The 461,373-nt window shown below is 35.3% G+C and carries 456 protein-coding genes, 15 tRNA genes, 3 rRNA genes, 1 other RNA gene and 27 pseudogenes (1 of these 502 cut by a window edge); 203 read left to right on the plus strand and 299 right to left on the minus strand.

Annotation, left to right across the window (positions count from 1 at the left end; translation table 11 throughout):
* Positions 1 to 99 precede the first annotated feature (99 nt).
* From ACJZL1_RS01690 to ACJZL1_RS01700, 3 genes are all read right to left on the minus strand, one after another.
* Complete coding sequence (locus ACJZL1_RS01690; protein ID WP_264735368.1) at positions 100 to 1,056, minus strand: IS5 family transposase; 957 nt, start codon at positions 1,054 to 1,056, stop codon at positions 100 to 102.
* On the minus strand, positions 1,041 to 1,199 hold the full coding sequence (locus tag ACJZL1_RS01695; RefSeq protein ID WP_419247369.1) for a hypothetical protein: 159 nt from the start codon (positions 1,197 to 1,199) through the stop codon (positions 1,041 to 1,043). Before ACJZL1_RS01695 ends, ACJZL1_RS01690 begins: the two co-directional genes overlap by 16 nt.
* Before the next feature lie 162 nt (positions 1,200 to 1,361).
* Positions 1,362 to 2,087: a TerC family protein gene (locus ACJZL1_RS01700; RefSeq protein ID WP_419247370.1), complete on the minus strand. Its 726-nt coding sequence runs from the start codon at positions 2,085 to 2,087 to the stop codon at positions 1,362 to 1,364.
* Positions 2,088 to 2,332: 245 nt separating this feature from the next.
* Between ACJZL1_RS01700 and ACJZL1_RS01705 the strand changes: the two genes are divergently transcribed.
* The 4 genes from ACJZL1_RS01705 to ACJZL1_RS01720 all read left to right on the plus strand — a co-directional run bounded on the left by ACJZL1_RS01705 (position 2,333) and on the right by ACJZL1_RS01720 (position 5,933).
* Positions 2,333 to 3,490, plus strand: a complete 1,158-nt coding sequence (locus ACJZL1_RS01705) for a Fic family protein (protein ID WP_419247371.1) — start codon at positions 2,333 to 2,335, stop codon at positions 3,488 to 3,490.
* 185 nt (positions 3,491 to 3,675) lie between these two features.
* Positions 3,676 to 4,503 carry an ankyrin repeat domain-containing protein gene (locus ACJZL1_RS01710; RefSeq protein ID WP_419247372.1) on the plus strand — a complete coding sequence of 276 codons (828 nt, stop codon included), beginning with the start codon at positions 3,676 to 3,678 and terminating at the stop codon, positions 4,501 to 4,503.
* Between the two features lie 125 nt (positions 4,504 to 4,628).
* Complete coding sequence (locus ACJZL1_RS01715) at positions 4,629 to 5,648, plus strand: IS4 family transposase (protein ID WP_265026211.1); 1,020 nt, start codon at positions 4,629 to 4,631, stop codon at positions 5,646 to 5,648.
* A 156-nt stretch (positions 5,649 to 5,804) separates the two neighbouring features.
* Positions 5,805 to 5,933 carry a hypothetical protein gene (locus ACJZL1_RS01720; RefSeq protein ID WP_419247373.1) on the plus strand — a complete coding sequence of 43 codons (129 nt, stop codon included), beginning with the start codon at positions 5,805 to 5,807 and terminating at the stop codon, positions 5,931 to 5,933.
* A 142-nt stretch (positions 5,934 to 6,075) separates the two neighbouring features.
* Here ACJZL1_RS01720 and ACJZL1_RS01725 read toward each other — a convergent pair whose 3' ends face one another.
* Positions 6,076 to 6,270 carry a hypothetical protein gene (locus ACJZL1_RS01725; protein WP_419247374.1) on the minus strand — a complete coding sequence of 65 codons (195 nt, stop codon included), beginning with the start codon at positions 6,268 to 6,270 and terminating at the stop codon, positions 6,076 to 6,078.
* On the opposite strand from ACJZL1_RS01725, the gene ACJZL1_RS01730 reads away from it, so the two are divergent.
* From ACJZL1_RS01730 to ACJZL1_RS01745, 4 genes and pseudogenes are all read left to right on the plus strand, one after another.
* Positions 6,265 to 6,387 carry a hypothetical protein gene (locus ACJZL1_RS01730; RefSeq protein WP_419247375.1) on the plus strand — a complete coding sequence of 41 codons (123 nt, stop codon included), beginning with the start codon at positions 6,265 to 6,267 and terminating at the stop codon, positions 6,385 to 6,387. The genes ACJZL1_RS01725 and ACJZL1_RS01730 overlap by 6 nt on opposite strands.
* A gap of 206 nt (positions 6,388 to 6,593) precedes the next feature.
* A complete protein-coding gene (locus ACJZL1_RS01735; protein ID WP_264735368.1) occupies positions 6,594 to 7,550 on the plus strand; it encodes an IS5 family transposase in 957 nt (318 codons plus the stop codon).
* Between the two features lie 245 nt (positions 7,551 to 7,795).
* Positions 7,796 to 10,306 carry a DNA mismatch repair protein MutS gene (mutS, locus tag ACJZL1_RS01740; protein WP_419247376.1) on the plus strand — a complete coding sequence of 837 codons (2,511 nt, stop codon included), beginning with the start codon at positions 7,796 to 7,798 and terminating at the stop codon, positions 10,304 to 10,306.
* Positions 10,307 to 10,452: 146 nt separating this feature from the next.
* Positions 10,453 to 10,698: pseudogene (locus tag ACJZL1_RS01745) on the plus strand (PD-(D/E)XK nuclease family transposase); the annotation flags it as partial.
* A 588-nt stretch (positions 10,699 to 11,286) separates the two neighbouring features.
* On the opposite strand, the pseudogene ACJZL1_RS01750 reads toward ACJZL1_RS01745, so the two are convergent.
* Positions 11,287 to 12,127 (minus strand): annotated as a pseudogene (locus ACJZL1_RS01750) (IS982 family transposase).
* A 212-nt stretch (positions 12,128 to 12,339) separates the two neighbouring features.
* On the opposite strand from ACJZL1_RS01750, the gene ACJZL1_RS01755 reads away from it, so the two are divergent.
* Complete coding sequence (locus tag ACJZL1_RS01755; RefSeq protein WP_419247377.1) at positions 12,340 to 14,892, plus strand: WD_0033/WD_0034 family tandem repeat-containing protein; 2,553 nt, start codon at positions 12,340 to 12,342, stop codon at positions 14,890 to 14,892.
* A 113-nt stretch (positions 14,893 to 15,005) separates the two neighbouring features.
* On the opposite strand, the gene ACJZL1_RS01760 is transcribed toward ACJZL1_RS01755, so the two are convergent.
* From ACJZL1_RS01760 to prfA, 3 genes are all read right to left on the minus strand, one after another.
* Positions 15,006 to 15,152 carry a hypothetical protein gene (locus ACJZL1_RS01760; RefSeq protein WP_419247378.1) on the minus strand — a complete coding sequence of 49 codons (147 nt, stop codon included), beginning with the start codon at positions 15,150 to 15,152 and terminating at the stop codon, positions 15,006 to 15,008.
* A gap of 731 nt (positions 15,153 to 15,883) precedes the next feature.
* Positions 15,884 to 16,531 carry a hypothetical protein gene (locus ACJZL1_RS01765; protein WP_419247379.1) on the minus strand — a complete coding sequence of 216 codons (648 nt, stop codon included), beginning with the start codon at positions 16,529 to 16,531 and terminating at the stop codon, positions 15,884 to 15,886.
* A gap of 365 nt (positions 16,532 to 16,896) precedes the next feature.
* Positions 16,897 to 17,976, minus strand: a complete 1,080-nt coding sequence (gene prfA / locus ACJZL1_RS01770; protein WP_265025604.1) for a peptide chain release factor 1 — start codon at positions 17,974 to 17,976, stop codon at positions 16,897 to 16,899.
* Between the two features lie 98 nt (positions 17,977 to 18,074).
* Here prfA and yihA point away from each other — a divergent pair, with 98 nt between their 5' ends.
* Together yihA and argB are read left to right on the plus strand one after the other, a co-directional pair.
* Positions 18,075 to 18,668: a ribosome biogenesis GTP-binding protein YihA/YsxC gene (gene yihA / locus ACJZL1_RS01775; RefSeq protein ID WP_265035525.1), complete on the plus strand. Its 594-nt coding sequence runs from the start codon at positions 18,075 to 18,077 to the stop codon at positions 18,666 to 18,668.
* A 4-nt stretch (positions 18,669 to 18,672) separates the two neighbouring features.
* Positions 18,673 to 19,584: an acetylglutamate kinase gene (gene argB / locus ACJZL1_RS01780; protein ID WP_320109938.1), complete on the plus strand. Its 912-nt coding sequence runs from the start codon at positions 18,673 to 18,675 to the stop codon at positions 19,582 to 19,584.
* Here argB and ACJZL1_RS01785 read toward each other — a convergent pair.
* Positions 19,541 to 19,744 carry a hypothetical protein gene (locus tag ACJZL1_RS01785; protein ID WP_419247380.1) on the minus strand — a complete coding sequence of 68 codons (204 nt, stop codon included), beginning with the start codon at positions 19,742 to 19,744 and terminating at the stop codon, positions 19,541 to 19,543. The genes argB and ACJZL1_RS01785 overlap by 44 nt on opposite strands.
* A gap of 652 nt (positions 19,745 to 20,396) precedes the next feature.
* Here ACJZL1_RS01785 and dut point away from each other — a divergent pair.
* The 3 genes from dut (at position 20,397) to ACJZL1_RS01800 (ending at position 21,583) form a co-directional block, all read left to right on the plus strand.
* Positions 20,397 to 20,858, plus strand: coding sequence for a dUTP diphosphatase (dut, locus tag ACJZL1_RS01790; RefSeq protein ID WP_419247381.1), 462 nt, complete (start codon positions 20,397 to 20,399; stop codon positions 20,856 to 20,858).
* Positions 20,859 to 20,936: 78 nt separating this feature from the next.
* Entirely contained in the window at positions 20,937 to 21,389 is a 453-nt protein-coding gene (locus ACJZL1_RS01795; protein WP_419247382.1) for a hypothetical protein, read from the plus strand.
* A 2-nt stretch (positions 21,390 to 21,391) separates the two neighbouring features.
* A complete protein-coding gene (locus ACJZL1_RS01800; RefSeq protein ID WP_419247383.1) occupies positions 21,392 to 21,583 on the plus strand; it encodes a hypothetical protein in 192 nt (63 codons plus the stop codon).
* 181 nt (positions 21,584 to 21,764) lie between these two features.
* On the opposite strand, the gene nusB is transcribed toward ACJZL1_RS01800, so the two are convergent.
* From nusB to yidC, 3 genes are read right to left on the minus strand one after another with little or no spacing between them, the layout of a single operon-like run.
* Entirely contained in the window at positions 21,765 to 22,247 is a 483-nt protein-coding gene (gene nusB / locus ACJZL1_RS01805; protein ID WP_265025608.1) for a transcription antitermination factor NusB, read from the minus strand.
* Positions 22,247 to 22,675 carry a 6,7-dimethyl-8-ribityllumazine synthase gene (locus tag ACJZL1_RS01810; RefSeq protein ID WP_265035539.1) on the minus strand — a complete coding sequence of 143 codons (429 nt, stop codon included), beginning with the start codon at positions 22,673 to 22,675 and terminating at the stop codon, positions 22,247 to 22,249. Before ACJZL1_RS01810 ends, nusB begins: the two co-directional genes overlap by 1 nt.
* The gene (yidC, locus tag ACJZL1_RS01815) at positions 22,653 to 24,362 is read right to left on the minus strand and encodes a membrane protein insertase YidC (RefSeq protein ID WP_265035541.1); all 1,710 of its coding nucleotides are present in this window, start codon (positions 24,360 to 24,362) and stop codon (positions 22,653 to 22,655) included. Before yidC ends, ACJZL1_RS01810 begins: the two co-directional genes overlap by 23 nt.
* Before the next feature lie 134 nt (positions 24,363 to 24,496).
* On the opposite strand from yidC, the gene ACJZL1_RS01820 reads away from it, so the two are divergent.
* Positions 24,497 to 25,012 (plus strand): TIGR02281 family clan AA aspartic protease, encoded by a 516-nt coding sequence (locus ACJZL1_RS01820; RefSeq protein WP_265035543.1) that lies wholly within the window; start codon positions 24,497 to 24,499, stop codon positions 25,010 to 25,012.
* A gap of 6 nt (positions 25,013 to 25,018) precedes the next feature.
* On the opposite strand, the gene secF is transcribed toward ACJZL1_RS01820, so the two are convergent.
* Both secF and ACJZL1_RS01830 read right to left on the minus strand, forming a co-directional pair.
* The gene (secF, locus tag ACJZL1_RS01825; RefSeq protein ID WP_265025612.1) at positions 25,019 to 25,894 is read right to left on the minus strand and encodes a protein translocase subunit SecF; all 876 of its coding nucleotides are present in this window, start codon (positions 25,892 to 25,894) and stop codon (positions 25,019 to 25,021) included.
* A gap of 57 nt (positions 25,895 to 25,951) precedes the next feature.
* Positions 25,952 to 27,919, minus strand: a complete 1,968-nt coding sequence (locus tag ACJZL1_RS01830; RefSeq protein WP_419247384.1) for a heme lyase CcmF/NrfE family subunit — start codon at positions 27,917 to 27,919, stop codon at positions 25,952 to 25,954.
* A gap of 177 nt (positions 27,920 to 28,096) precedes the next feature.
* On the opposite strand from ACJZL1_RS01830, the gene ACJZL1_RS01835 reads away from it, so the two are divergent.
* Entirely contained in the window at positions 28,097 to 29,356 is a 1,260-nt protein-coding gene (locus ACJZL1_RS01835) for a hypothetical protein (RefSeq protein ID WP_419247385.1), read from the plus strand.
* Positions 29,357 to 29,478: 122 nt separating this feature from the next.
* Complete coding sequence (locus ACJZL1_RS01840; RefSeq protein WP_419247386.1) at positions 29,479 to 30,804, plus strand: dihydroorotase; 1,326 nt, start codon at positions 29,479 to 29,481, stop codon at positions 30,802 to 30,804.
* Positions 30,805 to 30,923: 119 nt separating this feature from the next.
* Here the strand turns inward: ACJZL1_RS01840 and ACJZL1_RS01845 are convergent, their stop codons facing one another.
* Positions 30,924 to 31,181 carry a hypothetical protein gene (locus tag ACJZL1_RS01845; RefSeq protein ID WP_265025617.1) on the minus strand — a complete coding sequence of 86 codons (258 nt, stop codon included), beginning with the start codon at positions 31,179 to 31,181 and terminating at the stop codon, positions 30,924 to 30,926.
* Positions 31,182 to 31,305: 124 nt separating this feature from the next.
* Here ACJZL1_RS01845 and ACJZL1_RS01850 point away from each other — a divergent pair, with 124 nt between their 5' ends.
* The 5 genes from ACJZL1_RS01850 (at position 31,306) to ACJZL1_RS01870 (ending at position 36,960) form a co-directional block, all read left to right on the plus strand.
* Entirely contained in the window at positions 31,306 to 32,490 is a 1,185-nt protein-coding gene (locus tag ACJZL1_RS01850; RefSeq protein WP_419247387.1) for a dicarboxylate/amino acid:cation symporter, read from the plus strand.
* A gap of 3 nt (positions 32,491 to 32,493) precedes the next feature.
* Entirely contained in the window at positions 32,494 to 33,090 is a 597-nt protein-coding gene (gene pyrE, locus ACJZL1_RS01855; protein ID WP_265025619.1) for an orotate phosphoribosyltransferase, read from the plus strand.
* Between the two features lie 105 nt (positions 33,091 to 33,195).
* A complete protein-coding gene (typA, locus tag ACJZL1_RS01860) occupies positions 33,196 to 35,025 on the plus strand; it encodes a translational GTPase TypA (protein WP_419247388.1) in 1,830 nt (609 codons plus the stop codon).
* A gap of 62 nt (positions 35,026 to 35,087) precedes the next feature.
* Positions 35,088 to 35,948, plus strand: a complete 861-nt coding sequence (locus ACJZL1_RS01865; RefSeq protein WP_265025621.1) for an Rpn family recombination-promoting nuclease/putative transposase — start codon at positions 35,088 to 35,090, stop codon at positions 35,946 to 35,948.
* Positions 35,949 to 35,955: 7 nt separating this feature from the next.
* The gene (locus ACJZL1_RS01870; RefSeq protein WP_265025622.1) at positions 35,956 to 36,960 is read left to right on the plus strand and encodes an Mrp/NBP35 family ATP-binding protein; all 1,005 of its coding nucleotides are present in this window, start codon (positions 35,956 to 35,958) and stop codon (positions 36,958 to 36,960) included.
* Positions 36,961 to 37,129: 169 nt separating this feature from the next.
* On the opposite strand, the gene ACJZL1_RS01875 is transcribed toward ACJZL1_RS01870, so the two are convergent.
* Both ACJZL1_RS01875 and ACJZL1_RS01880 read right to left on the minus strand, forming a co-directional pair.
* Entirely contained in the window at positions 37,130 to 38,086 is a 957-nt protein-coding gene (locus ACJZL1_RS01875; RefSeq protein ID WP_419247114.1) for an IS5 family transposase, read from the minus strand.
* Positions 38,071 to 38,280 (minus strand): hypothetical protein, encoded by a 210-nt coding sequence (locus ACJZL1_RS01880; protein ID WP_419247389.1) that lies wholly within the window; start codon positions 38,278 to 38,280, stop codon positions 38,071 to 38,073. The genes ACJZL1_RS01875 and ACJZL1_RS01880 overlap by 16 nt, the downstream gene beginning before the upstream one ends.
* Positions 38,281 to 38,440: 160 nt before the next feature.
* Between ACJZL1_RS01880 and ubiH the strand changes: the two genes are divergently transcribed.
* On the plus strand, positions 38,441 to 39,589 hold the full coding sequence (gene ubiH, locus ACJZL1_RS01885) for a 2-octaprenyl-6-methoxyphenyl hydroxylase (RefSeq protein WP_265025624.1): 1,149 nt from the start codon (positions 38,441 to 38,443) through the stop codon (positions 39,587 to 39,589).
* Positions 39,590 to 39,828: 239 nt separating this feature from the next.
* On the opposite strand, the gene ACJZL1_RS01890 is transcribed toward ubiH, so the two are convergent.
* Both ACJZL1_RS01890 and ACJZL1_RS01895 read right to left on the minus strand, forming a co-directional pair.
* Positions 39,829 to 40,821, minus strand: a complete 993-nt coding sequence (locus ACJZL1_RS01890; protein ID WP_419247390.1) for a glutamine amidotransferase-related protein — start codon at positions 40,819 to 40,821, stop codon at positions 39,829 to 39,831.
* 90 nt (positions 40,822 to 40,911) lie between these two features.
* Positions 40,912 to 40,984 (minus strand) — tRNA-Phe (locus ACJZL1_RS01895).
* A gap of 79 nt (positions 40,985 to 41,063) precedes the next feature.
* Between ACJZL1_RS01895 and coaD the strand changes: the two genes are divergently transcribed.
* Both coaD and ACJZL1_RS01905 read left to right on the plus strand, forming a co-directional pair.
* Entirely contained in the window at positions 41,064 to 41,570 is a 507-nt protein-coding gene (coaD, locus tag ACJZL1_RS01900; RefSeq protein ID WP_419247391.1) for a pantetheine-phosphate adenylyltransferase, read from the plus strand.
* Between the two features lie 68 nt (positions 41,571 to 41,638).
* A complete protein-coding gene (locus ACJZL1_RS01905) occupies positions 41,639 to 41,830 on the plus strand; it encodes a zinc-finger domain-containing protein (RefSeq protein ID WP_419247392.1) in 192 nt (63 codons plus the stop codon).
* 24 nt (positions 41,831 to 41,854) lie between these two features.
* Here the strand turns inward: ACJZL1_RS01905 and ACJZL1_RS01910 are convergent, their stop codons facing one another.
* Both ACJZL1_RS01910 and uppS read right to left on the minus strand, forming a co-directional pair.
* Positions 41,855 to 42,481, minus strand: a complete 627-nt coding sequence (locus ACJZL1_RS01910; RefSeq protein ID WP_265025628.1) for a phosphatidate cytidylyltransferase — start codon at positions 42,479 to 42,481, stop codon at positions 41,855 to 41,857.
* Entirely contained in the window at positions 42,471 to 43,166 is a 696-nt protein-coding gene (gene uppS, locus ACJZL1_RS01915) for a polyprenyl diphosphate synthase (RefSeq protein WP_174515980.1), read from the minus strand. Before uppS ends, ACJZL1_RS01910 begins: the two co-directional genes overlap by 11 nt.
* A 154-nt stretch (positions 43,167 to 43,320) precedes the next feature.
* On the opposite strand from uppS, the gene ACJZL1_RS01920 reads away from it, so the two are divergent.
* On the plus strand, positions 43,321 to 43,473 hold the full coding sequence (locus ACJZL1_RS01920; protein ID WP_265025629.1) for a hypothetical protein: 153 nt from the start codon (positions 43,321 to 43,323) through the stop codon (positions 43,471 to 43,473).
* On the plus strand, positions 43,458 to 44,414 hold the full coding sequence (locus ACJZL1_RS01925) for an IS5 family transposase (protein ID WP_264735368.1): 957 nt from the start codon (positions 43,458 to 43,460) through the stop codon (positions 44,412 to 44,414). Before ACJZL1_RS01920 ends, ACJZL1_RS01925 begins: the two co-directional genes overlap by 16 nt.
* A gap of 22 nt (positions 44,415 to 44,436) precedes the next feature.
* Here the strand turns inward: ACJZL1_RS01925 and ACJZL1_RS01930 are convergent, their stop codons facing one another.
* Genes ACJZL1_RS01930 through rpsB form a run of 5 tightly spaced genes read right to left on the minus strand, consistent with a single transcriptional unit; the run spans position 44,437 to position 47,664 of the window.
* On the minus strand, positions 44,437 to 44,649 hold the full coding sequence (locus ACJZL1_RS01930; RefSeq protein WP_419247393.1) for a hypothetical protein: 213 nt from the start codon (positions 44,647 to 44,649) through the stop codon (positions 44,437 to 44,439).
* A gap of 6 nt (positions 44,650 to 44,655) precedes the next feature.
* Entirely contained in the window at positions 44,656 to 45,213 is a 558-nt protein-coding gene (gene frr, locus ACJZL1_RS01935; RefSeq protein ID WP_265025631.1) for a ribosome recycling factor, read from the minus strand.
* A gap of 7 nt (positions 45,214 to 45,220) precedes the next feature.
* The gene (gene pyrH / locus ACJZL1_RS01940; RefSeq protein ID WP_419247394.1) at positions 45,221 to 45,964 is read right to left on the minus strand and encodes a UMP kinase; all 744 of its coding nucleotides are present in this window, start codon (positions 45,962 to 45,964) and stop codon (positions 45,221 to 45,223) included.
* A 10-nt stretch (positions 45,965 to 45,974) separates the two neighbouring features.
* Positions 45,975 to 46,835, minus strand: a complete 861-nt coding sequence (tsf, locus tag ACJZL1_RS01945; protein ID WP_419247395.1) for a translation elongation factor Ts — start codon at positions 46,833 to 46,835, stop codon at positions 45,975 to 45,977.
* Positions 46,816 to 47,664: a 30S ribosomal protein S2 gene (gene rpsB / locus ACJZL1_RS01950; RefSeq protein WP_265035489.1), complete on the minus strand. Its 849-nt coding sequence runs from the start codon at positions 47,662 to 47,664 to the stop codon at positions 46,816 to 46,818. The genes tsf and rpsB overlap by 20 nt, the downstream gene beginning before the upstream one ends.
* A 191-nt stretch (positions 47,665 to 47,855) precedes the next feature.
* Between rpsB and ACJZL1_RS01955 the strand changes: the two genes are divergently transcribed.
* From ACJZL1_RS01955 to ACJZL1_RS01970, 4 genes are all read left to right on the plus strand, one after another.
* Positions 47,856 to 47,932, plus strand: a tRNA-Asp gene (locus ACJZL1_RS01955).
* Between the two features lie 129 nt (positions 47,933 to 48,061).
* Positions 48,062 to 48,508 carry a preprotein translocase subunit YajC gene (yajC, locus tag ACJZL1_RS01960; RefSeq protein ID WP_265025635.1) on the plus strand — a complete coding sequence of 149 codons (447 nt, stop codon included), beginning with the start codon at positions 48,062 to 48,064 and terminating at the stop codon, positions 48,506 to 48,508.
* 32 nt (positions 48,509 to 48,540) lie between these two features.
* The gene (gene glmS / locus ACJZL1_RS01965; protein ID WP_419247396.1) at positions 48,541 to 50,352 is read left to right on the plus strand and encodes a glutamine--fructose-6-phosphate transaminase (isomerizing); all 1,812 of its coding nucleotides are present in this window, start codon (positions 48,541 to 48,543) and stop codon (positions 50,350 to 50,352) included.
* A 594-nt stretch (positions 50,353 to 50,946) separates the two neighbouring features.
* Positions 50,947 to 52,722: a hypothetical protein gene (locus ACJZL1_RS01970; RefSeq protein WP_419247397.1), complete on the plus strand. Its 1,776-nt coding sequence runs from the start codon at positions 50,947 to 50,949 to the stop codon at positions 52,720 to 52,722.
* A gap of 10 nt (positions 52,723 to 52,732) precedes the next feature.
* On the opposite strand, the gene ACJZL1_RS01975 is transcribed toward ACJZL1_RS01970, so the two are convergent.
* The 7 genes from ACJZL1_RS01975 to ACJZL1_RS02005 all read right to left on the minus strand — a co-directional run bounded on the left by ACJZL1_RS01975 (position 52,733) and on the right by ACJZL1_RS02005 (position 60,668).
* The gene (locus tag ACJZL1_RS01975; RefSeq protein WP_419247398.1) at positions 52,733 to 52,855 is read right to left on the minus strand and encodes a hypothetical protein; all 123 of its coding nucleotides are present in this window, start codon (positions 52,853 to 52,855) and stop codon (positions 52,733 to 52,735) included.
* Between the two features lie 171 nt (positions 52,856 to 53,026).
* On the minus strand, positions 53,027 to 56,092 hold the full coding sequence (locus ACJZL1_RS01980) for an AsmA-like C-terminal domain-containing protein (RefSeq protein WP_419247399.1): 3,066 nt from the start codon (positions 56,090 to 56,092) through the stop codon (positions 53,027 to 53,029).
* The gene (gene rnhA, locus ACJZL1_RS01985; RefSeq protein ID WP_419247400.1) at positions 56,085 to 56,522 is read right to left on the minus strand and encodes a ribonuclease HI; all 438 of its coding nucleotides are present in this window, start codon (positions 56,520 to 56,522) and stop codon (positions 56,085 to 56,087) included. Before rnhA ends, ACJZL1_RS01980 begins: the two co-directional genes overlap by 8 nt.
* Before the next feature lie 176 nt (positions 56,523 to 56,698).
* Positions 56,699 to 57,586, minus strand: coding sequence for a heme o synthase (locus ACJZL1_RS01990; protein ID WP_419247401.1), 888 nt, complete (start codon positions 57,584 to 57,586; stop codon positions 56,699 to 56,701).
* 1 nt (position 57,587) lies between these two features.
* A complete protein-coding gene (gene ctaD, locus ACJZL1_RS01995; protein ID WP_419247402.1) occupies positions 57,588 to 59,138 on the minus strand; it encodes a cytochrome c oxidase subunit I in 1,551 nt (516 codons plus the stop codon).
* Between the two features lie 15 nt (positions 59,139 to 59,153).
* Positions 59,154 to 59,918: a cytochrome c oxidase subunit II gene (gene coxB / locus ACJZL1_RS02000; RefSeq protein ID WP_265025643.1), complete on the minus strand. Its 765-nt coding sequence runs from the start codon at positions 59,916 to 59,918 to the stop codon at positions 59,154 to 59,156.
* 519 nt (positions 59,919 to 60,437) lie between these two features.
* Positions 60,438 to 60,668, minus strand: coding sequence for a hypothetical protein (locus ACJZL1_RS02005; protein ID WP_419247403.1), 231 nt, complete (start codon positions 60,666 to 60,668; stop codon positions 60,438 to 60,440).
* Between the two features lie 2 nt (positions 60,669 to 60,670).
* On the opposite strand from ACJZL1_RS02005, the gene ACJZL1_RS02010 reads away from it, so the two are divergent.
* The 3 genes from ACJZL1_RS02010 (at position 60,671) to ACJZL1_RS02020 (ending at position 63,024) form a co-directional block, all read left to right on the plus strand.
* The gene (locus tag ACJZL1_RS02010; RefSeq protein WP_265023318.1) at positions 60,671 to 61,678 is read left to right on the plus strand and encodes an IS4 family transposase; all 1,008 of its coding nucleotides are present in this window, start codon (positions 60,671 to 60,673) and stop codon (positions 61,676 to 61,678) included.
* A gap of 276 nt (positions 61,679 to 61,954) precedes the next feature.
* Positions 61,955 to 62,083, plus strand: coding sequence for a hypothetical protein (locus ACJZL1_RS02015; RefSeq protein WP_419247404.1), 129 nt, complete (start codon positions 61,955 to 61,957; stop codon positions 62,081 to 62,083).
* Positions 62,068 to 63,024: an IS5 family transposase gene (locus tag ACJZL1_RS02020; protein WP_264735368.1), complete on the plus strand. Its 957-nt coding sequence runs from the start codon at positions 62,068 to 62,070 to the stop codon at positions 63,022 to 63,024. The genes ACJZL1_RS02015 and ACJZL1_RS02020 overlap by 16 nt, the downstream gene beginning before the upstream one ends.
* 30 nt (positions 63,025 to 63,054) lie before the next feature.
* On the opposite strand, the gene ACJZL1_RS02025 is transcribed toward ACJZL1_RS02020, so the two are convergent.
* Positions 63,055 to 63,237, minus strand: a complete 183-nt coding sequence (locus tag ACJZL1_RS02025; RefSeq protein WP_419247405.1) for a hypothetical protein — start codon at positions 63,235 to 63,237, stop codon at positions 63,055 to 63,057.
* 673 nt (positions 63,238 to 63,910) lie between these two features.
* Positions 63,911 to 65,431, minus strand: coding sequence for an HlyD family type I secretion periplasmic adaptor subunit (locus tag ACJZL1_RS02030; protein ID WP_419247406.1), 1,521 nt, complete (start codon positions 65,429 to 65,431; stop codon positions 63,911 to 63,913).
* Between the two features lie 263 nt (positions 65,432 to 65,694).
* On the opposite strand from ACJZL1_RS02030, the gene fabG reads away from it, so the two are divergent.
* Both fabG and ACJZL1_RS02040 read left to right on the plus strand, forming a co-directional pair.
* On the plus strand, positions 65,695 to 66,429 hold the full coding sequence (gene fabG, locus ACJZL1_RS02035; protein WP_419247407.1) for a 3-oxoacyl-[acyl-carrier-protein] reductase: 735 nt from the start codon (positions 65,695 to 65,697) through the stop codon (positions 66,427 to 66,429).
* A 95-nt stretch (positions 66,430 to 66,524) separates the two neighbouring features.
* The gene (locus tag ACJZL1_RS02040) at positions 66,525 to 66,860 is read left to right on the plus strand and encodes a TrbC/VirB2 family protein (RefSeq protein ID WP_419247408.1); all 336 of its coding nucleotides are present in this window, start codon (positions 66,525 to 66,527) and stop codon (positions 66,858 to 66,860) included.
* A 28-nt stretch (positions 66,861 to 66,888) separates the two neighbouring features.
* Here the strand turns inward: ACJZL1_RS02040 and ACJZL1_RS02045 are convergent, their stop codons facing one another.
* From ACJZL1_RS02045 to carA, 36 genes are all read right to left on the minus strand, one after another.
* Positions 66,889 to 68,169: a M48 family metalloprotease gene (locus tag ACJZL1_RS02045; RefSeq protein ID WP_419247409.1), complete on the minus strand. Its 1,281-nt coding sequence runs from the start codon at positions 68,167 to 68,169 to the stop codon at positions 66,889 to 66,891.
* 71 nt (positions 68,170 to 68,240) lie between these two features.
* Positions 68,241 to 68,894, minus strand: coding sequence for a 3,4-dihydroxy-2-butanone-4-phosphate synthase (gene ribB / locus ACJZL1_RS02050; RefSeq protein WP_419247410.1), 654 nt, complete (start codon positions 68,892 to 68,894; stop codon positions 68,241 to 68,243).
* A gap of 6 nt (positions 68,895 to 68,900) precedes the next feature.
* Positions 68,901 to 69,395, minus strand: coding sequence for a transcription elongation factor GreA (greA, locus tag ACJZL1_RS02055; RefSeq protein ID WP_265025652.1), 495 nt, complete (start codon positions 69,393 to 69,395; stop codon positions 68,901 to 68,903).
* Positions 69,396 to 69,404: 9 nt separating this feature from the next.
* Positions 69,405 to 70,946, minus strand: a complete 1,542-nt coding sequence (gene atpA, locus ACJZL1_RS02060; protein WP_265035469.1) for a F0F1 ATP synthase subunit alpha — start codon at positions 70,944 to 70,946, stop codon at positions 69,405 to 69,407.
* On the minus strand, positions 70,943 to 71,503 hold the full coding sequence (gene atpH / locus ACJZL1_RS02065) for an ATP synthase F1 subunit delta (protein WP_265025655.1): 561 nt from the start codon (positions 71,501 to 71,503) through the stop codon (positions 70,943 to 70,945). Before atpH ends, atpA begins: the two co-directional genes overlap by 4 nt.
* Before the next feature lie 41 nt (positions 71,504 to 71,544).
* On the minus strand, positions 71,545 to 71,895 hold the full coding sequence (locus tag ACJZL1_RS02070) for a YraN family protein (RefSeq protein WP_265035468.1): 351 nt from the start codon (positions 71,893 to 71,895) through the stop codon (positions 71,545 to 71,547).
* A gap of 23 nt (positions 71,896 to 71,918) precedes the next feature.
* Complete coding sequence (gene rplQ, locus ACJZL1_RS02075) at positions 71,919 to 72,347, minus strand: 50S ribosomal protein L17 (protein ID WP_007550873.1); 429 nt, start codon at positions 72,345 to 72,347, stop codon at positions 71,919 to 71,921.
* Positions 72,348 to 72,354: 7 nt separating this feature from the next.
* Positions 72,355 to 73,422 (minus strand): DNA-directed RNA polymerase subunit alpha, encoded by a 1,068-nt coding sequence (locus ACJZL1_RS02080; protein ID WP_265035466.1) that lies wholly within the window; start codon positions 73,420 to 73,422, stop codon positions 72,355 to 72,357.
* Positions 73,423 to 73,443: 21 nt separating this feature from the next.
* Positions 73,444 to 73,830: a 30S ribosomal protein S11 gene (gene rpsK / locus ACJZL1_RS02085; protein WP_265025658.1), complete on the minus strand. Its 387-nt coding sequence runs from the start codon at positions 73,828 to 73,830 to the stop codon at positions 73,444 to 73,446.
* Between the two features lie 24 nt (positions 73,831 to 73,854).
* On the minus strand, positions 73,855 to 74,223 hold the full coding sequence (gene rpsM / locus ACJZL1_RS02090; protein WP_007550179.1) for a 30S ribosomal protein S13: 369 nt from the start codon (positions 74,221 to 74,223) through the stop codon (positions 73,855 to 73,857).
* A gap of 59 nt (positions 74,224 to 74,282) precedes the next feature.
* On the minus strand, positions 74,283 to 74,924 hold the full coding sequence (locus ACJZL1_RS02095) for an adenylate kinase family protein (RefSeq protein ID WP_265025659.1): 642 nt from the start codon (positions 74,922 to 74,924) through the stop codon (positions 74,283 to 74,285).
* The gene (gene secY / locus ACJZL1_RS02100; protein ID WP_265035465.1) at positions 74,921 to 76,249 is read right to left on the minus strand and encodes a preprotein translocase subunit SecY; all 1,329 of its coding nucleotides are present in this window, start codon (positions 76,247 to 76,249) and stop codon (positions 74,921 to 74,923) included. Before secY ends, ACJZL1_RS02095 begins: the two co-directional genes overlap by 4 nt.
* Before the next feature lie 3 nt (positions 76,250 to 76,252).
* Entirely contained in the window at positions 76,253 to 76,723 is a 471-nt protein-coding gene (gene rplO, locus ACJZL1_RS02105; protein ID WP_265025661.1) for a 50S ribosomal protein L15, read from the minus strand.
* Between the two features lie 3 nt (positions 76,724 to 76,726).
* Entirely contained in the window at positions 76,727 to 77,239 is a 513-nt protein-coding gene (gene rpsE / locus ACJZL1_RS02110; protein WP_265035464.1) for a 30S ribosomal protein S5, read from the minus strand.
* Positions 77,240 to 77,251: 12 nt separating this feature from the next.
* A complete protein-coding gene (gene rplR, locus ACJZL1_RS02115; RefSeq protein WP_265035463.1) occupies positions 77,252 to 77,623 on the minus strand; it encodes a 50S ribosomal protein L18 in 372 nt (123 codons plus the stop codon).
* A 5-nt stretch (positions 77,624 to 77,628) separates the two neighbouring features.
* Positions 77,629 to 78,174, minus strand: a complete 546-nt coding sequence (rplF, locus tag ACJZL1_RS02120) for a 50S ribosomal protein L6 (RefSeq protein WP_265025664.1) — start codon at positions 78,172 to 78,174, stop codon at positions 77,629 to 77,631.
* Positions 78,175 to 78,190: 16 nt separating this feature from the next.
* The gene (gene rpsH, locus ACJZL1_RS02125; protein ID WP_353285371.1) at positions 78,191 to 78,586 is read right to left on the minus strand and encodes a 30S ribosomal protein S8; all 396 of its coding nucleotides are present in this window, start codon (positions 78,584 to 78,586) and stop codon (positions 78,191 to 78,193) included.
* Between the two features lie 21 nt (positions 78,587 to 78,607).
* The gene (rpsN, locus tag ACJZL1_RS02130) at positions 78,608 to 78,916 is read right to left on the minus strand and encodes a 30S ribosomal protein S14 (protein WP_265025667.1); all 309 of its coding nucleotides are present in this window, start codon (positions 78,914 to 78,916) and stop codon (positions 78,608 to 78,610) included.
* A gap of 16 nt (positions 78,917 to 78,932) precedes the next feature.
* Positions 78,933 to 79,466: a 50S ribosomal protein L5 gene (gene rplE, locus ACJZL1_RS02135; protein WP_010962750.1), complete on the minus strand. Its 534-nt coding sequence runs from the start codon at positions 79,464 to 79,466 to the stop codon at positions 78,933 to 78,935.
* Between the two features lie 6 nt (positions 79,467 to 79,472).
* Positions 79,473 to 79,790, minus strand: coding sequence for a 50S ribosomal protein L24 (rplX, locus tag ACJZL1_RS02140; RefSeq protein ID WP_410541784.1), 318 nt, complete (start codon positions 79,788 to 79,790; stop codon positions 79,473 to 79,475).
* Positions 79,790 to 80,149 (minus strand): 50S ribosomal protein L14, encoded by a 360-nt coding sequence (gene rplN, locus ACJZL1_RS02145; protein WP_006279348.1) that lies wholly within the window; start codon positions 80,147 to 80,149, stop codon positions 79,790 to 79,792. Before rplN ends, rplX begins: the two co-directional genes overlap by 1 nt.
* 13 nt (positions 80,150 to 80,162) lie before the next feature.
* Entirely contained in the window at positions 80,163 to 80,399 is a 237-nt protein-coding gene (gene rpsQ, locus ACJZL1_RS02150; protein ID WP_265035462.1) for a 30S ribosomal protein S17, read from the minus strand.
* Entirely contained in the window at positions 80,392 to 80,595 is a 204-nt protein-coding gene (gene rpmC, locus ACJZL1_RS02155; RefSeq protein ID WP_264329102.1) for a 50S ribosomal protein L29, read from the minus strand. Before rpmC ends, rpsQ begins: the two co-directional genes overlap by 8 nt.
* Positions 80,596 to 80,606: 11 nt before the next feature.
* A complete protein-coding gene (gene rplP / locus ACJZL1_RS02160) occupies positions 80,607 to 81,020 on the minus strand; it encodes a 50S ribosomal protein L16 (protein ID WP_265035460.1) in 414 nt (137 codons plus the stop codon).
* A 14-nt stretch (positions 81,021 to 81,034) separates the two neighbouring features.
* The gene (gene rpsC / locus ACJZL1_RS02165) at positions 81,035 to 81,649 is read right to left on the minus strand and encodes a 30S ribosomal protein S3 (RefSeq protein ID WP_265025672.1); all 615 of its coding nucleotides are present in this window, start codon (positions 81,647 to 81,649) and stop codon (positions 81,035 to 81,037) included.
* A gap of 39 nt (positions 81,650 to 81,688) precedes the next feature.
* Complete coding sequence (rplV, locus tag ACJZL1_RS02170; RefSeq protein WP_164224758.1) at positions 81,689 to 82,039, minus strand: 50S ribosomal protein L22; 351 nt, start codon at positions 82,037 to 82,039, stop codon at positions 81,689 to 81,691.
* A 5-nt stretch (positions 82,040 to 82,044) separates the two neighbouring features.
* Positions 82,045 to 82,329: a 30S ribosomal protein S19 gene (gene rpsS, locus ACJZL1_RS02175; protein ID WP_006279181.1), complete on the minus strand. Its 285-nt coding sequence runs from the start codon at positions 82,327 to 82,329 to the stop codon at positions 82,045 to 82,047.
* 3 nt (positions 82,330 to 82,332) lie between these two features.
* Positions 82,333 to 83,157 carry a 50S ribosomal protein L2 gene (rplB, locus tag ACJZL1_RS02180; RefSeq protein ID WP_265035458.1) on the minus strand — a complete coding sequence of 275 codons (825 nt, stop codon included), beginning with the start codon at positions 83,155 to 83,157 and terminating at the stop codon, positions 82,333 to 82,335.
* 1 nt (position 83,158) lies between these two features.
* On the minus strand, positions 83,159 to 83,446 hold the full coding sequence (locus ACJZL1_RS02185; RefSeq protein ID WP_265025675.1) for a 50S ribosomal protein L23: 288 nt from the start codon (positions 83,444 to 83,446) through the stop codon (positions 83,159 to 83,161).
* On the minus strand, positions 83,443 to 84,057 hold the full coding sequence (rplD, locus tag ACJZL1_RS02190; protein WP_265035456.1) for a 50S ribosomal protein L4: 615 nt from the start codon (positions 84,055 to 84,057) through the stop codon (positions 83,443 to 83,445). The genes ACJZL1_RS02185 and rplD overlap by 4 nt, the downstream gene beginning before the upstream one ends.
* A 2-nt stretch (positions 84,058 to 84,059) precedes the next feature.
* Positions 84,060 to 84,782, minus strand: coding sequence for a 50S ribosomal protein L3 (rplC, locus tag ACJZL1_RS02195; RefSeq protein WP_265035454.1), 723 nt, complete (start codon positions 84,780 to 84,782; stop codon positions 84,060 to 84,062).
* A gap of 9 nt (positions 84,783 to 84,791) precedes the next feature.
* Positions 84,792 to 85,112, minus strand: coding sequence for a 30S ribosomal protein S10 (gene rpsJ / locus ACJZL1_RS02200; RefSeq protein ID WP_065094535.1), 321 nt, complete (start codon positions 85,110 to 85,112; stop codon positions 84,792 to 84,794).
* A 14-nt stretch (positions 85,113 to 85,126) separates the two neighbouring features.
* Positions 85,127 to 86,299, minus strand: coding sequence for an elongation factor Tu (gene tuf / locus ACJZL1_RS02205; RefSeq protein ID WP_419247305.1), 1,173 nt, complete (start codon positions 86,297 to 86,299; stop codon positions 85,127 to 85,129).
* A gap of 78 nt (positions 86,300 to 86,377) precedes the next feature.
* Positions 86,378 to 86,448 (minus strand) — tRNA-Gly (locus ACJZL1_RS02210).
* A 4-nt stretch (positions 86,449 to 86,452) separates the two neighbouring features.
* Positions 86,453 to 86,534, minus strand: a tRNA-Tyr gene (locus ACJZL1_RS02215).
* Between the two features lie 114 nt (positions 86,535 to 86,648).
* A complete protein-coding gene (gene carA / locus ACJZL1_RS02220) occupies positions 86,649 to 87,740 on the minus strand; it encodes a glutamine-hydrolyzing carbamoyl-phosphate synthase small subunit (protein WP_419247411.1) in 1,092 nt (363 codons plus the stop codon).
* A 201-nt stretch (positions 87,741 to 87,941) separates the two neighbouring features.
* Between carA and ACJZL1_RS02225 the strand changes: the two genes are divergently transcribed.
* Entirely contained in the window at positions 87,942 to 88,424 is a 483-nt protein-coding gene (locus tag ACJZL1_RS02225) for a hypothetical protein (protein WP_265035450.1), read from the plus strand.
* 176 nt (positions 88,425 to 88,600) lie between these two features.
* Here ACJZL1_RS02225 and glpX read toward each other — a convergent pair whose 3' ends face one another.
* Entirely contained in the window at positions 88,601 to 89,518 is a 918-nt protein-coding gene (gene glpX / locus ACJZL1_RS02230) for a class II fructose-bisphosphatase (RefSeq protein WP_265026633.1), read from the minus strand.
* Between the two features lie 124 nt (positions 89,519 to 89,642).
* Between glpX and ACJZL1_RS02235 the strand changes: the two genes are divergently transcribed.
* A complete protein-coding gene (locus ACJZL1_RS02235) occupies positions 89,643 to 90,905 on the plus strand; it encodes an ankyrin repeat domain-containing protein (protein WP_419247412.1) in 1,263 nt (420 codons plus the stop codon).
* Positions 90,906 to 91,077: 172 nt separating this feature from the next.
* On the opposite strand, the gene ppdK is transcribed toward ACJZL1_RS02235, so the two are convergent.
* Together ppdK and ACJZL1_RS02245 are read right to left on the minus strand one after the other, a co-directional pair.
* Positions 91,078 to 93,759 (minus strand): pyruvate, phosphate dikinase, encoded by a 2,682-nt coding sequence (gene ppdK / locus ACJZL1_RS02240; protein ID WP_419247508.1) that lies wholly within the window; start codon positions 93,757 to 93,759, stop codon positions 91,078 to 91,080.
* A gap of 236 nt (positions 93,760 to 93,995) precedes the next feature.
* Entirely contained in the window at positions 93,996 to 95,345 is a 1,350-nt protein-coding gene (locus ACJZL1_RS02245; protein WP_265035442.1) for a phosphomannomutase/phosphoglucomutase, read from the minus strand.
* A gap of 138 nt (positions 95,346 to 95,483) precedes the next feature.
* Here ACJZL1_RS02245 and ACJZL1_RS02250 point away from each other — a divergent pair, with 138 nt between their 5' ends.
* Both ACJZL1_RS02250 and ACJZL1_RS02255 read left to right on the plus strand, forming a co-directional pair.
* The gene (locus ACJZL1_RS02250) at positions 95,484 to 97,142 is read left to right on the plus strand and encodes a hypothetical protein (RefSeq protein WP_265035439.1); all 1,659 of its coding nucleotides are present in this window, start codon (positions 95,484 to 95,486) and stop codon (positions 97,140 to 97,142) included.
* Positions 97,143 to 97,379: 237 nt separating this feature from the next.
* Positions 97,380 to 98,223: pseudogene (locus ACJZL1_RS02255) on the plus strand (IS630 family transposase).
* A 28-nt stretch (positions 98,224 to 98,251) separates the two neighbouring features.
* Here ACJZL1_RS02255 and ACJZL1_RS02260 read toward each other — a convergent pair.
* The 14 genes and pseudogenes from ACJZL1_RS02260 to secB all read right to left on the minus strand — a co-directional run.
* Positions 98,252 to 98,390 (minus strand): annotated as a pseudogene (locus ACJZL1_RS02260) (IS4 family transposase); the annotation flags it as partial.
* 240 nt (positions 98,391 to 98,630) lie between these two features.
* A complete protein-coding gene (gene uvrC, locus ACJZL1_RS02265) occupies positions 98,631 to 100,448 on the minus strand; it encodes an excinuclease ABC subunit UvrC (RefSeq protein ID WP_419247413.1) in 1,818 nt (605 codons plus the stop codon).
* Positions 100,449 to 100,455: 7 nt separating this feature from the next.
* Positions 100,456 to 102,636 carry a glycine--tRNA ligase subunit beta gene (gene glyS, locus ACJZL1_RS02270; protein ID WP_419247414.1) on the minus strand — a complete coding sequence of 727 codons (2,181 nt, stop codon included), beginning with the start codon at positions 102,634 to 102,636 and terminating at the stop codon, positions 100,456 to 100,458.
* Positions 102,637 to 102,639: 3 nt separating this feature from the next.
* Positions 102,640 to 103,479 (minus strand): glycine--tRNA ligase subunit alpha, encoded by an 840-nt coding sequence (locus ACJZL1_RS02275; RefSeq protein WP_419247415.1) that lies wholly within the window; start codon positions 103,477 to 103,479, stop codon positions 102,640 to 102,642.
* Between the two features lie 44 nt (positions 103,480 to 103,523).
* A complete protein-coding gene (locus tag ACJZL1_RS02280; RefSeq protein ID WP_265035435.1) occupies positions 103,524 to 104,282 on the minus strand; it encodes a phosphatidylglycerophosphatase in 759 nt (252 codons plus the stop codon).
* Positions 104,283 to 104,419: 137 nt separating this feature from the next.
* Positions 104,420 to 105,424: a porphobilinogen synthase gene (gene hemB / locus ACJZL1_RS02285; protein ID WP_419247416.1), complete on the minus strand. Its 1,005-nt coding sequence runs from the start codon at positions 105,422 to 105,424 to the stop codon at positions 104,420 to 104,422.
* On the minus strand, positions 105,417 to 106,442 hold the full coding sequence (gene nuoH / locus ACJZL1_RS02290) for an NADH-quinone oxidoreductase subunit NuoH (protein WP_419247417.1): 1,026 nt from the start codon (positions 106,440 to 106,442) through the stop codon (positions 105,417 to 105,419). Before nuoH ends, hemB begins: the two co-directional genes overlap by 8 nt.
* Positions 106,426 to 108,474, minus strand: coding sequence for an NADH-quinone oxidoreductase subunit NuoG (nuoG, locus tag ACJZL1_RS02295; protein ID WP_265025692.1), 2,049 nt, complete (start codon positions 108,472 to 108,474; stop codon positions 106,426 to 106,428). Before nuoG ends, nuoH begins: the two co-directional genes overlap by 17 nt.
* 2 nt (positions 108,475 to 108,476) lie before the next feature.
* Positions 108,477 to 108,692, minus strand: a complete 216-nt coding sequence (locus tag ACJZL1_RS02300; protein WP_265025693.1) for a hypothetical protein — start codon at positions 108,690 to 108,692, stop codon at positions 108,477 to 108,479.
* A 245-nt stretch (positions 108,693 to 108,937) separates the two neighbouring features.
* Entirely contained in the window at positions 108,938 to 110,440 is a 1,503-nt protein-coding gene (locus tag ACJZL1_RS02305; protein ID WP_419247418.1) for a leucyl aminopeptidase, read from the minus strand.
* 96 nt (positions 110,441 to 110,536) lie between these two features.
* Entirely contained in the window at positions 110,537 to 111,187 is a 651-nt protein-coding gene (locus ACJZL1_RS02310; protein ID WP_265026636.1) for a protocatechuate 3,4-dioxygenase, read from the minus strand.
* Between the two features lie 882 nt (positions 111,188 to 112,069).
* The gene (gene putA, locus ACJZL1_RS02315) at positions 112,070 to 115,210 is read right to left on the minus strand and encodes a bifunctional proline dehydrogenase/L-glutamate gamma-semialdehyde dehydrogenase PutA (protein ID WP_419247419.1); all 3,141 of its coding nucleotides are present in this window, start codon (positions 115,208 to 115,210) and stop codon (positions 112,070 to 112,072) included.
* 118 nt (positions 115,211 to 115,328) lie between these two features.
* A complete protein-coding gene (gene acnA / locus ACJZL1_RS02320) occupies positions 115,329 to 117,914 on the minus strand; it encodes an aconitate hydratase AcnA (RefSeq protein ID WP_419247420.1) in 2,586 nt (861 codons plus the stop codon).
* 14 nt (positions 117,915 to 117,928) lie between these two features.
* Positions 117,929 to 118,432 (minus strand): protein-export chaperone SecB, encoded by a 504-nt coding sequence (gene secB / locus ACJZL1_RS02325; RefSeq protein WP_265035423.1) that lies wholly within the window; start codon positions 118,430 to 118,432, stop codon positions 117,929 to 117,931.
* 164 nt (positions 118,433 to 118,596) lie between these two features.
* Between secB and ACJZL1_RS02330 the strand changes: the two genes are divergently transcribed.
* From ACJZL1_RS02330 to ACJZL1_RS02340, 3 genes are read left to right on the plus strand one after another with little or no spacing between them, the layout of a single operon-like run.
* Complete coding sequence (locus ACJZL1_RS02330) at positions 118,597 to 119,226, plus strand: Tim44/TimA family putative adaptor protein (protein WP_419247421.1); 630 nt, start codon at positions 118,597 to 118,599, stop codon at positions 119,224 to 119,226.
* Positions 119,227 to 119,272: 46 nt separating this feature from the next.
* On the plus strand, positions 119,273 to 119,968 hold the full coding sequence (gene dnaQ, locus ACJZL1_RS02335; protein ID WP_419247422.1) for a DNA polymerase III subunit epsilon: 696 nt from the start codon (positions 119,273 to 119,275) through the stop codon (positions 119,966 to 119,968).
* Between the two features lie 44 nt (positions 119,969 to 120,012).
* On the plus strand, positions 120,013 to 120,621 hold the full coding sequence (locus ACJZL1_RS02340; protein WP_419247423.1) for an SCO family protein: 609 nt from the start codon (positions 120,013 to 120,015) through the stop codon (positions 120,619 to 120,621).
* Positions 120,622 to 120,908: 287 nt separating this feature from the next.
* On the opposite strand, the gene ACJZL1_RS02345 is transcribed toward ACJZL1_RS02340, so the two are convergent.
* Positions 120,909 to 121,865 (minus strand): IS5 family transposase, encoded by a 957-nt coding sequence (locus ACJZL1_RS02345; protein ID WP_264735368.1) that lies wholly within the window; start codon positions 121,863 to 121,865, stop codon positions 120,909 to 120,911.
* The gene (locus ACJZL1_RS02350) at positions 121,850 to 122,068 is read right to left on the minus strand and encodes a hypothetical protein (protein ID WP_419247424.1); all 219 of its coding nucleotides are present in this window, start codon (positions 122,066 to 122,068) and stop codon (positions 121,850 to 121,852) included. Before ACJZL1_RS02350 ends, ACJZL1_RS02345 begins: the two co-directional genes overlap by 16 nt.
* A gap of 226 nt (positions 122,069 to 122,294) precedes the next feature.
* Here ACJZL1_RS02350 and ACJZL1_RS02355 point away from each other — a divergent pair, with 226 nt between their 5' ends.
* The 3 genes from ACJZL1_RS02355 to gyrB all read left to right on the plus strand — a co-directional run bounded on the left by ACJZL1_RS02355 (position 122,295) and on the right by gyrB (position 125,989).
* Positions 122,295 to 122,423 carry a hypothetical protein gene (locus ACJZL1_RS02355; protein ID WP_264735543.1) on the plus strand — a complete coding sequence of 43 codons (129 nt, stop codon included), beginning with the start codon at positions 122,295 to 122,297 and terminating at the stop codon, positions 122,421 to 122,423.
* Positions 122,408 to 123,364 (plus strand): IS5 family transposase, encoded by a 957-nt coding sequence (locus ACJZL1_RS02360; protein ID WP_264735368.1) that lies wholly within the window; start codon positions 122,408 to 122,410, stop codon positions 123,362 to 123,364. The genes ACJZL1_RS02355 and ACJZL1_RS02360 overlap by 16 nt, the downstream gene beginning before the upstream one ends.
* Before the next feature lie 237 nt (positions 123,365 to 123,601).
* Entirely contained in the window at positions 123,602 to 125,989 is a 2,388-nt protein-coding gene (gene gyrB, locus ACJZL1_RS02365) for a DNA topoisomerase (ATP-hydrolyzing) subunit B (RefSeq protein WP_419247509.1), read from the plus strand.
* A gap of 106 nt (positions 125,990 to 126,095) precedes the next feature.
* On the opposite strand, the gene ACJZL1_RS02370 is transcribed toward gyrB, so the two are convergent.
* Genes ACJZL1_RS02370 through ACJZL1_RS02380 form a run of 3 tightly spaced genes read right to left on the minus strand, consistent with a single transcriptional unit; the run spans position 126,096 to position 127,385 of the window.
* Positions 126,096 to 126,251 carry a hypothetical protein gene (locus ACJZL1_RS02370; protein WP_419247425.1) on the minus strand — a complete coding sequence of 52 codons (156 nt, stop codon included), beginning with the start codon at positions 126,249 to 126,251 and terminating at the stop codon, positions 126,096 to 126,098.
* Positions 126,235 to 127,191: an IS5 family transposase gene (locus tag ACJZL1_RS02375; protein ID WP_264735368.1), complete on the minus strand. Its 957-nt coding sequence runs from the start codon at positions 127,189 to 127,191 to the stop codon at positions 126,235 to 126,237. The genes ACJZL1_RS02370 and ACJZL1_RS02375 overlap by 17 nt, the downstream gene beginning before the upstream one ends.
* Positions 127,176 to 127,385 (minus strand): hypothetical protein, encoded by a 210-nt coding sequence (locus tag ACJZL1_RS02380; RefSeq protein WP_419247426.1) that lies wholly within the window; start codon positions 127,383 to 127,385, stop codon positions 127,176 to 127,178. Before ACJZL1_RS02380 ends, ACJZL1_RS02375 begins: the two co-directional genes overlap by 16 nt.
* Before the next feature lie 511 nt (positions 127,386 to 127,896).
* Here ACJZL1_RS02380 and lpdA point away from each other — a divergent pair.
* A complete protein-coding gene (lpdA, locus tag ACJZL1_RS02385) occupies positions 127,897 to 129,270 on the plus strand; it encodes a dihydrolipoyl dehydrogenase (protein WP_419247427.1) in 1,374 nt (457 codons plus the stop codon).
* Positions 129,271 to 129,275: 5 nt separating this feature from the next.
* Here the strand turns inward: lpdA and ACJZL1_RS02390 are convergent, their stop codons facing one another.
* Entirely contained in the window at positions 129,276 to 129,671 is a 396-nt protein-coding gene (locus ACJZL1_RS02390; RefSeq protein ID WP_419247428.1) for a hypothetical protein, read from the minus strand.
* A 69-nt stretch (positions 129,672 to 129,740) separates the two neighbouring features.
* Here ACJZL1_RS02390 and murG point away from each other — a divergent pair, with 69 nt between their 5' ends.
* Complete coding sequence (gene murG / locus ACJZL1_RS02395) at positions 129,741 to 130,772, plus strand: undecaprenyldiphospho-muramoylpentapeptide beta-N-acetylglucosaminyltransferase (protein ID WP_419247429.1); 1,032 nt, start codon at positions 129,741 to 129,743, stop codon at positions 130,770 to 130,772.
* Here murG and gshB read toward each other — a convergent pair.
* Together gshB and ACJZL1_RS02405 are read right to left on the minus strand one after the other, a co-directional pair.
* Positions 130,757 to 131,686 (minus strand): glutathione synthase, encoded by a 930-nt coding sequence (gene gshB / locus ACJZL1_RS02400; RefSeq protein WP_265025709.1) that lies wholly within the window; start codon positions 131,684 to 131,686, stop codon positions 130,757 to 130,759. The genes murG and gshB overlap by 16 nt on opposite strands.
* Before the next feature lie 60 nt (positions 131,687 to 131,746).
* A complete protein-coding gene (locus ACJZL1_RS02405; protein WP_006279461.1) occupies positions 131,747 to 132,343 on the minus strand; it encodes a BON domain-containing protein in 597 nt (198 codons plus the stop codon).
* A gap of 140 nt (positions 132,344 to 132,483) precedes the next feature.
* Between ACJZL1_RS02405 and ACJZL1_RS02410 the strand changes: the two genes are divergently transcribed.
* The 5 genes from ACJZL1_RS02410 (at position 132,484) to lon (ending at position 138,442) form a co-directional block, all read left to right on the plus strand.
* A tRNA-Leu gene (locus ACJZL1_RS02410) sits at positions 132,484 to 132,565 on the plus strand.
* 158 nt (positions 132,566 to 132,723) lie between these two features.
* A complete protein-coding gene (tig, locus tag ACJZL1_RS02415; RefSeq protein ID WP_265026637.1) occupies positions 132,724 to 134,058 on the plus strand; it encodes a trigger factor in 1,335 nt (444 codons plus the stop codon).
* 11 nt (positions 134,059 to 134,069) lie between these two features.
* On the plus strand, positions 134,070 to 134,696 hold the full coding sequence (gene clpP / locus ACJZL1_RS02420; RefSeq protein ID WP_265035400.1) for an ATP-dependent Clp endopeptidase proteolytic subunit ClpP: 627 nt from the start codon (positions 134,070 to 134,072) through the stop codon (positions 134,694 to 134,696).
* Positions 134,696 to 135,973 (plus strand): ATP-dependent Clp protease ATP-binding subunit ClpX, encoded by a 1,278-nt coding sequence (gene clpX, locus ACJZL1_RS02425; protein ID WP_265035398.1) that lies wholly within the window; start codon positions 134,696 to 134,698, stop codon positions 135,971 to 135,973. Before clpP ends, clpX begins: the two co-directional genes overlap by 1 nt.
* Positions 135,974 to 135,988: 15 nt before the next feature.
* Positions 135,989 to 138,442 carry an endopeptidase La gene (lon, locus tag ACJZL1_RS02430; protein WP_419247430.1) on the plus strand — a complete coding sequence of 818 codons (2,454 nt, stop codon included), beginning with the start codon at positions 135,989 to 135,991 and terminating at the stop codon, positions 138,440 to 138,442.
* Between the two features lie 12 nt (positions 138,443 to 138,454).
* Here lon and ACJZL1_RS02435 read toward each other — a convergent pair whose 3' ends face one another.
* On the minus strand, positions 138,455 to 139,960 hold the full coding sequence (locus ACJZL1_RS02435) for an ABC transporter ATP-binding protein (RefSeq protein WP_419247431.1): 1,506 nt from the start codon (positions 139,958 to 139,960) through the stop codon (positions 138,455 to 138,457).
* A gap of 421 nt (positions 139,961 to 140,381) precedes the next feature.
* On the opposite strand from ACJZL1_RS02435, the gene ACJZL1_RS02440 reads away from it, so the two are divergent.
* From ACJZL1_RS02440 to ACJZL1_RS02450, 3 genes are read left to right on the plus strand one after another with little or no spacing between them, the layout of a single operon-like run.
* Positions 140,382 to 140,960 (plus strand): Na+/H+ antiporter NhaC family protein, encoded by a 579-nt coding sequence (locus ACJZL1_RS02440; protein WP_419247432.1) that lies wholly within the window; start codon positions 140,382 to 140,384, stop codon positions 140,958 to 140,960.
* On the plus strand, positions 140,960 to 141,718 hold the full coding sequence (locus tag ACJZL1_RS02445; protein ID WP_419247433.1) for a hypothetical protein: 759 nt from the start codon (positions 140,960 to 140,962) through the stop codon (positions 141,716 to 141,718). The genes ACJZL1_RS02440 and ACJZL1_RS02445 overlap by 1 nt, the downstream gene beginning before the upstream one ends.
* Entirely contained in the window at positions 141,711 to 143,012 is a 1,302-nt protein-coding gene (locus tag ACJZL1_RS02450; protein WP_265025717.1) for a cbb3-type cytochrome c oxidase subunit I, read from the plus strand. Before ACJZL1_RS02445 ends, ACJZL1_RS02450 begins: the two co-directional genes overlap by 8 nt.
* A gap of 763 nt (positions 143,013 to 143,775) precedes the next feature.
* Here the strand turns inward: ACJZL1_RS02450 and ACJZL1_RS02455 are convergent.
* Positions 143,776 to 145,024 (minus strand): annotated as a pseudogene (locus tag ACJZL1_RS02455) (IS4 family transposase).
* A gap of 223 nt (positions 145,025 to 145,247) precedes the next feature.
* A complete protein-coding gene (gene rsmA / locus ACJZL1_RS02460; protein WP_265025718.1) occupies positions 145,248 to 146,060 on the minus strand; it encodes a 16S rRNA (adenine(1518)-N(6)/adenine(1519)-N(6))-dimethyltransferase RsmA in 813 nt (270 codons plus the stop codon).
* A gap of 78 nt (positions 146,061 to 146,138) precedes the next feature.
* Between rsmA and ACJZL1_RS02465 the strand changes: the two genes are divergently transcribed.
* A tRNA-Thr gene (locus tag ACJZL1_RS02465) sits at positions 146,139 to 146,211 on the plus strand.
* A gap of 24 nt (positions 146,212 to 146,235) precedes the next feature.
* The gene (locus ACJZL1_RS02470) at positions 146,236 to 146,961 is read left to right on the plus strand and encodes a triosephosphate isomerase (RefSeq protein WP_265025719.1); all 726 of its coding nucleotides are present in this window, start codon (positions 146,236 to 146,238) and stop codon (positions 146,959 to 146,961) included.
* A gap of 118 nt (positions 146,962 to 147,079) precedes the next feature.
* On the opposite strand, the gene ACJZL1_RS02475 is transcribed toward ACJZL1_RS02470, so the two are convergent.
* The 3 genes from ACJZL1_RS02475 to dprA all read right to left on the minus strand — a co-directional run bounded on the left by ACJZL1_RS02475 (position 147,080) and on the right by dprA (position 148,736).
* Positions 147,080 to 147,202: a hypothetical protein gene (locus tag ACJZL1_RS02475; protein WP_419247434.1), complete on the minus strand. Its 123-nt coding sequence runs from the start codon at positions 147,200 to 147,202 to the stop codon at positions 147,080 to 147,082.
* 274 nt (positions 147,203 to 147,476) lie between these two features.
* A complete protein-coding gene (locus ACJZL1_RS02480; protein WP_419247435.1) occupies positions 147,477 to 147,605 on the minus strand; it encodes a hypothetical protein in 129 nt (42 codons plus the stop codon).
* A gap of 42 nt (positions 147,606 to 147,647) precedes the next feature.
* Positions 147,648 to 148,736 (minus strand): DNA-processing protein DprA, encoded by a 1,089-nt coding sequence (gene dprA, locus ACJZL1_RS02485; RefSeq protein ID WP_419247436.1) that lies wholly within the window; start codon positions 148,734 to 148,736, stop codon positions 147,648 to 147,650.
* 61 nt (positions 148,737 to 148,797) lie between these two features.
* On the opposite strand from dprA, the gene ACJZL1_RS02490 reads away from it, so the two are divergent.
* From ACJZL1_RS02490 to guaB, 5 genes and pseudogenes are all read left to right on the plus strand, one after another.
* Positions 148,798 to 149,172, plus strand: coding sequence for a ferredoxin family protein (locus ACJZL1_RS02490; protein WP_010082601.1), 375 nt, complete (start codon positions 148,798 to 148,800; stop codon positions 149,170 to 149,172).
* A 188-nt stretch (positions 149,173 to 149,360) separates the two neighbouring features.
* Complete coding sequence (locus tag ACJZL1_RS02495) at positions 149,361 to 150,404, plus strand: RDD family protein (RefSeq protein ID WP_049973617.1); 1,044 nt, start codon at positions 149,361 to 149,363, stop codon at positions 150,402 to 150,404.
* Between the two features lie 60 nt (positions 150,405 to 150,464).
* Positions 150,465 to 151,440, plus strand: a pseudogene (locus ACJZL1_RS02500) (D-alanine--D-alanine ligase).
* 4 nt (positions 151,441 to 151,444) lie between these two features.
* Complete coding sequence (locus tag ACJZL1_RS02505) at positions 151,445 to 152,203, plus strand: cell division protein FtsQ/DivIB (RefSeq protein ID WP_265025726.1); 759 nt, start codon at positions 151,445 to 151,447, stop codon at positions 152,201 to 152,203.
* Positions 152,204 to 152,473: 270 nt separating this feature from the next.
* The gene (gene guaB / locus ACJZL1_RS02510; RefSeq protein WP_265025727.1) at positions 152,474 to 153,967 is read left to right on the plus strand and encodes an IMP dehydrogenase; all 1,494 of its coding nucleotides are present in this window, start codon (positions 152,474 to 152,476) and stop codon (positions 153,965 to 153,967) included.
* A 10-nt stretch (positions 153,968 to 153,977) separates the two neighbouring features.
* Here guaB and fsa read toward each other — a convergent pair whose 3' ends face one another.
* The 5 genes from fsa to pstC all read right to left on the minus strand — a co-directional run bounded on the left by fsa (position 153,978) and on the right by pstC (position 157,979).
* Entirely contained in the window at positions 153,978 to 154,619 is a 642-nt protein-coding gene (fsa, locus tag ACJZL1_RS02515) for a fructose-6-phosphate aldolase (RefSeq protein ID WP_265025728.1), read from the minus strand.
* 39 nt (positions 154,620 to 154,658) lie between these two features.
* Entirely contained in the window at positions 154,659 to 154,949 is a 291-nt protein-coding gene (locus ACJZL1_RS02520) for a hypothetical protein (protein ID WP_419247437.1), read from the minus strand.
* 55 nt (positions 154,950 to 155,004) lie between these two features.
* Positions 155,005 to 155,349 (minus strand): F0F1 ATP synthase subunit epsilon, encoded by a 345-nt coding sequence (locus ACJZL1_RS02525; protein ID WP_265025730.1) that lies wholly within the window; start codon positions 155,347 to 155,349, stop codon positions 155,005 to 155,007.
* A gap of 12 nt (positions 155,350 to 155,361) precedes the next feature.
* Entirely contained in the window at positions 155,362 to 156,789 is a 1,428-nt protein-coding gene (gene atpD / locus ACJZL1_RS02530; RefSeq protein WP_265026639.1) for a F0F1 ATP synthase subunit beta, read from the minus strand.
* A 101-nt stretch (positions 156,790 to 156,890) separates the two neighbouring features.
* Complete coding sequence (gene pstC, locus ACJZL1_RS02535; RefSeq protein ID WP_419247510.1) at positions 156,891 to 157,979, minus strand: phosphate ABC transporter permease subunit PstC; 1,089 nt, start codon at positions 157,977 to 157,979, stop codon at positions 156,891 to 156,893.
* A 107-nt stretch (positions 157,980 to 158,086) separates the two neighbouring features.
* Between pstC and rpmH the strand changes: the two genes are divergently transcribed.
* The 3 genes and pseudogenes from rpmH to ACJZL1_RS02550 all read left to right on the plus strand — a co-directional run bounded on the left by rpmH (position 158,087) and on the right by ACJZL1_RS02550 (position 158,879).
* Complete coding sequence (gene rpmH / locus ACJZL1_RS02540; protein WP_006279898.1) at positions 158,087 to 158,221, plus strand: 50S ribosomal protein L34; 135 nt, start codon at positions 158,087 to 158,089, stop codon at positions 158,219 to 158,221.
* Positions 158,222 to 158,288: 67 nt separating this feature from the next.
* Positions 158,289 to 158,564, plus strand: a pseudogene (rnpA, locus tag ACJZL1_RS02545) (ribonuclease P protein component); the annotation flags it as partial.
* Positions 158,565 to 158,654: 90 nt separating this feature from the next.
* Positions 158,655 to 158,879, plus strand: a complete 225-nt coding sequence (locus tag ACJZL1_RS02550; protein WP_419247438.1) for a hypothetical protein — start codon at positions 158,655 to 158,657, stop codon at positions 158,877 to 158,879.
* 16 nt (positions 158,880 to 158,895) lie between these two features.
* Here ACJZL1_RS02550 and rrf read toward each other — a convergent pair.
* Positions 158,896 to 159,002, minus strand: a 5S ribosomal RNA gene (gene rrf / locus ACJZL1_RS02555).
* 66 nt (positions 159,003 to 159,068) lie between these two features.
* Positions 159,069 to 161,834 (minus strand): 23S ribosomal RNA (locus ACJZL1_RS02560).
* Between the two features lie 335 nt (positions 161,835 to 162,169).
* Here ACJZL1_RS02560 and ACJZL1_RS02565 point away from each other — a divergent pair.
* The 5 genes from ACJZL1_RS02565 (at position 162,170) to ACJZL1_RS02585 (ending at position 167,162) form a co-directional block, all read left to right on the plus strand.
* On the plus strand, positions 162,170 to 163,246 hold the full coding sequence (locus tag ACJZL1_RS02565) for a methyltransferase domain-containing protein (RefSeq protein WP_265035376.1): 1,077 nt from the start codon (positions 162,170 to 162,172) through the stop codon (positions 163,244 to 163,246).
* 58 nt (positions 163,247 to 163,304) lie between these two features.
* Positions 163,305 to 165,089 carry a ribonucleoside-diphosphate reductase subunit alpha gene (locus tag ACJZL1_RS02570; RefSeq protein ID WP_265035375.1) on the plus strand — a complete coding sequence of 595 codons (1,785 nt, stop codon included), beginning with the start codon at positions 163,305 to 163,307 and terminating at the stop codon, positions 165,087 to 165,089.
* A gap of 527 nt (positions 165,090 to 165,616) precedes the next feature.
* Positions 165,617 to 165,778 carry a hypothetical protein gene (locus ACJZL1_RS02575; protein ID WP_419247439.1) on the plus strand — a complete coding sequence of 54 codons (162 nt, stop codon included), beginning with the start codon at positions 165,617 to 165,619 and terminating at the stop codon, positions 165,776 to 165,778.
* Between the two features lie 230 nt (positions 165,779 to 166,008).
* A complete protein-coding gene (locus ACJZL1_RS02580; RefSeq protein ID WP_419247440.1) occupies positions 166,009 to 166,221 on the plus strand; it encodes a hypothetical protein in 213 nt (70 codons plus the stop codon).
* Positions 166,206 to 167,162, plus strand: coding sequence for an IS5 family transposase (locus ACJZL1_RS02585; protein WP_264735368.1), 957 nt, complete (start codon positions 166,206 to 166,208; stop codon positions 167,160 to 167,162). Before ACJZL1_RS02580 ends, ACJZL1_RS02585 begins: the two co-directional genes overlap by 16 nt.
* Here the strand turns inward: ACJZL1_RS02585 and ACJZL1_RS02590 are convergent.
* Complete coding sequence (locus ACJZL1_RS02590; protein WP_419247441.1) at positions 167,105 to 167,290, minus strand: hypothetical protein; 186 nt, start codon at positions 167,288 to 167,290, stop codon at positions 167,105 to 167,107. The genes ACJZL1_RS02585 and ACJZL1_RS02590 overlap by 58 nt on opposite strands.
* 69 nt (positions 167,291 to 167,359) lie before the next feature.
* Between ACJZL1_RS02590 and ACJZL1_RS02595 the strand changes: the two genes are divergently transcribed.
* Both ACJZL1_RS02595 and ACJZL1_RS02600 read left to right on the plus strand, forming a co-directional pair.
* Positions 167,360 to 167,506: a hypothetical protein gene (locus ACJZL1_RS02595; RefSeq protein WP_419247442.1), complete on the plus strand. Its 147-nt coding sequence runs from the start codon at positions 167,360 to 167,362 to the stop codon at positions 167,504 to 167,506.
* Positions 167,454 to 167,633 carry a hypothetical protein gene (locus tag ACJZL1_RS02600; RefSeq protein WP_419247443.1) on the plus strand — a complete coding sequence of 60 codons (180 nt, stop codon included), beginning with the start codon at positions 167,454 to 167,456 and terminating at the stop codon, positions 167,631 to 167,633. The genes ACJZL1_RS02595 and ACJZL1_RS02600 overlap by 53 nt, the downstream gene beginning before the upstream one ends.
* A 345-nt stretch (positions 167,634 to 167,978) precedes the next feature.
* Here the strand turns inward: ACJZL1_RS02600 and ACJZL1_RS02605 are convergent, their stop codons facing one another.
* Complete coding sequence (locus tag ACJZL1_RS02605) at positions 167,979 to 170,777, minus strand: WPE palindromic element domain-containing protein (protein WP_265025735.1); 2,799 nt, start codon at positions 170,775 to 170,777, stop codon at positions 167,979 to 167,981.
* Positions 170,778 to 170,868: 91 nt separating this feature from the next.
* Here ACJZL1_RS02605 and ACJZL1_RS02610 point away from each other — a divergent pair, with 91 nt between their 5' ends.
* Together ACJZL1_RS02610 and ACJZL1_RS02615 are read left to right on the plus strand one after the other, a co-directional pair.
* The gene (locus ACJZL1_RS02610; RefSeq protein WP_419247444.1) at positions 170,869 to 173,895 is read left to right on the plus strand and encodes an AIR synthase-related protein; all 3,027 of its coding nucleotides are present in this window, start codon (positions 170,869 to 170,871) and stop codon (positions 173,893 to 173,895) included.
* A 207-nt stretch (positions 173,896 to 174,102) separates the two neighbouring features.
* Positions 174,103 to 174,615, plus strand: a complete 513-nt coding sequence (locus tag ACJZL1_RS02615; protein WP_419247445.1) for a hypothetical protein — start codon at positions 174,103 to 174,105, stop codon at positions 174,613 to 174,615.
* A gap of 274 nt (positions 174,616 to 174,889) precedes the next feature.
* Here the strand turns inward: ACJZL1_RS02615 and ACJZL1_RS02620 are convergent.
* Positions 174,890 to 175,424: pseudogene (locus tag ACJZL1_RS02620) on the minus strand (transposase); the annotation flags it as partial.
* A 382-nt stretch (positions 175,425 to 175,806) separates the two neighbouring features.
* Here ACJZL1_RS02620 and ACJZL1_RS02625 point away from each other — a divergent pair.
* On the plus strand, positions 175,807 to 175,959 hold the full coding sequence (locus ACJZL1_RS02625) for a hypothetical protein (RefSeq protein ID WP_419247446.1): 153 nt from the start codon (positions 175,807 to 175,809) through the stop codon (positions 175,957 to 175,959).
* The gene (locus tag ACJZL1_RS02630; protein WP_264735368.1) at positions 175,944 to 176,900 is read left to right on the plus strand and encodes an IS5 family transposase; all 957 of its coding nucleotides are present in this window, start codon (positions 175,944 to 175,946) and stop codon (positions 176,898 to 176,900) included. Before ACJZL1_RS02625 ends, ACJZL1_RS02630 begins: the two co-directional genes overlap by 16 nt.
* A gap of 131 nt (positions 176,901 to 177,031) precedes the next feature.
* Here ACJZL1_RS02630 and ACJZL1_RS02635 read toward each other — a convergent pair.
* A pseudogene (locus tag ACJZL1_RS02635) lies at positions 177,032 to 177,813 on the minus strand (IS982 family transposase).
* A gap of 139 nt (positions 177,814 to 177,952) precedes the next feature.
* Here ACJZL1_RS02635 and ACJZL1_RS02640 point away from each other — a divergent pair.
* Positions 177,953 to 178,539: pseudogene (locus ACJZL1_RS02640) on the plus strand (IS3 family transposase); the annotation flags it as partial.
* Between the two features lie 33 nt (positions 178,540 to 178,572).
* On the opposite strand, the pseudogene ACJZL1_RS02645 reads toward ACJZL1_RS02640, so the two are convergent.
* Positions 178,573 to 178,716, minus strand: a pseudogene (locus ACJZL1_RS02645) (IS110 family transposase); the annotation flags it as partial.
* A 69-nt stretch (positions 178,717 to 178,785) separates the two neighbouring features.
* Positions 178,786 to 179,514, minus strand: a pseudogene (locus ACJZL1_RS02650) (transposase); the annotation flags it as partial.
* Between the two features lie 292 nt (positions 179,515 to 179,806).
* Here ACJZL1_RS02650 and ssrA point away from each other — a divergent pair.
* The 4 genes from ssrA to ACJZL1_RS02670 all read left to right on the plus strand — a co-directional run bounded on the left by ssrA (position 179,807) and on the right by ACJZL1_RS02670 (position 181,870).
* Positions 179,807 to 180,143, plus strand: a transfer-messenger RNA (tmRNA) gene (gene ssrA / locus ACJZL1_RS02655).
* A gap of 22 nt (positions 180,144 to 180,165) precedes the next feature.
* Positions 180,166 to 180,603 carry a ClpXP protease specificity-enhancing factor SspB gene (locus ACJZL1_RS02660; RefSeq protein ID WP_265025749.1) on the plus strand — a complete coding sequence of 146 codons (438 nt, stop codon included), beginning with the start codon at positions 180,166 to 180,168 and terminating at the stop codon, positions 180,601 to 180,603.
* 456 nt (positions 180,604 to 181,059) lie between these two features.
* Entirely contained in the window at positions 181,060 to 181,332 is a 273-nt protein-coding gene (locus ACJZL1_RS02665; protein ID WP_265025750.1) for a transposase, read from the plus strand.
* A gap of 271 nt (positions 181,333 to 181,603) precedes the next feature.
* Positions 181,604 to 181,870, plus strand: a complete 267-nt coding sequence (locus ACJZL1_RS02670; RefSeq protein ID WP_419247447.1) for a transposase — start codon at positions 181,604 to 181,606, stop codon at positions 181,868 to 181,870.
* Between the two features lie 163 nt (positions 181,871 to 182,033).
* On the opposite strand, the gene ACJZL1_RS02675 is transcribed toward ACJZL1_RS02670, so the two are convergent.
* Positions 182,034 to 183,758 (minus strand): actin-bundling T4SS effector WalE1 family protein, encoded by a 1,725-nt coding sequence (locus tag ACJZL1_RS02675; protein ID WP_419247448.1) that lies wholly within the window; start codon positions 183,756 to 183,758, stop codon positions 182,034 to 182,036.
* Positions 183,759 to 183,975: 217 nt separating this feature from the next.
* On the opposite strand from ACJZL1_RS02675, the gene ACJZL1_RS02680 reads away from it, so the two are divergent.
* The 4 genes from ACJZL1_RS02680 (at position 183,976) to ACJZL1_RS02695 (ending at position 187,612) form a co-directional block, all read left to right on the plus strand.
* Entirely contained in the window at positions 183,976 to 184,137 is a 162-nt protein-coding gene (locus ACJZL1_RS02680; protein ID WP_265025751.1) for a hypothetical protein, read from the plus strand.
* Positions 184,138 to 184,211: 74 nt separating this feature from the next.
* The gene (hflK, locus tag ACJZL1_RS02685) at positions 184,212 to 185,249 is read left to right on the plus strand and encodes an FtsH protease activity modulator HflK (RefSeq protein WP_265026642.1); all 1,038 of its coding nucleotides are present in this window, start codon (positions 184,212 to 184,214) and stop codon (positions 185,247 to 185,249) included.
* 2 nt (positions 185,250 to 185,251) lie between these two features.
* Complete coding sequence (gene hflC, locus ACJZL1_RS02690) at positions 185,252 to 186,124, plus strand: protease modulator HflC (protein WP_265025752.1); 873 nt, start codon at positions 185,252 to 185,254, stop codon at positions 186,122 to 186,124.
* 3 nt (positions 186,125 to 186,127) lie between these two features.
* The gene (locus tag ACJZL1_RS02695) at positions 186,128 to 187,612 is read left to right on the plus strand and encodes a DegQ family serine endoprotease (protein ID WP_265025754.1); all 1,485 of its coding nucleotides are present in this window, start codon (positions 186,128 to 186,130) and stop codon (positions 187,610 to 187,612) included.
* On the opposite strand, the gene ACJZL1_RS02700 is transcribed toward ACJZL1_RS02695, so the two are convergent.
* On the minus strand, positions 187,587 to 188,690 hold the full coding sequence (locus tag ACJZL1_RS02700) for an alpha/beta hydrolase family protein (protein ID WP_419247449.1): 1,104 nt from the start codon (positions 188,688 to 188,690) through the stop codon (positions 187,587 to 187,589). The genes ACJZL1_RS02695 and ACJZL1_RS02700 overlap by 26 nt on opposite strands.
* Before the next feature lie 60 nt (positions 188,691 to 188,750).
* On the opposite strand from ACJZL1_RS02700, the gene terL reads away from it, so the two are divergent.
* A complete protein-coding gene (gene terL, locus ACJZL1_RS02705) occupies positions 188,751 to 190,295 on the plus strand; it encodes a phage terminase large subunit (RefSeq protein ID WP_419247450.1) in 1,545 nt (514 codons plus the stop codon).
* Between the two features lies 1 nt (position 190,296).
* Here terL and ACJZL1_RS02710 read toward each other — a convergent pair whose 3' ends face one another.
* The 3 genes from ACJZL1_RS02710 to ACJZL1_RS02720 form a co-directional block, all read right to left on the minus strand.
* Positions 190,297 to 193,794, minus strand: a complete 3,498-nt coding sequence (locus ACJZL1_RS02710) for a hypothetical protein (RefSeq protein WP_419247451.1) — start codon at positions 193,792 to 193,794, stop codon at positions 190,297 to 190,299.
* Positions 193,795 to 193,835: 41 nt separating this feature from the next.
* The gene (locus ACJZL1_RS02715; RefSeq protein ID WP_419247452.1) at positions 193,836 to 194,039 is read right to left on the minus strand and encodes a hypothetical protein; all 204 of its coding nucleotides are present in this window, start codon (positions 194,037 to 194,039) and stop codon (positions 193,836 to 193,838) included.
* Positions 194,040 to 194,158: 119 nt separating this feature from the next.
* Positions 194,159 to 194,449, minus strand: a complete 291-nt coding sequence (locus ACJZL1_RS02720; RefSeq protein ID WP_419247453.1) for a hypothetical protein — start codon at positions 194,447 to 194,449, stop codon at positions 194,159 to 194,161.
* A gap of 12 nt (positions 194,450 to 194,461) precedes the next feature.
* Between ACJZL1_RS02720 and ACJZL1_RS02725 the strand changes: the two genes are divergently transcribed.
* Positions 194,462 to 194,584 (plus strand): hypothetical protein, encoded by a 123-nt coding sequence (locus ACJZL1_RS02725; protein ID WP_419247454.1) that lies wholly within the window; start codon positions 194,462 to 194,464, stop codon positions 194,582 to 194,584.
* Positions 194,585 to 194,870: 286 nt separating this feature from the next.
* Here the strand turns inward: ACJZL1_RS02725 and ACJZL1_RS02730 are convergent, their stop codons facing one another.
* From ACJZL1_RS02730 to ACJZL1_RS02750, 5 genes are all read right to left on the minus strand, one after another.
* Positions 194,871 to 196,256, minus strand: coding sequence for a hypothetical protein (locus tag ACJZL1_RS02730; RefSeq protein ID WP_419247455.1), 1,386 nt, complete (start codon positions 196,254 to 196,256; stop codon positions 194,871 to 194,873).
* 712 nt (positions 196,257 to 196,968) lie between these two features.
* Positions 196,969 to 200,400 (minus strand): cytoplasmic incompatibility factor CifB, encoded by a 3,432-nt coding sequence (locus tag ACJZL1_RS02735; RefSeq protein ID WP_419247456.1) that lies wholly within the window; start codon positions 200,398 to 200,400, stop codon positions 196,969 to 196,971.
* A 13-nt stretch (positions 200,401 to 200,413) separates the two neighbouring features.
* Positions 200,414 to 201,850 carry a cytoplasmic incompatibility factor CifA gene (locus ACJZL1_RS02740; RefSeq protein ID WP_419247457.1) on the minus strand — a complete coding sequence of 479 codons (1,437 nt, stop codon included), beginning with the start codon at positions 201,848 to 201,850 and terminating at the stop codon, positions 200,414 to 200,416.
* Positions 201,851 to 202,139: 289 nt separating this feature from the next.
* Positions 202,140 to 202,673, minus strand: coding sequence for a pyrimidine dimer DNA glycosylase/endonuclease V (locus tag ACJZL1_RS02745; protein WP_182319428.1), 534 nt, complete (start codon positions 202,671 to 202,673; stop codon positions 202,140 to 202,142).
* Positions 202,674 to 202,693: 20 nt separating this feature from the next.
* The gene (locus ACJZL1_RS02750) at positions 202,694 to 203,590 is read right to left on the minus strand and encodes an Rpn family recombination-promoting nuclease/putative transposase (protein ID WP_353285067.1); all 897 of its coding nucleotides are present in this window, start codon (positions 203,588 to 203,590) and stop codon (positions 202,694 to 202,696) included.
* A 323-nt stretch (positions 203,591 to 203,913) separates the two neighbouring features.
* On the opposite strand from ACJZL1_RS02750, the gene ACJZL1_RS02755 reads away from it, so the two are divergent.
* From ACJZL1_RS02755 to ACJZL1_RS02765, 3 genes are all read left to right on the plus strand, one after another.
* Positions 203,914 to 204,825, plus strand: coding sequence for a hypothetical protein (locus ACJZL1_RS02755; protein WP_419247458.1), 912 nt, complete (start codon positions 203,914 to 203,916; stop codon positions 204,823 to 204,825).
* 263 nt (positions 204,826 to 205,088) lie between these two features.
* Positions 205,089 to 205,307: a hypothetical protein gene (locus ACJZL1_RS02760; RefSeq protein WP_341819653.1), complete on the plus strand. Its 219-nt coding sequence runs from the start codon at positions 205,089 to 205,091 to the stop codon at positions 205,305 to 205,307.
* Positions 205,294 to 206,961 carry a recombinase family protein gene (locus ACJZL1_RS02765; RefSeq protein ID WP_419247459.1) on the plus strand — a complete coding sequence of 556 codons (1,668 nt, stop codon included), beginning with the start codon at positions 205,294 to 205,296 and terminating at the stop codon, positions 206,959 to 206,961. Before ACJZL1_RS02760 ends, ACJZL1_RS02765 begins: the two co-directional genes overlap by 14 nt.
* Here the strand turns inward: ACJZL1_RS02765 and ACJZL1_RS02770 are convergent.
* The 11 genes from ACJZL1_RS02770 to ACJZL1_RS02820 form a co-directional block, all read right to left on the minus strand.
* Positions 206,899 to 208,482, minus strand: coding sequence for a phage tail tape measure protein (locus ACJZL1_RS02770; RefSeq protein WP_419247460.1), 1,584 nt, complete (start codon positions 208,480 to 208,482; stop codon positions 206,899 to 206,901). The genes ACJZL1_RS02765 and ACJZL1_RS02770 overlap by 63 nt on opposite strands.
* Positions 208,483 to 208,591: 109 nt before the next feature.
* The gene (locus ACJZL1_RS02775; RefSeq protein ID WP_265035147.1) at positions 208,592 to 208,849 is read right to left on the minus strand and encodes a phage tail assembly protein; all 258 of its coding nucleotides are present in this window, start codon (positions 208,847 to 208,849) and stop codon (positions 208,592 to 208,594) included.
* A gap of 22 nt (positions 208,850 to 208,871) precedes the next feature.
* Positions 208,872 to 209,378: a phage major tail tube protein gene (locus ACJZL1_RS02780; RefSeq protein WP_353283911.1), complete on the minus strand. Its 507-nt coding sequence runs from the start codon at positions 209,376 to 209,378 to the stop codon at positions 208,872 to 208,874.
* Between the two features lie 49 nt (positions 209,379 to 209,427).
* Entirely contained in the window at positions 209,428 to 210,600 is a 1,173-nt protein-coding gene (locus tag ACJZL1_RS02785) for a phage tail sheath subtilisin-like domain-containing protein (protein WP_419247461.1), read from the minus strand.
* A 47-nt stretch (positions 210,601 to 210,647) separates the two neighbouring features.
* A complete protein-coding gene (locus ACJZL1_RS02790) occupies positions 210,648 to 211,217 on the minus strand; it encodes a hypothetical protein (RefSeq protein ID WP_419247462.1) in 570 nt (189 codons plus the stop codon).
* Between the two features lie 21 nt (positions 211,218 to 211,238).
* Positions 211,239 to 212,570 carry a hypothetical protein gene (locus tag ACJZL1_RS02795; protein WP_419247463.1) on the minus strand — a complete coding sequence of 444 codons (1,332 nt, stop codon included), beginning with the start codon at positions 212,568 to 212,570 and terminating at the stop codon, positions 211,239 to 211,241.
* Complete coding sequence (locus tag ACJZL1_RS02800; RefSeq protein ID WP_419247464.1) at positions 212,567 to 212,755, minus strand: hypothetical protein; 189 nt, start codon at positions 212,753 to 212,755, stop codon at positions 212,567 to 212,569. Before ACJZL1_RS02800 ends, ACJZL1_RS02795 begins: the two co-directional genes overlap by 4 nt.
* Positions 212,756 to 213,229: 474 nt before the next feature.
* Positions 213,230 to 214,351 (minus strand): ankyrin repeat domain-containing protein, encoded by a 1,122-nt coding sequence (locus ACJZL1_RS02805; protein ID WP_419247465.1) that lies wholly within the window; start codon positions 214,349 to 214,351, stop codon positions 213,230 to 213,232.
* Positions 214,352 to 214,410: 59 nt separating this feature from the next.
* Positions 214,411 to 215,601 (minus strand): hypothetical protein, encoded by a 1,191-nt coding sequence (locus tag ACJZL1_RS02810; protein WP_419247466.1) that lies wholly within the window; start codon positions 215,599 to 215,601, stop codon positions 214,411 to 214,413.
* A gap of 5 nt (positions 215,602 to 215,606) precedes the next feature.
* Positions 215,607 to 217,523 carry a DUF4815 domain-containing protein gene (locus ACJZL1_RS02815; protein ID WP_419247467.1) on the minus strand — a complete coding sequence of 639 codons (1,917 nt, stop codon included), beginning with the start codon at positions 217,521 to 217,523 and terminating at the stop codon, positions 215,607 to 215,609.
* 15 nt (positions 217,524 to 217,538) lie between these two features.
* A complete protein-coding gene (locus tag ACJZL1_RS02820; RefSeq protein ID WP_419247468.1) occupies positions 217,539 to 218,207 on the minus strand; it encodes a hypothetical protein in 669 nt (222 codons plus the stop codon).
* 141 nt (positions 218,208 to 218,348) lie between these two features.
* Here ACJZL1_RS02820 and ACJZL1_RS02825 point away from each other — a divergent pair, with 141 nt between their 5' ends.
* Together ACJZL1_RS02825 and ACJZL1_RS02830 are read left to right on the plus strand one after the other, a co-directional pair.
* The gene (locus tag ACJZL1_RS02825) at positions 218,349 to 219,560 is read left to right on the plus strand and encodes a hypothetical protein (RefSeq protein WP_341814804.1); all 1,212 of its coding nucleotides are present in this window, start codon (positions 218,349 to 218,351) and stop codon (positions 219,558 to 219,560) included.
* Positions 219,505 to 220,614 carry a hypothetical protein gene (locus ACJZL1_RS02830; RefSeq protein WP_353285062.1) on the plus strand — a complete coding sequence of 370 codons (1,110 nt, stop codon included), beginning with the start codon at positions 219,505 to 219,507 and terminating at the stop codon, positions 220,612 to 220,614. The genes ACJZL1_RS02825 and ACJZL1_RS02830 overlap by 56 nt, the downstream gene beginning before the upstream one ends.
* Here ACJZL1_RS02830 and ACJZL1_RS02835 read toward each other — a convergent pair.
* The 4 genes and pseudogenes from ACJZL1_RS02835 to ACJZL1_RS02850 form a co-directional block, all read right to left on the minus strand.
* The gene (locus ACJZL1_RS02835) at positions 220,592 to 221,851 is read right to left on the minus strand and encodes an AAA family ATPase (protein WP_419247469.1); all 1,260 of its coding nucleotides are present in this window, start codon (positions 221,849 to 221,851) and stop codon (positions 220,592 to 220,594) included. The genes ACJZL1_RS02830 and ACJZL1_RS02835 overlap by 23 nt on opposite strands.
* Positions 221,848 to 222,336, minus strand: a complete 489-nt coding sequence (locus ACJZL1_RS02840) for a hypothetical protein (protein ID WP_419247470.1) — start codon at positions 222,334 to 222,336, stop codon at positions 221,848 to 221,850. The genes ACJZL1_RS02835 and ACJZL1_RS02840 overlap by 4 nt, the downstream gene beginning before the upstream one ends.
* 30 nt (positions 222,337 to 222,366) lie before the next feature.
* Positions 222,367 to 223,203, minus strand: a complete 837-nt coding sequence (locus tag ACJZL1_RS02845; protein ID WP_419247471.1) for an AAA family ATPase — start codon at positions 223,201 to 223,203, stop codon at positions 222,367 to 222,369.
* Positions 223,204 to 223,544: 341 nt separating this feature from the next.
* Positions 223,545 to 224,264: pseudogene (locus tag ACJZL1_RS02850) on the minus strand (ATP-binding protein); the annotation flags it as partial.
* Positions 224,265 to 224,500: 236 nt separating this feature from the next.
* Here ACJZL1_RS02850 and ACJZL1_RS02855 point away from each other — a divergent pair.
* From ACJZL1_RS02855 to ACJZL1_RS02945, 19 genes and pseudogenes are all read left to right on the plus strand, one after another.
* Positions 224,501 to 225,226, plus strand: a pseudogene (locus ACJZL1_RS02855) (phage portal protein); the annotation flags it as partial.
* Positions 225,223 to 226,308, plus strand: a complete 1,086-nt coding sequence (locus ACJZL1_RS02860) for a S49 family peptidase (protein WP_419247472.1) — start codon at positions 225,223 to 225,225, stop codon at positions 226,306 to 226,308. The pseudogene ACJZL1_RS02855 and the gene ACJZL1_RS02860, both read left to right, overlap by 4 nt.
* Positions 226,309 to 226,487: 179 nt before the next feature.
* Positions 226,488 to 226,856, plus strand: a complete 369-nt coding sequence (locus ACJZL1_RS02865; RefSeq protein WP_419247473.1) for a head decoration protein — start codon at positions 226,488 to 226,490, stop codon at positions 226,854 to 226,856.
* A 44-nt stretch (positions 226,857 to 226,900) separates the two neighbouring features.
* A complete protein-coding gene (locus tag ACJZL1_RS02870) occupies positions 226,901 to 227,905 on the plus strand; it encodes a major capsid protein (RefSeq protein WP_419247474.1) in 1,005 nt (334 codons plus the stop codon).
* Positions 227,906 to 227,998: 93 nt separating this feature from the next.
* Positions 227,999 to 228,304: a head-tail joining protein gene (locus ACJZL1_RS02875; protein WP_419247475.1), complete on the plus strand. Its 306-nt coding sequence runs from the start codon at positions 227,999 to 228,001 to the stop codon at positions 228,302 to 228,304.
* Entirely contained in the window at positions 228,305 to 228,823 is a 519-nt protein-coding gene (locus tag ACJZL1_RS02880) for a phage tail protein (RefSeq protein WP_419247476.1), read from the plus strand. It abuts the gene before it with no gap.
* A gap of 3 nt (positions 228,824 to 228,826) precedes the next feature.
* A complete protein-coding gene (locus ACJZL1_RS02885; protein WP_419247477.1) occupies positions 228,827 to 229,303 on the plus strand; it encodes a hypothetical protein in 477 nt (158 codons plus the stop codon).
* Positions 229,290 to 229,754 carry a phage baseplate assembly protein V gene (locus ACJZL1_RS02890; protein ID WP_419247478.1) on the plus strand — a complete coding sequence of 155 codons (465 nt, stop codon included), beginning with the start codon at positions 229,290 to 229,292 and terminating at the stop codon, positions 229,752 to 229,754. The genes ACJZL1_RS02885 and ACJZL1_RS02890 overlap by 14 nt, the downstream gene beginning before the upstream one ends.
* An 8-nt stretch (positions 229,755 to 229,762) precedes the next feature.
* The gene (locus ACJZL1_RS02895) at positions 229,763 to 230,017 is read left to right on the plus strand and encodes a PAAR domain-containing protein (RefSeq protein ID WP_419247479.1); all 255 of its coding nucleotides are present in this window, start codon (positions 229,763 to 229,765) and stop codon (positions 230,015 to 230,017) included.
* A 2-nt stretch (positions 230,018 to 230,019) separates the two neighbouring features.
* Complete coding sequence (locus tag ACJZL1_RS02900) at positions 230,020 to 230,355, plus strand: GPW/gp25 family protein (protein WP_419247480.1); 336 nt, start codon at positions 230,020 to 230,022, stop codon at positions 230,353 to 230,355.
* Positions 230,356 to 230,357: 2 nt separating this feature from the next.
* Positions 230,358 to 231,167 (plus strand): baseplate assembly protein, encoded by an 810-nt coding sequence (locus ACJZL1_RS02905; RefSeq protein WP_419247481.1) that lies wholly within the window; start codon positions 230,358 to 230,360, stop codon positions 231,165 to 231,167.
* Positions 231,167 to 232,327: a phage tail protein gene (locus ACJZL1_RS02910; RefSeq protein WP_419247511.1), complete on the plus strand. Its 1,161-nt coding sequence runs from the start codon at positions 231,167 to 231,169 to the stop codon at positions 232,325 to 232,327. The genes ACJZL1_RS02905 and ACJZL1_RS02910 overlap by 1 nt, the downstream gene beginning before the upstream one ends.
* A 166-nt stretch (positions 232,328 to 232,493) precedes the next feature.
* Positions 232,494 to 233,051, plus strand: coding sequence for an ankyrin repeat domain-containing protein (locus ACJZL1_RS02915; protein ID WP_419247482.1), 558 nt, complete (start codon positions 232,494 to 232,496; stop codon positions 233,049 to 233,051).
* Between the two features lie 177 nt (positions 233,052 to 233,228).
* Positions 233,229 to 233,801, plus strand: coding sequence for an ankyrin repeat domain-containing protein (locus tag ACJZL1_RS02920; RefSeq protein ID WP_419247483.1), 573 nt, complete (start codon positions 233,229 to 233,231; stop codon positions 233,799 to 233,801).
* Positions 233,802 to 233,808: 7 nt separating this feature from the next.
* On the plus strand, positions 233,809 to 233,940 hold the full coding sequence (locus ACJZL1_RS02925; protein WP_419247484.1) for a hypothetical protein: 132 nt from the start codon (positions 233,809 to 233,811) through the stop codon (positions 233,938 to 233,940).
* 203 nt (positions 233,941 to 234,143) lie between these two features.
* Positions 234,144 to 234,371 (plus strand): hypothetical protein, encoded by a 228-nt coding sequence (locus tag ACJZL1_RS02930; RefSeq protein ID WP_265026498.1) that lies wholly within the window; start codon positions 234,144 to 234,146, stop codon positions 234,369 to 234,371.
* Positions 234,280 to 235,935 carry a recombinase family protein gene (locus ACJZL1_RS02935; RefSeq protein WP_419247485.1) on the plus strand — a complete coding sequence of 552 codons (1,656 nt, stop codon included), beginning with the start codon at positions 234,280 to 234,282 and terminating at the stop codon, positions 235,933 to 235,935. The genes ACJZL1_RS02930 and ACJZL1_RS02935 overlap by 92 nt, the downstream gene beginning before the upstream one ends.
* A 175-nt stretch (positions 235,936 to 236,110) precedes the next feature.
* Positions 236,111 to 237,619 carry a recombinase family protein gene (locus ACJZL1_RS02940; protein ID WP_419247486.1) on the plus strand — a complete coding sequence of 503 codons (1,509 nt, stop codon included), beginning with the start codon at positions 236,111 to 236,113 and terminating at the stop codon, positions 237,617 to 237,619.
* A 24-nt stretch (positions 237,620 to 237,643) separates the two neighbouring features.
* Positions 237,644 to 238,600, plus strand: coding sequence for an IS5 family transposase (locus tag ACJZL1_RS02945; protein WP_419247219.1), 957 nt, complete (start codon positions 237,644 to 237,646; stop codon positions 238,598 to 238,600).
* Positions 238,601 to 238,622: 22 nt separating this feature from the next.
* Here ACJZL1_RS02945 and ACJZL1_RS02950 read toward each other — a convergent pair whose 3' ends face one another.
* The 6 genes from ACJZL1_RS02950 to ACJZL1_RS02975 form a co-directional block, all read right to left on the minus strand.
* Entirely contained in the window at positions 238,623 to 239,258 is a 636-nt protein-coding gene (locus ACJZL1_RS02950) for a hypothetical protein (RefSeq protein ID WP_419247487.1), read from the minus strand.
* A complete protein-coding gene (locus tag ACJZL1_RS02955) occupies positions 239,218 to 239,760 on the minus strand; it encodes an ankyrin repeat domain-containing protein (protein WP_419247488.1) in 543 nt (180 codons plus the stop codon). Before ACJZL1_RS02955 ends, ACJZL1_RS02950 begins: the two co-directional genes overlap by 41 nt.
* 194 nt (positions 239,761 to 239,954) lie before the next feature.
* A complete protein-coding gene (gene uvrB / locus ACJZL1_RS02960; protein ID WP_419247489.1) occupies positions 239,955 to 241,862 on the minus strand; it encodes an excinuclease ABC subunit UvrB in 1,908 nt (635 codons plus the stop codon).
* Positions 241,863 to 241,963: 101 nt separating this feature from the next.
* The gene (locus tag ACJZL1_RS02965; protein WP_265035121.1) at positions 241,964 to 242,728 is read right to left on the minus strand and encodes a cytochrome c1; all 765 of its coding nucleotides are present in this window, start codon (positions 242,726 to 242,728) and stop codon (positions 241,964 to 241,966) included.
* On the minus strand, positions 242,728 to 243,957 hold the full coding sequence (locus tag ACJZL1_RS02970; protein ID WP_419247490.1) for a cytochrome b: 1,230 nt from the start codon (positions 243,955 to 243,957) through the stop codon (positions 242,728 to 242,730). Before ACJZL1_RS02970 ends, ACJZL1_RS02965 begins: the two co-directional genes overlap by 1 nt.
* A 95-nt stretch (positions 243,958 to 244,052) precedes the next feature.
* Entirely contained in the window at positions 244,053 to 244,277 is a 225-nt protein-coding gene (locus tag ACJZL1_RS02975; RefSeq protein WP_265021766.1) for a DnaJ domain-containing protein, read from the minus strand.
* 184 nt (positions 244,278 to 244,461) lie between these two features.
* On the opposite strand from ACJZL1_RS02975, the gene ACJZL1_RS02980 reads away from it, so the two are divergent.
* Together ACJZL1_RS02980 and hisS are read left to right on the plus strand one after the other, a co-directional pair.
* Entirely contained in the window at positions 244,462 to 245,037 is a 576-nt protein-coding gene (locus ACJZL1_RS02980; RefSeq protein ID WP_419247491.1) for a NifU family protein, read from the plus strand.
* Positions 245,034 to 246,257, plus strand: a complete 1,224-nt coding sequence (hisS, locus tag ACJZL1_RS02985) for a histidine--tRNA ligase (protein WP_265025775.1) — start codon at positions 245,034 to 245,036, stop codon at positions 246,255 to 246,257. The genes ACJZL1_RS02980 and hisS overlap by 4 nt, the downstream gene beginning before the upstream one ends.
* A 24-nt stretch (positions 246,258 to 246,281) precedes the next feature.
* Here hisS and surE read toward each other — a convergent pair whose 3' ends face one another.
* From surE to rseP, 8 genes are all read right to left on the minus strand, one after another.
* Positions 246,282 to 247,034, minus strand: a complete 753-nt coding sequence (gene surE, locus ACJZL1_RS02990; RefSeq protein ID WP_265025776.1) for a 5'/3'-nucleotidase SurE — start codon at positions 247,032 to 247,034, stop codon at positions 246,282 to 246,284.
* Positions 247,035 to 247,319: 285 nt separating this feature from the next.
* A complete protein-coding gene (gene ffh, locus ACJZL1_RS02995) occupies positions 247,320 to 248,663 on the minus strand; it encodes a signal recognition particle protein (RefSeq protein WP_265025778.1) in 1,344 nt (447 codons plus the stop codon).
* A complete protein-coding gene (locus tag ACJZL1_RS03000; protein WP_419247492.1) occupies positions 248,648 to 250,207 on the minus strand; it encodes a proton-conducting transporter membrane subunit in 1,560 nt (519 codons plus the stop codon). Before ACJZL1_RS03000 ends, ffh begins: the two co-directional genes overlap by 16 nt.
* Positions 250,208 to 250,510: 303 nt before the next feature.
* Entirely contained in the window at positions 250,511 to 253,345 is a 2,835-nt protein-coding gene (locus ACJZL1_RS03005; RefSeq protein ID WP_265035110.1) for an FAD-dependent oxidoreductase, read from the minus strand.
* 29 nt (positions 253,346 to 253,374) lie between these two features.
* Positions 253,375 to 253,815, minus strand: a complete 441-nt coding sequence (gene fabZ / locus ACJZL1_RS03010; protein ID WP_064125117.1) for a 3-hydroxyacyl-ACP dehydratase FabZ — start codon at positions 253,813 to 253,815, stop codon at positions 253,375 to 253,377.
* Positions 253,816 to 253,819: 4 nt separating this feature from the next.
* Complete coding sequence (locus tag ACJZL1_RS03015; protein ID WP_265035106.1) at positions 253,820 to 254,371, minus strand: OmpH family outer membrane protein; 552 nt, start codon at positions 254,369 to 254,371, stop codon at positions 253,820 to 253,822.
* The gene (gene bamA / locus ACJZL1_RS03020) at positions 254,372 to 256,702 is read right to left on the minus strand and encodes an outer membrane protein assembly factor BamA (protein WP_419247512.1); all 2,331 of its coding nucleotides are present in this window, start codon (positions 256,700 to 256,702) and stop codon (positions 254,372 to 254,374) included. It lies immediately after the preceding gene.
* Between the two features lie 7 nt (positions 256,703 to 256,709).
* On the minus strand, positions 256,710 to 257,828 hold the full coding sequence (rseP, locus tag ACJZL1_RS03025; protein WP_320109920.1) for an RIP metalloprotease RseP: 1,119 nt from the start codon (positions 257,826 to 257,828) through the stop codon (positions 256,710 to 256,712).
* A gap of 99 nt (positions 257,829 to 257,927) precedes the next feature.
* Here rseP and ACJZL1_RS03030 point away from each other — a divergent pair, with 99 nt between their 5' ends.
* On the plus strand, positions 257,928 to 258,206 hold the full coding sequence (locus ACJZL1_RS03030; protein ID WP_182158663.1) for a succinate dehydrogenase assembly factor 2: 279 nt from the start codon (positions 257,928 to 257,930) through the stop codon (positions 258,204 to 258,206).
* Here ACJZL1_RS03030 and ACJZL1_RS03035 read toward each other — a convergent pair.
* The 3 genes from ACJZL1_RS03035 to ACJZL1_RS03045 all read right to left on the minus strand — a co-directional run bounded on the left by ACJZL1_RS03035 (position 258,181) and on the right by ACJZL1_RS03045 (position 260,540).
* Entirely contained in the window at positions 258,181 to 258,507 is a 327-nt protein-coding gene (locus ACJZL1_RS03035; protein ID WP_250295111.1) for a cell division protein ZapA, read from the minus strand. The two genes, ACJZL1_RS03030 and ACJZL1_RS03035, sit on opposite strands and share 26 nt — an antisense overlap.
* A 72-nt stretch (positions 258,508 to 258,579) precedes the next feature.
* Positions 258,580 to 258,858, minus strand: coding sequence for an HU family DNA-binding protein (locus tag ACJZL1_RS03040; RefSeq protein WP_265025786.1), 279 nt, complete (start codon positions 258,856 to 258,858; stop codon positions 258,580 to 258,582).
* A gap of 29 nt (positions 258,859 to 258,887) precedes the next feature.
* Complete coding sequence (locus tag ACJZL1_RS03045; protein ID WP_419247493.1) at positions 258,888 to 260,540, minus strand: 30S ribosomal protein S1; 1,653 nt, start codon at positions 260,538 to 260,540, stop codon at positions 258,888 to 258,890.
* Positions 260,541 to 260,679: 139 nt separating this feature from the next.
* Here ACJZL1_RS03045 and trmB point away from each other — a divergent pair, with 139 nt between their 5' ends.
* The gene (gene trmB, locus ACJZL1_RS03050; RefSeq protein WP_265035098.1) at positions 260,680 to 261,345 is read left to right on the plus strand and encodes a tRNA (guanosine(46)-N7)-methyltransferase TrmB; all 666 of its coding nucleotides are present in this window, start codon (positions 260,680 to 260,682) and stop codon (positions 261,343 to 261,345) included.
* A gap of 149 nt (positions 261,346 to 261,494) precedes the next feature.
* Positions 261,495 to 261,623: a hypothetical protein gene (locus ACJZL1_RS03055; RefSeq protein WP_419247494.1), complete on the plus strand. Its 129-nt coding sequence runs from the start codon at positions 261,495 to 261,497 to the stop codon at positions 261,621 to 261,623.
* A 248-nt stretch (positions 261,624 to 261,871) separates the two neighbouring features.
* Here the strand turns inward: ACJZL1_RS03055 and ACJZL1_RS03060 are convergent, their stop codons facing one another.
* On the minus strand, positions 261,872 to 262,000 hold the full coding sequence (locus ACJZL1_RS03060) for a hypothetical protein (RefSeq protein WP_419247495.1): 129 nt from the start codon (positions 261,998 to 262,000) through the stop codon (positions 261,872 to 261,874).
* 15 nt (positions 262,001 to 262,015) lie between these two features.
* On the opposite strand from ACJZL1_RS03060, the gene ACJZL1_RS03065 reads away from it, so the two are divergent.
* A complete protein-coding gene (locus ACJZL1_RS03065) occupies positions 262,016 to 262,150 on the plus strand; it encodes a hypothetical protein (RefSeq protein ID WP_419247496.1) in 135 nt (44 codons plus the stop codon).
* A 277-nt stretch (positions 262,151 to 262,427) separates the two neighbouring features.
* Here the strand turns inward: ACJZL1_RS03065 and ACJZL1_RS03070 are convergent, their stop codons facing one another.
* From ACJZL1_RS03070 to ACJZL1_RS03110, 9 genes are all read right to left on the minus strand, one after another.
* Positions 262,428 to 262,556 carry a hypothetical protein gene (locus ACJZL1_RS03070; protein ID WP_265026416.1) on the minus strand — a complete coding sequence of 43 codons (129 nt, stop codon included), beginning with the start codon at positions 262,554 to 262,556 and terminating at the stop codon, positions 262,428 to 262,430.
* A 534-nt stretch (positions 262,557 to 263,090) separates the two neighbouring features.
* Positions 263,091 to 263,828 carry a putative folate metabolism gamma-glutamate ligase gene (locus ACJZL1_RS03075; protein WP_419247497.1) on the minus strand — a complete coding sequence of 246 codons (738 nt, stop codon included), beginning with the start codon at positions 263,826 to 263,828 and terminating at the stop codon, positions 263,091 to 263,093.
* 76 nt (positions 263,829 to 263,904) lie between these two features.
* On the minus strand, positions 263,905 to 264,408 hold the full coding sequence (locus ACJZL1_RS03080) for a dihydrofolate reductase (protein WP_265035095.1): 504 nt from the start codon (positions 264,406 to 264,408) through the stop codon (positions 263,905 to 263,907).
* Complete coding sequence (gene folP / locus ACJZL1_RS03085; protein WP_419247498.1) at positions 264,405 to 265,685, minus strand: dihydropteroate synthase; 1,281 nt, start codon at positions 265,683 to 265,685, stop codon at positions 264,405 to 264,407. The genes ACJZL1_RS03080 and folP overlap by 4 nt, the downstream gene beginning before the upstream one ends.
* Positions 265,685 to 266,083: a dihydroneopterin aldolase gene (locus ACJZL1_RS03090; protein ID WP_419247499.1), complete on the minus strand. Its 399-nt coding sequence runs from the start codon at positions 266,081 to 266,083 to the stop codon at positions 265,685 to 265,687. The genes folP and ACJZL1_RS03090 overlap by 1 nt, the downstream gene beginning before the upstream one ends.
* A gap of 47 nt (positions 266,084 to 266,130) precedes the next feature.
* Positions 266,131 to 266,787: a CADD family putative folate metabolism protein gene (locus ACJZL1_RS03095; protein ID WP_419247500.1), complete on the minus strand. Its 657-nt coding sequence runs from the start codon at positions 266,785 to 266,787 to the stop codon at positions 266,131 to 266,133.
* Positions 266,788 to 266,868: 81 nt separating this feature from the next.
* Positions 266,869 to 266,942 (minus strand) — tRNA-Ile (locus ACJZL1_RS03100).
* Between the two features lie 42 nt (positions 266,943 to 266,984).
* A complete protein-coding gene (gene trxA, locus ACJZL1_RS03105) occupies positions 266,985 to 267,308 on the minus strand; it encodes a thioredoxin (RefSeq protein WP_265025796.1) in 324 nt (107 codons plus the stop codon).
* A 124-nt stretch (positions 267,309 to 267,432) separates the two neighbouring features.
* On the minus strand, positions 267,433 to 268,053 hold the full coding sequence (locus ACJZL1_RS03110; protein WP_341818518.1) for a ribonuclease H-like domain-containing protein: 621 nt from the start codon (positions 268,051 to 268,053) through the stop codon (positions 267,433 to 267,435).
* 180 nt (positions 268,054 to 268,233) lie between these two features.
* Between ACJZL1_RS03110 and ACJZL1_RS03115 the strand changes: the two genes are divergently transcribed.
* Positions 268,234 to 268,306: transfer RNA gene (locus ACJZL1_RS03115), tRNA-Gly, on the plus strand.
* A 485-nt stretch (positions 268,307 to 268,791) separates the two neighbouring features.
* Here ACJZL1_RS03115 and ACJZL1_RS03120 read toward each other — a convergent pair.
* Positions 268,792 to 269,064 (minus strand): hypothetical protein, encoded by a 273-nt coding sequence (locus ACJZL1_RS03120; protein ID WP_265025798.1) that lies wholly within the window; start codon positions 269,062 to 269,064, stop codon positions 268,792 to 268,794.
* Between the two features lie 122 nt (positions 269,065 to 269,186).
* Here ACJZL1_RS03120 and ACJZL1_RS03125 point away from each other — a divergent pair, with 122 nt between their 5' ends.
* From ACJZL1_RS03125 to pnp, 3 genes are read left to right on the plus strand one after another with little or no spacing between them, the layout of a single operon-like run.
* Positions 269,187 to 269,468: a hypothetical protein gene (locus ACJZL1_RS03125; RefSeq protein ID WP_419247501.1), complete on the plus strand. Its 282-nt coding sequence runs from the start codon at positions 269,187 to 269,189 to the stop codon at positions 269,466 to 269,468.
* A 12-nt stretch (positions 269,469 to 269,480) separates the two neighbouring features.
* Positions 269,481 to 269,753, plus strand: a complete 273-nt coding sequence (rpsO, locus tag ACJZL1_RS03130) for a 30S ribosomal protein S15 (protein WP_419247502.1) — start codon at positions 269,481 to 269,483, stop codon at positions 269,751 to 269,753.
* Positions 269,754 to 269,767: 14 nt separating this feature from the next.
* Entirely contained in the window at positions 269,768 to 272,041 is a 2,274-nt protein-coding gene (pnp, locus tag ACJZL1_RS03135) for a polyribonucleotide nucleotidyltransferase (protein WP_265035083.1), read from the plus strand.
* Positions 272,042 to 272,304: 263 nt separating this feature from the next.
* Here pnp and ACJZL1_RS03140 read toward each other — a convergent pair whose 3' ends face one another.
* The 5 genes and pseudogenes from ACJZL1_RS03140 to ACJZL1_RS03160 all read right to left on the minus strand — a co-directional run.
* Complete coding sequence (locus ACJZL1_RS03140; RefSeq protein ID WP_419247219.1) at positions 272,305 to 273,261, minus strand: IS5 family transposase; 957 nt, start codon at positions 273,259 to 273,261, stop codon at positions 272,305 to 272,307.
* Complete coding sequence (locus ACJZL1_RS03145; protein WP_353285084.1) at positions 273,246 to 273,392, minus strand: hypothetical protein; 147 nt, start codon at positions 273,390 to 273,392, stop codon at positions 273,246 to 273,248. The genes ACJZL1_RS03140 and ACJZL1_RS03145 overlap by 16 nt, the downstream gene beginning before the upstream one ends.
* 397 nt (positions 273,393 to 273,789) lie before the next feature.
* Entirely contained in the window at positions 273,790 to 274,470 is a 681-nt protein-coding gene (rpe, locus tag ACJZL1_RS03150; protein ID WP_265025803.1) for a ribulose-phosphate 3-epimerase, read from the minus strand.
* 103 nt (positions 274,471 to 274,573) lie between these two features.
* Positions 274,574 to 274,879 carry a hypothetical protein gene (locus tag ACJZL1_RS03155; protein WP_419247537.1) on the minus strand — a complete coding sequence of 102 codons (306 nt, stop codon included), beginning with the start codon at positions 274,877 to 274,879 and terminating at the stop codon, positions 274,574 to 274,576.
* Positions 274,880 to 274,945: 66 nt separating this feature from the next.
* A pseudogene (locus ACJZL1_RS03160) lies at positions 274,946 to 275,002 on the minus strand (hypothetical protein); the annotation flags it as partial.
* 73 nt (positions 275,003 to 275,075) lie between these two features.
* On the opposite strand from ACJZL1_RS03160, the gene dapD reads away from it, so the two are divergent.
* Entirely contained in the window at positions 275,076 to 275,906 is an 831-nt protein-coding gene (gene dapD / locus ACJZL1_RS03165) for a 2,3,4,5-tetrahydropyridine-2,6-dicarboxylate N-succinyltransferase (RefSeq protein WP_265025805.1), read from the plus strand.
* Positions 275,907 to 275,912: 6 nt separating this feature from the next.
* Here the strand turns inward: dapD and ACJZL1_RS03170 are convergent, their stop codons facing one another.
* A complete protein-coding gene (locus ACJZL1_RS03170) occupies positions 275,913 to 276,197 on the minus strand; it encodes a DUF2610 domain-containing protein (RefSeq protein WP_007549418.1) in 285 nt (94 codons plus the stop codon).
* Positions 276,198 to 276,569: a hypothetical protein gene (locus tag ACJZL1_RS03175; RefSeq protein WP_419246963.1), complete on the minus strand. Its 372-nt coding sequence runs from the start codon at positions 276,567 to 276,569 to the stop codon at positions 276,198 to 276,200.
* A gap of 101 nt (positions 276,570 to 276,670) precedes the next feature.
* On the opposite strand from ACJZL1_RS03175, the gene ACJZL1_RS03180 reads away from it, so the two are divergent.
* Positions 276,671 to 277,714, plus strand: coding sequence for a class I SAM-dependent methyltransferase (locus ACJZL1_RS03180; protein ID WP_265025806.1), 1,044 nt, complete (start codon positions 276,671 to 276,673; stop codon positions 277,712 to 277,714).
* A 260-nt stretch (positions 277,715 to 277,974) separates the two neighbouring features.
* On the opposite strand, the gene ACJZL1_RS03185 is transcribed toward ACJZL1_RS03180, so the two are convergent.
* The 5 genes from ACJZL1_RS03185 to ACJZL1_RS03205 all read right to left on the minus strand — a co-directional run bounded on the left by ACJZL1_RS03185 (position 277,975) and on the right by ACJZL1_RS03205 (position 281,530).
* A tRNA-Ser gene (locus tag ACJZL1_RS03185) sits at positions 277,975 to 278,061 on the minus strand.
* A 31-nt stretch (positions 278,062 to 278,092) separates the two neighbouring features.
* Positions 278,093 to 278,899 (minus strand): DUF2163 domain-containing protein, encoded by an 807-nt coding sequence (locus tag ACJZL1_RS03190; RefSeq protein ID WP_419246964.1) that lies wholly within the window; start codon positions 278,897 to 278,899, stop codon positions 278,093 to 278,095.
* Positions 278,900 to 278,967: 68 nt separating this feature from the next.
* A complete protein-coding gene (locus ACJZL1_RS03195; RefSeq protein ID WP_265025808.1) occupies positions 278,968 to 279,210 on the minus strand; it encodes a type II toxin-antitoxin system RelE/ParE family toxin in 243 nt (80 codons plus the stop codon).
* Positions 279,211 to 279,242: 32 nt separating this feature from the next.
* Positions 279,243 to 279,467 (minus strand): ParD-like family protein, encoded by a 225-nt coding sequence (locus ACJZL1_RS03200; protein WP_265025809.1) that lies wholly within the window; start codon positions 279,465 to 279,467, stop codon positions 279,243 to 279,245.
* Between the two features lie 113 nt (positions 279,468 to 279,580).
* Positions 279,581 to 281,530 carry a WD0745 family porin gene (locus ACJZL1_RS03205; RefSeq protein ID WP_419246965.1) on the minus strand — a complete coding sequence of 650 codons (1,950 nt, stop codon included), beginning with the start codon at positions 281,528 to 281,530 and terminating at the stop codon, positions 279,581 to 279,583.
* A 327-nt stretch (positions 281,531 to 281,857) separates the two neighbouring features.
* Between ACJZL1_RS03205 and ACJZL1_RS03210 the strand changes: the two genes are divergently transcribed.
* Positions 281,858 to 283,198 carry a lipase family protein gene (locus tag ACJZL1_RS03210; RefSeq protein ID WP_353285087.1) on the plus strand — a complete coding sequence of 447 codons (1,341 nt, stop codon included), beginning with the start codon at positions 281,858 to 281,860 and terminating at the stop codon, positions 283,196 to 283,198.
* 230 nt (positions 283,199 to 283,428) lie between these two features.
* Positions 283,429 to 283,743 carry a GIY-YIG nuclease family protein gene (locus ACJZL1_RS03215; RefSeq protein ID WP_265035627.1) on the plus strand — a complete coding sequence of 105 codons (315 nt, stop codon included), beginning with the start codon at positions 283,429 to 283,431 and terminating at the stop codon, positions 283,741 to 283,743.
* A 67-nt stretch (positions 283,744 to 283,810) separates the two neighbouring features.
* Here the strand turns inward: ACJZL1_RS03215 and ACJZL1_RS03220 are convergent, their stop codons facing one another.
* The 3 genes from ACJZL1_RS03220 to ACJZL1_RS03230 form a co-directional block, all read right to left on the minus strand.
* Positions 283,811 to 284,632 (minus strand): 3'-5' exonuclease, encoded by an 822-nt coding sequence (locus ACJZL1_RS03220; protein WP_341818491.1) that lies wholly within the window; start codon positions 284,630 to 284,632, stop codon positions 283,811 to 283,813.
* The gene (gene era / locus ACJZL1_RS03225; RefSeq protein ID WP_265025814.1) at positions 284,625 to 285,509 is read right to left on the minus strand and encodes a GTPase Era; all 885 of its coding nucleotides are present in this window, start codon (positions 285,507 to 285,509) and stop codon (positions 284,625 to 284,627) included. The genes ACJZL1_RS03220 and era overlap by 8 nt, the downstream gene beginning before the upstream one ends.
* Positions 285,510 to 286,238: 729 nt before the next feature.
* Complete coding sequence (locus ACJZL1_RS03230) at positions 286,239 to 287,273, minus strand: aspartate-semialdehyde dehydrogenase (protein ID WP_265025815.1); 1,035 nt, start codon at positions 287,271 to 287,273, stop codon at positions 286,239 to 286,241.
* A 140-nt stretch (positions 287,274 to 287,413) separates the two neighbouring features.
* Here ACJZL1_RS03230 and ACJZL1_RS03235 point away from each other — a divergent pair, with 140 nt between their 5' ends.
* Positions 287,414 to 287,863: a hypothetical protein gene (locus ACJZL1_RS03235; protein WP_265025816.1), complete on the plus strand. Its 450-nt coding sequence runs from the start codon at positions 287,414 to 287,416 to the stop codon at positions 287,861 to 287,863.
* A 22-nt stretch (positions 287,864 to 287,885) separates the two neighbouring features.
* On the opposite strand, the gene ACJZL1_RS03240 is transcribed toward ACJZL1_RS03235, so the two are convergent.
* Positions 287,886 to 289,163, minus strand: a complete 1,278-nt coding sequence (locus ACJZL1_RS03240; RefSeq protein ID WP_265025817.1) for an APC family permease — start codon at positions 289,161 to 289,163, stop codon at positions 287,886 to 287,888.
* 122 nt (positions 289,164 to 289,285) lie between these two features.
* On the opposite strand from ACJZL1_RS03240, the gene ACJZL1_RS03245 reads away from it, so the two are divergent.
* From ACJZL1_RS03245 to ACJZL1_RS03255, 3 genes are all read left to right on the plus strand, one after another.
* Positions 289,286 to 290,167 (plus strand): hypothetical protein, encoded by an 882-nt coding sequence (locus tag ACJZL1_RS03245; protein WP_265025818.1) that lies wholly within the window; start codon positions 289,286 to 289,288, stop codon positions 290,165 to 290,167.
* A 34-nt stretch (positions 290,168 to 290,201) separates the two neighbouring features.
* Positions 290,202 to 290,717: a hypothetical protein gene (locus ACJZL1_RS03250; protein ID WP_265025819.1), complete on the plus strand. Its 516-nt coding sequence runs from the start codon at positions 290,202 to 290,204 to the stop codon at positions 290,715 to 290,717.
* 195 nt (positions 290,718 to 290,912) lie between these two features.
* Positions 290,913 to 292,079 carry an aspartate kinase gene (locus tag ACJZL1_RS03255; protein ID WP_419246966.1) on the plus strand — a complete coding sequence of 389 codons (1,167 nt, stop codon included), beginning with the start codon at positions 290,913 to 290,915 and terminating at the stop codon, positions 292,077 to 292,079.
* Between the two features lie 369 nt (positions 292,080 to 292,448).
* Here the strand turns inward: ACJZL1_RS03255 and truB are convergent.
* A pseudogene (gene truB / locus ACJZL1_RS03260) lies at positions 292,449 to 293,135 on the minus strand (tRNA pseudouridine(55) synthase TruB); the annotation flags it as partial.
* A gap of 127 nt (positions 293,136 to 293,262) precedes the next feature.
* Between truB and ACJZL1_RS03265 the strand changes: the two are divergent.
* Positions 293,263 to 293,634: a hypothetical protein gene (locus ACJZL1_RS03265; RefSeq protein ID WP_419246967.1), complete on the plus strand. Its 372-nt coding sequence runs from the start codon at positions 293,263 to 293,265 to the stop codon at positions 293,632 to 293,634.
* Between the two features lie 72 nt (positions 293,635 to 293,706).
* Here ACJZL1_RS03265 and ribD read toward each other — a convergent pair whose 3' ends face one another.
* Both ribD and ACJZL1_RS03275 read right to left on the minus strand, forming a co-directional pair.
* Positions 293,707 to 294,789 (minus strand): bifunctional diaminohydroxyphosphoribosylaminopyrimidine deaminase/5-amino-6-(5-phosphoribosylamino)uracil reductase RibD, encoded by a 1,083-nt coding sequence (gene ribD / locus ACJZL1_RS03270; RefSeq protein WP_419246968.1) that lies wholly within the window; start codon positions 294,787 to 294,789, stop codon positions 293,707 to 293,709.
* Positions 294,789 to 295,988 (minus strand): deoxyguanosinetriphosphate triphosphohydrolase, encoded by a 1,200-nt coding sequence (locus ACJZL1_RS03275; protein ID WP_419246969.1) that lies wholly within the window; start codon positions 295,986 to 295,988, stop codon positions 294,789 to 294,791. The genes ribD and ACJZL1_RS03275 overlap by 1 nt, the downstream gene beginning before the upstream one ends.
* Before the next feature lie 47 nt (positions 295,989 to 296,035).
* Between ACJZL1_RS03275 and ACJZL1_RS03280 the strand changes: the two genes are divergently transcribed.
* Both ACJZL1_RS03280 and ACJZL1_RS03285 read left to right on the plus strand, forming a co-directional pair.
* Complete coding sequence (locus ACJZL1_RS03280) at positions 296,036 to 296,506, plus strand: HesB/IscA family protein (protein ID WP_419246970.1); 471 nt, start codon at positions 296,036 to 296,038, stop codon at positions 296,504 to 296,506.
* A 22-nt stretch (positions 296,507 to 296,528) separates the two neighbouring features.
* Complete coding sequence (locus ACJZL1_RS03285) at positions 296,529 to 297,203, plus strand: ABC transporter ATP-binding protein (protein ID WP_265035059.1); 675 nt, start codon at positions 296,529 to 296,531, stop codon at positions 297,201 to 297,203.
* 246 nt (positions 297,204 to 297,449) lie between these two features.
* Here the strand turns inward: ACJZL1_RS03285 and ACJZL1_RS03290 are convergent, their stop codons facing one another.
* On the minus strand, positions 297,450 to 298,148 hold the full coding sequence (locus tag ACJZL1_RS03290) for an alpha/beta hydrolase (protein ID WP_265035058.1): 699 nt from the start codon (positions 298,146 to 298,148) through the stop codon (positions 297,450 to 297,452).
* A gap of 155 nt (positions 298,149 to 298,303) precedes the next feature.
* On the opposite strand from ACJZL1_RS03290, the gene ACJZL1_RS03295 reads away from it, so the two are divergent.
* From ACJZL1_RS03295 to ACJZL1_RS03315, 5 genes are all read left to right on the plus strand, one after another.
* Positions 298,304 to 299,458 (plus strand): cysteine desulfurase family protein, encoded by a 1,155-nt coding sequence (locus ACJZL1_RS03295; protein ID WP_419246971.1) that lies wholly within the window; start codon positions 298,304 to 298,306, stop codon positions 299,456 to 299,458.
* A 535-nt stretch (positions 299,459 to 299,993) separates the two neighbouring features.
* Positions 299,994 to 300,155 (plus strand): hypothetical protein, encoded by a 162-nt coding sequence (locus tag ACJZL1_RS03300; RefSeq protein ID WP_419246972.1) that lies wholly within the window; start codon positions 299,994 to 299,996, stop codon positions 300,153 to 300,155.
* 229 nt (positions 300,156 to 300,384) lie between these two features.
* Positions 300,385 to 300,570 carry a hypothetical protein gene (locus ACJZL1_RS03305; protein ID WP_265025831.1) on the plus strand — a complete coding sequence of 62 codons (186 nt, stop codon included), beginning with the start codon at positions 300,385 to 300,387 and terminating at the stop codon, positions 300,568 to 300,570.
* Positions 300,571 to 300,646: 76 nt separating this feature from the next.
* The gene (locus tag ACJZL1_RS03310; protein WP_419247513.1) at positions 300,647 to 301,021 is read left to right on the plus strand and encodes a transposase; all 375 of its coding nucleotides are present in this window, start codon (positions 300,647 to 300,649) and stop codon (positions 301,019 to 301,021) included.
* Positions 301,022 to 301,071: 50 nt separating this feature from the next.
* Positions 301,072 to 301,542 carry a transposase gene (locus tag ACJZL1_RS03315; RefSeq protein ID WP_265034530.1) on the plus strand — a complete coding sequence of 157 codons (471 nt, stop codon included), beginning with the start codon at positions 301,072 to 301,074 and terminating at the stop codon, positions 301,540 to 301,542.
* Between the two features lie 2 nt (positions 301,543 to 301,544).
* On the opposite strand, the gene ACJZL1_RS03320 is transcribed toward ACJZL1_RS03315, so the two are convergent.
* The 6 genes from ACJZL1_RS03320 to ACJZL1_RS03345 all read right to left on the minus strand — a co-directional run bounded on the left by ACJZL1_RS03320 (position 301,545) and on the right by ACJZL1_RS03345 (position 306,824).
* Entirely contained in the window at positions 301,545 to 301,691 is a 147-nt protein-coding gene (locus ACJZL1_RS03320; protein WP_265035051.1) for a hypothetical protein, read from the minus strand.
* Positions 301,692 to 301,728: 37 nt separating this feature from the next.
* Positions 301,729 to 304,263: a leucine--tRNA ligase gene (gene leuS, locus ACJZL1_RS03325; RefSeq protein WP_419246973.1), complete on the minus strand. Its 2,535-nt coding sequence runs from the start codon at positions 304,261 to 304,263 to the stop codon at positions 301,729 to 301,731.
* A gap of 12 nt (positions 304,264 to 304,275) precedes the next feature.
* Positions 304,276 to 304,890: a murein hydrolase activator EnvC family protein gene (locus tag ACJZL1_RS03330; RefSeq protein ID WP_265026646.1), complete on the minus strand. Its 615-nt coding sequence runs from the start codon at positions 304,888 to 304,890 to the stop codon at positions 304,276 to 304,278.
* 53 nt (positions 304,891 to 304,943) lie between these two features.
* Complete coding sequence (locus ACJZL1_RS03335) at positions 304,944 to 305,270, minus strand: MerR family transcriptional regulator (protein ID WP_353285098.1); 327 nt, start codon at positions 305,268 to 305,270, stop codon at positions 304,944 to 304,946.
* Positions 305,270 to 305,575 carry an integration host factor subunit alpha gene (locus tag ACJZL1_RS03340; RefSeq protein ID WP_265025836.1) on the minus strand — a complete coding sequence of 102 codons (306 nt, stop codon included), beginning with the start codon at positions 305,573 to 305,575 and terminating at the stop codon, positions 305,270 to 305,272. The genes ACJZL1_RS03335 and ACJZL1_RS03340 overlap by 1 nt, the downstream gene beginning before the upstream one ends.
* A gap of 61 nt (positions 305,576 to 305,636) precedes the next feature.
* On the minus strand, positions 305,637 to 306,824 hold the full coding sequence (locus tag ACJZL1_RS03345; RefSeq protein ID WP_419246974.1) for an MFS transporter: 1,188 nt from the start codon (positions 306,822 to 306,824) through the stop codon (positions 305,637 to 305,639).
* Positions 306,825 to 306,981: 157 nt separating this feature from the next.
* On the opposite strand from ACJZL1_RS03345, the gene ACJZL1_RS03350 reads away from it, so the two are divergent.
* On the plus strand, positions 306,982 to 307,353 hold the full coding sequence (locus ACJZL1_RS03350) for an ankyrin repeat domain-containing protein (RefSeq protein ID WP_265025838.1): 372 nt from the start codon (positions 306,982 to 306,984) through the stop codon (positions 307,351 to 307,353).
* A gap of 266 nt (positions 307,354 to 307,619) precedes the next feature.
* Entirely contained in the window at positions 307,620 to 307,967 is a 348-nt protein-coding gene (locus ACJZL1_RS03355) for an NUDIX domain-containing protein (RefSeq protein WP_419246975.1), read from the plus strand.
* Positions 307,968 to 308,167: 200 nt separating this feature from the next.
* Here ACJZL1_RS03355 and folD read toward each other — a convergent pair whose 3' ends face one another.
* The 5 genes from folD to ACJZL1_RS03380 all read right to left on the minus strand — a co-directional run bounded on the left by folD (position 308,168) and on the right by ACJZL1_RS03380 (position 312,512).
* On the minus strand, positions 308,168 to 309,046 hold the full coding sequence (gene folD / locus ACJZL1_RS03360; RefSeq protein WP_353285099.1) for a bifunctional methylenetetrahydrofolate dehydrogenase/methenyltetrahydrofolate cyclohydrolase FolD: 879 nt from the start codon (positions 309,044 to 309,046) through the stop codon (positions 308,168 to 308,170).
* Positions 309,030 to 309,692 (minus strand): UbiX family flavin prenyltransferase, encoded by a 663-nt coding sequence (locus tag ACJZL1_RS03365; protein ID WP_265025842.1) that lies wholly within the window; start codon positions 309,690 to 309,692, stop codon positions 309,030 to 309,032. The genes folD and ACJZL1_RS03365 overlap by 17 nt, the downstream gene beginning before the upstream one ends.
* Positions 309,685 to 309,951 (minus strand): DUF2312 domain-containing protein, encoded by a 267-nt coding sequence (locus tag ACJZL1_RS03370; RefSeq protein WP_341818653.1) that lies wholly within the window; start codon positions 309,949 to 309,951, stop codon positions 309,685 to 309,687. The genes ACJZL1_RS03365 and ACJZL1_RS03370 overlap by 8 nt, the downstream gene beginning before the upstream one ends.
* Before the next feature lie 13 nt (positions 309,952 to 309,964).
* Positions 309,965 to 311,245 (minus strand): HlyC/CorC family transporter, encoded by a 1,281-nt coding sequence (locus tag ACJZL1_RS03375; RefSeq protein WP_419246976.1) that lies wholly within the window; start codon positions 311,243 to 311,245, stop codon positions 309,965 to 309,967.
* Positions 311,246 to 311,333: 88 nt separating this feature from the next.
* Positions 311,334 to 312,512, minus strand: a complete 1,179-nt coding sequence (locus tag ACJZL1_RS03380) for an aspartate aminotransferase family protein (RefSeq protein WP_265025845.1) — start codon at positions 312,510 to 312,512, stop codon at positions 311,334 to 311,336.
* 498 nt (positions 312,513 to 313,010) lie between these two features.
* On the opposite strand from ACJZL1_RS03380, the pseudogene ACJZL1_RS03385 reads away from it, so the two are divergent.
* Positions 313,011 to 313,133, plus strand: a pseudogene (locus ACJZL1_RS03385) (4-hydroxy-tetrahydrodipicolinate synthase); the annotation flags it as partial.
* A 51-nt stretch (positions 313,134 to 313,184) separates the two neighbouring features.
* Here ACJZL1_RS03385 and ACJZL1_RS03390 read toward each other — a convergent pair.
* From ACJZL1_RS03390 to ACJZL1_RS03410, 5 genes and pseudogenes are all read right to left on the minus strand, one after another.
* Positions 313,185 to 314,407 (minus strand): annotated as a pseudogene (locus tag ACJZL1_RS03390) (IS256 family transposase).
* Positions 314,408 to 314,643: 236 nt separating this feature from the next.
* A pseudogene (locus tag ACJZL1_RS03395) lies at positions 314,644 to 315,431 on the minus strand (IS5 family transposase).
* Between the two features lie 422 nt (positions 315,432 to 315,853).
* A complete protein-coding gene (gene grxD, locus ACJZL1_RS03400; protein ID WP_265025846.1) occupies positions 315,854 to 316,177 on the minus strand; it encodes a Grx4 family monothiol glutaredoxin in 324 nt (107 codons plus the stop codon).
* A 15-nt stretch (positions 316,178 to 316,192) separates the two neighbouring features.
* Complete coding sequence (locus ACJZL1_RS03405) at positions 316,193 to 316,411, minus strand: BolA/IbaG family iron-sulfur metabolism protein (protein WP_265035034.1); 219 nt, start codon at positions 316,409 to 316,411, stop codon at positions 316,193 to 316,195.
* 78 nt (positions 316,412 to 316,489) lie between these two features.
* Positions 316,490 to 317,812, minus strand: a complete 1,323-nt coding sequence (locus ACJZL1_RS03410) for a malic enzyme-like NAD(P)-binding protein (protein ID WP_419246977.1) — start codon at positions 317,810 to 317,812, stop codon at positions 316,490 to 316,492.
* Between the two features lie 134 nt (positions 317,813 to 317,946).
* Here ACJZL1_RS03410 and pgsA point away from each other — a divergent pair, with 134 nt between their 5' ends.
* From pgsA to ACJZL1_RS03440, 6 genes are all read left to right on the plus strand, one after another.
* Positions 317,947 to 318,480: a CDP-diacylglycerol--glycerol-3-phosphate 3-phosphatidyltransferase gene (pgsA, locus tag ACJZL1_RS03415; RefSeq protein ID WP_265025849.1), complete on the plus strand. Its 534-nt coding sequence runs from the start codon at positions 317,947 to 317,949 to the stop codon at positions 318,478 to 318,480.
* A 120-nt stretch (positions 318,481 to 318,600) separates the two neighbouring features.
* Complete coding sequence (locus ACJZL1_RS03420; protein WP_265025850.1) at positions 318,601 to 319,542, plus strand: hypothetical protein; 942 nt, start codon at positions 318,601 to 318,603, stop codon at positions 319,540 to 319,542.
* Positions 319,543 to 319,602: 60 nt separating this feature from the next.
* Positions 319,603 to 320,310 carry an outer membrane protein assembly factor BamD gene (locus ACJZL1_RS03425; RefSeq protein ID WP_419246978.1) on the plus strand — a complete coding sequence of 236 codons (708 nt, stop codon included), beginning with the start codon at positions 319,603 to 319,605 and terminating at the stop codon, positions 320,308 to 320,310.
* A 59-nt stretch (positions 320,311 to 320,369) separates the two neighbouring features.
* A complete protein-coding gene (locus ACJZL1_RS03430; protein ID WP_250295785.1) occupies positions 320,370 to 321,110 on the plus strand; it encodes a YebC/PmpR family DNA-binding transcriptional regulator in 741 nt (246 codons plus the stop codon).
* Positions 321,111 to 321,113: 3 nt separating this feature from the next.
* On the plus strand, positions 321,114 to 322,247 hold the full coding sequence (locus tag ACJZL1_RS03435; RefSeq protein ID WP_419246979.1) for a peptidoglycan DD-metalloendopeptidase family protein: 1,134 nt from the start codon (positions 321,114 to 321,116) through the stop codon (positions 322,245 to 322,247).
* A gap of 7 nt (positions 322,248 to 322,254) precedes the next feature.
* A complete protein-coding gene (locus ACJZL1_RS03440; protein ID WP_419247514.1) occupies positions 322,255 to 323,166 on the plus strand; it encodes an SPFH domain-containing protein in 912 nt (303 codons plus the stop codon).
* Between the two features lie 51 nt (positions 323,167 to 323,217).
* Here the strand turns inward: ACJZL1_RS03440 and ACJZL1_RS03445 are convergent, their stop codons facing one another.
* Complete coding sequence (locus ACJZL1_RS03445) at positions 323,218 to 323,544, minus strand: hypothetical protein (RefSeq protein WP_419246980.1); 327 nt, start codon at positions 323,542 to 323,544, stop codon at positions 323,218 to 323,220.
* 578 nt (positions 323,545 to 324,122) lie between these two features.
* A pseudogene (locus tag ACJZL1_RS03450) lies at positions 324,123 to 325,133 on the minus strand (hypothetical protein); the annotation flags it as partial.
* Between the two features lie 246 nt (positions 325,134 to 325,379).
* Between ACJZL1_RS03450 and ACJZL1_RS03455 the strand changes: the two are divergent.
* Both ACJZL1_RS03455 and lepA read left to right on the plus strand, forming a co-directional pair.
* Complete coding sequence (locus tag ACJZL1_RS03455) at positions 325,380 to 326,774, plus strand: malonyl-CoA decarboxylase (protein WP_265035018.1); 1,395 nt, start codon at positions 325,380 to 325,382, stop codon at positions 326,772 to 326,774.
* Between the two features lie 75 nt (positions 326,775 to 326,849).
* Positions 326,850 to 328,646: a translation elongation factor 4 gene (lepA, locus tag ACJZL1_RS03460; RefSeq protein WP_419246981.1), complete on the plus strand. Its 1,797-nt coding sequence runs from the start codon at positions 326,850 to 326,852 to the stop codon at positions 328,644 to 328,646.
* 699 nt (positions 328,647 to 329,345) lie between these two features.
* Here the strand turns inward: lepA and ACJZL1_RS03465 are convergent.
* Both ACJZL1_RS03465 and ACJZL1_RS03470 read right to left on the minus strand, forming a co-directional pair.
* Entirely contained in the window at positions 329,346 to 330,302 is a 957-nt protein-coding gene (locus ACJZL1_RS03465; protein WP_419246982.1) for an IS5 family transposase, read from the minus strand.
* The gene (locus ACJZL1_RS03470) at positions 330,287 to 330,451 is read right to left on the minus strand and encodes a hypothetical protein (RefSeq protein ID WP_419246983.1); all 165 of its coding nucleotides are present in this window, start codon (positions 330,449 to 330,451) and stop codon (positions 330,287 to 330,289) included. Before ACJZL1_RS03470 ends, ACJZL1_RS03465 begins: the two co-directional genes overlap by 16 nt.
* Positions 330,452 to 330,804: 353 nt before the next feature.
* On the opposite strand from ACJZL1_RS03470, the pseudogene ACJZL1_RS03475 reads away from it, so the two are divergent.
* Positions 330,805 to 331,668: pseudogene (locus ACJZL1_RS03475) on the plus strand (transposase).
* A 130-nt stretch (positions 331,669 to 331,798) separates the two neighbouring features.
* Here the strand turns inward: ACJZL1_RS03475 and ACJZL1_RS03480 are convergent.
* Positions 331,799 to 331,942: a hypothetical protein gene (locus tag ACJZL1_RS03480; protein ID WP_419246984.1), complete on the minus strand. Its 144-nt coding sequence runs from the start codon at positions 331,940 to 331,942 to the stop codon at positions 331,799 to 331,801.
* A gap of 656 nt (positions 331,943 to 332,598) precedes the next feature.
* Between ACJZL1_RS03480 and ACJZL1_RS03485 the strand changes: the two genes are divergently transcribed.
* The 3 genes from ACJZL1_RS03485 to ACJZL1_RS03495 all read left to right on the plus strand — a co-directional run bounded on the left by ACJZL1_RS03485 (position 332,599) and on the right by ACJZL1_RS03495 (position 333,956).
* A complete protein-coding gene (locus tag ACJZL1_RS03485; RefSeq protein WP_419246985.1) occupies positions 332,599 to 332,730 on the plus strand; it encodes a hypothetical protein in 132 nt (43 codons plus the stop codon).
* 43 nt (positions 332,731 to 332,773) lie between these two features.
* Entirely contained in the window at positions 332,774 to 333,304 is a 531-nt protein-coding gene (locus ACJZL1_RS03490; protein ID WP_265025859.1) for a phospholipase D family protein, read from the plus strand.
* Between the two features lie 109 nt (positions 333,305 to 333,413).
* Positions 333,414 to 333,956 (plus strand): hypothetical protein, encoded by a 543-nt coding sequence (locus tag ACJZL1_RS03495; RefSeq protein ID WP_265025860.1) that lies wholly within the window; start codon positions 333,414 to 333,416, stop codon positions 333,954 to 333,956.
* A 416-nt stretch (positions 333,957 to 334,372) separates the two neighbouring features.
* On the opposite strand, the pseudogene ACJZL1_RS03500 reads toward ACJZL1_RS03495, so the two are convergent.
* From ACJZL1_RS03500 to ACJZL1_RS03595, 20 genes and pseudogenes are all read right to left on the minus strand, one after another.
* Positions 334,373 to 334,508, minus strand: a pseudogene (locus tag ACJZL1_RS03500) (IS66 family transposase); the annotation flags it as partial.
* An 81-nt stretch (positions 334,509 to 334,589) separates the two neighbouring features.
* Positions 334,590 to 335,288: a ribonuclease III gene (gene rnc, locus ACJZL1_RS03505; RefSeq protein WP_419246986.1), complete on the minus strand. Its 699-nt coding sequence runs from the start codon at positions 335,286 to 335,288 to the stop codon at positions 334,590 to 334,592.
* Positions 335,289 to 335,380: 92 nt separating this feature from the next.
* Positions 335,381 to 336,448, minus strand: coding sequence for a quinone-dependent dihydroorotate dehydrogenase (locus ACJZL1_RS03510; RefSeq protein ID WP_419246987.1), 1,068 nt, complete (start codon positions 336,446 to 336,448; stop codon positions 335,381 to 335,383).
* A 129-nt stretch (positions 336,449 to 336,577) separates the two neighbouring features.
* Positions 336,578 to 336,649, minus strand: a tRNA-Cys gene (locus ACJZL1_RS03515).
* Between the two features lie 5 nt (positions 336,650 to 336,654).
* The gene (locus ACJZL1_RS03520) at positions 336,655 to 337,551 is read right to left on the minus strand and encodes a class I fructose-bisphosphate aldolase (RefSeq protein ID WP_265026651.1); all 897 of its coding nucleotides are present in this window, start codon (positions 337,549 to 337,551) and stop codon (positions 336,655 to 336,657) included.
* A gap of 64 nt (positions 337,552 to 337,615) precedes the next feature.
* Positions 337,616 to 339,922, minus strand: coding sequence for an AAA family ATPase (locus ACJZL1_RS03525; RefSeq protein WP_265035006.1), 2,307 nt, complete (start codon positions 339,920 to 339,922; stop codon positions 337,616 to 337,618).
* Between the two features lie 204 nt (positions 339,923 to 340,126).
* Positions 340,127 to 341,353, minus strand: coding sequence for a DEAD/DEAH box helicase (locus ACJZL1_RS03530; RefSeq protein WP_265025864.1), 1,227 nt, complete (start codon positions 341,351 to 341,353; stop codon positions 340,127 to 340,129).
* A gap of 35 nt (positions 341,354 to 341,388) precedes the next feature.
* A complete protein-coding gene (locus ACJZL1_RS03535; RefSeq protein ID WP_064124857.1) occupies positions 341,389 to 341,640 on the minus strand; it encodes a cold-shock protein in 252 nt (83 codons plus the stop codon).
* A 174-nt stretch (positions 341,641 to 341,814) separates the two neighbouring features.
* The gene (locus ACJZL1_RS03540; protein WP_419246988.1) at positions 341,815 to 343,149 is read right to left on the minus strand and encodes a TldD/PmbA family protein; all 1,335 of its coding nucleotides are present in this window, start codon (positions 343,147 to 343,149) and stop codon (positions 341,815 to 341,817) included.
* Positions 343,150 to 343,167: 18 nt separating this feature from the next.
* Positions 343,168 to 344,031: an ATP synthase F1 subunit gamma gene (gene atpG / locus ACJZL1_RS03545; RefSeq protein WP_265035002.1), complete on the minus strand. Its 864-nt coding sequence runs from the start codon at positions 344,029 to 344,031 to the stop codon at positions 343,168 to 343,170.
* A 206-nt stretch (positions 344,032 to 344,237) separates the two neighbouring features.
* Positions 344,238 to 345,458, minus strand: a complete 1,221-nt coding sequence (locus tag ACJZL1_RS03550; RefSeq protein WP_419246989.1) for a heme biosynthesis protein HemY — start codon at positions 345,456 to 345,458, stop codon at positions 344,238 to 344,240.
* Entirely contained in the window at positions 345,455 to 346,186 is a 732-nt protein-coding gene (locus ACJZL1_RS03555; RefSeq protein ID WP_341818471.1) for a hypothetical protein, read from the minus strand. Before ACJZL1_RS03555 ends, ACJZL1_RS03550 begins: the two co-directional genes overlap by 4 nt.
* Positions 346,179 to 347,408, minus strand: a complete 1,230-nt coding sequence (locus tag ACJZL1_RS03560) for a lipoprotein-releasing ABC transporter permease subunit (protein WP_419246990.1) — start codon at positions 347,406 to 347,408, stop codon at positions 346,179 to 346,181. Before ACJZL1_RS03560 ends, ACJZL1_RS03555 begins: the two co-directional genes overlap by 8 nt.
* 24 nt (positions 347,409 to 347,432) lie before the next feature.
* Complete coding sequence (locus ACJZL1_RS03565; protein ID WP_419246991.1) at positions 347,433 to 347,561, minus strand: hypothetical protein; 129 nt, start codon at positions 347,559 to 347,561, stop codon at positions 347,433 to 347,435.
* A gap of 127 nt (positions 347,562 to 347,688) precedes the next feature.
* The gene (locus tag ACJZL1_RS03570) at positions 347,689 to 348,993 is read right to left on the minus strand and encodes a hypothetical protein (RefSeq protein WP_419246992.1); all 1,305 of its coding nucleotides are present in this window, start codon (positions 348,991 to 348,993) and stop codon (positions 347,689 to 347,691) included.
* A 128-nt stretch (positions 348,994 to 349,121) separates the two neighbouring features.
* Positions 349,122 to 350,435, minus strand: a complete 1,314-nt coding sequence (locus ACJZL1_RS03575; protein ID WP_265025872.1) for a sugar phosphate nucleotidyltransferase — start codon at positions 350,433 to 350,435, stop codon at positions 349,122 to 349,124.
* Positions 350,436 to 350,550: 115 nt separating this feature from the next.
* Positions 350,551 to 351,819: a hypothetical protein gene (locus ACJZL1_RS03580; RefSeq protein ID WP_419246993.1), complete on the minus strand. Its 1,269-nt coding sequence runs from the start codon at positions 351,817 to 351,819 to the stop codon at positions 350,551 to 350,553.
* A gap of 76 nt (positions 351,820 to 351,895) precedes the next feature.
* Entirely contained in the window at positions 351,896 to 352,252 is a 357-nt protein-coding gene (gene sdhD, locus ACJZL1_RS03585; protein ID WP_419246994.1) for a succinate dehydrogenase, hydrophobic membrane anchor protein, read from the minus strand.
* Complete coding sequence (sdhC, locus tag ACJZL1_RS03590; RefSeq protein WP_010963112.1) at positions 352,249 to 352,626, minus strand: succinate dehydrogenase, cytochrome b556 subunit; 378 nt, start codon at positions 352,624 to 352,626, stop codon at positions 352,249 to 352,251. Before sdhC ends, sdhD begins: the two co-directional genes overlap by 4 nt.
* Before the next feature lie 100 nt (positions 352,627 to 352,726).
* Positions 352,727 to 354,230: ribosomal RNA gene (locus ACJZL1_RS03595) — 16S ribosomal RNA — on the minus strand.
* Positions 354,231 to 354,383: 153 nt separating this feature from the next.
* Between ACJZL1_RS03595 and ACJZL1_RS03600 the strand changes: the two genes are divergently transcribed.
* From ACJZL1_RS03600 to ACJZL1_RS03615, 4 genes are all read left to right on the plus strand, one after another.
* Positions 354,384 to 354,998 carry a hypothetical protein gene (locus ACJZL1_RS03600; protein WP_265025875.1) on the plus strand — a complete coding sequence of 205 codons (615 nt, stop codon included), beginning with the start codon at positions 354,384 to 354,386 and terminating at the stop codon, positions 354,996 to 354,998.
* A 551-nt stretch (positions 354,999 to 355,549) separates the two neighbouring features.
* Positions 355,550 to 355,702 carry a hypothetical protein gene (locus ACJZL1_RS03605; protein WP_419246995.1) on the plus strand — a complete coding sequence of 51 codons (153 nt, stop codon included), beginning with the start codon at positions 355,550 to 355,552 and terminating at the stop codon, positions 355,700 to 355,702.
* A 567-nt stretch (positions 355,703 to 356,269) separates the two neighbouring features.
* Positions 356,270 to 356,554: a hypothetical protein gene (locus ACJZL1_RS03610; RefSeq protein WP_419246996.1), complete on the plus strand. Its 285-nt coding sequence runs from the start codon at positions 356,270 to 356,272 to the stop codon at positions 356,552 to 356,554.
* A complete protein-coding gene (locus tag ACJZL1_RS03615) occupies positions 356,493 to 357,323 on the plus strand; it encodes a reverse transcriptase domain-containing protein (RefSeq protein WP_265035731.1) in 831 nt (276 codons plus the stop codon). Before ACJZL1_RS03610 ends, ACJZL1_RS03615 begins: the two co-directional genes overlap by 62 nt.
* A gap of 205 nt (positions 357,324 to 357,528) precedes the next feature.
* On the opposite strand, the gene ACJZL1_RS03620 is transcribed toward ACJZL1_RS03615, so the two are convergent.
* The 3 genes from ACJZL1_RS03620 to ACJZL1_RS03630 all read right to left on the minus strand — a co-directional run bounded on the left by ACJZL1_RS03620 (position 357,529) and on the right by ACJZL1_RS03630 (position 360,050).
* Positions 357,529 to 358,143 (minus strand): RlmE family RNA methyltransferase, encoded by a 615-nt coding sequence (locus tag ACJZL1_RS03620; protein ID WP_419246997.1) that lies wholly within the window; start codon positions 358,141 to 358,143, stop codon positions 357,529 to 357,531.
* 76 nt (positions 358,144 to 358,219) lie between these two features.
* A complete protein-coding gene (locus tag ACJZL1_RS03625) occupies positions 358,220 to 358,795 on the minus strand; it encodes a PopZ family protein (RefSeq protein WP_265034983.1) in 576 nt (191 codons plus the stop codon).
* Between the two features lie 19 nt (positions 358,796 to 358,814).
* Positions 358,815 to 360,050, minus strand: coding sequence for a TolC family protein (locus ACJZL1_RS03630; protein WP_419246998.1), 1,236 nt, complete (start codon positions 360,048 to 360,050; stop codon positions 358,815 to 358,817).
* 132 nt (positions 360,051 to 360,182) lie between these two features.
* Between ACJZL1_RS03630 and rplM the strand changes: the two genes are divergently transcribed.
* From rplM to ACJZL1_RS03645, 3 genes are all read left to right on the plus strand, one after another.
* Positions 360,183 to 360,641 carry a 50S ribosomal protein L13 gene (gene rplM / locus ACJZL1_RS03635; RefSeq protein WP_265025881.1) on the plus strand — a complete coding sequence of 153 codons (459 nt, stop codon included), beginning with the start codon at positions 360,183 to 360,185 and terminating at the stop codon, positions 360,639 to 360,641.
* 10 nt (positions 360,642 to 360,651) lie between these two features.
* The gene (rpsI, locus tag ACJZL1_RS03640) at positions 360,652 to 361,107 is read left to right on the plus strand and encodes a 30S ribosomal protein S9 (protein WP_265025882.1); all 456 of its coding nucleotides are present in this window, start codon (positions 360,652 to 360,654) and stop codon (positions 361,105 to 361,107) included.
* A gap of 146 nt (positions 361,108 to 361,253) precedes the next feature.
* Entirely contained in the window at positions 361,254 to 361,565 is a 312-nt protein-coding gene (locus ACJZL1_RS03645; protein ID WP_265025883.1) for an HU family DNA-binding protein, read from the plus strand.
* Here ACJZL1_RS03645 and ACJZL1_RS03650 read toward each other — a convergent pair.
* Positions 361,558 to 362,265, minus strand: a complete 708-nt coding sequence (locus ACJZL1_RS03650; protein WP_265025884.1) for a pyridoxine 5'-phosphate synthase — start codon at positions 362,263 to 362,265, stop codon at positions 361,558 to 361,560. The genes ACJZL1_RS03645 and ACJZL1_RS03650 overlap by 8 nt on opposite strands.
* 262 nt (positions 362,266 to 362,527) lie before the next feature.
* Between ACJZL1_RS03650 and odhB the strand changes: the two genes are divergently transcribed.
* Entirely contained in the window at positions 362,528 to 363,709 is a 1,182-nt protein-coding gene (gene odhB, locus ACJZL1_RS03655; protein WP_265025885.1) for a 2-oxoglutarate dehydrogenase complex dihydrolipoyllysine-residue succinyltransferase, read from the plus strand.
* Between the two features lie 38 nt (positions 363,710 to 363,747).
* Here odhB and ACJZL1_RS03660 read toward each other — a convergent pair whose 3' ends face one another.
* Entirely contained in the window at positions 363,748 to 367,167 is a 3,420-nt protein-coding gene (locus ACJZL1_RS03660; protein ID WP_419246999.1) for a tetratricopeptide repeat protein, read from the minus strand.
* Positions 367,168 to 367,405: 238 nt separating this feature from the next.
* Here ACJZL1_RS03660 and secA point away from each other — a divergent pair, with 238 nt between their 5' ends.
* Entirely contained in the window at positions 367,406 to 370,066 is a 2,661-nt protein-coding gene (secA, locus tag ACJZL1_RS03665; RefSeq protein ID WP_419247000.1) for a preprotein translocase subunit SecA, read from the plus strand.
* Positions 370,067 to 370,069: 3 nt separating this feature from the next.
* On the opposite strand, the gene ACJZL1_RS03670 is transcribed toward secA, so the two are convergent.
* Positions 370,070 to 370,969, minus strand: coding sequence for an ankyrin repeat domain-containing protein (locus tag ACJZL1_RS03670; RefSeq protein WP_419247001.1), 900 nt, complete (start codon positions 370,967 to 370,969; stop codon positions 370,070 to 370,072).
* A gap of 197 nt (positions 370,970 to 371,166) precedes the next feature.
* Positions 371,167 to 371,877 carry a class II aldolase/adducin family protein gene (locus ACJZL1_RS03675; protein WP_419247002.1) on the minus strand — a complete coding sequence of 237 codons (711 nt, stop codon included), beginning with the start codon at positions 371,875 to 371,877 and terminating at the stop codon, positions 371,167 to 371,169.
* A gap of 282 nt (positions 371,878 to 372,159) precedes the next feature.
* Here ACJZL1_RS03675 and ACJZL1_RS03680 point away from each other — a divergent pair, with 282 nt between their 5' ends.
* A complete protein-coding gene (locus ACJZL1_RS03680) occupies positions 372,160 to 372,762 on the plus strand; it encodes an AAA family ATPase (RefSeq protein WP_265025892.1) in 603 nt (200 codons plus the stop codon).
* Between the two features lies 1 nt (position 372,763).
* On the opposite strand, the gene tsaB is transcribed toward ACJZL1_RS03680, so the two are convergent.
* From tsaB to ACJZL1_RS03695, 3 genes are all read right to left on the minus strand, one after another.
* On the minus strand, positions 372,764 to 373,366 hold the full coding sequence (tsaB, locus tag ACJZL1_RS03685; RefSeq protein WP_265025893.1) for a tRNA (adenosine(37)-N6)-threonylcarbamoyltransferase complex dimerization subunit type 1 TsaB: 603 nt from the start codon (positions 373,364 to 373,366) through the stop codon (positions 372,764 to 372,766).
* Positions 373,366 to 374,496, minus strand: a complete 1,131-nt coding sequence (locus ACJZL1_RS03690) for a cation:dicarboxylate symporter family transporter (protein ID WP_419247003.1) — start codon at positions 374,494 to 374,496, stop codon at positions 373,366 to 373,368. The genes tsaB and ACJZL1_RS03690 overlap by 1 nt, the downstream gene beginning before the upstream one ends.
* Positions 374,497 to 374,710: 214 nt before the next feature.
* Positions 374,711 to 375,700: a ribonucleotide-diphosphate reductase subunit beta gene (locus ACJZL1_RS03695; protein WP_265025895.1), complete on the minus strand. Its 990-nt coding sequence runs from the start codon at positions 375,698 to 375,700 to the stop codon at positions 374,711 to 374,713.
* Positions 375,701 to 375,830: 130 nt separating this feature from the next.
* Between ACJZL1_RS03695 and ACJZL1_RS03700 the strand changes: the two genes are divergently transcribed.
* Positions 375,831 to 376,169 carry an outer membrane protein assembly factor BamE gene (locus ACJZL1_RS03700; RefSeq protein ID WP_265034967.1) on the plus strand — a complete coding sequence of 113 codons (339 nt, stop codon included), beginning with the start codon at positions 375,831 to 375,833 and terminating at the stop codon, positions 376,167 to 376,169.
* Between the two features lie 111 nt (positions 376,170 to 376,280).
* Here the strand turns inward: ACJZL1_RS03700 and ACJZL1_RS03705 are convergent, their stop codons facing one another.
* From ACJZL1_RS03705 to ACJZL1_RS03715, 3 genes are all read right to left on the minus strand, one after another.
* The gene (locus tag ACJZL1_RS03705) at positions 376,281 to 376,436 is read right to left on the minus strand and encodes a hypothetical protein (RefSeq protein ID WP_236514888.1); all 156 of its coding nucleotides are present in this window, start codon (positions 376,434 to 376,436) and stop codon (positions 376,281 to 376,283) included.
* Positions 376,437 to 376,666: 230 nt separating this feature from the next.
* Positions 376,667 to 376,834 carry a hypothetical protein gene (locus ACJZL1_RS03710; RefSeq protein ID WP_419247004.1) on the minus strand — a complete coding sequence of 56 codons (168 nt, stop codon included), beginning with the start codon at positions 376,832 to 376,834 and terminating at the stop codon, positions 376,667 to 376,669.
* A gap of 41 nt (positions 376,835 to 376,875) precedes the next feature.
* Complete coding sequence (locus ACJZL1_RS03715) at positions 376,876 to 377,511, minus strand: hypothetical protein (RefSeq protein WP_265025899.1); 636 nt, start codon at positions 377,509 to 377,511, stop codon at positions 376,876 to 376,878.
* Positions 377,512 to 377,683: 172 nt separating this feature from the next.
* On the opposite strand from ACJZL1_RS03715, the gene ACJZL1_RS03720 reads away from it, so the two are divergent.
* Positions 377,684 to 378,715, plus strand: a complete 1,032-nt coding sequence (locus tag ACJZL1_RS03720) for a PDDEXK nuclease domain-containing protein (protein ID WP_419247005.1) — start codon at positions 377,684 to 377,686, stop codon at positions 378,713 to 378,715.
* A gap of 206 nt (positions 378,716 to 378,921) precedes the next feature.
* Positions 378,922 to 379,644, plus strand: a complete 723-nt coding sequence (gene recO / locus ACJZL1_RS03725) for a DNA repair protein RecO (protein WP_265025901.1) — start codon at positions 378,922 to 378,924, stop codon at positions 379,642 to 379,644.
* Between the two features lie 35 nt (positions 379,645 to 379,679).
* Here recO and ACJZL1_RS03730 read toward each other — a convergent pair whose 3' ends face one another.
* From ACJZL1_RS03730 to ACJZL1_RS03780, 11 genes are all read right to left on the minus strand, one after another.
* The gene (locus ACJZL1_RS03730) at positions 379,680 to 381,056 is read right to left on the minus strand and encodes a PleD family two-component system response regulator (protein ID WP_419247006.1); all 1,377 of its coding nucleotides are present in this window, start codon (positions 381,054 to 381,056) and stop codon (positions 379,680 to 379,682) included.
* Entirely contained in the window at positions 381,028 to 381,324 is a 297-nt protein-coding gene (tatB, locus tag ACJZL1_RS03735; RefSeq protein ID WP_265025903.1) for a Sec-independent protein translocase subunit TatB, read from the minus strand. Before tatB ends, ACJZL1_RS03730 begins: the two co-directional genes overlap by 29 nt.
* Positions 381,325 to 381,329: 5 nt before the next feature.
* Positions 381,330 to 386,081, minus strand: coding sequence for an NAD-glutamate dehydrogenase (locus ACJZL1_RS03740; protein ID WP_419247515.1), 4,752 nt, complete (start codon positions 386,079 to 386,081; stop codon positions 381,330 to 381,332).
* 27 nt (positions 386,082 to 386,108) lie between these two features.
* Positions 386,109 to 388,670 carry an ATP-dependent chaperone ClpB gene (gene clpB / locus ACJZL1_RS03745; RefSeq protein ID WP_419247007.1) on the minus strand — a complete coding sequence of 854 codons (2,562 nt, stop codon included), beginning with the start codon at positions 388,668 to 388,670 and terminating at the stop codon, positions 386,109 to 386,111.
* 167 nt (positions 388,671 to 388,837) lie between these two features.
* Positions 388,838 to 389,623 (minus strand): hypothetical protein, encoded by a 786-nt coding sequence (locus ACJZL1_RS03750; RefSeq protein ID WP_419247008.1) that lies wholly within the window; start codon positions 389,621 to 389,623, stop codon positions 388,838 to 388,840.
* A gap of 65 nt (positions 389,624 to 389,688) precedes the next feature.
* Positions 389,689 to 390,078 carry a phage tail tube protein gene (locus ACJZL1_RS03755; RefSeq protein ID WP_209473189.1) on the minus strand — a complete coding sequence of 130 codons (390 nt, stop codon included), beginning with the start codon at positions 390,076 to 390,078 and terminating at the stop codon, positions 389,689 to 389,691.
* Positions 390,053 to 390,463, minus strand: coding sequence for a DUF3168 domain-containing protein (locus tag ACJZL1_RS03760; protein WP_265034948.1), 411 nt, complete (start codon positions 390,461 to 390,463; stop codon positions 390,053 to 390,055). Before ACJZL1_RS03760 ends, ACJZL1_RS03755 begins: the two co-directional genes overlap by 26 nt.
* 220 nt (positions 390,464 to 390,683) lie before the next feature.
* The gene (locus ACJZL1_RS03765; RefSeq protein WP_419247009.1) at positions 390,684 to 391,232 is read right to left on the minus strand and encodes a head-tail connector protein; all 549 of its coding nucleotides are present in this window, start codon (positions 391,230 to 391,232) and stop codon (positions 390,684 to 390,686) included.
* Between the two features lie 135 nt (positions 391,233 to 391,367).
* Positions 391,368 to 391,679 (minus strand): ECH_0659 family protein, encoded by a 312-nt coding sequence (locus ACJZL1_RS03770; protein WP_419247010.1) that lies wholly within the window; start codon positions 391,677 to 391,679, stop codon positions 391,368 to 391,370.
* Between the two features lie 422 nt (positions 391,680 to 392,101).
* Positions 392,102 to 392,257: a hypothetical protein gene (locus ACJZL1_RS03775; protein WP_419247011.1), complete on the minus strand. Its 156-nt coding sequence runs from the start codon at positions 392,255 to 392,257 to the stop codon at positions 392,102 to 392,104.
* Positions 392,258 to 392,362: 105 nt separating this feature from the next.
* The gene (locus ACJZL1_RS03780; protein WP_419247012.1) at positions 392,363 to 394,615 is read right to left on the minus strand and encodes an ankyrin repeat domain-containing protein; all 2,253 of its coding nucleotides are present in this window, start codon (positions 394,613 to 394,615) and stop codon (positions 392,363 to 392,365) included.
* A gap of 267 nt (positions 394,616 to 394,882) precedes the next feature.
* On the opposite strand from ACJZL1_RS03780, the gene ACJZL1_RS03785 reads away from it, so the two are divergent.
* The 4 genes from ACJZL1_RS03785 (at position 394,883) to gpmI (ending at position 398,344) form a co-directional block, all read left to right on the plus strand.
* Entirely contained in the window at positions 394,883 to 395,026 is a 144-nt protein-coding gene (locus ACJZL1_RS03785; protein ID WP_419247013.1) for a hypothetical protein, read from the plus strand.
* Positions 395,027 to 395,050: 24 nt separating this feature from the next.
* Entirely contained in the window at positions 395,051 to 396,007 is a 957-nt protein-coding gene (locus ACJZL1_RS03790) for an IS5 family transposase (protein WP_419247014.1), read from the plus strand.
* Between the two features lie 735 nt (positions 396,008 to 396,742).
* Positions 396,743 to 396,814 (plus strand) — tRNA-Asn (locus ACJZL1_RS03795).
* Between the two features lie 33 nt (positions 396,815 to 396,847).
* The gene (gene gpmI / locus ACJZL1_RS03800; protein ID WP_265026578.1) at positions 396,848 to 398,344 is read left to right on the plus strand and encodes a 2,3-bisphosphoglycerate-independent phosphoglycerate mutase; all 1,497 of its coding nucleotides are present in this window, start codon (positions 396,848 to 396,850) and stop codon (positions 398,342 to 398,344) included.
* A gap of 90 nt (positions 398,345 to 398,434) precedes the next feature.
* Here the strand turns inward: gpmI and ACJZL1_RS03805 are convergent, their stop codons facing one another.
* Genes ACJZL1_RS03805 through fabD form a run of 3 tightly spaced genes read right to left on the minus strand, consistent with a single transcriptional unit; the run spans position 398,435 to position 399,698 of the window.
* Complete coding sequence (locus ACJZL1_RS03805; RefSeq protein WP_419247015.1) at positions 398,435 to 398,557, minus strand: hypothetical protein; 123 nt, start codon at positions 398,555 to 398,557, stop codon at positions 398,435 to 398,437.
* A gap of 19 nt (positions 398,558 to 398,576) precedes the next feature.
* Positions 398,577 to 398,708, minus strand: coding sequence for a hypothetical protein (locus tag ACJZL1_RS03810; protein ID WP_419247016.1), 132 nt, complete (start codon positions 398,706 to 398,708; stop codon positions 398,577 to 398,579).
* A gap of 15 nt (positions 398,709 to 398,723) precedes the next feature.
* Positions 398,724 to 399,698: an ACP S-malonyltransferase gene (gene fabD, locus ACJZL1_RS03815; protein ID WP_419247017.1), complete on the minus strand. Its 975-nt coding sequence runs from the start codon at positions 399,696 to 399,698 to the stop codon at positions 398,724 to 398,726.
* A 128-nt stretch (positions 399,699 to 399,826) separates the two neighbouring features.
* On the opposite strand from fabD, the gene rpmE reads away from it, so the two are divergent.
* From rpmE to ACJZL1_RS03830, 3 genes are read left to right on the plus strand one after another with little or no spacing between them, the layout of a single operon-like run.
* A complete protein-coding gene (gene rpmE, locus ACJZL1_RS03820) occupies positions 399,827 to 400,030 on the plus strand; it encodes a 50S ribosomal protein L31 (RefSeq protein ID WP_007548602.1) in 204 nt (67 codons plus the stop codon).
* 38 nt (positions 400,031 to 400,068) lie between these two features.
* A complete protein-coding gene (locus ACJZL1_RS03825) occupies positions 400,069 to 400,863 on the plus strand; it encodes an NAD kinase (protein ID WP_070356930.1) in 795 nt (264 codons plus the stop codon).
* A 20-nt stretch (positions 400,864 to 400,883) separates the two neighbouring features.
* Positions 400,884 to 401,060, plus strand: a complete 177-nt coding sequence (locus ACJZL1_RS03830) for a hypothetical protein (RefSeq protein WP_419247018.1) — start codon at positions 400,884 to 400,886, stop codon at positions 401,058 to 401,060.
* On the opposite strand, the gene ACJZL1_RS03835 is transcribed toward ACJZL1_RS03830, so the two are convergent.
* On the minus strand, positions 401,003 to 401,959 hold the full coding sequence (locus ACJZL1_RS03835; protein ID WP_264735368.1) for an IS5 family transposase: 957 nt from the start codon (positions 401,957 to 401,959) through the stop codon (positions 401,003 to 401,005). The genes ACJZL1_RS03830 and ACJZL1_RS03835 overlap by 58 nt on opposite strands.
* Positions 401,944 to 402,123 (minus strand): hypothetical protein, encoded by a 180-nt coding sequence (locus ACJZL1_RS03840; RefSeq protein WP_419247019.1) that lies wholly within the window; start codon positions 402,121 to 402,123, stop codon positions 401,944 to 401,946. Before ACJZL1_RS03840 ends, ACJZL1_RS03835 begins: the two co-directional genes overlap by 16 nt.
* 486 nt (positions 402,124 to 402,609) lie before the next feature.
* On the opposite strand from ACJZL1_RS03840, the gene ACJZL1_RS03845 reads away from it, so the two are divergent.
* The 4 genes from ACJZL1_RS03845 to ACJZL1_RS03860 are packed head-to-tail and all read left to right on the plus strand — an operon-like array spanning position 402,610 to position 405,329.
* Positions 402,610 to 404,073, plus strand: coding sequence for a hypothetical protein (locus ACJZL1_RS03845; protein WP_419247020.1), 1,464 nt, complete (start codon positions 402,610 to 402,612; stop codon positions 404,071 to 404,073).
* A complete protein-coding gene (locus ACJZL1_RS03850) occupies positions 404,063 to 404,278 on the plus strand; it encodes a hypothetical protein (RefSeq protein WP_419247021.1) in 216 nt (71 codons plus the stop codon). The genes ACJZL1_RS03845 and ACJZL1_RS03850 overlap by 11 nt, the downstream gene beginning before the upstream one ends.
* A complete protein-coding gene (locus ACJZL1_RS03855) occupies positions 404,260 to 404,388 on the plus strand; it encodes a hypothetical protein (protein WP_264735964.1) in 129 nt (42 codons plus the stop codon). The genes ACJZL1_RS03850 and ACJZL1_RS03855 overlap by 19 nt, the downstream gene beginning before the upstream one ends.
* Entirely contained in the window at positions 404,373 to 405,329 is a 957-nt protein-coding gene (locus ACJZL1_RS03860; RefSeq protein WP_264735368.1) for an IS5 family transposase, read from the plus strand. Before ACJZL1_RS03855 ends, ACJZL1_RS03860 begins: the two co-directional genes overlap by 16 nt.
* Before the next feature lie 447 nt (positions 405,330 to 405,776).
* Here ACJZL1_RS03860 and ACJZL1_RS03865 read toward each other — a convergent pair whose 3' ends face one another.
* From ACJZL1_RS03865 to ACJZL1_RS03875, 3 genes are all read right to left on the minus strand, one after another.
* Positions 405,777 to 405,986, minus strand: a complete 210-nt coding sequence (locus ACJZL1_RS03865) for a hypothetical protein (RefSeq protein ID WP_419247022.1) — start codon at positions 405,984 to 405,986, stop codon at positions 405,777 to 405,779.
* A gap of 314 nt (positions 405,987 to 406,300) precedes the next feature.
* Complete coding sequence (locus tag ACJZL1_RS03870; RefSeq protein WP_265026294.1) at positions 406,301 to 406,897, minus strand: RDD family protein; 597 nt, start codon at positions 406,895 to 406,897, stop codon at positions 406,301 to 406,303.
* Positions 406,898 to 406,921: 24 nt separating this feature from the next.
* Positions 406,922 to 407,004: transfer RNA gene (locus ACJZL1_RS03875), tRNA-Leu, on the minus strand.
* A gap of 107 nt (positions 407,005 to 407,111) precedes the next feature.
* On the opposite strand from ACJZL1_RS03875, the gene ACJZL1_RS03880 reads away from it, so the two are divergent.
* Together ACJZL1_RS03880 and ACJZL1_RS03885 are read left to right on the plus strand one after the other, a co-directional pair.
* Entirely contained in the window at positions 407,112 to 408,563 is a 1,452-nt protein-coding gene (locus ACJZL1_RS03880) for a replicative DNA helicase (protein WP_265026293.1), read from the plus strand.
* 204 nt (positions 408,564 to 408,767) lie between these two features.
* On the plus strand, positions 408,768 to 409,466 hold the full coding sequence (locus ACJZL1_RS03885; RefSeq protein WP_419247023.1) for a hypothetical protein: 699 nt from the start codon (positions 408,768 to 408,770) through the stop codon (positions 409,464 to 409,466).
* A 36-nt stretch (positions 409,467 to 409,502) separates the two neighbouring features.
* Here ACJZL1_RS03885 and metG read toward each other — a convergent pair whose 3' ends face one another.
* The 3 genes from metG to icd form a co-directional block, all read right to left on the minus strand.
* Positions 409,503 to 411,038 (minus strand): methionine--tRNA ligase, encoded by a 1,536-nt coding sequence (gene metG, locus ACJZL1_RS03890; protein ID WP_265026291.1) that lies wholly within the window; start codon positions 411,036 to 411,038, stop codon positions 409,503 to 409,505.
* A 208-nt stretch (positions 411,039 to 411,246) separates the two neighbouring features.
* On the minus strand, positions 411,247 to 411,885 hold the full coding sequence (nth, locus tag ACJZL1_RS03895; protein WP_265026603.1) for an endonuclease III: 639 nt from the start codon (positions 411,883 to 411,885) through the stop codon (positions 411,247 to 411,249).
* Between the two features lie 27 nt (positions 411,886 to 411,912).
* Positions 411,913 to 413,340 carry an isocitrate dehydrogenase gene (icd, locus tag ACJZL1_RS03900; RefSeq protein WP_419247024.1) on the minus strand — a complete coding sequence of 476 codons (1,428 nt, stop codon included), beginning with the start codon at positions 413,338 to 413,340 and terminating at the stop codon, positions 411,913 to 411,915.
* Positions 413,341 to 413,483: 143 nt separating this feature from the next.
* Between icd and ACJZL1_RS03905 the strand changes: the two genes are divergently transcribed.
* From ACJZL1_RS03905 to ACJZL1_RS03915, 3 genes and pseudogenes are all read left to right on the plus strand, one after another.
* Complete coding sequence (locus ACJZL1_RS03905; RefSeq protein ID WP_265026289.1) at positions 413,484 to 413,978, plus strand: RDD family protein; 495 nt, start codon at positions 413,484 to 413,486, stop codon at positions 413,976 to 413,978.
* Between the two features lie 482 nt (positions 413,979 to 414,460).
* A pseudogene (locus ACJZL1_RS03910) lies at positions 414,461 to 415,364 on the plus strand (transposase).
* 49 nt (positions 415,365 to 415,413) lie between these two features.
* The gene (locus ACJZL1_RS03915; protein WP_265026288.1) at positions 415,414 to 415,581 is read left to right on the plus strand and encodes a hypothetical protein; all 168 of its coding nucleotides are present in this window, start codon (positions 415,414 to 415,416) and stop codon (positions 415,579 to 415,581) included.
* Between the two features lie 333 nt (positions 415,582 to 415,914).
* On the opposite strand, the pseudogene ACJZL1_RS03920 reads toward ACJZL1_RS03915, so the two are convergent.
* The 6 genes and pseudogenes from ACJZL1_RS03920 to ACJZL1_RS03945 form a co-directional block, all read right to left on the minus strand.
* Positions 415,915 to 416,756, minus strand: a pseudogene (locus ACJZL1_RS03920) (IS982 family transposase).
* A gap of 145 nt (positions 416,757 to 416,901) precedes the next feature.
* Positions 416,902 to 418,422 (minus strand): bifunctional phosphoribosylaminoimidazolecarboxamide formyltransferase/IMP cyclohydrolase, encoded by a 1,521-nt coding sequence (gene purH, locus ACJZL1_RS03925; protein ID WP_419247025.1) that lies wholly within the window; start codon positions 418,420 to 418,422, stop codon positions 416,902 to 416,904.
* A gap of 87 nt (positions 418,423 to 418,509) precedes the next feature.
* Positions 418,510 to 419,409 (minus strand): methionyl-tRNA formyltransferase, encoded by a 900-nt coding sequence (fmt, locus tag ACJZL1_RS03930; RefSeq protein WP_419247026.1) that lies wholly within the window; start codon positions 419,407 to 419,409, stop codon positions 418,510 to 418,512.
* Positions 419,410 to 419,428: 19 nt separating this feature from the next.
* Entirely contained in the window at positions 419,429 to 419,794 is a 366-nt protein-coding gene (rplT, locus tag ACJZL1_RS03935) for a 50S ribosomal protein L20 (protein WP_064125369.1), read from the minus strand.
* Positions 419,795 to 419,814: 20 nt separating this feature from the next.
* On the minus strand, positions 419,815 to 420,021 hold the full coding sequence (rpmI, locus tag ACJZL1_RS03940; RefSeq protein WP_015589253.1) for a 50S ribosomal protein L35: 207 nt from the start codon (positions 420,019 to 420,021) through the stop codon (positions 419,815 to 419,817).
* 98 nt (positions 420,022 to 420,119) lie between these two features.
* Positions 420,120 to 420,563 (minus strand): PAS domain-containing protein, encoded by a 444-nt coding sequence (locus ACJZL1_RS03945; protein WP_320109932.1) that lies wholly within the window; start codon positions 420,561 to 420,563, stop codon positions 420,120 to 420,122.
* A 522-nt stretch (positions 420,564 to 421,085) separates the two neighbouring features.
* Here ACJZL1_RS03945 and ACJZL1_RS03950 point away from each other — a divergent pair.
* The 3 genes and pseudogenes from ACJZL1_RS03950 (at position 421,086) to ACJZL1_RS03960 (ending at position 424,124) form a co-directional block, all read left to right on the plus strand.
* Positions 421,086 to 421,844, plus strand: a pseudogene (locus ACJZL1_RS03950) (IS5 family transposase).
* Positions 421,845 to 421,892: 48 nt separating this feature from the next.
* Positions 421,893 to 422,549: pseudogene (locus tag ACJZL1_RS03955) on the plus strand (Rpn family recombination-promoting nuclease/putative transposase); the annotation flags it as partial.
* Positions 422,550 to 422,924: 375 nt separating this feature from the next.
* Positions 422,925 to 424,124: a ribonuclease D gene (locus tag ACJZL1_RS03960; protein ID WP_265026613.1), complete on the plus strand. Its 1,200-nt coding sequence runs from the start codon at positions 422,925 to 422,927 to the stop codon at positions 424,122 to 424,124.
* Here the strand turns inward: ACJZL1_RS03960 and coaE are convergent.
* Together coaE and ACJZL1_RS03970 are read right to left on the minus strand one after the other, a co-directional pair.
* Complete coding sequence (gene coaE, locus ACJZL1_RS03965; protein WP_265026525.1) at positions 424,107 to 424,694, minus strand: dephospho-CoA kinase; 588 nt, start codon at positions 424,692 to 424,694, stop codon at positions 424,107 to 424,109. The genes ACJZL1_RS03960 and coaE overlap by 18 nt on opposite strands.
* A gap of 232 nt (positions 424,695 to 424,926) precedes the next feature.
* A pseudogene (locus ACJZL1_RS03970) lies at positions 424,927 to 425,168 on the minus strand (IS5 family transposase); the annotation flags it as partial.
* A gap of 290 nt (positions 425,169 to 425,458) precedes the next feature.
* Here ACJZL1_RS03970 and thrS point away from each other — a divergent pair.
* Both thrS and infC read left to right on the plus strand, forming a co-directional pair.
* Complete coding sequence (thrS, locus tag ACJZL1_RS03975; protein ID WP_419247027.1) at positions 425,459 to 427,360, plus strand: threonine--tRNA ligase; 1,902 nt, start codon at positions 425,459 to 425,461, stop codon at positions 427,358 to 427,360.
* Positions 427,361 to 427,372: 12 nt separating this feature from the next.
* Complete coding sequence (infC, locus tag ACJZL1_RS03980; RefSeq protein WP_265026521.1) at positions 427,373 to 427,891, plus strand: translation initiation factor IF-3; 519 nt, start codon at positions 427,373 to 427,375, stop codon at positions 427,889 to 427,891.
* Between the two features lie 28 nt (positions 427,892 to 427,919).
* On the opposite strand, the gene nuoF is transcribed toward infC, so the two are convergent.
* The gene (gene nuoF / locus ACJZL1_RS03985; RefSeq protein ID WP_265026520.1) at positions 427,920 to 429,173 is read right to left on the minus strand and encodes an NADH-quinone oxidoreductase subunit NuoF; all 1,254 of its coding nucleotides are present in this window, start codon (positions 429,171 to 429,173) and stop codon (positions 427,920 to 427,922) included.
* A gap of 18 nt (positions 429,174 to 429,191) precedes the next feature.
* Positions 429,192 to 429,264, minus strand: a tRNA-Lys gene (locus ACJZL1_RS03990).
* A 348-nt stretch (positions 429,265 to 429,612) separates the two neighbouring features.
* On the opposite strand from ACJZL1_RS03990, the gene ACJZL1_RS03995 reads away from it, so the two are divergent.
* From ACJZL1_RS03995 to ACJZL1_RS04010, 4 genes are all read left to right on the plus strand, one after another.
* Positions 429,613 to 429,688, plus strand: a tRNA-Ala gene (locus tag ACJZL1_RS03995).
* A 202-nt stretch (positions 429,689 to 429,890) separates the two neighbouring features.
* Positions 429,891 to 431,423 (plus strand): magnesium transporter MgtE N-terminal domain-containing protein, encoded by a 1,533-nt coding sequence (locus ACJZL1_RS04000; protein ID WP_419247028.1) that lies wholly within the window; start codon positions 429,891 to 429,893, stop codon positions 431,421 to 431,423.
* A gap of 46 nt (positions 431,424 to 431,469) precedes the next feature.
* Positions 431,470 to 431,913 carry a hypothetical protein gene (locus ACJZL1_RS04005; protein WP_182320993.1) on the plus strand — a complete coding sequence of 148 codons (444 nt, stop codon included), beginning with the start codon at positions 431,470 to 431,472 and terminating at the stop codon, positions 431,911 to 431,913.
* Between the two features lie 101 nt (positions 431,914 to 432,014).
* Positions 432,015 to 432,443 (plus strand): hypothetical protein, encoded by a 429-nt coding sequence (locus tag ACJZL1_RS04010; protein WP_265026516.1) that lies wholly within the window; start codon positions 432,015 to 432,017, stop codon positions 432,441 to 432,443.
* A 69-nt stretch (positions 432,444 to 432,512) separates the two neighbouring features.
* Here ACJZL1_RS04010 and ccmE read toward each other — a convergent pair whose 3' ends face one another.
* The 8 genes from ccmE to ACJZL1_RS04050 are packed head-to-tail and all read right to left on the minus strand — an operon-like array spanning position 432,513 to position 439,378.
* Positions 432,513 to 432,914, minus strand: a complete 402-nt coding sequence (gene ccmE / locus ACJZL1_RS04015; RefSeq protein WP_265026515.1) for a cytochrome c maturation protein CcmE — start codon at positions 432,912 to 432,914, stop codon at positions 432,513 to 432,515.
* Entirely contained in the window at positions 432,898 to 433,035 is a 138-nt protein-coding gene (locus ACJZL1_RS04020) for a CcmD-like small membrane protein (protein ID WP_182158513.1), read from the minus strand. The genes ccmE and ACJZL1_RS04020 overlap by 17 nt, the downstream gene beginning before the upstream one ends.
* A complete protein-coding gene (locus tag ACJZL1_RS04025) occupies positions 433,032 to 433,814 on the minus strand; it encodes a biotin--[acetyl-CoA-carboxylase] ligase (RefSeq protein ID WP_419247029.1) in 783 nt (260 codons plus the stop codon). The genes ACJZL1_RS04020 and ACJZL1_RS04025 overlap by 4 nt, the downstream gene beginning before the upstream one ends.
* 17 nt (positions 433,815 to 433,831) lie before the next feature.
* Entirely contained in the window at positions 433,832 to 435,196 is a 1,365-nt protein-coding gene (locus tag ACJZL1_RS04030; RefSeq protein WP_265026513.1) for an NADH-quinone oxidoreductase subunit N, read from the minus strand.
* The gene (locus ACJZL1_RS04035; RefSeq protein WP_419247030.1) at positions 435,193 to 436,635 is read right to left on the minus strand and encodes a complex I subunit 4 family protein; all 1,443 of its coding nucleotides are present in this window, start codon (positions 436,633 to 436,635) and stop codon (positions 435,193 to 435,195) included. Before ACJZL1_RS04035 ends, ACJZL1_RS04030 begins: the two co-directional genes overlap by 4 nt.
* Positions 436,636 to 436,642: 7 nt before the next feature.
* Positions 436,643 to 438,487 (minus strand): NADH-quinone oxidoreductase subunit L, encoded by a 1,845-nt coding sequence (gene nuoL, locus ACJZL1_RS04040; RefSeq protein WP_419247031.1) that lies wholly within the window; start codon positions 438,485 to 438,487, stop codon positions 436,643 to 436,645.
* A 4-nt stretch (positions 438,488 to 438,491) separates the two neighbouring features.
* Positions 438,492 to 438,800, minus strand: coding sequence for an NADH-quinone oxidoreductase subunit NuoK (gene nuoK, locus ACJZL1_RS04045; RefSeq protein WP_019236815.1), 309 nt, complete (start codon positions 438,798 to 438,800; stop codon positions 438,492 to 438,494).
* The gene (locus ACJZL1_RS04050; protein WP_265026509.1) at positions 438,791 to 439,378 is read right to left on the minus strand and encodes an NADH-quinone oxidoreductase subunit J; all 588 of its coding nucleotides are present in this window, start codon (positions 439,376 to 439,378) and stop codon (positions 438,791 to 438,793) included. Before ACJZL1_RS04050 ends, nuoK begins: the two co-directional genes overlap by 10 nt.
* 392 nt (positions 439,379 to 439,770) lie before the next feature.
* Here ACJZL1_RS04050 and ACJZL1_RS04055 point away from each other — a divergent pair, with 392 nt between their 5' ends.
* The 3 genes from ACJZL1_RS04055 (at position 439,771) to ACJZL1_RS04065 (ending at position 442,651) form a co-directional block, all read left to right on the plus strand.
* The gene (locus ACJZL1_RS04055) at positions 439,771 to 441,687 is read left to right on the plus strand and encodes an ATP-dependent helicase (RefSeq protein ID WP_265026508.1); all 1,917 of its coding nucleotides are present in this window, start codon (positions 439,771 to 439,773) and stop codon (positions 441,685 to 441,687) included.
* A 420-nt stretch (positions 441,688 to 442,107) separates the two neighbouring features.
* The gene (locus ACJZL1_RS04060; RefSeq protein ID WP_419247516.1) at positions 442,108 to 442,377 is read left to right on the plus strand and encodes a transposase; all 270 of its coding nucleotides are present in this window, start codon (positions 442,108 to 442,110) and stop codon (positions 442,375 to 442,377) included.
* Positions 442,370 to 442,651, plus strand: a complete 282-nt coding sequence (locus tag ACJZL1_RS04065) for a transposase (protein ID WP_419247517.1) — start codon at positions 442,370 to 442,372, stop codon at positions 442,649 to 442,651. The genes ACJZL1_RS04060 and ACJZL1_RS04065 overlap by 8 nt, the downstream gene beginning before the upstream one ends.
* A 195-nt stretch (positions 442,652 to 442,846) precedes the next feature.
* Here the strand turns inward: ACJZL1_RS04065 and ACJZL1_RS04070 are convergent, their stop codons facing one another.
* From ACJZL1_RS04070 to ACJZL1_RS04085, 4 genes are all read right to left on the minus strand, one after another.
* Positions 442,847 to 443,398, minus strand: a complete 552-nt coding sequence (locus ACJZL1_RS04070) for a 5-formyltetrahydrofolate cyclo-ligase (RefSeq protein ID WP_265034899.1) — start codon at positions 443,396 to 443,398, stop codon at positions 442,847 to 442,849.
* Positions 443,382 to 444,002, minus strand: coding sequence for an oxidoreductase (locus ACJZL1_RS04075; RefSeq protein ID WP_265026527.1), 621 nt, complete (start codon positions 444,000 to 444,002; stop codon positions 443,382 to 443,384). The genes ACJZL1_RS04070 and ACJZL1_RS04075 overlap by 17 nt, the downstream gene beginning before the upstream one ends.
* A 95-nt stretch (positions 444,003 to 444,097) precedes the next feature.
* Complete coding sequence (locus ACJZL1_RS04080) at positions 444,098 to 445,252, minus strand: SurA N-terminal domain-containing protein (protein WP_419247518.1); 1,155 nt, start codon at positions 445,250 to 445,252, stop codon at positions 444,098 to 444,100.
* Positions 445,253 to 445,428: 176 nt separating this feature from the next.
* Positions 445,429 to 445,519 (minus strand) — tRNA-Ser (locus tag ACJZL1_RS04085).
* A 99-nt stretch (positions 445,520 to 445,618) separates the two neighbouring features.
* Between ACJZL1_RS04085 and ACJZL1_RS04090 the strand changes: the two genes are divergently transcribed.
* Positions 445,619 to 445,852, plus strand: a complete 234-nt coding sequence (locus ACJZL1_RS04090; RefSeq protein ID WP_419247032.1) for a hypothetical protein — start codon at positions 445,619 to 445,621, stop codon at positions 445,850 to 445,852.
* On the opposite strand, the gene ACJZL1_RS04095 is transcribed toward ACJZL1_RS04090, so the two are convergent.
* The 4 genes from ACJZL1_RS04095 to ACJZL1_RS04110 all read right to left on the minus strand — a co-directional run bounded on the left by ACJZL1_RS04095 (position 445,795) and on the right by ACJZL1_RS04110 (position 448,921).
* Positions 445,795 to 446,751 carry an IS5 family transposase gene (locus tag ACJZL1_RS04095; RefSeq protein ID WP_264735368.1) on the minus strand — a complete coding sequence of 319 codons (957 nt, stop codon included), beginning with the start codon at positions 446,749 to 446,751 and terminating at the stop codon, positions 445,795 to 445,797. The two genes, ACJZL1_RS04090 and ACJZL1_RS04095, sit on opposite strands and share 58 nt — an antisense overlap.
* Before the next feature lie 149 nt (positions 446,752 to 446,900).
* A complete protein-coding gene (locus tag ACJZL1_RS04100; RefSeq protein ID WP_419247033.1) occupies positions 446,901 to 447,047 on the minus strand; it encodes a hypothetical protein in 147 nt (48 codons plus the stop codon).
* A gap of 75 nt (positions 447,048 to 447,122) precedes the next feature.
* Entirely contained in the window at positions 447,123 to 447,629 is a 507-nt protein-coding gene (gene ppa / locus ACJZL1_RS04105) for an inorganic diphosphatase (RefSeq protein WP_151807542.1), read from the minus strand.
* Positions 447,630 to 447,688: 59 nt separating this feature from the next.
* Positions 447,689 to 448,921 carry a WD1261 family protein gene (locus tag ACJZL1_RS04110; RefSeq protein WP_419247034.1) on the minus strand — a complete coding sequence of 411 codons (1,233 nt, stop codon included), beginning with the start codon at positions 448,919 to 448,921 and terminating at the stop codon, positions 447,689 to 447,691.
* 304 nt (positions 448,922 to 449,225) lie between these two features.
* Between ACJZL1_RS04110 and ACJZL1_RS04115 the strand changes: the two genes are divergently transcribed.
* Positions 449,226 to 449,357: a hypothetical protein gene (locus ACJZL1_RS04115; protein ID WP_419247035.1), complete on the plus strand. Its 132-nt coding sequence runs from the start codon at positions 449,226 to 449,228 to the stop codon at positions 449,355 to 449,357.
* 142 nt (positions 449,358 to 449,499) lie between these two features.
* Here the strand turns inward: ACJZL1_RS04115 and ACJZL1_RS04120 are convergent, their stop codons facing one another.
* The gene (locus ACJZL1_RS04120) at positions 449,500 to 449,622 is read right to left on the minus strand and encodes a hypothetical protein (protein WP_419247036.1); all 123 of its coding nucleotides are present in this window, start codon (positions 449,620 to 449,622) and stop codon (positions 449,500 to 449,502) included.
* 45 nt (positions 449,623 to 449,667) lie between these two features.
* Between ACJZL1_RS04120 and ACJZL1_RS04125 the strand changes: the two genes are divergently transcribed.
* Positions 449,668 to 449,844, plus strand: coding sequence for a hypothetical protein (locus tag ACJZL1_RS04125; RefSeq protein ID WP_419247037.1), 177 nt, complete (start codon positions 449,668 to 449,670; stop codon positions 449,842 to 449,844).
* Here ACJZL1_RS04125 and ACJZL1_RS04130 read toward each other — a convergent pair.
* Both ACJZL1_RS04130 and mnmA read right to left on the minus strand, forming a co-directional pair.
* A complete protein-coding gene (locus tag ACJZL1_RS04130; protein ID WP_264735368.1) occupies positions 449,787 to 450,743 on the minus strand; it encodes an IS5 family transposase in 957 nt (318 codons plus the stop codon). The two genes, ACJZL1_RS04125 and ACJZL1_RS04130, sit on opposite strands and share 58 nt — an antisense overlap.
* A 699-nt stretch (positions 450,744 to 451,442) precedes the next feature.
* Positions 451,443 to 452,546 (minus strand): tRNA 2-thiouridine(34) synthase MnmA, encoded by a 1,104-nt coding sequence (gene mnmA, locus ACJZL1_RS04135; RefSeq protein ID WP_265026547.1) that lies wholly within the window; start codon positions 452,544 to 452,546, stop codon positions 451,443 to 451,445.
* A 72-nt stretch (positions 452,547 to 452,618) separates the two neighbouring features.
* Between mnmA and ACJZL1_RS04140 the strand changes: the two genes are divergently transcribed.
* Entirely contained in the window at positions 452,619 to 452,795 is a 177-nt protein-coding gene (locus tag ACJZL1_RS04140) for a hypothetical protein (RefSeq protein ID WP_265034888.1), read from the plus strand.
* Here ACJZL1_RS04140 and ACJZL1_RS04145 read toward each other — a convergent pair.
* The gene (locus tag ACJZL1_RS04145) at positions 452,792 to 453,868 is read right to left on the minus strand and encodes a rod shape-determining protein (protein ID WP_265034887.1); all 1,077 of its coding nucleotides are present in this window, start codon (positions 453,866 to 453,868) and stop codon (positions 452,792 to 452,794) included. The genes ACJZL1_RS04140 and ACJZL1_RS04145 overlap by 4 nt on opposite strands.
* 21 nt (positions 453,869 to 453,889) lie before the next feature.
* Positions 453,890 to 455,308 (minus strand): carboxypeptidase, encoded by a 1,419-nt coding sequence (locus tag ACJZL1_RS04150; protein ID WP_419247038.1) that lies wholly within the window; start codon positions 455,306 to 455,308, stop codon positions 453,890 to 453,892.
* Between the two features lie 277 nt (positions 455,309 to 455,585).
* Here ACJZL1_RS04150 and ACJZL1_RS04155 point away from each other — a divergent pair, with 277 nt between their 5' ends.
* The gene (locus ACJZL1_RS04155; protein ID WP_265026544.1) at positions 455,586 to 456,065 is read left to right on the plus strand and encodes an OmpA family protein; all 480 of its coding nucleotides are present in this window, start codon (positions 455,586 to 455,588) and stop codon (positions 456,063 to 456,065) included.
* Positions 456,066 to 456,086: 21 nt separating this feature from the next.
* Here ACJZL1_RS04155 and ACJZL1_RS04160 read toward each other — a convergent pair whose 3' ends face one another.
* Positions 456,087 to 456,233, minus strand: coding sequence for a hypothetical protein (locus ACJZL1_RS04160; protein WP_265034885.1), 147 nt, complete (start codon positions 456,231 to 456,233; stop codon positions 456,087 to 456,089).
* A 1-nt stretch (position 456,234) separates the two neighbouring features.
* Here ACJZL1_RS04160 and tilS point away from each other — a divergent pair, with 1 nt between their 5' ends.
* From tilS to ACJZL1_RS04180, 4 genes are all read left to right on the plus strand, one after another.
* Complete coding sequence (gene tilS / locus ACJZL1_RS04165) at positions 456,235 to 457,527, plus strand: tRNA lysidine(34) synthetase TilS (RefSeq protein WP_341818357.1); 1,293 nt, start codon at positions 456,235 to 456,237, stop codon at positions 457,525 to 457,527.
* A gap of 12 nt (positions 457,528 to 457,539) precedes the next feature.
* Positions 457,540 to 459,372, plus strand: a complete 1,833-nt coding sequence (ftsH, locus tag ACJZL1_RS04170) for an ATP-dependent zinc metalloprotease FtsH (RefSeq protein WP_265034881.1) — start codon at positions 457,540 to 457,542, stop codon at positions 459,370 to 459,372.
* Positions 459,373 to 460,059: 687 nt separating this feature from the next.
* Positions 460,060 to 460,305 (plus strand): hypothetical protein, encoded by a 246-nt coding sequence (locus tag ACJZL1_RS04175; protein WP_419247039.1) that lies wholly within the window; start codon positions 460,060 to 460,062, stop codon positions 460,303 to 460,305.
* A complete protein-coding gene (locus ACJZL1_RS04180) occupies positions 460,250 to 460,381 on the plus strand; it encodes a hypothetical protein (RefSeq protein ID WP_419247040.1) in 132 nt (43 codons plus the stop codon). The genes ACJZL1_RS04175 and ACJZL1_RS04180 overlap by 56 nt, the downstream gene beginning before the upstream one ends.
* Before the next feature lie 142 nt (positions 460,382 to 460,523).
* Here the strand turns inward: ACJZL1_RS04180 and ACJZL1_RS04185 are convergent, their stop codons facing one another.
* The 3 genes in view from ACJZL1_RS04185 to tmk are tightly spaced (at most 23 nt apart) and all read right to left on the minus strand, a layout consistent with a single transcriptional unit that may run on beyond the window.
* Positions 460,524 to 460,661: a hypothetical protein gene (locus tag ACJZL1_RS04185; protein ID WP_419247041.1), complete on the minus strand. Its 138-nt coding sequence runs from the start codon at positions 460,659 to 460,661 to the stop codon at positions 460,524 to 460,526.
* The gene (locus ACJZL1_RS04190; protein WP_419247042.1) at positions 460,658 to 460,810 is read right to left on the minus strand and encodes a hypothetical protein; all 153 of its coding nucleotides are present in this window, start codon (positions 460,808 to 460,810) and stop codon (positions 460,658 to 460,660) included. The genes ACJZL1_RS04185 and ACJZL1_RS04190 overlap by 4 nt, the downstream gene beginning before the upstream one ends.
* Before the next feature lie 23 nt (positions 460,811 to 460,833).
* A protein-coding gene (gene tmk / locus ACJZL1_RS04195) for a dTMP kinase (protein WP_265034877.1) crosses the window boundary here: on the minus strand, positions 460,834 to 461,373 show its 3' portion. The gene runs 51 nt beyond the window's last position; 540 of the gene's 591 nt are visible here — the last part of the coding sequence; the start codon falls outside the window, past its right edge — the gene reads right to left on this strand; its stop codon occupies positions 460,834 to 460,836.

Genomic DNA, 461,373 nt, shown 5'->3' on the forward strand with positions numbered 1-461,373 from the left:
TACTTTCCATGCTAGTTTGCTTGTGAACAAGCAAACTATTTCTGGATCCCAGTGGGCTTTGTTGCATAGCACCTTAAGCAGTGATGGTTTACGACAAATTTATGTAATGATTTCAAATTTAGCCATACCAATATCAGTGAATTTGTTGAGCAAATAGCACTTAATTAGTAATTCTTTTTCACGATTTACTTCAGATTTATTCCTAAAGCTAAATCCAAATACTTGCTTCAACCTTGAGAAAAATCCTTCTATGTAAGATCTCTTTCCATAAATTGCTTCCTTTTTCCACTCTTTTACACCATCTTGTCCATATAATTTTATTAACCTAATAGCAGCATTTCTGTCAGACATATAATCTATTTTTGAATGTTCTGCTGCATCCTTTTTTGGTAGAACTTTTGTCTTTATATCGTATTTCTTACACAATTTATAAAGTTTGTGCCTATCGTATGCCCTATCTGCATATAATGCTTTTATTTTGTGCTGAAAATTAACTTCTTCAAGCAAATCGCAAGCTCCATAGTGGTCAGAGTAGACGCCATTACTGTATCTTGCAGCTATAGCTTTTTTACTATTCACACTTAACATAACATGTAACTTTCTTACTTGCTCGTAGCTTCGGTACTTTCTATCTGCACTGTTTTCCTTACTGTGGCCAGGAGTGTTACTGTAAATGCTGATACTTGTGCTATCTATGATAATTTCAATATTTTCCATGTTGCTTTTATCAACCCTGCAATCATTTATCTTAATATTAAGTTTTTTAAACCTTCTTGATGCTTGTGAATAGCTGATAACTGCCAAATTTTTTCCTATTTGTTGCAGATATCCTTTTATAAACCCCACCGTTTGTCTTAAACCAATTCTAAAAAGATTGACAATTATATGCACCAAAATTACGACTTTATCACTGTAAATATAGTTGCCGCCCTGCATTTTTGGACTATTTTCATACCAATTTTCGATAGCTTCATCGATGTAACGAAAAATATTTCCCCTTTTTTCAAGGAATTTGTTATATTCGTTTTGGTTACTGACTTTCATTTTCTGTGGCATATTTTTTCTTCAACAGTTAAATGGTTATTTATAATGAATTTTGTCAGTAGCCACCAGATTTTTTCGGTTGCTATGCAACAAAGCCATCCCAGTGTCACGCACTGGGATGACATCGTAGGGGCACTAGGATGACACTCTGACAACCGTCATTCCGCTACTAGTTAGCGGAATCTATGCCGAGATACCGCGAATGAATCGCGGTATGACGGTTCGTGGCAACATGACGATAACCTCGTCATCCCGCTACTTGTTAGCGGGATCTAGAGATACCGTGACGGTGTAGTAATTCGTCATTCCCCTACGTGCTAGCGGATGAGATACCGCGAATGAATCGCGGTATGACGGTTAATTTTCTTTATTTTGCTTATAACTTCCACAAGCAGTGCAAACATAAATGAAGAATACAAATATTCTTTTGGTAATTCTACATGAAATCCATGAAGTATGAGGTACACACCGACAAGTAAAATAAATAAGATAGCAATTACTTTTAAGCCTGGGTTAGATTTGATTAACTGGGCGGTATAACTTGATAAAAACAGCATTGCTAGCATGGAAAATGTAAACGCTGTGGCAATTATTACCATGTTATAAGTTAATGCTATAGCAGTTAATATCGAATCAACTGAAAAAACTAAATCTATTAATATAATTTGTAGCACAACTAAAAAAAATTTTGATTTAACGTTTGCTTTCTTTTTATTTTTCTTACATACAAAGATGTCATCCCATAACTCCATAGAGCTTTTAACAATAAGGAATAATCCCCCTGCGATCATAAGTAAATCCCTTGCTGAAATATTTAGCGATGCAGTGTGAAATATGGGTTTTTGCATTGACAATATAGATGATGTAAAAAATAGTATTACAAAACGCATTAATAGTGCTAATCCAAGGCCCATAAGGCGCACTCTTTCTCTCAGCGCATTTGGTACCTTATCTATTGCTAGAGAAATAAAGATTAAATTGTCTACACTAAGTATAGTTTCAAGTAGTGTAAGTGTCAGTAAAGTCCAAGCATCAGCTAGCATTTTTGTCCCAAATTCAGCTCTTCTTACTCTACAATAGATGTGTAAAAATTAAGTAACTTCACTACGAAATTTTATAGCAGCTCTCTAGAAAAACAGGATAACTGAAGCAAACGTAATATAAAGTTCAGAGGCTTCTTCTATTTTCGTTTTTGAGCAAAATCAATAATAAGAGAGTTTCTTATTTTCATTTTTGACTTTATTTGAAAATAATATATACTATAAAAATAGTGTGCTAGGTTGAATGAATGTATATTAAAGGATCACCATCAGGCAAAGTATTCGCTGGTTATCAGGCATTTATACCTAACCCCTTGCCACCAAAATTTGAATGGGACAATGATTTAGTTAATAGTCTTTCCAGAGCAGATCATATTTTGGGTATGTTATCCAGGGAAGAAGCTAAATTGCCTAACCCTCATCTTCTCATACGACCCTTTATAGCACGTGAAGCAGTTCTTTCAAGTAGAATCGAGGGAACTCAAGCAACTCTTGGTGAAATTTTGGCTCAAGAAGCAGGTGCTAATGTAGATCGCAATCCCGATGATTTACAAGAAGTACGCAATTATATATCAGCGCTCGATTATGGACTAAAATGTTTACAATCTTTTCCACTGTCGCTTCAGTTGGTTAAAGAAATTCACGGAAAACTTATGCAAGGTGTAAGAGGTTCTCACGCAACTCCAGGAGAATTTCGCCGAGTGCAAAATTGGATTGGAAGCCCAGGATGTACAATAGACACAGCAAAATATGTGCCACCAATGCCAGGTGAACTGATGGGTTGCTTGGACTCTTTTGAAAAGTTTCTACATGATAGAACATTACCCCCACTTATACATATAGCTCTATGTCATTATCAATTTGAAGCGATTCACCCATTCTTGGACGGTAATGGACGTATTGGACGTTTATTAATAACGTTACTTCTGACCGAAAGAAAATTATTACCATCACCTCTGTTATACTTAAGTGCATTTTTTGAAGCTACAAGAAGTGAGTATTATGACCAACTTTACAATATAAGCAACAGAGGCACGTGGCATGATTGGTTCTCTTATTTCTTAAATGGTGTAGTACTGCAATCATTGGATGCATTGTCAAGAGCAGAACGAATTAACATTTTGATTGCAAATTGGCAAACTGAAGTTAGTTCTAAAACTGAGGGAGTTGCGAGTGGTATTGTAAGGTATCTCGCTGTAAACCCTTACTTTACTATAAGGAAAGTGGTTGAAAACTTAGGTGTCGTATTTACAACAGCCCAAAGAGCAATCGTAAAGCTTGAAGATTTAGGCATCGTTTCACAAACTTCTCAAGGAAAGAGAGATCGGGTTTATTGTGCAACTGATATTTTGAATATTCTAGAAGAACCAACTAAGATTACAGAGAACTTCGATAGCACATTGTAGCTATTGTGATGAATAAATTCAGCAAACAGCAAGCTTAAAGAGTCTGATCCAATGGACATGCTGAACAAAAAGTAAGGAGCTCCTTTTGGAGGATTATATTAACTTATTAATTAATTGCTTGACTTTTAGCAGGATTTATTATATTATTTATTAATGAGTAATGCAATCAAACCAAGGAGGATAGCATGACTGGTGACGATAACAGAAAAGCTTTACAATCGATAATTACTAGCGAAAATAACAGTATAAGTAGAATTGAGAAGTTAAGAGATTTTCTTGGAAAAGAAAAAGAAATAACTATTAATAAAGACACATTTGCATGTGCTTTACGCTGCCCACAAACTACAAAGGAAGCGATAGTACACGAAATTCTGCTTCATTTTATACAAAATCCTGGCGAGCAATCACTAGAACAAGTAATACAATACTTAGATGGAGCAATAAAACCTAGGATATATGCAAAAAACAACCCAATAAGAAATCTAGATGAAGAATTTCGTACTCATATAAACTTTAAAGATGAAAAGGGAAGTACATTACTACATCATGCAGTTATAGGTAATAAAACTGAAGAAATAACCACCCTTCTTGTTACATATAGTGCAAATCCTTTGATACAAAACGCGGATAATAAAATTCCTTTAGATTTAGCTCAAGGAAAAACAAAAGAAGTGCTTATTAAAAGTATGAAAAAACAAGCTAATACGAAAAAAGAAAGCGCTATGATAGGCAGTTTGGTGCCTGGCATAATGATTGGTGGTTTTCTTGGTGTTGTACTTGGAGCTGGTGTATGTGTTGCAGTAAGTCTTTCTGGTGGTATGATACTAGGTGTAATGATAGCACCTGTTCTTGTTGCTAGTATAGCTGTTGGGCTGGCCATGTATTTTTTGAGTCAAGACTATGAACAGGCTAAAGCGATAGAAAAAACTATTAGCACTGTTAGCACTGAAATATCTGTTGATGATGCAACTGCCGCAAATGATAAAGAAGGGCCACAACCTACATATAGCTGACCCAAGTATACCGCGATTCATTCTACAACTGTACGAACATTGTCTAGCAGGAGGGTGTCATCCCAGCGCCCCATAAGTGTTGAAAGTAACACAAAAAAGACATAAAGAACTATTATTGCAAGAAAATGGAGGCAATAATGGATCAAATAGAAAGAGTACTAAATTTAATAAAAGATGAGGATTTAGAAAGGCTAGGAAAATTAAGTGAAGTAGACAAATGTAATACTAAATTGTTGGGCAAGATTATATTTAAAGGTCTAATGAAGTTAATATTAATGGGGCAAAAAACAAGCCTAAGAGCGCTAGAAATGGTAATAAACAGGTGTATAATGGATAAGAATAGCGATAAAAGTACAGTAACATACAGTGGTTTGTCAAAAAGGTTAAAAGTTATAAATCCAGAATATTTTAAGGGAGTATATATTGATTTGATGAGCAAGATTAAAAAGCTATTACCCCAAAAAACATCAAATAACTTACATAAGTTTGATTCGACGATCATAAATTTATCGGGATATCTCATAAAAGATGGGCTAAAAATAGGCGGTAAAAGTAACGACAGTCAAGTTAAAGTGAGTGTAGGATTAAAGGATCAATTGCCGACAAGTATAAGATTTTGTAAAGGACAAGAAGAAAGTAGTGAAGATATAGCATTAGTGAGAGCAATTAATGAAGCTAAAGTTGAAAAAGAGGATATTTTATTATTTGATAGAGGAATCAGAAAAGTTGGAACTTTTGCCGAATTTGATGAAAAGGAGTACAAATTTATCACAAGAGTTAAAGTAGGAAGAAAACATGATGTTATAAGCAGGAACAAAGTTATAAGAGAACAAAAATCGGATGGATCAGAGATTTTAGAAGATATAATAGTTAATCTTTATCGTGCACGAGGTAAAGTGGCAGAAAAGCATGATCTACGGCTAATAAAAATCAGAAATAAAATTGGAGATGAAATATGGTTTTTGACAAACTTGTTTGAAATGCCAGCTTATGAAGTAACAGAGCTATATAGGCGCAGATGGGATATAGAAGTGTTCTTTAAATTTATAAAGCAAAATCTTGGATATAAGCACTTTTTAAGCCATACTATGAATGGCATGAAGGTGTATATTTACATGATCGGCTTTGTTATTTCTTGTTTATAAAATCAAAAATAATCTACATGGGTTCAAAATAGCATTACTGCAATTCACATTGGATCTAAATGACTCTTTTATACGTTCGATTGTTTTACTGTCGGGAGGTAATTTACATGCCGTTGATCATCTCATATCACGTTATTTTTGATACTTTCAACACTTATGCCCAGCGCCCCTATGATGTCATCCCAGTGCTTGACACTGGGATGGCTTTGTTGCATCGCTAGCTATGATGGATTAAAGATAAAAAAGATGGAGAATATCAGTAGCTTATTATTCTGGTATTTATAACAAGAACGGTCAGTGAATACCTAAATTTGAGTAAAAGAAATTTCACTACCACTCACTAATCCGGCTAAAATTCAAGAATTTCAATGCTTTAGCTATTTTCAATAGAATTAAGTTTATTAATATAAATAATAAATTACTATTCTTAAATTTGATCAGATTGATTGCAAAAAAACAAGATTTTCAATAGGTTGCTTATAATCCTAACTATAGTTAGCCTTTCATAAGTAGCGATGCAACAAAGCCCACTGGGATCCAGAAAAGTTTGCTTGTGAACAAGCAAACTAGCATGGAAAGTAGCTGATCTTACACTAAATGAATGTTTTTGATGAGGTTGCATAGAAGCTGGATTCCAGTGTCAAGCACTGGAATGACACCATTTGCTGTGCAATTTACCTTCAAAAATGAATGTTCGTACAGCTATGGATTCATTCGCGGTATAGATTCCGCTAACTAGTAGCGGAATGACGGTTTTTCAAATTGTCGGTAAATCTAAGTCAGCTTAGCTATAGAAAAAGCTATAGTATTTTTCAAACTAAATAATAAACCTTGTAATTAGGATACTCTGGATTCCAGCGGGCTTTGTTGCATAGCAACCGAAAAAATCTGGTGGCTACTGACAAAATTCATTATAAATAACCATTTAACTGTTGAAGAAAAAATATGCCACAGAAAATGAAAGTCAGTAACCAAAACGAATATAACAAATTCCTTGAAAAAAGGGGAAATATTTTTCGTTACATCGATGAAGCTATCGAAAATTGGTATGAAAATAGTCCAAAAATGCAGGGCGGCAACTATATTTACAGTGATAAAGTCGTAATTTTGGTGCATATAATTGTCAATCTTTTTAGAATTGGTTTAAGACAAACGGTGGGGTTTATAAAAGGATATCTGCAACAAATAGGAAAAAATTTGGCAGTTATCAGCTATTCACAAGCATCAAGAAGGTTTAAAAAACTTAATATTAAGATAAATGATTGCAGGGTTGATAAAAGCAACATGGAAAATATTGAAATTATCATAGATAGCACAAGTATCAGCATTTACAGTAACACTCCTGGCCACAGTAAGGAAAACAGTGCAGATAGAAAGTACCGAAGCTACGAGCAAGTAAGAAAGTTACATGTTATGTTAAGTGTGAATAGTAAAAAAGCTATAGCTGCAAGATACAGTAATGGCGTCTACTCTGACCACTATGGAGCTTGCGATTTGCTTGAAGAAGTTAATTTTCAGCACAAAATAAAAGCATTATATGCAGATAGGGCATACGATAGGCACAAACTTTATAAATTGTGTAAGAAATACGATATAAAGACAAAAGTTCTACCAAAAAAGGATGCAGCAGAACATTCAAAAATAGATTATATGTCTGACAGAAATGCTGCTATTAGGTTAATAAAATTATATGGACAAGATGGTGTAAAAGAGTGGAAAAAGGAAGCAATTTATGGAAAGAGATCTTACATAGAAGGATTTTTCTCAAGGTTGAAGCAAGTATTTGGATTTAGCTTTAGGAATAAATCTGAAGTAAATCGTGAAAAAGAATTACTAATTAAGTGCTATTTGCTCAACAAATTCACTGATATTGGTATGGCTAAATTTGAAATCATTACATAAATTTGTCGTAAACCATCACTGCTTAAGGTGCTATGCAACAAAGCCATTCCAGCGTCACGCGCTGGAATGACAACTGATACTCCTACTCTTTATGTCATCCAAGTAGCTAACACCGTGATCCAGGAAATTTAATTGTTTTAAATTTTCCCCTCTATACACCTATTTAAAATTTATGTTATTCACATGTGCAATATAATCTATAATAACATTGAATTTATTACCAATACAATATATTAAAAAATATTATGAGCTTTGTGAAAGAAAGAAACACTCCTGTGATGGAGCAATATTTGAACCTGAAAGCTCAATACAAGGATCATCTGCTATTTTATAGGCTAGGAGATTTTTATGAGTTGTTTTTCGATGATGCTATTAAAGCTGCGAAATTGCTGAATATAGTGCTCACTAAGAGAGGTAATTCGTGTGGGCAAGAAATACCAATGTGTGGAGTGCCAGCACACAGTAGTGAATCTTACCTACACAAGCTAATAGATTTAGGATTCAAAGTAGCAATCTGTGACCAATTAGAAACTGCTGATGAAGCAAAAAAGAGGGGCTATAAATCCATAGTAAAACGTGATGTAGTGCGAGTTGTAACTCCAGGTACAATTATAGAAGATTCACTATTAGAGGATAAAAGCAATAATTATCTCGCGTCCATAGTTGAACAAAATGACGAATATGCTATTAGTTGGCTTGAATTATCAACGGGAAAATTTTTTCACACTTTAACGAGTTTGAAAGCTCTAGATAGTGATTTGTTGCGTATATCACCAAGAGAATTATTAATTTCTGAAAAATTCACTGAGGACGAAAAAATTAGATCGGTTTTAAAAAATTATAAAATATCAATTACGCAACACGCACAGAGCTTTTTTGAGTATAGTAAATCTCACAGAACATTATGCGAGTTTTATAAAATCAGGGAACTTGGGAGTATAGGAAATTTCAGCAAAGTAGAAATCATGGCGTGTGGTGCACTACTTGAATATGTCAGAGTAACACAAAGGGGCTCTATTCCAAGGCTTGAATTCCCAAAAACCTATAAGCAACAAAATTTCATGCTTATTGATGCTTCAGCAAGGAGAAATCTTGAGTTGTTTTCAACTCAATTTGGTGAAAAGAAAGGTTCACTAATTTCAGTTATTGATCACACAGTTACAGCCTCTGGTGGACGCCTGTTAAAACAAATGCTTGCTTCACCACTTGCTTGCTCCAAGGCAATCAATTTGAGGCTCAGCACCGCTCAATTTTTTGTAAATAATCATGAGCCACGCAGAAAAATACGAGAAATATTATCTAACATTCCAGATATTGAGAGGTCTTTATCGCGCTTAATACTAGGGCGTGGTTCACCAAAGGATATGAACCTATTAAAAATAGGCCTCGGAAAAACTTTAGAGTTGTCTGAGTTTCTGTCTACCTTGCATAATTATTGTTTAAGTGAAAAATCAGCAACTAACTCTCAGATGTCATTCCAGTGCTTGACCAGAGGAAAGGAACCAGTGTCTACTACTCAGGTGATAAGTAGTGACGAGAGTGAACTAAACACAATACATAAAAGCCTTGGCAATCATAAAGATCTATTTGAACTGCTAAATAGTGCTATACTTGATAATAACCTCAGTTCCATGAAAGAAGGAGGGTTTATTCACTCAAAATACAACTCAGAATTATCTGAGTTATCCTACATATTAAATAACAGTAACAAGTTGATAACCAAACTCCGTGAATCTTATCGCAACCTAACTGGCATTGCCGCACTCAAAATATTACACAACAACATACTCGGTTATTACGTTGAAGTGTCGGCAAATCACAAAATAACTTTGGATATATTTATTCATAGGCAAAGCTTAGCAAATAGCATGCGCTACACTACTAATGAATTGAAAGAACTAGAAAATAAAATTCTTACGGCACGTGATGCTGCAATCGGCTTAGAAATGAAAATTTTTAGTGAACTGTGTAGTGAAGTCGCTAAAGAATCTGAAAAAATTGCTTCTGCTGCAAATGCTTTGGCAAAACTTGATATTAGAACCGCGTTTGCAGAGCTTGCAGTGCAAAATAATTACGTAAAACCCATTATTGATGACAGCAAAGAGTTCAATATCTGTAGCGGAAGACATCCAGTGGTTGAAATTAACGATAAATTCATTGCAAATAGCATCAATTTAGCTGGTATACATCTAATTACTGGTCCTAATATGGCTGGAAAAAGCACTTTCTTGAGGCAAAACGCTCTCATTGCAGTTTTAGCTCACATGGGGTCATTTGTGCCAGCAGAGAGTGCGCATATTGGAGTGATTGACAAGATATTCAGCAGGGTTGGTGCAACAGATAATATAACAGCTGGTTATTCTACCTTCATGGTAGAGATGATCGAAACAGCAACGATAGTAAATCAGGCAACGGACCGTTCCTTGGTGATACTTGATGAAATTGGTAGGGGCACAGGGGTGTATGATGGATTATCTATTGCACAGGCGGTGATTGAACATATTCACAATGTAAATAAGTGCCGCGCCATTTTTGCAACTCATTATCATGAATTAACTAAAGTAAGCAAATACTTGAAGAACGTGAAATGTTTTTGTGTAAAAATAAGAGAGTGGAACGGAGAGGTTATCTTTCTACATGAAGTAATTGAAGGCATTGCAGATGAGTCATATGGAATACATGTGGCAAAACTTGCTGGTTTTCCTGATTCTGTTTTAAATAGAGCAAGTGAGGTGTTTGAGGAGCTAAAGGCTTGAGAGGAAATTCTTACATAACTATTGTTTAAGTGAAGAGTTGCCCACACAGTCCACCATATGTGTCAAATTAAGCTCAAAATTGTAAGCTTAAAATATGGTTGAATAATTGTGTGTATAATTATTAATCTTTTCTCAGTATTTTTACTATGGCTCTTTCTAAATTTCTTGATCCCAAGAATGATGTTGCGTTCCGGCGTATCTTTGGCACTGAAAAAAATAAAGACATCCTCATTCACTTTCTCAATGATATTTTGGGGTTCACTGGCAAAGATGAAATAAAAGAAATAGAATTCCTCAGCACTATTCAAGATGCTGAAATTGCCTCTAAAAAACAAAGTATCGTTGATGTACTCTGCAGGGATGAAAATGGGGTGCAAGTAATAGTCGAAATGGTGCGACCTGAAAGTCTTCGGTCATATTGTTTAAAAGGAGAGGAATTCATTCAGAAAGAAACTGAAAGGATTTTAAAACTTATTGAACCAGATGTTTTGCCATCTGAGTCTACGCATCAGTGCGAATCGGGCAACCGATTGGTGCCGAGCGATGCGGACAATGAACCTCCTCTTGAAAAAGAAGATGCTAAATCGTGAGAATAGCATAAACTACAAGCATCATGTGGTTGGAGGGCTAGGCTAAGTGGTATGGTGAACGTAAGTAAAGCTTCATAAGTATCGTAAAGATTAAAGAGCTAAAGATGCTGATAAGCTCTGACCAAAAGGTAATGTGGATAAGTTGCATTCTTCATTTCTGGATGTACGCAAATCACCGGTATAGAGAAGCCACCTAACCCACTGTTGTATGACAGAAGGAACAGGGTAAGCCTGTATTTTCGCCTATATGGCAAGCAAACCGCAAGGAATGCTGATGGTAGTGTAGGTAAAGGAAAATGGAGAAAGCGAATGCCGTTTTATAATGAAATGGATAGAATTTGTAACATTAATTCGTGTGAAAACGAGCAGACTTCAAACCCCAGTTGCGGATTAGCCAACGAAGTAAAGCTTAGAAATGCAGCGGCTGCATGGAATATGAAACAAGCGTAGAAAAAATGTGTACCAAAAAATTTATCGGTGATCTGTGGCGAGTATGCTCAATCTCAAATTTGTTTTTCAGAGAGCCAAAAACTGTCTCAATAATCGATCTTTTTCTTAACAAAATCTTCTCATTTAGCGCCATTAATGAGTTTTTCATACCCTTTTTTATACTGGTTACAAGCTTTAACCCTCTATCGAATAATTCGTGAAAAAGATCTTTTTTGATATATCCTTTATCTCCAAACAATAATCCAGTCAATTTCTGAGTTAAATTTGGCACAGGTATCAATGTTGCCTTTTGTCACCGTAACCCCTTGAATTTTGCCAGTTTCGTTGATTACTAGATGTACCGAAAAACCACCCATAGGTAGTCTTTCCAATCTTTGCCAACCCTTTGAAAACTTTGTTTCTCGAGGTCCTTTTTGGATGGCAAACAGCGATAGATGTTGCATCTATGTACGAAATCCCTGTCACTTTTGACTGTTCGCAAAACCATTGCATTAAGAGCGCTAAATACCATAAAACCCGCGATTTTAGCCTAATAAACCTACTATAGGATGGCAATTTTGGAAACGCTGTTTCGTATAATAATTTCAAATAATGCACATAGAAAATTTTAAAATTGTCGCACTTGATATAGCAATATTATGGTAAAAATCTCTGAATGCGTAATCTCTGGCGTCCTGGTTGGTTTTTTGCCACTTGGTAGAAGTTTTTCTGCAAAATTTTTGTCAACTGAATTGCAAAAATCGTCGATCAGGCAAAATAATTCTGTTATATTTTTATTCATGGGTAACCTCTCTATTTTGTGAATAATTTACGGAGGTTACCCTATTTTCCTGGCTTTTTCACTGCTTTCTAATTCGCAACTGGGGTTTGTAAGGTGGTCTACTAAAATTTTACTCTATAAAACAATGTCTGAGCTATGCAATTAATACATTGTCAACACAACTGACTTATAAAAGCAAATACTATAACCTTAAAAAGAAGAGAGAAAATATTATGTTTAGTTTAAGAAAGATCTTGGGAAGAAAAATAACTTATCAGGCAAATGATTCGAAATTGAAAGAGAAAGATGAAAAAAGTATTTTAAAATTAGCATCAAAAATAAAAGGCAAAAAAAGTAGCATTGCTGAAGAACTAGAAAAAATATCTGAAAAGGAAAAACAAAGGATTCTTACTACGGAAGTAAGCAAACATCGGGGTAAAGAATCAACTTTTACACTACTTACTCATGCTACATTTTGCGAGAATAGTCAAGCTGTAAAGGATATTTTGCAACAAGCCAAGTTGAGCAACCTTTTAAAGAGTGTTCTTAGTGCAAAAATAATTAGTGATGATTCATTAATTTACACACCGCTTACTTATGCCATATTATGTAAAAATAGCAAAGCTATTAAAGAAATTTTAAAAGTCTCTAAGGAGAACGGTATTCTGAAAGATATTCTTGACGCAACAATAACTATAAAATATCTAGATGGTCGGAGAGCAACTGTTACACCACTTGCTTATGCTATACTATGTGGAGATAGTATAGCTATTGAAGAAATTTTAAAAGTTTCTAAGGAGAACGGTATTCTGAAAGATATTCTTAACACAACAGCAACTATAAGATATCCAGATAACCAGGAAGTGACTTACGCACCACTTGCTCATGCTATGTTCTGGAAGGATAGCAAAGCTATTAAAGAAATTCTAGTAGCAGCTGAAGAGAACAGTATTCTGAAAGATATTCTTAACACAACAACAACCATGAAATATCTAGAACGGGAAGTGACTTACACACTACTTGCTTATGTTATACTACGTAGAGATAGTATAGCTGTTGAGAAAGTGTTAAGAGTAGCTAAAGAAAACGGTATTCTGAGAGATATTCTTGACACAACAATAACTATAAAACATTTAGATAGCCGGGAAGTGACTTACACACCACTTGCTCATGCTATGTTCTGGGAGGATGGCAAAATTATTAAAGAAATTCTAGTAGCAGCTGAAGAGAACAGTACTCTGAAAGATATTCTTGACGCAACAACAACTATAAAATATCTAGATGGTCAAGAAGAAATTTACACACCGCTTACTTACGCCATATCATGTAAAAATAGCAAAACTATTGAAGAAATTTTAAAAGTCTCTAAAGAAAACGATATTCTGAAAGACATTCTTGACGCAACAACAACTATAAAATATCCGGATGGTCAGGAAGAAATTTACACACCGCTTACTTACGCCATATCATGTAAAAATAGCAAAACTATTGAAGAAATTTTAAAAGTCTCTAAAGAAAACGGTATTCTGAAAGATATTCTTGACGCAACAACAACTATAAAATATCTAGATGGTCAGGAAGAAATTTACACACCGCTTACTTACGCCATATCATGTAAAAATAGCAAAACTATTGAAGAAATTTTAAAAGTCTCTAAAGAAAACGGTATTCTGAAAGATATTCTTGACGCAACAACAACTATAAAACATTCAGATAGCCGGGAAGTGACTTACACACTACTTGCTTATGCTATACTGCGTGAAAATAGTATAGCTATTGAAGAAATTTTAAAAGTCTCTAAGGAGAACGGTATTCTGAAAGATATTCTTAACGCAACAATAACTATAAAATGTCCAGATGGTCGGAGAGTAACTGTTACACCACTTGCTTATGCTATACTACGTAAAGATAGTATGGCTGTTGAGAAAATGTTAAGAGTAGCTAAAGAAAACGGTATTCTGAAAGACATTCTTGACGCAACAACAACTATAAAATATCCAGATGGTCAGGAAGAAACTTGCACACCACTTGCTTATGCTATACTACGTAAAGATAGTATAGCTGTTGAGAAAATGTTAAGAGTAGCTAAAGAAAACGGTATTCTGAAAGACATTCTTAACACAACAATAACCATAAAACATAAAAATAATCAAAAAGTAACTGATAAGTTACTTGCCGCATTACATGATCGCAAAGTTATTCAAGAAATTTTAGACATAGCTAGAGAAAATGATATTCTGAAAGACATTCTTAATGCAACAATAACTATAAAATATCCAGATAGTGAAGAAAAAATCTACACACCACTTACTTATACAATATCATGTCAAAGCAACGAAGTTGTCAATACAACAAGAGCTATAAATCAAGATGGTCAGGAAAAAACTCACATCCCATTTCCTACCCTTGATAAAAGAGAAACTGAATTAAAATTAAAAGAAAAAAGACAAAAAAGACAAAGTAAAAGAGATGAGGGATTAAATTTTAACAATGGTAGTAGTGACAAAAATGTTGAAATAAAAGTTAATGGGGATATCTTGTTGCAGCATAGTAGTGGAATTGAAAATGAAATAAATCATACTGCTGTACGTAATGATGTAGGGGGGGTAAAGCCTCTAATAGAAAGTAGAGTAGATGTTAAAGCACAGAATATAGATGCAATAATTGTAACTTCTGTGACACTTGAGTTGATAGCTGGTAAAATAGCATGTGTACTGCCAAAACCCACCACTAAATTGGAAGAAGTAGCTATAACATATTTTCAAGGTTTTACACTATATTTGTGAAACTTAATTTATATGTGCTAAACAAGATGCTGATTAGTTTTATAGCTAACCCAAGAAAGGTTTCCCTACGTCATACCGCCGCGGCGCTAACACGTAGCAACTGTTCTTCCTCGTCATACCGTCACGGTATCTCTAGATCCCGCTAACAAGCAGCGGGATGACGAGCTTATCGTCATGTCACCACGAACCGTCATACCGCCACGGTATCTCTTAGCCGCTAACAAGTAGCGGGATGACGGTTGTCGTTTAGCTATAAACATTAAGAAATTTACCAAATGAAAAAAAAGGCAAAAGAAGCCCCGTGGTTGGCTAGTTACTTACATTATACTTTCAAGTATGGCGTTTTTTTATTCTAAACGTTTAATAACCGCGATTCAGCTGCTTTTAAACCGCAACTAATCTAAATTATAAACGTTAAGAAATTTACTAAACAGAAAAAAGGCAAAAGAAACCCTAGGGTAGCTAGTTATTCACTATCCATTTTTTAAGTTGGCGTTTTTTGATGTTTTAAATGCTTTATAAGCGTATTTCAGCTTGTGTAGGTAAAAACCTAGAAATTTGATAAAGACATAAGGTGCACATAGTGCAAAAAATTAAACATGAGACGCCAAATACGTTGAGTTTTTTTGTCATTTAATCTGTACAGAGAAGATAAATAAATAGCTTCAGTCTCATGATAAGGGGGCTGGCGGAGTTTGTCAAGGAAGTTTTTCGTTTCATCCAATGCGCTGCCAAAAGCTATGCAAAAAGTCTAATGAGTTAACTCCCATATATCCTGAGTAGCTCTTGTGCATTAGCCTTTATTAGAGCTTTTATCATGGCTATTTTTATCGGCTTAACAAGCTACGTTTACAATGGTCAAACAATCAGTGTAGCTATTCTTGTTTTATCCGCGATAGTACTAGAACTTATTTTTACTGTCTACTTATTGTTTTCAAGGTCTGGAGAAGATCTATAATCACCATATAGATTTTCTCATTTTCAGTTATTATTATAATATGCGTTGGCGCTTTGCTGCTGGTTCTATACGTATTTCTTCCAACTTATCTAGTCTATCAAACTTTTCTAATATTGGGAGTTGAAGACTATTTGATGGCTGTTCTCCAGTCACCCAGGAGATCAATTCATCGCATGATTGATCCCCTAACTTTGAAAGTATACCATCCAAATCGACGACGCAATTGCCCGCAAGAGTAGATTTTGGAACGACGCCTCTGGGATTCAACCCATATTGATCAGTTGTCTCCTCTAACGGAGCAGAATTTGGAAGGAAATTTATTGAATTATTTAACGTTGAAAATTCATCCTGAAAAGATCTCTTTCTTTTTTGCGCTAACGATTCATTATCTAAACTGTCTGTATTGGAGTTTTCGGTTCTTATCTTGCTTGAACCCTCTTTATTGTTTAAGTAAAATTTCCTTGAGGTAGACCGAATTCTGGCCGATGCCTTGTCTAAATATGCACGATAGCCTTCTTTTTGCGGATAATTTAATTTATCAAATAGAGTTTTATATGAAGCACGTTGAGAATGATAGGTAGCTTTCAATATACTGAACGCAGAATCTTGATTCTTTTCGAGTAGATCATCAAATATGTCAACAGCTTGATCTTTTGCCACTACTCTCAGTATAAGAGACATAGCTCTAGCATGACCCTTCAGTGTTGTTATGTTAAGGTAACACTGTTTATGGTAGTTACTGAGGCTATTAAATGTCTCTCTAAATTTGTTTATTCGCCCGCGTCTCGCTGAATCGTTCAATTCTTGAATTACTTCACCGCTTATATCATTAGGACTATTATGCATTTCTTTACTACTATTATTAGTTAGTACATTAATACCATATTAGTATTTATCAAGAAATCAATAGAAATATTTAAAAAAAATAGATTAGTCTTAGCATTAAGTATTAGGGGGTTTGAAATCTCTGTGAAAAGAACTACAAGCAGAGTACGTGTATAAGCCTGTTTTGATTAAAAAACAATTGCAGAATTGTTTAATCAATTTTAACTCTCTCCGGCCAATCTTTCTGCTTCATTACGTGAAATTAATGCCTCAATAAATTCATCTAGTTCACCTTCTTTTATAATCTGCTCTAGCCGATGTGAAGTTAGATTAATTCTATGATCTGTTATTCTTGATTGTGGAAAGTTATATGTTCTTATGCGCTCGGAGCGATCCCCAGAGCCAATCTGACTTTTTCTCATTGTTGACCTTTCCATTTCTTTTTTTTGTCTTTCAATTTCGTATAGCCTTGCCCTCAATACTTTGAGCGCTTTAGCTTTATTTTTGTGCTGCGATTTTTCATCTTGCTGTATCACAACTATCCCTGTTGGCAAGTGGGTGACCCTTACTGCGCTGTCAGTTGTATTCACTGATTGCCCTCCAGGACCACTGGATCTATAAACATCTATTCGTAAGTCTTTTTCTTCTATTTTAAAGTCAACCTCTTCTACTTCAGGTAATATCGCAACAGTAGCGGCAGAGGTATGCAACCTTCCTGAGGATTCAGTTTCTGGCACTCTCTGTACTCTGTGCACCCCTGATTCAAATTTCAACCTTGCAAAAACTTCTGTTCCATTAATGAGTGCAGAAGCTTCCTTATAGCCACCTATACCTGTATTAGAAATGCTTATTGGCTCGAACTTCCAATTTCTTCTTTCTGCATATTTTTGATACATACGAAATAACATTGCTGCAAATAATGCTGCTTCTCCTCCTCCTGTACCTGCTCTGATTTCCAATATTGCATTTCTTGAGTCATCTTCATCTTTGGGCAATAATGCTAACTTTAGTTTTGCTTTTACTTTTGGCAATAATACCTTGTGCTTTTCGAAAAATTCTTCTTTTGCTAACTCTTTTATATCACCTTCGCTGTTTTCATCTTTCATTATTTCTTCTAAGTCTGAAATTTCCTCTTTCAGCGTGTTATATTCATCAATTATCTTGATTATTGGCCTGAGCTCAGAATATTCCTTTGAAAGGGTAATGAATTCTTTTTGACTTAAATTGGTAGGATTTTCCAAATTCCTCTCTATATCATTAAATTTTTTCTTTAAGTCTTGTAAATTATTTTCCATATCCATATAGCACAGATCTAGCTAAGTAATATATACTGAAATAAAAAATTTCTTATATCAAGCAATAACACTATAATATACCTACTACCTTCTAGTTGAATATAATGGCAAAACAGATAACATCAAACTGCAATTTCATATTTGGAGCTTCGGACATAAAATCATTACCAGATGAATCAGCTCCAGAGATTGCGTTTGCTGGTAGATCAAATGTAGGAAAATCCAGTCTGATTAACTTACTGATAAACAGCAAAAAAGCTGCCAGAGTTTCCTCTAAACCTGGATGCACTAGACAAATAAATTTTTACTCTATGTACAATGATAAGTTCAGGCTTGTTGACCTACCAGGGTATGGTTATTCTCATGCAGGTAAGGAGGAAATTATACAATATTTAAACTTAATTGAGTATTATCTAATTCAAAGAAGAAATCTAAGAAGAGTGTTTGTGTTGATAGATAGCAAGGTAGGATTAAAAGAAATAGACAAAGACTTCATTTATTGGTTAATATATAATAATATTAACTTTAACGTTGTGCTAACAAAAATAGATAAAGTAAGTCAAAAAAGCTTAGGTGCTGTTATAGAAGATATTCAAAAATGGATTAATAATGAGAATGTGTCAATTCATCAAATAAGCATCCGTGTTAAGCATAAAATAACCAAGGTAAGAGATGAGTTTTTCAAGTTTACAAGATAAAAAAATGAAAAGTAGTGAATTTTTAAAGGGTGAGGTATCATTTGAACAAAAAGCAGAAATATTACTTGAAGTGTTATCTAACATACCTAGCTTTGTGGGCGAAACTTTTGTCATTAAATGCGGCGGAATAACGATCTCAGATGAAAGACTATTCTATACTTTTGTGCATAATGTTGTCTTATTAAAGCAGCTTGGTATAAATCCGGTGATAGTTCATGACGGAGAATATGAAATTAACTCAGTGTTAAAAATGCTGGGTATGGACAGTAAGTTTGTGAATGGTATCAGACTTACAGACAAAGACACTATGAAAATCATTGAAATGGCACTGTGTGGTTCAGTTAATAAAAAAATTGTTCAGCATATAAATTCTGCTGGTGGTTCAGCTATTGGATTATGTGGAAAAGACGGCAACTTAATTAAAGCCGAAAAAATAACCGCTACGCTTAGAGAAGATAGATCAAATAATATCGAAAAGATATTAGACATGGGGTTCATCGGTAGACCCACTGAAATCAATCCTGATATATTATTTTTTATTGAAGAATCAGATTTTATACCAGTTATTGCACCAATTGGTCATGGAAAAGATGGGGAAACATATCATATTGATGCCGATAGTACTGCAAGCGCAATCGCAATTGCAGTTTCTGCATCTAAAATGATAATCTTGAGTGACACAGATGAAGAAATAGATAAAATTGGTGGCAGGAAGATATCTGTTAAAAATTTAAATGCATCGATTGATTGTGGCAAAATTCAAGGAGAAAAATTTATTGGAAGGCTCATGGCATATACTAAAGTGGTAGAGGAATGTGCTGGAGTTGTTCACATAGTTGATGGTAGAATACCTAACATTATGCTTGATTTATTTACTGAAAATAATTCGAGTATATCAATTGTGAGTGATTTATAACTACACGAATGTTGTCTACCAGGGATGCCAGTGCCTTGACTACTTGGATCCAGCTAAGTTGGTGAGCATAAAATAACGCCGTCATACCGCCGCGGTATCTCTTAGCCGCTAATGCGTAGCGGGATGACGAGGTTATCGTCATACTGCCGCGAACCGTCATACCGTCACGGTATCTCTTAGCATAGATCCCGCTAACGCGTAGCGGGATACTTGACCTTTACAGGGATGACGGTTGTCGTTTAGCTATAAATATTTAAGAAATTTACCAAATGAAAAAAAAGGCAAAAGAAGCCCCATGGTTAACTAGTTATTTATATGTACTTCAAAATATTGGCGTTTTTTATTCTAAACGCTGCAATTTAGCTGCTTTTAAATGCGACTAACCTAAATTATAAACGTTAAGAAATTTACCAAGTGGAAAAAAAGGCAAAGAAAACCTAGGGTAGCTAGTATTCAAATTCTCCCTTGTCTATTTGACGTCTTTTACTGTCTTAAACGCTTTATAAGCGCGTTTCGGCTTGTATAGGTAGAAACCTAAAAGTTTTATAAAGACATGAGGTGCACATAGTGCAAAAAATTAAGCATGATTTACGCCAAATACATTAAGTTTTTTTGTCATTAATCCACTGCAGAGATTGCGAAGATAAATAAATAGCTTCACTGTCATGATAAGGGGGCTGGCGAAATATGTCAAGGAATTTTATGGCCTAGCGTCACACGCTGGAATGACATCATTTACGATGTAACATTTATTACTTTTGCAGATACAATTTACATGCTATAATTGAGTCTTCATAAGCTGGTAAATTGGAGTGCAAAGAAGTAAAATTAAAGTAGAAATAAAAAGATTATCACACGGAGAAGACTTGTCTCTTCCATGTTATGCAACTGTGCAGAGTGCTGGTATGGATCTTTATGCTGCATTGAATGACTCTGCTGTTTTAAATCCACTTGAAAGATTACTTGTTCCAACTGGAATTGTGATTGCAATACCAAACGGTTTTGAGGGGCAAATCCGCCCACGTTCTGGTCTTGCTGCAAAACATGGAATCACTGTCTTAAATTCTCCGGGCACTATAGACTCTGATTATCGAGGTGAGGTTAAAATTTGCCTAATTAATCTAAGTAATCAACCATACGAAATAAAAAGGGGAGATAGAATTGCACAAATCCTTATTTCTCCTGTATCTCAGGTAATTTGGGATGACAGAGAAGAATTCTGCGCAGAAAAAACCGGTCGCAATGCAGGGGGCTTTGGCTCAAGTGGCAGGTAATTTGCGAAAAAGCTTGACTATGGCAGTTTTTTTATACACAACTTAAGCATATTAATATTTTATTAAACGAGGTCGTTTATGCTAACTTTTAAAAATCATCGTGGTCAATCCCACAAAGCAAACACTGCACTTGTTGCATTTACTTCTCTGTATGTCATAGGCGCAGCAGTAGCACTTTCATCACCATATTGGGTGTCTTCAACTTCCATGCTAGCTCCACTTGCAGCTTTTGCAGCTACACCACTTGGAATCGGTGTATTAGCATTTGTTGCTATTGCGCTAACTAGTCTAGCAATATCTGCTATCATAAAAAATAACGAAATATCTGAGTTGAAAGCTCCGAAGATTATTGTTAATGATAGTAAACAAGCAGCATTGCTAGTAACAAAAGAGGTGTATGAGGAAATGAAAAAGGATAACCAAGTTAAAGATGAAAAAGGTAAGGTGGAAGAGGGTAAATATTATATAGATTTCAGCTTAGAAGGCAAGAACTACCGTATTATTGTTGATGATCAGCCACCAATAATATGATGATGGGCAATACTTTACTCTTCAAGATAGATTCACTAGAAGTGAAAAACAAAGAAGGTAAGTTCGAGACAGTAGATGAAACAGAGTGGAATAAAACATTAGGTTTGGACAAAAATGGTGCTAAAGAGGTTAACACTTATTTAGGCTCAGTTATTGTTGAACAAGCTGCTTCTGAAGACAAAACAAAAAGCTAGACAGCTAAAATAAAAGAGGCAGATTAAGTCTGCCTCTTTGTTTTTTTTGATTTTTAGTGTCACGTGCATAACTGTACAGATGTTGCGATTCTCAAGGCAACAGATAAGAATGCCACTGCCCTCTTCTCTTGTCATCCGAGTAGCTGACACCCTGTGCTTGAGGTAAAACTGGCTATAATTGCTAAGGATTTTTATTTAATTTAACTGCATCTTTTGCCTTATCCAATAACCCATTAATAAAACCAATTTCGCTTGGTTTATCAAGTAAATCAGATGCAATGTTAGTGTATTCATTAATAACAACTGGAACTGGCGTATCACAATTAGCTAACTCACATATTGCAACACGCAAAATAGATAAGCTTATAAGATTTAACCGTGAGAGGGACCAGCTTGGGTGTAAGTAAGACTCTATTATTTTATCATATTCTTCACTGCTTTTTATAACCTTATATAACAAGTTTTCTAAGAACTGATGGTCAAATTCTTCACATTCAAATATATCTCTCAACTTACTTATGTAGTCCTTAAGCTCACAATTTTCCAATTTAAAAGTGCTTTTGTTGTAACCTACGAAAATATTTGAATAAGCAATTTGTACAGCAAGAAACCTTGCCGTACTTCTTTTTATACGCCACTTTTTATCTACCGGTTTTTCCTCCATTACTTTAATTTGTTGTATAAATCTATCATATGCAAAACAGTTGAGGCTGCATGGCCACCAAAGTTTTTTTTGTTTTTGTCAGCTCTAACTAGTGCTTTATCTTTGCTGTCAGCGGTAATTACGCCCATACCAAGGGGCATTACATAATGCATAATAACTTCATTTAAGCCTTCGATTACTCCTTTACAAACATATTGATAATGATCAGTTTCACCGCGAATCACGCACCCAAGAGCTAAATAACCATCATAATTAGCATTCTTGTTTTTGACCGCAAAAAGAATTGTAGCTGGTATCTCAAATGCACCAGGGACTTCAATTATCTCATAATCAACATTATTTCCTTTGAATTTATCAATTGCACCCTCAAGCAAAAGGTTCGCTATTTCAGCATAATAAATTGAATTAACTATTAGTATTTTCGACATTCACTACCACTTTTTTCGTTAAAAACAACTTTATTAATGATTGTTGAATTGAAGTTGTAATATTATTAAATATCCAATATATTACCAAGCCGGCAGGAAAAGAAGAAAAAATAAAGACAGAAATGTAAGGTAAAAACTTCATAGCATTTACTTGAATGTCATCTTTGCTGGTTTCACTTAGCTTCTGCTGAATTATCACAGTAATACCAAAAATTATAGGCAAAATTCCTATAGAAATAGGGAAATTGTAATTAAACAACCCAAATAATGTAAAGATGTTCGTTGGGTCAGGAGCTGAAAGATCCTTAATCCATAGATAAAAAGGGGCGTGTCTCATCTCTATAGTAACAAATAATACTTTATATAAAGCAAGAAATACCGGCATTTGTATTAGCGTAGGAAAAATGCTTGATATTGTATTTACATTATTTTTCTTGTATAACGCCATTCTTTCCTTATTCTGCTTTAAACTATCATTTTTATACAACTCTTTTATACGAGCTACTTCAGGCTGCAGGCTTTTCATCTTAAGTGTCAAAATATGTGATCTAGTAGATAAGGGAAGCATCAAAAGTTTGATTGCTAAAGTCAGCAATAATATTGCTAAGCCAAAATTTTTTAAAACGAAGTTAAAATATTCAAGCAGTAAAAACACTGGCTTGGTTATAAAATAAAGAACACCAAAATCTACAGCTTTATCAAATAAAGGTATATTGAGAGTATCCTTGTAAGAATCCAGTAAATTCAACTTTTTTGCTCCAGCAAAAAAATAATTCACATTAGAAACGCTTGCACCAGGAAGTATGCTCTTGTAAGGTTTGACAAAATCTACTTGGAATTTATCAGTATTATTAACGTTCGTGTGTTTAATGCTTACATTTATTTTATCGGATTTCTCAGGTATGATAGCTGTAAACCAATATTTATCAGCAAAACCAAACCAATTTTTTTCACTCGTGCTTGCTTTTATTAAATGTTTCTTAGAGACATCCTTATATGTCCACTCCTCTAGTTTATTATCAAATGCACCCAGTACTCCTTCATGGGACATCCAATAAGATTCGTTGATATTGTCACGTTTACGGTTAATTTTACCATAAGGAACCAAAACTACATTATCTTTTGTGTTATTTTCAACAATCTGCTCAATTTTAAACATGTAGTTATCGTCAAGGCTAATTTTCATTTTAAACACAATGCCATTCTCATTGTCCCAAAATAAATTAACTACTTTTTGATTAGTCAGTTCAGCCCCATCAGCTTGCCAGACTGTCTTAGAATCTGGAACTTTAATCTTTTTATTCGGATCGAGCCACCCAAATTCTGCGAAATATACATCTTTTGATTCTGCAGGTGACAGTAACACCACTTGTGGAGAAGAAGAATTCGGTTCTAAGTGGTAATTAGTTAAAATTAAGTCATCAAACCTTGCACCTTTCAGAGAAATTGATCCTTTAATCATGTTATTGGTTAAACTAACCCTCTGTTCTCGAGTAGAATTAATAATTTCAGAACGATTTTGGTATATTATAGGAGCAAGGTCGTTAAAAGATTCGATATGTTCAATATTTTCAATCAATGGCTGGTTTTGGTTTGTACTAAAAAAATTATCATAAATAATACGCCAAGATACCATGATCAACATGGAAAGGATAGCTGCTAAAATTAAACTTTTTGCTTCTGACATGAAATTAAATCAAACATATCTTCTTAAAGTGTATATTAAATATTGTACTAAAACAATGAAATTTACTTATTTTTAATAATAACTTTTAACGCTAATCTTTAAAATTTATTTTAATAGCTTCGAATTTTAATAATATGAACGCGGTAAAAAATCTAGTTATTTGGTTACTAATAATAGCCGCTACTGCAATGCTTATTGATTCACAAAGGGACAAATTAAGCGACAGATTTCTCAGTACTTTTTTACCATATAAAGGAAGAATTCAAAATAGTGGTCAGAATAGTGGAAGTATCGAATTTACGAAGTCATATGATGGACACTTTTATATTCAGGCTCAAGTCAATGATCGCAATATAACGTTTTTGCTTGATACCGGAGCAACCGATATTGTTCTATCACAAAAAGACGCATTACATGTTGGTATTAACTTACAAAATGTTCAGGATTTTAAAATATATGAAACTGCGAAAGGTCAAATAAAAGCTGGAGTGGTTCAAATACCTCAAGTTAAAATAGGAAACTTTTTGATTAATGATGTACAGGCAAGCGTTAACACTCATTCTATGTCTCATTCACTACTTGGAATGAGCTTTTTAAGGTATTTTCATTTCACTATAAGAGATAATAAGTTGATATTATACCGCGACTAAACACTTCTACAATCTACTTATCAAAGCTCTGTAGGTTAATATAGGAGCAGAAATAAATATTGCAGAACAAGTGCCAATCAAAATACCAAAAAAAATGATCAAGCTGAAGTCTCTCACTGCATCTGTGCAGATTAATGCCAAAGGAAGAGCAGCAAGAAGGGTTGTACCCGAGGTTAATATAGTGCGAAATAATGTAGCGTTGATACTTGCATCTACTATCTCACTCATCCGCCCACTTTTACCACTCTTGCAATACTCTCGAATCCGATCGTATATAATTACTGAGTTATTGATTGAATAACCAATGATAGTGAGGAGAGCTGCAACTGATGAAATATTAAACTCAATGCCAGTTAGGCTAATAAAACCAACAGTTAAAATCACGTCATGAATCAGTGCTGTTATTCCACTGAATCCACATTGCCAATTAAATCTAAACCAAACGTAAAAAAATATTCCAACAATCGCGATCAACATGGATAACATTCCTTCAAATATTTGTGTTGAGCTTATTTGTGGGCCAACATAGTCTATTTTACGATAGCTTATTGAGCTCCCCAGCTTTTCTTCTAGTATGCTTTTTATCTTTTTGATTTTATCTTCATCTCCTTCATCTTTAAAACGCATGACTAAATTATCACCTGCTTTTGAACTCTGCACTGTAAAACCATTTCCTTTTAATGCATCGAGAATAGAGTGATTCTCATCTGAAGATTTTATCTCTATCAAAATTCCACCTGCAAAGTCTATGCCTAAGTTCACTCCACGCAGCACAACAATGAGCATTGAAAAGATGATAAGAATAATGCTAATTAATGCAGTCAAATCCCTATATTTACTAAACTTGATATTGAGGTTATCTGGAATGAGTCTAACTGCCATGTTTTTTATCTGAAGTAATCACTTGGATTTTATATACTTTTTAAAAAATTCACTAGTTTATTCTGTGATTAGTCTCGTTCGTCCACTAAAAGAAAAAGCGGCAAGGAGCGAGCCAAAAGCGATGAGGAAGGATCCAAACCAGATTATAGACATTCCAGGTTTATAGTGCACTTTGGCTGCGATTTTGCTCTTACTCTTATCAATCTCTCCAATTACAACATAAATATCAGAAAATAAATTGTGGTAGATACTGCTTTCAACATTTTTCTGACCTTCCACAAGGTAAAATCTACATTCAGGGGTTATCTCACCTAATATCTTGTTATTCAACAAATTCCTGATATCCATTGTTCCTCTCACTGCATGGAAATTTTCCTTTTTTATCAATTCAATATTTCGTAAAGTAACTTTAAATTTATTGACTGTTATGCTATCTCCAATTTTTAGGTAATCTTCTTTTTTCTCCTGCCAACCAACTGAATAAGCTATACCAAGCACTAGAATTGCCACTCCAGCATGAGCAAGCATCATTGCATAGTAGGATTTAGAAACTCTTCTTGCTAATAAAATTGATTCACCAAATGCTACCTTAAATAAACAAATTCTTTTACTATATGCTTCTAAAATAAAGACTAATAATGCTATGGAGATAGTAATTGATAGCACAATTATTAGCTCCATGTGAAAGATAAACGGCAAAATAGCTGCAGCACTACAGAATGAGAATCTGTATTCACGGAATATTGGCAATAGACTATTTCCCTGCCAACTACAGTATTGCCCTATCATGGTGAGCACTAGAATAGTGAGTGCAATAGGATTAAATAAGGAATTGTAATATGGTGCTCCAACTGAAATTAATTCACCAGTTAAATACTCAAGCACTGTAGGGTATAAAGTGCCAATGAACACGATGAAAAAGGCAGTGATGAATAATAAATTGTTCATCAGCATCATCGTAAAGCGTGAAAAGAATCTTCTACCCTCTGTCACTTGAGTAGCAAGTTTCTTTCTGGATTCTAGTGTCAAGCATTGGAATGACATCGCAGATGTGTGATTCTTTCTCGTAAACACTACAAATATTACTAAGCTACTGACTGTCATTACACCAAGTAGAGCTAATATATACAGTCCATACCTTGGGTCATCTGCAAACGTGTGCACTGAGGTAAGTATTCCTGAGCGAACTAGAAATGTTCCAGTCACACTCAAGATAAAAGTTGTAAGCGTAAGTAAAATAGCAAAATTCCTTAAAATATTGAAATTTCGCACCACGAGCAACAAATGTGTCAGCGCTACTGCAATCAGCCACGGCATCAAAGAAACGTTTTCCACTGGATCCCAAAACCAAAATCCACCCCACCCAAGTTCGCGATATGCCCACCAGCTACCTAAGCTTATACCCAAAGTAAGTAGCGACCAAGAAATAAGTACCCAGGGCCTAACAATTTTAGCCCAAACATTTCCTTCAGTATTTGCAATTAATCCAGCTATAGAGAGTGAGAAAGGAACACTAAATCCAAGGTACCCCAAATATAATATTGGTGGGTGAATAGCAAGACCTATATCTTGCAATATCGGATTAAAACCCAATCCATCTGTTTCAATGCTTGGCATTTTAGTGAAGGGGCTGGATTCAAGTAAAGTGAACAGTAAAAAACAAAAGCAAATCAAGCCTTGGGTGATCAAGGATACTTTCTTCAATTTACTGCCGTTATCAATAAAAATACCCATCAGAAATAAGTAAAAGGTAAGCACTAATGTCCAAAGCAACATGGACCCTTCTTTATTTCCCCAAACTCCACAAATTTTATAGATCAGAGGTTTTGTTGTGTGTGAGTGGTAATATACGTTTTCGAGTGAGAAATCATTTGTAATGTGGCAGTAAATCAAAATAGCCATTGATGTTGATACACAAAAAAATATGGCAGTGGTAATAAACCGACAAGAACTAAGCGGTAAAAACAAATATGTCAAAGACAATAAGCAGGCTACCAATAGCAATATATTCCCAAATTCAGGCATAAAAAATTATAGTTTTTATATAAACAATATTACTAATGACAAGTTAGAAGTTAAAGTGTTAATTGACGCTAGCATAATGCCCCCGTAGTTAGCTGCGCTAACAATGTCAGCATTAATTAAAAATTAAATATTAAATCTTTATACTTTTATAGATAGCGTTAATATTGAGGTAACATTGTGGGTACAACTAAGATTAGTAAATTTCCATTTAATATAAAAGGTAAAGTGGCAAAACAACATGCCGAACCAATAATCGAAAAAAATCTCTATACTATTTTAGGATTCAAAGATATAGAAGATTTTGAAAATAAGACAAGTAAGCTTGTTAATAAAAAAGTTTGGCAATCATTTGTTGACTGCTTTGCAAAAGAAATAGATTATGCAGCAACCGAAAAAGTTGTAAAAAACATCGTTTGTAACATTGCAAAAAGTGATCAAGGTAATGCTTTTACCAAAACTGAACATCTGATATTAAATGAAAAGCAAGATAATAGAAAGAGAGAAAAAGCGATTAGAAAAGCTATTAGTATTTTGAGGAAAATCAATCCAGAAAAAGCCTTTAGTGAACTTTCAGTAATAAAAAAACAAGCTGAAGATTTTTTACAAACCGATTTTTATAAAGCTCAGAGTAAACCACTTCAAGGATTTGCTCCTTCTGGTGGACAGCTCTTTGCGGAAGTTCTGAAATATATAGAAACACTAGAAAAATTATCCGAAGTAAAAAAAGAAGGGCTAGTTAAAGATTTCTTGTTAAATCATGTTAGTTCATTGAATAAAAAGTATCCTAAATCACAAGGTAAAAGGGAAGATGCTATAACAATACTATCAAGTGATGAGTTGAAGAATTTTTACAATAAAGGTGTAGAAGAAGGAATATTACAACCAATGGTATCTTACAAAGAATGCAAAAACCTGTATGACAAAATGAACCAAATGAAAAATGAATCCAAAAGTATAATTAAAAGAGAAGAACGGGAAGAAAATTTGAAGAAAATAGATAAGTCGATAGTCAGCGCGATTAATGACATAAAAAAACACAGAGAAGCAATCCTTAACTGTAAAAATTTCCAAAATTCTTGCATAAAGGAAAAAGAAGAACATCCATTTAGGGGCAAATCATGCCAGAAAATGATTGATATATATCAAGGAAGAATCGCAGAACATCAGGAAAAAAGTTATAAAATCTTAAACTCAGTGAGCAAGCTATTCAAAAGTATGTCGCAAAAAATGAGAGATTTACCTGAGGTAAAAGAGTTCCAGGAAATAATGAATAGTGTACATAAAGAACACAGCACAAAGCAGGCTGGTGATAATTTTGACTCAGCTTTGATTTGTCTGGTGAACGTGTGGAATAAATTAGATATTCATCTGGAAAATCCTCCAACAGAGCTAAGAGCTTCACACATTAACGTTAAAACTGAGCTAACTAGGTTATAAGAGCCAAATTTTTGGGACAATTTTAACTCAAGACAGCTCTCGCAACTTTAGTCTGTGTTCTAATTTGGTTGTGTTTTATTAAAAAAACTTTAGATTTATTTTATAATCAATACTCAAATGTAATGACTCAAACTTGGAATTTGTTGCAAACAGGGCAAAAGGAAGGCTATAAAATTGCGTATACTAATGCTCGTATTATCGATCCGGAAACTAAACTTGATATAAAAGGTTCATTATTGACTGAAGGAGATAAAATTGTCGACTTTGGTGAATCATTATTTTCAACAAGTGGGGTCGACGAAACAATAGACTGTAAAGGGCTTGTTCTAATGCCAGGCCTTATTGACATTCACGTACATTTTCGTGAACCAGGCCAAGAACATAAAGAAACTATATATACAGGCAGCAAATCTGCAGCTGCGGGAGGCGTTACAACTGTAGTTTGTCAGCCAAACACTGTTCCAGCAATTGATAGCGTTGTTTTGGCTAAATATTTGAAATATAGAGCACTTGAAACTTCACATGTAAACGTTGAATTTTACGCTAAAATCACCACTTCGGAAGAAAAGTTGACTGAAATGGCACTTTTAAAGGAAGCAGGTGCGGTTGGGTTCACTGATGATGGCATGCCAGTTATGAACCCAATGATTATGAGACAGGCGCTGCTTTATTCAAGTATGCTGGGTGTTCCTATTGCTCAACATGCAGAAGATTTAAATTTATCAGCAGGTGGTGCAATCAACGAAGGTAAAATTTCTGAAGAATTGGGAGTAAAGGGAATCTTGAGTGCATCAGAATCGGTTATGGTAAGTCGCGATATACTGCTCATGAAAGATATGGAGAATGTGCACTACCATATTCTACATGTCTCTTCAAAAGATTCACTTGATGCTATTGAACGTGCAAAAGACTTGGGATTAAATGTTACGTGCGAAGTAACCCCTCATCACTTCACTTTGACTGAAGATATAGTAAAACAACATGGAGCAATTGCAAAAATGAACCCGCCACTTCGCACTGAAGAAGATCGTTTAGCTATGATTGAAGGTTTAAAGACAGGTGTGATTGATTGCATTGCAACCGACCACGCTCCGCATGATCGTAATTCTAAAGATCTTCCACTTGAAAATGCTGCATTTGGTATTGTTGGTCTTGAGACAATGCTGCCCCTTTCACTTGAACTCTATCACAGTGGGCAAATGGGTCTACTTGATGTGCTTGCAAAATTGACATATAAGCCTGCAGACATAATACACGTACCACGTGGTCGTATACAGAAAAACCTTGCCGCGGACTTAATTTTAGTTGACCTCAATCATGAATGGGAAATTAAAATTGACAACTTTGCTAGTAAATCAAAGAATTCCCCTTTCGATGGGCGCAAAGTAAAAGGACACGTAGTACGCACTGTTGTGTCTGGCAAAACTATATACTCACAGAAAAGTTAGTTATCATATCTTATCCATCCCAATTTGTTATCACCAAAATGGGCTAAGTGCACCTAAATTTAAATTAAGAAATCTCAGTCAATTCCACTGTCTTCGAATAAATGCATCCTCTTACTTTTTCAACTATCGGTTCTATGATGCAGTGATTTACTTTCGCAGCTATAGGCATTATTACATAATTCGTTGTAGAGAAGCTTATAACTGGTACTATACCCCCCTAGCATTAAAGCTCCTGACACCATTGCATCAGGCGAAATAGCATTTGTAGATGCACTAAGACCAACTCTGATTCCAGCGCTAGCAGCCCAGAAGCTCAAAAAAAACAAAATTGCTCCACAGTAGCCATCACCAAATTTAGATAACATTTCTTCGTGCACTTACCCCCATATTCAGTTACAAGTTAAGTATTAACATTTTGCCTAAATTGCAAGATTTTTTATATCAACCTGATTCCAAAACAGCAAAATTGTTGTATAATGTTACTTTGAAGTTTTATTTTCAATGCACAAGTTTGCAATACTCTTTTCTATACTGCTTGCAATAGTTGCTTACTATTTAAACAGTGAGATTATATTTGAAATAGCAAAGCTGTTTAGTGACATATTTGTTAGTTTTTTGAAATTAATAAGTTTACCTTTAGTTTTTCTATCAATAGTTTCCACAATTTCAGGACTCAAAGACTCAATTGAAATTAAAACCTTAGTTAAGAAAACACTATTTTATACGCTGCTTACAACTATTATAGCTGCGTTTGTTGCATTATCGTTTTACCTGCTAATAGATCCAGCAAGAAAAAATTTCATAAGTAATACGATAGGGAGTATTAACAGCAATAACCACAGTTATTTTTCATATTTAAAATCACTCATTCCTTCGAATTTTGTGCAAGTTTTTCTTGAAAATAATATGATTGGTAGCATATTAATCGCTTTTTTGATGGGTGGAGCTATTGTTTCACTTTCAAAAGAAAAGCAGGACATATTACATCAAATATTCTCTGCACTTTTCGATACGTTACTTAAAATTGCTCAAGGGTTATTGAGATTTATTCCGCTTGCTGTGTGGTCTTTTATTACATGTTTTTTGCACGAATTAAAAGGTGGTAGCGAGTTCTACAGTCTTTTATGGTATTTTGTTTGCATAATGTCTGCAAATTTTGTGCAGGCATTTCTGATTTTACCGCTACTTATGTGGTATAAAGGCATATCACCAATTCAAACGCTAAGGGGGGTTATGCCAGCGTTGACGCTCGCATTTTTCTCTAAGTCATCCAGTGCAACGCTGCCCACAACCATAGATTGTGTGCAAAATAAGCTAAAGGTGCCAAAGAAATTGTCGTCTTTTATTTTACCAATATGCACAACAATTAATATGAATGCATGTGCTGCATTTATACTAATCACTGTAATGTTTGTTGCAGAAATGAACGGATACGTATTTTCCTTGAGCGAAATGTTTATATGGATTTTTTTAGCTACAGGGGCTGCAATTGGCAATGCTGGAGTGCCGATGGGGTGCTATTTTATGGCAACCAGTTATCTCATGTCGATGAATGTTCCTCTGCATATTATGGGACTGATTTTGCCTATTTATACAATCATCGATATGTTTGAAACTGCAATAAACGTGTGGTCTGATATTTGTATCACTCAGATAATTAATAAAGAATGTAATAGTGAAACTTAAAAAATGATATTAGACGAAAATAATCTAATAATAAAAGAATTTAAAAAAGCAGAAGCAATTTTGCATGGGCATTTTGTTTTATCATCCGGACTGCATAGTGACACATACATACAGTGTGCGAAGATTTTTGAAAATCCAAGCAGAGCCATGAAAGTTTGCGCATTATTAGCAGATAAAATAAAAAAAGAATTAAATAGCTCCATAGATTTAATATTATCTCCTGCAATTGGTGGAATAATTGTGGGTTATGAGATTGGCAGGCAGCTTGGAATAAAGACAATGTTTTGCGAGCGCGTTAACGGCAAGTTTGAATTACGCCGTGGATTTAAGATCAAAAAGGGTGAGAAAATATTACTTATCGAGGATGTAATAACCACAGGCAAATCTTCACTTGAAGCAGTGGAATGTGCAGAAGGGAAAGGAGGTAAAGTTGTTGCTGAAGCTTCTTTGATAAAGAGAAATAGTGAAACGAAACTGCCTTTTCCTGTCATATCTTTGATTGAACTGAACATCAAAAACTACAGCGAGGAAGAACTTCCAAGTGAATTAAAACAACTACCCATAACAAAACCTGGGAGTAGAGAATATTTAACAAAGTAATCCTATAATATCTTGGAAACACAGCATTTATACACAGCTTTAGTTATTTACTCTAAGTGTATTTTATGTATACTTATTACTAAATTAATTTTGAAATGATAGAAAATGAACGAATTTAAATCGATCCGAAATATAGCAATAATCGCACACGTTGACCACGGTAAAACCACTTTACTTGATAACATGTTAAAACAAAGTGGCACGTTCCGCGAGAATCAAGAAGTTCAAGAACGAGTGATGGATAGTGGTGACCAAGAGCGTGAACGCGGAATTACAATACTTGCAAAATGTACATCAATAATGTGGGGCGATGAAAAGATCAATATTATTGATACGCCAGGGCACGCGGACTTTGGTGGAGAAGTAGAAAGGGTATTGTGCATGGCAGATGGTGTGTTGCTGCTGGTTGATGCTGCAGAAGGTCCCATGCCACAAACTAAGTTTGTGTTGTCAAAAGCACTAAAAGCAAATTTGAAGCCAATTGTGATAATCAATAAGGTCGACCGACCAGACAGCAGAATTGACGAAGTATTAAATGAAATATATGAGTTATTTTTTAACCTTGATGCAACCAACGAGCAGCTAGATTTTCCAGTGTTGTATGCTTCAGGTAGAAATGGCTGGTGTGCTAAGGAGCTTTCTGATGAAAGAAAAGATTTAAGCCCATTATTTTCAACGGTTATAGATTATATAAAACCTTCTGTTTATGATCAAAATGCACCTTTTGCTATGTTGGTCACTCTACTTGAGTCTGATAAGTTTCTTGGCAGAATATTGACAGGAAAGGTTTATCAGGGTGTTGCAAAAGTCAATTCAGATCTTAAGGTGCTTGACCTCGATGGCAAAGTAATTGAACGAGGAAGATTAACTAAATTGCTCTCATTTTCTGGCTTGAAACGCATTCCAGTAGAGCAGGCTGTAGCGGGAGACATAATTGCAATTGCAGGGCTTGAAAAAGCTTCGGTTTCAGATACCATTTCTGTGCCAGAAATGACAACTGCAGTAAGCTCAACTCCAGTTGATCCGCCAACAATGGCGATTACTCTGAGCGTTAATGATTCGCCTTTTGCTGGACAAGAAGGTACAAAGCTTACTTCAACTGCTATAAAGGATCGCTTATACGCGGAGGCAGAAACAAATGTTGCAATTACTGTGACTTTGGCACCAAGCGGTGAAGCGTTTGAAGTAGGTGGACGCGGTGAGTTGCAGCTTGGAGTGTTAATTGAAAATATGAGAAGGGAGGGTTTTGAGCTTTCGGTATCACGCCCTCGCGTGTTATTTAAAGAAGAAGGCGGTAAAAAACTTGAACCTATAGAAGAAGTAGTAATTGATGTAGATGATGAATATAGTGGAATCATCATGGAAAAACTCAGCTTCCGTAAAGGTGAAGTGACTGACATGAGACCTTCTGGTAATGGCAGGACAAGATTAACGTTTTTAGTGCCATCAAGAGGATTAATTGGTTATCAAGGAGAGTTTTTAACTGATTCTCGGGGCACAGGCATAATTAACCGTTTATTTCACAGTTATGCTCCACATAAAGGTCCAATTTCTGGAAGGCGCAATGGAGTTTTAATTTCTACAGATAAGGGTGAGGCTGTGGCGTATGCAATTTTCAATTTGCAAGACAGGGGAATTATGTTTATTAAGCCACAGGATAAGGTATATTGTGGCATGATTGTCGGCCAGCATAGCCGTGACAATGATTTGGAGATAAATGTGCTAAAAGGTAAGCAATTAACAAACGTAAGAGCTTCAGGTAGTGATGAAGCCATAAAACTCACTCCTCCAAAGATGATGACACTGGAGGATATGATAGCGTATATAGACGATGATGAATTGGTGGAAGTAACTCCAAAATCTATACGTTTACGCAAGAAATTCCTTGATCCAAATGAACGTAAGCGCGCAGGAAGGGCAAAGAATAAGGAGTAATCAGAGGTTGAATATTTGCGAAAAATAGTGTATAATTATTCGTCTCCTAATTGTATTTAATTATGGCCTTTTCAAAATTTCTCGATCCAAAAAACAATTTCGCGTTCAAGAGAATATTTGGTACTGAGAAAAATAAAGACATTCTTGTTCATTTTCTCAATGATATTCTAGGTCTCACTGGTGAGGCTGAAATAAAAGATGTAAAATTTCTAAGTCCCATTCAAAACCCTGAAATTGCTGCCAAAAAGGAAAGTATTGTTGATGTATTATGTAGAGATTTTACGGGTGTTCAATTTATTTGCGAGATGCAAGTTGCTAGGACTAGTGGTTTTGAGAAACGTGCTCAATATTATGCTGCTAAAGCTTATTCAAGCCAAGCTGACGTAGGTGCCCGATATCAAGACCTTAAAGGAGTTGTCTTTATTGCTATCACTGATTTTATTCTATTTCCTGATAAAGTAGCCTACAAGTCCGATCACGTTACTTTTGATAAGGTCACTTACGAACATGACCTGAAGGACTTTAGTTTTACTTTCATAGAACTACCGAAATTTCCAAAAACAAAAGAGGATCAATTAGAGAATATAGTTGAAAAATGGTGTTATTTCTTTAAGCATGCAAGTGAGACTAGTGAAGAGGATCTAAAAAAAATAGTAGGAAGTGATGTAATTATTGGTAGAGCTTATAATGAGTTGAATCAATATAATTGGAGTGAAGAAGAGCGGTTTACGTACGGTCAAGATAAGAAACGTGAAGATGATAATTTATCCTGCCTTAACCAAAAATTTGATGAGGGAAAGATTGAAGGAAAGATTGAAGTAGCAAAAAACCTACTTAAGGCTGACATCTCTATTGATATTATCTCTCAGACAACCGGCCTTCCTCAAGCTGAGATTAAACGACTTCAGGAAGAAATCACCTAAAAGGCTAATGATCAACGAAGAAATTGTAAGAGAGAACTTAAAAAAAGTCATAGAGCAAAAAAGCGGTAAAGATGTGATCGCTCTTGGCATAATATCCTCAATCATTATTAAAGGCGGGGACATTGGTTTTGTGCTTGAAGTTGCCGGTAACACGCAAGCAAACGAAGAATTAAGAAGAAATTGTGAGCAAGCTGTTAAAGCTATACCGGGGGTGACAAAAGTGATCGTGGTTGCTACTGGTCAAAAACAAACTGGGCAACAAAAAGCTAAATTACATATCGAAGGAGTGAAAAATATAATCGTTGTGGCCTCTGGTAAAGGCGGTGTGGGCAAGTCCACAGTTGCGCTAAATCTTGCTCTCTCATTAGCAAAGTTGAAACATAAAGTTGCGCTGGTTGATGCAGATATATATGGTCCTTCAATTCCTCAAATGCTTGGCACTGAAAAATTAAAGCCAGAAATACAGGGTGGAAAAGCAATACCTATAGAAAAGTATGGACTGCATACTATTTCAATCGGCTATTTTGTTGACAAGGATCGTGCAGCAATATGGCGCGGACCTATGATCACAAAAGCACTTTATAATCTGCTCATGGGAACAAAATGGTCCGATATAGAGTATTTGATAGTTGATACACCACCTGGAACTGGCGATGTGCATTTAAGTCTGATGGAAAATTTTAACTTAACCGGGGCGATAATAGTTTCAACTCCACAGGAGCTCTCTTTAATCGATGCTCGCAAAATTTATGATATGCTTAAAAAGCTCAGCGTACCGGTTATTGGAATTGTGGAAAATATGAGTTATTTCATTCAAAATGACTCAGAAATATACATATTTGGAAAAGACGGCGCAAAAAAAATGTCTGAGGAGCTGGGCATCAAACTCCTAGGCAGGATTCCTCTGGATCCACAAATATGTCATGCTTCTGATTGTGGAAATCCTTTAATGTTAAGTGAAGATTTAGCAGAGATTTATGAAGACATTGCTCAAAGTATAGTTAAACAATAGAATAAGCGTGAGAAACATGCGAATCAAAGTCCTCTTTTGTTAGTTACAAAATAGACTGCTTGCATAACCATTACTTACATGAAAAATTAGCAGCTTTTGTCATTCCAGCGCGTGACGCTGGAATGGCTTTGTTGCATAGCACCTTAAGCAGTGATGGTTTACGACAAATTTATGTAATGATTTCAAATTTAGCCATACCAATATCAGTGAATTTGTTGAGCAAATAGCACTTAATTAGTAATTCTTTTTCACGATTTACTTCAGATTTATTCCTAAAGCTAAATCCAAATACTTGCTTCAACCTTGAGAAAAATCCTTCTATGTAAGATCTCTTTCCATAAATTGCTTCCTTTTTCCACTCTTTTACACCATCTTGTCCATATAATTTTATTAACCTAATAGCAGCATTTCTGTCAGACATATAATCTATTTTTGAATGTTCTGCTGCATCCTTTTTTGGTAGAACTTTTGTCTTTATATCGTATTTCTTACACAATTTATAAAGTTTGTGCCTATCGTATGCCCTATCTGCATATAATGCTTTTATTTTGTGCTGAAAATTAACTTCTTCAAGCAAATCGCAAGCTCCATAGTGGTCAGAGTAGACGCCATTACTGTATCTTGCAGCTATAGCTTTTTTACTATTCACACTTAACATAACATGTAACTTTCTTACTTGCTCGTAGCTTCGGTACTTTCTATCTGCACTGTTTTCCTTACTGTGGCCAGGAGTGTTACTGTAAATGCTGATACTTGTGCTATCTATGATAATTTCAATATTTTCCATGTTGCTTTTATCAACCCTGCAATCATTTATCTTAATATTAAGTTTTTTAAACCTTCTTGATGCTTGTGAATAGCTGATAACTGCCAAATTTTTTCCTATTTGTTGCAGATATCCTTTTATAAACCCCACCGTTTGTCTTAAACCAATTCTAAAAAGATTGACAATTATATGCACCAAAATTACGACTTTATCACTGTAAATATAGTTGCCGCCCTGCATTTTTGGACTATTTTCATACCAATTTTCGATAGCTTCATCGATGTAACGAAAAATATTTCTCCTTTTTTCAAGGAATTTGTTATATTCGTTTTGGTTACTGACTTTCATTTTCTGTGGCATATTTTTTCTTCAACAGTTAAATGGTTATTTATAATGAATTTTGTCAGTAGCCACCAGATTTTTTCGGTTGCTATGCAACAAAGCCCGCTGGAATCCAGAAAAAAAGAAGAATGGATCCCAGTGTCAAGCACTGGGATGACACCTTTGTGTTTGAGGCAAAACCGGCCATAGCATTTAACACACTGCCTTCGCAAAATGTTCGTACAGTTGTTCGTTACGTGCTGGAATGACAAGGTGGAGTGTCTTTAGATGTCATCCAAGTAGCTGACACTGGGATCTAAAAAATTTAATTTATATATAAAGTTTGTTTAAACTATTTTTAAAATAGATAGAATATAATTTTAGATAAATAAAATGAATTACGATGTAATCATTTCAGGTGGTGGGTTACTTGGTCTTATTACTGCCATTGGCCTTAGTTGTGACTCTGTGTCTGTAGCTGTAATTGAAAAAAATAGTCTACCACGTGTAGTAGATGACAACCGAGCATTTGCTATTTCTCAAGGTTCGAAAAAAATATTGGAAAAGTTAGGGATTTGGCAGTTTGTGGAGAGTGAAGCTGAGCCAATACTTGATATATGCATATTAGATGCGGTTACTGTGCATTACAATCATAAAATGGTTAGCGAAGAGCCAATGGGTTATGTTATCAACAATGCTACTATATGGAATGCAATCAACAATAATTTTCTGAATAAACTAAATATATACTCCCCACATTCCTATAAAACAATTGCTTGTGATTCAGGATATGTGGAAGTTATTCTTGATAATAACCAGGAATTAATATCATCGCTACTTATCTGCGCTGAAGGCAAAAACTCTAAATTACCAGAGTTATTTTCTATACCGACAGTGAAATTTGATTATAAACAAAGTAGCATAGTATTTAATGTAAAGCATGAACTGCATCACCAAAACTTAGCTGTAGAGCGTTTTTTTCCTGGCGGTCCATTTGCAATTCTACCGATGAAGGGTGGCTATACTTCTTCGATAGTTTGGACAGAAAAATCTGGAATTTCAAAAATGCTAATGGATCTGTCTGAAGAAGAATTTATTATAGAGCTCAAAAAAAGATTTGGTTCTTATTTAGGAGAGATAAAATTAGAGGGTGAAAGAAAACTTTATCCTTTAAGTTTTGCTTTCGCAAAAAAGTTATATAAGGGTAGAGTTTTGCTTATCGGCGATGCAGCACATTCAATTCATCCTGTTGCAGGTCAAGGGCTTAATCTTGGAATTAGAGATGTAGAAAGTGTTATAAAGCACGTAGTTGCCGCAAAAGCGGCTGGTATTGATGTTGGCAGTAGTTATTTATTAAAGAAAATTTCACGTAACAGATACTTTGATAATTTTACAATGGCGCTTGCAACTGATGGATTAAATAGGATGTTCTCCAACAGAATGTTCTGCGCTAAAGCACTAAGAAATCTTGGCTTGATTGCAGTTGAAAATTCAAATTTTCTCAAAAAAAGCTTCATTCGGCATGCTATGGGATTTATATAAACCACTTTATAGCTAATGCAAGTCAGTACGTCATACCGCCACGAACCGTCATACCGCGATTCATTCGCGGTATCTCTTAGCCGCTAACACGTAGCGGGATGACGAGGCTTATCGTCATCCCGCCGCGAACCGTCATACCACCGCGGTATCTCGGCCGCTAACAAGCAGCGGGATGACGAATTTGTCGTTTATCGAATCGTCGGTAAGCCTAAACTACTTTAGCCATAGGTATATATCCATTAAGTACGATAAAGAAAATCATTTATAATCGCTATAGCAACTAGTGTAGACACTTGACGTTCCTTGTGATTTGATAAATAGAGGTTTTTATCTGACTTCACAACAAGGGCTTCTGGATGACTTTGAAAGTAAATATTACCGTGCTTATCTTCAATAGCCTCTATTATTCCACCACTCGAAAATGCTGCAACTTTATATCCAAGTAACTCCAATTTTCTTCTATTTTCTGGTGTATTACTTACTGCCCCTGAATAAGCATCTGGAAAACATGTTGAAAACCAGCCATTTTCATTAGGTATTAAGAATTTAGCTACTAATTCCGCTAAACGGCTGTTTGGAACGATCTTTATCTGTTGGAGAGCTTTCTGTGCTGATTTTAAATGAGATCTTCGCTTCTCTTCATCACTCACTACTTCAATTCCCTTTGCATTCATGATACCTTGCAAACCGCCGCATATGCCAAGCAAATGAATTGAGGGATTATCATCCACTATTTTTGCAATTGCTTCAGTAACAAGCTGGCAGCAAGAAGTAGGTGAGAATGGTTCTGAGTGCAGATTATCTGGAATAAATATTCTATTTATTTTGTGCTCTTCAATAAATTGTGCAACCTCAACTTTTATTCGGTCTAATGTCAGCTTCTTTGCCAATGTTTCATCTTGTTTTGCGAGATTAAGTGACTCTGTCTGAATTTTTTTAAGGCTAATTATCTTATTATAATCAATCAGTACAGTCTTAACTCCAAAGTTATTAAACATCTCGTAGATATTTTGAGATAGCCCAAGCTCATATGCTTCTTCCGTTTTCAACAAACCAACAACTATGTCATTATTTACTGTATTTTCTGCCGTCAAGACAGTTGACGCTGGTTCTTCTTTTCTGGTTACATGTTGAGATGCCGGTTTTTCACTAACGCCAGCATAAGTAATATTGCTTAATAATAGAACTATAATTAATAAGATATTAAATATTCTGCTATAATATCTATACATATAGTTTACCCTCTCAACACTTATATCAATATCATAACATATTATAGAACGTTTTACAACAAAAAGGTAAATTTGGTAAGAAAGAGAAGGTGGCCTGAGCAGGAATCGAACCAGCGACACAAGGATTTTCAGTCCTTTGCTCTACCAACTGAGCTATCAGGCCAACTGTATACTTTCATTTTTAGATAAAAAATGTTATTATGTCTATCAAAAGTTTTTAAAGTAGTTTATAAAAATAAAGGATGAACATTAATGACAAAATAGGAATCTACCCTGGCACATTTGACCCTATAACTTTTGGGCATATTGACATAATCAAAAGAGCGTGTAAACTAGTCGATAAATTAATAATAGGAGTTGCAGAGAACGTTAATAAGCATATTGCCTTTGACACAAAGCTACGCACAAGCATGGCTGAAAATGAAATTAAAGGACTAGGAATTGATGCAGATGTTATATCTTTTAATGGGTTGCTAGTGAAGTTTGCCAAAGAGCAAAATGCTTCTGTTATTATTAGAGGATTAAGAGCAGTATCGGATTTTGATTACGAGTTTCAAATGAGTTGGGTAAATTATAAACTTCTTCCTGAAATCGAAACCATATTTCTTCCTGCTTCTGAAGATACTCAATTTATCTCATCAAGTTTTGTAAAGGAAATAGCAAGATTAGGAGAAGATGTTAGCAAATTTGTATCAAAAGGCGTTCAAAACGAATTGATTAACCTGAATAGGATAAAAAATGGAGAATAGCGTGTGTTGTTTTTTATTTATAAATGGGTATATTTAATATAGAAAATGTTATAAGCTAAAGGAGTAGCATGTCAAAAGTGAGGGTTAATAAAAGAAAAGTTTGTTGTCATGGTGATGAGAATGATGAGGGTTCTGGCCATCCATTAATATATTTAGATATGGGAGAAGAAGAGGAAATAGCCTGCCCTTATTGTGAAAAGACGTTTGTCCATGACTGTACTGTAGAAGCGGTTGGGAAGCTGACTAGGGATGAACTCTAATGGCACTTTATTTCTTCTGCAGACTTAGCCTATGTAAATAGCAATAAGAGGGGCAGTAAAAATGAAACTATCCATACGATCGAGCACTCCCCCATGGCCAGGTATCATACTTCCACTATCTTTAACACCGTAAGCTCTTTTAACAAGTGACTCAGTGAAATCGCCAAGTTGCGCTAGAATAGCAATTGCAAGGCCAATGATTGGAGAATAAAAAATTGAAAATAGACCAAAAAATATTGATCCAAAAATTGTGCACACTACTCCAGCTAAAATCGCACCAAGAAGTCCTGTCCAAGTTTTTCCAGGGCTAAGAATTGGGCAAATTTTAGCTCCACCAAAATTCTTACCAAATAGGTAGGCAGTAATGTCAATTCCCCAAATGGTTAAGACGAACCATACTAATGCGTATTTTCCCTGTGGTAGATTATATAAATATATTAATGAGGCGCTTGGTAGTGCAATCAATAATAATGCAAAAATGTATAAAATTTTGTTTCCTTGGGTTAGATTATACCATTCAAAAGAAGATAAAACTGCTATTGAAAAAATCAATAGGTAAAACGATAAATCACTGAAATATGTAGCAAAGGAAAATATGAATAATATTACTATTGAGGACAACATTCTAATTATAAAATTATTATCTACCATATTTTTTCTCTCTTTTTGTATAATCTTCTAATGCTTTACTCAAATCTTGACAAGAAAAATCAGGCCATAAAGTATCACAAAAATACAATTCAGCATAAGCTGCTTGCCATAATAAAAAGTTGCTTAACCTTTTTTCGCCGCCAGTGCGAATTAATAAATCCAATTTTGGCAGATCTTTAGTATACAGAAATTTTTCAAATTCCTCTTCTGATACATAAGCAATATTTTCTTTTATAATATTGCTTATAGCTTGTGTAATTTCTTGCTTTGCTCCGTAACTGACTGCCACAGTGAGTAATAAACCATCGTTCTTATGTGTCATTTCTTCTGCTTTTTTAATTTGATCCAATATTTTACTGGATAACAGACTTAAATTGCCAATAAAATTCAACTTAATGTTACAGTTGCAAATGAAATTGACTTTATCTTCATTAGTTAAAACGGAGTAAAATAAATCAAATAGACAGTCAGTTTCGTTTTTGGGTCTAAGCCAATTCTCCATAGAGAATGCATACAAAGTTAAGTAGGGTATGGTTAGGTCCGTACAATACTTGGCAATATCGTATGCAACTTCACTGCCCTTTTTATAACCATCAATTTTTACTCTTCCTTGATTGTTTGCCCATCTACCATTACCATCCATAATAATTGCTAAATGTTTCGGTAAAGATTCTTGATTCAACATTTAAAGTTCACCCGATGTCATAAAAGTAACTGACACACAGCTATACGAACATTGTGCTACCAGGAGGGTGTCATTCCAGTGCCCCGACACTGGAATCCAGAAATTTGATTGCAAGTGAGCACACTGAGCTGATAAGCATAAAAATAGCTGTCTTATGCTAAAACAAACGTTTTTGACGAGATTGTATGAAAAGCTGGATCCCAGTGGGCTTTGTTGCATAGCAACCGAAAAAATCTGGTGGCTACTGACAAAATTCATTATAAATAACCATTTAACTGTTGAAGAAAAAATATGCCACAGAAAATGAAAGTCAGTAACCAAAACGAATATAACAAATTCCTTGAAAAAAGGGGAAATATTTTTCGTTACATCGATGAAGCTATCGAAAATTGGTATGAAAATAGTCCAAAAATGCAGGGCGGCAACTATATTTACAGTGATAAAGTCGTAATTTTGGTGCATATAATTGTCAATCTTTTTAGAATTGGTTTAAGACAAACGGTGGGGTTTATAAAAGGATATCTGCAACAAATAGGAAAAAATTTGGCAGTTATCAGCTATTCACAAGCATCAAGAAGGTTTAAAAAACTTAATATTAAGATAAATGATTGCAGGGTTGATAAAAGCAACATGGAAAATATTGAAATTATCATAGATAGCACAAGTATCAGCATTTACAGTAACACTCCTGGCCACAGTAAGGAAAACAGTGCAGATAGAAAGTACCGAAGCTACGAGCAAGTAAGAAAGTTACATGTTATGTTAAGTGTGAATAGTAAAAAAGCTATAGCTGCAAGATACAGTAATGGCGTCTACTCTGACCACTATGGAGCTTGCGATTTGCTTGAAGAAGTTAATTTTCAGCACAAAATAAAAGCATTATATGCAGATAGGGCATACGATAGGCACAAACTTTATAAATTGTGTAAGAAATACGATATAAAGACAAAAGTTCTACCAAAAAAGGATGCAGCAGAACATTCAAAAATAGATTATATGTCTGACAGAAATGCTGCTATTAGGTTAATAAAATTATATGGACAAGATGGTGTAAAAGAGTGGAAAAAGGAAGCAATTTATGGAAAGAGATCTTACATAGAAGGATTTTTCTCAAGGTTGAAGCAAGTATTTGGATTTAGCTTTAGGAATAAATCTGAAGTAAATCGTGAAAAAGAATTACTAATTAAGTGCTATTTGCTCAACAAATTCACTGATATTGGTATGGCTAAATTTGAAATCATTACATAAATTTGTCGTAAACCATCACTGCTTAAGGTGCTATGCAACAAAGCCATCCCAGTGTCACGCACTGGGATGACAGGGAAAAAAGGCACTGGGATGACAAAAAAGAGGGCACTGGAATGACATCATTTACTGTATAATACTGTGCAATATTGCAACGTTCATACAGCTGTGTGTCGACTACCTCCATGGCACCCTTGCATGTAATTTTTTCTTTTTCACTACTGAAGGCTTCTTTCATATTACCTTAGTGATGCAATATATCCTTTTCTTTGATGGACAATTCACCATCAATCTTTTTTATATTATCATTAGTAATTTTTTGTACTTCATCGTGAAGGTTATGGTAATCATCTTCCGAAATTTCTTTATTTTTTTCCATATTTTTTAATTCTTCTATTATATCCCTGCGTATATTCCGAATTGCAATTCGTGCATTTTCAGCAAATTGGTGTAATAGCTTCACTAATTTTTCACGGGTTTCTTGTGTTAAGTCCGGAAGAGCTATACGTATGGTATTGCCCTCAACAACAGGATTTAAATTCAAGTTGGCATTTAATATAGCATTTTTCACTTCACCTACAACATTAATATCCCAAACTTTAATTGATAGGGTTTTGTTATCTATAACCGAAACGCCTGCAACCTGATTTAACTTTTGATGTCCACCATAGATATTTACAACTATACCATCAAGCAACGATGCGCTAGCTCTACCAGTGCGTACGCCTTTAATATCATCATGAAAGGACTGAATAGTTTTTAGCATTCTTTCTTTTGTTTTAGCTTTTATTTCATTTAACATAAATTACCTAATGTTTACAATCTGAAACTATAGTATAAGTACCTTGACCCTTAATAATATTGACTATTTTTTCTCCCTTCAAAGAAAAAACTATAATTGGAATAGAATTCTCACGAGCAAGTGAAATTGCTGATGCATCCATAACTTTTAAATCACGAGTCAATAAATCCGTGTAAGAAAGCCTATCATACATTACAGCATCCTCATTTTTTTTCGGATCAGCGGAGTATACACCATTTACTTGCGTACCCTTTAGAATAACATCACAATTCATTTCAACAGCACGTAAAGCTGCAGCTGTATCTGTAGTAAAAAATGGATTGCCTGTGCCTGCTGCAAAAATTACCACTCTACCTTTTTCTAAATGACGAATAGCTTTCCTTCTTATGTAAGGTTCACATACAGTGGCCATGGGTATTGCAGATAATACCCTAGAAGCTACTAAATTTTTTTCTAAAAAGTTTTGTAAAATTAAAGCATTGATTATAGTTGCAAGCATTCCAATATAATCACTGCTTGCTCTTTCACAACCACTTAAAGACGCAGATGTGCCACGAAAGATATTACCACCACCAACAACAATACATACCTGAACCCCAAGCCTGTTAATATCAGCTATATCTTTGCATAATTGGCTTATTATTCCCATATCATAGCCAAAAGACTGTGACCCCATTAAAGCTTCACCAGAGATTTTAAATAACACTCTGGAATATTTTATTTCGCTTTTTTCATTTGTTGAGGGAAACATTTTTTACCATTTAGTTTGCACCACCCAAAACAAGTAACTTGTAATTAGATAATTTAATAGCACTCACCTCGCTTGATTTTATAAAATCAGAAACCTTCATTTTATCATCCTTTATGAACTTTTGTTCTAGCAAAACAACTTCTTCATAGTACTTAGCCATTCGTCCATCTACTATTTTTTTTGCTACTTCTTCAGGTTTATTTAAGCTCCTTACTTGCTCTTCAATTATAGAACGTTCATTTTTCAACTTCATTTGATCTAAATCATCTATAGACAAAGCTTCAGGCTTCATAGCAACTACATGCATAGCTATTTGTTTCCCAATCTCTTGTAGCTTCGCCTTATCACCAGATGATTGCAATGCAATTAAAGCACCAATCTTACCTAAGCCACACACATCACCATGTACGTAGCCAGCAATAACTCCATCCTTAGCTTCTAAGTAACAAAGCTTGCTTAACTCTAGCTTCTCACCAAGAACTGATGTACCATTCATAATAGCTTCCTGCACTGTGCCAATGCTTTCATACTTGGCATTTTTTAACTCATCAACGCTAGTACAGCGTTCTTGATGAGCAATTGATGCTAAATTTGAAACTAACTCTATAAATTTCTCATTTCTTGCAACAAAATCTGTTTCGCAATTGAGTTCAACCAATGCACCATAATTTTCAGTCAAACACATAGCAACGAGCCCATCTGAAGCTACTCTATCAGATTTTTTGTCAGCTTTAGCAAGCCCTATTGTACGTAACTTATTAACGGCTTTCTTAATGTCACCATCACATTCTTCTAATGCTTTTTTACAGTCACTTAAGCCAAGCCCTGTTCTATCACGTAATTCTCTTATATCATCTGGATTCATCTTCATTTGTTACTACCTCCCTTTCTTCTTCTTTGTAAACTTTACTACGTCTCCTTTTAGTTTGCACAATACCATCTTCTTTTTCTTGAATAAACTCATCACCCCTTATATCATCAATCTTAACTCCAGATCTTGCTAGACTAGACTCTATTCCAGCTAATATAGAGTCGGTAGCTAATTTACAATAGAGCTCTATTGATTTTCTTGAGTCATCATTTCCAGGTATTAGATAAGTAATACCATCTGGATCAGAATTAGTATCAAGTATTGCAACTATTGGAATTCCTAACTTCTTAGCTTCCTTAACCGCTATATGCTCTTTATTAGTATCAATGATGAATAATATATCAGGAATTGCTCCCATTTCTCTAATACCGCCTAACACCTTATCAAGCTTTTGCTTTTTCTTTTCAATGTTCCCCAATTCTTTCTTTGTTAAAATGCTATCTTCATCATTTAATATTTTCTCATATTGCATCAAGGTTTTTATCGAAGAAGAAACAGTGCCCCAATTAGTAAGCATACCACCGAGCCATCGATGATTCACATAATATTGACCACAACGAATCGCTTCACTTGCAATAATATCAAAAGCTTGAAACTTTGTACCAACAAATAGAATGCGACCACCTTGAGATGCAACGTCATATAAAGCCTTCATGGCCACCTGTAGCAATGGTAATGTTTTTCGCAAGTCAATTATATGTATACGATTTTCTTGATGCACTCCATATATGTATGGAGCCATTTTTGCGTTCCAGCGACTAATTTTGTGACCAAAATGTACACCAGATTCGGCTAAATCACGTACAGTGACTTCAGGCAAATTTGTCATATATCATTCCTCCAAATAGTTTATCTTCCATGGCATAACCCTAATGGGACTACTTGTACAAGCCATGTGTGAAATTAAATTATTTACATAGTAATAGAAAAGACAGCAAAGTGCAAACAAAAAATATTGACAAAGGGCAACATGTTTATTAGCTTTAAAGTCGAAGCTCGAAAACGCTAAAAAGAAATTAGGGGGGTGTAGCTCAGTTGGTTAGAGCGCATGCCTGTCACGCATGAGGTCGTGAGTTCAAGTCTCATCACTCCCGCCATATTAGTTTTAGCATGACCTAAAATCCGCAACCGGTATTTAGAAACGCTTTCACCAAACTTGACATGGTATGGTATTGTAATTAATACTTAAATAGGTTTATTTTTATCATTAACAATTAGGATTAAATATGTTCATTTCTGAAGTTTTTGCAGCAGATGCAACTAACAATGCATCAAGTATCGGCGCATCTTTTACTAGTTTTATTCCATTGATTTTAATATCTGCAGTAATTTATTTTCTTATAATTCGCCCACAACAAAAAAAACTAAAAGAACATAGAAAAATTATAGATCAAATAAAGCGTGGTGATACAGTCGTTACTTCTGGCGGGATAATAGGTGAAGTTAACAAAGTTGATGGAGCAAATGCACAATTTATAATAGAAATAGCACCAAAAGTTGAGATAAAAGTCCTAAAGTCCGCTATATCTGAAGTTTTAAACAAAGAAGCTCAGAAAGTAGCAGCTAAACCAATTGAAAAAGGCAAAATCGAAAAGAGTGATAAAAAGAATAAAAATCAACCACCAGAGGAAAGTAAAAAGGGAAAAGATGATAAAGGCAAAAATGCTGCATAACTTTAAAAGAAAGTTCATTTGGTGATCCATTTGTGTGCGGAATATTTGGTGTAGTAAGTAGCGGTGATTCAGTAATACCAACTTTACTAACTGGGTTGCAAAAATTGGAATATAGGGGATATGACTCTTCGGGTATAGCAATCATAAATAACGAAGGTAAGATAGAAGTCAAAAAATCAGAAGGTAAAGTCGAAAGGTTATGTGAAGTTGTTGATGACAGCAAGATGTCTCACAGTACAGTTGGTATAGCACATACTCGCTGGGCTACACATGGAGTCCCAGGCCTTAAAAATGCTCATCCCATTCGTACAAATAATGTTGTTGTTGCTCATAATGGCATAATTGAGAATTACAATCTGCTAAAAAAGGGTCTAGAAGAAAGGGGAATATCGTTCCATACTGACACTGACACAGAGATCATACCAAATATGCTAACCTTATATCTTGATGAAGGATTGTCGCCAGTTGATTCTCTATTTAAGTGTTTAAACAACTTACATGGCTCATTTGCCTTGGTCTTATTATTTGCAGAATATCCAGACGCCTTATTTGTTGCGAAGAGAAATTTGCCTTTAGCAATAGGCTATAACTGTAACACAGTGTTTGCTGCATCTGACTCTAATGCTTTAAGTGCATTTGTGGAAAGAATATCGCATTTAGAAGATGATGACATTGCAGTGATAAAATCTAGTGGAGTTAGTATATACAACAATGGTACACAAGTTAAACGCAGTATAGAAAATAGTAGTCCAAGTGATTTTCTAATTAGCAAAAATGGTTACCCTAGCTTCATGTTAAAAGAGATTTTTGAGCAACCGCGTGCATTAAACAAAACAATAAATCAATTTTACAAGCAATATAAAGAGGTCAACAAAAAACTCTTCTCTGAACTGAATCACATTACTATAGTTGGATGCGGATCATCTTATTTTGCTGGGCTAATAGCGAAGTATTGGCTGGAAAGTATTGCTCAAGTTCGAGTATATCTAGAAATCTCATCAGAATTTAGGTATAGCAACGTCAAGCTGGAAGAAGGCAGTATTGGGTTATTCATCTCCCAATCTGGCGAAACTGCAGATACCATAGAAGCGCTGCGTTATGCGAAATCACAGAAGCAAACAATCATTAGTATAACTAACACATTTAGCAGCAGCATCGAAAAGATCTCAGATATTGTGTTACATACTCTTGCTGGGCCAGAAATTGGTGTTGCTTCAACAAAAACCTTCTCTGCGCAACTTGCAACTTTAGCATGCTTTGCCGTGGAGCTTGGAAAAATAAAAGGTATACTGGGTGGAGAGAGAATAAAGCAGCTAAGCAGTGCTATCAACTCTATCCCCAAGTATATTGAGCATGTTTTAAATGTGATGAAAATACAACATATATCAGGTAGTATATTAGAGCACAATAACGTTATTTTAATTGGCAGAGGAAGTTCATACGGAGTTGCAATGGAAGGTGCATTGAAGATAAAAGAGCTTTCATACATCAATACAATTGGTATTGCAGCGGGAGAAATGAAGCACGGTTCTATTGCTTTAATAGACTCTACTGTGCTTGTTATAGCAATTATCCCTTATGATAGTTTATTCTTTAAAACGCTATCTAATATACAAGAGATTATTGCAAGAAAAGGCAAAGTAATTGCCTTCAGTGATAAGCAAGGAGCGCCATTCCTAAGGGAAGTTTGCATAGATGTGGTGCAACTTCCAGACGCTGATAATTTTATCTCTCCAATCATCTACAGTGTTGCTATGCAATTCCTTGCTTACTTTACTGCAGCAAAAAAAGGGTTAGACGTGGATTGTCCGAGAAATTTAGCTAAGTCTGTCACGGTTGAGTAGTCCATTTAAAGTTAAACTTCTAATTAAGAACTTTAATTATTAACTATAAGTCACTGAATTTCACTAGTAAATTTACTGCCATCATCCATATTGTACAATTGTATATAAGATATAGTATAACAATAGTGTCCGTTCAGCTAATACCAATTCCCACTGCACAACAAACGGATAGACAAGAATGGAAAAAAAGCCATACCATTGCCTCTCTTTCTCACTCCATAATTAAAAAACTCTGCAATCCCTCTTATTTGATTCACTAATAATGAGAATTGGTATAACTTTGCTATTTTTCTCTCTATAGCTAACCCAAGAAAGGTTTTCCTACGTCATACCGCCGCGGCGCTAACAAGTAGCGGAATGACGAATTTGTCATTTTTCAAATTATCGGTAAATCTAAGTCAGTTTAGCTATATAAAACATAGTATAAAAAGAGCTATTTCAGCAAAATTTTAAACAAACAAAGTTCATTAGCTTCACAATTGGCACCTTACGAGAAAAGTACATTTGATATACAGATTTAAAATACAAGTTAACGAATTATTATGATTTTTACCAAGATAATAGTATAGTAAGGTTTGGTAGTGAGGTATCAAAATGGGAAAATACACTAACGCATGGTTTTATAAGAAAGATAATCACGATTGTGCAAACGATGGCACTTGTGGGCAAGCTATAACGGATTTTAGGATTGGTGATTCTGATATTTTCTTCTATGATAGTAATGGAACAGTGATTGCGCAGATACCTAAGCTGCCTAATGGAAACTCTATTACATATCGTAATAATTTATATAAAACTGCACAATCAAAAAACTTTAGTGAGAATACAAAATACGTAGTATTACAAGATGTGCTGCCTAATCAATTTAATTTTGAATACGGAAAGTTGAATTGCGTAATACATTATGACAATGTATCGCAACAAGAGCAGGAGCAAATGAAGCTTGATATTCAAAATGCCTATGAGGCATATAAAGCAAAGTTTTGTATGGATAGTGATACTCAAGTGACTGTGCATACCTATGTTTTTAATAATAGAGATGATTATAGGGGATATGGCACTTTGGTTCCTAAGTTTTCATGGAGTCAATCTTCGTTCAATATTTCTGGTGGGATGACAAATGGAGAAAGCGTATTACTCTATAAAGATGTTTATACGGACAACGTTTTAGCCCATGAATTTGGTCATGTATTTCAAATGAGGCTTTCTGAAGCAAAAGTAGAGGAGTTAGACCGTATAAATAATCAGCTGATGGCAAATGCAATTGGACTTGAGGTAGAAGAAAAAAATTATAAAGCTATTTGCAAGCAGATGGGTGTAGATGAATATGAAGACCGTGGATGGATGTTTAAATTTAAATACAAAGGTACAACTGGTAGTATATACCGCAAGGACCTTTCAGAAGCAGAGAAATTTCAAATTATACAACGTGTCAAGAATTCTGGACTAGATGAATATGAAGATCGTGGATCGATGTTTAAATTTAAATATAAAGATACAACTAGTAGTATATACCTCAAGGATCTTTCAGAAGCAGAGAAATTTCAAATTATACAACGTGTCAAGAATTCTGGACTAGATGAATATGAAGACCGTGGATGGATATTTAGTTTTAAATACAAAGGCACCACTTATAACGTAAGATACAAGGACTTTTCAGAAGATGAAAAATTTAAAGCTATACAAAATGTCAAGAATATTCATGAACTAGTAGATGAATATAAAGACCATGGATGGATATTTAGTTTTAAATACAAAGGCACCACTTATAACGTAAGATGCAAGGACTTTTCAGAAGAAGAAAAATTTCAATTTATCAAAGACATTAAGAACTCTCATGAATCGCTCGTTAGTGAATGTGATGGATTGGGGAATGAGAATACAGTTTTATCGATTCACGTTGATGAAAATAAGGAGATAAGTCAAATGTATTTTCAAAACTCCGACAAAAATATATTCAAGCAGCTAGATAAGACACTCATAAGCAGAAGTAAGCCTGAACAAGATGTGGATGATACAGATAAAGAGCCTGAACCAGAATCAGGAAAAGAACCCAAAGAGGATATAAGCAGAAGTAAACCTGAACAAGATGTGGAAAAATCAAATGAAGTAGAACAAAGTAATGTAGAAGAAGAAAAAAGTAGCCAGCAAGATACTCAGCAACCCAGTAATTTCTTATCCAATATTTTTTCAACAATTAAATTCGTTATTGGTTCTATCTCATCACTCTTTTCATGGTTATTTGGGTCTAAAGAGGAAGAGCAATCCGATGACAATCTTTCTTTGCTTAAACCTGATGTGGATGAGTTAGGTCACGATGTTAGAGATCACTTATCAGATTATTATCACTCACCTGATGAGTTCATGTAGTGTGACTGTTTTATAGCCACTCCCCTACCCTTTCTAACTGTATAGCCTCAGCAAATATAGAGAGGCTAAAGGGAGTGGCATCACTTAAATAATTAGATGAAAAATTAGGCAGATCATTCTGAAATTCTTGCATTTTCTGTCTATAGCTGACCCAAGCAACACATCATACCGTCGCGGCGCTAACTAGTAGCGGAATGACGGTTTTTCAAATTGTCGGTAAATCTAAGTCACTTTAGCTATATAATTTTGTTAAACAACTTCCCTTTTGGTCATATCGAACCAAATTTCTTTTTCACACCACCTTTTAAGCCACTTTCGTCAGTTTTTTTGTCATAATGCGGTCAAACACTCCCAATAACCTCTTTAATAGGTTTGGAGTTAGCGAAGAGATAAGATCAACAGATACGTTATTGTTTTTGTCATCACCACTCGCTTTATAGTCTATTGAAATGATTCCCCTACTTTTCCCGCCAGTAAGAAGTTTCCCAATTATAGGAATTTTTAACAAAGATTTATTAATTGAATATGCTGGTATTACCTGTCCTTCAACTTGGAATTTATAATTTCTAATGTCGAGCTTACCGCTAGTGCTAATGCCTAATTCCGCCCCTTCAAGCCAAGATTCTTCAATTTCGACAGAGCCATCTTTGTATGAGAAAGGTACATTACATTTATAAAAGTATACACCTTCATCCTTTATAGCATTCACAATACCAGGAAGCGAAGACATCGATAATAAAGTAGTGAGTAGTGGAGCATCTTTGATATAAAAATTACTAATAGATAACATGCCATAATGTTCTTCATTTTCTCTCTGAGGAGATAGATAAAGAGAAAATTTACCATTTTTGACTGATTTACTAATGCCTAAGGAACGCGAAAGTATACCTGCATTATCTGCATATATTTCGAGCCCTATTCCACTGTATTCCGCTAGTATGTTGCTGCTATCTTCTAGAAACTGTCCTGTAAATTGACTTCCACCGCAATCTCCTTTAGTGCAGGTTACATTCAGCTTAGCATCTTTTATAACAATGCCTTCTTTCATAATTACATTGTCAACATTCATACTAATTTCTATATCTTTGTTTAATCCATTACTGTTTTTGCCAAGCAAGCCTAAAATATCACTCAAATTAATTTTCTCACCATAAATAGTTATGGCATTTTTTTCCTTACCTGATTCAATTTCTATACTAAAATCATTATCAGGCAATTTAAAGCTACTAGAATTTAAATATAAATTTCCATTTCCTACTCTTCCGCTGAATTTTACATCTAAATCACTTCCTACAATGTCTAATTTATCTACTAACAATTCATCGGCACCTTTTAACTTTACAGAGAACAAAACTTTATTGTGATCTTCAAAACGATTTTTCCACCCAAAATAACTTGAACGTGATTCAAGCTCTGATAAATCCATATTACCATTAACATGCCCCGTCTTATCTTGATTTATCACCGATTCTATATTTGTATTGACATAGCCACCTATATTTTTATCAAAATTAAGTATTTGAGCGGGTAAATCTCCGGTCAAATTCCAGGCAAAACTTTCATTCCTATTGCTACTTTTCAGGTCAAATAATAGCTGTGTGTTATTCACCATACCACTACCATTTAAATCTATAAAGTCACTGCCAAAACTAAGCTTAATGTCATATTTACCAAGACTTGCATTATAGACGGCCAAATTGTCAATTTCAGAATGAAAATTTGCTGAGAAGTCTACTTTTTTGTCATCAGCATTTAGATTAAAAATGCGAAAATTAAATACAGATTTTGCCATTCCACTTACTTTATCCCTTTCAACCTTCACCACATCATCCAGCTTAAATTTTATAGGCTCATATAAACCATAAGCATCACTTACAGCTTGGCCATTAATGGTTAGAACTGAATTTTCCTTATTGAGAGATTTCATTTCAATATCACCGCCATTAATAGTGAAATTCTGAAACTTAGCGCTATTTGCAGTAATTTTGAGATTGTTATTCTTGAAGGTTAAGTCACCGTTTAATTCCCTTGCTTGCTCAAAATCTTCATCAAATTTTACGCTACCGTTTTCTATATCAGCAACAATTACAATGTCTGACAGATCGTCATCAACCAAATTTTTAATTTTGCCATTGAAACTTACAATGGTATTTAAAACATCCCCATCAATATTATCACAATACCAGCTTTTAAATTTACTATTTACTACACTATCTGGTACATAAGTACATAAATCCTTTGCAGCAAACTTACTAATATTAATTCTAAGCAAAGCATGGCTTGTACTAAAGTTCATTTTGCCTATTAAAGAAAGATACATACCATTTAACTTAAAATGGAAGTTTTTTACACTAATAATTCCATCACTATATGTTAAATTTATATTTACATTAGTTAAGGCCAAATTTTTGTCCAAATAATTTTCTGTATTCAATACGTATATATTTCCATCTACGATTTCATCCTTTTTATTAATTTTCACTGAGAAGCTTCCTTTGAATCCTATATTTTTGTCCAAATTGTAGCTTTTAACTAATGTAGAAAACTCGCTCAATAGTCCCAATTTTAGGTCATAAAATGTCCCGTACACATTTAGCAAATTGTTGCGATTTTTTATCGTAATTGATAAATCATCCAAAAATCCCTTTCCATCTTTTGTATTCACATGAATATCTAAAACATTAAAATCTTCCCCCTTCCCTATATATAATTTATCAATAAAAAATTCATCTTCTGTGCTTTTATCAATAGCAATGTTAGTAAATTCAATTTTTGAATCCGCATTTAAGTCAAAAAAAAATTCCCTTATTGTTTTTAATAGATTTTTTGCACTACTTTCTGTCATCTTGAAATTCTTCCCTGTCATCCCAGTTGTCATCCAAGTAGCTTGACCACTTGTTTCTTTTTTTCTAGATTCCAGCGTCACGCGCTGGAATGACACCGAAGGAAGGCGGTTATTACTTAAATAATGATTATCCAAAAGGTCTAATGAGTTTTGCGGATTAACATTAGTTTCTTCTCTCTTGATATATACATGCACATTATCAGCTGAAACCTGAGAGAGATTTGTGCTAGCTTTAAATAAGGAACTTAACTTAAAATGTACAAAAAGCTCAGGAACTTTTATAGTAAAATTAGGGTTTGCTATTGCCAAATCCGTAATGACTAAATACGGATCTTTGCCATCTTTCTGCCAAACAACTGAGGTATTCTCCATATTAACGCTTGAGCCAACAAATATTTTTGATATTTTATGTTTAACATAAAAATCAATATAATTAATATTGATTTCTAAAGGCTTAAAAAAAATAAAGAAGCACAATATGAATAATAAAGCTACGGAAAATAATATAGTAATTTTTTTAAGCATCGATTATTGCTTTTCTTGCTAAACTATCAGCCTCCTCATTATACTTATCGCCACTGTGTGCTTTAACCCACTTCCAATCAATTTCGTGTTGTGAAGCAACGTTGTCTAGCTCTTTCCACAATTCCATATTTTTTACTGATTTTTTATTACTTGTTTTCCAGCCATTCATTTTCCACTTATTTATCCATTCTGTTATGCCATGCTTAACATAAAGACTATCCGTATATAAATTAATATTACAAGAAAATTTCAATACTTTCAGCCCATTGATCACCGCTGTTAACTCCATTTTATTGTTTGTGGTATTTTCTTCTCTACCATAAATGTCTTTTCTATAATCTTGAAATAATATGATAGCTGCCCATCCTCCCGCTCCAGGATTACCAGAACACGCCCCATCCGTGTGTATTATCACTTCTTTTTTACTCATCTTTAACTGTAATGAATTAATAAAGTATATAGTTGCTTTTATGAAAGCACAATTTCTAAAGGTAGTTTAAGCTGCACCTTTAAATTTTATTATAGAAACAAAAAAAAGTGTGACAACGAGCATTACCAAAAGGAAAAGTAAAAAATAGTTTTTATGCTTCTGCCGTTCTTTCATAACTAAAATAAATCAATAGAACAAAAAATAATACTGGCGAATAGGGAAAATAGATAAGAAATTGAATAAGAAAACATTTTTTTCTGTGAGCTGTGATTCTTGAACTTCATAACAGATACAGCGTACCAAATAAAAACGCAACCTTCAAAGGTTGCCATGCTTAGATAAAGTAAAGCCTTTTTCAAAAATAGAGCCGGAAGCAAGCTAGTTAGCACCAGCAAAACACTATAAATTAATATATATTTTCTTGTTTTTTCCGGACCATAAACAATATTGAACATTGGAATTGATGCCTTTGCATAGTCTTCAGACTTATTTAAAGATAGGGCCCAAAAGTGTGGTGGAGTCCACATAAAAATTACTAAAAATAAAATGAAACTTTCCCAACTGACAGAATTAGTCACAGCTGCCCAGCCAATCATTGGAGGAAAAGCACCTGCTGCACCACCGATAACGATATTCTGCGGAGTGCGCCTTTTTAGCCAAATTGTATATATGAAAACGTAAAATAATATGCTAACTGCAAGCAAAGCAGCAGAAATATAGTTTACTGCTATTGCCATGATAAATACTGATAATATTCCAAGAGTTATACCAAATTCAAGCGCGCTTTCTGCAGAAATTCTACCTGAGGGTATAGGGCGGTTTTTTGTCCTTTCCATGAGCAGATCTATGTCTCTGTCATACCACATATTTATAGCACCTGCAGATCCTGAGCCAAGAGCAACACATATAAGAGATATTAGTGCTAGAAAAGGGTGCATACTACCTGGTGCAGTAACCATACCAGCAACTGCAGTAAATACCACAAGATACATTATCCTTGGCTTCAGCAAACGCCAAAAATCCAGTATTGTTGATTCAACATTTAGCAAAACACTTGTGTACATTCTATTTTACCACTGGTGGTTTTTCGAAAGTATGAAAAGGCGGTGGTGAAGATACCGTCCATTCCAAGGTGTCACCTTCCCAAGGATTATCTCCAGCTTTCTTGCCCCATTTAAAGAGATGTATAACTATAAACACAAAAAACATAACTGAAACAAAGGACATATATGAGCCAATTGAGGATATATAATTCCAAGGGATAAACGCATCAGGATAATCAGGTATACGCCTTGGCATACCAGCTAATCCTAAGAAATGTTGAGGTAAAAAAGTGATATTGGTGCTAATAAAAGTAAGCCAAAAGTGGATTTGACCTAAGCGCTCATTATATTGCCTACCCGACATTTTACCAATCCAATAATAAAAGCCAGCAAAAGTTCCAAACAATGCAGCAAGTGACATGACATAATGGAAGTGAGCAACAACATAATAGGTGTCGTGCAGGAGCTTATCTATTCCACCATGAGAGAGAATTATTCCCGTTATGCCACCGCCAACAAACATAAAAATAAAACCTAGTGCAAATAGCATAGGGGTTTTAAACTCAATCGCTCCGCCCCACATAGTTGCAATCCAGCTAAAGACTTTTACACCAGTTATAACACCGATAAAAATTGTGGTAGTACTAAAAAATGCAGCAGCGTCAGCACTAAGCCCAACAGTGAACATATGATGAGCCCAAACCATAAAGCCAAATACTGCTATACCTATCATTGCATAAACCATCCCTATGTAACCAAATACAGGTCTGTGAGAAAAAGTTGATACAACCTGACTTATGATGCCAAATGCAGGAAAAATAATTACGTAAACTTCTGGATGACCAAAAAACCAAAATAGATGTTGAAATAACACAGGATCGCCACCACCGGCAGGATCAAAAAAGGAAGTACCAACATTGCGATCAGTAAGAAGCATAGTTATAGCACCGGCAAGCACTGGTAAGGCAACAATCAACATAAATGCTGTTAACAAGACAGACCAAACAAACAGTGGCATCTTAGTTAATGACATTCCTTTTGCGCGCATGTTAAATATAGTAACTATAAAGTTGATCGCCCCAACAATTGACGACATACCAGCAACATGAAGTGCAAGTATAGCAAGGTCAACTCCTGCACTTGGATGGAACATTACCTGTGATAAAGGTGGATATAAAGTCCAACCTGTACCTGGACCTTCACCAATAAACACTGAGAGAATGAGCAAAATAAAAGATGACACTAATAACCAAAAACTTAAATTATTCATACGAGGAAATGCCATATCTGGTGCGCCAATCATGAGAGGTACAAACCAGTTACCAAATCCTCCCATGAGGGCTGGCATTATCATAAAAAACACCATTATCAACGCATGCCCTGTAACCATTACGTTATATAATTGATAATTATTGTTAAGTATATTAATGTGCATTAGCTGAGTGCGAATAATCACCGATAATAATCCACCAATAATTCCAGCTAATATGGAAAAAATAATGTACAGTGTCCCTATGTCTTTATGATTAGTGGAAAACAACCAACGCTTTATGCCCTTTGGTACATCACTCATATCTATACTCCAAATTTAACTCACTAATTTTCTATTTTCGATCCACTTATTAAAATCTTCTTTGCTTACTGCTTCAACAACAATTGGCATAAATCCATGGCCTGGACCACACAATTCGTAGCACTGCCCATAATAAACACCTGGCTTTTTGACATTAAACCACGCCTCATTCAGCCTACCTGGTATCGCATCAATTTTTACACCGAAAGCTGGTACTCCCCAGCTGTGTATCACATCTCCTGCTGTAACTTGTAAACGAACGTTAGCATTAACGGGTAAAACGATGTTATTATCAACAGAGAATAGCTTTAAATCTCCTTCGATAAAGTCTTTTTCTCCCTTAATATAACTATCAAACGACACGCCTTGATATTCTGGATATTGGTAGCTCCAATACCATTGATGGCCAATAACTTTTAGTGTTATGTCAGCCTTCGGTATTTCTTCCTGTAGCTTCAGTAATTTAGCGTTTTCAAAGGCTAATATTCCAACAATGATAGTTGGTATAACAAACCAAATAATTTCTAAAGGAACACTATGGGTAGTTTTACTTATGTTTGTTACTTTGCTTTTACGAAAGCGAAACGCTATATAAGCAAGCAGCGCCCACACAAAAAGCATTATTGCAACCATCACAACCATCACAAACGAATGTGACCTAACTACAGCCTCCATTACTTCAGTTGCAGGAGCAGGAAATCCAAATTGCCAGGAAGTAGGAGCAGAGGCAACAGATATATTTGAGTAAAATATTATCAATAGTGCAAGTAACTTCACCATATCTTTTGTTTGTTTGCTATAAAACTAAATGATATACTGTATAATAGTATATATAAACTTACTATGCAAATAGAGATTAGTGATGGTTAATAATTTTTTAGCATTCAACAAGTATAATAGTACAATACTAATTTGAGGAAAAAAGCATTTACATAAATCTATTGTAAGTAAAAATATTATAATATTTTAAATTAAGTATTTACTTTAAGTAAATTCTATAATAAGTTTAATAGTGTCTGTTACTGCTAATAACCCTCTAGCCTCACACCTAAAAGCAGTAACAGACACTATTAAACTTTATGACAAGTTTATAATCTGTAAGATCAAAATCTTACAAGTGTCTTTATCTCATTATACATTGCAGTTTGTTAATTAACTTTTAATGCCTATGGTAGCATTTACTGGACCAAAGGTTTATGCATTATAGAAAATAATTATAAAAAAAACACACTATTTGTATACCATACAAACTTTTTTCATTCTGCATAGCTGAGTTACTAGATTTTGTAAACGAAATCTTTAGAGAAGCCAAATGGGCAAAGTTTCATGAAGGTCTTTCGCCAAAACAAGGCAAAATACGCTAAAATTCCTGATTTCACCCAAAATCTTAGCATAGATCCCGCTAACAAGTAGCGGGATGACGAAGTTATCGTCATGCCACCACGAACCGTCATACCGCCGCGGCGCATAAGTGTTGAAAGTAACACAAAAAAGACATAAAGAACTATTATTGCAAGAAAATGGAGGCAATAATGGATCAAATAGAAAGAGTACTAAATTTAATAAAAGATGAGGATTTAGAAAGGCTAGGAAAATTAAGTGAAGTAGATAAATGTAATACTAAATTGTTGGGCAAGATTATATTTAAAGGTCTAATGAAGTTAATATTAATGGGGCAAAAAACAAGCCTAAGAGCGCTAGAAATGGTAATAAACAGGTGTATAATGGATAAGAATAGCGATAAAAGTACAGTAACATACAGTGGTTTGTCAAAAAGGTTAAAAGTTATAAATCCAGAATATTTTAAGGGAGTATATATTGATTTGATGAGCAAGATTAAAAAGCTATTACCCCAAAAAACATCAAATAACTTACATAAGTTTGATTCGACGATCATAAATTTATCGGGATATCTCATAAAAGATGGGCTAAAAATAGGCGGTAAAAGTAACGACAGTCAAGTTAAAGTGAGTGTAGGATTAAAGGATCAATTGCCGACAAGTATAAGATTTTGTAAAGGACAAGAAGAAAGTAGTGAAGATATAGCATTAGTGAGAGCAATTAATGAAGCTAAAGTTGAAAAAGAGGATATTTTATTATTTGATAGAGGAATCAGAAAAGTTGGAACTTTTGCCGAATTTGATGAAAAGGAGTACAAATTTATCACAAGAGTTAAAGTAGGAAGAAAACATGATGTTATAAGCAGGAACAAAGTTATAAGAGAACAAAAATCGGATGGATCAGAGATTTTAGAAGATATAATAGTTAATCTTTATCGTGCACGAGGTAAAGTGGCAGAAAAGCATGATCTACGGCTAATAAAAATCAGAAATAAAATTGGAGATGAAATATGGTTTTTGACAAACTTGTTTGAAATGCCAGCTTATGAAGTAACAGAGCTATATAGGCGCAGATGGGATATAGAAGTGTTCTTTAAATTTATAAAGCAAAATCTTGGATATAAGCACTTTTTAAGCCATACTATGAATGGCATGAAGGTGTATATTTACATGATCGGCTTTGTTATTTCTTGTTTATAAAATCAAAAATAATCTACATGGGTTCAAAATAGCATTACTGCAATTCACATTGGATCTAAATGACTCTTTTATACGTTCGATTGTTTTACTGTCGGGAGGTAATTTACATGCCGTTGATCATCTCATATCACGTTATTTTTGATACTTTCAACACTTATGCGCCGCGGCGCTAACACGTAGCGGGGTGACGAGGCTTATCGTCATGCCACCGCGAACCGTCATACCGTGATTCATTCCACAACTGTACGAACATTGTGATTTGGGCCCACCAGAAGGGTGTCATCCCAGTGCTTGACACTGGAATGGCTTTGTTGCATAGCAACCGAAAAAATCTGGTGGCTACTGACAAAATTCATTATAAATAACCATTTAACTGTTGAAGAAAAAATATGCCACAGAAAATGAAAGTCAGTAACCAAAACGAATATAACAAATTCCTTGAAAAAAGGGGAAATATTTTTCGTTACATCGATGAAGCTATCGAAAATTGGTATGAAAATAGTCCAAAAATGCAGGGCGGCAACTATATTTACAGTGATAAAGTCGTAATTTTGGTGCATATAATTGTCAATCTTTTTAGAATTGGTTTAAGACAAACGGTGGGGTTTATAAAAGGATATCTGCAACAAATAGGAAAAAATTTGGCAGTTATCAGCTATTCACAAGCATCAAGAAGGTTTAAAAAACTTAATATTAAGATAAATGATTGCAGGGTTGATAAAAGCAACATGGAAAATATTGAAATTATCATAGATAGCACAAGTATCAGCATTTACAGTAACACTCCTGGCCACAGTAAGGAAAACAGTGCAGATAGAAAGTACCGAAGCTACGAGCAAGTAAGAAAGTTACATGTTATGTTAAGTGTGAATAGTAAAAAAGCTATAGCTGCAAGATACAGTAATGGCGTCTACTCTGACCACTATGGAGCTTGCGATTTGCTTGAAGAAGTTAATTTTCAGCACAAAATAAAAGCATTATATGCAGATAGGGCATACGATAGGCACAAACTTTATAAATTGTGTAAGAAATACGATATAAAGACAAAAGTTCTACCAAAAAAGGATGCAGCAGAACATTCAAAAATAGATTATATGTCTGACAGAAATGCTGCTATTAGGTTAATAAAATTATATGGACAAGATGGTGTAAAAGAGTGGAAAAAGGAAGCAATTTATGGAAAGAGATCTTACATAGAAGGATTTTTCTCAAGGTTGAAGCAAGTATTTGGATTTAGCTTTAGGAATAAATCTGAAGTAAATCGTGAAAAAGAATTACTAATTAAGTGCTATTTGCTCAACAAATTCACTGATATTGGTATGGCTAAATTTGAAATCATTACATAAATTTGTCGTAAACCATCACTGCTTAAGGTGCTATGCAACAAAGCCCACTGGAATCCAGGTCTTTTTTTTTAGACTGGATCCTATCATAGGATGACAGAAGCAGACACTCCACATTGTCATTCCAGTGCTTTGACTACTTGGATCCAGCTGAGTTGGTGAGTATAAAAGTATAGCTTCTACGTCATGCCGCTGCGGTATCTTAGCCGCTAACAAGTAGCGGGATCTACGTCATGCCGCGATTCATTCGCGGTATCTCTTAGCATAGATCCAGCTAACACGTAGCGGGATGACGGTTGTCGGTAAGCCTAAATTACTTTAGTCATAAATATTTAAGAAATTTACCAAACGAAAAAAAAGGCAAAAGAAGCCCCATGGTGGTTGGCTATTTACCATGTACTAAAATATCGGCGTTTTTTTTATTCTAAAACGCTTGATTAAGAGCGATTTAGCTGCTTTTAACTTGCAACTAACCTACACCGCAAGTGTTTAAGAAATTTACTAAGCAGGAAAAAAGGCAAAGAAACCCCGTAGTAGCTAGCATTCAAATTCTCCCTTGTCAATTTGACGTTTTTTGCTGTCTTAAACGCTTTGTAAGCGCGTTTCGGCTTATATAGGTAAAAACCTAAAAATTTTTAAAGACATGCGATGCACGTAGTGCGAAAAATTAAACATGAGACGCCAAATACCCTAAGTTTTTTGTCATTAACCTGCACAGATTGCGAAGATAAATAAATAGCTTCAGTTTCATGATAAGGGGGCTGGCGGAGTTTGTAAAGCAATTTTTCGTTTCTATTGAATGACACTGGGAGGTAGTGCAAGAAGCCTATTGTCTAACTATATACCTAAATTTTATTACGGCACTTTCACTACTACTTTAACGAATGAGCTACCTTTCTATAAAAGACCTATCGACTGTTGCAATTATAGGCGTAAACAAGAATGATAAAAGAGTACGGGATTGAGTAACTATGTACACTTCTGCTGGCATACCAGGGTATAGGTATACATTTTTAAACTGAGCAAGCTCTGACTTTGGTATCACCACGCGCACTGAATAATAACGCCCTAGTCTTGGATCATCAAGAGCGTCAGGAGAAATATGGCTTACTATACCACTAATTAAACTTAAACGACGTGCACTGTAAGCACTTAACCGGACTTTAACCTTTAGTCCTTCTAGCCCATCAATAGAGACTATGTTGCTATCTTTCTTTTGTGCTGACAGTACCTCTTCTATGTTTCTGGTCTGAATTTTAGCATCTATTATTAAGTCATCATCCGATGGCACTACGCTCATGATCGGAACTCCAGATTGTATAACACCACCTTCAGTATGGTATCTTATATCTGTAACTATCCCATCTTGAGGGGATTTAATTATTGTACGTGCCAGTGAATCTTCAGCAACCATCAGCCTCTCTTTCAAGTCTGCAATAGACGTACTAACTTCCTTAAGTTCAGCGTTTGCTCTTTCTTGAGAATCATTTTTTACGTTTATAATTTCTAATTCATTCTCTCCAATTTTTTGCTGCACTTGAGATATTGCAGAACGGTAATGTCCAACTCTGCCTTCAATTTCAGCAAACTGTTTTTCTAAAGCTAAAATGTATGGTTTGCTTATATGGCCACTATCAAGTAATTGTCTTTTTGTTTCCAACTCCTCAGTTATCAAGTCATATTGCTTATGAGCTGCATTTAGTTGAAAGTTTAGCCCCGCTAATTCATCATTTAACTGCTTTATACGTTGTTGCAGTATGTCTGTTTTTCCCAATATGCTCTTTCTCTGAGAGTTGAACAACTTTACTTGATTCTTTATCGCTTTATTTACAAGTTCATCGTGAGATAATTTTTTAACCTCATCAGGAAACTCGAGCGTGTCCAAATCTACTCTGATTGCAAGAAGCCTTGCTTCTGTTGCTAAAAATGATAAGAGCTTCTCTTTGATAATACTTAAATTCGCCTTCTCGTTAACATCACTCAACAAAACTAGAGGCTCATCTTTTTTAACTGCTTGGCTCTCTTTTACTAAAATTTTGCTTATTATTCCTCCGCCCAAGTGTTGAACTATTTTCCTATTTGAAGATACAATAACTTCTCCACTTGCATGCACCGCACCGTCAATTGGAGCTATAGCCGACCAAATACCGCCTATTCCAAAAAAGATGAGTATCACTATCAGACCAAAAGATAGTGGCCCCCATGTTACTTTCAGGACTTCATTTACGTTATTACTTTCGCGTTTTAAAATAAAATTTATCACTGCATCAATCAATGCAAACGTCTTATCCAAAAATTTTGGGTACTTCTTCTTTTTATTTTTTGCTCCTTGCATATTTATATTATCACTATGGCCAATCAAGCCTGTCAAAGAAAATCCAGCGCCAAGCTTTTTTAACTTACTTATCATAATACTACTGTGAATTTGTGTTAACTCAAGATAACACACAAAAACAAAGAATCTATAATTTAAGCATTCCATTTAGACTGTAGAGCACCAGAATAAACTATTTAGTAACAATTCCTGCAACTATGTTTTTAAAATTTTTTGACGTTTAACTTTATTATAACTTTTTCTTTATTTTGTGAATATCTGAGTTACTTATATTATGTAAGAAATCTATTGCCAACCAGTCAATATTCTGTTAGGAGTTAAGATAATATAAAGTTATTATGTTTGGATTGAAAGGCAGAAAATTCCTGATTACTGGCGCATCAGGCGGAATAGGGCAAGCAATTGTAAAAATTATGCACAAAGCCGGAGCAACTTTATGTATTTCTGGCACAAAAAAAGAAGTACTCGAAGAAGTTGCTAAACAATATGAAAAAAATATGCACGTACTCCCTTGTGACTTATCAAATGCTGAGGAAGTAAATCAACTAGTAAATAGAGCAAGTGAGTTGATGGAAGGCTTTGACGGGCTTGTATGCAATGCGGGCATTACGCGAGACAGTTTATTATTGAGGATGACAGATGAAGCATGGCAAAAAGTAATTGATATTAACTTGAGCTCTACATTTAAGCTGAGTAGAGAAGCATGCAGGAAACTAATTAAGAATAATTGGGGAAGAATTATAAATATTTCCTCAATAATAGGGCTGACAGGAAACGCCGGGCAAGCAAATTATGCAGCGTCTAAAGCTGGAATAATAGCTATGAGCAAATCTATAGCAAAAGAAGTTGCAAGTCGTAATATAACAGTAAATTGTATTGCTCCTGGGTTTATAGATACTAAAATGACTGAAGTTTTAAATGAAGTACAAAAGGGAAAAATATTAGATAATATTCCAATGAAAAGAATGGGAACAGGGGAAGAAATAGCAGCAGGGGTCTTATTTTTAGCAAGTGATGAAGCAAAATATATAACAGGGCATGTGCTTAACATTAATGGTGGGTTATTTATGTAGCAACACTTATGTATGGACAAATTATAATTTTTACTTTAAAATAAAAATATGTGTAGGTTTAGGTTTGCGTTAATTTATTATTTAGAGGCAAAAAAATGAGCTCTATAATGGAATTTTTTAGTATTTTTTGTATAGTATTACTTTTCTCTTTCTCAGGTTATGCAGCTACCACTGATCCTGATATGGATGACACAACTAAAGTAATATGCAATATTATTGGTTATGTTTGGGGGATAGGCGGTCCACTTATGACGGTAGTAATAATTGGTGCAGCTTTGCTTGCAATATTTGGCAGGATGCCGTGGCCAGCCCTCTTTGCTCTTGGCATGTTCTGTGGTGTATTTTTTGGCGCTAAAACTATCATAACGAAAATTATGCCCAACGTAAGCGATGAAGCAAAAATTATGTTGGAAAAGTGTGGAAAGAAATAACCCATAAAAGTACAGAAATGCTTTTTTGTTATCCATTAAACCGCTTCATATCTTCAACTTGCAACAAATAAGGGCTATCTTTTAGTAAAGTTTTAACAGCTAGCTCAGCATATTTTGTAAATTGCTTTAAATCACCTTCAATACAAGCCTTTTTTGTCAAAGCAAAATAATACATTGCCGCATCAGCGTCACATTTATATGCAATGCTTAAATATTTCCAGACAAAAGCGTTATTTGGTTCTACATTCAAAATCTGCTCTAGGTAAAAAATTGCCTTTTTTGCATCACTGTGTAATAATAAAATATGAGATAATGCGAGTTTTACTAAATAACTATTCTTCTCAGATAAATACCTAAGCGATTCTTCATACATTTTTATTGCTTCACTTAAATTTCCGGCCTTGTATAGCATTTCTGCTTTTAATTCATATAGGTATGGGTCATTGCATGACTCTTGAATCAATGAATTAACTTTAGTAATAGCCTCTTCTATCTTTCCTTGCCTATAGCAAACTATAGCATTTACATACTCAGAATTATTTTCATATTTATTAGATAACACATGAATAGGAGTAAAGAAAGAGTCTAGCTTTGCAACCACACGCTCAAACTTTAGTAACTTATCCGCAAAAATTGGTTTTACGTTGTTTTTAACCTTATAATTTTGTACAGCAAATACGCGTTTTTCACTAAGTGGGTGAGTGCGAAAATATTCCTCGGTGTTCTCATGCTCAATACTTTTAAAATAATCAAAAATCTCTTTCATACCTGAATTATCATAGCAAGACTCATCAAGGTATCTTAAAGCATAGCTATCTGCTACACTTTCTTGCTCTTGAGAATAGTTAAAAAATAGCCTTGAACTGAGCGCTACACCACTAAGCAAAATTGCACCAGCAACCTGAGGGTTAATGATAATACTAGAAACTAATCCTACCATATAACTAATCATTGCTATCGATTGAAAATAACCCATAGCACTACTCATTTGCAATATATGACCAGCAGATATGTGAGCAATCTCATGTGCTAATATACCAAGCAGGACATAAGGTTTAGCCGAATATCGTAAAAGCCCTAAATGAATGAAGATACTGTTATTGTTAATTACGAAAGCGTTAATCGAATTATCATTAATTATAAAAACCTTCATTCGGTCACTATCAACATCCGCAGCAGAAAATAAAGGTTGCGCTAGCTCTTTCACTATTGCTTCCACTTCACTATCTCTAATAATGTTAATAGAGTAAGCATTATTATAATATGCAAAAAAGAACAATAAAGTCAAAAACTTAGCAATTTTAAACATGAAAATTCTGTATTTGTACAACTTACAGGAATTTTATATTTTAACACTTAAATTATACAAATTTATAAACGCTAGTTTGATTTTTTGACGTAACTGATAAGTTTGTCGATGGTGGTTAACTTAATTTTATGATGTTCAGCAAATTCAAGCAGCTCAGGTAAGCGCATCATAGAGCCATCATCATTCACTAATTCACACCCTACAGCTGCATGATTAAAGCCAACTAACTTTGCTATTTCAACACTTGCTTCAGTATGACCATTGCGTGCTAAAACCCCACCATCATTTGCAATAATAGGAAAAACATGCCCAGGAGTAATAATATCATCTTTAGTACTCTTTTCATCAATAGCGGTAAGTATCGTATGCGTTCTATCATGAGCAGAAACACCTGTTGTAATGCCATAACGCGCATCAATTGACGTAGTAAATGCAGTATGAGGAGTAAGCTTTTCATCCACATTACTTCTTCTCATAAACTCAAGATTTAGTTTATTCATATGAAGCTTTGTCATAGCTAAAAACACAATGCCAGTACCGTACCTAACCATAAAAGCCATATGTTCTGGTTTTACTTTTTCAGCTAAGACAACCAAATCACCTTCATTCTCTCTACTTTCATCATCAACTAAAATGAATAATTTACCGGAACGAGCATCCTCTAATACATCTTCCACAGAAGAAATACCGGGTAGACTCATTGAAGCATAAGTGGCCTGTACCATAATAATTTACTTAAATTCAATCTTAACTATTTTATACAATTTCTCTCCATTTGGCACTGTCACTTCCACATACTCGCCGACTTTTTTGCCGATTAAGGCACTCCCGAGTGGTGAACTAGTAGATATTAACTGCTTTGAAACATCAGCTTCATATTCGCCTACAACCTTATAAACATATTCCACTTCACCGTTATTATCACTTAACATGCTTAATGTCACAGTTGCACCAAACATTACTGAATCACCAGACAAATTTTTTACTTCTATTACTTCCGCATGTGAGAGCTTACTTTCTATCTCCATTATACGGCCTTCAATAAAACCTAACCTTTCCCGTGCTGCATGATACTCTGCGTTTTCAGACAAATCACCTTGATCACGAGCATCAGAAATAGCCTGTATCACAGAAGGTTTTTCTTCCTTTAATTTTTCAAGTTCGGCTTGCATATTCTCAAAACCTTTACTCGTTATAGGAAATTTATTAATAATGGATGAAGCCATAATCACCACCTAAACGCAATTAAATTGAGTAACGAAATTACTCACAATGTTAAAAATATCACCTTTTATATCATCACTCATGTCATTTGACAACTTTTTTAAAACCCCAGGATGCACAGTATGAAAATAATTAATAAGATCATGTTCAAATTTATTAATGTAACTTATTTGTATTTTACTTAACTGATTATACAGGTTAGAAAAAATATACATCAGCACTACTTGCTCTTCTATTGACATAGGTAAATGTTGTTTTTGCTTTAATAACTCGACAAGATATTTACCCTTATTCAAGGATAATTGAACACTAGCATCAAGATCAGAACCAAATTTTGCGAAATCTTCTAATTCTCTATACTGAGCTAAGCTTAGCTTTATAGAACCAGCAACTTTCTTCACAGACTTTAGTTGTGCAGCAGAACCAACCCGTGAAACTGACAAACCTATATTTACTGCAGGTCGAAATCCTTTATAAAATAATTCAGACTCAAGAAAGATCTGCCCATCGGTAATTGAAATAACATTTGTTGGCACATATGCAGATACATCACCAGCTTGAGTTTCGACAATTGGCAAAGCAGTTAAAGACCCCTGCCCTTTTTTATCAGACATTTTAGCAGCTCTTTCAAGCAAGCGAGAATGTACATAGAATATATCTCCAGGGTAAGCTTCACGACCAGGAGGACGTCTGAGCAATAAAGACATCTGCCTATATGCCACAGCATGCTTAGATAAATCATCATATACAATCAAACAATGCATTCCATTGTCACGGAAAAATTCCCCAATAGTGCAACCAGCATAAGGTGCTAAAAATTGCATAGGTGCGCAGTCAGATGCACTAGCCACAACTACAGTTGTATACTCTAATGCTCCGCTTTCTTTCAGCTTATTTACCACTTTTGCTACTGTTGAAATTTTTTGTCCAATAGCAACATAAACACAGTAAACTTTTTGATTTTCGTTTACCTCATCGTTAATCTTTTTCTGATTGATAATAGTATCAAGCGCAATAGTAGTTTTACCAATTTGTCTATCACCAATAATTAATTCACGCTGCCCTCTACCTATTGGAATTAGCAAATCTATAATTTTAATTCCTGTTTGCAGTGGCTCATGCACAGACTTACGATCAATAATGCCTGGCGCTTTAGATTCTATATCCATTCTGTTTTTGGCTCTAATTTCCCCACCGTCGTCTATAGGATGGCCCAACGCATTTACAACTCTCCCTAACAATTCATGCCCTATAGGCACCTGCACAACATCACCACTACATTTTACAACGTCCCCTTCTTTCACATCACGGTCATTACCAAGTACAACTATTCCAGCCGTATCATGATCTAAATCAAGAACTATTCCTTCTACACCGCTTGCAAAAAATACCTTTTCACCGAATTTTGCTTTTTCCAGTCCATAAACCAATGCGATACCATCTGTTACTGAAATTACTTCACCTATATTTTCCCGCTTTATAGGATTATCAAACGTCTCAACCTTTTCTCTTATTATACTTGCTATCTCAGAAACATTCATACTGTTCTTCATACAAAATTCCTTACTTTTAATATTTCCATTTTACTTAATTCAACTAACCTATCCAAGCAACTTTTTAGCGAAGCATCGATCAAATTAAAACCATACCTAACTACGAAGCCACCTAGTATAGAAGGGTCAACCACATTGCTTACTTTTATTATTTTACCAAGAAAGCTCAAAGATTCAGTAATTATTTTTATATCAGATTCCTTTAAAGTTTCTGCTGACTTTATAGTAATCTCGAATTCATTTTCATTTTCTCTTGCAAGACTTAAGAATTTTTCTAATATAAGGATCAATAAACTAGAGCGTTTATTTGCAAATATAACCATAATAAATTTTACTAAATTCTCACTCAAGTGCTCATTTATAGAAAGCATCACTTCTTTTTTGTGTGCAAAAGAAATCATAGGATGAGATAGGTACACAAAAACATCACGTTGATCCTTAAAAAAAGCCAACAAAAATTCTACTTCTTTCCTTATAATACCTAACCTGCTTCCTGAGACATGAAACAGCACTCTAGCGTAAGATGAAACTAAATTATTGTATTGGGTCTTTTTCATATTAAATCCAGTAAATCTAAATTAATTCAGCTACAAATCTTTCATTCTTCAATCCAAGCATTTTTTATATAAACAGGTCTTCTCTTTAAGGAAAGAAAATATAAATCATATCTGACTGAATAATCTAAAAAACTAAGGTTTTTACTTAAGAAATACTTAGAAGAATTTATAATAGAATGACATTGAAGATGAGATATCGGTATTTCTTTTCCAAGTAAACTTGTTTTAACTTCTATAAAAATCAGCTCCTTTTTTTTAGATACAATTAAGTCAATTTCACCGAACTTACAACGGTAACGGCGTTTTATAACATTATACCATTTCAGTTTTAAATATACTAAAACTAATAACTCGCCAAAGTAACCTACAAAGTAGCGTAACCTACTTACCATAAGAAGAACAATTATGATAACAATTAACTTTGTGTAACTACTTTGCCTCCTTCTTTATTTTTACTATAAACCTTACCTCTTGCTGCAATATCCCTATCAACCAGTTCTATCACTGCCATTGAAGCGCAATCACCCTTTCGAGTGCTAAATTTTATTATTCTAGAATACCCACCTTTACGATCTTGATAACGGCTGGCTAAGACGTTTAATAACTTATCAACTGCTAACTTACTATTATGAAGGCGTGAAAGCAAAAGTCTTCTACCATGTAAAGTATTCTTATTCTTAGCAATTGTAATAAACTTTTCGACATATGGACGAAGTTCCTTAGCTTTTGGTAAAGTAGTTACAATCTGCTCATGGTTAATTAATGAGATAGATAGATTCTTTAACGTCGATAATCTATGTTCAGTGCAACGAGATAGTTTACGTTTTTTTATTCCATGTTTCATATATCACCTAATCTTCATCAGTATGTTGTTTAGCCAACTCATCTATATCCTTAGGCGGCCAATTTAGCACATTCATACCCAAAGACAAGCCAAAATTAGCCAAAACTGCCTTAATCTCATTCAAAGACTTTCTGCCAAAATTAGCAGTTCTTAACATTTCACCTTCTGTCTTTTGCACAAGATCACCTATATAAGTGATATTTTCGTTTTTCAGACAGTTATGAGATCTGACAGATAATTCCATTTCATCTACCTTACGCAATAAGACAGGGTCATAACCCAAATCTTTAGCACCACTAGACGAAGAAACCTGCGATTTTTTATAACTTACATCAGAACTAATAAAGGGCTGAAGTTGCTCCTGCAATATTCTTGCAGCAGAGTCAACAGCTTGACTCGGAGAGATTGTACCATCAGTTTCAATTGACAATATCAGCTTATCCTTATCAGTCACTTGGCCAACACGACTGTTCTCTACCCTGTACGAAACCCTGTTGACAGGGCTATACAAAGCATTAACTGGAATAAATCCAATTAAATCCTGTTCACTCATAAGCTTCAAAAGTTCATTTTCTTTATACTTAATTACAGGAAGATAACCTTTTCCGCTAGCCACATATATGGTCATGTTAAGCTCTACATTTTGCCCCAGCGTACATATTAATAAATCTTTATTAACAATAGAGCATTGATCATCAGTTTCTATCATCCCAGCTAATACCTGGCAAGGCCCTTTAGCGTTTAAATTTAAGCATTTATTAGAAGCACCATTTAATTTACACCTCAACATGCCCATATTTAATACTATATCAGTTACGTCTTCTCTCACCCCTTGAACTGAAGTAAACTCATGAGTTACACCTTCAATTTTTATTCCATAAACAGCACTACCTTTAAGAGAAGATAACATTACACGTCTTAATGCATTACCTAATGTTAAAGCAAAACCACTTTCCAACGGTTCTAGCACTATATCACTTTTTTCACTGGAATCATCTGATATTACCTTAACTGAACTAGGTTTAATCAATTTATCTAAATTGCTACAGAGAGAAACATCATTATTATAATACATAAAACAACCTTTTCAAATATCCTATACTCTTCTTTTTTTTCTTAACCTGCACCCATTATGAGGAATTGCGGTTTTATCTGCAATTGAAGTCACAGTCAACCCACAGCTCTGAAGTGCTTTAACCGCAGCTTCGGTACCAAAGCCAGGACCACGAATTATTACAGAGACAACCTTCATACCAAATCTCTCCATTGCCTTCTTCGCAGCAGCCTCCGCAGCCTTACCTGCAGCATAAGGTGTGGATTTTCTCGAACCTGAAAAACCACATGCACCCACAGAAGTTTGACATAGCGTATTACCATGAACATCAGTTACATTTACAAAAGTATTATTAAAAGTTGCACGAATATGAACAACACCAGTAATAAACTCTTTTGTACTCTTACCAACCGTTTTGACTTTTTTCATTAAAACTCACAATAATAATAAATTTTATTTTTTCCCAGCAATAGGCAACCGAGATCTACCTTTACGAGTCTTAGCATTAGTATGAGTCCTTTGCCCTCTCACAGGTAAACCTTTTCTATGTCTCACTCCTCTATAGCATCCCATTTCCACTAAAGATTTTATGTTCATAGCCACTTCTTTTCTGAGCTCACCTTCTATAACATAATTTTGTCTAATGAAACTGCTGATCTTTTCTATATCTTCATCTCGTAATTCTGAAACACGTTTGCGCTTATCAACTTCGCAAGCGTGACAAATTACATTCGCAGTAGCAATACCTATACCATATATATAAGTTAATGCAAAAGGAACACATTTCCTCACTGGAATATTTATGCCTGCAATACGTGCCACTGGTACCTCGATACTTTATTAATAACAACTCTTAATTTATACCATAAAACAACTCAGAGTCAAACCAAATTACAAGAAATTTTACTTTCAATCTCTTGCGTTACCTCATCAACACTCAAATTAGCGTCAATTGTTAATAATTTGCCTTTATAATACTCGCGTAAACCTTTCATTTGAAGGTGATATTCACTTATTCTCTTATTAATTGCAGACATATCAGCATCATCAATTCTTTTCTCTAACTTCGTACTTTTACACTTAGCACAAGTAGTACTCTTAAAAGAAGATATACTATATATACTTTTACAGTCCAAACACGCAAGACGATTTTTTAATCTATCGATTGCAATATTATCGTCAAGCTGCAGCTCAATTACAATATCAACATCTGTACTATATTTCTCCTGCAAAATTTGAGTCAAGAAATGAGCTTGGTTTAAATTTCTCGGAAACCCGTCTAACAAGCAATTACCATCCATTGATGCAAGCTGGTCACGCAATAATCCACATATAATTTCATCTTGAATTAAATTACCAGATTCTACGGTACCCTTTATTTTTTCACCTAACTCACTACTGCTAGATATAATATTCCTTAATAAATCCCCTACTGAAATTAATTTTAAATTATATTTTGCTATTAACAAGCTTGACTGAGTACCTTTACCAGAACCTGGAGGACCAAAAATCGTAATGATCATCTTACTTTCCTCGTTTTAGACTCATATTTCTTTATCCAGCTGTCGTACCTATTCGAAAAAATATAAGATTGTATTTGCACAATAGTATCAGTAATAACGTTCACTATAATCAGCAAGCTCGTTCCACCAAAAATAAATGGTATATCATAATAATATCTCATAACTTCAGGTACGGTACATATAACTACCAAATACGCAGAGCCAATGAATGTCAACTTAAAAACTATATCTTGAAGGTAATCAGAAGTATGTTTCCCAGGCCTTCTACCAGGTATAAAACCACCATTTTTTTTAAGAAAATCTGCGTTTTCCTCTGGATTAAATATAAAATTGGTATAGAAAAAATTAAAAAATACTATCAGCACCAAATAGGCTACAATATATACTACTTTATTTGCCATAAAGTAATTCAAAATAAAATCGGAAAAAGCGTGCCCCTTATAGAAATTTGCAATTGAAATAGGTGTCAATAAAATTGCATTAGCAAAAATGGTTGGTACTACACCAGATAAATTAATCTTCAATGGAATATAAGTAAAATCGTCATTATGTAATCTTTTAAATTGCTTTTTAGGATGTTGAACAATAACCTTTCTATAAGAAGACTCTACAAAAATGACTAAGAGTAGCAGTAAAAAAAACAATATCAAAACAAAAAGGATAATAAATAACGATACGCTACCGTTTTTATTTAACGTTAACAAAGATGACAAAGCGCTGTGTAACTCTGATATTATGCCCGTGAAAATGATTAATGAGATACCATTGCCTATACCGCTAGCGCTGATTCGTTCACCAAGCCATATTAAAAGCATAGTTCCACCTAAAAGGCTAAAAACACCTATTGTACGAAACATAACACCAGGTTCGATTACAACCAATACCCCTTCCCTATTCATCCCTTCCAATCCAACCAAAATTGGAATTGATTGAAATACACAAATTACTATGGTCAGGTAGCGTATATAAGAATTCATCTTTCTACGGCCTGACTCTCCATCATTCTTAACTTCCTTCATTCCTTTAATCGCAGAAGAAAGCAACTGAATAATGATAGAAGCCATTATATATGGCATAACGTTCAATGCTAGAATTGTCATTCTAGCCAATGCACCACCAGAAAATAAATTAAATACTCCAAAAACGCCTGAGCCCTCTTTGGGAAATATATCATTAATTACATCAAGATTAATTCCAGGGATAGGCACATAAGTACCCAAGCGATAGCAAATTAAAGCTATTAGCGTAAAAAATATACGTTTTAATAAATCGCCTTTATATAACAACGTAGGATCCAAGCTATTAAATGCGGATTTATTGCCCATGATTTACGATAGTATTTCCACACTACCACCAACTGAAGCTACAGATTTTTTTGCAGCTTCTGACGCAAAATCAACATGAAACACAAATTTTTCGCTCAACTTACCTTTATTAAGAAGTTTAATTTTATTCTTAATAGACTTTATAAAACCTAATTTATACAGCCTCTCCTTATCTATAACAGAGTCTTTCACTATTTTTTTAGCTTCCATTAAGCGCTGTATATCGCCAACATTAATTATAGAGTATATGTTCCTACGTATAGGCTTAAAACCTCTTTTAGGCAAACGAGTATATATAGACTGTTGTCCACCCTCAAAACCATTTATGGAAACTCCACTTCTAGCCTTTTGCCCTTTATGCCCTCTACCGGATGTTTTACCTTTACCACAACCGATACCTCTACCCAGCAACTTAGGCTTCTTTTTCTTAGATAATTTAGTAAATATAGAGTTTAATTTTACAGCATTATTCATACTTTACCTGTTTCCAACTATCTCGCTAATCTTTTTGCCTCTTTTGCTTGCCACCTGACGAGGAGACAACATACTATCAAAAGCCTTAAACACCGCACATATAACGTTATGAGGATTATTTGATCTAGTAGATTTAGCTACCACATCCTTTATACCTAACACCTCAAAAACTGACCTAACCGCTCCACCAGCAATAATACCTGTTCCGGCTCTTGCGGTTCTTAAAACTATCTCACCAGAACAAAATTTAGCTTTAATATCATGATGCAAAGTTCTACCTTCACGCAAGTACACTCTAATCATCGATTTCTTTGCAGCATTTACAGCTTTGACTCTTGCTTCAGCAACTTCTGCGTGCTTACCTATTCCACATCCTACCCTACCCTTCTCATCGCCAACAACAACCAAAATTGAAAATGAAAATCTTCTACCACCTTTGGTAACCGTTGTTACTCTTCGTACCGAAACTAAAAGCTCTGATAAATCATTATTATTTTGTAAATTCTTTATAGCCATATTCAAACCCTTCTAAAATTCAAATCCAGAACTTCTTAAAGCCTCAGCAAATTGAGAAACTAATCCTGTATATTTATACGCTCCACGATCAAACACTAGCTCTTGTTCTAATTTCAGACCAGATAAGCGCTCAATCATTAAAGAAGAAACCTGTTTTATAGTTTCAGCGTTGACTTTCCCTTTACATACATCCTTAATTTTAGCATCCAAAGTAGAAGCTGAAGTGAGAGTTACTCCTTTTACATCATTAATTAACTGGACATAAAAATGCCTATTAGATTTAAATATGGATATACGCAAACGTTCAGCGCTCTTGTCAAGCTTCGCTCTATTACGCAACTTCCTTTTTTCAGCATTACTTAAAAAATTATATAACCTTCTCATCTTAATTACTTCTTTTTACTTACAACTTTACGCAACATAAATTTACCCTTTATTACAACACCCTTACCTTTATAAGGATCATATTTTCTAATTTTGCATATATCAGACGCCACCATATAGACCTTCTGCTTATCCATACCACTAACTACTAAGTGAGTTGGCTTTATACACTTAATCTCAACATCTTTAGGCACTTTATATTTAACATTATGGCTATAACCAAGATACAAAGTCAAATACTTACCATCACACTCTGCCTTATATCCAACACCGTTAATCTCAAGATTAACAGAAAAACCATCAATCATGCCGTTAATGATATTATTAATATTACTCCTATAAGTGCCCCACATAGGCTTTATTTCATCATAATCATCTTTATCTTGATCAACAGAAAGCAATAGCTGATTATCAACAATCCGGCACACAACATCACTGATTAAGCTAACTTCTTTTTCAGCCTTAGCGCTCTTTATTAACACACTACCATTATTATATTCAACTGAAACACCAGCAGGAATATTGATAGGAGCAGCACCTATACGAGACATGAATTTCTCCTATTATTTAAAACACACGACACAAAACTTCTCCACCAACCTTTAACTTATGTGCATTATAATCAGTCATCACTCCTTTGGGTGTCGATATAATAAAAACACCAAGACCATTATATGCTTTAGAAATGTCCTTATACTTAGAATAACGACGACAACCAGGCTTTGACACCCTAACTATGTCACTAATTACAGGTGACTTCTCATAATACTTCAATTTTACAATGAAAGAAGGTAAATTATCTACAACTTGCTTTTCATAATCAAGGATATACCCTTCATCTTTTAAAATCTTCAGTATAGAAGAATTCACTTTAGAAAACAACACTCTTGTTGTTCTATGCATTGCTAATTGAGCATTACGTATCCTTGTTAAAAAATCACCAATACTATCAGATAACGCCACAATATACTCCTTATATTATATTCACCAACTAGACTTTGTAACTCCTGGAACTTGCCCAAAAGAACATAAATCACGCAAAACAATTCTACATAAACCAAATTTTCTATATACTCCTCTTGGTCTCCCAGTTAAAGCACACCTATTTCTAATTTTGGTTTTAGAAGAATTTCTAGGCAATTTTTTAATTAATTTATTTTGAGCTGTAAACCTTTCTACAATAGACAAATTCTTATCATTTATTATAGATTTCAATTTTTCTCTTTTTTCTTTATATTGATCGCACAGCTTTATTCTGCGAAGATTTCTTTCTATCATAGATTTTTTTGCCATATATTTCTCCTCTCAATTAATCAAAAAAAGGAAATTTAAGAGCCAGTAATAATTCCTTTGCTTCCTTATCACTAACTGCACTTGTTATAATATTAATATCCATACCTCTAATTTTACTTATTTTATCATAGTCTATTTCTAAAAACGAGATATGTTCCTTTATACCAAAGGAAAAATTACCATTACCGTCAAATTGCTTCACACTAAATCCTCTAAAATCTTTTTCCCTTGGCAAAGCAATATATATCAATCTTTCTAAAAACTCATACATTTTATCTCTACGCAAAGTTACTTTGCAACCTACTGTAGCACCTTTTCTGATCTTGAAGCCAGAAATAGATTTTTTTGCAAAAGTTGATAAAGGCTTCTGCCCAGCAATCAAATATAGGCTATCAAGTGGTTCATTTATTGCTTTACTATCTGTAGCAGCATCTCCAACGCCCATATTGATACACACCTTGACAAGTTTAGGCACTTGCATTATATTGCCGTAATTAAACTTATCCTTTAAGGACTTTACTATGCTATCTTTATACAATTCTTTAAACATATCAACCTAATCTATCACTTCTCCAGAAACTTTTGCAAAACGCACTTTTCTACCGTCTATAACCTTAAACCCCACTCTAGTTGGAGTTTTATATTTAGGGTCCAATGTTGCAACGTTGGATATATCAATAGCTGACTCTTTATTTAATATACCACCACTACTACCAGCTTTTGGTTTAGTGTGTCTCTTATGTACATTTACCCCAGAAACAATTACCTTTCTTTTAGCATCACATGCCACAACTTTAATCACTTTACCAATTTTTCCCTTATCTCTACCAGTTAAAACTATAACGTCGTCACCACTTTTTATTTTAGCACTCATTATAAAACCTCAACAGCTAATGACATTATCTTCATAAAAGAACCAGATGATAACTTTTTTACCGGACCAAATACCCGAGTGCCAAGTGGTTCACCTTGATCGTTAATCAAAACTACAGCATTGCTAGAAAAACGAATTACAGAACCATCAGATTTTCTAATAGGGCTTTTCACCCTCACCACAACTGCTCTATATACTTTTCCCTTCTCAACCTTCCCTCTTGGAGTAATAGATTTAGTAGATACAATAACTGTGTCACCTATAGATGCAGACTTTCTACCACCCAATAAACCAATACAAAGCACTGCACGCGCACCAGAATTATCAGCTACTTCCAACAATGTATTTTTTTGAATCATATAAATATCCTATTCAATGTGAGCTATTAACAACAACCCATTTTTTAGTAATAGAAATAGGCTTGTGTTCTTGTATTAAAACCTTGTCCCCTTCTTTACAACTATTATTCTCATCATGTGCTGTATACTTCTTGTATTTTTTTATAACCTTTTTATACAGCTCATCCTTATACACTTGTAATACCGAAACCTTTACAGTTTTATCACATTTAGTCTTAATTACAGTACCACAAAAAACCTTCTTAGGCATTCTTTTCCTCTCCTTTTCTTTCATTTAATGCAGTTAGAATACGAGCTATGCTCTTTTTTATCAAACCAAAACGCGAAATATTGTTGCACTGGCCTAACTTTTTTTGAAAAACCAAATTAACAAACTCTTTTCTCAAATTTACAAGAATTTCATGCAATTCTTGTGAGGATTTTGACCTAATGTCAGCTATATCCATTGCAACTCCATTTAATTATGATTAGATACAAATTTACACTTCATAGGAAGCTTAGCGGTTGCCTTTTCAAGCGCCAATTTTGCTAAATGCATGGGAACATCACTGCTAATTTCAAACAACATTCTACCGGGCTTAGCTTTAAATACCCAAAATTCAACACTACCTTTCCCTTTACCCATACGCACATCTGCCGGCTTTTTACTAACAGGGGTATCAGGAAAAATTCTTATCCACACTTTACCAGAGCGTTTTAATGTTCTAGATATTACACGCCTTGCAGTTTCAATATGCTTAGACTGAACCCTACCAGCTTCCATAGCCTTTAGACCATAATCTCCAAAAGATAGCGTACTACCACCTTTCGTGTTACCCTTAATTCGTCCTTTAAATACTTTTTTATATTTACTTTTTTTGGGAACAAACATTTCAATATACCTAATTAGTTACCAATATAAACCCAGACCTTAACTCCTATGATGCCATATATAGTTTTTGCTTCACAAAAAGCATAATCTATATTAGCACGTAAAGTATGCAAAGGCAAACGACCTTCTTTATACCATTCAGTACGAGCTATCTCAGCTCCGCCAAGGCGCCCAGAACAACTTACTTTAATACCTCTAGCACCCATCCTCAAACAACTTTGAATAGCTTTTTTCATCGCTCTTCTAAATGAAACCCTTTTTTCTAACTGTTGTGCAATGCTGCTTGATATTAAAACTGCATCTATTTCAGACCTTTTAACCCCTACTACATTCACTTCTACATTATTTTTTACTTTTTCAGCTATTTTTTGCTTTATCTTCTCAATATCTGAGCCTTTCTTACCTATTATCACTCCAGGTCTAGAAGAATGTATTATTACAGACACCAAATCGATCGTACGCTCTATAATTACTTTAGAAACACCAGCATGCTTAAAAGATTCATTTATATAACTGCGAATAGATAAATCTTGATGCAACCCTTGTTTATAACCCTTCTCAGCATACCAAATAGATGACCAAGTATTAATTATTTTTAACCTAAATCCTTTAGGATTAACGTTTCCCATACTTTTGCACTTTCCTTATTAATTTTCTATTTTTATGAATCATATAATTTCCCCCAATTTTACAGTTATATTACTATAACGTTTACTAACTCTATTAGCTCTACCCATAGCTTTTGGACATACCCTACGCAAAGTAAGAGACTTACCTATTAAAATTTCTTTTATATATAAATTATCGATATCCAATCCATAATTATATTGAGCATTAGCAATCGCAGAATTTAATACCTTCCTTATAAGACCCGCAGCTTTCTTTTCACAAAATCTTAATTGCACAGTGGCAAAAGAAACTTTTTTATTACGTACTAAACCAGCAACCAAATTCAATTTACGAGGAGTTGATTTTAAAACCCTAGAACCAGCTTTAACTATTACATCTCTGTTTTTCATATCAATTACCTTCTTGTCGCCTTTTTATCACCACTATGCCCAGTAAATTTACGAGTGGGCGAAAATTCACCAAATTTATGACCTATCATATTCTGATCATTAACATTAACAGGAATGTAATCCTTACCATTATAAACAGCAAACTTTAAACCTAAACAATTAGGAAGAATTACAGAAGCCCTGGAATGAACTTTTATAGCCATGTTAACAAACCCCTTGTTTAAAGCATTATTCACCGACTTTAATATAGAAGGATGACAAAAAGGAGGCTTCCACGCAGATCTACTCATAAACTAACCTTTCAATTGTTTTATATACTTATCACTAGATTTATTTTTCCTCCGAGTTTTCTTTCCTTTTGTTGCAACACCCCAAGGAGTAACAGGATGACGACCACCAGAGGTTTTTCCTTCCCCACCTCCATGAGGATGGTCAACCGGATTCATCGCAACCCCACGCACAGTAGGTCTAATTCCAAGCCACCTACTTCTTCCAGCTTTACCCAGCTTTCTATTCTTATGGTCAGGGTTAGATACTACACCAATAGTAGCCTTGCAAGAAGATAAAATCAACCTAATTTGACCAGACCTGAGTCGTAATAAAACATATTGGCCATCACGACCAACGATTTGCGCATAACAACCAGCAGCTCTAGCAATCGCAGCACCATTACCTGGTTTCAGCTCAACATTATGAACGAAAGAACCAACAGGTATATACTTGAGTAGCAAACAATTCCCTGGTAAAATATCAGCATCATTTCCAGCTGTAACAACATCACCAGGCTTCATACCTTGAGGAGCTAATATATAAGACTTAATATCATCTTCCTTATATGATATTAACGCTAAAAACCCACTTCTATTTGGATCATACTCTATTTTTTCAACTATACCCTGACCACTTCTATTACGCTTAAAATCTATAACTCTATACTTCTTTTTGTGACCACCACCCCTATGACGAGTTGTAATTCTACCATAATTATTTCTTCCACCACTGGACTTTTTACCGGATGTAAGAGACTTTTCTGGCTCATCTTTTGATAAACCAACTTTACTTACTAACACAGTCCCACGAGAAGACGGAGTAACAGGATTAAAAAATTTCATACCCATATTAAACGCTCATTATATCTAATTTTTGACCATCTATCAAAGAAAAATAAACTTTCTTTTTCTGTTTTTCACAACCAATCACACCCCTGAAACGCCTATATTTAGGCTTAATTCTAACAACATTTATAGAAGAAATTTTAACATCAAATAGAGACTCTATTGCCAACTTTATTTGACGCTTATTTACATTTACAAAAACATACAAAGAATATTTATTAAACTTCTCCCTCAAAAAAGAGGCCTTTTCTGTAATTATAGGAGATTTTATTATATCATTATATTTGATCATAACAATCTACCTTCAAGATGCTTTAAAGTATCCTTTGTCAACATCACGCATTCGTGATTCAATATATCAAAGACATTTAACCCAATAGGTTTGATTAAGTCTACATAATGCAAGTTTCTAACAGCACGCAACAAATCATCTCCATAATCACCAACTATCAAAAAGGAAGAAAATTTAAAATTTTTAATACATTTACACATTTCAGACGTTTTCTTCACATCAATATTTAAATTATCCAGAATAATCACTTGATTATTTAAATACTTTAGAGATAAAGCAATTTTTAAACCAAATTTGCGTACCTTCTTATTAAGAGAATAACTATGACTCCTCACAACAGGGCCGAAAATAATCCCACCACCTCTAAATTGAGGAGATCGCAAGCTCCCTTGTCTTGCCCTACCGGTACGTTTTTGACCATAAGGTTTAGCTGTTGTACCAGAGACATCACTGATACCTTTTGTTTTATGAGTACCAGCTCTTCTCTTCGCTAATTGCCATCTCACTATATCATGCAAAATACTCAATTTTTGCTTAGCAGAAAATATCAAAGGATTGAGCTGAGCAGTACCTACATTATTATTAGATAGATTAACTAAATTACATTCCATAACTAACTTACCAAATTACTAGCATCATCATTTACATCTAACAGTAGACCTATCGGAAAAGGAACATCTTTATGTAAAGATTTTTTAACTGCATCTCTTACAAAAACATAGGAATTTTTAAACCCAGGAACATTATTACCCTTCACAGCAATTATACTATTTTCATGATCAATGGATAATATCTTCATATTTTGTGCAGTTATTCTGCTGTTACCTAAATGACCAGCCATTTTCTTTCCTTTAAATACTCTACCAGGATCCTGACATTGACCAGTAGAACCTTGTGATCTGTGAGCAATAGAAACACCATGAGATGCCCTAAGCCCACTGAAGTTATGCCGCTTCATCACACCAGCAAATCCTTTACCTATAGAATAACCCGTAATATCAAGATATTGACCAACCACAAAATGATTGATTCCCACTTTTTTACCACATTCTATTCCCGACAGGTCATTTAATCTACTTTCGTATAACTTACATTTATTATTTATACCCTTTTTCTTTAAATATTCCAACTGAGGTTTTGCTATATTTTTAAAATCTCCTGTGCCTAAAATGACTGAATTATAGCCACATTTATCTTGTCCTTTTATATCAATAATATAAGTTTCGCTGAGATGCAATAAAGTTACAGCCATGCGACTATTGTCAGAATACATAGCAGTATGACCAATATTCATCATTAGTAAACCAATTCTCCTCAGCGAATTTATTCTCTTCATTTCCTTCTCCTAAACCTTAACTTCCTTGACTTTTAAATCCACTTCTACGCCAGCAGAAAAAGATAAACCTGTAAGCATCTGCATCATAGTAGGAGTAAGATCATGTAAAACAATCAAACGCCTAGAAGTTCTTATTTCAAACTGTTCACGAGATTTTTTATCAACATGAGGAGATCTATTAACAATAAATTTAGAATCTTTTCTTGGCAACGCAATCGGACCAGATAATTTTGCACTGGACCGCTTTAATTCATCAACAAATTTTCGAACACACTCCTCCAATAAAGAACAATCGAAAGCCTTAATGTTAATATATATATCTTGCTTCATCTTAGTTACTACACTCACTCCAAAATCTCAGAAACAACACCAGAACCAACAGTTCTACCGCCTTCTCTTATCGCAAAACGCAATCCCTTATCCATTGCTATCGGTACTTGCAATTCTACTTCTACACTCACATTATCTCCTGGCATTACCATCTCCTTCCCATCTAGCAATTTTATGCTCCCAGTTACATCCGTTGTCCTTAAATAAAACTGTGGCTGGTAATTCGCAAAAAATGGTGTATGCCTTCCTCCTTCCTCTTTCTTTAATATATAAACCTCCGCCTTAAACTTTCTATGCGGCGTTATCGTCCCCGGTTTTGCTAATACTTGCCCTCTCTCCACTTCTTCTCTTTTTGTTCCTCTTAACAATATTCCTACATTGAGTCCTGCACTTCCCTTATCCAGCAACTTCTTAAACATTTCTACACCTGTGCATATCGTCTTTTGCGTCTCCTTCAGACCTATTATCTCTATCTCTTCTCCCGTCTTTATCTCTCCCTTCTCTATTCTTCCTGTTACCACCGTCCCTCGCCCCGATATCGAAAATACATCTTCGATTGGCAATAAAAATGGTAAATCCACAGGCCTTGGTGGAACCGCCACATATTCATCTAACTTTTCCATCAATTTGTCTATTGATTTCTTTCCATATTCGCCGCTGTCATCCTCCAGCGCCTTGAGTGCTGACCCAACTACCACAGGCACTTCATCCCCTGGAAATCCGTATTTACTCAGCAATTCCCTCACTTCCATTTCTACTAAATCTATCATATCAGCATCAGCAATATCAGCTTTATTTATATACACCACGATATATCCAACACCCACCTGCTTCGCCAGCAATATATGCTCTCTCGTTTGTGGCATTGGCCCATCAACTCCCGACACTACCAATATCGCTGCATCCATCTGTGCTGCACCTACTATCATATTCTTTACATAGTCAGCATGTCCAGGACAATCAACGTGTGCATAATGCCTTTTTTCCGTCTGATACTCAACATGCGCTGTTGCTATCGTTATCCCCCTCTTCCTTTCTTCTGGCGCTTTATCTATCTGATCGTACGCTACAAAATTTCCATAATGCTTTGTTATCGCCGCTGTTAACGTTGTCTTCCCATGATCCACATGTCCTATTGTTCCCACATTTACATGCGGCTTTCCAAATGCTTCCACTACTGCTGTCATAATTTAAACTTTTCTACCTAAAATACAAATACATCAATAAATAATATGTTGATTTTATAAAAATACAACAAAAAAAAGAGCGGATAGTGGGAATCGAACCCACGTCACTAGCTTGGAAGGCTAGAGCTCTACCATTGAGCTATACCCGCACAATGGAGGAGGTAGGATTCGAACCTACGTACGCAATGCGGACAGATTTACAGTCTGTTACCTTTAACCACTCGGTCACTCCTCCACAAAAATTTGTTAAGAGAACGCTATTTTAGTACCTTAACTCAAGCTTTTATTGTATTTAATACTAAACACCTAAAATTAAAAAATCAAGCAATAAAACCCACCCTGATTAAAATCATGCAGATTTCATTTTATACAACACAATATTGCCAATAAAACGTCTAAACAAATAATGCGAATCATGCGTACCTGGCGCTTCTTCTGGATGGTATTGCACAGAAAAGACTAGGTAATCCTTCATCATTATTCCCTCTACACTATTATCAAATAGAGAAATGTGAGTAATTTCAACATTACTTGGAAGAGAAGCTGAATCAACAACGAAACCATGATTTTGGCTAGTGATCTCAACTTTTCCACTACTTACATCATAAACTGGATGGTTACTCCCTCGGTGACCAATATCCATCTTGATGGTCTTTGCCCCCAAAGTAATCGCAAGTAATTGATGGCCCATGCATATGCCAAAAATTGGTATTTTAGATTTTATAATAATGTCTATTTCTGAAACTACACTTTCTCCTATTTCTTGCGGATCACCAGGACCATTTGAAAGCACTATACCATCTGGATTCATACTCAACACTTTTTGAGCAAAACCTGTGCTTGGTCTGATTAATTCAACTGTACAACCAAGTTCTATTAAGCGTGAAACTATACTGATTTTTACGCCAAAATCAACGATTACAACCCTATATTTTGCATTAAGGTCACTTTTAAAATTACTATGCAAGCTAACTTTATTGGTTATTTCCATCCCATTTACAGGTTTGTATTTCTTCAATTCATCCAACACATACGTCTCGCTTGACGGGCATATCATTCCATTTTGAGATCCATGTTCTCTCAAATGTCTCGTTAAAGCTCTAGTATCAACTCCTGATATCCCAATCACGTTATTTTTCTCTAACCAATCATTTAAACTGATATATGAAGAAGGGTGGGACATAGAAGAAAGTTCACGCATAACCACACCACTTGCAAAAATTTTCTTTCCTTCATTATCTTTATGGTTTATTCCAATGTTACCAATATGAGGAAAAGTGAACGTTATAATTTGATCAGCAAAAGAAGGATCAGTTATAGTATGCTGATAACCGGTCATACCAGTGGTAAAACAGACCTCACCTATGCACTTGCCTTTTTTACCTACTGATTTTCCCCAAAAGCACTTGCCATCTTGTAAAATTAAAACTGCGTCCTGCACTTCATTATCTATTTAACTGATTCAAAATAGTATACAAGAATTTTAAATAATACGTAACTCTTTCTAAAATTCCAAATTTAACCACGAGGCGGCGAAGAACAATATGAAAAAAATTTTTAACGCGCCCTTTCATAAAATATGTTGACTATCTCCGTATTTTATATTAGGTATACTCCGGCAGTTATGAAATGGAGGTTTATTATGTCAAATGAAATCCAACCTAAAAATAAGTTACTAATTGTAGGAGCTGGCTTACTATTCTTTGCAATGGTGTTCCCATCATTTTTTCTCTTAGCAAAAATAGCCATAGGATTAGCTATGATCGCAATTGCAACAATCGTGGTAAAAATTTTCTCAAAAACAATATCAAACGTTCTTGAAAAAGAAAAAGTAGATCAGAATCAGGCAGCACAACAAACAACACAAAGTAAAATTATAAACCTAGCTATTGGATTAACATTTATATTTGCAGGAGGATTATCAATGCTCATTATAGCAAAAACTGGCTTAATTGCAGCATGTGCAGCTATAACTGCTTTAGCTCTACACGAATATGTTAAAAATGAAGAAATAGGAAAAAAGATAAATGATAAATTCGATAAGGTAGCTGACGATACAATCAATTTTATTGTTAGCAGTGTTGAAAAACTTATTCCAACAAAGCCGCCAGGCATAACAGCCTAAACTGTCTCCGTTCAGCAGAGTGGTTTAAGAAACAATAGATAAGAGGTTTTGAAAAGGGTTCAGCCTTCTTTTTATGTCCATCTTGAGGAACTTCTTGTACAATTAGTTTCTCTTGAGAAAATGAATCTAACATTTTAACACTCCCTTTAACTCTTACATAATATATTGAAAAATAATTAACCTAACTTTTGTATAACTTGCAGCTTTATCAGCTTGTTAGGTAGAATTATTAAAGAACTAGTTGAACAGAAGTTATCAACTCCATCCACAAGTTCTCCGTTTGTTACTCCAGTTGCAATGAACACTGATTCACCTCTTGCCATATCTTTTATGGTGTAGATTTTTTCTGGATCGTGAATGTTCAAATTTTTTGCTCTTTCTCTTAACTGATCCGTGTCAAATATTAACCTTCCCTCCATCTGTCCGCCGATTGAGCTTAGCGCTGCAGCCGCAAGCACCCCTTCTGGTGCTCCTCCTATACCGATATACATATCGTGATTGCCATTTACTAGTGAAACTACGGCCGCAACATCACCATCATCTATTAGTTTAACTTTTGCTCCTAACTTCCTGATTTTCGATATTAATTCATCATGCCTTTCACGTTTAAGTACAGTTACCACGAGATCATTTACTTTGCATTTTTTTGCCTTGGCTAAATTGTCTAGATTCTTTTCAATGCTATTTTTTAGTGAGACTACACCCTCTGGAAGATTTTTTCCTACTGCTATCTTTTCCATATAAACATCAGGTGCATGTAAAAAATTACCTTTTTTCGTTGCAGCAAGAACGGACATTGCCCCCTGTTTGTAGTGAGCGCAAATTGTGGTACCCTCAAGTGGGTCAACAGCAATGTCGATTTCAGGACCATTTCCAGTGCCAACCTTCTCGCCAATATATAGCATCGGCGCTTCATCTCTCTCACCTTCACCAATTACGATAGTACCATTTATTTCCATAGAATTTAACACTGTTCGCATTGCATCAACTGCAACCTGATCAGCCTTTTTTTCATCGCCGAAGCCTGCTAGTTTATATGCAGCAAGCGCTGCAGCTTCGGTCACTTTCACTAATTTATAGGCTAAATCTTCCATCATTTGCTTTAAGAACCATAAATAAAGCATTCAATATATATCATGCTGCTTGAAACTGCAATATACCTTGACCCATTGCGAGAGAGTTGCTATAATAAACTAACATATAGTAATAGGTTTAGTTATGGTATATAGTAATGATGATATTAGAGAGTTGTATCGAAAGATAGCTACAATTGTAAAATATGATGATAAGGGAACTGCTAGTCTTAAAGACTTGCAAAAGGAACCAAAGTGGAAAGAAATTGATTTTCAAAGTAAGTGTGAAGGAGACAATTCATTAGGAGACTTACTTCTAAAACATGCAACCGAAAATAACAACCCACGCGTTAAGGATCTTTTTCTTAGAAATGGGTTCAAGCTTTCTCAACAAGAACAAATAGCTGCAGCGATAAATGAGGAAGAAGAGGTACCTAATGTAGAAGAAAATAAAGCAGACAGCAATGAAGTAGATTCTAGTGACTTCATAAACCCTGGTATGACTGCTGAAGTACTTTATGAGCAACTAATACAAGGGAGAGAAACAAATCCGGCAATTTTTGACTCGTTTGCAAATGCTGTAAGAGAGTCCAATATTACCGGCGATCGTAGCGTATTTCTAGATGTTGTAAAATTGTTTACAGATTTAGATGCTGTAATCCATCTTACAGATACTGCTTCCAGGACTATATTGGATATAGCTGCAATAACAAAACAAGCTGACGTTGTTAAGGTACTTTTGGATAGTGGCAAATTTAATGAAGAAGAAAAATTGCATGCCTTGAATTCTGCTATTGTTCAAGGTAATGTCCAAGAAGTTGGGGCATTTTTAGGTTATGTAAATGCTGAAAGCAGACAAGCAGCTTTAGAGTTGGCTATGAATAATACACAAGAAGAAATTACTCAGGTACTTTTAAACTTTATTACACCAGAAACACCCAATGCAGAAGAAAATATAGTACCAGCACCTCCTATAGTAACAGAAGCAAATGCTAACCAACCTGTGTCAAGTAGTGTTAATGGCCAATCAAATCATAATAACAAAAATAAAACGCCTGTAATACCAGAGGAAACAAATACTAAGCAAACTGCCACACCAAATAATGATAATAAAGCTAACGGCTTTGTAGATGCTCAATTTTCTATGCCAAATGAAAAAGAAACTAAATATAAGGAAAATTTTTACACCTCATTGACAAAAGATGTTGTTGGAGTTGTTATTACAGGATTATTCATTACTGCTGCTGTGATGGTTCCATTTGTAGCTGGTGCAGTGGTTTGCGGTATTGTAGCTGCTTTAGTTGCAATAGTTACCGGGTGGCATATAAAAAGTTCTACGTTACCAAGTTATAGAGAAATGGAAGAAAATAAAGTTGAACACGTGAGTTCAGGTATACAAAAGGTGTGATTTAAGAGAAATCTTTGCCAAGCAGGATGTCATCCGAGTAGCTGACACTGGGATCTATAGCTAGCACAGCCCTACGTCATACCGCCGCGGATAGATTCCGCTAACAAGTAGCGGAATGACGAGTTTCACACTTATCAAATTGTAGGTAAACCTAAATTACTTTAGCTATAATTTACCCAACAAACTTAGATTTTATGCTAAATTGTGCTGCCACCAACTTTGCAACCGGTACTCTATAGGGTGAGCATGAAACATAATCCACCCCTGATTCGATGAGAAACTCTATAGATCTTGGATCTGCTCCATGCTCTCCACATATACCCAGTTTTATTTCTTTTCGGGTTTTTTTGCCTCTTTCAATGGCTATCTTGATTAACTCCCCTACCCCTTCGATGTCCAGCACTTCAAACGGGTCGTTTTCGAATATGTTGCTTTCCTTATAAGAATCGAGGAAATTAACTGAATCATCTCTTGAAAGTCCCATGGTTGTTTGCGTTAAATCATTAGTGCCAAAACTAAAAAACTCTGCATGTTTTGCTAACTTATCAGCAATCAGTGCCGCTCGTGGCAGTTCTATCATAGTGCCGATTGAATAAGCCTTGTCTGATGTCATTCCAGCGCGTGACGCTGGAATCTGCATCTGGATCCCAGCTGAGATGACAGAGGATTCTTTCTTTGCTAGCTCGTATATCAGAACAAACTCTTTCTCACTCATGATAAAAGGAATCATGATTTCAGGCTCCACTTCTATCTTCTTTTCTTTCTTTAATTCACTTGCAGCACTAAGTATTGCCCTAATCTGCATGCTATATATTTCAGGATGAGAAATGGCAAGTCTACAACCTCGATGGCCAAGCATTGGGTTCTTTTCTGATAACTGTGCTATTTTATTTTTTACTGACTCAACTGACTTACTAAGTGATTTGGCGATTTTTTCTATAGTAGACTGATTATTGGGTAAAAATTCATGCAAAGGCGGATCAAGCAACCGTATAGTGACCTCCCTGCCCTCCATAATAGAAAATATTTCTTTGAAATCAGACTTTTGCATTCCTTCCAGTTTAATGAGCGCATCTGCCCTTTCATTTTCATCGTCAGCTATTATCAACTTTTGAATGAATTCGATTCTATCACTAGCGAAAAACATATGTTCTGTGCGACATAAGCCTATACCTTCTGCACCGAATTCTTTTGCAATTTTTGCATCTTTTGGAGTATCAGCGTTCGCTCTCACTTTGATCGTTTTGATTTCATCTATCCAGTTAATTATCGTTTTGAATTCTTGCGATAATTCAGGTAAAATTGTAGGGAGAATGCCAAGCATAACCTCCCCTGTTCCTCCGTTGATGGTAATTGGTTCACCTTTATTTACTTTTGTATCCCCTACAGAAAAGAAAGTTCCATCTTTATCGATATAAAGTCCACTCACACTGCAAATGCATGGCTTACCCATTCCACGGGTTACAACAGCAGCATGCGAGGTCATCCCTCCACGTGCTGTTACTATGCCACTTGCAGCATTCATTCCATTAATATCTTCAGGACTCGTTTCTGACCTTACTAAAATCACTTTTTTGCCCTGCTCTGCAGCTTTTTCAGCATCACTTGCACTAAACACTACATATCCGGAAGCAACCCCTGGAGAAGCCGGCAGTCCCTTCCCTATTACTTTCTGGTCACTCTTAACATCAAGAACTGGATGCAATAAATTGTCAAAAGTTTTTGGATCAATTCTCAATATTCCTTCTTCTTTTGTAATCGTTCCTTCGTTTACCATATCAACTATTATGCGAATAGCAGCTTCAGCCGTGCGCTTGCCAGACCTAGTCTGCAAAATCCATAACTTACCGTCCTGTACAGTAAATTCGATATCCTGCATGTCTTTATAATGCCTTTCAAGTTTTTCACATACCACGCATAATTCTCGGTAGACACTTGGCAGCAACTTCTCCATGGTGTTTTTTTGCTCTCCGTCAATTGGCATAGGAGTATAAACACCAGAAACCACATCCTCACCCTGAGCATTAACCAAAAACTCACCAAAAAGCTTTTTTTCTCCAGTTGAAGGGTTTCGTGTAAATATCACACCAGTTGCAGAATTATCATTTAAATTACCAAAAACCATTGCTTGCACGTTGACTGCTGTTCCAAGGTTTTCAGAAATATTATGTATTCTTCTATAGGAAACAGCCCTATCATTTTTCCAAGAGGCAAATACTGCATTAACTGAGTTTAACAATTGCTCTTCAACGTTCTGCGGAAAATGTTTTCCTGTTCTTTCATGTACTATCCTTTTGAAATTGCTAACAATTCTCTTTAAAACATCAACATCAAGATCAGCTAAGCTTTTTGCTCCACTCTTTTGCTGTTCATTATCAACAACATCTTGAAATAGGTGATGGTCAAGCTGTAGTACAACATTGGAGTACATCATAATGAAACGGCAGTAGCTATCATAAGCAAAACGTTCGCCACTTTTTTTTGCAAGCCCAACAACGGTTTCATCATTTAGACCAACATTTAAAATAGTATCAAGCATGCCCGGCATTGAGTTGACACTACCAGAGCGTATGGAAACTAATAAGGGGTTATTTAAATCCCCTAATTTACAACCGATGTCATTTTCGAGCATCGTCATGTAGTTTTTGATCTCGTTACGTAGGTCGTTAGACAATTCATTATCCTGACAGTAAGTCTGACAAACAGAGGTGGAAATTGTGAAACCAGGTGGAACAGGAATGCCAACATTGCACATTTCTGCTAAATTTGCTCCCTTCCCTCCCAGCAGATTTTTCATTTCTGCATTGCCTTCGCACTTGTTCTGGCTGAAGTAATGTATTAACTTTTCCCCCATCATTTTCTCCGGATTTTCACTGATAAACACATTGTACATATAGTTCCAATAAACCTGTGAGGACTTGAAACCTTAGGATAATAAATTTTACAAAATTTGGCAACAACGTTCCTTCTGGCAACATCAGTAAAGTTAACAAAAAAGATGACAAATTATTATCAATAAGAATATATAATATAAAGATACATTTAAAAATTTTTTTATGGCTCTTTATTTAAGAGATAGGGTCAATTTTTCTATGAGTAGCTACAATTTAAAGACCTTGCTTCATCAATGTAATGGAACAAAACCTTTTTAGTAAGTTCAAAACCTTCTAAAGTCTCTCCTTCGCATCTTGCTGTAATGCAGTTTTGCGTATTTGATACCCTAAGAAGCCACCAACCTTTATTATCGGTTACCTTAACACCATCAAGATCTGAAAATACAATATTTTGCTGCTCCAGTGTTTTCTTTATTGATTCAATTATTTGAAATTTTTTCTCATCTTTCACTATAATCTTTACTTCATGAGTGATATATAACTTCGGTAAATCCTCAATTACTTGAGATAGGCTTTGGTTTTTCTTAAGCAAAATGTCAACTGCTTTAACAGCAGAATATAGCCCATCATCAAAACCTAGCTCAGAAAAGAAGAAGTGCCCGCTTAATTCACCAGCAAACTTTGCCTCTTCCTCTACCATCTTCTTCTTAACTAGTGAGTGTCCAGTAGCGCAGGTAATAACTTGCCCTCCTAACTTACTAACAAAATCATGCACTTTCATACTCATTTTTACGTTGGCAATAACTTTGCTTTCTGGATATTCCTCCAACACTTCACGTGCAAAAATTATAAATAAATGGTCATTGGAAACAACGTTGCCTTTATTATCAATTAAGCGCACCCTATCGCTATCGCCATCTAGCGCAATGCCAAGATCACATCCATATTCCTTCACAATGTCAATTAATTGAGCGAGATTTTTTTCCTCTATGGGATCTGGATCATGCAGTGGAAATGCCCCATCTATAGAGTTATTGGTTACGATATGCGTATGACCAGGCAAGATCTTTTCAATATACCTTATAATTCCACTTGCTGGACTATTTCCACAATCCCAGGCTATTTTTAATTTCTGTGTAGCATTATTCTTCACTGCACCTTTTAATATGCGAATGTACTCACCATATATATTTATGTTAATTAAGCTTCCAATTCTTGTACTGTTTTTAATTGGACTGCTTATAATTTCCTTCATTTCTTGATCTGAGAAGACTTTTTTATTACTAAAAAATTTAAAGCCATTATATTCGCTGGGGTTATGAGAGGCAGTTATTATGATACCAAGATCCGCCTGCGTGATTTGTGTTGCAGCGTAGAGCATAGGTGAAGAGCATAGTCCAACGCGTATAACATTTGCACCGGATAAAGTTAAGCCCCTAATTAATTCTCTTTCTATACCTGGTGAATCTATTCTGCTGTCGTAGCCGACACAAACACTAGCTACGGTTTGGCCAAACTTTCTACCTATCTCGTACCCATCATTAATCTGCAAATCTTTGCCTACTATACCTCTAATATCGTATTTTCTTATAATGGTATTGTCCATACTGCACTGCTTAAGGAGTAACTACTATATAACATAATGGACAAGTGTTCAAATTTCTTCTTTATTTACCCACATAATTAGTTGATTTTTTAATTAAAATTGTTAGTATTATAGTATATTTTCTAAAAATGTAAAATTATGCCATGGGAGAACGAAAATGTATTTATAGCTGAGGGTCAAAGTTTAAATGTAGATGAACAGCAGAAAAAGGATATTTTAGATGTGATTGAATCTTGTAGCAGCTTTCAAGAGACTATAAAACAATTGGAGGAAAAAAATTTAATCTGGTATTTTATTGGCCCTTTACGCAAAGATGAGAACATTACAGGACAGATAAATTTAAAGTGGGAAAAGGAGTTCCAAAAATTTGAGCAATCAATAAATGAAACACATAGAGAATTTGAAGCATCTTTACCAAATCAAAATTTCTTAGTGTATTCAACAAAAGATAATGACTTCAAAATTAGATTTGAAAATGAAGAAAAACCAATAGAAATTAGCAATATTTTAAGGGCCAGCAGTGAAGGTAAGGTTTATAACATATCTTTGGGGGAAGGTAGTCAAATAACCGCAAGCAAGAAAAATGGCAATGAGAGGCACTATGATTTTACTGGTTCAAGCTCATGTGAAATGACCATTAATTGGCAGGCTAAGGATTCTGAAGGTAACAGCATAGACTGTAGCATGACCGTAAAATTGGATTCTGGTGGTATACAGAGTGTTATTGGTAAGCCAAAATTTGGTGATTTAAAGTTCACACCAGAGGAAACAAAAGATAAAATATTAAAATTAGTTGAGCAGAATAAAGAAGTTTTTATCAATGGAAAAACTCTGCATCAAGCTTTTACTAAGAGTGTGGACGATCAGCAAATACCTGAGAAAGAAACATTTACAAAAGATCCACATATATCACCACAGTCACCTACACCAAGCAGCAGTGGGTATTCCTCTCCTAGAACACCTTCTTCACGTAGAAGTTCTATATCCACTAGCAGTGAATTTAGTGATGAAGATGAAATATTTGAGGATGATATGTCTGGTGATGAAGAAGAGTATGAGCAAGAAGGATTAAAAGATAAAGTAGATGAAATTATAAACGAAATTGAGGAATTAAAGGAAGGAAAAGAAACATTTGCTCAATATTTTGCAGCGCAGGCAAAGCAGTTTGAGGATCTAAGATTAGAACGTGACTCCTTAAAATCCACACTTGCGGAATTTGAAGAGAGTTATAAAGAAAAGGAAGACATGTTACAAGAAGAGTTGAAGTCTGTTAAAGAGAGTCTAGAGCAACTACAGAACATATTACAGCAGGAAAAAGGTCAGGCAACTCAAACTGAAGTTGAATATGAAAGTAGAGGAACAAGCATGCAGCAGCAAGACCAAGGTATACAAGCTGTAAACAACAACTCAAGCAGAACAGCTAGTGGGTTAAGACAAGAAAACAAAAAATTGACTAGAGACAAACTAACTATATCTGAACAATTAAAACAAAAAATAAGAGAGATTGACGAGTTAAAGAAAAATTTAAAGCAATTACAAGAAGAAAATAAACAACTAAAACAAGAAGTTACTAAAAATGCAGGAGTTGATGCATCATCTTCAACAGACCAAAGAGAGGCTAAAGAAGCAGAAGCTATACCGCAAAACATTATGGATTGGCCTGTTCCAATTCCAGACGATAAACCGGAAGAGCAGAAAACTCCATTAGAGCCAATCAAGGTAAATACAGAATTATCAGATCCAAAATCAATCCCTGCTGAGGTTTCGGAAAAATCTCCTCCTCTTCCAAAAGGATGAGTTTTTGCTTCTATTGTTAACTATAGCTAAGACGTCATACCGCCGCAGCCACTAACGAGTAGCGGAATGACGGTTGTCAGCCAAGTGACCTTACCCAGAAAAAGTGGAGAGAAAGTTGAGAATGTTTTTTTATAAAAAGAATGATGAATCAAAAAGTTCAGGAATGCAATAGTTATAGCTCTTTTCATAGAAGTCCGGATGTGATAAGATAAGGATAGATGATGATAAGGAGGTTGAGTGCCAGCAGCATATAGTTATGACTTAAGGAAAAAAGCAATGGAAGCGCTAGACGAGGGAGAAAGCAGAGAAACAGTGGCAGCAAGATTTAAAATTGGACGAACTACTTTATGGGAGTGGCAGCAAAGAAGAAAAGAAACAGGAGACTTTCAATCAAAAAAACTTGGAAATGGAGGTTACAATCACAAAATTACCGACTGGGATGCCTTTGCTAAATTTGCTAGAGAAAACGGAGGAAAGACTCTGTCGGAAATGGCTAGACTTTGGGGCAACGTTAGTATCCAAACGATCCACCGAGCTCTCAGAAAAATTGGATTTACGCGCAAAAAAAGACATATGGATACAAGGAAAGGAACGAAGAAAAACGTGCTGAATTCTTAAAAATTATAGCAACAAAAGAACCAGAAAACTTAGTTTATATAGATGAGTCTGGCATTGATAACACAGAGGACTATCCATATCCAGAAAGGACAGCGGTTTTATGCCCTAAAATCTGGAAAGAAAACTCAACGAATCAGTATGGTTGCAGCCTTAAGTAGAAGAAAGATAGTGAACCTTTGAAGGCCACTGTAATATGGATGTTTTTAATGGATGGTTTGAGCAATTTTTGACACCGATCTTGGAACCTGGACAGACTGTCATTCTTGACAATGCTACTTTTCATAAGTCTGGTAAGATTATCGAGCTTGCTAGAGGAGTTGGTGCAGAAATTCTGTATCTGCCGCCGTATTCTCCAGATTTCAACAAAATTGAGCATCATTGGTTTGCTATAAAAAACAGAGCTAGGAAAAACATTCCTCTATTCAAATCTTTTCGTCATGCTGTTGATTCTGCTTTCCTATGATACGTTCGGACTATTATGAGATATGCTATAACTTTAAAATCATAGAAAATACTGTCGTAAAAGGAAGTTTTCTTGTTCGTGTGAAACTCAACACAATGGATTCTCTGAAAAGCTTTCGAGTATATTATATTTTTAATTTGTAGAATAAGATTTTTTCCTTTCTGCATGTTTCGTCTAAAAAGGACACATTTTAAACTTTTTTATAGAAACAACAGCGTTTTTTTTCACTCTTTAGATAATTTAATGCGAAAAAATTTAGAGAGAAATTTTACACACTATCGCTTATATTTTTCCTTAAGTTGACGCCATTGCGTGAACGGTTACGTTTTAACAGAGTAGCTTCTCAATGAAGAGATTCTGAGGAAAAGTGTATGAATATCTGCTTTAACAATAAAACGGGTTTGGTGTCATTCCAGTACTCCTCTCTTATAATTCACGTATTTAAGAATGACTTCTGCTAAACCTTTACTAATTCCATGTACGTTTTGAATTTCAGCCAGAGAAGCTTTGCTTATATTTTTCACTGAACCAAAATAAGACATCAACGCTTTTTTTCTTTTGTTGCCAATGCCGGGTATTTTGCTTAATTGTGAAACTATAAACTGTTTATCGCGTTTTTTTCTATGTGAAGTTATCGCAAAGCGGTGGGCTTCATTACGCAGCGATTGTAAGTAAAGCATGACTTTGCTGTCATTTACCAGACTGAATTCTTCCCTGCCCAGCATATAAAATCTTTCATTTCCTGCGTTACGATCAGGACCTTTTGCCATACAAGCAAAAGGAACGTTTATATTCAATACTTCCAGTACATTCTGTACTATGGAAACATGTCCTGGTCCACCATCAATCAGTAAAAAATCAGGTATTATGCCTTTTATATTGCCGGAGAAACGTCTGGTTAGCACTTCCCTCATCATTTTATAGTCATCGCCTGAAAATTTTTCCTTTATAGTAAATTTTCTGTACTCACTTTTTAAAAAACCCTCCTGCCCTGCAACAACCATTACACCAATTTGTTGGTTTCCAAATATATGGCTATTGTCATAAACCTCAATACGCTTTGGAATGTTTGGTAACAAGAAGATTTTGCTAAGCTCTTCAAGCTTTTCTAGGTTATTTCTATAATCGATAAGCTTCTGCTCTAAGCTATGCTGAGAGTTATCATAAACAAATTTCAATAAATCACGCTCTTTTTTATTCTTTGCATGCAGAACTTTTACTGGCTTTTGAGCAACCTTATATAGTGCTTGTTCTATAATTTCCTTATCCACAATAGAATCTGGAACGTAAATTTGTATTGGAGGTATGTTAGCTGAATTATAAAAATTGACCAAAAAGGTGGATAAAATTTCATCATTTGAGTGATCACCACAGTTCTCGGCAAAGTAAGGAGTGCTGCCGTAGTTGTCTTTATTTCTGAACGATAACACACTAATACATGCTAGATCCTCTTCACGTACAATACTGAAGAAATCTGCATCTTTTTCAAAAGAAAAATCCGTGTGCTGTATTTGAATTTGCTCAAGAAACTTTACCCGATCTCTATATATAGCAGCAAGCTCATAGTTTTCTTCACTGCTGCACTTTCTCATTGTGAAAAGTAACTGTTCTTTCACTTCCTTATTTCTTCCAAGCAATGTATTTCGTGCCTGTTTTACTGATTGGCAGTAGTCGTCTTTTGTGATTTTGTTTATGCATGGTGCTGAGCAGCGCTTAATTTGATACTCAATACATGGTCTTTTTGTTGAGGAAAAGTATTGATCTGAACATACTCTCAAGAGAAAAGCTCTTTGCAATGATAATATAGTTTGCTTAACAGCAGCGGCAGATGTAAAGGGACCATAATAATGAAACTCATTCTTCTTAAATTTGCCTCTATATTTCGCTATTCTTGGATAATCGTGCTTGGAAATTGTTATATAAGGATAATATTTTCCATCCTTAAGCACAATATTATAAGGTGGCTTCAACGATTTTATTAACTGTGCTTCAAGAAGCAGTGCTTCGATTTCATTCTCAGTGATGAATATTTCAACCTTAATAACCTGTGAGAGCATAACTCTAATTCGTTCAGAAAGGTTTTCGAATTGAAGGTAGTCGGATAACCTCGACTTCAAGTTTTTTGCTTTACCAATGTATAAAATCTTATTCTTATCTCCAACCATCTTATACACGCCACAGGACTGTGGAGATAATTTTATCTGTTCTTTATATTGCTTGAACATTTATCCATTACTTGACTTGTATGAGGTTAAAATCTGCTACTAAATGAAAGATGAAAACTACATTTTTAAGCAAAGATAATCTATTTCTCCTTAGCTTATCAGAATCGCAGTTGATCTTTACACTATCCATAAATTTATTGATAAATGGAGTAAGGCAAGTAAGCTTATCAAGCGCTGCGTTTAAATCCCCACTTTTCATTGCTTGTTTAATGCTCTTATAAAAAAATGTAGCATAACTTGATAGTGCAACTTCTTCCTTTTCAATCAGAAGCCACGTATTGTAAAATATGCCATAAGCAGTGTCATCATTTTTCCTTACTTTGTTAACCATGTTGCTGACTCTTTTGTAAGTGCTTAGAATCTGTTCACCTTTTGGCGTACTAAGATAACAATCCAATATAACAGCTCGCTTTTCTGCTGTCAGCAGATCGTTCATATCAGTCCATGATATTGAATCTACAATACCTTGGCTTACACCTTTATTTCTTAAAATAACCTTGAATCTTTCTGTGCAGAACATGTACACTAGACTTGCAATGCATCTTCTAGTCTGTTTATGAGGATTGCTAGCTGATGTTGTGTCTTTAGTAAACGCAAGTCTTGAATATAAAGATACTGACTTATCTATCAGTAGTCTGAGAGGGTTGCTAGCTGGTGTTGTGTCTTTAGTAAATGTGAGTTTCGAATATAAAGATACTGACTTGTCTATCAATAGCCTGATTGGAACATGCAAATTATTTTCAAGTATTATTCTAATTATGCCAATTGCCATTCTCCGCAAACCAAACTGATCATATGAACCTGAGATCTTTTCTCCTGCTGCAACTAAACCAACTAAACTATCTACTTTATCAGCAATAGCCACAGCAATCGCAGTGGGAGATTTAGGGCATTCTTGCTCCGATCTGATTGGCTTATAGTGTTCAGTTATAGCTTCCACTATTTCTTTATCTTCGTGAAAATAAGAAGCGTAATATCCACCCATTGCTCCTTGCAGTTCTGGAAACTCTCTTACTATTGATGTTGCAAGATCTGCCTTTGCTAAATATGCGGCACGCTCAACCTTAATTAATGAAGCATGCGGAATAAATGTAGCTATATATCTTGATAGAGCTATAATGCGCTTCACCTTTTCCCCCACGCTGCCAAGTGAAGCATGAAATAATATCGAACCTAATTTTTTGACGTAATAATCTAGATTTTCCTTTTTATCTTGAGATATTAAAAATTGGGCATCAGCAAGACGTGCTTCTAATATTCTTTCGTGCCCTTTAACAACTTCACCATTGTTGACGTTGACAACAGTGACAAAGTGTGAAATTCTCTTTCCATTACTTAAAGCAAGGTATTTTTGCTGCGTATTAATTATACTAAGAATTACTTCCTTCGGTAATCCAAATGACTTTTCTTGATTCACTTCACCAAACAGTACGATTGGCCACTCTATAAGCCCTGTCAATTCATTTAGTAAATAATCATTTTTCTCAAGTTGTAAATTCTGCTCTTTTGTGAATTTATTAATCTGATCTAGTATAAATTGCTTTCTTTTGTCCATTTGGAGAATTACACTGTTTTTTTCTAGCAATTCAAAATAGTCTTTAGGTGCTTTAACAGTTAACGCTGTACCACTTGAGAGAAATCGATGGCCATATGTTGTGTTAGATGCTGTGATCCCTGCAAAAGACACAGGTATTATTTCATCATTTAAAATGCATAAAATGTTTTTAATTGGCCTAACCCACCTTTCTTTTCCTTCGCCCCATCTCATACTTTTTGGCCAAGAGAAATTTTTTAATATTTCTCCTAGTTGATTTTTAAGAAACTCTTGAATGTTAAATGAGCAGCTTTCTCTTTTAATGAAGTAAAAATCCTCATTATTTACTTTTCGAACGAGCAAATCTTCTTCATTTTTCTGATATTTTCTTAAAAAACCTTCGATAGCACTTTTTGGTGCGTTAATGTTTGGTCCCTTAACTTCGTTATTGGAATCCTTTAGCTCCAAAGCATTTATGTTGTCGACAAATAGGGTAATGCGACGTGCCGTTACAAAAACCTCTATAGATGCAAATCTTAAATTGTTTTTATTAAAAGCACTGGTAATATAACTCTTAACTTGAACTGCAGCTGAATTCTGCATTCTCGGTGGTATTTCTTCTGAAAGGCACTCAAATAATAACTGCAACGACATACGCTATTTACTCATGTACAATTCACAACATTTTTTTGTCAGCTCTCTAACTCTACCAATATGCGCTGTACGTTCATTTACACCAAGCACACCTCTTGCATCAAGCAGATTAAGTAGGTGACTAGTTTTAATACATTGGTCATAAGCTGCCATTGGTAGCTCCTTTTCAATAAGGAACTTACACAATTTTTCCGTATCTTCGAATTGCTGCTGTACCACTTTAGTATCATAATAATCTAACGCTAGATAAGAAAATTCATATTCTCTTTGTTTAAAAATATCTCCGTAAGTTACACCATTATCGTTCCAAATTATATCGTAAACATTATCTACACCTTGTATGCACATTGCTAAACGTTCCAACCCATATGCCACCTCACCAGGAATCATCTTGCAGTCAATCCCTCCAACTTGCTGTATATAAGTAAGCTGTGTTACTTCCATTCCATTGCATGTAACTTCCCATCCAAGTCCTGATGCACCAACACTTGGATTTTCCCAATCATCTTCAACAAACTTAATATCATATTTTTCTGTAGATATGCCAAGAGCTTTTAAGCTATCTAAATAGACGTCTTGTAAATTATTACCAGACGGTTTTATTATAACTTGGTATTGATGATGTTGATACAAGCGATTAGGGTTATCGCCATAGCGACCATCTGCTGGCCTAATTACTGGTTGTAGATATGCAATTTTTGTCGGTTTTGTATCAATTGCAGACATAATTGTTGCAGGATGTAATGTGCCAGCACCAACTTCAGATGTGTATGAGTGAAGTATAACACATCCTTCACTAGCCCAAAAATCTTGTAACTTTTTTATTATACTTTGTAAGTTCACACAAATTGCACACTTTTTATACTAAATATATAAATAAATAAGTACTATTCAATATTTATTTTTTTTGCAGCACTATGTAAATAATCACCTAAAACTGCTGAACTTTCCCTCACATACTGAATTATGCTTTTATTTAGGACAATTGCATCATGCATAGTTAAATCGCAGAATATAAATGCTGTTAAATACAGTAAAATCACCGCATAAAATGTGTGAAAAATCCCCTCAAATGTAATTGACATTGCATTATTATAGCTGAGCTGTATTGAACTTATTGGCCATGGTTTTATCACTTCTACGACATTAAAAAATACGTAAGGTATCATAAGAAAAAAGAAAAAGTGCATAAAATCATTAAACCAAAATGGGCATTGAAACATCTGCTTACATATACTCCCATAGAGTTTACTTACAGCATAATAAATTGACATTATTGCTGGCATTGAAAGTGCTACAGTCAGTACTTGCCCTGACGCTATTTGTATTACTATGTCTTCACCACTGTTTGCTGAAGGATCCTGAGCATGAAAAATAAATATTCCAATTAATTGCATTACTAACATAACTATTGCCAATTTTGTAAAAATAGCAGCTACAACTATTCCTGAATTTGGCATTTTATATAGTAAATATTCGCCTCCATATGTAAAAATCAATATAACATCGACAATAAATAATATTAAAAAAGAAGACCAATAGTTCTGCCAACCTGGTAAATATCCTATTCCCAAAAAAGAGCTTACTGTTTTGGCAGGAAAAACCTTGCCCAGCATCTTTCCCAAAAATTCAAAAAAAATCCCCATGCCCTAAGTAACACTTGGTTTATATTATTTATAATACTGTATTGTAACGGACTTATCAATAACTTAAAACATGTATTGGAAAATTTTAAGTAATATGCAGCAACAGTAGAAGAACATGCGCCAAAAATTTAGTAATTTTATAGGGCTTGTGCACTTAAATTTTTTGCAATATCAAGTGCAGCGTAAGTGAATATTGCACTTGCACCCGCACGTTTGAAACCAATCAAAGACTCATAAATCACCTTGTCATAATCTAGCCAGCCATTATTTGCAGCAGCTTTTATCATTGCGTACTCACCGCTTACTTGGTAAGCAAAAATCGGAAAATTAAACTTATCACTTGCTGTTTTGATAATATCTAAATATGGCATACCTGGTTTAATCATAATAAAATCTGCACCTTCATTTATATCCATTTCAATTTCGCACATTGCTTCGCGCGCATTTTTATAATCCATTTGATAACCACTTTTGTCTATAGAATGTGATAGCCCACATGAACCAACGACTTGCCTGAATGGAGCATAGAAGCTAGAGCAGTATTTCACCGCATAAGATAATATTAATACGTCTTGAAAGTTGTTATCATCTAATGATTTTCTGATTCTTCCTATTCTACCATCCATCATGTCAGAAGGAGCAACTATATCACATCCTGCCTTCGCTAAAGCAAGTGCTTGCTTACACAGTACTGATATAGTTTCATCGTTTTCTACATCCACCTGATTATCTTTTAAAATGCCGTCATGGCCATGAATAGTGTATGGATCCAGTGCAACATCTGCAATAACACCAATTTCCGGTACCTTTAATTTTACAGCACAAATTGCTTTGCAGATTAAATTGTCAGAATTATACGCTTCCTCAGCGTTTTCAGATTTTAGTTTACTACCAACTACAGGAAAAATTGCAACAGCATTAATTCCTAAATCTTTAGCTTCCTTAACTATGGACACTAATCCATCTATTGAATAACACTTTACGCCTGGTAAGCCAGAAATTGGTTCAGTTGTTTCTTCTCTGTCATGAACAAACAGAGGAAGAACCAGATCATTTACTGATAAACTATTTTCACTTGTTAAATTGCGAACCCATTTGCTCGAGCGCCTGCGCCTTAACCGTGTGTTTGGAAAATTAAACATTGGATCCAGGCAAATTCCCAGTAAAGAGCAACACCCCTGAAATGAGTATCACCCAAAGCACCGATATTGGTAAAAACACTTTCCAACCAAGGCGCATTAGTTGATCATATCGATAGCGAGGTATTGTTGCTCTAATCCAAATAAATACGAACAAAAGTATAACTATCTTCAAAACGAACCAAATTAAACCTGGAATTTTATAAAGCAAACCAAGTTCTAATGGAGGATACCACCCTCCTAGAAAGAATATCGTCATCATAGCACTTGCTAGAATCATATTTGCATATTCTCCAAGAAAAAAGAGAGCAAAAGGCATGGATGAATATTCAACGTTATATCCAGAGACAAGCTCTGCTTCAGCTTCTGGTAAATCAAATGGGTGACGATTAGTTTCTGCAAGCAAAGAAATAAAAAATATTATTCCTATAGGCATTAGTAGTAAATCAACCCAAAATGGCATATTATGTTTTGCCACTACCATTTCTCCAAGATTTAATGTTCCAGTGGTAATAACGACTGTAGCAACTATTAAGCCTATTGAAACTTCATATGAAATCATCTGAGCAGCCGACCGTATAGCGCCAAGAAATGCATAATTAGAATTGCTTGACCAGCCTGCAATAATTACGCCGTATACTCCCAGCGACGATATAGCTAGCACATAAAGCACTCCAACATTAATATTTGCTATAACCTTAGGAATAACTACTTGCTGGCCATTTTCTACAATTACTTCAGCACCAAACGGTATAACTGCCCAGGCAATTAATGCCAAAATAAAGGTAAGCATTGGAGCCATAATGAACAGTATAGTGCTCGCTCTAAATGGTATTATCGGCTCTTTAATTATCAATTTGATAGCATCTGCGAACGGCTGCAATAACCCAAATGGCCCGACTACACTTGGGCCGTGCCTTAGTTGAATTGCAGCAATAACCTTACGCTCAAAGTATACCAAGTATGCAACTGAAAGTAGTAGCGGTACTAAAACAAATAAAATATTAACTAGCGTGTTCATAAAAAGCCTTAGTACAATCCGCCATTATTTTTGAAGCGCGACTTATTGAATCCGTCATATAAAAATTACACTCCTTTAAAGTAAAAGGTGTATTACTTAAGCTTATTTCACCGCTGCTGATTGGAATCCATTTATTTTTTATCACTTGATCAGCATTTCTAAACTGTGGACCGATAGTATCTAATTTTTTTCTCACGTCAAATAAACTATCATATGGTAAGGAGAGATCCAAATATTGCGAGAGATTTTTAATAATTAACCAATCCTCCTTTGCTTCACCTGGAGGAAATACAGCTAAATTTGTTCTTTGCGCTCGACCTTCAGTGTTTACATAAGTTGCATATTTTTCTGTATATGCAGCACCAGGCAAGATAACATCTGCTACATGTGCACTTTTATCACCATGATGACCTTGATAAATTACAAATGTATTTTCTAATTTTGATGTATCAATTTCATCTGCACCAAGAAGATAAACCACTTCTATTTCACCACTTTCTGCATGTTCCAATATTTGATTAATATCCCTTTCGCCTTTTTTAGAAGCAAACCCAATATCTAGCCCACCAACTCTTGCTGCAGCTTTATGCAGCACATTAAAGCCATTCCAGTCGTCTCTGACCATGTTAAATTTTTCTGCAATTTTGCCAGCTAGAACTAGAACTGATTCAGAATCGTCTCTTATCAACGCATCTTGACCGATAATCAGCATAGGGTTTTGAGCAGCTACCAGCAGCTCACAGAACTTATGATTTCCATTTGCTATTTCACTCAAAATATCAGGATTATCGCCCAATTTCTCAACATGATATAAATATTCAATGTTAGGACCAACACTTGCAACAGGAAAGTTGCCCTGTAAATATCTCTTTCTCAATCTTACGTTAATGATCGGTGCTTCTATCCTTGGATTTGTATTTATAAGCAGACATAAATCTGCATTTTCTATACCTTCAATAGTGGTATTGAACACATATGACCCACGATTACTTGGTATAAGCTTTGCACCATCTTGCCTGCAGTCTATATTTCCCGAGCCGAGCTTCTGCATCACTTCTTTGAGTAGAAGCATAGACTCACAATCTGCTAAATCACCTGCAATTGCAGCTATTTTATTTGATTTTGTATTCTTTAATTTTTTTGCAGCAATAGTCAATGCTTCATTCCAATCAACTGGGGCTAATTTACCATCTTTTTTTACATAAGGTCGATCGAGACGCTGAACTTTTAGTCCATCATAGGCAAAGCGGGTTTTATCTGATATCCATTCTTCATTTACCTCTTCGCTCAGTCTTGGTAATATTCGCATAACTTCCAGGCCACGATAATCAACTCTAATGCTACTTCCCACAGCATCTAGCACATCTATAGTCTCACAATGTGATAGCTCCCATGGACGCGCTGTAAAGGAGTAAGGCTTTGAAGTTAAAGCCCCTACCGGGCAGAGATCTATGATATTTCCAGATAATTCAGAACTAATATGCCTTTTTATGTAAGTGCTAATCTCTACATTTTCTCCCCTTCCGATTCCTCCAAGTTCATTTGTACCTGCAACATCAGACAAAAATCTAACACACCGAGTGCAATGAATGCATCGATTCATCGCAGTCTCAATCAGTGGTCCGAAGTGTTTTTTTGGCACAGCCCTCTTATGCTCATCAAGTCTGCTGTTTCCTTTCCCATAAGCCATCGTGATATCTTGCAAATCGCATTCACCACCTTGATCGCAAATTGGGCAATCAAGCGGGTGGTTAATTAGCAAAAACTCAAGCACACCTTCACGTGCTTTTTTAACCTTAGGGGTATCAGTGTGAATAACCATCCCTTCTGCAACTGGCATTGCACAAGAGGCTACTGGTTTTGGAGGTCCACCCTCCACTTCAACCAAACACATTCTGCAGTTACCAGCAATTGCTAAACGCTCATGATAACAAAAACGTGGAATTTCAACGCCCACAATTTCACAAGCTTGAATTATAGTGAGCCCATGCTCTACTTCACATTCCTTAGAATTAATAGTAACTTTAACCACAACTATTGTACAGCTTCCCACTTTATAGGATTGCCGCTTACCTCATCTTCAACCAGATTGCCGTTGTCATATTGAGCAGACATATAATTCATGCGCGAGTCACGATCTATATATCTAACAGGTTTTACCGGTTTATCTTTATACATTTTTTGCTCGGCTTTCTTACGCTGAGTAGGGTTATTTTTACTAGCTGTCTTTGCTTTCCCACCTACTGCCATATAAACTCCTAAAAACTTTTCATTCTATTTTAACACTTAAGTATATAGCGTCAATATTTAATAACTTTAAAATTTCAATAGATCTCTTATTATAATCATTGTTTAAATAAAAAGTTACTCCTTGATATCATTCCAGTGCTTGACCAGAAAAAAAGAAATATGTATCAGCTACTTTCATTTGCTGCGCCTCGAAAATAAATGTTCATGTAGCTGTGAGTCAAGCCATAAATCCAGTATAAAGACCTTTAATCATTGGCTTCATAGTACTTCTCAACCAACTTATTAAGTAACCTTACACCAAAACCTACTGCTCCTCTTGGACAAATGTCAGTACCTTTTTCGTGCCAAGCAGTGCCTGCGATATCTAAATGTGCCCAGCAAGTTTCATTCACAAAACGCTGTAAAAACTGTGCAGCCATTATGCTATCTCCACCAGAGCCTGCAGGAGCGATGTTTTGAACATCAGCAATCGGTGAATCAATAATTTTGTCATAAGTTTCATTCATAGGAAAACGCCATAACTTCTCACTTACTTCATTTCCTGCATCAATCAGACGGTTTGCTAATTCATCATTATTTGCAAAAAGACCAGCATATTCGTTATTTCCAAGTGCAACCACTATAGCACCAGTTAAAGTTGCAAGATCAATCATAAATTTTGGTGAGAATCTGTCTTGCGTATACCATAAAGCATCTGCAAGTATGAGCCTTCCTTCTGCATCGGTGTTCAACACTTCTATTGTCTGTCCAGACATTGAAGTTACTACATCACTCGGTCTTTGAGCATTACCACCCACTGCATTTTCTGCAAGTGCGACCACGCCGATTGCATTTACTTTTGCTTTTCGTCCTGCTAAAGCATGCATCACCCCAACCACAGTAGCAGAGCCTGCCATGTCATATTTCATTGACTCCATACCACGTGAAGGTTTGAGTGATACTCCACCAGTGTCAAACGTTATACCTTTACCAACAAAAGCTATTGGCTTTTGTTCTTTAGCAGCCCCATTCCATTTTATCACTACTAATTTTGGTTCTTTACTACTTCCTTGTGCGACTCCAAGCAAGGCTCCCATTTTTTTCTCTTCCATCTGCTTTTTATCAAGCACTTCGATTTCAAGGCCAAGCTTAGTAAGTTCTTTTTTTATATGATCAGCATAGGATTCTGGATATAGAATGTTAGGAGGCTCTGTTATAAAAGAGCGCGCAAGGAATATACTCTCACCTTCTTGCCTTAAGTGCTCAAATGATCTTTCAGCATTACTTAATTGCTCATCTTTTACTAATACGGTAATTTCCTCTACCTCTGTAATTTTCTCATCCTTTTTAGTTTTATACTTATCAAACTTAAAACTACGCAGAAACGCACCATATGCAACATTTGCTGCACTACCTTCGATTAAAATCGCTGCTTTCTTAATTTTTAATCTGCTTAGCTCACAATATATTTTACCACCAATATTTAATTCTTTATTTTCATTCCATTCATCCTTCTTACCAAGTCCAACAACTATGACATTTTTTTCTTCTGGCAAAGTAGTAGAGAAAAATTCACCAAAACTTCCATTGAAATCGCTAAATTGCTTTATATTATCTATGATCTGTTTTCTTTGCAAAACTCCGCCATCATTTACGGTTTCGTTGTCCTCAAATAAACCCGTTACTATTGTTTTAAAATCGGGCGAAATTTTAGAAATTGTTATTTTCATTGCTGGCATCTCCGTTGCAAATAATTGTAAACTGTACATAAAACATAGCAAAAACATCAGTAAGATATTTTTCATATATACCTAAGTACAATAACACTCAAGTTTACTATGGACTCCCTTACATGCAAGGGTTTTTTATCTTTTATTAGAGAACTTATTATATCCGCCCAAGGTAATGTTAAACGTATAGGTTTTTATGACCTGATCACTGTAAGTAAATGGTGTTATGAGAAGGCTTGCAAGCCCATTACTAACAAAATCTCCAAGAACAGGATCAGCACAATTATCGCAATTATGGTCAGCAAAAAACATTTGCGTTGTGAATTCTGGAAAATCTGGATGTTGAACTAGAAAGTTGATATGTGGAGCTCTATCACCAATTTTGCCAGGTGCTATCGTAATAAAATTATAATAGCCAAGGTTATTCACTACAAACCTTCCTGATCCAGCAAAATTCGGATCGAGTTGATTATCCTCTATATTCTTATCGTAATGGTTCACGCCGCGTGAATTTGCGTGCCATATAGAAACTACAGCATTTTGTATTGGTAAACAGTTTATATCAGTAATTCTACCCACTATGTGTATTAATTCTCCTGTTGCACTATTTGGAGAACCAGGTTTCCTTCTTAAATTGTTTGAAGAGCTAAAATTTTTTGGCCTTGCATCAAGATCATAAATCTCTGGAGTTTCAATGCAGTTAAGCAAAACAGGATCAGCTGCAAATAGCGGCAAACTGAATACCGTTTGTACTAAAAACGCTAATAAGATATTTTTCACATTCATTTCATTCACAATAGACTTCTTGCATAACCATATAACAAACTTTTATTGGGAATAGAAACGAAAAAATTACTTTACAAGCTTCGCCAGCCCCCTTATCATGAAAATGAAGCTATTTATTTATCTTCTCTGTACAGATTAAATGACAAAAAAACTCAACGTATTTGGCGTCTCATGTTTAATTTTTTGCACTATGTGCACCTTATGTCTTTATCAAATTTCTAGGTTTTTACCTACACAAGCTGAAATACGCTTATAAAGCATTTAAAACATCAAAAAACGCCAACTTAAAAAATGGATAGTGAATAACTAGCTACCCTAGGGTTTCTTTTGCCTTTTTTTCTGTTTAGTAAATTTCTTAACGTTTATAATTTAGATTAGTTGCGGTTTAAAAGCAGCTGAATCGCGGTTATTAAGCGTTTAGAATAAAAAAACGCCATACTTGAAAGTATAATGTAAGTAATTAGCCAACCACGGGGCTTCTTTTGCCTTTTTTTTCATTTGGTAAATTTCTTAATGTTTATAGCTAAACGACAACCGTCATTCCCCTACGTATTAGCGGCTGAGATACCGCGGCGGTATGACGATTAAGTATCCCGCTACTTGTTAGCGGCTAAGAGATACCGTGGCGGTATGACGATAAGTTCGTCATACCACTGCTTGTTAGCGGGATCTAGAGATACCGCGGCGGTATGACGGTTCGCGGCGGCATGACGAGAAAGGGGCTACTCGGATGACACCCTGACAACCGTCATCCCGCTACTTGTTAGCGGGATCTATGTTAAGGTATGACGGTCCGCTACGTGTTAGCGGTTGAGATACCGTGCATAACTGCACGAACGTCTAGTTTAGGGGTAAGATAGGAGAAAAATTAGGGCCCGCAAATTAATCCAAACACATAAGTGTAGTGTTACCACCGAATGCTGTAGTGTTAACACTTACAACTTTTTCTGTAGAAAAACGCTGTAAATAATGAGGACCACCAGCTTTTGGCCCAGTGCCAGATAGTCCTCTACCACCAAATGGTTGTATCCCAACTGCTGCACCTATCTGGTTACGGTTGATGTAGACATTTCCAACTGATATTTTTTTACTTATAGTGTCAATTTGACTTTGTATCCGACTCTGCAAAGAAAACGTGAGCCCATATCCTGTATTGTTTATATCATTTATAACTTCATTCAAATTTGACTTATTAAAACGTATGATATGTAAAACAGGACCAAATACTTCTTGCTTTAATTGCGAAATTTTTTGTATCTCATAAATATATGGAGGAAAGAAATAACTATTATGAGAATTTGTATCCATGGGTACTTTAAATAACAGATTTGAATCTTTATCCTCTGACATTTTTTGCGTATGTTGAGTGAGCATATCGATAGATGCTTTATCAATTATTGGACCAATATCAGTACTAAGTTGTATTGGGTCACCAATCTTTAGTTCTTGCGCTGCACCACATATCATTCTTATCTGTTTTTCTGCTATATCTTCTTGAATAAATAGCACTCTAAGCGCAGAACAGCGTTGGCCAGCGCTGCGAAACGCAGAAAGCAAAACATCCGTAGTCACTTGCTCTAAGAGAGCAGAGCTATCAACAATCATAGCATTTAATCCGCCAGTTTCAGCAATAAATGGCACAATAGGACCATCCCTATTTGCAAGCATTTTATTGATTATTTGAGCGGTTTGCGTTGAGCCAGTAAAAGCTACTCCGGCAATTCTATTATCTGGAACTAATATTTTGCCTAAATATCCACCATCCCCAGGAATGAGGTGTAACACATTCTTTGGTATCCCAGCTTCATGTAGTATCTTAACAGCTTCGTAAGCAATAATCGGCGTTTGCTCTGCCGGTTTTGCCAGCACTGCATTACCTGCTGCAAGTGCAGCTGAGACCTGCCCAAGAAAAATAGCAAGTGGAAAATTCCATGGTGATATACACAGGAAAACTCCCCTGCCTTCAAAAAAGATGAAGTTATCTTCACCTGTTGGACCTGGCAATTTTTTCCAGTCGCTCAGTTCATTCTTTGCTATCATTGCATAATAACGCAGAAAGTCGACTGCTTCTCGTACTTCTGCTATTGCATCAGATAAAATTTTTCCTGCTTCCACAATCAGAATGTAAATTAACTCTTTCATTCTTTCTTCAAGTAAGTCAGCAGCTTTTTTCAAGTGTTTAGCACGTTCTTCCGCTGGAGTGCTCTGCCATGCAGAAAACGCATTATGGGCTACTTCAAGAGCATTTAAAGCTTGATCACTTGTTGCGTTCGACACTTCTCCTATTACATGCTCCAAATGTGCAGGATTCACCACTTCAGTAAATTTGGCATCATCAAAAAGTGACTGTCCGTCAATTATTGGTCCAACTTGCCATTTCTTTTCACTAAAACCCTTTATATCATCTGCAAATTGTGAGACTATCACAGAATCACTAATATCCATTCCTAAGGAATTTTTTCTTTCTTCTTTCAAAATATCTTGTGGCAATGGAATATTTGGATGAGGTTCATGCTCCAAGCTTTTAGCTTTTTCTGATGGATCCGAAACTAATTCTTCAATTTTAACGTTAGGATCATTTATTTGATTGACGAACGAACTATTAGCTCCATTTTCAAGAAGACGTCTAACAAGGTATGGTAATAAATCACTACGTTTACCAACTGGTGCATATATACGGCAACTGATGCTTGTTGCAAGTTCTGACATTGCATAATCATATAAGTCTTTTGCCATTCCATGTAAGCGTTGAAATTCAAATCCAGGGTGGTTTTTATCAGCAAGTTCCATGATAGAAGCAAAAGTATAGGCGTTATGAGTTCCAAAGCATGGGTAAAAGCTGTTTGGTTTACTCAAAAGTTTCTGTGCGCACGCGAGGTAAGATACGTCAGTATAGCTTTTTCTTGTAAATACTGAGTAATCATTTAATCCCAATTCTTGCGTACGCTTGATCTCTGAATCCCAATATGCACCTTTTACAAGCCTCACCATAATTTTGTGCTTTGATCGGATAGCAACATCTTCAACAAAGTCAAGAACAGATAAAGCGCGCTTTTGATATGCTTGTACAGCCAAGCCGAGCCCTTCCCACTCAGAAAGTGAGTCATCAAGACGCAATTGCTCGAATAAAACTAATGACATCTCAAGTCTTTCTGATTCTTCTGCATCTATGCATAATGAAATATTGTACTTTTTTGCTTCATGACAAAGCTCTAGCAGTTTAGCTCTCAACTCTTCAGCTATATTATCGAATTGGCTGAATTCATAACGTGGATGTAACGCAGACAATTTGATTGAAATTCCATGCGATTTAAAACAATCACTTATATCAGTGGATTCACCTATAGCTTTTATTGAATGCATATATGAATTAAAATACTCTTCCGCATCCTCAGCTGTGTGAGCAGCTTCACCAAGCATATCAAAAGAGTATAAAAACTTACTATTGTCATCTAGTTTTGCATATCTTAAAGCTTCTTCTATGGTTTCTCCAACAACAAAATGATTACCAAGCATAGACATTGCTTGTTTTACTGCTTTGCGAATAATCGGCTCTCCTAAATTTTTAAGTAATTTAGAAATTGCGTAATAGAACTTCGAATCGCCTTCATTATCTCTTAATATACTACTTCCTATCATTAAACTCCACGTGGAAGCATTGACGAACAATGAAGAAGAATGTCCTAAATATTTACTCCATTCTTGATTGGCAATTTTATCTTTGATTAGCTCATCTATTGTATAATCATCTGGTATCCTAAGTAGTGACTCAGCAAGACACATAAGCGCTATTCCTTCGTCGTTGGAAAGCGAGTATTGCTGCATGAAAGAATCTATGACATCTAATTTGTTGCCTTTAATCTTTTCAATAACTTGTTTTGCTATATTATAAATTCTATTTTTTGAATCAGCCGAAAGCTCTGTTTTTTCTATAAGGCGGCGTACATAACTTTTCTCATCAGCACGATAAAATCCTTGTAAACGTTTTCTCAATTCGTTAGGTTCTTGTATAGAGGTAATCATAATTATTTATAAAACACCTTTACTATATGTAAGGTAAAATTATATCATAACTTTGCACAGAGCAAATTGTTATTTATAAAGGGATCAGGGCTGGCTAAAAGAAGTCCATGCAATAACTTTAAAAGGATTGTGCAAGTATGTAGCTTAACACTCCGCCATGCATTAAGTATTTAATCTCAGTTGCGGTTTGTACACAGCATTTGAGTTGAATTGATTGCTTTGAATTATCCTTTCTTTTGATGATACATTCTAGATTTCCACCTGGCACTATTTCACCTTTTATGCTTATTACCTCACTACCATCAAATATCTTTCTGGTTATTCCATTTTGGAATATAAGTGGAAGAACACCCATGCCGACCAAGTTGGACCTATGTATACGCTCAAAGCTTTCTGCAATTACAACTTTAATCCCCAACAATAAAGTACCCTTTGCTGCCCAATCCCTACTTGAACCTGTGCCATACTCCTTTCCTGCCACAATGATGAGAGTTTCCTTGTAGCGCATTGCTGCATCAAAAATCGACATAGTTTCTTGAGAAGGAATATATTTTGTATAGCCGCCTTCGATGCTTACCATTTCATTTTTTATTCTAATGTTAGCAAAAGTCCCACGCATCATTACATTGTGGTTACCACGACGAGACCCATACGAATTAAAGTCCTGTGGCTCAATTCCAAGATTTTTTAAATATATACCTGCAGGACTACTTGAGGCAATATTTCCAGCAGGGGAAATGTGATCAGTGGTTATGCTATCGCCAAACATTGCCAATATTTGTGCACCTTTTATATCGATTTTATTATTTTTAGGTGATAAATTATCAAAATAAGGCGGATTTTGTATGTAAGTGCTGTTTGCATCCCAATTATAGATTTCACTTTTTTCACACTTTATCTTTCGCCAATGTTCATCACCAGAAAAAACATCCTTATACTTTTGTATGAACATCTCACGTGTTACCACACTTTTAACACAATCTTCGATTTCATTGTTTGTTGGCCATATATCTTTGAGATAGACATCATTTCCATTCTTATCTTTGCAAATTGAATCTTTTGTCAAATCAATTTGCACAGTGCCTGCAAGTGCATATGCAACAATAAGTGGCGGAGATGCCAAGTAATTAGCTTTGACTAACGGATGAATTCTTCCTTCAAAGTTACGATTGCCAGATAAAACTGCAGCAACGGTTAAGTTTTTGTTTTTAATGCCATCTTCTATATCTTTATTAAGTGGACCAGAATTCCCAATGCAAGTTGTGCAACCATATCCAACTAAATTAAAGCCCAAAGCATTCAGATCTACCTGCAACCCTGACTTTTCTAAATATTCTGTTACAACTTGTGACCCTGGAGCAAGAGAAGTTTTAACCCAAGGCTTTGATTTTAATCCAAGTTTAATTGCATTACGAGCTACAAGACCTGCAGCAATCATCACACTTGGATTTGAGGTGTTAGTGCAGCTTGTTATTGCTGCAATAACTACACTTCCATCTTGGAGTTTATCGCTTTCCTTTGACTCATTAACTGAAAATGATTTAGAAAAAGACTCTGCCACTTGTGAAAGAAAAACCTTATCTTGTGGTCTTTTGGGACCAGCCATTACTGGCTTCACGCTTGATAAATCAAGCTCTAGTGTGTCAAAAAACGCTAACTCGTCACTGCTACGCCACAGTCCTTGCTCTTTCGCATAAGCCTCAACTAATTTAATCAGCTCTTTTGGCCTTCCGGTCAAGTTTAAATAATCTAGCGTTTTCTGATCAATTGGAAAAAATCCACAAGTTGCACCATACTCTGGGGCCATGTTTGCTATAGTGGCTCTATCTGCCAAAGATAAATAATCTAAACCATCACCATAAAACTCTACAAATTTACCAACAACACCTTTCGTTCTTAGGATATTGGTAACCGTCAGCACTAAATCAGTCGCAGTTACTCCTTCCGGCAGTCTGCCAATTAATTTAAATCCAACTACTTCTGGAATCACCATACTAATTGGTTGACCAAGCATCACAGACTCAGCTTCTATGCCTCCAACACCCCAACCAAGGACTGATAACCCGTTAACCATTGTAGTATGGCTGTCAGTACCAACTAAAGTGTCAGGATACAAAACCCCATCCTTATTACATACAACTTGCGCTAAATATTCAAGATTCACTTGGTGGCAAATTCCAGTACCTGGCGGTACTACTCTAAAATTTGTGAAGGACGATTCCCCCCACTTTAAGAATTGATATCTCTCCAAATTTCTTTTTACTTCTAGCTCAACATTCTTACTGAATGCGGAAACACTTCCATAACTATCTACTTGAACAGAATGGTCAATCACAAGATCAACCGGTACAGATGGATTTATGTTGCTCGGGTTTCCTCCATTTTTCTTAACATAGCTCCGCATTGAAGCTAGATCAACAACAGCAGGAACCCCTGTAAAATCTTGCATCAACACCCTTGCTGGTTTGTAGCTAATCTCATGATTAGTGTGTTTATTGACGCAGTCTGCTAGTACTCTTATGTCATCTAGCTTTACGTTTACTCCATCTTCATTGCGCAATAAATTTTCAAGCAGAACCTTAAGTGAGCAAGGCAATTTAGTCACATCTATTCCTAAAAATTCACTAGCACTACTTAGGCTAAAATAGTTGTATGACTTCCCGTCAATGTTTAAAGTCGTTTTTGCATTTAAAGAATTGTTCATCCTATCACACTATATTAGTTAAAATTGGAATTACTACCGTTACTTTTTTGTTGTTGACTTTGCTGCTCGTACATAGTTTCGAAATCTATAGGATCCAGCATCAGTGGGGGAAATCCACCACTACTTGTAACTCTTGCAATTATTTCTCTTGCAAAAGGGAAAAGAAAAGTAGGTCCGCCAATAAACAAAGCTTGTCTTACCTCTTCCTCACTCAACTCTTTTAAATTTTCTATTGAAAAAATGCCACAATATTTCGTCTCACAAATGAAAGCTACGCCATCTTTTATATCTGCATCTTTTATCGTTGCTCTGACTTCTATATGCAAAGTAACTTCATGGAAAGATTTTTCTTCATTTACTCCTTCTTTGTTTTCCATTCCTTCTAATTTTGCTGAATTGATATTAACCATTACATTAATATCTGGAGCTTTACTAGAAGAAAGGAATGGCGAATTCGGATTCTCAAATGATAGATCTTTAACATATTGACCGTGAATTCTCATTTTTTGTTGTGGCATTTCTTACGTCTCCTTTAATTAAGTTGAGATATTTAATACTTTCTTATATAATATATTCATTTACAAATGAATAGCAAACCTGATTATAAGTTGATATGAAAAACATATTTTCATTAATAATTAATAATGTTCGGATACTTTATATGCCAAGGAGTTGAGTTACTATGATAGAGCTTGTAATATATGCTTTATTAGCGGCGTTCATTTTTTCACGTTTGTATAATTCTTTAGGAAGGTCAGCCAATCTCAACCTAAAAAAGCTAACTAATGTATTGGATGTAAGTCGAAGTAAAGAAGATGTAGTAGAAAACATTGAGGATTACATTGATAGCAATGATAAAAATTCAATAAAAGTTACTTATGAACAAATATTAAAAAAAAACAAAGATTTTTCTATTTCCCACTTTATAGAAGGTTCAAGCATAGCTTTTGAATTAATAATAAAGTATTTCAATCAAGGAAATCTGTCCCAGTTAGAATCTCTCTTGGATAAAGATTTATATAACAACTTCGCAAAAAAGATTAAACATCGTAAAGAGATGCACGAGTCTATAATTGTTTCTATCGTTTCACAAAAGATTTTAGAAATAAAGCTAGTAAAAAACACAGTGTTTATTGCAGTATATTTCCTTTCAGAGCAAATTAACTTCGTTAAGAACAATGAAGGGGATATCATATCAGGTAGTACATCCACCATTAATAAAGTTGAGGATGTATGGCAATTCAAAAAAAATGTTAATTCATCAGACCCAAGCTGGTTGCTTGTTTCTATTCACTATAATAAAGATAAGTAACGATAAGACAAATGACAAGTAAGATTAGTTTTATTTAGAGTTAACCATGGAAAGCAAGCTACGCGAAATAGTACTTGACACTGAAACGACAGGTCTTGACACTAAATCTGGTCATCGAATTATCGAAATAGGGTGTGTGGAATTAATTAATCGTATTCCAACAGGTAAAGTATTCCATCGGTACCTTAACCCAGAAAGAGATATACCTTATCATTCGTTTAAGATTCACGGTGTTAGTGAAGAATTTTTAGAAGATAAACCATTATTCTCAGATGTTGCACTTGAATTTCTTGACTTTATATCTAATGATATTTTGGTAATTCACAACGCTGAATTCGATGTTAAGTTCCTTAACATGGAGTTAAGCAAGCTGAATGCTGGGTTAATTTCCTCAGATAGAGTGCTAGATACATTACCTCTTGCGAGGAAAAAATTCGCAGGATCACCTGCTTCTTTGAATGCATTATGTAAGCGTTTTGATATATCGCTAGAGAATAGAGAATTGCACGGAGCACTAGTTGATGCTCAATTGCTTGCAAAGGTATATGTTGAACTTACAGGAGGGTTACAAACCTTTCTGTTTGATAATGAATGCAATCAGGACAGTAACTCTACATTCGTCCAGCATAAAGTGCGTAATCTAACTCCCAGAGAACATTCACCAAATAGTGAAGAAATTGATGAACATAAGAAACTGTTAGACAAAATTAACAATACACTTTGGAATAAATATATTGAATAGGTCAACTAATAAAGATACAATTTAATTTTACTGAGAGCACCCTAATGGTAAGGTTTATAAGATTGTTATCTAATATGCTAGTAGCATTAGCAGTTGTTTTTTTAGGTTATTGTTATTTCACCAAAAAAGGCATATTTGCCCCAGTAGCGATTCACAACACAGAAGTTAAGATAGGCGGAGATTTTTCTTTAATTAATCAGGACGGACAGATCTTACGCAGTAGTGATTTTAAAGATAAATACATGATGATTTTCTTTGGGTTTTCCTCATGCAAAAGAATTTGCCCTATGAACCTTGGGATAATTTCAGAAACACTTGCAAAGTTAGATGAGAAAACTAACAACAAGCTAAAAACATTTTTTATTACAGTTGATCCTGAGCGCGATAGCACGGAAAGACTTAAAGAATTTCAGCAGCAATTTGACCATAGAATACAAATGTTAACTGGTGAAAGAGAAAAAATAGACGAAGTAATTGCAAAGTATAAAGTATACGCTAGCAAAGTTGGTGGAGAAGAGGAAATCAACCATTCTTCGATAATATATCTTATTGGCCCTGGAGGAAAATATGTTACACACTTTGCAGCTGATTTAAATTCAGACGAAAGTCAATCTGATAAGATTTTGGCTGAGATAAAAAAATACGTAAACTGAATTATAGATTTTTCTGTTAATTAGTCGAGCACGCAACTGCATGAGCATTATGATTTGAGAGCAATCTCCATGGGAAGACACACACAACTGTACGAACGTTGTAGTTTGGGAGCAATTCCCACCAGTGGGCCAGTGCCCAGACACTGGGATCCAGCCTTTCCATAATCATTAAAACGTTGTGTTTTAACATAAAACAGCTATTTTTATGCTTGCCAACTTAATAAAATTCCTGGATCCCAGTGGGCTTTGTTGCATAGCACCTTAAGCAGTGATGGTTTACGACAAATTTATGTAATGATTTCAAATTTAGCCATACCAATATCAGTGAATTTGTTGAGCAAATAGCACTTAATTAGTAATTCTTTTTCACGATTTACTTCAGATTTATTCCTAAAGCTAAATCCAAATACTTGCTTCAACCTTGAGAAAAATCCTTCTATGTAAGATCTCTTTCCATAAATTGCTTCCTTTTTCCACTCTTTTACACCATCTTGTCCATATAATTTTATTAACCTAATAGCAGCATTTCTGTCAGACATATAATCTATTTTTGAATGTTCTGCTGCATCCTTTTTTGGTAGAACTTTTGTCTTTATATCGTATTTCTTACACAATTTATAAAGTTTGTGCCTATCGTATGCCCTATCTGCATATAATGCTTTTATTTTGTGCTGAAAATTAACTTCTTCAAGCAAATCGCAAGCTCCATAGTGGTCAGAGTAGACGCCATTACTGTATCTTGCAGCTATAGCTTTTTTACTATTCACACTTAACATAACATGTAACTTTCTTACTTGCTCGTAGCTTCGGTACTTTCTATCTGCACTGTTTTCCTTACTGTGGCCAGGAGTGTTACTGTAAATGCTGATACTTGTGCTATCTATGATAATTTCAATATTTTCCATGTTGCTTTTATCAACCCTGCAATCATTTATCTTAATATTAAGTTTTTTAAACCTTCTTGATGCTTGTGAATAGCTGATAACTGCCAAATTTTTTCCTATTTGTTGCAGATATCCTTTTATAAACCCCACCGTTTGTCTTAAACCAATTCTAAAAAGATTGACAATTATATGCACCAAAATTACGACTTTATCACTGTAAATATAGTTGCCGCCCTGCATTTTTGGACTATTTTCATACCAATTTTCGATAGCTTCATCGATGTAACGAAAAATATTTCCCCTTTTTTCAAGGAATTTGTTATATTCGTTTTGGTTACTGACTTTCATTTTCTGTGGCATATTTTTTCTTCAACAGTTAAATGGTTATTTATAATGAATTTTGTCAGTAGCCACCAGATTTTTTCGGTTGCTATGCAACAAAGCCCGCTGGAATCCAGATTGGGCACTAAGTTGGTAAACACGAAAGCGGTTAATCCTTTACAACGTTTTTGATGAAACTGTGCAAAAGGACTGGATGCCAGTGTCACGCACTGGCATGACACCCATTTGTTCCTATAGTTGTCTTTTCTCGCCTACCTTATTTTGCCACTCTGCTGAACAGATACCTTTACGAACGTTTATTTTTGAAGACAGCAAATAGTGTCATTCCAATGCGTCTCCATAACTGTACGAACATTCATTTTTGAAGGTAAATTGCACAACAGATGATGTCATTCCAGTGCTTGACACACAACTGTACGAACATTGTGATTTTGGCCCATCAGGAGGGTGTCATCCCAGTGCGTGACACTGGGATGGCTTTGTTGCATAGCAACCGAAAAAATCTGGTGGCTACTGACAAAATTCATTATAAATAACCATTTAACTGTTGAAGAAAAAATATGCCACAGAAAATGAAAGTCAGTAACCAAAACGAATATAACAAATTCCTTGAAAAAAGGGGAAATATTTTTCGTTACATCGATGAAGCTATCGAAAATTGGTATGAAAATAGTCCAAAAATGCAGGGCGGCAACTATATTTACAGTGATAAAGTCGTAATTTTGGTGCATATAATTGTCAATCTTTTTAGAATTGGTTTAAGACAAACGGTGGGGTTTATAAAAGGATATCTGCAACAAATAGGAAAAAATTTGGCAGTTATCAGCTATTCACAAGCATCAAGAAGGTTTAAAAAACTTAATATTAAGATAAATGATTGCAGGGTTGATAAAAGCAACATGGAAAATATTGAAATTATCATAGATAGCACAAGTATCAGCATTTACAGTAACACTCCTGGCCACAGTAAGGAAAACAGTGCAGATAGAAAGTACCGAAGCTACGAGCAAGTAAGAAAGTTACATGTTATGTTAAGTGTGAATAGTAAAAAAGCTATAGCTGCAAGATACAGTAATGGCGTCTACTCTGACCACTATGGAGCTTGCGATTTGCTTGAAGAAGTTAATTTTCAGCACAAAATAAAAGCATTATATGCAGATAGGGCATACGATAGGCACAAACTTTATAAATTGTGTAAGAAATACGATATAAAGACAAAAGTTCTACCAAAAAAGGATGCAGCAGAACATTCAAAAATAGATTATATGTCTGACAGAAATGCTGCTATTAGGTTAATAAAATTATATGGACAAGATGGTGTAAAAGAGTGGAAAAAGGAAGCAATTTATGGAAAGAGATCTTACATAGAAGGATTTTTCTCAAGGTTGAAGCAAGTATTTGGATTTAGCTTTAGGAATAAATCTGAAGTAAATCGTGAAAAAGAATTACTAATTAAGTGCTATTTGCTCAACAAATTCACTGATATTGGTATGGCTAAATTTGAAATCATTACATAAATTTGTCGTAAACCATCACTGCTTAAGGTGCTATGCAACAAAGCCATCCCAGTGTCAAGCACTGGGATGACAAGAAAGGGAGCACTGGAATTTTTGTTTCAGTATTTGTACATTAGCCATGCGTCTGAACAGATACTCGTAAAGTTGTGCTTTTAATATGGGTTATCAGTTTAAAAATGTTGCTAATCAGCATATATGAATGTAATATTAATTAACATTCATAAACGAAGCAATACCATGGAAAATAGTTATAATGCCGATGCAATAAAAATCTTAAGGGGTCTTGATGCTGTAAGGAAACGTCCAGGTATGTACATTGGTGACACTGACGATGGATCTGGCTTGCACCACATGGTATATGAGGTTATTGACAACGCAATAGATGAATCTTTAGCTGGATATTGTGATAAAATTGAAGTTAGTATAAATAAAGATGGTTCAGTATCAGTAACCGACAATGGCCGTGGCATTCCAACTGACATTCATGAAGAAGAAGGAATATCAGCAGCAGAGGTAATAATGACTCAACTCCATGCTGGTGGTAAATTTGACAATAATACCTATAAAGTTTCTGGGGGATTACATGGTGTTGGAATCTCAGTTGTGAATGCATTATCAAGCTGGTTGGAATTAATTATTTGGCGCAATAAGAAAGAACACTTTATGCGTTTTGAAGATGGTGAGTCTATTGAACCTTTAAAGGTAGTCAACGAAAATACAAACAAAAGAGGAACTAAAGTCACGTTCATGCCATCAACAGAGACTTTTAATGGCATTAATTTCAGTTACTCAACGCTTGAAAGTCGTATAAGAGAATTAGCATTTTTAAATTCAAATATCGACATTACTTTACGTGATTTGCGCAATGAACCATATACAGAATCTCATTTCAATCAGAGCAATCAATCTAAAGACAATTTTGGTACAGCAAATTTTGTGCAGTATTTAGATAAGAATAAGACACATGTAACTAAAATTGCCAGTATGAAAGGAGATGCAGAAGATCTTGGCATCAGCTTGGAAATATCGATGGAATGGAATGATTCCTACTATGAACATATGTTATGCTTCACGAATAATATAAGGCAACGAGATGGTGGTACGCATTTGGCAGGGTTTAGGTCCGCCTTAACTAGGTGCATCAATACCTATGCAACTAATGAAGGGTTCTTAAAGAAAGCAAAAGTAAATTTAACTGGAGAGGACGTTAGAGAAGGTTTAACTTGTGTTTTATCTCTTAAGATGCCTGATCCTAAATTTTCTTCACAAACAAAAGACAAGCTAGTTAGTTCTGAAGCACGTGCAGTTGTAGAAAGTATAGTTTCTGATAAATTGAGCACAATCCTTGAAACTGATCCCAAATTGGCGGCAAGCATAGTAGAAAGAGCAATTAGGTCAGCAAAAGGAAGAGAAGCTGCTCGAAAGGCACGTGAACTAGTTAAGAATAAGAACAGTATTGATATTGCAACTCTGCCAGGAAAACTTGCTGATTGCCAGGAAAAAGCTCCCGAATTGTCAGAATTATTTATAGTAGAAGGTAATTCAGCAGGTGGTTCTGCAAAACAAGGTCGTAATCGAAAAACACAAGCTGTACTTGCTTTAAAAGGAAAAATCCTGAATGTGGAACGTGTAAGTTTAGATCGTATTTTTTCATCTGCAGAAATAGGCTCTTTAATTACTGCAATTGGTGCTGGAATAGGAAGTGAGCATTTTAATGTTGAGAAAGTTAGATATCATAAGATTATCATTATGACAGATGCAGACGTTGATGGATCACATATCAGGACTTTGATTCTAACCTTTTTCTTTCGACATATGCGTGAAGTAATTGATAAGGGATATTTATATATAGCACAGCCACCCCTCTATAAAGTTACAAAGAATGCTAAAGACACTTATATTAAAGATGACGAAACTTTTGAAGAGTATATAATAAACTCAGCAGTTAAAAGATTAACACTAAGTGGTACAACTACAGAATTTAACGACTTGCGCCTTATTTTGAATAAATGTGTTAGCATTTCTAATATTAGCAAAAATTATGATAGAGAAATACCACAAAATCTCTTAGAGTCATTGCTAATTTTAAGCAAAAAGAATGCTCTATCATCGGCTAATGAAATATTAAAATATTTGAAGTTAATGTATAGCGAATACACTTGGGAAGTAGAAATAAAAGATGAAGAAAAAGAAATTCACATCTCTAAATTATTTCAAGGATTGGCAGACAAATATATATTTGCACTTAGTATGCTTGAAGGCAAAGATATGCAAAACATATTAAGTTTGCTTGATGGTATAAGTAACTTATTTAATGGCGATTCATTTTTAAAATCACAAGAAACTGAAATAAGAATCACTTCTCCAAGTGCACTTGCAAAAATAATAATGGACTATGGTAAAAAGGGTTTAACTCTGCAGAGATTTAAAGGTCTTGGTGAAATGAATGCTGATCAGCTATGGGATACTACGTTAAATCCTGAGGCTAGAACTTTATTGAAGGTTGAAATAAAAGATTGTGAAGAAGCTGATTCCATATTTTCAATACTAATGGGTGATATAGTTGAACCACGCCGTGATTTTATTAATAGCAATGCACTCAACGTGCATGATGTTGATATTTGAACTTTTAGCAAAATGTACGAACGTTACGGGTTTAAGCAAGAACTGTGTCATTCAAGTAGCTGACACTGATTCCTTTATGACGGTGTCATTTCAGTGCCCCTTTTTGTCATCCGAGTAGCTCTTCGTTGTCATCCGAGTAGCCCCTTCTCCTGTCATCCCAGTGCTCCTTTCTTGTCATCCCAGTGCCCAGACACTGGGATGGCTTTGTTGCATAGCACCTTAAGCAGTGATGGTTTACGACAAATTTATGTAATGATTTCAAATTTAGCCATACCAATATCAGTGAATTTGTTGAGCAAATAGCACTTAATTAGTAATTCTTTTTCACGATTTACTTCAGATTTATTCCTAAAGCTAAATCCAAATACTTGCTTCAACCTTGAGAAAAATCCTTCTATGTAAGATCTCTTTCCATAAATTGCTTCCTTTTTCCACTCTTTTACACCATCTTGTCCATATAATTTTATTAACCTAATAGCAGCATTTCTGTCAGACATATAATCTATTTTTGAATGTTCTGCTGCATCCTTTTTTGGTAGAACTTTTGTCTTTATATCGTATTTCTTACACAATTTATAAAGTTTGTGCCTATCGTATGCCCTATCTGCATATAATGCTTTTATTTTGTGCTGAAAATTAACTTCTTCAAGCAAATCGCAAGCTCCATAGTGGTCAGAGTAGACGCCATTACTGTATCTTGCAGCTATAGCTTTTTTACTATTCACACTTAACATAACATGTAACTTTCTTACTTGCTCGTAGCTTCGGTACTTTCTATCTGCACTGTTTTCCTTACTGTGGCCAGGAGTGTTACTGTAAATGCTGATACTTGTGCTATCTATGATAATTTCAATATTTTCCATGTTGCTTTTATCAACCCTGCAATCATTTATCTTAATATTAAGTTTTTTAAACCTTCTTGATGCTTGTGAATAGCTGATAACTGCCAAATTTTTTCCTATTTGTTGCAGATATCCTTTTATAAACCCCACCGTTTGTCTTAAACCAATTCTAAAAAGATTGACAATTATATGCACCAAAATTACGACTTTATCACTGTAAATATAGTTGCCGCCCTGCATTTTTGGACTATTTTCATACCAATTTTCGATAGCTTCATCGATGTAACGAAAAATATTTCCCCTTTTTTCAAGGAATTTGTTATATTCGTTTTGGTTACTGACTTTCATTTTCTGTGGCATATTTTTTCTTCAACAGTTAAATGGTTATTTATAATGAATTTTGTCAGTAGCCACCAGATTTTTTCGGTTGCTATGCAACAAAGCCATCCCAGTGTCACGCACTGGGATGACACCCTACTAGCGGAAGTTACTCTCAAATGTTTGTTCATGTTGCTATAAATATTAAGAAATTTACCAAATGAAAAAAAAGGCAAAAGAAGCCCCGTGGTTATTATCCGCTTTAAAATATTGGCGTTTTTTATGTTTTAAACGCTTGACAAGCGAAATTCAGCTGCTTTTAATTGCAACTAACCTACGCTACAAATGTTTAAGAAATTTACCAAGCAGAAAAAAAGACAAAGAATCCCCGAGTTAGCTAGTCTTTTACTATCTCTGTCGAGTATTGGCATTTTTTGATGTCTTGTAACGCTTTATAAGCGCGTTCAGCTTATTTAGATAAAAATCTAGATGTAGATGAAGTTTTGTAAAGACATACAGTATCTATATACTGCAAAAAATTAAACATAAGACGCCGATACATTAAGTAATCCTTACCTTTTAATCTGCAGATTGGCGAAAGCAAATACAATAGCTTCAGTCTCATGATAAGGGGGCTGGCGGAGTTTGTCAAGTAAGTTTTTTCGTTTCTATGTTGTCAGCTACCTGAATATTGATCATACGGGTTCCATCTGTTATATATAATCTTTTTGAATACGAAGAAAACTGATGAATGAGTATGATATTACGGTTATAGGTAGCGGTCCTGGTGGTTATATAGCAGCAATTAGAGCGGCACAGCTTGGGTTTAAAACTGCAATTGTGGAAAAAGAAAAAAATTTAGGCGGTATATGCTTAAATTGGGGATGTATACCAACAAAATCACTGCTTAGAGCATCTGAGGTTTATAGGCTAATAAAAAGATCAAAAGAGTTTGGTATAGAAGTAAAAGGAGCGAGTTTTGATATACAATCAATAGTGAAATATTCAAGAAGCGTTGTTGATAAATTATCAAGTGGCGTTGCATATTTGATGAAGAAGAATAACATCAAAGTTCATCAAGGCTTTGGTAAACTTGCAGGCAATAGTACTATAAAAGTTGTTAGCGATAAGGAAGAACAAGAAATTGTTTCCAAGCATATCATTTTAGCAACAGGCGTGAGGGCACGGAATCTGCCTGGAATAGAGGCAGATGGAGATTTAATATGGAATGCGCAGCATGCTATGATGCCGGGCAAATTACCAAAATCACTACTAATTATAGGGTCTGGCGCAATTGGAATAGAATTTGCAAGTTTTTATAGTACTTTGGGGGTTGATGTAACAATCATAGAGATAAAGAGCACTATTTTGCCGCTGGAGGATAAAGACATTTCAGATTTAGCACAAGAAATATTCACAAAACAGGGGATAAAAATATATACAAACAGTAGCGTAAAAGCTCTTACTAAAAGTAAAGACTCTGCTCAAGTGCTACTAAGTAGTGGCGAGAGCAAAGAATTTGATAGGGTGATTGTTGCGGTTGGAATTCAAGCAAATATTGAAAATATAGGTTTAGAAAATACAAAAATTAAATTAAGCCCTTCTGGTTTTATTGAAATGAATGAATGGTATGAAACTAGTGAATCAAATGTGTATGCAATAGGTGATGTAGCTGGCCCACCATGTTTAGCACATAAAGCGAGCCATGAAGCTGTGATCTGCGTTGAAAAGATTGCTGGTAAAAGTGCTCATGCGTTAAAAAAAGAATGCATACCAAATTGCACTTATTCTCATCCACAAATAGCGAGCATCGGCCTTACTGAGGAACAGGCAATAAAAGGTGGGTATGATATAAAAATAGGAAAATTTCACTCTAACTTTAATGGTAAGTCTGTTGCACTCAGTGAAACTGAAGGGTTAGTGAAAACGATTATAGATAAAAAAACCGGAGAAATTCTGGGTAGCCACATGATAGGTGCAGAAGTAACGGAGTTAATTAGCAATTTTGCTCTTGCAAAGCAACTAGAAGGAACAGACTTCGACATAAAATCTACGATTTTTCCTCATCCAACCATTTCAGAGATGATACATGAATCAGTGCTTGCTGCAGATGTTAAATAGTTGAACTAACGTTCCATCGTTTTAGAGTTGTCAATGTCTTGAGTAGTAGTTTGATTAGGCACTTTAGTTTCAATAGATTGATTACCACCAGCATTAGAATTCTGTAACTCTTCTTTCAATCCCTTAGCTGCTTCTTTAACTTTAAGCTTTGCCTTTGGATGAAGATCTTCTGGGCCTTTTCCTTTAGTATCCAAACCTTGTTGTAGATTAGTGCTTTTCATTTTATTATGCTGCTCGTGCTCAGGTAGGTCAACAACCGAATTGAAAAGAATTTTTATTATATTTTTTAGCAGTTCTAAAAAACCTCCGCTTCTGCCTTCTCTTTGTTCTTGAGGCTTATTTTTCACGTTAGATTCTTTTTTACTGTTACTACTTTTAGGCATTTTTAACTCAACTATCATAAAGCTTAATAAAATTCTACGTGCAAATTATTAAATAACATTTAACAATCTAGGATTCATTATTTACAGATGGATATTATTTTAGCAACAGGTGGCACAGGCGGACACATTTTTCCAGCTATAACTTTAGCAAGAGCACTAAAGGCACAAGGATACAATTGCATATTATTCACTGATAAAAAAACAAATAAAAATACCGACATAGAAAACTACACCTTACCATTACGTAAACCGAGCAGCAACAAATTTAAGTTTTTCCTTTTATTAATGTATAGTTGTGTGCTAGCAATATATAAAATCAGAAAATTGAAGCCAAGATTAGTAATTGGTTTTGGTAGCTATGCTTCTTTTCCAACTCTTCTTGCAGCAAGAGTTCTTTCTATACCTATAATTTTACATGAACAAAACACAGTTTTAGGGAGAGTAAATAGATTCTTTTTCAAGAGTGCAAAATTAATTGCAACCAGCTTTCCGGAGACTAAATATGCAGAGGGCAATAAATGTATTTTTACAGGAAATTTTGTTGATATAAAAGCACAGAGCCATTCTAGCACTGAGAAAGTCCTAAACATATTGGTCATAGCAGGCAGCCAAGGTGCAAATTTTTTTGATGATGTGGTAAGCAGCGTAATTTGTAATTTGCCTATTAAAATGAAAAAGAAAATTAGAGTGACGCAGCAATGTACGAAGAAAAATGTAAACAAGGTCAAGAGTCTATACAAAAGTGAAAAGATCGATTGTGAATTAAGTGAATTTTTTGATGATATGGAAAATAGACTGGCCAATGCTCACTTGGTAATTAGCAGAGCAGGGGCAACTTCAATAGCAGAGATCACTCTTGCTAGGCGTTCTGCTATATATATTCCTTACCCTTACTCAAAAGATAATCACCAATTTTATAACGCAAAATATATTGAAGATTCGGGAGCAGCTGTAATAGTTGAGCAAAATAGTGAAGCAAAAAAAAATCTAACAGAGTTACTATTTGATCTACTCAGTAATTCTCAAAAATTGCGTGATATGACCAATAATACAAAAAAAACAGGGATAAAGAATGGGACTACTGAGTTTGTTAAGGTAATTGTTCACAAGTTTAGTTGATGGCTGCTTGCTTTTTCTTCAAACACGTCCCAAAAATCTTTTTCTAGCGATATATTATACAATTTATTGATATGAACTACTCCCGTGGGTGAAGTTGTGTTAATTTCGAGCAGGAAGTCATCTATAATATCAATACCAACAAATATTAGCCCTCTTTTCTTTAATTCAGGACCAATTTTGTTACATATTTCATTGTCCCTATCGTTCATTTGAGCGGGCTCAAAACTTGCTCCGAGCCGCACATTTGTCCTAATCTCTCCACTAATCTTTGGAACTCGTTTCATTACACCAATTGGTTGACCATAAAGTAGCAATATTCTTTTATCTTTATCTATGTTTTTACAAAATGATTGCGCAATTACAGGACATTCATATTTTGCTATCATGAGATCCACTACTACTTGAATACTATTCTCGTCTTGTATTCTTATCACATCGTTTCCTCCATAACTATACAATGGCTTCAGAATAATATCTTTATAGTTGCGGTAAAAATCTCTAATCATTGATATATTTTCAGTAATCAAAGTCGGCGGAATTAACTCTGGAAATAATGAAGTTATCAATTTTTCAGGACAATTTCTTATTTCTGTTGGATTGTTAATTACCAATGCGCTAGTTTTTTCTAAGATATATGTTGTTGTAATATAACGCATATCAAAGGGTGGATCCTGTCTGATAAATACGATGTTCATTTCATTCAAGTTGATTGCCATATCTTCTTTAGAAATGAATCCACAATTATCAACTGTAACTTTCTGGGCTAAAGCAATTGGATGGTTTAGCTTTAGTGCTAAATTGTTAGGAGCATAGACAAAAACTTCATGCCCCCTCCTTTGTGCTTCTTTTATCAATGTAAATGTAGTGTCAGTTTCAAAATTTATATTTTTATCCATCTGAAAGGCAACTTTCATTTATGTTCTCTACCTATTGTCACAACTGTACAAATGTTATAATTTGAAGGCGATTTTTGCCTAATGGCGTAATTTACTGTACCTATATCGTACATAACTTACAACTTGTTTTACTCCCTTTACTTTTCTTGCAATTGCTATTACAGCTTTTAATTCTGCTTTATTTTGGGCTATACCCATCAAATAAACAACTCTATCAACCGTATTAACGCTATAATTAATTGACTTAATATTTCTTTTTCCCAGAAGTCTTGTTCTTATTTCCGCTGTTATCATGCCATCTACAGTGGTGTCTAGCATGGAAGCCATTTGAATTGGTATTACTCTTATTTCATTTATCACTTCTTTAATTTCTTTTTGCTGCCAAGCTATTTTTTCTGCTGTAAGTTGTTTTTCAGGAGTGTCAACACTTCCAATGAGCAATACTCTTCCTTCACTTACTTTAACCTTTATGGATGAAAATAGTCCATGCTTTAAGAGTCCCTTATTAATTCTGATGACCATAGTCGTATCATCAATGATATTTCCCAAGGATTTATCCTGCATTGTTATTGCTGTTGCTGTCGCTGTAGCCACCACACCACCTATTATAAGGGTTGTGCAACCACTTTGTGTAATCAAAAAAATTGCGAGTAAGAAGCTTGTTATTAATCTCATTATTGATTTTTAGGGTTTAGAGCTTTCATTAAGAAATGTTAATAAGCTTTTTTGATTGTGTAAACACCATAAATTAAGTAAGACTTTAAACCTTGAATATTTTTAATGGAATACCTATAATAGGGTACTGAAAATTTCTTGCGGATATGGCGGAATTGGTAGACGTGCCAGGTTTAGGTCCTGGTGAGCTTGCTCGTGGGGGTTCAAGTCCCTCTATCCGCACTTTAAAGTCATGTAACTTAGGTTTTAAGGGAAAATTTATAATCACTAAATACACTTTTATTTGTATAAAAACCTGTTCTTAAGGATTGTGTTTAACTTAAATTCTGGTAAAATGACTCTATTAAGATATGAATTAAAATATTAATAAATGAATTATGATGTCTAATAATATACCTCAAAATACAGTCGAAGTAAGTAGCGTATATACCTACAAAGAGCTTAGTATAGATAAACTAAAGCATGAGTATGAAATCACAGTTAGTAGTGATTATATAAAACAAAAGGTAGATTCCAGGTTGCAGGAGATAGCAGAAAATGCAAAATTACCTGGATTTAGGGCTGGAAAGATGCCCTATGACCTTGTTGTTGCAAATTATAAAAACGAAGCTTTGGAATATGTGATAAATAATACAATTGATTATTGCTCAAGTGATTTGATGAAAAAAATTGAAGTCAAGTCTCACATTTATCCTAAGGTTGATGTTATATCATTACCAGATCTGGGCAAAGAAAATGAGGAGGGCAATTTTGTATACAAGCTATCTTTTGAGTCGATGCCTGAAGTACCGGCGATAGATCTTGACAAAATAAACTTAAAGAAAATTGAGGCAAAGATTGAAGAGGAAGATATAAAAGAATTTATTGATTCTATCAAAACAAAATTCCCCAATTTTGCCTCTGTTGATGATGCTTCTTATCAAGCGAAAGATGGGGATAAATTGATAATTGATTTTGAAGGGCGGATTAGGAATAAGCTCTTTCAAGGTGGAAGTAGCAAAAATTTTGCCGTTAATTTAGGGTCTGGCACATTTATTAATGGTTTTGAAGATCAATTAACTGGTATGAAAAAGGGAGAAACAAAGGACTTTAAGTTGAAATTTCCTGAAAATTACCAAGCCATTTCCCTTGCAGGACAGGAAGCTGATTTTTCTGTGCGAGTTAATGAGATTCAAATTGCCAAAGATTTTGAAAATGATGATGAAATAGCTAAGAGTATTGGTTTTAAAGATTATTCTTTGCTAATAAATCATGCAAAAAAAATGATTGGTGATCAGTGTACCGAAATGAGAAATCTCTTAATTAAAAAGGAGCTGTTTGATTATTTGGATGCTAATTATAGTTTTGATTTACCCACAGACATAGTAAAACAGGAGCAACAAAGAATGGAAGGAGAACTGGGTGCTCAAAATGATTCTCGTAAAGAAGCTGAAAAACGTGTAAAGCTTGCTATGTTATTTATGAAATTTAGTGCAGAACATAAAATATCATTAACTCAAAATGATGTTTTGAATGTTATTGTAAATCAATATGTCAGTAAGGATGTACCGTTTGACAGAGTACTTAAGCATTTTGAATCAAATAAACAATTTCAAGAATTAGTTAGAGGGCAAGCGCTTGAGTATAAAGTGACAGATTATATAATAGAAAAAGTTAGTAAAGAAGAGCAGATTATTTCTGTGAAAGAATTAAAGGAATTGTTTGGTAATATTTAATAGGAAAAGGTATGACTCTTATACCAATTGTAGTTGAACAAACTAGTCGCGGTGAGCGCGCTTATGACATATATTCAAGACTAGTGAAAGAAAGAATAATTTTCGTAACAGGTCCTATTGAGGACAACATGGCTAGCGTAATAGTAGCACAGCTTTTATTTTTAGAATCGGAAAATCCCGATAAAGACATTTGTATGTACATCAACTCACCAGGTGGTGTTGTAACTGCTGGTTTGTCGATCTACGATACAATGCAGTATATAAACCCAGACGTTTCAACTTTATGTATAGGTCAAGCTGCATCTATGGGTTCTTTATTGCTTGCAGCTGGTACAAAAGGTAAGCGCTACTCTCTACCTCATTCAAGAATTATGATACATCAGCCATCTGGTGGTTATCATGGTCAAGCAACTGATATAGAAATACATGCTAATGAGATTTTGCGAGTTAAGAAAAAACTAAATCAAATTTATGAAAAACATACTGGAAATTCACTGAAGAAAATTGAAGGAATGATGGAAAGAGATAAGTTCATGGATCCTGAAGAAGCAAGGAAAATTGGCTTAATTGACAAGGTGATAGCTGAGCGTACAGATATTGAAATTGAAAATACTAAAGTTAAACAAAAGGTGGGTTAATGGATAACAATAATGATTTACACTACTGTTCTTTTTGCAACAAGGCGCAAGATGAAGTAGATAAATTGATTACTAACTCTTCGGATGGTTTAAAGGTGTTTATTTGTAATGAGTGCATAGAATTATCCCATAAAGCAATAAGTCAAAAGAAAGATAGATCTTTTAATTCAGATCGTATATCTGATATGAAGCTATTACTAAAGAAACCTGAGGATATAAAAAATTTTCTTAGCAAGCATGTTGTAGGTCAAGAACATGCGCAACATGTCTTATCTGTAGCTATGTATAACCATTGTCAATCCATGGCACAATTTCATGCTATAAGTGATATCGAAATCGAGAAGTCAAATATAATGCTTATTGGTCCCACTGGTTCTGGTAAGACTTTGCTGGCCAAAACACTTGCTAAAGTTTCAGATGTGCCATTTGCTATGGCTGATGCGACAACTTTAACTGAGGCAGGTTATGTGGGTGATGATGTAGAAAGCGTGTTGTCGCGTTTATTACAAGCTGCAAATTATGACGTTGCAAAAGCACAGCGTGGTATAGTGTTTATAGATGAAATAGACAAGATCACAAGAAAATCTGAAAGCACTTCAATAACCCGTGACGTTTCAGGTGAGGGGGTCCAGCAAGCTCTGCTTAAGATTATGGAGGGTACAGTTGCTTATGTTCCGCCACAAGGAGGGCGAAAACATCCACAACAAGAGTTTATACAAGTGGATACTAGTAACATACTGTTTATTTGTGGAGGAGCTTTTGAAGGCCTCGATAAAATTATTGAAGCGAGAAAAAAGGGAACATCAGTTGGCTTTGGAGCAGATATAAGTCAGTCTAAAGAGCAAAAGAAAAAAAATGCTTTACATGATGTTCAACCTGAAGATTTAATCAAATTCGGTTTAATACCCGAATTTGTAGGGCGGGTTCCAATAACTGCTGTTTTAGATGAGCTGGATCATGAAGATTTAATACATGTTTTGACAGAACCAAGAAATGCGCTAATAAAACAGTACAAAGCATTGCTTGCGTTTAGCAAAGTAAACCTCGAGTTTTCAGATGAAGCAATATCAGCTATTGCTAAAAAGGCTATAAGTTATAAAACAGGTGCAAGAATGTTACGTGCTATTTTAGAGTCACTTTTGCTTGACATTATGTATACATCTGGAAACGGAGGCTTTGAAGGTAGCACTATAGTAATCACTAAGAAAATGGTAGAGTTAGGAAAAGCAACGGTTAATCATAATAATAATGGCAATGTTATAACGGTTAATGATTAATTTGAGGCATATATTATGAACATTGAACGTGCTGTGAGCTCTGGTTTTGCTGCATTGTCAGTATTACCTTTAAGAGATGTAGTAATTTTTCCAAATATAATGGTGCCTTTATTCATAGGCAGAGAAAAATCTGTTAATGCACTAGAGTATGCAATAAGTAGTAGTAGTCACCAAAATGAGATTTTTCTTGTAGCACAGAAAGATGGCTCTGTTGATAATCCAGAGCCAGAAGATCTTTATGAAGTAGGTGTGTTAGCAAACATTATACAACCATTAATAAAATTGCCTGACAATGCAGTAAAAGTTATAATCCGGGGGATAAGAAGGGGAAGAGTTGTAGAATATATTAGCTCTCATACTTTATTACAAGCCAGGGTAGAGTTAGACAATCATTATAAAGAAGATGAAGACAATATTGACTTAGAAGCTTTAAGGCGATCTGTTATAGACGCGTTCGATAGCTGGTGTAAGCTAAACAAGAAAAATCAGCCTGAAGTTGCCATTAACCCCATTGATCAAATCAAAGAAGTTGATCAACTTGTAGACACGGTAGCTTCACATTTAAATATAAAAGTATCGGATAAACAAAGCATACTTGAGGCTTATGACCCAAAAGAGCGTTTTAAAAAAGCTTTTGCTTTTATTGAGAGAGAAATAAGTATTTTGAACGCACAAAACCGTTTATATAAGACAATTAAATCGCAAGTTGAAAGCACTCAGAAAGTTTACTACCTTAACGAGCAATTGAAAGCTATACAGAAAGAATTAGGCGAATTTGAGAATGGTGATGAAGGGAATATACTCAATGAATTTGAAAAAAAGATAAATGAAACAAAGCTTTCTCAGGAAGCAAGAGAGAAAGCTATAACTGATTTGAAGAGATACAAGAAAATGAATCCCATTTCTCCTGAAGCTACAGTTATATCTAGTTACTTGCATTGGTTACTTGATTTGCCGTGGGGAAAGTACAAAGATGCAAAAATTAACTTAAATGCAGCTAAAAAAATCTTAGATGAAAATCATTATGGCATAGAGAAAGTAAAAGATAGAATAATAGAATTTTTAGCAGTATTAAAAAGAGTAAAAGAGATAAAAGGTCCTATACTTTGCTTAGTTGGACCGCCAGGTGTTGGTAAAACTTCTTTAGCTAAGTCTATGGCAAGAGCAGTAGGAAGAGATTTTGTTCGCATAGCTCTTGGTGGTGTGCGTGATGAGTCCGAGATACGAGGGCATAGGAAAACTTATATTGGCTCAATGCCTGGTAAAATCATTCAACACATGAAAAAAGCTAATTCATGCAACCCGCTTTTTCTGCTTGATGAAATAGATAAGATGGGTTCTGATTCGCGTGGCGATCCTGCATCTGCATTACTTGAGGTTTTAGATACTGAGCACAATAAACACTTTACGGATCATTACTTGGAAGTTGAGTTTGATCTTTCAAGTGTAATGTTTGTAGCTACGGCAAACAGCTTAAATTTGCCACATCCTTTGCGTGATAGGATGGAAATTATACAATTGTCCGGGTATACTGAAGATGAAAAAATCAGTATTGCTACACACCACCTTATTCCGAAGTTAAAGAAGGAGCATGGTTTGTATCAGAAGGAATGGGACATAACTAATGAGGCGTTATACGAGTTGATACGTTTATATACACGTGAAAGTGGTGTGCGGAGTATGGAAAGGGAGCTTGCAAAGCTCATGAGAAAGGCAGTTAAAGAAATATTGACTGATAAAAATAAGAAAATATCCGTAGGAGTTGACAATTTACAAGATTATTTAGGGGTACGTAAATATACCTTTGGTATTGCAGAAAATGAGAGTTTGGTGGGAATAGTAACTGGGCTTGCCTATACTGAAACAGGTGGTGATATTTTGATGATAGAATCAGTCCTAATTCCGGGCAAGGGAGAAATAAAATACACAGGAAAGCTTGGAGAGGTTATGCAAGAATCTATAAAAGCTGCGTATAGTTATATTCGATCAAATTGTTTATTTTTTGGTATAAAGCCCGAAAAATTCCAAAATAATGATATACATTTGCATGTACCTGAGGGTGCTGTACCAAAAGATGGCCCTTCTGCTGGCGGCGCGGTATGTACGTCTATTGTTTCTCTTATGACAAATATACCAGTTAACAAAAATGTTGCTATGACAGGCGAAGTGACATTGCGTGGTAGAGTTTTAGCTATCGGGGGCTTGAGAGAAAAATTGCTTGCAGCGCTCAGAGGATCAATCAAAACTGTGATTATACCAAGTGAAAATGAGAAAGATATGCAAGAGATTCCTGCAAGCATCAAAGAGGGGATCAACGTAGTTTTTGCTAAGAATATTGATGAAGTTATGAAAGTTGCTTTAATGCACCCTACTACTCCAATTGATGGTGATGATAATCAAAATAGTGTGCCTTCCTCTATAGAAAATAAAGATGATACTTTTCCTATGTCGGAAACATTGAAGCATTAGATTAAGAAGATATTATACAATCTCCATTTCTCTTTTATCCGGCAAAAATCCACCAACTTGCGCATTCCATAGGGTCTTATACATTCCGTTTTTATCAAGAAGTTCCTGATGCATGCCATCTTCCACAATCTTGCCTTGATCAAGAACCAAAATACGATCCATATGCAAAAGCGTAGATAGGCGGTGGGCTATTACTATTGTAGTTTTATCTTGCATTAACTCCCATAGAGATTCTTGAATATTACTTTCAGTCACAGAATCAAGTTGTGAAGTTGCTTCATCCAGAATTAATATAGGAGCATTTTTTAAAATAGCTCTTGCGATTGCAATACGCTGCCTCTGTCCTCCTGAAAGTTTTACACCTCTTTCTCCAACAAGTGACTCATAACCTTGGGGTAATTTTGAAATAAACTCATGAGCATGTGCTTTTTTTGCCGCTTCAATTACTTCATCATCGCTAGCATCTGTTTTTCCATAGCGAATATTCTCCATCAAAGTCCTATGAAAAAGCGATGGATCCTGCGGAATCATGCCAATATTTTTGTGTAAAGAATCCTGGGTTACATTGCGAATATCTTGCCCGTCAATTGAAATTTTTCCAGATTGTACGTCATAAAGCCTAAGAATCAGGTTTACAAATGTTGATTTACCAGCACCTGAATAACCAACGAGTCCTACTTTTTGACCAGATTCAATTGTTATGGATTTGTTTTCAAATATTGGTTCTGCATCTTTATAATGAAAATGAACTTTATCAAAACTCATTTTCCCCTTTTTAACGACCAGATCTGCTACGTTTGGCTGATCTTGGATTTCAGGGATTGAAGTAATTGTTCTCAAAGCCTGAGTAATCTTTCCCCATGATTTAGAGAATTGTGAGAAGTCTTTGGCTATCATCCAAAGAAAATTAGCTATTGCTATATTAATAGTCATAACAAAAGCAAAATCTCCAGCAGTAATTAATTCTTGTTCTCTTCCTTTAACTAAGAAATATAAATTAAGCATTTGCATGATTACAAATGAGAAACCATAGAAAGTGAAAATCCATGTATATACCCACTGAAGTTTTTGCTCTGCTTTAACAGCTTCACTATGAGTGGATTGCAAAGATAATTTCTCCTGGTATTGGCTTGCAAATAACCTTACAGACATGATGTTTGAGAATATATCTACCATTTTACCAGTAATGCTTGAACCAAGCTCTGACCATACACCTGCAAGATGTGTTATCTTTTTTGCAAGAAACAAGGAAGACAAAACAAATAATGCCGACCAAGTTAACATCAACAAGGCAAAGTAAATATTCACTTGCCATAAAAAATAAATCCCAATACCAAGCGCTAATGAGCGGCTTATGAACCTATCAACCGTAATTTGTACAATATCCGGAATATAATTTGTCAAATCATTAACCTTGTTGGCAAGGCTGCCGGAGAAGTTATTTTGGTAATAGCTATTATCCTGATTTAATAACATGGCAAGGCTTGATTCGGCAATATTTTTACGAAGATTGGGCAATCATTTTTATTTCAACGAAGTAGTTGTATAACCTGGCAATACACTCAAGTAAAAGTAATATTAGTACATAGGATATGGCAGGATTTGCTATATCTTGAGAAGATTGTTTGTGGCTGATACGATCTATAATGACTTTTATTAAATATGGACTAAAGGAAACATCAATAGCCCAGACTAATGCTGCTAATAACACTATAATAATGGGAAATGGGAATGGACGTAGCGTTTTCAGGATGAAGGATATGACTTGCTTTGTTGTTATGTCATTCATATTTTTTACTTATTCTATCTCCCAGTTTAATTCAAGTAGATGATAACAATCATATTATAATAGTCCTTTTCATGGAAACCTTTTCTGGTAGATTGCTTTCTAGAAAAACATTGGTCAAGGTGCCAACTGTGGTTTATAATAATATAAATCATGTCACAGTTAATTTGTGCTTATCAGAGCTGGAATAGAAGTATGTTTTATTTTATAAATTTTTTGCCTATTTTACTGTTCCTATTTCTTTTTGTAGGGAGTGGTATATATTTTACTGTTCTTGGCGTGTCAAATGCTTTTTATCAGTTATCTCCACTGGTAGCCATTGCTCCTGCCATAGCTCTGGGCTGGGTTTTATACAAGGGCAATACTGAAGAAAAAATGTATGCCTTTCTAGATGGGGTAAGAGATCGTAATATTATCACTATGTGCATCATTTTTTTACTTGCAGGTGCATTTAGTGAAGTAACTAAAGCAATCGGTAGTGCTGATGCCACAGTTAATTTGGCTCTTTCATTTATACCAACACAATTTTTACTCATAGGATTATTTTTTGTAGCAGCTTTCATCTCCACTGCTATTGGTACATCAATGGGCACCATTGCAACAATTGCTCCTATTGCAGTTGAACTGACACAAGCTGGGATTTCTCCTTCCTTAGGAGTTGCAACTGTTGTAGGAGGAGCAATGTTTGGCGACAATTTATCTATATCTCTGATACTACAATTGCATCTGTGATGTCTCAAAAGGCTGATATAAAGAAAAAATTAAAACTGAATGCAAAAGTGGCACTAATTGCTTCTATATTCACAATAATTATATTATTTTATAGCTCAAGCAATAGTGCTGCTATTGCAGTTAAGGAGTATTCTTTATTGCTTGTGGCTCCTTACATCATACTTATATTGCTTGCAAACTTTGGAATCAATGTATTTACGGCATTGGTTTTAAGCATAACTTTTGCTGGAATTATTGGATTTATAAATAACAACAATTATGGTTTATTGTTTTTAAGCCAAAACATCACCAAAGGGTTTATGAGTATGCATGAAATTATGCTACTGTCATTGATGGTTGGCGGACTTTCAGGACTGGTAGGTAAAAATTCTAAGGAGTTTTCAGATAAACTTTCATCTTGGGTTATGATACAACGTGGTGGACAAAAAACTGCGCAGTTATTTATTGCAAAAATAGTCAGTATATCTGACATTTTACTTGCAAATAATACCATCGCTATAATTTTTAGCGGTGAAATTGCTAGAGATATTGCTAAGAAATATGAAATACCGCCTCACTATAGTGCAGCATGGCTAGGCATATTTTCTTGTGTATTTCAAGGATTAATACCGTATGGCGCTCAATTGCTTTTGGCTAGCACTATTGCTGGAGTTTCACCTTTGGCAGTCGTGCCACATGTATACTATTGCTATGTTTTAGGTATTATTGCAGTGTTATACATTGTATTGAACAAAATTGAGAAAAAAGATTGTGCTTAACATACAAGACAACGCTCCGCTCTGTAGAAAATGGATGTTCTTGGCAGTATGTGCCCTTGCTTGCTCTGGGTTACTGTCAATAATTGTTATTTTTTTACGACTGCCTTTTATCTCCTCTCTCATTCCTTCTGCACAATATATTTTTGATAATGCGCTGGTGATACACGTAAACCTGTCAATTTTGGTGTGGATGTGCTCTATAATATCTCTACTTCTTATCATAAACCTACAAAATACCAATAGTTGGTTTAACTTTTCATGGGTTCTATCAACCCTTTCGATGCTGCTGATGTTTATATCCGCATTCGTTCCAAATACTGAAGTTATTAAAAGCAATTATATTCCCGTATTACAAAACAAATTATTCTTATTTGGTCTTGGTTTGTTTACCACCAGTATATTAGTAAATGCAATGCTAGCATACACATCAAAAAAAGAGGTTTCATTTCTCTCTGTTGGGCAAATTGGACTGGTTATTATACTTGTTTCATCATTTCTTTGCTTTGTTTTAGCGTATCAAAATATGCCTCCAGGTCTATATCACTCGGATAAGAATTTGTTTTACGAATATCTCTTTTGGGGAGGCGGACATTTGCTGCAATTTGCTTTTGCTCAAGCAATGTTTTTAGTGTATTTAATGATGCTGAGTTTCAGTGATGTTAGTTTAGCTTCAAACAGTAAAATTACTATTTTACCACTATTTATAAACACAATTTTGGCTATGGGTGCACTGTTTGTATATTTTGTTTATCCAGTTGATAGTGCCAAGTTAATACAGTTTTTTACTTGGCATATGAGGATTGCTGGAGCAGTTTTGCCGTGCTTTTTGATAATATTAGTGTGCTGCAACATCAGAACTTTTATTAATGATAAAAGCAACTATTTATTACATTCATTTTTGTTGTTCACTTATGGAGATGTGCTTGGAGTGCTGACTATTGAAGGAAATGTCACGATTCCCGCTCATTATCATGGTTCTGTAGTTGGGATCACTATAGCTTTTATGAATTTCATTTATTGGCTGTTACCTAAATTAAACTTTAAAGAGGTAAAAAACTCTATCGTAAAATTGCAGATTTATGCGTACAGTGTGGGACATTTTCTCCATATTACTGGACTTGTATGGCTTGGTGGATATGGTGCCTTAAGAAAAGTTGCAGATCTGCCAAGTATTTCATCAATGTTAGCACGCACGTGCTTCATTATAGGTGGCGCTATATCAGTTATTGGTGGAATGTTGTTCGTAATAATTGTGCTTTCACATCTGTTAAAAGGCAAAGCGCGTACCAACTGACCCATAGAAACGAAAAACTTACTTGACACCCTTTGCCAGCCCCCTTATCATGAAACTGAAGGTATTCAGTTATCTTCATCTGTGCAGATTAAACAGCAAGAAAACAACGTAGTTGGCGTCTTATTTTTAATTTTTTGCACTATGTGCACCTTATGTCTTCACAATATTTCTAGGTTTTTACCTATATAAGCTGAAACGCGCTTATAAGTCGTTTAAGACAGTATAGTACGCCAATTTGCAGGATTAGAGAGTGAACACTAATTACCACGGAGTTTCTTTGCCTTTTTTTCTGCTTAGTAAATTTCTTAAACATTTTAGCTAAGGTTAGTTGCACTTAAAAGCAGCTAAATTGCAGCGTTTAAGGCTTAAAAAACGCCAATACTGAAAATAGACAATGACTAGGGCTTCTTTTGCCTTTTTTTTCATTTGGTAAATTTCTTAAACATTTATGGCTAAACGACAACCGTCATCCCGCTACGTGTTAGCGGGATCTATGCTTTGAGATACCGCGAATGAATCGCGGTATGACGGTGTAGATGATGGTTAAGTATCCCGCTACTTGTTAGCGGGATCTAGAGATACCGTGACGGTATGACGGTTCGTGGCGGTATAGTAATTCGTCATTCCGCTACCCGTTAGCGCCGCGGCGGTATAGCTATAGAATGACAAAAAAAGGGCACTGTGACGGACTTAAATCACAATTATCAGTTAATGCTAATCGCGGGTATCCGTTCAGCCAATGGCGTCAACTTAAGAGCTTTCATTAGCAAACTCTCCTAAAGACATGATGGCGTTTGGGCTTATCTACCTTGTTGCGGCTATATAATCGCCCTGGTCGGATCTTAACTTTAGCACGTATACTTGCTCTATCAAAAAGGGCTTGAAAGTTTTTTGGCGAACAATTTCCAACAAGCACTTGATAAAGTTTCTGTCTCATCACACCAAATAAAACTGAAAAATTTAAACGATACTCAGCAATTTGATCTGGGTTCCAAGGCCCTTGTGCATCACACATATGAAGCGATAATATATTGCACATGACCAAGTTTGCCCAAAATTCTTGTAATACAGCCTCTAAATTCACCCCAGAAAAATTCTCTAACTCTGCTCCTACTTTGAGTCGTTTATAGCACTCCTCTATGTGCCACCTTAATACATAAGCTTTACTGATATCTTCCAAAGTAAATTTTTCTCGATCAAAAAGTGAAGTCCTCTGTTTCTCCGTTGGCTAATGTCAGCACTATAACTCTTACTTTCTGTCCTTTCATTTTATTTTTTAGCTTTTCATTTTCTAATATAAAATCGAAATCTAATTCGCCAGATGCAATTCGTTCCCATAGCTTGCTATAATTTCTTTTTGCAAGCGAAAAATAAAATCTACTTCCAAATCATAATGCTGCTGAATGAATTTTACTGAAGGATAACCACGATCATAGATAAATAATAATTTCTTTTGATTTAATGAACGCATTTGAGTGATAACTTCGGGTAATTGCTCTTCCGCCAACGTTTGTTCGCCTATATTCCAAGCCGCAAGGCGAGCACTGCAAATCAGTGAAGTACATAAATCAACAAACAAATTGCCAATGGTGGCATTGTGCCTGTTGTTCCATTTGGTTTAAAACGGCCAAACTCGGATACAATTTCCTCAGAGCTGGGTAATCTCATACCAGAACCATCTGCTGCAATAAGTCTATAGCCTCTCCAGCTCAGGTTCATCTTGATAGGCTGTTTGGATGCTTAGCTCCAATAACTCTTTAAAACCTGTATGATAAATCTTATATCTTGCTTTAGAAAAAGCTTGCTTTGAGGGTGGAACTTTACAAGTTAGTGGATCCATAAGTTCACATTCTATTCCCAAACTTTTTTTAACTAACTTTAAAATCATAGAAAATACTGTCGTAAAAGGGAGTTTTCTTGTTCGCGTGAAACTCAACACAATGGATTCTCTGAAAAGCTTTCGAGTATATTATATTTTTAATTTGTAGAATAAAATTTTTTCCTTTTTGCATGTTTCACCTAAAAAGGACACATTTTAAACTTCTTTGTTGAAATAAAATAGAAACAAAAGTGCTGTTTCCTGCGGCTTCTGGATAATTTAATGGTAAAAAATTTAGAGAGAAATTTTACACACTATCGCTTATATTTTTCCTTAAGTTGACGCCATTGCCTGAACGGATACGTTCTGTCGTATAGCTCTAACTGTTTTTAGGGGATAGAAAGGCTATATGGTTGCTAATATATTTTATTGCAAAATAAGCATTCTACATTATTTGCCAGCAAACAAAACTGCTCAATAGTTAAGTTTTCTGGACGTTCGTTTCCACTCAATTTAGCGTTTTCAAGGACAGTTTCAGCGTGGTTCGTTATATTTTGCAAGCTATTTCTCAGCATCTTTCTTCTTTGAGAAAAAACGACACGTGTTAATCTTGTTAAGGTTTCCAAATTTACTGCAAACTTTGGGGTAGGCAAAGGATTTACTGTAATTACTGAAGAATGTATTTTTGGTCTTGGAAAAAACTCTTTAGGTTCAATATCAAATTCCTTTTTTATATCACATAGCAACTGGCTTAGCACTGATAAGGAACCATAATCTTTAGAATTGGGTCTTGCCGTAATGCGATCTGCTACCTCTTTTTGAAACATTAATGTCAAACTCGTAAAAAATTTTATATTATTTAACCACTTTAAAAATAACACTACCGAGATATTGTAAGGCAAGTTAGCAATAACTTTGACTGGGCGCTCTATCAGCTCTTCTTCTATAACATGCAGTGCATCCGCTTCTATAATTCTATACTTTCCTTGATGCTCATTTAGCAGTTGGTCATGGTGTTTTACTAAATCTCTATCTTTTTCTATAGAAAGTAGAGACTTTGGATTATGCACCAATATTTCTCTTGTTAATGCACCATATCCAGGACCAATTTCAATGACATTAAAATTTTCCAGACTATCAGCTAAAGCGACGATTTTTTTTGTTATCTCACTCGATAAAATAAAATTTTGCCCTAGACTCTTTTTTGGCTTCAGTAAAAATTTTCTCATATTATTTTCATTATACAGTATTTTAAAAATCAGTTGACTAAAATCCATTGATAATTGTATATTATTAATGTGTTTAACGCCGGCTTAGCTCAATTGGTAGAGCAACTGACTTGTAATCAGTAGGTTGTCAGTTCAAGTCCGACAGCCGGCACTCTCGCCCATATAAGTAAAGTTGATGTCCTTTTTAATAGTAGCAAATTGGAAAATGAATGGAATGCGTTCTTCATTTGTTGACTTTATAGGCAAACTTAACAACAAGAGCAACGAAATTACCTCTAAATTAGTAATTTGCCCTCCTTTTACATCATTTCCAAGCAGTATAGAGTTGAACAATAATATTAATATAGGAGCACAGAATTGCCATCATAAAAAGTTCGGTTCTTACACAGGTGAAATTAGCGCAGAAATGTTAAAAGAACTAGGGTGTACTTACGTAATACTTGGGCATTCTGAAAGGGCCAATGAAAAAGATAGTGAAATAAAACTTAAGTCAGAAATAGCAATAGAATCAGGCTTACACCCAATTATCTGTGTAGGTGAAAATTCAGAAGATTATAAGAATGAAAAAACAAAAGAAGTAATAGAATATCAATGCAAAAACCGTTTGCCAACACACGGTGAATATACCGTAGCATATGAGCCAATATGGGCAATAGGCACAGGTCATGTGCCAAATAATGATGCAATTGCTGAGGTGATAGAGGTAGTAAAATTGTGTACTGGTAAAAAACACATTATATATGGTGGTTCAGTCAGTTCAGAAAATATAGAAAATTTGCTCAGTATCTCAAATTTATCAGGAGTTTTAATTGGCAGTGCAAGCTTAGATTTCGATCACTTTTATAAAATTATACAACAAGTTGAAAAAAAGTTTTCTCTTATCAATTCTAAAAGTAGATAAGAGGGAATTACTCACTATAGAAATAGGGCTATCACGGGCGTCTCAGTAGATTCCGCTAACGCGTACTCCCTAGTCATACTGTCACGGTATCCGCTAACACGTAGCGAGATGAAGGTTGTCATAGTGACACTGGTTTCCATACAAAAGTGGTGTCATCTAAGTAGCTGATACTGATTTCTATCCAAGACGGTGTCATCCCAGTGCCCAGACACTGGGATCCAGAAGACTTAATTTCAACCAATTGGCTGCATAATAAAGTCTGGATTCCAGCGGGCTTTGTTGCATCGCTACTTATGAAAGGCTAACTATAGCTAGGATTATAAGCAACCTATTGAAAATCTTGTTTTTTTGCAATCAATCTGATCAAATTTAAGAATAGTAATTTATTATTTATATTAATAAACTTAATTCTATTGAAAATAGCTAAAGCATTGAAATTCTTGAATTTTAGCCGGATTAGTGAGTGGTAGTGAAATTTCTTTTACTCAAATTTAGGTATTCACTGACCGTTCTTGTTATAAATACCAGAATAATAAGCTACTGATATTCTCCATCTTTTTTATCTTTAATCCATCATAGCTAGCGATGCAACAAAGCCATTCCAGCGTCACGCGCTGGAATGACATCTTTCTTGGTGAACTCAAATCATAATGTTCGTACGGTTGTGGGCTTATAGCTAAAGTAATCTAGAAAATTAACGATATTTTATTCCCCGGTGAACGCTCTATTCTGTTTTCCAACTCTAGTTCTAAAAGAGCCATTAGAGCTATGTTGGTAGAAAGTCCGCTTGCTAATATAAGTTCATCTATATCAACAGGTACAGAGTTAATATGATCAACTATAACAGATTTTGCCTGTTGTAATTTTTCTTGTTTTTGGTTAACAGAATGGTGCTCAACATCAAATAGGTTTTTTTGCTGCGGAGGTAAACTAAACCTAACACTCTCTATTATGTCATCAGCGGATTCGATAAGCTTAGCACCGTTTTTAATCAAATGATTACTACCACTACAGCGTGAATCTAAAGGGAAACCAGAAACTGCAAACACCTCTCTCCCTTGATTTAAAGCAAAATCTGCTGTTATTAGAGAGCCAGAACGTTTCGATGCTTCAATCACTGCAACACCCAGCGATAGGCCAGATATAATTCGATTCCTTTGAGGAAAATATTGAGGCTTTGGTTTAGTAGCAAATGGAAGCTCAGTAATTACTAATCCGCCATTTTCAGTGATTTTTTTGTATAGATCAAAATTCTCTTTTGGATACACCACATCAATTCCGCTTGCTGTAACAGCAATAGTGGGGTGATTTTTGTATATTACACTGTTTGCTGCGGTATCGATTCCTTTTGCAAGTCCAGAAACGATAACAAAACCAGCTTCGCTTAAATCAAGTGCCAACTTATTGGCAAAATTTCTTCCATTCATTGAAGAGTTACGCCCACCGATTATTGCAATTATCTCACGGCTTAATAATGATATATCACCAAGTGCAGTTATTACAGGAGGACAACTAGAGATATTTCTTAAAAGATCAGGGTAATCTGGGTCACATGCGGGTATAATTTTAGCTCCAATTCTTTCTGCATTATTGATTTCTTCTCGTGCATCTTGAATGCCATACACCTTATTATTAGCCACCCTATTGAGATATTTCAACACCTCATCTAGCGATCCATATGTTCTTAGTATACTAAAAAACTTTATTGGTCCTATAGTTCTAGCCAAGCTTAACCATACTTCTAATTCTTTGTTGTTCAATTTATTTATCTTCATAAAAGGCTTGAATTTCTTATCAATTTAGTGTACCCAAGATAATGCAAATATACAGTGTTTTATGACGCATTTTGTTACAGATAAATGCATAAAATGTAAATATACGGACTGTGTGGAAGTATGTCCCGTTGACTGCTTCTATGAAGGTAAAAACATGCTCGTGATTAACCCAGATGAATGTATTGATTGCGGAGTGTGCATACCTGAGTGTCCAGTAGATGCAATTGTAACTGATGATTCCATAAAAGATATTTTAGAACTAGATGAAGAGTTGCTGAGCAGCGAACAAAAAACTTTCAAGTTATTTTACGATATAAATGTAGAATACTCACAAAAGTGGCCAAATATCACGGCTAAAAAGCAACCTCTCTATACTGCAGAAGAGTATAAGGAAAAAAAGGATAAAACAGCTTATTTTGACGAAAATTTAGAATAATACTGCTGAAGGAAAAAGAAAATTTCTCTTGTATCTCACAATTATTGTTTTGCATTGCTGAAAGTGGCTGTATTGTTTATGTCCTTGATAGCATAACTAGTTTACTTGAGAATACAAATAGTAATACAGCAATTTTACTGCTATTTAACTGTTAATAGGTACATTAGACGGATCATATGGGGTATAAAATGGATATTAAAGTAAAATATGCGGGAATAACTAAGCGTGCTGCAGCTTATATAGTTGACCAAATTATATTCCTAGTCTGTTATTCATTATTTTATTTATTAATTTTATTCATATTATCAGGAGAGCCCCTTGCCGATGTTTTTAATTATGTCTTTCCTGATATTGACACTAATAGTGACCTTATATCAGAGCGATATGAAATATTAGAAGACTTAGATATATTATTGAAAGATTTAGTATATATAGCATTGGAAGTATTAATGATAACAAGACTTGGTTGGACTCCAGGAAAGTTGCTACTTGGTATATACATAAAAGATGCAAACACACTTAAAAACGCTGCTTTAATGCAAGTAGTGATGAGAAGCACTCTCAAGGCACTTTTGTGGGTACCCACCTACATTTCTGAGTGGTTTTTTATTTTACCAATATTGGTTCTAATGTTTGCAATATTTGATAAGCGCAAGCAGCTTTTCTACGACAAAATTACAAAAACAGTAGTAATGGATTATAGGTCTGAAGCATGCTACCCAAAATTAAACTATGTATATGTGGGAATAACTAGGCGTGTGTTAGCGCATATTATTGACAGTCTTATTATTAAGGGAATTCCTTTATTCTGTTTGATTCTTGTAAGAGTGGTTTTTCACATTGCTAGACCTAAATTATTAATTATACGTATTTGCTTATCTTTTTTGCTATCGATAGTATTCGGAGTATTCATGATAAGAAGATTTGGTGGTACTCCAGGACAATTGTTATGCGGTATTAATATCAAAGATGCAAATACACTTGAAAATGTTACTCTAGTGCAAGCAATAGTTAGGCATATTTCATTTGAAGTTATTTGCTTCCCCATATTCATCACGAGAAGGAAATTTTTTGATAAGTATACCTCTGAATGGTGGTTTGATCCTTTATTAGGCTTAATCTTTATGACCACAATACTAATTTTCATATGTGCAATATTTGACCAACGCAAGCAGTTTCTTCATGATAAAATTGCAAAGACAGTGGCAGTAGATTATAAACCTCCAAGCTAACTTTCCCTTCTGTTTACAAGGTTCATATATGTAGTTATAATTAATAAGGTTCTTCTAAGAGTGCCCATGGTTCCAACTATAGCAATTTTAAGTGGTGGATTTTCTTGTGAGAGAGAAGTGTCGCTTATGAGCGGAAAAGCAGTAAAGAAGGCGCTTGATAGCCTTTCATATAATGCAATAGAAATAGATGTTGATAGCAACATTGCTGAAAAGCTTAGAAAAATTAATCCGGGCCTTGCTTTTATAGCTCTGCATGGACCTTATGGTGAAGATGGCTGCATTCAAGGTTTATTGGAAATCTTAGGTATAAAATATACACACTCAGGAGTTATGGCTTCTGCTGTTGCTATGAATAAAGTGATGTCAAAGCATATATTTCGATCCCTTAGTATTGACACTCCAAAAGGTTATGTAATTAGCCGAGAAGATCTACTAAAAAATAATATTAAAATCGATTATCCGTACGTCTTAAAACCAATTAATGAAGGCTCTAGCATCGGAGTGCACATAATTTTCTCGCATGAGAAACTAAAAAACATGCTTCCAGCGCGTGACCAGGGAAAAGGACCAGTGTCTAGCTACTTGGATAACAAGGAAGGAGCTACTTGGATGACAAGAGATTTGATGATCGTAGAAGAATACATACCGGGCATAGAGTTACATACTGCTGTATTGCTAGATGAAGCAATTGGCACTATGGAAATACGACCAAAAAATAAATTCTATGATTATGAAGCAAAGTATACAGATGGATCTGCAGAACATATATTTCCTGCTGAAGTTCCTGACAATATATATAAAATGACCTTGGAACACGCATTGAAAGTTCATCAATTTTTAGGATGCAAAACTATTTCCCGCTCAGATTTCCGTTATAATCCCAAAAATAACACTTTAAAAATGCTTGAGATTAATACACATCCTGGCTTTACTGAGTTATCATTAGTGCCAGAAATTGCAAAATTGACAAAAGGAATCGATTTTAATGAATTAGTTAAAATTATTGTTGAAGCAGCACAAAAATGTTAGAGATTAAGTAAATGTTGAGCAATGTTACTAGAAGCCAAAGGAGTTTTTTGCGTAAGTGTGCCTTGGTTATTATCACAGCACTTTTTCTTACGCTAATACTCTACAGCTCACTTGATAAAATAATAAATCGATTTAATTACTACTTTACTTGGTATAATGACTGCCTATCCAGTTTATTACTCAGTAGTGGATTTTCAATCGACGAAGTAGTCGTGAGCGGCAATAAATTTACAAACAAAAAGGATATTCTAAGTTTGACAGATAGAATGCAACCTATCCTGTATATATCACTTTCAAAACTTGCCGGTAACATACAATCCGTAAGCAGATGGATAAAATACGTAAGAGTTCACAGAATTTTGCCCAATACTCTACACATTAATATAGATGAGCATAAACCGTTCGCTCTCTGGAAAGATAATAACAAAACTTCGGTAATTGATTTCGAAGGCAAAGTGATCATAGATGACTATCCAATAGATGATCTTGTTGTAATTACAGGACAAAACTCGTTATCAAACCTAGAATTTGTTAAAGATGTGTTAGAGAGTAAAGCTCAATTAAGTGACCACATTTCTTCTTTTGCTTATATAGGGAATAGAAGATGGAATATCATACTTGATAACGATTCCACAGTGAAACTGCCTGAAGATAACCCTTATAGTGCATGGGACTATTTAAACCACTTGCAAAATACAACTGATTTTACTTTCAGCAATTGGAGTATTATTGATATGCGTATTACTGATAAAATTTTTGTGAAGAGGTGATCTGCTGTCATCCAAGTAGCCCCTCTCCCTGTCATTCCAGTAGCCTCTTTCTCCTGTCATCCCAGTGCCCAGACTACTTGGATCCAGAAAAAAGAATGGTGTCATGAAAGTAGCTGACACTGGTTCCTTTATGACGGTGTCATTCCAGTGCTTGACACTGGAATGACAACTTAAGGGATCACCTATAATTACTAATCTAAAGCTGTAGCTAATTTTGCAAAAGCCCTATTGCAATTTAATTAATTGGCGTATAAGCTTTAAATAAAGCCTATGAAAAAAATGGAAGCTTGTTATTCGTTTGACGATATACTTCTTTTGCCAGCCTATTCTGATATATTACCTTACGATGCAGATACAAAAACTTATTTAACAAATAGTATAGAACTAAATATCCCTCTCATATCCTCTGCAATGGATACTGTTACTGAATCGGGCTTTGCAATAGCTATTGCCCAACATGGAGGGATAGGTTGCATACATAAGAATTTATCAATAGATGAACAAGTTTTAGAAGTGAGAAAGGTGAAAAAATATGAAAGTTGGATCGTATATAACCCAATTACGATTTCACCGGATAAAACAGTTGCGGAAGCAATTTCATTAATGAGAGAGCACAATTATTCTGGCATTCCTGTAGTCGATCAACGCAAGTTAGTTGGAATTTTAACTAACCGAGATGTGAGGTTTATTGAAGACCAGAACATGAATGTAAAAGTTTCCGAAGTGATGACAAAAGATAAGTTAGTGACAGTGCGGGAGCAGGGAGTAAATAGTGCCTCAGCAATGAAATTGTTGCATGAAAATAGAATAGAAAAGCTTTTGGTCGTAGATGAAAATTCTTGTTGTATAGGTTTAATTACGGTTAAAGACATTGAAAAATACAATAGATACCCAAATTCATGTAAAGACAGTAAAAGGCGGCTCAGAGTTGCCGCTGCAATTGGCACTGGTAAAAAAGATGGTATAGAAAGATGTGAAGCTTTGATCGGAGAAGAAGTTGATGTAGTAGTTGTGGATACTGCTCACGGTCATTCCGAAAACGTTATCAATACCATTAGGGAAATAAAAAAGATGTATCCTAATACGCAATTAATTGGCGGAAACATTGCAACAAAGGAGGCTGCTGAAGCGTTGATTGATGCGGGTGTTGATGCAGTGAAGGTTGGAATAGGACCAGGATCAATCTGTACAACCAGAATAGTTACAGGTGTTGGTGTGCCACAATTCTCTGCAATCAAGAATGTTGCAGAGGCGTGTAGAGCAAGAAACGTCAGACTAATTGCTGATGGTGGGGTAAAATACTCAGGAGATGTTGCAAAAGCTATTGCAGTTGGTGCTGACTCTGTGATGATTGGTTCGATTTTTGCTGGCACTGACGAAAGCCCAGGTGAGATTATCATGTATAAGGGCAGAGCATATAAAGGCTATCGAGGAATGGGATCTATTAGTGCAATGAAACGAGGTTCAGCTAGCCGTTATTTTCAAGATAAAGATTCAAAACTCAAATTAGTTCCACAAGGAGTGGAAGGAAGAGTTCCATTCAAAGGTCCGGCTTCAGGAGTAATCCATCAGTTGATTGGCGGATTGCAAGCTGCAATGGGATATACCGGTAACAGGAATATAGAAGAAATGAAGAAAAACTGCAAATTTGTGACTATTACTGCATCAGGATTAAGAGAGAGTCATGCTCATGATGTAGTCATTACACAAGAAGCTCCAAATTACGCTTATCAAACGTCCAATTTGTCAACCGATTCAGAGTAGTGACCGTTTATTATTTTGCACCCCAGTCTTTTTCAAATATTGCTAGCCCTTGGTCAGTAAGTGGGTGATTAATTAATTGTCTAAGTACTTTTGCTGGCACAGTAATTGAATCAGCACCAAGCCTTGCAGCTTCTATTACATGTGCTGGGCTTCTCACTGATGCAACAAGAACTTTAGTATCAAAACCGTAATTAGAATATATAGTACATATATCTTCTATTAGCGATAAGCCATCATAGCTTATATCATCAAGGCGACCAACAAAGGGAGAAATAAAACAAGCACCGGCCTTAGCGGCAAGCAGTGCTTGTCCAGGAGAAAAACATAATGTGATGTTAACAGGTATTTTATGCTCTGTCCACAATTTTTTACAAGAAATTAATCCTTCATATGTAAGGGGCAATTTTACCACAACATTATCAGCTATTTTAGCTAAGTTAAGACCTTCTTTGATCATCTCTTCATGCTTGTCAGCGACAACTTCAACACTAACAGGCCCTTTTATAATAGAGCATATTTCACGCACTAAATCCTCGTATTTATCTTTACGCCCGGACTTTGCTATTAAAGAAGGATTAGTTGTTATGCCGTCAATGAACTCCTTTAGTTCTTTAATTTCATTTAAATCAACGCTATCAAGAAAAATTTCCATATTAACCTCCTATTAAAAAACTATCTTTACAAAACATTGTCATCTTTGAAGGCAAAAGTACAAAAATGGTGTTATCCCAGTGTCCGCTACAGAACTGTACGAACGTTCAGTAAGACAAGGTGTCATTCCAGTGCTTGACACTGGAATCCAGCCTATTTCATCATAGAAATTGTTTTTGACATATGTTCCTAGAATCCCCTGCCAATTGCATGATTTGCAAATATTTTTATATCTGGATCCCAGTGTCACGCACTGGGATGACAAAGGTGAGCACTGGAATGACAGGGAAGAGAATACTGGATGACAGAAAAAAAAGCACTTGGATGACAAAAGTTGGGCTACTTGGATGACAAGAAAGTGATAACCGACTTTTTGCCTAAAACAACTAAGAAAGAAACTTCTCATCAAGATAACTTAAATATATACTAATTCTCTTATTTTTAAACGATTTCTCATCATGAATTGCACGATCAAAAACCTGAATTTGACTTGTTATAATGCTACAATTATTATTTGCAACTTCTAATACGCCACTATCAATTACAACCTTCTTTCCTGTTTGGTTACTCATTTTAACAGTAATCATACCAGGCAATAAATAAATTAAGTAAGGAGCATGGTGAGCTAAAATCATAAGCTCCCCTTCGAGCCCAGTTACTGAAAGAGAAACCACTCCACTGAATGAAATTTGATCGTCAGGAGAGAAAAATTGCGCTTTAAAAGTATTCATAATCTTTAACTTTTATTTAGCTTCAGCTTGTATTAATTCAGCCTTTTTTATTGCTTCATCTACATTCCCCACCATATAAAAAGCAGCCTCTGGTAAGTGATCATATTTACCTTCAACAATCTCTTTAAAACTGGAAACAGTATCAGAAAGTGAAACAAATTTACCAGGCATACCAGTAAATATTTCTGCAACGTGAAAAGGTTGAGAAAGAAATTTCTGAATCTTACGAGCCCTATCAACAATAATTTTATCTTCATCAGATAGCTCATCCATACCAAGTATTGCGATAATATCTTGCAGTGATTTATAAGTTTGCAATATACGTTTCACCTCAGAAGCTACCTTATAATGTTCTTCACCAATGATTTCAGCAGATAAAGACTGAGAAGTTGAATCAAGTGGATCAACAGCAGGGTATATTCCCATTTCAGCTATTTGCCTTGACAACACTGTGGTGGCATCAAGATGAGAGAATGTAGTTGCTGGGGCTGGATCAGTTAAATCGTCCGCAGGAACATATATAGCTTGCACAGAAGTAATAGAGCCAGAAGTTGTTGAAGCTATTCTTTCTTGCATTGCACCCATATCAGTTGCAAGGGTTGGCTGATAACCAACAGCTGACGGTATTCTTCCAAGTAAAGCAGAAATTTCAGAACCAGCTTGTGTAAAACGGAAGATATTATCCACAAAAAACAGAACATCTTGGTTTTCACGGTCACGAAAATACTCTGCCATAGTAAGTGCTGTTAAAGCAACTCTAGCCCTTGCTCCAGGAGGCTCATTCATCTGACCATAAACCAAAACAGCTTGAGATTTTTCATGCTCATTTATATTTATTACATTTGAAGTGATCATCTCGTGATAAAGATCGTTACCTTCACGTGTTCTCTCCCCTACCCCGGCAAACACAGAAAATCCTTTATGAGCTTTTGCTATATTATTAATTAATTCCATTATCAGGACTGTTTTACCAACACCGGCTCCACCAAATAAGCCAATTTTTCCTCCTTTAAGATAAGGTGCAAGAAGATCTATAACTTTTATTCCCGTAACTAAAACTTCTTCCTGTATTCTCTGTTCAGTAAAACTTGGAGGTGCTCTGTGTATAGACTCTAAGTTATATTTTCCCTTCAGTGGACCACACTCATCTATAAGCTCTCCAACAACATTAAAAATCCTTCCTAAAGTTGAACGCCCAATTGGCACAGATATTGGTGCACCTGTATCAAAAAATTCATCCCCCCTTGACATGCCATCTGTGCTATCCATAGCAATACAACGAACTATATTGTCACCTATATGCTGCGAAACTTCTAAAACCAGCTCCTTATCCTTATATTTTAGTTTGCTTTTTAAAGCATTAAATATTTTAGGCAATTCACCTTCAAATTTTATATCAACAACTGCTTGAGTTACCTTAATCGCTCTACCTATATTCATCTCTTTACTTTTATCACCTAACACTATAATTCCATAAAAGAACTTCTAAAGAAAATAAATCTTATATTATTAATAGAAATTTTGCAACATTAAAACGCTTACTAGTTACGCTTCATTACAAACAATGCAAATGCATTTAATAGCCAAGTAATAATAAACAATACTAAGCTAAGCGCATAAGCAGCAAGAGTTTGTACACTATTGAAATCCTGATCTCCGGTAAATAATGTAGCGATCTGCACGGTAATGGTAGTAACTGAATTAAGAGGGTTAAAAGTCAAATTTGCGTTGATTCCCACAGCCATTAGCACAATCATTGTTTCACCTATCACTCTTGAAATTGACAATAAAATTGCACTTAAAATTGTAGGCATTGCATAAGGTATTGTTATATGCCATATAGTTTCCGCTGGAGTTGCGCCAAGTGCCATGAAGCCATAACGCAAGCTTTTTGGAACAGATCTTATGGCATCTTCGAGTAAAGAAATAATAAAAGGAAGAATCATTATCCCAATCGATAAACCGGCAACTAAGGCACTTTCTGAGTGTATACTTAAACCAAAAAAATTTGCTACCTGCTTTATAAAGAAAGACAAAAACACAACCGCGAAATATCCATATACAACCGTAGGAATAGCAGACAAAACTTGCAAAGTTGTATTAACAATATAACGCACTTTCTCACTCGCATATTCACTAATATATATTGCAGAAAATAAACCAAGCGGAACGACAACTAACATTGCTATAATAGTTATAAGTAATGTACCTACTAAAAGCGGCGCTATACCAAAACATCCTACCTTCTCTTCATTGATAGTGACTACATTGTGGCCCCATTTCAAGCAAAACAAGAATTCTGAAATAGCTACTTTATTAAAAAAATTAATGGATTGAATAAAAATAGATAGCATTATAAATAAAGTGATAAAAAATGATATGGCCAAAGCCACAAATAACAAAAGTTTTATTATCTTATTTCTTTTATTTTTAAAGATAAAAGCAAGCATGAAAAAAAGTAACGCTATAGAAATAAAAGTTACAAAACAATTATTATAGAGTACTAACAACCAAGTTAGCATCCATACACAACTAAGATATAGATAAGATTTAACCTTATTTACCTCTTGAAACCTACTAAGACAAAATAAAAGGATTAGTAGGACAGGTATGACTATCACCGAATTCATTTTCCCATGCATCAAATTTTATTCTACAAAAATGTCATACAAGTTCACCATCATTTGACAATAAAGTAAAACAATTTAAAATAAATAATTATATTAATATAAAAACAATGAAGAGAACATTTCAACCAAAAAATTTGATAAGAAAGCGCAGACATGGATTTCGTTCACGTATGGCAACAAGAGCTGGAAGAAAAATCCTTAATAGGCGCCGTTCATTAGGGTGTAACAAATTATGCGCATAGTAAGTATAAAAAAAAAGATTTTTCCTTTGCTTTCAAAAATAAGTTAGCACTCAGCAGTCTTTTTTATCGTGGGCTTTATATATCACTGTATGCTATAAAAGAAAGAGAACCTGAAAAGTACATTCATACTATTAGAGTAGGTCTGGCTATCAGTAAAAAAGCCGGAAAAGCAGCAAAAAGAAATAAAATAAAAAGGCAACTACGAATACTTGCTAAAATTAGCATTTTAAATATAAGCAATATAGGGCACTACTACATAATACTAACTCATAGAAACATTATGCAAGCAAGTTATAAAAACTTACAAAAAGATCTAACTATTTGCTTAAAAAAGATAAAATAAAAAAAAATTTCAATTAAGGTATTTACAACTATATTTTTTATGATAACATAAGTAAAATTTTTAAAATAAATTAATGGGTGTGGGTGTTTAATGGTAGAAAGTAGAAAAGAACAAGATAAAAATCTCAATATAAATACAAATAATGTTAAAGAAGATTTTTATGAATATAAAGAATCTAGTTATCGTACACAATGGGAATTAGCATTTGAGCAAAGTCAATATTTAGAGCATAATAAGAATAAGCCTAGACCGCAATTATTAGATTTGAACATAGAAGCGACTTCTCGTAATAAAAGAATTATTAAAAGACGGTAAAAAGAAATTTTTATAAACTTGGCGGCGACCTACTCTCCCTTTTCAAGTACCATCAGCGCTAAAAAGTTTCACTTCCGAGTTCGGGATGAGATCGGGTGGTTCATTTTTGCTATAGCCACCAAGTCAATAAAAATTTCTAACTTAACAATTTTAACTTAATATTTAACACTGCATACACACATATAGAAAGCAAATAAATCAATCAGGCTATTAGTACTAGTTAGCTTCACATGTTACCATGCTTCCACACCTAGCCTATCAACGTGGTAGTCTTCCACGGCCTTAATTGGGAAATCTTTTTGAAGAGGGTTTCTTGCTTATATGCTTTCAGCAATTATCCCATCTATACATAGCCACCCAGCGATGCTATTGGCATAACAGCTGGTACACCAGAGGTATATCCATCTCGGTCCTCTCGTACTAGAGTCAGACCTTCTCAAATTTCCTTCACCCACGGCAGATAGAAACCGAACTGTCTCACGACGTTCTAAACCCAACTCACGTATCACTTTAATCGGCGAACAGCCGAACCCTTGGGACCTTCTTCAGCCCCAGGATGTGATGAGTCGACATCGAGGTGCCAAACGGTGTCGTCGCTATGAACGCTCGAACACCATCAGCCTGTTATCCCCGGCGTACCTTTTATCCGTTGAGCGATGACCCTTCCATACAGAATCACCGGATCACTATGACCGACTTTCGTCTCTGCTTGGCTTGTCAGCCTCGCAGTCAGGCAAGCTTATGCCATTATACTATCAAGCTGATTTCCGACCAACTCTAGCTTACCTTCGCACGCCTCCGTTACTTTTTAGGAGGCGACCGCCCCAGTCAAACTACCCACCATACAATGTCCTAGTTCCAGATAATGAAACATAGTTAGATATCAAAAGTGTAAAGGGTGGTATCTCAAGGTTGACTCCATTATAGCTAGCGCCATAACTTCAAAGTCTCCCACCTATCCTGCACATCACACTTTTAATAGCAATGTAAAGCTATAGTAAAGGTGCACGGGGTCTCTTCGTCTAACCGCGGGTACCCCGCATCTGCACGGGGAATTCAATTTCGCTGAAGTGATGTTGGAGACAGTGGAGAAATCGTTACGCCATTCGTGCGGGTCGGAACTTACCCGACAAGGAATTTCGCTACCTTAGGACCGTCAGTGTTACGGCCGCCGTTTACTGGGGCTTCAATTCGGAGCTTGCACCCTTCCTATTAACCTTCCAGCACCGGGCAGGCGTCAGACCCTATACTTCCACTTACGTGTTTGCAGAGTCCTGTGTTTTTAGTAAACAGTCGCTACTCCCTATTTTGTGCCACCTACTCATAGTTACCTAAAAGCAGGTTACCCTTCTTCCGAAGTTACAGGTATAATTTGCCGAGTTCCTTCAACATCATTCTTTCAACACCTTAGTATACTCTACTCATCCACCAGTGTCGGTTTGCGGTACGGCCTCATAAATATAAGTGCTATTTCCTGGAGCTTCTTTTAAGCATAGATCAATCCAATAAGATCTATACAAATACGAAACCCGTCACACTTAAGAGGTTTAGGAATATTAACCTAATTGCCATCGACTACTCCTTTACGGACTCGCCTTAGGAACCGACTAACCCTACGCAGATTAACTTAACGTAGGAACCCTTAGATTTTTGGTGAGAGTGTTTTTCACACTCTTTTACGCTACTTATGTCAGCATTCTCACTTCCGATATCTCCAGCAGTTTTCACAAACCACCTTCACAGACTTACGGAACGCTCCGCTACCGCGCCTATTGATCGAAATCAATAAGCACTCACATCTTCGGTATACAGCTTTAGCCCCGGTACATTTTCGGCGCAGAAAAACTTATTTAGACAAGTGAGCTGTTACGCTTTCTTTAAAGGATGGCTGCTTCCAAGCCAACCTCCTAGCTGTAATGGTTTTTCTACTTCCTTCCCCACTTAGCTGTAATTTTGGGACCTTAGATAGTGATCTGGGTTGTTTCCCTTTCCACCACGGACTTAGCACCCGTAGTGTGCCTGCTGTATAATTAATTGTTGGTATTCGGAGTTTAGTTAGATTTGGTAAGACGGTGAATCCCCCTAGTCTATCCAGTGCTCTACCCCCAACAACATACATACAACGCTCTACCTAAATAGATTTTGCGGAGAACCAGCTATTTCCAAGTTTGATTGGCCTTTCACCCCTAATCACAACTCATCCAATAATGTTGCAACATTAACTGGTTCGATCCTCCAGTGTGTTTTACCACACCTTCAATCTGGTCATGACTAGATCACTTGGTTTCGGGTCTAATCCATAAAACTAAAACGCCCTATTCAGACTTGCTTTCGCTACGCCTACACCTAACGGCTTAAGCTTGCTTCATAGATTAACTCGCTGACCCATTATGCAAAAGGTACGCTGTCACTCTAAATATCAATAAATTGATATAGAGCTCCAACTGTTTGTAAGCACTTGATTTCAGATTCTATTTCACTCCCCTCCCGGGGTTCTTTTCACCTTTCCCTCACGGTACTTGTTCACTATCGGTCGTTAAGGAGTATTTAGGCTTGGAGGATGGTCCCCCCATATTCAAACAGGATTTCACGTGCCCCGCTCTACTCAAGGATTTAAAAACTTTCTACTTATACAGGACTATCACCTTCTATGGTTACTATTTCCAGAGTATTCTAATTCTTATTCTTAAATCACTAGCCTTTTCCGCTTTCGCTCGTCACTACTAACAGAATCTCGGTTGATTTCTTTTCCTTTGGCTACTTAGATATTTCAGTTCACCAAGTTTGCTTTACATACTTAGTATGTAATAACTAGCTTAGCTAGTTGGGTTTCCCCATTCGGAAATCTGCGGATCAAAATTTGTTGACAATTCCCCACAGCTTATCGCAGCCTGCCACGTCCTTCATCGCCTCTTAACGCCAAGGCATCCATCAAGTGCTCTTAATAATTTATTTATCCGACTATATGTAGAATATGCAGAGTTAAATATTATTAAAATTGAATTGAGATTAAATTAATCTCTACCATAAAACTTGTCAAACATCTAAAAACTAAATTAATCTTTTATATATTATAACCTAACAAATAATATGTCAACGCCTTTTTGCACAAAACATTTACTTATATTATCAACAACAATATACTAGCAATCCTAAACAGTACAATCTGAGAAATATGCGGTAAACTTATATATACAGTAAAAATTAATGAAAAAGATATTTTGTAAGATAAAATGTGTTAAAATCAATTGCCTAAAAATGATAATGAACATTCGGAGTATTTCTAATGTATGAAAAGTAATCTCTCTTTTATAAAAAACGTTGCTTTAAATTGTATGTCTAAGCTCATTGGCGTATTAAATATTAAGAAAGTAAAACACTTCATTGTGAACAAATATAATACTCTTCATAAAGAAATGACAGTGCTTCTTGAAAAATCTAAAAACCTGTTAAATACCAACATTGAAATCGGTTTATATCACTTTTATAAAGGCAGCATATCAGATGCAAAGTTACGATTTTGGTTAATTAGCATATTTTACCCCCATCTACCTATAGTCTGGTATAACATCGGAAGGTGTCATTTTGCGGTAGGAAATACTAACAAAGCTTATAATTATTTAACAAAGACACTAAAATTAGATAGTGACCACGAGGAGGCGTCTTACTATATAAAAAAAATGACAAACTCAGCGCCTATTACAGAATTGCCAAAAAACCTCATAAGACAATATTTTGATTATACAGGTGAATATTTTGTTGAGCATTGGTTGATTGCTAAACAGTATAAAGGGCATGAACTTGTACACATGATAATTACAAAAATCTTCAACAACTCCACTTCTGAGCTCAATATACTTGACCTTGGTTGTGGAACTGGAATATGTGGTCATTTCTTGAAAATAAATAGTATTGGAAACCACATAACAGGAATTGACATTTCAAGTAGAATGCTAAATATTGCAAGAGGATGCTTTATAAAAGGTAAGCCTGTTTACAATGAATTAATACATATGGAAATGAAAGAGTTTCTTAAACAAGAGAAAAACCAGCAGTATGATGTAATTATCTTTGCTGAAGTGCTACATTATCTACATGACTTTCAAGAAGAGTTGGAATTAGCAAAAAGATCTACGAGCAAAAAAGGAGTTATTGTATGTTTAATAAGAAGAAAGGAAGGTGAAGGTATTGACTTTGTAAACAAAGGAGACTATTTTCGTCATTCAGAAAGTTATGTTCAACATGTTGCAAAAGAAATAAATATGCAAATAAGTTATATGAGTTACTGTAAAATATATGGCAGTCAGGTTGACGGTATCTTGTTTGCATTACAGCATCAACAAGAAAATCCGAAAAACCTAACTTAAAAATCGCTCAAAGTGGCTTTTAAGTATCTATATATAATAAAAGAATAAAAGGAATTTTATGAATAACATTACTATTAATTACGCAAAGGATAGCAAATTAACCGATTTTGGAAAAGCAGTTCTATCAGACAGGTATTTAATAGAAAATGAAAGTTATCAAGACCTCTTCATACGTATTGCCAATTACTACTCTGATAATAAAGAACATGCGCAGCGTCTTTATGACTACATGAGCAACTTGTGGTTCATGCCTTCAACACCAATACTCAGCAATGGTGGCACTAAGAGAGGGTTACCTATCTCTTGCTTTCTTAATGAAACCGAAGACAGCTTGCAGGGAATAGTTGACTTATGGAATGAAAATGTTTGGCTTGCTGCACGTGGAGGAGGCATAGGTAGTTATTGGGGAAATTTACGTTCAATTGGTGAGAGTGTAAAAGGCAGTGGTAAAACATCAGGAATTGTTCCATTTATTGTAGTGCAAAATGCTCTAACGCTTGCAATTAGTCAGGGATCCTTAAGGCGAGGAAGTTCAGCAGTTTATCTTCCTGTATTCCATCCGGAGATAGAAGAGTTTCTGGATTTACGTAAGCCAACAGGCGGTGACCCAAATCGCAAAGCGTTAAATATACATCATGCTGTAATAGTAACAGATAAATTTATGCAGGCTGTTGAGAATGATCAAGAATGGAATTTAATAAGCCCTCACAACAATAAGGTTATTTCAACTGTAAAAGCGCGGGATATATGGATCAAAATACTAACAGCAAGAGTTGAAACTGGAGAACCTTACATTATTTTCCTTGATGCAACAAATAACAATAAGCCAGAATCTTACAAAAAGCTCAACTTAGACATCAAGATGTCAAATCTATGCAGTGAAATAACTTTAACCACAGGTTATGATCACCTGAATAAGTCACGCACTGCTGTGTGTTGTCTATCATCCGTAAATCTTGAGTACTACGAAGAATGGAAAGACAATAAACTCTTCATAGAAGATATAATGCGTTTCCTTGATAATGTATTGGAAGATTTTATAAATAAAGCACCGAATGAAATGCAGCGAGCAAAATATTCTGCAGCCAGAGAACGCAGTATTGGTCTTGGTGTGATGGGTTTTCATTCATTTTTACAAAGCAAAATGGTTCCTTTTGAATCAGTAACAGCACAACAATGGAATAAAAAAATATTTAAGTATTTACGCGAGCAAGCAGATATAGTTTCTAAAAAATTGGCAGAAGAAAAGGGGGCATGTCCTGATGCCAAAGAAGTTGATCTAATGGAAAGGTTTACACACAAGCTCGCTATTGCTCCTACTGCCTCGATCTCCATTATTGCAGGCAATACCTCTCCTGGAATAGAACCATATGCAGCAAACGTATTCATACAAAAGACACTTACAGGCTCATTTGTAGTGCGAAATAAATTCTTGCAAAAACTATTAGCAGAAAAAAATCAAGACAATGATAAAGTATGGTCTTCAATTTCAACAAATGAGGGTTCCGTTCAGCATTTAGATTTTCTTAGTGAGCATGAAAAATTGACATTTAAAACAGCGTACGAGCTTGACCAAAGATGGATTATAGAACATGCAAGTGATAGAACTTCGTATATTTGCCAGTCTCAATCAGTAAATCTGTTCTTACCTGCCAACGTACATAAACGTTACTTGCACAAAATACACATGCTTGCTTGGAAAAAAGGATTGAAGAGCTTATATTACTGCAGATCACAATCAATGCAGAGAGCCGATAAGGTCTCGCATGACATATTCAAAAAAAGTGAAATATTGCAACAAAAAACAGATATTGACTACGATGAATGTTTGTCATGCCAATAGTGACCTTATTCAGAAAAAGTAGAGAGAAAGTTAAGACGTTTTTGGAGTAAAATAAAACGTTTTTTCAAAATATGGCAAATAGAAGAGAATAGAAACAAAAACTTGCTTGACACCCTCCGCCAGCCCCCTTATCATGAAACTGAAGGTATTCAGTTATCTTCATCTGTGCAGATTAAACAGCAAGAAAACAACGTAGTTGGCGTCTTATTTTTAATTTTTTGCACTATGTGCACCTTATGTCTTCACAATATTTCTAGGTTTTTACCTATATAAGCTGAAACGCGCTTATAAGTCGTTTAAGACAGTATAGTATGCCAATTTGCAGGATTAGAGAGTGACAACTAGCTAACACGGGATTTTTTTTGCCTTTTTTTCTGCTTAGTAAATTTCTTAAACATTTAAACTAAGGTGAGTTGCATTTAAAAGCAGCTAAATTGCAGTGTTTAAGACTTTAAAAAACGCCAATACTGAAAATAGACAATGACTAGGGCTTCTTTTGCCTTTTTTTTCATTTGGTAAATTTCTTAATGTTTATAGCTAAAAGAGCCCAAGAGAGGTGTCATTCCAGTGCCCCTGTGATGTCATTCCAGTGCTTGACACTGGAATGGCTTTGTTGCATCGCTAGCTATGATGGATTAAAGATAAAAAAGATGGAGAATATCAGTAGCTTATTATTCTGGTATTTATAACAAGAACGGTCAGTGAATACCTAAATTTGAGTAAAAGAAATTTCACTACCACTCACTAATCCGGCTAAAATTCAAGAATTTCAATGCTTTAGCTATTTTCAATAGAATTAAGTTTATTAATATAAATAATAAATTACTATTCTTAAATTTGATCAGATTGATTGCAAAAAAACAAGATTTTCAATAGGTTGCTTATAATCCTAGCTATAGTTAGCCTTTCATAAGTAGCGATGCAACAAAGCCCACTGGAATCCAGTTTTCCATATAATCTCATCGAAAACGTTGTAACCACTTTCTATGCTAGTTTTCTTGTTTACAAGCAAACTTTCCTGGATCCCAGTGGGCTTTGTTGCATAGCAACCGAAAAAATCTGGTGGCTACTGACAAAATTCATTATAAATAACCATTTAACTGTTGAAGAAAAAATATGCCACAGAAAATGAAAGTCAGTAACCAAAACGAATATAACAAATTCCTTGAAAAAAGGGGAAATATTTTTCGTTACATCGATGAAGCTATCGAAAATTGGTATGAAAATAGTCCAAAAATGCAGGGCGGCAACTATATTTACAGTGATAAAGTCGTAATTTTGGTGCATATAATTGTCAATCTTTTTAGAATTGGTTTAAGACAAACGGTGGGGTTTATAAAAGGATATCTGCAACAAATAGGAAAAAATTTGGCAGTTATCAGCTATTCACAAGCATCAAGAAGGTTTAAAAAACTTAATATTAAGATAAATGATTGCAGGGTTGATAAAAGCAACATGGAAAATATTGAAATTATCATAGATAGCACAAGTATCAGCATTTACAGTAACACTCCTGGCCACAGTAAGGAAAACAGTGCAGATAGAAAGTACCGAAGCTACGAGCAAGTAAGAAAGTTACATGTTATGTTAAGTGTGAATAGTAAAAAAGCTATAGCTGCAAGATACAGTAATGGCGTCTACTCTGACCACTATGGAGCTTGCGATTTGCTTGAAGAAGTTAATTTTCAGCACAAAATAAAAGCATTATATGCAGATAGGGCATACGATAGGCACAAACTTTATAAATTGTGTAAGAAATACGATATAAAGACAAAAGTTCTACCAAAAAAGGATGCAGCAGAACATTCAAAAATAGATTATATGTCTGACAGAAATGCTGCTATTAGGTTAATAAAATTATATGGACAAGATGGTGTAAAAGAGTGGAAAAAGGAAGCAATTTATGGAAAGAGATCTTACATAGAAGGATTTTTCTCAAGGTTGAAGCAAGTATTTGGATTTAGCTTTAGGAATAAATCTGAAGTAAATCGTGAAAAAGAATTACTAATTAAGTGCTATTTGCTCAACAAATTCACTGATATTGGTATGGCTAAATTTGAAATCATTACATAAATTTGTCGTAAACCATCACTGCTTAAGGTGCTATGCAACAAAGCCATCCCAGTGTCTGGGCACTGGGATGACACCATTCTTTTTCCTGGATTCCAAACTGGGATGACAGCTAGCCTGACAATCGTCATCCCGCTACGTGTTAGCGGGATCTAGAGATACTGTGACGGTATGACGTAGGACTGCTGTCATCCCGCTACTTGTTAGCGGCTAAGAGATACCGCGGCGGTATGACGGTTCGCGGTGGCATCTCGTCATCCCGCTACTTGTTAGCGGCTAAGATACCGCGGCGGTATGACGGTTCGCGGTGGCATCTCGTCATCCCGCTACTTGTTAGCGGGATCTAGAGATACCGCGAATGAATCGCGGTATGACGGTTCGCGGCGGTATGACGTAGGACTGCTGTCATTCCGCTACTTGTTAGCGGCTAAGAGATACCGTAACGGTATGACGGTCTGCGGCGGCATGACGTAGGACTGCTGTCATTCCGCTACTTGTTAGCGGCTAAGAGATACCGCGGCGGTATGACGGTTCGCGGTGGCATGACGTAGGACTGCTGTCATTCCGCTACTTGTTAGCGGCTGAGATACCGTGACGGTATGACGGTTCGCGGCGGCATGACGTAGGACTGCTGTCATGCAAGTAGCTGACACTGGCATCCAGTCTTTATTATGCAGCCACTTGGTTAGAATCAAGTCTTCTGGATCCCAGTGTCTGGGCACTGGGATGACAAAAAAAGGAGCACTGAGATGACACCTCTGGGCACTGGGATGACACCATTATAGAGTGAACCAGTGTCAGCTACTTACATGACACCATTTACAACCACTCCCCTACCCTTTCTAGCTGTTTATAGCTGTTAAATCTCAGGAATTTATCAAAATATGGAGAGGCAATAAAGGGAATAGTATCTCTTAAATAATTAGATAAAAAATCTGGCAGATCATTCTGAAATTCTTGCATTTTTTGTCTATAATCTCGTAAAGAAATAACTTTTATTTTATCATAATCAAGTTTCCAATAAGCAAGTTCTGAGACTTCCCTTCCGGTCACATACTCTACCGCTAAAGCTTGCAAAATTAATTGCGGAAAAAACCCCGACATAACTTCTTCATTGGAAGGTGGTGAACCAAGTTTATAGTCTATAATTGCTACTTGCCCACTTGGTAGATACTCAACTCTATCACATCTTGCTGTCAGTGAAACTTCTTGTGGCCTATTTGTCATCCCAGCAGTTTCATACTGATCACAAGAACCAGCGTCACGCGCTGGAATATGAAATATCGGACAGGTAAAACTCTTTTCCAACTCAACATAATTGCTTCGAGTCTCATCAAATTCGACAAAAATCCTTTGCAGTCTTACCCACCACATATTTGAAAAATTAAACTGACTAGTCGAGAATGCTTCTCGTGCAATGCTCATCAGCGATTTTTTGTTGCGTAAATATCTTGCAAGAATGTTGTGTACCATAGTGCCAAATTCCAATATCGATGGCTTAAAATTCAAGTCTCTTAATTGTTTAAGGCCCAGTATATATTCAACGTAAAATGAATAAGGATTACGAATTAGCTTTTCTATTGCACTGCAAGACATCACCTGCATTTTTTCTTTTCTAACTTCGGTTTGAGGTTTTGGCATAGGTTGAGTACATGGAACAGTACATTCAGGCGTATTTAATACCCTCAGCCAATCACGATACGGCTGTTTCCCCTCCTTGAGCAGAATTTCCAAACGCTGCAATAGAATTGGTTTTCTATGGCTTAGCGATCTTGTAATATAAACCTTACTTGCGCAAAACAAATTGTGTAAAGTATAAAAAAAATACCCCTGCTCTTCTTGCGCAGAAGGAAGATTAAATTTTTCTCTCGTAAGTGCATTCAAAAGCGGACTTTGAAAGCTTGGCGCTTCATTAAATCCAGCAAGTATTACAACTTTGTTGTGATATAAGCTGAATTTATTCAAGTCACTTGCTACAGAGAAAAACTCTTTCTCTAAAAATAAAGTCAGAATTTGGCTATATAACTCTAAGGAGCACTTAATTTCTATACCCTCACATGCATTTGAGAAATTACAGGTAAAATTACCTATTTCACTATTTAGCTCTGAAAAATTTATACCAGATAGCATATTAATACACTGCAAATGAGTTGCCACCACATCAGAAATAGGGCAATTTATAGAATTAAATAAAAGATTAAATATAACCTCTAACCTATTGATAATAAGCAATATATTCTCTTTATATTTTAGCTTTTTATGGGCATTGATAGCATTTATAATATCGCTCAGGCCATTTGTACTAAAGTTGCGTAATATCTCTATTTCAAATTCAGATAAAATCCGAGAGTACTCTTCTTGAGTGTAACCAAAAGTCACTAGCCTATGTTTAAGGAGCGAAAGTAATGACACACTGCTCCAATTTGAGGTCAAAACTTCGATACTATAAAGCAGAAGCATTATATAAGGATAATTTTCCGGTATGGCACTGTGTTGCCTTGATAAACATGCTATACGAGCTGCAAGTAATTTATCAAAGACAACCAAAGAAACGTTTTCATAACCTTCATTCTCTATAATTAATGATGTCACTTGTGCTTCTTCCTCTCTGGAATCACAAGTGATGACTTCAATATTGCCAATATGTCCATTACTAACTTTGCTTAGATCGGCAGTTGTATCAAAGACGTAATCTAGATATTCCTCAGGACTTCCTGTTATCCCAGCCCTTTCTTCTGTCATCCCAGTGCTTGACACTGGGATCCAGTTTTCATTATACAGCCACCTGGTGCGCTCATTTAAAGTTAAGTTTTCTGGATCCCAGTGTCGGAGCACTGGGATGACACCAGAACACGCTTCTGGCAGAAAACTCACATCCCTTCTATCTACATTTAAATAATCCAACAAATCTTTCAAACAATATTGATAGTGTTTTTTATCAAGCAATTTCCAGTCTTTCTCTTTAATTTTCAAATTCAGGTTAGGCAAAATTATTTTTCCAAACGGCAGGTCATATATAGCCTTAATTAACGACTTATCCTTTCCAATTCCAACAAAGATTATATGTTGGTCTTTTTGTAAAGAGATTATCATATTGTTTATGTAATCACTCTTATGTTCTAATATATCTACTACTCCTAAATCTTTTAAAATTTTATTCCAACTCTCAATGAGTAAGCTTATGAAATTCTCTATTTTTTTTGAATGTTCATCGAATTGATAACAATCCGTTGTTTGGGTAGATTGAATTTTATCAAGCAATGATGGCAGGCTATAAGCTAAATCAATGGGGAAATTATCATTATTTTTTCTATTCCACTCCAATATGAATTGAATGAGTAGCAGCGTCCTCTTTGTTGGATTGATAACTTTAACTCTATCAAGATTTAATATTAAATCCTCCTCATCGATGTTCTCTAGCGAAACTATCTCTGGCAAAATTATGCATTTTTTAGCGTTGTAATTCTTGAACGCACTCAGCAGCGCTATTACATCCCTTTTGCAAGGAAGTATGATCTTTACTTCAGGAATTTTTTCTCTTTCATATTCAGAAAATATGTGCTGAACCAGCACATCAAAAAGGGATTCATCCACATTAACAGTAAAAACTCTTCCCACTAACAGTAACAATTAATACAATATTTTATTGTATAGAAATTATTTAAAATATAAATGTGCTTGTATGCTATTATATATTAAAATCTTTTATATGACAAACATTAGAATAGAAGTTTTAAATAAATGTGAACAAGTTGGTAACAGATGGTTAGTCAACGTTTACTCGATTTATATACACAAAGAATTACCACCAAAATTATATGAAGAAATTTGCGGGCTATTTTATAATAAAGTCATACAAGACTGCCGTTATTATTCCTACAATGAAAACCTTGAAGAAGTTCAATATGATTTTATAGAGCCACAAGCAAAGTGGGGCTTGGAGATAAGCTTTTTACCTGGCATGACCGATAATGTAGGCAACACAGTGAAACAAATTGTTAGAGAATATTTAATAAACAAGAACTACATTGATGAAAATGTTTATATCAAAGCAAGAAGTTCAAAATTGATTCTAAGTCAAGCAACTGAAGATGATATAAAACAAGAATTCAACCCTATCACTGAGTATTGCATTCTTGTTTATAAAGAAAACAGCAATTGCCGTTGGAAGTATTATGGTAAATCGAATGCCTCACCTGGTGTCATCCAGTACTTGGATCCAGGAAACTTCAAGCAATTGTATAATGAAAACTGGATTCCAGTGTCAAGCACTGGAATGACAAAAGAAGGGGCTGGGATGACAAAAGAGAGTACTGGGATGACATCAAGTAGTAATGGGGCTAAGTCTGTTGACCTCAATGTAAGTGACCAAGAGCTTGAAAAAATTAGTAGAGATGGAATCGATGGCAATGGTACTTTAGGGCTCTCTCTGGCAGCAATGAAAGCTATAAAGGATTACTTTAAAAAACTTAATAGAAATCCATATGATATTGAACTTGAGTCCCTAGCACAAACTTGGTCCGAACATTGTAAACACAATATTTTTTGCTCTCCTATTGATGAAATAAAAGACGGTCTATATGCTCATTATATTAAGCGTGCAACGCGTGAGATAAATTCTGACATATGCGTGTCAGTTTTCTCCGACAACGCAGGGGGAATAATTTTTGATGACGATTACTTGATTGTAGATAAAGTTGAAACTCACAATAGCCCTTCAGCTCTTGATCCATTTGGTGGAGCAATGACCGGAGTGCTTGGAGTTAATCGTGATATAGTGGGTTTCGGGAAAGGCGCGGAGCCTATAATGAATACCTATTACTTTTGCTTTGCCAAAGAAGCAAAAGGCAAATTTTATAGGGATAAAGAGCACACTGATGAGATCTTACCGCCGAAATATATAATGAAAGAAGTGATTCATGGCGTTAATGTTGCTGGTAATTGCTCTGGTATTCCAACACAACTTGGGTCGGTATATTTTGACGATAGATTTTGTGGGAAGCCGCTGGTCTTTGTTGGAAGTGTCGGAATTATTCCGCGCAGTATAAATAATGCACCTTCACACATAAAAGGACCTAAAAACGGCGATAAGATTGTAATTATTGGTGGAAGAGTTGGAAGAGATGGAATTCACGGTGCGACATTTTCTTCAGAGGCTTTGTCGGGAAACAGCCCTTCAACAATTGTGCAAATTGGTGACCCTATAACACAAAAAAAATTATCCAATGCCGCCTTGGAAGCAAGAGATCTTGATCTTTACAATGCAATAACGGATAATGGAGCAGGCGGTCTATCATCGTCTATTGGTGAAATGGGAAAAGACGGATTTGAAGTTGATTTGAGCAAGGTTCTCCTTAAAAACGATGGTATGGCTCCGTGGGAAATATGGATATCAGAATCACAAGAGAGAATGACCTTAGCAGTGCCAGAAGAAAATCTTCCTGTGTTTAAGCAAATCATGAAAAAACATGATGTGGAGGTTTGTGTGATTGGAGAGTTCAGTGATAGCAAGAGGGCTAAGGTTCAACTCTCTTCTGCTCCACCAATAATGGACATCGAAACTGAATTTCTGCATGATGGTAATCCCAAAGTGCATTTACAGACAAAGCCGTGGTCTAAGGGGCTTCTAGCGCCATGCACTGGAATGACAACAAATCCAGCATCTTTAGAAGTCGAGCTAAAAGAAATGCTGAGCAGACCAAACATATGCAGCAAAGAGTTTATAGTGGTGCAATATGACCATGAAGTTCAAGGATCGTCAGTGCTAAAACCATTGCAGGGCAAGGGAAGAGTGTGCAGTGAAGCTATTGTTTCAAGGCCAATCTTTTCTTCAAACAAAGGTGTTGTGAAATCACAGGGGTTTGGCTCGAGTTATGGAGAAATTGACACCTACCACATGGCAGCATGTGCAATTGACACCGCGATACGCAACTATGTAGCCGCAGGAGGAAATATAAATCATCTAGCGTTGCTCGACAATTTTTGCTGGTGTGATGCTTATAATCCAGAAAGGCTGTGGCAACTAAAGAGAGCTGCAGAGGCTTGTTACGACTTTGCAACTGCATTTAAAACACCATTCATATCCGGAAAAGATAGTATGTTTAACGACTTTAAGGGATATGACGAAAATGGCGAGAAAGTGATGATATCTGCACCACCTTCATTACTCATCTCAGCAATTGGAGTTATAGAGAATATTGAAAGTGCGGTATCGCTTGATGTGAAAATGCCGGGGGACTTGATATATGTGCTTGGTACAACCCACGATGAGCTTGGTAGATCTGAATATCAGTTATATAGTGGAATAGGTAATAACAACGTACCAAAAGTTGATGCACAAAGTGCTAGAAAGTTGTATGAATGTTACAACCAGGCAATAAAAGATGGCATAATTGCCTCTGCAATTGCACCAAACTTGGGCGGATTAATTATTGCTCTGGCAAAATCGCTAATTGCAGGAGACCTTGGTGCTGAAATCGATCTTTCACTAGTGCCAATAGGAAAAATACAAAATACAGGTATAATAAACAAGATAACAATGTTTTCTGAATCGCAAAGTAGAATTTTGGTTACTATTGCACCACAAAATCGGAAGAGGTTTGAAGCATTGTTTGAAGGTGCGGTTTATTCATGTATTGGCAAAGTAACAGAGAAAAAGGTGCTAAACATAAAGGATGTTTTAAAAGTAAATCTGAAAGATTTGGGAAATAGTTATTATATAGCTAAAGTGACTTAGGTTTACAGACGATTTGATAAACGACAAATTCGTCATCCCGCTGCTTGTTAGCGGGATCTAGAGATACCGCGGCGGTATGACGTAGGAAAACCTTTCTTGGGTTAGCTATAGCATGTCAGTTTAAAATATTTTTTTTGATTATGCTAAATAACTCTTTCACTATGTGCAATATTTACTTAAAATAAATGTATGTTATTAAATTTGATTATGTCTATTTTATCGATACTCTTGCTTATCAGTCTTTCTTTACTCAACACTTCAAATAAATTGATGATATGTGCTGCCTTATTTGTGGGAGCTGCTTTAGTTGTAAATTCAATGGTTGAATTTTATGGCAAAAGCAAAGCTACGTACAGCTTAATAGTGTGTACAGCGCTATGTTGTGTTTTTAAATGGCAAAGTTTTAATTTGATGATATTGATTTCATATACTGCAATTTTAGTCTCTCTTCTCTCAAGCATAATTATTTTTGAAAAATTGAAGTCCAAGTTGAATTTTCATATGGCAAATTTCATTACTTTAATTATAGCATCAGTTGTTGATAGTGCCGTTGTATGTGTTGGATTACTATACAAATTTTCTGCAGGTAAATGCTTATCAATATATATTAGAGATTTAATTTTTAAGTTTTCTTATGTGTCAGTATTGAGCATCTGCTTGTTTATAGGAATGTATTTATTTTGCTTGGCGAACAAGAAGTATTTTAAGATTTCCACATAACCTGTTTTCTGATATAGCTAAACTGACTTTGGGTCCTGGGTTGGTGGTCCTAATACGTAACAACAGTTTAGAATTTATAGGTAGCCTAAACCCACAACTGTACAAACATTGCAATTTGAGTCCACCAGTAAGATGTCACCCCAGTGCTTGACACACAGCTGTACGAACATTGCAATTTGCAGGTAATTTGCGTAGTAAGTGGTGTCATGAAAGTAGCCGACACTGGGATGGCTTTGTTGCATAGCAACGTAAGTTTTTTCCAGAGTAAATAATTTTATGCGACTATTTCAAATTTAGGCATACCAATTGCAGTAAATTTGTTCATTAAGTAGCATTTAATAAGTAGTTCCTTCTCTCTATTTGTCTCAGATTTATTCTGAAAACTAAACCCAAATATTCGCTTCAACCTTGAGAAAAATCCTTCAATATACGATCTTTTTCCGTAATTTACTTCTTCTTTCCATCTTTTTATACCATTCTCACCATGTAATTTCATTAACTGAATAGCGGCATTTCTATCAAGCATATAATCCAATTTTGGATGCTCTGCTGCGTTGTTTTTCGGAGGAATTTTCGTTTTTATGCCATATTGATTACACAGCTTATAGAGCTTTTTTCTATCATATGCCCTATCTGCATATAGTGCTTTTATAGCATATTTAACATCAAATTTCCCCAATGCTCCATAGTGATCAGAGTAAACGCCATTACTGTATTTTGTAGCTATGACTTGTTTGCTCAACATTATGTGCAATTGTTCTTACTTGTTTATAGCCGCGATACTCTCTATCTTTGCTATTTTCTTTGCTGGTATCTGTTCAGGCAATGGCGTCAACTTAAGAGCCTTCATTAGCAAACCCTCCTATGGATTTTCTGAAAAGTTTTTGAGTATATTGTATTTTTAATTTGTAAAATAAGATTTTTTCCTTTCTGCACGTCTCGTCTAAAAAGGACACATTTTAAACTTTTTTGTTGAAATAAAATAGAAACAAAAGTGCTGTTTCTTGCACTCTTTGGATAATTTAATGATAAAAAATTTAGAGAGAAATTTTACACACAATCACTGATATTTTCCCTTAAGTTGACGCCATTGTCTGTTCAGGAGCATCGCAAATATTGAAGCAAAAGTGGTGTCATCCGAGTAGCCCCTTCTTTTGTCATCCCAGTGCGTGACACATAACTGTACGAACATTGCAATTTGCGGGCAATTTACGTGGCAGATTCCAGTGCTTGACACTGGAATGGCTTTGTTGCATAGCAACCGAAAAAATCTGGTGGCTACTGACAAAATTCATTATAAATAACCATTTAACTGTTGAAGAAAAAATATGCCACAGAAAATGAAAGTCAGTAACCAAAACGAATATAACAAATTCCTTGAAAAAAGGGGAAATATTTTTCGTTACATCGATGAAGCTATCGAAAATTGGTATGAAAATAGTCCAAAAATGCAGGGCGGCAACTATATTTACAGTGATAAAGTCGTAATTTTGGTGCATATAATTGTCAATCTTTTTAGAATTGGTTTAAGACAAACGGTGGGGTTTATAAAAGGATATCTGCAACAAATAGGAAAAAATTTGGCAGTTATCAGCTATTCACAAGCATCAAGAAGGTTTAAAAAACTTAATATTAAGATAAATGATTGCAGGGTTGATAAAAGCAACATGGAAAATATTGAAATTATCATAGATAGCACAAGTATCAGCATTTACAGTAACACTCCTGGCCACAGTAAGGAAAACAGTGCAGATAGAAAGTACCGAAGCTACGAGCAAGTAAGAAAGTTACATGTTATGTTAAGTGTGAATAGTAAAAAAGCTATAGCTGCAAGATACAGTAATGGCGTCTACTCTGACCACTATGGAGCTTGCGATTTGCTTGAAGAAGTTAATTTTCAGCACAAAATAAAAGCATTATATGCAGATAGGGCATACGATAGGCACAAACTTTATAAATTGTGTAAGAAATACGATATAAAGACAAAAGTTCTACCAAAAAAGGATGCAGCAGAACATTCAAAAATAGATTATATGTCTGACAGAAATGCTGCTATTAGGTTAATAAAATTATATGGACAAGATGGTGTAAAAGAGTGGAAAAAGGAAGCAATTTATGGAAAGAGATCTTACATAGAAGGATTTTTCTCAAGGTTGAAGCAAGTATTTGGATTTAGCTTTAGGAATAAATCTGAAGTAAATCGTGAAAAAGAATTACTAATTAAGTGCTATTTGCTCAACAAATTCACTGATATTGGTATGGCTAAATTTGAAATCATTACATAAATTTGTCGTAAACCATCACTGCTTAAGGTGCTATGCAACAAAGCCCACTGGAATCCAGCTTTTGATCGAAAATGTTGTATAGTGCACAATCAATTTTTCTGGATCCAAGTAGTCAAGACGCTAACTATGGATTAGCTGATGAAGAAAGTGTTGGAAATAGAAGGTTTTTTCCGTTTTAAAGAATATGAAATAAGGGTGGAAAAAATGTGAACTAAAAAATTAACAGGAGATCTATGGCGGGTATCTAATCTGTTTTTTAGGTAACCAAAGACGGTTTCAATGATAGATCTTTTTCTCAGAAAAATCTTCTCATTTAGCGAGATTAATACATTTTTCATACCTTTTTTTATCTTGGTCACAAGCTTGAGATTTCTATCAAAAAAATAGATCTTTTTTAATATAGTCTTTATCTCCAAATAATAAACCCGCTAATTTTTTAGTCAGGTCTGGAACTGGTTTCCTATCGTCAACATTACCTTTTGTCAAAGTAACCCCTTACCTTTTTCATTGATTACCATATGTAATTTAAAACCATAAAACCAACCATAAGTGCTTTTTCCTATTTCAGCAATTCCGGAAAAAACTTTGTTTTTTGAGATTCGTTTCCTATAACATGTTGCGATAGGTGTTGAATCGATATACTGTCTCTTTTGCTTAACCATTGCAGCAAAATCGCTAAATACCATAAAACTCGCGGCTTTAACGCAATGAACCTATCATATGAAGGCAGTGTTGGAAAGTCTGACTTATGTAATAACTTTAGATAGTATTGATAAAATGATTTAAAATTTTCATATCTAGATTGCTGATATAGTAGAATTATTGTTATAATTTCAGAATACGTTATTTCTGGCACTCTGGTAGGTTTTTTGCCACTTGGCAGTAGTCTGCTTGCAAAATTTTCATCTATTATTTTACAATAATCATCTACAAAACAGTGTTATATTCTTATTCATTGGGTAACCTCCTATTATCGCTAAAATACTGGAGTTTACCCTCTTTTTCCCTCCTCTCTTACTATTTTTCTAATCCATAGTTAGCGTCTAAAATACATAAAAGCTTTAGGCAAAAATTATAACATCAAAACAGTGGAAAGTGTTATGCAGGAAAATGGTATTCAAGCCCAACTTAGACGAAGGTTTAAGGTTAAAAAACGGCAAACAGACAATAGAGTTATAGCTCCGAACATATTGGATCAAAAATTCACTACTGATCAGCCAAATAAAGTGTGGGATTACTTACATAAAAACCAAGGGAGGCTGTTGGCAGCAATAATTCTCACGCATGGTAGTTAATGAGTAATACAATAATTAATTGTGAATTCTTTGCTTATGGCTGTTAACAAACGCAAACCCCCTGAAAATCTACTGTTACATAGCGATCAAGGCTCACAATATACTTCAAAGAATTATCAATATCTACTGGGTATAAAGAATATTGTATCTAGCATGAGTCATAAAGGTTGTTGTTATTGTTGCAGAAAAGCTCACTAAAAAGGGAGCTGCTTATTGATACTTCTCGCTCAACAAACTAGAACTGCCATATTTGAATACATAGAAATTTTTACAATAAATAGCGTAGGCATTCTGCTATTAATTATTGCATTCCTGAACATTTTGATTCATCGTTCTTTTTGTAAAAAATTTTCTTAACTTTCTCTCTACTTTTTCTCCTATGATTGTTGTCCAATAAAAAATTCAAATTTTGTGAAATCTTTAAAAACCCAGTCATTTTTAAGAGTATAGAAAATAGTTGTAAGAAATTTCCTGGCAGTAGCAATAATAGCCTTAGCAGAACCACGCTTTTTTTTTACATAAGCTGTTCAGATAAGCGTATAGCAACTCAAGTACACTGCACTAAAGAATATCACGTTTGTTCCGATCGTGCACTGTTGATTAGATTGAGAAACTCGTGGCACAATTCCAAAATATGCAGTAAGTTTCTCAGGCCTATGAAAATCATTAATGTCTCCAATTGTTGCAATAAAAATAGCTGCAGAAATTGGGCCAATTCCTTTTATGCTGATAAGGTTCAGGAAGCTGTTTGGCAAAAGCTATAATTTCCTTCTCAAGTTTTTTAAGATTTCCCGAATAGCTTCCAAATGATAGCTAATTACTTCAATTTCAACCTTTTCTAAAGGATCCCAAGTATACTTTCCAATAGCACCCACCTTAGTTGTAAGTGCTTCCTTTTTAATTTTTATCCCATGGTAATTAAAAAGACCATGCATTTTATTGATTAAAGATACCCGTAACTGGTCTCTTGTTTGAAGAAGAGAAGCTAACTGCTTGCATTGTTTGCTTTGCTTCAGGCAACATACCTTTGCTTAGAAAAAAAGCAATAGCTCGCGCATCTTGCTTGTCCGTTTTGTTCACAGAGCAACGAACAACTTCAAACTGTCCAGGAGACCACGCTCTTAACATAAGGTGACACTGCGTCATAAAAAAAACAGCTATTGCCTGTTAGCTATTTCATCTGTTTCTTGAAGATTTCTGATAAAATTATTTAAGTCTTTTAAGCGAAACGTTTGAATATACTCCGATTTTCCTTCTTGCAAGTAACAAACAGTAAAACTATTGGTATAATGCCTATGTGACGCATATTTTTCCTCCAATTGCACATTTCAATATATCAGAGTACTGGTTGGTCCAAACTCCTATACGAGGTCATCACATTTTGTGAGCCTCACCGGTGGCAGAATCTGAGTAACGAGGTCTTCTTTCATATACTTTATACAAGAACACTCAGAAAAAGTGCCAACCTGCCACCTATCCACTCTGAAAAGTGATTATCTTCTCTTGCTTCCAACCAAGCAATACCTAATTCATACCTTCTGGGTAAGGTCACAGAATTTTTTACTGGAAATCTTAATTTTGTTTTAGCAATAAATCAACTTAAGGTCATAATATCTTGACATTTATTTAATGTTGCTATATAATAGCTATGTATATTTTGTGTACTATAGCAATAAAATTACCTTGTAATAGGTGTATTGGACCCGAGGGCAGTACTCGGCGCCTCCACCATGTTTTTTAATTTATATGGGGGCGAATAAGGATCGACATGCATAGTAAAGATGGTAGCTTTGCTCGGTTAGACACCACCGCTAAGAGTTCATAATTTAAATGCAAACGATAATTTTGCTGCTGAAGACGATGTTGCAATAGCTGCTTAATTTAAGCACTATAACTTCATTGCTATAAGCACGGTTTAGGGAACGCCGGGTAACAGAAGTTCCCCAAAAATTTACGTATGTGGAAGTTATATGGAGCAAACAGATTACAAAAAATTGCTTAATTCTGCCAAGTTTCAAGTTATCAAAAAGACTTTAGATGTTATATCAGGTAATGGTTTTATCCCTCATTTAGAAATATTATTTTTCACATATTTTAATGGTGTGACCATGCCAGATCGTTTGAAAAAGTCATACCCCACTCAAATGCTTATTATATTACAGCATCAATTCTATGATTTAAAAGTTTCTGAGGATAAATTTAGCGTCAGTTTGAGTTTTCAAGGAAAACAAGAGCGAATTACTATACCGTTTTTTGCTATTAGTGAGTTTCGTGATAAAATTTCAGGAGATGTTTTAATATTTGACAAAATCAGTATCGATTCTGATAAAGAATACAAAAGTGAAAAATGTACTGAAAAATTATCAAACGGTAGTATTATATCCATAGATCAACTGCGTGATAAATAGTTACTCATAAGAGGCTTAAAAGTCTTTTCTCTCGCTTTGACAAAACCTCTGAAGTTTTTATGGGCTTTTTAAATTTCGTGTAGGCTCTCATTTGGCTTCTCTAAAATTTTGTCCACAGAGTCTAGCGAATAGTCTATTTTAGTCAACCACTTCAAAGGTTCTTCTTTGAACGTTTCTACTACATCTTTTAAAGAAAAAGAAACTGGCTGAACACTCTGCAAATACCCTTCAGGCTTGCTCGACTCTATTGTTATATATCACCAAAAAAAGAGCTCTCAAACCTATATCAAAATGGCCATAGAGGAATTCATACCATCTTTGTTTCATTCTATAGCTAAACTGACTTAGATTTACCGACAATTTGAAAAACGACAAATTCGTCATTCCGCTACTATAGTATTTCCTAAAACAAATGATAAAGGTATAATATGGAATTAATGAAATATGAGGTAAGTAATGGCATACAGTGTAGACTTAAGGGAGAAAGCTATCTCTTTGGTGGAAAGAGGGAAGTCAAAATCTGAAGTAGCAGATCTTCTAGAAATAGGAATTGCAACCTTGTACAGATGGCTGAAAAAGAAAGGAAACGGTGAAAGCCTGGAGGCAGGAAAGAATGGAAGTTTTATTCGAAAAATAGATCCAGAAGTACTCAAAGAATATGTCAAAAAACACCCAGCTAGCAGAAATGAAACAAAATCTAGGATTTGGAATAAATTCAATTTGGTATAGGTTAAAACAGCTAAAAATAACCTTAAAAAAAAGTCACAGAACGTAGTCAAGAAGATAGGCAGCGCTTTACCGATAAAATCTCAAAAATAGACCACTCTAGCATTTTATATATAGATGAAGCAGGAGTTGATAATAGATTATACCGAGAATATGGACGAGCTCCAAAAGGAGAAAAAATATATGCTCTGGAAAAAAGCGAGAGAGAGTAAGTATAATAGGCGGATGAGAAGTTCATTGCACCAATAACTTTCACGGGAGAAAGAAGTATTTAATGCGTGAGATATTACTGCCACAGTTAAAGCGTGGTACAACTATAGTTATGGATAATGCTATATTTCATAAGACTCCTAAAACAAAGTCATTAATAGAGTCTTTTGGCTGTCATTTGTTGTACCTTCCAGCATATTTACCAGATTTGAATCCTATAGAATACTATTGGCATACCATCAAAAGTCGCCTCAGACCTCTAATGCACCACTATACAGACTTGCAGCTTTTAGTTGGTAATACCATAATGGAAATTTATCATTCATTTTAGAAACTACTATAGTTAGCAGAATCTATGCCGAGATACCGCGGCGGTATGACGTAGAGCTGTACTAGCTATAGAAAATTTCTATGGTCAAACCTTCAGTTAGAAAAAACAAAAAAGGATGTTACTCGTTGAGTAACATCCTTTTAGAGAAAGTAAGTAGTTTTATTTATTTCGTTTTCACACTTGCAGGATGATGAACGCTATTTTCACCTACTTTCGTAGAAGGCTGTCCCACCAGTTTATTCAGATAACCTGTCTTTTTTAAGTCAGCTTGGGTTTTTGCCTTGCCATCTTCGTTAGTAAACATTGTGTGTGTTGGAGAGAAAGTTGGTGAATTGAATCCACTATCAGAACCATTACGATTACTCAAAGAACTCTGTGTAGATTCAGTTTTAGCACTTGAACTAAATTCTTCTAAGTTTTTCTCCATTGCTGCCACCACTCCATCATTTAAAGAGTTCAGAGAGGGAATTCCAGGCACCTTTGGTGGATCAACTGGAGTAAGCTTAGAAGAACTACCACCTAAGCTACTAGATGAACTGCTTCTTCTAAGACGATTAGGATCTACTGTTACAAAGTCCTGAGAATCTGAATCAGAGACAGTAGCAGTACTTTCAGTTCCTATAGAATTTAGTGAATTGCTTCTTGGTAGCTTCGGTTGAGCAACAGATAACGTGTCTGATTCAGAAAGAACTTGATATTTAACGTCAGTAGTTTCTTTCGGTGCTTTTTTACCCCCAAGCCATGATGGCATTTTTTCTCTAAATGAAGAAGGTGCTTTTACTTCTTTATGCTCCGCAGGATTTAACAATTCCGCTTCGCTGCTAGCAGTACTTTCAGTTCTTACAGAGTCTAGTGAACTGCTTTTTGACAAGCTGCTAGTTGATTGTGTAGAGTCTTTTCTTCCCAGTGAAAAGACTGGTGAGAATGAAGAAGACTTACTAGCTTTTCTTTCTTCTGCGTCTTTTGCGTTGTTACGCCCCACAGATTGATAAAATTCGTATTCTCTTTTACATTCTCCAATAATCCTCTTAATTTTATCGTGATGTTCAGAGAAAATTTCATAAAGATTGTTATTATCTTTAGATAATAAATTTTGCAACTTCTTAGCGTCCAATTTATTGACAAAATCTACTTGCTGTTTCAACCGGTTGATCAACTGGTCCTTTTTGACACTTTGTTGACCATCAACAGAATAAGCTTTCTCTAATATTTTTTCTCCCAACTTAGAAAATATTTCCTTAGTTAAAGCAGAGTTATTCACGGCTTTGTCTTCAAGAACTTCCTTAATAAACATCTCCTTTACACTATTGAAATTCCTTGTTTTTTCTTCTGTTTTCAAAACAACAGTTTGACCTTCGTTACCTATTGAATATGGGATGGCATCCAAACTAGACATGCTCGCACCACCATTACTCATCTTTCTCCCAAATTTTTGAACGCCATCCCCCATTGCTCTTAATGCAGAACTAGTTCCCTCTCTTGTTGCCTGTCCCACAGAACTTACAGCTTCTTTTACTGAGTCCCTAGCATGCACAGCACCACCTCTAATTTCTCTTCCAATATCTTTCACCCCTTCAACTGTTTTTCCTGCTGACCATTTGAGCCCTTTGAATGTGTATTCAACTGCTTTATAAGCAAAAAATAGAGTTAGGGCAACTATTGCACCTGGTACAGCAAGTGGTAAGGCAACTGCCACAATTGGAAGTGCTGAAGCAAATATCGCACCTGCTACACTTACTGCTAATATTTTTTCCTTTGAAGACAAATCAGAAGAGAATCTATCAAACATGTTGCTCTCTTTATTCTCAAATAACTTACTAAAAGTTCCAGCAAATATACTTTGTTGCTTCCCCTTAGAAACTAAATTTGTTTGTTTATCAGGTAACATTTTAAACCTCACTATTAATTAAATATATTATATTGTACACCTTCGATTCTTAAGTTAGTGTTAATTTGGCTGCCAGTATTTATTTGTCTTTGAATAATTCTGCTTGACATGTTTTTCGGAAGCGTAGAAAATTAGGTTAAGGGCTCTTCGAGCTAGAGTATTTATGAGGTGCACAAAAAGGATACCCACCCTTTTAATTATTGCAGTTTTAATAATAATGGTTTTGTTATCTCATTATTGTTCTCACCTTCACGAAGACGTAGTGCACTTAAAGAGTGACAATAAAGAATTCAAAAAAAAGCCAGAAAATTCCATAGAATCGACCATATTACATAGAGAAAAGGAAGTGTATGATCATGTTTTCCATCCTGATAATTAATTTATAAATAAAATAGTTTTGCATTTTCTTATAAGATGAGTAATATTAGCGTATTAATTATAGAATCAATCATTATGTTTGATGAGAATAATCCTTGGAATCCGGGAAAGAAATCGATAGGGAACAAAACTCCTAATAATGAAGATATTTTAAGTAAAGCTGTATCTGATATAAGGTTCTTTCTTAATGGATTAACCAGAAACAGGGGCAAAAAACCTTATTTTATCATTTTCATTATTTTGCTGTTCTATGCTTGCACTGGCTTTTATATTGTTCACCCCAGTGAAGAAGGCATAGAACTTACCTTTGGTAAATACTCTAACACAGAGATGTCCGGTTTGCGCTATCACTTCCCCTATCCTATTGGTAAGGTTTTTAAAGTAAACGTTAAGGAAGTAAATCGTGAAGAAATTGGTGTAAGCGGTTCTTATGGACGAGATACAGATCGTGGTGAAGGTGTGATGCTAACTGGAGATGAAAATATAGTCAACGTTAACTTCGAAATTCAGTGGCGCGTTAGAGATGCTAAGGACTATTTATTCAAAGTGCGGGATCATCAACCTGGTTTAAGCGTTAAAAACGCTGCTGAAAGTGCTATGAGGGAGATAATAGGTAAGAATACAATTTCTTTTGCACTGGAAGGTCAAGGGAGAGCCGAAATTTCCAGAGATACTAGAATTCTATTGCAGCAGATTCTTGATGGATACCAAATGGGCATAGAGATTTTATCTGTTCAAATGAAAAAAATCGATCCACCAGAAAAAGTAATTAGCTCATTTAGAGATGTGCAAAGTGCTCGTGCAGATAAAGAGCGTACTATAAACGAAGCATATTCTTATAGTAATGATATCATACCTCGAGCAAAAGGTGAAGCGATAAAGATAAAATTAGATGCAGAGGCATATGAGAATGAAGTAATAAATGAAGCAAAAGGTAATGCAAATCGCTTTTTATCTCTTTATGAGGAATATAGACAGAATCCTTCTCTCGTTAAGAATCGTATTTATCTTGAAACTATGGAAAATATTTTCAGTAAGGTAGACAAAGTTGTTGTAACTGATGATCTGAAAGGTATGTTTTCTTATTTACCTCTTACAAATTTAGGGAAATAACCATGAGTAGTAATATTAAAATCATTTTTGTTTCTGTATTTGTTGTTTTATTGATTGTTTTATCTAATTCAATATTTGTTGTACAAGAAACAAAGCAAGCTATAGTTATACAACTGGGTAAAGTTGTAAGGGATGTTAGGGAAAGTGGCTTATATTTTAAGTTACCATTCATAAATAGTGTAGAGTTTCTTGATAAAAGAGTTTTAGATCTAAGTCCTGATAAAACCCCAAGGGAAGTGATAACAGCGGATCAAAAACGTATTATAGTAGATGCGTATGCAAAATATAAAATAACGAATCCTGTTACTTTTTACCAGGCTGTGAGGAATGAATCAGGGCTGGTTAGAAGATTATATCCGGTTATAGAAGCACACATAAGAGAAAATATAGGCAGATTTTCGTTGATTAGTTTGCTGAATGAAAAAAGGTCAGAAGTCATGCAGTTAATTCAGCACGGAGTTTACTCTGAAGCTGAAAAATTTGGCATAGAAATAATAGATGTAAGAATTAAGAGAGCAGATTTACCAGAAGAAAATAGTTCTGCAATATTTCGCCGTATGCAAACTGAAAGGGAAAAAGAAGCAAAAGAAATTAGAGCAGAAGGAGAGCAAGCGGGGCAGGAAATTAGATCAAAAGCTGATAAATTAAAAAGGGAAATTATCTCCAGTGCAGTAAAAGAATCATATGAAACAAGGGGCCGTGGTTATGCTGAAGCAACTAGAATTTATAATGAGGCATTTAAGATTGATGAAGAGTTCTTTAACTTTTATCGCTCCATGAGCGCTTACAGTAAATCATTTGCCGAAAATAATACTAAATTTGTACTTTCACCAAACAATACCTTTTTAGATATTTTAAATAAAGGATGGAAATAATTTATGAAAAGTAAGGCATTTATTTTATCTATATTTGCATATTTTCTAATTGCGTTTTCTTCGCATGCTAATATGTTTGATTGGAATGCAAAAAAGGTCGTTGATGCTAGCACTACTGCATGCAACTGTAATCAAGGACTTGCCGATTTAGTGGAAGAACTCATTCCTGCGGTTGTAAATATTTCAAGCGAACAAATCATCAAACAAGAAAATAACAGCAGAACTAGAGTTCCATCTATGCCAGGAAATAATTTTTTTGATGATTTTAGAGAGTTTTTTGAGCACTTTGATCAGTTTTTTATGGATAGGGGCCCTAGTGTTAACAGAGAGGTGGTGTTGCTTGGTTCTGGGTTTATTATAGATAAAGGTGGAACTATAGTAACCAATTATCACGTTATTAAAAATGCCAAAGATATCACAGTTACTATGAACGATAATACTTATTTCAAAGCAGAAGTTTTAGGCTATGATGCAAGAACTGATCTTGCTGTGCTTAAGATTAATTCTGATAAAGATCTTTCTTCTGTTGCATTTGGTGATTCTGATAAAGCAAGGGTTGGTGATACGGTTATGGCAATAGGTAACCCATTTGGTTTGGGTGGCTCTGTAAGCACAGGAATTATATCTGCAAGGTCCAGAGACATTAGTATCGGCACTATGAATGAATTTATTCAAACTGATGCTGCAATTAATAGAGGCAACTCTGGAGGGCCATTATTTGATTTAAATGGAAAAGTTATAGGCATTAACACCGCTATCTATTCCCCATCTGAGTCTGGCGGTAACGTGGGTATAGGCTTTGCTATACCATCTAATTTAGCTATGTCAATTATTGACACATTAAAAAGTGGCAAAAAAATAAAACATGGTTGGCTTGGTGTGCAAGTTCAGCCTATAACGAAAGAATTTGCTGAGTCTTTGGGTTTAAAAGATACAAAAGGTGCACTGGTTGCAAGTATAGTAAAGGATAGCCCTGCAGAAAAAGGTGGAATTAAGGTGGGTGACATATTATTAGAATTTGATGATAAAAAAATTGATAGAATGACACAATTGCCTCAAATGGTTTCAAGAACTGAACCTGGAAAAAAAGTACAAATTAAGTTACTTAGAAAGGGCAAAGAGGTCAATATTAAGGTTGTGATTGAAGAATCTGCAAATGATGGTCAAGGTAATAATCAAGAAGAAAATAAATCAACATCCGATTACATAACTGGTTTAACTGTTTCAAACCTGCCAAAAGAATCAAAAGAAAGTAATCCTACAAAAGGTGTGATAGTTACTAATGTAGATAGTAACAGTAATGCCACGCTGCGTGGTATTAAAAAAGGGGACATCATTATCCAATTAGATGGAACCGATATAGAAAATATTAATGATTTTCAAAAACAAGTTGATTCAGCAGTAAAGAAAAACGGTAAAGATTCAATAATGTTGCTTATTTACCGCAATGGAAATCAATTCTTTACTTCGATAAAGTTGAAGAAATAGTTGACTCATAGCTACCTGCAGGGTGTCGGTTTGCTGCCGTAATATTTACTTTCGACATTGAACTTGTACAGCCAGAAAAATCTTCATAAAATTTACTTTTTCTAAACTCTTCAACTTTCTCTTCGCTGTTTAGTGAGCCACATTCAGCAAAGTATGAATCTGTCTTTTGAATATATAAACTGATTAATTCAGGAAAAGTGTAACTAACTTTGTTGGAAGATTTTAAACACTTAATAGGCAAGCCATGAATGCCCTTGTTAGTCCTTTTAGGATCAATACATTCATTATTTTTTATTAACATTGTATGTTGCTTGAAAAATTTCTCATTCTCTTCAAAACCTTCGAAGACTTCTTTTTTTTGGTAATTTTTCTTTCTACCATTTTTTTCTATTCTTTCTATTTTTGTTGCAAGTTGCGCTGATTGTTTGATTGTCTTATCTCCTTCGCGATTAAAGTACATCGTATAAGGAGTAATTGAATTTATGATTTTATGTGTCTTCCAATGACAACCAAAAATCTTTAGTACTAATTTGATTATCGGAGCAAGAAGAATTTTTAATTTTGCTATAAAACCAAAGTAGTAAAGAGAGGCTTGTTTGAGTGAACTAAGAGAGGCTTGTTTGAGTGAACTAGCAGCGTTGCTAACAACACACCTCAAATGTATATCATTATTTTTAAAATTTTTATGAACCTCTGCAGCTACATGTCCGCCAAAGCAATCCCCAAATAATATTATATTATCCGGCTTTATACCATTTTTTAACAAATCAGTGACAACTACAATGCCTGATTCAACTCTATCGTTACGAAACGTAAAAGAGTTTTTGCTCTTGCCCAAGCCAGGATAGTTAAAGAGATGTACAGTAATTCCTCGGTCTGTTGCCCATTGCCAATTTTGCAAATCCAACTCTTTGGATTTTACAATACGATTCCCTCCACCTACAAAATAGACTAGATGCTTTCCATTCCGTTGATCTACATCTTTACTAGGCATTATTATCTTTTGGATTTTCATCCCATTTTGAGTTCTTACAAACTCTTCCTTAGTTTGTATTTTAATTTCTCTTGTTTCTTTCACGTCTTAACTCTCACTACATCAATTTCATAATACATAAAATCTTTAAAAGAGTCAATCCTCATGAATAAAATCAACTTTCTAAAATTCATTGAACTGTGCTTTCAAACGGTGGTGCCGGGATGTGAGTATAATGATTATCAGTACATAAAAGTCATAGAAGACAGGCTGAAAGCAGCGAATGCTGGCGAAGTAAGGCGCATAATATTCAATATGCCTCCGCGTTCAATGAAGTCCATATGTGCTAGTGTTGCGTGGCCCGCGTGGATACTGGGAAATCAGCCATCTGCAAGAATAATAGTTGCAAGTTATTCTAAGTTGCTTAGCGAAAAACATTCGCTCGATACGAGGTGCATAATGCAATCTGATTGGTATAAAGAACTATTTCCAGAGGTAAAATTATCCAAAGACCAGAACACTAAATATAAATTCCAAACAGTGCAGAGAGGATTTAGAATCGCAACATCAGTTGGAGGGACGTTAACCGGTGAAGGTGGAGATTTCATCATCGTGGATGATCCGCTTAACCCTGCCCAAGCTTTGAGTGAAACGTTTAGAAAGCGTGTTACAAATTGGTTCGATCAGACTTTGGTAACGAGGCTCAACGATAGAAAAAAAGGAGTAATTGTGCTTGTGATGCATAGGCTCCACCTGGAAGACTTAACAGGGCACCTCTTATCCAAGCCAAAAAACATATGGCATCACATTTGTTTGCCAATGATTTCTGAAAATAAGGAGGTTATTTATTCAATTAATAACCATACTGGTGTCATTCCAACCCCCCCTCCTGTCATCCCAGTGCCCAGACACTGGGATCCAGAAAATTCAACCGCAAAAGACTGGATTCCAGCATCAAGTGCTGGAATGACACTACCTGCAAGAGTATTATACTCAAGAGAAGAGAATGAGTTATTATATCCCCTGGAGGGAGGAAGAGAAGAAGTTGAGATGATAAAAGTTGAACTCGGGAGTTACGCTTTTGCTGCTCAATATCAACAAAACCCCCTGCCGCTTTCAAGTGGTATAATAAAACAAGAGTGGCTAAAGCGCTATAAAAATTTCCCTGATAATCTCTCACATGTAACTCAAAGCTGGGACACTGCAGTTTCAACAAACGATTCCAGCGACTTTAGCGTCTGCACCACCTGGGCAAAAATAGATAATAAATTCTATTTACTTGATGTATATCGGGCAAAGCTTGAGTATCCAAAGCTTAAAGAGCAAGTTCTGTCACTAGCTGCAAGATGGACGCCACACGCAATTTTGATCGAAGCAAAAACAAGTGGTCAACAATTAACACAAGAGCTAAAGGCAAATAGCGATCTACCGATTATTGAAATAGTGCCACACAATGACAAACTCACTCGATTTTATCAAATTGTTCCGGTGATAGAGTCTGGCAGGGTTTTTCTGCCACAGCAAGCGGTATGGCTCAATGATTTTGAGTATGAGATTTTAATGTTCCCAGAAGCCCGTTATGATGATCAGGTGGACAGTACAGTACAATATTTACAATGGACAAGAAAAACCACCGACAGCATCCCCAGGGTCAGGGGCTTTGGCCCCAACCCTAATAAAACGCTTAGGTGGCTGAGAGCAGTGGATTAGATCAATTGCTTCTAAATTTTTTTATGGGAGAGTGCTGCTCGGCCTTAGTAGCATCCAGTTTTGTGGATATTCTCAAATTTTCCACACTTAATTCTAGAGTATGTTTTGGCGATCCTCCTCTAGTATTCTCACAATCCATAGACTCATAACCACTTGTTCCACTTGTTTTCCCCTCAGCTTTAGAGCTTACGTTTTCAGCATCAGTCGCCTCCCCTGAAGAGATACCGCTGTCTTTATTATCTTCGGACTTCATCTTTTTAGCTTTTGATGTACCTTTAGTATACTCTGAATCTTCCACAAACAACTTTGTTTCCCAATCGTTAAAAGTACGGTCAAGGCAGTATCCACCTTTGCCTTTTATAATTGGAATACCTTCTAATGCGTTTCCATCGGGATAAGAGGCTGTAGCTGCTTCGTCAGGTTTTATCCTACTGTAATATCCTCCTTCTCTTTCTATTCCTTTCACCTTGGAATTTACCAATTCGTCCTTTTTAGATTTCACTGCCTCTTCGACAGTGTTAATGTCGATATCTCCTATTTTAATGTCGATATCTCCTGTTTCCGCTTTTTTCTTATACCCATAAATAAAAAGTTTTTTTAAGTTAAATAAGGCACCACGACTTATATTAGCAACAACTGTTGTTTCTTGGTTTTTCTCACAATTAAGTTCAAATGGAAACTCATCTAGATCATAGGCTTCTTTCTTATCTTCACAATACTCTTCTTTCGTCTTATCTATTACCTCCTGTAAATATTCTTCTACATTAACACTATCAGGAATTAAACTAGCAATCTTCCCATTTTTTACAATAAAGTTAGTATCAGGAAGGTCGAAATTATTATTACTGTAGTTAAACGCATAAAGCAATGCTTTAAACAACTCTTTTTCTTCCTCGTTAACTAATGTACCTCTAAGCCGTAGTTTTTGCTCTCTGAGCAACAATTTTACTTCACACTCTTCACGACTACGGTCAAGCACGTATTCATCTCCTTCAAGTGCAATTGGAATTATTTTCATTGGCCCTTCATCAGGAAAACAACCCTTACATGCTTCTTCAAGAGAATCGCCATAAGATCGCTGGCGATCTACCCATTCGTCCTTTTCACGTTTCTCTACCTTTTTGACCCAATTAATGTCGATAGCACCTACGTTTTTCCCAAACTTCTGCCTAAAAAGTTTTTCTAAGTTAGATAAAGCACCACTACTTATATTAGCAACAACTGTCTTTCTTGAATTTTTCTCACAATCATTTTGATTTTTTTCATAATCAGGATCAGGAAGAAATTTAAATGGAAACTCATCAAAATCGCAAGATTCTCTTGCTTCTTTCTCAGTTTCATAATACTCTTCTACTACATAATCTATTACCACCTGTAAATATTCCTCTCTATCAACATTATCATGGAGTAAACTAACAATTTTCCCATCTTTTGCAAAAAAGTTAGTATAAACACCATCAAGAGTATAATTCATTAGGTTGAATGTATAAAGCAATGCTTTAGACAACTTTTCTTCTTCCTTTTCCTTAGTAACTTGCTGTTTTTCTTTCATGCTACAAATGTTCTCCGTATCTTCTGGAGGATCTGCAAAAATCCCAAGATTTGAGGATATTGGATCATTCCTTGTCGTAAGAGAAGAAGTCGATGGTGGCAAACACCAAGAACTACTCCCTGTTAGCATATTTTTACCAGCGCCTCTCGATGATGAAGCTCCACTCTGTGACAATGACCATAATCCTGCACTTGAAGCCGGTGATGACCAATGGTTCATTGGCTGACTAGTCCATGTTGACATACCTTTATTAGCATCTTTCGATGATGAAGCTCCACTCTGTGACCATGATAAACCACTAGGTCCTGGTTTAGTAAATTGCATTGACGATATCCATTTATTTTCGGACGTGCCTTGTGATAAACAAGGGTTCGTTTGCTGAGCCCAAGGGTTAGTCCCTACTGGATTAGCACCTTTCGATGATGAAGCTCCACTCTGTGACCATAACGAGGATCCTGGGATACTACCACTAGCTGCTGCAGCACCTAGATTTCCCCCTTTAGATGGCCCTGGAACACCCTGACTAACTGTAGGAAAACTCAATTGTGTCGATGACCAAGATCCTTTACTCGTTCCAGCTGAATTTACATGATTGTGCAGCAGCCGTCCTTCTTTTTCCGTTTCTGATCCTTGCTCTGACCCTCGCCTGGGAGAATCCTCTAATGCTCCATCCTGACTCCGCGTGGGAGACTCCCATTCCATATCTGACAGTTCAGTCGATGGCCCTGGACCACCACTTGAAGAACCAGAATCCTTAGGTTTCGGAGGTGAATTACTATCATAACCACTATCTGTGTCTGCTTTCCTTTGGTTGGGCGGTGTTCTTGGTGGTTCTGCATGCGTAGGAGAATTGAATGGCGACTGTGCAGGCGACAATGCTCGCTCAGGGTCAATGGCCAGTTCATGGTCTTTGTTGATTACAGAGCTTTCTATTATTTTGGTTACCACACAGTGAGAAATTTCTTTATTAGAAAAGTCTATGCCATATATCGCACTGCTTCCATTTACTTTGAATGTTGCTTGAGTTTTATCACTAACATCATCAAGTACAACATTATTAAATGCATGATTTATATCACGTGCTTCCTCCTTTGTTAAAAACCTAGCTCCCCTACAATCTTGCATAATAGGTATAAGAATTGAGGCTTCTTCTCTATTTAAAGGAGACACACACATAAACCCAGCTACTATTGTTTTCGTTGATTGATAAAAAGAGTTTATTATTGAGTCTTTAAGCAACATCACACTATGATCAACATCATTGCTAACTCCAAGATCGATGCCTACAAGCCATGCAATATATCGCGTTACACTATCAATAAAACGAGCGTCATCAAAAACGTCCCTGATATATACACTATTGCCTTTAACCTTCAGAGGGTTCTTAAAACCATTCCTATACCCATATCTATTCTCCATCCTTGACAAAAACTCACGCTCAAATTCCTCACGTAATTGTTTATTATCAAATTCACCACACCATAAATACTTTTTCTTGTTGAATGGTACGGCTGTGCTACTAACTCGCATATCTTCTAGAACACCCTTTGCAAGTGAAGCAGCCAAATGAGACTTTAAATTAAAAATCACGCCCTGATCTATAGGTGTTACAAACTCAATTCTACCTTGCTTATCTACGGACCAGTCCCCTTTATAGATATAGTTAAATGGAAAAGACGTAACATCAAAATCTTTCTTGGCTGTATCCAATATTTCTTTATCATTACTTTCTTCAATGCCATAGAATTCACGTATTATCTTCCTTTTTATACTGTCCAGATACCTGCTACACTGATAATCCTTCATACCCTTATCAAATGAGACTACAATATAGTCCTTCTTGCCCTCGCTTTGTAGCGTAAAATTAGTTTTAACTGTATCACGAGCATAATTATGTACATTAAAAGCGCTAACCAATGCTCTTACTGTTTCTCTTGTATTAGGCATAACAACCTCCCCATTTTTAAATTACGACAACTACCCTTTACTTAACGTTTCATAGAACTACCGGGATTATTTTTTTGCTCGGACTGACGTCGCTTCTCTATTTCCATTAGCTTCCTGGCTGTATGACTATGGTCATCATATCTTGCTCCTTTAGCGTGCATTACTATTCCACCACCTGGTCCCTTATTCCGCTCATTCCATTCTTTTTCTCCCTTGAACCTTTCCTTACCATTATCATTTGGCATATTGCCCTCCAGTAAAAATATTATGTAATTAATATACTAAAAATAAAATTAAGTGCAAGCACTTTTTTATATTTTTTTTCAAAAAATTTTATTCACTCTTTTTCATAAAATTCAATTTTCTAGATTCCGCTAACACGTAGCGGAATGACGAACTGTCGACATCTGTCTATATGCCCCTGGATTCCAGTGTCACGCACTGGAATGACAAAAAAAGACGCTGAATGACGCCTGTGTTTCTTTTTACCATCAACTCCTACTCTTTTAATGTCATACCAGTACCTCTTTTTCTTGTCATCCCAACTAGGAAGGGTGTCATCCCAGTGCCCTCTTCTTGTCATCCCAGTGCCCAGACACTGGGATCTAGTCTTTTTTCCATCAAAAACACTCCCTTCTAACATAAAACCATACACTTATCAAACCTAATGTACATCCTGGATTCCAGTGGGCTTTGTTGCATCGCTACTTATAAAAGGCTAACTATAGCTAGGATTATAAGCAACCTATTGAAAATCTTGTTTTTTTGCAATCAATCTGATCAAATTTAAGAATAGTAATTTATTATTTATATTAATAAACTTAATTCTATTGAAAATAGCTAAAGCATTGAAATTCTTGAATTTTAGCCGGATTAGTGAGTGGTAGTGAAATTTCTTTTACTCAAATTTAGGTATTCACTGACCGTTCTTGTTATAAATACCAGAATAATAAGCTACTGATATTCTCCATCTTTTTTATCTTTAATCCATCATAGCTAGCGATGCAACAAAGCCATTCCAGTGTCACGCACTGGAATGACAAGAAAGGGACACTGGGATCTAACTATTTTCATGATTATGTCTTCCCTACTGACGGACCTCCTACACATTTTTCAACTTTTACATTATCAGTCAATCCTTTTGGTGGTTGAGCATTATTCACAAAACCTTCATTCTCAGCACCATTCCAAGGACCAATTGGAAAATTGCACTCACAGTCAGCAACAGAACTTTTAACGGATTGCTTCGGAGCTCTTTTGTCAGAAGCAGATTCCTGAGCAGATTTCCCCAGAGTATTTTCACTGGTTTGGTTAGGCTGCCCGTTAGAAACAGAGCTTTGAGCAGGTTGACTTGAAGCTTCCTTATAACTTCCCTTTCTTCCCCAATTACTCTTGCATCCATAACTATGCTTTATTTGTTCCTGCCCCGTCTCCGTTGCAGGCTTCTTCGGTGGACACACCTCTTTCTTCGGTTCAGGCTTCCTTTCTTCCATTTTTGGTTTTTGTACCTTACTATCCTCATTATTTATAGCTTGTTTATGTGAAAGGTCCATCGGAATTTTTAGAGGTTGCGGTAAAAGATCAAGTTCTGGTTTGCTCAAAACAACCGGCCTTACAAACCCAGATGAAGAATCAAAAAGGGAAACTGGCACTTTAGGTTTTTCTCTTTCATCTACCTTGATTTCTACGTCTTTATGAACTTCTTTAATTGCTTCTTCCTTTAATGATGTTTTTTCTGCTTTTTTATCTTCTTTTTCTTTAGATGCCTCTAGTATAGCTGCTAGCTCAACTCCAAACATCTCTGCGAATATTGTAACAATCCATCCGGTAACGGCGAGCTGTAACTTTAATTTAAGATTTTGTAGAGCCTCGAGCCTCTCTAACACCCTTGCAAACTCTTCTTCTGATAACTCACCACTGTTTAATTTCTCCTGCAATTCTTTTATCTCTTTGTCCAACCTCTGATCGAAACTTAAATCGCGTGCAAAAATCTTCTTGATTAACTCCTTAAGCTTATCACGCAAAAACTTAATTATCGAAAGAAGCCAATTTTTTTCTTTCTTCTCCTTGAGCATTTGGTAGATTTTCGGATCATCTACATTTACTTCAAAGAGGTTGAAGAGAGATTCAAAGAAGTTCCAGAAATCTCCCAGCGCTCTTTCACCAGTGAAGTCACCCTCATCATCTCCTTCGGTATGTAATTCTGCTTGAGATGATATTTCATCGATACAACTAGAGGCCTGACGCTCACACTCGAGCCTTCTAAGCAAATCTTGTCTGGCAAGCTCCTCTATGGCTGCTTTTAGTTCATTTAACTTCTGCTCCGCAGAGAAATCTTGCTCCCTGATTTTTCCTTGGAAAATTGAGCTACCGTTTTTGTTATTATCTGAAAAATTTTTCATTATTTTTGTCCCCTCAATAAAATTACTGCCTTTGTTCTTACTTAGAAAGCTTTCTACCATTTTTACTCCCTTCACAAAACTTAATAATTTAATTTTACAGCACTAAACATTTAAGAACTATTAATGTAAAGATGTCAATAAAATTATTGACATCTTTACACTATATATATTATATCATACGCCATTTAACCTTTCAATAATATTCTTGCTGCTTTTTCAAACTCTAGCATGCGCTTTCCTTAAATTGGTTCTTATTAGTGTTCACTTTTGCCTCTACCACCACTTTTTCTTGTAAAGTATTTGATATAGATTTTATTATACTCTCTGGCATAATATTTTCAACATATTATATTCAGAAGGAGAAACTATCAGAGCAACAGAGGCAGAGCAATACAAATAGTAAAAAACTCTCTAAACCTCGATCCGAAAACTTGAAAATGGAGGAAATGCTTATTCACTAAAGATGCTCCAAAACATCCAAGATCTTAACTCTAGACCACGCGATTCCAAGAAAAAATCTTCTCACGCTAGCTGATTTTTGTTGCTGGAAATGGTTGCATCATTTAAATTTATTAATGTTATACACTACCAAATTAATAGTTGCTCATTTAAGAACATCCTTCAACTTTACCCAACTCGACACATATACTTTTTGAAACATTGCTGCAAGTAGAAAAAAACAGGTTACCCACCTTAACTTCTTTAAATTTGCTCACAATCTTTACTTGATGCATAAGGTTTTTGTTACACTCCTTTCATCTACCGATTACCTCTACTTACCGCCTTTACCTTTGCTAAGGTCAGAAACACGACTAGCTTCAGGACCTTCTAAACTCGACTGTGGCAGGTCACCAAAATTACTGGAATCACTAACACCAAGCGATATAGGTGCTTCTACTAATCCATACCCTCCTCCTACTCTGTGATATCCTAATTCTAGATAAGTACGTAGTAATGGATCAATTTGTTCTCTATTTTGAATGTATGCTTGCAATTGCACATCTTGAAATCCCGGATCATTCCTGAATAATTGTGAAATGCCCACTCTTATGTTCTGAAAGTAATTTCTATCTCTGTTTGGGTGGCCTCTTCCAAGAAAATCGCGTATTATATTTATGATATTCTGCACTTGCCCAACAGGATTTTCGTTTAGAACTCGATTAATATCACTAGCATTTTCTAATGCCCATAAACCACAATTCCAACCATCTGTTTGCTGACTAACAGAAACATTATTAATCCTGATATTATTTCCTAAGTTATTTTGAATGATATCAGTAATACCACCTGGAACAGCAGTAGCAGTTGAATCAGCATAGTACCCAACATAGTTCCCATTTTGACGTTCAATCACTAGTGTAACCCAATGAGTATTATTTAAAGTAATGATTAAAGTTAAACGCTGTTGTTCTTCATTTTCCCTAAATTGATTTAATACTCTAACAATGTGCTCGTTACCGTCATTCCTTGCCAAATTAGCTACTTCAAAAGTGTGATTACCTTCAGTACGAAGCTGATATCGCAATCTTCCAGCGTGAGCTATATCAATTTGTTGAAGCCAGTAATCATAATGTCCATTTCTCGTCGCAAATTCTAGTGTAAGTAGATCATTTACTTCTATCCCTTGATTTCTAAGAATATCTCTTATTTGTCTTCTTATCTCTTGTGCTGTAGGAATGGAATTATCACCTCCCCTTATTCTTGACCTTAGTATTTCTAGGAGTTGTTGTATACTACCTTCGAAGGTAATAATACTAACACATCGATTATCACCTAGATCAAACGGTAAAATCCGGTTCCGTCCGGGATTTTCTCGAATATAATTTATTAAATTTTCACGAGTCTGATCTGATAATAGACCCTCTGGTGGATTTTCATCAATAACACTTTCAGGTCCCACTAATACTCCTGGTCTTGAGTCACGACCACCACGATCAAGTCTATGTACATACTCTTCTCTTCCTATTCCTTCTGGAATAGATATAAGACCTTCTACTCTCCCTGCACCTGCATTAAATATAAGAGGAAATAAAACCACCTCATTTCCAGAAGTAATAAGCAAATATCCTCTTTGCTTGTTCATAAGTTCTTTTATTCGATCTTTTGCGTTATTCTCCTTTTGTGCTACTTCTTCTGCATTATTAGCAAATCCTAATACATATACAATCGGATGAGTATCTAGATCATTCTCTGTAGGTTGCCTTAATAATAAAAGGTCTAATCTCTGTTCTGTAATTCTTGTGAGTATTACCCTTTCTCCTTCTTCTTCCTGACCCCTTTTCAAACTATATGTTTGACCAACTTTATACATAGCAAGCACTTTATAAGGATTATCACTAGCATAAAATGTACCATGTAGTATAGAACGAAACTTATCCTCACTATTAACATTTATTGCGTCCCTAAGTGGCATCAATATTCCAGAGATCTCTTGAAACAGCTCTCCATGCTGACCTACATCTTGCCAGCCATCATCCATAACTCTTTCTGAAATACCATGTACATTTTCAACATTAGGCACTTGTATAAGATCACCATCAAGAAAATTATTTGCATTATTATTTTGGTAATCGTGATATAAACCAAGGTCATTTGGTTGATCAATATCTAGCTCAAATTGGTCATTAAGTGTGCATGAAACTTCCCATACATGAACATTATTTCCATTAATATTAAGATTTTCTAAATTGATTGCTCCTTGTTGTTGCGCATCGTGAGCTCTAATATGAAGTATAACTATATCAGAACCTTCAGCATGAAAGACCATAGTTAAACATCTTAAACCCTCATCACCATGTCTAAATATGTATTTTGTTATAGGTGCTTCGTCTTCCTCTTCTAGTTCTAAAGGGTGCCTATCAAAAGCACTACTTCCAAAAGTAAAACCAGTTATACAATCAAATACTCTGTTATAATTATCTGCATTTCTTGGTATTTCACCAGGAAGATGTTGAAGCAAGAAATCTCTAATATTCTCTCCAACCTCTTCATCTTCTATATACTCAAACAATCTTTGTACTAAAGGAAATCTATCCTGTTGAAGCCCTACTGTATCAACACTAAAAGGATCTAGATTTAAATTAAAATTTAATCCAACACAAACAGTATGTTCTGATGTGGTATGAATAGGTATAAATGAAGAAGTGTGTAACCTTCCAGCGTAGCCTATGGCACAGTTTAATGCAACATCTGACGGTGTGTCAAATATAGCAAGATTAATAACAATAGGAATATTTTCTCTTTCTGCTTGATGACGTACAAGAAATGCAACATGTGAGTTTCTAGGAGATAAGTCAAGGTCAATATCTATTGTGCAAAGATGACTAAAATTCGCTAAAAAACCTAATAAAAACCCATGACTCTCAAACTTTTGATTGCGATCTTGAATATCATTTTCTAATGTGCCTGCGTAATTACGATAGATTCGAGTTATATATCTAAAAATTACTGTGCTATTGTTTCGTAAAGTTCGTACAACTCCACTTCTTAACATTTCCGCAAAGTTATCAATTCTTTGTTGACCTGGTGCAATTTGCACAAAATTGACCAACCTACCAAGTTGTCTACGCTGATTTTGATTGAGTTGTCTTCCTTCTATTTCCTTAATTGTTAGTCTGTGATCTCCTAAGAGCCGTCTAATAAGATTGATTTCAGATGCTGAATATTTGGCAAATTTATCCCTACCTTTACGATCTTTTTCACGAATTACCTCGAATACTGTTGCAATTGCCTCTCCCTGACTCTTGCCCTTTCCATGCATACATACTTTGTATTGCTCAAAATTTAGGTCTTCTTCCCTTAAATTTGGATTTTGCCGTCTAATCTCTTGCACTAGAGCATTTCTCTCCCTTGTACTGAACCTTAACCCATCACTATTAGGACGATCAGAAATACTATAACATCTGACAACTTGCTGTCCGTCACGATAAACAGCGACTTTTAGGTTTCCCGTATTTCGATTTTCACCATTACGTGGATTAACACCATGGTTATCAAAACGAAAATAGACTCTCTCATTTGCATCCAAGATATCAGCATCATGTGCAGTAGAGAACATACTAAAAAAGAATACAGGAAGGAAACGACCTGCACTCACATGATACAAGAAAGATGAACATTGATCTAAAAAAGATTCAAATCTTTGTCTGAAATCTTCAAGATCTCCATCTACTAAACTCCTAATAAGCCCATCACGATTATTCATATAAGATACCCCTCTATTTTCTACGGCTAGAAACACCGCTCACACTAGGAGCTTCAAACTTAGACTGCGGACCATCATCAAGTAGCAAAGATGTTTTCTTACTACCATAAGCTTGAGATCGTGTCCGTAAATCATACCTAGGGCCATCACCTCCAGGACCAGGAGGTAAAGTTGTTTTCTCTAATTCAGAGAATAACTCTTCTGCAAATAGACCATAATCTACATTTACTTTCTTGCCTTTCCTACCACATAATCTAAGGTCTTCTATAATAACTTCTTTGAAGGACTCAAACTTTTCAGGAAAGCGATCCTTGGCAAATAACATTATCTCTAATATTTCTTTTTTTTCATCAGACTTACGACCAGATCGTTCCCAATTAACCACTAACCCTGCAAGTGCATTTTCTATAGGAACTTGGAAGTTAGAAGTATCGACAGCAGCCTCCTTGTGTTTATAAAAGCGACCACATCTCCACATTTCCATAATAAGAGATCTAGCTTGAGCATTAAACTCAGGATTTTCCAACATAACATTTGAAAGTGAGGAAAAAAGAAGTTTATATTCTTCATATGAGAATATTTTCTCTGAATGATCTCCGCCTCCACGTTCTGAAACTCCTTTATAACACCAGCACTGTACTAAATCATGCACTGTATCAAAAAAATACGAATCTATTAATTCAGCAAAAAGGGAATATACTCCTTTATCTTTCTGCGATAATTTCTGTAAAAGAGTATCTTTGTCAGCTATATTCCTTACACAAAAATCTAAAATAGGAGCGTCTTTCTCAACAGATTGAACGCGAGACAGAGCAATAACAGCTTCTGTAAGTTTCTTTTCCTTATCTTCTTCTTTTAAATGATTATAAAAATACTCTACTCCTTCGCTCCACTTAAGTTTTACAGCACTGTCAAAACCTTCTGACGCGTTACTTGGTTGCTTTAATCCCCCAGATTCTCTATCGATCCAGAAATCAAACACAGGACCTTTCCTCTTTATGCTATCTAGTAACGAGTTTCGTACGTATTTGCCAATTTCAGTTTCAGTTTTACCATCAAATGCACCAGGAGGAAAATTGTTCCTATAAGATTCAAATCTTTTTTGAAAGAGTGGATGAATTTTATCTACTACACAGTAACTACAAGCCATCTCATATTTGCGAAGTGGATTATCTATTCCACCTATTTTCTCTTCAGTAAACCTTTGACCTAAAGCAGCATTATCCAACCTTACACCTGACCAGCAACCTTCATCTTGGAATACATTGTGCAAAAACTTCAACTTATCACCCTTAAAGTATTTTATGTGCTCCATAAAGTTATCTTGAAGGACTCCCACCCATCTCTTGATAGCTGACTTCCTCCCGGCAGCAACTGTTGGATCTGGATGTTTAATAGCTTCCTGTAATTTTTTGGACATCGTAGCCCGAAGCTCTTTCTGTGTTGGCATTAACCCCTCCTATTAAGTATTTATATAAAAAAGGCATTGTACAGACATTAGAATGGATTGCAATATTAAAATTACTAGAATAGAGGGTTTAATAAAAAAAACGTTATGGCTAAAACTTCTTTTCTTGAATTTTCTCAATATAATCAACAGAAAACCCTGTTATTTCAGCAATAACATCAATAGAAACACCCGCCTTGAGTGAATTTTTAGCCACAGCTATTTTAGCCTGTTTTTCGCCCTCTTCCCTGCTTTTTTCATGTCCGATTTGGATGGCTTCTTTATTTATGAGCTATATTAGCTGTGGTATTGTGTAGCAGATTATCCAACCTGGTGCTTCTCTACCTTTTTCCCACTTAGCAAACCTCATCTTTTCTTTTAGGTAATATTCTCTATAGGCTTCTATTGGATTACTACATTTATATCGATCAGGTAACGCTTGTGTAAAAATTTGTATATCAGCTGATTGAAAAATTAGCAAATCCTTATTATTATCACACCAATCTATAACTTCTTCGGATTTATGCGTTCTTTTGTATCGCAAGCTATACTCTATGCACAATTCTTTTCCATGCTTTATCAACCAATTAAAGTTTCCTTTTGAGTGTCTAGCCCATAGAGAACAAGGGTGGTTTTTGTGAGTAAGTTTATATGGAACTTCTATATTCTGGTCTGTGATGCTGACTAAAGGATTTGGCACTTTTAATGCTATTGAAAAAACATTACTTAATAACTGAGCAGTTTCTAATGGCATTTTTACTATATGCTTATCACATAACATTTTTGCCGCAATCTCTGGGTTTTCATCTAGTACAAAGATGTTCATCTAAACATCCAAAGATAGAATCAGCTTAAGTCTTTAATTTCATTAGCTGTAAGACCAGTAGTTTGAGCTATAATATCAATAGAAACACCTGCTTTTAGTAGATTCTTTGCGACCTCAATTTTCTCTGCTTTTCTGCCTTTTTCATGTCCGATTAGGATGCCTTTTTCTTTGCCTATGAGGATGCCTTCATGAAGTTTTTCTTCAAGGGTAGATAAATAATCATCGGTACGTTTCTTAGCTTGATCATATGCAAAACGTTCTTCTTTACTCCAATTATATTGATTTAACTCATCATAAGCCCTACCAATAATTACATCACTACCTATTATTTTTTTTAGATCCTCTTCGCTCGTTTCATCTGCGTGCTTAAAAAAATAGATCCATTTTTCAACAATATTTTCTAATTGATCTTCTTTTGTCTTATTAAACTTTGGTAGCTCTACGAAAGTGAAACTAAAGTCTTTGAGATCATGTTCAAAGGTCATCTTATCAAAAGTAACGTGATCAGACTTATAAGCCAGCTTATTAGGAAATAGGATAAAATCAGCAATAGCAATAAAGATAACCCCTTTAAGATCATGATACTGGTCACCTACATCAGCTTGACTTGAATAAGCTTTGGCAGCGTAGTATTGGGCACGTTTTTCAAAGCCCCTTGTTTTAGCGACTTGCATCTCAATGATGGTTTTGACCCCTGTAGAATCAACACAGAGAACATCAACAATACTTTGCTTTTGAGAGGCAATAACAGGGTCTTGAATGGGACTGAGAAAGGAGACATCTTTAATCTGGTTGTCATCAGTAAGATCTAATATATCATTAAGAAAGTGAATAAGAATGTCTTTGTTCTTTTCAGTACCAAATATTCTCTTAAATGCATAATCATTTCGCACATTGAGAAATTTTGAAAGAGCCATGAGAAATTAACCTAAAAAGCATTAATAATTATACACAATTCTGAAGAAATATTCAACGTTTTTATATTGAAATCTTGTTTTTTTAAGCTTCGAGAAAAAAATGACCTTCAGAGGTGGGCTTAGAATCGCATTTCATACTTTAAATGTAGTTTTTTCACATCTTTTTATCAACTCTTCTATAAAGTGCCTTTAAAGCCCAGCAAATGAATGTAATGAGTTTAGCAGTCTCAAAGATACCTATTTTAGATACGAGTCTACAAGTTTACTTTCAATTAAAAATTCTATAATATAGCATGAGCATTTTCAACAAAACGTAGGCAGATATGTTAGTACAACTTCTATCTAAAGCTTCCAAGCAGCTAAAGGAGCATTGTGCATTATTAAGCAGTGAGGAAAAGCAAAGTCTTTATAGCAAGGTGCTAAATGAAGTTAAAAATACACCTAGAGATTCAAGAGACGGTATAGATCAGCTAAAGAAGTTGAGTAAAGTGGCTGTTGCGATAGAAGAAACTATTGATAGTAAGTTACTAGAAAAGTTTAATGATGGTCATCCACTAAGAGAAATTAATATTGCCTATGCTTCTGGAGAAGCTACAAACTATTTATTTAGCCTTAGTGATTCATCAGAACTTTATGATTTGAAAGAGAATAGAGAAAAAGCAATTTATCAGGCAATCAAATCAGATGATAGAGAGTTAGTAAAACATCTGCTAATGATTCTTGTGTCGGGTGATATTGAGATTGAATTTTTTAAAGAATTAGAGATGTTGCTGTCAGGAGCATATGAAGAATTAAAGGAAAAATTATCGCAGGATATGAAAAATTATCTAGAAAAAAATATAAGTTTAAAACGTTTTGTGTGTAGCAATGTTAACATATTAGTAGCCGAGCCTGTTGATGTACGAGCAATGATTAACTTATTTATAGCCCAATCTGAAGTAAATTATAAAATAGATGAGTTATTACTGATCAAAATAGCAGGAGCTCTAGAAGAAGGGGAATTACGCTTACAAGTAAATCAGATGATAGAACTGCTAATGAGACAAGAAAGGTTTGTAGAATTGGAATATAAAGTAAGAAGGTTAAAATCAGAACTAGCAAGTGGAAAGAGCAAATATTCAGATGAGGTTATGAAGTTTATTATAGAGGAACGAGAAAGAGAGATGAGAGGGGTTGAGGACAAAAGCGACCAAATAATAAGCGAAAGGGAGAAATTATTTAAGCAACAATTCTAGTAGAAGACATTAGTATACGAATGGGCAAAGTGGCAGGCTGTGAAAAAGAGTAGCAACCCCAATTCTTTAGACTACAAAGTAGGACAAAAAGTAAAAAGTTGGAGGTTGGAGGTTGGAGCGAGAGTATATACCCCTGCAACAATGTTGCAACAAACATAAAACTAAAAAAAATAATTTCCCGGCAGCTTCTACTCAAAGAACGAGGAGTTGTTTTCACTTATAGAACCAACGATCAACTGACCATCTGTTTCGATGAGTGATATATGAACATATTTATATATTTTCAAGGAAAGCTCATGGGAAAAAAGAAACTGACTGTTCGTGTTAGCTATAGTTATGAACCTAATCGGTTAGCAGAATTGTACTTATTAGATGCATATAAAAAACTAGCATTAAATAAACAAGTAAATGGGAGCCAAAAGGAGAAAATTTTTGAATGTAACAATAGAATCAATTTAAGGGGAAGCAATGATAACTGTTAGTCTGTACGCGAGAGTTTCTTCAGGAAAACAAGTGCAAGGAGATACAATAGCAAGCCAAATTACTGCTATAGAGAATAAGATTAGTGCTGATGGACATAAATTACTAAGTGAATATAAATTTATTGATAATGGTTATAGTGGCTCTGATATAATACGTCCTAGTTTAGAAAAATTAAGAGATCAAACAGCAGAAGGTAATATTAATAAGGTTTATATTCATTCTCCTGATCGTTTGGCTCGCAAATATGTACATCAAATGTTATTAGTTGATGAATTTAAGAAATTGGGTGTAGAAACAGTTTTCTTGAATTGTCAAATTGACGATAATCCAGAATCTCAATTACTATTACAAATACAGGGTATGATAGCAGAATATGAACGTGCAAAAATTATGGAACGAAGTCGTAGAGGCAAGATTCACGCAGCCAATAAAGGCAGTATAAATGTAATGAGTGGAGCTCCTTATGGCTATCGTTATATAAATAAGCATATAGGAGGAGGACAAGCCTTTTTTGAAATTAATGAAGAGGAAGCTGAAGTCATTCGTAAAATGTTTTTTTGGGTGGGAAGGGGAAGAGTAAGCATTGGAGAAGTATGTCATAGATTAAGAGCTATGTCCATCGTAACACGAACAGGAAAAAGGTATTGGGATAGGAGTGTAGTCTGTCGTCTATTACAAAATCCTGCTTATAAAGGACAAGCAGCATTCGGTAAAAAAAAGCTAGGAGTAAAATTAAAACACGTAAGACCACAGAAACGCTCTTGTGAGCAACCGAAAGACAATTATTCTACTTTTCGTACTGATAAAGAAAATTGGATTTATATTCCTGTACCTAATATTATAAACGAAGATTTATTTGATATAGTTCAAGAACAGCTAACTGAAAATAAAAGAATAGCTAGGACAAGACGAATGGGAGCAAATTACTTGTTGCAAGGTTTAACAGTATGTCAGCTTTGTCATTATGGATATCATGGTATTAGCACTTGCTCTAGCGCTCGTCGAACATATTATCGTTGTACTGGTACGGAGCGAGGTCACTTTGGTGGCAATAAAATGTGTAATAATAGAATGATTCGTACAGATGTATTAGACGTGGCTGTATGGGAAGAGGTAAAATACCTATTGAAAAATCCTACTCGGATATTAGAAGAATACAAGCGTAGACTTTCAGAGATTAAAAAATCACCATTAGATCAAAAAAGTGACTTTCTTGAGAAAAAAGAAGATCAATTAAACTGTGGCATTGCAAGGCTTATTGATGGCTATACTCAAGGATACATCAATGAAGAAGAGTTTAAACCAAGAATTAAAGCAATGAAACAAACCTTACAAATGATCGGAGAGCAAAAGAAAAAGATATTTGATCAAAAAAGACTTGAACAAGACTTAACTCTAGTGGTGACTACTTTAGAAGAGTTTTCTTCTAGCGTTAACTCAAGTCTTGATAACGCAGATTGGCTAACTAGACGTGATATCATTAGAACATTAGTTAAGCGAATTGAGATTAACCATGAAGACGTGCATATCGTGTTTCGAGTAAAAGAGCTGCCAGACTCTTTCACACACAGTGGAAAAGCGGACCAAAGTTTATTGCAACATTGTTGCAGGAGTCAATACTTTAGTTACAGTTGGATATTCTTCTGCAAATGAAGCTATATTTTCACTTGCCCATTTTAACTTCTCAGCTATAGGTTTTAAAACAGGCAACATCACTGAACCCAGATTCATTCCTACTTCTGCTATTGAATTTTTCAGCAATCGCAATTGGTTAGCTGTTGTACTCACACGGCCATTAAATTCTTCTTCCAACGAGTTTGCGCGTTTTCCCTTATCGGCTAATAGATCCAGCACCTCTCCATATACTTTTGAGTTTTCAAGTAATAGTGCTATATCATCTTCAGACCCCTGTCCAAAGAGCTTTAACAGAATATCAGGACGCTCATATTTATCTATTTTTTTCAAAGTTTCAAAAAAATCCAGTAGCGCTTTGTGAGGATTTTTCTTGATATTTTCCTCAAGCTCTTCTATATCTATCCCGATTTCTTCTAGTGTTCCTATAAATTCATCTCCTTGCCCTCTTGCCGTTTGAAGTTTAACTAGCACACCGGCTATCATTTCTGCTGCTTTTTTAGGTTGTTTCCCTAACATAACGAAGGCATTTACTAAGCCAGCTATCTGCTCAATTTTCAAACCAAATTGTCTTGCCGCACCACTGGCTATATTTATTCCTGCCATTAAATCTTTTGGTTCAACAGAAGTATTGCTTGCAAGGTGGTTTACTAGGTCTCCCAAGTTTCTTAGATCTTTTAGGCTCATTTTATAAATGTTATAAAAACTACTAACATCACTTCCTATTTGTTCTACACTCATACCAAAATTTACTGCCATTTTTGATACTATTTCTGTAAATTCTAAAAGATCTTTTTTTTCTTTAATACCAAGTCGAGCACCACTTGTAGTTATCTGTGCTAACTCTACAGCCGATAGCGGTATTTGTCGGGATAACTCTTTCAACATTTTGCCAAGTTCCATGAATTCTCTATCATTATCTTCCTTGTTATCAGAAAGTTTTATCACTGCCTTAATATCAGCTATAGCACTTTCAAAATCAATTACAACTTTAACCGGAGCTGCAAGTGTTAGTGCAAGCCCAGCCGTTTCCAACATTTGCGATTTAAAGTACGCTTTTCTTCCCAAAAACATGTCCCGTTTTTTGATGGCGGAGTTTAACTTACTATATTGACTTCTCAGCTTTTCTGCAGAAGCACCAAGTTTATCTTGATCTCTTATTAGAGACTTAATATCTCTTCCACTTTTCCTTAATTCTTCACTGAATGAACGTAGAACTCCTTTCTTCTTTAAGTAATCTGTCCTTGCCCTTACTACTGACGCACTAGCTTTATCAAACTTAGCCTTTAAATCTTTGCTTGGCTTCTCCGTTTTTTTCATCTCTTGAGCCAAGGCCTTTACTCGCCTTTCTAACTTTCTCCAGGACTGCCCAGCAACTGAAACACCACTGCTTAATTCCTTAAACTTGGATACAGATTTCATCGACGTATCAAGTTGCCTTATTGTACCCCCAAGACGGGAAAGTTGAGCACTACTTCCTGCCATTGCGCTATTAAAGCTACCATCTAGTATGGCACCTATTTTTACTGATAATGTTGACATTTTACCTTCTCCGCTGCTTTACACCATAGAATAAATTCGTTTATTTCCATTTCAAGTACCTGCTCAATTCCGCCACCTACGACAGAACAGAGCATTAGTACATTTAGCCTTAAGTCCTTTGTGTAACCGATGGAAAAAAATCTTTCAACGCTTCCTGTATTTTCATGTAGTCTGCAAAATATAACTCCCAAATTGTTTCTTTTGTTACAGATGCAAGGTTTGCTATTAATCCAACTTCTTTTTCAAAATCACTACTACCGGCACGTTCCATTGTTAAGCAATCTCTTACTTTGACTGGTCTAAAAGTTAATTCCGAAACCTCAATTCCTTCTACTGTTATTGGGTTATCAAGTTTTACTGTTTTCATATTTTTTTCTCCTATAAATAAATTAAATCCCTAAAATCGTTTGTAGCAAGGCCATTTGATCAACACCATTAATCTTGCGAATCATATTCTCAGCATCGATTTCGATAAGTTCTCTAGCACCGATAGTAAGTTTGTAATAATGCGCAGCTACTGTACACTTCAGCGTCGCTTTTTCAGCCGGTTTCCAACTGCCAAAATCAAATTCTCTGAATATGCCCCTAAGGTTGATAATTACTCCTTCAATATCATTACTTCCACTGCCTTGTAATCCGCCCCTTAGCGTCAAAGAAACCGAATTCCCATCTATGAGGCCAAATAGCCTAAAAAGCTCTGAATCATATTCGGCAAAAGTAAAATCAGCTTCAAGTTTCTCCATCCCCATATCAATATTTATTGGAATATCCATACCACCAGCTCTATATTCTTCAGTTTTTATGGTAAGTTTTGGCAAAGTTACTTCATCTATTTTTCCTGCATAACCTTTGCCATCTACGAATACGTTAAAATTCTTTAAGATTTTTGGCAGCATTTTTCTCCTCGTTTATTTGTTGAATTTTGTTTAGAAGGCAGGTTGCCTTTTAAAGTATTTGGTTGTTCACTAAATGAGATCTGAAAGTAATCTGTTCAGCCGGATATGGTGGTGTAAACTCAAAGTCAAAATACACTTTGCCGCTTGCAATATTTGCCGGTGTATTGAGCTCTGGCGTTGCATAACATTTTCCGCTGATAATCGCTCCTTGTGCTTTTAAACTTGCTAGGTAGGAATTAACACTCTCTATCACATCATCTATATAAGTTTTGGTAATGTTTCGATCAACTGCCCATAAGTGAGCCCGAAGTAGACTATCATTGATTAGATCTGCAGTACGCCTCACTGATAGAAAAGCCCATTTTGGATCATCTGAACATGTTCTGTTTCCCCAGAGCTTGTAGCCATTTTGGTGAATTATCGTTGTTACTTCATTTTCATTTAAGTAATTTGCTCTACAGCTTGTATCACCTAAGGTAAAATCAATAGCTCTGCTTGTTCCAACGATACCGTTTATCTCTTTATTTGAAGGCGAATGCCAAAATCCTTGTTCACTATCTACTTTAGCTATTAAACCGGCTACAAATGGACTTGGTGGTTTTTCCTTCCCTTCAAACACCTTCACCCAAGGATCAACTACGTAAACTCTTGAGCTGCCTACACTTTTTCTCCATTTTATTGCTTCTTCATCATTGGTATTTGGACCATCTGCTACTATTATTGCTCTTAGCTTTTCTGCTATAGGAATTAAAGCGCTGACCACTGGGTTTCCAGCATCTTCAGGCAATTGATGAGTAAACTGAGGTGCAATTAGTATTCTTGGGGCAACATGGACTATACTTTCACTGCTTAAGAATGCTTGAATGCCTTGATATTCCCCAGTTTCTTCATCAACTCCTCCAATAATATTTGCTGCTGTTTCTTCTTCTTTTAATTCTGGTTCACTGTTTTTGCTTTCTTCAACTCGAATAACTACTACTGTTGCACCAACCTGGGAAAATATTCCATTTACTGCAGAAGGCAGAGTTCCTCTTTTTCCAAGTTTTGCTGCCTCTTTTAAGCTTCCTGCTATTAATACTGGTTTATTCAGTGGAAACTTTTGCTCGTCAGCTTCCGGAGCAGTACCAATTACTCCTATTACTGATGATTTAGCTGTGCGTACTGTCCTTGCTCCAGAGGTAATCTCAATAACATTTACTCCATGTAAAAATTGTTCTGTCATATAATTGATTAAAGAATTTTGTTAAAAGTTTGCTATGTTAATAGCTGCTATAAATTTGCTAAAGAATTCTTCACTTGTTCTTTAAAGTCGTTAAGAAAACTCTGTAACTCTTCTCTATCTTTGATTTCCTTAATTTTCTTCTTAGCTAAGTCTTCAAGCTCTTCACATTTGATTATTGCTTTTACTGCTTTTTTTGCTTTTTCCTGAATTATTCTTGCCATTTCAATAACCGTAATATCACGGACTTTTGCTAATGGCTCTATAATTTCTTTATCCTTTTCATTTATAGATTCTGGTGCTGCTAAAACGTTCTCTGCGGCTTTTGCTTGTATTTCGTACGACTTAGACTTCTGATGAGAATATCCTGTGTATTCGTGAGTATAGTTATCATAATAAGCACGAAGACTAGAAAATGCAGAAAATTTCGCATTTTGCAATAATTCCAGCTCAATATCTTCTTTGCTCCTTTCAACAATTTTCCCTCCTTCAGTAAGACAATAACTTTTTTGCCAGTCAAAACTCTTTGGTGCTTCATACCAATCATTCCCAGTTGGCTTACTTTCAAGCTCCGTTACTTCAATTTGTTTGTTGTTCTCAAATCGTATGTAAATTGGCATAAATTTTTCTCCATAAGTTTTTTACATAGCTGTGTAGACGTCAAAAGTAACTTCACCTACTGATCCATTTGTTCCACTAACCTGAACACCTCGTAAAGCAATTCCAGAACTGACGCTTGTTTCACCGCTGTGCCTAGCAATATAAGCAAGCCTATTTCCTGTAAGTAATGAATTCACACTAAAATCCGTGTCATTATCATCTAGGCAGGAATTTGGAACATAAATTGTAGCACTATCTCTACCACTTTCCCTAGTGCTTGTTGCACCATCTCCCACTTTTATTCCAGTTTGTTTTCTAAATAGCTGTGAAGAAGCTTCTAAAGTGTTGACTACTATTGATCTTCGACTCTGAATATTAGCTTCGATTGCTCTGCACGCTGACTCTAACTTAATAATCGTATTTAATGCTATACCACTGCTCGCTATCGCATTTACAGCTGTTTCTGACTTAACAATCAAGTCTAATGCAGCACTGCTATTTGCTATCATCTTTATAGCTTGTGACGCAATAGATGGAGAACTCACTATCACTTGCATTGCTTCTCCTGATTTTGCCAATGCATAAATGGCAATTGTGTTGGCTATGATATTTAGTGCAACGTTACTTTTTATTAATGCCTGTATTGCTAGTGAACTCCCGACTAATTTATCTAATGTTGAAGAGTGGCCTGTTATATTCAGCACGGCATTTGCATTACTTAGCATTTTATTAAACTTTCTTTGATTATCAGTGTTACTCAGCCAAGTTTCTAGATTATTGTCGTTTATGGTTTTTAATAATATTTCTGGGTCACTAATAATTTCAAAAGTATTTTTTAATTGTTCATCTCGAGTTTTTATCTCATTTATCAGAGATGCTTTTAATTGTTCATCTCGAGTTTCTATTTCTCCTATAATTGATGAGCCAGTTGGTACATTATTTATGGATTCAAAATTGCTTACCAAACCCTTTAAATTATTTAGCTGATCTGCTCCAGTACTATTAATTTCTGCAATATTGGTATTTTTACGAGTATCAAGTAACGATATATGTGAGTCTGATGAGGTTTTTAAGGCATTTAAAGATTCAGTCTTAAGTGTGTTTATCTCAGTTAAAGAATTTGTTTTTGCTGTAGTTATTGCAGATAGTGAATTTGTCTTGTTGGTGTTTATATCATTCAAGTGCGATCTTGCAGCACTCAGAAGCTCATTTAACTTTCCATCTGTCATCTGCACAATTTCAGACACTGCACTCTTATCTACTATTGACTCCAATGCTTTAGCAAGATATGCCAATTGATCAGGTGTGCTACCTGCTGCTAAATCTTTGATCCTTTGGTTTAAAGCATCTATTACTTCTTTAGTAATGCTCATTTATTGCCCCAAAAATTCAAAAAAGTTTCAAAATTCAGTCGTTCAAATGCTTTTTGAAGATCATTTTCCCTCTCGCTCATATCCTCATCTATTTTTTCTATAGCTCTTCGAATACGTACTACATCTTCCACCGCAATGTTTTCTGGATGTGGCAGGGGATATCCCCATAAGTGTTGAAAGTGCAATCACACAAGGTGATTAATGGTATGTAAATCTCCTCTTGATATCAACCTTCGTTGTTGGGAAAGCAGATAAACCACGTCGAAAATTCGCTTAAACCTTCTAACCACAGGCAAAAAGGCGCTTTTTTAATTTATTTTATTACCATTGAAATTTATGCCGTTAACCACCTTATATAATGCCACTTATAGCACTTTCAACACTTATGGGGATATCCCCTTTTGGTTTGGTGCTTTGGCATTTCTCTTGGTTGTAAATTTTTAGCCTTGGGCCGCTTTTGATCTGAATTAGAACCCTCAAATTAGCATTTATGATGAAAATGACTATAAGCGGTAAGCACTCCAAGACTACTCACTAATTAAGTAAAATATAATATTTTCAATAGGTTAGCTATTTCAAACATAATCAGCTTTATCTAAAGCAGGTAATAAATTGCTATTTTTAAACTTGATCAAATTAATTACAAAAAGTTAAGATTTTTAATGTTGGGCTCCCAACTGACATTTATCCCAATATTCTGAATATTTTGCCCTTTCTTTTATAAACTCAGGTTTCTCTACAGAAGGATCGTTTTTAAGTGTCTGTCCAATAAGAGTGTTGACTGTTGGTTCAGGGTCAACTTTTTCATTAATAGAATCACACAATTCTCCACAACAAGCAATCCTTTCAAGTGTTGTTGCTCCATAATTATTTGTCTCATTAATGTTAGCACTGTACTCTAAAAGTAATTTGACAACTCTTTCACCACGTTGCAAAGCAGCCCTATGAAGTGGTGTATTGCCATTTTTATCTTTAGCATTTACATCAGCACCATGTTTCAAAAGAAGTTCTGCAGCTTCACATCCTTCTTCTGAAGCACTTTTCAGTCCACCGTTAACAACTACATGAAGTGGTGTTTCTCCTCTTTTATTTATAGCGTTAACATTAGCCTTTGCTTCTAACAGGAGCTTTATAGCTTCTACTTGTCCAGATCCAGCAGCTATATAAAGTGGCGTACCATTATCCCGATCTTCAATTTCAGTGTTAGCACCATAATCCAAAAGCATCTTGACAATCCTTAGGTACTTATTGATATGGCTGCTAGTAATAGCTTCATGTAGTGGCGTTTTCCTATGACCAGTATAATCGCTAGTTACAGCATTAACATCAGCACCCCTTTCTAACAATAGTTTTACAACTTCTTCTTTTCCAAGGCTGGAAGCATGATGAAGTGGTGTATTGCCATAGTAATCTTTACTGTTTATATTAGCATTACATTCTAAGAGTAACTCAGCAACTTCTTTGTTACCCTTAAATGCAGCCTGATGAAGTGGCGTATCCTTAAATACATCACCGCTTACAGCATTAACATTGGCACCTTCCTCAATTAACAACTTAGCAACTTCTACACAGTTCAGCATAGCAGCAAAATGAAGCAAAGTTATCTTATCACGGGTTGGTCCAACTATACTAAATTGTCCCATTGATTCGAATGTTTGGTTACTAATTCTAACGTAAGCAATATCAGGGTTTTTCTCTAAAATAGCTCTTATTGTGTTGACTTCCCCAATTTTTGGTCTACTTGCGATAATACTGATAGCTTTTTCAATATCCTTTTCCATACATCACCCACTACTTTATTAAAAGTATATATGCTGATAAGTTAAATTACAATAAACTTTTACGTCACAATAATTCTTAAATTCTTCACCTTTGGACGATAGACAACCGTTCCACTCAAGACTAATTTTACCCTCGTCTCATTTGCATTAAAGTTCGTCAGCACGTGGACTCTCTCTACCCAATTTTCTCCGATTGGTTTTCCCGCTGTTAAATCTACTAATTGCCATTCCCCTTCCACGCTTTTCTGCACATATGCTTTAACATCTGCAGTACCAGGTATCAATGCATCATAGGTAATTGTTATCTTAGTGTTGGATCCTGCTGTAATGCTCCTCGTGACATAATCTCCGGACGCTGAAATATTCCCCATAACTAGCTGCAACCCAGGGTAGAGAACTGGACTTTTTTCCCCCGATCCTTTGAGCGCTACTTTTACCGTTAATTCCCCACTTATTCTTGCGCGCAGTGCTAACGGCAGATTATCAGATAGAAAATTTTCTTCTCCTTTCTCATCTGTTAAGATAAATTCCACATTAGTATCAAAACCTACTTTTTCTATGTTGGTTAGAGCGATTAAGTCTGATGTATTATTTGCAGTAACTTTACCAAGATCAATAACGTGAGAACTTTCGGTAAATTTTGCTGCTAAAAGCCTAAAAGTTAGGTCTAAATTTTGATGCGGTGTCCACGTACTTGCATTGCTTGATGAGAGTAATACCCCTACTTGATAAGGTTGACTGGTTACCCAACGGCTGTTTACTGCATCGTATTTGCCAAGTTCTGCTACTTTGACCGCATTTTCCCCGTCATCGGTAAGTAAAACTATTGCATACTCTTGCCCTGCATGACAAAACACAGGTGACCAAGTTATACGTGTTGCTGTGCCATTGGTATTGATCTTGGTTGGCTCGATGGAATTTTCAGCGATAACTGTTTGCGAGGGCACTCCAACTGTTGTTTCACGAATCTGCACAACAACACGTCTTTTGCCGCTATTTGTAAACCATAAGTCTATACCTCCTATATGCCTACTTTCATCCAAGGTAAATGTCTGTGCTAAAGGATCAACACGTTTGCTGGAAAAAACTCTTCTTCGCTCTTCTATGGTAATAGTTTTTTTACCAGTATACGTTACTTCTCCGTAACTTCCCTTATCTCCGTAAAATTGCACTAATTTAGTACCGGCTGGAATATTTGCTGGGATTTTTATTTTTCCACTTACTCGCCCTTGATTATTAGCTGTTAACATCTTTTTTACGCTGTAGGTTGAATGCTGATTCCATCGAATTTTATTTCTTTAAGTTTCTCACCAACCGAAAAACCTTCGATCTCAAAATCTTGTACTGCTTCTCTCATAAATTCAGCTTCATACGTACTACTTGACAGAAGCTCTGTTGTTTCTCTAGTATTAAATTCTCTTGTCACTGGACTTGACCAATTGGTCTTTATCTCGGTCCAGTGATCGATGTTTTTGTTCATGGTAACTTTTGCCGGTACTGGATCGAAAGCTTGATAAGGATTAATCTTTTCACTTTTAGTCTGTAAAAGCTGTTCCAATACCGGCTCAAGTTCATACGGCAATAAATAAGGTTCTTTGCCTCTTTCAACATCAATAATTTCCACGTCTATCGGTAAAATTAGTTCCTTATTTACTATTGCTGCAGATTGTCCTATTCCCTGATCACGCATATCATCATCAAAGAAGGGATCGACAAATACTCCTTTTTTGGCTGTCGGATCCCTTGAATTTGCATCATTACGCAGACGTTCTTCGGCAACTAGCGCATAAAGATCATTTATTCCTTTTTTCATTGCTTCCAATTCGTTCATCGGTACAGCATGGATAGCATTATTCACTATCTTTATTTTCCCCTCTTCCCCTTTTTTCCACGTCTGATGAATATAGCAAAGCAGCAATTGTCCGCTAGGGGCTTTAGGCATTGATGGTCGCCATGGATGAGCAATTCCCTTTATTCTCCTTACCACTCCTTTTGCATCTAGAGTGATTAAATCAAAGCGGGGCATTTTCCAGGTGTAATCAACTGAAACTAAACTGCCATCCACTGCTCCTCTTATTTTACACCCTTGTTCATCCACATCTTCAGGGCTCACATGAGTGCGACAACGATAGGTTATCAGGTAGCTGCTTCCTGGCGCTGGCTCTTTGCCGGGTAATGACCAATCAACATTTCCTCCACTGAGCTTGTAATCTGCACTATTTTCATAGATGACATCACCTTGCTTAACTTGAATAATCTCCTGAACTGCAGAGTCAGGTATCGGATCAACAACTCCAGAGTATGAACCATGAGTAACGGTAATTGTCTTCTGAACAGTTATATCTATCCTTTTTATCTCACTAACCGGAAAATCATGAACTTTAAGCTCCATTACTCTTTGGTTATTTGGCTGAAAGGTGTGAAATTCTGATTTAACTGTTTTTATGTCTGGATCTTCATCAAAATAAACACGAATACCGTGGGATAATTCAATTTCGTAGCCATCAACACGAGCTTTACCACCATTAACCACAAATACTTGTTTGCCTTCTCCGTCTCTCTGTAAAAACATTACTTCTAAGCCATTTACGACGTAGGAACCATTTGCCTCCTTGTCATAACGAGCAAGTGCAGTGGTTACTATGTTTGCTTGTGGTGGCAGTGAATGTTCTATTAATACTCCATTTTCAATATTGTAAATTGGATAAAATTCCCCATTTGCAGAGTTAACAGTAACACTCTCTGCTTGATAACCCCAAATGGTGGAAACTTTAAGTCTTGCTGCCCCTACTTCTTGATAATTACGCGTACCAACTGCAGGATCACGAAGATTTTCATCCTCAAGTTCTGTAATGGTTGATTCTACATAATAAACACCTATACGAACTATAGTATTAAGTGGAATAGTAAATTTTTCTTTTTCGACTTTTCTAACTGCTCCACGAAGATAGATTTTTCCTGCTTCAAGTGTAACTTTTTCCCCGTCTATGATACAATCGCTTCCCGTTATAACGTCACCATCGCGGAATATCGCATCACCTATGCCTTTGAGCCTCAAAAGAGCATAATCTTGAATCTCATTTAATTCTGCTGACTGCAAACCTCTTCCTGCTAGGAATAAACTTTTCTCGTATTCTTTGTCAGAGCGATTATAATAGCTATTTAACGTCATCTTTTTCCCCTTTTGCTAAAATGTAACCACAAAGGCAAAGGTTTCACGGGTTGCTGCAGTTCTGATAAGTGGTACCGTGTGTTCTAAAACTAACAAAATTCCCGGGTCTTCTATATCTTGTGGTTCAAAATATCTCTGTCCTGGCGCCTTTACCCTTGTACCAACCATAACCCCTAGTTCCCTTATTACTTGATTTGCTGCATCCGTGAAATCGAAAGTAAATTTAAGGTACAAGTTATTGGTTGGTACGTCGGAAGATTTAAACCTCCCAGAAGGGGTCAAAAGTTCACCGTTTTCATCACCTGTGCAGAAAAGAGCCTCATCAGCGGTACGTCTACCAAGTTCATTGAGCAGTTTTTCAGACGTAATGGACTCTGGTGGTGTATTTTGAGTATACTCTACAGTAACTGCATTATTTGCCGTGATAGAGCTATTTTCTGTGCGCTGAATGACGCCTCTATCAACTATATAGTCAATACTTGACTGATACACTGTTTGTCCTGTAAAAACCCTTACATCTTTAATAGTGTGGTGATCTAGGGCTATTTCACCCTCAACAAAAACTTTTTCGACCTGATGGCTACTCCCAGAGTTTCCATCACCACTGCCCCAAGCAAGATGTATCGGTTGCTCTTTTATGCTTGCTGCTATTGCTGCTCTTCCTGTTTGCGTTAGGATTGACATGTTTTCTACTCCCCCTATTTAAGATATACATTTTTTGTAGAAATTTGTTCAGGCTATTTTGAAAAATATTTTTATTGAAGTTTTTTTGTTGATTAATTTTTTACTTATGTAAAATATAGCTCATTATATTATACACATTATATGGTTGATCTTTATCCCAGCAGAGATTTCTGGGAGAGTGATTTAGAGATGCCAATAGATCATTGGTTACCTAGCTTTCAAAATGAGAAAATACGTAAAAATTGGCTTTCTTCCCTCTCAGGTAGACAATTAAATGTCATTTTTCTGCAACTTTTTAAGCATAACGATGATATTCCAATTCAACAAAAACGTGCCATTCTCACGGATTGTTCAGATTCTTTGCTCAACTATTATCTACTTAGTTGTTTTAACTATTCTAAATTTCAGTCTGCTGTTGTTGAAGTAGCAAAATCCACCTTGGACAAAGCGCTCATTGCTCAGTTTTTATGTAAGAGCAATAAATATGATAAAAAGTCCTTGATCTTTGTTATGTTTCATCATAATCCAGAGTTAATCAAGTATGTTTACCATTTTGACAGAGTACAAAAGAGAGGGTTTTCTCCCTTTATTCTACAAAATTCCCCTAGACAGATGAAAACTCCTTTTAAAAACTTTTTATCAAAGCAAATTGTTCACGAACTACTGCAAAAATATGATGCTGCAAAAAATGATGGCTTTGAAACTCAACTACAATGTTTTTTCTATCATCATGATCGTATATACGTGTTTATACGTCGTGCTAGCGATAAGGACTTACTCTTTAATTCAAACCGTATTATCCATGGATATAGACCAGATCGGATTATTCTCGATTTTTCTCTACATGGTAATCAATTAAATCTTTCTGCCAAAAACTCTGATGAAAGTCTAAAAATAGCAAATAGTATCTTAAGTCGTTACTTTCAACGTGAATGCTTATTTATCGATATGCAAGACCAAAATTGTACACTTCTTGTTGCAGCATTCTTAAAGTCTTCCATAGAAGGGGCTGACCCTCATATTTGCCCTTTTGAAATAAGGTTCCGTTCAACTCAGCTCAAGAAAGATACATACTTAGTTGTAGCCACTAATCCATTTAACTCACTTGCTCGCGAATTACAGATGTTAAAATTAACACAAGATAATTCTGTTGTTGAGTCCATTCGCGTTTTGTTTCAGAATAAAAAAGTAACTTTATTTTTTAAAAGAAATCAGCATTATACCATTATTTATTACTCAGAGCATGTACTCAATAAAAAAGAGCGTGAAGATTTCAAGTCATTAATGAAGGAGAACTATGGACTTACAATCCTACCAAAAGCAAACTATTGCAGATGTTCTGGAATCCAATGAACCCTGTATTGACCCGAGCAAAGCTTACTTGAAAACTGCAATCTATTTATCTAGTCTTGGCTTTATTAAGCTAAAAGCAGTTGATTTTGTTATTTGTTCTCGTAAAGAGGATCATTTGGATTGGCCTCACGTATTTGATCCAGATTGCACTAATGAAATTCCTATTAGTCCAGACTTTGATGAAGAATGTGATGACATGCTTTGTGAAGATTGTTGTCGCTACATTCTACCCAATACTCATCAAAAGCAACGATTTCACCTACTATCAACCAATCTTAACCTAGAAAAAATTGCACATTGGTTTGAGAGTCTATTGAACAACTCAAAGTTCATCTGGCAAAAAGCAGCAGAAGGAGTTTATCACATAAGTAGCCAAGGCAGTATTGTTAGCATAATCATTCTTGATCTTTGCTCTGATGCAGTATATTTAACCATAGATAAGCTTAGAATCCAGCCCACTGTTTTAATTACCGTAAGAGAGAATATACCGGACTTGCCAATTGTTTTGCCCATCGTAAAAATGTCTGATCTTTTTTGTGAGAATAGGAGTTTACGTGAAATACTTCTTGAAGTAGCTATACCAGAATTAATTGCTAATGTCTCTACACAAATTTTCCCTGTTATTTCATTAAAACAAGTTAAACCTAAATCACCAAAGAAAACTCTACAACTTGGGTTCTCACATGGTGCGGTCTACGTAAATGACATTGAAGTAGTAAATAAAAGAGCTATATTGTGTATTAGTATCTTTCGCGTTTTACTCAAACAATTTCTCGATGATTTTGAAAATGGTATACCATTAAAACATCATGTACCTCTTAGCACCGAAAAAATAGCAGACAGTTTAATTTTTCATTCAGAAATTACAGATTTAGAACAACAAATAAGATATCCTCTGAATAAAATGCAAAGACAAATAAAAGAAAAACTGGCTAACCAATCAGGATTGAGCATCGAACGTGATGATGTTATTCAAACCATTGGTTGGCCAGAATTAATTTGTAAGGAACATGGTTATCGCCTTAATCCCTTCACACTTGTGTTGACAAAGTAATCAAGCTAACCTTAGAAGCTTTCCAACATCCGTTAGCTCTGCTAATGAATTTTGCTGGTATAGGTTTTCTGTTCCCAAGCTCATACACTACCTGCAGAATATTTTTGCTTCTACTGGGTTGAAACATTACTATACCAGACGTATAGAAACTTCTGAGTGCATTAGCTCCAACCAGAGCCTGAAATGGATTTTTTTCCAGTGTAGCTGTGGATACTTTCTTAGTGTGATGGGTCATGATTATTCCAATGCCGATAGAGCGTAATTTTTCAATCCCACTACGTAAAAGAGAAAGTGGCATCAGATGCGTCGTAAGAGAGTCTATTGCAATAAGATCAACCATCTTTGTACCAAAGTCTTTCACGATGATGTCTTTGATCCTCTCCACTCCTTCATCATTCAACGTTATTTTTGCTTCTGAAGCAATAACCAAGTTTTCTTTCATTAAATCTATAAGCTTTTGGTCGATTTTGAGTTGCTGTAAGCGCCTTCTCATGTCGTCATATCCCATTTCGTCCTGTAGATAGAGTATCCTAAGCGGTTTTGTAGGTGTCATCTTAAGAAATGATACTCCTGCTGCCATATGTGCTAATAAAGAAAGCAGAAAACTACTTTTTCCAACCTTTGGAGTACCACCTATAACTAAAAGCCCACCTGGTGTTAGAATTCTTGGGCCTATGACATCTTTCGGCATTGGAGATTGGTCGCTTAAATACTGTCCTACAGAAAACGCCTTTTCCCCTTTTTTTATTGCCCCCTTTGCTTCTTTATTTTGTAATTTCTCAGTATTTTTAGTATTTAACCACTCCTTGGCAGAATCTATATTACCTTTAATTAAAGTCCAAAGATCAATAATGTCACCACTAGTCCCTGTGGTAAAATTACGCCAATTACCGGCTTTTTTACCTACTATTTTAACCATAATGGTATCTCCATTTAAGCTGCCAACATAAGTCTTCTCCTGATGAAATTTACCATCTGGAATTAGATAAGACACACATTCCTTAATATTATCAATTAATGACACCTTTATTTCCTTTCTAGACATAAAACCTCCATAACCTAACAACATGTTTTTCATACGTTTAGAGCTGAGATTAGCTAGCTCACAAACAGTTTCAAAAGACTCCGAATTGAACCATTCAATTGCTTCTTTCTTTAGCTCTGCATTTTTTCCTGCTGCATCTTTGATAGCTCTCTTAATGACAGCAATCCAGAGCTTCTCCTCGTCGTACTTCAAAACGGTACCCAATCATTTTCAGTATTTTCTGAAGTAATAACTGTAGCAATCTTGTTCTTTTCTCCATACCGATCAGCTTCAATACCTACCTTTGCTCTGAATTCTAACCCGTTTAAATCTGCAATAGAGTTCAGCTTACGAGCAAGAGTTGCCTTTTCTGAATTATCATGTGGATGAATATTGCGTGCTGACTCCAAAATGCTTCGAATCATAGAACGACCCATTTCTCCCCAGACATCTTCTCTTTCAACGTTTGCTTTGCCGCTTTTTATCCCAATTGCTTGATAAATCTTTTGCCTTGCATATGGCCCTTCAATGACGGTAAATTCTGCGTTTAAATAGATACTACCAGTAGTGGGACTTTTAGTGAGCCAGCATTCATAACCCCCAGGTTTAATGGCCATTTTTACTTTTGCAGTTGTACCTTTAGGTATTAAATTACTTTGCGACTTTGCAGTGTTAAAATCAGTTAAATCCTGTAACATAAATGTCCCCATAATAAAATTGAAAAAGAATCAGCTATTCCATTGGTCCACAAACTGCCAGCGACCATCTATCTTATCGACAGTCTTGCGCAGAATATGTTTTCCATTACGTAACTCAAAAACTATTTGACATGCGGTTTGTTCTTTTCCGTTTTCTTCTCTGTTTTCTTCATCCTTTCGGAACATCACCATTCCTGTGGTGTAAAACCCTCTTAAAGACCCAGCACCGCTTAAACCTTGAAATGGATCCTCTTCTAGCATTTTCCTAGGTAATTTTTTCGTATGATGGGTCAAAATTATTCCAGAATCTGGATTGATAACGTTTCTCAGTTTTTCAAGTGTTTTTTGTAGAAAGAACAACATAGCGCTGTTATCGTTCTCATTACCATATTCACCTGAATTAAAGATATTTCGTAGAGGATCTATGGCGATAATATCTGGCTTGAAACTTTTTTCCTCCAGAGAGTTTTTTATTTCATCTATCTCTTCACTACTAAACGATAGTTGTACTCTTGGCGTGATCATGAAGTTGTTTGCACCAATATCCAAAAGCTCTTTATCAAGTTTTAACTCCTGTAGACGCTCTTTTAAATATCCATCATCAATTTCAGTCTGCAGACAGAGAACTTTCATAGGCTGACTGGGAATCATACCCAGAAATGAAACGCCAGCCGCCATGTGCATTAACCACGAAATTAGAAAATCGCTTTTACCAATTTTAGGTGGCCCGCCAAATACCAACAAACCCCTTGGAGTTAATATCCTTGGGTAGATGATGTCTTCTGGGATTGGTGTTGGGTCACTTAAATACTCTTTTACGCTGAAAAAAGGGACTTTTTGACCAATAGTGAAAATGTTTTGTAGCATAGTTATTCTCCATTAAGCAGCAGTAGAAAAGGCTTTGGCTTTAATTTTCGTAAGTAATTTTCCCAGATGCGGCTCTTCAACCATATCAAGGCATCCACTTCGATCTTTAGCAGGGTATCCCATAAGTGTTGAAAGTGCTATAAGTGGCATTATATAAGGTGGTTAACGGCATAAATTTCAATGGTAATAAAATAAATTAAAAAAGCGCCTTTTTGCCTGTGGTTAGAAGGTTTAAGCGAATTTTCGACGTGGTTTATCTGCTTTCCCAACAACGAAGGTTGATATCAAGAGGAGATTTACATACCATTAATCACCTTGTGTGATTGCACTTTCAACACTTATGCAGGGTATCCCCAGGAATTAATCGTCTGACAGACAAATGAACGTACTTCTGTACCATTATCTTTTTTGATCCCAACCATGCTGATTACTTCATCAACAATTCCAGGAATTTCACTGGCAGTTTTTGCTCCTTCACATTGAGGCAGCCAGGTCGAACGATTGCAATCATCAAGATACTGACCTAATGTACCAACTATGATGATGTCTTTATCCCGAATATGCTGAAACTGATTGAGCCAAGCCATCATCTCCTGAGCAAGTAATCCGTAGGCAGCTCTTTTGTCTTCTCTTCCTGATCTATCAGAAAAAGCTTCAGGTTGCATCCTTGCCCATGAAAGACATAAACGTGATGCTACAGTGATACTATCGATAAAAATGCAATGATATTTAAAAAACTCCGAAGAAAGATCTTTGTACTTGCCAGACACATGCTCATAGTGCCTTTGACTATATGCTTGATCAGACTTCAGTGCAGGATTTGGCCCACCAATAAGACAAGCTATATCTCTTGCCTCATTCCAAGTGCGCATATTGATTGAATCTCCTTTCCAGTCTTGCACAGCTAAAAGTCCTGCTTCAAAATCAAGACAGAGTGTTGTCGACTCATCGAGAGTTTTAAGTAGACTAGTTTTGCCGATTCCATAAGGTCCAAAGATTACCATTTTTACACCTGTTACTGTTTTTACTCTTTCTTCGTTACTTATTATTTTTAGAGTCATAATCTCCCCCTATGTTTTATATACCGGAATGGTTCTCTGTTGTCGGAGGTTCTAGAAAACTTTTTTTGTATGTCGTCTTATTCTTCTGAGAATGTCATAGACTGTTGTCCTTGCTATTCCACGTATTTCAGCTACTTCTGGAACACTGAAGATTTCTAGCTGTCTGCATAGAACTTGCCATTCTTGAGGTAGTGTTGAGACAATGTAATCAAGATCACTACGGTCTGCTATTTCATCTTCTAAAGCTCTATGAACTTGATCAATATGATGATGCAGAGCTGGTAAGAAAGAAAACAGCAGCGATGTTTGCAGGGTTTATTACGAGACTTGATCCTGAAGCGAACATCATGGGAGAAGGAGAGAGTAATGAACAAGGGGTAGCATTATCTGGTCTTGAACCTGGGACTATGCAACTTTTAGACCCGGGAGAGGATATAAAATTTTCAGAACCATCAGATGTTGGGGGAAGTTATGAAGCATTCATGAAACAGCAGCTCAGAGCAATAGCAGTAGGCATGGGAATAACTTACGAGCAGCTAACAGGAGATCTAAGTGGTGTCAATTATTCATCAATAAGAGCTGGGTTAATAGAGTTTCGTAGGAGGTGCGCGATGTTACAGCATAACGTGGTAGTATTTCAGCTTTGCCGGCCAGTATGGGATAGGTGGCTAGAATTAGCACTACTCTCTGGAGAACTGGACATAGGTGAAAATTGGGCAAAAGAAACAGCAAAAGAGGTAAAATGGATACCGCAAGGGTGTGCTTACGTAGATCCACTAAAAGACCAGCAAGCACAGCAAATGGCAGTAAGGAATGGGTTTAAGAGCAGGTCAGAGGTGGTTTCGGAACTTGGTTATGATGTAGAAGAAATCGACCAGGAAATTGCTGAGGATCAAAGGCGTGCGAGTGAATTGGGCTTAAGTTTTGATTCTGATGTAAATTCTAATACCGAAGTAATATGACAACACAAATGACTTTGCTGAACAAGCCAATGATGATAGAGGCGAGAAGTTTTGAATTACTGTCATTACATGCAGCAAAACACCCTACGTTTAAAAACATAAAACACTCTGTAAAGAACGACGTAGAAAAAATAGCAGTAATACCGATAAATGGAATCTTGACGAAAAAGTCAGAGGTTTTTGACGATATTTTAGGAATGACATCATATGAGAAGATACGTGAAGAGATAGAAAAAGCTTTAATAGATGAAGAAGTAGAAACAATAATTTTGGATATAGACAGCCCTGGAGGAGAAGTAAACGGTTTATTTGACCTTGCTGATTTTATCTACAGTGCAAGAGGAAAAAAGAGGATAATAGCGATAGCAAATGATGATGCATATTCTGCAGCGTATGCGATAGCGTCAAGTGCTGAAGAAGTATTGGTAACGAGAACATCAGGAGTAGGAAGCATAGGAGTAATAGCAAGTCATATAGATCAAAGTGGATTTGATGAAAAGCAAGGGATAAAATATACAACTGTTTTTGCTGGAAGTCGAAAGAACGATTTAAATCCGCATGAGCCAATAACGTCTGAAAGTCTGGAAAGCTTACAAGAGGAAGTAGACCGCCTATATGAGATGTTTGTCCAGCTTATAGCACGAAACAGAAATTTGTCCACGGAAAAAATCAAATCAACGGAAGCAGGGCTATATTTTGGTGAGAAAGCAATAGAGATTGGACTTGCTGATGGAATCACAACGTTTTCTGAATTTATAGATAATTATAGGAGAAATAATATGACTAAAACTGAGATAAAAGAACAAGCAATAGATATTGATGAGCAAGGAAGATGTTTAGGGTACGAGAGCTGCCGTAAAGAAGTATTAGAGGTGATAAGATTATGTAATTTATCAAAGATGCCAGAGAAGATAGGAGAATTTATCGAACAGGATGTCAATGCAAAACAAGCCCAAGAGATATTAATGTCGATACTAGCAGAGAGAACGAAGAAGACAGAGATTTTGAGTACAATACCACAAAGTACACCGGAAGACTTGATGATGCAGGTAGCGAAAGCTCGAGCAAAATCTGGCACCTAAATTTTGTTTTTTATAACCGCCGTATATAACGCTAACATACGCGGCGGTAAACAAAATAGCTAAAACACGCCAGAATAGAGCAATCTATTTTTTACCGCGGAATCATAAACGCCGCGGTAAACAGGCTATATCGCCCGTTAACAAAAGTGGCGAAAGTAGAAAATAAAGGAGAAAAATTTATGAGTTGTATAACCGAACAAAATAACCTTGGTGACCTATTAAAGTATGAGGCATCAAATCTATATTCAAGAGACCAAATAACAGTAGCAAAGGGGCAAAACCTAAAGCTTGGTACGGTTGTTGGTCGTGATAAAGATGATCTAATTAAAATTATAAATGCAACGGCCACAGATGGCACGCAAACAGCGATAGGTGTAATAACAAGTGATGTAAACGCGAAAGAAAATACCAAAGCAGTAATCATTACACGTATAGCGATGCTAGCAGATCATGCGGTTGTGTGGCCAGCAAATATCACTGAGGAGCAAAAAGCTGCAGCAATAAAGCAACTTGACGCACGGGGTATCATCATCCGCAAAGGTGTCTAAACTTCAACTCAACTTAAATTAATAGGGAAAACAAGGGGAAAAACATGCAAAATCCATTTACAAATCCAGCATTTAGTATGACGGAATTAACTAAAGCAATAAACATATTGCCGATAAATTATGGTCGAACAGAAAGCTTAAATTTATTTCCAAGTAGATCAGTAAGATTTCGACATATTACGATAGAAGAGCAAAACGGAGTATTGAGTTTATTACCAACGCAAGTTCCGGGAGCGCCTGCAACAGTGGGAAAACGTGGAAAACGAAAAATAAGAACATTTACGATACCACATATTCCCCATGATGACGTAGTGTTACCCGAGGAAGTGCAAGGGATAAGGGCATTTGGGTCAGAAAGCGAACTTACAGCACTGGCGAGTGTAGTAACAGATCACCTGGAGTTGATGAGAAACAAACACGCGATAACGTTAGAACATTTGCGGATGGGAGCATTGAAAGGGATTATTTTGGACGCTGATGGCAGTGAATTATTGAATCTTTATAACGAATTTGAAATTACACCAAAAGTAGTAAATTTTGCGCTGGGAACAGCAACCACCGATGTAAAGCGTAAGTGTCTGGAAGTATTGAGGCATGTTGAGGACAACTTAAGTGGTGAATATATGACGGGGATTCATGCGCTGGTCAGTCCTGAGTTTTTCGATGCATTAACTTCTCATACCAAGGTAAAAGAAGCATACGAGAGATGGCAAGAAGGAGCAGCATTAAGGAACGACATGAGATCAGGATTTACGTTCTGTGGAATAACATTTGAGGAGTATAGAGGGCAAGCAACCGACCCTGAAGGAATTGTGAGAAGATTTATAGAAAAAGATACGGGACACTGTTTTCCACTTGGTACAGCAAGCACATTTACTACTTACTTTGCCCCAGCGGACTTCAATGAAACAGTAAATACACTAGGGCAACCGTTATATGCAAAACAAGAGCCAAGGAGATTTGATAGAGGAACTGACCTTCATACCCAATCAAACCCTTTGCCGATGTGTCACCGTCCAGGAATATTAATCAAAGTCGTTGCAGCATAACAATACTGGTAGAGCAACTACAAAGTATGAGACTGCTCTACCAGTATGCCCCTTCTTAGCGTGCATGTAGAGGTTAGTGCATAAAAGCAAAAGATGCAAGAAAATATTAAAAGGTTATTGAAAGATTGTTTTGCACATCTGGGAGAGCAAGCGTTGTATGAATCAAAGGATAAGTCATACAAGGTACAGATATTAAAGCAACAGCCAGATAAATTATACGAGATTGGTGAAGGACAATTTGTCGGGGAGATGGTTTTTCTTGAGGTGAGTATATTCGATGTATTGCAGCCAGTAGTAGGAGATATCTTTATTATTGGTAAGCGTAAGTACAAAGTATATTCACCACCACTTAGGGATAATTCAGGAATATTGTGGAAAATTCAAGCATCAGGGATGTAGATGCGTATTAACATCGAAGTGACCGGTAGCATAGAAAAAGTTATGCAAAGCATAGATGCAGAGAAAGCGAAAGTGGAAAAAGCGACGGTGAGGGCATTAAACAAAACAGCACTATGGGTAAGGTCACAAACTGTCAAACAAGTTAGCGAAGAAAAACAAATACCAAAAAAAGCAATGAGAAAAAAGTTAAGTGTGGATAAAGCAAATAGAAAGCGTTTGTGGTCTATAATAAAGCTTAGTTCGCAGTGGATAGGAGTAGCAAAACTTGGGAGTATAAAACAGACAAAGATAGGAGCAAAGGTAGGAAGCCGTACGTATGAAGGAGCATTTATAGCAACAATGAAAAATGGTCATATAGGAATATTCAAAAGAAGGTATACCACGTCTTTGCCAATAGATGAAATTAAAATAAATACCCATGCTCGGGAAACAATGAAAGAGTTAGTTGATAATGAAGTAGAAAGAGTATTTGAGAAGTATTTCGACCATGAACTTAATTTTATTTTAAGAGGATCATAACGTATGTTTTGGAGAGATCTACATCAGAAGATTTGCACAACGCTAAAGGAAGAGATACAAGCGATACAGACATGTGAAGTGTATAGAGCAGAACGTCGGGAAATAATAGCGCCAGCAGTGTTTGTAGAGCTTGCAAGTTTAGAACCAGGAAAAGACCCTGGGACAGAGGAATTAGCACTGAGGGCAAGATTTGAGGCGAGAGTGGTAGTTGATGGAACAGTCGAGGATTCCTCGATAGTTGTGAGAGAATTAGCAACAGAAGTTGCAAGAGTTGTGAATAAAAATACTTGGGACGTGGAAAATGTTTCAGCAGGTGAATTTATATCAGCAGGAGGAGATGATTTTAGGCCAGAGTTGGATGCGTATTTAGTGTGGATGGTGGACTGGGTGCATGAGTTGCATCTTGGTAAATCTATTTGGGAAAAGGGAAAAATTAAGGCACATAGAATAAACGTGGGAAATATAAATGTTGGACCATAATTTTGCGATTGCAGAGCTAAATAGAAGGCTAGCGAACATTATTCGTATAGGTCTAGTTAAAGAAGCAGACTATGAAAAAGCGAGAGTGCGGGTAAAGGTAGGAGAATTTTTAACCGATTGGCTTCCGTGGGTAACGGCAAGAGCAGGAGAAGATAGAAGTTGGTTTGCGCCGAATATTGATGAGCAAGTAATAGTATTATCGCCATATGGAGAGTTGTCATTAGGGGTGGTGTTACCGGCAATATATCAGGAGAAATATCCGCCTCCGGAGAATAAAAAGGAAATAAATAGTGTAAAATTTCAAGATGGAACAAAGTTTACATACGATAAAGATAAACATCATTTAGAGATAGATGTAGTAGATAAAATAACGCTAAAAGTTGGGGAATCAAGTATAGAAATGACAAAGGAAGGAATAAAACTTAAGGCACAAAGAATAAATCTAAATTAGGAAAAGGAATGAATAAATCAGTTATATGTCTAGGAGATCACTGCGGGGAAGCGTTGCCGCATTTTTGTATAAGTGGAAGCAGAGATATATTTGTAAACGGAAGACCAGTTTGTCGGCAAGGAGATAGTTTTACAGAAGGTAAGGTAATGGCACAAGGGTCAAAAACAGTGTTTGCTAATAGTCATGGTATAGGAAGAGTTGGGGATTCAGTATCTTGTGGTTTTAAGGTAGTAAGTGGAAGTGAAAACGTGTTTGCGAGCTAAAAATGCGTGGGATGAGCAATAAAACTGGAAAAGAGCTAGAAGGAATAGAACATTTAAAGCAATCAATAGTTAATATTTTAACTACTCCTATTAATAGCAGAATAATGCGGAGAAATTATGGGTCGAGGTTGTTCGAATTAGTTGACAAGCCAATCAATAGGGATTTTACGCTGGAAATTTTCTCGGCCACAGCAGAAGCTTTACAAAAATGGGAGAGAAGGTTTAAATTAGAGAAAGTGAAGATAACAGACGTAAAAGAAGGGAGAGTAACATTGGATTTAGAAGGTGTCTATCTTTCAGAAGGTAAGTTCATAAATATTAATGGAGTAGTTGTTTAAAAATGCAGCAGCCAGAGATAATTGAAAAACTGAGCTATGAAGAAATATTCTCGAGAATGAAGGAAGAGTTAGTTCTTCGTGACCCAAGCTTTACTGCTCTTATTGAAAGCGATCCAGCGATAAAGATCTTAGAAATAGCAGCATGGCGAGAACTTTTGCTCAGAGAAAGAATAAACGAAGCAGCAAGGAGCAACTTACTGAAGTTTGCAAGGGGAGAAGAACTTGATAATTTAGCTGAGTTTTATGGAGCAGAGAGGGAGAACGAGGAAAGGGATGAAAGTTTTAGGAAAAGAATTGAAGCGAAAATTATAGGATGGAGCACAGGAGGAAGTAAAGAGCATTATAGGTTTCAAGCACTGTCAGCAGATAGAAGAGTAAAGGATGCGCTAGTTGAATCAAAAGTGCCAGGGAGTGTAGAGATTTCAATTTTATCCACAGAGTTATCCACAAATGGCATAGCGTCTGAAGAACTACTTAATATTGTAGGAAAGCAAGTCACCAGGGATGATATAAGGGTATTAACAGATACGATAACAGTAGTTGGTTGCAATATTATTGAAATAGATATTCACAGCAGAATTAGTATTAAAAGACCAGACATTATTGAAACAGTGAAGAAGAAATTTATAGAAAAATTTGAATCAACGAAAAGATTGGGATGGAGTGTAACAAGGTCGTGGATTATAGCAAATCTATTTATAGAAGGAGTGGAAAACGTGGAATTAATAGAGCCAAGAAAAGATGTTGTGGTACTGGGGAATGAGTGCGTTTGTTTAGGCAAGCTAGAAATCGAATTAATGGGCAAAAGCTAATGTTACTTCCACCTAATAGCACAAAAGAAGAAAGAGCCATAGTAGAGGCTATCGATTACAAAGTTGATCCAAGCAGGATAAGAGGATTTAAGTTTAATTCTAAAGATGAAATACTACCGTGGATAATAGAAGAATATGGATTGGGGGAAATTCTGCGTTGGGTAAAAGACAAAGGAAAGGCGATAAGAGAAGGAATAAAATTTCAGCGTTTAAGAGGAACACCAGCGTCACTGAAAATAGCATTAAAATGGGCAAATATAGAAGATATTACAATTATTGAAGAGCCACCTGGAGAACACTTTTTTGAATTACAGATAGGGATAAAAGATGTTCCGAACGACTTCTTCGTAGATGCAGTAGTAGAACTAGCAAAACTATCACTACCTGCAAGATCGAGGCTAATGAGGATTTTTAACGATCACTACAATATTGGCAGGTTCATTTTAGATGAGAGTTTTTTTGGCAGCTTATTATCAGACTACTCTGGTACAAAGATCGAAAAAGATGGACCAGTGTTATCATTTGGGAGAGTAAATTTTTTCAGGTCTCATGGTCCAGTTATTAGGATTGTAGAAAACTATCTACGCGATCATTATGAACGAGCTTTAAGCAATGACATATATCGCTTGGATGTAGCAATACTTGGAGAAACAGAGCCTCATACTAAGAACTATAACGGTATTTATGAAAGGAATCATTTGTGGTATAACTTCAAAGCGCTATATCCGCTACCACAGAGCTTATTACCGGCAATTAAGTTTGCTAAAGCGCAGATAGTATTATCGGACAGTTGGAGTTTAGGAGAAATAAACGCATGTTTTCCGGTTACTAGTATAGAAGAGGAAGGGGATAAATTTTTATTGGGAAGTAGCAAACTATCTGAACAACTGTGGAATTTAAAATACAAGCCAATTTTAGAAAGGTTTAGCGTTACTCACCACTACAAGGTAGAAGATTTTACCAACCAGAAAGTTATAAGATTTGGTTTAGCAGAACACAATGTTCATTTTGAAAGCGATTTAGATTCAGAGCAAAAGGATTCAATACATGAGTTAGAAAGGTACATTTTAGTGTTTTACCCAGGTGTACTAACATGGCACGAACATCGTCACTTGAACAGGTCTTGGGAAGAAAAACAAGTTATATGTTTAATGAGTTAAATACATATATTTATATCTTCACATAATACATTAATATTAGGTTAAAATATGTGAAATAAACAAAAAAGACTTGCCTTTTTATACTAAAACACGCATAACTTAAATAGTAGCAGGTAAACATAAGAAATTTATCTTGCGCTAAAAAAGCTAATTTTGTGAGGTACATATGCTGTTCAATTTAAACAAAAGACTAGAAAAATTAAAGGAGAATTCATTTTGTGGAATAAATGAAAAAGACGCAGCAGGTTGCACAATATTGCACCGAGCAGCACAAGTGTCAGACCCAGAAGTAATAAAGTTACTGATAGAAAAGGGAGCAAAAACAAATATAGAAAACAATAGCGGAGAAACGCCATTACACCTAGCTGCATTTTATGGAAAGGTAGGGAATGTAAAAGTACTGTTGGAAGAAGGAGCAGATGTAAATGCTAGAAACGGAAAAAGAAATACGGCATTACATTATGCAAGCCTAATGGGATATGAAGAGACGGTAAGGGAGCTAATAAAAGGAGGGTCAAATGTTAATACTGGGAACTGCATAGGAAGGACCCCCCTACATGAAGCAGTATTTATGAGGGAAATAGGGAACGTGAGGGCAATATTAGAAGCGGGAGGAGATGTAAATGCGAGAGACCAAAAAGGATATACACCAATAGATCTAGCATATATGGCAAAGACTGAGGAGATAATAAAAGAGCTGTTATTTAACAAATTAAAGATATAGATTCATATCTTAATATAATATGCGGAAAAAATGTGTATATTTTGTAAAAAAAAACTTGCTTTTTATGCTAAAACAGCCCTAAGTGAAAAAGTAGCTAGTAAACAAACAAGATTTGCTAAGCGCTGAAGTGAGCCAAATTGGAGCCACTTTATATTACATTAATAGCTGAGGAACGTTATGGTAAAATTTAGTAAGAAAGAAAGAGAAGAATTTAGTAATTGGTGGAAAGAATTATTAGAGAGCTCATTTGAAAATATTAATAAAAAAGACAAGAAGGGAAAAACAATATTGCATTATGCAGTGGGAATTTTAGATCCAAAAAAAGTGAGGTTATTAATCAAAAAGGGAGCAGATGTAGATGCAGCAGATGCCGGGAAATATAGACCACTACACCTAGCAGTCATGGGGCAACGTCTAGAAAATACAAAAGAGCTGATAAAGGCAGGAGTCGATGTAAACGCAGTGGAACGAAATAGCAAATTTGCCCCGTTACACCTTGCGTGCATGGTAGCAAAGATAAAAATAGTAGAAGAGCTAGTAAAAGCCGGAGCAAATGTAGAGCAAAAGGATAAATTTGGCAAGACCCCAATGGATTATGCGAGAAATAATAAAGAGATAAAAGAAGTGTTAGAGAACGTAAAAATCGCAAATAAACAGAGGGAGTTTATAGAAAGAATAAGGGTTGTATCGGAAAGTACGGCAGCAGGTGTGATAGTGGCAAAGGAAGAGCTTGTGGATGAAAAAATTTAGAAGGGCTGTGGCTAAGAAAGAGGTAATTATGGGAAAAAGGGAAGTTTTATCATTGGAGGGAAAAAAGTTGGTAGAACTGAGGAAAATATGGAAGGAGTTGTTTGAGGGAAAAGGCACAAGAAAGAGCTTATGGATGTAAAAAAGAAGCTTGATAATTTGGGAGAGTGCTTAATTGATGAAAGATAGCGGAGTGCAGCTATGTGTTTCTAAAATTTTGCATAAAAGTAAAACAAAACGAAGGTTAACAGTTGCGTCTTTTTCGCAAGAGTAGCTGATAAATGGATTTATGGAAAAAGGGAGTGGTCAGGCTCCTGAACTACAAAAACATTTACAGGAGAAACTATGAGAAAAAGAACGTTAACTGTGACCTGTCGATATGAGCCTGATGAGTTAGCAGATAAACGCTTATCGGATGTATACGGGCAACTGATAGAGAGATTAATAAAGAGAAAAAAAGAAAATAGAGAGAAAGAAACAAATGAAAGTAGTGAGTTTATATGCGAGAGTATCATCAGAAAAGCAAGCACAGAAGGGAACAATAGAGAGTCAAATAGCGGAGTTGGAGCGTAGAATTAGTGAAGATGAGCACAAGCTACTAAATGAGTATAGATTCATAGACAATGGGTATAGTGGATCAGATTTAGAGCGTCCCGGTTTAGATAGGTTACGCGATAAAATAGGAAAAGGAGAAATTGATAAAATTTATATTCATTCACCAGATAGGTTATCACGTAACTATGTATACCAGATGATACTGCTGGAAGAGTTTGAGAAAACAGAAGTAGAGGTGATCTTTTTAAATCACAGGACAGATAAGAGCCCAGAGTCAAGCCTACTATTACAAATGCAAGGAGCAATAGCGGAATATGAACGAGCGAAGATGATAGAACGGTATAGACGAGGGAGGATCAGTACGGCAAAAAAAGGCAGTGTCAGTGTAATAGGCAAAGCATCTTATGGTTATCGGTACATAAAAAAGGGTGGAATAGGCGAAGAAGGGAAATTTGAAATTAATGAAGAGGAAGCAAAAGTAGTGAGAGAATTGTTCATGTGGGTAGGGGAAGAAAGAATAAGAACTATAGAGGCAATATGTAGACTAAAAGAAAGGTCAATAAGAACACAAACAGGAAAAGAGAGGTGGAACCGAAGCACCATCCAGCAGATATTAAAAAATCCTGTATACAAAGGGCAAGCAGTGTATGGCAGGACTAAGGTAGGCCAAGTAAAACCAAAAGTAAGGCCACAACGGAATGCTGGTAGGCAGAAAAGTTATTCTATGTACTCTCAAGATAAAGAGAATTGGATTTATATTGCAGTACCAAGAATAGTTGATGAAGGATTGTTTAATGCAGTACAAGAACAACTGGCTGAAAATGGAGAAAGAGTGAAAAGACAGAAAAGGAGAGCAGCGTACCTGCTACAAGGTTTAACTGTGTGTCAACGCTGTAGATATGCTTATTGCGGTGCATCTACTATAAATAGGAGGGGAACCTACTATCATTATTATTATCGTTGTATTGCTCCAAGTTATAAGGAAGCATGCGGCAATAGACCGGTGCAAGCAGATGCATTAGAAACAACTATATGGAAAAAAGTAAAAGGTATATTGAAGAAACCAGAAAGGTTGATAAATAAATATCAACGGCACCTGCTAGGAAGTAAAGAGTTGCTATTGGAGGAAGGTCTTGAGAGGGAAGAAAGCAAATTAAAACGAGGTATTTCTGGGCTGATTGATAGTTATGCAAGTGGGTATATAAATCAAGAGGAATTCGAGTTAAGAATCAAAGGAATGAAACAGCGTTTAAAAGAAAAGGAAGAGGAAAAGAAAAGGATAAAAGATAAGAAAGAGGTACAGGAAGAGTTGACTAATATAATAGGTAACATAAAGGAGTTTTATTCTGGGATAAAATTAGAGCTAGATCAATTGGATTGGTTAGATAAACGTAGTGTAGTAAGGAAGTTAATTGAGAGAATAGAGATTAACGTTGATAATATAACTCTAGTATTTCGAATAAAAGAATTTGTTACCCAAAATAAACAAAATCAAGATATACAAGCTATCAGAGAAAGAATTGCACGACCAAAAAGCGAGTACGGCGCAGCAATTTATGATAGAAATAGGCAAGGTCAATAAAAAAGAATTGATATAGTAGATGGGGAAAACAAAAGTTGCATTTGTAGGAAAAATTGTAAGACAGAATTAGAATAGTCAGTTTTTCACAGAAAAGCTCCTAACTGTAAGAACAACAAACCGTCAAAAGCTGTTATGAGTCTAGTGTGAGAAGTTAAAGGAGGAAAGAAAGGGACAAATGAAAGTAGTGAGCTTATATGCAAGAGTTTCATCGAAGAGGCAAGCACAAGAAGGAACAATAGAAAGTCAAGTAGCTGAGTTGGCAAGTAGAATTAATGAGGATAAGCACGAGCTACTAAATGAGCATAAATTCATAGATAATGGGTATAGTGGATCAAAATTAGAGCGCCCTGGTTTAGATGAATTACGTGATAAAGTAGCAGAAGGAAAAATTGATAAAATTTATATTCACTCACCAGATAGGTTATCACGTAATTACGTACATCAGATGATATTGCTGGAAGAATTTCAAAAAGCAGGAGCAGAGGTGATCTTTTTAAACCATCAGGTTGGTAATAGTCCAGAATCTAATTTACTACTACAAATGCAAGGAGCAATAGCAGAGTATGAACGAGCAAAGATTATGGAGAGGAATCGCCGAGGAAGACTGCATGCAGCAAGAAAAGGCTGTGTAAGTGTAATGGCTGTAGCGCCTTATGGTTATCGATACATAAAGAGTGGCACAACAGGTGAAGAAAGGAGATTTGAAATTAATGAAGAAGAGGCGAGAATAGTAAAAAAACTGTTCATGTGGATAGGTGAAGAAAGAGTAAGCATTAATGAAACAATACGTAGGCTAAAAGAAAGGTCAGTAAGGACACAAAAAGGAAGAGAGATGTGGAACCGAAGCACCATCCAGCAGATATTAAAAAATCCTGCGTATAAAGGGCAAGCAGCATTTGGTAAAACTAAGTCAAATCCAGCAAAACCAAGAGTAAGACCACAAAGAAATGCTGGCAGCCAGCAAAGGTGTTCTCTTACTTATCCAAGTAAAGAGAATTGGATTTACATTCCAATACCAAGGATAGTAGATGAGGCATTATTTAATGCAGTGGAAGAACAACTGGCTGAAAATAGAGAAAGAGCGAGAATACAGAAAAGGAAAGCAGCGTACCTGCTACAAGGTTTAATTGTGTGTCAACACTGTAGATATGCTTATTGCGGTGTGCGTGGTGGGAGTAAAAAAAAAGGAGGGATTAACTACTATTATCGTTGTAGCACCATATATGCTTTTAGCAGTAGTGTTAGGGGAATATGTAACAGTAAACCGGTCCATGCAGATGTATTAGAGATGGCTATATGGGAAAAAGTAAAAAGCATATTGAATGAGCCGGAAGGGATGATGAATGAATACCAACAAAGACTGGAGGGAGGCAAAGAGTCACCATTGGAGCAAGATCTTGAGAGGCAAGAAAGCAAATTAAAACGAGGCATTTCAAGGCTGATTGATAGTTATACTAACGAGTACATAAATCGAGAGGAATTTGAGTCAAGAATCACAGAAATGAAAGGACACTTAAAAGAAGTGGAAGAGGAAAAAGAAAGGATGAAAGATCAGAAAGAGACACAGCAAGAGTTTGCAATTATCATAAGCAGCATAAAGAAGTTTTCTTCCGGAATCGAGTCGGCTTTGTTGCATAGCAACCGAAAAAATCTGGTGGCTACTGACAAAATTCATTATAAATAACCATTTAACTGTTGAAGAAAAAATATGCCACAGAAAATGAAAGTCAGTAACCAAAACGAATATAACAAATTCCTTGAAAAAAGGGGAAATATTTTTCGTTACATCGATGAAGCTATCGAAAATTGGTATGAAAATAGTCCAAAAATGCAGGGCGGCAACAATATTTACAGTGATAAAGTCGTAATTTTGGTGCATATAATTGTCAATCTTTTTAGAATTGGTTTAAGACAAACGGTGGGGTTTATAAAAGGATATCTGCAACAAATAGGAAAAAATTTGGCAGTTATCAGCTATTCACAAGCATCAAGAAGGTTTAAAAAACTTAATATTAAGATAAATGATTGCAGGGTTGATAAAAGCAACATGGAAAATATTGAAATTATCATAGATAGCACAAGTATCAGCATTTACAGTAACACTCCTGGCCACAGTAAGGAAAACAGTGCAGATAGAAAGTACCGAAGCTACGAGCAAGTAAGAAAGTTACATGTTATGTTAAGTGTGAATAGTAAAAAAGCTATAGCTGCAAGATACAGTAATGGCGTCTACTCTGACCACTATGGAGCTTGCGATTTGCTTGAAGAAGTTAATTTTCAGCACAAAATAAAAGCATTATATGCAGATAGGGCATACGATAGGCACAAACTTTATAAATTGTGTAAGAAATACGATATAAAGACAAAAGTTCTACCAAAAAAGGATGCAGCAGAACATTCAAAAATAGATTATATGTCTGACAGAAATGCTGCTATTAGGTTAATAAAATTATATGGACAAGATGGTGTAAAAGAGTGGAAAAAGGAAGCAATTTATGGAAAGAGATCTTACATAGAAGGATTTTTCTCAAGGTTGAAGCAAGTATTTGGATTTAGCTTTAGGAATAAATCTGAAGTAAATCGTGAAAAAGAATTACTAATTAAGTGCTATTTGCTCAACAAATTCACTGATATTGGTATGGCTAAATTTGAAATCATTACATAAATTTGTCGTAAACCATCACTGCTTAAGGTGCTATGCAACAAAGCCATCCATAATCTTGTGCTAGATCGGTATTACCGAAGAAAAATTCTTGTCTTGCTTTTCCACCTTTTAACAATAACTTGTTAGTGATGCTTTCTATGATGCCTGAAACTTTATCTTCATTGTCATCGTCTTGGTCGGAGATACCATCAGACTGCCTTTCACGCGCTCCAGTTTCATCGCGTAGTTTCAAATTATTACTACTAAGAACATCGTCTATTTCTTTAAATATTAAATTTGTTACAGTTTCTTTATCATCTTTTTCATTGTCATCACTACAACTTGAATTTAACCTTATTCCTTCCTTCAAGTACTCATCTACTATTTTCTCAATACTTTCTAGAATATTTTCTTCAGATTCTTGTTTATTTTGTGCTGTCATACCTCTTATCTCCTCACAAAACTTATCAATTAGCTCCTGTTCATCTGTAGTTAATGGTATTTCTAGCTTCGCTAACAGTGAGTCTTCTAGAAAAAGATAATCACTTGAACTACAGCTCGAATCCTCGTCTTCTGGGTCACAATCACTCGGTTCAGTAGAAATTGTTTTATTATCGTCACCGGAGCTATTTGAACAATCATCTACCGAACCCATCAGGTGTTGTTGAATTCCCTTCATTTTCACGAGAATCATCTGAATAATAGTCCGAATCCTCTTCTGTGTTACAATCACTCAATTTAACAGACTCTATCTGACTATCATCACCAGAGCTATTTGAACAATCGTTTCTTTCACCTACCGAACTATCAGGTGTTGCCGGATTCCCTTCATTTTCATAAGAATCATCTAAATCATAACCCAAATCCTTCAAAGCTTGACGGCACTCATGTTCAGTAACATATTCAAATGGAGTCTTTCCACTTTGATCTCGCATATTTGGATTAGCTTTTATTACTTCTAAAAAATACCCTATACCGTCAATATCGTTACGTTCAGCAACGTAATGTAACAGAGTTTTTCCATTTTGGTTCTGTATATTTGGATCAGCTCCTGCTTCTAGAAGAGAAATTATATATTTAATATTATCGGAACTATCTAATAGACCTCTATTGCTTGCCAACTCATTTAAAATGTTACGTAATTCTTCATTTAATTCCTTGTTTGGTACCCCACCATGCATATTCTATAACCATTACTCACTAATTCTTCAGTGATTACTGTAATATATAGATAAGTCAATAAAAAAATACACCTTTCCTTCTTCAGTTCTAAAATATTGTCAAAAGGCTCAAAAAGATGAGTTAAAGTAAGAAGGAGAATAGCAGGTTGTTTACACTTTCATGCTATGCCCATAGCATCATATATTACTTAACCTTACAATAATTTTTTTATTCTTGCTGCTTCTTCAAACTCTAAATTTTCAGCATGCTCTATCATTTGCTTTCTCAAGTCATCCTTATTAGTATTTACTTTTGGTTCTGCTATTGCCCTCTCCTGTAAGGTGTTTGATATAGGTTTTATTATAGTCTTTGGGACAATATTGTGCAATATATTATGTTCTTCTTGTTTTTTTCTTCTTCTTTCGGTCTCTCTTAATGCACGATCTAAAGAACCAGTGATTTTATCTGCATATAAAATTACTCTACCTTCAGCATTACGTGCAGCACGACCGATCGTTTGAATTAATGAAGTTGCCGATCGCAAAAATCCTTCTTTATCAGCATCCAAAATTGCAACCAACCCACACTCTGGAATATCAAGACCTTCCCTCAGTAAGTTAACACCTACTAGAACATCGATTTCTTTAGATCTTAATTTACATATAATTTCTATTCTCTCCAGCGCACCAATATCAGAATGCAAATAACTCACTCTCATATTCAATTCACTCATATATTCAGCCAAATTTTCAGCCATTTTTTTCGTCAATGTAGTGATCAAAACACAAAATCCCTTCCCTATTGTCACTTGTGCCTCATGAATTACATCATCAATTTGACTCTCTATTGGTTTCACAATGCAGATTGGGTCTGTAAGCCCTGTTGGACGGATAACTTGCTCTATAAATACATTATTGGTCTTTGCTAACTCATACTTTCCGGGAGTGGCTGAAATGTAAATAGTCTGCGGCCTAACTTCCTCCCACTCTTCAAATTTTAATGGACGATTATCAAAAGCGGAAGGGAGCCTGAAGCCATAGTCAATCAATTTCTTTTTACGCGCCTCATTACCACTGTACATCGCACCAACCTGAGGAACGGTGACATGACTCTCATCAACAAATAAAATTACGTCTTTGGGTAAATATTCAAACAAAGTAGGCGGTGGATCCCCAGCTTCCATTCCATAGAGATAACGCGAATAATTTTCAATACCTTTACATATTCCTGTTGTTCTCATCATTTCGATATCAAAATCAGTGCGTTGCTCGAGGCGCTTTGCTTCAATAATCTTGTTTTGCGAGTAGTAATAATCCAAGCGTTCATGCAGCTCTTTTTTGATTAGCTGAGCTGCCTGCAACAAGGTCTCACGTGATGTAATGTGATAGCTATTTGGAAAAATGGTGATTTTATCTATGCGTTTGATAACATTGCCGGTCATAGCATCAATTTCAAAAATTTCTTCTACTTCATCGCCAAATAACGATAAACGCCAAGCTTTACTTTCATAATGGGAAGGAAATATATCAACAATATCGCCGCGCACTCTAAAATATCCTCTCTCAAACCTGGCATCAGAGCGCTTGTATTGGAGATCAGTTAAGTTGCTCAGGAAATCATTAATACGAATTTCATTTCCAACACTAAGCGTTATGGTCATGCTGAGGTAGCTTTCAGGCGAGCCAAGACCGTATATACAGGAAACACTGGCAACTACGATCGTATCCCTGCGCTCCAAAAGGGAGCAAACGGCAGAATAACGCAGCATGTCAATTCTTTCGTTGATTGCGGAGTCTTTTTCGATATAAGTATCAGTTTGTGGCAAATAGGCTTCGGGCTGGTAGTAATCATAATAAGAAATGAAGTATCCAACAGCATTATTGGGAAACAATCCTTTCATTTCCTCATAAAGCTGTGCTGCTAAAGTTTTATTGTGTGCCATAATTAATGCAGGCCTATTTGTTCTTGCAATAACATTTGCCATAGTAAAAGTTTTCCCAGAACCAGTAACTCCAAGCAAAACCTGATCTCTTTTATTGCTATTTAGCCCTGCAATTAAGCCATCGATTGCTTGTGGTTGATCTCCATCTGGTTGAAAATGTGTAGTGATTTGAAATTCCATGAGTTCTACCTACTATGTTTTCATAATGTGTTTATTATTGTATAATACACTTGCTAGTGTAAATAAGGTATGAAAGTGAATGTAAATAGATGTAAGAAATTCTATTTTTTCCTTTTATAGAGTTTGCTCCAAACTTTATTGTTAGTTAATACAAAAAACACTGTTAAAATTATAAAATACGCCACTACTTTTAATCCAAGTTTATGCCTGCGCTCTAATTCTGGCTCTCCTGCCCATTGTAAAAAATTTACCACGTCATATGCCATATTTTCAACTGTGGCTTGTCTTGCACCATCATATTCCACCATTCCTTCAGAAAGTGGTGGCGCCATAGCTAATCTGCCTGTTGGAAAATACGAATTAAAATATAAATCATTTTCATCGTGTTCGCCGTTTTGATAGCCTGTTAACAGTGAATAGACATAATTTGCACCATCATGCCTTGCTTTAATAATTAACGATAAGTCTGGTGGAACAGCACCATTATTGCTTGCTGCAGCTGCTTCTTTTGAATCAAAAGGCGCAATAAAATAGTCTGAAGGTACTCCAGGTCTGTCAAACATTTCACCCATATCATTTGGGCCATCTTTAACTTGGTAAGAAGCCGCAATCTGTTTTACATCTTCTTCAGAAAAACCGATGTCTTGCAAATTACGAAATGCTACTCTATTCATTGAATGACAAGCAGCACAGACTTCCTTATATACCTTGTAGCCACGTTGAATTGATTCTCTATCGAAAGACCCAGTAATTCCATCACATTTCCAGTCCATTTTTTTATTTGGTGATGGTTTAAAATCTTCTGCATACACAAAATTAGTAAGGAATAATGCACAAAACACAGCCAATATATTTTTAACCAGCATTATTTCATCTCCGGCACAGAATCACTTAAGGTTTTTGGTGGTTCTTCTGGCTTTTCATATTTACTAAGCAGTGGTAAAATTATTACAAAGTATGCAAAATAATAAAGAGTGGATAGCCTACTCATAGTGATGTAAGGCTCTTTCACCTCTTGTCCTCCAAGCCAGGCAAGAAGTGCAAAATTTATTGCAAAAACCCAAAAAAATTTCTTGAATACCGGGCGGTAAGCACCACTTTTAACTTTTGATCTATCAAGCCAAGGTAACAGAAACCAAACTAAAATAGATGCAAACATAGTAAGCACACCAGTAAGTTTATCTGGAATTGAACGTAGCATTGCATAAAAAGGTAAAAAATACCACTCTGGCACTATATGTACCGGAGTTACCATAGAGTCAGCTTCTATATAATTGTCTGGATGCCCAAGATAATTGGGAGCATAAAAAACAAATGCAAACAAAGCTACAAAAAACAGACCAAAAGTTATGCAATCCTTGACTATATAATAAGGATAGAGAGGAATGGTATCCTTATCTGATTTTACCTCCACTCCACTTGGGTTACCAGAGCCAAACCTATGCAGAGCTATCACATGAAGCATAGCTAAAGCAATAATAACAAAAGGCAGAAGATAATGCAGAGCGAAAAAACGGTTAAGTGTTGGGTTATCCACTGAAAAACCACCCCATAACCATATAACTATTTTATTGCCAATTAAAGGTATAGCAGAAAATAAGTTGGTTATAACTGTTGCGCCCCAGAAACTCATTTGTCCCCAAGGCAATACATATCCCATAAAGGCAGTTGCCATCATTGCAAAAAATATAAATATACCAACAAACCACACCATCTCTCGTGGCCTCTTGTAAGATCCGTAATATAACCCACGCATTATATGAACATAGACTACCATAAAGAAGAGCGATGCTCCAACAGCGTGAGTGTAGCGTATTAACCACCCGTAATTTACATCTCGCATTATGCGCTCTACACTATTAAACGCATAATCAACATGCGGAGTGTAGTGCATAGCAAGAAATATGCCTGTTATTATTTGTAAAATCAGCGCTATACCAGCCAAAGAGCCAAAGTTCCAAGCATAATTTAAGTTTTTTGGCACTTGGTAAGAAGCAGTGTGTCTTAGAAAAGAAAATATAGGCAGTCTATATTCTATCCACCCTAATATGCCTTTTTCTTCTTTTATTGTTTCTTTTTTGTTATCTTCCTGCATAACTTAAAGTTTTTTGAATATTGCTATCTTTAACTCATTTTATTGTAGCAGCTTATCCTCTACGCACAATAAAAAGTTTAAAGTAATACTAATTACTACTTCTTCAGCAACCTATCACGTGCTGCGTTTAATTTTTGCGCAAAATATTCCGAGCCTCCTTTATCTGGATGAACTAACTTCATTAAATTTTGATATGCTTTATTGATTTCATTTTGACTGGCCTCAGGATTCAGCCCCAGTATCTTTAATGCTTCATCTTTGGACATGTTATCACCGGTGTAATTTTCAGTACAACTTCTACTGCTATTAAATTCGTTCAAAAACTTACTCAATATAGAGTTCATCATGAAACTTACGTTATTTTTTTTTGTCAGGAAGAGAAAAAATACAAAAACACTAGGCAGAATAAATGTAATCACTATGAATATCAGAAAAAGGAAAAAGATGAATGACATGTATATTTTTTTATCATTTTATGATTAAATAGTAACAATTATAATCGTCATGGTAAATAACATGTTCATTCAGATTGAAGAAACACCTAATCCAAACACACTGAAATTTCTTCCTGGATTTGCAATTCTAAACGAAGAAGAAACGGCTGATTTTTCAAATGCAGATGAAATAAAAAACTCCAAGTTAGCAGCAAATCTTTTTCAAATAGAACATGTGGTAAGAGTGTTTTTTGGTCATGATTTTATTTCAGTAACAAAATTGGGTGGAATTAATTGGGATACATTAAAAGTAGAAATTTTAACTACAATCATGGATCACTTTACTTCAGGTGGAAAAGCGCTAGATAAAGAAGGAGTGAATGATCCAGATGAAGAATTTTTTGATGAAAGTGATATAGAAATTGTAAATAGAATAAAAGAATTGATGGAAAGTTACATCAAACCTGCAGTTGCTCAAGATGGTGGCGATATCAAATTTCGTGGCTATAAAGATGGAATAGTTTATGTTGAGTTACAAGGAGCTTGCTCTGGATGCCCAAGTGCTGCAATTACCCTCAAGCAAGGAGTGCAGAATATGCTGAGCTACCACATACCAGAGGTTGCAGGTATAGAGACCACACTATGACTAATCAAACGGTTAGAGGAACAAAAGATCTCCTGTTTGATGAATGGTACAAGTTTAAACACATAGAGCAAATAGCAAGCAGAATCTCAAGTCTATATGGCTTTTTGCCTGCTCAAACTCCGATATTTGAATATACGGAAGTTTTCACAAAGACTTTAGGTGATAGCTCAGACATCATCAATAAAGAGATGTACACCTTTAATGATAAAGGAGGAAAGAGCATAACTTTACGTCCTGAGTTCACTGCAGCGATTGTCAGGCTACTCATTGAAAAAAAACTGCAAACACCGATAAAATTATTCTCAACAGGACCTGCATTTCGCTATGAAAGACCTCAAAAGGGAAGACAAAGGCAATTTCATCAGATAAATTTTGAGATTTTTGGCATAGAAGATCCAAAAGCTGATATTGAATTGATATCACTCGCTCAGCACTTACTAACTAAATTTGGCATCAATAAAAATGTAAAGCTGGAAATCAACTCTTTAGGTGATGGTGAAACAATAACTAAATATAGAGAAGCTTTGATCTTATACTTTACAAAGTACCAAAATGATCTATCAGAAGATAGCAAAAATAGGTTGATCAAAAATCCACTCAGAATACTAGATTCTAAGGATGAGAAAGATAGATTAATAATCTCTGGTGCACCTAAAATCAGCAATTATTATACGAAAGAGTCCTCAGATTTCTTTGAACAAATACTAAATGGATTAACAATTCTTGATATACCTTATACCGTAAACAATAAACTAGTTCGAGGTTTGGATTATTATTGCCACACAGTGTTTGAGTTTGTCACAGAAGATTTAGGTGCACAAGGGGCAGTTTTTGCCGGTGGAAGATACGATAATCTAGTATCTTCAGTAGGTGGAAAACACACTCCAGCAATAGGATTTGCAGGAGGTATTGAACGCATAATGGAGTTAATCAATTATTCTCCGAAAGAAGAGCGACCTATTTACCTAATTCCGATCGGCAGAGAGGCTGATGAACATGCTCTAACACTTGCAAATGAATTGCGCAGAAATGGTTTATATGTAATCTATGAATATAGCGGAGCGCTTAAAACCCGAATGAAAAAAGCAAATCAAGCAAATGCTAAAGCTGCCTTAATTTTTGGTAATGAAGAATTGAGTAGTAAAACTTTAAAGATTAAAAACATGGATACAGGTGAAGAAAAAATAATTGCTCGCGATAACACAATAGAAAACATCTAATTAGGAGCAATGCAAATGTTTTTCTCAGTCAGCTATAGAAGAAAATTCGTCTGCACAAGAATTTTTCATAGCATTCAATGTATCATAATCTGTAAAATCTAATTTTACTGGTGTGATAGTAATAAATCCTTCTTTTATTTTATTTACACTACCACTGCCTGAGTGCTCTCGAGACCAATTTAAGCTAAAAGAGCCATTCGAATTTTCAGTAAAAGTTAAATCCCCATCAATGTTATATTCACCTTGTTCAGCAAATTCTACTCCTTTTACTTTTTCCGTAGCAGGAAAATTTACACTCATCACTATGTTTTTAGGCCAACCAACCTTAACTAGCTTGGCAATAACCTTTGGTGCAAAAACCTTTGTATTGTGCCAGTCTATTTTATCATGATAAACTTGGCTCAGCGCAATAGAAGGTATAGACCTTGCAGCACCTTCCATTACAGCACCAATTGTTCCTGAATAACAAATATCGTCCCCGACATTTGATCCAATATTTACTCCGGACAATATTAAGTCTGGTTTTTTATTCATAACTTTATTTAGCGCAATAATGACACAATCTGCAGGAGTACCAGACACACTAAATTCCCTTTCACTATGTTGTTTTATTCCAATAGATTGTTTCACTGGATAATCAAGAGATCTTGCAGCCCCGCTTCTATCAGTATCTGGTGCCACTATCCATATTTCTGATGCAAAATTCCGTGCAATCTCTTTGAGTAATTTTATTCCTTCACTTCCAAAGCCATCATCGTTTGTTATCAATATTATCATGTACAATACTCAGCTATACAGTTCCAAATTATGTAAATCACTGGCTGTAAATAAACTCATAAGGCTTTAGGTTTCTTTGCATAACTACGAACTGTAACAAAGAACCTGCTGTAAATCAATAAGAAAAGATTAGGAGTGCAAACAGGTTGGAAAGTATAGTATTTCCTAAAATTAATAATAAATTTCTTGGCTAGCAAGAAGCTGTAAATTTTTTTGCGAGACCTAAGCCGCTTTTGATATAGCTAAAGGTTTACTGACAATCGTCTCATTCCACTACCTGCTGACTTACTTTCTGCTTAGCATATCCATCAAATCAGATTCTTTGAGTTTACTATGGTCAACTTTACTGAACTTATTCACTATAGAGCTCATTTGATTATACTGCTTAATTAGAAGATTAACGTCAGTTACACTTGTTCCGGACCCCTTAGAAATTCTAAGTCTTCTTTTGCCATTTAAAATATCTGGATTTTGCCTTTCCTTTTCAGTCATTGAGTTTATGATGGCTATATATTTTTTCACTTTATTGTCATCTGGCACACCGCTGCTTAGCTTTTTTGTGAATGAACTAGGAATGAATTTCATTATGTTGCTAATACCATCCATTTTATTGAGAGTTTTTAACATTCCCACTAGGTCATTTAGGTCGAATTTACCCTTTTTTACTTTCTTTTGTAACTTATCAATTTCTTCCTGACCAACAATCTCAGCAGCTTTTTCAACCAATGATACAACATCACCCATGCTAAGTATCCTTTTTGCAATTCTATCGGGATAAAAATCATCGAGGTCACTTAATTTTTCACCACAAGCAATAAATTTAATTGGACAATCGGTGATCATTTTCATAGAAAGAGCAGCACCACCACGTGCATCACCATCAACGCGGGTGAGAATAATACCGGTTACACCTATTACCTCATTGAATGATTTGGCAATGTTGACCGCATCCTGGCCTATCATTGCGTCGGCTACTAAAATAACTTCTGCAGGTGAAGCTATTTCCTTTACGGCTTTCAACTCATTCATCATATTATTGTCAATATGAAGCCTGCCTGCGGTGTCTAGTATTAATACATCATAATTATCGTTCTTTGCTGCTGCCAGTGCCCTTTTTGTAATTGCAATAGGCCCCTCATTTATTACTGTAGGTAAAGTTTGTACGTCTATCTGTTTACCCAGCACCTCAAGTTGTTTTTGGGCAGCCGGCCTATAAATGTCTAAAGAGGCAAGCATCACTTTTTTCTTTTGCTTTTTTAGCTTGAAAGCAAGCTTTCCTGAGGTAGTTGTTTTACCTGCACCTTGTAAGCCCACCATCATAATCACAGCAGGGGGTTTAACTGCTAGATTTAAGTCACTTTTCTCTGATCCGAGAACTGCAACTAAATTATCCTGCACAATTTTAATTATCATTTGTGCTGGAGAAACACTTTTTATGACTTTTTCCCCAATCACTTTATCTTTAATGTCGTTGATGAATTTTTTTGCAACTTCAAGTGAAACGTCAGCTTCAATTAAGGCTATGCGTATTTCACGCATGGCAAGATTAAAATCATCTTCAGAAATGATCGACTTTCCTCTTAGTTTACTAAATACAGAATTTAAACTTTCAGTTAACGATTTAAACATAATAGCGTTAGTAGAATACTCATTAAAAAGAGAGAAGAAGCTGAAACAAAACTCACTGAGTTATAACCCAGCACTTCTTTAAGTTTAGTAATATTATTAAAGTATAAACTAGTAAGTGAATTAGTCAAGTTTTGCACTACGCTGGCAAATATTTCTCTAGTTTTAGAGACTAACTGATTGAACAGCAAGATAATATAGGATATGAAAGCTCTAAAAATCCAATCAACATCCATTTTAAAATTTACTCTCGGGTAAAATAACTTGCGTAAAGGAATAAACAATAAAGTGGTACATAGTAACAAATTAAATTGCGACAAAATATTTTTTGTGTTGTACACAAAATCGAAAATCGAAGGTTTATTGTAAATAGGTAAGTAAGGATTGCCAGCGATTACGCATATAAATGCTAAAATGATCATAGTCATTTTGCCCCCCCTCTCTGCTAACGGTTTTGACTTACTTTTTGCAATAAATAAGTAATAAAGAAACTTTAGCCCCACGCTTAAATGAAGCAGCAAATTTAGAACCTTATATAAATTTTTATACCCTTTTAAGGCAACAGTGTTCATTTCAATTTCAGCTGTGATATATGATTTACTGATAAATCCAGCGGTTCCAGGAAATGCAGCCATTGTAAGTATTGCGATTATAGCACACATGCCTTCCACTGACATCAGTTTACCTACTCCATTAAAACTAATTGTTTTTGTTCGTGAAATAATCGAATTGCTGACCACAAACAATAATGATTGATAAACAAGAGAGAAGATTATATGCAGTATCAAAATTGGTATTGCCTTTTCCGAAGGGCTAAGTAAACCTCCTGCAATAATCAGCAAGCCCATTTGTCCTACAACGTTATAGCATAAAAATCTGCGAATATTTTGCTCAAGAGAAGCAAATATAATGCTGTAAATCGCAGTGATAGAGCCCAATAATGCTAATGTTTCAGCATGATTCTGCCATAAACCATAAGTGTGTAAAAGCATCACTAAAAAAGAGACTTTAGTGGTAAATAAAGAGAGATATGTAGTGCCATGTAGCGATGCAGCAGGATATGCATCAACAACCCAAAACGAAAAAGGAAAACAAGCGCAGTTTATCAATAAACCTAAAATTATCAGGTTAGTGCTTTGAAGTGCCAATCCTGCTATTAATATAACTCCAACGAAAAAGTGTACACAGGCGTACCTTATTGCAGGTCCACTATCTCTACAGCCAGCTGCGATAGTAAAAAATGCACTGACGGTCATTAATTCACAGAATATTATAACCAATATCATATGTTCAGATAAAACTGCATAAAGTGAACTAATAGTGTAAGCAGCAAAAGATAGCATCTCTGAAAAAGTCAAATTTTGTGCTGGTAGAACAGCTAAAAATGCAACTGATAAAAAAGATATTAGTATGATACGAAAAGATAAATCAAAATCTAGAATTGGGAGAGACCAATTTACTGCAATGCTCAAATTTTCAGGTAATTTTAGGACTATAACTATTAATATAGTCAGTAGGAGTAACAGTGACGATTTACAAAGTTGCACAATAATTTAAACCAATATGGTTTATGCTATCTCAATATATGAATAAAATCAATTTGCATATTAACCACTAATTAAACTAATTATCATATAATTATATCAGAGTTTAGAGGGTTATAGAGAAACCGGTCAGATTAGGTTTTTAATCTAATCTGACCGATAGCTTTAATAGTGAGGTAAGCTTTAATGTAGCATTCTTAATTCATAATGCTACACTCGTGCATAATTTATTTTTAATTTGTGCACGAGCGTTAGTAAATTATTTACTTTTTGAAATAAAATTTGGCATCACTTTAATATCCAGACTTAGTAAACCTCAGTAGGGCATCCAGTTGGGCCCATAAGAATTATTTGCTCGCCTTCTCTTAAGTGTCTGCATAAACCAGTGGAACCGCCGATTTCCAGCACAATAGTGGAAATAATTCCTTTTTTTTTGTCTACTTCAGTGCCAGTTACAGCTATACCTTCCATAGCGAGGTTAGTTTTTTTGCTATTGGTTTCAAAATTTTGCAACCTAAAGAATTGTCCAGGTTTAAAATTCTTTGCCGCAAGTGGTGCTTTGATCACTATTTCCACAACTTTGTCTGTTAAATATTGAACTTTTATAACCTTTGCAGTGAATTGCTCTTTGATTTTATTGAAAAATTCTTTGTTAGCCAGATCTTCAACGCTTGACCACGCATTTTTTTTCTGGATCTCAGTGTCAGCTACTTGGATGACATCTTTTTTGGTAAAAGTTACTCTTACATTACAACATTCATACAATTGTGCATATGACTCCGAGATTCTAGCTGGAGTGACAGAAACGAAGCTATTAACTCTATTCAAAAGCTGGGAAATAATAGGGTAGCCGTTCTTAGCACTTGCCATAGCTTTCACGACGCTGCCGCTATACGAAGGATGAAGATCACCAAAAAAGCTAATTGTTTTATTGCCTTGCTTATACACTAATATTCTATCTTTATTTTGCATTTTAGGAGAAAATATTGGATCTATTTCTTTTCCTGATGAATTCAAATGAGTAAAATACCCATTACTTAATTTAAAATGCTTTTTATCTTCTGTTGCAATAACCGTATTTGGCTCAGTACCTGCTGCTATAAAGATAGAACGTGCTTTCATGCATTTGATTTCGCCGGATTTTGTGTCTATCAGTTTTATTGATTCAGCATGGTTATATTTATCCGTCACAACTTCAACTGGCTCTAAGTTTTCAATAAAGTAAATCCCTTCTGATAATGCGTTTTGCACCTCTTCGCTATTTAATCGATAACTTGGCGAGTCTTTCAGCTCTTTTCTATATACAACTTTCACTCCCCCAAGACTCTGCATTAACTCTAATATTTTTATTTCTCTACTCTCCTTTTTTGCTAACTCTTGCTCTGCTTGGATCAACTTTGCGTGCGATATAAATTCATTCGCAATTTCATGTTCTTCTTCTGTCCAATCTTTTTCAACATAGTCTTTTCCATATTTACCAACCAATACCTCGTAACGAAGAAGAAATTTTTCTACTTGAATTGGATAATACGCTAAAGCTTCAGTGGCAGTGTCAATCGCAGTAAGCCCCGCACCTATGACAACTATCGGCATACGAACTTGCAGATTTGCTATAGAATCAAATTTAAGAGCGCCAGTCAGTTGTAACAACATAAGAAAGTCAGATGCCATGCGCACCCCACGAGCTAGCATATTCTTTATTTTTATCATTCGAGGCTTACCTGAGCCAAGCGCCAAGGCGATGTGATCAAAACCTAGATTGAAGCTATCTTTCACGGTAATTGTGCCACCAAAACGAATGCCGCCATAAATTGCAAAATTTTCACGTCTTTCTAGTAATAACCTGATAATTTTTAAGTAATTTTTATCCCACCGAGAAGTAATGCCATATTCTGCCACCCCACCAAACCCACCTGCCGTGCGTTCACTCAATTTTTCGTGTTTGAAATCTTTAATTAGCTGGAAATTATCGATCAAAGGTTCAATCTTTAGTCCATCAATGGCGATAACGTTATGCCCATCATTCAACAAATGATGAGCTAAATTAAAACCAGCAGGACCAAGGCCTACAACTAGAACGTTTTTTCCGGTGTTTTCTCTTGGCAATGAACGCTGAAAATTTAAAGGATTCCAACGGCTGAGCAGAGAATATATTTCAAATCCGTACGGTAAACTAAGCACATCATCCAAAATCCTTGTTTCAATCATTGGCACATTCACGGGTTCTTGTTTCTGATATATGCACGAGTTCATGCAGTCATTGCATATTCTGTGCCCAGTAGCCGCACATAATGGGTTATCTATCATCACAATTGCAAGGCTTGCTATGCTGTAGCCTTCGCTTTTCACCAGATTCATTTCTGATATTTTCTGTTCTAGTGGGCAGCCATGCAGCTCAACTTTTAGTGGGGATTGTTTAAAAGTATTGTCGTTATTAATTAGCCCCTTTGAGCAGCTGTCCTTATTTTGCTTATGACAGAATATGCAGTAGTGAGCGTTATCTAATGCTTTATTTAAACTCACCTTTTTGCTTGTTAGATCAAAACCATATCGTCTTTTTACTTCATTTGAATACAGCACTTCAACTTTGTCTACTTCTTTTTTAGAAAATGGTATGAGATTTTCATGGTCAATTTTCCTATGGATACTAAAGAGTATACTCCGTTTATTTTTTACTCTCCACACTGCATATTGTGCCGCAAGTTCTATTTCTTCTTTGTGATTTTCTTTATCTTGAAACCAATGCATCACCTGCTCAGCAAAATTTTTTTCTGTTGTTGGCAAAGTGAGAAAATGACTTAGTCTGTTAGTAATATCTATATTCGCCACATTAGTGTATTTCTTCAATGCGTAGCGTTGGACAAATAACCTTTTACATTTATATATTACAGCAAAGTCATTGTGTTTTTTCTTTAGCTCTTCTATTTCTTTTTCAATGTTGAAAAGTTTTGCAATAAACTCGTCAAATAAATATGAGAGGTCTATTATTAACTGGCTATCACCAATCTGATTTTTCCTTGCTTCAATTAATGAACAAAACAAGCTTTCATCACATGATTTAATATAATTCAAAAATGTCTCATCCAATTTTATTAATCCACTGCGAGTATATAGACTAGAAAATGAGATATTAAGCTGCATTATACAGTATGCACACTGTCTTTTGTATATTACGTATTTTGTAGCATAGCTAAAATCGTTGCCTCTGCAACCTTTTCTTCACCAACATACGCAATACACTCAAATTTACATGCACTTAAACGTGCGTTTTTAACATTAGCTTGAAGAATCAGTGTGTCCCCTGGAGTGACTGGCTTTCTGAATTTTGCATTTTCAATAGACATAAAGTAAATAGCTTTGTTTTCTATTGTACCTTGACTTTCTTTACCAAGAACACATATAGCAGATGCTTGAGCTAGAGATTCAATTATCAAGACTCCGGGCATTATTGGATGACCAGGGAAATGGCCAATAAAAAATGGCTCATTGAAAGTCACATTTTTGATTGCTTTTATACTTTTACCAGGATCACACTCTATAACCCTATCTACTAAGAGAAACGGATAAGAATGTGGTAGTATTTTTATAATATCACTGATATTAAATTGCATAAGCCTACTCAATGCCTTTTAAAGCAAATTCAGGTATTTCCTTGTTTATATTGTTTAATACCATATCCGATAAATCAACTTCATCCATAGAGTATAAAACTTGGTTCTTTTTTGAAATAAATAGTACCAAATCTATGTTGTTTTTTTCTGCCGTTTTTTTAGCAACTTCTTTTATCTTGTTAAAAACACTCTCTACTGCATCTCTATAACTTTCTTCTAAATACAACATTTTTTCAGCGTAAGCATCTCTAGCATTTACAGTATGCTTATTAAACTGTTCTGTCTTTTCCTTTTTTGCTTCTTCTGACAAAAGTTCAAATTCTTCTTTTGATGGCTTAAGTTTTTCTAACTCACTTTCAAATTCTTGTTGTAATCTAGAATTCTGCTCCTTTATTTGTTGTTGTATGTTTTGCAGAGCAAGAGATTCATTGATGACTTTGTCACTATCAATAATTGCAGCTTTTGTGTTCTGAGGCCGATATTCTATAAACTTATACCCCACAAATAAGGAAATAATTAAGGCAATAACTGATATAAATAACTGTATATATTTCATTCAAATCCCCGCTTCAATAGAAAATTTAACATTTGGTGATGGTATTATATCATAAGATTCCTTTACTAAAGGAAACCCAAAATCTAATCTAAGTCTACCAAAAGGAGAAGGCATTGAAAAGCCAAAACCTGGTGACACTCTTATAAGCTTACTATCATTATATGGATCTTTATATTTCCCATTTTTATCATCTAAGCCGAAAAGTGCTGCATAGTCAACAAATAATGAGCCTTTGATACCAGCATAGTCATATAGTTTTGGTAGTGGAAAATCTACTTGCTGTGTTAAATTAAAATAAGTTTTGCCTCCTAGTGAGCTTTTATTTTTGTTTTCTGTTCTTGGTCCAATACCGGAAAGGTCAAATCCTCTAATTTCATTACCACCTTTAAAAAAGTGCTGGCCAATGTTTAGATCTTCATCGGTATAAGAAAAAATATGACCTGCTGCCATCTTAAAGCGTAGTATTATGCTATCGTCAATTTTACTTAATATAGGATGCGTGTAAAAAGACAAGAACTCAGATTTTAGGAAGTTTACATTCCCTCCCAATCCTGAAATATCCTGACTTAAGCGCAGTAAATACCCTTCTTTTGGAGTATAGAGGTTATCCAGTTTATTATACGCTAATGTGTATCCTACTGATGAAATCTGATGTTCACCTTCTTGCCCCTTTATTATATCAGAGATGTCATTGTCTTTTCCATCCTTATTATCCATATGTATACGGTTATACTTGTAAGAGTAGCGAATGGAATTAGTTAAGTTTTCTATAACTTTGTATGATAATTTTGTTGAAAATCCCATGTCACAACTGTCGAAGCTAGTGTGTGGTTTATCTTGTTTTTCATAAAATACGCCCACACCTAGTGATGTATCAGAATCGTTAAAATTATTTTCAACAACCTCTACATTAGTAGAAAGTGAATATTGATTTTTCTCAAGAGCAAAAGAGAGCTCTTTACCACTACCAAATAAATTACGATCTGTGAAATCAGTTTTTACAAATGCTCCACCAGGAAAGGACATACCTCCTGCTAAAGATAATGAAGCAGTTCTTTTTTCTTTAACATTTAAGTCAAGATTTACTGCATTGTCATTAACTGCGTAACTATTTACTTTTACTGTTTCAAAAAAATCACTACTCATTAGTTTTTTACGTGATTTTTGAATCTCAGATATATTGTACGCATCACCTTCTGCTATACTTAGCTTACTTCTGATCACCTTATCTAAAGTGCGATCGTTACCATCAATTGTAATTTGATTTATATAAATCTTTTTACCCGGCAGCACTCTGTAGGTCACATCTACAACATTGTCACGTTGTACATACTCTGGATTAACTTTTGCAAATATATATCCTTTCTCATTTAAATACTTGTTTATTTTTTCTACTGTATTATTAATTTTAACTCTATTAAATATCTTATCGTTTTCCTCTGTTATAAAGTCCAATATTTCTTCTTTTAGGCTTAAATCCTGAATTTCAGTTTCAATATTAACCTCATTATTTCCAAACAAATATTGCTGTCCTTCGTCAATCAAAAAAGTCAACTCTATCTGATTGTTATTATCAACCTCAACAATCGGTTGAATATTATTTTGAATATATCCTTTAGATGAATAAAAACGATCGAGCAATTCTGTGTTAATCAATAAATATTGTGGTGAATAACGAGTTCCGCCCTTAAAAATGGCTCTAAATAACTTACTAAATATGTCATTACTATGCACTTTAATAGCTTGCTCTAGCTCGGTTTCAGAAAAGTTTTTGTTACCTATAAATCTTATATCCTTAATTTTAGAGGTTTTACCTTCTTTTATTTTGAAAATTAGATTGACCCTATTACCATCGAGCTTCTCCAACTCATATTCAATTTTAACGCCGACTTTGCCATTATTTCTATAAGTAGTAACTAAATTCATTAAATCGCTTTGCAATTTTGTTTCAGTGAAAATAGTTAGCGATTTTGACTGAATCACATTATTTAGTAACTCTTTGCTATTAAATAACTTATTACCCTTTAATATTATCTTGTTAATTAGTGGATTCTCTTGAATTTTTACTACTAAATTTTTTTCATCATCAACATAAGCGTTAACGCTAGCAAACAACTTTGTTTTATATAGATCTTTTATAATTGAGTCTATATCATCGTCGTTTACATAATCGCCAGGTTTTAGTTTTATATAAAAACCTATTGTCTGGTTGCTTACCCTCTCATTACCAATACATTTGACATCTTTCACCTGCACTTTTTCCTTATTTTCTAAAGCAACAAGTAGAGCGGGAAAAATTACTATTAATAATATGTAAAGTAGCTTTTTCATGTTTATTTTAAAAAAGACTCCTAATATCATTCGAAATTGCAATTGCCATAAGCAAAAACAATACGGAAGCACCAAAAGTAGCTGCATATTTTTGATATTTCAAACTTAAATCCCTGCGTATAACTGCTTCTATAATATAGTGAAATAAATGCCCACCATCCAATAGTGGAATTGGCAGCAAGTTAATTGCAGCTAAATTAGCTGAAATAATTGCCATGAAATACACAACCATAATGACCCCCTTTTTAGCTGATTGCCCTGAATACTTTGCGATTTTTATTGGCCCACCTATTTCATTGATACTCCTTTTACCAACAATAATTTGAAAGAGAGCTTTGATCGTTAAGCACATAGTGTGGTAAGTTTCACTTACTGATAAGCTCACAGCCCCAAGAAAAGACGACTGCTTTAATGTATTGACTGAAGTAATCCCTATCATTTCTCTTTCTACTTTGTTACCAAAATCGTCCTTACCCTCTATTATTAACGGAGTGAGGCTAGTTCTGTGCTCTGCATTATTTCTAGTATACTCAATTTCCATTTTTGTCTTAGGGTTTGACATTATCACACGTGAAATATCTTCAAAGTATTTTATTTTATGCTCATTGATTTGTGTAATAGTGTCACCTGGCAACAAACCAGCTTGCTTGGCTGCACTGCCTTCGACTACATTTCCGATAATCGGTGGAGTGTGATAATAGCCTTTAATGCTGAAAAACATTGTAAAAGCGATAACAGCGAGTACCATATTTGCAAATGGTCCTGCAAAAACCACTGCTGCCTTTTGATGACGCGGCTTTGTATGGAATGAATATAATCTTTCTTCGTTAGTCAATTTTTGCTGATCAGCTGGAACGCTTGCTGCATTAGTATCCCCTAGCATTTTAACGTAGCCACCCAGTGGAACAGCACTTAATCTCCATCTAGTTCCAGATTTATCGTTAAAACCAAAAATTTCAGGACCAAAGCCTATAGAAAAAGATTCAACTTTAACTTTGCATGCTTTAGCAACAATATAATGCCCATATTCATGCACAAACACTATAACAGAAATGATTAAGGCAAATGACAAAAAACAATATATTCCATTGCCAAACTGATGAATGAAATTTGAAATTAACTCCACCTGTGTATTTAGATCTTATACAAATGTTAAGTATATTAAAACGCGCCTCGCTTGACAAGTATTTAGTTTAACTTTTAAATTAAAAAAAGTTTAATTGTAATGACAGATACCTCACTACTCAGAAGAAAATTAATGTATAGAAGCTGGCATAGGGGTTGCAAAGAAACCGATATACTTTTAGGGCATTTCGCATTGAAATATCTTGATAAATTTTCCTTAAGCGAACTAATCGAATACGAAAAAATAGTTGATCTTGATGATTACGAATTATATTGTTACATAACTCGTAAGACAAACCTCCCTCCTGGCTTAAATAGTCAGATAGTCAATTTAATTGCTTGCTTTATTGAAGCTAATCCTTTATGCACTCAAGATTAGTGATAATCTTATTTACCTTATCTAGTACCTCAGTATATTCTATTCTTTTCTCGTTTCTATACTTTTCGCGCTCTTGATTTGCTTCATCCAACCGCTTTGTTAATTCTAAAATTTTATCCTCAAGAATTAGTGCTGCAAGTAAGAAATTTAATGCATCCGAACCCTTACCTCCAGTTTTTTGAGATACAGAACCAACTAGCTTGTCAAAACTATTAGCAAGGCGTAATAAATGGCTCTTCTTCCCACTTTCGCAAGATATTTTGTATGTGTTATTACGTATAACTATTTCTACTACTTGCATATGGTGCTAAAAATTTCTATCGTACAGTATAAACTCAAACCCCTACTTTCATCTTATTTATGGTATAAATTTTTATTCATTTATCAAATCAGATAATTTTTTACTGCTACGAAAATATGTTTTAAAGTATTGATTCTTTGTAAACTTCTGTAACATTAAATGGCTTGTTTCTTTCAAGTTATAACTTCTAACTGAAAAAGAACCAAATCCCCTAATTTCAACTCTATTATGATGTTTCAATGTGTTTGAAAGTATCCCAAAAAATCTATCAACTATAGCTGCTATAACAATCTTATCTAAAAAAGGATGTCTTTTTGCTACCCTCGCTATTATATCAGACTTTGTTGCCATTTATATGAAGCCAAAATAAGTAAACCTTATCACTTAGCAGATAATACTATGTTATATTCTTCAACACCCAATACTTCAACTTCTATTTTTTCTGATATAGAGAACTTTTTATTTTCCGGTAAATGTTCTTGATCTATTAGAAGGGTTACATCGTTCTCAACTTCAACGACTAGTCCATTATCTTCTCTCTTACCTACAATAACCTGTATTTTATCGCCTACCTTAACTTTCTTTATCAGTTCTTCAAGAGGATCATACTCTATTTGTTTTATTCCAAGATAAATTCTCGCCCGATTCACGTTAGCCCTTATCACTTTTGCTTCTATTTTATCACCTACATTATACTTCTTTATCTCATCTGAGCTATTTTTAGACCAACTTAAATCTTTCACATATATTGTCCCTTCTACGTTCTCATCTATTTCAGAACCATTGAAAGCAACAGATATATATGAGCCGGTATTATTCTTAACCTCACCAGAAACAATAGAACCAGGAGGATACTTATTGACAAATACTTGCCAAGGATTATCTATACACCTTTTCATGCTTAAACTCATCCTATTCTTAGCAATGTCAATACTGAGAATTTTTACATATACTTCTTGTCCCCTTGTTATGAGACTACTAACTGGTAAATTGCTCTTAACCCAAGTTATTTCCGATGAGTGCACTAAACCTTCAATCCCAGGTCTAAGCTCAACAAACAATCCATAATCTTCTATACTTGTTACATGACCCTTATGCACACTATCAACCGGATATTTTGACTCTGCATCTTGCCAAGGGCTATCTTCTAGCTGCTTTACACCTAAGGAAACTTTCGCATTTTCCTTATCTATTTTTATAATTTTAACTTTTATAGCCTGGCCATAAGCAAAAACTGCAGATGGATGACTTACTCTACTCCAAGAGATATCTGTAATATGTAGCAACCCATCTATAACTCCCACTGCATCTGATTCATGAATACCGACAAATACACCGTAATGAGTGATGCTTTTTATTTTTCCTTCTATTATATCGCCTTCATTTAAAGATTCTAAAAATTTAATTTTTTCACCAGCGTGCAATTTTTCTAACACCAGCTTTCTTGATACTACAATATTACCTTGCTTCTTATCCATTTTAAGTACGATGAACTTTTGTTCAGTTTCAATAAGGTGCTTCGCATCTTTTACTTGCTTCAAATCCACATGACTCAGCGGTAAAAAAGCGCTTATTCCGTCACCAAGATCAACAATAAAACCACATTTAATTGAGCGTTTAATAACTCCGTTTACTTCAGCTCTTGTAACTGTATCTTCTTCCAACTTATTCCATTTTTCGTCCCTAATTGCTTTTTCACGGCTAAGAACAACATTACCATGATAATCTTCAATTCTTTCCACATAAACTCTAATTTTCGAGCCAATAATGACCTCATCATTACAACCGAGTTCCTTGATCAGAATTCTCCCGTCAGACTTTAAACCAATATCAACCACAACGTCGTTAGGGTTTATTCTTGTAATTACACCTTCTACCACATCTCCTTCTTTAATTTTGTTAACAAAAGAATCTTCAAACAAGGCATTATCTTGATCCTCAAATTGGCCTTGACATATCTCTTCTATAAACTTGTTTGATGATAGCTTTCTGATAGTAACCGGTAGATTTACAACTGGATTATTATTATTCATACCTTTAATTTAAACTTTATTAGAACTCATATATTATATAATATTAATAATTATTGACAAGTAATTTTTCATTAATTCATTTCGAGAATTGTTTAAGCTATGTAAAATATAGTGAGAAAATTATATATGTATCAAGAATATGCTATTTAAGAATAGCAAGTGGATTAGATCGTTCTCCAGAAGGTCCAGGCTAAAACCGGATGTTGATGAAATATTGGAAAGATATTCTATTCAAAACAGCAAGGAATCTATAGAGAAGATTGTAAATTCACAAAAAAGAATATGGGTAGAAATAGGCTTTGGCAACGGTGAAAATATGCTTCACCAGATGCTCAATGAACCTGATCTATTGTTTATAGGATGTGAGCCCTACTTAAAGGGGGTTTCTCGCTTGCTAACAAACATAGAAATACAAAACATAAAAAACATTTTAATATGGACAGAAGATGCAAGAGAATTGATTGCAAATTTTCCGGACAACAGTGTTGAAAGACTCTTTATTCTCTTTCCAGATCCATGGCCAAAAAGAAGTCACAATAAAAGACGATTAATTAATACGGAATTTTTAAATTTATTAGCAAAAAAAATACTTATAACAGGGGAAATATTCATTGCAACCGATCATCAGGACTATGCAGAGTGGATAGCATCACATATAAAGCAGTGTAACTCTTTAATCTATAGGGAAGACGATTTCACAAGTTATACTCTTACAAAATACCACAGAAGAGCGCTCAAAGATCAGCGTAAAGTGAGGTTCTTTAAAGTAAGTGTTATTAATAATTTGCAGACTATGGATCAATAGAGTTTTTGCATATCTCTTTTACGTTAACTATAGATTAAAAATAATAAAAAAAGAGGGAGAAATAGAGTAAATTCCTTTAACTACTTCTCCTTATGAAGGAATAGACTTCTTGCATAACCCAAACTAAGTAGAAAAAAGGTACAAGGATGATGTCATTCCAGTGCTTGACACTGGAATGGCTTTGTTGCATCGCTACTTATGAAAGGCTAACTATAGCTAGGATTATAAGCAACCTATTGAAAATCTTGTTTTTTTGCAATCAATCTGATCAAATTTAAGAATAGTAATTTATTATTTATATTAATAAACTTAATTCTATTGAAAATAGCTAAAGCATTGAAATTCTTGAATTTTAGCCGGATTAGTGAGTGGTAGTGAAATTTCTTTTACTCAAATTTAGGTATTCACTGACCGTTCTTGTTATAAATACCAGAATAATAAGCTACTGATATTCTCCATCTTTTTTATCTTTAATCCATCATAGCTAGCGATGCAACAAAGCCCACTGGAATCCAGGAAAGTTTGCTTATGAGCAAGCAAACTGATTTGGTGAGTATAAAAGTATAGCTTCTACGTCATGCCGCCACGGTATCTCAGCCGCTAACAAGCAGCGGGATGACAGCAGTCCTACGTCATACCGCCGCGGCGCTAACACGTAGCGGGATGACGGTTGTCAGGGTGTCATCCCAGTGCCTTGACACATAGCTGTACAAACGTTTTCGGCTTGACTCACCAGTGGGTGTCATTCCAGTGCTTGACACTGGAATCCAGGAAAGTTTGCTTGCTCACAAGCAAACTAGCATAGAAAGTGGTTACAACGTTTTCGATGAGATTATATGGAAAACTGGATCCCAGTGGGCTTTGTTGTATCGCTAGCTATGATGGATTAAAGATAAAAAAGATAGAGAATATCAGTAGCTTATTATTCTGGTATTTATAACAAGAACGGTCAGTGAATACCTAAATTTGAGTAAAAGAAATTTCACTACCACTCACTAATCCGGCTAAAATTCAAGAATTTCAATGCTTTAGCTATTTTCAATAGAATTAAATTTATTAATATAAATAATAAATTACTATTCTTAAATTTGATCAGATTGATTGCAAAAAAACAAGATTTTCAATAGGTTGCTTATAATCCTAACTATAGTTAGCCTTTCATAAGTAGCGATGCAACAAAGCCATCCCAGTGTCAAGCACTGGGATGACACCCTTCACTACCCTTCACGGGCTCTTTTAGCTACAAGTATTAAGAAATTTACCAAATGAAAAAAAAGGCAAAAGAAGCCCCGATTAATATCTATTTTAGAACATTGGCGTTTTTTAAGTCTTAAACACTGCAATTTAGCTGCTTTTAAATGCAACTCACCTTAGTTTGAATGTTTAAGAAATTTACTAAGCAGAAAAAAAGGCAAAAGATATCCCGTATTAGCTAGTTGTCACTCTCTAATCCTGCAAATTGGCGTGCTATACTGTCTTAAACGCTTTATAAGCGCGTTTCAGCTTATATAGGTAAAAACCCAGAAATGTTGTGAAGACGTAGGGTGCGCATAGTGCAAAAAATTAAAAATAAGACGCCAATTACGTAATACTGTTGTCGTTTAATCTGCACAGATTGAAGATAAATGAATACCTTCAGTATCATGATAAGGGGGCTGGCGAAGGGTGTCAAGTAAGTTTTTCGTTTCTATTCCCAATGTTATATGGTTATGCAAGAAGTCTAATAGCAAATTTTAAGTTTCTCTTTAACTCTTTAACCAATAGGCTTCCATGAGGAGAGGAGAGTAAAGATCTTCTTCCATAGATATCTTAACACTTTTTTCTTTTTCTGTAGTTGGCGGACGAGTAAGAAAGTGAACCTTTGGTGCACCACTAATTATTGCCATTGGTGTTTGCTCTGCCCCTTCTCCCATAACTAAAACAGCAGATGTTGCCAGTGCATCAAGAAGATTGACTTGTGTTACTTGCAGTGGTTGATTATAAAGATCTGGCTTGCCTATATAGGAATAAAGTGGTTCAAATCCACACCAACCAAGAGCAACGCCCGTAACTCCACGACGCATAGGTGTTACATTACTATCTGTAATCAAAATACCAAGATGTTTTATGCAGTGTTTTGTCTTGAGATAGTTCCATATCGACAGAGCTGTTTTCTGAACATCTTTTGGATATAGAATATACACCTCATTACCATTTGATTCATCAATACCAGCAGATGGAATTAAGATATTATCTTTAATCGTTAAACAGATACTATGAGGATTGTGGTCCACATCAACAATTGCATCAGCTTCTCTTTTGATTAGCTCTTCTTTAGAACAAGCAGTTTTGCAAACCACCTGTTTTTGACAAACAGAAATGATTTTTGATGTGATAGCAAGAACAACTTCCTCTCTTAGCAGCTCTGAAACATAGCGATCAAGAACCTGCTCTAATACTTCTCCACATTCAATGCGGTGGGTATAAATTGCTTTAACATACATACTATTACATCAAAAAGTTTCTCATAAAAGCCCTCTTACCTGTTGTTTTAGTTGGCATAATTTATAGTTAAGAGACTTAATGAGCTTCACAATTTTTTCTTCCATCTTTATCACGTGTTAATCTACATATAGTATAATCTTTTGTTTTGGTGAGAATAGTTTTATTCCATCCACTAAGAAGTGTTAAGTTGAAATATGTATCACCCTTATAAGTTTTGTAAATTTCAGTCATAATAAACTCTGAGATTAGATTATATTCTAAAAAAAGGTGCGCTATTTGTGCTCCACCAATCATGAAGACTTTAGAACTACTTTGGATTGACAAAAACTCTTGCATAGAAGAAACAATAGTGCATTTTATGCCTTTATTAAAACAAGGACTTAATTTGTTACGAGAAAAAACAATAGGCTTTAATATGTTTTGGGGTATTATCTCAAACGTTTTTCTTCCCATAACAATAACTTGTTTGTCAGTTACCTGACGAAAATGATCTAACTCACTTGGATAATGCCAGGGCAATCCATTATTTATTCCAATTACCCCCTTGGGATCAACAGCCATAATTCCGATAACTATCATCCCTGTAAAGCAGCTTGAGCTACAAAAAATCGCATGTGATCACGCACATTATGCACTCGAAGGAAATCAACCTTGTTGTGCAATGCAGATGATAAAGCAATTGTTTCTAAATCTCGGTTAAAGACAGGTTCTGTAGAAAAAGAAGAAATAAATGACTTTCTAGAATGACCAACCAGAACTTTGCAGCCAAAACTTTGCAATGCTTCTATATTGCGTAAAATCTGGATATTCTGGTACATAGATTTTCCAAAACCAATACCAGGGTCAATAATTATTGAATTTTTATCAAAACTTAGGGCAAATAACCTGCTAATGCTCTTCTCTGCCCAATTATTTATGGTATCAATTGGATCAGTGTCACTTGGGATAATGTTGTCTCTATGTGGTGGTATGGAGAGTGAGTGCATAATAACGATGCCACATCCACTGCTAGCGATTGCTTTTAAGGTATTATCATCTAGATCTCCCTTCTGATCGTTTACCCAGGCAATGTTGTAGTGCTCCAAAACGTTCAAAATAACATCTGGCCAGAAACTATCGATGCTGACTTTAATATCACCAGCTTCCATATAATGACTAAGATTATCAAGCACTGGTTTTAAGCGTGCATATTCTGCTTTTGGAGTTTGTATTGAGGAGCCAGGTCTTGTTGATTGAGCACCAAGTTCAACTATGCTTGCACCATCTGATAACAGCCGCAGTGACTGTTTGGTTGCTTGATCTGCATCATAATAAAGACCACCATCTGAAAATGAATCAGGAGTAATATTGACAATACCTACAAGCTCTGGTGAAAGCGTAAAACTCCTTAAAAAGCAATCCTTAATGTTAGGGTTAACAGTACCAAACGTTTTGTTAACTACTGCCATGGGGCTCAGCATTGCCATCAAGTGAAGCAAAAATGGTCTGTTTATCAATTCTGAGTGAGGAATCTTAAGGTAGGATGTATCAAGTGTCAGGTCATCCCATAACAAAATATCCAAATCAATAACGCGAGGTGCCCATTTTCCATAGACCTGCAGGCGGCCAATGTCACATTCAATTTGTTTAAGGCCCTTTAACAGCTCTTCAGGAGAAGAAGAACAACTTCCATACACAACCATATTTAGAAATGGCTTGTCCCACCCAGGTGGAGCATCATTTGGTAAAATAGCCTTAGTCTCCAGAACAATTGAAGATTTTAAATTTTTAAAATAGCGCTCCTTCAGTAACTGAGCAGCCTTTTGTAAATGGGAAAAGCGATTTCCCATATTTGAGCCAATAGAAATATAGATCATTAGTTATCTTCCTGTTCTTGCAGTGCATTACAATAGGTAAAAAAGACGCCTCCATGCACATTAGGAACGGGTGGTGCAACTTTGTGAGTAGTCACTCTTATGGAAGAAATAGTATGTTTTTTTTGCACCAAAAGATTATTAATGGCTCTGTATATATCATGGGTTAAGTGCTCGATTAAATTGAATTGCTTGCTCTGAACAAGAGATTGAATATTTTGTACTATCTCTAGATAGCAGACAGTATCTTCAAGTCGGTCAGTCATAAGCCCTAAAGGAGGAGATTTAAAAATAAAATCAACATCAATACTAACTAATTGGGAATGAGACTTCTCTTCTACACTATAGCCTAAATGAACCCAAAGCCGTAAGTCAGATATAAGAAGATTACATGCAGACATTGCATTCCAACACCACTAAGTTTTAATTTTCAAGCTACTTACAACTACTAACACACGCTAGCATTCATCATTCCATCAAGAAAACTCCATAAGAGTTTTGCTCCCTTTTGAGCACCCTGCATAACTTTATCTTGCTCTTTTTCATCTAGATCTTCAATAAGATTTGCACACTCCTCAGAATGCCATTCATCAGCATGCATATGAACCGTAAAAAATTGAAGAGAACGCTCATCACTTATTGAATAGTGTTTTTTTAAACCTTCAATTTTAGACTTAGAAACCTCTGGAGTTTGACGTTCGTAAGCGTACAAGGCTCCAAGACCTGCCGCAAAACCTGATCTTACAATGTCAAAGTAACCGTCAACTAATTCTTGCGTCTCCTTAATCTGTGCATCTTCAAGAAGTTCAGATCGTGCTACTCCTAGTCCTTCAGCAAAACGCTGCCATAACTCTGGATGATTTTCATCACCTTGTTCTTCTTCTATCAAATTACCAAGCAAAACCTGTCGCATTTTTAGATCTGGGCACAAAAAATGTATACCACTGATATAACGAGGAAACGCAGCAACGTGGTGATAATATTCTTTAGCATAGGTTTGTAAAGCTTGCAAGCTTAAGCTTCCTGTATTCCATGATTGGTAGAATGGATGATTTAGTAAGTGCAACTCATCTAACTTATTATTCAAAGATTTAGTAAATTCCATTATTTCCTCTATTATATCAACATATAGTTCATATATTATAGTTTTCTCATTGTTACGATCATGCTAAGATCAATACAACGGTGGGATTGGTAGGACTCGAACCTACGACCAATTCGTTATGAGCGAACTGCTCTAACCGACTGAGCTACAATCCCTTTTATCAATATTTATAATACACACAAAAGCAAATTTGTCTATTAGCTTATTTCACTATCAACCCAACTTAGCAAATCATTTGTTGCACCAATTTTGCGTGCAATTTCCTTACCATCTTGAAATATGATTAAAGTGGGTATAGATTGCACTCCATACTTACTTGGCACTTCAGTTTCTCCATCTATATCGAATTTGCAGATCTTGATCTTGCCTTTTCTATCCTTAGCCAATTGTTCGATACGTGGCATTAGACTTTTGCATGGCCCGCACCATTCTGCCCAAAAATCTACCAGCACGAACCCTTTATAGTCAATGACTTCAGATTTGAAATTTTGATCATTTACCGATGTAATATCATCACTCATAAAATACCTAAATTTTTGTAAAATATAGCGCATCAATTAGCAACTAATCAACTAAATTCTTACCGCAGAGCCTGAAAAATTGCCCTAAAGTGTTTTGCACAAACAAAAAACTTCTCACAAATGATTACATCTGGTGGTTAAAGATATCCACGTTTTCCCACCCCATTAAATCCAACTCAATACGAGTAGGAAGAAATTCAAAACACTTTTGGGCCAATTCTTTTCTATTTTCACGTTCCAGCATTAAGTCTAGCTTTTCCTTTATCTTATGAAGATACAAAACATCAGATGCAGCATAACTTTTTTGTTTGTCTGTCAAATTTTCATTTCCCCAATCAGAAGATTGCTGCTGCTTATTTAGTTTGGTATCAAGCAGCTCTAAGCACAACTCTTTTAAGCTATGATTATCTGTGTAAGTGCGAACCAAACGTGAAGCTATTTTTGTGCAATAGCACGGAAGTGCCCAAGTTTCCAAGTAATGACGTATTATGCTTACATCAAATCGCGCGAAGTGAAATATTTTAGTTATATTTTTATCCTCTAATATTTTTCTCAAATTTGGCGCTGTATAATCGTTCTTGAGTTGAACTAAGTGAGCGTTGCCATCATTAAAAGAGAGCTGCACAAGGCATAATCTATCTCTGCTATGAAGTAGCCCCATTGCCTCGGTATCAACAGCTATAGACCTTACATCATCTGGTATTGAACTAGCTGGCAAGTCGTCTTTATATAAAAATATTCCCATAAAATTAATACATTTTTTGGCACAATTGAAAACCTATGATAATCAAAAATGAGCCTTAAGTATACGAAAAGATCATAGAAGGAACCACACAAATTTATGGGCTCTCACATTTTTCGTGTACACGGGGTTTACAAATCGCTGTATATGCCTATAATTAAGTAAATTTAGGTTAATTTAATTGCGGGAGTAGCTCAGTTGGTAGAGCGCAACCTTGCCAAGGTTGAGGTCGAGGGTTCGAACCCCTTCTCCCGCTCTTTACTTTCAAAATCATTTCGTCAAAGATTCCTTGACAAACTCCGCCAGCCCCCTTATCATGAAACTGAAGGTATTCAGTTATCTTCATCTGTGCAGATTAAACAGCAAAAAAAACAACGTACTTGGCGTCTTATTTTTAATTTTTCGCACTATGTGCACCTTATGTCTTTATAAAACTTTTAGGTTTCTACCTATACAAGCCGAAACGCGCTTATAAAGCGTTTAAGACAGTATAGTACGCCAATTTGAAGGATTAGAGAGTGAACACTAATTACCACGGGATTTCTTTGCCTTTTTTTCTGCTTAGTAAATTTCTTAAACATTTAAGCTAAGGTGAGTTGCATTTAAAAGCAGCTAAATTGCAGTGTTTAAGACTTAAAAAACGCCAATACTGAAAATAGATAGTAATCGGGGCTTCTTTTGCCTTTTTTTTCGTTTGGTAAATTTCTTAATGTTTATAGCTAAACGACAACCGTCATTCCCCTACGTGTTAGCGGCTGAGATACCGCGAATGAATCCACAACTGTACGAACATTGTGATTTGAGAACAATCTCCGCCAGGAAGGGTGTCATCCCAGTGCCCAGACACTGGGATCCAGGAAACTTAATTGCAAGTAATGCATTGGGTTTGGTGAGTATGGGTTTTGCGTTATAGAATGAAGCACTTTTGATGAATTTGTAAAGAAAACTAGATTCCAGTGTCAAGCACTGGAATGACACCGAAGGAGCTACTGGGATGACAGGGGAAGTTGACAATCATCATCCCGCTGCTGTGTTAGCGGGATCTAGAGATACCGTGACGGGATGACGTAGAGCTCGCATTAGCTATACTTTTATGCTCACCAACTTAGCTGGATCCAAGTATTCAAGCTACTTCGATGACAAAAGGTGATACTGGAGTAATAGAAGGTAAGAGAGTGACAGGGAGTAGTGCAAAAAGTTTCGTTATCCCCCTTGAATCGGCTTTAAAATCGATGTTCAAAGTTGAAATTTCCCTAGAAGATGCGGGGAAAATCAGAAAAGGTCAGGAAATTGTATTAAATAACTTGCGTAATTTAAAGAATTATGATACTTGTTATACGATAGTGGGTAGTGTACCTATTGCAATCTGCAGTTTTATTTATGGTTGTGTGAAACCTATTCGTGTTTTTAATATTTAAAATGAGGTTTAGATGTCGATAACATCCGAAAAGAAAAAGAGTTTGATAAATATATATGCAATTAAAGAAGATGATACAGGTTCATCTTTTGTACAATGTGCAATTTTGACCGAGAGGATCAGTAATTTAACTGAGCATTTTAAAGTGCACAAGCATGACCATCACTCTAAGCGTGGTTTACTTATATTGATAGGTAGAAGACGCAAGCACTTAAATTATATAAAGCGTAAATTTGGTAATGAAGCCTATCAGGAATTAATAAAGAAGTTAGGCATTAGAAAATAATCGAGGAATTTAGTATGTTTAAAATTATAAAAAAATCTATAGAGTGGGGTGGTCGTGCCTTATCTTTAGAAACAGGAAAAATAGCACGCCAAGCTCATGGTTCAGTAGTTGTAAATTACGGTGATACTTCTGTTTTAGTAACCGTTGTAAGTAAGAAGAAGGAAGAAAATGTTGATTTCCTACCTTTAAATGTACAGTTTATCGCAAAAAGCTATGCCATGGGTAAGATCCCTGGTGGCTTTTTTAAAAGAGAAGGCAAGCCATCTGATAGAGAAACTTTAATCTCAAGAGTAATAGATAGAAGTATAAGACCACTATTTCCAGAAGGATTTAATGATGAAGTTAGTGTGGTGTGCAATCTATTAACTTATGATACAGTCAATCCTCCTGAAGTGCCAGCATTGATTGGTACTGTTGCAGCTCTTGCAATTTCTGGTGTTCCTTTTTACTTTACTATAGCTGGAGTGATGGTTGGTTGTGATGAAAATAATAACTATATACTCAACCCTTCTGTTCAAGAGATGAAAGCAAGCAGCTTGGATCTATTTTTGTCTGGTGATGAAAATTCAATTTTAATGGTTGAATCAGAAGTGAAAGAGCTCTCTGAAGAAAATGTTTTTAATGCAATAAAATTTGGCCATGAACACCTTAAGCCTGTCATTGAGCTCATAAAAGAGTTTGCTGATACAGTTGGCAATAAACCTGAAAGCTTTGCTCCTGTTGATATATCAGATATAACACAAGAGCTTGAAAAACACGGTAAAGATTTTGAGAAAGCATATTCACAAACAGTAAAACAAGAGCGAGTTCAAGCTCTAGAAGCGATCAGAGATAATATATTGAATGCTCTTAAGGAAGCTGGAAAAGACGAAAAGTTAATTACGTATGCAGTAAAAAACTTTGAAAGATCTTTAGTACGTGAAATAATTAGAAAGAAAGGTGTAAGGATAGACGGTCGTAAGCATGATGAAATACGTCAGATAGAAATTGAAGTTGATGTTCTATCCAAGACTCACGGTTCTGCGTTGTTTACCAGAGGTAACACTCAGGCGCTGGTTGTTACTGCTCTTGGCACTACGCAAGATGAGCAAATCGTGGATGATATTGAAGGGGATAGACGTGAGCACTTTATGTTACATTATAATTTTCCTCCTTTTTCTGTTGGAGAAATTTCTACTGGACGTCCACCTGGAAGAAGAGAAATTGGTCACGGTAAACTTGCTTGGAAAGCAATTCATCCTGTTTTACCCGATAAATCTGAATTTCCTTATACAATAAGAGTAGTGTCCGAAATTTTGGAGTCTGATGGTTCTTCTTCTATGGCAACAGTTTGTGGGACTTCTCTTGCTTTAATGGATACGGGTGTGCCAATAAAGGCCCCTGTTGCTGGAGTTGCTATGGGCCTTATTAAAGATAAAGACGAGTATGTGATACTTTCCGATATATTGGGTGATGAAGATTATCTTGGTGATATGGACTTTAAAGTAGCAGGAACTAGTGAAGGGGTTACGGCACTACAAATGGATATGAAAATTTCTGGTATAAGCTTTGAAATTGTTGAAAAATCTTTAGAACAGGCAAAAGCTGGAAGATTACATATTTTAGAAAAAATGAATGCAGTGATTTCAGAACACAGTGATGATGTCAAAGACCATGCACCAAGAATGTTATCATTTTACATAGATAAAGATAAAATTTCTGCAGCTATTGGTGCTAAAGGAAAAAATATACGCAGTGTGTGTGAAAGAAGTAATGCAAAAATTGAAATAGGAGATGATGGTAAAGTTTCTGTTTTTGCCACGAGTGGCACTGAAGCTGAAATTGCAAAGAGTATGATGATTGATTCAATAACAGAACTAGAACAAGGTTCTATAGTTGATGTCAAGGTTGTAAGAATAGAGAAGTCTATTGTAGAGCTTGAATTTCTTAATGGCAGAAAAGGAAAAATGCACATAAGTGAAGTAGCTAATGAACACATAGATTCTATAGAGAGCATACTTAAACAAGATGATACTTTCAAAGCACTAGTAATTGACTTCGAAAAAGGTGGATGTCCAAAGTTGTCAAGACGTCGGGTTGATCAAGAGACGGGAGAGTTTTTTGAAGGTGAGCTTTACAACGAGGAAAGGAAAGATGGTCCAAATGACAGGGATAATTATTACAATAATTCATTTAATAGAAAACCTGGAGGAAGTCACCATAAGAGGCCTCCTCGTCCTCGTTCTGGTTTCAGCAACAGAAACAGGCCGAAATTTGGTAATAATGATTCATCATCAGGTTTTTATTAAGAGTAAACTTCTTGCGTTACCTCTCGTCATCCAAGTAGCTTGACTACTTGGACCAGAGACTTTTTCAAATTGGTAGATAATAGAAATGGGTATCTGTTCAGGGGAGTGGCTAATGTGCAAATATTGAGTATCTGTTCAGGGAAGTGGCTAATGTGCAAATATTGAAGCAAAAATTCCAGTGCTCCCTTTCTTGTCATCCCAGTGCTTGACACTGGGATGGCTTTGTTGCATAGCACCTTAAGCAGTGATGGTTTACGACAAATTTATGTAATGATTTCAAATTTAGCCATACCAATATCAGTGAATTTGTTGAGCAAATAGCACTTAATTAGTAATTCTTTTTCACGATTTACTTCAGATTTATTCCTAAAGCTAAATCCAAATACTTGCTTCAACCTTGAGAAAAATCCTTCTATGTAAGATCTCTTTCCATAAATTGCTTCCTTTTTCCACTCTTTTACACCATCTTGTCCATATAATTTTATTAACCTAATAGCAGCATTTCTGTCAGACATATAATCTATTTTTGAATGTTCTGCTGCATCCTTTTTTGGTAGAACTTTTGTCTTTATATCGTATTTCTTACACAATTTATAAAGTTTGTGCCTATCGTATGCCCTATCTGCATATAATGCTTTTATTTTGTGCTGAAAATTAACTTCTTCAAGCAAATCGCAAGCTCCATAGTGGTCAGAGTAGACGCCATTACTGTATCTTGCAGCTATAGCTTTTTTACTATTCACACTTAACATAACATGTAACTTTCTTACTTGCTCGTAGCTTCGGTACTTTCTATCTGCACTGTTTTCCTTACTGTGGCCAGGAGTGTTACTGTAAATGCTGATACTTGTGCTATCTATGATAATTTCAATATTTTCCATGTTGCTTTTATCAACCCTGCAATCATTTATCTTAATATTAAGTTTTTTAAACCTTCTTGATGCTTGTGAATAGCTGATAACTGCCAAATTTTTTCCTATTTGTTGCAGATATCCTTTTATAAACCCCACCGTTTGTCTTAAACCAATTCTAAAAAGATTGACAATTATATGCACCAAAATTACGACTTTATCACTGTAAATATTGTTGCCGCCCTGCATTTTTGGACTATTTTCATACCAATTTTCGATAGCTTCATCGATGTAACGAAAAATATTTCCCCTTTTTTCAAGGAATTTGTTATATTCGTTTTGGTTACTGACTTTCATTTTCTGTGGCATATTTTTTCTTCAACAGTTAAATGGTTATTTATAATGAATTTTGTCAGTAGCCACCAGATTTTTTCGGTTGCTATGCAACAAAGCCATCCCAGTGTCTGGGCACTGGGATGACACCATTTATTGTAACTCACATTTACTCTATGATTATCTTTTTAGATCACCTTGTCTACCTATTTTGCCACTCTGCTGAACGGATACAGAAATGGTTTGTGTTAACTAGCTAAAGATCTTAGGTTTGCCAACATTCCGCTACGTGTTAGCGCCGCGGCGCATAAGTGTTAAAAGTGCTATAAGTGGCATTATATAAGGTGGTTAACGGCATAAATTTCAATGGTAATAAAATAAATTAAAAAAGCGCCTTTTTGCCTGTGGTTAGAAGGTTTAAGCGAATTTTCGACGTGGTTTATCTGCTTTCCCAACAACGAAGGTTGATATCAAGAGGAGATTTACATACCATTAATCACCTTGTGTGATTGCACTTTCAACACTTATGCGCCGCGGCGGTATGACGTAGCTAGCTATATAGGGTCACAACGATGGATTTTTAAGATCGTTTACGGCCTTCTTAATATCTTCAGCCTTGAATATCGCCGATCCCGCAACTAAAATATCTGCACCTGCTTTTATTATATCAGCTGCGTTAGAAAAGTTAATTCCACCATCTACTGAAATTTGTGTTTTAAGATTATGCTCCTGTATCATTTTTTTTATAGTAGATATCTTGTTCAACTGTGAATGAATAAATTCCTGCCCTCCAAAGCCAGGGTTGACTGTCATAATCAGTACAATATCTAGCTCATGTATTATGTATTCAAGCACACTTGGGGAAGTTGAAGGAACAATTGAAACTCCAACTTGAATCGGTTTTTTTGCATCGTTTACATTTTTGTATGACTTTATCTTTCTTATCAACCTCTCAAGATGTATCTCTGCTTCTGCATGTACAGTGATAATATCAGCACCAGCATTTATAAAGCTTTCAATGTGGTTACCAGGAGATTTGACCATTAAATGCACATCAAAAGGAAGATTGCTATATTTACGTATTGCAGAGACAACGCTAGGACCAATTGTAATATTTGGAACGAAATTCCCATCCATAACGTCTATGTGTATGTAATCTACACCTAAATCGCTAATTTTTCTTACTTCTTCTCCTAATTTTGCAAAGTCTGCTGAAAGTATAGAAGGTGCAATTTTAATACTCATGAGCTGCCTTTTTTGCTAAAAAATAACTTATTTTTAAAACTCTGTCACCCTAAGCACCATCTGAATAACTAGAGGAACTGGATACCGATATCGGTATGCCTATTTAACTAGATCTTAAATTAGATAAAAAAAGGTAGTCTTGATAAAACTTATTTACAGCAAGTTTTTTTACATTTGGACTTTCTGTTTGTTCTTTTTTGTACCCTAATTTATAGCCTATTGAATCCTTATATGAACTGATCGTTTTGTATGCTTTGTTCATCTCTCTAGGAAAGATGCCATTAGCAATTACGACGCATAACCCCGTAGCTGTTGCAAAAGCTAGAGTGGTAAATGCTAGATTTTGTAAAAAATTCCTTCCACTAACTTTTTTTTCCTGTATATTAGCAGAGTGCGATTTGTTTGACACTTCTTCTAGATATTCATGCCATATGTGATTGCAGTTCGTACATTTTACCTTCCTTCCAGACGCGCCAATTTGCTTAGGAGATACTAAGTAAGTTTTAGTACAACTATTACATTGTATTTTCATAGCACTTACATATAAGTAGTAACAAGCCCAAATGATACGAGCTATAAATTTAATATCAATATATATATAACAAATGGAAGGTTTGCAACTAAAAAAAACACAGAGTGAGATAAAAGATATTTGGAAAAATAGAGAAAAATTTAATGACTGTAATCTAAAGAAAACAGCAAGAATAGCAATTAAAGAGGTAATTGAGCTCCTTGATAGTGGCAAAATTAGAGTAGCAGAAAAGCTATCAAGTGGAGAATGGGTAGTACATAAGTGGATAAAGCAGGCAATATTATTACATTTTCTCACTGAAGAAAGCAAAATAATAGACAATACCAATTGCTGGTTTGACAAGATCGGTAACAAGTTTAGTGAATGGAATGAGGAAAAATTTCGCCGGTTAAAAATTAGAGCAGTTCCTGGGTGTTTTGTTCGCCGATCTGCTTATATAGGTACAAATGTTGTTCTAATGCCAAGTTTTATTAACGTTGGTGCATATGTTGATTCAGGAACAATGATAGATACCTGGTCAACGATTGGTAGCTGTGCGCAAATAGGAAAAAACTGCCATATTTCCGGTGGAGTGGGAATAGGTGGAGTTTTAGAGCCTATTCAAGCTTCACCTGTCATTATAGAAGATAATTGCTTTATTGGAGCACGTAGCGAGGTGGCCGAGGGTGTGGTAGTGAGAGAAGGATCAGTCCTTGGCATGGGTGTGTTTATTGGGGCATCAACAAAAATTATTGATAGAGAAACTAGCAAGGTATTTTATGGCGAAGTGCCGCCTTATTCTGTAGTGATACCAGGGTCTATTCCATCTAAAAATAACATTTCAACCTATTGTGCAGTCATAGTAAAAAAAGTGGATGAAAAGACGAGATCGAAAGTCTCTATAAATGAAATATTGAGGGATTAAACTATCTCACTGCTTGTCGTCACTTTTTTTATCATTATTACTAACCACAGTAATGGCATACGCGCATAGCTCTGAGAAAGAGACTCCATTTTCTTGAGATAATTTATATAATTTTTGTAGACTTTCTTTTACTTTATTAGGGATATTCCCTCCACGTTCTTTTACAAGCCAGGAATCTTGATGATGAATTGGATGAGCATCACTTTTTGGATTTCCTATATATATTGCAAAAGGTGAACTTTGCCCTTTGAAGTCACATTGTACAGTAAATTTTTTTATAGATTCAGCCATCTAAAGACCTCTACTTTTCTTTTTGGTCGATTTTATAGCAGGTGGAAGAGGTGGTTTCTTTATAAAATCTTGTCTATTGACAACACTTTCTTTACCTTCCAAAGCTCGGCGAACATCAGCTATGCTTAATTGCGACTCTTTTGCTACCTTCATTCCATGCTTTGCCATAATATTAGCATATGCTAGTACTTTTTTTACCAATTCTAGATCACCATTTAGCATTTGAACTAGCACTTGAAATACCTCTGCTAAAGTTAACCCGTCAGCATTTATAACCTTGTTTTCTATAAAATTGACAGCTTCTTCAAATTTGTATTCAATACTATCATCTTGAGGTATAAGGGCAACATAATCGGTGTTTTTGTCGTCCATAACTGAAGCACTATTACTCACAAACTTAAGTTTATACTATATATATAAATACTCTACTATTTTATATTATGGCACACTATAGTTAAACATTTATTAATAACATGCTCACTTATATACACGAATTAATTGACAAAAGTCAAGGATCAATATCCATCAGTGATTTCATGAATGCCGTTTTGTACCATGAAAAATACGGCTATTATACGAATAAATTACCACTTGGTAAGGATGGTGATTTTACTACCGCACCTGAGATCAGCCAATTATTTGGTGAAGTAATTGCAGTTTGGATAATGCATACATGGGAAAAATTAGGAAAGCCATCAAAATTTTCTCTAGTTGAACTTGGACCAGGCAAAGGAACACTCATTCACGATATAATAAGAGTCACTAAAAAATACAGCAGCTTTTTTAATTCAATGTTGATCCACTTAGTTGAAATAAGCCCTACTTTACGGAAGATACAAAAGGAAAAATTAAAAGGCTTAGATGTTAATTGGCACAAAAATATTGACAACCTACCAGAACAACCAACCATTTTTTTAGCAAATGAGTTCTTTGACGCTCTTCCGATAGATCAGTTTGTATATCGTAATGAGGGGTGGTATGAAAATAGGGTGACAAAACAAGATGATGGCAGTCTCTTGGTGTCATGCCAGTGCGTGACACTGGAATCCAGAAAAAAAGAATCATGGATTCCAGTGTCAGCTACTTGCATGACAGGGGGTTTCGATGGTGCAGTGGTGGAAATATGTTCAACTGGGGTTGAAATATTAAAAAAACTTGAGAAGAAGATATATAATCATAAAGGAGCTGCTTTGATTATAGATTACGGTTATGTATACCCCGCGTATAAGAGCACTTTGCAATCGATAAAACAACATAAGTATGCTAATTTTCTTGAGAATGTTGGTAATAGTGATATTACCGCACTTGTAAATTTTCAAGCATTAAAAGATTCATTAAAACACGTAGATTGCGAGATTTTAACTCAAAGGGAATTTTTATATCTTTTTGGCATAAAAGAAAGAACCCAGGCTTTAATGAAAAGCGCAAGTGATGAACAAAGGAATAGGATCTTTAGTGAATTCCTAAGGTTGACTGAAAATATGGGCACTCTTTTTAAAGCAATGCTATTGATATAGCTAGCCCAAGAAAGGTTTCCCTACGTCATACCGCGATTCATTCGCGGTATCTCAGCCGCTAACTAGTAGCGGAATGACGAATTTGTTGTTTTTCAAATTGTAGGTAAACCTAAGTCACTTTAGCTATAGCATAGCTAAAGTAATTTATGTTATTGGGTAAGTTAAAAATATGATATAAATGAGATAATAGGGAGCTACTCACTATAGGAATAGAGTTGCGCGCGCGACCGAGGGTTTTATACCATTCTAGAAGTAATATACGGAAAAGGGGGGATTCGAACCCCCGACATATTTTCATATGTGCACGCTTTCCAAGCGTGTGCTTTAGACCACTCAGCCACCTTTCCATGCTTATTCATAATATTGAAAATTGTACTGCTAAACAATATAAAAACCTGGTATATAGGGTTCACCACGAAAATTTACAGTATTGTTAAACTTGCTTCTGCAAGTTGGAAATGTTTTATCGCAACCTGCAAGTATTGAATATTTATCTCCAGCAAAAATTTGGTATGAAGGCGAAGTAAACAATGTAACTACTTTATTTTTATATTCTTTTACTATACCTTCAAACGCTGTTGAGCCAAAGAATTTCACTACTCCGTGCTTATAATATTCATCACTCTCAGTTAAATTCGTGTCTTCAAATCTTCTTTCATCTATTACTTTAGTGATTGTACTTATTTTACTAAATTTTTTAGTATTGGCTTTACATTTATCATCGCAAAATTGTGCTCTGCATGCAGGAGAGTATAATTCTGCTATACTTCTCTCAAGCTTTGCTGAGAGACCTCTAATTTCAACAATAAATCTTCCACTACTTAATGTCACTTTACCAAAAGTTCCTGAATGTAGATTCATTGTCCCCTGGGTCAAGTCTTTATAATTCACAAGAAATATCTCAATATTTGCAAAGTCGTACTTTCCTGATAAAACATCTTCTTCTTTAATATCAACACTATTTAATATCCCTTCAATTTCTAGATTATCAGTTTTTAAATCGCTGTTTAATATTATACTACTGGCTGTAAATCCACTTGAAGATTTATAGAGTATATTATCAATATTTAAATCTTCATCATAGTCAGTGAATCCCATTACTTCTCCACCTGCGAGCTTTAATTTCCAGCACGTAGCGGTGGTAAGTAATTCTCCAGCTAAATGATTTTTTAGTGTGGTTTGCATAGGGGCCTCCTATAAATAATGATAGAGAAAGATAAGTAATAGCTACAATAATCGCTAATAAATCTCGTCTATATTCGTTTCTTCAAATCCCTATAAAAATTCTCATGTGGAGCAAGGGCAAGAAGTGTCAATTCATTATTTTGTTCATTATAAAGATAAGCCAACAAAGTAAGTTGATTAAAAATGGAAAATTTATACACACGAACATTTGCAAGGTCGCCTGATTTGAGCTCTCCAATATGTGGATTTCCTTGGACTTGCTTGATAGCTTCTTCAAGTTTAGGTAGTTGATTGTTATGCAGCTTTTTCATTGACCGCTTAAAAGTGTTGGTAAGAAGAACCTTCAAAATTTTGTAGATTTATACTCCTCAACATCACCTGATTTTGCATCTTCGATGCCTGAAAGGATTTCTTTAATGATGTTATAGCTTAGCTCAGGGTTATCTTCAACAACTTGACCAACTTTAGCCCAATGCTCGATTTGTTGTGGTACGGAACGATTTTGTAACATGGAATGAGACTGTACTATTTTCTCAAATTCTCCATCAAGATTTACTGTTATATCCATGATATTGTTACTTCTACTTTAAGCTATTATACCATATATTGGAAATTTTTTCAATATAAATAATTTTCATCTGGAAATACACACCACATTAAACTGTGGTGTGTACTAGCTGGTTAGAAAGAAAACTTCACACCAGTGAGCAAAAGAACTCCTTGGTTAAAAGGTACATCAACATTATTTTGATCTTTCAGCGCACCTTTTTCATCAGTCATAAAATAATGAAGAGCTGCGTAAGGAACAAATTTGCTCTTACTGCATGCAGGAGATAGATCATATTGAACGCCAAGTGCACCATCATGAAGCATATCTCCATCATTCATTCTGCTACCAAAGTACGTCAAACTTGTGTAGATATTCTCATGTTGATAACCAGCTCCTACAGTCCAATACATGGTGTTTATACTATCTTTACCAAATTGAGCTTCCAGCCCTTTCACTCTTTTGTCAGTATCAGGAAGCGGTTTATATTCTACAATTTTATCGTCAGCATCTATTTCTAGTTCTTTAATACCTTTTGGTTGACCAGATTTGCCCAAGTATGCAAAAGAAGCAGCAAATTTTACGCCTTGGTCTTCATTAATCTTATAATCAGCGCTTACACCCAAATTAACACCCATAAGGTCATTGTACTCTACATATTCATCATAAACATGCTTATCTTTATTTGGTTTTTTCGCTTGACCATACTCACCAACTGCAGAAGTTTTAACTTTTACATTATATTTATCAAAGTCATATTCATATGATGCACCAGCACTTACTATATGCTCATAATCTGGACCGACATGTTTTATGTCATCACCATCCTTTATAACAAATAAACTACTATCATAGCGAGGTGAATAGCTAACACCAAACCTTGCGCCCATATAATTTGGTGAGTAGTAAGCAACTCTAAACGGCAGTGTAGTCATAACGCCTTTGTTATATTTCCCTGCCATACGGAAAGAGAATTTTTCACTTTCACTCGAAAAACTTTCAGTGTAAAGACGTGGTGTTACATAAAATGGAAAGCTAGCAGCGCTTCCTTCTAAGTTCACTTTTCTGAACCAGTCACTATCTGCAGCTCCGTCAACAGTTGCAATTCTTGTTGCATCAAGTCTCATTAGAGCCTCAGGACCAAATTGGTAACCAAGCTTCACGTCACCATATTTTGAGTTAACAAACACATGCGCACTTCTGCCTTTTGCAGCATAAACACCCTGTGAAGCTCCCTTACCTTCGGTCACTGGAACATGAAACTGCACGTCAGCACCATAAAGAAGACCTAAATCTTCATTCTTATTTTCTGCTCTGAGGTGCAATATCGCGTCAGCAATCATACCCATATCGTTGCTGTAATCACCAATATTTCCTATTCCTTCATAGAATATTGGATTTGCTCCTTTTGCTATATCTGGAGTGGCATTATAATACTCTGTAGATCTGTTTGGCATAATGTTATAACGTTCATACTCTTTACCACTTGGCCCAGCTTTACCATAACCTTGAGCATCAACAACACCGCCAAAAGTTATTCTTAAATTACTTTGCCCTTGGTTGGTATCGATAACATCAACTCCACCAACTGAAACAACAGGACTTACCTTACCTTTTTTCTCTGTATTTTGATTAACAACTTTTACATCCTTCTTTACATCTTTAGCTTCAACTTTAGCATTCTTAGTTTTAGAACGCTTAGTTTTTGAAACTTTACCTTTTTCTATATTAGAATTCTTAGCGCTTAGAGCTTTCGCTTTTGAATCCTCTATAAGCTTTGCTTTTTTCTCATTTGCTAGCCTGATCTCCTCTTTTTTCTTCTGCTCGGCTGCTAATCTCATCTCCTCCTTTTTCTTAAGCTCTTCAGCTTTTTTTCTTGGATCAGCATTACATATTCTGTCCATCTTTTCTTTCAGTTTTTTATTTGATGTTTTCATAACTTCTGTTTTTCCAGAAGTTTTTGTGCTCTCTTGCTTTTTTATTTCCTTCATACTCTCATCAGGAAAGTCAGCTGCAAAGCCGCTGAAAGAATATAAAGTTAATAGAGAAGCTAGAGCAGTTCTAGTATAAATAGATTTTTTCATGAAGTGCCCCCAAAAAATTTCGAAATCATATCTTAAATGTAAATAGTATAAAAATGTTGAAAATTCAACTTAAAGCAACCTTATAACGAAAATAAAAGTAAAATGCAATACCTTAAAAGCAACTTTCTTAATACGCTCAACGTGTATATTAACCAAAATTTAGTACAGAGGTTCGCTTGTTAGTGCATTATAACTCTATATTTATTCTATGGAAGTAAAATTTTTTTATTCTAGCAATAGAAAGATTATAGAAAATACTATTGACAATAATATCAATCTACATTATAGTTAAATAAATTGTTTAGCTGATAGTAGATTAAGGTAGTTATGGATTTTAGTTTTTTACGCAATTGGTTTAGCACCACAGGTACTAGTGCAAGTAGTATAGATTCACAATTAGGTGATGTTGAACAATCAAGCTCCATCTTAGCAGATAACGGCAAATATAAGGTGGATGATGAGTTTGAGATCATTGAAGATTATGAATTTATAAATCCTGCTGACCCAAATGAACCACATTCTTTACCTTCTTCTTACCAAATAGATGAAAGTATTGCAGAAATTGCAGGATTTAATAAAGAGAAATTATTGGAAATGAGTAATTTCTGTAAAATAAGCTATGGCGATGACGACAATAAGCTAAGTGAAAAAAGATGTCACAACTTAGCTGAAGGAGTATACAAAACTGAATTTAAAGTTGTAGAAGATTTTGAAATTATTCCATCCACTGAAAAAATGTATAAAACTAGAGCTGAACTTATTAGTGAAGGTTATGAAATTATTCCATTTGGTAATGGATTCGAAAAAGATGCTGGTCATGTTTTTATAAAAGATAAAGAAATAACAATAGCTTACCATGGTACTCGTTTGAAAAATCCATTAGAATATGGCTTATCGGGCTTAAACGATGGAATCACTGATCTCAATTTGTTTTTTACTCCCTCAGAACTTTTACCTGAAGGTGGAAGAATGCATCGTGGCTTTAATAATTCGTTTCAAGATTCATGGCCTAATCTTTATGGCATTTTGAAATCTCATGCTGAAAAACAAAAATCAGAAATAAAAGATTTTAGAATTAATCTCACAGGTCATAGCATGGGAGGAGCTATTGCTAAGATAGCTGCTTTATGCCTCAACAAAAAAGAAGGCGCTGAAGATGTTCATGTTGCAACTTTTGCTGATCCAAGGGTTTTTGACCTTACTGCTAGTGAAATTTATAATGACGCTCTTCAGGAAAAAACCATAAGGGTCACTCACCACAGGCAAGATCCAGTGCCAGCAGTATTACCTGGTTCGTTTGGTTATGCTCACGTAGGTGCACAATTAAGAGTACCAACACCAGAAGGATATTCTGGTATAGATTATTTTCATGGAATAGATGGTTATCATGAAGCTATTAAGATGATGGATGAAAGTGATTTCAAGTCAAATAATAACGTATCTCTCTTTTACTATCCTGCTAGAGCATTAAGTCGAATTAGCTGTGTGCTTGGAGGTAATGCTCAACATTATTTTGCCAATTTCCAAAATTATATTTTTGGCGAATCAAATTTTTTTGAGAAAGTAAAAAAGGAATATCAAGATAATAAATTAAAAAGTTCTTCTCAGGTTGAACAAGTAGAAGTTGAGCAGATAGCACATGAAAGTTTCCCAGCAATAGGTGGATAGCTACTATTATGGAGCAATTGTTAGATTGCTCCATAATATCTGTTCATTTAAATTCAATACAAAACTTTCCACCACAAGTTATTTGCCACTCTTCTGTATCCGTTCAGCAGAGTGGCAAAATAGGTAGACAAGGTGATCTAAAAAGATAATCATAGAGTAAATGTGAGGTAAGTCCTTACAATAAATGGTGTCATCCCAGTGCCCAGACACTGGGATCCAGGTTACTATATATGAAAAATTATTATGTTTATATACTTGCAAGTGAACGAAATGGAACCCTGTATATAGGTATAACATCAAATTTAATCAAACGAATTTGGGAGCATAAAAGCAAAGCCATTTCCGGTTTCACGTCAAAGTACAATGTTAGTAAATTAGTCTACTTTGAGGAGTTTCAAGACATAAATTTAGCAATTAGTAAAGAAAAGCTTCTAAAAAGCTGGCAGAGAAAATGGAAAATAAACTTAATTGAAAAAACAAATCAAGAATGGAAAGATTTATATGATGAAATCGTATCTGGATTCCAGTGTCAAGCACTGGAATGACACCATTTGTTGTGCAAATTACCTTTGCAAACAAATGTTCGTACAGCTGTGTGTCACGCACTTTGCTTCAATATTTGCACATTAGCCACTCCTCTGAACAGATACACTCTTCTTTAAATTTTTTTAGATGTTCTTTTTTTTCGCACTCTAAAAGCAGCTCTTCCACACTTTTGTTGTAGCTTTCAGTAGTAATCCTTCCCTGATGATGCATGAACCTTAAGTAAATTAAATAAGTGTTAATTACATCTGTTTCACAATAATCTCGAATCTCTTGTATCTTGCCGCTATCGTATAAGCCCATAACTTGTGACCCATCAACTCCAATCTTGCCAGGAAGATTAAATGCTGCACAAACTTCGTTCATTTTTACTCTCGCAGAAGCTCCAAAATCAGAGAGGGTTTCAAGCAAATCACAATGCCAATCACTGCTATATCTCTGATTGTAACTATTCCACTTATCGCCAGCTTTATGAAAATATTCTGCTTGAATGCCATGGACCATAGCACGATACTTCAGTACCGGTATATCAAAAGTGCGTCCGTTGAACGAAACTAATCTTGGCTTTTTCTCTGATATGTAGTTAAAAAATCCTTTCACTAGCTCCTTTTCACTGGAATTTAGTGTGCCTCCAGATCTTATTTCTTGCAGTGTGAACACCTCATAACCGCTCTGGTAGCTTATATTGCAAAGTAAAAAACTAATAACTACAATTTGGTGGAAGGGCTGACGCAAAAAAGAGTTTTGCCCGTTTGTTATTTCAAGATGATATTTTGTTAATGCATCCCTCTTCTCTTCTACACTACTATCATCACTAATATTGAGTAAATTTTTGCAGGAATTTACATCTGGTATAGTTTCAATATCAAATACCAATAAAGAATTAAGCATTGCCTATATACTCCTCAGGACGGTCGATCCAAGGTCGCACTTTCACAAATAAAAAGAGGTGTACCTTGCACTCAAATAATTTTTCTAGTTCAGCACGCGCTTCGATATTAATTTTTTTAATATTACTGCCATCTTTTCCTAGCACTATTTTTTTATGACTATCTTTCAACACGAATATGATCTGTTTTATGACTAAACTCTTATCTTTTTTTTCCTCAAATTGTTCAGTTATAACAGCTGTAGAGTATGGCAATTCTTCACGCAAGTTCAAGAATAATTTTTCTCTCGTAATTTCTGCTGATAAAAAATTTGTCGAGGAATCGGTTATTTGATCTTCTTCATAAAACCAAGGGCTCACCGGTGCAACTTCAGATAAGTAATTCACCAAATCAGAAAGTCCATCATTCTTTAATGCGGATATTGTAAAAACCTTTTCAAATTTATAAAGCAAATTCAGATGCTCATGCGCCATCTTTAATTCAGGCCTTTTTACCAAATCAGTTTTATTGATAACCAAAATGCATCTGCCTTTTGTGCGCTGCAGTCGTGCAAATATAGTCTTAATTCTTTCTATATTTTTCAAATAATTGCTTACATCAACAAGCAACAAAGTGATGTCATCACCCTTGATTGCTGACCATGCAGACTTGACTAAAGCTTTTTCAAGTTTTGTTTCTGCTGAGAAAATTCCTGGGGAGTCAGTAAAGACAATTTGTGTGTTGTTGCATGTTGCAATACCCCTTATTTGCGTCCTTGTTGTTTGCACTTTAGGGGTGACAATTGCAATCTTCTTGCCTATGATGCTGTTAATTAATGTAGACTTCCCAGCATTTGGTAAGCCAGCTATGGTTACAAATAAGCACTTTTGTTCTTTCACAAAGGAAATTATAAAGAAAACTGGATGCGAGCGTCAAGCTACTTGTATGACATCATTCTCCTGTCATCCAAGTAGCTGACACTGGTTCACTCTATAATGGTATCACAGCAGTCCTACGTCATACCGCCGCGGCGCTAACAAGTAGCAACTGTTCTCCCTCGTCACGGTATCTCTAGATCCCGCTAACAAGCAGCGGGATGACGGTTGTCGTTTAGCCACAAATATTTAAGAAATTTACCAAACGAAAAAAAAGGCAAAAGAAACCCTAGTCATTGTCTATTTTCAGTATTGGCGTTTTTTAAGTCTTAAACACTGCAATTTAGCTGCTTTTAAATGCAACTCACCTTTGTTTAAATGTTTAAGAAATTTACTAAGCAGAAAAAAAGGCAAAAGAAACCCCGTGGTAATTAGTGTTCACTCTCTAATCCTTCAAATTGGCGTACTATACTGTCTTAAACGACTTATAAGCGCGTTTCAGCTTATATAGGTAAAAACCCAGAAATGTTGTGAAGACATAAGGTGCACATAGTGCAAAAAATTAAAAATAAGACGCCAACTACGTTGTTTTCTTGCTGTTTAATCTGCACAGATGAAGATAACTGAATACCTTCAGTTTCATGATACGGGGGCTGGCGAAGGGTGTCAAGCAAGTTTTTATGACTTAGATTCTAACGTTACGCGCTGCCATGTGGTATACAAATTTCCTTCGAATTACAACGTACGTGCACTCTATATGCACTTGATTGACAAATGCTCTCTTATCAAAATCTCAAGAATCTGCACTATATTTAGTGCTGCACCTTTGCGCAGGTTATCAGCCACTATCCACATATTTAATCCGTGCTCAACAGTATTGTCTCGTCTAATACGCGATACATATACAGCATTCTCCTGTACAACATCAATTTGAGTTATGTATTCACTGTCTTCACGCCTGTTGTATACTAAAACTCCACTATCTTCGGCTTCACTTAGCACTTCACGAGCTTGTTCTTCAGTGATATGTTGACCAAATTCCACATTTACTGCCATAGCGTGGCCGATAAAGACGGGTACCCTTACACAAGTTGCAGTAACTTTTATATCTTCCTCTAAAATTTTTTTTGTCTCCTCTTGCATTTTCCATTCCTCTTCTGTAGAACCATTCTCCATGAATTCTCCTACATGGGGAATGCAATTAAACGCTATTTGCTTAGGGAATATCTCAGGCTTTTTAGTCTCATTCATGAAGATTTTTTTTGTCTGATTATAAAGTTCATCCATTGCTGCTTTACCTGCACCAGAAGTTGATTGATAAGTTGAAGCAACGATTCTCTTTATTTTTGCTTTCTGGTGTAATAGATGTAGTACTAGCAACATCTGTATTGTAGTACAGTTTGGGTTGGATATTATGTTGTGGTTTTTATATTCCATAATTTTTTCTTTATTAATCTCTGGAATAATGAGCGGCACACCTTCTTTCATTCTAAAATGGGAAGTGTTATCTATTACGATGCACCCAGCCTTAATTGCAGTCGGTACGTGTTTCTCAGAAACATGAGATCCGGCACAGAAAATGGCTACATTAGTTCCAATGAAGTCATAATCCTCAAGGCATAAAACTGTTAACTCTTTGTCACCAAAACTCACCTTCTTCCCTTCTGATTTTTTCGACGCAAGTGCAATAACAGAATCTATCGCCTCATCTTGAAACTCAGCAAGCGTGCTTAACACCTCACGCCCTACTCTTCCGGTTGCTCCAATAACAGCAATTTTGTATCTCATATAGATAAACCTCTAACTTTAAAGTTATATTATATTTTTACTGACAAAATTTACAATTGTTTTAATATTTTCACCTTGCAATTAATTGTAATTTAGCTATTATTATGCAATATTAGTAATATTACATAATAAAATGAAAGATGAGTAAAGAATACGATGAAACTAAGGTTAAACCTGCAATGTCTACACCTCAAGAGCCTGAAAGAACCAATGGATTAAAGGCTCAAAATGTTCTTTCGAAAAAAAGAAAGCCTGCAATAAATTTTGATGATAAAAAGTATGGTGTAAAAAACCTTAAAATAGACCAACAGTTCCTAAATAAAAGACAAGAACCTTCAAAGCTAAGAGATTTCTTAAGATCAATACCAATAATAGGGAGATTTTTAGCAAGGATTTTCACACCTGAAAAAATAGAAATCATCAGTAACCCTATATATGACAACATGGAAGCATATGAAAAATCGCAAGCAGGTCACTCCAGTAAGATAAAAGATGAGACTAGTATAGATGATGAACACGCAAAAGAAGTAGATAGTAAACTTGAGAAGGGTAATGTCGAACAAGTGGACAATAAGAAAAGTCGTTATTAAATAAAAGGCCTTAAACTCTATTTTATTGTGCAGGAGCTCTGCGATACCAAAATAAATAAAGAGGTACGCCACTTGCGGTGAATAAGCTTGCGATCAGCAAAGTATTCACAGAAGTTTCAAATATTACCCAGCAGCAAAAGGTTGTTGCTATACTGCCAATTAAAAATTTGTAACAACTCTTTTCTTGCACAATAACTTTGAGAAAAGCAAGGCTGCATGCAAGGTAAACAAATAAAAATGAAACTACAGAAAAGTCGATAATTGATGTGATCTGTTTAGCAAAATTGTTGCTTGAAGTGAGAATTAGTAGAACTGAAGTGCCAACAGAGCTGATTATTATGCCCCAGAAAGGAGAACCGTGCTTATTTCTTTTAGCAAAGAACTGTGGCATCAGTTTATCTTCTGCAAGGCCAAGGGCCACTTGTCCACTAGCTAGTACCCAAGCATTTAAACTGCCAACACAAACAATAAAAGCAACAATAGAAATGATCAAATGCCAATTACCTGGAAACATAATTTTTATTGCGTCAACATACGGCGCTTTTGAATTAACTAGATCATTGCCGTTTATCAATCCCATGATTGCAAGGCTATTAATGAAATATATAACTGCAACAGAGATTGTGCCAAGCACTATGGCTCTTGGTATAGTCTTGGCTGGATCGTTGACTGATCCTGCAGGTGCTGTTGCTGATTCAAGTCCAATAAAACACCATAGAGTGAGTAGTGTAGAGCGAGCAAGGACTTGAGACATCGTGAGGCTTGATATTTCCTCACTTATGATAAAATTATTCCTATCAAAGAAAAACAACGCTGTTACCGGTATAGCAAGCAGTGCGGTAATTTTGACAGTCATCAATAAAAGCTCAACACATCCAGCAGCAGTGACACCTCTTAAATTTATTAGTGTAATGATCGTAAATAATAGTATTTCTAAAAATAAGCGTATATTTTGAATATCTCCATGAAAAAGCGAAGTAAGATAGCCAATACTTGCAACGATTACTGCTGTCGTGCTAACCCATGAAATTACCCAATATGTCCAACCAACAAAGAAAGCTGCAGCAGGGCCAAAAGCATGCTTTACATAAACGTGAGGACCACCCGTTTCCGGAAATTTTGCACAGAGTAAGGCAAAAACCAAAGCAAGAGATATAGCACCAAGCCCTGATATCACCCAGCTTACAAGGCTGTACATGCCATATGGAGCAAGGCTAATTGGAAGCATAAAAATTCCAGAGCCAATTTGGCTACTAATCACTAAGGCAAAAATAGCCCAAAAACCTATTTTATTTGACACAATAATTTTTATCTAAATAGACTAACGATATAACTGAAGCTCAGAAATTTCAATCGATCTTTATAAAAACTTGCATTTTTTTAATTTATGCATATAATGAAATAGATTATTAGGAGAAGGCTATGAATCCGAGGTTAAAAACATTTTTGGTTGTTTGTGGGTATGTTTTATTAATTGGTGCTGCTATTGGAACATTATTTTATCATGATTCTCTGCTTAAGATCTTTATTAATGCGCTTTATGCATTCCTTCTTGCCAAAACTTCAAGTGAGGTATTAGCTGCTTTTGGAACACTTGCAATTTCTCTTGCTGCCTGTGTTGCATGCTATGGCATACATAAGCTCTGTTCTATCTTTACAGAAAAAATTACAAGCAACTATCAGTCTTTCAAAAATAAAAACAGTGATGATAGTATTTTTTCTGAAGTATATAACGACCCAACAATAGGGTTGAAAGATAAGATTCTATTTTTCTCTATATATTTAATATATTACATTCAATTACCATTTTTGTACTGTGCATCGAAAATATCTGCCCTTAATGGGTGGCTGCTACTGAGTACTAGAAGAGAAATACCAAGTAATCACATATTTCTTGTGCTTATAAATGCTGTATTATTAATTCCAGTAGCACTTCTTGAATTGATAAAGTATCCATTAGTGAGGCTTTTCTCACCTTTGGGTTTGAATGTAAAGCAGCTAAGCTTTTTGTTTAATGTAAGTGATGTGGGCACTGGCAGTCAAAGTGTTCATACTAGAAGTTTTGAGGAAAGTGTTATAAAGTGTGCTGAGGAGCTAAAACAGAAATTTGGAACTCAGTCAAATGCACTCAATAAAAAGTATGAAGATTATATAAACAACTCAGATGAGTTAACAGCTGAACAAAGAAATCAATTGCAGAATTATCTTAACTTTAATAATTCTAATATAGCAAATTGGCGAGAATCAAAAACTGGCCTAACTCTCACACAAGCTGCAAACTTAGTTTCTTTCAGCTGCTGCTGAGAATCAAAAATCAGATGTGAATTCACTATTATTAATGAATTTAAAGGATGGACTTGGTTTATGTCCTCTGGGAATGTTCGATCGTATTATTTATTCGCTTAGTTGTCTTGAAACGAAAAATAATTTCTTGGTTCAAATAAATGGAGCAGTGAACGTATTAACACCTAAATTTACTGAAAGATTTTTAAAAGAATATTGCAATTATAAAAAATTAAAAATTTTGGTAGACAAGTTTGAAGATTTTTACTCCGAAGATTATGCGGATAAAAATAATATAAGCGATGAGGTGAAGAGCAACATTAACCAATCAATAATAGAAATAAGAGAATTTGTCTTTAAAGAGCTTTACATAAAATTTTACGAAGAGTATGGAAAAAGTATTCAAAGAGGTGCCATAAAGCAAAAATTAAGGGAATTAGTTACAGATGATAGTATAAAGGAAGCAGTGTATTATTCAATGTATAATATAGAAATCCCTGCAGAACCACCTACTTATCTTGAAAGAGTAAAAGAATTTTTTGGAGGTCATGCAAGGTCTCCTGCTGCTTAGTGGTTTGATTCGTGCTATATAGCTAAACTGACTTAGATTTACCTACAATTTGATAAGTGTGAAACTCGTCATTCCGCTACTAGTTAACGCCGCGGCGGTATAGCTATAGCTTTGTCTTCCCTTTTCTGAATGGCTTGCAAGCTGCTATCTCTACAAAAACTATATTTTTCTTCAGAAGAGAGCTATATTGTAACTATGGACAAAATAATCATAAAAAAATTTGGTGGGACTTCGCTAACTGATTTAAACCGAGTTGCAAATTTGATAAAAAACGATATTGAGAAAGGTTGTAATGTAATCGTTGTTGTATCTGCTGTTGCAGGATTTACTGACCAAATGGCTTTTCAGGCTAGAAAAATCTCAAATTTAAGTTGCAGACAAGAGTTATCAGAGTATGACGTTATGCTTTCAGCAGGAGAACAAATCTCTTGCGGTCTATTAGCTATCACTCTCCAATCGATCGGAGTTAATGCTAAATCGTGGCTTGCCTGGCAGTTACCAATTGTAACTGATGATTTTTATTCTGAGTCTAAAATAAAAACAATAAAGATTGACCGTGTGAAAAGATCTTTTGCTGAGGGTTATACTGCTGCGATCATCGCTGGTTTTCAGGGTATAAATGATGATAGAATCACTACTTTTGGAAGAGGAGGCTCTGATATATCAGCAGTTGCCTTCGCGATAGCCTTTGGTGTTAGAGCTTGCGAAATTTTTACTGATATTGATGGAATATATACAGCAGACCCGAAAATTGTTCCAAAGGCACGCAAGCTCAAATTTATCTCTTACGATGAAATGTTGGAAATGTCGTCATCTGGTGCTAAAATACTGCATAATCGTTCAGTACAACTTGCAATGAAACATAACATTAAAGTGCAAGTGCTATCCACTTTTAAGGAAGTAGAAGGCACCGCAGTACTACACAAAAGGGATGTACTAGAGAGATATTTAATTACTGGAATAACTTATAGCACTAATGAAGCTTTTGTAACTTTCACTAACCTTACAAATAACTTGCGTACTTTAAGAGATATAGCAGGGGCAAACGTTAAAATCGATATGATACATGGGTCAAGTTTTGTTATCTCCAAATTTGATATTGATTTAATGGAAAAGTTACTGAATAAGAATGAAAATTATGCTATAAATGGTAATGTAGCTAAAATTTCAATAATTGGTATTGGTGTTATGTCTAACACTGAAGTGATGCACCGCACACTCAAGGTTTTAAGCGAAAAAAAGATAGAAATACTTGCTATCACAACATCTGAAATCAAAATCAGTATAATTGTTCAAAAAGAATGCGCTGTAGCTTTAGTCAAAGATTTACATACTGAGTATGAGCTTGATATGCAGCACTAGGATAGGCTTGACGTCCACAACTGGTATCCGTTCAGCCAATGGCGTCAACTTAAGAGTCCTCATTAGCAAACCCTCCTATGGATCTTCTGAAAAGTTTTTGAGTATATTGTATTTTTAATTTGTAAAATAAGATTTTTTCCTTTCTGCATGTCTCCTTATAGAAAGGACACATTTTAAACTTTTTTATAGAAACAACAGCGTTTTTTTTCACTCTTTGGATAATTTTATGATAAAAAATTTAGAGAGAAATTTTACACACTATCGCTTATATTTTTCCTTAAGTTGACGCCATTGAGTGTACGGACATTGTGATTTGAGTCCACCAGGGAAGGGTGTCATCTGAGTAGCTGACACTGGTTCTTTTTTTTTGGATTCCAGCGTCACGCGCTGGAATGACACCAAAAAGCGAGTTTTTTCAATAAGTTGCTCAATTGTCACTGATTCATTTTCTCTAAAGTCACCTACCATAGTTCTTCTTAATTTTGTAATGTGTCCAAAACAATTTAATGCAATTCCAAGATCACGAGCAATTGATCTCACATGTACACCACTACCGCACATCATAGAAAAATTTGCACTATTATTTATGGTGTCCACAGATATCAATTTCAGTTCATGTATTTTGACTTGTCGGGGCTTTATATTCACCTTTTGCCCACTTCTTGCCAATTTATACGCCCTTGCCCCTTTAATTTTTATTGCTGAAAATTGAGGAGGTGTCTGCTTAATCTCACCAATAAAATTTTTAATTGCACAATTTATTTGACTATATTGAGGTTCTATAGTGCTAGTTCTAATAATATCACCACCCAAATCATCCGTTGTTCTTTGTTCACCCCATTTTATTGTGAAATCGTATGCCTTTAAGTCGCAAGATAAATACGGTATAGTTTTTGTTGCTTCGCCAAGAGCAATTGGCAACACACCTGAAGCTAAAGGATCAAGTGTTCCCAGATGACCAGCTTTTTTTATCCCAAAAATCCCTTTGACTTGGGCTACAGCCTGTGCAGAGCTAATTCCTATTGGTTTATCGAGATTCAGCCAACCATGTTTCATAGTTAATTATATACAATTGGTAACAGTTTAGCTTGAAATATATACTTTATGTAAAAAATAGCTTGACTAACATGCATTATTAACACATACTTAATCCTTTTATTAACTTTACTTTAAGAGGACTATTATGACTATAAAAAACATATTGAAGTGGGAAAATACTGCACATATAACAAAAATGAGTATTGAAGGTTTAGTTGCAGTTGCATCTTTAGCGGGAGCAATAACAGCAATATTAATTGCTACTAAAGTAATTGCTGGACCTGCATCTTTAGCACTTGTTGCTAGCCCTGCTGGAATTGCAGTTCTATTTATTGCAGCTGCATATTTTGCCGCAGCAGCTTACTGTTCATATCAGCAAATGAATGCTACTAAAGGACCTCAAGGTGAAAAAGGACCTGAAGGTGATAAAGATAACGTTGTAAAAACATTACTTGATGGACTTAGTGATGATGATGTTAAACAGCAATTTAAGACTGCGCTTAATATTTCAAACTAATTAAATAAATTAGCATAACCAGAGGTAGATTTTCTACCTCTTTCTTTTTCCTTTCATTTGAATATGTAAAGGTTAAGGCAATCTATCCCACACCTCAGCTACATCCTCACTAAACTCTATTATCTCTGTTTTTTTGAACTGGTAACATTTGTTAATAGATTGAATTCCTAAATTTCCTATAAAAGGAGTGGCGTCATTACCTAAAATTTTACCACTGCGGCAGATTATCAACCTATCGATTAAATTGCACTTTAATAGTTCTGTGATTAACACTCCTCCGCCTTCAACTAATAATCTTGTTATACCAACTTCTGAAACAAGTTTTGATGCCATGTCTTTTAGGCAAACCTTACCTGCGTTGTTTGAATTAACTATCAAATAGTTAATGTTTTTTATTTTTTTCTTTACTTCGTCGTTTGTAATCACCCAAGTTGTTACTTTATCTGCAGTCTTTGCAATATTGTGCTCTTCCTTCAATTTTGCTTGGCTATCTATAATCAGCCTTATTGGCGATCTACTTCCGAGTTCTGGTAATCTGCAAGTTAAGAGTGGATCGTCATTAATAAGAGTATTGCTGCCGATCATAATTGCATCATATTTTGCTCTAAGCTCATGTACCCAGTTTCTCGTATCTTCACTTGTTATCCATCTGCTATCGCCTGTAAATGTTGCAATTTTTCCGTCAAGAGTTGTTGCGATTTTGCAAGCTATAAATGGTCTATGTAATTCTTTAGTGGTGAAAAAACCGACATTCAGTTCTTCTGCCTCTTTTTGCATAATACCTTGCTCAATCTCAATTCCTGCTTCTTTTAGAGCTTTAATGCCTCCACCTAAAACTCTACTATCTGGGTCAATAGTTGCAATTACTACCCTTTTTATTCCAGCTCTTATAATTCCTGCGGTGCAAGGTTCTGTAACTCCAAAGTGGCAACATGGCTCGAGCGTGATATACATAGTTGCATCTTGAGTTGAACCTTTCGCGTTTTGCAAAGCGACTACCTCCGCATGCGGACGCCCACCGATCCCTGTATATCCCTCACTAATAATTGTACCATCCTTTACAATAACACACCCGACAGCAGGATTTGGTGCAACATTTCCAAGATTTTTTTCTGCAAGTCTTAATGCAATTGACATGAAATGATCATCAGTCATTAGAAAGAAGTCATTTCATATGAGGTATCAAAAATTCTTCTGTGCTCGTGTATGGCAAATCTATCTGTCATACCCGAGATATAGTCACATATTATTACTGAACGCTGAGATTCACAAGCGAGTTTGCTCCACTCTGTGGGAAGTAATCCTGGGTTTTCATAAAAACATTGAAAAAGTTCCTGTATTATGCGTTTTGCTTTGTTCATCGTTCTACTCAGTTTATAGCTTCTGTATATTTTCTCCATGTTGAATCTTTTCATTTCTTTTGTAGCATTCGCAACTTCTGGTGAAAATGTGACTAGCATTTTATTTAGACTTCTTACGTCTTCTACGCTTTTTATTTTGTGATCTTCAATATTTCTTTCAGTCTGAGAAACAACATCGCTTATCATAGTTCCTATAGTTCCACTCAGTGATTCATGTATGAGTTTGCTCTGAGGCAATTCTGAATATCCGCTCCTTACGTCTTTAAACATTTTTCCAATTAAAGGGACATTCAGCAAATCTTCGATGGTTACTAAATTTGCCCTGAGTGCATCATCAAGATCGTGAACACTGTAAGCAATATCATCGGCAATTGAGGCAACTTGCGCTTCAATGCTTGAAAATTCCTCAAGTTTTAGATCATATTTTTTGTTGTATTCTAGCAATAGCTGATTATTTGTGTGAGATACTGCATTCTGACCAAGTAAGGGACCGTTATGTTTTGCAACCCCTTCAATCACCTCCCAACTTAGATTCATACCATCAAAGTCAGCGTGTTTTTGTTCGAGGTAAGTTAAAATCCTTATAGCTTGAACATTATGATCAAACTCATACTTCTCGTTATCAAGATTCAAATCTTGAACTGATTTCTTTAGAGCATCTTCACCTGCATGACCAAATGGAGGATGACCAAGATCATGTGCGAGCGCTATGCATTCAGTGATATCCTCATTTAAGCCAAGTCTACGCGCAATGGACCTTGCAATTTGTGCAACTTCAAGGCTATGAGTAAGCCGAGTGCGATAGTAGTCGTGCTCATAATTGATAAAAACTTGTGTTTTGTACTCCAATTTTCTAAACGCATTAGAGTGAATGATACGGTCCCTATCACGCTGAAAGCAGCTGCGATTCTCATCTTCTGGCTCTTTGAAGTATCTCCCTTTTGTTTTGCTTGGAAAGCATGCATAATTTAATAGAAAATTATTGTTTGACATGTAAAATTTCTACTATAATAAGTTATCAATAATAAACGGTGGTTACTATGTCAACAAATTACAACATCAACTTAACTGATAATGCACTAAAAAAAATCCACTCTCTTGCAGAGCAGGAAGGGGATAAGAGTTCCATTTTGCGGGTTGCAGTTTCAGGTGGTGGATGTTCTGGCTTCAAATACAATTTTCTTATGGATCAAATGAATAAAAATCTATCTTTGGATGATGAAGATGATGATTACGATGATGAGTTTGATGACGAAGACGAAGATGATGATTATGAAGAAAGCGAGGACTATAGAAGCCACTCCAGTTTTAGCGAAAAAGGTAAAGATATAGTAATTAATGATGAAAATGGCAATCCTGTATTAATGGTTGATAATTGTTCAGCAAAATTTTTAAATAACTCAGTTATAGATTATACTGAGAATCTCAGTGGTTCTGGTTTTCAAATAAAGAATACCCTTGCTAAGTCTCAATGTGGTTGTGGTAACAGTTTTTCGGTTTCCAAAACTTAGATGCCTTCTGGGTCTTTTAAACATGGGTGGTAATGTAGCACTAGAACTAACTTCTGTAGATAAAAGCTTCAAGGACAATTCTGCTGTTGTAAAAGACATCAATCTAAGTGTCACAAGAGGGCAAGTAGTAGCGCTGATTGGCGATTCAGGTGCAGGGAAAACAACTATATTGCAAATCGCAGGCTTGTTGGATAAGCCAACTTCAGGTATAGTTACGATAGATGGAATAAATTGCACACAAGCCAGTAATAAGCATAAAACCCATGTAAGAAGAAATTTTCTTAGTTTTGTTTATCAATTTCACTATTTGTTACAAGAGTTATCGGTGTTGGAAAATATTATGCTTCCTCAACTCATTGCAGGAAAAAGCAAAGCTGAAGCAAAAAAAAATTCGCAAGCAACATTGGAAAAATTTGGTCTGGAAAACAAAGCAAGTAGTATGATATCTGAAGTTTCAGGTGGGGAAAGGCAGAGAGTTGCAATTGCAAGAAGCATTGTAAATTCTCCAAAGCTTTTACTTGCAGATGAGCCAACAGGAAATTTAGATCCAACAAATTCTTTTAACGTGTTTTTACTGCTACATTCATACGTAAAGGAAAATAACAGCTCTATGCTTATAGTAACGCACAATCATCTCCTTGCAGAAAAGGCAGACTGCATTTTCCAATTGAGAGATCGATCATTAGTGAAGTTGTGAATAGGAAAAATAGCACAATTTAAAACTACCTATGCCTTATACTTATCTAACCAATGATCATTAACAGAGTACAACTCGCATGAAATGCTTTCATTGCTTTTTATACACGGACTTTTTAACTTACGCTGTTTACTTAGGGAACACCCCGATAACATAAACACAGCTAAAACAAAAAATAATAGCTTTTTAAACATAACAAAACCTTTTCATTTATATTACTACACTCATTTCTCTTGTTTGTAAAGATTAGGCATATTCTTTTACCCTTACCTCTTTTTTGACCTTTTGAGAAGAAATAGTTGCACTATTCAAGCGCAGTTTTATATAATCGTCTACGATTTGAGTCACTTCCTCTTCTTTATCCCTTAGAAAGTGATTAGTCTCATCTATTATATGGTATTTCATGTGATCACTTTTTACTGAATTTATCAACCTTTTTGCTAATTCTGTTACATCGCTTTCTTCTGAGATTGTATCATTACTGCTTTGTATTATAAGCCCAGAAACTGGACAGGGAGAAAGAAAAGAAAAATCGTACTTAGTTACCGGAAGAGAAAGAGCAATAAAACCCACTATCTCAGGGCGGCGCATTGTTAGCTGCATAGCCACCCATGCTCCAAAAGAAAAACCAGCGATCCAAATTGGAACGTTGCTAGAATTATGTTCCTGAAGCCAATCAATAGCTACCGCAGCGTCAGTTAACTCTCCTATACCCTTATCAAAAGTTCCAGTAGATTTTCCCACACCCCGAAAGTTAATTTTCAATGCAGAAAAATTGTTATCGATAAAAGACGTATATGTACTATGTACAATTTTACTATCCATATTACCACCATATTGAGGATGATGATGTAAAACCAGCACAACCGGCGCGTTGGCATCTTTGCTTTGGTGGTATTCACCTTCTATCTTTTTTGTTGCATTATTCAAAAAAACTTCAACCATGGTAACCCCTAATAAGAACCTGCTTGACAGGTATTGATGACGTGAGTTATTAATTATGTATTAATTTCGCTGTTTTTGCAATAAATTTTTTATCGTATTAAAGCTAACGTACATAGTTATGGTTATAGTTGATGGTAAACTTATTTAAGTGACAGATGAGTCCATTCTCTTTAGAAAATAGTGGTTGCGTATATGCTGATTACAATGCAACTGCTCCAATTAGTGAAAATGTAAAAAAAAGTATATTTGAGGTCTTGTTAAAACAAACGCTCAATCCATCATCACTACATAAAAGAGGACAAGAAGCGAGGAAGATTCTTCAGGAGGCAAGAGATAACGTACGTGGTGCTATTGGCGTCTCAAGTGATAAAGAAATAGTTTTTACGTCTGGTGCAACTGAAGCGAATAACCTTGTTATGAGAGGAATAGCAGGCTACCTGCATGTAATTTCAGCTATAGAGCATCCTTCAATTCTTAATTCTGCATGTAATCCATATATAATACCCGTTAATCAGGAGGGCATTGTTGACTTTTTAGAGCTAGAAAAAATTCTAAGCGAACTTAAAGGAAACAAAGCAATAGTTTCAGTTATGATGGCAAATAACGAAACCGGAGTTATTCAACCTATTGAGGAAATAGCTGAAATAGCACACAAATTTGGAGCAATTTGCCACACTGACACTGCTCAAAGTGTTGGGAAAATTAAAGTTAATATGGAAGATTTAGGAGTGGATTTACTCACTTTATCCGCCCATAAATTTGGCGGTGTAGCAGGCAGTGGAGTTTTAATATTCAATAAAGAACTTGTGATAGAACCTATTATAATAGGTGGTGGACAAGAGAAGGGATTTCGTGGTGGTACGGAAAATATTGTTGCAATTGCAGGCCTTTCTGCTGCACTGCAAAATATTCCAGATCTTCTATCAAAAATGGATGAAGTAAAGGAGCTACGCGATCAATTAGAGTGTGAATTATTAAATCTTGCCAGTGATATAAGAATCTTCGGTAAAAACTCTAAGAGGCTGCCAAACACAAGTTTTATTTATATGCCAGGAGTAAAGAGTGATGTGCAGCTCATGCATTTTGACTTGAATCATATTGCAGTTAGTAATGGTTCTGCATGTTCTTCTGGAAAAGTTGAGCCTTCCCATGTTTTGCTTGCAATGGGGGCAACAAAAGAGCAAGCAGAGTGTTCAATTAGAATCAGCATAGGTCCAGAAACTAAACCACAAGACATAAAAAAAATAGTGGATTGTTGGTATAATATCTACAAGAAGAACTCCTTGGAATATATGGCAAGTAGCTCATAGAAACGGATTAAATGCAAAACCTACTTGACAAACTCCGCCAGCGCCCTTATCATGGTACTGAAGGTATTCAGTTATCTTCATCTGTGCAGATTAAACAGCAAAAAAACAACGTACTTGGCGTCTTATTTTTAATTTTTCGCACTATGTGCACCTTATGTCTTCACAATATTTCTGGGTTTTTACCCATATAAGCTGAAACGCGCTTATAAGTCGTTTAAGACAGTATAGTACGCCAATTTGAAGGATTAGAGAGTGAACACTAATTACCACGGGGTTTCTTTTGCCTTTTTTTCTGCTTAGTAAATTTCTTAAACATTTAAACAAAGGTGAGTTGCATTTAAAAGCAGCTAAATTGCAGTATTTAAGACTTAAAAAACGCCAATACTGAAAATAGACAATGACTAGGGCTTCTTTTGCCTTTTTTTTCGTTTGGTAAATTTCTTAATGTTTGTAGCTAACATGAACAAACATTTGAGAGTAACTTCCGCTAGTAGGGTGTCATCCCAGTGCCTTGACTACTTGGATCCAGGAAAGTTTGCTTGCTCACAAGCAAACTAGCATAGAAAGTGGTTACAACGTTTTCGATGAGATTGCAGAAAGGCTGGATTCCAGTGGGCTTTGTTGCATCGCTAGCTATGATGGATTAAAGATAAAAAAGATAGAGAATATCAGTAGCTTATTATTCTGGTATTTATAACAAGAACGGTCAGTGAATACCTAAATTTGAGTAAAAGAAATTTCACTACCACTCACTAATCCGGCTAAAATTCAAGAATTTCAATGCTTTAGCTATTTTCAATAGAATTAAGTTTATTAATACAAATAACAAATTACTATTCTTAAATTTGATCAGATTGATTGCAAAAAAACAAGATTTTCTATAGGTTGCTTACAATCCTAACTATGTTAGCCTTTCATAGGTAGCGATGCAACAAAGCCATCCCAGTGCCCCTATGATGTCATTCCAGCACTTGATGCTGGAATCCAGTTTTCTTTACAAATTCACCAAAAGTGCTTCATTCTATAACGCAAAACCCATACTCACCAAACCCAATGCATTACTTGCAATTAAGTTTCCTGGATCCCAGTGGGCTTTGTTGCATAGCAACTGAAAAAATCTTGCAGTTACTGACAGAATTCATTATAAAACAGCTATTTAACCGACAAAGGAAAAATATGCCACAAAAAATGAAAGTCAGTAACCAAAATGAATATAACAAATTTCTCCAGGAAAGAGGAAATATTTTTCATTACATCGATAAAGCTATCGAAAATTGGTATGAAATTGGGCCAAAAATGCAGGGTGGCAACTATATTTATAGTGATAAAGTTGTAATTTTGGTGCACATAATCGTCAGTCTCTTTAGAATTGGTTTAAGACAAACAGTCGGGTTTATAAAAGGATATTTGCAACAAATAGGAAGAGATTTGCAGCTATTCACAAGCATCAAAAGAAACTTGATATTAAGATCAATGATTGCAGAAAATAACATGGAAGATATCGAAATTGCTATAGACAGTACAGGAATTAGTATATACAACAACACACAGCAAAGAAAATAGCAAAGATAGAGAGTACCGCGGCTATAAACAAGTAAGAACAATTGCACATAATGTTGAGCAAACAAGTCATAGCTACAAAATACAGTAATGGCGTTTACTCTGATCACTATGGAGCATTGGGGAAATTTGATGTTAAATATGCTATAAAAGCACTATATGCAGATAGGGCATATGATAGAAAAAAGCTCTATAAGCTGTGTAATCAATATGGCATAAAAACGAAAATTCCTCCGAAAAACAACGCAGCAGAGCATCCAAAATTGGATTATATGCTTGATAGAAATGCCGCTATTCAGTTAATGAAATTACATGGTGAGAATGGTATAAAAAGATGGAAAGAAGAAGTAAATTACGGAAAAAGATCGTATATTGAAGAATTTTTCTCAAGGTTGAAGCGAATATTTGGGTTTAGTTTTAAGAATAAATCTGAGACAAATAGAGAGAAGGAACTACTTATTAAATGCTACTTAATGAACAAATTTACTGCAATTGGTATGCCTAAATTTGAAATAGTCGCATAAAATTATTTACTCTGGAAAAAACTTACGTTGCTATGCAACAAAGCCATTCCAGTGTCAGCTACTTTCATGACACCACTTACTACGCAAATTACCTGCAAATTGCAATGTTCGTACAGCTGTGTGTCAAGCACTGACCACTTTTGCTTCAATATTTGCGATGCCCCTGAACAGATACACTCGGATTTTTTATATAACTATATTTACTATCTTATTTGGTACAGCATATACAGTGCGAACTTTGCTTTGATCGATCTTACTGGACACAGAGTCTATCGCTATTTTCTTCAATTCTTCTTGAGGTAAGTTAATTGCCACCTTTATTGTTGTACGTAATTTTCCATTGATTTGCACTGCTATAGTTACCGTATCGTCAACTAATAATGATTCATCAGCTTTTGGCCAAGGTTGACCTCCTATTTCTTGCCATAGGCTTTCAGCTAGATGTGGTATGAATGGTTCGATTACTCTGATTAGTATGCATATACCTTCATCAATAAGAGATTTTCCAGCTTCTACGTCTATTTCAGCTATTAAATTCGTCATTTCGCGAAATTTTGCCACTACACAGTTTAATCTGCAGTTTTCCAAGTCATCTGTCAGTCCGTGTAAGAGTTTATGAATTTTTTTTCTGTACTCTAGAAGTCCACCCGTAACACTTTCATTATCATAGTGTATATTTACAGGTCTCAGCTGCATTACCATACGCCACAATTTGTTTATATAGCGAGAACAGCCTTCCACGCCATCATCGGACCATTCCATATCTTTTTCTGGAGGAGTGTCGGATAACACAAACAAGCGAGCAGTATCAGCACCATACTTTCCTATGATAAAGTTTGGGTCAATTGTGTTCTTTTTCGATTTGCTCATTTTCTCGACTTTTCCAACCTGAACCTTAGCTCCTTGTGCAATCAACTCTTTTGCTTCTTCGGGAAACAGCCATTTGCCATTCTCGTCTTTGTAAGTTATATGGCAGACCATTCCTTGAGTGATTAAAGTAGAGAAAGGCTCTTTAATAGCAAAATAGCCACATTTGGTTAAAGCACGGCAGAAAAATCTTGAATAAAGCAAATGCAAAATTGCATGTTCTATTCCACCTATATAATAATCAACAGGCATAAAACGATTACATGCATCTTTGTCTATTGATTTATCTTCACTACAGAATGCAGCAAAATACCAGGAAGACTCAAAAAAGGTGTCGAATGTATCAGTTTCACGCTCTGCTTGCTTTCCGCATTTTGGGCAGTCAACAAATTTCCAAGTTGGGTGTTTATCAAGCGGATTACCACCACTTGCAAATTCCACATCTGTTGGTAGAACTACAGGAAGGTCTTTTTCTGGTACTGGAACAGTACCACAGTCTTTGCAATATATGATAGGTATAGGGCATCCCCAATAACGCTGTCTTGAAACTCCCCAATCGTGCAAACGATAGTTTGTTGTTTTCTCACCTATCCCTTTTTCTTTGAGCTTTTTAATGATTACTTCCTTTGCTCTACTTACCGTTAATCCGTTTAAGAATTCAGAATTGAACATTACCCCATCGCCAGTATACGCCTCCTTTGTCATCCCAGTGCTTCGACACTGGGATCCATTGTAAGAATTCTGGATTCCAGCGTCACGCGCTGGAATGACACCTAAGTGGGCTGAAGAAATAACGGGAATAATCGGCAAATTGTACCTCTGCGCAAATTCAAAATCACGCTGATCGTGTGCAGGGCAACCAAAAATCGCGCCTTCTCCATATTCCATCAACACAAAATTCGCTATGTAAAGTGGCAATTCCTTATCAAGAAATGGATGTTTTACGTTTAATCCGGTGTAAACTCCTATTTTTTCGTCACTCCCTCTCTTCGATTCTATTTCCTGGATCCAAGTAGTCAAGCACTGGGATGACAAAACTTCAGGAGCATTTGGAAGCCTGATATCTTGCACAATAGGGTGCTCTGCTGCCACTGCACAAAAAGAAGCCCCAAACAAAGTATGAGGATAAGTCGTAAAAACTTTTAATTTCTTATTCAGGCCAACGATTTCAAACTCTATAGTTGCTCCTTCAGATTTTCCTATCCAACGCTCCTGCATTGTTTTGACTTTTTCTGGCCAATTTTTCAAACTTTGCAGGCACTTGAGTAAATCTTCAGCGAAATCAGTAATCTTTAAAAACCATTGGGACAACTTACGTTTTTCAACAACTGCACCTGATCGCCATCCTTTTCCATCAACCACCTGTTCATTTGCAAGCACTGTTTGGTCCACTGGATCCCAGTTAACCCATGACTCTTTTCGATAGGCAAGCCCATGCTTTAAAAAATCCAGGAAAAATTTTTGTTCGTGTTTGTAATAATCAGGCTCACATGTGGAGAGTTCACGCTCCCAATTATAAGAAAGGCCTATAGATTTCAACTGTGTACGCATATTATCTATATTCTCTTTTGTCCATGTTTCAGGGCTAATATTGTTGTCCCTTGCTGCATTTTCAGCTGGTAATCCAAACGCATCCCAGCCAATTGGATGCAAAACCTCAAATCCATTAGCTCTCTTGTAACGTGCTATCACATCCCCTATTGCATAGTTACGTAAGTGTCCCATATGAATTTTACCAGATGGATATGGAAACATTTCCAACACGTAACACTTTTTTTGTTTACTATTCTTGCTTACAGAAAAATCCCATTTATCTTGATAAAATTTTTCAACACTTTTAAAATCATATTTCATATAAATCCAAATTCAATTACAGTTCACATGCATCAAAGGATCAACCGCTTGGCCATTATGCCGTATTGTGAAACACATCTGTGGATCTTTATCTTGTGTGCTTGATTTACCTGCAGATCCAATTACTTGACCTTGCTTTACTTTATCGCCAATTTCAACATGTATGTTTTTTAAATAGGAGTACACAGTCATGTAATTATCTTTGTGTTCCACTATAATTAAATTCCCATACCATCTCAGCCCTTTGCCTACATATACCACTTTGCCGGGTGCAGAGGCAACTACGTTCGTTCCATTTTGAGCAGCAATTTTTATGCCATCCTTACACATTTCATCAGAAGAGGTAGCTGAAATAACTGTACCTTTAACTGGCATTACAAATTTACAATTTACCCCATTAATTTCCACGTTTTGTGCATTATTGTTATCTTTGTATATCCTGTTTATGATGGCTTTTCTACTTTCTTTTTGCACTGAAGGCTCCCTAGTTAAATGGTACTCTCTTGTATATTCCAGCTCTCTTTTTCCGTAAAATCCTTCGCCTTTAAGCAGCACAGGTGCAGGTTTTTGCAGGCCACAGCCTATTAATATTGCTAATAACATAAGAAATGAGGCTATATGCCACATTTTAGATATATCAACTCTCACAAAACTCCAAAATTTTAGCGAGACGTAGTGTTTCACGCCTGTTCGTTACTTTCCTCGTTATTTATTTTACTAGTTAAATAGTCCCTCAAATCGGTAAGTTCTTGCAACAAATTCTTTGTGACTTTTATATCATTACCAAATTCTTTTTGCACTCCTTTTATTGTATATCCTTTATCATATAGCATGTATTTTACTTTCTTTATGGCCTCTATACACTTACGATCATATAGCCTTCTTCCTTTACGCTTTGTAGGCTTAATTTGATGAAATTGACCTTCCCAGAATCTCAAAACATGCTGTTCCAAATGTAGCTCTTCAGCTACTTCCCTAATCGTATAAAATAATTTTTCCTTATTCATTAATTATTTATTGATTTTTTTATAGTTTTTGAAGGCCTAAAAGAAACTGAGTTTCTTGCTTGAATCATCACTTTCTCTGATGTATTTGGTATATTTCCTGGTCTTTCCTTCTTTTTTTTGACCAAGAATGTTCCAAATGACGATATTTTCACTATTCCATCCTTTGCCAAGCTCGTCTTCATTTCGTCCAATATATCGTCTATTATCGAAGCAGAGTCTTCCTTTGATAATCCTATTTCTTGGTTTATATTTTCAGCTATCATTGCCTTAGTTACTGTTGTGTCTTTTGTTGTAACGTGATCCATAATTGAGTAAGTATTGCAATATGTAAACACAATATAGCAACTGACTTAAGGTTCAGCTACTTTATTTTTTAGGGTATGTCTCTTTTGTAGCATAATTTAAAATACTGGCAGTTGCCAACGTTACGAATATTGCAAAAAGCGCCATTTGATAATCTGTAAAAAGTGCTAACATTGACACTATAACTCCACTGCCAATAAACATAAATCCATTGATAATGGATGATGATGTGCTAATGTATTTTCGTTTCACAATCTCGCTGCCGACAGTAAAATTAAGCATATGTCCTCCCGCAAAAAACCCGAACATTAACATACAAAAGTACACAACGTGGACTGTTAAATGGCTGCATAGTAAAATAATAATTGAGACGCCTTGCAATAAAGCAAAAGCAGAAATTACATGTTTCCTATTTTTAAATAAGTTTGAGATTCGATCTGCAATTGGAGCACCAACTGCAAGACCAAGCCATAGTATTGCGGTTGCTATACCTGACTCCATTGCATTGAGTTCTGAGTTGCTCAGTAACCTTGGAGCCCACAAGGTATTAAGTGCTAAAAATGTTCCAAAAGTAATAGCACCCACCACTGAAGTTATCCAGATATCTCTTAATTTTAGCACCGTTAGTACAGAGCACATTACTGTTCTTATAGAGCTTTTTATTGTGCACTTTTCTGAGCTGCTTTCTGGAAGTGTGTTTGGATAAAAAAGCGTAAGTACAAATATCAACACACCAAACAGTATTATGCATACAATCAGATTCTTCCAATCTGCACCTTCAGCAAGCAAGCTAGAGAACAATATTTGAATTATCAGTGCAGAAAGACTTGAAATCGTTTGCACTAGTGAAAACATCAATCCAAATTGGGCAACAGGAAAACATATGCTACTTGTATGAGCAGCACCAATAAAACCAAATGATGCTCCAGTTGCAATAAACACTTGAGATAAAATTAAATGGGAAAAATTGTTACCGTTAACAAGGACAAGAAACCCGAGGATTATAGTTGATAATGAGAAAGAATAAATTTTTTTACTGGAAAAAACATTAAACATTGCCCCACTAAAAAATTGTAAGATGGCAAAAGTCCAAGTATATGCTGAATTAGCCAGTGCAACTTGCGTGATTGTGAGCCCAAGTTCTTTTTCAAGATGCACACTTATAAAGGTGTAGATTATCTGCATGTTGCTGAATATAACAACCAAGTTACTAATCAGCCAAATGAACCAAGCCTTAGTTCTACTTTCCATAAGATTTATTTTTATAAGTAATTTTCTAATAATTTAACACTAAACCTTTTTCGAAGCTATAGGTCCTGATGATAGACATAAGTGTTGAAAGCAAGAACCCTTGATTTCCTTTAGCTTTACTGTATACTTAAAGGGTTTCATTCTAGAGGTTAGTAGTATGCCACCACAAGATATGTTTCAGCTTGGAAAATTCAATAATATGCTTGCAAAAGTAAGTGATAGTATTGACTCCGGTCAGGGCGACCCAACTAAATTTATTGATGAAGTAAAGCATAGGTTGCAGTTGCAAGAAGAACTTAAGGCAGTATATGAAGAATGGGAAAGAAGCGGATTTGATATAAATTTTAGGTTCAGGCTAACTGATTGTAGTCCAATTAGAGAAACAACGCTACTGCACATTGCCATTCTATGCAGAAAAAATAACGTTTGTGTACCAATAGTTCGATGCTTGTTGGATAAGGGGGCTAATCCCAATGATATTCTTGAATTTACTAGTTTTCGGACAACCTCTAAAATCATTCTAAACTGATACAGTTAAATAGCTTTATTAATGTTCACTTTTAGTTCCTTGCAAATTTATAAATTTGTTAAGTGGAATTTTTATATTGAGTAATTGTATTTATAATACATTATTTTGTATAATTAATTTTTTAAATTATTATATTAACTCTAATGTTTTTGGTTTAATGAAAGATAATATTATTTATCACTCTCACTTAGGCGTATATGGTTTAATTTTAAAACCTAAAAGTATAGTTTTGGTGAAAAAAAGTCGAGGTCCTTATAAAGGGTTGTTTGATTTACCAGGTAGAAATTGCTGAAACGCTTGAAGAGGCGCTTGTAAGAGAAATTAGAGAAGAAACAGGTTGTTTAGTGAAACAATACGACCAAGTCCAAACAGTTACTAGCCTATATCATTATAATGAAGACAATGTAAATAAATGTCTAAAACATATAGCAGTTTTATACAAAATTGAAATCATAGGAGAAATAAAGCGAGAATCTGATGGAAAAGATTCTGATGGTTGTATATGGCAAAATATAGATACTATAAACTATAAAAAAATTTCTCCGATGGTTCATATAGCAAGTAAATTCATAAATGAAGACTATTATTTTTATTACAGGTGTATCCACGGTTGAAAAATCAAGTTTAGCTCATATATTAGGTTCAAAGCTTTTTGTGCCTAGAAACTTTGCGATTCCACTAACTGCTTGTAGAGAAAAAAGAATAGATGATGATCCTAAATATTTAATAAATTTGACTACTGAGGAATTTCAAAAATCTCAATTTTTTATTAATTGTGAGATGTCTATCTTCATACAGCTTTCCTCTTCATACCTCAACTAATAAAATTAGAAGCATCAACTCCCTTCTGTAAGCAAGCAGCAATGGCAGTGTTCATCATTAGAAATGCAATGGTCATTGGGCCAACGCCCCCGGGTACTGGAGTAATAGCTTTGGCTTTCCCTTTTATTCCCTCAAAGTCAACATCACCTACAAGCTCTCCTACGTTAACGCTATTTATGCCAACATCGATCACTATTGCACCTTTCTTTATCCAGTCTGCTTGAACAAAATTTGGCTTTCCGACTGCTGCAACTACTATATCCGCTTTAGAGCAATATTCAGCTAAATCCTTGCTTTGTGAATGCAAGATGGTAACAGTGCAGTTTTCTTGCAATAGCAGGTGAAACATTGGTTTACCCACGATATTTGACCTACCAATTACCACTGCGTTTTTACCGGAAAGGTTCTCTTCAATTGATTTAATTAAATGCAAAGAACCTTTAGGAGTGCAAGGTATAAGGCAGTTTTTTTCACCTTTAACTAATTTGCCAACGTTTTCATCATGGAAGCCATCTACATCTTTTTCAATACTTACTGCGTTAATTACTCTGCTTGCACTAATATGATTTGGTAAAGGCAACTGTACTAAAATGCCATGCACAGATGGATCTTCATTTAATTCATTAATTTTTCCAATTAACTCATCTTCTGATGTCTCACAAGATAAAAGAATTGTTTCAGAACTTATGCCTATTGATTCTGCTTTTTTCTGTTTGTTGCGAACATAAACCTGACTTGCTGGATTGCTACCAACGAGAATTACTTTTAGGCAAGGAAAAATATTATGCTCCCTCTTTAGGGCATAAATCTTTTGTGATAGCCTCTCACACAGGTCATTCGCTATTTTTTTACCATCAATAATAATTGTCACTTCCTTGCCACTCCTTAAAGTCAGGTAATTTGATATCAAATAAATCCAATACTTTGCCAACAGAATGATTAATAATATCATCCAACGATTTCGGTTTAATATAAAAAGCAGGCACTGGTGGAGCAATAATCGCTCCCATCTCCGTTAATTTTAACATATTTTGTAAATGCCCAAGATGCAGTGGTGACTCTCGCACCATAAGAACTAACTTTCTTCTTTCTTTTAGTGTTACATCTGCAGCTCTTGTCAATAGATTGGAAGTAACACCTGATGCGATTTCAGACATTGTCTTCATAGAGCATGGTGCTACAATCATTCCTGAAGTTTTAAATGAGCCGCTTGCTATTTTTTCTCCTATTTTTTCTTCAGAATAGTAAAAATCTGCAAGTGATGTAATATCTTCAAGTTTTTCTTTAATCTCATGAGCTAGAGTTATTTTCCCAGCACGGCTTATCACTAAATGAGTTTCATAACCAGGTTTGGTGCCATTTGAGTAGCTGACATTGGAATCTATACACTTTTTCTGGATCCCAGTGTCAGCTACTCGGATAAGAGATCTATTAATATTTCTTAACGCCTCTAAAATACGTACACCGTAAATAGAACCAGATGCTCCACTTATTCCAATTACAATTCTGCTATTCACTTAACTCTTCTTCGTAGCTCATTCCCAATGCACGTTTATAGGTATCAAGCAATATTTCCTGTTCCTCTCTGTCATCATCATCCATCTTCCTCAGCCTAATAATTTGTTTCATCACTTTTGTATCCCAACCTTCATCTGCGGCTTTTGCATATACATCACGAATGTGATCTTGCACATCCCTCTTTTCTTGTTCAAGTTTTTCGACTCTCTCTATGTAACCCTTCAACTCTTCAGCCGTTATTTTTACTGTATCTTCCATGAAACTCCACTAATTAATTGCTACTAGTATTACCAGTTTTTACTTGCACTTCAACAACAGTAATAATATTTTTATCTTTTTTTAAAATCTTAAAGCGAAAACCATACATGGAAAACTCCTCGCCTTCGTCAGGAATGCGCTCTATTTCATTCACAATCATACCTGCTAAAGTTGTAGCTTCTTCATTAGGAAGATTCCAGTGTAACTGTCTGTTAATATCTCTAATCGTGGATTCCCCTTCTATGTAGTACACATTATCAGATATTTTCTTTATAAAATTCTCCGTAATCAAATCATGCTCATCAGAAATTTCTCCAACTATTTCTTCCAGTATATCCTCAAGGGTTACAATCCCCTGCAATGCTCCATATTCATCGACAACAAGTGCAAAGTGTTTCCTATTCTTACGAAAGTTGTGAAGTTGTATGCTGAGCGGCGTACTTTCTGGTATAAACCAAGGCTTTGACATAACTTGGGCAATGTCAACTTCTTCTGTTTTATTATCCTTTTCACGCAAGGCGTTTATTAGATTTTTCACGTGAATCACCCCGACAATGTTATCTGGTTCCTTCTGCCATAAAGGTACTCTACTGTGACTACTGGTTAAAATCTCTCTTATTAACTCTTCTTTATTCCGATCTATATCAAGAGAAAATAGGTTTCTTCTATGGGTCATAATTTGTGATATTTCTGTCTCAGCCAAATCAAGTATGCTGCTTAGCATATCTAAATCCTGTTGTAACATAGTTCCTTCACTGCGGTGAAGAGTAATCATATTACGCATTGCATCCGCTGCAGATATCACTTCCTTATCTTTATGCAGCCCACATAATTTCAGGATGAGGTTAACAATAAATTGAATACCTAGCGTCAATGGAGAAAAAATCTTTACAAAAAACAATACAAAATAAGCAGAAAATGATGCAAATTTTTCAGGATTTTGAATAGCATAAGTTTTTGGTAGAACTTCGCAGAACAATAAAATACAAAATGTCATTATAATTGTTGATAGGAGAATGCCCTCATTTCCAAAAAGATTGATAAATATTGCTGTAAATAAAGCAGAGCAAGTAATATTAATAATTGTATTGCCGAGCAATACCGTTCCTATTGTCAATTCTTTCTTATTTAATAAGCGGTCTATTATCCTGGCTCTTTTGTTACCGTCTAGCTTTAGCTTATTAACTCGAGAACGGCTAATTGAGGTTAAGCCTATTTCTGCTCCTGAGAACAAAAACGATAAAATTAACAAAATAAAAATTGCTGATGATACTAAGACCAATAACCAATCCATTAAAGTACGATGTTATTGTGATAAAAAACAAAGTTAATTTTACATGTTATGAAAGGCATTTGCAAGCTTGAATTTATATTGCCGAATTTTATATATCTTTAATCTTAAAAAATAAATCATAAAGCATATTACACGCTGCGTTCACATGCTCATCCTCAATGATAAGTGGTGGGGTTATCCTTACTACTTTGTTGTTTAAAACCCTAGTTATTATTAAACCTTTATCAAGAGATCGACTAATAATTTTATCGGCTACAGGAGTTGCTAGTTCTATTCCCATTAGTAACCCTTCTCCACGAACTTCTGAAATCATCTCAGGAAATTCTTTAGCTAAAGGCAACAGCTTTTCTTTTAAATATTTACTAATTCTCTTAACATGGTCAAAAAAGCCTTCTTTTAGCATTATATCGAGTACCGCATTACCAACAGTCATGGCAAGTGGATTGCCACCATAGGTTGATCCATGAGTTCCTGGAGTGATTGCTTCTGCTATGTAATCTTTTACTAAACATGCAGCTAGAGGAAAACCGTTACCCATAGCTTTTGCACAGGTTAGCATATCAGGTTCAATGCCGACATTTTGATAATAAAATAAAGAACCGATGCGTCCATATCCGCATTGCACTTCATCAAAGCACAAAATTATCCCTTGAGCTTTTGTTATTTCCCTTACTTTTTGAAGATATTTTACGTCTAGTGGATATACTCCACCTTCGCTTTGTATGGGCTCTAAAAACACAGCAGATGTTTCATTATTGATTTTTTCTTCTAATGCTTTAATGTCATTTCTTGGAACTTTATCAAAACCAGAAAGGAGCGGAGCAAAACCTTCGCGTGATTTTTCATTGCCTCCAGCAGAAATTGCAGCAATACTGCGGCCATGAAACCCTCCTTCAATTGTAATAATACGATTACGTTTTGCTTGCCCCTTTGAATAAAAGTAACGACGAATAAACTTAATTGCAGCTTCTGTTGCTTCAAGCCCACTTGAGCAGAAAAAAACTTTATCTGCAAAAGTAAGGGTTGTTAAACGCTCGGCAAGCCTTTCTTGCTCGGGAATAGTGAAAATGTTAGAGCAGTGCCATAATGAGCTCAATTGCTCTTTCAGCTTATCTGTAATGTATGGATGACAATGCCCTAAAGAAGTTGTAGAAATACCTGCAGCAAAATCTAAATATTTTTTACCACCTCTATCAAAAAGATATACCCCTTCTCCCCTGACTATAGGAGTGTCAAGTCTATTATACGCATTAACAACATGATCCATTTTATAAGTATTGTGGTATTATCTATACTATACCTGAAATGAATCCATTAACACAAAGCTTTTCCTTTAACCTCTTATGCTACTTCAACTAAAAATTTAGCCAATGCAAACCTTTTTTGTCATTCTATAGCTAAAGTGACTTAGTTTTACCAACGATTCGCCACTTATTAGCGAAATCCAGAGATATCGAAAATAAGCACAGTATGGCGTCTGTGTCATCCTGTAAAGGTCATCCTTCTTGGCGAAAATTACTCTTAAATATTACAACGTTCGTACAATTGTGTATTAAGAGAGAGCTTATTGTTCAAGAAGTTCTAGGCTCTGCGGACAAAAAATAAGGGAGGGAAGAAAAAAAGTGGTAGTTTAACCTAATAGATATAAAAATGGAGAAACTACCGAATGGAATATTATAAAAAAGAAAGGAATTGGAAACAAGTTTTAGAGTTTATAAAAGGCGTAAAAGGAATGCATAGTAAAGACGAAAAACGTCTAAGAATAGCACTTTTGCATGATATTGGGCTCATAGAACACAAAACTGTCCGGTTACCACTCAGCACAGAAGACTTGCCTTCTATTGAAATGCTAAGGCAAGTGAATGCTTGGGTGGGAGGAATTGATTAGTGACTAGGACAAAAACTGGGAATGTTCAAAAAAGTGTGTCAAACCGCATTTTTAGTTCAACTCAATTTTCAATCTATCTGGAAAGAAAATATCAAGTTGAGACATAGTTAAAGCCCAATTAGGCAGAGCCATAGTCCATTTTTGCTCTACTTTTTTTATAGCACAATATACCTGTTTATACAAGGCATTTGTGCTGGTAAATGAGCCCTTGGTTTTAGTGAATTTTCTGATCTGTCTGTGCAGCCCCTCAATTGGATTTGTGGTCCCTCCTAACTGGGCTAGAATACTTGAAATAACCAGATAAATTTTCCCAATTGTTCTGCCACAATTTTATAACCAAAGGATACTTTTCTCCCCATTTTTCTTCCAGTTCAAGCAAGTAATTTTCAGCAATTTCTTTACTTGTAGCACGATATATTTTTTTCAAATCATTCATGAAAACTTTCACATCTTTGCTGGATACATATTTTAGTGAATTTCTTATCTGATGCACTATACATAGCTGTACTTCTGCTTTAGGAAACGCACTATTTATAGCTGCAGGAAAGCTTTTTAGCCCATCTACACATGCAATCAGAATATCTTCTACTCCTCTTTCTTTGAGGTCATTTAGCACTCCCAACCAAAAGTTAGCTCCTTCACTTTCAGCCAAATAAAAGCCCAAGACTTCTTTTCTGCCATTTTGGTCTATTCCTAATATGTTGTACATACATTTACTCACGCAATGCCGGTCTTCCTTAACCTTAAAAAACATGCCATCCATGAACACTATTGGATATACAGATTGCAGCGGGCGACTACGCCATTCGTTGATTACCGGTAGCAGTTTGTCAGTAATACTTGATATCTCTGCCACCGATATTTTGTGATCGTAAATTTCTTCTACATGTGATGCTATATCTCTATAGCTCATACCACTGGCAAATGTGCTCAAAATCTTTGTTTCAAGCTCTGGATGTAGGCTTGTTTGCCTTTTTTTGATATTTGTGGTTCGAAACTTCCCTCCCTATCTCTTGGTGTTAATAGCTCAAATGAGCCTGCACTGGTACGTAAAGTCTTTCCATTTCTCCCATTTCTTCGATTATTCTCTTCACTTTCAGCTAATAAGTGATTTTCTATTTCACCTTCCAAACTTGCCTCCAGCAGCTTTTTTATAAATGGTGTTAATGCTCCGTCCCTTCCTGTCAGCGGCCTTCCTTCTCGTATAGACGACAGGTTTCTAATTTTTTATAATCTACCAATCCGGTAGTTCTGTTTACTACTTTCTGACTCATTGTCAAACCTCCATTTTTTTATATCAATTTATTACTTTTTTTTCGGTTTGACACACTTTTTTGAACATTCCCCAAAAACTACGCTTATTAACACCATCAACGTTCTCTGGAGTTTCTATTTTCAAATTACGTATTTCTTCTAGATCGGATTTTACCTTTTCTAATAACGTTTTTTTTGTGTTTTTTTCTAAAAGGCTATGATAATCCTTTAAGAGCTTGTCCGGAAACTGGTAAACTCAAGCATATTCCCTCCTTAACATAACCCTACTCATAGCCAGGTATATGAAATTTTCAGTGGATGTTGTAAATATTCCTTTGATAGCCTTCTATTCCTCAAGCAAAAGTCCTTTCTACAACCCATCTTCTTGACTGTACTTTAAACCCCTGTTCCCTAATTGGTAGTAGTTCAGGTGGTGTGTCTTTGTGTACCCAAAACCTACATGGAGGCCTTTTAACAATTTCAATGTCTATTCCGTACTCTTTTTCTATGTACTCCTTTAAATTTCTTCCTTGATACCCCATATCAGCCCACATTTTCTTAACGTTAGTATATTTTTTCCTCATATTATCCAATGCTACCATCTCTGTCATTTTCACTAGCAGCACCCACATAACAGCCTAATATAAAACCCTGAGATTATGTACCTTTTTCTACCTTTTACTTTTTTACCCCCATCATAACCTTTGACCCCCCTTTTTCTGTCGTTTTTACAGATTACTATGCAAGCACTTGGCTCCTCGTTTCTTCCCATTTTTGACCTACTATATTTAGTGATATCGTAGTTCATTTTTTCGAAAATTCCTTGCTTTTTCCACCTCCTAAATTGTTCATATACTTTCTTCCATGGCGTGCGGTAAATAGCGCCATTGACATCCTGTACGTAGTACATAAAAAATTGCCGATAATACTTCTCTTTTGCTATGTTTTAGCGGCCTTCCTCCTTTCTTGTATGATACTCTAAAGTGTTTCTCTATTAGCCGACCACTCTCTTTCACTAAGATCTGTAGGATACTTTTTTCTCATTTCTAACCCCATTTTTAAAACTCATATACTATACTTTTTTTCGTTTGCGGATAAGCTCTAACTATTGCATTCCTGAACTTTTTGATTCATCATTTTCATGACAAAATTGTCTTAACTTTCTCTCCACTTTTTCTGGGTAAGATCACTAACTCTTTAGTAAGAGACGGTAGACTGTTTACTGAGGAATATAGTCCTAAGACTGCTTCTATATAATAATAGCGTAGCTGTGAATAAGTACACCCACACAAATTTTAAGTACTTATTCACAGCTACATCAATTTTTCTATTGACTTTTAACACAACTGCTCCACCTAATGCTTAAGCTTAAAAACACTAGATGCTTTTTTCAAGATACAAGATCCTTTTTCATAGCTATACTACGTTATACCAATTCCAGCGTCTGGGCACTGGTTTCTTGGTACTTATTCCGCAATAATTTTTTTTTCCTTCAATAAACTTTGCAGTTCGCCTTTTTCGTACATCTCGCGAGTGATGTCGCAACCACCGATAAACTCTTCCTTTATATATAATTGTGGAATTGTTGGCCAATCAGAAAACTTTTTTATAGATTCACGTATTTCATCATTCTCCAACACGTTAATACACTTAAACTTCACATTCAATTTTTTTAGGATTGACACGACGAGTCCAGAGAATCCGCATTGAGGAAAATCAGAAGTGCCTTTCATATACAATACCACATCATTTTCTGCTATATTTTTTTTTATTTGTTCAAAATTGTTCATAAATTCACCTTATTTTTAAGTATTAGTTTCTAGCTGCAAGGCATGTATAGACTGACCTTCTAGTGCTTTATATACCATTTTATGCTGTTCTATTTTTGTCTTTCCGAGAAAGCGCTTGGAGGTTATTTTTAAATAATAATGATCATTATCTCCAGCAAGATCATGAATCTTTATATCAGCATCGGGGAACGATTGTTTGACGATTCTTTCTAGTTCATGAATTGCAATAACCATTGATTTACTTTAAATTACAATACTTTTATTATAAATCTAAAACGATTGAGCACAATTGAATTATTGATTGTATAGTTACTAATATCGTGAAGACAGTAAATTCAGCATGTTAAGAGCACTAGCAAGGCGAGATTTTAATTGATTTTCATATTTGCTCCAATCTTGTATTGCCTTTCTTGCAACACCTGAGTAAACTGCAGCTTTTGCAACAGCAGGAGATACTATAGAAATTAATCTTGGGTCAAATGGAGTAGGTATTATATATTCACGTCCATAGCTCATTTTACGACCGCCATAGGCTGCAGATATCTCACCTGGTACTGGCTCACGGGCAAGCTTTGCTATTGCATCTGCAGCTGCAATTTTCATTTCATCATTTATTGTTGTTGCATATACATCAAGCGCCCCTCTAAATATATAAGGAAAACCCATTACGTTGTTGACTTGGTTGTTGTAATCTGACCTACCAGTTGCGATTATTGCATCTGGCCTCACAGATTTTGCAAACTCAGGCCTTACTTCTGGATCGGGGTTAGCGAGAGCGAAAATAATCGGGTCTTTGCCCATACTCTTTAACATCTCTTCATTTAACACATCTTTTGCAGATAGTCCGATGAATACATCAGCGCCTTTTATTGTATCAAGTAGAGAACGTTCGGAAGTATCAATTGCATACTTTTCCTTCCACTCATTCATGTCCTCGTTTCTACCTTTGTATATTACTCCTTGCTTATCGCACAGCACTATATTTTTAGCGCCCATGGACTTTAGTATTTCTAAACATGCAATACCGGCTGCTCCAGCACCATTCATAATGATCTTAACGTCCTCTAATTTCTTTTCAACAATATCAAGAGCATTTTCTATGCCAGCTGCAACAACCACCGCAGTTCCATGCTGGTCATCATGGAACACTGGAATATCCATCAGTTCATTCAGACGTTTCTCTATTATAAAACAATCGGGAGATCTTATATCTTCTAAATTTATCCCCCCCCAACTTGGCCCAAGATACCTTACTGCATTGATGAAATCTTCTATATTTTCTGTATCAACTTCTATATCAACTGCATCAATATCAGCAAAACGCTTAAATAAAACAGCTTTGCCTTCCATGACCGGTTTTGAAGCAAGAGGACCGATATTACCAAGTCCAAGCACTGCAGTGCCATTTGAAATGACAGCAACACAGTTGCTTTTTGCCGTATAATCATAAACAACCTCAGGATTTTTAGCTATTTCAAGACACGGAGCTGCAACGCCAGGAGAATAAGCAAGTGACAAATCATACTGGGTAGATAAAGGTTTTGTTGGCATAATTGAAATTTTACCAGGGTTACCACCTCTACTGTGATACTTAAGTGCTTCTTGTTTTGTGGTACTATCTAAATCATCATTCATCATTACATCCTTATATTTTAAGCTTGTATTTTTTAAGTATATGGAGTTTTTATAAATGTTCAATTGTAAACTATTAGCTTGTGAACTCTGTTGTACTTCTGTATAAGTTTACCTATTACGTAAGATGATATTACATGCTTAAGAAAAACGTGCCTAATTTGCTTACAATTTCTCGTGCACTTGCAATACCAGCAATAATATTAAGTTTTTATATAGAAAATAAATATGCAGGCCTGATAACAATATCAATCTTTGTGTTTGCGTGCATTACGGATTTTTTTGATGGTTACCTGGCGCGTGCGTGGAAAGTCCAATCAAAGTTTGGCAAGCTATTTGATCCAATTGCTGATAAATTAATAGTGGTTTCAACGATAATTATGCTAATTTATAAGCAAAAGATAAATGATTTTACAATAGTACCGTCAATTATCATCATCTGTCGGGAGATATTAGTCTCGGGTTTACGGGAGTTTCTGATAGCTACAAATGTTAGTCTACCTGTAAGCAAAGCTGGAAAAATTAAAACATTTCTACAGATGGTTGCTGTAGTAGCGCTAATAATGAACGATTATTATATGATTCAATATACAGGTGCGATTTGTTTATGGGTTGCAGCTATTATAACTGTGTGGTCAGGCTATAATTATATCCTAGCCGGCATCAAATAGATTGATTAAATCTCCTAGGAAATAGTTAATAGACAAGAGTAGTTAATATCTTAGTGATATTGACTCAGAAAGCAAAAAGGTGTATAATTGTATTAACTTACAACTAATTAGGTTAATATTATGAAAATACCTAGTGGCAAATTTTCTTCTACCAAAAAGGTTCCAGGAAAGAATAAGAAAAAAAGAGATTTTGAACCATTAGAAGAGTTTTTTTGGGATTTTTGGCCAACAGTTGATAAAGAAGTCAAAAGAGAAAGGCTAGAACAAGAGCTATTAACACTAAAAAAAAGAGAGCTATATAGACAATGTGCATCATTGGTAACAATGGTTCCATTTGCATTATTTATGGCTATTGAACTGGAAAAAATATGTAGCGATCAGGTATTACTTGGCGTGATAAGTGGCGCGCTAAGCCACACTATATTACCTTTCATGGTCCTATCTCTTATTTGTACACTATATTTAATTTACAATAATAGGAAAATAGCACAAAAAGAACGAGAGTTGAAAAATATTGAAAATGAAGAGGAAGTAAAGGAAAAAGAGCACAATATTTCTGATATAGGTCAGTGTTTGATCTATATTGAGGCTATAACAACTGCACTGGTTATTGTAGGTATGATAATGGGTGAAACATCTTCACTTGAAGCAGCAGAGGATGCAATTTTATTTCTTGCCAATGCAATTGCTCTTCTTGTAACTATTGTTTCTTATATTGATAAGCATGAAAAAAATAAGAAAAAGGAAACAGAAAAATCTAATCTTGATGAAAAATCTAGCAAGAAAACTAGCAATATGTCTGTAGCCGGATTGGCGCTTGCTGGTTCTTCTATATTTTTAATAAGAAGGATAATGTTAATGGCATTAGCATCGTCCTTAAATCCTGCTGTTGGGCCTACTTTAGGCTTGATAGGTATTGCACTTTTTATGGTTGTACAGATATTAACTATACGTTCCTACAGCAAGACGCTGAAAGATCCAAAAGTGGAAGGACGAGGTGAATCAAGAAATGCAGGTAGTTCTGACCGTAGTTATAAAGAAGAAGGGCCGGCTATTGCCTAAGAAATTTATTTATTTAAGTAATATTTAGGTCTATACTTTATTTTGATCGAAAAAAATCTTATGTATAAGACTTTAATCACGTGCTTTATTTTCCTAATTTGCTCCTTTACACAATCGTATGCGAATGATCTTGAAAAAACTGAAACTGAACTATATGAAGAAGCAGTTAAACTTTTTGACCAGAAAAAATATAAACAAGCTATTAGGGCATTTCATAAGATAGAGGATTTGTATCCTTTGTCTTATTGGGCAATGAAAGCGAAATTATTATCTGGGGTTTCTCACTATAATATGGGTAACTATAGCAGTGCTGCAAGTGATATGGATGATTATATATATGTTTATTCAAATGGTGAAGATTTACCATATGTATACTACTTAAGAGTATTATCTTATTACATGCAAATTAATAAAGTGCAACTTGGACAGCAAACTGCATATAAAACTTTAGAGCTGGCTACAGAGTACATTAATCTCTTTCCAGGCAGCGAATATGTAGACGAGATAAAGGAAAAAGCAAAGCTAATCACAGAGCATATATCAACAAAAGAGTATTTTATCGGTAAATTTTATCTGAGGCGTGGTGAATATTTGGCAGCAATTAAGCGTTTCCAGAATATGGCAAGCTATAAGGATTCTAAATATTTTTCTAAGTCTATTAACCATTTAATAGCAGCCCATTCAGCTATTGGCCTTGACTTAGAAGCTAAGCAGTATGAAAGTATGTTATTAGCAGAAAACCTGCAAGATGCCAAGCCGGAGGCTTGAAAATTTGCTTTAGTTTTTTCTATGCTTTGATATATAATTAGGTTTTTAACTATTTGAATATGGCTGGTCATTCACAATTTTCAAATATCAAACACCGAAAAGGTGCTCAGGATGCAAAGCGCTCTCAAAAATTTACGAAGCTGATTAGAGAAATAACAGTTGCTGCAAAGCAAGGGCTACCCGATCACGAACTCAACCCGCGCCTTCGCTCTGCTATATTTGCTGCACGCAAGGAAAATCTACCAAAAGATAAAATAGAAACAGCAATAAAAAATGCAACTGGTAACGTTGCTGGAGAAAATTATGAGGAAATCCAATATGAAGGTCATGGGCCTTCTGGCACTGCACTCATTGTCCATGCCTTGACTAATAACCGCAACCGCACTGCTTCTGAGGTGCGTTATATTTTTTCTCGCAAAGGTGGAAATTTAGGAGAAACAGGAAGCGTTAGTTATCTTTTTGATCATGTAGGTTTAATTGTCTATAAAGCAGAGGGTGTGAATTTTGACGATTTATTCAGTCATGGAATCGAATTAGAAGTATTGAATGTTGAAGAAAATGACAAAGAAGGGTTACACGTTATAACTTGTGAAATAAAAGATTTTGGTAAAGTACGCGATGCCTTTTATGCAAAATTCGGAGAACCAGAACTTGCTCGTCTTTCATGGCAGCCAAAAGATCTGATTGAAATTAGCGATAAAGAGTTGATTGATAAATTATCTGCATTGGTTGAAGAGCTAGAAGATAATGATGATGTACAGTATGTGGAAGGTAATTTTACTTTTGTTGATGCTGTTTAAATGATGAAGCTGATTGTATTTATGCTGCTCTTTATCTTACCGTTATATACCGCTGAAACATCAACAGATCTTGCGCAGTATGCAGCCAGTGCCTCTTTTTCTTGTCATCCCAGTGCCCAGACACTGGGATCCAGCAAAATTGATTGTAAACAGCACACTATACAACATTTTCGATTAAAAAACTGGATTCCAGTGTCAGCTACTTGCATGACAGAAAGCAACCTGACCCACTCTCCAGTGTCACTTCAGCAAGGAATCAGGAAAAAAAAAGATATTACTTTGATGGAGGAAAGCAACGTAGGAAACTTAGTACATGATAGAAAATTATTATTCATATCCAGCACCATAAAATCTTCCTTTTTTGCCACGGGAATTGAGCAAGGGTTGGCGCCAAATACAGTGGTGAAATTGATCAACATATATAAAGATTTCGGTGTTGATTTTAAAAAAGACATTGTGCCGAAGAGTAAATTGGAGGTTCTTTTTGAGAGATTGCCTAATAATCAGAAGACTGAAGAAAAAATTTTATATTCTTCACTGACAATAAACAAGAAAGCTATTAGTTTATATCATTATAAATCGCAAGACGGCAAAGAAAGGTATTTTAATAATGAAGGAATAAGCTTAAAAAATGGCGAAATTTTTGCAAATCCTTTAAATGGAGATTATCGCATATCCTCAAAATTTGGCAATAGAAAGCATCCTATTCGCGGTAAAATTGCTTTTCACAAAGGAGTGGATTATGCAGCTAAACTTGGCACTCCCATATACGCTGCTGCAGAGGGTGTGGTAGAATATATAGGAAAGAATGGTGGCTATGGAAATTACATCAAAATAAAACACAAAAATGAATATTCAACCTGTTACGCGCATGTAAGTAGATTTAGTGGCGATATAAAGTTAGGCTCTAAAGTAAAGCAGGGGCAGGTTATTGCCTATGTTGGTAGCACTGGTGTTGCAACAGGACCCCATTTACATTACGAAGTTATATATAACGGCAAACACATTGATCCGCTTACGATAGCGCATAAAAACGAAGTAAGGTTGCTTGATCATGAATTAAAGGAGTTTAAACTATTTGTAAGCAAGATAGATAAAACGATTAACAAGGAGGGTTCAAGTGAAAAAGAAGTTTAAAGACAATATGGATAAGAATACGATAAACGATAGAAATTTGAGTCAAATTCGGTTTTTTCCTGCATTAATACTAGTGATAATACTAATGGCAATACCGTTATCACTACTTGCGGTGTATGATACTCTGGCTTTAATACACAATAGCCTGGTTTCAATGGATGGTACTGCTTTAGTATTAATAATCCCATTTGTGATCCTATTCGTGATCCTATTCATAATTTTACCTACAGGGTTTTTTATCAATCATCCTAATGAAGCAAGAGTGATAGAATTTCTTGGTCATTATATTGGAACTTATTTTAAATCCGGAATGTTTATCACAATCCCATTTGCAAACAAACATATCATTTCTCTAAAATTTCAAAATATTAACACAGAAAAAATAAAAGTGAATGATGCAAACGGAAGTCCAATAGAGATTTCAGCAGTGATTGTTTGGAGAGTAAACAGCCCTGCAAAGGCGTATTATAATGTTAACAACTATCACGAATTTGTTTTTGTACAAAGTGACTCAGTAATAAGAGAATTAGCTAGTAACTATCCGTATGACAGCGAAAGCGATGAGGAATCTTTACGTAAAAATTCTGATAAAATTTCGAGTGAATTGCAGTCAATGTTACAACAAAGATTAGATATTGCAGGAATTGAGATTACAGAAGCAAGAATATCACATTTAGCATACTCATCCGAGATTGCACAAGCAATGTTAAGGCGTCAACAAGCACATGCTATCACTTCGGCAAGAAGGCATATAGTGCAAAATGCAATAGGAATTGTCGAGGAAGTAATAGCTCATTTTGAAAAAAACAAAAGCCTACAATTAGATGGCAAGCAAAAAGTTCAATTGATAAATAATTTGTTGGTTGCCCTAATCTCTGAGCAAGATGCACAACCGACGATTAGTTTGGATAATAATTAGCTTAGGTATACTTTTAATTCTTTTTGGTTGATAGGCCAAACTATGTTATTATTATAATTTAGTAAAGAAATTTAAGATTATCAACATTTTAAGCTTGATATAGCTAATGCAAGTCAGGTTTCCCTCGTCATACCGCCACGAACCATCATACCGCCGCGGTATCTCATCCGCTAACAAGCAGCGGGATGACGAGCTTATCATCATGCCGCCACGAACCGTCATACCGCGATTCATTCGCGGTATCTCGGCATAGATCCCGCTAACAAGCAGCGGGATGACGAGATGCCACCGCGAACCGTCATCCCGCGATTCATTCGCGGTATCTCTAGATCCCGCTAACAAGTAGCGGGATGACGGTTGTCGTTTAGCTATAAACATTAAGAAATTTACCAAACAAAAAAAAAGGCAAAAGAAACCCCGTTGGTGGTTGGCTATTTACTATGTACTAAAATATCGGCGTTTTTTTATTCTAAAACGCTTGATTAAGAGCGATTTAGTTACTTTTAACTTGCAACTAACCTACACCGCAAGTGTTTAAGAAATTTACTAAGCAGGAAAAAAGGCAAAGAAACCCCGTAGTAGCTAGCATTCAAATTCTCCCTTGTCAATTTGACGTTTTTTGCTGTCTTAAACGCTTTGTAAGCGCGTTTCGGCTTATATAGGTAAAAACCCAGAAATTTTTAAAGACATGCGATGCACGTAGTGCGAAAAATTAAACATGAGACGCCAAATACCCTAAGTTTTTTGTCATTAACCTGCACAGATTGCGAAGATAAATAAATAGCTTCAGTCTCATGATAAGGGGACTGGCGAAGGGTGTCAAGTAAGTTTTTTCGTCTCTATTCCCAATAAAAGTTCGTTATATGGTTATGCAAGAAGTCTAATGTTAGAAGGGTTAGTAATTCTTAACTACCACGAACATGTCCATTGCTGTGAGCAAAAGGTTCTACATTTTTCAAACAACTGCCTACTTTCAGTGAGTTGTTCAGATTATGCTCTATTTGTGTTTTTGTTTCGAACTTAAATCCTAACTTTTCACAAAATTTTTGGAAATATTCTTTAATAATGTCAAACAAACTCTTATCACCCTCTTGATAGTTTTTTAGCTCTTCAGGAGCAGTAAGTAACAATTTGCCGTCTTTATATGTTACACCATCTTTACCATCTTGAGACTCAAGTGTGAATTCTAATGAGCTGGATAGATCACATATTTTTTCTTCTGGATTGTCAAATGTGGTTATAGGTATTGCCATATCAGACTTAATTTTTATGTGATTGTGGTCAATGTAGTAGATATTTAGTGCTTTTTCAGGATCATGTGGAGTTAAGCTGTAACTGCTAAGCGCAGCGTGATACTCATTAAATATACCAGCTCCATATCCTGCTTGATTACAATTAGTGACTAGCTCTTCTAAAATGGGGTCACTTGGAACTTCTGCTCCAGCATATCCAAACATTTCCTTAAAAATTTCTTTTGCAATTGGGCGGTAATTTTTATCTCCCTTTCTTAGTAGTAGGTGATTATGCTCCTTTCCTATGTTGTAAAATCTTTCAAACTCTTTTCTATATGAATCAGTTTTCTGATGATCAGTAGTTTCAGGATTATTGAAGTGGTTCTCCCAAATTTTAGGTAATCTATTCTGATTAAGCTCTTTTAACACTGAATCAACAAAAACTCTACCCTGATCTGTATCTATTTCTCTTTCACCAACTAGAGAATCACTATAAATATCATTCTCACTAAGAAGCTTACTCTCATAGTCCTTCGCTCCTTCTTTCAGCGCAATAATAAGACTTTTATCTATTTTTTTTTCATTAATAACGAAATTCATCCTGTGGAAATCTAAGTACATTGTTTCGCCAGAGTTTGCTTCTTTATTATCCTCTGCAGCTCTTAATTTACTGAAGTCAAATTCTTTAGCTTGAGCGTTTAATGTAACGATTGGATTTTTCTTTGCTTCTGCCATAATCTTGCTCCCCATTAACATTCTGAAATTAATTGTATTACTGAATTATTAATAATCTAGTAATAGTGCCTGCTATGTAGCTAAAATTTTCCTTTAACTTAAGCTACATGTAGCTAAAATAACTTGGGTTTACCGACGATTTGACAAACCGTCATCCCGCTGCTTGTTAGCGGGATCTAGAGATACCGCGGCGGTATGACGTGGGGAAACCTGACTTGCATTAGCCATGTATAATAAAGGGAATCTATGACGAAAGAATCATTGGTAAAAACTGATATAGTGAAAGTTGAAGACAAAAAAGCGGTAAGGAGCTTTTTTAAAATACTAGGTGGAGTGGCAGATGCTGTAAGATCATGGATTGGTAACATCGGTCCTGATTTAAGTAACAGTCGCGATATCGATAGTTTAGTCTTGAAGATGAACGAGTGCTTAAATCCAAAGGGAGGGGAGGTTTCAGCACGTAAGAATGCTGTATCTCTTGGTAATTTGTACTTAAGCTTATCAGAGAAAGGTAAAATAAAATTTCTGCAAACCCTGGCAGAAAAATTTAATCCGAATAAAGAGGAAATAGACGAGAAAATAAAAGAGTATCAAAAGAATCAAAATCCTGAGTTAGGCTATAAGTTTGAGCAAGATTTGATAAAAATTCTTGAATCACCGCGTTCTAAAATATTGAAGCAATTTATTTCTTTACCAGAAGGCCTCAAGTTTATTGTTGATATGCGTTCTGACGTGCTTAAGCTAAAGAACCAATATAGAAGCTTGAATCCACTAGAGAACGAATTAAAAAATATACTCTATACTTGGGTTGATGTTGATCTACTCGATCTTCGTCAAATCACTTGGGATTCACCTGCATCATTGCTAGAAAAACTTATAAAATATGAAGCTGTGCATAAAATTTCCTCTTGGGATGACTTAAAAAACAGGCTGGGTCTCTGTTTTGCTTTTTTTCATTACAAGATACCAAACGAACCTTTGATTTTTGTAGAAGTTGCATTAATGGATAAGATTGCAGATAGCATTCAACACCTTTTAGATGAGTCGGTACCTTCAAATGATCCAAGTAATGCAAGCACTGCTATATTCTATTCAATATCAAATACTCAAGCAGGGTTATCTGGAATCAGCCTTGGTAATTTTTTGATCAAAAGGGTTGTAGAAAAGCTGTCACAAGAGTTTAAAAGTATAAAAACATACGCAACTCTTTCTCCAATACCTGGCTTTACGAAATGGCTAAAAAACAATCTAAACCAAGATGTCACTTTATTGGGCAAACTAAATATAAAACAATCTAGTGCAGAAATTTTAGAAAGTGCAGAGCAATTAAAAACTAACGTTGAATGTACAAATGAAACTAAACAATGCATGCTTAAACTATGTGCACATTACTTGCTCAAGGTTAAGAGCAATAATGGAAGTGCCTATGATCCAGTGGCGCATTTTCATTTAAGCAATGGTGCATCGATAAAACAATTAAACTGGATGGCGGATACTTCTGAAAAGGGTATTAGTCAGTCGGCTGGGATGATGGTAAATTATCTGTATGAGTTGCCTAAAATAGATAATAATCATGAAAACTATATGGTTAATAAAGTGATTTCCTGCTCGAAAAAAGTGTCGTCTATGTTGAAGGAGTAAATAGTCTCTTAATAAATAATTGCCCTCACAACACTTAAAATGTAAAATGGTTCTACTTAAATAAAATAGCCATAAATGAACAACATAAGAAATTTTGCAATAATAGCGCATATAGACCACGGTAAGTCAACGCTTGCTGACCGTTTAATAGAGAAATGTAACGGCCTTGAAGCAAGAGAAATGATCAATCAAATACTCGATTCAATGGATATAGAGCGTGAACGTGGCATTACAATTAAAGCACAGACGGTAAAACTCAATTATACGGCAAACGACGGTAATCAATATTGCCTAAATCTCATGGACACCCCAGGTCACGTTGATTTTTCTTATGAGGTAAGTCGAAGCTTAGCTGCATGTGAAGGTTCGCTTTTAGTGGTAGATAGTAGCCAGGGCGTTGAAGCACAAACCCTTGCAAATGTATATAAAGCTATTGACAACAACCATGAAATAATAGTTGTGCTCAATAAAGTTGATCTTCCTGCTGCAGATCCAGAAAGGGTAAAACTCCAGGTTGAGGAAATAATTGGTATTGACGCAAGTGAGTCAGTTTTAATATCGGCAAAAACTGGACTTGGGATAAAAGATGTACTGGAAGCAATAGTGGCAAAACTTCCAGCTCCTCAAGGTGATGTAAATGCTCCACTGCAAGCAATTTTAGTTGATAGTTGGTATGACACTCACTTAGGAGTAGTAATTTTAGTGCGAGTTAAAAATGGAGTGCTAAAAAAAGGCATGAGAATTGTTATGATGTCTAATAATGCTACATATCAAGTGGACAATATTGGTATTTTCACCCCTAAAAAAGTTATGACGAGTGAGCTTTCAGCGGGTGAAGTTGGTTTTATAACTGCTTCAATGAAGGAAGTAGCAGACTGCAAGGTAGGGGACACTATCACTGAGGAAAAGAGACCTTGTAGTGAAGCACTTCCTGGATTTAAAGAAGTGCATCCTGTGGTATTTTGTAGCATTTTCCCTCACAAAACGGATGATTTTAAATATTTAAGGGAAGCTCTAGAAAAGTTACATTTAAATGATGCAAGTTTTACCTTCGAAGCTGAAACTTCAAATGCGCTAGGCTATGGATTTCGTTGTGGATTTTTGGGAATGTTGCATCTTGAAGTTATTCAAGAAAGACTCGAAAGAGAGTTTGATTTAGATCTAACAGCAACTGCGCCGAGCGTTATATATAGGGTTACAATACGAAGCGGTGAAATTCTGAATATTCATAATCCAAGTGATATGCCAGATCCAATAAAGATTGAAATGGTAGAGGAACCGTGGATTACTGCAACAATAATGGTCCCCGACCAATACTTGGGAGAGATTCTATCTCTATGTGAAGAAAGGAGGGGAGAACAGGAAGATTTATCTTACATTGGTAACACAACAACAGCATTATTAAGATATAAATTACCACTGTCTGAGGTTGTTTTTGACTTTTATGATCGATTAAAATCAATTTCCAAAGGATATGCAAGCTTGGATTGGGAAATTTCCAGCTATCTGGTAAGTCAAATAGATAAATTAAGCTTTTTAATTAATGGAGAGCCCGTAGATGCATTAGCCTGTATTGTTCACAAAAGTAGGGCAGAAAAAAGGGGGCGTGAAATATGTGCACGCTTGCAGGATCTAATACCACGTCAGCAATATAAAATCGCGATTCAAGCGGCAGTGGGCGGAAAAATTATTGCCAGAGAAACGATTAACCCATACAGAAAAGATGTAACAGCTAAACTCTATGGTGGAGATGTAACGCGAAGAATGAAACTACTTGAAAAGCAAAAAAAGGGTAAAAAAAGGTTACATTCTATAGGGAACGTAAATATTCCACAGAATGCTTTTATTCAAGCCTTGAAGATAAGTGATTGATCTTAAAAGACTTCTTGTATAGTTTTTGGCAACAACCGTTAGAAACAAAAAACTTACTTGACACCCTTTGCCAGCCCCCTTATCATGAGACTGAAGCTATTGTATTTGCTTTCGCCAATCTGCAGATTAAAAGGTAAGGATTACTTAATGTATCGGCGTCTTATGTTCAATTTTTTGCAGTATATAGATACTGTATGTCTTTACAAAACTTCATCTACATCTAGATTTTTATCTAAATAAGCTGAACGCGCTTATAAAGCGTTACAAGACATCAAAAAATGCCAATACTCGACAGAGATAGTAAAAGACTAGCTAACTCGGGGATTCTTTGTCTTTTTTTCTGCTTAGTAAATTTCTTAAACATTTGCAGCGTAAGTTAGTTGCAATTAAAAGCAGCTAAATCTTGCTTGTCAAGCGTTTAAAACATAAAAAACGCCAATATTTTAAAGCGGATAATAACCACGGGGCTTCTTTTGCCTTTTTTTTCGTTTGGTAAATTTCTTAAATATTTATGACTAAAAGAGCTCGTGAAGGGTGTCATTCCAGTGCTTGACACTGGAATCCAGCTTTTTCATAATCATCAAAACGTTGTACTTTAACATAAAACGGCTACTTTTATGCTTACCAACTTAATAAAATTCCTGGATCCCAGTGGGCTTTGTTGCATAGCACCTTAAGCAGTGATGGTTTACGACAAATTTATGTAATGATTTCAAATTTAGCCATACCAATATCAGTGAATTTGTTGAGCAAATAGCACTTAATTAGTAATTCTTTTTCACGATTTACTTCAGATTTATTCCTAAAGCTAAATCCAAATACTTGCTTCAACCTTGAGAAAAATCCTTCTATGTAAGATCTCTTTCCATAAATTGCTTCCTTTTTCCACTCTTTTACACCATCTTGTCCATATAATTTTATTAACCTAATAGCAGCATTTCTGTCAGACATATAATCTATTTTTGAATGTTCTGCTGCATCCTTTTTTGGTAGAATTTTTGTCTTTATATCGTATTTCTTACACAATTTATAAAGTTTGTGCCTATCGTATGCCCTATCTGCATATAATGCTTTTATTTTGTGCTGAAAATTAACTTCTTCAAGCAAATCGCAAGCTCCATAGTGGTCAGAGTAGACGCCATTACTGTATCTTGCAGCTATAGCTTTTTTACTATTCACACTTAACATAACATGTAACTTTCTTACTTGCTCGTAGCTTCGGTACTTTCTATCTGCACTGTTTTCCTTACTGTGGCCAGGAGTGTTACTGTAAATGCTGATACTTGTGCTATCTATGATAATTTCAATATTTTCCATGTTGCTTTTATCAACCCTGCAATCATTTATCTTAATATTAAGTTTTTTAAACCTTCTTGATGCTTGTGAATAGCTGATAACTGCCAAATTTTTTCCTATTTGTTGCAGATATCCTTTTATAAACCCCACCGTTTGTCTTAAACCAATTCTAAAAAGATTGACAATTATATGCACCAAAATTACGACTTTATCACTGTAAATATTGTTGCCGCCCTGCATTTTTGGACTATTTTCATACCAATTTTCGATAGCTTCATCGATGTAACGAAAAATATTTCCCCTTTTTTCAAGGAATTTGTTATATTCGTTTTGGTTACTGACTTTCATTTTCTGTGGCATATTTTTTCTTCAACAGTTAAATGGTTATTTATAATGAATTTTGTCAGTAGCCACCAGATTTTTTCGGTTGCTATGCAACAAAGCCATCCCAGTGTCTGGGCACTGGGATGACAAGAGAAGGTACTGGATGACACCCTGACAACCGTCATCCCGCTACGTGTTAGCGGCTAAGAGATACCACGGCGGCATGACGTAGAGCTCGCATTAGCTATACTTTTATACTCACCAACTCAGCTGGATCCAAGTAGTCAAAGCACTGGAATGACAATGTGGAGTGTCTGCTTCTGTCATCCTATGATAGGATCCAGTCTAAAAAAAAAGACCTGGATTGTATCTTAAAAAAAGTCAAAAGACTATGATAAGCAAAGGAGTGATACTGTGTCTGGGTAAAAACCGTTGCTGGCTTAAAGCAAAATGTAGTACGAACGGTAGGTGGATCTAAAAGATCGAATTACAATCCTGTATACAACATTTGCATTGATTATATTTATAGGTAAAAAAAATGGCTAGAATAAATTTTATGGGAGTAGATGTTTCCAAGGGAACATTGAATTAATGGCAAGCATAAGCGCATAGCAAACATGAATGATGCTATATCTGGGTTTATAGAAACAAATATAGTCGATTTACCCATCAAGTTATGTGTAAACCGGCGGCTATGAAAAGCTCATTGTAAAATTGTTGCAAGATAACTGTCCATAAAGCTCACCCGAATCGGGTATATGCATTTGCCAAAGCTTGCAATCACTTCGCAAAAACTGACAAATTGGATGCTAAATTACTGGAGAAATACGCTGAATTTATCAGTAAAAACGGTGAAGTAAAAGGATGTACAAAAGCAAGAAGAACTAAAGGAGCTAGGAGCAGTTGAGCGTAATTTAAATCATGCAAATAAGTGTCGTCTGCAAAATGCAACGGGAAAAGCTAGAGAATATATAGAAAGACAAATAGAGTTTGCTGAAAAACAATTGAAGGAAATTAGGCAAGACATAGAAGACGTGATAGCTGAATTGAAAGGAAAAAATGAGCTTTTAATCAGCTATAAAGGTATTGGGTCAAAGACGGCGAGCGTTCTACTGACAGAGGTTTGGTAGATTAGAGAATAGAGAAATTGCATGCTTGGTTGGAGTTGCACCTAAAACTAGCGAAAGTGGAAGAAAAGTTGGCAAAGCTCAAATCAAAGGAGATGCAAGGAAAGCACTATACATGTCAGCTCTTGTTGCTATGCGCCACAACAGAAAAATGAAAGCAGCGTTTGGTTGATTCTGGCAAAGCTGCTAAGGTTGCATTAGTTGCTGTCATGAGAAAAATTATCGTTTGTTTAAATGCCATGATAAAAAATAACAATTTTTATCTTGACTCTTAAGACGGTAGATTCCAGTGCCCACTTTCTTGTCATCCAAGTAGCTCCTTTCTCGTCATTCAAGTAGCTGACACTGGTTTCCATCCAAGACGGCAGTGCCCAGACATTGGAATCCAGAAAAATTGATTGTGCACTATACAACATTTTCGATCAAAAGCTGGATTCCAGACTGGAATGACAGCAGTCCTACGTCATGCCACCGCGAACCGTCATCCCACCACGAACCGTCATACCGCGATTTATTCGCGGTATCTCTTAGCATAGATTCCGCTAACACGTAGCGGGATGACGAGGCTTATCGTCATGCCACCGCGAACCGTCATACCGCCACGAATCGTCATACCGCGATTTATTCGCGGTATCTCTTAGCATAGATTCCGCTAACACGTAGCGGGATGACGATTGTCAGGGTGTCATCCAAGTAGCCTCTTTTTTGTCATCCCAGTGCCCAGACTGGAATGACACCCTACTTAACCGTCATACCGCGATTCATTCGCGGTATCTCAGCCGCTAACAAGAGATCCCGCTAACAAGCAGCGGGATGACGGTTGTCGTTTAGCCATAAATGTTTAAGAAATTTACCAAATAAAAAAAAGGCAAAAGAAACCCTGGTCATTGTCTATTTTCAGTATTGGCGTTTTTTAAGTCTTAAATACTGCAATTTAGCTGCTTTTAAATGCAACTAACCTTAGCTACAAATGTTTAAGAAATTTACTAAGCAGAAAAAAAGGCAAAAGAAACCCCGCGTTAGCTAGTTGTCACTCTCTAATCCTGCAAATTGGCGTACTATACTGTCTTAAACGACTTATAAGCGCGTTTCAGCTTGTGTAGGTAAAAACCTAGAAATATTGTGAAGACATAAGGTGCACATAGTGCAAAAAATTAAAAATAAGACGCCAACTACGTTGTTTTCTTGCTGTTTAATCTGCACAGATGAAGATAACTGAATACCTTCAGTTTCATGATAAGGGGGCTGGCAAAGGGTGTCAAGTAAGTTTTTTCGTTTCTATTCCCAATAAAAGTTTGTTATATGGTTATGCAAGAAGTCTATTGACAGGTGATTAAATTATGATGTAGCCTATCGCCGTATATCCTGGGGTGGGTTGTTGTGAGGCTTTTTCACTTTTTATTCTTGTTAATGTGTTTTTCTCTGTATTACTATGCGGGTTTTATATTTTCGCCCTGCCCAAAAGCTACGGTTTGCTTTTCACCTGGAGAAGACTGTGCTATGCCGATAATCAGCGTAATAGATCAGTCTAAAAAATCTATCTTAGTTCAAGAATATACATTTACTCTTGGAACAATTGCAAAATCTTTGATCAATGCTAAAGAGCGTGGCGTTGATGTTAAAGTCATTTTAGATAAATCACAACTCTACTCAAAATATAGTGTTATAAATGAATTATTTTCAGGTGGAGTACCAGTTTGGATCGATGATAAGCCAAAAATTGCTCATAATAAGATAATGATTGTTGATAATCAAAAAGTTATCACAGGGTCGTTTAACCTGAGTAAGACAGCTAAAAAAGGAAATGCTGAAAATTTATTAATTATCACAGATTATCCTGAATTGATTCAGCAGTATGTGAAAAACTGGGAGGCACGAATGTCACAGTCTTATAAATATGCTCCCAACTAATCAAGAGCACTTGCTTAAAATCAGTTCTAAAAACAGCAAGAGAGAGCTTTTTTGATTGATTGGCATGATGATTATGATATAATAAACCAAAAGTTTAAGGAATCAGGTAATGGATTATATAAACGATGCTGCCGGTAGCTATACTGCCATTCATGATTTTTTTCAAGACAATGGTGTTGGAGATTACAAAGTTCAATGCAGTTATGGTGGTGTACCGTATGCTACTGACGAATACGTACATTCTGGCGATAAATTTTGGAGTAATAATTTCATAGACTCACATTTTGGAAGGGAAATAAAAATGTATCCTCAAAGTGAACTTTTAGCTAAAGAATATGCTGGAAGTACGCTGCCAGTTTCAATATCACTAGATAAGGATTTAATAAAAATAAAGGAATGTCAGAAAAAAACGAAATTTGTGGAACTAGAAAGGGAGTCAGGCGATTTAGTGTATGATAAGCAAAAGCATGTAAAGTGTTACACAACAAAGCTATCATATGATGATGTGCATATTTACAATAACGATAAAGTTTCAACATTTAGCATAAAATACGACGTGCCAAATGATCCGAAATACAGTTTAAATATAACATTTACAAAGGTTAATGATAATAAACCAGGATTTTGGCAAAAATTTAAAAACATGTTTTAACCTGACCGTTCACTGGTTTTTACTCAATCAACCAACTACATTCTGTAATATTTGGGACGTCAAAAATTGACTTTATTTTTCTTGAGCTTTTTTTAATTTAAAATAAATACAGAAGCTTGTATCTTGAAATTTGCTGCAAGTGCAATTGCTTTCTAGCTATCTTTTATGGTATCTGTTCAGCTAAGCGGTGTGAGAGATAATATAGCTAAACTGACTTAGATTTACCGATAATTTGAAAAACAAAAATTCGTCATTCCGCTACTTGTTAGCGGAATCTATGCTGAGATACCGCGGCGGTATGACGTAGGAAAACCTTTCTTGGGTTAGCTATATCAGTTAATATTAAATTTTATAATTAAAAAATATGCTATTTTTTAAAACTTTCATTCTCCTTGACTCTGTCAACTTCACAAAACAACTCTTGGACCAAATGTATCTGGCATAACACCTTTTGGTAACTTGCTACTTCTTTTTTTTCCGCATCTCCAACAACGGCCATTGATATTCCACTACATAAGGCTTAATTTTTGGTAGATCAACTTTTTTATGAATAATACTATGCTTCTCCTTAAATTGACCATTTCCCCTAAACGCTATTAGCTTCCTTAAAACTTACATTAATGCCTATTTTGCCTAAACTGAAGCGTTTTTTCCAATTTTTTCTAGCATCAACTCAGCAGCTTTTTGTTCAGCAATCTTCTTACTAGAAGCGCATGCAGAAACTTTACCATAATCTTCTATGCAAACTGATATAGTAAATTCAGGATTGTGTGCTGGTCCAGTTTGTTTTACAAGCTCATATTCTGGTAAAGGCAATTTGCTTTTCTGAGTCCACTCTTGCAGTGAGGTTTTAGGATCTTGAGGGGGGTCAAGCATACTTTTAGCTAGCTTTTCCCAATATTGGATAATAAATTTTTCAACATTTTCAAGCTCGCCATCAATATAAATTGCACCTATTAGTGCTTCAAGCGAGTTTTCTAAATTTTTTAGGTTACATCTTCCTCCATTGCAGCGTTCACTATTATTCATGATGATAAAACTGCCTAATTTTATCTCTTTAGCAACATTAGCAATGGTGTTGCCACAAACTAAATCCGTTTTTCTTTTTGCCAATGCTCCTTCTTTTTCTTCAGGAAATAGTTTATACAATATAGCAGACACAACCATATTCAAAACACTATCGCCTAAAAACTCTAGTCTTTCGTAGCTTACAATCTGGTTTTTGCTATTCCTTTTATTTACGCTTGGGTGAGTTAGTGCCTCTTCTAATATTGCATAATTTGTAAATTTATAATCAATGATTTTAGATATTGCATCATTCAAATTTTTCATACCCATTGTTTAAAAGAAAAGCACTTCCTACCACACCTTTATACCAGAGAATTAGTTTTGTTTTATTAAAATAATACCAACAACTTCCAAAATTAATGTATACAACCCACCACCTCACTAATGTTACTAAATCCATCCCTTCTTACTAATTCTGCAAGTTCCAGATTGATTTTATCCACAACTTGAGGCCCTTGGTATATGAGAGCAGTGTACAGTTGCACTAAAGAGGCTCCTGCTTTTATTTTTTTATATGCATCAGCACCACTTGAGATTCCTCCGCACCCTATCAATAATATTTTGCCCTTAGTAAATTTGTACATATCGCCCAATAACTCGGTTGAAAGTTTGAACAGTGGTTTGCCACTCAATCCGCCACTTTCGTTGTGGTGGGAATGCAGATTATCTCTACTTACCGTAGTGTTGCTTACTGTTAATCCGTCAATCTTATATTCCAACGCAAGCTCAGCGATATTTTCTTTCGTTTGCTGATCTATATCTGGTGAGATTTTTAATATTATTGCGGAATTATCAATTGATTTCCGGGTTAGAGTTATGGATTTCAACAATTCCGATAATTCTTGCTTATTGTGCAGATTGCGTAAATTAGGCGTGTTTGGGGATGAGATGTTCAGCACTATATAATTGCTTTTTCCATATACCATCTTTATTAAATCAACATAATCACGGATTTGGTCTTTCGATGCACTATTTTTTCCTATATTTATACCAAAAATGCAGTCATCAAGCTTGGTTTCATCTATTTGTTTAAGAAAATAGTCTATTCCTTTATTGTTAAATCCCAATCTGTTAATTACCCCTTGATCTTTAATCAACCGAAAAATTCTTGGTTTTTTGTTTCCATATTGTGGATTACGAGTTACAGTACCAGTTTCAATAAACCCAAAACCAAATGAAAGCATAGGCCTTATAACTTCTGCATTCTTGTCAAAACCTGCAGCCAAGCCTACGGGGCTTCTGAGCTTACTACCAAAAAAATTCACACTCAAAGATTCTGGTAGCTCTATAGGATTCTTATAAGGTATTTTCTTTAATGCCATGATTGCCAAAGAGTGAGCAACTTCAGGCGGCAGTAAAAACAATAAATTACGTAATATCATTTTGTAAAACACTTTGCTTATTTTTAGTTTATTTTTTACCATGAAACGCTATAAGAGTATAACCATAACTTAAAAAGAATTGATTTTACTTATGAATAATTTTCTCTATAGGTTACACACTTAAAGCTACTGTTGAATTGAGCAACTTTTACAAGATATAGAAAATGAAAGAGGCCGGGACCGGAATTGAACCGGTATAAAAGGATTTGCAGTCCTCCGCATAAGCCATTCTGCCACCCAGCCGTTTTTTATGTGTAGATATCCATTATATCTTTTAGCATAGATAAAGCTTCCTCCCTTTTGCGTTGAAAAGTGTTACGTCCAATGATTGAACCATTACCACCACCCTGCTTAATTTCTTTCGCTTCATTGCATATGTCATCTACTTCCTTCGATTCGCCACCAGAAAAAACTACTATTCTTTTCCCTGCAAAACAAGATTTTTTAACATATTCAATTCTTTTAGATAATGATTCAATATTTTCTGTTTCTATCTTTTCTTTTTCCAAATATCTAGTTGGAAGCTTTACTTTGATTATATTAGCGCCAAGTAAAGCTGCTATGTGCGCAGCATAGGCAATAACATCAACTGCTGTTTCACCTTCTTTGGAAATTCCTTCACCACGTGGATAAGACCATAGCACTACTGCAAGCCCATAAGATTTGGCTTCAGCTACGATTTCACGAGCTTCTTCCATCATATCAAAACACTTGGCAGAACCAGGATATATAGTAAATCCAACAGCCAAGCAGCCCAAACGCAGCGCATCTTTCACAGAAGAGGTTATTGCTTGATCAGAAGTCAGATTTTTTGAATGTAAGGAGTTGGAACTATTAAGTTTCAAAATAAGTGGGAGCATTCCAGCATAAGTCGAAGCACCAGCTTCAATCATACCAAGTGGAGCAGCATATGCACTTACTCCCGAATCAACCGCAAGCTGAAAATGATAATGTGGGTCATAAGCATCGGGATTAACTTCAAAGCTTTTTATTGGCCCGTGCTCAAACCCTTGGTCTACAGGCAGAATCACTAACTTGCCAGTGCCACCAAGCTTTCCATGCATGAGAATACGAGTAAGGTTTGCTTTTACCCCGGGGTTTTCACTTTCGTAGTAGCTTAGAACTTGTTTTACTTTATCACTTATCACTATAATTCAAATTAAATTTAAGTTATAAATTGTAACAAAGATGAAGTTCAATACAAGGATTTTAAACTATATCAAAAGCAATTTTATTTGCTACTTTATTCATATAAATTCTTAATTTCTTTCCTTTTGTTAATTTACGATTCAGTATTTCTTCCGCTAAGTAACTTTTTATCTCTTTTTCAATAAGTCTCTCTATCGGACGTGCTCCCATTTCTTTACTATAACCCATTTGTACAAGATAAGATTTCACTTCATCCTCTACCAAGCAGTTTATGCCTTTTTGCGTCAGTTGCTTTTTCAGTTCTAGGACAAATTTATCCACAATATGCAAAATCACATCCGTACTTAAGTCAGAAAAAGAAATAATCGCATCAAGACGATTACGAAATTCAGGGCTAAAAACCTGTTCTATTGCTTTTTCGCTATCACCAATGTTAAAATTTTTATGTCCAAAGCCAACAAAACTTTTGCTGCGTTCAACTGCTCCTGCATTAGTTGTCATAATTAAAATTATATTGGAAAAGTTAACTTTACGTCCGTAAGTGTCTGTAACACAACCATAATCCATAATTTGTAGCAATATATTATAGATATCGCTATGGGCCTTTTCAATTTCATCAAGCAGCACAACACTATATTGATTATTAGATACAGACTCTGTGAGTAATCCACCCTGATCATAACCTACATATCCAGGAGGAGAACCAATCATCCTTGATATCGTATGAGACTCAATATATTCGGACATATCAAAGCGTATAAGATTCATGCCCATGCTTTCTGCTAATTGTTTTGCTAGCTCGGTTTTACCAACACCAGTTGGCCCTGCAAAAAGATAATTTGCTAAAGGCTTATTGTAATTTCTCAACCCAGATTTAGCAATTTTAATAGAACTAACAAGAGATTCTATTGCCTGCTCTTGGCCAAAAATCACCTTCTCTAGATTAGCTTTTAAAGACTTTACTTTCTGCAAATCATCAGATTCAGATCCGCAAGGCACATTTGTAATTCTAGTAATGGTATTCTTAATATCTCTACTATTTACAATTTTACCCCTGTTTCTTAGCAATTTACAATATGCTCCTGCCTCATCAATAACATCAACCGCTTTATCAGGTAATATTCGCCCAGTAATATACTTATGCGAAAGTTCAGCCGCAGACCTAATGGCATTCTTTGTATAATATACTCCATGATACCCTTCATAGTAGTGCTTTATACCATCTAGTATCTTTATCGTTTCATTAACAGAAGATTCTTTAACATTAATTTTTTGAAACCTTCTCGCTAGTGCTTTATCTTTTTCAAAACTAGTGCTGTATTCTCTATATGTAGTTGCACCTATACAACGCAGTGTACCTCTTGCAAGCGCAGGTTTGAGTAGGTTACCTGCATCAAGAAAGCTACCACTTGTAGAACCTGCTCCAATGATAGTGTGTATTTCGTCAATAAAAAGGATAGCACCTGGTTTTGCCTCAATCGCTTTTATTATAGATTTTATTCTCTCTTCAAAATCACCTCTGTAGCGTGTCCCTGCAAGGAGTGATCCTAAATCCAAAGCATAAATTACACTGGACCTGAGCGCACTCGGAACACTGCCTTCAATGATCTTCAATACCAAACCCTCAACTATTGTTGTTTTGCCAACACCTGGGTCTCCAACATATAAAGGGTTGTTTTTTCTACGCCTCAATAATATTTCTATAGTGCGATTTAATTCATAATCACGACCAATAACATAATCTATTTTTTTGCTTCTTGCATAGTCATTTAAATTTTTACAATAACTTTGTAGAATTTCCTCATCTTTTAGTAGCTCACCTTTATTTACTGTAGTAGGAGCGTCATTATTTTTATCAAGTTTTACTTTATGATTGGTGGTGTATTCATCTATATCGTTAGAGTATTTCATATTAGATATATGGTAAATCAAATTGGAATCTTTTGCACTTTGTTTCTGCAATAGATCTTCAACGTAGAAATCTTGCCCAGACAAAATTTCTACTAGAACACTTGCTCCATTTATTTCTTTTTTCCCCAAGCTATGAGCCCGTATTATTGCTCTGTGTATTATGCATTGAAACATTGAGCTAGGTTTAACTCCACTGATAATCAATTCAGAACTGCTTTGTAAAAACCCTTTTATATTATTATTATAATCATTAGCCTTAATATTGCATCTTGATAGAATGTTATCCATATTGATGATTTCATCGGCTCTGATATTACATCTTGATAAAACGTAATTTACGTCCACGTCTTTAGTTAACGCCAGCAATAAATGTTCTACTTTCGCATATTTTAGATTAAAATTAGAAGCAATGAGTAGCGCTCTATTCAAACTTGCCTCTAAGTTTTTGGAAATCATCTTCTATTCTCTTTAAAAGTGGGAACTCATATATAATGAATAGCACACAATTATTAAAAAAATTGAAATCCAGGAGTTCGCTGTAGCCAATTTGAATCCCCACTATGGATCTACGTCATAGCACCGCGATATCTCAGCATAGATTCCGCTAATGAGTAGCGGAATGACGAGTTTTACGCTTATCAAGTTGTAGGTAAATCCTATTTAATACGCTTTTTCTAGTACTCTGCTTTTCTTCTTAAATGCATTGATCTTTTTTCTACCGTATTTAGTCTTTAACGTACTTGGCCTTTTAAAGACCTTTTTGCTGTTACGTTTTTTAAATTGCACACTACAATCAAAATTTGGCTCTCCTTCTTTGTCTGCCAGTGCAGGCAGTCTTCTCTTATCTTGAGGTGTAACAAAAGATAGCGCATACCCTTCAGCTCCAGCGCGTGCAGTTCTACCTATACGATGAATATAGTCAGCTTGCGATTGTGGTGCATCATAATTGATAACATGTTGAATGTGGGGAATATCAAGGCCGCGAGAAGCAACATCTGTTGCAACCATGATTTGATTATGGCCACGACGAAAAGAATTAATGACCCTTTCGCGCTTGTGCTGCCTTAAATCACCATGAATTGCTAAAGCGCTATAGTCATCTTTGTGCAATCTGCTAGCTAGCTGATCCGCTCCTTGCTTTGTTTTGACAAAGATAATGATTGATCCTTCGCGCTGACATAGTTGTGTAACAAGCTTTTCATATTTTTCTGATTCTGATGCATAAACAATTTCTTGCTTAATTTTTACAGAAGTTGTAGTCTCACAATCAACAGAAATACGTTCTGGTCGATTAAGGTACTTCTCAGTAAGTTTAACTATATCACTAGGAAGAGTTGCAGAAAACATAAGAGTCTGCCGTATTTTTGGCAGATATTTCATGATCCCTTCAATTTGAATTCCAAAGCCCATATCAAACATACGATCCGTTTCATCAAGCACAAGAACGCTAACATTGCGAGTAATCAAAGTTTTACGCTCAATATGGTCTATAATACGACCAGGAGTACCTATTACAATTTGTGGTTTTTTCTGAAGCTGATTTAGCTGCTTAAAAATAGGCTCACCACCTATCAGCAAAGCGACCCTTAGTGCAGAATTTTGAAATAAGAGTTTTTTTATCTCATTTGTTACCTGATGCGCAAGCTCCCTGGTTGGCACAATGACTAAAGCTGAACCAGCGTTAGGCTCATTCAGCAACTTAGCAACCAACGGAATAGCAAATGCCAAAGTTTTTCCAGTTCCCGTTTGAGCAGATCCGAGAATATCTTTACCTTGTAGCGCTAAGGGAATCGCTTGTATTTGAATCGGAGTTGGGACGAAAAGATTATTTTTATCTAGAGCTTGTGTAAGCGAAGCTGGTAGACCCATCTCATGAAAATTATTCACAATACGTTAATCCTGTTAAAAGATTTCATAATAGATTAATCTTCCAATCTTAAATTTATTGCAGATTTTTTATCTTCTCCGTTTCTACCGCGCTCCTCTTTAACCTCATAACTCACCCTTTCTCCTTTTATTCCCTTCTCTTTATTCTCTCCTTTAAGTGTCTCAGGCCTTATTCCTGAACGTTCCAATGTGCTAATATGTACAAAAACATCACCCCCTTTACCTTCTGGCTTGATGAAACCATAGCCTTTTTCGGCATTAAACCATTTTACATTACCAAATTCCATTTAAACAACTCCTAAATTATTAACTAACATTACTAATGTGATGAAAAACTTTGAAATTACGATTGAGAATGCTTTAAGCTTAGCTATTGAAACTAAACCTTTATACTCCATAGTCTATTCTTAACATTACATGACAATAATACACAATTGTTGTACTTGATGCAAATAAATTTTTTAATCGTTAAGCGAACCTGCAACCGTCATTTCGCTAACTTTAATTGTCGGTGAATTAAATTGCCCACAAAAAGTTAGATCATCTGCAACGACTAAATTGCTAAACATATCCTTCAAATTGCTAGCAATGGTAATCTCATGTATTGGATACGTTATTTTTCCATCTTCTATAAAAAATCCGGAAGCGCCTTGGCTGTAATCACCATTGATTAAATTGATACCAAAACCAAATAAATCAGTTACATATACTCCCTTTTTCACTTCCTGAATTAATTCTTCAAACGATACATTACCATTCTCAATATAGAAGTTACTAGCTGCAGGAATAACTGCAGCATTACTTGCACGAGTTGCACTTCCGGTTGTTTCTGAGTCTAATTTTTTAGCCGAGTATAAGTCTAAAATCCAATTTTGTAATATTCCGTTTTTTACAAATATATTTTTTTTGCTAGTTATCCCTTCTCCATCAAATGGTCTCGATGCTATGCCTCTTGGCAACAATGGATCATCGATAATATTAATTCTATCGTTGAAAATCTGAGCGTTTAAACTACCCCTCAAGAAAGAACTGTTGCTTATAATACTGCTCCCATTTATAGCAGAAGCAAAACTTTTTACTAGCCCTTTTGCTGCTCTTTTTTCAAAAATAACTGGAAATTTACCAGTTTTAATTGTACGTGAATTCAATTGATCAACTGCTCTTTTTGCTGCTTCTTTTCCTATTAACTCTGGCAACTTTAAATCACTAAAATTACATGCTATATCATAATCGTAACCAACCTTCATTTCACTTTCTCTTCCAGCAACAACAGAGACCTGATTAGCAAAGGTTGATTTACTAAACGAGCCAATAAAACCAGAAACAGTCGATAATACTGTATTCACTAAAGCGTATGAAGAAGAGGCTCCTTCAGAATTAGTGATACTCTTATGTGCAAGGGCTGAATTTTCTGCAGCTTCAGCAATTTCTTTTAGGTTATCAACGGTTACAACATTATTATCTGAGATACTTAAATCTGCAGAAGAGATATAATTACTACCATTTACAGCAAAATTAATGCAAGGATCTTCTGGCGCATTCTTTGCCATTTCTACCACTTGGCTTACCGTATCACTAAGATTATTCAAATCGTTTGTAGAAATATACGCAGCTTTGTTTTTACCTGCTATAGCTCTGATTCCTACAGTGCAATTTTTAGATTGTGATATTTGCTCAATTTTTGATAGACGCTGAGAAACTGAAGTTTTATTAGTCTCATATATTGTAACTTCCGCGTCTTGATTCTGCTTTTTTATTAATTTAGTGATATCTGCTGCAATATTTAATATATTCATTTTCTATTCCTTAGATTTTTATAAAGACTCTGCACCACCTATAACTTCAATTAAATCAGTTGTAATTGCTGCTTGACGAGAACGATTATAAAGCAATGCTAGTTTGTTCAGCATCTCTTTAGTGTTTCTGTTTGCTGATTCCATAGCAACCATTCTAGCACTATTCTCACTTGTTGCACTTTCAAGCAAAGCAGAGTAAAGAGCAATTACAACGTAATCTTGAACCAAAGATTTTAAAATAAATTCAATATTTTGTGGTTCATACTCATAGCCGTAATCTATTGTTGGACCAGCCAGAGAGTTGTCAATCAAGGATGAGTCTTCACTCCATGGTTTTATTGTTTCCAACATTGGTTTTTGCGTGAAGGTATTATAGAATTTACTATAAAAAACTTTAACTTTATCGTATTTACTTAAATCTATACCATCAACCAAAGCTTCTACGTGCTTTAACGTGATTCCCTTACTATTTTCAATTTTTAAGATACTTTTAGAGTCAAATCTATTTTTACCTACATCAAAAGCTTTTTTACCAAGAAATACAATATCTACTTTTTTGCCATTTGCGATTAACTTATTTTGACTAAATTTGACAATAGAAGAGTTAAAGTTGCCGCATAAGCCACGATCAGACGCAACAATGAATACTAGATAAGAATTGTCGTTACTGACATTTAGAATTTTTGCCAGTAATTTTTGATCAACTGATAGCATTAATGAAGAAATAATGCTATGCAGCTTAGATATATATAATTTTGAATTTGATAATTTCTTTTGGCTTTGTAATAACTTTGCTGCAGAAACCATTTGCATTATTTTCGTGGTTTTCTGGACAGACCTAATATTCTTAATTCTTAAGGATAATTCCTTTAAGCTCTTCATTTTGTATACAACTCTATTTATTAAAAATATATAACTGTTAGTGTCTAAAAGCAAGTTTTTTTGACATTAAAACCAAGTCTAACTAAGAAACTTGCAGGTTTATTGTTTGAAGATAAGGATTATATTAAGAAAGTGTTCTAACTTCAGCAATATCAATGTGAAAGTAGCCTAATGGTAATTTCTATACCATCACACTTTGTGGAATCTTATAATACATAATAAATACAATTAAAACTATTACAACTTGAACACTTATAATCCCATTGCTTTAGTTCTCTGTTACAATTTTTACACTTCCAGCCTGGATCAGGCAAAGCTTCTGAGCCCATCTTGTTTAGCCAATAAATTACCTTGTCGTGTTCTTGCAATGTAACCTTGAGCTGTATTACAATAAAGTAGATTGACATGTAATTAGCTTTTTTGATAGCAGTGTCTAAATATTGACTTGCAAGATCATATTTACCTGAACTCATTGAGGACAAAGCAAGTAAACAGTAACTAAAATAATAATCAGGGCGTAAGTTGTATAGTCTTTCAGCACCTTTACTATTTAAATTGATGTACATTCTAGCTGACTGAGGAGTAGGATTTACTGCATATTCTATCTCTAGCACTGCAGAAGCTTTTCTGATTTTTCCAAGTTTAATATATAATTCTGCCTTTAAATAATTGATGGGCCGAAAAGTTGCATAATAACTTTGTGCTCTGAATAAAGACTTTATAGCCCCTTTAAAATCCCCTTTACTTTCATATTGTTTTGCCAAAGCACAATAAAAAACTGCAAACATTTCTTTATGGTCAAAGGGAAGAAAAATATTGAACTTAACTGCTTCCTTTAATCTCAAAATTGCATTAATCCAATCTTCTTTCAATATGCAATGCTCTATTTGAAAGGGAATAGATAGCATTTTATCGTTGATTGAGCTAGAGCAATATTCTATAAATTTTTGAAAGACTACCTTTTCTTGTTTGAGGTAAACAATTAGCTTATTGGCTAGAAGTAGAGCTAAGTTACGATTTTTATTTGCAATGTCTGTTAAACCATTACTGAAAAAGCTGTAATTTCCCGTCTTACCTGAGTTAAAGAGCTTTATTAAAGACAACCTATCGCTCTTCTCATTTAGACTTTTAACTACCTTTTGGGCGTTCTCTATATTGTCTAAGTCTATGCTAAAGAAAGCTTCAAAGAGAAGCAATTCTTCCCTATCCCTTCTTCTATTTCTTATGTTGGCAAATGTTGATGAAATGGAGGAAAAAAAGCGTACAAGTGTAATTAATAAAAATAACAAAACTACACAAGTAAAAATAATGAAATATAGATCAATACTTATAGTGTAATTGCCTAATTCTAATTTTATTACTTCACCACTTACCTTGACCCATATGCCAAATAAAAACGAAAAAGCGAAAATTATAAAATAAATCATGAGATATATTGTAATAAGTGATGATATATTGTTGAAATATTCTTAGAAGCTACAATAAGACCATTCAATTTATTCAGCCATGGCTTGAATTCTGGGTGTGCTAAATCTCCTATTGTAGTAGCTATGCTCTGCCAATCATTATCGTTTATTGACTCCTCAATTTCCGCAAATTTTACTCTTAATGGATCATTCCGGTCGTCTACCTTTATCCAGTTTGAAATGATTTTTTTTAATAATGTACTTTTATTGTAGTTAATAACAGCAATGGTTTTTTCAAAAGATAATTTTAATTCATGTAAAGTATTTATCTCTTTCACATTTTCTAATTCATTCATTGCATTTTCTATCTCTGGATCGTCAAGCTCTGATATCAAAGGCTTTATTGAATTTATATGATTATCAAATTTTGCTTCTCGCAATAACGAATCCTTCATTTTAACCACAAGTAATAGCAATTTTGCAAGGTTCTTACATCTTGAGTTATTATCACCTTGCTCACACTGAGTATGCTGACTTCTCTTTAAGTCAAATATCCTTTTTTCCGTTCTAGATTGATTAACTTCAAGCAACATTCTAAGCTCATCCATGCCTTCCATTAAAATTTTCACATTATTTTCACTCTCTTGCTGATTTATTTTAAAAAAGATTATGTTATTTATTGCGATGTAACCGGTAAATAACAATACAATTAAGAACCAACCTATGTACTTTTGCTGAGTATCATTCATAACGTAGTATCTCCGCAGGATCTTGTGCAGCTGCCTGCAATGCAGGAGCAATTGTCGCTAAAAATGATAAGAATAACGCAAGTGCAGAAATATTTACTACGTCTTGGGGTACTAATATCACTGGCAAACTTGAAAAAAAGTATATCATAGGATCAAACAGCTTGACGTTAGTAACGTTTTCTAAAAATACTCTAATACTTTCGATATTGAGAGAAAAAACGACACCTATAATACAGCCAAGACAAGTTCCCGTAAAACCGATTAATAGACCACAAGCGCAAAATATACGCATAATGCTTCCACTTGTTGCACCAAATGTACGCATAATTGCAATCGCGGATTTCTTTTCTTGCACTATCATCATTAAATTTGAGATAATATTAAACGCTGCTACAACTATAATCAAAGTAAGAATCAAAAACATCACATTTCTTTCAGTTTCTAAAGCACTAAAATAATGGCTTTGCTGTGATTGCCAACTTTCAGCTTCCATTCCTATTTCTTTTTCTATAGCATCTGCTAGCTTATCAGCTCTAGTAACGTCGTCTACAAGTACTTCTATATTTTTTATACTATTTTCATAATTAAAAAAGGCTTGTGCTGATTTTAGAGGCATATATATCAAGGTATTATCATACTCAAACATACCCATATCAAATATTGCTATAACTTTATATTTTTTCATTCGCGGCATTTCACCAAGTAATGCATCAAATTCTTCAGATGATATAAACGTAATTTCGTCGCCATAGTCAACGTTCAAAGCTTCTGCCAATCGTGCTCCTATTATTATCCCTTCATCAAATTTTTTTACATCACCTATAATTACATTATTTGTAACGGCAGTACTATCAAGCAAATCTTTAGTTGACACACCTCGCACTACGCTACCTGCAATTTTACCATTTGCTACAATAATAACTTGATCATTGGTCATAGGAGTAGCTTTTAATATACCAGGAATTTTCTCAATAGATTTCGAAACTGTGCAGTAATCTGAATTTATGTTCCTATCAAAATAAACATTAATATGGCCATCAATGCCAAGTATTGAGTCAAGCAACTTTGCTCTGAATCCGTTCATCACAGACATCACCACTATTAGCGTTGCAACTCCAAGGGCAATGCCGATAATAGAGAACAAAGTCATTATAGAGCAAAATCTGGCATTTTTCGCTCGCAAATAGCAAGCAGCCATAGTAATTTCAAAGGCAATGGACATTACAAAATATTTTGAGGTTAAACATTATATTTTTGAAACTTCGTATAATTGTAGACTTTTCTTTATTTGAAAACTAGAGATTTTTGCTTCCTTAAATTTAGCAGACTTATAGAGTATCTTTAACATTAGAATTTCAAAATCTTCCATATACATCATCCAACCTCACTATATCATTATCAGATAAATGCTCTCCTATCTAAAATTCAACTATTTCAAGTGGAGAGCTTGTGCTTCTATAACATAAAAGAAATCAAGAATATTATTGGCTTTATTCAATAAGTTATGATACTTTCCTTCCATAATTTTCAAATTGTACAACTATTTGCTTTACATTTACATCTGTGAGAAGAGCACTTTTGCTAACATGAGGTCTCGGATCAGATTTTGCTGATAAGAGATTCATCTGAGATATTTCATCCCCCATTGGAAATAAGCGAGATTGGGAAGCAACTTTTGGTGATGGCCTAGTTTTTTTCTCCACATCTATATTCACTTGTGCAACAGGAGTAGTCCTGCTTTCAATAGTTTGCGCATTAGGATTTTCTTTTGCTTGATTTTGTTTGAATTTTTTTCTTATCTCTTGTACTTTAATATCGATATTATAATTAATTTCTTTTTCCATAGAAGATACTACCATTCCTAGCTTTGTGCTTGATTTTTGATCAGCATGACCTAAATTTTTAAGTTTTGGTGGTAATTTAGGTTTATCTTTTTCCATAGAAGATACTACCATTTCTAGCTTTGTGCTTGATTTTTGATCAGTATGACCTAAATTTTTAAGTTTTGGTGGTAATTCAGGTTTATCTTTAGTTGATTTAGGAACAGTTCCTACTACTTTTGGTTTTTGTCTAACTTCTTGACCAGCAGCAAACATTTTTTTTGGCAATGGGGGTGCTATTGATGGTTTTGGCAATATTGGAGGTTTAGATTGTTGTTTTTGTTTAAGTTCTCTTTTTGCTTCTATATGTTTTTTAGGAACTGTTGCATAAATTGGCTCTTCTTTAGACGATTTTGAACTTTGTGAATTTTCTGTCAAAATTTTACTCTTCTTCTCTTGATAATTTGATATCTCTTTGTATCCAGGCTTTTCATCTAATGAATTTCCATGGCCTGAATCATTATAATTAACATCCACTTGTCTATCTTCTTTTAGAAAACTGCGTTCTGGCTTTTCTGGAGCTATTGCAATATTTCCTCTTTCAACTTGCTCCAAACCTGAAATTTTACGACAAGCCTCTAGATATTCAAAGATTGTCATTGAAGTAGGAGGAGGTAATTTATCAATAAAACTACTTATATTCTTAACTGGAATATTTCTTCCGAAGATTCTATTCAATATTCCCTTTAATATCTTAAGAATTGATGGCCTTCCATTCATCGATTTTACATAATCAATTGAGTCACCACGTATAACAAACTTAGCTACATCTTCTGCCTTATCTGTAAAACGCTTTAATGCCTGAGATAAATCCCTTACCGTTTTATTATAATGTCTAATAGTTACTAACTCATCTCTTGCTTTTATAGCTTCTTTAAGGAAACCGAGATTTTCTCTATAATTGTCACTTTTAAATGGATCCTTCATATTAATTACAACTCATTATTTATTAAAATATGGGTATAGGTTTAAAATATTAAGATTTAGTAAATATTATTTTTTACATAAAGAAGCTATACCCATATTATAAATTGCCAACAAATGCATTTATGGCGTTACCATATTCTTCCATATACATCATCCAATCTCACTATATCATTATCAGATAAATGCTCTCCTATCTGAAATTCAACTATTTCAAGTGGAGAGCTTGTGCTTCTATTTTCAATCCTATGGGAAACTTCCCTTGGGATTTCTATCATATGGTCTTTTGCTATAGCATATTCTTTGTCTTCTAAACTAACATACCCAACTCCTGATAGCACTATATGGCATTCATCTCTATAGTGATGAAATTGCTTAGAAGTGCAGCTTAATGGATTTATAAAAAGATATTTTATAAGAAAATTTTCGCTCATTAAAATTATACTACAAAATCCCCATGGTTTAACTTCTTTCCTTATCGCCTTTACTTTCTTAACTTTATGAATAAATGAAATTAGGCTTTTGTTTAGTTGCTTACAAGCTCCACTTAATAAATTCTTTGCATTACTTTCTGCCACCCAAGTAACTGACACTGGTTCTTTTTTTCTGGTTACTTGCTGAAATGATGCCGGTTCTTTACTAAACTTCTCACTCAATTCTAAAACTGAATTCCAAGTTCCAACATCCAACCAATCGAAATTAGCTTCTATCATTGCAACGTTTTTTGCTTTTTCCATTACCAAGTAATCAATAGATATGCCTTCAATTCCTGCAAAATCTCGTTGTTTTAAATATAGAAATCTCTCTTGCGGTGTGAAATGTTTCACACTTGCAAAACATGAATTGTAAAGATTCGGGGCAGATTTTTTGATCTCATCTATGTAGCGTTTTGCTTTAAATACAAATATTCCAGAGTTCCAATAATGATCGTTACTTAACTTACGCTCGGGTTTTTCTGTAAAATCTTTCACTATATGACATTTTTCTTTCTGATCATATACTGCATTTATATAGCCGTATTCAGAATTGAATTCATGAGGCTTAACCCCAAAAGTTACTATAGAGTTAGTTTCAGAGGCTAACTTAGACGCTTTCTCAATAGAAGCATAAAAATTATTTAAATCGCCTATGAAATGATCTGAAGGCAGAATTAACATTGTCTCGTTTTCATTGCAGAGAAGTGCAGCAATTAATATCGCCGCTGCTGTTCCAATTTTCACTGGTTCGAAAATCACTTTATATTCTCGCAGCGCATGCAACTCCTTCTTCACTAACGACTCGTACTGTATATTTGTGGTAATTATGGGTGGCATATAACTACTTTTTAGCCTCAACAAAGTGTTGTGAAACATAGTGTTCTGACTAAATATTTTCTGAAATTGCTTTGGCTTAGATAAAGGCCAAAGTCTACTGCCACTACCACCACACAATATTACAGGACGCATTTAGTTAAGATATTAATTAAATAATTAATATCTTATACCGAGGGCAAAATGCATGCAAGTTTTTGTTGTGGAATAGTTAAGATAGAGAGTAGATATTCAGCAGAGTAATGGCTAACTAGCGAGAAGATGATTGAATTCTTTCATCTTGCAATGAATTTCGTTTGCTTAGTACTTTATCAGCATGGTTGCTCAATTTCTCCTGAGCAATAGCCTTTTTTCTAGACTCAGCTATGCTTTCATTATTTAAGCTTTTTCCAACACCTGGTTCTCTAGATTTATCTATACTTTCACTACTTTTATTTGACGGCTTCTCCAAGCCTTTTTCAATACCTGGCCTTCTAGCGTCAAGCTCATCCCACGTACCTATAATTGTATCGAGATTAGGGCACTTTTCTTTTTGTTCTGCTTCTCTTTCTCCACCTTTAATAACATTAAAGTCACTTTTTGCTTCTTCCCAACATCCTTTCAATTGGTGTTTCCACATAGTAAAGTAAGCATCACCATATTTTTTCTCATTTGCTACAAACAATAAAATTGGAGCCTTAAGTATTGTAGCTACCATATTTACTGAATTCTTCACTGCCATCGCAGGGGTGAACAAAAGATAGCCAAAAGACTTTGCAATTGGGTTTTGTTTGCTTATTAAATGCTCCCCTAACTTTATAGGAAGAGAAGTCAACAATTTAGTACAAACTTTAGCCAAGCTTGCAACGAAAATAATAGGAACAGATATAAGACTTTTATCTAGCTCCAAGTTATTATTCTGATCTCTAATTTCTGAAAAATGGGTGCTTAGCTTCTTGTAATCACTAGTGTATAGTAATTTTCCATTTCTTCCTTTTTCATCAACAACTTCCTGAACTTTACCTTCTTTATTTTTTACCTCTTTAGTTAGCACAGAAGAGTTAGTTAATTCAAACGGATATTGAGAATCCTTAGTTTTTTCAGCTTCAAAAATTGGAATATGTTTTTCAAGATCGATTTTTAAAAACCCAAATGGTTTATAATATTTACTATAATAACTACGATTGCTACTGCGAAACTCGCGTGCATCTTTATCTGGGTCAACTAAAAAGTTAATAGTGAAGTAGTGAAATTTTACACTTTTCTCTTTACTTCCAGTGCTTTCAACAGGAGCTAAATCAAAACTTGGTTGTCTTCCATCTTTGTCTTCCTCGCCATATAAAAGTTTATATATAGTCTCATCCTTGCTATTCTTAGCTTCTATAATTTTCCCAGATTTTACAATTTCATCGTAATTTTTTGGGTACTGACATTTCCTTCTATCATACGTAATTACCTTTCTAAGGTCTTTTACATAAGTTGTGCTAGGCTCAGATGAAGTAAATAGGCTCCTTACTCCTAGCGTAAGACTTGCAAGCATATTGTTAAACCAGAATCACTATAACTTAATAATAAAATGAGTATGTTAATAATATGTTAACACAGAACCGGTGATTTTACAAGAAAATATGCCTGTAGAAGATAAAGATTGTAAAAGCAAGGACTATATAAGTAATGCTTGATAAGTACTTTATGCATGTAATTGTAAAAATCCTTAGAGATACGCTGTGTATATAATCTTCACACACTACCTGCATTCCAAGAACTGCGTGCCAAAAAATGCAAAACAACAATACAACAAAAAATAAAAGCTCTAAAGGGTGATTAATAAATTTTTCACTAAAAGACAAAGAGCTATCAGTATAAAATGCGCAAGAAAATGAATAGATAAACCAAGGAAACAGGAATAGTAAAATTACCGCAGAAACACGCTGGACCCACCAATGATGTACTGAATTTCCAGATTGACTCATATAAACATAAATAAAAAAGCCATAGTAGAAAGAAGTAGCGTTACTGTCAGCAGTATAGCACTCCTTGAAACGCCAGTAATTTCTAAATTAAGCCCAACATCCCACAATAAATGACGAATACCATTAAGAAAATGATATACAAAACTTATAAAACATAAGACATAAGCTAATTTAGCAACAGGAGTGAATAATAATGCATTTAAGTACCTTACTATAAGTAACTCAGGAAAGTAAACATGTAATATGAAATACCAAGAAAGTATCATTAATAAAAGGAATAGCAAGATACCAGTCAATCTGTGCATAATAGAGAAAAAACTAGTAACTTGTACTTTATATATTTGTAAATGTGGAGAAAGAGGTCTATCACTCATAAAATTCCGTTATCGGGAAATTAAAATAAAGTAGAAGTAAAGACAGCAGTATAGCACATAACAACACCATCATTAAAAATGGTAAGTTATGTGCAAAGCCTAAGGAGGTAATCCAGCTGCAGATTCCCCTACTGCTACCTTGTTACGACTTCACCCCAGTCACCGATCCCACTTTAAATAACTCCCTCCTTGCGGTTAGGTCGTTAGCTTCGAGTGAAACCAATTCCCATGGCGTGACGGGCAGTGTGTACAAGACCCGAGAACGTATTCACCGTGGCGTGCTGATCCACGATTACTAGCGATTCCAACTTCATGCACTCGAGTTGCAGAGTACAATTCGAACTGAGATGGCTTTTAAGGGATTGGCTTAGCCTCGCGACTTTGCAGCCCATTGTAGCCACCATTGTAGCACGTGTGTAGCCCACTCCATAAGGGCCATGATGACTTGACATCATCCCCACCTTCCTCCAGTTTATCACTGGCAGTTTCCTTAAAGTCCCCAGCATTACCTGATGGTAACTAAGGATGAGGGTTGCGCTCGTTGCGGGACTTAACCCAACATCTCACGACACGAGCTGACGACAGCCATGCAACACCTGTGTGAAACCCGGCCGAACCGACCCTATCCCTTCGAATAGGTATAATTTCCATGTCAAGGAGTGGTAAGGTTTTTCGCGTTGCATCGAATTAAACCACATGCTCCACCGCTTGTGCGGGTCCCCGTCAATTCCTTTGAGTTTTAATCTTGCGACCGTAGTCCCCAGGCGGAATGTTTAACGCGTTAGCTGTAATACAGAAAGTAAACTTCCCATATTTAACATTCATCGTTTACAGCGTGGACTACCAGGGTATCTAATCCTGTTTGCTCCCCACGCCTTCGCGCATCAGCGTCAGATTTGAACCAGATAGACGCCTTCGCCACTGGTGTTCCTCCTAATATTTACGAATTTCACCTCTACACTAGGAATTCCTCTATCCTCTTTCAATCTCTAGACTAGCAGTTTTAAAAGCAATTCCAAGGTTGAGCCTTGGGATTTCACTTTTAACTTACTAATCCGCCTACGCGCCCTTTACGCCCAATGATTCCGAATAACGCTAGCCCTCTCCGTATTACCGCGGCTGCTGGCACGGAGTTAGCCAGGACTTCTTCTGTGAGTACCGTCATTATCTTCCTCACTAAAAGAGCTTTACAACCCAAAGGCCTTCTTCACTCATGCGGCATGGCTGGATCAGGCTTTCGCCCATTGTCCAATATTCCCCACTGCTGCCTCCCGTAGGAGTCTGGACCGTATCTCAGTTCCAGTGTGGCTGATCATCCTCTCAGATCAGCTATAGATCATTGCCTTGGTAGGCTATTACTCCACCAACTAGCTAATCTAATATAGGCTCATCTAATAGCAATAAATTTTTCCCCCGTAGGGCGTATACGGTATTAGTTGCCGTTTCCAACAATTATTCCGTACTACTAGGTAGATTCCTATACATTACTCACCCGTCTGCCACTAAGTTATATCATAGCAAGCTACAATATAACTCCGTTCGACTTGCATGTGTTAGGCCTGCCGCCAGCGTTCATTCTGAGCCAGGATCAAACTCTCAAATTTAGACTTCAACCTATAAAAGGTTGAGGGTACATCGGATAAATCCGATAAAAAATAATTTAGCTTAATACTGCTGTCTTTATTTCTACTTTAGAAATATTTTAATCTCCAACTATTCAAACAACTTTGAGAATATTATTATGTGATATAATCACTATGTCAATATGTTTTTGCAAATCAAAAGCATTAATGTATAAATATATAACTATTTGGAATACTACCATGAAAAAATACATCTTTCTGCTTGCACTCGCACCAATGTTAATTGGCATCACATTATACTTATTGCGCAACATTGATAACACAAAACAATCTATAACTGCGGGTGACAAGTTTTACGAAGTATTATTCTTTAAAAAAGATAATAAGCCGCTGCTAGAAGAAATAGATTCAAATTGGGAGTATTTAGCAAATTTTGAACGCGCATTCAATCATATCTCAGATTCAATGCCAACAGACACAGCATCTATTTATAATGATTTGGCAGATAATAAAGATGCTCCTAATGTTTTGCGTGAGTTAGCACAATACTTAGAAGTAATGAGCTTACTTCACTCCAACGGTGAGAAAATAAATAAAGATAAAATTGATAATTTAGAATCAAGCACAGTGTATCCTTATTCAAGCCAAGAAGCTATCGCTGTAGTAAAGATACATAATAACGACATTAAAGGTGCAACTGAAATATTGCGTTCCCTATTAAATGACAGAAAATGCCCTATCCTAATCAAAGCTAATGCACAAGAGCTACTCAGGATATATGGGAGTTAACTCATTAGACTTTTTGCATAGCTTTTGGCAGCGTGTTGAGAAACGAAAAACTTGCTTGACAAGCTTCGCCAGCCCCCTTATCATGAAACTGAAGCTATTTATTTATCTTCTCTGTACAGATTAAATGACAAAAAAACTCAACGTATTTGGCGTCTCATGTTTAATTTTTTGCACTATGTGCACCTTATGTCTTTATCAAATTTCTGGGTTTTTACCTACACAAGCTGAAATACGCTTATAAAGCATTTAAAACATCAAAAAACGCCAACTTAAAAAATGGATAGTGAATAACTAGCTACCCTAGGGTTTCTTTTGCCTTTTTTTCTGTTTAGTAAATTTCTTAACGTTTATAATTTAGATTAGTTGCGGTTTAAAAGCAGCTGAATCGCGGTTATTAAGCGTTTAGAATAAAAAAACGCCATACTTGAAAGTATAATGTAAGTAATTAGCCAACCACGGGGCTTCTTTTGCCTTTTTTTTCGTTTGGTAAATTTCTTAAACATTTATAGCTAAACGACAACCGTCATCCCGCTACGTGTTAGCGGGATCTCTTGTTAGCGGCTGAGATACCGCGGCGGTATGACGGTTCGCGGCGGTATAGTAACTCGTCATCCCGCTACGTATTAGCGGCTGAGATACCGCGGCGGTATGACGGTCTGCGGCAGTATGACGTAGGACTGCTGTCATTCCAGTCTGGAATCTAGTTCTTATTGTACATTTACTTGGTGTAGAGTTAAGTTTCCTGGATCTAAGTAGTCAAGGTACTGGGATGACAGTGCGCCGTAGAAACACGGGAAGTGTTGAAGCTATGCAATAGATGAAGGTAGGTCCTTCAAAGCCGGTTTGCAAGAGCAGGCTTTAAACTACCATAAGCTGCTTTGGCAAGGTGGTGAGCGTTATGGAAAAGGCGCAATTATGCGTCATGTGTGAAATAGAGAGATGAACGTAAGTGAACCACTGATGAAGTGTCGAAACCTGTTGTATGGCGTCAAAACCAGGGGTTTGTTGTAACCTGGTATCGGGAGCTTGCTTACTGGGTAGATAACGTCCGGCATAAAGGTGGCATGAATCTATTTTAGGCTATTGTGTGGAACTACGGGAACCTGTCGTTTCGATGATAAGGGAGAAGTCCAAGGAGCTGATCTCTGAGGATGAGAGTACCGATGCGGAAAACAGAGCTCGTAGTAGTGAAGAAGTTTCTGTAATGGAAATGGAGCAAAGGAGCTGAGTTATTCAGTTTTAATTATTTGTCAACTGAAAGGGAGGAGTAAATGAATAAAACAAAGTCTTTTGATATACCGAAGCAACTTATTTGGAGAGCTTATAAACAAGTATCGAAAAATAAAGGTGCTGCTGGTGTGGATGAGGTTTCGATAACAAAGTTTGAAGAAAATCTAAAAGATAATCTGTACAAGCCATGGAATCGGATGTCATCCGGAACCAGAGCCAGTAAAAGCTGTAGCAATACCGAAAGATACGGGAGGAGGACAAAGAATTTTAGGTGTTCCTTCAGTATTCGACAGGATAGGGCAAACGGCTGCTTCTATGTATCTTGAGCCGCTAGTAGAGCCAAAATTCCACGAAGATTCATATGGTTATAGACTAAATAAATCAGCACTGGATGCGGTAGATACAGCACGCAAAAGATGCTGGAAGTACGATTGGACGATAGATCTTGATATATCCGGATTTTTCGACAATCTGGATCACGAATTAGTTTTGCAAGCTATCAAGAAACATACAAACTGCAAATGGGTCACACTGTACATTGAAAGGTGGATGAAAGCCCCTATTCAACAAGCAGATGGCACTAGGGAAGTGAGGGATAAGGGAGTTCCGCAAGGAGGTTCTGTAAGCCCAATCATTTCTAACATATTTATGCATCATGCATTTGATATGTGGATGAGGCAAAACTACCCCACAATACCATTTGAGAGGTATGTAGATGATGCGATAGTGCACTGCAAAGCTAGGAGACAGGCAGACTTTATGAGAGTAACGATCGAAGAAAGATTGGCACAATGTAAGCTAAAACTGCATCCTGAAAAGACACAAATTGTGTACTGCAAGGATGACAATAGGAGAGATGAGTTTCCAATACAAAGTTTTGATTTCCTGGGTTACACATTTAGACCCAGGTTAGCAAGAAATAAAATAGGAAAGCATTTTGTTTCATTTCTTCCTGCGATTAGCAACAAGGCCAAGAAAAATATCACTACAACCATAAGGTCATGGAAAATACTACGCAATACACACAAAACATTAGAGGAAATATCAAAGATAGTGAATCCAATAGTCAGAGGCTGGCTATGGCAAATTCTATAAAATTGAGATATACAAACCTCTAAAGAACATAGAGCGGCATCTAGAAAAGTGGGTCAAAAAGAAATATAAGAGACTCAAGAGTCACGGAAGACTAGCAAGAAAATTTCTAGGAAAGGTGAGAAAGAGGTCTCCGAATATTTTCTATCACTGGATACTAGGGTTAGGTCAAAAGGCTGAATAATGGAAGCTGTATAAATCGAGAGATTTATGTACAGTTTTGCAAGGGACTGGTGGAGAAGTTCTGCCGGTCTACTCTCCTGCCAATAAAGCCTAAACTTACCAAATACATTTCTGTAGATTCAGATCTACTTGACTTTGGTTTAAAGTATTTTACTGTTTTAAACATTTTTTTTAGCTCGTTACAAAAATCTTTATCAGATTCCCCTTGGAAAATTTTTACTACAAACGTGCCACCATGGCTCAAGAAATGCTTTGCAAAATTGAGCGCTGCTTCGCATAAAAGCATAATTCTGATATGATCCAACGATTTCAAACCACAAGATTCGGGGGCCATATCAGATAAAATTACATCAAATTTTTGATCCTTGAATTTTTCTCTTAAAATTTCAAGCTCATTGATAATATCGCATTGTATAAACTCTACTCCATTAATTGCATTCATTGGTTTTACGTCAAGAGCAACTACATTTGCACCTTTCTGAGATGTAACTTGTGACCATCCACCAGGAGAAGCACCAAGATCAATAATTTTTTGCCCTTCTTGGAATAATTTAAATTTATTATCCATTTCTACCAGCTTATATGCTGAGCGTGACCTATAACCATCCTTGCTAGTTTTTCGCACATACTGATCATTCAAATGACGATGTAGCCACCTTGTTGAAGATAATTTTCTACCCCTTGCCGTCTTTACTCTAATTTTTATTGCTAATACCCTACTTATTATTGATTATATCTTTGAGCTCTTTTTCAACTACTTCTTTTACCAGTGCATGTAGATATTTATTTAGCCATTCTGAGAGCTGAGGTTTTAAAAGAGATGTAACTAATTCTTCAACAGTAAGGTTGGCTCTTTTTTGTTGTTTATGCTGCAATTCGTTTTGCATTTTTCCAAGCAACGCTTTGATCTCTTCCATATTCTCTTTTAAAATTAGATGATCGTTATTTTGCGCTTGTAAGCCGCTATTACTCGCTTTGTTATTACTCATTTGGATATCATCGTATAAATAAATATCTTTTTTTTCTTCTGAATTGTAGCTATGGCCATTAAATTGGTTATTGTTGCAAGCCATTTCCTCACTTTGGTCATCATTATCAATGTCCTCTTTTTCACTATTTTCTTTTTTGCCATCTTCTTCCATGTCTTCTGGATACTCTTCCTCAAGGTATAGCACATCATCACTTTCATCCTTTATTTCTGCTTTATCGTTACTTGCGTTTTTACCCGATATAGCTTTTTTTATATCTTCTAGGATATCTTTTACAGATTGATTGCCTTGTTCATCATACATAGTGCTAATACCATTAAATTTAGAGATTTATACTATTTATCATAAAAAGCAAATGATAAACACTCGTTACATAATTGCTTTTTGCTTCAACTAAGTCTGAACGTGCTTTAAATAATGCATCTTCAGTGTCCAAAAGGTCAGATGTACTCTTTAAATTTAAGTTTACCTCTTGCTCAACCCCTTCCAATGCTAGAGCTGCTGCTTTTTCCGCTTCTTGACTTGCTTTGATAATGGCCTTTGCTGTCAGCACATTATTCCAAGCATTTACAACTGCTTGTTCTATATTTTTTACCGTTTCATAATAATCATAGGTAGATTTTTTTGCATCCATTTTAGCTTTACTGACACCAAAAGCATTAACTCCTCTTTTAAAGATTGGAACATCAAGAGTAAAAACTACATGAACATTTTCTAATAGCTTGTCTAATTTTGTACCATCCTCCCCAAAATTTTTGCTTGCGCTTAGATTTAAAGAAGGAAGCCACTTGGAGCTTTCAGCAATCACTTCCATTCCGGCTGCTCTTTTTTGATAAACTGCTGCTTTTAGAGATAAATTATTGGTTTTTGCTAACTGTAAACATTCATTTAGCTCTGGAACAGAAGGTAGTTTATCATTAGCTTCAGAAAGGTCATCAGCATCTTCGCCAATCAAATGATAATAAGCAATATTTGCCAACTTTAATTTACCTTCAGCATCAACTCTTTCGGATATAGAAGACGAAAATTTTGCTTTTGCTAACAAAACTTCAGCATTGGTTACCTCTCCAAGAGAAAAGCGTTTTTTCATAGCTGACAAATGTTCCAAAGAAACGCGTTCTTTATGTTCTCTGAGCTTTAATATTTCTGTCTTTTGTAAAACACTAACATATGCTTTCACAGCATTAAGTGCAAGCTCTTGTTTTGATTGCTGAAATCGTATTTTTTCTGCTTTGAGAAGATGACTTGATCGACTAAATGTGGCAAAGGTGCCGCCGCCATCTATTATCTTTTGGGTTAATATCAGGCGTTTTCCAGATAAATTAGGTTGATTATAAAGATTAAAATTACTATCAAAATTGTACTGCAAACTAATGTCAGGTAAAAATCCAGCTAACCCAGAGGATTTATAGTGTTTTTCTGCGCTTTTATATTGGTAAAATTGAGACTTTATTTTTGAGCTATTTTTGATGGCTTTGCTTATAACTTCTCCCACATCGGTTGCATAGCAACTTATAGTACTAAAAATGATCGCAAGTGTGATAATCAATCGAAACATTCTACTTCCTATGCATATTGGTTGCGCAGCTCAATTACTAACATAAATTACTTTAATAATCAATAACTAATATTGTTGACACTATTGAGAAATTAAGTATATCATAGCTTACTATTGTTTAGTTAAATTACAATGAAGACTTTTTTCTTAAAAGAGAAACAAATCGACAAAAAGTGGTTTGTCATAGATGCAGAAGGATTAGTAGTAGGAAGGCTTGCAGCATTTGTAGCGACACTATTACGTGGAAAGCATAAACCTGAGTATACACCTCATATGGATTGTGGCGATAATGTAATTATTATCAACGCAGAAAAGGTGCATTTTACCGGGAAGAAACTGAAAGATAAAATTTACTATAAGCATACAGGTTATTCTGGTGGTTTGAAAGAAACTACTCCAGATAACATTTTAAATGGCAAATTTCCTGAGCGTGTAATAGAAATGGCAGTGAAAAGGATGCTTGATGATGGCCCTATGGCACGTAGACGCTTTGAAAATTTGTATGTTTATTCTGGTTCAGAGCATAAGCATCAAGGGCAGCAACCTGAAAAGATAGATTTTGCCTCTTTGAATCGTAAAAATAAAAAGTAATGGAGTAAAAATGAAGAGTTCTACAATAAATAACAATGATTGGTCAGAAGAGACAATTAAATCAGCAGTTGATTCGCTTGGTCGTTTATATGCTACAGGCCGAAGAAAAGAATCTGTAGCAAGAGTATGGATAAAGCCAGGAAGTGGAAAATTTAGTGTTAATAAAAAAGGCGATCTAATTTCTTATTTTAAAAGAGAGTCGGTGTGCCAAATAGTGAAAATGCCATTTATAGCAACTTCTATGTTAGACAAATATGATGTATTTGCAACTGTAAAAGGTGGAGGGCTATCTGGTCAAGCAGGTGCTCTAGCTCATGGAATAAGCAGAGCTTTAAGTAGCGTAAGCCAAGATTTGCATTCTATATTACGTAATGGTGAGTTCTTAACTAGAGATTCACGTGTTGTTGAACGTAAGAAATATGGTCAACATAAAGCTCGGAAAAAGTGTCAATTTTCTAAGAGATAGTTATTTCATAGTGGTGTTTTTTTGTAAGTATTATACAAATATTTGCAAAAGTGTATGATATCCTCTATTTTTGTGATGAATTTAGTTGACTATCGGTGTCAACATAATATGCTATTTGTGTGATTTTTTCAATATTAAGGTAATTTATGAGTAAAGAAGATATAATAAAACAATTAAAGGAAGATTGTTCTGGTCAGAATATAGATATAACAAAATCTGATTTGAGCAAGATTCATGATGCGTTTATTAAAATAATAAAGGATGAGCTGCATGGGAAAGGTGAAATACGTTTGCATGGAATAGGAACATTTTCTACTGCTATAAGTCAGGAGAAACAATGTCGCAACCCCCAAAATGGTGAGATCATGACTGTTCCTAAAAAGACAAGGGTAAAATTTAAAGCAAGCCAAACTCTTTTAAGTATTTTAAATGAGAAGGAAAAAGCAGCAGTTAGTTAGACATTATCATTTTCATTGTTTTTACTACGCTGTGTAAGCCATAAAATACAGCTTCGCTAATTAAATAGTGGCCTATGTTAAAAGCTGAGATGTGAGGTATTCTTGTCATCTTCTTAGCGTGTTTATAAGTTATGCCATGTCCTGCGTGGCATTCTATTCCTAATTTATTGACGTACTCTGCAGCATTAGTAATTAACTGTAACTTTTTCTCTGATGGATTATCACAGTAATCCCCTGTGTGAATTTCTATTATGTCAGGTTTTATCTCTAGCTTCTCAAGATATTTTAGTTGATTAATATTTGGATCGATAAACAGTGAGACTTTTATGCTAGAGCTATGCATTTTCTCTATTATATTAGAAAGTTTACTGTGCATATTCACGATATCCAGGCCACCTTCGGTTGTTAATTCTTCTCTTTTTTCTGGTACTATACTAATCGAATAGGGTTTTACCTTTTTTGCTATTTCAAGCATTTCTTCCGTGGCTGCAATTTCAAGATTTAGCTCAGTGCTAATGCTTTTTTTTAGGTTAAATACATCTTCATCTCTAATATGCCTTCTATCTTCTCGTAAGTGTACAGTAATAAAGTCTGCTCCAGCGTCAATGGCTATTTCTGCTGCTTTCAATGGATCTGGGTAGGAAGTTCCGCGTGCGTTGCGGAGGGTTGCAACGTGATCGATATTAACACCTAGTTTCACAATCTACCTCAAAAATTATTTATGGATTATACATGTTATTAGGTCTTTTGCATAGTCATTGTTTGATTAGCAATACCATAGCCGAGAGAAGGGGCTGGCGAAATTTGTCAAGATGGCCTAGCGTCACGCGCTGGAATGACATTTGGGAGTATGTTATCCGTTTGTCACTTCTAAATGATAAGAGCCTCAATGAATTTATTAGTTTATTACATGTCTCTTTTCATGTATAAATCTATAGAAAGTTTTATACGGAAGTTGTTTTATGAGCAAAATTATAGAAATCAGAGCGCCAAAAACTCTTGGTGGTGAGTCAGTTACGGAAGGTATAGTAAAAATAAAGAAAAATATTGGCGAGGCAGTAAAAGTAGATGATCTGATTTTTGAAATTGAAACTGACAAAACAGCACTCGAATTAACTGCAGAAACTTCGGGGCAAATAACTGAATTTCTTGTAAAGGAAGATGATGTGATAAGTCCTGATCAATTATTAGCGAAGCTTTCCGTGGGAGAAGTAAAAGAGGAAGCGAGAAAAGAAGATAAAAGCGAAAGTTCTGCTAAAAAAGATGCTCCATCAGCTCGTAAAATTATGGAAGAAAATGCAATTAATGCAGAAAGTGTCAAAGGAACTGGCATGGGAGACAGGATAACCAAAGCAGATGTGATAGGCCATATAAACAAAGATGTAAACGTTGCACAACCCTCAACAAGACAATACGAATTGCCAAAAAGTATAGCAAGTGGAGAGCAAAGAGAGGAACGAGTAAAAATGAGTAAAATAAGGCAAGTAATTGCCGCTCGTTTGAAAGCATCACAAAATACTGCCGCAATACTGACCACGTTCAATGAAATCGACATGAAAAATGTCATGGATCTAAGAGCAAAATATAAGGACGCCTTTGAAAAAAAATATGGAATAAAACTTGGTTTTATGTCGTTTTTTATAAAGGCAGCGGTGCAAGCACTGAAAGAAATTCCTGAAATTAATGCTGAAATCTCAGGCGATGAAATCATATATAAACATTACTATGACATAGGTGTTGCTGTTGGCACTGACAAAGGCCTTGTTGTACCAGTTATTCGGAGTGCCGATCAGATGTCATTTGCAGAAATCGAGTTGACTTTAGTTGCTCTTGGCAAAAAAGCTCGCGAGGGTAAATTACAAGTATCAGAAATGGAAGGTGCAACATTTACCATCTCAAACGGCGGAGTATACGGTTCGCTTCTTTCTACTCCCATAATAAACCCTCCGCAATCTGGAATACTGGGAATGCATTCAATACAAAACAGGCCAGTTGCTGTGGGCAACTCAATTGAAATTAGACCTATGATGTATATTGCTCTCTCTTACGACCACAGAATAGTAGATGGCAAAGGAGCAGTGACTTTCCTTGTTAAAATAAAAAATTATATAGAAGATCCAAGCAGATTAGTTTTGGAAGTGTAGCTCAAATGAGTTGCTGTTAGCCTAGTATTGCTAAAAACCTAAATATCATCTAGTTCTGCCAGTAGTTTAGCAACTTCTGGATGATCAGGGCCGTAATGTTTCGTAAAGATAGATGAAGCCCGTTCAAACAACTCCTTTTGTTTCTTATGGTTACCTAGAGCACCATAGGCGTCGCTTAGGTTTATCAGTAGTGTAGCAACTTCAGGGTGATCAGGGCCATAATGTTTCTCAACAATAGGCAAGGCCTGTTCAAACAGCTCCTTTTGTTTCTCGTGGTCACCTAAGTCCCCATGAGAGATGCCGAGGCTTATTAGTATAATAGCAATTTCTGGATGATCAGGGCCATAATGTTTCTTAAAAACAGGTAAAGCCCGTTTAAGCAACTCTTGATTTTTCTGATGGTTACTTAAAACACCATAAGTAATGCCAAGGGTTACCAGTAGTTTAGCAACTTCAGGATGGTCATAACCATAATGTTTCTCAAAAATAGATAAAGCCCGTTCGAACAACTCTTTTGCTTTTTGAGGATTATCTAAAGCATTATGAGCAATACCAAGATTTACCAGCAGTACAGCAACTTCGAAATGGTCAGACCTGTAATGTTTCCTTTTGATTGCTAAAGCCCGTTCAAGTAACCTCTTTCTTTTCTTATGATAACCTAGACCCCCATAAATGACACCTAAGTTTGACAACAGTTTAGCAAATTCAAGATGGTCAGGACCGTAATGTTTCTCAAAAATAGGTAAAGCCCGTTCAGACAGCTCCTTTGCTTTCTGAAGATCACCCAAAGCATAACAAACAAGACCGAGGTTTGCCCGTAGTTTAGCAACTTCGAAATGATCAAGTCCATAATGTTTCTCTTGAATTGCTAAAGCTTGCTCAAACAACTTTTTTGCTCTCCGGGGATTATCTAAATTCTCATAAGCGTGGCCAAGGTTTGTCAGTATGACAGCAACTTTAGGATGATCAGAGCCATAATGTTTCTCAAAAATAGGTAAAGCCCATTCAAACAACTTTTTTGCTTTCTGAGGATTACCCGAATCCTCATAAGCGTTACCAAGGTTTGTCAGTATGACAGCAACTTTAGGATGATCAGAGCCATAATGTTTCTCAAAAATAGGTAAAGCCCATTCAAACAACTCTTTTGCGTTCCGAGGATTGTCTAAAGCATTATAAGCAATACCAAGACTTACCAGCAGTGTAGCAATTTCATAATCAGGGCTAAAATGCTTCTGAAGAATAGGTAAAATCCGTTTGATCAACTCCTTTTGTCTTTTAGGGTTACCTAAATCAGAGTATCCATCATTCATCCACATTAACAAATCTAAAAGATAATCCTTTTCTATTGTTTGCTTTTCTGAAGAATTTTTTTCTAGTAAATTATCCATGTGTGATAAAAATGCTTCTAAATGTGGTAATAATTGTCGTTTTTTAGCATAATCTTCTAATTTATTACTGTCGTAAGGAAAACCCTTTTGTAGTAGTTGAAAAACAATTTTTATGTCTTCTTTAGTTTTTCCACTTTTCTCTGACTTTAGCCTTGTCACCTCCTGAACCAAGTTGTGCACTAACATGCTATGATCTTTTTTGACAGTTAACATAGAATAACTTATTAATATTCCAAACGCTTCATGGAAAGTTTCTAAGGAAGGATTATTCTCTTGATTATCAGCAAAGACTTCTAGTAGAAATTTAGGAATAGAGCTACCGCCTAAGTAAGCACAAGCAGTAAGCCAGTTAGCCGCCAATGAAGATTCTCTTTTGATTGCTTCTACTGTAATGTCCCATGTAACATACACTATTGCTGCAGTCTCTCTATTAGCACCAGGTGGAAATGTTTCGAGCAATGTTTTATCAGATAATAAAGTTCGTTTTCTATCATTATATAATTTCAAATAGTCTGAAATACTTATAACTGTTTTCTTTATATAAGTGCTTGCTTGGGCTAAAGCTAAAGGTAAATGACCTAATGTCTTTGCTAATGCATCCACTTGAGTTATATCTAGCTTTGTTCCTTCCACTTCTAGTATCTTACGAATGTAGCTCCTTGATTCTCCAGATTCAAAAATATCAACAGAAATAGTGTTCTGTGGTTGTGGCCAGCCAAATGTATAACGAGAAGTTAATAATATCTTTCCTCCTTTTATAGGAAGTAAATCTGCTATATCTTTGTAGTTAGGAGCGTTATCGCATATCAGTAGCCACCCAGCACGTTTAGGGTGTTCTAGCCAATACTTAACATGCTTGGCGTGATCTTCTTCACGAACGTTTTCTCTGTAACCATGAATAACGTTTAGTCCACGTCCTAACTTGATGTACTCGTTAATTAAAGTATTTCTATCTCGTGTATCAAGCCAAATTATCCATCTATATTTTTGGAGCTTACTCCAAATAAATTCTAATGCTAATTGTGTTTTACCTATTCCACCTATTCCACCTAGTCCATGACAAGCAACTAGTGTTGCTGTATCATTAGCTTTCAGGCATTCTTCTATTTTATCTAGCAGCGCTTCTCTGCCGACAAAGTTATAATTTCGAAGAGGGACTTGCCAAAATTCAGGTAGATCTTCCTTAAGTTTGAGACTATAAAGATGTTCTATAGCTTTCTTAAAATAATCGTCTTTTCTTGTTAGGTAAGGAACTTTGCTACCTTTTGCCAAGCGTTTCTTTACATCTTGATATACAGAACCAAAAACCATATTAGCGCCTTTTTTTTCTGATGTTTTGTATTTTTTTTCTATTTCTACTTCTATTTCTCTCTTAATAATACTCTCTAGTTTTGGTTGACTAGGTTGATTAACTACAAACCTTAATCTAAGTAAAAAATCTTCTATTTCATCGTCACTACCACAACTGAAGTATTTTTTCAGTTCAGTATGATTTTTTATTTTGTAGCACGTTCCTCTGTGACCTTCATAAATACTTAAAATGTTATCATCTGTTAACCTTGACTCTTCCAGATACTTCTCTAATGTTTCTACTTTGCCTTGCTTTTCTGTACCTTTTTTTAAGTTCACATTAACATTAGCATGAATGACAAGTGTAATATCACTGTTCTTATACTCAGGGTTTTGCTTAATCTTGAGATAAGATTCAACAAAGTATTTGTTTAATCCGAAATTCTTTTTTTGTCGCTTTCTATCGTTTCCATCAACAAACAAATCTCCAAATGTAATATTTTTTGAAAGTCTAGGCTTATTGCAATGCTTAACTTGAACCAAGATAATTCTCGATTTGTTCTTCTGATCTTTATACTCAAAAAAAATATCATCAAAGGCTCCAAAACCTTCTATATTTGATGCTAACCAAAAGTCACTTTCACCTCTTAACCCATGAAGTAGGTACAACATTGATAATGTTATTTCGTAATCATAACCATAAATGCCTTCTGATGCACCATCTCTCTTCTTAAATGTACGATTACTAAGTACTTCAGATTGTTTGTTTTCTACATTCACGGCTCACCACCCCATCAAACACCACCAACAACTTCATTCGATAAAAGTCACCAAGTGCCTAAGATAATGCAACAGATTCTTTAATATTTCAATAACAGTGCCTGCAAGAACAGGGTTGGAAGTGTTCCTTTGTTTATTACCTTAGTATATGAATAAGGATTCCCCGAATCTAATATGTAATTGCCGCAGGCTGCATTTAGTAATATAATCTCATATTAAATAGACGTTACTTAAGTTTATGTTAGATTCTCCGCTAATTTTGACAGCCATTCTTATATTCTCCATTTTGACATTGTCGCTCTTTTTTATAAGAAAGATATTTGGTTCTACAAACAAGAGGATAATAAAATCCTTTAGGAAAATTGTTCAGCAAATAAATGCATTAGAAACAGAAATGCAGAGCTTATCTGATGAGGAGCTTGCTGGTAAAACTGAAGAATTCAAACGAGAATTGAAAAATGGGAAAACGTTAAATGATCTTCTCGTACCTGCATTTGCAGTTGTGCGTGAAGTCTCCCGAAGGTTTCTTAACATGAGGCACTTTGATGTTCAGCTGATCGGTGGAATGGTGCTCCACAATGGTATGATATCAGAAATGAAAACAGGAGAGGGAAAGACACTCGTTGCAACTTTAGCAGCATATCTAAATTCCTTAGAAGGGAAAGGCGTACACGTTGTAACTGTTAATGATTATCTTGCAAAACGAGACACAGAGTGGATGAGCAAGTTATATAATTCTCTCGGGGTTTCTGTTGCATTTATTACGAATAATTTGACAGATGAAGAGAGAAAAGAGGCTTACAGTGCAGATATCGTGTATTCCACAAATAACGAGCTTGCCTTTGATTACCTGCGAGACAATATGAAATTTTCTCAAGAAGACATGGTTCAGAGAGGCTTTCACTACGGAATAGTTGATGAAGTGGACTCAATACTCATTGATGAAGCTCGCACTCCGCTCATTATTTCTGGCCCGGTTGAGGAAAACAATCAGATATATAAGCACATCAATAAAATAGTGACCAAATTAGTTGACTCTGATTATGAAGTAGATGAAAAAGGTAGAACGGTATTCTTGACTGAAGATGGTATTTCACGAGTGGAGGAACTACTCAGGTCATACAATCTCATTCCTGAAAATTCCTCGCTCTATGATACTGACAGCATGATAATGACTCATTATATAGACCAAGCATTACGTGCACATAAGCTGTTCACTGCTGATAAAGATTATATAGTGAAAGATGGAAAGGTAGTGATTATTGATGAATTTACTGGGCGTATGATGGAGGGCAGGAGATATTCCGATGGTCTTCATCAGGCACTTGAAGCGAAGGAGAATCTTGAAATTCAGCATGAAAACCAAACTTTAGCATCGGTCACATTTCAGAATTACTTTCGTATGTACAATAAACTTTCTGGAATGACTGGAACAGCAGCAACAGAGGCAGAAGAGTTTCATGATATATACAGACTAAATGTAGTAAAAATTCCAACCAATGTACCTGTAAAAAGAGTTGATATTGATGATGAAATTTACGGTACAGAAAAGGAAAAGTTTAATGCTGTGTTGAAGTTTATAGAAGAATGCCACAAACGCCTTCAACCGGTCCTTGTTGGCACGGTAAGCATCGAAAACTCTGAGAAGCTTTCTGCGCTTTTGCAAAGCCATTCTCTTAAGCATTCAGTATTGAATGCTCGTTATCATGAACAAGAGGCGTACATAATAGCGCAAGCTGGAGTACCAGGCAGTGTCACCATAGCAACTAACATGGCAGGACGTGGAACTGATATTCAACTCGGTGGAAACGCTGAAATGATCGCAAAGGTAGAGCTAAAGAAGATAAAAAATGCTGATGAAAGAGAAAAAAAATACCAAGAAATAGTCGAAAGAGTAAAAAAAGATAAGGAAATTGCTATAAAAGCTGGTGGTTTATGTGTGGTTGGAACCGAAAGACATGAAAGCAGGAGAATAGATGATCAATTACGCGGCCGTTCTGGCCGTCAGGGTGATCCTGGGCTTTCTAAGTTCTTTTTATCGCTCGAAGATGACCTAATGAGAATATTTGGTTCTGATAGAATGAGAAGCTTTTTACAAAAAGTAGGGTTAAAGAATAACGAAGCTATTCATCATCCATGGATCAATAAGGCACTCGAGAAAGCGCAAAAGAAAGTTGAAGCTAGAAATTATGATGTGCGGAAGTCTTTGCTTAAGTTTGATGACGTAATCAATAACCAACGTAAAGTTATTTTTAAGCAGAGAAACAATATCTTAGGCAATGAAATCAATGATTTGTTTGAAGTGTATAGCGAAGTAAATGAGAGCGTAGTAGAAGGTATAATCCAAAGTGGCTATTATGAGGATTATATTGAAGATATAGCCAAAGAATTTCATACAAGGTATGGAATAACACTTGATAAAGAAGATTTAGCAAAGTTTTTAAACAAACAAGAAGCTTTGAATTATATAAATGATAAGATACAAGAATTTTTTACTGAGAAAGAAAAATATTTCAACAGTCAGCACACTACAGATTTGTGGAATACGATCGTGAAGCAAATGATGATAATGACACTTGATCATTTATGGAGGGAACACCTTTCAACTTTAGAAAGCTTAAGACAGAGCATAAGCTTACGTGCCATGGGGCAGAAAGATCCACTGAATGAATTTAAACGCGAAGCTTTCTTGATGTTTGAGTCAATGCTTGAAAAGTGGAAAGAACTCACCATTCACCGCTTAGCACACTTTAAGTTGGCAGACAACCAGGAAATAGGCAATAGGTTACATTCTGCTAGAAATAGCAGACTTCCCAAAGTCTCAAGAAACGACAAATGCCCTTGTAATTCTGGGAAGAAGTACAAACACTGCCATGGCGCGGTTACTGTGGTAAATTAGTAACTATGGTTGTACAGTTTGTTTATTTCCATCAACATTACTGCAGCTAACCTCACTTAGCTTACTGTTTAATGAATACTCTGATTGCATATATGCAACACCATAAGTAATACCACCAACTATCAATACAGATGCTACAGTAATTCCAATTATTGCTAGTGCAGGTAATGCAGTAGCATAAATGAGTGCTAATGGAGCAACAATGGCAGCTAATATACCCACAGTAATTCCTGCTTTTGTAGCTTTAGGTCTATGAATAAATGATGGGTCTGCACCATAATTTAGTAGAAGTTTTGCCATTTCTGGATATTTACTATGCCAAGCACAACTCAAAGGGGTATATCTATTTTTATTTTGTAGATTGATATTAGCTCCATTTTTTAGTAGAAGTTTCACTGTCTTTATATGCCCGTGCTCAGCAGCATGATGCAAAGGAGTTCTTCCACCTTCATCTTGTAGATTGATATTAGCTCCATTTTTTAGTAGAAGTTTCACTGTCTTTGTATGCCCGTGTTTGGCAGCATAATGCAAAGGAGTCCCTTTATCTTCATCTTGTGCATTAACGCCTGCTCCTTCTTCTAGCAAAACTTCTACTACTTGTGTATGCCCATGCTGAGCAGAATAATGTAAGGAGGTTTTTTCCCATTCATCTTGTACATTAACATTAGCTCCGTTTTTTGTTAAGTATCTTACTACTTTTTCATAGCCATTTTCAGCTGCTATAAGTAATAAATTGCACTTGAGTATTATAAACGTGTAATTTATATCAAATTCGCTTTTTTTCCACTCATCATATATAAGTTGATTTTCCTGCTGCAGCTTATCTTTAATTCTATCAATTAAATTTTCCTTACTCAGATCTGGACTACTGTTGACTTCTTGTAGTATTAACCTTAATGTCATTTCCTTCTCCAAGATATAAAATTTTATTATGGCATATGAAGTGGATTATGTCAATGAAGAACTAAGAAACTGGTTCTTCTTTTTTTCTATAGCTTTAGGTTTACCTACAATTTGAAAAACAACAAATTCGTCATTCCGCTACTTGTTAGCGGCGCGGCGGTATCTACTTGGATGACAGATAGTAGTGCGAAAGCCTCTTACAACTTACTTTTAATTAGTCTAACCCATGCGTGCCAATCCCTCTCACCAAGATTGCTTTCAAAAGATAGGAGATCCTTTACAGCTTTTGAGCAAATTTCTTCACTTGGAATTGATAACTCCTTATTCATTGCTAACGTTAAACATTGAGTTTTGCACGCTCGTTCTAAATGATACGTGTAAAACATTGCTTCTTGTATAGTCCGACCACACGTTATAGATCCATGATTACGCATTAACATGACAAAATTTTCTTTCAGGTCAGCTATTAGTCTCTTTCCTTCTGCATCATCAAGTGCCAGGGAGTGATAATCATGGTAAGATATTTTATTATAAAAGTGCAGTGCCCATTGACTTATAGGAAGCAGCCCATCTTTGAGAGAAGAAACCGCTACAATAGAAGGTGTATGCAAGTGAAAAATTGCTTGAATATCTTTCCTTGCTTGATAAACAAAACCATGAATTATATAGCCAGTTCTATTATATTGATATTCTTTGCCTTCAATTACATCCCCATCAAGTGATACTTTCATTAACGAACGTTCATCTACTTCATCAAAACGCATACCAAACGGATAAATATAAAACGACTTTTGATCTTCAGAACGCACTGAAAGGTGAGTATATGTATGATCATCGAACTTAAGGTAGGACAAAATCTGATAGGCATAGACTAGATCCCTTTTTACTCTGCTCTTTGTTAACAACACAATCCTCCGTTAGAATATCTTCTGAAGGTTTATACGCGAAAAGAGGCTTGTAGTAAACTAATAAGTTTATGCCACTCTGTCTTGCTTTCTGAATACCAAACACTTTTGTGTTGTAGCTTGCTTAAAAATAGTTATCATTATTATAGAGTTTATATACAGAATTTATGTTTCTAAATTACATAATATCTTAACTATAAAAATAATTTTCTATATAATATTTCATATGTTTTAAAGCTTCATTTTTATGTTATTATAAATGTAGGTTTTAAGATTGAAAATAATATGGTAAATATTAACACAAAAAAGCAGCCAGCAGGATTTTTCATATATCTCTCTGGTCTTTCAGGAAGTGGTAAACTTTCCACAGCAATAGAATTATCCTATATGATAAACGCATTAATTGTAAATAGTAAGTTCTATAACAATATTCAAGTTTGCTCTATATACAATGGTGTCTTTGAACGTGATCAAATACCTAAAGAAGTTCAAGATAGAATATATGGCATTATGCAAATTATGCTTCAGGTAATAGAAAATTATCCAATTCACTCAAAAAATTACATATTTATTGATGAGTTGATGGAAAATAATGACCAGAACATGAGGATGTATGATTCAATAGTAAGGCTTAGTAAAAAAATGAACACAGAAATCCTTCCTGTGGTACTTAGGTGTGATCTGCCGACATTACAAAAGCGTATTGCATTAAAAAGGCAAAGAAAAAATAGGAAGGCGATTAATGTAAATAGCATGATAGAGCAATGTAGAATTAACAATTTATTTATACCACCGAGTGCCATAGAGATAGAAAATTCAGATATGAGTATAAAAGAAGTAGCTCAAGAGATAGTAAACCAGATGCACAGGCTTTACGCAAAAGAATAGTCTATAGCAATTTCATATACTGAGGCTCATTTAAATATAGAGCTTCAACTTCTTTTAATTTTTGCTTGTTCTTCAGTCTATAATGAACTAATAGTCCTGCATGGCTAGCATTTAAATTGTAGTCCATATATGTAATGCAGTCACTGCTTGTAGCGTGACACTGGGATCCAGGGTCACGTGCTGCAGTTGGACCAGATAGCGGCAATAAATTGAAATCAAATAACTGCGTATAAAACCCTTGAGCATTTTTGATTATAGCTCTGATATTTTTTTTGCTATTCGTACAAAGCAAAGATATTGTGTAAGCTTGAACTTCCAGCGCATTAACTCCGTATAATGGCTTATCTGTAGCAAGATTTATACCTTGTGCAGCTGATATACCAACTCTAATTCCAGTGAAACTTCCTGGTCCAACTACTACCGCCAAATGATCTATTTTATCATAATTATAGTTGTGCTTATCAAACAAAGTATTCAGTATTTGAAAAAATGATTCTGCATGACTATTGCTGGCGGAATTGCGCTCTACAAAACAGTTACCATCATAATCAACTATTGCTATTGAACTACCAATACCTACAGTATCAATCGCCAAAATAGACATTACTTAAGCTTATCATGGAGTTTTGAAAATATTATAGCAAAGGCACCATTACCCATAACATTTGCTGAAGTGATTATTGGATCAAACACTATATACAATGCTGTGATTAACGAAAGCATTTCTGGAGAGAATTTAAGATATTTCTCAAGAATAGGTAGCATTACCATAATTCCTCCTGCCGGCACTGCAACAATAGCAAACTTAAATAACAAAAAATAGAGAAGGAAAGTCACATAGTCTGTTGTGCACAATGAATAACCGGAGGCAATTATCATCGATAATATTATGATAAAAAAGCAATCACCTACTAAATGAAAGCTAGCAGTTATTGGTACAACAGACGATGCTATGTCAGGTTGCTTTACATTTTTTTTGCTTCCTTCAAGAGTAAGCGGCATAGTTGCATTACTAGACATTGTGCTCATTGCAGTAATAAATGCCGGTATCATATTGCCTATACTAGCTATCCAGCTTGTGATCTTGAATGAATTTGCTGCTCCATATAAGAGAAAAACATAAAGGTAGGTTGCAGATGCTATAATAATGAAAATTATTGAGTAATCCTTAAATATTATAGATAAAACTTGATCATGCTGCATTTTTAAAGCAAGCCCAAGTACGAATATTGGAATAATCGGCGTCAAAAACGTCTTCAAAATAAAGAGAGTTAAATCTAACATTTTGTTCGAAAGCTCTTTGCTTTTCTTAGGTAGCAGTATAGACACTACTATGCTGGACACAAATCCACAAGCAAGGGCATAAAAATTAGAAAGGAGTAGCGGCAGCCTAAATGACCATAAAGGAACAATTGTTTCTTCATACGTTATATCTTGTATTGAATAAGTGTTTTGTATGATAAAATGCCCAACAGAATAAGCTATTAAACTTGAAGCCAGATTCGATAAGAAGATCATTATAATAAGTAACAATATAAACTTTATAGCTGACTGCTTAAGATTGTTAACACTGCTAAAGATTAACGCAAAAACAATAAAAGGCATTATAAATAGCAAAACCTCTTTTATACTCAGGCTCGTTGAGTACAAAAAGGTTTTTACTTCCATTGGAACTAAATGACCAAAGAATGCAACTGAAGTGATGACCGTGAGTAAGATTAATAGTTGTAGCACGTTCTTATATACCAATGTCCTATGGACATATATATGGTAAGTTAGTTGTTAAGTAAAGCACAACTGTCTAAACTGCTGTGGAACACTATGAAAAACCAGCTGCTTTTGTTGCTCCCGCGCGTACTGTACGAATATTGTCTATCAGATCCCAGTGCCCTCTTCTTGTCATTCCAGTGCTTGACACTGGAATGACAAAGAAGAGTGAAATTAGCACTCACTTATTATTCGTGTCGTTTTCAGTAAAAGCCTCCTCCCATGTGCCTTGAGTTGCTGCACGGCTATACTCTGTTACTCTATTTTCAAAGAAATTCGTATGTTCCACGCCATTTAGTATTTCATCGAGCCATGGAATAGGATTATCATTGACATCATATATGGATTCAAGACCTAATTGCATTAACCGTCTGTTTGCTACGTAGCGTATGTAATTGCGCACTTCTTCTGCGGATAGTCCTTCAACATCTCCGAAATCAAAAGCAAGCTTTATAAATTCATCTTCAAGTTCAACGATAGTGCGGCATGCAGAGTATAATTCCTCTTTAAATTCTTCGTCCCAAATTTCATTATTCTCTTTAATAAATGTATTAAATAACATAATAATTGAATTGGTGTGCAAAGTTTCATCACGGGCTGACCAGGCGATTATCTGCCCCATGCCTTTCATTTTTCCAAAGCGTTGGAAATTGAGCAAAATTGCAAACGATGCGAATAACTGCAACCCCTCGGTAAATGCACCAAACACTGCTAGAGTTTTAGCTACATGTTTTTTATCGTGTTTTTTGCTTTCCTCAAATTCTAGCATGTACTCATACTTCTTTCTCATAGCATCATACTTTAAAAATGCTTGATACTCGCTTTCTTGCATGCCAATTGTGTCTAAAAGATAAGAATAAGCTGCAATATGTATAGTTTCCATATTGGAAAAGCTTGCAAGCATCATGCATATTTCTGTTGGCTTAAATATATTTGAATAATGCCTCATGTAGCAGTTATTTACTTCAATGTCCGCTTGAGTAAAGAATCTAAAAATCTGAGTTAGTAGATTTTTCTCTACGTTTGAAAGTTTAGTTTTCCAATCTTTCACGTCATCAGCAAGCGGAACTTCTTCAGGTATCCAATGGATTCTTTGTTGCTGCAGCCACGCATCATACGCCCAAGGGTAATTAAAAGGTTTGTATATTGGATCTGCTTCTAACAATGACATAAGACACCTATTATTTTCTAAAGTAAATATTATATTAAGTGATATTGAGAACTAGTCAATTTAACTTTTTGAAATTTGACGTCAGGTAGTTTATTAGTGTATTATAGCTTCAAGTAATTTATCAACAGAAATGCGAGTATTAATATCTTTTATTTTATTATTTACAGTGAGCTGCACTCACACTATTCACAATCACGGAGCTCCTGGCATTAGTGTTGAATTGTGGAGCAAGATAAAAGTAGGTGACGATAAAGAAAAAGTGGTTCACACTTTAGGATCACCAACATTAGTATCAAAGTTCGATGGTAACGTTTGGTACTATGTCTCATATAAAATTAAACAAGCTAACTTCTTAGGAAAAAGGAAGTATAGCAGTAAGTCTCTGCAAATTTCATTCGATCAGAACGGTAAAGTTGCAGATACAAAAGAAACTGACATCTTAGAGAGATCTTTGGCTGTTCCTGATTGAAAATCTGCTCAGATCTTCCTACGTCATACCGCGGTTCATTCCATAACTGTACGAACATTGCGATTTGGGCCTACCAGAAGGGTGTCATGAAAGTAGCTGACACTGGTTCCTTTATGACGGTGTCATCCCAGTGCCCAGACACTGGGATCCAGGAAACTTAATTGCAAGTAATGCATTGGGTTTGGTGAGTATGGGTTTTGCGTTATAGAATGAAGCACTTTTGGTGAATTTGTAAAGAAAACTGGATTCCAGTGGGCTTTGTTGCATCGCTACTTATGAAAGGCTAACTATAGCTAGGATTATAAGCAACCTATTGAAAATCTTGTTTTTTTGCAATCAATCTGATCAAATTTAAGAATAGTAATTTATTATTTATATTAATAAACTTAATTCTATTGAAAATAGCTAAAGCATTGAAATTCTTGAATTTTAGCCGGATTAGTGAGTGGTAGTGAAATTTCTTTTACTCAAATTTAGGTATTCACTGACCGTTCTTGTTATAAATACCAGAATAATAAGCTACTGATATTCTCCATCTTTTTTATCTTTAATCCATCATAGCTAGCGATGCAACAAAGCCATTCCAGTGTCAAGCACTGGAATGACACCTTCCTAGTGGAAATTGCTCTCAAATCACAATGTTCGTACAGTTGTGGTCTGGACATTAGGATGACAGGAGGTAATATAAGAGGTCTATTGTAAGATTTTACCCATTTAGAATAAAGTCTAGTGTTACTTCACGCCAAATGTGGTGGTGCTGAGTAGGCAAGCCAGTCAATGGGCTACATTTATATACTGCACGCATTGCGTTATCTGCTATCGACCTGAAAAGTGGATTATTTCGATAGGAATCACTGTCTGCTACATCGGCCATAATTATCTCGCCTTGACTGGACAATAATAAGTTAATTTTTATATTAAAATTTTCTTTGTAAGCTATGCTTTCAGGAATGCTCCAGCATTTTGTAAGTTTGTCTCTTATAGAGTTAATAATTTCTGTTACAACTAATTCATCCTTTTTACTCTCAACGCTTTTTTCATTTCCTATTTCATTTTTTGCCTCTCTAACATCCCTTCTTAGTTTTTTCTCTACACTTTTTTTTCTTTTTGGAATTGGAATGAACTCTTTACCCTCGTTAATAATGACTTCTTCTTGCATTTCGATAATTTGCCTCGGTTGTGCTGTTTTTTTCACAACAGTGTGCTCAACTATTTCTTTTTTCCTTTGTGGTATAGGAACAGCTGACGTATCATTCGTTTGGGCTTTTGTTGAAGATAACGAAAAAAGCAAAAAACAACATAAAGACAAAAAAAGAATATAATTAGAATAGAAAAAACGCATATGTTAAGCAGCTTGTTTTACTGGTTTAAAGCTAATATTGCACGTAAAGTCAATATATTTTAGTTGATGGACGAGTTTGAAGTAAATAAGGAATCCCTTCAAAGCTGAAGGCAAGCGAAAGATTGCCTTCTCGACAGACAAAGGAATTGTATAATGGATTAAAAGGAACCGTATGACAAAAATTATAGCAAAAGAATATACAGAACTTTTAGAGCAGTTGAAGGATCGTATTGCAACAAGCCGTTATAAGGCAGCAAGAACAGTAAATAAAGAACTGCTACTGCTTTATCATTATATTGGAACGCGGATTCTAGAAAAACAAAAGAGTCAGGGTTGGGGATCTAAAGTAATTGAGCAGTTAAGTAGAGACTTAAAGGCTGGATTCCCTGAAATGAAAGGTTTTAGCACGAGAAACTTGAAATATATGCGCCAATTTGCAGTGGAGTATCAAGATATTGAATTTGTGCAACAACTTGTTGCCCAATTGCCGTGGGGACATAATGTATTTCTAATGGACTTAGTTCAGGACAAAGAAGCGAGGCTATTCTACATAAAAGAAGCTATTGAACATGGCTGGTCACGTAACATTATGGTGATGCAGATAGAGCTTGGTCTACATAAACGTCAAGGGAAAGCTATTACTAACTTTGAAGAAAAATTACCATCTCCACAATCCGATCTAGCACATTACACATTAAAAGATCCATATATTTTTGATTTTTTAAGTATAGGTAAGGATGCTCACGAAAGAGAAGTAGAAAAGGGACTTGTAGGGCATATGGAAAAATTTCTGTTAGAACTCGGTGAGGGATTTGCATTTGTTGGTAGACAATTTCATTTAGATGTTGGTAATAAAGACTTTTATATTGATTTATTATTCTATCATTTAAAGTTACGTTGCTTCATAGTAATTGAACTAAAAGATAAAGATTTTAAACCAGAGTATGCAGGTAAAATGAATTTTTATCTTTCCGCAGTTGACGATTTACTGAAGCACTCGACAGATCAACCTTCTATAGGGTTAATCTTATGTAAATCTAAAGACGATGTACTTGCTAAATATACACTCAAAGACATAAATAAACCAATAGGATTAGCGGAATATCGAATAACTGAAAATCTACCAGAAGAGGTAAAAACAGCTCTGCCAACAATAGAAGAATTAGAAGCTGAATTATCCAAAATTTCAGATAAGAAAAAGTAATGTTACTAAAATCATTCAAACAATTATTTAGCAGACCAAAAACCAAAAGCTCAGCATGGAGGCTCAGGAAGAAGAGTGGCAGCCAATAACTTACTCTCTCATAGCCTTGAAACTTTGGAAGCAGACAGTGACGGAGTAAGTAATTTTTATGGATTATAAGCTCTAGGTGCACTATCCTATAATATCATACGGTCAATATACTCTAAATGAGATGGAAAGATGAAGGCATCATTATAGCTGCTAAAAAATACGGCGATAAAAACTTAATTCTTTCTCTGTTTACAAAAAATCATGGAAAGCGCAGGGGATTAACTAAGCTAACAAACAATAGCAATTATAAGTTTCAGATAAGTAATCTATTACATGCAGAATGGAGTGCTAAATTACCTGAAAATCTAGGTTTTTTTAAGTGCGAATTAATCGAATCTCCATTCCATCATTTCTTTCAAGATAGGTTAAAAAGCATTACTATTGTTTCTTTCTCCTCTATTTTAGAAAAAGTGCTTCCAGAGAGTGAACCTTGTGTTGTACTGTATGATAACTTTCGATATTTCATCGATATAATTAAGCACAATAATGAACTTTGGCAAGGCCATTACCTCAACTTAGAGCTTCTGCTTCTTACGCAATTGGGATTCAAGTTAGACTTATCCAAATGCGCTGTAACAGGTGTTAAGGAAAATCTACAATTTATTTCTCCAAAAACTGGCAGAGCAGTGTCAAAAAAAGCAGGAGATTATTATGCAGATAAACTCCTACCTTTTCCACCAATGTTGCATGATGTATACAATAATAACCTACAAAACAGCTACTCATTCCAAGAATTTCAGTTAGGACTGAAAGTCACAGGATATTTCTTAAATAAGTATCTATTTTTGCAACTAAATATGGAATTTCCAGAGCTAAGAAATCTCATGCTTTCGCTTTAATCTTAGTTATCATTTTTTTGAAAGAATTTTAGAATTCAGCCAGTAATCACTCTATTTCTACCACTGTTTTTTGCCTTATATAAATATTTGTCAGCACGTACTATAAATTTTTTAATATCGTCAAGGTCAGATTCTTGCATTTCTGCAATTCCAATGCTCACAGTTACATTGTGGGTTGTATTTTTATCCGCAAGTATAAAAGGTTTTTTAGCAATAATTTTGCGTATTCTTTCCGCAATAGTATACGCATCTGATGTATCGGTATCTGGCATTACAACAACAAATTCCTCACCACCAAATCTAGCTAACAAATCTGTCACTCTAATATTTTCAGAAATTCTTCTCTGTATTTGCTTTAAAAGTTCATCTCCAGCACTATGTCCAAAATTGTCATTCACCATCTTAAAATAGTCTATATCAAGTATCATAAGAGACAACCTTCTATCTTTTTCTACAGAGTCCTTAACAATGTTTCTTAAGTGTGCATCAAAATATCTTCTATTATAACAGTTAGTTAATGGGTCCTTTATAGACATTTCCGCATTATTAAATAAATTCATTCTCAAGGCATCTTGATATCTTTTGCGTTTCACTTGCGAATTAACCCTTGCTATTAACTCACCCTCATCCAAAGGTACTGTTAAATAATCATTAGCACCTACATCAAGTGCTTTTACTAAATTGTTTTTATCATAATCCTCAGAAAGAATTAGAATTGGTGTATAACGTGTTTCCACCTTACTACGAAACCCAGAACACAAACGCAAGCCGTCAGTTTTTGAAAACTGCATATCAGAAATGATCAGGTCGTAATTATCCTTAATACCAACCTTTAATGCCTCTACTGGATCACTCAGTATTTTAATTGACCTAAAGCGGTGCTTTAGTACATTATATATCTGCTCTGCTTGAAAGACATCTTCATCTACAACAAGTATGTTAGCATCAAAAATCTGATTAGAATAATCCATAATACTGTTTCCTGCTACTCCGCCAATCTCAACGTTGGTTTCTCCTCTTAAACGCAATTCATCTATAATCATTTTTAAGCGCGTGAGAGACTTGATCCTTGCAGATAAAGCAGTTTCTTCTATTGGTTTAGTCAGAAAATCATCTGCACCAGCATTAATGCCCTGTACTCTATCATGAGCGTCATGCAGCGCAGTTACCATAATTATTGGAATATGAGTCGTTAAGGGATCACTCTTTAGCTTCTTACAGACTTCAAAGCCATTCATTTTTGGCATCATGATATCGAGCAATATAATATCAGGCTGCTGCTTTGCTACTAAATCCATAGCTTCCTCACCATCATAGGCTACGATAACCGTATAGTACTCTGCTTTTAGTCGAGCTTCTAAAAGCTTGACATTAGATAGTACATCATCTACTACCAGAATCTTCGCTGTCATTATCTTTAGATGTATTATCTATATCGTAAGTAGGATAAAGCTTACCATTTTTACCAACTATGTAATTTACTTTCTCAGTATTACACTCTTTATATAAGTCTTCAATTCCGGCATCCTTCAATAACCTTTTGGCTTTTGACTTTGCAATTATAAAATACCTATATATAGTCTTAATAAAATCAATAAATACAGGTACCTTATTTTTATCAAGAACAATTATGCTCACTAAAGCTACAACTAAAATTTCTGAAAAACCTATATTAAACATTTTCCCTATGAAGCAAGTACTTTAATTCTCCTGATTATAAATATTAATTTGCTTAAATCAAGTTTAGAAGCAACCATCTCATCTAAAAAACTATTATAACGTTCTATGTAGTCCTTATCATTACAAGCCCAGGTTTGAACCTTATCTTCGGGGTTATCAGTAGCTTTTATGACTTTAACAGCTAGCTTGTGATGGTAATTGCTTAAATCGTCCAATAAATCATTAACTAAGCTGCGATCCCAATAAGAGGAGCGGCTTTTCATCTTGATGGCAATTGTTCTAATCAGATCGAATCTTAACAGCGACTTTAACTCAAAGTATATTTTACCAGCATCAAGAATGGACAAAGATGTCTGTTCAGCAACAGATATAATGTCCAGTGCATAAGCAAGAACGCATAGATCAGCAACTTTTTTTGCTAGATCTTTATTTATATTAAGTTCTACTAAAGAAGTTGATCCATGGCTATAGACCTTTAATAGGTGTTCATCTAAAACATCAGTTAAGTTCTGGCCTAAAGTTTCAATTGCATCTTTAAATTTTGTAACATCATCCAATTCTACAAAGCTAAGCTTGCCAAGATTTTTCACTAACCAAAATGATACCCTACCAATAAATTTCTGCACGTTCCTCACTATTTGTAAGTATGAGTTAACATCAATTTTTCCATCCAATTCATCAATTTTCTGCCACATACTATTTAAATCATATAGGTGGTTAACAACAATATATATGTTAACCGCTTCTTGTATCTTAATTCCAGTGTTCTCAGCCAAATTATTGATGAATATACAGCCCATTCTATTCACTACATCATTTACAATGCAAGTAGAGATAATTTCTCTACGAAGTTGGTGTTTTAATATGAAATCCTTAAATTTTGTTACCATCTTTTTAGGAAAATAACCTAGCAAGTAGTCATTAGATATAAGATCTTTTTCAGGCAGATCGGAATGTATAATTTCATTTTTTATTGCCGTTCTAGCATAAGACATTAGAACAGAGAGCTGAGGAGAACTGAAACCTTCTGCACCAGTTAACATCCTTGCTATCTCTTCTTCAGTTGGAAGAAATTCTACGCTTCGGTTTAACAGCCCAGATTTTTCTAAACTGAGCAGTAACCTGTGGTGCTGCTCCAATCTCTCTTTAGCTTGCAAACACTCAAGAAGTAATGCTTTTGTTTCAATTTTGTTGTGGTTCTCAAGCACTTTGGATGCAACTTCATCCACCATACTTGCCAGTATTTCATTCCTTTTTTCTAAAGAAATACCCCCTGCTTTCATAGCTGAAACAAATGCAATCTTGATGTTGACTTCAAGGTCCGAACATATCACTCCGGCTGAATTATCAACAAAATCTGCATTGATATATCCACCTCTTTCAGCATATTCTATTCTTCCAAGCTGTGTGCATCCCAAATTTCCGCCTTCTATAAACATAGAAGCTCTAATATCTTTACCATTTATTCTTAACTCATCGTTTGCTTTGTCACCGACCATGCTATGATTTTCACTCTTTGCCTTAACAAACGTGCCGATTCCTCCATTCCATATGAAGTCCACTTTTGCTTTCAACAGATATCTAATCAAATCACTTGGAGGTAGCATATCTTCTGTTATATCAAAGCATTTTTTTATTTCTTGAGAAATGTTTACTTGCTTGCTGCTACGCTCAAATACTCCTCCACCCTTAGAAATCAAATCTTTGTTATAATCCATCCAAGTTGAAAATGGTAACTCAAAGAGGCGTTTACGCTCTGTGAAACTCTTTTCTGCATCAGGGTTTGGGTCAACAAAAATATGCATATGGTTAAATGCGCCGATTAAATGTATATTTTTTGAAAGCAGCATACCATTTCCAAATAAGTCGCCAGCCATATCCCCAATTCCAATAACAGTTGCATCCTGGTAAATATCCTTATTCATTTTCCAAAAATGCCTCTGCGCTGCAATCCATGCACCTCTGGCTGTAATACCCATCTTTTTGTGGTCATAACCTACTGATCCACCAGATGCAAATGCATCACCAAGCCAAAAATTGTATTCAGAGGCTATTTGGTTGGCATAATCAGAAAATGAAGCAGTGCCTTTATCAGCAGCAACCACGAGATATGGATCATCTTCATCATACCTAATCACATTCTCTGGTGGAATTATTTTGCCATTAACTACATTATCAGTAATGTCAAGCATTCCCCTGATAAAACTCTTATAGCATTCAACACCTTTCTCTCTTAAAGTATCTTTGTCTTTATAAACTTGCTTAATTACAAACCCACCCTTTGCGCCAACAGGTACAATAACCGCATTTTTTGTCATCTGAGCTTTCATGAGCCCCAAAACTTCAGTGCGAAAATCTTCCGTCCTATCCGACCACCTTAAGCCACCACGGGCTAATTTCCCTCCTCTTAGATGTATTCCCTCAAAAAGGTTTGAATAAATATATAATTCACGATACGGGCAAGGATCAGGCAAACCATTTATTTTACTTGAGTCAAATTTTGTAGATAAATATGGTTTATCGTCTTGATAATAACTGGTCCTTAAAATAGCCATTATCAAGTAAAATATCGAGCGCAAAACGTAATCATGTGAAACATTGCTGATCTCTTTTAGAAGTTCCTCAATTTTTTCTATGAAAATGTCCGTGGTTTCTGCTCTATCAATGTCTATGTTAGGATCAAATCTTGCATGAAATAGTTGTATCAAATACTTTACTATTTTTGGATACTCTGAGACTACCTTTTGGATATATTCTGGGTTGTAGTTAAATGACGTCTGCTTTAGGTAAGCACTTAACGCTCTAACCAGAAGCACTTCTTTCCACTCCAGCCCAGCAATAATGACCAAACTATTGAAATAATCATTTTTAATTTCCTTTCTAAACACTTTCGCAAGTGTTATTTCAAATTGCTCTTTTAGAGTAATGTTGTCTATTAATTCATCGACTCTTGACAACACAAAATGGTGTATCCATATTCCGCCGTTGATTTTTATGTAATAACCATTATGAGATAGGATCTTCGCTCCCAAATTCTTAGTAATTCTTAATATCTTCGATAATTCAAGACCTCCATTGCTCGAAGTGTAAACCTTTAATTGATAATTAAGATTGTCACGAGTAAGTCTTAAATCGACCTCGCTAACTCCTTTTTTCCTCACTATCTCCAATTTTTTCATATCGTAATATGCGTCATGAGGTTCGAAACTCTCTTGATAGCTTATTGGAAATGCCTTGCAATAACGGATGAATATATCCTCAACAGTGCTAAAAGTATTATATAAATTGTCTATAAAACGATCTTCCCATTTTTCCGTAATGTTCCTTAATTTGTTTTCGATACGCAAAACTTCATCATCAGGAACACTAGCGTTTTTAGCCTTTAGCACCACGTACAATTTCATTAAGTCATATTCGTTTATAATGTGGTGGTTATAAATATCTGAACTTTCTGCATTTATCTCATCCTTCAATATATTGCTTATCTTGAGCATTAGCCTGGAGCTAGCATAACGCATCGGTATCAGCACTATACAACTAGTAAACACTCCCTTACTTCTTAAGCATAACTTGACTCTTGGTCTTATTGCAAGGGACATAATAGAAGTACAAATTTGAAATAATTCTTCCTCATTAGACTGGAACAATTCATCACATGAGAATGCTTGTAAAATATAAATTAGAGCTTTGTTATTGTGGCCCCCGGTTACAAACCCTGCATTTTTTTCTATAACTTTAACTTTATCTCTTATTATTGGAATAGTTCGAATATCTTGGACCTCCGCTATAGAAGTAAATAATCCAAAAAAACGCCGTTCCTTTACCACATTACCCTGGTCATCAAATTCTTTTACTCCTATACAATTCATGTATGTACGCCAATGGACTATTGAGATTAGATCTGATCTCAATATGTATAGGGAATCAAGGTTTACAGAAGGAATCAACGTACTTTGACCTACTCTCATCAGGCCAAGGTCCTTTTTGCTATCACAGATGAGTTTTTCATCTTTACCAGCAATATATTCTTGATAACCTAGAAATACGAAGTTATTATTCTTTAACCAAACTAGAAAATCTTTTTGCTCTTGATTTCGGTCTGGTGTCATTCCAGTGCGTGACACTGGAATCCACGTGTCCTTTTCCTGGATCCCAGTATCAAGTACTGGGATGACAGAAAGACTTGCCTCATCAAGTTTCTTGAGCATTAAGTGCCAATCTTTCACAACGCAATTAACCGCTTTCAGCGTTTTCTGTAGAGATTCTTTTAATGTATCAACAAAACTGTCACTTATACCTTTGATAATTACATATATAACTGACTCTTTGATTCCATTGCTTTCTTCCAAAGGGTAAATCTCGTCTATTAGGCCATCTTTTCTTTTAATGTTAATTATGCTGTTGCTGTAATAGCATATGGTTAAATCGTGCGACTTAATAGTTGCAATAACGGAGTCAACCAAAAATGGCATATCATCGTTTGTTATCTTAATCGTGGTAAAATCGCCTTCTACTCCTGGTATATCATCTATATTGCTTACTACTAACTTACTTTCATCTTTCTCTTTTTGAGAAACAAAATTGTAAGCATCGTTTACAATATATAGCAAGAACTTATCGTTGGCTTTTAGGTCGCTTTTATAAACAAAACTATAAAAATACTTAATAAATTTTTTAATTTTTTCTTTATCTTGCTGATTTTCTTGATCAGCTAACTTAAATAAAGACTCAGTGTCAACATTATGATCTATACACATTTTTTTTAACAAAAATACACAGTGAACTTAAACCTTTTTAACTAAGATTTCATTATCAAGAGCGTACACTATTAGTTCATCATTTTCTACTACTTCCCCTGATAAAACTAATTTAGCTAAATTATTTTGAATACACTCTTGTATAACCCTTTTTAGGGGCCTTGCTCCATATTCAGGGTCATAGCCAGTTTGTGCTATTAGTTCTTTAGCTTCCTGTGACAAACTTATACTTAGTTTACGCTTAGCAAGTGTTTTTTGTAAATAAGAAAATTGAACATCTATAATTTTATAGATGTCATCTCTGGTTAAACTGTGAAATATAATAATTTCATCCAGTCTGTTTAAAAATTCTGGACGAAATGTTGATTTAATTATTTGCATTACCTCATCTTTTACAGACTCAGCAATCTCCTTTAGCATTATCTCAGCGCCAAGGTTAGAAGTTAAAATCAGTATGGTGTTGCGAAAATCAATTAATTTGCCATGACTATCAGTGAGTCTCCCCTCATCCAAGATTTGCAACAATAGATTAAATATATCTGGATTTGCCTTCTCTATTTCATCAAACAGAATAACCTGATATGGCCTTCTTCTTACTGCTTCGGTTAATCTGCCACCTTGCTCGTAGCCAACATACCCTGGAGGCGCGCCAATTAGCTTTGAAACAGAATGTTTTTCCATATATTCTGACATATCAAAACGCAGAAGCGCTGATTGATCGTCAAACAGAAATTCAGCTAAGGCTTTCGCAAGTTCGGTTTTACCAACTCCAGTTGGACCTAAAAATAAAAATGAACCAAAAGGCCTGTTGGTATCTTGCACCCCAGAGCGGGAGCGCCTAACTGCATTACTTATCGCTTCTATTGCATCTTTCTGCCCTATTACTCTTCTTCCTATTTCATTCTCCATGTTAAGGAGTTTTTCCTTTTCACTGTGCATCATATTATCAACTGGAATTCCCGTCCACTTTGAAACAATGTTTGCAATGTCATCTCCAGTCACTTCTTTCTTTAAGAAGCTATCAGTAACCTTTTCCTGATTTTTTAATTCATTCTCAAGCTGAGGAATCACACCATACATCAATTCCCCTGCCCTTCCTAAATTTCCACTCCGCTGAGTTAATTCCAACTCTTTTCTAGCGTTATCTAATTTTTCGGCTGTTTCTTGTATTCTAGCTATTTTATTCTTTTCCATCTGCCATTTGCTGTTCAAGTCAGCAAATTTACTGTTTAGGTTTTCAATCTCCTCATTTATCTTTTTTAAACGCTGTTTAGAATTTTCATCACTTTCTTTTTTTAGAGCCTCTGCTTCAATCTTTAGCTGTATAACCTTTCTCTCAAGTTCATCAATAACTTCAGGCTTGCTATCCATTTCAATTCTCACCCTGCTTGCTGCTTCATCAATCAAATCAATCGCTTTATCAGGTAAAAACCTGTCTGTTATATATCTATTGGACAACGTTGCAGCAGCAATTATTGCACCGTCTGTAATTCTTATACCATGATGCACCTCATATCTTTCCTTCAAACCCCTGAGTATTGAAATGGTATCAGTTTCAGTTGGTTGAGAGATAAACACAGGCTGAAAACGCCTTGCAAGTGCAGGATCTTTTTCTATATGCTGACGATATTCATCTAAAGTTGTGGCTCCTATACAGCGAATTTCTCCACGCGCAAGAGCAGGCTTTAGCAAATTTGAAGCATCCATTGCACCACTTGTTGCTCCTGCTCCAACTAAAGTATGAAGCTCATCTATAAACAAGATAACTTTTCCCTCCGCTTTCGAAAGCTCATTAATAACTGCTTTTAACCTTTCTTCAAATTCTCCTCTAAATTTTGTTCCAGCAATTAATGCGCCAAGATCGAGGGCTAAAACTTTTGCATCACGCAAACCAAGCGGCACGTCATTTGCAACGATTCTATTTGCAAGCCCCTCAACTATTGCAGTTTTTCCAACGCCAGGTTCACCGATCAGCACTGGATTATTTTTTGTCCGCCTCAGTGACACCTGCATAGTTCTTCTGATCTCTTCATCACGACCAATTACAGGATCAAGCTTTCCTTGCATAGCAAGCTCTGTAACATCTTTTGTATATTTCTTTGCCGCGTTTAATTTTTCCTCACTGTTTGGCGAGTCCGCACTGCTGCCTTTTCTCATTTCTGCAATAACTGAGTTCAGTTTTTGTGGAGTAACACCATTCTCCGCCAGAATTTTGCCTACAGTATCATCTTTTTGTGCAGTGAGGCCCTGCAGTAAACGCTCAACGGCAACAAACGAATCTTTATTCCTCCGAGCAATACCAATTGAATCTTCAAAAACTTTTGCTATTTCTCTTGAAAGTTGAAGGCCACCACTTCCTGGACCTTCAACTACTGGCAACTTTTTTATTGCGCTATCCACAGCATCGGAAATACTTTGCACATTTCCACCACAAGCGTTTATCAAATCCTGAACTAAACCTAATTCATCCTCAAGCATTACTTTTAGTAAATGCTCAGGCATAAAAATCTGATGCCCAGCTCCCAACGCTTTCATCTGAGCACTTTGAATTAGACTTTTTGCTTTCTCGGTAAATTTATTTAAGTCCATAACACCAGTTAAATTCGTATTTGCTGATGTATATAACAACTGATTTCATAAATTTAAACCTAAAGTTGTTTATTGTTAGGTATGAAATTTAAAACTTTTTTTTAAAAGAAACTATTATAGTAATTATAGCCCTACCCTTTACTTCATTAGACCATCTTATGGATAGTCTATACAGATCGACCTTTTTGTGAATCTGCGTTTCTGCTTTCTTCAACTTGTTTTGCAAAAGATGTTTCCTGTTTCTGAAGTGGTTTAGCAATTTCGCGCACAACGGCAGTAACTGCTGTTAAAAACGTTTTTAACAATGCACCTAAAGCTCCACCAACTGCTTCCCTGCCATGTATATGAGCTTGCTTTTCGTTATCGTCAGCAGTTTCCCCTGCCCTCCTTCTTGGATCCATCCTATGAGCAATCACCGAAAACAACACTCCCCTGATTGAAGACTTCACTTTTTCCTTTGCTTCGTGGACATCCCCATCTTTTGCTGTTTCATGTCCATGACTTAAGTGTTTAGCGTCCATTAGCTCCTTTTGTTGCTGGGCAAACATGCCACTTAATACTTCTTCTATCACTTGCTTTCTTCTCTTCTCTCTAACTCTTTTCATAGATTCTGATTTATCGCGAGTGTGTTTGGTAGTTTCAAATTCTGCATCAATATCTTCAGACGCAGCCTGACTATATAAAGTCTCTATGAGCCTGTCTATGCTTCGCTTTATTTGCATAGTCCTTTCGTAACTATCTAAATTATCGATCCCTTCGTCGATCTGATTTAGAATATCCTCAAAAACTTTTAAATAGTCTTGAATATATTGTATTATATATTGTTTATCTTCCTCTTTGTGTTGTTCTTCTTGATTTAACTGATTTTCATTTTCTAAACTTCTCTCTCTTTTATCATCGTTATTTTCTTCAATATTATCACCGTCTTCCTCGAAAAGGTTTTCGTCGTTCATGATTTTTTTTAATTTAGTTAAAATTCTCACCAGTTATTATTGTATATGAAAAAATTAAATTAACATTAATGAAAAGCGTTTACAACTTCAGCACTAGTTAAAACTACAGTAAAACTGTCAAAAGTAACAGGATCATAATATCTCTCATACAATTCAACTGAACACCTAAGCCTTATCTTTTCCTTAGCATTAAAACTAATTTCATAATCATTATTAGAGTTTAGCATAGCAGAATTACGTAATAATTCATCAGCTAATACAGAGTCTAAAATTCCATTAATTTTTATCGTAATGTGTCTGCTTCCAGCACAATCGAGCACTTTCCTCCAGCCAAAAGAAGAAATATCTTTCACCTCTTCTCTGTTATTACGCAAAGTAAACCTTAGGTTTCGTATATTATTTAACACAATAAAATTATTGTCATGATCTTTAATTTTTAGCTGTAATTTGCTCATTATCACCTCCTTTTATTAAAATATCAAAATTAATTGTTGAATGTAAAATTTCATCGTGCTGATCCATAGCACAATTACTTTCTAAAATGACCTCACTACTAAAACCTTCAATGCTCTTAAGTATCAAGTTAATATGCCTTATAATGGCAAACATACTGTCTATATGATAAGTATATATGTCGCATGAAAATCTTGCCTTTGTAGCAAAATTGGACAGCATATGCAGGTTATTATAATTCACTACACGCAATCTCAGGTAAGGAATGGTGACCTGTTTAGGTAAGTAGTCATAAATGTTAGTAACATATTTTCTTAAATCAGAGTTTGCTTTTAGTGCTTCATAAATGCTACTGTACAACTCGTTTATAGCTTGAATTTTTTCCATGATTAATCCTCAGATTTACTCAGACGCGGCTGTACGGACATTGCAATTTGCAGGCAATTTGCGTGGCAGATGGTGTCATTCCAGTGCTTGACACTGGAATCCAGCTTTTATGTTGTATAGTGCACAATCAATTTTTCTGGATCCAAGTAGTCAAGGCACTGGGATGACACCCTTCTGGTGGACAATGTTTGTACAGAGCTACTTGGATGACAAGAAAGAGCTACAAAACAACCTTTGGTTCGCGAAATGGAGAATACACCTTCTTCACTTCAGATAAATGGCTACTTACCCCCGATTCACGATCTTTGTAAATAGCAGAAACATGCCGCATAATACCGAGTTTTATCTGCTCAGGAACATTGTCATAGCCAGCCTCGTATACAACATCAACTCTTATTGCATTAAAATAATTGAAAAACTCAACGTAGCCCCCTACATCGCTAAAATAATACTTAAGTGTTCTCTTCTCTTGATTTTTAGACATCATTGCAGTAGCCAATACTATCTTACTCACAGGGCCATAGCTTAAATAGATCCTACGAGGTACATAATCTTCATATGAAACTTGCCATGTTTGCTTTACTAGTGACTTTTCCATATGCCATTCAGCGTAATCAGTTGCCATAAAAATTAAACTTGAAATCAATTTATCATCCTGGTCGTTCTCAATGCGTAAAAAAGATTTAACCTCTTCTAAAGTAACCGGAAAAGATTCAGGCTTAGATTTACGTTGCACATGTATTCTTGGTGAAGTAGATCTTATTGACATAATAACCCTCCTTTTTGATATAGCTAGAATAAGTAAGGTTTACCTCGTTTATCGTGGGGCAAATCTTACTTACTTTAGCTATGCAGCTTGCATTCAACATTAAGTTAGATTGGCGCAGCAACAACTCTGAGTGCTTTATCGTATGAATATATTAAGAAGAGAGCGAATTAAAGCTGTTTCTCCTTTTTTATTGACAAAATTTGAACTTATAGCATATTCAACTAGGCTAGATTTTAGTAGATTAACATTTTGAGAATGAATATTATTGAAGACGGAGTTTAACTCTTTAGCAAGCAGACTGCGAAATTTTTGCACACTGTCATATGCGATATTTTCAAGTTCATGTGCAAATTTATCTTGAGCTATAGTTGTTATATCTTCAATTTCCTTATCAAACTCCTCCAGCTTTTTTCCCTTACTCTTAGAGCTTTTCGTAAAAGTTTTCATATTAATTAAACTCAACTACTCTTATGATTATAACTGTAATAAAAAAACTACCAAAGTAAAAAATTCGCACTACTGTGTAACTCATAACTGTACGAACATTGCAATTTGGGCCTACCAGGAGGGCAATGACTCTTATCCAAGTACCCTCTTCTTGTCATCCGAGTAGCTGACACTGGGATGGCTTTGTTGCATCGCTACTTATGAAAGGCTAACTATAGCTAGGATTATAAGCAACCTATTGAAAATCTTGTTTTTTTGCAATCAATCTGATCAAATTTAAGAATAGTAATTTATTATTTATATTAATAAACTTAATTCTATTGAAAATAGCTAAAGCATTGAAATTCTTGAATTTTAGCCGGATTAGTGAGTGGTAGTGAAATTTCTTTTACTCAAATTTAGGTATTCACTGACCGTTCTTGTTATAAATACCAGAATAATAAGCTACTGATATTCTCCATCTTTTTTATCTTTAATCCATCATAGCTAGCGATGCAACAAAGCCCACTGGGATCCAGAAAACTTAACTCTACACCAAGTAAATGTACAATAAGAACTAGATCCCAGTGTCTGGGCACTGGGATGACAAAAAAAGGAGCACTGGGATGACATCATCCTTTTTTTGGGATTACAGTGTCAGCTACTTGCATCTGCAAACTGCAATGTTCGTACAGATGTAGGTGCTAAGTTTTACAAACACCATGTTGTGCTAAACCTTGAATATCCACTTCTTTTAATTCAGTGTCAGGTTTTGTTGATATTGCATATGTAACGCCACTAGCTATCAAAGCAGATACTACAAAAGTTGCAATTGTTAATAGAACTGGTAATTGGAAAGCTATACTAAAGATAGCACCTACTGCTAACATAGTTACAAGGTTCACAGAAGCAACTTTTAAGAAACTCATTTGTCTTTTTCCTGCTTTTTCTAGCGACACTTCATTTGTTTTAGTTTTGCCCAGTTCACCCTCAAGTGGTGTGTTTTCATTCTCCAGACTTTTTATTTTTTGTGTTAGTGATTCATTCTCTTTATTGAATTGTTTCAACTTAGTCTCATGTCCAACTATGCAACTTTTTGATTCTGCTAGTTCCTTTTGCGTTTTTTCTAACAACGCTTCTGCTTTAGAATACTGACTTTCTGTTTTGTCTAATTTATCCTTAAGCTTTGTGTTTTCATTTCCTAGCTCTTGTATTTCTTGTTCTAGTGCTTCCAGCCTAGCCTCTTGCCCAGCTATGTCATTCTTTAGTTCCTTTTGCTTTTTTTCTAGTAACACCTCTTTAGTTTTTGTTTTGTCTAATTTATCCTTAAGCGTTGCTTTTTCACTTTCTAGATCTTGTATTTTTCGTTTTAGTGATTGATTCTCTTCCTTTAGTTGAGCACGTAATTCTTTTGACTTAACTTTACTTTTTTTAACCTTTTCTGCTTCTTCTGGAGTTTCCGTTGCGTTGTGTGTTTTGGAATGGGAAGAAGTACTAGATACAACCTCAGATGGCTGATCACACACACTGTTTAGTCTATCTATTACTAGGCCTTCATCCTTTATCAATGAGCGATCTGCTCCATATTTTATCAAAAGTTTTGCTAATTCTTTATTGTCCTTTGCAACAGCAAAATATAAAGGGGTATGTCCATCTTTATCTTGTGCATTAACATTTGCTTTACGTTTTATCAAAAGTTTTACTGATTCTTTAGCGCTTTTTGCAGCAGCATAGTGTAAAGGGGTCACGCCATCTTTATCTTGCGCATCAACACCTGCTCCATTATCTATTAGATATTCTGCAATCTCTACATAACCATATGTAACAGCATAATGTAAAGGGGTCAGTTCATCTTTATCCTGTACATCAACTTTTGCTCCACGTGTTACAAAAAGTTTCACTGATTCTTCATTGTTGTTTGCAGCAGCACGATGTAAAAAAGTCAATCCATTTTCATCCTGTGCATCAATGTCTTCTCCATCTTCTAATATAGATTGGCCTAAAGCTTCAGATTCATCTGCATCAAAATATATTCCACTATCGTCACTATTACTTTTATTTAAAAAGGTCTGTTCACCATTATATGTAGCACCGTATTGTTCCGAATGTTGATTATGACCGGGTTGTTCTATGCGCTTCCGATTATTGGCAAATCGTTGTTCTGCCTCTTGCAACTTTTGCTCCACAGCATCTCTTTCTCTTATAGCCTGTTCTCTTTCTAATGTATCATCTACTTTGTTTATATTGTTTTCATTAATGATTGAGTTTGAAGAAGTCTGTTCATCCTCATCTTGTACATAGATTTCTCTGCTGTTTAGTGTAGTTCCGTTGTTCTTTTTCTGATCTCTTGCATTCCATGCTTGCACTGCAGCAGTTGTGTTATTTCCGTTCACAGCTAAATTTCCTGGAGTTTTATTATTAGGCTGCGGTAAAGTGCCTTGTCTATTTTGTCTTCTCGCAGCTCTTGCCTCAGCATAACGTTGTTCTCCTTCCTCTAACATTTTTATTATAGCCTTTTTACCTTCTACATCGCCGACAATATCCCTTGGAGTTCGGCCTTGACTATCTTTTAGTGAAGGATTTGCGTTATTATTCAATAAAAGCTGAACTATCTCTTGATGACCATGCAAAGCAGCAATGTGCAAAGCAGTGAATTTAGAATTAACATCACCCGATGTTTGTTCATCAACTTTTACTTTCTTTTCTAGTAGGAGTTTTACTATTGGTACACTGTTACATTCCACAGCAAGATGTAACAACATACAATTTACAGTTTTGTCTGAATCTAATATACTGAACATCTTATCTATCTTCAAATTGTTATAAGTGCTATATACTCCTGAGTTTACACCTTTTAGCTCACTTCCTATTCTTTCAAGCAAATTATCCTTATTCAAACCTTCACTCTCACTCACATTGCGTATTATTTCAAAAAACTTTTCCTTTTTTATTGCCATAACCTTTCCTCTCAATTTATTTATTATTGCTGAACAGTCTCACAAAAAAGTTAAGTTTGTCGAAATTCCATGTTTGATCTAAAAATTAGTCATAAACATTTTCTATGCAAGTAGCTGACACTGGTTCACTCTATAATGGTGTCACAGCAGTCCTACGTCATACCGCCGCGGTATCTCTAGATCCCGCTAACAAGTAGCGGGATGACGAGATGCCACCGTGAACCGTCATACCGCCGCGGTATCTCTTAGCCGCTAACACGTAGCGGAATGACGATTGTCAGGCTAGCTGTCATCCCAGTTTGGAATCCAGGAAAAAGAATGGTGTCATCCCAGTGCCCAGACACTGGGATGGCTTTGTTGCATAGCAACCGAAAAAATCTGGTGGCTACTGACAAAATTCATTATAAATAACCATTTAACTGTTGAAGAAAAAATATGCCACAGAAAATGAAAGTCAGTAACCAAAACGAATATAACAAATTCCTTGAAAAAAGGGGAAATATTTTTCGTTACATCGATGAAGCTATCGAAAATTGGTATGAAAATAGTCCAAAAATGCAGGGCGGCAACTATATTTACAGTGATAAAGTCGTAATTTTGGTGCATATAATTGTCAATCTTTTTAGAATTGGTTTAAGACAAACGGTGGGGTTTATAAAAGGATATCTGCAACAAATAGGAAAAAATTTGGCAGTTATCAGCTATTCACAAGCATCAAGAAGGTTTAAAAAACTTAATATTAAGATAAATGATTGCAGGGTTGATAAAAGCAACATGGAAAATATTGAAATTATCATAGATAGCACAAGTATCAGCATTTACAGTAACACTCCTGGCCACAGTAAGGAAAACAGTGCAGATAGAAAGTACCGAAGCTACGAGCAAGTAAGAAAGTTACATGTTATGTTAAGTGTGAATAGTAAAAAAGCTATAGCTGCAAGATACAGTAATGGCGTCTACTCTGACCACTATGGAGCTTGCGATTTGCTTGAAGAAGTTAATTTTCAGCACAAAATAAAAGCATTATATGCAGATAGGGCATACGATAGGCACAAACTTTATAAATTGTGTAAGAAATACGATATAAAGACAAAAATTCTACCAAAAAAGGATGCAGCAGAACATTCAAAAATAGATTATATGTCTGACAGAAATGCTGCTATTAGGTTAATAAAATTATATGGACAAGATGGTGTAAAAGAGTGGAAAAAGGAAGCAATTTATGGAAAGAGATCTTACATAGAAGGATTTTTCTCAAGGTTGAAGCAAGTATTTGGATTTAGCTTTAGGAATAAATCTGAAGTAAATCGTGAAAAAGAATTACTAATTAAGTGCTATTTGCTCAACAAATTCACTGATATTGGTATGGCTAAATTTGAAATCATTACATAAATTTGTCGTAAACCATCACTGCTTAAGGTGCTATGCAACAAAGCCCACTGGGATCCAGGAATTTTATTAAGTTGGTAAGCATAAAAGTAGCCGTTTTATGTTAAAGTACAACGTTTTGATGATTATGAAAAAGCTGGATTCCAGTGTCAAGCACTGGAATGACACCCTTCACGAGCTCTTTTAGTCATAAATATTTAAGAAATTTACCAAACGAAAAAAAAGGCAAAAGAAGCCCCGTGGTTATTATCCGCTTTAAAATATTGGCGTTTTTTATGTTTTAAACGCTTGACAAGCAAGATTTAGCTGCTTTTAATTGCAACTAACTTACGCTGCAAATGTTTAAGAAATTTACTAAGCAGAAAAAAAGACAAAGAATCCCCGAGTTAGCTAGTCTTTTACTATCTCTGTCGAGTATTGGCATTTTTTGATGTCTTGTAACGCTTTATAAGCGCGTTCAGCTTATTTAGATAAAAATCTAGATGTAGATGAAGTTTTGTAAAGACATACAGTATCTATATACTGCAAAAAATTGAACATAAGACGCCGATACATTAAGTAATCCTTACCTTTTAATCTGCAGATTGGCGAAAGCAAATACAATAGCTTCAGTTTCATGATAAGGGGGCTGGCGAAGGGTGTCAAGTAAGTTTTTGTTTCTATGACCAGTTGGACTCAAAGTCTACACAAAAAACGTTTACAACCAACGTTCAACGTGATAAATTAAAGACGGTTTATTCCTCGGTAGCTCAGTGGTAGAGCAGTTGGCTGTTAACCAATTGGTCGCTGGTTCGAATCCGGCCCGGGGAGCTCTTCTCTGTTAAATTCTAGTGTTAATCTTATATGGGCATTAAATCAGTCGTTTTATGTATACTAGATGGCTGGGGAAATGGAGTAGAAAGCAGTAAATACAATGCTATCAGCAACGCAAATCCACCCTGCTGGCAATATATTAGCTCTAATTATCCAAAATGCAGTTTATCCGCCTGTGGAGCTGATGTTGGGTTACCTGGTGGTCAAATAGGTAATTCAGAAGTTGGCCATATGAATATTGGCAGTGGTAGAGTAGTAATGCAAAGCCTTCAGCGCATTAATCAAGAGATTGGAACAATAGAAAATAATACAAATCTACAAAATTTTATTAGTAATCTAAAAAGTAAGAATGGCATATGCCATATAATGGGGTTGATATCAGATGGTGGTGTTCATTCGCATCAAAAGCATATTGGAGCTTTAGCAAATAAAATATCACAGCATGGAATCAAAGTGGTGATACATGCATTTTTAGATGGCAGAGACACATTGCCGAATTCAGGAAAAAAATGCATTCAAGAATTTACAAAGAGTATAAAGGGAAATGACACAAGAATTGCTACTGTTTCTGGGCGTTACTATGCTATGGACCGTGATAACAGGTGGGAGAGAACAATTGAAGCTTATGAGGCTATCGCATTTGCAAAGGCACCTCGTCATGATAATGCAGTATCGTTGATTGATGAAAATTATCAAAATAACATAACTGATGAGTTTATAAAACCCGCAGTAATAGGTGATTATCAAGGTATAAAACCAGAAGATGGAGTGTTACTGGCTAACTTTCGTGCTGATCGAATGATACAATTAGCAAGTATTTTGCTAGGCAAAACAGACTATATTGAGGTAGCAAAATTCTCTTCAATTCTAAGTATGATGAAGTATAAAGAAGATCTCAAAATTCCTTATATTTTTCCTCCTACTTCTTTCGTTGATACTCTAGGACAAACAATAGAAGACAACAAATTACGACAATTACGCATTGCCGAAACCGAGAAATACGCTCATGTGACTTTCTTTTTCAATTGTGGAAAAGAAGAACCTTTCCTTGGTGAAGAAAGAATACTCATTCCCTCACCAAAAGTTCAAACTTATGATTTGCAGCCCGAAATGTCAGCCTCCGAGCTCACAGAAAAGCTTGTAGAAAAAATTCACTCCCAAGAATTCGCACTGATAGTTGTAAATTACGCTAATCCTGATATGGTAGGGCATACAGGTAATATAAAAGCAGCCGAGAAAGCTGTGCTAGCTGTAGATGATTGTCTTGCAAAAGTGCTGAGTGCTGTTAAAAAGTCAAGCAACACCGCATTAATTGTTACTGCAGACCATGGTAATGTGGAATGTATGTTCGATGAAGAAAATAATACACCTCATACAGCACACACTCTAAATAAAGTGCCATTTATTGTGTCTTGCAATAATCTAAAACTAAGAGACGGAAGGTTATCTGATATTGCCCCTACTATTTTACAGCTACTTGGAATTAAAAAACCTGATGAAATGACAGGCAGTTCGTTGATTGTGTAATGTATCCGTTCAGCAGAGTGGCAAAATAGGTAGACAAGATAAACCAAAAAATCAAGAAAAAGTGAGTTTACAAGTTTACAACAAATGGTGTCATGCAAGTAGCTGACACATAACTGTACGAACATTACAATTTGAGCCTACCAGAAGAATGTCATCCCAGTGCCCAGACACTGGGATCCAGGAATTTTGATTGGGCACTAAGTTGGTAAGCATAAAAGTGGCTGATCTTATGTTAAAACACAACGTTCTTGATGAGATTACGGCAAGGCTGGATTCCAGTGTCAAGCACTGGAATGACACCATTTGCTGTGCAGTTTACCTTCAAGAATGAATGTTCGTACAGTTGTGCGTCACGCGCTGGCAAACAGATGTGTTTAACTTAACCCAACTTTAAATTTTTCGCTGTTAGTACTAATGATTCATTAAAGAAGCTGTCAATATCACCAATACTATCTATACTTTTTGTACTGATAGATTGGTCAATCCTTTTGACTAAATTAGATAAAACTTTATTAGGGCCAATTTCAACGAACTTGTTAATACCACAACGCGCCATATGTAAAACCATTTCTCTCCATCTCACTCTGCTTATAATTTGCTTAGCAAGCAAAGTTTTTATAACTTTGGGATCACTCTCCTCTTTAGCTGTAACATTTGATATCAAAGGAACTATAGGGCGAGTCATTTTAATACCCTTCAAAAATTCCAAAACTTTTTCATCAGCAGGTTTCATAAGAGATGAATGAAAAGGTCCACTAACCTGTAATTTAATCAATTTCCTCACACTCGAGTTTTTGAATAAATCAGGTAATATCTCAAGGACTTCTGCAGTACCACTTACCACTACCTGCCCACCGCCATTATCGTTTGCAATTTCACAAATTCCGTCAATTTTGGCTGATCTTAATATGTCTTCCACTTCATTTATCTCTGCTCCAAGCAACGCAACCATTCCGCCTTTACATTTCAGTGAAGCTTCATGCATTGCTTCGCTGCGAACTTTTAGCAGCTTGACTGCAGACTCAAGCGTTAACGCTCCTGCAGCACACAGCGCTGTATACTCGCCAACTGAATGCCCACAAACATATTTAACATTGTGATTAGCAAAAAGAGATTTGCCAAACACATGCTCGATAACGCGTAGCATTGCAATTGACACTGCCATTATAGCTGGCTGAGCGTTTTCTGTAATGGTTAATTCTTCAATAGGACCGTTGAAGATTAAATGAGACAGCTTTCTACCCAATATGCTATCTACTTCATTAAATACTTGTCTTGCAACGGAAAACTCACTATATAAGCTCCTTCCCATTCCTACAAACTGAGAGCCCTGACCAGGGAAAGCGAAAATCATGATAACTATTATTTATTCCCTATTGAGTATAACATTTTATCTATTTTTTGTCAATATTTTAGAATAATGATTGACTTAGTGAATTAAGTTCACTAGAATATTAACTGACTAAAAGTTTATAAGCAACAATGAATTATCATAAAATTATTATAGTTATGACAGACGGTCAAGAGTTTGAAACTCGTTCCACTTATGGAAAGGAGGGAGACAGGGTAAAGCTTGATAGAGATCCTCTTACTCACCCCGCATGGACTGGAAGTTTGACAAGCGGGTTAGCAAGTAAAACTAGCAAATTAGCTAAGTTTAACGATAAATATGGAAGCATTTTCTAATTTTCCTCCTCTTTAAGTTTTAGAGAGTTTACTGAAGCATGCATAAATACAAAAATATAGGCTATGTTGCTTCTCCATCACCAAAATCGCAGGAAGTATCTAAACTATTAAAGAAACTTAATTTTATCAATATAACAGAAGAAAATAAGTCCGAAATCGATCTATTGATAGTTGTTGGCGGTGATGGCTTTATGCTACGCACTTTGCACAATTACGTCATAGAAAATAAAAACATGCATGTGTATGGGATAAACACTGGCAATGTTGGGTTTTTGATGAATAAATGCTTTAGCTGCAGTGAAGATTTAATTGATCATATAGAGCATGCAACTTCAACTCAGTTAACTTTGCTAAAAATGGAAGCAACAGACACAAGTGGCAAGAGATATCATTACATAGCAGTAAACGAAGTATACGTTTTTAGAAAAGCGAACCAAATAGTAGAGATGAATATTACTATCAACGATAAGCTAAAAGTAGAGAAATTTAGAGGGGACGGAGTAATATTATCTACCCCCACAGGCAGCACTGCATACAACTTCTCTGCCGGTGGCCCAATCTTGCCGCTAAATTCAAATTTACTTGCACTCACTTCTATCAATAGCTATTACCCAAGGCATTGGAATGGAGCACTAATCTCAAATGATACGATCGTACAAATTGACATTAACGACACAAAAAACCGTCCAGCACTTGTAGTATCAGATTACAAGGAGTTTCATAATATATCACAGATAAAAATACAAAAAGACCACGAAAACACAATAACTTTGCTTTTTGACAAAGATTACCCTCTGAATGAAAGGATCTTTGATAGACAATTTCTATACTAATAATGTATCTGTTCAGATACATGGCTAATGTACAAATATTGAAACAAAAATTCCAGTGCCCCTGTGATGTCATTCCAGTGCTTGACACTGGAATGGCTTTGTTGCATAGCACCTTAAGCAGTGATGGTTTACGACAAATTTATGTAATGATTTCAAATTTAGCCATACCAATATCAGTGAATTTGTTGAGCAAATAGCACTTAATTAGTAATTCTTTTTCACGATTTACTTCAGATTTATTCCTAAAGCTAAATCCAAATACTTGCTTCAACCTTGAGAAAAATCCTTCTATGTAAGATCTCTTTCCATAAATTGCTTCCTTTTTCCACTCTTTTACACCATCTTGTCCATATAATTTTATTAACCTAATAGCAGCATTTCTGTCAGACATATAATCTATTTTTGAATGTTCTGCTGCATCCTTTTTTGGTAGAACTTTTGTCTTTATATCGTATTTCTTACACAATTTATAAAGTTTGTGCCTATCGTATGCCCTATCTGCATATAATGCTTTTATTTTGTGCTGAAAATTAACTTCTTCAAGCAAATCGCAAGCTCCATAGTGGTCAGAGTAGACGCCATTACTGTATCTTGCAGCTATAGCTTTTTTACTATTCACACTTAACATAACATGTAACTTTCTTACTTGCTCGTAGCTTCGGTACTTTCTATCTGCACTGTTTTCCTTACTGTGGCCAGGAGTGTTACTGTAAATGCTGATACTTGTGCTATCTATGATAATTTCAATATTTTCCATGTTGCTTTTATCAACCCTGCAATCATTTATCTTAATATTAAGTTTTTTAAACCTTCTTGATGCTTGTGAATAGCTGATAACTGCCAAATTTTTTCCTATTTGTTGCAGATATCCTTTTATAAACCCCACCGTTTGTCTTAAACCAATTCTAAAAAGATTGACAATTATATGCACCAAAATTACGACTTTATCACTGTAAATATAGTTGCCGCCCTGCATTTTTGGACTATTTTCATACCAATTTTCGATAGCTTCATCGATGTAACGAAAAATATTTCCCCTTTTTTCAAGGAATTTGTTATATTCGTTTTGGTTACTGACTTTCATTTTCTGTGGCATATTTTTTCTTCAACAGTTAAATGGTTATTTATAATGAATTTTGTCAGTAGCCACCAGATTTTTTCGGTTGCTATGCAACAAAGCCCACTGGAATCCAGCTTTTGATCGAAAATGTTGTATAGTACACAATCAAATTTTCTGGATTCCAGTGGGCTTTGTTGCATCGCTAGCTATGATGGATTAAAGATAAAAAAGATGGAGAATATCAGTAGCTTATTATTCTGGTATTTATAACAAGAACGGTCAGTGAATACCTAAATTTGAGTAAAAGAAATTTCACTACCACTCACTAATCCGGCTAAAATTCAAGAATTTCAATGCTTTAGCTATTTTCAATAGAATTAAGTTTATTAATATAAATAATAAATTACTATTCTTAAATTTGATCAGATTGATTGCAAAAAAACAAGATTTTCAATAGGTTGCTTATAATCCTAGCTATAGTTAGCCTTTCATAAGTAGCGATGCAACAAAGCCATCCCAGTGTCTGGGCACTGGGATGACACCCATTTGTTCCTATAGTTGTCTTTTCTCGTCTACCTTATTTTGCCACTCTGCTAAACAGATACATTATCTGTAAATTGGTATTTACTACATCTTAATAACTATAGCGTAATCAATGCAGCATAGTAATTAACTTTGGAGTGAATATGCATGGGTCAGTCGAAAAATCAACAGTAAAATTAACTTCTTACGAACAAACAGGTGACAATAGCAAGATAACACTAAAAGATCCACCATCGCCTGAAGAAGCAGGAAATGCTATCTCAAGTGTACTGAATGTAGTACCACGTGTGCAGGGAATGTCACATGAAGAATCAGATGATGAGGAAGTGGATCCTACTTATGCATCTGTAAATCGACAAAAAGATGGTGATGGAGCACCACCGATTTTGCCAAAAGCTCCAGGTTTACAAGACAAAGAAGACAAAAATTTGTTTGGTCTTAGTACTGAAGTACTACCTTCTTCCCTAGAAGAAACAAAAGGTGAGACTCATGATTGGGTATCACAAACAGCAAGTTTAGGTTTAGGAGGATTATCTGGTAATGGATCAGAAGAACATATTTATGCAGCTATAGACCCAAATGCAAAATCTTCGAAAAAGAGTTTAGACAGTGGAATAGGTGGTCAAAACTCAAAAGATGATTTAGGTGCGTCTTCAAATACTTTACCATCGTATAAAAGCAAAGATGACTCTGAAGAGTCTTTGTCACTAAATTCTGATATAGGTAGCACAACAAATAAAAAAACAAACAGATTCTTGCCAAGAGCAAAGTATGCCATGCAGCAGAAGGGTTTTATAATTTTTGGTGCAAGTGCTATTATACTCAGTATATCTGCAGCTTTATTATATTTACAAGATAAAGCAAAATTTATTGCATTTTTTACAAACAGCCCAAAATATATCACTATACCAGTTATCGCACTTGCTGCATTGCTTACAATTGGTCCAATATTTTTTGCAACAAGGCAATTTATAGATACTGAAGAACATTCCATTCAAAAAAAAGATGCGGATAAAATTTTAGCTGAGGTGTTGGAGCACCAGCCAAAAGATAAAGCTATAAAATCTGTAAGACTGGAATATAGCAATGGCACTCATTCAAATTTTGTACTTAATGCTTGGGAAGCTAAACAAGGCTTCACTAACATTGACGAAAAAGTAATTACTAGAACTAATAAAATAAAATCAGTAATTAACGACAGACCAATATTTACTGCATTATTTACTGGTGTAGTTGCTGCAAATATAGCGTTTCCTCTAGGGCTACTTGCAACACATGGTGTTAATGGTGTACAAAAATTTTACCAAAACCCTTTGACTAATAACATAGGATTATCATTACTTATAGGTTCTGGTATACTTGCATTACTCATTGTGGGTTTTGGCATACATTATTATAGAAAAACAAATTGCACTAATCTTATATATTCGCAGGAAAAGATTGACCCTAAAAGCGTTAACAAGAAATTCATTGAAGAAATAAAACACGAAAGAACAAATGTTCTTGGGGAAAACCACGGTAAAGACGCTAAACGCAGCAGCTTAACGCTTGAGCAAGTTGTAGTCCAATCTCATAATTGTAAGGATGTTGTTTATAGTGTCGGTTAATAAAATGCACAACGTAAAACACAATGCCTTATGCTCTTTCTTCGTCATCCCGGCGCGCGACGCTGGTTCACTTTATAATGACAGTGCCATTCCATCTGTCATCCGAGTAGCAGGCACTGGTTCCTTTATGACGGCAGTGCCCAAAGGTGTCATCCCAGTAGCTGACGCTGATTTCCATCCAAGAGGGTGTCATTCCAGTGCTTGACACTGGAATGGCTTTGTTGCATAGCAACCGAAAAAATCTGGTGGCTACTGACAAAATTCATTATAAATAACCATTTAACTGTTGAAGAAAAAATATGCCACAGAAAATGAAAGTCAGTAACCAAAACGAATATAACAAATTCCTTGAAAAAAGGGGAAATATTTTTCGTTACATCGATGAAGCTATCGAAAATTGGTATGAAAATAGTCCAAAAATGCAGGGCGGCAACTATATTTACAGTGATAAAGTCGTAATTTTGGTGCATATAATTGTCAATCTTTTTAGAATTGGTTTAAGACAAACGGTGGGGTTTATAAAAGGATATCTGCAACAAATAGGAAAAAATTTGGCAGTTATCAGCTATTCACAAGCATCAAGAAGGTTTAAAAAACTTAATATTAAGATAAATGATTGCAGGGTTGATAAAAGCAACATGGAAAATATTGAAATTATCATAGATAGCACAAGTATCAGCATTTACAGTAACACTCCTGGCCACAGTAAGGAAAACAGTGCAGATAGAAAGTACCGAAGCTACGAGCAAGTAAGAAAGTTACATGTTATGTTAAGTGTGAATAGTAAAAAAGCTATAGCTGCAAGATACAGTAATGGCGTCTACTCTGACCACTATGGAGCTTGCGATTTGCTTGAAGAAGTTAATTTTCAGCACAAAATAAAAGCATTATATGCAGATAGGGCATACGATAGGCACAAACTTTATAAATTGTGTAAGAAATACGATATAAAGACAAAAGTTCTACCAAAAAAGGATGCAGCAGAACATTCAAAAATAGATTATATGTCTGACAGAAATGCTGCTATTAGGTTAATAAAATTATATGGACAAGATGGTGTAAAAGAGTGGAAAAAGGAAGCAATTTATGGAAAGAGATCTTACATAGAAGGATTTTTCTCAAGGTTGAAGCAAGTATTTGGATTTAGCTTTAGGAATAAATCTGAAGTAAATCGTGAAAAAGAATTACTAATTAAGTGCTATTTGCTCAACAAATTCACTGATATTGGTATGGCTAAATTTGAAATCATTACATAAATTTGTCGTAAACCATCACTGCTTAAGGTGCTATGCAACAAAGCCCACTGGAATCCAGCTTTTTCATAATCATCAAAACGTTGTACTTTAGCATAAAACGGCTACTTTTATGCTTACCAACTTAATAAAATTCCTGGATCCCAGTGGGCTTTGTTGCATCGCTAGCTATGATGGATTAAAGATAAAAAAGATGGAGAATATCAGTAGCTTATTATTCTGGTATTTATAACAAGAACGGTCAGTGAATACCTAAATTTGAGTAAAAGAAATTTCACTACCACTCACTAATCCGGCTAAAATTCAAGAATTTCAATGCTTTAGCTATTTTCAATAGAATTAAGTTTATTAATATAAATAATAAATTACTATTCTTAAATTTGATCAGATTGATTGCAAAAAAACAAGATTTTCAATAGGTTGCTTATAATCCTAGCTATAGTTAGCCTTTCATAAGTAGCGATGCAACAAAGCCATCCCAGTGTCTGGGCACTGGGATGACAAGAGAAGGTACTGGGATGACGGTTGTCGTTCAGCTACAAACGTTAAGAAATTTACTAAACAAAAAAAAAGGCAAAAGAAGCCCTGGTCATTGTCTATTTTCAGTATTTGGCGTTTTTTAAGCCTTAAACGCTGCAATTTAGCTGCTTTTAAGTGCAACTAACTTTAGCTAAAATGTTTAAGAAATTTACTAAGCAGAAAAAAAGGCAAAAGAAACCCCGTGGTAATTAGTGTTCACTCTCTAATCCTTCAAATTGGCGTACTATACTGTCTTAAACGACTTATAAGCGCGTTTCAGCTTATATAGGTAAAAACCTAGAAATGTTGTGAAGACATAAGGTGCACATAGTGCAAAAAATTAAAAATAAGACGCCAACTACGTTGTTTTTTTGCTGTTTAATCTGCACAGATGAAGATAACTGAATACCTTCAGTTTTATGATAAGGGGGCTGGCGGAGGGTGTCAAGTAGTTTTTAGCTCTGCCTTCTAAGGCTTTTACTCGTGACAACTACTGTGCCTGCGATCTTGTCGTGCCAAGTTTGACAGCGTTTGTTGAAATTTGACCATAAAAAGCCCAAGAATAATGGTGCAACTGACAATATAAAGGAAAAAAATCTCTTTGTTGCTTGTCTTAGAGTCATCTTTTCGAAAGTTTGTGCATCCACAACTCTAAGCCCAAGTAATAGTTTTCCAGGTGTGGCAGCAAACCTTACCCACATATATGTTACATAGCAAAAGAGCATAATGCATTGGACTATTTGATTTAGGATCCACAGTTTACCAAGTCTACTCTGCATTGCCTTTTCTTCCGCAGACAGTGGTGCTTGCATTTGGGATTTTGCAGCAATTTGACTTAATATTTTGCTATCCTCTGAGTTCATAAAGAGCTGATTTAAGGCTTGGCTGCAAAACTGCAAGAACAAGACAATAATAATCAAATCAAGCAATACTGATATATAGCGCCTGAGGCCCGTTACATAACATATTCCATTTTCATCTTTCTTTACCTTTTGAATAACATTTATAGAAGAAAAAATAGAAAATAAACGATCAAAAAATTTATGTAACATATATACACTTTCCAATATTTAACGTGCCCCTGGCCGGACTTGAACCAGCATGCTTTTGCAAGCAACAGATTTTGAGTCTGCCGTGTCTACCATTCCACCACAGGGGCATTAAGTTTTAATGCTATAGGTAGCACAAAATTAGTCAAATTTTATATGTCTTTCAAATCAAAACTAAATATTCTACAATAATCAACAGTTACTCTCAAAACTTAAAATGAATGAATTAGCTAGTCTCCTCAGTTCAAGAGGTGTAGACAAGGAAATATGCAAATTACCGCATAATTTAGAAGCCGAGCAAATGCTTATTGGTGCAATGATCCGTGATAATAGAATCTGTGATGCAGTTGAAGACACAATAACAGCAGAAAATTTCTATGATCCATTACATCAAAGTATTTTTACGCAAATATCCAAAACCAGAAAACACGGCATAATTGCCAATGAACTCAGCCTAAAAATGTTTTTTGAGAACGACCAAGCATTTACCGAATGTGGTGGGGTAGAGTACTTAGCAAAGCTTGCAGCTAAAGCAAGTATTGCACTTGATATCTATAGTTTGACTAGAATAATCCGTGACACTTACTTAAGGAGATGTTTAATTAAGCTCGGGCAAGAAATAGTTGGTGATAGCTACAACTACGATATTGAAAATCCTGCACAGGCGCAAATTGAACAAGCAATGACAAAATTGTTCAACTTAGCAATAAAAAAACAAGGTGAGAAAACATATATAAAACTTGCAAGTTCAATTAAAGACGTAGTTGAGAAGATCAGCACGCTGAAAAATAATCCAGAAGCGCTGGGCGTTACAACCGGACTTCAAGATCTAAATCAGCTTCTTGGTGGTTTGCAGAAATCTGACCTATTAATTCTAGCTGCAAGGCCTTCTATGGGTAAAACAGCATTGGCGCTAAACATCGCACTTAATGCTTGTAAGATGTTGCAAAAAAGAGCAGATAAACAACACTATGTAGCGTTTTTCTCGCTTGAAATGTCAGCAGAGCAATTAACTGCAAGGCTGATCACTATAGATTCAGGGATTAGTTATTATAAGGCATTAACCGGGAGAATTAGTGATTTTGAATTGCATGAATTTATCAATGCTAGTACAGAATTATCTGAACTGCCTTTTATCATAGATGACACCCCTGCGCTATCAATTAGTGCCCTTCGCACCAGAATACGCTTGCTGTATCAATTATATAATGTAGAAGTGGTATTCATTGATTATTTGCAGCTAATCAGAGGAACAACAAAAAGGAGTCATGAAAATAGAGTGCAAGAAATCTCGGAAGTGACGCAGGGTTTGAAAGCAATTGCAAAGGAGCTAAATATTCCCATTGTTGCACTATCTCAGCTCTCTCGTTCTGTTGAGCAGAGGGATGATAAAAAACCACAACTTTCTGATTTACGTGATTCAGGAAGCATAGAGCAAGACGCAGATATAGTAATGTTTCTCTATAGAGAAGAGTATTATGAACTAAGAAAACAGCCGAATGAAGGGAACAATAAACATCGGGAATGGCAAGAGAAAATGGAAAAAATTAGAAACATTGCAGAGCTCATTATTGCAAAGCAGAGAAATGGACCAATTGGCAGTGTGAAGCTATATTTTGACTCTAACAGAGGTTCATTTAAAGATTACACGGAGAGGCATAGTTTGTAGCCTTCAGTAATCTTTTGTCAATATCTACCCTTGTCATCCCGCTACTTGTTAGCGGGATCTATGGCTGGGATAACGCGAATGAATCGCGGTATGACGGTAAGGTTTACCTCATTGCGATTCATTAATTTGTTAATAAAATTGACATATCTTTTTATTTGTGCTACAATCTTTAGTAATAAATTAATTATTTTAGTGAGGTATACAATGAAAAATATATTTAATAAAACTAACGCACCTTATCTTGTAGCTGGTACTTTGGCTACTTTAGCTCTGGTATCATCTGGAGTAGTTGGTGTCTTAATTGCAGTTGCAGTTTTTAATGCGAGTCTTCCACTTATTGCAGGCCTTGTAGGCCTTGCCATATTTTCTGCTGCGACTATTGCACTTTCAGCTGTAGCAATTAACAAAAACAAGACCATTTCTGAGAAAGATACTCAACTGGCTGAGAAAGATATTAAGATTTCTAGCCTGGAAAACCAGTTGGCTAAGAAAGAGAAAGCAATAGAGGCTAAGAATAAAATTATTGTTAATCCTAATAAAGATCATGAACTGAAGCGTCAAGAGCGTAGAGAGAAAGAACAAAAAGTTTTAGATTATGCAGATCTCAGGAGTCTATTTAAAGAGGAAAAGCAGGGAAAGGTTTTAGATAGTGTAGCTATCGGGAATCCTAATACTAAAACTGAAGATGGTCAATATAAAGAGGAAACTAAAGTTAATGGTTATGTAAATCAGGCGGTAGGTGCAGTTAATTGGCTTGTTGGTCAAGCAAAAAAAATTACACCTGTTGTAGCTGCGAGTTATTTGCCTTATGTTTTTTATAATTATGCTACCACTCCTGTGTCAGCATCGTTTGATGATGTTAACGTAACTCAATCGTTTGTTGCAACCAGCCCGGCACTTTAAAACAAAATAGTAGAGGGCATATTATATGCTCTCTACTCAAATGTCAACCCTCAAAAAAACCGGCGTAGGTTTAGGCAATGTTATGCCTGAACTTACGCACGCGTCGCACAGAGATTTTAAATCACGTTGCTCTTTTGGAATTTGCAGTTGATCGAGTATCGTTTCTGCTGATTTGGGAACAATTGGCTGCAATAAAGTGCCAATTATCCTGATATATTCCAGTAGTTTGTAGATTACTAAGTTCATACGCACTCTATCGGTTTTGCTTAATATCCAGGGTGCACTTTTGTCTATATAAGCGTTGGCTTCAGAAGAGATATTGATAATTAGAAGTATAATCTGGTTAAATTCATACTTTGATAGGTGACTCATCACTTGATCGAGTATAGCTTTGCAACCTGGAAGACTTTCTTCACCTTTAAGTAGGCTTTGATCGATTGTCGGTACAATTCCAGAACATTGCTTGTGTAAAAATGAAATTGTTCTTTGTACTAAATTGCCTATGTTGTTTGCCAGTTCTGAGTTTATTCGGCTGATCATGTTTTTCTTACTAAAGTTGCCATCCTGGCCAAAACTTGCTTCCCTGAGGAGAAAATAGCGTAGTTGATCAACACCAAACTCTTGAGCGAGGCCGATTGGATCTATGACATTACCAAGGGACTTGGATATTTTTTCTCCCTCGTTCAACCACCAACCATGAACTGCAATTTGTTTTGGCAGTGGCAAATCTGCTGCAAGGAGAATCGCTGGCCAATATACAGCGTGAAAGCGTAATATGTCTTTGCCGATTACATGAACGTTGGAAGAGCTGTCACTTGCCCAAAACTTCTTATATCCTTCATCTTCTGTGCTAGGGAAACCTATTGATGTAAGATAATTGGTTAATGCATCTATCCAGACATAGATTACGTGTTTGTCATTACCTGGTACTTTTATTCCCCAGTTAAAACTAGTACGAGAGATTGAAAGATCAGTGAGTCCTGATCTTACAAACGATACCACTTCATTTTTTCTGCTCTCAGGAAAGATAAAATTTGGCTGATTTTTATAGAGTTCCAGTAATTTGTTTTGCCAGTTTGACAAGCGAAAAAAGTAGCTCTCTTCTTTTACCCACTCAACCTCAGCACCTGTTGGTGCTTTGCCATCTATCAGTTCTGATTCCTGATAAAATGCTTCATCACGAACTGAATACCAACCCGAATAGGAATCCAAATATATTTGTCCTCTCTCTTCAAGTCTATTCCATAAAGCTATAACTGCTTTTTTGTGACGCTCCTCCGTAGTGCGAATAAAATCGTCATACTCAAAATTCATAAACATAGCCAATTCTTTAAATGAAACGCTCACTTCATCTGTAAATTCTTTTGGCTGCATTTCCTTTGCTTTAGCTGCTTTTTCTATTTTTTGTCCATGTTCATCTGTACCGGTGGTAAATTTGACATTTTTTCCAGCTAGTTTCATGAACCTTGCCACAACATCACACAAAAGAGAAGTGTATGCATGACCGATATGCGGCTTATCGTTTACGTAATATATTGGCGTGGTGATGTAAAAGTTCTCGAATTGCTTCATTATCCAGTGCTTAAAGCTTTATCGTATCTGTGCTAATAATAAAAATCAATATGTAGTACACTATGTATAACTATACAAACGTTTGTTTTAGAAAGCAATCCGCACAGCAGATGGTGTCATGAAAGTAGCTGACACTGATTTCCATCCAAAAGGGTGTCAAGGAATTTTTGCATTTCTATGAGCTACTTAGATGACAAAAGAAGAAATACTAGACCTTATACCTTTTGCACTCAAATTCACATAAATCATGAATTATACACGTTTCACACGAAGGTTTCTGTGCTTTGCAAACATATCTACCATGCAAAACTAGCCAGTGATGAGCATAAAGCAGGTATTCTTTTGGAACTACATTTAAAAGAGATTGCTCTGTTTTAAACACATCTTTTTCTTTCACAAGTCCAACTCTATTGCTCACCCTAAAAACATGAGTATCAACCGCCAATGTTGGAATACCAAGCCCCGAATTTAAGAACACATTAGCGCTCTTTCTCCCAACCCCTGGTAAAGACACCAAATCATCGAAATCAGTAGGCACTTTGCTATTGTACCGCTCAATCAATATTTTGCTGAGCCCGATTATGTTTTTTGCTTTGGAATTATATAAACCAATACTGCTTATGCATTTTTTCAGCTCATTTTGTCCCAAGCTCAGCATTTTTTCTGGCGTATTAGCGATATTAAATAGTTCTCTTGTAATTTTATTAACGCTTACATCGGTTGTCCGTGCTGATAAAACTATCGCAATCAGTAACGTAAAATGATTGGTATAATTTAGCTCTATTTTTGGCGTAGGATTTGATTGCTGAAATTTTTCAAATATCAATTCTACTTTTTTTGAGTCCATTTCATTTACCACACCTCTTTTAAATATTTAAACGAAGAACCCCTCTTTCCCATCATACAAATACAATTTGTCCATTCTCACCACATCAAAGCTATTTTCTTCGAGTTTGATTAGCAAGTTATTTACATCACTATTTGTAATAGCTTGCTTTTCATTATTTGCGATAAACCTACAGGTTATTTGGTCACTTGAAGATTTTGAACTTCCTGGCCAGATCGCAAGTCCTTTTGAGTATATTGCTATAATTTGCGGATTACTCGATTCAAATAATCCTACTATTTGATCAACATTACTGGATTTGTCCCAAGCGAGAGTTATATCACTACCCACTAGCTTTTTAACTTTATAATCTTGCTCGTAATTGTCTTGTACTTTATTCACTTTACTATCCGAACCACTGCTGATTATAAGCTCAGGTAATATTCCAGGTTTCTTTCCTAGATTATCTATAACAGCTTCTGCAAATTCTTTTGTACCAACTTTCTGTTTACTCCTTCTCTCCTTATATAAATCGGCAGTGTGTATTCCATCCTCCAAAGTCTTGAGCCATGCATCGTAAACCAGTTTTGCAGTACTCACTTGACCTATGTAAATTAGCATATACACTGCAGCATTTAAAAGACCAGAAGGATTGGCTATGTTTTTTCCTGCAATATCAGGAGCAGAACCGTGCACTGCTTCGAACATCGCATATTCGTTGCCAATGTTACTACTTCCGGCAAGCCCTACAGACCCTGAAGTTTGTGCCACAATGTCCGATAATATATCACCATATAGATTTTCAGTTACTATAACATCGAAATTCTCCGGTTCTGTGGCAACACGTGCCATTCCAATATCAACTATATAATGTTCTGCCTTTATGTCCTGGTATTCCTTTGCAATGCGATCAAACGCTGCATGGAAAGTTCCGTCAGTCATTTTCATGATGTTATCTTTAGTCAGGCAAGTTACTTTTTTTCTGTTGTGTTTTTTCGCGTATTCAAAAGCGTACCTGCATATCTTCTCTGAGCCAGATCTAGTAATAATTTTAGTGCATTGGTAAAAGTCACCAGTGAGCCTATGCTCTATTCCAGTGTAAACGTCCTCTTCATTTTCACGTATTACTACGATATCAAACTTATCGAATTTATTTTCTATAACAGGATGATATGAAACGCATGGTCTGATATTTGCATACAACCCTAGATTTTTTCTGAGTGCAACATTTAAGCTCTTGTGGCCTTTACCTTGAGGAGTTGTTGTTGGAGATTTTAATAATATTTTTGTCCTTTCAATTGATTCCCAACCACTTGGAGAAATTCCATGAAACCATTCCTTACTATAAACACGCTCTCCTATTTCAATGACATCTATTGAGATTTTTGCTTCTGCTTCGCGCAATATCGACAGCACCGCTTCCATAATCTCTGGTCCGATACCGTCGCCATACGCAACTGTGATTGGTGTTGACATAACTTTCCTAACTACAAATGATTTAATGTTAATTCAAATGATAGAGTGACACAAGCAGCTAATATTACCCATATTAGTATATTTACGGTTATTTAATAACGTATTTTTATACTAGTTACGTCACAGTAGAACATGGGCAGAGTATGGATACTAAAGTAAGTTATGCAGGGATTACAAGACGTATTTTTGCATTTGCAATCGATTATGTTTTAGCACAGGGAATGGGGTTTGTTATCGGATTTATCATTGGATTTACTTTAGCATATTCTCTATCACTCAATGTAACTGAAATGATTTTAGATAAAGCAGTAACTATACAAGTAATAGGGTTGATATTGGAATTAATATTTTATGTATTTACGATAATAGAATTTGGTGGTACTCCAGGACAATTGTTACTTCGCATGCGTGTAAAAGACGAAAATACACTTGAAAAAATCACTCTAATACAAGCAATAAGCAGAACAGCAGTTTTTGGAGTATTATATTTTATAATCTGCTACACACTATTCAATATTTCTAGTCTATTCATAGTTGTATCAATCTTAATCATATTATTTGCAATCCTTGACCAGCGTAAACAATTTCTTCACGACAAAATTGCAAAAACAGTAGTAATAGACTATAAACCTAGTTGATATTTTTCTTTAGCTGTCTGCCACCAATGGTGTTATTCCAGCGCATGACGTTAGTTAGAATCCAAAAACCATGAGAGCTACAAAAACTTACTTGACAAACTCCGCCAGCCCCCTTATTGTAGTATTAAGGGTATTTATGACTCATTGTTTTTGACCTGCAGGCTCAATGACAAAATTCAGTAAAAAACTCAGGGTATTTATTGGCGGATTACATAAAATTATAGCGGCTGCATGTCTTTTTTATTTTTTCTACATTCAGCCAAATCGCGCTTAAACTAAGCGTCAGCAAATTATTACAGCGCCAATTTAAAGGTATCCGTTCAGCCAATGGCGTCAACTTAAGGGAAAATATCAGTGATTGTGTATAAAACTTCTCTCTAAATTTTTTACCATTAAATTACCCAAAAGCTGCAATAAACAGCACTTTTGTTTCTGTTTTATTTCAACAAAGAAGTCTAAAATATGTCCTTTTTAGGTGAAACATGCAAAAAGGAAAAAATCTTATTCTACAAATTAAAAATATAATATACTCGAAAGCTTTTCAGAGAATCCATTGTGTTGAGTTTTACACGAACAAGAAAACTTCCTTTTACGACAGTATTTTCTATGATTTTAAAGTTAATTAAGAAAAGTTTAGGAAATAGAATGTGAGCTCATTAAGTTCCACCCTCAAAGCAAGCTTTTTCTAAAGCAAGATATAAATACAGGTCTTAAAGAATTTAAGCATCCAAACAGCCTATTGAGCAAACGTTAGCAGAAACCTGAAGTCGTTACTCAAATGCGTTCATTAAATCAAATTATTTATCTACGACCGTCTTCATTAAAATTTATTCAGCAGCATTATGAATTGAAAGTAGACTTTATTTTTCGCTTGCAAAAAAGAAATTATAGCAAGCTATGGTTCATCTGGTGAATTAGATTTTGTGCTAGAAAATAAAACGAAAAGCCAAAAAGTAAGAGTAATAGTGCTTACATTAGCCAATGGGGAAACAGAGTTTTTGACCGAGACTTTGGAGCAAAGCTTATGTGTTAAGGTGGCATATAGAAGAGTGCTATAAACGACTCAAAATAGGTGCAGAGTTAGAGAATTTTTCTGGCGTAAATTTAGAGGCTGTATTACAAGAATTTTGGGCAAACTTAGTCATGTGTAATATATTGTCGCTTCATATCACAAGGGCCTTGGAATCCAGATAAAATTGCTGATAAATTTTTCAGTTTTATTTGGTGTAATGAGGCAGAAACTCTATCAGGTACTTATTGCGCCAAAAAACTTTCAAGCCCTTTTTGATAGAGCAAGTATACGCGCTAAAGTTAAAATCCGACCAGGACAGCCGCAATAAGGTAGATAAGCCCAAACGCCATCATGTCTTTAGGAGAGTTTGCTAATGAAAGTTCTTAAGTTGACGCCATTGTCTGTTCAGGGGCATCGCAAATATTGAAGCAAAAGTGGTGTCATCCAAGTAGCCTCCTTCTCCTGTCATCCCAGTGCTTGATACTGGGATGGCTTTGTTGCATCGCTACTTATGAAAGGCTAACTATAGCTAGGATTATAAGCAACCTATTGAAAATCTTGTTTTTTTGCAATCAATCTGATCAAATTTAAGAATAGTAATTTATTATTTATATTAATAAACTTAATTCTATTGAAAATAGCTAAAGCATTGAAATTCTTGAATTTTAGCCGGATTAGTGAGTGGTAGTGAAATTTCTTTTACTCAAATTTAGGTATTCACTGACCGTTCTTGTTATAAATACCAGAATAATAAGCTACTGATATTCTCCATCTTTTTTATCTTTAATCCATCATAGCTAGCGATGCAACAAAGCCTACTGTGATCCAGATTAGACACTGAGTTGGTGAGTATAAAAGTATAGCTAACGCGAGCTCTACGTCATACCGTGATTTATTCACGGTATCTCTAACGCTAACTATGGATTAGCCGGTAAAGAAAGTGCTGGAAATAGAAGGTTTTTTCCGTTTTAGGGAATATGAAATAAGCGTGGAAAAAATGTGAACTAACAGGAGATCTATGGCGAGTATGTTCAATTTCCAATCTATTTTTTAGGTAACCAAAGACCGTTTCGATAATCGATCTCTTCCGTAACAAAATCTTCTCTTTCAGAGGAATTAATGCATTTTTCATACCTTTTTTCACCTTGGTAACAAGCTTTAGATTTCTATCAAAAAAATAGATCTTTTTTAATATAACCTTTATCTCCAAATAATAAACCTGCTAACTTTTTAGTCAGGTCTGGAACTGGTTTCCTATCGTCAACGTTACCCTTTGTCAAAATAACCCCTTACCTATTTCATTGATTACCATATGTAATTTAAAGCCATAAAACCAGCCAGTAGTGTTTTTCCCTATTTTTGCAATTCTAGCAAAGACTTTGTGTTTTTAGATTCTTTTTTTATGACATACTGCAATTGAAGTTGAATCAATATAGGAAATGCCTGTGGTTTTTGCTTAACCACTGTAGCAACATTGCTAAATACCACAAAACTCGTGGTTTTAACGCAATAAACCTATCATATGAAGGTAGTGTTGGAAAGTCCGACTTATGTAACAACTTTAAGTAATATAGATAAAATGATTTAAAATTTTCGTATCTAGATTGCTGGTATAGTAGAATTATTGTGATAATTTCAGAATACGTTATTTCTGGCACTCTGGTAGGTTTTTTACCATTAGACAACAGTCTGTTGGCAAAATTTTCATCTATTATTTTACAATAATCATCTACAAAACAGAACAATTCTGTTATATTCTTATTCATTGGGTAACCTCCTATTTCTTGCTAAAATACTGGAGTTTACCCTCTTTTTCCCTCCTCTCTTACTATTTTTCTAATCCATAGTTAGCGTGCATGGTAGACGATGTTCGTATAGTTGTAGCAGTGTAGTTTGGATAAGACACAAAGCCTAATGGAAAAAACTGCGAACGCCAGTGAAAAACATAGCAATTTTATTTTCATTTGCAGCTTTTATCACATCTTGATCTTTTAGCGAGCCACCTGGCTGAATTATAGCTGTAATCCCATGTTTTGTACTTTCTACTATGCTATCTGGGAATGGGAAAAATGCATCTGAAGCAAGCACCGCACCTTTACATTTTTCACCTGCTTTTTTCATTGCAATGTTAACACTATCTATTCTGCTTGTTTGTCCTGCACCGATGCCAATAGCACAACCGTCTTTTGCTATAACTATTGCGTTGGATTTTACATGTTTACATATTTTCCAGGCAAAAATAAGATCTTTTTTTTCTTTGTCTGTTGCAGTGTGCTCTGTTACTTGGCTCATTTCTTCTGCTTTTATTGTGTGGTTATTATTTTCTTGCACCAAAAACCCACCAACAACATTTTTAATTTGGTATTTCACATTTTGTTGGAAAGATTTATGAATAATCACTCTTAAATTTTTCTTTCTTTGTAAAATTTTTAGTGCCTCATTGCTGACTGACGGTGTTATCACTACTTCCAAAAATATCTCGTTTAATTTTTCTGCTAGCTTTAAATCTATCTCCCGATTTAAGGCGACTATTCCGCCAAAACTGCTTACTTCATCACACGATAGAGCTTTTTCATATGCCTCCAAAGCATTATCACCAACAGCAACGCCACATGGGTTATTGTGCTTGATTATCACTGCTGCAGGCTCTTTAAACTCAGAAATTATGTTAAGTGCGGATTCTATATCTACTATGTTATTATAACTCAGCTCTTTTCCATGTATTTTTTCCAACGGATATTTTGTAAATTGATTACTATAAAATGCAGCTTTTTGATGGGGATTTTCACCATACCTTAATACTTGTGCTTTATGCCCGTATAGAGCACAAAACTCTGGTAACTCATTATTTTTACTCTGGGATAAAAACCAACTGTGAATATTAGAATCGTAGTGTGCAGTGAGAGCAAATGCTTTGGTTGCTAAATGTTTTCTATATTCCAATGTTGTTTTATTGTTATTTTCTATCATCTCAGCTTTCAGTGCTTCATAGTCTTGAATGCTGGAAATGACTGAAGTAAAATGAAAATTTTTTGCTGCAGCTCTGATTAACGCCACTCCACCAATATCAATTTGTTCTATGATTTGCTCTTCATTTGAGCCGCTACTTACTGTCTCCCAAAATGGGTATAGGTTAGTTATAAGCAGGTCTATTGGCTCAACACCTAGATTTTGCATTTCCATTTTGTGCTTTTCTCGATCACAAAGTATTCCTCCATGAATTTTAGGGTGTAAAGTTTTCACTCTACCACCCAGTATCTCTGGAAATTGTGTGTAATCTGAGACCTCTTGTGTTTTTATTCCTGCACTAGATAGCACTTTATAAGTATTTCCCGTTGAAAGAATTTCTATTTGTTGCTGCGTTAAAAACGATGCAAGATCAATTATATTCGTTTTATCGTATACTGATATTAAAGCTCTTTGTATTTTCATTTTTGTACAGAAAGTTTTATAGGATTATATCTAAGAAAAGGAAATTTAGCTATTACATTTCTACACTAAGCTCTTCTTTGAAGTAGTCTATTCTATAAATTTTTTTACCATGCTTGATTTCAAGCCACGAATAAAATCTTCAATATTGCAAGGATTTCTCCCTTCCATTTGTACAACTTTAGGAATTAAAGTGCCACCTTTTAAACTTATGTGCATATTATCATTAACGATCTTACCTTGTTCTGAAGCGAGAGCTTCAAAGTCAGCATCAAGTATCCTGATACGTTTATTCTCTATCTTGATGAACGCTTTTGGGTAAAATGCTTTAACCTTTCTATAAGCAACTTCACAAGCATCACTTGCATAAATTTTATAGTCTTCCACTTTGTCAGCGTAACATGCATCATTATTGTTCTGTTTTAAGGGAACCTGTTTTTCAATTTCGTTTAGCACTTCCAGCAGTAAATCACTGCCTAATTCAGACAATTTATCGTGCAATGTCTTGTAATTATCGTTCTTTTCGATAAGAAATTTTTCCTGTTTTAAAATAGGGCCGGAATCTAATCCTTCATCCAATTGCATAATGCTAACCCCGGTTTCTTGATCTCCTGCTAAAATTGTGTGCTGTATCGGAGCTGCACCACGCCACCTTGGTAATAATGAAGGATGAATATTAATACAACCATATTTTGGAATATTCAAAATTTCTCTTGGGAGTATCAATCCATACGCAGCTACAACTGCAACGTCTGGTTTGAAATTTCTAAATTTTTCCTGCTCTGCCGAAAACTTTAGAGAGATAGGAGTACATACCTCTATGTTACTTTCTTCAGCGATAACATGTACTGGAGATTTCGTTGGCTTCTGTCCACGCCCTGAAGGTTTTGGAGCCTTGGTGTATACTGCTACTATTTCATTCTGTGATTTCAATAGTAAGTTTAGCGTACTAACAGCGAATTCCGGTGACCCCATGAAAATAATTCTCACGCTTTCAAGTGTTTTTGCTTTAAGAATTCTCCGCTAATTTACCACTTACAGCTTCTACTAATTTGGCAAAATCATCCTTATAATTAACGGCCATCTCAGCAAGAATTTTTCTATTTAAATCAATTCCAGCAAGTGTAAGACCATGCATAAACCTACCATAAGTAAGCCCATGCTCTCTTGCTGCTGCATTAATACGTATTATCCATAAGCTACGGAAATCACGTTTACGGGTTCTTCTGTCTCTGTAAGCATATTGCAGTGCTTTTTCAACTCTTTGTAATGCAATTCTATAACAACTTTTTGCGCGTCCTCTATAACCCTTTGCCAGTTTCAATATTTTTTTATGACGAGCGTGAGTAGTGACTCCACGTTTTACCCGAGCCATTTTATTTTACCTCCATTTTGTTAAATACCATAAGGCATATAAAGCTTAACTATACGCGAATCAGATTTACCAAGAATCGTTGTACCGCGCTGATTACGAATATTAGATTTACTTCTCTTTACCATGCCATGCCTTTTGCCTGACTGAGTAGAAATGACTTTACCCTTAGCTGTAAGGTGAAAGCGCTTTTTAACAGAAGATTTGGTTTTTAATTTTATTTTCTTCATATTCCAAATAAATTTACAAATACTACTATTGAGTTCTTTAATAGTAATTAAGTAGTAGTATAAATAATTTTATTAAAGAATCAAATTAAAATTGTATATTAAAGGAGCTTAAATGTAATTACGCCCAATATATGTGTTATACCTTCTTTATTCCCAAGTGGCAACAATACTTGCCTCATTTTAACACTTTCACTTTCTTCCTCTTCATTGATTGGGCATTTACTCTCTATTACAGTATCAAGTTTATCAATAACTGCATCTATTTTATATAGTCGCAGAAATGGTGCATCAATTGCATACTTATTATCAATGCGCATCTTTTTCTCAAAACCATAGAATTCAACAGCCTTTTCTCCTGCATTTTCACAAATATAACCTTGATCCTTGACTTCAATGATAAAACAATGCTGCCATGACTCCATTATTTCTGCAGTGTCTATTTCGTGCCTTTCTGGCCAATCTCTGTCTGATCCTTTTATGTCACTCCAGTGTTGAGTCACCACATTTGCTATTCTTTTTTCTTTGCCTACATAAATTTCCATTCCAATTTCCACATATAAAACACAGATATGAGGTAAATTTATCGTGAATGTATTGATTTTTTCTTACCACAAGGTGCATATCACTAGAAGTTTTTGTACCGATTCCTGTTTATAGAATAAACAATATGGGAAACAAGATTATACAAGGTAAATATAGCTAGTTGGTTTAGGGTAGCATTAACACCAAAATTATTAAATGAAAAAGTTGTGGATTTAGTAAAGGAAATATTAAAACAGGATATACAATTCTATTGATTTATTAAAGAATCCTGTATGTGAATTTAGGGGATGTTTAAAAAACATCCCCTAGTTTGGACAAGTGCTAATATTCGGTGCTAATTTGAGAAGATAGATGCGCTACTGATGTGGCATTGCTTACTCTGCTGGACAAAGATCCTCTTTCCTCTGTTTTCGGTGTAGCTCTGGAATGCTCAAGTTGAGTTTGATCACTGTTCTCAGAACCTGTTTAAAATCTCAAAGAGATGAGCTAAAGTAGGAACAGGTAAATAATGAGGTATATAAATGAGTCAAAGGTATCCAAGCGACATAAGTCGTGAGCAATTTGAAAAAATCAAACCAATTTTAGAAAGTAGGAAAAAGAAAACGAGACCAAGATTAATTGATATATACAAAGTATTTTGTGGAGTGTTATACGTGCTAAAAAGTGGTTGTCAGTGGAGAATGTTGCCAAAAGAGTTTCCAAGGTGGGAAAACATATATTACTATTTTCAAATGTGGAGTAAAAAGAAAGGAAAGGAGCCAAGCTTGTTGGTTAAAAAAAATTGGTTGCGACAAAACAGTGGTCGGAAAGAGAAAACCAGTTTCTGCATAATTGATGCTCAAAGCGTCAAAAACGCAGATACTGCTGAAAGAAAGGGCTATGATGCAGGTAAAAAGATTTCAGGGTCATATCGCAGTTGATACACAACACATGCAATTCATATAACAACGGCAGAAGCAACTGATCGTAGCAGTGCTGTGAAAATGGTGGAAAATGCTAAAGAAAACCTCTCTGAAGTCAAAAATATACTCGTTGATGCTAGCTGTACAGGAGAAAATTTTGCAACACAAATAAAAGCAACTATTGGTGCAACTGTTGAGGTAGTAAAACGAAGCGAATTACATACCTTTGCTGTATTGCCAAAAAGATGGGTTGTCAAGCGGTCTTTTGCTTGGTTGGAAAAATGTAGACGGTTATGGAAAAATTGCGAGCGTAAACTCAACACAAGTTTACAAATGGTTGTTCTTTCCTTCATTTCTCTTCTATTGAGGAGATTTTAAACAGGTTCTAAGGGAGGGGATAGTAGTAATACTGTCTCCTTACCTAACCAAGTTGCTAAAACTAAAGGATTTGAAAAACGTGCTCAATACTATGCTGCTAAAGCTTACTCAAGGCAAGCTGATAAAGGTGACCAGTATCATAACCTTAAGGAAATTATCTTCATTGCTATAGCAGATTGTGTACTGTTTCCTAATAAATCTGAGTACAAATCAAAGCATACTATTCGAGATGAAGACACTAATGAGCATGATCTAAAAGATTTCTATTTTATATTTATTAAGTTGCCAAAATTTCCAAAGAATAAGGAAGATCAGTTGGAAAATATAGTTAAAAAATGGGTTTATTTTTTTCGATATGCAGATGAGACTAGTGAAGAAGAGCTGGAAAAAATAATAGGTAGTGATGTAATAATTAAAAAGGCCTATGAAGAGCTAAATAGATTTAACTGGTCAGAAAAAGAATTTATTGCCTATGAACAGAAAATAAAACGTATTCTTGATGAACAGGCTGTCCTTGCTCAAAAGCTTGATGATGCTACTGAAAAAGGCATCAAAATTGGTAAAGAGAAAGGTAGGAAAGAAGGGAGAGAGGAAGGCAAAATTGAAGTCGCAAAAGCAATGCTGGCTAATAATGTTGATGTCAACACTATTGTTAAGTTTACTGGACTTTCCATTAAAGAAATTGCAGAATTAAGGTCAAGTTAAGAAGAAGTAGCATTAGAAAGGACTATTTTAAAATTAAACAATAAAGTTAGTGGGTTTTCTAAAAAAATTGTTTTGCTCTACTTTCCTAAAAAATAAATGTAACAAATAAGATGTCTATTTTAAGCATTGCTTATTTGCCAATATTCCCTTAACTTGACGCTTATGCACAGTCCACGGTATCACTCCAGTGCGTGACACTTGTATCTAGTTCTTATTATACAACTACCTAGTGTACTCGTTTCTAATTGAGTTTTCTGGATCCAAGTAGTCACGCTACTTGGATGACACCAATGAGTGATAGAAAGTTTTGCAAGAAGTCACTAATTGCAAAAATTTAATGTAAGTGGTAAAGTAGAACCACTGAATAAAAAACATATGTTAATTAATACAACGTCGGAGCTGGAGGACATATGTGAGGGGTTGATAGCAAAAAAGCCGAAATTTATAGCAGTTGACACGGAGTTCATTAGAAATAATTTAATCTACTACCCAAAATTATCGTTAATTCAAATTTCTTGCGGAGAGAAGAGTTTTATTGTAGACGCATTAGTGCCAGAAATTGATTTATCATTCATTAAGAAAATAATGCTAAATCAGGGGATAACCAAAGTGTTTCATAGCTGCCGGCAGGATATAGAATCCTTACTCACTGTGTTTAAATGTATTCCCACTCCCATTTTTGATACCCAAGTTGCCGCTATGTTTTGTCATTATTATCATGACTTTATTGGTTACTCAAAAGTAGTGGAGCAATATCAAGGAATAGCACTGGATAAAATTAAAGCTAAAAATTCAGACTGGTTAAGAAGGCCGTTATCCGAGGATCAGTTAGATTATGCAGTAAACGACGTGATACACCTATATGGCCTATACCAAATATTGTGCGATAAACTTGAAGAAAATAATAGGATGGGTTGGTTTCAAGAAGAGATGGAATCAATAGTTGATATAAATAAGTATTTACATAATCCAAAAGATGCATGGAAGAGGATTAAATTTAATTATGAAGTAAATCCAAGATTGATACTAACTGTTAAAGCAGTTAGTGAGTGGCAAGAGACCTTAGCACAGCGCTATAATATGAATCGTAATAAAGTAATTAATAATGCTGTAATAGCTGGTTTTATTGAAAAAAATGTAGAGCATGTTGATGAGATTTTAGATGATCTCAAGAGGAATGCAAAAAATATAAGAGATGCAGATTTACTAGAGTTTGTGAATATTTTTAATGAAAATGAGAGAAATTGGATGCAGCAAAACAACACCTTCCCGAATAATTATGACAAATCTGTATTCGATATACTCTCAATTATTTTAGATAGTAAATGTAAAGAAAGTAACATATCAAGGAAATTAGTTTCTTCAAAAGATGAGTTAACTGGGTCAATATCTAGGCAGACAGATAAACTATTCAAGGGGTGGAGATATGATTTTTTTGGCAGGTCAGTTGAATCATTTTTGAACACAAGCTCAAAATTTGAGATTTTAGCAGTGAAATCCGCAAATAATACAACTAAAATTCGGAGTAATTTGGTGGAAGCAAATTGTGAATTGAAATCAACTGCTGAGATTTAACGAGTCCACTATATCTTTTACTTGAGAAAAAACATACTCTTTGCTTACACTGGTATCGATAATAAAGTCACTCATCTTCCTTTTCTCCTCAATAGATAACTGAACATTGGAGATTAAATTTAGCTTTTCTTTATCTATGTTGCGTTCGTTAAGTCTTTGAGCTTGCACAACGCTATCTGCATGGACGAAAACAATAAGGTTGCAATATAAATAAAATTTTGTTTCTAATAGAAGTGGCACATCTAAAACTAAAAGTTTTCTATCGATCTTTATTTCCTTAGCAATAAAAAGTTCTAGTTCATTTCGCACAACGGCATGAACCAAAGATTGAAATTGTTTCCAATTTTCATCGTAGGCTAAGAAATATTTAGACAGTACTGTTCTATCTATTTCACCATTTACTACCACTCCAGGAAAATTTTTTTCTGCATAGCTTATTATGCTTTTATCCACTTTATAAAGTTGGTGTACAACAGAATCAGCATCAAATACAGCAGCACCAAACTCTTGAAAGCAATTAGCTACAAAGCTCTTTCCTACACCAATTCCGCCTGTTAGACCTATGATCATATAGCAAAATACATCAGACTCTTTTCGAAACTATAGCTAAGGTTTCTCTATATATATTAACTAGATTTTCTAGATCCCAGTGGGCTTTGTTGCATAGCAACTGAAAAAATCTGGTGGCTACTGACAAAATTCATTATAAAATAGCCATTTAACCTTTGAAGAAAAAATATGCCACAGAAAATGAAAGTCAGTAACCAAAACGAATATAACAAATTCCTTGAAAAAAGGGAAAATTTTTTCCTATTTGTTCAATGTATCCCTCTAAAAATCCCACTCAAACCTATTCTGAATAGATGGGTTGTTATATGTATCAAAATCACCACTTTATCACTATAAATATAGTTGCCGCTGCATTTTTGGCCCAATTTCATACCAATTTTCGATAGCTTCATCAATGTAACGAAAAATATTTCCCCTTTTTTCAAGGAATTTGTTATATTCGTTTTGGTTACTGACTTTCATTTTCTGTGGCATATTTTTTCTTCAAAGGTTAAATGGCTATTTTATAATGAATTTTGTCAGTAGCCACCAGATTTTTTCAGTTGCTATGCAACAAAGCCCACTGGGATCCAGGTGTAAAAGTATTTGCAAATTATGCAATGGACAGCTGACTCTAGGGGTATATGTCAAAACAATGTTCGTAAGCTGGATTCCAGTGTCACGCACTGGAATGACATCAATCGTTAACGTCTTACATTTATTCTATTGCCTTATGGAACATTTGAATAATCACGCTTGGATTTGGATGACAAAAGGTCTGATGAATGATTAAAGTTACTTTTTCAACCGAACAAAAAGTAAAAGAATACAGTGGTAAAGTCACTGGCTTTGATATATTACAACCGGATGCTTTGAAAGAAGTAGTTGCATTGAAAGTAAATGGTGAGTTATATGATCTCTCACGTGAAATTGAATCTGATACAGAGATAGAGGTGATACAACTGAGTGACGAAGCGGGTTTAGATATAATAAGGCATGATGCTGCTCATATAATGGCGCAGGCAGTGAAAGAGCTATTTCCTAATACTCAGATTACTATTGGCCCAACAATTCAGGACGGTTTTTACTATGATTTTGCTACAGATCGTACCTTCACTACGGATGATCTTGCTGCAATAGAAAAGAAAATGAAAGAGATTGTGAAAAGTAATCACAGATTTGTTCGAGAGGTTTGGACTCGCAAGCAGACAGTTGATTTCTTTAGTGGTATAGGCGAAAAATATAAGGTTGAAATTATATCCTCTATATTAGAGAGTGAAAACCTAACTGTTTATAGACAAGGCGATTTTGTAGACCTATGCCGTGGTCCGCACTCACCATCAACCGGCAGAGTTAAAGCGTTTAAACTTATGAAAGTAGCGGGTGCATACTGGCGAGGTGATGCAAAGGGCCCAATGTTGCAGCGAATATATGGCACAGCATGGAGAAATAAGGATGAATTAAACGCTTATCTTGAGTGTCTCAAAGAAGCAGAGAAACGTGATCACCGCAAAATTGCCAAGGATATGGATTTATTTCACATCCAAGAGGAAGCTGTCGGGCAGGTTTTTTGGCATGAACAAGGATATATTTTATATAATGTTCTTGAGTCTTACATCAGAAAGAAGTTAATAAATAATGGCTATTTTGAGGTAAAAACCCCTATTTTAGTAGGCAAAGAGCTGTGGGAAAAATCTGGACATTGGGATAAGTTTCGTGAAAATATGTTTACTGTTGACGAGTCTGAAAGTAAAAAGCTAGCAATAAAACCCATGAATTGCCCCTGTCATGTGCAGATTTTTAATTCTCACACCAGAAGCTATCGTGATTTACCGATACGTATGGCAGAGTTTGGCATATGCCATAGAAATGAAAGCTCAGGCTCATTGCATGGACTGATGCGAGTGCGTGGTTTTACGCAAGACGATGCACACATTTTTTGTATGGAAGAACAAGTGAATTCTGAGACTATAAAGTTTTGTGACCTTTTAAAAGAAGTATATTCAGAGCTTGGATTTAATGAAATTTCTGTGAAATTTTCAGACCGTCCAGATATTAGAGCAGGTAATGATGAAGTGTGGGATAGAGCTGAAAAAGCGCTGCTTGAAGCCGTTCAAGAAGCGGACTTGAGTTATAAACTTAACCCTGGTGAAGGTGCGTTTTATGGTCCAAAGTTAGAGTTCGTTTTGAAAGACGCAATAGGCAGAAATTGGCAATGTGGAACATTACAAGTTGATTTCATTTTACCAGAACGTCTGGGAGCTTTTTATATAGGGGCAGATGGACACAAGCATCACCCTGTCATGTTACATAGGGCAATTCTTGGGACTTTTGAGCGTTTTATTGGAATTTTGATAGAAAATTATGCAGGAAAATTTCCAGTTTGGCTTGCTCCAACGCAACTTGCTATTCTGACCATTACAAATGAGGCTGACAGTTACGCCACAGAAATCAGCAATGTCTTAAAAAAACAAGGTGTGAGAGTCAAGACTGATTTGACCAATGAAAAAATTAGTTATAAGATACGTTTGCATAGTTCAAACAAGGTTCCTATATTATGGATTATAGGCAAAAATGAAGTTACAAGTAAAACTGTGTCAGTGAGAAATTTAGGATCAGAAAGACAGGAGTCTTTTTCTTTGGAAAAGGCTACTGAATCGCTGTTAAAAAGTATTAATTTGAATTAAGGGAGTTAAAGTTTGCAAGTTAAAAAGAACAATAAAAACAGAATTAATGGATTCATCACAGCTAAGGAGGTACGCTTAGTTGATCATAGTGGTGAAATGGTCGGAATCGTGCCAATAGAACGAGCTTTGGAATTTGCACAGGGTGTTGGTTTAGACTTGGTAGAAATTGCACCTGATTCAACTCCTCCAGTATGTAAAGTTCTGGATTATAGCAAACAAAAGTATGATATAAAAAAGAAGGCAAGTGAAGCAAAAAAGAAACAAAAAACATTAACTATAAAAGAAATTAAACTGGGCCCCAATATTGGTGATCACGATTACGAAACAAAATTGCGTCAAGCAAGAGACTTACTTGCCCACGGACATAAAATCAAAGTTACAATGAGATTTAAGGGCAGAGAGCTTATAAACACTGAAGTCGGACTGGAAAAATTAGAACGGCTAATTAGAGACACTGAAGATATTGCAAAGGTAGAATTGGCACCTAAAAGGGAAGGGAATCAATATTTTTTAGCTCTGGTTGCTAAGTAGCAAAACGGCTTAAGAAGTATAAGTAGAGTTAAACTATCGCTCTCTCTTTGATAACATGGCGAAAATGTCTTATTAATCCTTGAATAGGCCAAGCTGCAGCATCGCCAAGTGCGCAAATTGTATGTCCTTCTATTTGAGTTGTGAGGTCAAGCAGCTTATCTATTTCATCAGGCTTAATATCTCCTGTCACCATCCTCTTCATAATCCTCCACATCCATCCAGTACCTTCACGGCATGGTGTGCATTGCCCACAGGACTCGTGCATATAAAAGTGTGATAACCTCTCTATTGCAGCTATTATATCAGTTGATTTATCCATCACTATTACAGCAGCAGTACCGAGCCCTGATTGTACAGTTCTTAATGAATCAAAATCCATTTCAATAGTATCGCATATAGATTTTGGAATTAATGGCACTGAAGACCCACCAGGTATTACAGCAAGTAAATTATCCCAACCCCCTCGCACTCCACCTGCGTATTTTTCAATCAATTCACGTAGTGGAATTCCGAGCTCTTCTTCAACATTACACGGGTTGTTTACGTGTCCTGAAATACAAAAGACCTTGGTACCAGTATTATTTGGTTTACCAAGAGATGCAAACCATTCTCCTCCGCGATTCAGAATATCTGGAACCATGGCTATAGTTTCAACGTTGTTTATTGTGGTTGGGCAGCCAAAAAGTCCAACACCTGCGGGAAATGGAGGTTTCATGCGAGGAAAGCCCTTTTTTCCTTCAATTGATTCGAGTTGAGCTGTTTCTTCCCCACATATGTAAGCTCCTGCACCCCTATGGATAAACACATCAAGATCATAACCTGATTTGCAGGCATTTTTTCCAATTAAGTTTTCTTTATAGGCTTCCTCAAGTGCTTTTTTTAGAACTAAATATTCATTATAAAATTCACCCCTGATATAAATATACGCAACTGATGCGCTGATCGCTTTGCCGGCTAGGAGAATTCCCTCAAGTAACTTATGTGGCTCATATCGCAATATATCTCTATCTTTACATGTACCAGGTTCTGACTCATCTGCATTGACTACTAAATATGCTTTTGGGAGATTTTTGGGCATAAAGCTCCACTTAAGGCCGGTGGAAAATCCTGCACCCCCTCGACCTCTCAAACCAGATTTCTTTACTTCATCAATGATCTTTTCTGATCCTAAATCTAGTAACTCCTTTGTTTTTTGCCAGCTACCACGTTTTTTTGCACCCTCAAGTAGTGGAGTTTCTTTACCATTTAAGTTTGTAAATATTTTGTCCTGTTCCTTCAGCATGCTTTTTAAGATTCTAAGTGATCCCGACGCGATTCGAACGCGTGACCCACTGATTAAAAGTCAGTTGCTCTACCGGCTGAGCTACGGGATCATTTCATTTTTTAGCTATACTAAACAGTAATATAGTTTTTATCCGTTTTAATCAAACTAAAATTTTCATGTGTGGTTAAATAAATTATATAATATACTGCGTTAGTGATAATTTAGTTCAAAAATCTATGGATAATTTAAAAAAATTTCCAAAGGAAAACTTCTTGTTAATTTTCGGTTCACAGATTCATTTGGCAAAGCTTATAGTGTGATGTACAAATCTGAAAAGACAAAAAGATAGAGAATTGTACATAACTGCAGAATTTGTGCACTATTTAGCAATAGCCTAACAGATAAATATTTCTTGCATTTCAGCCTGAGTGATTTATGCTTTAAGCAAGAATTACCTGGGGGTATAGCTCAGCTGGTAGAGCATCTGTTTTGCACGCAGAAGGTCAGCGGTTCGATCCCGCTTGCCTCCACCAATATAGGTTCTAGCATATCATAAAGTCAGCTTATTTTAGCTCATGAGTATTTTATACTAGTTCCCTAAAAAATCCCTATTTCTTTTCGTAACTTTTCTCTACACAAGTAATGTTTGTTATTATAATTCTGATATATACTAACTTAACAATAAATTAATCAATAAATGTTAGAATACTAACAATTAATTTATTAGTAATGCCCATGAGTGGAAAAAAGCATGTTTTTAAGATGGTGCCTGGACAAGGGGTATTTAACGAGACTAGAATGCGGATATTTCAAGGTTCCGTAGATGGTGAAGAGTTAACTTGGAATAATTTTAATAAAATTTGGTTTATTCCACTGGATGATGAAGACGATAGAGTACTAGACTTACCTATAAAATTTTGCAACGCTGCAAGTGATGGTCCTTTTATACCTGTTGTATGCATAAAGGAGAATGGGAAAGATTTGAAAAAAACATCTTACCGTTGTGATAAAGAAGAAGGTCTAATCACAAATTGTAAATTTCCAGTCGTGCCATTTAGAAACGCTAAACTCGGTTATGAACATAACTCGCATTCTTTTGTATATCTCAATGAAAAATTAATGAAGATATCAATTGACTACGAAGTATCCCATCCTTATGCTAATTATGATAATATAACAAGATATACGCACCTTCTTAAGGCGCAACCAGCGGAATATAAATATTTAACATGGGAAGAGTCAGGTGATACCTACAAATATTATTTCTCGGATGATCAAGGAAATATTATTGACTCACCTGACAATGAGGCACTCCAATATATTGAACGGCACGTCAAGGAAGAAGTAATACAAGATATAGTATCATCTAAAATACCAGAGGATATAATACTATCAAAGGCGTTTGCCAAAATTTTTGTTGAGAACCTAACAGAAAATCAGTTAGAGACTCTTGCCAATACTCTTAATAATGAGCAACTACAGGCCTTGGCAGAGAACTTAACAGACAACCAATTCCGAGCTTTAGTGGATCATCTAACCGACCACCAATTACACACTCTCGCTCAGGAACTAAATCCAGAAAAGTTACAAATAATTGTTCCTATTTTAAATGATGCTCAGCTTGAAGCTCTAGTGAGAGAGTTAAATCCAGAGCAAGTAAAAGAAATTTTACCTCACTTAAAAATGGATCAGTTCGCAGTACTTATTCCAACTTTAAGTAACGAGAAACTTACAGCGCTTGCAGAAGGCTTGGCTGAGCACCACTTGACAATACTCTCCAAAGCATTAGAAGGTGATCAGTTGAAAGCTTTAGTAAATAGTCTGCAAGAAGAACAACTGAAAGACTTAGTTAATAAGCTTGATCCTGAGAAACTCGAAGCAATTGCTCAGGATTTAACTGATTCTAATAAGATTCAGATTATCATTAAGTCTTTAGCTGACAACCCAGACAAACTTCAAGCTTTTGCTCGCAATATGTCTAATGAGCAGTTTAAAGAACTTTTGGATAACGTAGGTGCAGAAGAGCTTAAAGACATCATTCACAAGCTGCCTTATGAGAAAGTAACAGCTGTGATTGGTGATCTTGGCAATCAAGATCAGTCTAAAGCTATTATTGATGCATTAAAAGGGGAACTTGAAGAGCAGAGTAAACAGAACAAGGAAATGATTGAGATGCTCAAACAAATCAAGGACGATATGCCAGACATTGGACAGGCTCCAGACTTTACAATAGTAGACATTAATAATGACTCACTGTTATTTGTATAGTAGTGATTTATAAAGATAAGTAGTTTTTTTATAGGAGGTAACTATTATGAATAAAAATATAAAATTATATTCTAGTGAAGAAGTTGAATCAAATAATACATTACAACTTTCGAAGCCAAAGTTTGATAAACCAAGCTTTGAAAAGCCAGTAATAAAGAAGATTGTCAGTGGTAAAACAAAGGAAGAATTTGATATAACTAAAGATATGACACAAGAAGAGATTGATAAGATGCCACAAATTACATTGACCATAAAGCACCTTAAAAATTTTTATGATGGCTTGATAAACAGCATTAATAAGTATGACGAAAATATGGATAGTGCAATTCAAAGTGGTATAATAACACAATTATCATCAACCATAGATAGTATAGGCAGCAAGACAAGTAGTATAGACAGTGAACTTGCAGATCTTAGGAATTCGATTCCAGATATTGGAGAAGCTCCTCCATTACTCCATATTACTGGTGAAGAGAACGGATTGCTTTAATAAAAAAGGTAATAGCCTGATATCAGGCTGTTGCTTTCTTTCACATACCATTTCAAGGTAACTAGTTAGTTTTAAAATTATAATTTTTTATAGGAGTTAATATGAGTAATTACAGTATGAAAGAAAGCGAAAGCAACTTTGAATTAATAAGCGAAATAGGCGGAGACAACTCTAGAGTAATAGACAACATAGAGGTCAAAATTAAGCCTAAATCTTTTGAGAGCGATAAAGAAAAGAATGCACAGGTCAAGTATGTCCACACAATTCTAGATAAACTAATCGCAGATTTAAATGAAACATTTGTTCCTAAATTGAATAATGAGCTGAAGGATCGTCAAGATGAAGTGGATCTATTGTATAAAGATTTAGATAGGCTTGATATGATAGCTATAGAGGCTGAGAAGGATTATAAAATTTTGGAAGGAAACCTTAACAACCTAAAAGAAGAGGTTGAAAAATTAAAAACAGGAACAACTGGTGGTGATAACATAAATGAATGGGAAGCACCAACTCACTCTGATATATTGTAAGTAGTTAGGAAAGTAACAGCTTGCTAGCAGGCTGTTACTCTCTCTACATACTATTTCAATACAGCTGGGTTAAGGAATCTGTTTGAAAACTTTCGGCATATAGTTCTCATCATGTTTTGCAAACACCGTATCTGCAAGAAAGGTACTATTATCAAACATTTTACCTTGCACAACAACACCACTTTTTTCTGAAAACATCGGTGGAAGTATTCCCTGGTATTTTACCACAACGCTTTTGTTAAAATCTGTCATTTGAAAAATCACTTCACTTTCGTTGCGTATCACGCTATTTTCAACAACCATTCCACCAACACGGATTGGCTTTTGATTATTTGGTAAAACTATTGCCTCACTTACTGTATAGAAAAATGAGATATTTTCTTTGAGTGTCGTTAAAATAAAAAAGACTATGCAGCTTAAAAAGCAGAAAATTCCTGAAGTTATAAGTAATCGCTTATGTTTCTTCTTCATTATTATCTTTCAGGCTTTCTAGAATTTTTTTACTTTTAGTATAGCAAGAAATGGTAAAAATCAGTTCTCCGGTAATCAACGTAAAACTAATAAGGTAAGCAAAAATTACATATGTATTCATAATGCATTATCAATAAATAACTCACCTGCATCAAAATAAATTAAGCTTCCATCCTTTTGCTGCAACACCAATTTACCACTTTTATCTATATCAGCAAAAATTCCTTCATACAATTTGTCAGCTAACTTTACACTGATTTGCTCGTTCATCTTGAATGCTCTTGTAAGCCACATTTTTCTTATAGCATAAAACCCATCAAATAGCCATTGCTTTCTTAGCTTATTAAAGTTTATTATTAATTCTTTTAACAGGTCTGTATTAGACACAGATTCACCGTAATTGCTAATGCACATTGTTCCTGGAAGTGGTGCATGATTGACATTAATTCCGATTCCTATAATGAGCCAATTCGAATTGGATCTTTTTTCAAGCAATATTCCGCTTATTTTCTTGCCATCGATTAGAATGTCATTTGGCCATTTATATTGAACGTTACTGTCACTTATAAATGACAATAACGTATTCCTGACAGCAAGAGCAGTCACAAAAGTCAGTTCTGTTAATTTGCTTAAATTTTCTTTGTCATTCCAGCGCGTGACGCTGGAATCCAGCATTGGAATGACGCCAGAATGATTATGCAAGAGGTCTATGATTAAACTTACATAAAAATTACCCTCGGGAGAAATCCAGCTTTTTCCAGTGCGCCCTCTACCCTCTGTTTGTTTATCGGCAATAATAATAGTTTCATTTGATATTCCTCTCCCAATTAAATCCAACGCTTCTTTATTAGTGCTTGAAACTTCTTTGTAATGATGAATATGAAAACCCTCAGGGATCACTTTGTCAGCCCTTTAGTTCAATGAGTGAGTAAAACGTACAAGAAAAGAACGAGGTTGATCAGTGAAGCCACTGAAGTGATAATGAATAGACCCTTAGAATAAGCAACCTTATTACCACTAGCTTTATCAAAATACATAGCTTTTATGATATTTAGATAATAGTAACACGATACAACACTTGCCATTACAAGGATCAAGGACAGGCTGATAAAGCCAGAATTTATTAAACTTTTGAATATAAAAAATTTAGCGATAAAACCTGCAAGTGGAGGTATTCCCGACATCGAGAGTAACAGCACAGAAAGATGAAATGCTACAATTGGGCGTTTCTTCCCTATACCAGATAAATTTGCAATATCACAATCGTCATCGTCAATTTGTATGAGATATGAGAATAGCCCTATGCTTGTGATGATATATATCACCAGATACATTAAGGCACTATCTGTTCCTGCTTGTGTAAAAATAGAAAGTGAAGCAAATATAAAACCAATGTGACCAATTGAACTGTAAGCAAGCAGCCTTTTTAAGTTTTGCTGACGCAAGGCCCCAAAAGCTGAGATAAGCACAGACAATGCTGAAACGTATAAGAAAATAGGCTGAACATAACTTTTTACATTTACTAACTCTTCATTCATCAATCGAATTAAAAATGTTACAAGTGCAGCTTTTGGAGCTGTAGAAAAAAACGCAGTTACTATGGTAGGTGCACCTTGATAGACATCTGGAGCCCACATATGAAAAGGAGCAATAGCAAGCTTGAAACACAAACCAATTAGGACAAAGACTAACCCAAAAACTATTCCATAAGTTATCTGATGGTTTTGCAAGAATGAACTTAACTCAGAAAAATTGACTTGTCCTGTATATCCATAAAGCAATGACATACCATACAGCATAATGCAGGAAGATAATGCACTAAGTGTAAAATATTTCACTCCTGCTTCACATGAATAAGCTGAATCTTTATTAAAGCTCGCAAGAACATATAAAGATATACTCATCAACTCAAAAGCTAAGTAAAAAGAAATCAGACTATTTGCTGAAACTAAAGTTATCATGCCAAATAGCGCAAAAAGAATCAGTATTGAAAATTCATATTTATAGTCATATTTTGATAAATTCAGCATCAAAAGTATTAAAATTCCTGTGCTGAGAATTAACCCTTGGGCTGACCTGATGTATAAATTGAGTTTTAACAACGAATTAAAGAGAAAAATTTCATTGTTTTCTGCCGAAATAATTAAAATAATCAAAGTTATCACTGTGCAGCCAAGTGCTAATAAGTTGATAGTTCGGCGGTTAAATATAATTCCAAGCAGTAGCAACACTAACGAGGAGATAATAGAGAACGTTTCCGGCAATATCTGTATATAATTCATAGCGCATTATATTTGACTAACAAATTTGCCATACATGGCTTCAAATAATTCAGTGCAAGGGTTGGGTAGAATCCAAGCAAAATAACAAACACTGCAAGCAGAATTAAGACAGAAAATTCTATGCTATCCAAGCGGTTATTTAATAATTTAGAATAGCTAACCCCCCATATTATTTGCTTACATAAATTCAGCATATAAACTGCGCTTAAAATAGTGCCAAGTGCGATAAATCCTGTAAAAAACCCTATGCTCTTAAACATTCCAACCATAGCCAAAAACTCACCTATGAATCCAGATGTTCCAGGTAGCCCTATTGAAGCCATTGAAAATAAAATGAACATAAAACCAAATTTTGGCATTGTGTTTACTATGCCAAAATATTTTGCAATCTCCAAAGTTCCAGTTCGAGTATATAGCATTCCAACACATAAAAATAAAGCAGCAGAAATAAGGCCATGACTAATCATTTGAAATATAGCGCCGAGTACTCCTTCCTCACAAAATGAAAAGAGGCCAGCAGTAACGATCCCCATATGTGCTATTGAAGAATAAGCTATTAACTTCTTTATATCATCTTGAGCAAACGCAACTAGCGAAGCGTATATTACTGCAATAATGCTCAGCACAACAACGAAATTTGAAAAATACAAACTTGCCTGAGGAAGCATTGGAATAGAAAACCTTAAAAATCCATATCCCCCCATTTTAATAAGCAAGCCAGCTAAAATCACAGATCCAGAAGTTGGTGATTGCACATGCGCATCAGGAAGCCAAGTGTGAAACGGAAACATTGGAACTTTTATTGCAAAAGAAATAAAAAATGCAATCCATAGTAACAACTGCACTTTAAGATCAAGACCCGGCGTTAATGTGGCTAATTTTTGTATACTAAACGTCCCAAAAATACTATAGATGTACACCAACCCAAGTAGAAATAATAACGAGCCAGTTAGTGTATAAAGAAACAATTTAAATGTTGCATACACTCTTTGTTTCCCTCCCCAAACGCCAATAATAAAGAACATTGGTATTAAAACAGCTTCAAAAAATACATAAAAGCTTATAGCATTCAGTGAAATAAAGAAACCGACTACAAAACTCTCAAGCAGCAGAAACAATGCCATATATGGCTTGAGGGTCGTATAACTCATTTTGCAATTGTAGAGCATACAAATAACAAACAAGAAAGTTGTCAGCAGAAGGAAAAGCAACGATATGCCATCTACCCCTATTCCAACATTTCTAATTGGATAGCTGACAAACTGAAAGTCTGTATTGTTATAATCAAACTCTACAAGAGTTACAACACTAAGCAAAAATGGAAGTACGGCAAAAAATAGAGAGATAAATTTTAGATATATAGATTTATGATTAATCTTGATTAAAGATAAAATTAACGCTTCTATCAGTGGAAGCAAGAATATACTAAGTAACAACACTTTTTATTTAATTCCAAATAATATACAAAGCACCGATTATTAGAGTAACAAACATAATAAGCGCATAATCAAATATATAACCAGTTTGTAACTTTATAGAACTTTTTGAACATTCATTAACCAACCTTACAACACCACCTGGTCCAAATGAATCAATAGCCCTAACATCAAACTTCCATAGAAGCCTAGATATAAGCCTTATCGGTACAATTACAACAAAATCATATACCTCATCAAAGTACCATTTATCCTGCAAAAATTTAAGTAAAAATTTACTCTTAATTTGCTTAAATTTTTGATAGTGGTAAATCAGATATGCAAGTGCTATTCCACTTAGGCTCGCTAAGGTCGGTAGTAATTTTATAAAGAAATTATGAACTCCATGCTCATCAATAACTACTAAACTTGATTTCCAAAACGCATTACTAGTTATGTTCAAAATATTTGCTCCCCACACTCCAGAAAATACCGAACCAAAAGCAAGTATCAGTAATGGTATAAGCATAATCTTTGGTGCCTCATGTATATTAATTTTACTTTGTTTTTGGCTATGGAACACAAGAAGCAATAACCTCCAAGAGTAAAACGCTGTGAAGAATGCAACAACTAAGCTTATTACAAAAGCAAAGCTATCCGTGCTATAAGCATGTTCAATTATCAAGTCTTTTGAGTAAAAACCTGCAAATGGAAATATTCCAGAAAGTGCAAGAGACCCAATCCACATGAGAGTGTAAGTGCAAGGGATTTTCTTCCAGCAATTTCCCATTTTCTGAATATTTTGCTCATGATGCATTGCATGAATCACATTGCCAGCACCAAGAAATAGTAAAGCTTTAAAAAAAGCGTGTGTCATTAAATGAAAAATAGCAACATTGTAAGCAGAAAGCCCACATGCCATGAACATATAACCAAGTTGACTGCAGGTTGAATAAGCAATTATTTTCTTTATATCGTTCTGAGTAATCGCAACGGTGGCTGCAAAAAAAGCAGTAAGTGCACCAACAATAACTATTAATTCTCGTGCCACATTTGACAACTCAAACAATGGAGAACATTTTGCTATTAAAAATATACCGGCTGTTACCATCGTTGCTGCGTGAATGAGTGCAGAAACAGGGGTTGGCCCTTCCATTGCATCTGGCAACCAAACATGTAAACCAAGCTGTGCAGATTTACCCATACAGCCAATAAAAAGTAATATGCATATTATATGAATTACTTTGAATTCACAGCAGAATGCCCTAATGTTCTGCGCGCCAAGAAGATCAGCTGTGTCAAAAACTTCAGTAAATTTCAAAGAGTGAAATGTATAATAAATAAGAAAGATTCCAATTAATAGTGCAAAGTCTCCTACCCTATTTACAACAAATGCTTTAATTGCTGCATTATTTGCAGAATATTTTTGGAACCAAAATCCTATGAGTAAATAAGAACACAGGCCAACTCCTTCCCAGCCAAAGAAAAGCTGCACGAAATTATCGCTTACAACCAGCACAATCATGCAAAATGTGAACAGCGATAGGTAAGAAAAAAACCTCGACTTCCCTTTATCATGCTCCATATAACCGATAGAATAGAGGTGGACTACTAGTGAAACGGTGGTAATAACAATAAGCATTAAGGATGAGAGAGCATCCACACTAATTGCCCAATTTACTTTTAATACACTTAATGAAAACAAAGGAAATAAAACTAAATGACAATTTTCAGAGAAGGTAAGAAAAACATACCAAGATAAAACTGCAGATATTCCAATCCCTGCCGTTGTAACTAACTGACTTTTTCTAAAAAGTGCTGCAAACAGCGAACCAAAGAGTGGCAAAAATACTATTAATTTCAGTATATACGTCATACTTTCATTCTTTCATTAAGTTCGCTTGTTCAACATCTATATTGCCACGGCTTCTATAATATACAACCAATATTGCAAGCCCAACTCCTGACTCTGCTGCCGCAACAGTCAACACAAACATCACAAAAATTTGCCCAACTATATCATTCATAAAGGCAGAAAAAGCAACTAGATTGATGTTAATCGCCAGCAATAATATTTCTATTGACAACAGTATGTTGATTATGCTCTTACGGTTGATGAAAATACCGCATACTCCAATAGTGAACAAAATAGCAGCAACTATCAGAAAATGATTTAATCCTATTTCCATTCCACTCCTTTTCCAAATTTAGCCTTAACCAATTTTACAGATGAAGATTGTGTCAATTGCTTTAATACATTCTGTTTTTTAACTCCTTTTTTCTTGTCTTGTAAAGTAAGAGCAATTGCACCGACAATTGCCACAAGCAGCAGAATACCAGAAAGATGAAAAGCGTACATGTAGTCGGTATACAGCAAATTACCAATAGCTTTCACGTTATTGGTATTATAGTTTATAACATTGCTTATATTCGGTGCTGAGCTGCGGATTACAAAGCTGATAATCAGAAAAAACACAACACATAATATAGCACCAAGAGTGAAATGCTTTGCAAAACCCTGACGCAGTCTTATGTAGTCAATATCGAGCATCATAACTACAAAGAGGAATAACACTGCAACCGCACCGATGTATACTATCAATACCATCATAGCGATGAATTCAGCTCCAAGGAGAATAAAAAGAACTGCAGAATTAACGAAGGTGAAAATTAAAAATAATACTGCATGCACAGGATTTCTTACACTAATTACACAAACAGCAGATAAAATGCTAAGAATTGCAAAAAAATAAAAGAAAAAAGGCATCGATACTTTAACTGCAACAATAGTTACTAATTTAAAGTAATTATTGCTGTAAAGTCAATATTATATTAAACGTTTGAAAACATTGTACTACAAAGCTCCAGCTCCATTTTAAATTATTATAAAGCTGAAGAAATAGAAATGAAGGCGTACATATAAGCCATTCCAAACTCCACCTATTCACCCAACAAGCAGAAGTTCTGGTGCCAATACCTCAAATCAAGTTGTTGTTACTCGACATACACCTGAAACTACTAAAACAAAATAGATGTAAAACCTACGTTTAAATATGTAGTACTTGAGTGAAGCATTCTTTAACTGTTCTATTCAATAAAACCTTTACAATATTTCGATCATAGGTTTAACTTTACGAAGTTATAATCTATAGGGCTACGATGAACGATTATCTCTCACTGCTAAATCCAGAACAACAATCAGCTGTAACTAACATAGATGGACCAGTTTTGATATTGGCAGGAGCCGGAACCGGAAAAACAAGAACGATTACTTCAAGAATAGCACACATAATTAGAAACGGTCACGCTTATTCTGATGAAATATTAGCAGTTACATTTACAAATAAAGCAGCAAATGAGATGGTATCAAGGGTACTTGAGCTAACAGGCACAAACATACCATGGCTTGGCACTTTCCATGCAATTGCAGCAAAAATTTTGCGCCTGCACGCAGAAATTGTGGGCTTAAACCCCAATTTTACAATCATTGGTGTGGATGATCAATTACAGGTAATAAAAAATATTATTAATGAAATAAACCCTGATTACCTATCAGAAAAATGTAAGACCATTATGAATATTATTCAGCAATGGAAAGAGAAGTGTTTGTTGCCATCTGAAGTGGAAGATATTCAATCATTTAGGCCAGTGTACGTGATTGCACTCAAAGTCTATCACCAATATCAGGAAAGGTTGAGATTCCTTAACTCTGTCGATTTTGGTGACTTATTGCTATATAACATACAACTCTTTAATCAAAAGACCGAAGTTCTGTCCTACTACCAAAACAAGTTTAAATATGTCATGGTAGATGAATATCAAGATACAAATGCGATACAATATCTTTGGCTAAAATACCTTGCAAAAGAGCACTCAAATATTTGCTGTGTAGGAGATGATGACCAGTCGATATATAGTTGGCGTGGTGCAGAAGTTGAAAATATTTTGAAGTTCTCCGATGATTTTAAAAATGCAAAAACCTTCAAGTTAGAGTGTAATTATAGATCAACACCCCACATACTTGCAACTGCGTCATATGTTATCAATCACAATAAGACTCGCTTAGAAAAAAAATTGTGGACAACAAACATTGAAGGGGAAAAGGTAAATCTAATAAAATTATGGGACGGAAAAGCTGAAGCAAGGTTCATAAGCGAACAGATATTAAAGCTCAATAAATACAGATTTAGTGACATTGCAGTGCTGGTAAGGGCCACTTTTCAAACTAGAGTTCTCGAAGAGTATTTTATAAAATATTCAATTCCCTACAAGATTATAAGTGGCGTAAAATTCTACGAACGTCAGGAAGTCAGGGATATAATTGCATATTTAAGGCTTGTTACAAACAATAACGATGACTTAGCTTTCGAAAGGATCGTAAATCGGCCAAAAAGAAGCATAGGAGCTACAACTCTAAAGAAAATATACACGACTGCTCAGGATAACAAAATTTCTTTTTTTGAGGCAGCAAAAATATTAGTTAATAGTAATCAAGTAACCGAAAGAATTAAACTCTCACTCAACGATTTTTTAAATAAAATTAAAGCTTGGGAAGAAATAGTAAGCGTAAAACCACTGCATGAATTCATTAAAATCGTAGCAAACCAATCAGGGTATATTGAAATGCTTGAAAATGAGGAGGTAACAGGCTTAGCACGAATAGAAAATGTCAAGGAGCTCATCTCATCTTTAAAGAATTTCGATAATGCCACAACTTTCTTGGAGCACATAAGTTTGGTGATGGAAGTGGATAATATGAATAACGATGACACTGTATATGTTATGACTCTTCATGCAGCCAAAGGACTTGAATTCCCGTGCGTGTTTCTACCTGGTTGGGAAGAGGGATTATTTCCTCATCAAAGATCTTTTGATGATAAAAGTGGTAAAGCTTTAGAAGAAGAAAGGAGACTTGCATATGTTGGCATAACCAGGGCAAAGGAAAAGTTAATCATTTCATGTGCAGATAGGAGAGAAATTAATAATCAGTGGCAACCAATGCGCACTTCTCGATTCATTAAAGAATTGCCAAGAGAAAATGTTGAGGTAATTAAAAGCAACATTGCTTACTGTTGAAGCTATAATTGCAGCCCTTACTACAAACACATCTTGCAAACCTGAATTACTTCAATTATATGTTTCTCCTGGCAAAAAGGGAGTGTTAAATAAACCATACGCGTCAAGTTAAGGAAATATCGCCCAATATAGCACCATTTAAACTTGTTTGTTACATTTATTTTTTTGGAAATTTTGATCTAAAATAAGATAATTCTTTTAGAAGAGTCTATAAATTACTAGCTTTATTGCTTAATATCTAAAATAATTTTTACCACTTTTCTTTTTCCTTATGCTACTTTCCCTTAACTTGACGCGCATGGTTTATTTAACACTCCCTGGGAGCATGTCTTCAAACTAAGTAGAAAGGAGTTAAGAAGTGTGTTATAAGATATATTTTAAATATACTCAAGCGATATAAGTGACAAAGAATGGAAGATAATAGAGCCATATTTTGAACCTAAAAAGACCGGTAGACCAAGAAAATATAATATTAGAACAATTACTAACGCAATCCGCTATGTGATGAGAACAGGCTGTCAATGGAGACAACTACCTAAAGATTTTCCACCATGGAAAACCGTGTATAGTTGTGATTCGCGCTTGAAAAAAAGTGGAATATGGAAAGAAATTCACGCTTTTCTAGTTAAAAAAATAAGAAAGATAATTGGTAAGAATGAAACTCCATCAGTAGGAATAATTAATCAGTGAAAACTACTCAAAAAGGGGATCCAGAGGATATGATGCTGGCAAAAAAATAAAGGGTAGAAAACGTCATATTGTTGTAGATACAGTGGGCCTAATTATTGCGGCTGATGTTCATAGTGCAAGTGTTCAAGATCGTGATGGTGCTCTAAATCTTTTTACTCAAGCTAAATGCAAAGCTCCAACTTTACGTAAGTTTTTTGCTGATCAAGGATACACAGGTAAATTACAAAACCGCTGTTTATTGGAAATGGGATACGATTACCAAGAAGGTAGTTGATACAGGATTTCAGGTTATTCCTAAACGTTGAAAGAACGTTTGCTTGGCTCTCCAATTTTAGGCGCATGAGCAAAGATTATGAGCATTCTCCTCTTACTTCAAAAAACAATATCTTCTTTAATATGATCACTATTATGCTTCACAAATTAGCTCATTTTTGAGTTTGAAGACAGGCTCTTAGAAAGTGGGATTACGCTATTCCTTTCTATCCGCTTTCTTGGGCAATCCACCTCCACATCTAACACACATCTCAGTGATTATAATATCCAATTTTTGATCATGTTTTTCTACAGGTAAATTTTTACAATATTGTTTCTCATAGGCTACACCTATAAATATTTTTCCAAGCGGCCGCAGTTTTTCTATCATTGTATCATACCAACCACCGCCAAAACCTAATCTATTAAAATGATCATCAAAAGCAACAACAGGAGTAATGATTGTATCGGGAATTACATCTTCATTTGTTTCGTTCCATCCCTCAAATCTTAGTAACTGATTTTTATCAGGAATTGCTACTTTATAACCTAAATAGAGCAAACGACACATCAAAGGGACAACATTTATTTCCCCATCCATTGGAATGTAAGCCGCAATTGTTTTGCCTTTAACGTAACTTAAGTTCTGATTAAAGAGATTAATAAGGGAATTTGCCGCATAACTGGAATAACTTTCATCAATATCTTTTCTTATAGTTCTATATTGCTCTCTTATTTCCTTTTTGTGCTGTTTAATATCTTTGAACATGATCTATCCATTTTGCAGTGAGTTTTTCTTGTAAACTATTTTGCTTCAAGCGCTCACTTAAAAAGTCAAAGTCAATAAATTCCATATCCTGGTCTTGATTACTGCAGCTATAAACAAAACTCCTTTCTCCTGTTTCCGTATTTATATGTTGCTGCACACACTGAGCACAGATTTCTTTCATCATACACTGCATAGGAGAATTAACTGATGATATTGCTATGTGGCCTGATTTCAGATATGGCTTTAAAATTGTTTTTCTAGCTTCATTCACAGCTTTCATCATTTTATCAGAACCAATAGTGATAATTTTATCTATAGCGTTCAAATTAATACCTAATCTTCCTTGTTGATAAGAGACTATTGCATCAACTATATTACCATGAAAGGATTTATCTTGATCTCTGCTTGTTTCTATCAATCCTTCTTCACATGCCCAAACTACTGCATTTGATGCACGTTCTATCAGTGCTCGTTTAAATACATCACTTAACTTCTTATAGCCAGCGAAGTACAAAACCTTGTTATTATTTTCAAGACATGCCTTCCCTATCGAAAATAACACTGCATTTCCAACTCCACCACCAATTAGCATTATATTCTTCATGTGCTATTTTAACTATATTTGTTCAAATTTTTTGAAATTTTATAGAACAAAGTAATTTTCGCACACAAAGACAGAGACAAGGACACTCTCTGACTTCAACTATACCGATAACTGACAGCTGCATTTTTACGCATATCATCTAATAACAAGTTGCTTTGTATCATAATCTTTTGTTGGTACATCTGCTGTTTAATTGCTTCTATACCCGCTACATTACTCTTGATATCACACAACATCATTAACTTTGCAGTGCCATTTTCTCTCAATTCTACTATTTCATTCACACTTGTTTTACTAAATAAAATCTGTAAATCAGGATTTAAATCTCGCATTTTTATTTCAAATTCTTTTGCATTTGGCAGCTTAAAATTATCTGCCAATTTATCAAAATTTAAACAATTGACTTTTTGCTCCTTTAAACTATCTAATAAACTTTCTGAACCTTCAACCACAATCTGTTTTAATTTTAAAGTGCTTTCCAGCAGTGCATGATTAAGTTGTACTTTATCTATTACTTTTATAACAGAGTAACCTTCACTGAAACTGAATGGACCTGCTAAATCGCCGGTTTCTAATCCTTCTAAAACGCTCTTGAGTTTGCCTTTCAGCTGACTTAAATTAACTGTTGCTTTACGCATCTTTATTGGAGATTCTGGAATAAAGTCATCATTACTATTACGTAATTTTTTTACTAAATCTTCAGCTATACCATAAACATCCTTGTCTTTTTGATCAGGAATTATAAACTCTTGGAACGTGATAAGATAATCCGGCTTTTCTGTTTGCCTTTTTACATCATCTACTTCTTTATCGCTTATATTAATAAATGGCACAATTCTTACTTCAATAATTTTGCCCCACAGTAACTGACATTTTATTTGTTTTCTTAAAATACCAAGATCTATATTATGCTTCTCTATGTATTGATCAACTTCATTAGCCTTAAGTTTAAAACTTTGGGTTAAAAATAACATGATAGCATTATCTAACTCCTCGTTGCTCAATTTTATATTCAGCCTCTGCGCTTCATTGATAATGATAATTTCGTCTATTAGCTCCCTAAGAATTTGAGGCTTTGCTTCTTTTTGATTAACACTTTGAGTGCCAAACAATGAATTTATAAAGTTGATGCGTTTTTCGATGTCCAAATTTGAAATTGGCTCGCCATTTACATCTGCAATAATTTCAATCTCGGTTGCAAGCAACCTAAGTGGCAACACTATCAACAGTAAAATTAGTATTTTATGCATATAAGTAAGGTTAATAACCAATTCTATAATAAATACTGAGTCAATGCTAGCCAACTTTTTAATAGTGATCTCAGTGACAATGGAAATAAAAACCATTGCAACAAAATCAGGTACGCTGGTAAATAGGCTAAAAACATGCTAATATAGCGAATTTAGACCGTGCTCAAAACAGTATACGGAAGGAGAGGGATTCGAACCCTCGATACGACTTTTCAATCGTATAACGGTTTAGCAAACCGCCGCCTTCAGCCGCTCGGCCACCCTTCCAAATTTAGAACCTAAAGATTATATAATACCAAGACCTCTACCGCCTGTCTAATGCTTTTAACAGCAACATTTTTCCGAACAACTGTAATTTTTAGATCTGTGGTACAAAAATCTATAGCTAACCCAAGAAAGGTTTCCCTACGTCATACCGCAATTCATTCCACAACTGTACAAACATTACAATTTGAGCCTACCAGAAGAATGTCATCCCAGTGCCCAGACACTGGGATGGCTTTGTTGCATAGCACCTTAAGCAGTGATGGTTTACGACAAATTTATGTAATGATTTCAAATTTAGCCATACCAATATCAGTGAATTTGTTGAGCAAATAGCACTTAATTAGTAATTCTTTTTCACGATTTACTTCAGATTTATTCCTAAAGCTAAATCCAAATACTTGCTTCAACCTTGAGAAAAATCCTTCTATGTAAGATCTCTTTCCATAAATTGCTTCCTTTTTCCACTCTTTTACACCATCTTGTCCATATAATTTTATTAACCTAATAGCAGCATTTCTGTCAGACATATAATCTATTTTTGAATGTTCTGCTGCATCCTTTTTTGGTAGAACTTTTGTCTTTATATCGTATTTCTTACACAATTTATAAAGTTTGTGCCTATCGTATGCCCTATCTGCATATAATGCTTTTATTTTGTGCTGAAAATTAACTTCTTCAAGCAAATCGCAAGCTCCATAGTGGTCAGAGTAGACGCCATTACTGTATCTTGCAGCTATAGCTTTTTTACTATTCACACTTAACATAACATGTAACTTTCTTACTTGCTCGTAGCTTCGGTACTTTCTATCTGCACTGTTTTCCTTACTGTGGCCAGGAGTGTTACTGTAAATGCTGATACTTGTGCTATCTATGATAATTTCAATATTTTCCATGTTGCTTTTATCAACCCTGCAATCATTTATCTTAATATTAAGTTTTTTAAACCTTCTTGATGCTTGTGAATAGCTGATAACTGCCAAATTTTTTCCTATTTGTTGCAGATATCCTTTTATAAACCCCACCGTTTGTCTTAAACCAATTCTAAAAAGATTGACAATTATATGCACCAAAATTACGACTTTATCACTGTAAATATAGTTGCCGCCCTGCATTTTTGGACTATTTTCATACCAATTTTCGATAGCTTCATCGATGTAACGAAAAATATTTCCCCTTTTTTCAAGGAATTTGTTATATTCGTTTTGGTTACTGACTTTCATTTTTTGTGGCATATTTTTTCTTCAACAGTTAAATGGTTATTTATAATGAATTTTGTCAGTAGCCACCAGATTTTTTCGGTTGCTATGCAACAAAGCCCACTGGGATCCAGGAATTTTGATTGGGCACTAAGTTGGTAAGCATAAAAGTGGCTGATCTTGTGTTAAAACACAACGTTCTTGATGAGATTACGGCAAGGCTGGATTCCAGTGTCAAGCACTGGAATGACACCATTTGCTGTGCAGTTTACCTTCAAGAATGAATGTTCGTACAGTTGTGCGCGGTATCTCAGCATAGATTCCGCTAACAAGTAGCGGAATGACGAATTTGTTGTTTTTCAAATTGTAGGCAAACCTAAGCCGCTTTAGCTATAAATCAATAAAAACTAATTTCTGCTTTTTTCAATAATTTTCTTTGCTTCTTCTACACCAACCCATTCTCCAACTGCTACTGTTTTTCCCTTTTCTAGATCTTTATAATGAGAAAAGAAATGAGTAATTTTATCTAGTAGGCTTTTAGATAAGTCAGAATAGTCCTTTATATTGTCATAATAGCTATCAACACTGGAAACAGGCACAGCTAATATTTTCTCATCTTCTCCTTTTTCATCTTTAGTGAGTAATGCGCCTATTGGACGCACCGATATTAAAACACTAGATGCTAAGGGAAATTGAGTTAGCACCAAAACATCCACAGGATCACCATCACCTGCGCAGGTATTTGGTATAAACCCATAATTGCAAGGATAAGTCATTGAGGTAGATAAAAATCTGTCAACTTGTAACAACCCAAGCTCTTTATTAAATTCATACTTTACAGGCTCAGCATTTGCACTTATTTCAATTACCACATTCACCGCATTTGGTCCCGCTGTTATTTTACTTAAATCCATAAATTACCTCTTAACTTAAGAATAAGCATTATACAATATGTGCTTTTAAGTTGCTACATTTATGTAGTTCTAAGCTTGTTTTGCATGGAGCTGTTCAAATTTTCATTCGTCATCTTATTGACTGTTGAAAGTGGTGGTTTCTGTGATAATTGAAATAAAGCATATACTATTACAATAGTAAGCACCGCACCAACTATCAGGTTAGTAAGGTTATCTTGTGGCAAAACACTTTTTATTGGATTAAATAATTTTTGCTCCATAAGGAAATAATCAGCAACATATAACCCAACAGATAATACAAACACACCTAAAATAAGTTTACAGACTGTGTTTTTATGGTCTTTTTCTTTTTTCTTGCTGACAATGAAATTTGGCCTACATTTATTCTCTTCTTGTGGCACTGAGTAGTATATATTTTTAGGGCTCGTTACTAATTGTTCAAATTCATCACTATTTTGGTTTTTTAACAGTTGCTCTAGGGTGTTTTTTGTATTTACAGGATATATTAATCCATCCATTTTTAATTCTTTCTCTTGTCGATCCACATTCTCATGGTTGATTGTATATTTGATGGTTCCATCTCTACTTGATAATCCGATCATGTGTAGTTTGCCAGCCAAGAACATTATATAGCTCTCTATTAACTGATTCTCACATATCTCTAATACTTCTCTTTTTACTGTTTTGTTAGATGACGAAAGTTCTTTATAGTGACCACCCAAAGAAAAGAACAATGCTATATCTTTATCTGCTTTTATGTCATAAATGGAATAATAGCTGCTGATAACGCACTTATTTAATGCAAATTCTCTGTCATATTTGTTTAATGTATTTCCTTCACTTAGTAACTTTCTAAGACCAATGAGTACTTTATTTTCAAAATCTTCTTCTGTTTTAAATATTGGTTCTCTCTTTGGACTTGCTAAGATGTTAAGTAAATCTAATTTACTTCCATCTACTACTTCATTTATATCTCTATTTAACTCAGACCCTTTAATAACTTCATATATTTTATCTATGACATCTTTAGTATTCAGGTTATTGTTTTCACTAAGTATCTTATAAGCTTGAGCATAAATTAAAAACAGCCCTTGTAGACTAAACTTTAAGTTAAAATATTCATCTAATGGCTCCCCCTCTTTTTTAATGAATGCAGACAAACCAAAATGATTTCTGCGGTCCATACTACGATCTAAGTCAGCATGTTGAAAGCCACCTAAAAAAATAAACAAAGTCTCTAATAAATTACCCTTACCAACAATTTTTATTAGTTCTTCAATTTCCTTAACCATCCCTCAAACCTGCAATATAATAATTATCTTTATAGTATAAACGATATAGGATAAAATAGCAATAAATGTTATTAGACTTCTTGCATAACCCAAACTAAGTAGAAAAAGGTATAGCTATACCGCCGCGGTATCTCTAGATCCCGCTAACACGTAGCGGGATGACGGTTATCAGGCTAGCTGTCATCCCAGTGCGTGAAGGTGGAATCTAGTTTCACTTTATGATGGTGTCATTCCAGTCTGGAATCCAGGAAAAAGAATAGCGATGCAACAAAGCCCACTGGGATCCAGGAAAAAGAATGGTGTCATGAAAGTAGCCTCCTTCTCCTGTCATCCGAGTAGCTTGACACTGGGATGGCTTTGTTGCATCGCTAGCTATGATGGATTAAAGATAAAAAAGATGGAGAATATCAGTAGCTTATTATTCTGGTATTTATAACAAGAACGGTCAGTGAATACCTAAATTTGAGTAAAAGAAATTTCACTACCACTCACTAATCCGGCTAAAATTCAAGAATTTCAATGCTTTAGCTATTTTCAATAGAATTAAGTTTATTAATATAAATAATAAATTACTATTCTTAAATTTGATCAGATTGATTGCAAAAAAACAAGATTTTCAATAGGTTGCTTATAATCCTAACTATAGTTAGCCTTTCATAAGTAGCGATGCAACAAAGCCCACTGGGATCCAGCCTTTTCATCCAAGACGGCAGCGCCTCCTTCTTCTGTCATCCCAGTGTCCAGAGGTGTCATCCCAGTGCGTGACACTGGGATCTAGCCTTTATTATTTGGTTGAAATTAAGTCTTCTGGATCCCAGTGGGCTTTGTTGCATAGCACCTTAAGCAGTGATGGTTTACGACAAATTTATGTAATGATTTCAAATTTAGCCATACCAATATCAGTGAATTTGTTGAGCAAATAGCACTTAATTAGTAATTCTTTTTCACGATTTACTTCAGATTTATTCCTAAAGCTAAATCCAAATACTTGCTTCAACCTTGAGAAAAATCCTTCTATGTAAGATCTCTTTCCATAAATTGCTTCCTTTTTCCACTCTTTTACACCATCTTGTCCATATAATTTTATTAACCTAATAGCAGCATTTCTGTCAGACATATAATCTATTTTTGAATGTTCTGCTGCATCCTTTTTTGGTAGAACTTTTGTCTTTATATCGTATTTCTTACACAATTTATAAAGTTTGTGCCTATCGTATGCCCTATCTGCATATAATGCTTTTATTTTGTGCTGAAAATTAACTTCTTCAAGCAAATCGCAAGCTCCATAGTGGTCAGAGTAGACGCCATTACTGTATCTTGCAGCTATAGCTTTTTTACTATTCACACTTAACATAACATGTAACTTTCTTACTTGCTCGTAGCTTCGGTACTTTCTATCTGCACTGTTTTCCTTACTGTGGCCAGGAGTGTTACTGTAAATGCTGATACTTGTGCTATCTATGATAATTTCAATATTTTCCATGTTGCTTTTATCAACCCTGCAATCATTTATCTTAATATTAAGTTTTTTAAACCTTCTTGATGCTTGTGAATAGCTGATAACTGCCAAATTTTTTCCTATTTGTTGCAGATATCCTTTTATAAACCCCACCGTTTGTCTTAAACCAATTCTAAAAAGATTGACAATTATATGCACCAAAATTACGACTTTATCACTGTAAATATAGTTGCCGCCCTGCATTTTTGGACTATTTTCATACCAATTTTCGATAGCTTCATCGATGTAACGAAAAATATTTCCCCTTTTTTCAAGGAATTTGTTATATTCGTTTTGGTTACTGACTTTCATTTTCTGTGGCATATTTTTTCTTCAACAGTTAAATGGTTATTTATAATGAATTTTGTCAGTAGCCACCAGATTTTTTCGGTTGCTATGCAACAAAGCCATCCCAGTGTCTGGGCACTGGGATGACATCATTTGTTGTGTTTAACAAAGTTTGCACTTAGCTTCATGTTAGCTATAAATATTAAGAAATTTACCAAACGAAAAAAAAGGCAAAAGAAGCCCTGGGGTTATTATCCGCTTTAAAATATTGGCGTTTTTTATGTTTTAAACGCTTGACAAGCGAAATTCAGCTGCTTTTAATTGCAACTAACCTACGCTGCAAATGTTTAAGAAATTTACTAAGCAGAAAAAAAGACAAAGAATCCCCGAGTTAGCTAGTCTTTTACTATCTCTGTCGAGTATTGGCATTTTTTGATGTCTTGTAACGCTTTATAAGCGCGTTCAGCTTATTTAGATAAAAATCTAGATGTAGATGAAGTTTTGTAAAGACATACAGTATCTATATACTGCAAAAAATTGAACATAAGACGCCGATACATTAAGTAATCCTTACCTTTTAATCTGCAGATTGGCGAAAGCAAATACAATAGCTTCAGTTTCATGATAAGGGGGCTGGCAAAGCTTGTCAAGGAAGTTTTTTCGTTTCTATTCCCAATGTTATATGGTTATGCAAGAAGTCTATTGTATGTTTACACTCTGCATTAAAGCTTTTAGTTAAGAGCATATCCATCCGCCGCCAATTACTTGCTCATCTTTATACGCTACACAGGCTTGACCTGGACTGACGCCAAAGTAATCGTCGTTTAAAATGACACAGGCTTTATTTTTTTCGTCAGTTGAATGTATTGTTGCTAAACTTCCAGCATGTGATGATCTCAGCTTCACAGTTACTTCCATACCTTCCTTTGGTTGTTCTAACCAATTTAACTCTTTGATCAATATTTTTTTTTGCATTAATGCGTTGATCGGACCTACTATAACCTCATTATTTTCTGTATTAATTTTTATCACGTAAAGAGGTTCACTGTACCCAACACCTAAGCCTTTTCTTTGCCCTACTGTAAAATTCACTATGCCACTATGCTCACCTAGCACTTTTCCATTCACATCCACAATTTTTCCTTTCTGTACAGATTGTGGAGCTAATTTAGCTATTGTTTTACTATAGCTTTCGGAAACAAAGCATATATCTTGACTGTCCGGCTTTTCAGAAATTTGTAAACTGAAATATTTTGCTAATTTTCTTATATCACTTTTATAGAACCCACCTAGTGGAAATCGCAAAAGCTTTAACTGCTCCTCAGTAGTTGCAAACAAAAAATAACTTTGATCTTTACTTTTATCAATGCTTCTGCACAACTTTACCTCACCATTTTTTTCTAACCTTCTCACGTAATGTCCTGTTACGAGTACATCCGCACCAAGATTTTTTGTAACTTGCAATAGATCACGAAATTTTACCGTTTGGTTACATCTCACGCATGGTATGGGAGTTTCCCCACGCATATAGGTACTTGCAAAATCCTCTATTACTTCCTTTTTGAATATTTCCTCATAGTTTAAAATATAGTGAGGAAAGCCAACACTTTCAGCCACGCGCTTAGCGTCATAAATATCCTGTCCAGCACAACATGCACCTTTTCTTGCACCATCGGTGCCATAGAGTTGAAGAGTCACACCTATCACCTGGTACCCAAAGTTATATAGCAGTGCTGCAGCAACGGAGCTATCAACTCCCCCGGACATTGCAACAATAGCCTTGGTTTGGTGTGGAGCTTTATCTTTTAACAAAGGTTCAATTTCAAATTCTTTTAGCATGGTTATCCGAGTTTATTAAATATAGCTAGCACAGCCCTACGTCATACCGCCGCGGCGCTAACAAGTAGCGGAATGACGAGTTTTACGCTTATCAAATTGCAGGTAAATCTAATTACTCTAGCTATAGATATTGTACAGGACAATATGAAAATTGAAAGAGTTAGTGCAATTTATGCACAATTCCACAATAAGAAATATTTCTTGAGAACCTTAAAATTGAAAAATTTCAACAACCAAAATCGTGATTAATCTTGCTTAAATAAAACATGACTGAAGTAGTCCATGTTTTCAAGCACTTTTCCACTACCCAAGGCAACACAACAAAGTGGGTCATCTGCAACACGAACCGGTAATTTTGTTGTTTCACTGATAACTTTACCTAGATTACGTAATAATCCACCACCACCGGATAAAACTATTCCTCTATCGACTATATCAGAAGAAAGTTCGGGGGGAGTGCTCTCCAATGCTGTTTTAATAGCAGAAATTATCTGATGCACAGGCTCTATTAAACTTTCTGCAACTTGATATTCTGATAAAAGCATTTCTTTTGGCATGCCACTCACTAAATCCCTGCCTTTAATTATCATTCCCTCTTTGTTATTTTCACCTGGCAGACTGGCTGAACCTATGCTTTTCTTAATTTTTTCAGCAGTTGTTTCACCGATTAATAACTTATGATTTTCACGAATATACGATTTTATTGCTTCATCCATAATATCGCCACCTACTCTGGCAGAACGTGAATAAACAATTCCGCCTAAAGAAATAATTGCAACTTCAGTTGTACCGCCTCCTATATCAACAATCATAGAACCTTCAGGTTCAGTAACCGGGAGCCCAGCTCCGATCGCTGCAGCCATTGGTTCTTCAATTAAAAACACTTCATTTGCACCAGCACTTTCTGCTGCATCTTGTATAGCACGCCTTTCAACTGGCGTGGATCCAGATGGAACGCATATGATAATATTAGGTTTATTAACAGTGAATTTTGTGTTTGCACTGCGTATGAAATATTTTAGCATTTCTTCCGCACTTTTAAAATCAGCAATGACTCCATCTTTTAAGGGCCTTATCGCCTCTATCTCTCCAGGCGTTTTTCCAAGCATCATTTTAGCTTTTTTACCAAAAGCATAAGGAACGTAGCTTCCTTTTTCTTTTATTCTTGCTACAACTGAAGGCTCATCAAGCACTATTCCCTGATTTTTCTGATAAACTAAAGTGTTTGCAGTACCAAGGTCTATGGCAATATCGCTAGCAAACAAACCTTTGAAAGTAAAAAGGCTATAAAACTTTCCGGTCAATTTTCGAACAAAATTCATACATAACTCAAGAAAACCATTTTATTGAGATAAATTATACTTTTCAGATAAGTAGTAAGTAACACACTCAACGTCTAAACCCTCACCTGTTACTTTTTTTAGCAGTTCCAAAAGGCTATACTTTGCACTGTATACATTTTGAGATAACCAACTGATAAGTAAACTAAAATCTCCTTTTATTATAGCACTTAATGATTCGTAATGATTCTTTTTAACGCAAGAGAAAATCTGCACAGCAGCAATTAAAGCAATAATTTTTATAGGAAAGTAGCCCATAACACCGCTTGCCCAATATTCATCTTGAAAATAAGTGTCCAGCTCATTTTTAGCTTTTACTGGAATTTTATAATGCTTCATACCTTCAAGCCATGCATCATGCAGATCTTTGATTTCTAACGTACCATTTATTAGATCTTGTTCTAACTTGGTTCTTAGCATAATGTGAGCCAATAAACTAAATTCATCTGCGTTCTTTAAAGAAGAGGAAAGGTTTATTTCATTGAAAACCAAGTGCAAATTTTCAACACTGCTATTAGTTTTGCCTTTTATAGCAAATTTCTCTTTTATGTGTGGTTGAATGAACTCAATAAATTCTCTGGATGTTCCAATCATCCTTTCCATAAATAACCCTTGAGTTTCATACATAACATGTCTCGTAATTGGGCTACTTATAGAATTTTGCGCTAAACATTTTTGATAAATTGCATAACCACTATGCCGTAAAAGTGAAAATAAACCATAACAAAAATCAGATTCATCATAATCTATAGGGTAGTAATAAGAAGTACGAATCTCATTTAGTGCAATACCCATTTGCTGTAAACATAACGAGCCAAGTTCAATCTGCTTCTGAGTAGCAACTTTTTGTATATTAGTAACCTTATCCTTTTTCTGCTTTTCAATTATTTTATCCACATTTTCGCTAAAAAATTTGCCTACCTTGGGGAATACTTCCCTTATATTCTTTTCTGTGATATCAGAGTCATAGTCAGCAAGCAGTGAGTCGTATTTTGAGCATTTTAATTGCTGCGATTTTATAGAAGCTACTTCGCGAATGAGTGTGATTAAATCAGTAAAACGTTCTTTTAGTTTTTCTAAGTTACTGGTTTCAGAATGAGATAGCTTCCATAAATTTTGGCATTCAACCTTAGCTTTGGATAAAGACTTTGCTAAATCAATAGGAACAGCACTGTTGCTTTTATGTATTCTCTCTATTAACTTTAGCTGCTGAGTATTTGCACTTTTTTTGTTACCAAGAGCATCTGCTAATGATTCCTTTATTGCGTCATGAGAGATAATTTCATGTCTGATTTCTTCTAGAAGACTCATTTGTTCAACTTTGTCCTCTATATTTAATTGGCTTTGGTTTAGTACTTTTAGCGTATTTTCGATATTCTTTACCCTATATAATACTTCCTCTAAAAACTTATAAGATTTCATAATTTGTTCATTATTTTAGAAAACATCTATTTAATATCGTAATAGATTAATAATAAAGTTAAAAGTATATTTGCTTAAAGTACAATAAAAAATTGTACTTCTTATTCCTTTATTGGATTTTTCTACTCAGAGTCCAGCATATTATAAGAAAATTAATTGTAAGGTTGTAGAAAAAGTATTTAGTACTTTATTTCTCTTGACTATATTACAATATGGAGAGATTATTAGCTACTGAAATTAAAGTTACGCACTATTTAAAATTTATGGAGGTTTAGTAATGTGGAGTAGACTGGTTATAATGTGCTGTTTTTGTTTACTACTTACTGGTGTAAGTTCTTGCCCAAAAAAAGGAGCAAATACAACAAATAAAATGAATTCTGTTGTTAAGCAGATAGGTGATAAAAGAGTTTTCTTTGGTTATGATGAATCTAGTGTTACTGAAGTAAGTGCAGATGCATTACTTGACGTAATGGAGGTGTTACAAGATAACCCTGACGCGAAGGTTATTTTAACTGGTCATACTGACAACCGTGGTTCTCATGAATATAATCTTGCGCTAGGCGCTAAAAGGGCAGATGCAGCTAAAAAATTTATGGTTAGTTGTACACCATACATAGAAAACAGAATAAAAACTGCTTCTAAGGGTGAAACTGAGCCTTTGGTTAATGTAAAAGATGATTCTAGAAATTCTAAATATGAAAAAGAGCATGCTAAAAATCGTAGAGTGGAATTTTCATTTTCTGGAATAAAGAAATAGATTAAAACCTGGATCCCAGTGTCAAGCACTGGGATGACATAAAGAAAGGGCACTGGGGTGGACAAAAAAGGACAAACTTGTCATATTTTGTTGCTTGTTAGCGGGATCTATATATACCACAAATAAGTCGCTGTATGACGTAGAGACTATCTGGCCATCAAGAGACATAATGGAATTAGAGTTATTATTTCAAAATATAGCTAATAGCTTTGCTTTCCATAATCAAATTGCAGTTGCAGTATCAGGTGGTGTAGATAGTATAGTCTTACTGCACTTAATGAATAACTGGGCAAAAAAAAACAAGCTTTCACTTCCTATAGCATTAACAGTAAATCATGGGTTACGTTCAGAGTCTCAAAAAGAAGCTGATTTTGTTGTAAGTTATGCAAAAGAACTTGGAGCAAAGGAATCGTTCATATTAAACTGGGAGAAGCAAAATATTAAAGGCAATATTCAGTTACAGGCACGAAAAGCACGGTATAAATTACTAGTAGAGTGGTGTAAAAACAATAATGTTAAATGTTTGCTCGTCGCTCATCACAAAGATGATCAAGCAGAAACGTTCTTATTAAGATTAGAGCGAGGTAGCGGCGTAGATGGATTATCATCAATGGACTACAAGTCTTTCCTAAATGGTATTTATATATTTAGGCCATTGTTAAATTTTAGTCGTAGTGAAATAGAAAAGTACGCTAAGCTTCACCAGTTAAAATGGATCGAAGATAGAAGCAACTATAACCTAAAATACAGGCGAACTTTATACCGTAACTTACTTAAAGCAAGTAACAATCAAGAGATTTTAACAGAGCGAATATGCCTCACAGCCCTTCATATGAAAAGAGCTGCAAAAGCGTTGATGCACTACACATGCCTTGCATTTAATGACTGTGTTAATGTTCATGATCTTGGTTATATTGAAATTAAACTAAGTGAATTTTATCAATTACCAGAGGAAATAGCCTTGAGGCTTCTTCTTTACTCTATAATGGCAATTGCCAGTAAACATTATAAACCAAGGTACAACAGTCTTATCGTAATATTTAATAAAATATTGCAAAAGGATAGTAATGTTAACTGTACACTTTCTGGGTGCAAAATAAGAAAATATGGAGAAAATATCTTAATAATTAGAGAATCGTCAAGGATACAAGAAATTACCGTAAACCTACCTTTAAATGAACCTATTGAATGGGATAACAGATTTAGCTGCACAATACTCGGAAATCAAGAGTGTTCAGTTATTATCGCTCCATTAAAAAAAACACAAAAAGTTCCTGAATTTCTGAAGGATTACAACTGCTGCCCTGAAGTTTTCTATTCTTTGCCTGTAGTGCTAAAAGATGGAAAGGTGCTTGCTTATCCTGATGTAAATTATAACGGAAAAAATACCAATGACGATAAGGTTCAATGCATTATTGATAGCACGATAAAACAAAATTTGGTAAGCTTGATGGGTATTTAGTTAAAAATAGAAATGAAAAAATTTTTAGAAGGCTTATTGATCTGGTTAGTAATTATTGTTCTTATTTCAGTTGCTTATATTCAGTTCAGCGGAAATGTAGGTAAAAGTAAAACAATTATACCTTTTTCGGAATTTTTAACTAGACTAGAAGACAATGATGTAGAAAATATTGTCATAAAAAATCAGAGCATTGAAGGCAAGTTCAGGGATGGTTCAAGTTTCAACTCAAGCGGTGTTATATATAGCGACCTAATAAAAAATTTACATGATAGAAAAGTGAGATTCTCCTTTTCAACTGGAGATTCTGCCATGAACGTAATTGGTGGATTACTTATCTCATGGGTCCCAACATTTATCTTTATTGGCTTTTTGCTATTCTTTCTTAAACAAACACAAGCGGGAGGCAACAGAACTATAAGCTTTGGCAAGTCAAGGGCTAGACTCATGACTAGTGGAAAAAAAGTAACATTTGATGATGTTGCCGGAATTGATGAAGCAAAAGAAGAGCTGGTAGAGATCGTTGATTTCCTTAAACAAAGGCAAAAATTTCAAATATTAGGTGGAAAAATACCAAAAGGGTGCCTTTTAATTGGCTCTCCTGGAACTGGTAAAACTTTACTTGCTCGTGCAATTGCAGGTGAAGCTAATGTGCCATTCTTTAGCATTTCCGGATCTGATTTTGTTGAAATGTTTGTGGGTGTTGGTGCAAGTCGTGTTCGTGATATGTTTGATCAAGGCAAGAAAAATGCTCCTTGCATAATTTTCATAGATGAAATAGATGCGGTGGGTAGACATCGTGGCATTGGTCTTGGTGGCGGCAACGACGAAAGAGAGCAAACATTAAATCAGTTATTAGTTGAGATGGATGGCTTTGAGTCTAATGAAGGTGTGATAATAATCGCTGCAACTAACCGCCCAGACGTTTTAGATCCAGCACTGCTTAGACCTGGTCGTTTTGACCGACAGGTTACTATTTCTTTACCCGATATAAATGGGCGTGAAAAGATATTAAATACGCATATAAAGAAAATATCAATGGCTCCCGATGTAAATGTGAGAACAGTTGCAAGAGGAACACCAGGCTTTTCTGGAGCTGATTTAGCAAATTTAGTGAACGAATCTGCACTTATCGCTGCAAGAAGAAACAAGAAGATTGTTACCATGGATGATTTTGAATATGCACGTGATAAAGTGATGATGGGCGTAGAAAGGCGATCTCTCATTATGACAGAAGAGGAAAAGAGACTGACTGCATACCATGAAGCTGGTCATGCAATGATTGCTGTTAATATGTCTGCTTCTGATCCTATACACAAGGCAACAATTATTCCACGCGGTAGGGCACTCGGTTTAGTTATGAGACTACCAGAGACAGATAGAGTGTCCCTCACAAGAGAAAAGATGCTAGCAGATATAACTGTTGCAATGGGTGGACGTGTGGCAGAAGAGCTAATTTTTGGCTACGATAAAGTTACAAGCGGTGCATCTTCAGATATAAAATTAGCATCAGATTTATCACGTTCTATGGTAACAAAATGGGGAATGAGCGACAAAATAGGCCCGATCTATCACAATCGCGAACAAACCATACATGGTTCTGACATAATTTCTGAAGATACGTTAAAACTTATAGATGAAGAAGTGAAGGAAGTTGTGTCTTCTTGCTATGAAAAAGCAAAAGAGATTTTGACCAAGCATAAGAAAGGCTTAGATCTCATTGCTGAAAATCTACTGGAGTTTGAAACTTTAACAGGAGATGAAATAAAGGACATATTAAATGGAAAAAAAATTGTTAGAGAGGAAAATGAGAAGAATGAGAAAATAAAAAAATCCTCTCTCTATTAAATTTGGCCTTGTTTAACTGTTAAAATGAAAGTTTTTAGTTGCAGTAATTGACCAATGGTGTCATCAGGTAGCTATCTGACCCACAGAAACGGAGCTAAAATTACTTGACACCCTTCGCCAGCCCCCTTATCATGAAACTGAAGCTATTGTATTTGCTTTCGCCAATCTGCAGATTAAAAGGTAAGGATTACTTAATGTATCGGCGTCTTATGTTCAATTTTTTGCAGTATATAGATACTGTATGTCTTTACAAAACTTCATCTACATCTAGATTTTTATCTAAATAAGCTGAACGCGCTTATAAAGCGTTACAAGACATCAAAAAATGCCAATACTCGACAAAGATAGTAAAAGACTAGCTAACTCGGGGATTCTTTGCCTTTTTTTCTGCTTAGTAAATTTCTTAAACATTTAAACTAAGGTGAGTTGCATTTAAAAGCAGCTAAATTGCAGTGTTTAAGACTTAAAAAACGCCAATACTGAAAATAGACAATGACCAGGGCTTCTTTTGCCTTTTTTTTCATTTGGTAAATTTCTTAATGTTTATGGCTAAACGACAACCGTCATCCCGCTGCTTGTTAGCGGGATCTATTGCCGAGATACCGCGAATGAATCGCGGTATGACGGTTCGCGGCGGTATGACGTAGGACTGCTGTCATTCCAGTCTGGAATCCAAAAAAAAGGATGATGTCATCCCAGTGCCCTGACTACTTGGATCCAGTTTTCTTTACAAATTCACAAAAAGTGCTTCATTCTATAACGCAAAACCCATACTCACCAAACCCAATGCATTACTTGCAATTAAGTTTCCTGGATCCAAGTAGTCAAGCTACTTGGATGACACCCTTTTGGATGGAGACCAGTGTCAGCTACTTGCATGACACCATTCTTTTTCCTGGATCCCAGTGGGCTTTGTTGCATCGCTACTTATGAAAGGCTAACTATAGTTAGGATTATAAGCAACCTATTGAAAATCTTGTTTTTTTGCAATCAATCTGATCAAATTTAAGAATAGTAATTTATTATTTACATTAATAAATTTAATTCTATTGAAAATAGCTAAAGCATTGAAATTCTTGAATTTTAGCCGGATTAGTGAGTGGTAGTGAAATTTCTTTTACTCAAATTTAGGTATTCACTGACCGTTCTTGTTATAAATACCAGAATAATAAGCTACTGATATTCCCCATCTTTTTTATCTTTAATCCATCATAGCTAGCGATGCAACAAAGCCATCCCAGTGTCTGGGCACTGGGATGACACCCTTTTGGATGGAAAGCTACTTTCATGACATCATCATAAAGTAAACCAGTGTCACGCACTGGGATGACAGAAGAAGGTGCTGGGATGACAGGGAGAGGATGCTGGAATGACAGGAACGGAGACCCTTTCCTGACGGACTTAAATCACAATTATCAGCTGTTACAAAAAACGCCAAAAATAATTGCCTTTTAATTTAGGTTATGCAAGAAGTCTAATAATTTCACTATATACTTGATTGTTGTCTTTAGCTTCAATTTCAGTGATAACACTGCACCTAACGGGCTCTTCTATGGCTATTTCCTGAAACCCTTTTCTGACCTTATTGTAAAAATTAACATCCATTTCTTCATATTTATTCTTGTCTTTTGCTCTATTTAACCCAACTTTAACATCAATATCTAGAATGAATGTAATATCTGGATATTTAATTTTCACTAGCTTATGTAAGTCCCTTATTAGCCCTAAGTCAACTCCAAACCCATATCCTTGGTATGCAATAGTTGAATCAATAAACCGATCACAAATCACTATTTTTCCTTCTGCAAGAGCTGGTAATATTAATTTTTTCATATGTTCGCGCCTCATCGAGATAAGTAGCAAGAGTTCAGAAATAGGATCAATATTATTTGTTAACAACACTCCTCTTATCTTTTCTGCAAAATCAGTGCCACCTGGTTCTCGAGTCAATACTACGTTATTTTCGCCTTGAATTTGCTTAAAATGATTTGCAAGTAGCTT

Source organism: Wolbachia endosymbiont of Rhagoletis indifferens (assembly GCF_048537595.1).
Classification (GTDB): Bacteria; Pseudomonadota; Alphaproteobacteria; order Rickettsiales; family Anaplasmataceae; genus Wolbachia.

Bases quoted from the DNA above. Each gene is read 5' to 3' on its own strand.
- ACJZL1_RS01690 (WP_264735368.1), bottom strand. From the start codon at position 1,056: ATGCCACAGAAAATGAAAGTCAGTAACCAAAACGAATATAACAAATTC.
- ACJZL1_RS01700 (WP_419247370.1), bottom strand. From the start codon at position 2,087: ATGCTAGCTGATGCTTGGACTTTACTGACACTTACACTACTTGAAACT.
- ACJZL1_RS01705 (WP_419247371.1), top strand. From the start codon at position 2,333: ATGTATATTAAAGGATCACCATCAGGCAAAGTATTCGCTGGTTATCAG.
- ACJZL1_RS01710 (WP_419247372.1), top strand. From the start codon at position 3,676: ATGACTGGTGACGATAACAGAAAAGCTTTACAATCGATAATTACTAGC.
- ACJZL1_RS01715 (WP_265026211.1), top strand. From the start codon at position 4,629: ATGGAGGCAATAATGGATCAAATAGAAAGAGTACTAAATTTAATAAAA.
- ACJZL1_RS01720 (WP_419247373.1), top strand. From the start codon at position 5,805: ATGCCCAGCGCCCCTATGATGTCATCCCAGTGCTTGACACTGGGATGG.
- ACJZL1_RS01725 (WP_419247374.1), bottom strand. From the start codon at position 6,270: ATGCAACCTCATCAAAAACATTCATTTAGTGTAAGATCAGCTACTTTC.
- ACJZL1_RS01735 (WP_264735368.1), top strand. From the start codon at position 6,594: ATGCCACAGAAAATGAAAGTCAGTAACCAAAACGAATATAACAAATTC.
- mutS (WP_419247376.1), top strand. From the start codon at position 7,796: ATGAGCTTTGTGAAAGAAAGAAACACTCCTGTGATGGAGCAATATTTG.
- ACJZL1_RS01755 (WP_419247377.1), top strand. From the start codon at position 12,340: ATGTTTAGTTTAAGAAAGATCTTGGGAAGAAAAATAACTTATCAGGCA.
- ACJZL1_RS01760 (WP_419247378.1), bottom strand. From the start codon at position 15,152: ATGTTTATAGCTAAACGACAACCGTCATCCCGCTACTTGTTAGCGGCT.
- ACJZL1_RS01765 (WP_419247379.1), bottom strand. From the start codon at position 16,531: ATGTCTCTTATACTGAGAGTAGTGGCAAAAGATCAAGCTGTTGACATA.
- prfA (WP_265025604.1), bottom strand. From the start codon at position 17,976: ATGGATATGGAAAATAATTTACAAGACTTAAAGAAAAAATTTAATGAT.
- yihA (WP_265035525.1), top strand. From the start codon at position 18,075: ATGGCAAAACAGATAACATCAAACTGCAATTTCATATTTGGAGCTTCG.
- argB (WP_320109938.1), top strand. From the start codon at position 18,673: ATGAAAAGTAGTGAATTTTTAAAGGGTGAGGTATCATTTGAACAAAAA.
- ACJZL1_RS01785 (WP_419247380.1), bottom strand. From the start codon at position 19,744: ATGACGGTTCGCGGCAGTATGACGATAACCTCGTCATCCCGCTACGCA.
- ACJZL1_RS01795 (WP_419247382.1), top strand. From the start codon at position 20,937: ATGCTAACTTTTAAAAATCATCGTGGTCAATCCCACAAAGCAAACACT.
- ACJZL1_RS01800 (WP_419247383.1), top strand. From the start codon at position 21,392: ATGGGCAATACTTTACTCTTCAAGATAGATTCACTAGAAGTGAAAAAC.
- nusB (WP_265025608.1), bottom strand. From the start codon at position 22,247: ATGGAGGAAAAACCGGTAGATAAAAAGTGGCGTATAAAAAGAAGTACG.
- ACJZL1_RS01810 (WP_265035539.1), bottom strand. From the start codon at position 22,675: ATGTCGAAAATACTAATAGTTAATTCAATTTATTATGCTGAAATAGCG.
- yidC (WP_265035541.1), bottom strand. From the start codon at position 24,362: ATGTCAGAAGCAAAAAGTTTAATTTTAGCAGCTATCCTTTCCATGTTG.
- ACJZL1_RS01820 (WP_265035543.1), top strand. From the start codon at position 24,497: ATGAACGCGGTAAAAAATCTAGTTATTTGGTTACTAATAATAGCCGCT.
- secF (WP_265025612.1), bottom strand. From the start codon at position 25,894: ATGGCAGTTAGACTCATTCCAGATAACCTCAATATCAAGTTTAGTAAA.
- ACJZL1_RS01830 (WP_419247384.1), bottom strand. From the start codon at position 27,919: ATGCCTGAATTTGGGAATATATTGCTATTGGTAGCCTGCTTATTGTCT.
- ACJZL1_RS01840 (WP_419247386.1), top strand. From the start codon at position 29,479: ATGACTCAAACTTGGAATTTGTTGCAAACAGGGCAAAAGGAAGGCTAT.
- ACJZL1_RS01850 (WP_419247387.1), top strand. From the start codon at position 31,306: ATGCACAAGTTTGCAATACTCTTTTCTATACTGCTTGCAATAGTTGCT.
- pyrE (WP_265025619.1), top strand. From the start codon at position 32,494: ATGATATTAGACGAAAATAATCTAATAATAAAAGAATTTAAAAAAGCA.
- typA (WP_419247388.1), top strand. From the start codon at position 33,196: ATGAACGAATTTAAATCGATCCGAAATATAGCAATAATCGCACACGTT.
- ACJZL1_RS01865 (WP_265025621.1), top strand. From the start codon at position 35,088: ATGGCCTTTTCAAAATTTCTCGATCCAAAAAACAATTTCGCGTTCAAG.
- ACJZL1_RS01870 (WP_265025622.1), top strand. From the start codon at position 35,956: ATGATCAACGAAGAAATTGTAAGAGAGAACTTAAAAAAAGTCATAGAG.
- ACJZL1_RS01875 (WP_419247114.1), bottom strand. From the start codon at position 38,086: ATGCCACAGAAAATGAAAGTCAGTAACCAAAACGAATATAACAAATTC.
- ubiH (WP_265025624.1), top strand. From the start codon at position 38,441: ATGAATTACGATGTAATCATTTCAGGTGGTGGGTTACTTGGTCTTATT.
- ACJZL1_RS01890 (WP_419247390.1), bottom strand. From the start codon at position 40,821: ATGTATAGATATTATAGCAGAATATTTAATATCTTATTAATTATAGTT.
- coaD (WP_419247391.1), top strand. From the start codon at position 41,064: ATGAACATTAATGACAAAATAGGAATCTACCCTGGCACATTTGACCCT.
- ACJZL1_RS01905 (WP_419247392.1), top strand. From the start codon at position 41,639: ATGTCAAAAGTGAGGGTTAATAAAAGAAAAGTTTGTTGTCATGGTGAT.
- ACJZL1_RS01910 (WP_265025628.1), bottom strand. From the start codon at position 42,481: ATGGTAGATAATAATTTTATAATTAGAATGTTGTCCTCAATAGTAATA.
- uppS (WP_174515980.1), bottom strand. From the start codon at position 43,166: ATGTTGAATCAAGAATCTTTACCGAAACATTTAGCAATTATTATGGAT.
- ACJZL1_RS01920 (WP_265025629.1), top strand. From the start codon at position 43,321: ATGCTAAAACAAACGTTTTTGACGAGATTGTATGAAAAGCTGGATCCC.
- ACJZL1_RS01925 (WP_264735368.1), top strand. From the start codon at position 43,458: ATGCCACAGAAAATGAAAGTCAGTAACCAAAACGAATATAACAAATTC.
- ACJZL1_RS01930 (WP_419247393.1), bottom strand. From the start codon at position 44,649: ATGAAAGAAGCCTTCAGTAGTGAAAAAGAAAAAATTACATGCAAGGGT.
- frr (WP_265025631.1), bottom strand. From the start codon at position 45,213: ATGTTAAATGAAATAAAAGCTAAAACAAAAGAAAGAATGCTAAAAACT.
- pyrH (WP_419247394.1), bottom strand. From the start codon at position 45,964: ATGTTTCCCTCAACAAATGAAAAAAGCGAAATAAAATATTCCAGAGTG.
- tsf (WP_419247395.1), bottom strand. From the start codon at position 46,835: ATGAAGATGAATCCAGATGATATAAGAGAATTACGTGATAGAACAGGG.
- rpsB (WP_265035489.1), bottom strand. From the start codon at position 47,664: ATGACAAATTTGCCTGAAGTCACTGTACGTGATTTAGCCGAATCTGGT.
- yajC (WP_265025635.1), top strand. From the start codon at position 48,062: ATGTTCATTTCTGAAGTTTTTGCAGCAGATGCAACTAACAATGCATCA.
- ACJZL1_RS01970 (WP_419247397.1), top strand. From the start codon at position 50,947: ATGGGAAAATACACTAACGCATGGTTTTATAAGAAAGATAATCACGAT.
- ACJZL1_RS01975 (WP_419247398.1), bottom strand. From the start codon at position 52,855: ATGCAAGAATTTCAGAATGATCTGCCTAATTTTTCATCTAATTATTTA.
- ACJZL1_RS01980 (WP_419247399.1), bottom strand. From the start codon at position 56,092: ATGCTTAAAAAAATTACTATATTATTTTCCGTAGCTTTATTATTCATA.
- rnhA (WP_419247400.1), bottom strand. From the start codon at position 56,522: ATGAGTAAAAAAGAAGTGATAATACACACGGATGGGGCGTGTTCTGGT.
- ACJZL1_RS01990 (WP_419247401.1), bottom strand. From the start codon at position 57,586: ATGTACACAAGTGTTTTGCTAAATGTTGAATCAACAATACTGGATTTT.
- ctaD (WP_419247402.1), bottom strand. From the start codon at position 59,138: ATGAGTGATGTACCAAAGGGCATAAAGCGTTGGTTGTTTTCCACTAAT.
- coxB (WP_265025643.1), bottom strand. From the start codon at position 59,918: ATGGTGAAGTTACTTGCACTATTGATAATATTTTACTCAAATATATCT.
- ACJZL1_RS02010 (WP_265023318.1), top strand. From the start codon at position 60,671: ATGGATCAAATAGAAAGAGTACTAAATTTAATAAAAGATGAGGATTTA.
- ACJZL1_RS02020 (WP_264735368.1), top strand. From the start codon at position 62,068: ATGCCACAGAAAATGAAAGTCAGTAACCAAAACGAATATAACAAATTC.
- ACJZL1_RS02030 (WP_419247406.1), bottom strand. From the start codon at position 65,431: ATGATAAGTAAGTTAAAAAAGCTTGGCGCTGGATTTTCTTTGACAGGC.
- fabG (WP_419247407.1), top strand. From the start codon at position 65,695: ATGTTTGGATTGAAAGGCAGAAAATTCCTGATTACTGGCGCATCAGGC.
- ACJZL1_RS02040 (WP_419247408.1), top strand. From the start codon at position 66,525: ATGAGCTCTATAATGGAATTTTTTAGTATTTTTTGTATAGTATTACTT.
- ACJZL1_RS02045 (WP_419247409.1), bottom strand. From the start codon at position 68,169: ATGTTTAAAATTGCTAAGTTTTTGACTTTATTGTTCTTTTTTGCATAT.
- ribB (WP_419247410.1), bottom strand. From the start codon at position 68,894: ATGGTACAGGCCACTTATGCTTCAATGAGTCTACCCGGTATTTCTTCT.
- greA (WP_265025652.1), bottom strand. From the start codon at position 69,395: ATGGCTTCATCCATTATTAATAAATTTCCTATAACGAGTAAAGGTTTT.
- atpA (WP_265035469.1), bottom strand. From the start codon at position 70,946: ATGAAGAACAGTATGAATGTTTCTGAGATAGCAAGTATAATAAGAGAA.
- atpH (WP_265025655.1), bottom strand. From the start codon at position 71,503: ATGAAAAAGACCCAATACAATAATTTAGTTTCATCTTACGCTAGAGTG.
- ACJZL1_RS02070 (WP_265035468.1), bottom strand. From the start codon at position 71,895: ATGGTAAGTAGGTTACGCTACTTTGTAGGTTACTTTGGCGAGTTATTA.
- rplQ (WP_007550873.1), bottom strand. From the start codon at position 72,347: ATGAAACATGGAATAAAAAAACGTAAACTATCTCGTTGCACTGAACAT.
- ACJZL1_RS02080 (WP_265035466.1), bottom strand. From the start codon at position 73,422: ATGTATTATAATAATGATGTTTCTCTCTGTAGCAATTTAGATAAATTG.
- rpsK (WP_265025658.1), bottom strand. From the start codon at position 73,830: ATGAAAAAAGTCAAAACGGTTGGTAAGAGTACAAAAGAGTTTATTACT.
- ACJZL1_RS02095 (WP_265025659.1), bottom strand. From the start codon at position 74,924: ATGATCATTACGATTTTTGGTCCTCCAGGTTCTGGTAAAGGTACTCAG.
- secY (WP_265035465.1), bottom strand. From the start codon at position 76,249: ATGGGCAATAAATCCGCATTTAATAGCTTGGATCCTACGTTGTTATAT.
- rplO (WP_265025661.1), bottom strand. From the start codon at position 76,723: ATGAATAATGCTGTAAAATTAAACTCTATATTTACTAAATTATCTAAG.
- rpsE (WP_265035464.1), bottom strand. From the start codon at position 77,239: ATGGCTATAAAGAATTTACAAAATAATAATGATTTATCAGAGCTTTTA.
- rplR (WP_265035463.1), bottom strand. From the start codon at position 77,623: ATGAGAAGGTTATATAATTTTTTAAGTAATGCTGAAAAAAGGAAGTTG.
- rplF (WP_265025664.1), bottom strand. From the start codon at position 78,174: ATGTCTCGTATAGGTGCTGCTCCTATCAATATTCCTGCTGGTGTTTCA.
- rpsN (WP_265025667.1), bottom strand. From the start codon at position 78,916: ATGGCAAAAAAATCTATGATAGAAAGAAATCTTCGCAGAATAAAGCTG.
- rplE (WP_010962750.1), bottom strand. From the start codon at position 79,466: ATGTTTAAAGAATTGTATAAAGATAGCATAGTAAAGTCCTTAAAGGAT.
- rplX (WP_410541784.1), bottom strand. From the start codon at position 79,790: ATGAGTGCTAAAATAAAAAGTGGTGACGACGTTATAGTTTTAACTGGT.
- rplN (WP_006279348.1), bottom strand. From the start codon at position 80,149: ATGATTCAAAAAAATACATTGTTGGAAGTAGCTGATAATTCTGGTGCG.
- rpsQ (WP_265035462.1), bottom strand. From the start codon at position 80,399: ATGCCTAAGAAGGTTTTTTGTGGTACTGTAATTAAGACTAAATGTGAT.
- rpmC (WP_264329102.1), bottom strand. From the start codon at position 80,595: ATGGATATAGCTGACATTAGGTCAAAATCCTCACAAGAATTGCATGAA.
- rplP (WP_265035460.1), bottom strand. From the start codon at position 81,020: ATGTTTGTTCCCAAAAAAAGTAAATATAAAAAAGTATTTAAAGGACGA.
- rpsC (WP_265025672.1), bottom strand. From the start codon at position 81,649: ATGGGAAACGTTAATCCTAAAGGATTTAGGTTAAAAATAATTAATACT.
- rplV (WP_164224758.1), bottom strand. From the start codon at position 82,039: ATGAAAAACAGAGATGTAATAGTTAAAGCTGGTTCTAGGGTTTTAAAA.
- rpsS (WP_006279181.1), bottom strand. From the start codon at position 82,329: ATGAGTAGATCTGCGTGGAAGCCTCCTTTTTGTCATCCTTCTATATTA.
- rplB (WP_265035458.1), bottom strand. From the start codon at position 83,157: ATGGGTATGAAATTTTTTAATCCTGTTACTCCGTCTTCTCGTGGGACT.
- ACJZL1_RS02185 (WP_265025675.1), bottom strand. From the start codon at position 83,446: ATGATCAAATATAATGATATAATAAAATCTCCTATAATTACAGAAAAG.
- rplD (WP_265035456.1), bottom strand. From the start codon at position 84,057: ATGGAATGTAATTTAGTTAATCTATCTAATAATAATGTAGGTACTGCT.
- rplC (WP_265035454.1), bottom strand. From the start codon at position 84,782: ATGAAGAGAATAAATTCGCTGAGGAGAATTGGTTTACTAATGATGAAT.
- rpsJ (WP_065094535.1), bottom strand. From the start codon at position 85,112: ATGAAGCAAGATATATATATTAACATTAAGGCTTTCGATTGTTCTTTA.
- tuf (WP_419247305.1), bottom strand. From the start codon at position 86,299: ATGACAGCAGTAGTGGAAGCATTTGGAAAGCCGCATGTAAATGTGGGA.
- ACJZL1_RS02225 (WP_265035450.1), top strand. From the start codon at position 87,942: ATGTCAAATGAAATCCAACCTAAAAATAAGTTACTAATTGTAGGAGCT.
- glpX (WP_265026633.1), bottom strand. From the start codon at position 89,518: ATGGAAGATTTAGCCTATAAATTAGTGAAAGTGACCGAAGCTGCAGCG.
- ACJZL1_RS02235 (WP_419247412.1), top strand. From the start codon at position 89,643: ATGGTATATAGTAATGATGATATTAGAGAGTTGTATCGAAAGATAGCT.
- ppdK (WP_419247508.1), bottom strand. From the start codon at position 93,759: ATGGGGGAAAAGTTAATACATTACTTCAGCCAGAACAAGTGCGAAGGC.
- ACJZL1_RS02245 (WP_265035442.1), bottom strand. From the start codon at position 95,345: ATGGACAATACCATTATAAGAAAATACGATATTAGAGGTATAGTAGGC.
- ACJZL1_RS02250 (WP_265035439.1), top strand. From the start codon at position 95,484: ATGCCATGGGAGAACGAAAATGTATTTATAGCTGAGGGTCAAAGTTTA.
- uvrC (WP_419247413.1), bottom strand. From the start codon at position 100,448: ATGTTCAAGCAATATAAAGAACAGATAAAATTATCTCCACAGTCCTGT.
- glyS (WP_419247414.1), bottom strand. From the start codon at position 102,636: ATGTCGTTGCAGTTATTATTTGAGTGCCTTTCAGAAGAAATACCACCG.
- ACJZL1_RS02280 (WP_265035435.1), bottom strand. From the start codon at position 104,282: ATGGGGATTTTTTTTGAATTTTTGGGAAAGATGCTGGGCAAGGTTTTT.
- hemB (WP_419247416.1), bottom strand. From the start codon at position 105,424: ATGTTTAATTTTCCAAACACACGGTTAAGGCGCAGGCGCTCGAGCAAA.
- nuoH (WP_419247417.1), bottom strand. From the start codon at position 106,442: ATGAACACGCTAGTTAATATTTTATTTGTTTTAGTACCGCTACTACTT.
- ACJZL1_RS02300 (WP_265025693.1), bottom strand. From the start codon at position 108,692: ATGGCAGTAGGTGGGAAAGCAAAGACAGCTAGTAAAAATAACCCTACT.
- ACJZL1_RS02305 (WP_419247418.1), bottom strand. From the start codon at position 110,440: ATGTACAGTTTACAATTATTTGCAACGGAGATGCCAGCAATGAAAATA.
- ACJZL1_RS02310 (WP_265026636.1), bottom strand. From the start codon at position 111,187: ATGAATGTGAAAAATATCTTATTAGCGTTTTTAGTACAAACGGTATTC.
- putA (WP_419247419.1), bottom strand. From the start codon at position 115,210: ATGATTACCTCTATACAAGAACCTAACGAATTGAGAAAACGTTTACAA.
- acnA (WP_419247420.1), bottom strand. From the start codon at position 117,914: ATGAACAATTCTTTAAATGCAAAAACGACTTTAAACATTGACGGGAAG.
- secB (WP_265035423.1), bottom strand. From the start codon at position 118,432: ATGCCACAACAAAAAATGAGAATTCACGGTCAATATGTTAAAGATCTA.
- ACJZL1_RS02330 (WP_419247421.1), top strand. From the start codon at position 118,597: ATGATAGAGCTTGTAATATATGCTTTATTAGCGGCGTTCATTTTTTCA.
- dnaQ (WP_419247422.1), top strand. From the start codon at position 119,273: ATGGAAAGCAAGCTACGCGAAATAGTACTTGACACTGAAACGACAGGT.
- ACJZL1_RS02340 (WP_419247423.1), top strand. From the start codon at position 120,013: ATGGTAAGGTTTATAAGATTGTTATCTAATATGCTAGTAGCATTAGCA.
- ACJZL1_RS02345 (WP_264735368.1), bottom strand. From the start codon at position 121,865: ATGCCACAGAAAATGAAAGTCAGTAACCAAAACGAATATAACAAATTC.
- ACJZL1_RS02360 (WP_264735368.1), top strand. From the start codon at position 122,408: ATGCCACAGAAAATGAAAGTCAGTAACCAAAACGAATATAACAAATTC.
- gyrB (WP_419247509.1), top strand. From the start codon at position 123,602: ATGGAAAATAGTTATAATGCCGATGCAATAAAAATCTTAAGGGGTCTT.
- ACJZL1_RS02375 (WP_264735368.1), bottom strand. From the start codon at position 127,191: ATGCCACAGAAAATGAAAGTCAGTAACCAAAACGAATATAACAAATTC.
- lpdA (WP_419247427.1), top strand. From the start codon at position 127,897: ATGAATGAGTATGATATTACGGTTATAGGTAGCGGTCCTGGTGGTTAT.
- ACJZL1_RS02390 (WP_419247428.1), bottom strand. From the start codon at position 129,671: ATGATAGTTGAGTTAAAAATGCCTAAAAGTAGTAACAGTAAAAAAGAA.
- murG (WP_419247429.1), top strand. From the start codon at position 129,741: ATGGATATTATTTTAGCAACAGGTGGCACAGGCGGACACATTTTTCCA.
- gshB (WP_265025709.1), bottom strand. From the start codon at position 131,686: ATGAAAGTTGCCTTTCAGATGGATAAAAATATAAATTTTGAAACTGAC.
- ACJZL1_RS02405 (WP_006279461.1), bottom strand. From the start codon at position 132,343: ATGAGATTAATAACAAGCTTCTTACTCGCAATTTTTTTGATTACACAA.
- tig (WP_265026637.1), top strand. From the start codon at position 132,724: ATGTCTAATAATATACCTCAAAATACAGTCGAAGTAAGTAGCGTATAT.
- clpP (WP_265035400.1), top strand. From the start codon at position 134,070: ATGACTCTTATACCAATTGTAGTTGAACAAACTAGTCGCGGTGAGCGC.
- clpX (WP_265035398.1), top strand. From the start codon at position 134,696: ATGGATAACAATAATGATTTACACTACTGTTCTTTTTGCAACAAGGCG.
- lon (WP_419247430.1), top strand. From the start codon at position 135,989: ATGAACATTGAACGTGCTGTGAGCTCTGGTTTTGCTGCATTGTCAGTA.
- ACJZL1_RS02440 (WP_419247432.1), top strand. From the start codon at position 140,382: ATGTCACAGTTAATTTGTGCTTATCAGAGCTGGAATAGAAGTATGTTT.
- ACJZL1_RS02445 (WP_419247433.1), top strand. From the start codon at position 140,960: ATGTCTCAAAAGGCTGATATAAAGAAAAAATTAAAACTGAATGCAAAA.
- rsmA (WP_265025718.1), bottom strand. From the start codon at position 146,060: ATGAGAAAATTTTTACTGAAGCCAAAAAAGAGTCTAGGGCAAAATTTT.
- ACJZL1_RS02470 (WP_265025719.1), top strand. From the start codon at position 146,236: ATGTCCTTTTTAATAGTAGCAAATTGGAAAATGAATGGAATGCGTTCT.
- dprA (WP_419247436.1), bottom strand. From the start codon at position 148,736: ATGAAGATAAATAAATTGAACAACAAAGAATTAGAAGTATGGTTAAGC.
- ACJZL1_RS02490 (WP_010082601.1), top strand. From the start codon at position 148,798: ATGACGCATTTTGTTACAGATAAATGCATAAAATGTAAATATACGGAC.
- ACJZL1_RS02495 (WP_049973617.1), top strand. From the start codon at position 149,361: ATGGATATTAAAGTAAAATATGCGGGAATAACTAAGCGTGCTGCAGCT.
- ACJZL1_RS02505 (WP_265025726.1), top strand. From the start codon at position 151,445: ATGTTGAGCAATGTTACTAGAAGCCAAAGGAGTTTTTTGCGTAAGTGT.
- guaB (WP_265025727.1), top strand. From the start codon at position 152,474: ATGAAAAAAATGGAAGCTTGTTATTCGTTTGACGATATACTTCTTTTG.
- fsa (WP_265025728.1), bottom strand. From the start codon at position 154,619: ATGGAAATTTTTCTTGATAGCGTTGATTTAAATGAAATTAAAGAACTA.
- ACJZL1_RS02525 (WP_265025730.1), bottom strand. From the start codon at position 155,349: ATGAATACTTTTAAAGCGCAATTTTTCTCTCCTGACGATCAAATTTCA.
- atpD (WP_265026639.1), bottom strand. From the start codon at position 156,789: ATGAATATAGGTAGAGCGATTAAGGTAACTCAAGCAGTTGTTGATATA.
- pstC (WP_419247510.1), bottom strand. From the start codon at position 157,979: ATGAATTCGGTGATAGTCATACCTGTCCTACTAATCCTTTTATTTTGT.
- rpmH (WP_006279898.1), top strand. From the start codon at position 158,087: ATGAAGAGAACATTTCAACCAAAAAATTTGATAAGAAAGCGCAGACAT.
- ACJZL1_RS02550 (WP_419247438.1), top strand. From the start codon at position 158,655: ATGGTAGAAAGTAGAAAAGAACAAGATAAAAATCTCAATATAAATACA.
- ACJZL1_RS02565 (WP_265035376.1), top strand. From the start codon at position 162,170: ATGAAAAGTAATCTCTCTTTTATAAAAAACGTTGCTTTAAATTGTATG.
- ACJZL1_RS02570 (WP_265035375.1), top strand. From the start codon at position 163,305: ATGAATAACATTACTATTAATTACGCAAAGGATAGCAAATTAACCGAT.
- ACJZL1_RS02575 (WP_419247439.1), top strand. From the start codon at position 165,617: ATGTTTATAGCTAAAAGAGCCCAAGAGAGGTGTCATTCCAGTGCCCCT.
- ACJZL1_RS02580 (WP_419247440.1), top strand. From the start codon at position 166,009: ATGCAACAAAGCCCACTGGAATCCAGTTTTCCATATAATCTCATCGAA.
- ACJZL1_RS02585 (WP_264735368.1), top strand. From the start codon at position 166,206: ATGCCACAGAAAATGAAAGTCAGTAACCAAAACGAATATAACAAATTC.
- ACJZL1_RS02590 (WP_419247441.1), bottom strand. From the start codon at position 167,290: ATGACGATTGTCAGGCTAGCTGTCATCCCAGTTTGGAATCCAGGAAAA.
- ACJZL1_RS02600 (WP_419247443.1), top strand. From the start codon at position 167,454: ATGACGGTTCGCGGTGGCATCTCGTCATCCCGCTACTTGTTAGCGGGA.
- ACJZL1_RS02610 (WP_419247444.1), top strand. From the start codon at position 170,869: ATGACAAACATTAGAATAGAAGTTTTAAATAAATGTGAACAAGTTGGT.
- ACJZL1_RS02615 (WP_419247445.1), top strand. From the start codon at position 174,103: ATGTCTATTTTATCGATACTCTTGCTTATCAGTCTTTCTTTACTCAAC.
- ACJZL1_RS02630 (WP_264735368.1), top strand. From the start codon at position 175,944: ATGCCACAGAAAATGAAAGTCAGTAACCAAAACGAATATAACAAATTC.
- ACJZL1_RS02660 (WP_265025749.1), top strand. From the start codon at position 180,166: ATGGAGCAAACAGATTACAAAAAATTGCTTAATTCTGCCAAGTTTCAA.
- ACJZL1_RS02665 (WP_265025750.1), top strand. From the start codon at position 181,060: ATGGCATACAGTGTAGACTTAAGGGAGAAAGCTATCTCTTTGGTGGAA.
- ACJZL1_RS02670 (WP_419247447.1), top strand. From the start codon at position 181,604: ATGCGTGAGATATTACTGCCACAGTTAAAGCGTGGTACAACTATAGTT.
- ACJZL1_RS02675 (WP_419247448.1), bottom strand. From the start codon at position 183,758: ATGTTACCTGATAAACAAACAAATTTAGTTTCTAAGGGGAAGCAACAA.
- ACJZL1_RS02680 (WP_265025751.1), top strand. From the start codon at position 183,976: ATGGTTTTGTTATCTCATTATTGTTCTCACCTTCACGAAGACGTAGTG.
- hflK (WP_265026642.1), top strand. From the start codon at position 184,212: ATGTTTGATGAGAATAATCCTTGGAATCCGGGAAAGAAATCGATAGGG.
- hflC (WP_265025752.1), top strand. From the start codon at position 185,252: ATGAGTAGTAATATTAAAATCATTTTTGTTTCTGTATTTGTTGTTTTA.
- ACJZL1_RS02695 (WP_265025754.1), top strand. From the start codon at position 186,128: ATGAAAAGTAAGGCATTTATTTTATCTATATTTGCATATTTTCTAATT.
- terL (WP_419247450.1), top strand. From the start codon at position 188,751: ATGAATAAAATCAACTTTCTAAAATTCATTGAACTGTGCTTTCAAACG.
- ACJZL1_RS02710 (WP_419247451.1), bottom strand. From the start codon at position 193,794: ATGCCTAATACAAGAGAAACAGTAAGAGCATTGGTTAGCGCTTTTAAT.
- ACJZL1_RS02715 (WP_419247452.1), bottom strand. From the start codon at position 194,039: ATGCCAAATGATAATGGTAAGGAAAGGTTCAAGGGAGAAAAAGAATGG.
- ACJZL1_RS02725 (WP_419247454.1), top strand. From the start codon at position 194,462: ATGTACATCCTGGATTCCAGTGGGCTTTGTTGCATCGCTACTTATAAA.
- ACJZL1_RS02730 (WP_419247455.1), bottom strand. From the start codon at position 196,256: ATGGTAGAAAGCTTTCTAAGTAAGAACAAAGGCAGTAATTTTATTGAG.
- ACJZL1_RS02735 (WP_419247456.1), bottom strand. From the start codon at position 200,400: ATGAATAATCGTGATGGGCTTATTAGGAGTTTAGTAGATGGAGATCTT.
- ACJZL1_RS02740 (WP_419247457.1), bottom strand. From the start codon at position 201,850: ATGCCAACACAGAAAGAGCTTCGGGCTACGATGTCCAAAAAATTACAG.
- ACJZL1_RS02745 (WP_182319428.1), bottom strand. From the start codon at position 202,673: ATGAACATCTTTGTACTAGATGAAAACCCAGAGATTGCGGCAAAAATG.
- ACJZL1_RS02750 (WP_353285067.1), bottom strand. From the start codon at position 203,590: ATGGCTCTTTCAAAATTTCTCAATGTGCGAAATGATTATGCATTTAAG.
- ACJZL1_RS02755 (WP_419247458.1), top strand. From the start codon at position 203,914: ATGTTAGTACAACTTCTATCTAAAGCTTCCAAGCAGCTAAAGGAGCAT.
- ACJZL1_RS02760 (WP_341819653.1), top strand. From the start codon at position 205,089: ATGAACATATTTATATATTTTCAAGGAAAGCTCATGGGAAAAAAGAAA.
- ACJZL1_RS02765 (WP_419247459.1), top strand. From the start codon at position 205,294: ATGATAACTGTTAGTCTGTACGCGAGAGTTTCTTCAGGAAAACAAGTG.
- ACJZL1_RS02770 (WP_419247460.1), bottom strand. From the start codon at position 208,482: ATGTCAACATTATCAGTAAAAATAGGTGCCATACTAGATGGTAGCTTT.
- ACJZL1_RS02775 (WP_265035147.1), bottom strand. From the start codon at position 208,849: ATGAAAACAGTAAAACTTGATAACCCAATAACAGTAGAAGGAATTGAG.
- ACJZL1_RS02780 (WP_353283911.1), bottom strand. From the start codon at position 209,378: ATGCTGCCAAAAATCTTAAAGAATTTTAACGTATTCGTAGATGGCAAA.
- ACJZL1_RS02785 (WP_419247461.1), bottom strand. From the start codon at position 210,600: ATGACAGAACAATTTTTACATGGAGTAAATGTTATTGAGATTACCTCT.
- ACJZL1_RS02790 (WP_419247462.1), bottom strand. From the start codon at position 211,217: ATGCCAATTTACATACGATTTGAGAACAACAAACAAATTGAAGTAACG.
- ACJZL1_RS02795 (WP_419247463.1), bottom strand. From the start codon at position 212,570: ATGAGCATTACTAAAGAAGTAATAGATGCTTTAAACCAAAGGATCAAA.
- ACJZL1_RS02805 (WP_419247465.1), bottom strand. From the start codon at position 214,351: ATGGAAAAGGATATTGAAAAAGCTATCAGTATTATCGCAAGTAGACCA.
- ACJZL1_RS02810 (WP_419247466.1), bottom strand. From the start codon at position 215,601: ATGTTAACAGCTAATAATCAAGGGCGAGTAAGTGGAAAAATAAAAATC.
- ACJZL1_RS02815 (WP_419247467.1), bottom strand. From the start codon at position 217,523: ATGACGTTAAATAGCTATTATAATCGCTCTGACAAAGAATACGAGAAA.
- ACJZL1_RS02820 (WP_419247468.1), bottom strand. From the start codon at position 218,207: ATGTCAATCCTAACGCAAACAGGAAGAGCAGCAATAGCAGCAAGCATA.
- ACJZL1_RS02825 (WP_341814804.1), top strand. From the start codon at position 218,349: ATGGTTGATCTTTATCCCAGCAGAGATTTCTGGGAGAGTGATTTAGAG.
- ACJZL1_RS02830 (WP_353285062.1), top strand. From the start codon at position 219,505: ATGGACTTACAATCCTACCAAAAGCAAACTATTGCAGATGTTCTGGAA.
- ACJZL1_RS02840 (WP_419247470.1), bottom strand. From the start codon at position 222,336: ATGTTACAGGATTTAACTGATTTTAACACTGCAAAGTCGCAAAGTAAT.
- ACJZL1_RS02845 (WP_419247471.1), bottom strand. From the start codon at position 223,203: ATGCTACAAAACATTTTCACTATTGGTCAAAAAGTCCCTTTTTTCAGC.
- ACJZL1_RS02860 (WP_419247472.1), top strand. From the start codon at position 225,223: ATGACAACACAAATGACTTTGCTGAACAAGCCAATGATGATAGAGGCG.
- ACJZL1_RS02865 (WP_419247473.1), top strand. From the start codon at position 226,488: ATGAGTTGTATAACCGAACAAAATAACCTTGGTGACCTATTAAAGTAT.
- ACJZL1_RS02870 (WP_419247474.1), top strand. From the start codon at position 226,901: ATGCAAAATCCATTTACAAATCCAGCATTTAGTATGACGGAATTAACT.
- ACJZL1_RS02875 (WP_419247475.1), top strand. From the start codon at position 227,999: ATGCAAGAAAATATTAAAAGGTTATTGAAAGATTGTTTTGCACATCTG.
- ACJZL1_RS02880 (WP_419247476.1), top strand. From the start codon at position 228,305: ATGCGTATTAACATCGAAGTGACCGGTAGCATAGAAAAAGTTATGCAA.
- ACJZL1_RS02885 (WP_419247477.1), top strand. From the start codon at position 228,827: ATGTTTTGGAGAGATCTACATCAGAAGATTTGCACAACGCTAAAGGAA.
- ACJZL1_RS02890 (WP_419247478.1), top strand. From the start codon at position 229,290: ATGTTGGACCATAATTTTGCGATTGCAGAGCTAAATAGAAGGCTAGCG.
- ACJZL1_RS02895 (WP_419247479.1), top strand. From the start codon at position 229,763: ATGAATAAATCAGTTATATGTCTAGGAGATCACTGCGGGGAAGCGTTG.
- ACJZL1_RS02900 (WP_419247480.1), top strand. From the start codon at position 230,020: ATGCGTGGGATGAGCAATAAAACTGGAAAAGAGCTAGAAGGAATAGAA.
- ACJZL1_RS02905 (WP_419247481.1), top strand. From the start codon at position 230,358: ATGCAGCAGCCAGAGATAATTGAAAAACTGAGCTATGAAGAAATATTC.
- ACJZL1_RS02910 (WP_419247511.1), top strand. From the start codon at position 231,167: ATGTTACTTCCACCTAATAGCACAAAAGAAGAAAGAGCCATAGTAGAG.
- ACJZL1_RS02915 (WP_419247482.1), top strand. From the start codon at position 232,494: ATGCTGTTCAATTTAAACAAAAGACTAGAAAAATTAAAGGAGAATTCA.
- ACJZL1_RS02920 (WP_419247483.1), top strand. From the start codon at position 233,229: ATGGTAAAATTTAGTAAGAAAGAAAGAGAAGAATTTAGTAATTGGTGG.
- ACJZL1_RS02930 (WP_265026498.1), top strand. From the start codon at position 234,144: ATGAGAAAAAGAACGTTAACTGTGACCTGTCGATATGAGCCTGATGAG.
- ACJZL1_RS02935 (WP_419247485.1), top strand. From the start codon at position 234,280: ATGAAAGTAGTGAGTTTATATGCGAGAGTATCATCAGAAAAGCAAGCA.
- ACJZL1_RS02940 (WP_419247486.1), top strand. From the start codon at position 236,111: ATGAAAGTAGTGAGCTTATATGCAAGAGTTTCATCGAAGAGGCAAGCA.
- ACJZL1_RS02945 (WP_419247219.1), top strand. From the start codon at position 237,644: ATGCCACAGAAAATGAAAGTCAGTAACCAAAACGAATATAACAAATTC.
- ACJZL1_RS02950 (WP_419247487.1), bottom strand. From the start codon at position 239,258: ATGAAGGGAATTCAACAACACCTGATGGGTTCGGTAGATGATTGTTCA.
- ACJZL1_RS02955 (WP_419247488.1), bottom strand. From the start codon at position 239,760: ATGCATGGTGGGGTACCAAACAAGGAATTAAATGAAGAATTACGTAAC.
- uvrB (WP_419247489.1), bottom strand. From the start codon at position 241,862: ATGGAATTTCAAATCACTACACATTTTCAACCAGATGGAGATCAACCA.
- ACJZL1_RS02965 (WP_265035121.1), bottom strand. From the start codon at position 242,728: ATGCTGGTTAAAAATATATTGGCTGTGTTTTGTGCATTATTCCTTACT.
- ACJZL1_RS02970 (WP_419247490.1), bottom strand. From the start codon at position 243,957: ATGCAGGAAGATAACAAAAAAGAAACAATAAAAGAAGAAAAAGGCATA.
- ACJZL1_RS02980 (WP_419247491.1), top strand. From the start codon at position 244,462: ATGGTAAATAACATGTTCATTCAGATTGAAGAAACACCTAATCCAAAC.
- hisS (WP_265025775.1), top strand. From the start codon at position 245,034: ATGACTAATCAAACGGTTAGAGGAACAAAAGATCTCCTGTTTGATGAA.
- surE (WP_265025776.1), bottom strand. From the start codon at position 247,034: ATGATAATATTGATAACAAACGATGATGGCTTTGGAAGTGAAGGAATA.
- ffh (WP_265025778.1), bottom strand. From the start codon at position 248,663: ATGTTTAAATCGTTAACTGAAAGTTTAAATTCTGTATTTAGTAAACTA.
- ACJZL1_RS03005 (WP_265035110.1), bottom strand. From the start codon at position 253,345: ATGCAGCTTAATATCTCATTTTCTAGTCTATATACTCGCAGTGGATTA.
- fabZ (WP_064125117.1), bottom strand. From the start codon at position 253,815: ATGCAATTTAATATCAGTGATATTATAAAAATACTACCACATTCTTAT.
- ACJZL1_RS03015 (WP_265035106.1), bottom strand. From the start codon at position 254,371: ATGAAATATATACAGTTATTTATATCAGTTATTGCCTTAATTATTTCC.
- bamA (WP_419247512.1), bottom strand. From the start codon at position 256,702: ATGAAAAAGCTACTTTACATATTATTAATAGTAATTTTTCCCGCTCTA.
- ACJZL1_RS03030 (WP_182158663.1), top strand. From the start codon at position 257,928: ATGACAGATACCTCACTACTCAGAAGAAAATTAATGTATAGAAGCTGG.
- ACJZL1_RS03035 (WP_250295111.1), bottom strand. From the start codon at position 258,507: ATGCAAGTAGTAGAAATAGTTATACGTAATAACACATACAAAATATCT.
- ACJZL1_RS03040 (WP_265025786.1), bottom strand. From the start codon at position 258,858: ATGGCAACAAAGTCTGATATAATAGCGAGGGTAGCAAAAAGACATCCT.
- ACJZL1_RS03045 (WP_419247493.1), bottom strand. From the start codon at position 260,540: ATGAATAATAATAATCCAGTTGTAAATCTACCGGTTACTATCAGAAAG.
- trmB (WP_265035098.1), top strand. From the start codon at position 260,680: ATGCTATTTAAGAATAGCAAGTGGATTAGATCGTTCTCCAGAAGGTCC.
- ACJZL1_RS03055 (WP_419247494.1), top strand. From the start codon at position 261,495: ATGTCATTCCAGTGCTTGACACTGGAATGGCTTTGTTGCATCGCTACT.
- ACJZL1_RS03075 (WP_419247497.1), bottom strand. From the start codon at position 263,828: ATGTATGTTAAAGCAATTTATACCCACCGCATTGAATGTGGAGAAGTA.
- ACJZL1_RS03080 (WP_265035095.1), bottom strand. From the start codon at position 264,408: ATGATAGTTATCGGAATTATGGCTGTTGATCCCAAGGGGGTAATTGGA.
- folP (WP_419247498.1), bottom strand. From the start codon at position 265,685: ATGATCTATATTTCTATTGGCTCAAATATGGGAAATCGCTTTTCCCAT.
- ACJZL1_RS03090 (WP_419247499.1), bottom strand. From the start codon at position 266,083: ATGTCTGCATGTAATCTTCTTATATCTGACTTACGGCTTTGGGTTCAT.
- ACJZL1_RS03095 (WP_419247500.1), bottom strand. From the start codon at position 266,787: ATGGAATTTACTAAATCTTTGAATAATAAGTTAGATGAGTTGCACTTA.
- trxA (WP_265025796.1), bottom strand. From the start codon at position 267,308: ATGAGTGATGATATTACATCGGTAAATGATCAAAATTTCAAATCTGAA.
- ACJZL1_RS03110 (WP_341818518.1), bottom strand. From the start codon at position 268,053: ATGGGAATATTTTTATATAAAGACGACTTGCCAGCTAGTTCAATACCA.
- ACJZL1_RS03125 (WP_419247501.1), top strand. From the start codon at position 269,187: ATGACAAAAGGTGATACTGGAGTAATAGAAGGTAAGAGAGTGACAGGG.
- rpsO (WP_419247502.1), top strand. From the start codon at position 269,481: ATGTCGATAACATCCGAAAAGAAAAAGAGTTTGATAAATATATATGCA.
- pnp (WP_265035083.1), top strand. From the start codon at position 269,768: ATGTTTAAAATTATAAAAAAATCTATAGAGTGGGGTGGTCGTGCCTTA.
- ACJZL1_RS03140 (WP_419247219.1), bottom strand. From the start codon at position 273,261: ATGCCACAGAAAATGAAAGTCAGTAACCAAAACGAATATAACAAATTC.
- rpe (WP_265025803.1), bottom strand. From the start codon at position 274,470: ATGAGTATTAAAATTGCACCTTCTATACTTTCAGCAGACTTTGCAAAA.
- dapD (WP_265025805.1), top strand. From the start codon at position 275,076: ATGGAAGGTTTGCAACTAAAAAAAACACAGAGTGAGATAAAAGATATT.
- ACJZL1_RS03170 (WP_007549418.1), bottom strand. From the start codon at position 276,197: ATGGCTGAATCTATAAAAAAATTTACTGTACAATGTGACTTCAAAGGG.
- ACJZL1_RS03175 (WP_419246963.1), bottom strand. From the start codon at position 276,569: ATGGACGACAAAAACACCGATTATGTTGCCCTTATACCTCAAGATGAT.
- ACJZL1_RS03180 (WP_265025806.1), top strand. From the start codon at position 276,671: ATGCTCACTTATATACACGAATTAATTGACAAAAGTCAAGGATCAATA.
- ACJZL1_RS03190 (WP_419246964.1), bottom strand. From the start codon at position 278,899: ATGCAAACCACACTAAAAAATCATTTAGCTGGAGAATTACTTACCACC.
- ACJZL1_RS03195 (WP_265025808.1), bottom strand. From the start codon at position 279,210: ATGAAAAAGCTGCATAACAATCAACTACCTAAACTTGAAGAAGCTATC.
- ACJZL1_RS03200 (WP_265025809.1), bottom strand. From the start codon at position 279,467: ATGGATATAACAGTAAATCTTGATGGAGAATTTGAGAAAATAGTACAG.
- ACJZL1_RS03205 (WP_419246965.1), bottom strand. From the start codon at position 281,530: ATGAAAAAATCTATTTATACTAGAACTGCTCTAGCTTCTCTATTAACT.
- ACJZL1_RS03210 (WP_353285087.1), top strand. From the start codon at position 281,858: ATGGATTTTAGTTTTTTACGCAATTGGTTTAGCACCACAGGTACTAGT.
- ACJZL1_RS03215 (WP_265035627.1), top strand. From the start codon at position 283,429: ATGAAAAATTATTATGTTTATATACTTGCAAGTGAACGAAATGGAACC.
- ACJZL1_RS03220 (WP_341818491.1), bottom strand. From the start codon at position 284,632: ATGCTTAATTCTTTATTGGTATTTGATATTGAAACTATACCAGATGTA.
- ACJZL1_RS03230 (WP_265025815.1), bottom strand. From the start codon at position 287,273: ATGAGATACAAAATTGCTGTTATTGGAGCAACCGGAAGAGTAGGGCGT.
- ACJZL1_RS03235 (WP_265025816.1), top strand. From the start codon at position 287,414: ATGAGTAAAGAATACGATGAAACTAAGGTTAAACCTGCAATGTCTACA.
- ACJZL1_RS03245 (WP_265025818.1), top strand. From the start codon at position 289,286: ATGAATCCGAGGTTAAAAACATTTTTGGTTGTTTGTGGGTATGTTTTA.
- ACJZL1_RS03250 (WP_265025819.1), top strand. From the start codon at position 290,202: ATGAATTTAAAGGATGGACTTGGTTTATGTCCTCTGGGAATGTTCGAT.
- ACJZL1_RS03255 (WP_419246966.1), top strand. From the start codon at position 290,913: ATGGACAAAATAATCATAAAAAAATTTGGTGGGACTTCGCTAACTGAT.
- ACJZL1_RS03265 (WP_419246967.1), top strand. From the start codon at position 293,263: ATGACTATAAAAAACATATTGAAGTGGGAAAATACTGCACATATAACA.
- ribD (WP_419246968.1), bottom strand. From the start codon at position 294,789: ATGACTGATGATCATTTCATGTCAATTGCATTAAGACTTGCAGAAAAA.
- ACJZL1_RS03275 (WP_419246969.1), bottom strand. From the start codon at position 295,988: ATGTCAAACAATAATTTTCTATTAAATTATGCATGCTTTCCAAGCAAA.
- ACJZL1_RS03280 (WP_419246970.1), top strand. From the start codon at position 296,036: ATGTCAACAAATTACAACATCAACTTAACTGATAATGCACTAAAAAAA.
- ACJZL1_RS03285 (WP_265035059.1), top strand. From the start codon at position 296,529: ATGGGTGGTAATGTAGCACTAGAACTAACTTCTGTAGATAAAAGCTTC.
- ACJZL1_RS03290 (WP_265035058.1), bottom strand. From the start codon at position 298,148: ATGGTTGAAGTTTTTTTGAATAATGCAACAAAAAAGATAGAAGGTGAA.
- ACJZL1_RS03295 (WP_419246971.1), top strand. From the start codon at position 298,304: ATGAGTCCATTCTCTTTAGAAAATAGTGGTTGCGTATATGCTGATTAC.
- ACJZL1_RS03305 (WP_265025831.1), top strand. From the start codon at position 300,385: ATGCAACAAAGCCATCCCAGTGCCCCTATGATGTCATTCCAGCACTTG.
- ACJZL1_RS03310 (WP_419247513.1), top strand. From the start codon at position 300,647: ATGAAAGTCAGTAACCAAAATGAATATAACAAATTTCTCCAGGAAAGA.
- ACJZL1_RS03315 (WP_265034530.1), top strand. From the start codon at position 301,072: ATGTTGAGCAAACAAGTCATAGCTACAAAATACAGTAATGGCGTTTAC.
- leuS (WP_419246973.1), bottom strand. From the start codon at position 304,263: ATGAAATATGATTTTAAAAGTGTTGAAAAATTTTATCAAGATAAATGG.
- ACJZL1_RS03330 (WP_265026646.1), bottom strand. From the start codon at position 304,890: ATGTGGCATATAGCCTCATTTCTTATGTTATTAGCAATATTAATAGGC.
- ACJZL1_RS03335 (WP_353285098.1), bottom strand. From the start codon at position 305,270: ATGAATAAGGAAAAATTATTTTATACGATTAGGGAAGTAGCTGAAGAG.
- ACJZL1_RS03340 (WP_265025836.1), bottom strand. From the start codon at position 305,575: ATGGATCACGTTACAACAAAAGACACAACAGTAACTAAGGCAATGATA.
- ACJZL1_RS03345 (WP_419246974.1), bottom strand. From the start codon at position 306,824: ATGGAAAGTAGAACTAAGGCTTGGTTCATTTGGCTGATTAGTAACTTG.
- ACJZL1_RS03350 (WP_265025838.1), top strand. From the start codon at position 306,982: ATGCCACCACAAGATATGTTTCAGCTTGGAAAATTCAATAATATGCTT.
- ACJZL1_RS03370 (WP_341818653.1), bottom strand. From the start codon at position 309,951: ATGGAAGATACAGTAAAAATAACGGCTGAAGAGTTGAAGGGTTACATA.
- ACJZL1_RS03375 (WP_419246976.1), bottom strand. From the start codon at position 311,245: ATGGATTGGTTATTGGTCTTAGTATCATCAGCAATTTTTATTTTGTTA.
- ACJZL1_RS03380 (WP_265025845.1), bottom strand. From the start codon at position 312,512: ATGGATCATGTTGTTAATGCGTATAATAGACTTGACACTCCTATAGTC.
- grxD (WP_265025846.1), bottom strand. From the start codon at position 316,177: ATGAACAATTTTGAACAAATAAAAAAAAATATAGCAGAAAATGATGTG.
- ACJZL1_RS03405 (WP_265035034.1), bottom strand. From the start codon at position 316,411: ATGGTTATTGCAATTCATGAACTAGAAAGAATCGTCAAACAATCGTTC.
- ACJZL1_RS03410 (WP_419246977.1), bottom strand. From the start codon at position 317,812: ATGAATGATGATTTAGATAGTACCACAAAACAAGAAGCACTTAAGTAT.
- pgsA (WP_265025849.1), top strand. From the start codon at position 317,947: ATGCTTAAGAAAAACGTGCCTAATTTGCTTACAATTTCTCGTGCACTT.
- ACJZL1_RS03420 (WP_265025850.1), top strand. From the start codon at position 318,601: ATGAAAATACCTAGTGGCAAATTTTCTTCTACCAAAAAGGTTCCAGGA.
- ACJZL1_RS03425 (WP_419246978.1), top strand. From the start codon at position 319,603: ATGTATAAGACTTTAATCACGTGCTTTATTTTCCTAATTTGCTCCTTT.
- ACJZL1_RS03430 (WP_250295785.1), top strand. From the start codon at position 320,370: ATGGCTGGTCATTCACAATTTTCAAATATCAAACACCGAAAAGGTGCT.
- ACJZL1_RS03435 (WP_419246979.1), top strand. From the start codon at position 321,114: ATGAAGCTGATTGTATTTATGCTGCTCTTTATCTTACCGTTATATACC.
- ACJZL1_RS03440 (WP_419247514.1), top strand. From the start codon at position 322,255: ATGGATAAGAATACGATAAACGATAGAAATTTGAGTCAAATTCGGTTT.
- ACJZL1_RS03445 (WP_419246980.1), bottom strand. From the start codon at position 323,544: ATGTTTATAGCTAAACGACAACCGTCATCCCGCTACTTGTTAGCGGGA.
- ACJZL1_RS03455 (WP_265035018.1), top strand. From the start codon at position 325,380: ATGACGAAAGAATCATTGGTAAAAACTGATATAGTGAAAGTTGAAGAC.
- lepA (WP_419246981.1), top strand. From the start codon at position 326,850: ATGAACAACATAAGAAATTTTGCAATAATAGCGCATATAGACCACGGT.
- ACJZL1_RS03465 (WP_419246982.1), bottom strand. From the start codon at position 330,302: ATGCCACAGAAAATGAAAGTCAGTAACCAAAACGAATATAACAAATTC.
- ACJZL1_RS03470 (WP_419246983.1), bottom strand. From the start codon at position 330,451: ATGACGGTTGTCAGGGTGTCATCCAGTACCTTCTCTTGTCATCCCAGT.
- ACJZL1_RS03485 (WP_419246985.1), top strand. From the start codon at position 332,599: ATGAAGATAACTGAATACCTTCAGTTTCATGATAAGGGGGCTGGCAAA.
- ACJZL1_RS03495 (WP_265025860.1), top strand. From the start codon at position 333,414: ATGGATTATATAAACGATGCTGCCGGTAGCTATACTGCCATTCATGAT.
- rnc (WP_419246986.1), bottom strand. From the start codon at position 335,288: ATGAAAAATTTGAATGATGCAATATCTAAAATCATTGATTATAAATTT.
- ACJZL1_RS03510 (WP_419246987.1), bottom strand. From the start codon at position 336,448: ATGGTAAAAAATAAACTAAAAATAAGCAAAGTGTTTTACAAAATGATA.
- ACJZL1_RS03525 (WP_265035006.1), bottom strand. From the start codon at position 339,922: ATGATTTCCAAAAACTTAGAGGCAAGTTTGAATAGAGCGCTACTCATT.
- ACJZL1_RS03535 (WP_064124857.1), bottom strand. From the start codon at position 341,640: ATGGAATTTGGTAATGTAAAATGGTTTAATGCCGAAAAAGGCTATGGT.
- ACJZL1_RS03540 (WP_419246988.1), bottom strand. From the start codon at position 343,149: ATGAATATATTAAATATTGCAGCAGATATCACTAAATTAATAAAAAAG.
- atpG (WP_265035002.1), bottom strand. From the start codon at position 344,031: ATGAAGAGCTTAAAGGAATTATCCTTAAGAATTAAGAATATTAGGTCT.
- ACJZL1_RS03550 (WP_419246989.1), bottom strand. From the start codon at position 345,458: ATGATTTATTTTATAATTTTCGCTTTTTCGTTTTTATTTGGCATATGG.
- ACJZL1_RS03555 (WP_341818471.1), bottom strand. From the start codon at position 346,186: ATGAATGATACTCAGCAAAAGTACATAGGTTGGTTCTTAATTGTATTG.
- ACJZL1_RS03560 (WP_419246990.1), bottom strand. From the start codon at position 347,408: ATGTCCATTGCCTTTGAAATTACTATGGCTGCTTGCTATTTGCGAGCG.
- ACJZL1_RS03565 (WP_419246991.1), bottom strand. From the start codon at position 347,561: ATGTATATGGAAGATTTTGAAATTCTAATGTTAAAGATACTCTATAAG.
- ACJZL1_RS03570 (WP_419246992.1), bottom strand. From the start codon at position 348,993: ATGAAGGATCCATTTAAAAGTGACAATTATAGAGAAAATCTCGGTTTC.
- ACJZL1_RS03575 (WP_265025872.1), bottom strand. From the start codon at position 350,435: ATGCGTCCTGTAATATTGTGTGGTGGTAGTGGCAGTAGACTTTGGCCT.
- ACJZL1_RS03580 (WP_419246993.1), bottom strand. From the start codon at position 351,819: ATGCTTGCAAGTCTTACGCTAGGAGTAAGGAGCCTATTTACTTCATCT.
- sdhD (WP_419246994.1), bottom strand. From the start codon at position 352,252: ATGAGTCAATCTGGAAATTCAGTACATCATTGGTGGGTCCAGCGTGTT.
- sdhC (WP_010963112.1), bottom strand. From the start codon at position 352,626: ATGAGTGATAGACCTCTTTCTCCACATTTACAAATATATAAAGTACAA.
- ACJZL1_RS03600 (WP_265025875.1), top strand. From the start codon at position 354,384: ATGTCAATATGTTTTTGCAAATCAAAAGCATTAATGTATAAATATATA.
- ACJZL1_RS03610 (WP_419246996.1), top strand. From the start codon at position 356,270: ATGAATAAAACAAAGTCTTTTGATATACCGAAGCAACTTATTTGGAGA.
- ACJZL1_RS03625 (WP_265034983.1), bottom strand. From the start codon at position 358,795: ATGTATGATGAACAAGGCAATCAATCTGTAAAAGATATCCTAGAAGAT.
- ACJZL1_RS03630 (WP_419246998.1), bottom strand. From the start codon at position 360,050: ATGTTTCGATTGATTATCACACTTGCGATCATTTTTAGTACTATAAGT.
- rplM (WP_265025881.1), top strand. From the start codon at position 360,183: ATGAAGACTTTTTTCTTAAAAGAGAAACAAATCGACAAAAAGTGGTTT.
- rpsI (WP_265025882.1), top strand. From the start codon at position 360,652: ATGAAGAGTTCTACAATAAATAACAATGATTGGTCAGAAGAGACAATT.
- ACJZL1_RS03645 (WP_265025883.1), top strand. From the start codon at position 361,254: ATGAGTAAAGAAGATATAATAAAACAATTAAAGGAAGATTGTTCTGGT.
- odhB (WP_265025885.1), top strand. From the start codon at position 362,528: ATGAGCAAAATTATAGAAATCAGAGCGCCAAAAACTCTTGGTGGTGAG.
- secA (WP_419247000.1), top strand. From the start codon at position 367,406: ATGTTAGATTCTCCGCTAATTTTGACAGCCATTCTTATATTCTCCATT.
- ACJZL1_RS03670 (WP_419247001.1), bottom strand. From the start codon at position 370,969: ATGACATTAAGGTTAATACTACAAGAAGTCAACAGTAGTCCAGATCTG.
- ACJZL1_RS03680 (WP_265025892.1), top strand. From the start codon at position 372,160: ATGGTAAATATTAACACAAAAAAGCAGCCAGCAGGATTTTTCATATAT.
- tsaB (WP_265025893.1), bottom strand. From the start codon at position 373,366: ATGTCTATTTTGGCGATTGATACTGTAGGTATTGGTAGTTCAATAGCA.
- ACJZL1_RS03695 (WP_265025895.1), bottom strand. From the start codon at position 375,700: ATGTCATTGTTAGAAGCAGATCCAATATACAAACCTTTTAATTACCCT.
- ACJZL1_RS03700 (WP_265034967.1), top strand. From the start codon at position 375,831: ATGCGAGTATTAATATCTTTTATTTTATTATTTACAGTGAGCTGCACT.
- ACJZL1_RS03705 (WP_236514888.1), bottom strand. From the start codon at position 376,436: ATGCAACAAAGCCCACTGGAATCCAGTTTTCTTTACAAATTCACCAAA.
- ACJZL1_RS03710 (WP_419247004.1), bottom strand. From the start codon at position 376,834: ATGTCCAGACCACAACTGTACGAACATTGTGATTTGAGAGCAATTTCC.
- ACJZL1_RS03715 (WP_265025899.1), bottom strand. From the start codon at position 377,511: ATGCGTTTTTTCTATTCTAATTATATTCTTTTTTTGTCTTTATGTTGT.
- ACJZL1_RS03720 (WP_419247005.1), top strand. From the start codon at position 377,684: ATGACAAAAATTATAGCAAAAGAATATACAGAACTTTTAGAGCAGTTG.
- recO (WP_265025901.1), top strand. From the start codon at position 378,922: ATGAGATGGAAAGATGAAGGCATCATTATAGCTGCTAAAAAATACGGC.
- ACJZL1_RS03730 (WP_419247006.1), bottom strand. From the start codon at position 381,056: ATGACAGCGAAGATTCTGGTAGTAGATGATGTACTATCTAATGTCAAG.
- tatB (WP_265025903.1), bottom strand. From the start codon at position 381,324: ATGTTTAATATAGGTTTTTCAGAAATTTTAGTTGTAGCTTTAGTGAGC.
- ACJZL1_RS03740 (WP_419247515.1), bottom strand. From the start codon at position 386,081: ATGTGTATAGATCATAATGTTGACACTGAGTCTTTATTTAAGTTAGCT.
- clpB (WP_419247007.1), bottom strand. From the start codon at position 388,670: ATGGACTTAAATAAATTTACCGAGAAAGCAAAAAGTCTAATTCAAAGT.
- ACJZL1_RS03750 (WP_419247008.1), bottom strand. From the start codon at position 389,623: ATGAACGACGAAAACCTTTTCGAGGAAGACGGTGATAATATTGAAGAA.
- ACJZL1_RS03755 (WP_209473189.1), bottom strand. From the start codon at position 390,078: ATGAGCAAATTACAGCTAAAAATTAAAGATCATGACAATAATTTTATT.
- ACJZL1_RS03760 (WP_265034948.1), bottom strand. From the start codon at position 390,463: ATGGAAAAAATTCAAGCTATAAACGAGTTGTACAGTAGCATTTATGAA.
- ACJZL1_RS03765 (WP_419247009.1), bottom strand. From the start codon at position 391,232: ATGTCAATAAGATCTACTTCACCAAGAATACATGTGCAACGTAAATCT.
- ACJZL1_RS03770 (WP_419247010.1), bottom strand. From the start codon at position 391,679: ATGAAAACTTTTACGAAAAGCTCTAAGAGTAAGGGAAAAAAGCTGGAG.
- ACJZL1_RS03780 (WP_419247012.1), bottom strand. From the start codon at position 394,615: ATGGCAATAAAAAAGGAAAAGTTTTTTGAAATAATACGCAATGTGAGT.
- ACJZL1_RS03785 (WP_419247013.1), top strand. From the start codon at position 394,883: ATGACGATTGTCAGGCTAGCTGTCATCCCAGTTTGGAATCCAGGAAAA.
- ACJZL1_RS03790 (WP_419247014.1), top strand. From the start codon at position 395,051: ATGCCACAGAAAATGAAAGTCAGTAACCAAAACGAATATAACAAATTC.
- gpmI (WP_265026578.1), top strand. From the start codon at position 396,848: ATGGGCATTAAATCAGTCGTTTTATGTATACTAGATGGCTGGGGAAAT.
- ACJZL1_RS03805 (WP_419247015.1), bottom strand. From the start codon at position 398,557: ATGCTTACCAACTTAGTGCCCAATCAAAATTCCTGGATCCCAGTGTCT.
- fabD (WP_419247017.1), bottom strand. From the start codon at position 399,698: ATGATTTTCGCTTTCCCTGGTCAGGGCTCTCAGTTTGTAGGAATGGGA.
- rpmE (WP_007548602.1), top strand. From the start codon at position 399,827: ATGAATTATCATAAAATTATTATAGTTATGACAGACGGTCAAGAGTTT.
- ACJZL1_RS03825 (WP_070356930.1), top strand. From the start codon at position 400,069: ATGCATAAATACAAAAATATAGGCTATGTTGCTTCTCCATCACCAAAA.
- ACJZL1_RS03830 (WP_419247018.1), top strand. From the start codon at position 400,884: ATGGCTAATGTACAAATATTGAAACAAAAATTCCAGTGCCCCTGTGAT.
- ACJZL1_RS03835 (WP_264735368.1), bottom strand. From the start codon at position 401,959: ATGCCACAGAAAATGAAAGTCAGTAACCAAAACGAATATAACAAATTC.
- ACJZL1_RS03840 (WP_419247019.1), bottom strand. From the start codon at position 402,123: ATGCAACAAAGCCCACTGGAATCCAGAAAATTTGATTGTGTACTATAC.
- ACJZL1_RS03845 (WP_419247020.1), top strand. From the start codon at position 402,610: ATGCATGGGTCAGTCGAAAAATCAACAGTAAAATTAACTTCTTACGAA.
- ACJZL1_RS03860 (WP_264735368.1), top strand. From the start codon at position 404,373: ATGCCACAGAAAATGAAAGTCAGTAACCAAAACGAATATAACAAATTC.
- ACJZL1_RS03870 (WP_265026294.1), bottom strand. From the start codon at position 406,897: ATGTTACATAAATTTTTTGATCGTTTATTTTCTATTTTTTCTTCTATA.
- ACJZL1_RS03880 (WP_265026293.1), top strand. From the start codon at position 407,112: ATGAATGAATTAGCTAGTCTCCTCAGTTCAAGAGGTGTAGACAAGGAA.
- ACJZL1_RS03885 (WP_419247023.1), top strand. From the start codon at position 408,768: ATGAAAAATATATTTAATAAAACTAACGCACCTTATCTTGTAGCTGGT.
- metG (WP_265026291.1), bottom strand. From the start codon at position 411,038: ATGAAGCAATTCGAGAACTTTTACATCACCACGCCAATATATTACGTA.
- nth (WP_265026603.1), bottom strand. From the start codon at position 411,885: ATGGACTCAAAAAAAGTAGAATTGATATTTGAAAAATTTCAGCAATCA.
- icd (WP_419247024.1), bottom strand. From the start codon at position 413,340: ATGTCAACACCAATCACAGTTGCGTATGGCGACGGTATCGGACCAGAG.
- ACJZL1_RS03905 (WP_265026289.1), top strand. From the start codon at position 413,484: ATGGATACTAAAGTAAGTTATGCAGGGATTACAAGACGTATTTTTGCA.
- purH (WP_419247025.1), bottom strand. From the start codon at position 418,422: ATGAAAATACAAAGAGCTTTAATATCAGTATACGATAAAACGAATATA.
- rplT (WP_064125369.1), bottom strand. From the start codon at position 419,794: ATGGCTCGGGTAAAACGTGGAGTCACTACTCACGCTCGTCATAAAAAA.
- rpmI (WP_015589253.1), bottom strand. From the start codon at position 420,021: ATGAAGAAAATAAAATTAAAAACCAAATCTTCTGTTAAAAAGCGCTTT.
- ACJZL1_RS03945 (WP_320109932.1), bottom strand. From the start codon at position 420,563: ATGGAAATTTATGTAGGCAAAGAAAAAAGAATAGCAAATGTGGTGACT.
- ACJZL1_RS03960 (WP_265026613.1), top strand. From the start codon at position 422,925: ATGTTAATTAATACAACGTCGGAGCTGGAGGACATATGTGAGGGGTTG.
- coaE (WP_265026525.1), bottom strand. From the start codon at position 424,694: ATGATCATAGGTCTAACAGGCGGAATTGGTGTAGGAAAGAGCTTTGTA.
- thrS (WP_419247027.1), top strand. From the start codon at position 425,459: ATGATTAAAGTTACTTTTTCAACCGAACAAAAAGTAAAAGAATACAGT.
- nuoF (WP_265026520.1), bottom strand. From the start codon at position 429,173: ATGCTGAAGGAACAGGACAAAATATTTACAAACTTAAATGGTAAAGAA.
- ACJZL1_RS04000 (WP_419247028.1), top strand. From the start codon at position 429,891: ATGAGTGGAAAAAAGCATGTTTTTAAGATGGTGCCTGGACAAGGGGTA.
- ACJZL1_RS04005 (WP_182320993.1), top strand. From the start codon at position 431,470: ATGAATAAAAATATAAAATTATATTCTAGTGAAGAAGTTGAATCAAAT.
- ACJZL1_RS04010 (WP_265026516.1), top strand. From the start codon at position 432,015: ATGAGTAATTACAGTATGAAAGAAAGCGAAAGCAACTTTGAATTAATA.
- ccmE (WP_265026515.1), bottom strand. From the start codon at position 432,914: ATGAAGAAGAAACATAAGCGATTACTTATAACTTCAGGAATTTTCTGC.
- ACJZL1_RS04020 (WP_182158513.1), bottom strand. From the start codon at position 433,035: ATGAATACATATGTAATTTTTGCTTACCTTATTAGTTTTACGTTGATT.
- ACJZL1_RS04030 (WP_265026513.1), bottom strand. From the start codon at position 435,196: ATGAATTATATACAGATATTGCCGGAAACGTTCTCTATTATCTCCTCG.
- nuoL (WP_419247031.1), bottom strand. From the start codon at position 438,487: ATGACGTATATACTGAAATTAATAGTATTTTTGCCACTCTTTGGTTCG.
- nuoK (WP_019236815.1), bottom strand. From the start codon at position 438,800: ATGGAAATAGGATTAAATCATTTTCTGATAGTTGCTGCTATTTTGTTC.
- ACJZL1_RS04050 (WP_265026509.1), bottom strand. From the start codon at position 439,378: ATGCCTTTTTTCTTTTATTTTTTTGCAATTCTTAGCATTTTATCTGCT.
- ACJZL1_RS04055 (WP_265026508.1), top strand. From the start codon at position 439,771: ATGAACGATTATCTCTCACTGCTAAATCCAGAACAACAATCAGCTGTA.
- ACJZL1_RS04070 (WP_265034899.1), bottom strand. From the start codon at position 443,398: ATGTTCAAAGATATTAAACAGCACAAAAAGGAAATAAGAGAGCAATAT.
- ACJZL1_RS04075 (WP_265026527.1), bottom strand. From the start codon at position 444,002: ATGAAGAATATAATGCTAATTGGTGGTGGAGTTGGAAATGCAGTGTTA.
- ACJZL1_RS04080 (WP_419247518.1), bottom strand. From the start codon at position 445,252: ATGCATAAAATACTAATTTTACTGTTGATAGTGTTGCCACTTAGGTTG.
- ACJZL1_RS04095 (WP_264735368.1), bottom strand. From the start codon at position 446,751: ATGCCACAAAAAATGAAAGTCAGTAACCAAAACGAATATAACAAATTC.
- ppa (WP_151807542.1), bottom strand. From the start codon at position 447,629: ATGGATTTAAGTAAAATAACAGCGGGACCAAATGCGGTGAATGTGGTA.
- ACJZL1_RS04110 (WP_419247034.1), bottom strand. From the start codon at position 448,921: ATGGTTAAGGAAATTGAAGAACTAATAAAAATTGTTGGTAAGGGTAAT.
- ACJZL1_RS04115 (WP_419247035.1), top strand. From the start codon at position 449,226: ATGAAAGTAGCCTCCTTCTCCTGTCATCCGAGTAGCTTGACACTGGGA.
- ACJZL1_RS04120 (WP_419247036.1), bottom strand. From the start codon at position 449,622: ATGAAAAGGCTGGATCCCAGTGGGCTTTGTTGCATCGCTACTTATGAA.
- ACJZL1_RS04130 (WP_264735368.1), bottom strand. From the start codon at position 450,743: ATGCCACAGAAAATGAAAGTCAGTAACCAAAACGAATATAACAAATTC.
- mnmA (WP_265026547.1), bottom strand. From the start codon at position 452,546: ATGCTAAAAGAATTTGAAATTGAACCTTTGTTAAAAGATAAAGCTCCA.
- ACJZL1_RS04140 (WP_265034888.1), top strand. From the start codon at position 452,619: ATGACGAGTTTTACGCTTATCAAATTGCAGGTAAATCTAATTACTCTA.
- ACJZL1_RS04145 (WP_265034887.1), bottom strand. From the start codon at position 453,868: ATGAATTTTGTTCGAAAATTGACCGGAAAGTTTTATAGCCTTTTTACT.
- ACJZL1_RS04150 (WP_419247038.1), bottom strand. From the start codon at position 455,308: ATGAAATCTTATAAGTTTTTAGAGGAAGTATTATATAGGGTAAAGAAT.
- ACJZL1_RS04155 (WP_265026544.1), top strand. From the start codon at position 455,586: ATGTGGAGTAGACTGGTTATAATGTGCTGTTTTTGTTTACTACTTACT.
- ACJZL1_RS04160 (WP_265034885.1), bottom strand. From the start codon at position 456,233: ATGTCTCTTGATGGCCAGATAGTCTCTACGTCATACAGCGACTTATTT.
- tilS (WP_341818357.1), top strand. From the start codon at position 456,235: ATGGAATTAGAGTTATTATTTCAAAATATAGCTAATAGCTTTGCTTTC.
- ftsH (WP_265034881.1), top strand. From the start codon at position 457,540: ATGAAAAAATTTTTAGAAGGCTTATTGATCTGGTTAGTAATTATTGTT.
- ACJZL1_RS04175 (WP_419247039.1), top strand. From the start codon at position 460,060: ATGTCATCCCAGTGCCCTGACTACTTGGATCCAGTTTTCTTTACAAAT.
- ACJZL1_RS04180 (WP_419247040.1), top strand. From the start codon at position 460,250: ATGACACCATTCTTTTTCCTGGATCCCAGTGGGCTTTGTTGCATCGCT.
- ACJZL1_RS04185 (WP_419247041.1), bottom strand. From the start codon at position 460,661: ATGAAAGTAGCTTTCCATCCAAAAGGGTGTCATCCCAGTGCCCAGACA.